Raw genomic sequence first — 461,373 nt, 5'->3', positions numbered from 1 at the left:
AACACCTATCGCGGGCTGGTGTCGATGCACCCGAAGGCGAAGAACTCGCGCAACTACACCCAGTGCGACAGCTTGCTAATCGGTGACAAATGCGGGGCGCACACGGTTCCCTATATCGAGGTCAAGAACAACTCCTCCCGCGTGGAGCATGAGGCGACCACCTCCAAGGTGGATGACGACCAGCTGTTCTACTGCCGCCAGCGCGGCATGGACGAGGAAGAGGCCGTGGCCCTGGTGGTGAACGGCTTCTGCAAGGACGTGCTGCAGGCGCTGCCGATGGAGTTCGCCATGGAAGCGCAGCAGCTGGTTGCGATCTCGCTGGAAGGGTCTGTCGGGTAATGGCAGGCCCTTGGGCATCATCGCGAGGAAACAATAAAATGATCATCACAACCACCAACTCCGTCGAAGGCTACCAGATCGCCGAATACAAGGGCATCGTGGTGGGCGAGGCGATCATGGGCGCCAATGTGGTGCGCGATGTCTTTGCCTCGATCACAGACATCGTCGGCGGCCGCTCCGGTGCCTATGAAAGCAAGCTGCAGGACGCGCGCGAGACCGCGCTGGCAGAGTTGGAGGACCGCGCCCGGGCCAAGGGGGCAAATGCGGTTGTCGGCGTCGACCTCGATTACGAGGTGGTAGGCCAGTCCATGTTGATGGTCTCTGCCAGTGGAACAGCCGTAGTGATCGGCTAAGGAATTCGCCCTTCGGGGCACAGAAACAACCGGGGCGATGCTCCGAAGAGATATAAACGAGGAAAAAATGCTCGAAATCAAAAACCTGCACGTCAAACTTGAAGAAGAGGACAAACAGATCCTCAAAGGTGTCAACCTGACCGTTGAGGCTGGCAAGGTACATGCCATCATGGGGCCGAACGGCTCTGGCAAATCGACCCTCTCTTATGTGCTGTCCGGTCGCGATGGCTATGAGGTCACCGACGGGGCGGCGACGCTGGCTGGCGAAGATCTGCTGGACATGGAGCCGGAAGAGCGCGCCGCCGCAGGTGTGTTCCTCGCGTTCCAATACCCGGTCGAGATCCCAGGTGTCGGCAATATGACCTTCCTGCGCACTGCCGTAAACGCGCAGCGCAAGGCGCGTGGCGAAGACGAGCTGAGCGCCTCCGACTTTCTGAAGGAAGTGCGGGCCAAGGCAAAGACCCTGAAAATCGACGCCGATATGCTGAAGCGCCCGGTCAACGTCGGCTTCTCCGGCGGCGAGAAAAAGCGTAACGAAATCCTACAGATGGCGATGCTTGAGCCAAAGATGTGCATCCTCGATGAGACCGATTCCGGTCTGGATGTCGATGCGATGAAACTGGTTGCCGAAGGTGTGAACGCCCTGCGCGACGAAGGCCGCGGCTTCTTGGTGATCACCCATTACCAGCGCCTGCTGGACCACATCAAACCCGACGTCGTTCACATCATGGCAGACGGCCGCATCGTAAAAACCGGCGGTCCCGAGCTGGCGCTGGAAGTCGAAAACAACGGGTATGCCGATATTCTGGCAGAGGGTGTGTAAATGGCCGCTCCTGAAAGAAAACAAAGCGAAACCGAGGCACGGTTGGCGGCGCTGACCATGCCGGAGGGGGGCTGTCTGGCGGAGGCGCGCCATGCGGCGTTGTCGCGGGTTCAGACACTGGGCCTGCCGAACCGCCGCGATGAATACTGGAAATACACCCGCCCGGACACGCTGACCGCCGCCGTGGCACCAAAGGCCGCAGTTTTTGATGCTGGCGAAGCACCGATGTTCAACGAATTTGATCGCATCAAGATCGTGTTCGTTGACGGTGTCTTTGATGCCGATGCCTCTGACGATCTGTCGCTGGAGGGCATCAGCATTGATCGCATCGCCGATATCTGTGACAAAGATATCCATTGGGCCAAGGACTTGTACGGCGTTCTTGAAGCGCGCGGACAGACGCCTGTTGCCCGCCCTCTGGCGGCGCTGAACACCGCATTTGCCAGCGATGGTGTCGCCATCCGTGTGACCGGCAGCCCGTCCAAACCGGTCAATCTGATCTACCGTCACGCGGCAGAAGAGTCAGACGCCATCCTGCATCACGTGATCCGTGTTGAAAGCGGGGCATCAGCGACCATTCTGGAAAACGGCCCGGCTGCATCTCGGTTCAACAAATGTATGGAAATCGACGTTGCCGACGGCGGGTCTCTGCATCTGGTGCGGGCGCAGGGGCGTGATCATGAGCGCCGGGCTGCAACGCATCTGTTTGCACGCCTCGGTACTGAATCCGTGTTCAAGGCATTCACCCTCACTGTAAACGGCGTGCTGACGCGCAATGAGGCGGTGATTGAACTGACCGGCGATGATGCGGTCGCGCATATCGCAGGCGCCTGTGTCGGTGATGGTGATTTCCACCACGATGACACCGTCTTCATCACCCATGATGCGGTGAACTGTGAGAGCCGCCAGGTTTTCAAGAAGGTTCTGCGCAACGGGGCAACCGGTGTTTTCCAGGGCAAGATCCTTGTCAAAGAGGGCGCGCAAAAGACTGATGGATATCAGATTTCTCAGTCTCTTCTGCTGGATGACGACAGCCAGTTTCTGGCCAAACCCGAGCTGGAAATCTACGCCGATGACGTGGCCTGTTCACATGGCTCCACCTCAGGCGCAATTGACGAGGAGGGCCTGTTCTACCTGCGGTCGCGCGGCATTCCTCAGGCTGAAGCAACCGATCTCATGACCCTTGCCTTCCTTGCTGAAGCAGTTGAGGAGATCGAAGACGCCGATATTGCGGCAAGCGTTGTGGACCGGCTGGAAGGCTGGCTGGCCCGGCGCCGCTGATGTCCGTCAGTCAGGACATCGTTGCCACCTACAGGGGGCCGCGCAGGGTTTATGCGCGGCGTCTTGCCATGGGGTTGCGTGAAGATCGGCTGCTGGCCATGCTCATGGCCGGCTGCGCTCTGGCGTTCATTGCTCAGATGCCAGCTCGGGCTCGTGAGGCGCATCTGAGCGGGCAGGAGCTGAACATGCTGCTGGGCGGCTCGCTGCTGGCGCTGATCTTCATTGCGCCGCTGCTCCTCTACGGGGTGGCCTTTCTGGCGCATGGCGTCGCGCGGATCTTTGGCGGCTCTGGCGACAGCGCGCAGGCACGTCTGGCCTTGTTCTGGGCGTTCCTCGCGGCTGGTCCGCTGATGCTTTTGAACGGGCTTGTCGCGGGATTCATCGGCCCGGGGCTGGAGCTAAATCTGGTTGGTGGGCTGTGGTTTGTGCTGTTCCTGTGGTTCTGGGGCAGCGGGATGGTTCAGGCGTATTGGGGCAAAGAATGATCCCTTATCAGTCACTTGCGGGCCTTACCTTCAGCGCTCCCACAGCGGCGGCGCGGGTTCTTCTGTCTGTTGACTGGCCGCGCCGGGTGCTTGTTCTTGCCTTGCTGTTGACGGCGGTTGTCAACACGATGATCCTTCAGCTCGCCGATCTGATCCTTCCGGGCAACATCGCGGTACTGGCCGCCATTCAACCCCTGTACTATGCTGGTGCGGTTTTTGCGCTGCATCTGGCCGTGACGGCGCTTCTGACCTGGACCGGTCGCTGGATTGGCGGCAAGGCGGAGTTCAGCGATATTCTGGCGGTCAATGTCTGGCTGAATGCCGTACAGATCGCGCTTTTGGTGGCAGTGATGCTGCTGCATCTGGTGCTGCCGCTGGCGGCATCCTTGATCGCCTTGCTCGCGAATTTCATGATGCTGGCAATCTTTCTGCTGTTTATCAAGGAAGCGCATCAGTTTACATCCATCTGGCGGGCCATCGGCTCGGTTCTGATGTCGGCGGTTTTGATCGTCATTCTTCTCTCTCTGCTTTTGGGGGCGCAGGCCCCGGCACTACTGGGGCTTCCCGACCATGTATGACGTCCAAAAAATCCGCGCCGATTTTCCCATCCTGTCTCGTCAGGTGAATGGCAAACCGCTGACCTATCTGGACAATGGCGCATCTGCACAGAAGCCCCAGGTTGTAATTGACGCAATTACGCGCGCCTATTCTGAGGAATACTCAAACGTTCACAGAGGGTTGCATTATCTTTCTAATCTAGCGACCGAGAAATACGAAAGCGTTCGGGGCACCATTGCAAGGTTCCTGAATGCGGGCGACGAAAATACCATCGTCATGAACTCAGGGACCACGGAGGGGATCAACACGATCGCCTACGGCTGGGCCATGCCGCAGCTTCAGGCCGGGGATGAGATCATTCTCAGCGTGATGGAGCATCACGCAAATATCGTTCCCTGGCATTTCCTGCGTGAACGTCAGGGCGTGGTTCTGAAATGGGTGGAGACAGCAGCCGACGGAAGCCTCGATCCGCAGGCCGTGCTGGACGCCATCGGTCCAAAGACAAAGCTTATTGCTGTTACCCAATGTTCCAATGTGTTGGGCACCATCGTTGATGTGAAAACCATCTGCCATGAGGCCCGCCAGCGCGGCGTTGCGGTTCTGGTTGATGGCTCGCAGGGGGCGGTTCATCTGCCCGTGGATGTGCAGGATATGGGCTGTGATTTCTATGCGATTACCGGTCATAAGCTCTACGGGCCGTCCTCCTCCGGTGCCATCTACATTCGCCCGGAGCGCATGGCTGAAATGCGCCCCTTCATGGGTGGCGGCGACATGATCAAGGAGGTTGCCCGCGATCAGGTGATCTACAATGACGCTCCGATGAAATTCGAGGCCGGCACGCCCGGCATCGTACAGATGATCGGACTGGGTGTTGCGCTGGATTACATGATGGCTATCGGCATGGAGAATATCGCAGCCCATGAGGCGGCGATCACCGCCTATGCCAGCGAACGGCTGAACGGTCTGAACTGGGTCAATATCCAAGGTCAAGCCGCTGACAAGGCTGCTATTTTCAGCTTCACCCTGGAAGGCGCGGCACATGCACATGACATCTCGACCATTCTCGACAAGAAGGGTGTCGCGGTACGCGCAGGACAACATTGCGCCGGACCGCTGATGGATCACCTCGGCGTTGCGGCGACCTGTCGTGCGTCCTTTGCCATGTATAACACCAAGGACGAGGTCGACGTGCTGATCGACGCCCTGGAACTGGCCCACGATCTATTTGCCTAACAGCGATCTGGTGGTCTGACTGACATAGAGATTTCGATTTTCTAATGTAGCCGTAGCAGTTGATCCGCCCGGTCCTGGGCCGGGTGATACATCGAAGTCTATGTGTGTTGATATCTCCCGCACGATCCTACCTTTTGTATCAGAGCCGGATCGTGAACCTCACGTTACGGGTGTGTTCAGTGATGCCTCATAAATCGTTCGAAGAACCTCTTCGAAGTCTTTTGTCCAACCCTTGGTGTCGAATAGCGGGAGTGCGTAGCGGTTTTCACTAAGGTGCCTCTTGAGCCGGTGCATTTCCTCTGGGTCTTGTGCCAGGCTAACGGCCTTGTCGATGAAGTGTTTTTCTGACTTCACAGATAGTTCTGGAAGACCTGCGGCATTTAGTATGCTTGTCGCTACCCGCGCGGAAAACTGTTTTCCGTAGATAGTAAGGATTGGAACACCTGCCCAGAGCGCATCAGACGCAGTTGTGTGAGCATTGTAGCTGAAGCAATCAAGACAAAGATCGACCTGTGAAATCCTGTCCAGATGTTCCGACTGAGGTAACACCGTACAAGGTATTATCCGCTCGGGGCTGACACCAAGAGCGCGCGCTTTGTCGAAAATAGCGGCAGAGTTGTCTTCCTTACCGGTGTAGAATAGCAAAACTGAATCTGGAGCACGTTTCAGGACTTTCATCCAGGCCGAGAACTCGCGAGGGCCAACTTTGTAGGTGTTGTTCAAATTTGCAAAGACGAACTTGTCGTCTGGAAGACCATAGCGTGACCGGCTGTTTTCAGGCTTTGGAACATAGCGGCAATTGCTGTTAGGCTGGTAACAGGTCGGCATTCTAACGATGTCTTCACTGTAAAATTGTTCGTCTTCTTCGGGTACTGTGATGTTATCTGCGATCATATAGTCCATCGTGGCCATTCCAGATGTCCCTGGAAAGCCTAGGAATGACACCTGAGCCGGTGCGGCCCGGACTGCGAATATCTCTTGCTTTGCATCGGCGGTGTCGCCTTTCAGATCAACCGCGACGTCGACGTTATCATCAATCGCCAGCTGAGCGATTTCTTCAGCTGTCAGCCGTGATACATCCCGATATATATCGGCAAATTCCCGTATGAACCTATTTTGCCGCGACCGTTCGCGCGGCTTGATATCGTAGACAAAGAACTGGAATTGATCGCGATTATGGGCTTTGAGCGCTCCTTCGAATAGATGCATCGTTGCATGTTCATGGAAGTCGCTGGAGAAGTAGCCAATTCGTATTTTATCGCCTGGTTGATGCGGTGGCACCGTCTTGCCCGCAGAGTGCGGTGCCCGCGCATAGGCATTTGTTAGCTGGCTCTGTGGGTTATCAATATAGGCGAGCAGCGCCAGAGGATCGAAGGCGTGACCGTTCTGTATAATCCTCAGAATTGTGGACGCCTCTTGCTTATTATCTTCCCAAGATAGAAATTGTCTTCGAAGCCGCATGACCAACGGCAGTGCAATAGGGCTGTTTGCGTCGATAGAAAGGGCGACCTCCAGCATTTCAAGCGCATCCCGGTCAAACCCGCCATCTTTCAAGCGTGACCCAAGTGCGGCTATGAAAACCGAATTTGTCGGCGCAAGCGATAGGGCTTTCCTCTGCAGCTTGATCGCGTCTTGAATGCGCCCGGATTGGGAAGCAACAACTTCCGCAAGATAGTGATAGCTGAGTGCTGTCTGACCCTCGCATTCAATCGAACTGCGCATCAGTGTTTCAGCCTCTGAAAATTCGCCGTTTCTCATCAGCAAGACAGCGCGATTGTATATCGGGCTGTCAAATCCCTTTGGGAATGCAACGGTCACAACGCAACTCCTGCCCTTGCTCTCCCTTGTTTTTATATAAAATTCTTAAGAACCCGTTATGATGGGCGGATTAACGCTCCTCGATCGTGCTGTGGTGTTTTGATGGTGACCGACCGGCATATCTACGTACCACCCCCTGGGAGGCATTGGTCGAGGGCCAATCCATGCGGGGTTATCCTGTAAGAACTGCACTATCCCCTTAGAAATTATCGGCTTCATGAATTTCAGGGGAACAATGGCGGAGAGACAGGGATTCGAACCCTGGGTTCCCGTGAAGGAACAACGGTTTTCGAGACCGCCCCGTTCGACCACTCCGGCACCTCTCCGCGGGGGGTGAGGGCCGTTTAAAGTGGAAAGCTTGGGCGCGCAAGGGGGGATTTTGCGCTTTCTGCAGGAAATCGGAATTTTCATTGTCTCGCGCGATAAAACCCTTAGATTTCGTGGTATGAAACAGCTTTCACCCCTCCGAAAACTTCTGATGCGACCGCTCTTGGGCCTTGTTCTTGCATCGTTATTTGCATTCTCCGGCGCGCAGGCAGCGGATCGTGACCGGGTTGTCGCGTTCCTTGAAACAACTGGTTTTGACGTCGCGCTGGACAGTATCGCACTCTCGGCTGAGATGGCACCGGGTATGCTGGGTGTTGATGCCGGTGATTTTGGCGCAGCCTGGGTAGAGCTGTCGCAGGATGTCTTTGACCGCAGGGAAATGCGCGAGATCGCCCTTGGCATTCTGGAGGAAACGCTTGAGGAGGACGCGCTGTCCCATGCGGCGGAGTTCTACGCCAGCCCGTTGGGCGCACGTCTGGTGAAAGCGGAGAACGCGTCTCACATGGTGGAGGATGACGAAACCAAGCAGCAGGCGGGCATGCGCATTATCTCCGATCTGGTGGCGGACGGCAGTGATCGCCCGCATCTGTTTCAGCGCATGGGGCTGGCGCTGGATTCCGATGGCACCGGGGTGAAGGCGGTGCAGGAGATCCAGTTCCGCTTCCTGATGGCTGCCAGCGCGGCTGGGGTGATTGACCTGCAGCTCGATGCAGATGGGCTGCGTGCATTGATGAAGGAGCAGCAGGCGTCGACGCGGATGGCGATGCAGGCGGCCAATCTGGCAGCCAATGCCTATACCTATCAGGGGTTCAGCGACGCAGAACTGGAGCAATATATCGCCGCGCTGGAGCATCCGTTGATGCAGCGGGTCTATGAGCTGCTGAATGCGGTTACATTCGAGATCACCGCCAACCGCTTTGAACTTCTGGCCTATCGTCTGAAGGGGCTTGAACCGGCGCAGGATCTGTAAGGGGCAATCCGCGCCCGAAGTGTGAAACATCCCTGCAAAACACGGCGCGACACTGGCCACTGGCGTAGGGGCAGCGCAGGGTTGACACGCTGCTCAATTCGCCGCATAAGCCCGCATCCCGGCCCGGATTCCCTGTGCCGGGGTTTATTTGTCATACGCCCTCAGGGGGCGCGCTGTTCGAGGTGGCCCACGGGCCGAAACACCGACCGTATCGCAGGATACATCCGGGACCGTAGGACGCGGGTAGAAAAGGAAAGACGCATATGTTTGCGGTCCTCAAAACCGGCGGCAAGCAGTACAAAGTTCAGGCCGGCGATATGCTGCGCGTGGAAAAATTGGCTGCTGATGCTGGCGAAACAATCCAGTTCAACGACATTCTGATGCTCGGTGGTGATGCACCGGTTGTGGGTGCGCCCTTTGTGGATGGTGCTGCGGTTCAGGCCGAAGTCATCGACCAGATCAAAGGCGAGAAGGTCATTCACTTTGTGAAGCGCCGTCGTAAGCACTCCTCCAAGCGCACCAAGGGCCACCGTCAGAAGCTGACCCTGGTCAAGATCACTGAGATCCTGGCCTCCGGCGCTGACAAGTCCGGCGTGAAAGCTGCCAGCGGCCAGGGCTCTGCTCCTGCTGCCAAAGCTGCGCCTGCTGCCAAGAAAGCCGCTCCGGCTGCATCGGGCGACGACCTGACTGCGCTGACCGGTGTTGGTCCGGCTGCTGCCAAGAAACTGGAAGAAGCCGGTCTGACCAGCTTTGCCCAGATCGCGGCCTTGTCGGATGCTGACATTGCTGCTATCGACGCGGTCAAAGTGAAACCCGAATGGGTTGAGCAGGCCAAAGAATTGGCTAAAGGCTAAGGAGATAGACAATGGCACATAAGAAAGCTGGTGGTTCCTCACGTAACGGCCGCGACTCAGCCGGTCGCCGCCTTGGCGTGAAACTCTACGGTGGTCAGTCGGCCATCTCTGGCAACATCATCGTTCGTCAGCGCGGCACCAAGTTCTGGCCGGGTGAAGGCGTAGGTCTGGGCAAAGATCACACAATCTTTGCGACCACCGACGGTGCTGTGACCTTCCACAAGGGCCTCAAGGGCCGCACCTTTATTTCGGTTCTGCCAGTGGCGGAGGCCGCTGAATAAGCCGAACCTGAAAGGTGAGACACAATCAGGGGATCGGCGACACCGCCGGTCCCTTTTTATTTTCCCGGGGGCGCAAACCCTAACCAGTTCTAAACGGCTTTGCTGTATGGCAGAGCGCGTCAGTTTGTTAAGGCCCACTAGGTTTACCCGGCCAGATGGTCGGTTTTGTATTCTTCGAGAGGAGCGAGGGCATGAGTTTGGATCATAAAAGAGCAGAACAGCCTGTGATCGATGCGGGACGTTTTGTCCTGCGCCCGCTGCGTAAATCCGACGAGGGGCTGATTGCCCATTACGTGAGCGACGAACGTGTCGCCCGCATGACCACCGCCATTCCGCACCCGCTGCCGCCCGGCGCGATCGAGGCATTTGTTGCCCGCGCAACCGACGAAGAGCGCGAAGAAGATGTCTGGGCCATCGACGGCACCGCAGATGGTGGCGAAGAACTGAAAGGTATCATCAGCCTCAAGCGGCTTGACCGTGACCAGAGCGAGGTCGGCTATTGGATTGCGCCGGTGTTCTGGAACAATGGGCTGGCCTCCGAGGCGCTGCGGGCTCTGGTTGAGACCAATCCGCAAGGGTGCAGCGCGATGTTTGCCAGCGCTTTTCAGGACAACCCCGCCTCGGCGCGTGTCCTGACCCATTGTGGCTTTGAATATCTCGGTGACGCCGAAACATTCTCGGTCGCTCGCGATGCGACGGTGCCAACCTGGACCTACAGCAGAAAACTGTGATTGGCGCGCCGCGCGCTTTGCGTTAAGTCGGGGCAACAGCCCCCGACAGCGGCGGCACGACCCATCTTCCTTCCGCCTGTGGCGGCAGGTCATCAGCAAGGAGCTGACATGAAATTCCTCGATCTGGCCAAAGTCTACATTCGCTCCGGCGCGGGCGGGAACGGCTGCGTCAGCTTTCGCCGTGAAAAATTTATGGAATATGGCGGCCCCGACGGCGGCGACGGCGGCCGTGGCGGGTCAGTCTGGGTCGAGGTGACCGAGGGGCTGAATACGCTGATTGATTTCCGCTATCAGCAGCACTTTTTTGCCAAGAACGGCCAATCCGGCATGGGGCGCCAGCGCACCGGCAAGGATGGCGATGATATCGTGCTGCGCGTGCCGGTTGGCACGGAGATCATGGATGAGGATCAGGAAACCGTTCTTGCGGATCTGACGGAGGTCGGTGAGCGTTTTCTCCTGGCCAAAGGCGGCAATGGCGGCTTTGGCAACCTGCATTTCAAAAGCGCGACAAATCAGGCGCCGCGCCGGGCCAACTCCGGTCAGGACGGGATTGAGCGGACCATCTGGCTGCGGCTGAAACTGATCGCGGACGTCGGCCTGTTGGGCCTGCCCAACGCCGGCAAATCAACCTTTCTCTCGGCGACATCCAACGCCCGGCCAAAAATCGCGGACTACCCGTTTACAACGCTGCATCCGAATCTCGGCGTTGTTGGCATCGACGGGGTTGAGTTCGTTGTGGCCGATATCCCCGGTCTGATCGCAGGCGCCCATGAGGGGCGCGGGATCGGTGACCGCTTCCTTGGCCATGTTGAGCGCTGTGCCGTTCTGCTGCATTTGGTGGATGGGACATCGGAAACCGTCGCGGAGGATTACCAGACCATCATCAATGAGCTGGAGGCCTATGGCGGCGAGCTGGCGGACAAGCCGCGCATCACTGCGCTGAACAAGGTCGACTCCCTTGATGATGAGGAACGCGCGGAGGCCAAAGCCGAGCTGGAAGCCGCCGTCGGCGGTCCCGTCTTCATGATGTCCGGCGTCAGCCGGGAGGGGCTGAACGAGGTGCTCCGTGCCATGCGTACGCAGATCGACGAAGATCGTCTGCGCCAGAAACCTCAGGGGGAGCAGGGCACGTGGCAACCCTGACCGACGCCCGGCGTATTGTCGTCAAGATCGGGTCCGCCCTGCTGGTGGACCGGAACAGCGGCGCATTGCGGGCGGATTGGTTGCGGGCCTTGGCAGAGGATGTTGCCTGGCTGAAATCCATGGGCAAGGACGTGATCCTTGTATCCTCGGGATCCATCGCCCTGGGGCGTCGCGTGCTCGATCTTGCCGCGCGGGAGCTGCCGCTGGAGCAATCGCAGGCGGCAGCGGCGGTCGGCCAGATCCGTCTCGCGCGCGCCTATGAGGAGGCGCTTGCCCCGCATGAGATCACGACCGGGCAGGTGTTGGTGACACTCGAAGACAGCACCGATCGCCGTCGCTACCTGAATTCTCGTGCGACGCTGGAGACGTTGATCGGCCTTGGCGTGGTGCCCATCGTCAATGAAAACGACACCATTGCCACCGATGAGATCCGCTATGGCGACAACGATCGACTGGCGGCGCAGGTTGCGGTGACCGTCGGAGCTGATGCGCTGATCCTGCTGTCGGACGTTGACGGTTTTTACAGCGCCAATCCGGTGCTGGACCCGACTGCGCAGCGTTATGACCGGATTGATCACATCACAGCCGAGATCGAGGCGATGGCCGGGGATGGCGTCTCTGGCCTCTCCAAGGGCGGAATGATCACCAAATTGCTGGCCGCCAAGATGGCGACAGCGGCTGGCTGCGCCATGGCAATCACTGAAGGGTCGCGACACAACCCTCTGAAATTGCTGGAAGACGGTGCGCCGTCCACGTGGTTCTCGGCACAGGGTGATCCGCAGGTGGCGCGTAAACGCTGGATTGCAGCGATGAAAACCCGCGGCGTGATCACCATCGACGAAGGCGCCGCACGGGCGCTAGGTCGCGGCAAGAGCCTGCTGCCCGCGGGCATCCGACATATCGAAGGAGACTTCGGCCGCGGCGATCCGCTGGCCATCCTTGGCCCAGACGGGCGGAAACTGGGGCAGGGGCTCAGCCGGTACACGGCTGAGGAAGCTGCCGCCATTCAGGGACGCCAGTCGGCCGAGATTGAAGCGATCCTTGGGTATGCGGGGCGCGCGGCCGTCATCCACCGCGATGATATGGCGCTGTAACCGTGATCTATGTTAGGGCTGACCCCGCCTGACCACCAGATGTGTCAAAGTGGGTCCACAAAAGGTTTCCAGTGATGAATGAGACGCAAGATATTGCTGCGCTGATGGCTGACATCGGCAAACGTGCAAAGCAAGCCGCCGCAAAACTGGCTGTTGCCAGTGCCGAATGCAAAACCGCCGCGCTGAATGCCGCTGCTGATGCGGTTTGGGACAAGCGGGCAGAGATATTGTCCGCCAATGCCAAGGATCTCGATTTCGGCCGCACCAAGGGGCTTTCGCCTGCGATGATGGACCGTCTGGCGCTGGATGAAGACCGGATTGCCGGAATTGTCTCCGGTCTGCGGGCGGTCGCAGCACAGGCCGATCGGGTGGGAGAAGTGCTGGCGGAATGGTCGCAACCCTCTGGGCTTCAGATCCAGCGTGTTCGCACACCGCTTGGCGTGATCGGTGTCATCTACGAAAGTCGCCCGAATGTCACCGCCGATGCCGGCGCGCTCTGCCTGAAGTCGGGGAATGCGGTGATCCTGCGCGGTGGCTCGGAGAGTTTTCACTCGAGCCAGGCCATCCACGCCTGCCTTGTTGCGGGTCTGCGCAGCGCCGATCTGCCGGAGGATGCGGTCCAGCTGGTCCCGACGCGCGACCGTGCAGCGGTGCAGGAACTGCTGACGATGACCGATACGGTCGATGTGATTGTTCCGCGTGGTGGCAAGGGGTTGGTCGGTCTTGTCCAGCGCGAGGCCCGAGTGCCGGTCTTTGCGCATTTGGAGGGGATCGTGCATATTTACCTCGACAAGGCTGCAGATCCGCAAAAGGCGTTGGAGATCGTGCTGAATGCCAAGACGCGCCGCACCGGCATCTGTGGCGCTGCGGAATGCTTACTCATCCACCGGGATATCGCGGATACGATTGGGCGCGACGTGCTGACCGCGCTGGCCGCCGCCGGTGTGGAAATCCGCGCCGAGGCTGGTCTGCCGGGCCCGGATGGCATGACAGAGGCAACCGAAGCCGATTGGGGCTGCGAATATCTGGATGCGATCATTGCCGCCAGACAGGTCCAGGATCTGGACGCGGCCATCGCCCATATCCGCGCGCATCATTCGCAGCACACCGATTGTATCATCACCGAGGATGACGGCGCCGTTGCGCAGTTCTTTGCTGAGCTGGACAGCGCGATCCTGATGCACAATGCCTCAACCCAGTTTGCGGATGGTGGTGAATTTGGCATGGGGGCCGAGATCGGTATTGCAACCGGGAAGATGCACGCGCGGGGCCCCGTGGGCGCGGCGCAGCTGACCAGCTTCAAATATCTGGTGCGCGGGAACGGTGCGGTCCGCAGCTGACAGCATCCAACCCATCTGACATAAAAAAAGCGCTGCAAGTGATTGCAGCGCTTTTATATTTCGGTCGCCTGATGCGGGTTAGAAGTGGATCGTCACCCGCTCCAATGTCTGTTCCACGCGCACGGTGCGCCCCAGATCCTTCGCCGCTTCGGGCAGCATGGCGAATTGGACCAGCGCCGGGGTCACTGTTGCCGAAGAGGTGCCGCCGCTGACGCGCGCCCACAGATCATCGTCGATATTCAGCTTGCTGCCTTCGCCGATGACGGTCCATTTGCCATCCGCGCAGAGGATCTTGACCGTGCCGCCATAGGGCAGGCCGGTTTCGAGGCACAAAGCGGCAAGAAAGGCGAGACGCACCTCGGTCCTGCTCGAGGCCTCCTGCGGCGCCCATTGATATTTCAGCCGCCCGCCCTTGCCGATGTCTTCCAGGACCGACACCACTTCGGCGCGGCTGATCTGCTGTTCGCTGGCTGCGCCAAAGGCAATCCGGAAGAACCGGATACGGGCGTTGGCATTGGCCACGCTGTCGGAGATCAGCTCCAGCTCGGGGCCGGACATATCCCCAGACATTCCAAGCAGTTCGAGCCCGTTGTTGATCGCGCCGATCGGGCTGATCAGGTCATGACAGATACGCGACCCTATCAAAGCCGCGAGATTAGCGTTATCTACTGACATATCTTTCCTCCGAAGTGGGCCATCACGCATGAACGACCTCAACGCTATACTTGCCCCTGGCATGTTCGTGACCCACCCCAACCACCCGGAATGGGGGACGGGGCAGGTCCAGTCCAACGCCGCCGGCAAGATCACCGTTAACTTTCCCGATCAGGGCAAGGTGGTGTTCAACAGCGCGCAGGTGGCCCTTATTCCAGTCTTTGATCCGTCATAAGCGTTGATGAACGGTTAACGCCTGTTCACCAATTTGAACGAAACTTGCACATGCCGTGCCTTATAGGCTAGCTGCACGCAAGGCAAACCATTGATGAGCAAGCTCATGGGCGGCAGTTCTCCTGCATTTCAGGTCAAACTGGCACAGACATCGGCGGATTTACGCGCGGCGCAGGCGCTCAGATACGACGTTTTTGTCAGTGAGCTTGGCGGGGGCGGCGCGCTGGTGGATCACGAGGCAGGGCTGGAGCAGGATCGTTTCGATGCGTTTTTCGACCATCTGTTGCTCTGGGACCAGACGCGCGATGCGGTGGTTGGCGTCTACCGGGTGCTGCGTGGCGATCAGGCGCTTTTGGCCGGGCAGTTCTATTCCGAGGATGAATATGACCTCTCTAAACTGAAAGCTTCGGGTCGTAAGCTTTTGGAATTGGGGCGTTCCTGCCTGCACCCGGACTATCGGGGCGGAACCGCGATGTTTCACCTGTGGTCCGCGCTTTCAGCCTATGTGGCTGAGCATGAGATCGAGGTGCTGTTTGGCGTTGCCAGTTTTCATGGGACGGAGGTTGCGCCGCTGGCCAATGCGCTGTCATCACTGCACCACAACCATCTCGCGTCGGAAGATCTGCGGCCGGTTTCGCGCAGCTACCAATCCATGGACCTGATCCCGGCAGGCGATCTGGACCGTCGCCGCGCCATGCTGGACACGCCGGCGCTGATCAAGGCCTACCTGCGGCTTGGCGGCTGCGTGGGCGATGGCGCCTATATCGACCATGATTTCAACACCACCGATATCTGTCTTGTGCTGGACACTGCACGCATGAACGCGCGTCAGCGACGGATCTACGAGGCAGGGCGCAGCGAGCCATGACCACCTGGGAGGGAGAGGACGCGCCGCCTCCGATCAAGATCAGCGCCATTGGATGGGTGTTGATCCTCGGTCGCGGCCTATGTCTGGGCACGCTGGTCTTTGGCGGCTTGCTGGTGCTGCTGCTGGTGCGCCTGATCGAACGGCCGCTTTGTGGTCTCAGCCGGCCGGTGACGCCGTTCATCACGCAATATGTCTGCCGCAATGCCTTTCGTATTCTGGGCATCGGGTTCCGCACTGAAGGCTCATTGATGACGCAACGCGGCGCAGTGGTCGCCAACCATACGTCATGGCTGGATATTTTTGCTCTGAACGCCCGCAAGCGGATCTATTTCGTCTCCAAGGCGGAGGTTGCCTCATGGCCGGGTATTGGCTGGCTGGCAAGGGCCACGGGCACGGTGTTCATCAAACGCGACGCAAGGGAAGCGCGCCGACAGACGGCATTGTTCCTGCAGCGCCTGCTGCTGGGGCACAAGCTGCTGTTCTTTCCCGAAGGGACATCGACCGACGGGCTGCGGGTGCTGCCGTTCAAGACAACGCTTTTTGCGGCGTTCTTTCACCCCGAGCTGCGCGATATGATCTCGATCCAGCCGGTTTCGGTGGTGTTCTACCCGCCAAATGGAGAGGATCCGCGGTTTTATGGTTGGTGGGGAGACATGGATTTCGGCTCACATCTGCTGAAGACAATGGCGTCGCTGCGTCAGGGCGAGGTGGTGCTGCACTATCATACTCCGCTGCGGGTGTCCGATTTCGCCGATCGCAAGGCCCTTGCGACCGCCTGCGAAGCCGAGGTCAGCGCCGGACATACCGCGCTTTGGCAGCGCATTGGGCAGGGCGCGCGCTGAAATGGCCGGGGCAGGGCGCGGATATATCTTTTGCCCTTGCGCATCCTTCAGCGCTGGCATATACGCGCGCCATTCAATCCGCAGGTGGGGATTGGCCTGACCGGGGGAGACATCCCTGGCAGACCGCCGGTTGGAGCATCCGCTCTGAGACCCCCGCCGAGGCACGAAACCGGAAAAGGAAAAGATACATGGCTCTTCCCGAGTTCTCCATGCGTCAGCTGCTTGAGGCAGGCGTACACTTTGGTCACCAAACCCAGCGCTGGAACCCGCGCATGTCGCCCTTCATCTATGGCGCACGCAACGGCATCCACATTCTGGACCTGACCCAGACCGTTCCCATGCTGGACGCAGCTCTGAACGCTGTCCGCGACACCGTCGCCAAGGGCGGCCGGATCCTGTTCGTCGGCACCAAGCGTCAGGCGGCTCAGCCGATCGCAGACGCAGCTGAGAAATCCGCTCAGTACTTCATGAACCACCGCTGGCTCGGTGGCACGCTGACCAACTGGAAAACGGTTTCCCAGTCGATCAACCGCCTGAAGGAAATCGACGAGAAAATGGCGTCCGGCGCCGAAGGCCTGACCAAGAAAGAGCGTCTGGGCATGGAGCGTGACCAGCTGAAGCTGGAAGCCTCGCTCGGTGGTATCCGCGAGATGGGTGGCGTTCCTGACCTGCTGTTCGTCATCGACGTGAAAAAAGAAGCGCTGGCCATCGCCGAAGCCAACAAGCTGGGTATCCCGGTTGTGGCCATCGTCGACACCAACTGCTCGCCCGATGGTGTTGACTACATCATCCCCGGCAACGACGACGCGGCCCGCGCCATCGCTCTCTACTGCGATCTGGTTGCCCGCGCTGCTCTGGACGGCATGTCCGCACAGCTCGGCGCCGCAGGCGTTGATCTTGGCGCCCTGGAAGAGGCACCGGCAGAAGAAGCCGTTGCTGAAGACGCCGCCGCTGACGCCTGATCCGTCCTGTCACGGAGTTGACATGCGGGGCAGGCTATCACCTGCCCCATATCCGTTTTTGAATTGAGGAGAGCCTAAGATGGCAATTACTGCATCCATGGTTAAGGAACTGCGCGACAGCACCGGCGCAGGCATGATGGACGCCAAGAAGGCGCTGACCGAAACCAATGGCGACATGGAAGCCGCCGTTGACTGGCTGCGCACCAAGGGTCTGGCAAAAGCGGCCAAGAAATCCGGCCGTACCGCCGCAGAAGGCCTGGTCGCCGTGGTCGTCGAAGGCAACAAAGGTGTTGCCGTCGAAGTGAACTCGGAAACCGACTTTGTCGGCAAAAACGCCGAGTTCCAGGAAATGGTGTCCGGCATTGCCAAGACCGCAGTGAACGCAGCCGATGTCGACGCGCTGCTGGCAGCGGACATGGGCGGCAAAACCGTTGCCGAAACCCTGACCGACAAGATCGCCACCATCGGTGAGAACATGGCCGTGCGCCGTATGGCCTCCCTCGAAGGTGAAACCGTTGTGTCCTATGTGCACAACGCTGCGACCGCAGGCATGGGCAAGATCGGCGTATTGGTTGCCATGAACGGCGGCGACGAAGCGATCGGCAAGCAGATTGCGATGCACATCGCAGCTGTGAACCCCGCCGCGCTGAGCGAAGCGGAGCTGGACGCCTCTGTTGTTGAGAAAGAAAAGCAGGTCCAGATGGACATCGCCCGCGAATCCGGCAAGCCGGAGCAGGTGATCGAGAAGATGATCGTCGGCCGCATGAAGAAATTCGTGGCTGAATCGACCCTGCTGAACCAGCAGTTCGTTGTGAACCCTGACCTGACCGTTGAAGAAGCGGCCAAGGAAGCAGGCGCCACCATCACCGGTTTCGTGCGTCTGGAAGTCGGCGAAGGCATCGAAGTCGAAAAAGAAGACTTCGCAGCTGAGGTTGCTAAGGCAGCCCAGGGCTAAGCCCGACGCGGGCTAACGCCCGATCGTAAGACAATTAAAGGCCGACGAACGCGTTTCGTCGGCCTTTTCCTTTGTGACAACGCAATGTGAAAGGCGCGGCGATCAGGGGCAGGGCGCGTCAGCAGCGCCCAGATGGCAAAGCCCATGGCGCATATCATATTGGCAGTCATACCGTCGGAAGAGGGTGAGGGGCCTGTCGCGCGCCCATGTCAGGAAAGACATCGAATGGCCGCAACAAGCCCCTCAGAATATCCCGGCGCTGGCGCGGAACAATACGCGCAGCTACCGGACAGGTTAGAGAGCCTTGCAATCCCAAGGGTCATGCCCTGCGCCGTCCCAGGCCAAAGCCCCACTCACGGAACATGGTAAGTGTGCCTGTAGTTCTCCTATTAGGGAAGTAATGAATTCCATACCCAATTTCAGATAGATTGCGAAAATTGGAAGAAACTCTCTGAATATCAGCTGTAATATCCAATATATATTATAGGGATTATCAGTTCTCCATAATATACATCTGATTGTGAAGTGCCGCTTTGAGTACCGCATGGGCTGTTGTCTCAACGGCCAGTGCCTCGCGTGCCAGGCGCAGGTGTTTTTCAACGGTCGCAGGCGTCAGCCCCATAAGAACCGCTATATCCTGAGTGGTCTTGCCGTCACCAACCCATTCCAACGCTTCTCTCTGGCGTTTTGTCAGGCTGCGGTTTGGGGGGTCATAAGGCATCGTGAGGATCTTCAGATGCGCGACATTGTTCATCAGAACGATATCATGCCCATGCGTTGCCCAGATCTCATCGACCTCATCCTGGCTGAGGGTTTCCTCCGCCGCCAAAGATATCGCGCCCTTGAACCGTTGAGAAGCCGAATAGAAGCTGACGGTGTAGCCCGCCTTTACCCCCATAGCCGTATTGAAATCGATCACTTTCTGCGCCTGTGGTGTCAGGCATTGATTTGCCATCTGCTCCTGCACCATGCGCCAGCTGCCGGCCCCTTCGTTGTTCAGCGCCCATTGCAACATCGGCGCGTCGAAATAGAGGCCGGAGTTTACGAAGCCTTTCACATATTCGGTGCAGTGATTGGACAGGATCACGAAATCTTCGGGGTCACCGAGCGAGGTTTTGGTCTTGTGACGCGTATAGCCGTAGATCAGCCGGTCAAAACGAAAGGCCTGCATCTGTTTGACGTGTTCCAGCCAAAGCTCCTCAAGCGTCCGCGCCCCGCATAGAAAGTCTATGTAGGCACGCAGCTTCATCCCGGTTTTTCCTGATTCAAATGGCTGTTGAGCGCATCAAGTGCAATCAGATAGCCCTGTGACCCAAATCCGCAGATCTGTCCAAGCGCGGCGCGCGCGATATAGGAGCGATGGCGAAATTCCTCGCGTGCATGGATGTTTGACAGGTGAACTTCAACCACCGGCAGGGCGATGGAAAAAATCGCATCCATCAGCGCGATGGAGGTATGGGTATAGGCGCCTGCATTGAGGATGATCCCGGCGTAGCTGCCGCGGGCCCCGTGCAGCGCATCAAGCAGCGCGCCTTCGTGATTGGACTGCTCGCACGTCACCGAAAGCCCAAGTGACGCGCCATGGTCGATGCAGCGTTGTTCAACCATCGCCAGCGTTTCATGCCCGTAAACCTCAGGCTGGCGCGTTCCCAACAGGTTCAGGTTGGGGCCGTTCAAAACCAGGATGTTGTGCATGTCGATATCCAATAACTCTGTGATGCCCCGATTGCCCGTCTTCCGCCCAATAGAGGACATTTGCCGAGGAGCGGGCTCGCCGGGATGGTCGCCAGTCTCCAGCCCTGCCGGCGGGTCGTTGGCTGGCCCAAGTGACAGGCGCAGGATCGGTTGGCCAGCCCATCAGCGCTGCGGCCGCTCCGCCGTAATTCGCTCATATTGATATATATTTTAGAATAATATGCAAGCGAGCTATCGCTAACGTTGTCCTCTAGACGAGCAGTGTCAATCTGGCGTGTTTGTCAGGATGATCTTGCCCAGAACGCTTCTGTTTTGCATTTCTGTCAGGGCAGCAGCGGCTTCGGTCATCGGATACTGCGCGTGGATGCGTGGTCGAATGTCACCTTTGCAATAAAGCTCAAACAGCTCACCGACATTGGTGCGATGCTGCTCTGGCGCCCGCTGAACGGCGGCGCCCCAGAATACGCCGACGATCTGGCATCCTTTCAGGAGTGGCAGGTTCATCGGCATTTTTGCGATGCCGGCGGCAAAACCGACAACCAGATAGCGGCCCTGCCAAGCCATCGCGCGAAGCGCCGGTTCGGCATAGGGGCCGCCGACCGCATCATAGACCACATCGATCCCGGTTTTCCCCGCCATCGCCTTGAGGTTCTTTCCAAAGGCAATCTGGTCCTCCTTGTCGGGCGCATGGCCGTAGATCACCGTCGCATCCGCGCCGATCTCCTCGCAGAAGGCCGCCTTCTCGGCGGAGGACACCGCAGCGATGACACGCGCCCCTGCGGCCTTGGCGAGTTCGATTGCGGCAGAGCCAACCCCGCCAGCGGCGCCCAGCACCAGCACGGTCTCTCCCGGTTGCAGCTGTGCCCGTTCCTTCAGCGCGTGATGAGATGTGCCGTAGGTAAAGACAAAACCAGCCGCATCGAGATAGGGCATCTGATCGGGAATCTTGATGGCGCTGGCGGCAGGGACGCAGATATGGGTGGCAAACCCGCCATATCCCGTCAGCGCCAGAACCCGGTCGCCGATGTTCAGATTATCGACGTCCTTGCCAAGGGCGATAACCTCGCCCGCGATTTCACCGCCCGGTGCAAAGGGACGCGGTGGTTTGATCTGATAGAGATCCTGTATCATCAGAGTATCAGGATAGTTCACACTGGCGGCATGGATCGCCACAAGCACATCCCTGGGGCCGGGGACGGGATCGTCCTGTGCGCTCCACTGCAGGGTTTCGGGGCCGCCTGGAGCGGTGGAGAGCATCGCATGCATGAGTGATTATCCTGTCATGGTGGCCGAACCCTGGCCGGTGTGACGTCAAGTCTTCTGTGCAGATCTTGCGTTGTCAATGAATTTGCGAAATGCAATTCTGCTCTGCAAACGATCTGTTTTCCAACCGGAAAGCGGCCTGAATTCTGCTGGATAAGGGGCTGGAAATGAAGAAAAATCACCTCACCCAGGGTGGGCAGCCTATGCCCAAAGCCCTGCAGGGGCTTGGGCTGCCGTTGATTGGCGCGCCGCTGTTCATCATATCCGTGCCCGACCTCGTCATTGCCCAATGCAAGGCCGGAATCGTTGGATCCTTCCCGGCGCTGAACGCGCGTGAGGCTGAGGGCGAGCCGCCGCTTCTGGAAGCCTGGTTGAAACAGATCACCGAGGCACTGGACCGCCATAACCAGGACAACCCGGATCATCCGGCGGCACCCTTTGCGGTCAATCAGATTGTTCACCGGTCAAATACCAGGCTGGAGCGTGATCTTGAGATCTGTCATCGCTGGAAGGTGCCGCTGTGGATCACATCACTGGGGGCGCGACCAGAGGTGAATGAGGTGGCTCACGATTGCGGCGGCATCGTGCTGCATGATGTGATCAACAATCGCTTTGCCCATAAGGCCATCGAGAAGGGCGCAGATGGTCTGATCGCGGTTGCCGCCGGGGCAGGCGGCCATGCCGGGCAGCTGTCGCCGCTGGCGCTGATCAGCGAAATCCGCAGCTGGTTTCACGGCCCCCTTGCGCTGTCGGGAGCAATCGCCAATGGCCGCTCTCTGCTGGCGGCCCGGGCGCTGGGGGCCGATTTCGGCTATGCCGGGTCACCTTTTATCGCCACTGAGGAAGCCAATGCGCAGCAGGCGTACAAGCAGATGATCGTCGACAGCAGTGCCGATGATATCGTCTATTCCTCATTGTTTACAGGTGTTTCTGGTAACTACCTGCGTGGTTCCATTCAGAAGGCGGGGCTTGATCCCGACAATCTGGCCAGCGCTGATGCGACGGCGATGAATTTCGCCGGTGGGTCATCCAAGCCCAAGGCCTGGAAGGAGATCTGGGGATCCGGTCAAGGTATCGGGGCGGTCACAGAGGTGCAGCCGGTCGCCACATTGGTTGCGGAGATCGCCGCCGATTACGAGGCCGCGGGCAGAGCGCTGGCGGCAGAGTTTACCACAATCGGAGACGTATAATGGTACGCGGCAGTTCAAACGGCAAAGACCGCAGCGGCTCTGATCGTGAACAAGGCGCAGCGGCGCTGGATTTGCGCGCTATCGAGCATTACATGCGCGGACGGCTGCCGGGCTTTGACGGGCCGATCACAGCCCGCAAATTCCAGAACGGCCAGTCCAATCCCACCTATCTGTTGTCGACCGATGCGGGGCAGTATGTGCTGCGACGTAAACCACCCGGTGTGCTGCTGAAATCCGCCCATGCGGTCGAGCGTGAGTTTCGTGTTCAGACCGCGTTGCGCAACACCGATGTGCCGGTCGCCATGATGCATCATCTCTGCGAGGATGATAGCGTCATCGGATCGTCTTTTTACCTGATGGAACATGTGGTTGGGCGGAATTTCTCAGACCCGTCACTGCCGGATCTGTCGCCAACCGAGCGTGGCGCGGTGATGGATGAAATGAGCCGCGTGCTGGCGGCGCTACACGGGGTTGATGTCACCGCTGTCGGTCTGTCCGACTACGGGCCCGAGGGCAATTACTTCACGCGTCAGCTGGCGCGGTGGAGCAAGCAGTATCGCGCCAGCGAGGTTGAAACCATTACCGAAATGGATGATCTGATCGCCGCGCTGGATGCGCAGATGCCTGCGGATGATGGGCAGCGCGGATTGGTGCACGGTGATTACCGCATCGACAATATGATCTTTGCTGCAGAGGGAACCAACTGTCGTGCGGTGCTCGACTGGGAGCTGTCGACGATCGGCCACCCCTATGCAGATCTCGCCGGGGTCATCATGCAGTGGCAGATGCCACCCGGCCGCGAGGGGCGCGGACTGGCCGGGCTTGACCGGCGCGAGCTTGGCCTGCCATCAGATAAAGCCTTTATTGCAAGCTATTGTAAACGCAGGGATTTGCCCGGAGTTGATAACTTTGGCTATTATCTCTCCTTCAGCTTCTTTCGGATGGCTGCGATCCTGCAGGGTGTGCGCAAAAGAGGGCTTGATGGCAATGCGTCAAACCCCGAACATGCAGCGCGACTGGGCGCATTTGTGCCGGAGTTTGCGCGCGCCGGGCTCGCCGCGTTGACGCGTAGTTTTGACTAGGCCAAGCGGCCAAGGGGACAGGGCATGGACAGCAACCACACAGCGTCAGCGGATGCGGAGAAAGACCGCAATTTTGTCACCGCCTTGGCGCGGGGGCTGGATGTGCTGCGCGCGTTTCGGCGCAATGAGCTGGAGCTGACCAACACTGATCTGGCCGACCGCACAGGCCTGCCAAAGCCGACCGTATCGCGGCTGACCTATACCCTGTGCCAATTGGGCTACCTCGTGCAGGATCCGCAGTCGGGGACGTATCGGTTGGGGGCAGGGGTTCTGCGTCTGGGCTATGGCGTGCTGGCAGGAATGGATATCAGCGACCGTGCCTCGCAAATCCTGCGGGATCTGAGGAATGGAGAAAATTCCTATATTACCAGCGCATTAGGCGAAGCACATCATGCTGACGTCATCTATATCGCGGTGCATCGCTCGCGCGAGGATGTCTCGCTTGCGGCACATGTCGGGATGCGTCTGCCGTTGTTTTTCTCGGCCGTTGGCCGCGCCATTCTGGCCGGCATGTCACCCGATCAGCGGACGGAGAGCCTGAAGATCGCCGACGCGCTTGACCCTGAGGGAAAACAGGCGCGGCAGGATTGTCTGGGTCGCGCGCAGGAGGAATATGCGGCACGGGGCTTTTGCACCGGCTATGGCGATTGGCGCGAGGATGTGAACGGTATCGCGGTGCCGGTTGTCTCGCTGAACGGGACACGGGTCTACGGGCTGAATGTCGGTGGACCGTCCTTTCACGTAAGCCGTGCCGTTCTGGAACAGCGCTACGCCGATCAGCTGATTTCTGCTGCCGAAACCTTAAGTATGCGCCCCTAGCGGTAACCCTTTGCCAAAGCGGGGGCGATATAGCTTTATGCGTGGTTCTACGTAGGTCAAAATACTCGACCTCAGTCAGCAAACCACGCATGATATCGCAAACAGCTGGCAGCAGATCGCCAGCCCAAAGGGAAGAGGCAGAGATGACACAGAGCGACTGGTTGTTCCGGCAGTCACATGGGGACGGGGTTGTCGAACTCAAACTATCACGGGCCCCGGTCAATGCGTTGTCGCCCGAATTTCTGATGGATTTTGCCAATGTAATCAAAGAATTCGGAGAGGACCCTTCCGTCCGTGCGATCCTGTTGACCAGCGCGTTCAAGGTGTTCTCGGCAGGCCTCGATCTGAAAGCCGCGAAGGATTTCGATCTGGCAGGTCAGCGGGCTGCCGTGGATGGGCTGAACGAGGCGTTCCTCGCGCTTTACGCCTGTCCCAAGCCGGTGGTTGCGGCTGTTAATGGTGCGGCGATTGCCGGTGGATTGTTCTTTGTCCTTTGCAGTGATGTACGGGTAGCCCTGGTTAAATCCAAGTTTGGTCTTGCAGAAGTGCAGGCCGGGGTGGATTTTCCCGTGGCGCCGCTGGAGATTGCCCGGGCAACCCTCAGCCCCAATATTCAGCGGCGTTTGATGCTGACCGGGCAGACCATTGGGCCAATCGCAGCCCGCAACTTTGATATCGTTGATATCATTGCCGATGATGCCGAAGATCTGCTCGGATACGCGCTGAAGGAAGCACGGACACTGGCGGACTTGCCCGCCGGAACCTACGGCGCGATCAAGCAGCAGCTCCGAGGCGAGACGATCGCCAGGATCAAGGCGGCGATGGCAGCGGAATCGGATGATACGCCCTGGTTTACCAGTGAAACCGTGCCAGCGATGACCAGGCTCATCGGCTGAGCCTTACCGATATCTGACGACAGGAGCCCCCATGGATGCCGCGCGGCTAGAAAACATCAGAAGATGGCAGCATCGCTATGTCGATCACCGCAGATATGCCGGCAGTTCGCTGCTGATCAACCGCGGCGGCGAAGAATGCTATTTCTACGCGGTTGGTCATCGCAATATCGCCGAAGATCTACCATTCACCCGCGATACGGTGACACGGATCTATTCCATGACGAAACCGGTCACCTCGCTTGCATTGATGCTGCTGCTGGAACGCGGTCTGTTACATCTGGATGCGCCGGTGTCGGAATTTCTTCCTGAATTCATTGATATGCACTGTCTTATTGATGGCGCGACCGATATTGACCAGACACAGCCCTGCCGCGCGCCCACGCTGCATGAGCTGCTGACCCATACCAGCGGATTGAGCTACCCGTTCAATCCGGGCCTGCTGGCAGAAGAAATGTCGAAAACAGATCTGATGTTCAAACCGGATCAGGGGCTTCTTGCGACGAAGGTCACGGAGCTGGCCTCGCTTCCGCTTGCTTTTGAACCGGGAAAACGTTGGGAATACTCGGTTGGCATTGACGTGATTGGCCGGGTGATTGAGGTTGTAACCGGTGACAGCCTTGCGGCGTTCCTCAAGCGTGAGATATTTGACCCGCTTGGCATGGATCAAACCGCATTTCACACCTTAGCGGAAACCGGTAACCATCTGGCTTCATTATATTCTCCGCTGAGTGGCGACGCCATGGATTTGAATGGTGCAGAGCAGGGAGACGAAAGTCTGCGGCTAATTGACTGCTACGTCGATACGCCGTTTAGCCGGGCCGAGATGGACTCGGGCGGCGGCGGCCTGCTCAGTACGATTGACGACTATATGCGCTTTGCGGAGTTGATCCGGCTGCGTGGGCGGTTGGGGGAACACCATCTGATCAGTCCACAAATCATTGATTTCATGTGCCAAAACCACCTTCCAGGCGATATTGCGTCGATGGGACCGCAGAGCTTTGCGGAACAGCCGATGGAGGGGATGGGCTTTGGTCTCGGCGGCGCTGTTGTGCTTGATCCGGCGCGGGCGCGATGTCCGGGATCGGTGGGCGATTTCAGCTGGGGCGGTATGGCGTCGACGTTTTTCTGGGTTGACCCGCTGCTGGATCTGAGTGTCGTGTTTTTTACACAGCTGGCACCATCCAGCTCCTATCCGGCACGCGCGGAGCTAAAGGCGCTGGTTCACGGAGCGATAACGGGCTAATCCTGCCTGTCGGCCACGCCACGAGGGCAGGGTGGGCGCACAGCCGATGACCCGCGCAAAGATCAACAGGACGTAACAAATGCCTGACGCAGCTGAAATTTTGCTCAATCTCCTCGATCTTGAGGAACTGGACCGCAACCTCTATCGCGGAATTGGATCCGGTGGTGAGACGCCGACCCGGATTTACGGTGGTCAGGTTATCGCTCAGGCTCTGATGGCCGCTTATGCGACAGTGCCGGATCGTCTGTGCCATTCGCTGCACGCATATTTCATCCGTCCGGGAGATCCGTCAAAGCCGGTGATTTACGCGGTGGATCCGGCGCGGGATGGCGGCAGCTTTACCACCCGGCGGGTCACCGCCTTGCAGAATGGCAAGCAGATCCTGAATCTCGCGGCGTCCTTTCACATTGATGAACCGGGCTGGGAACATCAGCATGAGATCCCGGAGGTAAAGGCCCCCGATGCGCTGGTATCTCGTGACGTGTTGCTACGTGAGCTTGCCGAAACGCTGGATGGCCGACTGCGCGTAGAATTTTCCCGAGAACGCCCGTTCGAAATCCGCGATGTTGAGCCGCGCGATCCGATCAATCCCGGTAAATGTAGTGATATCAACCATATGTGGGTCAGGATGAAAGCCGCCAAGGACGCCAGCCCGCAGCTGCAACATGTGCTGATGGCCTATGTCTCTGACTATGGCTTGCTGGGCTCGGCGCTGCGTCCGCATGGTCTGAGTTTTGTAAAGGGACAGGCGATGACGGCCAGTCTCGATCACGCGATGTGGTTCCATGGACCGGTGAAATTCGACGACTGGCATCTCTATACGATGGATTCACCCTTTGCCGGAGGCGGCCGCGGCTTCAATCGTGGATCTATCTTCACGCAGGATGGCCGTTTGGTGGCGAGCGTCGCTCAGGAAGGTCTGATGCGGCCCATCGCCAAATCCTGATGCAGCCATTATTCTGAGTTCGGGGCGTCGAACTTGTCGCGCAACCGCTGCATACCGGTGATCCAGCGTCCAGTATCGGCGGCCTTGGCCTGGATGTAGCTTGCCACCGTTGGGTGTGGAAGCACGAGAAATGTTTCGTTCTCAATGGCTTCTACGCAGATCTTTGCGACGTCCTCGGCGGTGATCATACCGTCTACAGCCGCAGCGCTATGTTCCAATCCTTCGGTCATGGCAGTTTTCACCGCTTGCGGACAAACGACGGAAACACCGATCCCTTGGTCGCCATGGGTGATCGCCAGCCATTCTGAAAACCCCACGGCGGCATGTTTGGTAACCCCGTAGCTGGCGGCGCCGATCTGGTTCAGCAAGCCGGCCGCCGAGGCGACATTCAGGAAATAACCGCCGCCACGTTCGAGCATACGTGGCACGAGATGCCGGGCGGCGGAAACATGTGCCATTACGTTTACATCCCAGCTGCGCTGCCAATCCGCAAGGGTGGTCTCCAGGCCGCCGATCCTGAGAATTCCGGCGTTCGAACAGAAAACATCAATCGGTCCGATATCACGCTCGATCGCCTCGATCATCTGCGCCATGGCCTGGTCTGATCCGACGTCCACGGCAAAGGCGCTGCCACCAACATCATCGGCGGTATGCTGGGCACTGGCGCCATCAATATCGGCACAGATGATGTGCCGTGGGCCGTGCTTGGCGATCGTCAGCGCCAAAGCCCGCCCGATACCTGTGGCGGCGCCTGTGATAACAATCGTTTTGCCTTGCAAATCCATTTGGGCCTCAGCTGTCGTTGGAACATATGCTGTGCAACTGTTCGATGTTGCGGCCAAGCCTGCAACAGTGACGCTGCATCATATAAATTATACATAATACTGATTATCGGACTTTATCAACTGGCGGGATAATAGCGGCCCCTTAGAGGGATAAGTCGTTATGTACGAATACCTTGCATCTGAGTTCATTCAACCGCTTCTTCGGCGTGTTGGTACTGCCTTTGGAACGTACCTCGTTACCATCGGTGTAACTCAGGAAACAAGCAATATGATCGTTGCCGGTATCATCGCCCTTGGCGGTGTTCTGGTCGATCTCGCGCTTAGTCATTCGGCGCGTATCCGCAACAGCACACCAAAGCACCTTCGCTGATGGGTCTGTTCTCCACAATTATTGGCGCCGTTGCTGGCCCCCTTATCGGTGGCGGTTTCAGTCGTCGTGGGCAGAAAAAGCAAGACGCCCGCAATGACACTCAACTCCAACGCCTCGTCGCAGATGCTACTGCGGCGGGCATCAACCCTCTAACCGCAGTTCGATCTGGTGGTGCGCCTAGCTATACGTCGCAAGGCCCTGCCTTGTCGTCGTCCAGCTTCTTCGCAGAAGCCCTTGGAAAAGGGATCGAAACTGCATTCAACCACAAGCAAGCCAAGCGCGATGAGGAGCGCGATAAGCTTGAATTGGACATTATGCGGGAAGAATTGAAGGAAATCCGCAAAACGGGTTCCGTTGCTTTCCGCGAAAACTTCGGCTACTCAATCCCTAGTGCAAACACGTACACGGGTGTAACTGATGCAGGTACTCAAGGTCCTCGGCTGGATAATTCTGGCACTGTTCCTGCTCGGGATGGGTCTCGGGGATCTGGTAACCGCGTTGCGGGGATAACTATTTCAGAGGATGACCGTTGGTCTGACGCTGAGGATATCGAACAACGCTATGGCGATGTAGCTTCATCGGCATACGGCGTATCTGTCGCCGGTGCTGACGCACTCGAAACGGCCAAGCTTTCCCCCATGGGGCGAAAGTGGTCTGACCGTCGCAAGCAAGCCCTATCCAACATTGAAGAGCGAAACCGCATTCGGCCTAAGTCTCGGCCAGTGATGCGGCCTACTCTATCGGCTCCGCCTATGTCGGGACCGACAATGTCGGGTGCGCGCTGGTTTATGGATGATCCATATGCGCGTCAGGTCTTCTAAGCGCCGTCGCCCTCCCCTCCCCCGCCGAAAGAAATGCGCGAAATGCGCAAAGATACGTAACAGCCTCAAGCGGTTGTTGCGCAAAGCTCAACTAAAAGGAAACTGAGTATGCGTTTGACAGAAACAATCCCTTCACAGCCTATCGAAGTGCAAAAAAGCGTCCGGCCTGACCGGGTTCGCGCTCTCACCTCTGGCCATGCTGGCAAGATTTTGCCTTTGGCCTATGTGCCTATGTTCCGCGAAGATCGCGTTTCACGCGGTCAATATCGTGTCCGTCTCGAAATGATGGAAACGGCGGAAATGCTTATGAATGCTGTCAATGTGACAGTACATGCGCACTTTATCCCGTTCCTCGCCTTTGATCGTTTCAACGGCATGGATGCCCTCAACCGTTCTTACAAGGGTATTCCTGAAACTGAGGGCGGCGACCCTATCCCCTTCTTCGAAGAAGAAGATTGGAAAACCGACTCTGAAATCTATCAGACTATGGGCCTTCATCAGGGCGTCGGCGGCGGGCGCACCGGCAAGGTCAACACTATGATTGTTGAGAGCTATAACGTTCTCGTCAATTACATGCGCAAGGCGCGTTCTTCATCGCTCCCGACGCGGGATAAGCTGGATCACACTCTTGCCGCCGCGTTCTGGAAGCATACCAACAGCAACTTCATTGTTCCTGACTTCGATCAGGCGTCTATTGACGGTGAGGTTCCTATCAACATTGTCCAGCAAAGGCTTCCCGTCACTGGTATCGGCATTACTCATGCTGTGAACCCGGATCATTATGGTTCGGGCGTCCGTCAAACTGATGGTGCATCACAAGATAATGTTTGGTGGCAAAGCACGAATGCAGGTGTTGCAATTCAGACCGACCATTCCTTCGGGTCGGATGTCTCGCAGTCCTTGCCGTTGATCTACGCTGAGTTGGGTTCTGAGGGGGTTTCTCTCTCCCTCTCGAATATCGAGCTTGCCAAGAAAACCGCCGCATTCGCTAAGCTTCGCCAGAAATATGATGGCCTTGATGATGAACACATCATTGACCTGTTGATGGATGGTATCCGGGTGCCTGAGCAAGCGCTTTCTCAGCCGATACTCCTGGACAAAAAGCAAACCATCATGGGCTATAGCCGCCGGTATGCCACTGACGGCGACAATCTCGCCAAGTCAGCAACCAATGGCGAAACCTATGTGGATATACGCTTCCGCACTCCGCCCATGAATACTGGCGGTATTATCCTTATCACTGCTCAAATCGTCCCTGAGCAACTTTGGGAACGTCAAAAGGACCATTTTCTTAACATGAAGGCAATCGGGCGTATTCCCGATTTCACACGTGATTTCCTTGATCCTGAGAAGGTCGCAATTGTTACCAAGTCACACTTTGATGTTGAGCATAGCGATCCCGGCGGAACCTTTGGTTATGCCCCTCTCAACTATCAATGGAGGCGTGATCTGTCTCGGATCGGTGGGAAATACTACCGGCCTACTGTTGATCAGTCCTTTGACGAAAACCGTCAAAAAATCTGGGCAATCGAAACCGTCGATCCTGAGTTGAACGAGGATTTCTACCTGACCAATGATCTGCATCACAACGTGTTCGCGGATCAGGTCAATGATCCGTTCGAAATCACCACCATTGGTGGCTCGGATATCGTCGGCAACACTGTCTTTGGCAAAGGTCTGCATGAGGCCGTGGGCGACTATGACGCCCTCATTTCAGAGGCCGATATCAGCCGCATCGATAAGACTAAAACCAAGGCTGAAAACGACGTCACCGATTGATCGTTACAGCCGCAAAGGGGCGCGTTAACCGCGCCCCGTAACTCCCGATAAAAAAAGGAAAGAACATGAAACAATTTATCATCCGCGCCCTCTATGACTGGCAGTCTATTGCACCCTCTGAGGTGCTTGAACTGCCGGTCAACCGCAAGCGCCACGTCAAGCTTGAATTCAACGTGACCGATAAAGTACAGGTCTGGATTGCCAGCGATGTTGATATGGCAACGGCAAAACTGCTGGCTGCCTCTGATGGTCACTTCGGCGTAGAATTTTCTGCTGATGAAACAATGTACTTGCAGGTTCTTCCTGCCGTTGAAATCAGCGATGCGCCGGTCTCCATCTATATCAAAACGCACGTGCGTTCTCATGTCGTCCACCATGTGGAAAAAGAGGCCTACACAAACGTAGCGCCAACCACTCGGCGCAACAGTGATTTTGATCGCATGATGATGTGGGCCAAGCTCAATGAGCAAAGCCGACAAACGCATTTTGATCGTGAGATCAAGCGTTTGAACGAAAAGTTTGAACAACAATCAGCGCAGCATAAAGCCGCCACAGAGCCGCAGCCAACCACTGAGAAAACTCCGCAGGTGATCGAAGATGAAACACAAAAGCAAGGCGATACAGCGACTGATACAGAGGCTGACAAGCAAAGCGAAACGGCAGAATAGCCCGCGCGTGCTTGCTGATAAAATGATCCGGCGCTTGCCGTCGGATCATCACAAGGCCGCTAAGGCTCTTGTTGATCATCAGCAAATCAACAGCCTCAAGTATCGAAAGATGGCGCATAGAACCTCATGGGATAACGCACACCCGGATATCATCGACTTTCACCGGGCTTTGCATAAAGAGCTACGCGCTCGTTCCTATCCCTTTTATGCGTTCTTCTTCTTTCGCACCCATGCCCAGCAAAACGCCCTTTATTCAAGGGGCGTTACCAAGGCCAAAGGCGGGCAAAGCCCTCACAACTACGGCTGTGCTGTGGATGAAATTCATTGCAGCCGACTTTGGAACCTTACACGCAAGGAGTGGGCTGTTATCGGCGCTATCGGCAAGGAAGTTGCCCGGCGGCGAAATATCAAAATGGATTGGGGCGGGGATTGGAATTTCTATGATCCCGCACATTGGCAGTTGTCCGATTGGAAGCGGTACAAGGCGGACATTGATCGCCTCGGTATCGAAGTAACGACTGTCAATCTTGCCGCGCTACAGCGGCATTTCAAAGAATGCGATAGGGCTAAGCGTGAAAAGCGCGATAGCCCGCCACATCCATTCGAATAACCCCAATCACAATTAAACAAGCTGGACGCGCAATTCTGCGCGTCCAAAAGGCATGCCTCCTGCTTGCCCCGTCATTAGCTGACCCTCTCCCCCGCTCTCATCAAAAAGGGCCGTAGGGGGAGAGGGTCAGCGGGCGATATCTCAGAACCTTGTAGGGATATGCATTTAGTGACAGGGGCGCAAAAAACCGCAGGTTGGCGCGCTCCGTCACTAAATGAAAAAAAATGGAAACATGTGTATTACTCCATCCTTTGTCCTTGATGCCGGAATGGTCGCCTGTCGCCATTGCTGGCTATGCAGGAAAAACCGCGTCAATGATTACGTTGGCCGGTGCTTGGCTGAACAGGCCACCTCTACAAAAACAGTCGCCATAACCCTCACCTATGCCGATGACACGCCTAATGCGACCACCTTGATTTACAAAGACTTTCAAGACTTTATGAAACGGCTTCGCTATCACGGATACAGTGTTCGCTACATCGTCGCTGGTGAATACGGCTCTAAGAAGGGCCGCAGTCATTGGCATGCCGTTCTGTTCTTCGACGGCAAAGTGCCTGTTGAGGTAGACCATTGGGATATCGCAACTAGCCTCAACCGCAATACGCCAGATTGGCGTGCCGCTCACTTCACTGAAAAATACTGCCTAGAGGAACGGTTCTTTTGGAAATACTGGCCGCATGGCTTCGTCTACTTTCAGCGGCCGGAATATGCCGGCTATTATTATTTGCTGAAATACGCACTAAAAGAACAAGAGGGCGACGTTTCTCTCAATCACGTTTCCATGTCTAAGAAGCCGCCTCTAGGCTTCAAGTGGTTTGAGGACTACGCGCAAAGATATGTTGATCAGGGCCTTGCACCTCAGGATCTTAAGTACTCTTTCCCTCACGTTTTCGACGCAAAGCGCCGTAGGCGCGAATTTATGCTCCAGGGCAGAATGCGCGAAATCTTCATTGATACTTATCTCGCCAAGTGGCGTGATCAGAGGTCCGATGAGCCACCCATCTCTGAGATTGTAGAGCTGAGAGAGGACGAAATCGTCCGTAATTCAAGGGAGTACACCATTGAAGAAATCGAAGCGATGATATCAGAGTGGAAATTCCTCATTCCCAAGCCACATACGCCCCCGGCTGATGCCTTTTGGAGTGATGAGGATAAAGAGTTCGTGTTTCAGGATATCGAGTTGTATCTCGTCATACCCGGAACCGAACATTTGATCGTTCGCTATGAGGGCGGACGTGTTGCAATCGTACAAATGGAGGGTGACGAATGGCCCGTAAGAAACCCACAAGAGCTAGAAAGAATACTATCAGCGTTCGGCGTAGACCCCCTACTGTCTCGCGACGCAGTGTCAAAATCGTTTCCCGATTGGAACGACTGCGCAAGCTAAGGGCAAAATATACCAAAGCCCGCCCTGCCCTAACCAAAGCTAAGGCCACCCCTCGGGCTGTGCAGCGTCCTGCGCTTGCAATGCCCCAAAATACAAAGGCCCCTAAGAAAGTGCATGACGCACCGCGACATTCAGACCTAAAACGGATGCGCACTTGCAAAGATAGGCCGTCGTCAAGGGTGGCCGCTAAGGGGAAAGGCGGTTCTCGCCCGTTCGTTCCTTGGTGCCTCTAAAAACACAACCAATAGATGAGTTAAAAAATCGTTGTTGCCTACTTGCTATCCTAACGCAAGATGTAGTAGCAAAACACAAGCGCAGATATTGCGCGTTTAACCGGTCGCTATATCAAGCCTAAAAAAGTCTAAAGAAATCAGATACATACTACTGATTACAGGCAATATGTGTCGGTCCTACCACCCGTCGTACACCACGGGTATTCTGATTTTACCGCTTGTTCATGGAAGTTGATCCATCTGGCAGATTTGCGCCTGCCAACATGCGGAACTTCATGGACGCTTTGTAGGATTGGCCTGGCCATCTGAGGTTACGCTGGCCCGGGTTTGCATGCCAGCAATGGGATTAACCCGCCGCCAGACGGGTTTGCCCCGATCTGGCATTGGTGTTTTGCAGCGGCGCAGGTCGATGACGGTTATTACCCATAGCAACACCCCTGTGCAAAAATCTCGGTGCGCGCAGCCGCCTGGTCGCTCTGGACTGCACCGCTTCATGAACGCGTTAACCCACTCGCGCGCGGAGCCGTGTGTTTTGCAACGAAAGACCGGATTTATCACGTCTTGCCCTTTAACCTTTCGGCGTGCGACAGAGGGATGCTCGTCCAGCAAAGAGCGGTCAGAATCTTTGCGCGGATAAAGCGATGCCCATGATTTGCGTTTTTGCAAACCTGCCTTGCAGAAATATCAGTGTCTGGGCGTTGATTAACGCGTGCCTCCAGTCATCTCTGATTTACGATGTTAACGAAAAAGCGCACCGTTGTCAGACAACGATGCGCTTTTTAAACGTTTTGTTATGCGATCTGTTTAGAAAAACGCCTGCAGACCGGTTTGGGCGCGGCCCAGGATCAGGGCGTGGACGTCATGTGTGCCCTCATAGGTATTCACCGTTTCGAGGTTCACCATATGTCGGATGACGCCGAACTCGAGGCTGATGCCATTGCCGCCGTGCATGTCGCGGGCGTTGCGGGCGATCTCAAGCGCCTTGCCGCAGTTGTTGCGCTTGACGATGGAAATCATCTCAGGCGCTGCATTGGCTTCGTCCATCAGGCGGCCAACCCGCAATGAGGCCTGGAGCCCAAGGGTGATTTCGGTCTGCATATTGGCGAGTTTCAGCTGGAACAACTGGGTGTTGGCCAGCGGGCGGCCAAACTGCTTGCGATCCAGACCGTATTGACGGGCGGCGTGCCAGCAGGCCTCTGCCGCACCCATCGCCCCCCAGCTGATGCCGTAGCGCGCGCGGTTCAGACAACCGAACGGACCTTTCAGCCCCTCGACATGCGGCAGCAGCGCGTCGTCGCCGACCTCGACGCCATCCATGACGATTTCGCCGGTGATCGACGCGCGCAGCGACGCCTTGTTGGCGATCTTGGGAGCCGAAAGCCCCTTCATGCCTTTTTCCAGAACAAATCCGCGGATCTTGCCGCCGTGGGCCTCGGACTTGGCCCAGACCACAAAGACATCGGCGATGGGCGCGTTGGAAATCCACATCTTGGACCCGGTCAAACGATACCCGCCATCGGTTTTCTCGGCCCGGGTTTTCATGCCGGCGGGATCCGAGCCCGCATCGGGTTCGGTCAGGCCAAAGCAACCGATCCACTCACCGGAGGAGAGTTTGGGCAGGTATTTCTGGCGCTGTTCTTCGCTGCCATATGCGTAAATGGGATACATCACCAGCGAGCTTTGCACCGACATCATCGAGCGGTAACCGCTGTCAACGCGCTCGACCTCGCGTGCAACCAGACCGTAGGAGACATAGCCTGCACCAAGGCCGCCGTATTGTTCCGGAATGGTGGTGCCGAGCAGACCCATCTCGCCCATCTCGCGGAAGATCTCGGGATCGGTTTCCTCGTTTTCATAGGCACTTAGAACCCGAGGCTGAAGTTTTTCCTGAGCATACGACCGCGCGGAAGCTGCGATCATGCGTTCATCTTCGCCCAGCTGATCATCCAGACGCAGCGGGTCTTCCCAGTTGAACTGGCCGAGATCCGGGGCATCTTTGGCGCGCAATTCGGGTTTTTCGGTCATTTGTCATCACCTTCCTGATCCAAAACTTGCCGCCGACCTTAACCTTGCGGTAAGAGGAATGACAGCGACAGAACCACAAGCAAACATTACAAAAGCTCATACATGGCCACGCCGAGACGCTTTCTCCCCTCAATTGCCGCGCTGCGCGCGCTGGAAGCGCTGGACCGTCTGGGCAGCGCCTCTGCCGCGGCGGATGAATTGGCTCTGACGCAAGGCGCTGTCAGCCGCCAACTGCAGGCGCTGGAACGACAATTGGGCGTGGATCTGGTGCGGCGGGACCAGAAGCGGCTCATGCTCTCGGCAGAAGCGCAGACTTACGCCGCCGAAATACGTCAGGCGCTTAATCAGATCGCGCAATCGACGTTGCGGGTTCAGGCCGCGCCGTTGGCCGGCACGCTCAACCTGGCCATTCTGCCGGCCTTTGGGATGCGCTGGCTGATGCCGCGCCTGCCGGAATTCGCGCGGCTGCACCCGGATGTGACCATCAATATGTCGACCCGGCTTGAACCGTTTAATTTTGTCAGCGAAGGCTTTGATGCGGCGATACATTTTGGCACTGCTGACTGGCCCGGAACTGACGCGCTGCTGCTGAAGCACGAACAGATGTTGCCAGTCTGCGCGCCGGAGCTTCTGAACGGTCGGCAGATCGAGACCGCGGGAGATATCACTGCCCTGCCCCTGCTGCATATCCAGACCCGTCCGAAGGCCTGGCAGCAATGGTTTGAGACCCATGATATCGCGTTGAAGGATGGATTATCCGGTACCATGTATGACCAATTCGCAACCATTACCCAGGCTGCACTGCATGGGCTTGGGGTGGCTTTGATGCCGGATTATCTGGTGGAGCAGGATCTCGCAACGGGGCGTCTGGTGGCGCTCTACCCGACAGCAACCGAGAGCAAGGGCGCCTATTATCTGGTCTGGCCAGAGGCCCGGTCAAAGGATCCCGCCCTGATCAAGTTCCGCAACTGGCTGGCTGGTCAGGCGCAGCCGGAAGACCCGTTGCCGCGATAGATCGGCTGATCAATTCAGCGAAGCGCGGCCCCGGGAAATCCCGTAAGCCGCATATTTTCAAGTAGTTAGATTGCTACCCTAACGCGTAGCCCGCGCCACGGACCGTCCGCACCGGGTCAGATCCGCCGTGTTGGGTCAGCGCCTTGCGCAGCCGGCCGATATGGACATCGACGGTGCGTGTATCGACATAGATATCGCGCCCCCAGACCCGGTCCAAGAGCTGCTCGCGGCTCCAGACCCGGCCCGGTTTCTCCATGAAGGTGGAGAGCAGGCGAAACTCGGTCGGGCCAAGTTTGAGCGGCGCCTCGGCCCGGCTGACCTTATGAGTTTCGGCGTCCAGCACGATATCGTCAAATTCCAGCCGCACCCCGACGGTCGAGGGGCGTACCCGCCGCAACTGCGTGCGCACGCGGGCCATCAGTTCGATCACCGAATAGGGCTTCACCACGTAATCATCGGCGCCGGTTTCCAGCCCGCGCACCTTGTCGACCTCTTCCGAACGGGCCGACAGCATGATGATCGGAATGTTCCGGGTTTCGGGGCGCGACTTCAGCCGACGGCAGACTTCGATGCCGCTGAGATTGGGCATCATCCAATCGAGCACGATGATATCGGGCATGTCCTCTTCGACAACCAGCAACGCCTCTTCGCCATGTTCGGCGCGCAGCACACGAAACCCGTCGGCCTCAAGATTATAGGAAAGAACCTCGCGTTGGGCCAATTCGTCCTCGACCACCAGAACGGTGGGTTGGTCGGCAGCCATGGTCAGACCTCCTGCGGCACAGAGGATGTCGTGTCGGCTTTCTGCCGGTCATCCTCAGGCTTGTCGCCGGTCACCAGATAGACCACCTGTTCGGCAATCGAGGTGACATGATCGCCCATGCGCTCGACGTTCTTGGCGATAAAATGCAGGTGCATACAGGGGGTGATGTTGCGCGGGTCTTCCATCATGAAAGTGAGGAATTCGCGGAACAGCGCGTTGTACATCTGATCGACGTCTTTGTCGCGGGCGATCACGTCCTGCGCCAGTTCCACGTCGCGCTGGATGTAGGAATCCAGCGCGTCCTTCAGCATCAGCTCGACCTCGCGCGCCATACGGCGCATGGCGGCGGCGCTCTCAGAGACGCTGGGCCCCTGCGCCAGAACGGCGGTGCGTTTGGCAATGTTCTTGGCATAATCGCCGATACGTTCGAGATTGCCGGAGATTTTCATCACCGACAGCACCAGCCGCAGATCGACCGCAGCAGGCGCGCGGATGGCGATGACGCGGGCGGCTTCTTCGTTGATCAGCTCTTCCAGCCCGTCGATGGCCTTGTCGCCGTTGCGCACCTGCTGGGCGAGCTCTTCGTCGCGGGTTTCAAGTGCACGAGCGGCGTCCATGATGGCGGCCTCGACAAGGCCCCCCATTTTCATGATCTGCGCCTGAATGGCTTCCAGATCCCGGTCGAAGGCGGATGCGATATGTTGCTCTGGCATGTCTTTGGTCCTCACGATCAGCCGATGCGGCCGGTGATATAGCTTTCGGTGCGGGGATCTTCGGGATTGGTAAAGATCTGGCCGGTCGCGCCAAACTCCACCAGGTTGCCGAGGTGGAAGAAGGCGGTTTTCTGGCTGACGCGCGCGGCCTGCTGCATCGAGTGGGTGACGATCACCACCGAATAGCTGTTGCGCAGCTCGTCGATCAGCTCTTCGATCTGGGCGGTTGCAATCGGGTCCAGCGCCGAACATGGCTCATCCATCAAGAGCACTTCCGGCTCCGTCGCGACGGCGCGCGCAATGCACAGGCGCTGCTGTTGGCCACCGGACAGACCGGTGCCGGGCGCGTCCAGGCGATCCTTCACCTCATCCCAGATGGCGCCACGGCGCAGGGATTTCTCGACGATCTCGTCCAGCTCGGCCTTATTGGCGGCCAGGCCGTGAATGCGCGGGCCATAGGCAACATTGTCGTAGATCGACTTGGGGAACGGGTTCGGCTTCTGGAACACCATGCCAACCTTGGCGCGCAGCTGCACAGGGTCGACGCGATTGTCGTAGATATCCTCGCCGTCGATCGAGATATCACCGGTCACGCGGCAGATGTCGATGGTGTCGTTCATCCGGTTCAGGCAGCGCAGGAACGTGGATTTGCCGCAGCCCGACGGACCGATAAAGGCGGTGACGGTGTTGTCTTCGATCTCGACGTTCACGTCCTTGATCGCGTGGGCCTCGCCGTAATAGACATTCACATTCTTGGCGGCGATCTTGGTTTTTTCTGTGTGCACGTCTTTGTCCAATGCAGTCATCTGGTTCATTTCGGCTGCCCCTCTTACCAGCGGCGTTCAAAGCGGCGGCGCAGGATAACGGCCACTGTGTTCATGGTCACGAGGAAGATCAACAGGATGATGATACCGCCCCAGGCGCGTTCGTAAAATGCCGGATCGGCACGTTTTGCCCATTCGTAGATCTGCGCGGGCATGGCGGAATTCGGCGCCAGCAGGCCGTCGGCAATGGTTTCCGGCGCGTTGGAGGCGATGAAGCCCACCATGCCGATCAGCAGCAGCGGTGCGGTCTCGCCAAGGGCCTGCGCCAGCCCGATGATGGTGCCGGTGAGGATCCCCGGTGCCGCCAGCGGCAGCACATGGTGGAACACCGCCTGCATCCGCGAGGCCCCCACTCCCAGCGCCGCGTCGCGGATCGACGGTGGAACAGCCTTCAATGCGGCGCGGGTTGAGATGATCACCGTCGGCAGGGTCATCAGCGTCAGCACCAGACCGCCGACCAGCGGTGCCGACATCGGCAGGTGCATGTAGTTGATGAACACCGCAAGGCCGAGGATACCGAACACGATGGACGGCACCGCCGCGAGGTTGGAGATATTCACCTCGATCACGTCGGTGAGCCAGTTCTTCGGTGCAAATTCTTCAAGATAGATCGACGCGGCGACGCCAATCGGCAGCGCCAGCGCGAGCACCACCAGCATCATGAACAGCGACCCCATCATCGCAACCCCCATGCCCGCGGCTTCGGGGCGCGCGTCAGACGCATCCGCACCGGTGATGAAATCCAGGTTGAAGGTCTTGGCCACGATCCCCGCCGCAACCAAGGCATCGACCAGATCCAGCTGTTCGGAGGAAATGCTCTTGTCATTGGCGATGCTGTCGCGGCTGACCCGGCCCTTGAGGTAGCCGTCGACACGGCTGGAGGCGAGGAAGCGGAACGCAACCCTTTCGCCAATCTGGTCGGGGTTGGCCAGCACAAAGCTGCGCAGCTGCGCGGCGGCGTCCTTGGACAGGAGGCCCGCCAGTTCCTTGGGCTTGAGACCGGTTTGGATGCCAAGCTCGGCCACCTTGGTTTCCATCGCGTTCTTGATCAGCGGCGCGTAGCCAAAGGTGGTCACCTTCTTGATGGCCTCCAGATCACGGGTGCCGGATTTGTCGAGCTTGCTTTCCAGCAGCTCCACCTCAAGCGTGATGAAAGTCTGTTGAAAGGCACCGGTGCCCCGGCTGACGATGGTGAACACCAGCACAGCGAGCATCAGCAGGCCAACCGCGATTGCGGCCATGCCATAGCCGCGAAAGCGGCGCTCGGCGGCGTTGCGCTTTCGGGTGCGATCCGATTGCTGCAACAGCGAGCCTGCATGGCGCCGTTCGGCACAAGCGTTTGGCCCAGGAGTGTTTCCCGGAGTGTTTTGGCTGATATCGGTCATTAGTCGTACTGCTCCCGGTATTTGCGCACGATATAGAGCGCCAGGACATTCAGGCCGAGGGTCAGCACGAACAGCGTGAGCCCCAGAGCAAAGGCAACCAGCGTTTCGGGGCTGGCAAAATCCGTATCACCCGTCAGCTGGCTGACAATACGGGTGGTGATCGTGGTCATTGATTCCAGCGGGTTGAGCGAGAACTTGGCAATCGCCCCTGCCCCCATCACGACGATCATCGTCTCGCCAATGGCGCGTGAGGCCGCCAGCAGCACCGCGCCGACGATGCCCGGCAGCGCCGCCGGCAGGACCACCTGGCGGATGGTTTCCGATTTGGTGGCGCCAAGCCCGAGCGAGCCATCACGCATCGCCTGCGGCACTGCGTTGATAATGTCGTCAGAGAGCGAAGAGACAAAGGGGATCAGCATGATGCCCATCACCAGTCCAGCGGTCAGCACCGAGGTCGCACCACTCATCCATTCGACGCCGAGCAGACCATCCTCACCCTGGCCAAAGACCTTGACCAGCAGCGGACCAACCGTCAGCAGCGCAAACAGGCCGTAAACGATGGTCGGAATACCTGCGAGGATTTCCAGCAGCGGTTTGGCAAATGCGCGCGTGGTGCTGCCGGCGTATTCTGAGAGGTAGATGGCGGCAAACAGGCCCACAGGCACCGCGACAGCAAGGGCGATTGCAGAGATATAAAGCGTACCCCACAGCAGCGGCAGGATCGACAGATCGCTGTCGCCGCGGAAATTCGGCGCCCATGTGGTGCCAAAGAAGAAATCTGACCAGGCGTGAAGGCCAAAGAAGTTGATGCTCTCAAACAGCATCGAGAAAACGATACCGACCGTGGTCAGGATCGCAAGGCTGGCCGCCAGAACCAGCAGTGCCATGATCCCCTGTTCCACCACATTGCGGGCGCGGAAATCCTTATGCGTGCGGCCATAGGCCCAGGCAAAGCCGACAATCGCCAGAAGACCGACGATCACCGACATGATGATCTGGCCTTTGTTTGACTGGCTGCGATAGCTCTGGGCCGCGCTCAGAACCTCCGGGCGGACTTCAGACCCGAGGGCGACGCCGATGTCGCCGAGGCGGGCACGAATATCCGTTTCACCGCTGTCGAGGCTGCGCGCCTCATCCGGCGAGAGCAGCCCCTGCGCCACCGCCTGATCCAGCCCGTCGGCAAGACGGCGCACGTCGCTCATCACCAGACCCAGAGTGGAGTTCTCCGGCACCATCTCGGCGGGGATCATCGCCGAGACGCGATTCTCGATCACCATGGGCTGGGCCAATGTCCAGATCGCCAACACGGCAAGGGCAGGCACCAGCGCGCTGAAGGCCACGTTGTGACCATAGTAGGCCGGCAGGGAATGCAACGCCTTGGCGTCGCCCCCGGCCGAAGCAAGCGCACGCTTGCGCCCAAGCACAAAGCCCAGCCCCGAAAGGGCGATCAGGGCAATAACGAGCCAGACTGTCGGCATCAGCTACTCCGTTTGAGTGGGGCGGAAACTCCGCTCCTGCGGCGCCGGACGCGCCGACATGCAGGGGTATTTCATTTGGTGGTCGTGAAATAGGCCGGGGCAACCCTAGATGCCCCGGCCCGTTGTCTCATTCTGGCCGAGCGATCAGGAATTGCCGCCCATGACCTCTTCTTCGGAAACCACGGCTTGTGTCTTGCTCAGCTCGGGGTCGGCAACCAGACCGTATTCCGCCAGCGGGCCATCGGGACCGGCCACTTCATCGGCGACGAAGAATTCAGCATATTCCTTCAGGCCGGGGATCACGCCGATATGAGCTTTCTTCACGTAGAAGAACAGCGGACGCGATACCGGGTATTCCCCTTCGGCAATGCTCTCGGTGGTGGGAACCACGCCGGACATGGTGGCAACCTGCAGCTTGTCGGTGTTGTTCTCGTAGAACGCCAGACCAAAGACCCCGATACCGTCCTTGTTGGATTCAATCCGCGCCAGGGTCTCGGTGTAGTCGCCGTCGATGTCCACCGACACACCATCGGTGCGCAGCGAGATGCAGGCTTTCTCGGCGGCTTTCTTCTTGGCCTTGTCGCTGTCGCCTTCGGCGTGGGCCAGCAGGTGTTCGAATGCGCCGGTGGCTTCACAGCCCGCCAGGATCACCTTGTCTTCGAAGACTTCACGGGTGCCGTGCTTGGTGCCGGGGATGAAGGCCTGGATGTTCTGTGCCGGGAAGGCGCTGTTGACGTCGGCCCAGGTCTTGTTCGGGTTGGCGACCATTTTGCCATCAACCAGGATTTCGTCGGAGAGCGCCAGGAACCAGTCGGTCGGCGTGTATTCAAAGGCGTTGCCCTTGATGTCATTGGCAAACACGATGCCGTCATAGCCGATCTGAACTTCGATGATATCGGTCACGCCGTTTTCGGCGCAGGCCTTGATTTCCTTGTCCTTGATGCGGCGCGATGCGTTGGCCACGTCGATGGTGTTTTCACCAACACCTTCGCAGAACCGCTTGAGGCCAGCCGAGGACCCACCGGATTCGACAACCGGTGTCGGGAAGTCGAAGTTCTCGCCGAAGGCTTCGGCCACGATGGAGGCATAGGGCAGAACGGTCGAAGAACCGGCAACCTGAACCTGATCGCGCGCTGCCGCAGCAGTGGCAGAAACAGCCGAAATGGCCAGGGCGGATGCGGTGAGTTTCACAAAGGACATCTGTGTCTCCTTGGGTGTCAATTTTCAGGATCATCCCGTGATGATCTTGCGCCCTCACCTAAGGGCGGCGCGTGAGCCTTTTGTGACAGCTATGTAACAGCTGTATGACAAACCCGGATTTCTGGCTGATTTTTGTAACAAAACGCTCCGGGTGCCCCGGTTTTTGTTAATCGCTGGCGGCTGTTGGCGCGGCTTAGGCCACATCGGCGCCCCGGTGGCCGGCTCAGCGCGGCAGGATGACGGTAAAGACGGTGCCAGTGGCGGCGCTGCTTTCAACCCGCAGGCGGCCGCGATGGCGGTTGACGATATGTTTGACAATCGCCAGCCCCAGACCGGTGCCGCCCTGCTCTCGGGATCGGTGGGTATCCACCCTGTAGAACCGTTCGGTCAGGCGCGGCAGATGCACGGGGTCGATCCCGCTGCCGTTGTCGATTACCTCGACCCTGACAGCAGCGGCGCGGACCGCTGGATCACGATCACGGGTCCGCAACCGCAGCGTGACGTGATCGCCGCCATATTTGATCGCGTTCTCAACCAGATTGGTGAAGACCTGCTGCAACTGGTCTGGATCGCCGGTAACGGCGGTTGGCGTCTCCGGTATGTCGAGCGTCAGCTGCACCTCGGCGGCCTCTGCAACCGGCTCCAGCGATTTCAGGGTCGAGGCCAGATGAGCGCCGAGATCCAGTTGTTCGCGCGGGCGCACCCGCTCCTCGCTTTCGACCCGGTTCAGCGACAGAAGATCACCAACCAGCCGGTTCATCCGATTGGCTTCATCCTGCATGATCTGCAAAAACCGATCCCGTGCCGCAGCATCATCGCGTGCAGGGCCGCGCAGCGTTTCGATAAACCCCATAAGCGCAGTGAGCGGCGTACGCAGTTCATGGCTGACATTGGCGACAAAATCACGCCGCATCTGGCTCGCCTGCTCGCGCTCGGTGATATCCGTGAGGCTGATCAGCGCCGCGCCGCCATTCACGGCGCCGATGCCCGGCACATAGCGCAGGGCCACCTCAAACGTGGTGTCCTGTGCGCCATCATTGGACAGGTGACGCGCGGTTTTGGCGCTGCGGTCGTAAAGGCAGCTTTCGATCGCCGTGGCCACATTGGGCTGGCGCAGGATGGTGGCGAAATGGCGCCCGACCAGATTGGCGCCCAGCAGCGTGGTCGCCGCCGCATTTGCGGCGATGAACCTTTCGCTTTGATCGACCAGCACAGCTGGCAAGGGGATGGCCTCCATGAAACCGTTAATCAGATCGTCAGTCATGTGCCCCTCGCGTTTTAGCTGTGCCGGCCGTGTTACAAATCAATTGTAACTATGACATGGCAGCCGCGACCGCTTCGGTGAAGACAGCGCAGAGCGTTGCCGGATCCTCAAGCCCGACCGAGACGCGGAAGAACCCTTCGCTCAGCCCCAGTTTGGCGCGATCCTCCGCGCTGAGGGCGCGGTGCGAGGAAGAGGCCGGATGCGACAGCGTTGTGCCCACATCGCCAAGGGTCGGGGCAAAGTTCAGCCCATCTGCCGCTCGGGTAAAGGCATTGGCGGCAGCGCGCCCGCCCTCAAGCTCGAAGCTGACCATATTGCAGCCCCTGCCCTCCAACAGCGCCATTGCGCGCTCGTGATCGGGATGATCCTTGCGGGTCGGGTAGATCACCCGCTTCACCCCCGGCAGCCCCGCCAGATGGTCCGCCAGCGTCACCGCAGTGGCCTGGGCGCGTTCAAACCGCAGCTCGAACGAGAGCATACCGCGTTCGGCGAGCCAGCAGTCGAACGGGCTGGGCGTCATGCCGGTGGTCACCACATAGACGCTGAGACGGGTGTTGATCTCAGGATCCTTGGCCACGACATAACCGAGCATCACATCGGAATGGCCGGCCAGCAGCTTGGTGATTGAATGGATGACGATATCGGCGCCGTGGTCAAAGGGACGAAAGCCCCGCGGCGTGGTAAAGGTATTGTCCACCACCAAGAGAATATCGCGATCCTTGCAGAGCTGGGCCAGCCCGTCGATATCGGCGACGGCAAGCGTCGGGTTTGATACCGCCTCGACCAGGATCATCTTGGTTTCGGGGCGGATCGCGGCCTCCACTGCGGCCACATCACCGGGATTGGCCAAAGTGGTTTCAATGCCCAGACGCGGCAGATCCTCGGCCATCAGGCGCATCGACCGCCCATAGAGCTGATTGCCGCCAATCACGTGATCGCCGGTTTTCAGCAGGCCCAGCAGAACGGCCGAAACCGCCGCCATGCCGGAGCCGGTCACGACACCGCCGGGCATACCTTCCATCGCATCCAGCCGTTTGGCGACCACATCGGCATTGGGATGGCCTTCGCGGGAGTAGGTATAGCCGTGCACCCGCCCTTCGTACTGGTCATCAAGCGCATCTGGCGTTTCGCTGGCATAGACCACCGACGGGCTGAGCGGTGTCACAACCGGATGGCTCGCGCTGAAGGGCAAGGGATCTGGCCGCATCAGCGACCCTTTGGAATTTCTCACGTGTCAGACCTCTGTCAGTTCGTTGCGAAAACGACGCATGTTTTCCTGGTAGTGCTCAGCGCTCTGGCGCAGCGACTGCACCAGAGCCTCGTCAACATCCCGGACAATCTTGCCGGGTGCGCCCATGACCAGAGAGTTATCTGGGATTTCTTTATTCTCTGTGATCAGGGCGCCCGCACCGATCAGGCAGTTCTTGCCGATCCTGGCACCGTTCAGAATGGTCGCACCCATTCCGATCAGGGAGTTGTCGCCGATGGTGCAGCCATGCAGCATCACCTTGTGGCCGATGGTGCAGTTTTCACCAATGGTCAGCGGGTAACCTGCGTCAATGTGCATGACGCAGTTTTCCTGCACGTTGGAGCCGCGACCGATACGGATCTCTTCGTGATCGGCCCGGATGGTGGAGCCAAACCAGACCGAGGCCCCCTCCTCCAGCACCACAAGGCCAATCAGGTTGGCGTCGGGCGCGACCCAGGTGTCGGCGTGGATGTTCGGGGTCTTGTCGCCCAGGGCATAGATGGTCATGACAGCTCCTCAAATTCGCTTTGCAGGCCGCGCACGTGGTCCATCAGATGCGGCTGCTGGATCCGGCGCAGGCGGGTGGCGGTGATAATTGTCTTCAGCTGTGTCTCGGTCGCGTCGAGGTCATCGTTGATCAGCACGTGGTCATAGCTGCCCCAGTGGCTGATCTCGTCCCAGCTTTTCTCCATCCGGCGGGTGATCGTAGCGGCATCGTCCTGCGCCCGGCTTTCCAGACGACGGCGCAACTCCAAGATCGAGGGGGGCAGCAGAAAGATCGACAGCGTGTGCTGGCCCAGATCTGAGTTGCGGATCTGCTGGGCGCCCTGCCAGTCGATATCAAAAAGCACGTCGCGCCCGCTATCAATCGCCGCCTTTACCGGCCCCTTGGGCGAGCCGTAGAAATTGCCGAACACATGAGCGTGTTCCAGCATGTCGCCTTCGCTCACCGCAGTTTTGAAGGCATCGGTGGTGATAAAATGATAGTCCTGCCCATCCACCTCGCCCGGGCGCGGGTTGCGCGTGGTGGCGGAGACGGAGAATTCGATGCTGGGATCCCAGGACCGCAGTCGTTTTGCCAATGTGGATTTCCCGGCCCCCGAGGGCGAAGAAAGGATGATCAACAGGCCGCGCCGATCTGCCATGGCGTGCTCTCCTTATGTCTTATGACGTTGTTGTTATTCTGTGTCGTTATTCGATGTTCTGGACCTGCTCGCGCATCTGGTCGATCACCGCCTTCAGCTCAAGCCCGACCGCCGTCAGATCGCTGTTCTGCGCTTTTGCGCAGAGTGTGTTGGCCTCGCGGTTGAATTCCTGCATCAGGAAATCCAGTTTGCGCCCGACCGCCCCGCCCTTGGCCAGAAGGTCACGCGCTGCCGCAACATGGGCGGTGAGCCGGTCCAATTCTTCGGTGACGTCGGATTTTACCGCCAGAAGCGCCAGTTCCTGCGCCAGACGGGTTTCATCGACGCCGTCGCTGTTGTCCAGAACCCGCGCAAGATTGGTCCGCAGGTTTGCGGCAACCTCATCCTTGCGCGCCTCGGCGCGGCGTGCGGCCTCATCGCGCAGCGTGCTGATCTGGTCCAGTTGGTCCATCAGCACGGTCTTCAGCGCGGCGCCCTCGCTGGCGCGCATGTTAACAAAGTCGGACAGGATTGCGGCGAAATCTGCGCTCAGTGCCGCCACGATCGGGGCGGGATCATCGGCACTGCTGGCCTGCTCCAACACGCCGCGCTGCGCCAGAAGATCGGCCGCCGTGGTCTGTGCCAGCACGATGCCCGCCGCATCGGCCTGACGCTCCACTTCGGCAATTGCCTGCAACAGCGATGCCAGCGCCGGCTGGTTGATCTCAAGCGCGCTTGCGGCGGCTTCGCTGCGGCTGATGCGCAGGGTCATGGAGACGTTGCCGCGCGACAGCGCCGTGCTCAATTGGCCACGCAGGTTGGTCTCAAGCCCCTCCAGCCAGTCCGGAATGCGCAGCCGCAGATCCAGCCCCTTGGCGTTGACCGAGCGCAATTCGCACGACCAGCTATGGGCGCCGATGCTGCCCTGTCCCGCTGCAAAGCTCGTCATTGAATGGATGGTCATGTCCTGCTGCCCTCCGAGGCGCCCAAGGCGCAGTTTTGCGTGGTCAAAGGTTTACAAACGGGCAGCCGACAAGTCCATAAGCGCGCGGTCCTATCCTAAAGTGTTAACCATTGATTAAAGAAGTAGTCCAAAATTGAATAAGATTGTGGCATGTTAACTTCAGGATAACCAATTCGGCATTAATCGTTAGGCAACCAACTTTAGCTTGGCGCATGACCCAGCCGGATCCAGCGAGGATGACAGCGATGTTTTTTGGCGGCCGCAAAGATAACGATCAGACCGATGGTCAAACTAAGGTTGTGGCAATGGACCGGTTCCGTGCAGCGGGATCGCTGTCGCCCATGCGTCAGGCGGAGGCCTATTGGACTGCCCTGCGCCGGGGTGATGACATTCCCAGCCGGTCGCAGATTGACCCGCGCGGGCTGGAGAACATCCTGCCCCAGACCTTTATTCTGGAACGGATCGCGCCCGGTATCGCCCGGTTCCGTCTGGCCGGACAGCGGGTGAATGAAATGGCTGGCATGGAAGTGCGCGGCATGCCGATCACCGCTTTCTTCACACCGGAGGCGCGCAAACAGATGAGCGCGGCAATGGAAACCATGTTCGACACGCCCGCCATCATCGAACTGACGCTTCAGACCGAAAACAACCGTCTGCGCGGCGCACGTGAGGCGCGTATGCTGCTGCTGCCGCTGCGCAGCGATCTGGGCGACATCAGCCGTGCGCTGGGTGTTTTCATCTCCGAAGGCAACCCGACCGGTACGTCACAGCGGTTCTCCATCACCGAAACAAAGATCCGTCAGGTCAGCCATAAGGGCGACACCCCCTTTAAGGCCAAGCCACGCGCCGCTGATCCGATCGCACCCCAGCGTAAACCGCAGGACGTCAACACACCCAATCCGGGGTTTGCCGAGACGCAGGCGCGGTTTGAGCCAGAGCCGAGCGTGATGACCGAAGCGCGTTCGCTGATTGAGCGCAGCCGCCAGATGTCGAGCGCGAAGGACGTGGCACCAAAGGCCGAAAAACAGCCCACCAAGAAGCGCGGCAGCCACCTGCGACTGGTGGTCAGCAAAGACTGAGGCCTGAGACGGCACAGCATATTCCCGAGATACTTTCGCGCTACTGGACATAGCTAGAAAGCAGACGCCCCGCGACAGAAGGTCCGGGGCGTTTCCCTTTTGTCAGATGCGCAAACGACCCTGTCGCCATGTCCAAGGTGCTGCGCCCACGGGGCTGGTGGCGTCTTGCGGATCGCTGCCGAAACTCTGGCTAAGGTGCATCAGCAACTTCTCCCAACCCTTTGAATAAAAAGACCCTCACCCGGATGGGGTGAGGGTCCATTGCTAGGTGCCATCCTGATGATCAGGGTGGATCTGTGGGTGATCAGCCGGCTTGACGCTCCGCGGTGCGGGCGCGCAGCTGCGAGACTTCTTCCGCAACGAGGAAGGCCAGCTCCAGCGACTGGCTGGCGTTCAGGCGCGGGTCGCAGGCCGTGTGATAACGGTCGCTGAGATCCTCATCGGTGACTGCGCGCACGCCGCCGGTGCATTCGGTGACGTCCTGACCGGTCATCTCGAAATGCACGCCGCCCGGGATGGTGCCCTCTGCGGTGTGGATCGCAAAGAAGTCGCGAACCTCGCGCAGGACGCTCTCAAACGGGCGGGTCTTGTAGCCGGTGGAGGATTTGATGGTGTTGCCGTGCATCGGGTCGCAGACCCAGGTCACCTTGGCGCCCTCTTCCTGAACCGCCTTGATCAGGCGTGGCAGGTGTTCGCCGGCTTTGCCTGCGCCAAAGCGTGCGATCAGGGTCAGACGACCTTCCTCATTCTCCGGGTTCAGCTTGGCCATCAGAACCTTCAGATCCTCGGCCGTTGTGGTCGGACCACATTTCAGACCAATCGGGTTCAGCACGCCGCTGCAGAATTCCACGTGTGCGCCATCCGGTTGACGGGTCCGGTCGCCGATCCACAGCATGTGGCCGGAGCCAGCCAGCCATTTGCCGGAGGTCGAATCCAGACGGGTCAGCGCCTCTTCATACTCCAGCAGCAAACCTTCGTGGCTGGTGTAGAAGTCAACCGACTGCAAGGTGTGCGCGGTATCATTGTTGATGCCGGCCGCCTTCATGAAGTCGAGCGTATCGGTGATGCGATTCGCCATTTCACGATAGCTTTCGGCCTTCTCGCCCTCGGTAAAGCCCAGCGTCCAGGCGTGGACCTGGTTCACATCGGCATAACCGCCGGTTGAGAACGCCCGGATCAGGTTCAGCGTCGCGGCGGCCTGAGTATAGGCCTGTAGCATCCGCTGCGGGTCCGGCACGCGGGAGGCCTCGGTGAAGGCCAGATCGTTGATGATGTCACCGCGGTAGCTGGGCAGCTCGACGCCATTCACGGTCTCTGTCGGTGCGCTGCGGGGTTTGGCGAACTGGCCCGCCATGCGCCCGACCTTGATCACCGGAACCTTGGCGCCGTATGTTAGCACCATCGCCATCTGCAACATCACCTTGAAGGTATCGCGGATCGCATCGGCGCTGAACTGGTCGAAGCTTTCGGCGCAGTCGCCGCCCTGAAGCAGGAATGCCTCGCCCCGGCCGGCCGCGCCGAGGTGTTGTTTCAGCCGTCGCGCCTCACCGGCAAATACCAGCGGCGGATATTTTGACAGCTGAGCCTCAACAGCCGACAGCGCGTCGGCGTTGGTATATTCTGGCATTTGCACCCGCGGTTTTTGGCGCCAGGTCGATTTTTGCCACTCACTCATAGCTGTGTCTCCGCATAAGAGGTCTCAAAGTTAACGAACGCCATCTATACGAAATCACACTCCGGCTGACCAGTTTAGATTTGCAAAGTCTTGACGACACCGCGAAGCTATGAACACGGTGCCCGAATTTCGCAAAATCCGCCCTTGCGAAAAACAGAAATATTGAATGAGGACGCTGGCCATGCAGACGCAGAGCAAGCCAACACCAAGCCCGAACAAAGGGCCCCAATCCCGGCGTTATGCCTTTGTTTTGCTTGACCGTTTTACGATGCTGTCTTTTGCCTCGGCGCTGGAATGTCTGCGAATTGCCAACCGGATGATTGGCCGCGAGGTCTACACCTGGATGCTCTTGGCCGAAGGCGGCGGCACGGTCAGCTGTTCGGCCGGAACATCCTTTCAGGTGGATGACGACCTGATCGAACTCCAGCGCGATGACACAATTCTGTTGTGCTCCGGTATTTCGGTGCAGGAAGCCACCACAAAAAAACTGCTGTCCTGGCTGCGTCGCGAAGCGCGCAAGGGGTTGAAGGTTGGCGGGCTGTGCACGGCGTCATATGCGCTGGCGCGCGCGGGCCTGCTGGATGGCAGACGTGCCACGATTCACTGGGAGAATGCCGACAGTTTCAACGAGGAGTTTGACGAGGTCGAGCTGACCAAATCGGTCTTTGTCATCGACGGCAACCGGATGTCGACAGCCGGCGGCACCTCCTCCATCGACCTGATGCTGAAGCTGATTGCCAATGATCACGGCGAGGATATCGCCAATTCGGTGGCCGATCAGCTCATCTATTCATCGATTCGGACCGATCAGGACACGCAGCGCCTGTCGATCCCGACCCGGATCGGGGTGCGCCACCCCAAATTGTCGATGGTGATCCAGATGATGGAAGCCAATATCGAGGAGCCGATCAGCCCCTCGATTCTGGCGCAGAATGTCGGCATGTCGACCCGCCAGCTGGAGCGGCTGTTCCGTCGCTATCTCAACCGATCTCCCAAACGCTATTATATGGAACTGCGGTTGCAGAAGGCGCGCAACCTGTTGATGCAGACCGATATGAGTGTGATCAATGTGGCGCTTGCCTGCGGGTTTGCATCACCTTCGCATTTCTCGAAATGCTACCGGGCGCATTACGACACGACGCCTTATCGCGAACGCGGCAGCAAATCGGCCCCGCCGACGTTGTGACCCGCGCCCCTACCGGATCAGGCCTATGCCGGATCGACACAGGATCAACAATGGATCGGCCCGGGGCACGGTTCGCGCCGGTTCAGCGCGACAGGCGGTAGAGCGCGCCATTGGTCTCGGACAGGAACCAGATGCTACCGTCCGGGGCCTCGCGCAGGTCCCGGATGCGTCCTGTCTCATCGCCCCTGATCTGCTCAACCTCCGCCAGTGGTTGCCCGGAGAGCCGCGCGATATAGCCGAACTTGAGCGAGCCGACAAAGATATCACCGCGCCAGTCCGGCCACATGCTGCCGGAATACACCAGCAGGTTTGAGGGCGCCATCGAGGGGTCCCAATAGTGGGCCGGCTGCTTCAGGCCCGGCTTTGTGGTCCCTTCGCCGATTTTCAGCCCTGAATAATGCCGGCCGTAGGCGATGACCGGCCAGCCGTAATTTGCGCCTTTCTCGATCAGATTGACCTCATCCCCGCCACGGGCGCCATGTTCAACAGACCAGAGCTGGCCATCGGCGGCAAAGGTCAGTCCCTGGGGGTTGCGATGCCCGTAAGACCAGATTTCCGGCTGCGCCCCTTTCTGTTTGGTAAAGGGGTTGTCGCGCGGGACGGATCCGTCGGGATTCAGACGCAGAATGCTGCCCTGATGTGAGGTGAGGGATTGGGCAGATGGCCGGTCGCCGCGATCACCCAGAGTGACATAGAGAGTTCCGTCAGGCCCTTCTGCCAGCCGCGATCCGAAATGGCGCCCACTGTCGGCGGGTGGCGCGGCGACGAAGATGTCCCGCAGCCCCTCAAGCTGGGTGTTGCGCCGGGCGAGCTGCCCGGTGGCCACCGCTGTGGCAGAGCCTCTTCCAAGCCGTTTCGAATAAGAAAGATATATCCGCCGGGTTCTGTCAAAATTGCGCGGAATCAATACGTCCAGCAGCCCGCCCTGCCCCTGATCGAGCACTTTCGGAGTGCCTTTGACGCGGGTCAGACGGCCGGCCGCCAGGTGCAACAGGTCACCGTCTTTTTCAGTGATCAGCACCGAGCCATCAGGCAGGAAATCAAAAGCCCATGGGATATCCAGCCCGTGGGCCATCCGCTCTACCTTCAACACTCCGTGATCGCTGCTCAGCGTCTGTGCCGAGACCGCGGTGCCAACGGTGGCCAGCAGGGTTAATGCGATAAAGCGCTGTGCCAGGGATGCCAGCATCGGCCGGATCTGTCGCGTCTGGCCGGTCGGTCTTTCCGGCTGACAAGCCGACGATTGCCGTCGCCGGGGTCGCATCGCCTGACACGATGGGTTGACTTGGAGCACTCTAATAACAGACCTCCCCATATGCATGACGCCTCCTGCGCAATTCCGTGATCAGACCCTGGGGGGAGCGGTCCAATGGCTCATATTCATGCTATTCGACCGAATTTAGCGCGAATTTTCTATTTGGCCAGCTTTTGTGCCGCCCGGCATGAAATGCGACGCGGATCTGGCGACTTGCGACGAGCGCTGCGGTGAGCTGATCCCCGATGCCCAAGGGGCGAGCGGCCGTTGGGTCATCTACCCCATTGGGAACATTCCATTCTCCGTAACCGGGGCGAAAAAACCTGCGACATGTTGGCGCTAGAGGACTTCCCTTTTTTACCACGCTTGCCTAGGGTCCGATTTGAACAAATATGTTCCAACAAATGGGAGTTCACAAAAATGAAAAAAATGATGATGGCGACAGCCGCCGCTGCCCTGACTGCTGGCACTGCGTTTGCGGGTGGCCACGCCAAGGAAGTGAAGCTGGGTGTGCTTCTCGGCTTTACCGGGCCGATCGAATCCCTCGCCCCGGCCATGGGTTCCGGCGCTGAGCTGGCGATGGAGGAAGTGACCAAATCCGGCAAGCTGCTTGATGCGGCGACTGTCATTCCGGTGCGCGCAGACACCGGCTGTATCGACAATGGTCTGGCGACGGCAAACGGCGAGAAGCTGGTTGCTGACGGTGTCAACGGCATCATCGGCGGTGACTGCTCCGGCGTGACCGGCGCGATCCTGCAGAACGTCGCGATCCCGAACGGCATGGTGATGATCTCGCCGTCGGCCACCTCGCCCGGCCTGTCGACCATGGAAGACAACGACCTGTTCTTCCGCACCTCGCCCTCCGATGCCCGCGAAGGCCAGGTGATGGCCGAAGTGCTGAAAGAGCGCGGCGTCAACTCCATCGCCCTGACCTATACCAACAACGACTACGGCAAAGGTCTGGCCGACGCGATCAAAACCTCCTTTGAGGAAGTCGGCGGCGAAGTTACCATCGTGACCGCGCATGAAGACGGCAAGGGCGACTATTCCGCAGAAGTCGCCGCACTGGCGTCCGCTGGCGGCGATATTCTGGTTGTTGCCGGCTACCTGGATCAGGGCGGCCTGGGCATCATTCAGGCCTCGCTCGACTCCGGTGCCTATGACACCTTCGGTCTGCCCGGTGGCATGATCGGTGACACCCTGCCCAAGAACATCGGCCCGGATCTTGATGGCTCCTTTGGCCAGATTGCCGGTTCCGATAGCGAAGGTGCGGCGATCTATGCTGAGCTGGCCAAAGCCGCAGGTTTCGACGGCACCTCCGCCTATTCCCCGGAGAGCTATGACGCTGCCGCGCTGTTCATGCTGGCAATGCAGGCCGCAAACTCCAAGGATCCGGCCGACTATGGCTCCAAGATCCTTGAAGTAGCCAATGCGCCCGGTGAGAAGATCAACCCCGGCGAGCTGGGCAAGGCCCTGGAAATCCTCGCGAATGGCGGCGACATCGACTATGAGGGTGCGACTGGCGTAGAACTGATCGGCCCCGGTGAGAGCGCAGGCTCCTACCGCGAGATCGAAGTCAAGGACGGCGCCAACGCCACCGTGAAATTCCGCTGATCCCGTAAAATCGGATCGAACCAAGATGATCAGCCCGGGTTTTGCCCGGGCTGTTCCAAATTCAAAAGCCGTCAAAAAGACGGTGGGGGATGAAATGACATGATCGTCGTCGAGGACTTGCACAAGCACTTCGGCGGGTTCCATGCGGTTGATGGCGCGTCGCTGGAAATCGCTAAGGGCTCCATAACCGGTTTGATCGGGCCAAACGGCGCCGGAAAAACCACTCTTTTCAACGTGATTGCAGGCGTGCTTGAACCGACCTCTGGCCGGGTCACCATGGACGGTGAGGACATCACCGGCCTGCCGCCGCATGAGCTGTTCCACAAGGGGCTGCTGCGGACGTTCCAGATCGCGCATGAATTTGCGTCGATGACCTGCCGCGAGAACCTGATGATGGTGCCAAGTGCGCAGTCGGGTGAGACGCTGTGGAACACCTGGTTCGGCCGCAAGCGCATCGCGGATGAGGAACGCGCGCTGCGGGCCAAGGCAGATGAGGTTCTGGAATTCCTGACCATCAGCCATATCGCCGATCTGAAGGCCGGTCAGGTCTCGGGCGGGCAGAAGAAACTGCTTGAGCTGGGCCGCACCATGATGGTGGACGCCAAGATCGTCTTCCTCGATGAGGTGGGCGCAGGTGTGAACCGGACCCTGCTCTATACCATTGCCGATGCCATCAAGCGCCTCAACGAGGAGCGCGGCTATACCTTCGTCGTGATTGAGCACGACATGGAGTTCATCGGGCGCCTCTGCGACCCGGTTATCTGCATGGCCGAGGGCAAGAAACTGGCTGAAGGCACGCTGGATCAGATCAAGGCCAACGAGCAGGTGATCGAAGCCTATCTCGGCACCGGCCTGAAAAACAAAGATAAACTGGAGGCTGGAGCATGAGCGACAATCCCTACCAGAACGATCACGGCAATCGTGATGCCTCGATCACCAATCCGCATGGTGTCGGAACGATGCAGCCTGCCCACAGCAAAAGCGGCCCCACACGCAAGGTGGACGGTGGTCCCTTTCTGATCGGTGACACGATGACCGGCGGCTACGGCAAAGGGCCGGATATCCTGCACGACTGCACCATTGCCGTCGATAAGGGCGAGATCGCCGTTATCGTTGGCCCCAATGGTGCCGGGAAATCCACCGCGATGAAAGCGGTGTTCGGGATGCTCGATGTCCGCGCAGGTGCCGTGCGTCTGGACGGCGAGGATATCACCCTGCTGACCCCCCAGGACCGGGTGATCAAGGGCATGGGGTTTGTGCCCCAGACCAGCAATATCTTCACCTCGATGACGGTTGAGGAAAACCTGGAAATGGGTGCTTTCATCCGCACCGATGATTTCCGCGATACCATGGAGCAGGTCTATGAGCTGTTTCCGATCCTGCGTGAAAAACGTAACCAGCCGGCGGGCGAACTCTCCGGGGGTCAGCGCCAGCAGGTGGCCGTTGGCCGCGCGCTGATGACCAAGCCAAAGGTTCTGATGCTGGACGAGCCGACAGCAGGTGTGTCGCCCATCGTCATGGACGAGCTGTTCGACCGTATCATCGAGGTGGCCCGCACCGGCCTGCCGATCCTGATGGTCGAACAAAACGCCAAACAAGCGCTTGAGATCGCGGACAAAGGTTACGTTCTGGTACAGGGCCGCAATGCCTACACCGGCACCGGCCAAGAGCTGCTCGCCGATCCCGAAGTGCGCAAATCTTTCTTGGGGGGGTGACCGAGTATGCCTCTACTAAGAAAATCGGCTGTAATAAACCACAGTCGAGCTCTCGTTATCTGTACGGCACTTAGCCCTGCTGCTGCTCTTGCTGACCAAGCTGGGACTAACCTCAGCTGCTACTTGGAACCTAAGTGCACTTCTGTTCTGGAATGCACCACCAACGATGCTGCGGACTGCAAGACGGTTCAAAGGTGTCCGGCCGATCCCATCGAAATGAAGATCACCCTTGCGGTGCTTTCAGAAGATAGGGGTGCCGGTGGCGGTCTGGCTCGTTTCGCTTGGACACAAGGAGACTCGGAAGAGTTTGTTTCACTTGCCCCGTTTCTGGAGCTTGGTTCGTCCATAAGGTTCGCAGAGGTCCCTCCAGCCGACACATCCGTAGACAGCTGGATGATACTCATGAGCGGCGACAATGTCTCACTCGATGAAAAAAGTGCCAGAAGGTATCCCTCCCAAGTGACATATACCGGCACCTGCCAAGAGGATAAATAATGGACTTCCTCAACGCCCTTGTGGCGCTTACAAATTTTGTCGGGGTTCCGGCAATCGCTTACGGCAGTCAACTGGCGCTTGGTGCGCTGGGTGTGACGCTGATTTATTCGGTGCTGCGGTTTTCGAATTTTGCCCATGGCGACACTATGGCCTTCGGCACGATGGTGACCATCATCGTGACCTGGTGGTTGCAGTCGATGGGCATCAGCTTTGGCCCGCTGCCAACTGCGCTGCTGGCGCTGCCGCTTGGCATCGTGAGCTGTATGCTTCTGATGCTGGTCACCGATCGCACCGTTTATCGGTTCTACCGGACACAGAAAGCCAAGCCGGTGATTTTTGTCATGGTGTCGCTGGGCGTCATGTTCATGATGAATGGCCTTGTGCGATTTGTCATCGGGCCGGGCGATCAGCGGTTTGCTGACGGCGAACGCTTTCTGATTTCCGCGCGGGATTTCAAGGCGATGACCGGCCTGAGTGAGGGGCTGGCGATCAAGACCACGCAAGGCATCACCGTGATCACCGCAGTGGTGGTTGTCGCGCTGCTGTTCTGGTTCCTGAACAAGACCCGCACCGGTAAATCCATGCGCGCCTATTCCGACAACGAAGATCTGGCGCTGCTTTCGGGCATCAACCCGGAGCGGGTGGTGATGTATACATGGCTGATCGTTGCGACCCTCGCGACCATTGCCGGCGTGCTTTATGGTTTGGACAAGTCTTTCAAACCCTTCACCTATTTCCAGCTGCTGCTGCCGATCTTTGCCGCCGCTATCGTTGGTGGTTTGGGCAGCCCGGTCGGGGCCATCGCTGGTGGGTTCATCATCGCGTTCTCCGAGGTGACCATCACCTATGCCTGGAAGAAAGTGCTGACCTACGTCGTTCCGGAGTCGTTCGAGCCTGATGGCCTCGTCCAGCTTCTGAGCACGGATTACAAATTCGCCGTGTCCTTTGCGATCCTTGTGGTCGTGCTTCTGTTCAAGCCCACGGGCCTTTTCAAAGGAAAAGTGGTATGAGCGAGACAGTCAAAACCTCCCTGCTGTTTCTGTTTGTTGGCATTCTGATCCTGCTTGAGGGCAGCACAAGCTTTCTGTTTTTCTCCGGATCCTGGAACTCGGCTCTGGTGATCCTCAACATGGGGTTGGTCTCTGCGATCATGGCGATTGGCGTCAATCTTCAGTGGGGCTTTGCCGGTTTGTTTAATGTCGGCATCATGGGCTTCGTGGCGCTTGGTGGTCTGGCCGTTGTGCTGGTTTCTACCGCTCCGACACCGGGCGCGTGGAGCCAGGGCGGTGTCGGGATCATCATGGCACTGGCCATGGGGGCGATGACGCTGGTCGCGGCCGTTGCAACCATGCGGATGGTGCCTGCCGGTAAGCTGCGTATTGCGGTGCTGCTGGCGGTGCTGATCCTCGGCTTTGTGGTGTATCGCGCAATCTTCGATCCGGCGGTTGCCGGGGTCGAGGCGATCAACCCGGCGCTGGAGGGCAACCTAGGCGGGCTGGGTCTGCCGGTGCTTCTGGCCTGGCCTGCGGGGGGTCTGCTGGCGGCCGGCGTTGCCTGGCTGATCGGCAAGACGGCCCTCGGTCTGCGGTCTGATTATCTGGCGATTGCGACGCTTGGCATTGCCGAGATCATCATCTCGGTGCTGAAGAACGAGGACTGGCTGTCGCGCGGCGTGAAAAACGTCGTCGGACTGCCCCGGCCCCTGCCCTATGAGGTCGATCTGCAGAATGATGCGGAGTTTGTCGCCAAGGCGGCGGACTATGGTCTGGATCCGGTTCTGGCCTCCACGCTCTATGTCAAGCTGGGCTACTCGCTGCTGTTCACCGTCGTGCTGCTGGTGCTGCTGTGGATGGCGCAGATGGCATTGAAGAGCCCCTGGGGCCGGATGATGCGCGCCATTCGCGACAATGAGGTGGCAGCCGAGGCGATGGGCAAGGATGTGACCCGCCGCCATCTGCAAATCTTCATCCTTGGCTCTGCGATCTGTGGCATTGCCGGGGCTATGATGACCACGCTCGACAGCCAGCTGACGCCGGGCACGTATAATCCCTTGCGCTTCACCTTCCTGATCTGGGTGATGGTAATTGTCGGTGGCTCAGGCAATAACTTTGGCGCGGTGCTGGGAGGTCTGCTGATCTGGTTCCTGTGGATCAAGGTTGAGCCGATGGGCATCCTGCTGATCGAGACCCTGACCGCAGGCATGGCCGACACCAATGCGCTGAAGGTTCATCTGCTGGAAAGCGCGTCGCATATGCGTCTGCTGACCATGGGGCTGATCCTGCTGCTGGTGCTGCGCTTCAGCCCCCGTGGCCTGATCCCCGAGCGCTGAGGTCGCAGATCCGCGACCGGTCTGACAATCGGACCTATGGAAACGCGAAACGCCGCCCGTGGATATGCTCCCCGGGCGGCGTTTTGTTTTGCTCTGACAGGTCGGGCCGGCTCACCGCCCCTTGAACAGACCGCCGAGGATGCCGCGCACAAGCCGTCGACCGGTGGTGCCTTTCAATTCCTTGATGACCGCCTCGGACATGGCTGAGGCAAAACTGTCGCGTGGTTTTACCCGCCGCGCGGAGGACCGGCTGACCCGGCTGCCAGAATAGCGCCGCCCGGCGTTATATTCGCGTGCCATCGGTTCGGGTGCCGCTTCGGCGTAATCTTCTGCGGCCTCAGCCTCGGCGGCGGCTTTTGCGGCGCGTTCCGCCAGGATTTCATAGGCGGACCGCCGGTCGGTGGTCTGGTCATATTTCCCGGCCATGTCCGAGCTCTGCAAGATTGCCCTGCGGTCCTCAGCGGTGATCGGGCCGAGTTGAGAACTGGGCGGGCGGATCAGCGTGCGCTCAACAACGCCGGGGACACCTTTTTTCTGCAACATCGAGGTGACCGCCTCACCGACGCCGACCTCGCGGATCGCCTCCTCGGTGGAGAACCGTGGATTCTCACGGTAGGTTTCGGCCGCCATGCGCAGGTTTTTCCGGTCGCGCGCGGTAAATGCCCGCAGCGCGTGCTGGATGCGATTGCCAAGCTGGCCGAGAATGTCCTCCGGCACATCCGCGGGGTTCTGCGTGATGAAATAGATCCCCACCCCCTTGGAGCGGATAAGGCGCGCCACCTGTTCCACCTTGTCGATGAGCGCCTTGGGAGCATCGTCGAACAGCAGATGCGCCTCGTCGAAGAAAAACACCAGCCGGGGCTTTTCAGGATCGCCAACCTCTGGCAGCTCCTCGAACAGCTCGCTCAGCAGCCAGAGCAGGAATGTTGCGTATAGTCCCGGCGCCGCCATCAGTTTGTCAGCGGCGAGGATATTGACCATGCCACGCCCGTCAGCGGTGCCGCGCATCAGGTCGCTCAGCGCCAGGGCCGGCTCGCCAAAGAGCTGCGCCCCGCCCTGGTTCTCCAGCACCAGCAGCCGCCGCTGGATTGCCCCGATTGAGGCTGTGGAGACATTGCCGTAGCGCAGCGATAGCTGCGCGCGGTTTTCACCCACCCAGACCAGCAGCGCCTGTAGATCCTTCAGGTCCAGCAGCGCCAGACCTTCCTCATCCGCGAGACGGAAGGCGATGTTCAGGATGCCCTCCTGTGCCTCGCTCAGTTCCAACAGCCGCGCCAGCAGCAATGGCCCCATCTCTGCCACGGTCGTCCTGACCGGATGCCCCTGCTCACCGTAGAGGTCCCAGAAGGTGACCGGACAGGAATGGTAGCGGTAGTCGTCAAAGCCGATCTTGGTCGCCCGGCTGGTAAAGGCATCATGTAGCTTATGGTCGGCGCTGCCGGATTTCGCCAGGCCGGACAGATCGCCCTTCACATCCGACAGGATTACCGGCACGCCGGCATTGGAGAAACTCTCGGCGAGGATCTGTAGCGTGACCGTCTTGCCCGTGCCGGTTGCTCCGGCGATCAACCCGTGACGATTGGCATATTTCAACGCCAGCGCCTGTGGATCGGCATAGGCTTCGCCACCGCCGCCGATAAAGAGTTTGTCCTGCATGATCTGCCCCTGACTGTTGTGATCCCGCGAAAAATGCGATCGGTCTCAAATGAAAATACAAAATTAACCTTTGAATGCGAGAGTGATAATTGCCCGTCGACCATCATGCGGTTGTGTCGGCGGACATTTCCTCCCTGTCAGACTGGGCCGTGCTTCGGGCACGGCCTTTTTTTTGCGCTCGCGGCCGGCCCGTGGCGATCAGCTGCGCCTTGCGGGCAGGTGTTTTGTGCATATTGCGCGCGCTATGGGCGTAGGCGTCAATTATTCCACCAACTGCGACATTTTTTTCTCTTTCCATGTTGACCGATGGCCGACCCTTTCGTAACGTCCTCCCAATAACTAAGTCGGCCAGTCCGACGGGGAGAAAAAATACGAAAAAGGGGGCAGTTCTGCTCCCTTTTTTGTTTTGTTCCAAGCGCTTCCAGTCGTGACGCGCGATCCGGTCAATTCCCCGCCAGTGAAGCGGGCAAACATGGTTATTGGCCTGACACCGGGGTTCGGCCATGCTACATCGAATCCGACACCACAGGATAGATGAGGCAATCATGATCAAGTCCCTGACCCCGATGACCCTGGCCGCGCTGATGGCGCTGCCGCTGCCGCTGATGGCGCAGGAGACCGCCGGGGCGGCCGAGACCGAAGAGAGCCAGCCCGCCGCAGATGCCACAGCAACGGAGGCACCAAAAGCCGACGAGGTTCTGGATCTTGGCCAGCCCGTACAGGATGGCCCCAAGCTGGGGCAGCGCTATTCCAAAGAAACCCATGGCGATTGGGATCTGGCCTGCGTCAAGACCGAGGAAGAAACCGATCCCTGTTCGCTGTTGCAGATCATGTCCGACGACAGCGGCAATCCGATGGCGGAGTTTTCGCTGTTCCGGATTGATCAGGAAGGCAGCCAGGCTGTCGCCGGTGCGACGGTGATCGTGCCGCTTGAAACCTTGCTGCCGGCCGCGCTGACCATTTCCATCGATGGCGCCCCCGGCAAGCGGTATAATTATTCCTTCTGTAGCCCAATGGGCTGCGTCGCCCAGATCGGGCTGACCGAGACCGATATCGCCGCGTTCAAAAAGGGCAAGATCGCCACGCTGAGCCTGCGCCCCGCACCAGCGCCGGATCAGGTGATCAATATGGAGCTGTCGCTCAGCGGATTTACCGCCGGTTACAATGTCGTGGACGTTGTGAAGCAATAAACATCCGGTGCGGCAAACAGAAAGCCGCTGTCCAGAAAACGATCACCGCCGCACCCTCAATCAGGATGCGGCGTTTTTTTTTTCGGCTCTGCGGCTGGCGATCGCTCAGATCTTGCGCAGGACAAGCACCGCGTTCAGCCCGCCAAAGGCAAAGGCATTGCTGAGGGCGACGGTCACATTGGCCTGCCGTGCCTCATTCGGAACCACGTCCAGCGCGCATTCCGGATCAGGTTCCTCATAACCGATGGTTGGCGCAACGATACCGTCACGCAGCGCCATGATGCAGGCCAGCAGTTCGACCGCTCCGGTGCCGCCGATCAGATGGCCGTGCATGGATTTGGTCGAGGACATCATCAGATTATCCGCATGGGGCCCAAAGACATCCGCCACGGCCGCGCATTCCGTTTTGTCGTTGGCGGCGGTTCCGGTGCCATGGGCGTTGACGTAGCCGACGTCCTCGGGGTTGACCTTTGCGTCCTGCAGCGCGCCGGCAATGGCGCGCGCGGCGCCCTGTTTGCTGGGCATGACGATATCTGCCGCATCCGAGGACATGGCAAAGCCGATGACCTCGCAGATGATATCGGCGCCGCGGGCGCGGGCGTGATCATAGTTTTCAAAAACGAAGATCCCGGCCCCCTCGCCCTGCACCATGCCGTTGCGGTTGGCACTGAATGGGCGGCAGGCATCACGTGACATGACCCGCAGCCCTTCCCAGGCTTTGACCCCGCCAAAGCAGAGCATCGATTCAGATCCACCGGTGATCATCACCGGCGCCATCCCGGAGCGGACCATCTGAAACGCCTGGGCCATGGCATGATTTGAAGAGGCGCAGGCTGTCGAGACGGTAAAGCTCGGCCCCTTCAGATTATGTTCCATCGAGACATGGCTGGCTGCGGCATTGTTCATCAGCTTGGGCACGACAAAGGGGTGGACCCGGTTTTTGCCGTCCTCGTAAACCGAGCGATAATTGTCGTCCCATGTCGAGACCCCGCCGCCAGCCGTCCCAAGCACCACGCCGGATTTCTGCGACAGCTCGCCGTGAAACTCCAGCCCCGACTGTTCTATTGCCTCTTTTGCGGCGGTCAGCGTGAATTGGGTGAAACGATCATAAAGGCTCATCTGTTGCCGATTGAACCGGCCCTCGGCCTCAAACCCGCGCACCTGTCCGCCGATGCGGATCGACAGGCGGTCAACGTCGCGAAAATCGAGTTCTCCGATGCCACAGCGACCTTCGGCCATTGAGGCCAGCGTGTCGGCCACCGTATGGCCAAGGGCGTTGATTGTCCCCATGCCAGTGATGACAACCCGGTTCATCTTGTGCCTCCAACCCCGCTGAACATCGTTATTTTTCGGCGATCAGCTTATCAATGCCGACGATGATCGCAGCGACATTGGAGATGTCGAAATCGCTCTTGTCCGGTTCATTTGCGTTGAAGGGGATGGTGATGTCGAACTCTTCCTCAATGGCAAAGATACTCTCGACAAGGCCAAGGCTATCGATACCGAGGTCTTCCAATGTGCTGTCGAGTGTCACATCCGATGGTTCCAGCACAGCCTGTTCGGCGATGATGGCGATGACCTTGTCCTGCGTGCTCATGAGGGATCCCTGATCAGTGGTATTTTGCGTCATGTAAGTGGTGCGCCGTTATTTGAAAACCGCCTTCTTCAGCGCCTCGATGTCGCGCATCAGACGGCCCAGACGCCGCTGCCCCTTATACATCTCGGTATGTGTCTCCATTTTGACAGCGGGATAGCCCATCACCACACGGCCTGCGGGCACGTTTGACAGGATCTTGGTTCCGCCCCCGGCAATCACCCCGTCACCGATAAAGATATTGTCGGCAACCCCGGTCTGACCGCCCAGAACCACGTTGTTGCCAATATCGACGGAGCCTGAAATCCCGGTCTGACCACAAAGCAGACAGTCCCGACCGACGCGGGTGTTATGGCCAATATGAACGAGGTTATCGAGCTTGCTGCCGCTGCCGATCACGGTGTTGCGGATGGTGCCATTATCAATGGTGCAATTGGTGCCGAGTTCGACGTCATCGCCAATCTCGACTGCGCCGAGCGAATGGATCCGCAGCCAGCTCTGCGCCTTGCTATCGCCTTGATCGCCCATGGTTTTGCGCGCGGTTTCCACGCCGGAGACCTCCGGTGTCACATAGGAAAACCCGTCGCCGCCAATCCGTGCGCCGGGCTGGGCGCGAAAGCGATCACCGATGGTGGCACGGGCGCCAATGCTGACAGCTTCGCGCAGCTGCGCCTCGGTGCCGATGGTGACATCCGCCCCGATGTAGCACTGCGGGCCAATCACTGACCCTGCGCCGATCCGCGCACCCGCGGCGATCACCGCCAGAGGGCCGACGGAGACATTCTCGCCCAGTTCTGCGGAGGGGTCGATCACAGCGCTGGGGTGAATTCCATCGCCAAATCCCTGTCCCCGGTCCAGCAGCCGGGTCACACCGCCCATCGCGAGGCGCGGGCGCGGGGCAAAGATGGCGGCCTTCAGCCCCATCGCCTGCCAGTCGGCGCCCTCCCAGACCAATCCGACGCGGGCGCTGCCTTCGTTCAGGGTTTCGGCGTATTTCGGAGCCATGGCCATGGCCAGATCATCGGGGCCTGCATCCTGCGGTTCAGCGGCGCGCTGCACCACCAGTTCCAGATCTCCTGCGGCCTCTGCCTGAAGAGAGGCGGCGATTTCGCGGACTGTAAACATGTCGGGCCCTTCCGGTCTGTTGCCTTTGGGCCCGAGGATTACCCTTGTACGCCCGGCAACACCACCCCTGCCCGTTCCAACGCGGCCCATACCTTGGCGTCACGACCGTAGATGTCGCGACGGTATTCGGGCTGCCCTTTTGAGGACACAAAGGCGGTCCGATAGATGATATGCACCGGAACCTTCTGATCAAGGACCACCTTGGTCTCCTTGCCGCTGTTCAGAATACGGTGAAAGAAATCCTTTGGGTTTTCAGTCTGGCGAGCCAGCAAAGCGTAAGCGAATTCAAATGGTTGCGCGAGCCGGATGCAGCCATGCGAGAAGGCGCGGACCTCACGCTGGAACAGGCTCTTCTGCGGTGTGTCATGCAGATAGATATTGTATTTGTTCGGGAACATGAACTTCACCAGCCCCAGCGCGTTCTTGCTGCTGGGTGGCTGGCGCATGGCAAAGGGGAAGGTGCGCGCGGTATATTTGGAGAAATCAGCGGTTGCGCGATTCACCTTGCGGCCCCGGCTGTCGGTGATTTCGATATGGCTCACCGCGTTGGGGTTGCTGCGCAGCTTGGGCAGATATTCCTTGGTCACGATGGACCGGGGCACGTACCAGCTGGGATTGATCACCATATGCTCCATCTCGTCAGAGAATTCCGGCGAGCGTCGGTCGGCATTGTCCTTGCCGATGACAGAGCGGGTCACAAAGGTCACTTCGCCATTGTCGATGATCTTTGCGGTGAAATCGGTCTGATTGACCAGAATATGACGGTTGCCGCGATCCGGGGTCAGCCAGCGTTCGCGCTCCATCGCTACCAGAACGGATTTGAGCCGGTCCGAAACCGGTTTGTTGATTTCCGCGATTGTCCCGCCACCGGCGACCCCATCGGCGGTCAGCCCGTGATCGGATTGGAACGCCTGCACGGCCTGCTCCAGCGCGCCATCGTAGCTGCGCGCTGCGCTGCGTGGCAGATACCCCATCGCAATAAGACGATTGCGCAGGGCAATCACCGCCGGGCCATTGTCGCCACGTTCCAGTTTCTGTGCCGCAACCCGTGGGCCCCAGCCGCCGGCCGCCTGCAGCTTTTCCAGTCGCATCTTCTCACGCAGCAGCGCCTGATACTGGGCGCTTTGCGGCGCCAGGCTGCGCAGATAGGCCACAGGAGACTGATCACGGATCCCGATCAGATAGGCGGCGAAATCCGGTTGGTGTTTCTCGCGGACGATACCGTCGTCGATCCGGCGCGGTTCAAGCAGACCTGTTTGCAGGTCGCTGGCATAGCCCACCAGCGCGCGGCTCATCGCGACTTCGGCACGACCGAGGTCACGGGTGGTCCGAACCTGGCTCAGCAGCTCCATCAGCGCATCTATTTCGGCGCTGCGATCCGGAAGCCCGTGAACCGGGGCCTCCTGCAGGGCGCGAAACAGAGCTGCGCGCCGGATGCGCGCGGCATCATCGCTGCCGGTCCAGATCGCAGCATAGCCCGTTTCGCGGTAAAACGCGGCAACCGGGTCGCTCGCTGAGGCCGCTTCGGCAACCGCCTGTTTGAACGCCGTCACCTCTGCCCTGGCACCGGAGGGCATGGCAAGGGCAGCCCCGCCCAGTGCAAGTGCAAAAACTCCCGCCTTCAGCGTCGGGCCAACGGTCGAAATGGCACGGGTCATCAACACAGGCGACATATGGGTACGGTCCTCAAATGAATTGCTTTTCACAGTCTGCAGTTGCCTACATGAAATACTGGTGAACGCCAGCCCCCGCTGTCCATTCACATTTTAAACAGCGCAAACAGGCAACAGGCACCTGCGTCCTATCGGTCTCAATTACCGCCACTCGGGCCGTGATCGCCACGACACATTGAGGGGAAATTAACCATTTATTTCCCTTTTGCGCAAAAAATTGCCGAAAATCACAGTTCATGTCGAGCTGCAACATTCAAAACTTGGCGCGCGATTCTGTATGTGCAATACAGTTCTCGCGTGGAAACAGGACCACACCCTGTCCGTAACATCGGGCACAGGCAGAGACATCAGGCGTACGGGACAGCGCAGTGACAATGGCTAAAACTGAAAAATCGGGTTTCTCCCGTCGTGCTCTATTGGGTGCGTTCGCGGCAACAACCATGGTCGCCGCTCCGACCTTCTCCAATGCAGCGGGCTTCCTGCGCGGCGCAGGCGATATCCGGCGGATCCGGATGTACTCAGGCCGCACCGGTGAGCGGATCGACATGGTGTATTGGATCGACGGCAAATACATCAAGGATGCGATCAAGGAAGTGAACCACTTCATGCGCGACTGGCGCAACGATCAGGTCAAGGAAATCGACCTGCGCACGATCGACATCATGGCCGCCTCCCACAATCTTCTTGATGTGAATGAACCCTATATGATGCTGTCGGGCTACCGCAGCCCGAAAACCAACGCGATGCTGCGCAGCCGCTCGCGTGGGGTTGCAAAGAACTCGCTTCACATGCGCGGTCAGGCCGCTGACCTGCGGCTCTCCTCGCGCTCCGTATCGCAGATGGCGAAAGCCGCGATGGCCTGCCGTGCCGGTGGCGTTGGCAAATACAGTGGCTCGAATTTCGTTCATATGGACTGCGGTGTTGTCCGCAGCTGGAACGGCTAAACAGCCTGCCCCGCCTGTTCTCGTGTCCCGAGCCTTTGCAAGCCCATGTTGCCCGACAACATGGGTTTTTTGCTGTGCTCTGACGTCTGAATTCAGCGAGTTTCCCGCGCGCACCATAGTCTGTCCAATGTCCATACTCTGCATAATCATACAGATCACAAACGCCTGAATTGAATTATGGTTCCCATGTTTTTTGCCATTGCAGAGCCACCGCGCGGCAGCTATACGACGCATATAGGCACCTGTAGCTCAGCTGGATAGAGCGCTGCCCTCCGAAGGCAGAGGCCAGAGGTTCGAATCCTCTCAGGTGCGCCATCTCTCACACCATATTTCGCATATGCAACGATGCCGCTGGCGCCTGTGTGCTGTGCTTGTGTTGCGCGGGCTGTGTGGCAAGGGCTTGCCGGTCCAAGGGCCATAAGTGGACGCTGTTGCGCCCTCGCACTATTATTGGTTAATCCCGACAAATCCGGGGCGGGAGAGAGCGGCCTGCGTCCATTCAGGAATGGTTTTACCCGTGGGTCGCTCGTTTTAGCGCCAATCGGGACGCCGCAGCCCCGCGCCAGACAGCTTGCGAAACAGCTGGATTGCCAGGCAAAAAAAAGAGGCCAGACCAGTGGTCTGACCTCTTATAGCTTGTATGGGCGGCGTGTCAGGCGCGACGGCGACGGCTGCCGGCGCGACCACCGCGACCACGGCTTTCCTCGCCCTCTTTTGCGGGCTCTTTGTTGGCCTTGATCCATTCACCACCGTGAGGATCGTTGTTGGTCAACAGGTTGGCGGCGCGGATCGCTTCCATCTCCTTGCCCGGACGTGGCTTGGTGGATCCAAGACCGAACATCTGAACAAAGGCCTCGTCTTCCATGCCCTCGGGCAGGATGATCCCGGCGGCCTCCACTTCGGCTCTCTTTTCGGCAATCTTCTTCTGGGTTACCGGCAGTGCCACCGGGTTCATGATCGCAGAGGTCATCCCCGCGCCCATCGCCATCGGCAGGAAGGCATTGTTGATGCCGTGACGGTTCGGCAGGCCAAAGGAGACGTTCGAGGCACCACAGGTGGTGTTCACGCCCAGTTCTTCACGCAGACGGCGAACCAGTGCAAAGACCTGCTGGCCTGCGGTCGCCATCGCGCCAATCGGCATCACCAGCGGGTCAACCACGATGTCATGGGCAGGAATGCCGAAATCTGCGGCGCGCTCGACGATCTTCTTGGCGACGGCAAAGCGGACGTCGGGATCTTCGGAGATGCCGGTGTCGTCGTTGGAAATGGCCACGACCGGCACGTTGTACTTTTTGACCAGGGGAAGCACGTGCTCCAGGCGCTCTTCTTCGCCGGTGACCGAGTTCAGCAGCGGACGGCCCTCGGCGGCCTGCAGACCGGCTTCAAGCGCGCCGGGCACCGAGGAGTCGATGCAGAGCGGCGTGTCGGTCAGACCTTGCACCAGCTGGACGATCTTGGTCATCAGCGGCGGTTCGGTCTCGTTCGGGTTCGGGTTGGAGTTGTAGACAACGCCCGCGTTGATATCGAGGATGTTGGCGCCGGCCATCACCTGCGCAATCGCGTCTTGTTCAACGGTGGAGAAATCGCCGGCTTCCAACTCGGCCGCGAGTTTCTTGCGGCCTGTGGGGTTGATCCGTTCGCCGATGACACAGAACGGCTCATCAAATCCCAGGATTGCGGTTTTTGTCTTAGATTCTACGACGGTACGGGTCATTTTTTATCCTTGGGAATTGACCGGCTGCGCTGCTGCGCCGCCGTTGTTGATGGCCCAGGTGGCGTTGGTCTTAATGCCACCCAGCGGGAAGAAATGCACATTGGTGATGTTGAAATCGGGGTTGGCGGCCTTGTGGGCGGCCAGCTCGGCAATCACATCTGTCGGCTCATAGGGCAGCAGCAGCTTGGAGACATCCATCGCGCGCTTTTGCAGCACCTTGAGGGACGGTCCAACACCGCAGGCGATGGCGAATTTGATCAGCGTCTGCAGTTTGGCCGGGCCGGCAATGCCGATATGGATCGGCAGATCTACGCCTGCGGCCTTGATACTGTCGGCCCATTCGATGATCGGCTTCGCCTCAAAGGCGAACTGGGTTGCCAGCGCCATCTTCGCATCGGTGCGTTCGGAGAATTTCTGTTTCCACAGAAGCGCATCCGAGACGTTCTTCATGCTGCCGTCAGGATCGATATCCTTGTTGCCTTCGGGGTGGCCCGCAACATGCAGGTTGGTGAACCCGGCCTTGTCGAACAATCCGGTTTCCAAGAGCTGCATGGAGCTGTCAAAGGCACCATGAGGTTTGGCAACACCACCGGCCAGCAACAGCGCCTGCTTGACATCGGCCTCCCCCTGATAGCGGGCGATCCAGTCGGCCAGCGTGGTTTCGTCCTGGATGATCCGCGCGGGAAAATGCGGCATCACCGGGTAGCCTTCGGCATTGAGCCGCTTGGCGGTTTCCACCATTTCCTCGATCGGCGTACCTTCGATATGGGCGATGTAGACGCGGGTGCCTGCGGGCAGCAGATCGCGGAAGCTCTCGACCTTGGCAGCGGTACGGGGCATCACCTCGATCGAGTAGTTTTCCAGAAAGGCCTCGACCTCGGGGCTGCTGGGCTGCGCTACGCCAGCATCGCGTTTCTTGAAGTTCAACAAAGCCATCGTGGCCTCCCAAAAAGATGTCAGGCTCATGCCCATCCGTCGTTAGCGATCAGTGTCTTGAGCCGGTCCTGATCATAATCCGCTTCCAGACGCTTGGCCTCGGCCTCGGCGATATCGGCCGGTTCACCATCCATGGCGTAGGGCGCAGCCTTGCGCCATTCCGCGAGATAGGCGTCGGCGTCCTTCGCGTTCACCTTCATTGCCGCACGGTCGATGGCTTGTTCAAACCGCTCTTCCAATTGACGTTTGGCCCCGCGACGGCCTTTGCCGACGATGATCTGTGCTGGGATGTCGCGCCAATATACGATGGTGACGTCGGGCATTGCCTGAGCTTCCTTTGCGTCTGTGTAGTTGCGTTTCTAGTGTGGCATCGCCGGGCGCGTTCGTCGGATTTCGACCTGACATTGGTTCTGAGCGACCTTTTCCGGGTCGCTTCTGGATAGCAATGGCGGGCCGGGCTGGCTACCGGGCAGCGCCCTCATAATATTCAACAGCTTTATGAATTTGATCGGCAAAGCGCTCAAAACCGTTCAAGAAACGTCAATTCGTCAATCGGCAAATCGTCATCGGGGCATTCGGGCCACCTTGCACGTGGCGGTCAGCCCACATATGCTTGGATCAACACGATTATCGGAGGGCGTGAATCATGGCGCCCAGGCGTTCCAAAGGTGCGGGCGCATTTCCCCGAGTGGTAGAGAGCCCTGCACCGGCCCGCCCAGATCCTGATGCGCTCTATGCGGCGCTCGATCTGGGGACAAATAGCTGCCGGATGCTGATTGCCCAACCCAAGGGCAGCGGCTTCCATGTGGTGGACAGCTTTTCAAAATCGGTGCAGCTTGGCGCCGGTTTGGAGCGGACCGGGCGCTTGTCGCGCGCGTCGATGGCGCGCACCATCCAGGCTCTGCGTATATGCCAGCAAAAGCTCAAACGTAACCGGGTGAAACGGATGCGGCTGGTCGCGACCGAGGCCTGTCGTCGGGCGAAGAACGCGCGAGAGTTCATTCGTCAGGTGCGCCGCGAGACCGGTCTGACGCTGGAGATCATTCAACCCGAGGAAGAAGCGCGTCTGGCAGTGATTTCCTGCGCGCCGTTGGTGTCGACGAAGACGGATCAGCTGCTGGTGGTCGATATTGGCGGCGGCTCCACCGAACTGGTCTGGATCGACATCTCCTCGATCCCGCGCCGCGACCGGCCATCCGCCATCATGCGGCTGCACGCAGGGTTTCATCCCGTTGAAAGCCCCTTTCCCGCGGCCAAGGTTGTTGACTGGATCTCAGTACCACTTGGGGTCGCGACGCTGCGCGATCAGTTCCACGACGTCGAGGATGACGCGGCCCGTTTTGCCCTGATGAGCTGGTTCTTTGAAGAGAACCTCGCCGATTTTGCGCCCTATAAGGACGAGCAGACCCGACAGGGCTTTCAGATCGTTGGCACCTCTGGCACCGTCACCACCGTTGCCGCCTCGCATCTGGGGCTGAAACGCTATGACCGGACCAAGGTGGACGGGCTGCGCATGACCAGCGATCAGATTGACAAGGTTATCCGCTCTTATTTAGAACTCGGCCCTCAGGGGCGCCGCAGCGACCCGCGTATTGGCGAAGACCGTCAGGCGCTGATCATGTCGGGGGCGGCAATTCTACAGGCGCTCTTGCGGTGCTGGCCGACGGACAGGTTGTCCGTTGCGGACCGGGGCCTGCGCGAAGGCCTGCTTTATGCACAGATGAGCGCCGATGGCGTTCTGGAAGACGGGCCGTTCTGACGGCCACACACAGGATTTGAGCGTCCGACAGTTGGCCCCGATGCGGCCACGGACGACAGGGAACAGCAAATATGGCAAAGACACCCACGGGAAAAACACCCACTGGCAAGAACACCTCCGGGCGCGGACAGCGTGACCTGAAGGTCAAGGTCAAGACTGCCCGTGGGCGTAAACTCAGCTCCACCCGCTGGTTGCAGCGGCAGTTGAACGACCCTTATGTGAAACGCGCCCAGGCCGAAGGCTACCGTGGGCGCGCGGCCTATAAGATCATGGAAGTCGACGATAAATTCCGCTTCCTTGTGAATGGCGCGCGGGTGGTCGACCTGGGCTGCGCCCCGGGCGGCTGGGCGCAGGTAGCGGTGAAGCGGATCAATGCGCTGGGGGAAAAGCCGGGTAAGGCGGTAGGCCGCATCATCGGCGTTGATCTGCAGGAGGTCGAGCCGCTGGCGGGTGCCGAGTTCCACCAGCTGGATTTCATGGACGAAGGGGCCGACGACAAGGTCAAGGAATGGCTTGGTGGCAAGGCAGATGTGGTGATGTCGGATATGGCAGCTGCCAGTTCCGGTCACAAGCAGACCGACCATTTGCGGATTATCTCGCTTTGTGAAACCGCGGCCTATTTTGCCTTCGACGTTCTGGAAGAGGGCGGTACCTTCGTGGCCAAGGTATTGGCCGGCGGGGCCGAGGGTGATCTGCAAAAGCTGCTGAAGCAGAAATTCACCAAGGTTTTCCACGTCAAACCGCCATCGTCACGTTCGGACAGTTCGGAAAAATTCGTGGTTGCAACCGGGTTTCGCGGTGAGCCTTCGGATGCGTCTGACGATTGATCTCTAACCGGGCTGTGGCCGGGCGCATGGCAACCGCCGCCCTGCCCCGGCTTTCAGGTCTGGGCGATCAGCTGCCGCGCTGAGCGGTGCTGGAAAACGACCGCAGCGCCAGCGCCTGCAAGGCGATGGTTTCCAGTGAGGTGCCTTCAGCGCGCAGCGTCACGCGCGGGCTGTCCTTCTCGATGCGATGAGGCGCTGCGACAGGCTGTTTCAGCAGGCGTTGCACCAATTGGCGGGGCGGAAGTTTGCTTTGCAAAAGACGCATCAGTTCCTCGTACCATATGAGCGTTCAGGCTGTTCTCATCGAAGAATAGACCGGCCACTGGGCCAGAATCGTGGCTCAATTGTGGCAGAACTGCCTTATTGTTGCTATTTTCGAAACAATTACACTTCAGGCACGGCCCGGTGCACTCGGACTGTTGCAAACGCCTGCGACAGGTCAGGAGGTTGGATGCAGCAGCACCCCGTTGAGTTCCGCGCCAAGGATCAGAATGGCTGAGTTCAGATAGAGAAAGATCAGAGCCGCCATAGCCCCCGCCAGCCCTGCATAGGTGGCCGAATAGGCCGCAAAACTGCTGATGTAGATGGCAAAGGCGAGGCCGGCCGCCCACCACAGCACCACTGTCAGCAGCACCCCCGGCAGCACCTGGGAGAGCCGGTGACGCTTCGCCGGCAGCAGCATGTGGAAGGCAAACACAGCAACGAGCGGGATCACCGCAACCAGAACCCCGTTCAGACCGCCCTCCCAGTTGCCTCTCAGCGGGACTTGCGGGAAGAAACTGGCCAGATGTCGCGCATAAAGCGGTAGGATCAGCTCAAATACCGCCGCCGCCATAATGCCCGCGCCCCCCAGGATCACCAGACCAATGCACAGGCCCCGGGTCTTCCAGAACGGCCTGGTATCGCGTTCATGATAGGCCTGCACCATTGCCAGACGCACCGCATCCACTCCATTGGAGGCAAAGTAGATAGCGATGACACCACCCAGCGTGACCACCCCGGTGGAAGATGTGGCAAGCACCGAATAGACCTCCCGCACGATGGGATCCGAGACGCTTTCCGGCCAGGAGCCAAAGACCAGTTCGACCAGGTTTTCCAGATCAACCCCGCCCGACAGTGACCCCGCCACCGCACCGGTGAGCGCCACGGTAAAAAGGATAAAGGGAAACAAGGCGAGCATCAGCGACATGGCGATATGGCTGCTCAGCACCCAGCCGTTCTTGTCGTTGAACCGCTTGGCGGCCAGATACAACGCATAGGCGCCGGGTTTCACATAGGGTCGCATGCTCATGGCCTGACGGTCTCATAGCTCGCTTCGAAAAACCAGCCCTTTCAGGGAGATATAGCCAAGCCCATCCGCCGGATGTAGGTTTGGCCAGAAGATATGCGACAGGGAGCGCGGCGATGGCCTGGATTGCGATAAGCACATCGGCTGTACTGATGATGTGGGTGCTTGCGGGTCTGGCCTCTCTGAAGGCGGCCCGCACCGCCCGCACGCCGCAAGGGGCTATCGGCTGGGTGGTATTTTTGCTGTCCGCTCCGCTGGTGGCGCTGCCGCTCTATCTGTTTTTCGGGCAACGCCGGTTTTCGAGGTATCGCGCCACCCGGCGCGAGGCGGAGCGGGTCCTGAACGCGCTGCGCGTCTACTCAGATCTTCACACACAGGACCGCGATCAACTGGCCGCGAACCAGGCCCCCTTCGAACGGCTGGCCGGTTATCCGGTTTGCCGGGGCAACGGGTTTGAGCTGCTCAAAAACGGCGCTGAAATCGCCGATGCGATTATCGAGGCCATTGATGCGGCAGAGGATTACGTTCTGGTCCATTTCTACATCGTGCGCAATGACAAGATCGGACAGCGGTTCAAGACCGCCTTGCTTGACGCACGCGCGCGCGGCGTTGCTGTCTGGTTCATGACGGATGCGGTAGGCAGTCACGGGCTGTCAAACCGATACCGCGAGGCGTTGGAGGCGGCAGGTGTCAATCAGGTTGACCCCAGCACCCGCCCCGGCCCGAAACATCGGTTTCACCTGAACTTCAGGAACCATCGCAAGACGGTCATCGTCGACGGGCGTGTCGGCTTTACGGGCGGAATGAATATCGGCGATGAATACATGGGGCGCGACCCGGCCTTTGGCGCTTGGCGCGATACGCAGGTGCGGTTGACCGGTCCGGTCGTGCAGCAGCTACAGCTGGGCTATGCGGAGGATTGGTTCTGGTTGACCGAGGATCCGATCCTTGACCTGCTGACCTGGGACTGCGCCCCGGTTGAGGGCACAGGCAAACCCGCGCTGGTGGTCGAAACCGGGCCGGGAGACAGTACGATCAACGGCTCGATGCTTTATTTCTCTGCCATCTCCGCAGCGCATTCCCGGATCTGGCTTGCCTCGCCTTATTTCGTGCCGGATCAGGATGTTGTGGCTGCGTTGAAGAACGCCGCCATGCGCGGGGTCGATGTGCGCATCCTGTTGCCCGAGACTGCGGATCATTACGCACCCTGGCTGGCTGCCTACGCTTATTTTGACGACCTGCGCGAGGTTGGTGTCAAAATCTATCGGTATCAGGCCGGATTTGTGCACCAGAAGGTTTTTGTCGTGGATGATACCATTGCGGCGGTGGGCACGATGAACCTCGACAACCGTTCTTTCCGGCTGAATTTTGAGAGTATGGCGCTGTGCTTTGATGCGGAAACGGCAGAACAGGTGGCGCAGATGCTGGATGAGGACATGGCATCGTCAACGCTGCTGGAGACGGATCTGGACGCGCAACCGATGACCATCCGCTTTGGTGCGCCTGTCGCGCGCCTGCTGGCGCCAATCCTGTAGGGCACCACGCCCGAGGTGACGGGTCAGCGTACTCTCACCGGCGCGGTATCTTCCAGCAGAAACACCTCTCGCAATGCAGCCACCAGAAACGCCGTGCTGATGCCAAAGGCAAAGAGCCCGGTAACTGCGCCGAAGGCCGCAAAGATCCGCATCCCCTCGCCAAGGACGATATCGCCGTAGCCGAGCGTGGTATAGGTCGCGAGCGAGAAATAAATCGCAGTATTCCAGTCGCCTATGGCACCAGAGAAAATCAGCGCCGTGGCCCAGATCCAGACCTGCAGCGTATGGGCAAAGACGATCAGCCCGATGGCAACCGCCAGCACTGCGCTCATCTGCACAAAGCGCCGCCCACGTTGCAGCACGCCAAGCCGTCTGCGCAGAACATGGATGCAGAACACCAGCAACCCAGCCTCCACGACAAGGCAGATCCCGAGGTACAGGCTGCCGAGCAGCAGCTGCTGGATGAGTGTCATGTCCCTGCCCTCATTCGTTGGCCTTGCGCCGATAGATCTGTCGATCAGCCGCGATCGGCTCGGCTCACGGCTCCGATTTTGGCGCAGTCTACGAAATCAGCGCTGCGACATGCAATCGCGATAGTACTGTTTGACCAGCCGCTTGCGCTGCGCCTCGGGCGTGTTGAAGTAATCATCGCGGTCCTCGGCTTCGGAACCGCTGCGTGATCTCGCGCGGCGCAGCTTGCCCTCCTGCACACTGATCCCGATCCGAACTGTCCCGGAGAAAGTGATCCCGGCGCGATCATTGCCCAGCCGCAGACCGTCATGGGCATCACTGCGCGGCGCGCCGACGTAGGCCTCCGCCCGGCTGCGGCAGAGCGCTTCGCGGCTGCCGGACGCCGTTTGCGCCACGGCGACCTCCGTCAGCGGGACCGCTGCCAGAGCGGCCAGAATGGCAGGTGCCAGACCTCGCGATGACCAGCGGAATGGCAGTGAGAACAGCGACATGGCGTAGCCTTTGTTGAGCCCAACCCCATTATTGCATGGGCAAGCTTCAAATGGGGCCTACATCAGGGCGCGTCAATGTTATCTGTTGTCTTGGGCCGGGATCCCCGGAAAGGTCAGCCTGCAAGATCAGCCTGTCTGGTCGCCGGATGTATCGCGGCGCAGTCGGACAAACCATAACAGCCGTAAGGGGTTATACGTCGATGCTAATCATTGAGGAGGTCAGCAAGTCCTATTCGGGGCCGTCCGGCGCTGTTCCGGTTTTGGACCGTGTCTCGCTGGATCTGGCGGCCGGGTGCAGCCTCGCACTCACCGGAGACAGCGGATCCGGCAAAAGCACGTTGCTGCATCTGGCGGCCGCGCTGGATCAGTTCGACCGCGGCCGCATAGTGGTGGATGATATGTCCCTCGCCGAGCTGGATGACACCGGGCGCGCGGCGCTGCGGCGACGGCATGTGTCCCTGGTGTTTCAGCAGTTCAACCTGATCCCGGCCCTGACCGTTGGTCAGAACATCAGCCTGCATGCCCGGCTGGCCGACACGGTTGATGCCCGTTGGATCGAGGCATTGACCCGTCGGCTGGGGCTGGGCGAACTAGAGGGGCGCTACCCCGAACAGCTGTCTGGCGGACAGCAGCAGCGGGTCGCTATTGCCCGCGCGCTGGCGCTGCGCCCAAAGCTGCTGCTGGCGGATGAGCCGACCGGTAATCTGGACGAAACGTCAAGTGCTTCGGTCATGGAGCTGATGCTGGAACTGGTGCGGGAAACTGGCGCGGCGCTGCTGCTCGTGACCCATTCGCAGGCCATTGCGGGCTTGCTAGACAGGCAAATCCACCTCAGCAATGGCCGCCTGCGTGAGGCCGGGACATGAGAGCGGCTGCATTCTCCGCGATTCAGTCTCACTGGCGCCAGCACCCGCTACAATTGGCCATGCTGATCACCGGTCTCGCGCTGGCCACCGCGCTCTGGTCTGCGGTGCAGGCGATCAATGCCGAGGCGCGTGCAAGCTATGCCGAAGCCGCAGAGAGCATCTCCCCGTCCGGACAAAGCTATCTCGTAAACCCAGAGGGAGATATTAATATTTCCCAATATGTTGCGCTGCGACGTGAAGGTTGGCAGCTCTCGCCGATACTGATCGGTGACCTCACAAACCAACAAACAGGCTCCGGCCGAAGGCGTCTTCAGATGGTGGGCATTGATATCCTCTCGCATCCGATGATGGAACGGCTGAGCGAAGCCGGAACTGCGACGGAATCCGACGGCAACACATCTGTGGCGCTTTCCCCGGCGGATCTGCTGCTGGCACCTGGTCACCTGTTCTTGCACCCCGAGACGGATGTGATCGACCTCGATCTTGATCTGCCTCCGACAACGCGCAGCACAGCGGTTCCCCGAGACGTTTTGATCAGTGACATAGCGACTGCGGCGCGACTGCTCGCGCGACCGGATGCGATCAGCCGCCTGATGGTGCTGGATGCGCAACCCAGCGGGCTCAGATCGCTGGGCGAACTGGTGCCTGACCTGCGTTTGCAGAGCGCATCAACCGGCGCGGATACGGCGCAGCTCACCCGCAGTTTTCACCTCAACCTCACCGCCTTTGGGCTGCTGTCCTTTGCGGTGGGCCTGTTCATCGTGCAGGGCACCATCGCATTGGGGATTGAGCAGAGACGCGGCATGTTCCGCAGCCTGCGCAGTTTAGGGTTACCGCTCAACACTCTGGTCTGGCTTGTTTTTGCTGAACTATTGGCAATCACGCTTGTGGCGGCGTTGCTTGGCCTGATCCTTGGCTATCTGATCGCGGCGGCTCTCCTTCCCGGTGTCAGCGCAACCCTTTCGGGGCTGTATGGCGCCTCGGTCGATGGCAGTCTGAACCTGCGTCCGGGTTGGGTGCTTTCTGGCCTTGCGATGGCCTTGGCGGGCATGATGCTGGCCGGTGGTCAAAGCTGGTACAGCCTGTCACGATTGCCCATTCTCGCAGCGCCAGCGGCAACCGCCCGCGGTCAGCAGGCGCTGCGTGGCCATCGGCTCTCTGCTGCGACCGGTGCGCTGATGGTGCTGGCGGCGGCAGCAATACCGGTGCTGTTCGACGGGCTGCTGGCTGGCTTTGTCTTTCTCGGCTGCCTGATGCTGGGGGCCGCGCTGCTGCTGCCGCTGGGGCTATCGCGGCTGGCCTTGGTCGGAACCCGAATGGCGCGTGGCCCGGTGACGCTCTGGTTATGGGCGGACATGCGCGCGCAGCTGCCGGGTCTGTCGCTGGCGCTGATGGCACTCCTTCTGGCGCTGGCGACAAATATCGGTGTTGGCACAATGGTTTCCAGCTTTCGCCTCACCTTCCTTGGCTGGTTGGATCAACGGCTGGCCTCGGAGCTCTATATGACGCTTCCGCGCGACGAGATGGCCGATGAGGTGCTGCCCTGGCTGACGGAGAGGGGCATCCGCGCCCTGCCCATCCGCCACAGTGATGAGCGCTACAGCGGCGCCCCGATGGACGTTTACGGTGTGGTCGATGATGCCACCTATCGCGACAACTGGCCGCTGTTGCAGGCCGACGCAACCGTCTGGCAGCAGGTGGCCGACGGCAGCGGTGCGCTGATCAACGAACAGCTGGCGCGCCGTGGCGACCTGGAAACCGGAGATCTGCTGCAGATTGCACCGGAATGGCACATGCGGATAGCAGGCGTCTATTCCGACTATGGCAACCCCAACCCGCAGGCGATTGTCGGTCTCGCCACCCTGCTGGAGCATCGCCCGCTGATCGAGAACCGCCGTTTTGGCCTGCGTCTGCCGGTTGAGGACGTGGCGCGCCTGCGCCGTCAGCTGCAACAGGATTTCGATCTGCCGTCCAGTGCCTTCATCGACCAGAGCGCGCTTAAACGGCAGTCGCTGGCGATTTTTGACCGTACTTTTGTCGTGACCGGAGCGCTGAACCTGCTGACTTTCGGCGTCGCTGGCTTTGCAATGCTGACCAGCCTGCTGACGCTCTGGAGCCAACGTCTGCCGCAGCTGGCGCCGATCTGGGCGATGGGGCTGACACGCCGTCAACTGGCCAGATATGAACTTCTACGCAGCGTGATCCTGGCGGGGCTGACGGCCCTGCTTGCCCTGCCTCTCGGCCTGCTGCTGGGCTGGGCATTGCTCGCGGTTGTCAATGTCGAAGCCTTCGGCTGGCGCCTGCCGATGTTTCTGTTTCCGCTGGACTGGCTAAGGCTGTTCCTGATGGCGCTGGCGGCGGCCGCGCTGGCGGCGGCCCTGCCGGCACGGCGGCTGTCAAAGCTGAAACCCGCCGATCTGCTGAGGGTCTTTGCCAATGAACGTTAAGCCTGCTCTCCAAGCGATTTTCTGCGGCCTTGTCGCGGTGCTGGTGCTGGTCATCCGGCTTGCCGGTCCGGCTACGGCGCAGGGGTATGCCGGGCTCGGAACCGAGGTGGACGGGTTTGCAGTACCTGCACGCGGCACCCAGCTGATTTTTCCGCGTGATCACGGCGCCCACCCCGAGTTCCGCATCGAGTGGTGGTATCTGACCGCCAATCTGACCGGAGATGACGGGCGTGACTACGGGGTTCAGTGGACGCTGTTCCGGTCTGCCCTGCAACCGGGTGATGCCCGTTCGATGCCGACCGCATCCGCCTGGGAAGACCCCCAGATCTGGATGGGGCACGCCGGTCTGACGACGCCCGACGCCCATTTTCACGCCGAACGGCTGGCGCGGGGTGGCATTGGGCAGGCCGGTGTCACCACCGCTCCGTTTGAGGCCTATATCGACGATTGGTTCATGCGCGGCCGCGATGCCGGTCTGGACGCGCTGAGCCTGCGCGCGACCGGGCAGGATTTTCGCTATGATCTCTCTCTCACAGCCAATGGTCCCTTGGTCTTGCAGGGGGATGGCGGCTATTCGGTGAAATCAGCGGATGGACAGGCCAGCTACTATTATTCCCAGCCGCACTATCAGCTGAGCGGCACATTGCAGCTGCCCGGCGGCCCGGTGCAGGTGACCGGAGAAGGCTGGCTGGACCGTGAATGGTCAAGCCAGCCCCTGTCTGAGGATCAGAGCGGCTGGGACTGGTTTTCGCTGCGCTTTGATAGTGGCGAAAAGCTGATGGGGTTTCAGTTGCGGGGAAGCAGCCTGTTCACCTCAGGCACATGGATCGCAGCCGATGGCACGCCCTCTCCGCTGGAGCCAGGGCATCTTCAGGCAACGCCGCGCGGGCTGACACAGGTTGCCGGTCGCGCGGTCCCAACGGAGTGGAACCTGCGCCTGCCCGAACGCGGCCTCGATATCGAAGTCACCGCGCTGAATCCGCAGGCCTGGATGGCGATGTCCTTTCCCTATTGGGAGGGACCGGTGCGGATCACCGGCAGCCACAGCGGTAAGGGATATCTGGAGATGACAGGTTACGCGCCGCCTCCCGACTAAAGGCAGACCGGGCGCATGGGCGACGGAAAAAGGGGCGCCCGATCGGGCGCCCCTTAAATACGGAGATATGCGGTTAGAATGCCTGCGGATCAGCGCACCACATAGACCGAACAGGTGGAATGGCGGATCACCCGCGCCGCATTGGGTCCCAGCAGATAATCCGACAGCTCCGGCTTATGCGCGCCGATCACGATCAGATCGGTTCCCGCCTTGTCCGCGACCTTCAGGATTTCCTGATAGGCTTTGCCGGTGGCCACCAGATGCCGCACCTTGGCGTTGCGTTCGGCGCCGAGGACCTCCTCGCAGAGCTTGCCCAGATGATCTGCAGTTTCCTTTACCGCGCGTTCATGGTGGTGCTCTTCGAAGAACCCCGATACCCAGCTTTCGCCAAAATCGGGCAGCACATTGACGACATCCAGCTGCGCGCCATCCAGATCGGCCAGTCGGGCCGCCTCTGCCAGCACCTTGCGGTCCGTCGTGTCGCCGTTCAGTTCCAGCGCGCAGAGAACAGATTTACTCATGCCATTGCCTCCTCTTTGCGGGCACGGCCCGTCTGCATCAGGGCAACAAGCCCCAGCAGCAGCAGCGCCGGGATAAAGATCAGCTCCTTGGGCAGCTGATCCGACGGCACCTGCACCGAGGTCAAGGATACCGGGTCATCCAGATAGAAATCAAACCCGTCCAGCATCGGCTGCGCCGGGGTACCGAACATCGGCTCTTCCAGTTTGACAATGCCGTCTTCTTCCAGCGGCAGCAGTCCGAACTGATCGAGGCTTGTCTGCCCGCCCTCTGCGCCGACTGTCAGAACCAAAGTGGTTTCGGTCATCTCGCCAGTGTCGAAATCGGGACCCGCCACTTTCACGCGCACTTCGGTGCCTTCGGGGACAACGTCGAGCGCGGTGACCAGCTCGGCCGGCTCCACCTGCGTGAACGGCGGCTGGATGTAATCCATGAAGAAGCCGGGACGGAAGATTGCAAAGGCAATCGCCACCAGCGCCACGCTTTCATAGATCCGGCTGCGGGTCAGGAAATATCCCATGGTGCCGGCAGTAAAGACAAGGATTGCAATGGTGGCGGTCACCGCAACCAGTATCCCCTCGGCCCAGGTGACATCAATCAGCAGAAGATCGGTGTTGAAGATGAACACAAACGGCAGCGCCACGGTGCGCAGGCTGTAGAAGAAGGCGATGAAGCCGGTACGGATCGCATCGCCCCCGGAGACAGCCGCCGCGGCAAAGCTCGCAAGGCCCACAGGCGGTGTCACATCCGCCATGATGCCGAAGTAGAACACAAATAGATGCACCGCGATCAGCGGCACGATCAGACCGGATTGCGCCCCCAGTTCTACCACAACGCCCGCCATCAGCGAGCTGACAACGATGTAGTTCGCCGTCGTGGGCAGACCCATGCCGAGGATCAGGGACAACAGCCCTACCATCACCAGCATCAGGATCAGGTTGCCGCCCGACAGGAACTCAACCAGATCGGCCATGACCTGACCAACACCGGTGAGGGTCACCGTGCCTACGATCACGCCGGCTGTTGCTGTTGCCAGCGCGATGCCGATCATGTTGCGCGCACCATCCACCATGCCGTGCCACAGGTCGTTGAGCCCATCCATGAAGTTGTGCAGCAGGTTGCTCTGCCCGCGGAACAGCGCCTTAAGCGGTTTCTGGGTGAGCAGGATCACGAATAGCAAGGCGGTCGCCCAGAAAGCCGACAGGCCCGGCGATTTCTGTTCGATCATCAGGAAGTAGACCAGCACGATGATCGGCAGCAGGTAATGCAGACCGGCCTTGTAGATCTCGCCAACCTCGGGCAGTTCGATGTCCTTGGCGTTGGGATCATCGGGTTCAAGGTCGGGAACCTGCGCTGCCATATAGACCAGCGCGACATAGACCAATGCAACCAGACAGGTGATGATCAGGCCGGCTGCGCTTGGTGCGACGGCTTCGATCGCATCAACCGGGAATTGGGTGCCATAGCACAGCCCCGCAAACACCAGGAAGAAGCTCAGCATACCCAGCGCCGTGCGCATCAGGTTTACTTCGCGGTTGCCCAGGGTCGGCATCTTCCGCTTTACGGCTTCCAGATGCACGATGTAGATCAGCGCGATATAGGAGATCGTCGCCGGCAGGAACGCATGGGTGATCACCTCGACATAAGAAATACCGACATATTCCACCATGAGAAACGCAGCCGCGCCCATAACCGGCGGCATGATCTGGCCATTGACAGAGGAGGCAACCTCTACCGAACCGGCCTGCTCCGAGGTGAAGCCAACCCGCTTCATCAGCGGAATGGTAAAGGTGCCGGTGGTCACGACATTGGCAATCGAGGAGCCGGAGATCAGACCGGTTGCGGCCGAGCCGACCACCGCCGCCTTTGCCGGGCCACCGCGCAGGTGACCAAGCGCGCCAAAGGCCATCTTGATAAAGTAATTGCCGGCACCCGCCTTATCCAGAAGTGCACCGAACAGCACGAAGAGAAACACGAATTTCGTCGACACCCCCAGCGCGATGCCAAACACACCTTCCGAGGTGATCCACATCTGCTCCATCGCGCGGTCCAGCGATGCGCCTTTCCAGCGGATCACATCGGGGACCAGCTCGGATGAGCCGAAGAAAACATACAGCAGGAACACAGAAGCCACGATTGCCATCGCCGGGCCAAGGGCGCGGCGCGCGCCCTCAAACAGCAGCACAAGACCGATCGCAGCAAAGACCGTGTCGATGTCATCACCCTTGCCACCGGCATTCACGATCTTCTCGTAGAAGATATAGCCATAAAGTGCGGTAAATGTGCCCATCAGCGCCAGGATCCAGTCCTGAACCGGGATCCGGTCCGTCGGGCTGCTCTTCAGCGCGGGATAGGCCGCATAGGCGAGAAAAATGGCAAAGGCCAGATGGATCTGGCGCGCATTGTTTACGACGCTGCCCGGTAGCACGAGATTGGCAACCGGAGAGGCCAGCAGCACCTGAAAGACCGACCAGATGCAGGCCACAATGGCCAGGAACAGCCCTACGCTGCCAATCGGGTTGCGGGCGCCGGAGTCTGATGAGGCAACAAGAGCCTGAAGCTCTTCCTCCGACAGCGGACCTTTGCCCTGTGTTTCACTTGTCATGATGGTTCCCCTCGAAAGCTCGTACCGCTTGGGTGCAGGTACTGCTCCACTTGTTCTTGACACCCCGGTCAGCGGACGTGGAGACCGCAGGTGCAAAACGGGGCGCCATGGCGCCCCGTTCGATCAATCGGTCTGGTTATTCAACCCAGCCCTGTTCTTTGTAGTACTTCGCCGCGCCGGGATGCAGCGGTGCGGACAGGCCCGCAGTCGCCATTTCCTCAGGCTTCAGGTTGGCGAAGGCCGGGTGCAGTTTTTTGAAGTCTTCGAAGTTTTCAAAGACCGCTTTTACCACGGTGTAGACCGCCTCGTCCGAGACCTGATCAGAGGTCACGAAGGTCGCGCCAACGCCGAATGTGCTCACATCCGCGTCGGAGCCACGGTACATGCCGCCGGGAATGGTTGCAGTCCGGTAGAAGGAGTTGTCAGCGATCAGCTTTTCAACCGCTTCGCCATCCACGGTCACCAGGACGGAGTCGCAGGCGGTGGTGGCTTCCTGGATCGAGCCGGAGGGGTGGCCAACGGTGTAGACCATGGCGTCGATCTGGTTGTCGCAGAGCGCTGCGGACTGTTCGGCGGCCTTCAGCTCGGTTGCCAGCGCAAAGCTGTCCATGCCCCAGCCTTTGGCTTCCAGCAGCACTTCCATGGTGCCGCGCTGACCGGAACCGGGGTTGCCGATGTTGACGCGCTTGCCCTGGAGGTCGTCGAAATTGGTGATGCCGGCATCGGCACGCGCCACAACGGTAAAGGGCTCCGGGTGAACGGAGAACACGGCACGCAGACCTTCAAAGGCGCCCTGCTCTTCGAATTTGGAGGTGCCGTTATAGGCGTGGTACTGCCAGTCGGACTGCGCCACACCGAATTCCAGCTCACCATCACGGATGGTGTTGATGTTGTAGACGGAGCCACCGGTGGATTCCACGGAGCAGCGGATACCGTGCTCTTTGCGGGTCTTGTTGACCAGACGGCAGATCGCGCCACCGGTCGGGTAGTACACGCCGGTCACACCGCCGGTACCGATTGTGATGAATTCTTCTGCCATCGCGGCAGGTGCCATGAAGGCGGTAGCCACAAGGGCGCTAACGGCCAGCTTGGTGTTGGTCATATGTAGTGTTCTCCCACGTTTTTGTCTTCGAAACCGTAGAGCCGCACACGGCGCGGCTGGGGTCGTTGAACCCTTGGGGACATGTAGACGCCAGGTGTGTTTTGTCGCGCGTTCTGGCAACAATTTCCGGCAGGTCCAGCGGTTAAAGCGTTTCAGGCGCATCAGACCAAGTCAAGGCTTACGATCTGCCCGTGGCCCCGCAGGCACGAGGTTTCAGCGTATCTGATACCAATCCCGGAATATTCCCCCGCATCCACATCCATTGGATTCGGCGCACTGTGGCAGATTGTCACACCCATGCGCAACCCAACTTCGCCATTCAAACCCCTTTGATGGCGATATTTTCTAGAATATTTCTGGAATTGCCGCCGCCATAAAAGACTGGATCCGACACCGCAAGGGGCAAAAGCGTAATACCCTCCCCGTTTATGGGCCCCTGCCACCTGAGCGCGCCCTCGGTCGTTGCCCGGTGCGGTATGTGAACATCACTGCCGATTGTGCTTTGCGAGCGTGAGATTTCACGCCTATGTCCGAAACCGGCTGCGATGGCGGCTTGCCGAAGACTGCGCAAGGACGCAAGATACCGAAAAGCGCACCGCCTTGGCCCGCGGCCAGGCATATGCGTCGAGACAGCCCGCAGCGCATTCCATGCCCCGGACATCCGGACCCACCCATCAGCCACCTGCAGCAGGCCAGCAAAAGGACAGTCCCAATGAACTATCACCGACCAATCAGCTTTGCCGAAGCGGCGGAGCTGGCGGCTTCAGCATCGGGGGTTACCCGTGTTCTGGCCGGCGGCACCGATGTGCTGGTGCAGATGCGCGCCGATATCGTCACGCCGGATACGTTGATCGACATCAAGGCGATTGATGGCGTCCGCGACATCCGCAAGGAAAGCGATGGCAGCTGGACCATCGGCGCCGCGGTGGCCGGAGCCGAAATGTCCGAACATGATGACCTGTCGGCCGCATGGCCGGGCGTGGTCGAGGCGATGGACCTGATCGGATCCACCCAGGTGCAGGGCCGGGCCACGCTTGTCGGTAACCTCTGCAATGCCTCCCCTGCCGCCGACAGCGTGCCGGCTATGGTTGCGGCAGGTGCATCGGTCAGCATCACCGGACCTGACGGCAATCGCCGCGCCGCGGTCGTGGATATTCCGGCAGCTCCCGGCAAGACCACGCTGAAGCCCGGCGAGTTGATCACGGCGGTGCATCTGCCGCCCGCCGTGCCCGGTCAGGGCGACGCCTATCTGCGGTTTATCCCGCGAACCGAGATGGACATCGCCGTGGTCGGCTGTGGTGTCTGGCTTCGGCTGGAGGGCGACACCGTCGCGGATGCCCGCGTTGCCCTCGGAGCTGTCGCACCCACGGTACTGCTGGTGCAGGCCTGTGCCGATGCCCTGATCGGCTCCAGGCTGGACGACGCGGCCTTGGGGCGACTGGCCACCGCTGCCTCTGATGCCTGCTCACCGATCACCGACAAACGCGGCACCATTGCCTTTCGCACGCAGGTGGCGGGCGTGATGGCCCGCCGCGCCGCAGAAACCGCCTATGCCCGCGCCAAGGGAGACAAAGCATGAGCACGAAGATCCACGTCTCGGCCACCGTCAACGGCGATGCCGTCGATTACCTCTGCGATCCGCGCGAAACGCTGCTTGATGTGCTGCGCGACCGTTTGAACCTCACCGGTGCCAAGGAAGGCTGCGGCACCGGCGACTGTGGCGCCTGTTCGATCACTCTCAACGGGCGGCTGGTCTGTTCCTGTCTGGTGCTCGGCGTCGAAGCCGCAGGCCAGGAAATCGCCACCGTCGAAGGCATCGCTGCTGGCGAAACACTGCATCCGCTGCAACAGAAGTTCATCGACCACGCCGCGCTGCAATGCGGTATCTGCACGCCGGGCATTCTGGTCGCGGCCAAGGCGCTGCTGGAGAAGAACCCGGCCCCCAGCGAGACCGAAGTGCGCTATTGGCTGGCGGGCAATCTGTGCCGCTGTACCGGCTATGACAAGATCATTCGCGCCGTCATGGACGCGGCGGCAGAGATGCGGGAGGCATCATAATGGCTCTGGATCAACGCAAGACCGATTTCACCCAGGTGGGCACCCGTCCCAACCGCCCCGATGGTCTGGACAAGGTCACGGGCAAGGCGCGCTTTGGCGCCGATATCACGGCACCGGGAATGCTCTTCGGGGCCATCCTGCGCAGCCCTCACGCCCATGCCCGGATCAAACATATCAACACCAGCAAGGCCGAGGCGCTGAGCGATGTGAAGGCGATCGTCACCCGTGCCGATTTCTCGGACGCCATCAAACCGGCGCCGGGGCTGGAAGGCGAACAATGGAATGTGCTGGAAAACGTGATGGCGGGCGATACCGCGCTCTATGATGGCCATGCCATCGCGGCTGTGGCGGCCACCTCGGCCCTCGCCGCACGTGATGCGCTGAAGCTGATCGAGGTCGAGTATGAGGTGCTGCCCCATGTGACCGATGTCGATAAGGCAATGGCCAAGGATGCACCGGTGATCCGCGAGGGCGCTGCCGATTACTCTGTGCCGGAGGGGATGCACCCAAACGTGGTGCGCTACCACGAAAGCGGCCATGGCGATGTCGAGGCGGGCTTTGCCAAGGCCGATCTGGTGGTCGAGGAGCATTTCGTCACCGAGGCCACGCATCAGGGCTATATCGAACCCCATGCCTGCCTTGCCCAGCTGGGACAGGACGGCAAGGGTGAACTGTGGTGCTGTACGCAGGGCCACTGGTATGTGCAGAAGAACTGCGCGGCGCTGTTGGGGATTGAGACATCGCAGCTGCGCGTCACCGCCTCGGAAATCGGCGGCGGTTTTGGCGGCAAGACCACGGTGTTCATCGAACCTGTCGCACTGGCCCTGTCGCGCAAGTCCAATCGCCCGGTCAAACTGGTGATGAGCCGCCCCGAGGTGTTCCGCGCCACCGGCCCCACCGCCTCGACCTCAATGGATATCAAGATCGGCATGACCGCAGACGGTATCATCACCGCAGCACAGGGCACCTTCCGCCTACAGGGCGGTGCCTTTCCGGGTGCGCCTGCGGATATGACCGCAATGTGTGCCTTTGCGCCCTATGATCTGAAGAACGTCCAGCAGATTGGCTATGACGTCATGAGCAACCGCCCCAAACAGGCGGCCTATCGCGCGCCCGGCTCGCCGATGGCGGCCTACGCGGTGGAATCCGTGATTGACGAGCTCTGCCGCAAACTGGATCTCGACCCGATCGAAGTGCGCCTGAAAAATGCCGCGCGCGAGGGCACCAAAGCCTCCTACGGGCCAAAGTTCGAACGCATTGGTCTGGTGGAAACGCTCGAGGCTGCCAAGGCGCATCCCCACTACAGTGCCCCGCTGAAACCCGGTCAGGGGCGCGGGATCTCCTGCGGCTTCTGGTTCAACCATGGTGGCGAAACCTCGGTGTCATTGTCGCTGTCAGAGGATGGCACCTGTCAGATTTCTGTTGGCACGCCCGATATCGGCGGCTCCCGCGCCTCCATGGCACTGATGGCGGCAGAGGTTCTGGGCATTCCCTATGAGAGCATCCGCGTCACCATCGCCGATACTGCCACGCTTGGTTATAACGACGTCTCCCACGGCAGCCGGGTGACCTATGCCAGCGGCCTTGCCACGATCAAGGCGGCAGAGGATGCCGTGGCCAAGCTCAGCAAACGTGCCGCTGCCAAATGGGGTATCCCCGAGGATGCTGTGAAATGGGAGGACGGCCATGCCGTGCCCTCCGGTCCCAATGCGGGCAACTTCGACCCGATGCCGCTGGCGGAGATTACCCGCGACATGGGCAAGACCGGTGGACCGATCTCGGGCCATTTCGAGGCGACGCCCGAAGGGGCCGGCGTCTCCTTTGCCACCCATATCGTCGATGCGGAGGTGGATCCCGAAACCGGCAAGACCGCTGTGACGCGCTATACGGTCATTCAGGATGCGGGCAAGGCGATCCATCCCACCTATGTCGAAGGTCAGTTTCAGGGCGGTGCCGCACAGGGCATCGGCTGGGCGCTGAATGAGGAATATATCTACGGCGAGGACGGGCGGTTGCAGAATGCAGTATTCCTCGACTATCGGATCCCCGTCGCCTCGGACCTGCCAATGATCGACACGGTGATTGTCGAGGTGCCGAACCCCGGTCATCCCTTTGGCGTGCGCGGTGTCGGCGAAACCTCGATCTGTCCGCCTCTCGCGGCCATCGCCAATGCAGTCTCTGCGGCGGCGGGGGTGCGGTTGTATGCGCTGCCGATGTCGCCACCGCGCATTCTGGCCGCCCTGGATCAGCAGCGCGCCAAGACGGGCTGAGGCGCCGCAATGGCACCTGAGTACAGCACCACAGGTCAGGGCGCGGGCACACCGCGCCTGACCGTACACCTCTGGTCGGGCCTGCGACGGTTTGCAGATGGGCAGGACGCAGTGGAGGTTCAGGCCGCCACAATCGGCGGGATGATCGCAGCGCTCAAATCTGCCTATCCCGCACTTGCACCGGCTCTCGACGCAGGCGTATCCGTTGCTGTGGACGGCCGGATCATTGCTGCCAGTCTTGATGAACCGCTCCGGCCCCAGAATGAAATCTACCTCATGCAGAGGTTGCGCGGCGGCTAGCTGCGCAAGAGGATTGCACTTTACCGCCAATGCGCTAGGACGGCATCAGCCGCGGCGCTGGGCCAGCCATCAACGGAGGACACCGCAGTGAAGGTCAACGGCACACATTATCGCTCGCTCTGGTGGGACGAGGATCAATCGGTTCTGATGATTATCGACCAGCGTTGGCTGCCCCATGAGTTTCGCATTCAGCCGGTTGCAACACTGGATGATTTCGCGACCGCCATCGTCGAGATGCGGGTGCGTGGCGCGCCGCTGATCGGAGCCACCGCCGCCTATGGCATGGCGCTGGCGGCCGAGCTTGATCCTTCGGACGGTGCGCTGGAGGCCGCTTGGGAGCAGCTCAATGCGACCCGCCCCACTGCGATCAACCTGCGCTGGGCGCTAAACCGCTGCATGGAGGTCCTGCGTCCCCTGCCCGAGGATGAGCGTGCTGACGCCGCACTGAAACTGGCCCATGCAATCGCCGATGAGGATGTTGAAATCAACCGGCGCATCGGCACTTACGGGCTGACCCTGATCCGTGAGATCGCACAGAAGAAACCCGCAGGTGAGCCGGTGCGGCTGCTCACCCATTGCAATGCAGGCTGGATCGCCACGGTTGACTGGGGCACCGCCACCAGCCCGATGTATCAGGCCCATGATGCCGGAATTCCGATCCATGTCTGGGTCGATGAGACCCGCCCGCGCAATCAGGGCGCGCTGACCGCCTGGGAACTGGGCAGCCATGGTATTAGCCACAGCTACATCACCGACAATGCCGGCGGTCATCTGATGCAGCACGGACAGGTCGACCTGGTGATCACCGGCACCGACCGCACCACGCGTCAGGGTGATGTCTGCAACAAGATCGGCACCTATCTGAAGGCACTGGCAGCCCATGACAACGGGGTGCCCTTCTATGTCGCCCTGCCCTCGCCGACCATCGACTGGACGGTGACCGATGGCGTTGCCGAGATCCCGATCGAGGACCGCGACAGCCGCGAGGTAAGCCATGTTCAGGGCGTGCTTGATAGCGGCGATATCGGGCTTGCGCGTGTGACACCGGACGGCACGGTCTGCGGCAACCCGGCCTTTGACGTGACCCCCAATCGGCTGGTCACCGGGCTGATCACAGAGCGCGGCATCTGCGATGCCTCTGCCGACGGGCTGGCGGCGCTGTTCCCTGATCTTGTCCGCAAGGCCGGGTGACCGCGCCATGATCAGACCCGCCCCGGATGACAGCCGCGCCCTGCGTCAGTCCATCATTGATGCCTGCCTGGAGATGAACCGGACCGGCATCAATCAGGGCACCTCCGGCAATATCTCCCTGCGGATCGCCGGGGGTGACATGCTGATCACCCCGTCCGGCATCCCTTATGAGGCGATGAGCCCGGAGATGATCGTCCGAATGCCGCTTGCGGGCGGGCCTGATCCCGAGGATGCACAGCCGGCCCCGTCGTCGGAGTGGCAGTTTCATCAGGCGCTGCTTGCGGCGAAGCCGGAGGCGATGGCGGTCGTCCATGCCCATCCGGCGCATTGCTGCGCTCTCGCCGTGAACCACATGACGATCCCGGCCTGCCACTATATGGTCGCGGCCTTTGGCGGAGATGACGTGCCGCTGGCGGATTACGCGCTGTTCGGTACGGCTGAATTGTCGGATCATGTCGTCCACGCCATGGCCGACCGCCACGCCTGCCTGATGGCAAACCATGGGGCCCTCGTGACCGGTGATACGCTGGCGCGGGCGATGTGGCGCATGGTGGAGCTGGAGAGTCTGGCGCGGACGTACATACTGGCCCGCAGCATCGGCACACCAAAACTGCTAAGCACGGCGCAGATGGAGGAGGCGCTTGCTGCCTTCGCCACCTACGGGCTGAAACAGGCCTGACCAGCCGAGTCGCCATTGCGCGATAATCGAACATCTTCCCGGCCCGGTCGAACGACCAGCGGGCAAGATGACCGCTGTCACGCCATTCCTCCCAGTTAGATGGCAGTTTTTGGGCCGTCGTCCGTCTTATCCGGGAAACGGGCGTAAATTCCCTTGCGTTAGCGCAAAAGATACGACCTCATATCAGGGAATTAGGAAGAAATATGACTGACCCTCTGATTTTCGACGGCCACAACGATGTTTTGCTGCGATTGCACAATCGCGATATTTCATCCGGCGTGGACGGGTTCCAAGGCAACGGCGGGCGCCAGATTGATCTGGCCAAAGCGCGCACGGGCGGCTTTGGCGGCGGCTTCTTTGCGATCTATATTCCGGATGGCCACAGTCTGGATAGCGAAGACGAGATGATGGCAGACAGCTATGATATGCCGCTGTCGGCGGCGATCAGCTGGCCCGATGCCGCCCCTGTCGCGCTGTCGCAGGCGTCCCTGCTGTTTCAGCTGGAAAGCGACGGCGCGCTGAAGGTCTGCCGCACAACCGAAGATATTCGCGACTGCCTCTCGACCGGGATGATGGCGGCGGTGCTGCATATGGAGGGCGCGGAGGCAATTGATCCGGATTTCCACATGCTCGACCTGCTTTATCAGGCCGGGCTTCGCTCAATCGGTCCGGTGTGGAGCCGCCCGACAAGGTTCGGCCATGGCGTGCCCTTCCGGTTTCCGGGATCACCCGATACCGGTCCGGGGCTGACGGAGGATGGCAAACGGCTGATCCGGCGCTGCAATGATCTGGGTGTTATGATCGACCTGTCGCATCTGAACGAGGCCGGTTTCTGGGATGTGGCCAGGCTGAGCGCAGCGCCGCTGGTGGCCACCCATTCCAATGCCCATGCGCTGACGCCGCACAGCCGTAACCTCACCGACCGCCAGCTGCACGCGATCCGCGACAGTGACGGGATGGTCGGCCTGAACTTTGCGGTCGCCTTTCTGCGCGAAGATGGTCGGATGGACGAAAACACCCCAATTGACCGGATGCTGCGCCATATCGACCACCTGATCAGCCAGCTCGGCGAGGATCGGGTTGGTTTCGGCTCGGATTTCGACGGGGCCACCGTGCCGCGGGAGATCAGGACCGTTGCAGGCCTGCCCGCGCTTCGCGCCGCTCTGCGTCACCACGGTGTGAATGAGACGTTGATGAAAAAACTATGTCACGACAACTGGCTGCGGGTTCTGGATGCCACCTGGCGCAGCCCGAAAACGGAGGCGCGCAGCTGACCGGCGTGCGCTCCGGTTCAGACCCACACAACAACAAGACGCTGACAACAGCGCGATATTCCAAGATCAAAAACACAATAGGGAGTTAAAGATGAAAACCATTCATACCCTTCTTGGCACCGCCGCGCTGGGGCTGGCGATTGGCCTCACTCCGATGGCGACCATGGCTGAGACGCCCGCCAATATGCTGGTTATCGCCAACCGCATTGACGATATCACCACGCTGGATCCGGCGCAGAGCTTTGAATTTGCGGGTGCCGATGTGATCCGCAACATCTATGGTAAGCTGGTCAACTTTGACCCCTCCGATCTGGACGCAGGCTATCAGCCCGATCTGGCCGAAAGCTGGACCGTCTCCGAGGATGGCCGCACCATCACCTTTACCATGCGCGAAGGCGTGACCTTCCAGTCCGGCAACCCGGTCCGGGCCGAGGATGCGGCGTTTTCGCTGAAGCGCGCGGTCATTCTGAACAAGACGCCGTCCTTCATCATCACGCAGTTTGGCTTTACGCCCGAAAACGTCGATGAAACCATCAAGGTTGACGGCAATACGCTGTCTATCACCACCGACAAACGCTATGCGACCTCCTTTGTTCTGAACTGCCTTACGGCGACCATCGGCGCCATCGTCGACAAGGAACTGGTCATGGCCAATGAGGTCGATGGCGATATGGGCAACAATTGGCTGACCACCAATTCGGCAGGCTCCGGCCCCTACAGCCTGGCCAGCTGGAAGCCGAAGGAAAGTGTCACCCTGAGCGCAAACCCCTCGTATTATGGCGGTGAGCCAGAAATGAAGCGCGTCATTGTGCGCCACGTTCAGGAAAGCGCAACCCAGCGCCTGATGCTGGAACGCGGTGATATCGACGTGGCCCGCGATCTGACGCCCTCGGATGTGGACGGTCTGGCCGGTGTTGAGGGTGTCGAGGTGCTGCGCGAAATGCGCGGCCGCCTGATGTATGTCTCCTTCAACCAGAAACACCCGGAACTGTCGAAGCCGCAGGTCCGTCAGGCGCTGAAATATCTCATCGACTATGACGGTATGGAAAACAGCTTCCTGAAGAACTGGTATGTCGGTCACCAGAACTTCCTGCCGAAGACCTATCTGGGCGCTGTGGACGAAAACCCCTTCTCGCTCGATGTCGAAAAGGCCAAGGCGCTGCTGGCAGAGGCCGGTGTCGAGAATCTGGAGCTGACGGTCGGTGTGCGCGAGGCGCAGGAACGGCTGGAAATTGCACAGTCGCTGCAAAACACCTTTGCACAGGCCGGGATCACGCTGAACCTTGAGGTTGGCACTGGCAAACAGATCTTGGGCAAATACCGCGCGCGGGAACTGGATATCTATCTGGGCGCATGGGGCCCGGACTATCCTGATCCGCATACCAATGCGGGGACCTTTGCCTATAACCCGGATAACTCGGACGAAGCCAATGCAACCGGTCTTCTGGCCTGGCGCAACGGCTGGGACACCGGCGGGCTGACGGAAAAGGTTGCCGCCGCCGTGGTCGAGGGCGACACCGACAAGCGCGCCGAGATGTACCACGAAATTCAGGCAGAGTTCCGCGACACAGCCCCCTTTGCCATCATGTTCCAGCTGATCGAACAGGCTGGCATGGCCGACAATGTCGAAGGGCTGAGCCTCGGTGGGGCGATCACCTCCGTCGCCTACTGGGACGTGACCAAGTAAAATGGCGAATTTCGCAACAGAAACGGAGCGGCGGCCCTGGCTGCCCCTCCCCCCTTGGGCGCGCGGCACACTGGTGACGCTGTCGTCCATCGCCGTCACCATGCTGGGCCTCTTGTTCGTGACCTTCCTGATCGGTCGCGTGATGCCCATCGATCCGGTGCTGGCCATCGTGGGCGAACGCGCCACCGAGGAGCAGTATAATGCCGCCTATCGTGAGCTGGGTCTGGACCGGTCGCTGGCTATTCAGTTTTTCTACTATGTCACCGATGTGCTGCGCGGTGATTTCGGAACCTCGCTGCTGACCGCGCGGGATGTCTCCTCCGATATCGCGCGCGTGTTTCCGGCGACCTTTGAACTTGCCACTATTGGCATTCTCTTCGGCTGCATTCTGGGCGTGCCGCTGGGGGTCATCGCCGCCGTACGCCGGGGCAGCTGGATCGACCAGATTGCCCGCGTGATTGCACTTGTGGGCTATTCCATGCCGATCTTCTGGCTCGGCCTGATGGGGCTCTTGCTGTTCTACGGCATTCTGGGCTGGGTCGGAGGCCCCGGACGTCAGGGTATTTTCTACGAGGATATGATCCCGTCGGTCACAGGCATGATCCTGGTGGACTCGCTGATTGCAGGTGACTGGGGCGCGTTTCGCGACGCGTTTTCTCATATCGTGCTGCCCGCCGCGCTGCTCGGCTATTACAGCCTTGCCTATATCAGCCGCATGACGCGCTCGTTCATGCTAGAACAGCTCTCGGCGGAATATATCACCACCGCCCGCGTCAAAGGCATGAGTGAATGGGCCGTGGTCTGGACGCACGCATTTCGCAATATCCGCGTGCAGCTGATCACCGTGATCGCCCTCAGCTATGCCAATCTGCTTGAGGGATCGGTTCTGACCGAAATCATCTTTTCCTGGCCGGGGATCGGCAGCTATATCACCACCGCACTTTTGTCGGCTGACATGAATGCGGTACTGGGCGGTACAGTTGTTGTGGGGCTCGTGTTCATCTGCCTCAATATCTTCTCCGATCTTCTCTACAAAGTCTTTGATCCGAGGTCGAAATGAGCCTGTCATCGCAAACCCCGGCCCCTCAGCAGGGCCTGCGCGCCTGGCTGCTGACCGACACGCCGAGATCGCGGCGTCAGGCCCGGCTAGCGGCACTCTATCAGGGCTGGCTGTCGCTGAAGCAGAACCATATGGCGATGGTCGGGCTGGCCATCCTGATTTTGTTGATCTCCATCGCGCTGCTGGCGCCGGTGATCGCGCCCCATGACCCATATGTGCAGAATCTCGCCAATCGGTTGCAACCGTTGGGCAGCGAGGGGCATATTCTGGGCACGGATTCCCTTGGTCGTGATATCCTCAGCCGGTTGATCCATGGTGCCCGCATCACCCTCTATATCGTGGCGCTGGTGGCGCTGATTGCACCGGTTGCGGGCCTTCTGGTTGGCACCGTCTCCGGCTACGTCGGCGGCTGGGCCGATATTATTCTGATGCGGATCACCGATATTTTCCTGGCGTTTCCACGGCTGGTGCTGGCGCTGGCCTTTGTCGCTGCTCTTGGCGCCGGGATCGAAAACGCGGTGCTGGCGATCTCGCTCACTGCCTGGCCGCCCTATGCACGGATGGCGCGGGCCGAGACACTGACGATCCGCTCCTCCGACTATATCAGCGCGATCCGCCTGCAAGGCGCAGGCCCGCTCAGGATCATCATCAAACATATCTGGCCACTCTGCATCTCCTCGCTGATCGTTCGGGTGACGCTCGATATGGCAGGCATCATTCTGGCCGCCGCCGGTCTGGGATTCCTCGGCCTTGGCGCCCAGCCACCAAGCCCGGAATGGGGCGCGATGATCTCCGAAGGGCGCCGGTTCATCCTCGATCATTGGTGGGTGGCCACCATGCCCGGTCTTGCCATTTTTGCCGTTTCGCTGGCGTTCAACCTGCTCGGAGATGGCCTGCGCGACGTATTGGACCCAAAGGACAGCGCCTCATGAGCCCGCTTCTGGATATCGAAAACCTCTGGGTGCGGTTTCCCACCCGCAATGGCATCTTTGACGCAGTGCGCGGTGTGTCCTTCTCGCTCGGCCGTGAACGGCTCGGCATCGTTGGGGAAAGCGGCTCTGGCAAGTCAATGACCGGTCGCGCCATCCTACGACTGATCCGGCCACCCGGCATCGTCGAGGCGGATCACATCAATCTGCACGGCGAGAACCTGCTGGCAAAATCGGAGCGCGAGATGCGCAAGGTTCGCGGCGAACAGATCTCCATGGTGATGCAGGATCCCAAATTCTCGCTCAACCCGGTGATGACCATCGGCGATCAACTGATCGAAGCCCACCGCCTGCACAGCAAATCCACCAAGACCGAGGCCTATGCCAAGGCCTTGGAAATGCTGGAGGCCGTGTCGATCCGCGACCCGGAGCGCGTGATGACCGCCTACCCGCATGAGATGTCGGGTGGCATGGGGCAACGGATCATGATTGCCATGATGCTGATCCCAAACCCGGAAATCCTGATCGCGGATGAGCCGACCTCGGCGCTGGATGTCTCGGTGCAGGGACAGGTGCTGTCGATCATGGATCGGCTGGTGAAGGAACGCGGCATGGGGCTGATCCTTATCAGCCACGATCTCAATCTGGTGTCGCAGTTCTGTGATCGGGTGCTGATCATGTATGCAGGCCGCATCGTCGAGGTCTGCGACGCCGATCAGCTGCACGAGGCGCAGCACCCTTATACACGAGGTCTACTCGGCAGCCTGCCCCGATTTGATGCTCCGCGTCCTCGGCTTGAGGTGCTGCAACGTGATCCCGCCTGGCGGGATGCGCCTAGCGTGGAGGGTCGCAGATGACAATGGCGCTGGAAATCAATAACTTAAACGTCTATTTCGGCGACCGTGGCGCATTGGTCCATGCCGTGAAATCGGCGTCTCTGGCGGTCGAGACCGGCGCCAGTTTCGGCCTCGTCGGCGAAAGCGGCTCAGGAAAATCCACTATCCTGAAAGCCATCACCGGTCTCGCGCCGCAGTGGAATGGTGAGATATCGGTTGAGGGCAAACGGCTTGGACCGACCCGTGACCGCGCATTCTACAAGACCGTTCAGATGGTGTTTCAGGATCCCTATGCCTCGCTGCACCCGCGTCAATCCGTGGATCAGGTGCTGTCGGAGACACTGCATCTGCACGGGTTCCGCGACATCGATGCACGGGTGGAACAGCTGCTGCAGGATGTCGGCCTTGGGCCGTCGTTCCGCTTTCGCTATCCGCACCAGCTGTCCGGTGGTCAGCGGCAGCGCGTCGCCATCGCCCGCGCGCTGGCCCCACGGCCGGATATCCTGCTGCTGGACGAGCCGACCTCGGCGCTGGATGTCTCGGTACAAGCGGAGATCCTGAACCTTCTCAGCGATTTACGTGCCGCGCATGGGCTGACCTTTGTGATGGTGTCTCATGACCTCGCGGTCGTTGCGCATATGTGTGATGCGGCGGCGGTGATGCAGCATGGCGAGCTTGTAGAGGTGCTCAGCATTGATGCCATGCGCGCCGGGCAGACACAGCACCCCTATACGCAAACGCTGCTACGGGCCTCGGCCAATCGGGTGGCCTGAAATGGGGCTGTCAGGGGTCTGACAGAGAGCTGCCAAGCGGGCGACGCCCCTCGGAATGCGCCGCGCACGGGACGGTAACCTGAGATTAAGGCCAAGATAGTAGGCTTGACGCGCGTTTGAACAAGGATGCGTGTCATGGTGGCCACGCCGACCCCCTATTCGCTGTCCGGACCGACTCCGGGGATGACGGTTGCGACCGTCTCCTCTGGTGTCCTGCATGGCGTGACCTACCCAAAGGTTGGCGGCCAGACCGTCCAGCTGGGCGAACTCCTCGGCGCGCTCAGCCACGCGCTTGATCTTACAGAAGGCCAGCCAGAGGGTCATTGCGTAAGATGCTGCTGGATCGGCATGCAGGTCGCCGATTACCTCGATCTGTCGCAGGAGGATCGCGCTGATCTCTACTTTACCCTGCTTCTGAAGGATCTTGGCTGTAGCTCAAACGCCGCCCGCATCTGCGCGCTCTACCGCACGGATGATCTGACCTTCAAACGCAATTTCAAATTCGTAGACGGAACCACCCGACAGAAGCTCGAATTTGTCCTGCGCCATACCGGCCAGGGCGACAGCCGGTTGAAGCGGTTGAAAACAGTGACCGGCGTGATTGGCCGCAGCGGCAGTCTGGCGACTGAGCTGATCCAGACCCGCTGCGATCGTGGCGCGGAGATCGCCCGACTGATGCGGTTCTCCGAACAGGTCGCAGAAGGGATCGCAGGGCTGGACGAGCATTGGAACGGCGGCGGCCACCCGGCCGGCATCAGCGGTGACGAGATTCCGCTGTTCTCACGCATTGCGCTGATGGCTCAGGTCACCGATGTGTTCACGCTGCAGATGGGCTCAAAAGCCGCCGCTACCGAGCTGGAGGAGCGTGCCGGAAGCTGGTTCGATCCCGATCTCGTTCCGGTGTTTACCCGGGTGATCCGATCCCCCGGTTTCTATGACGCATTGACCAGCAGTCGACTGGAAGCGAGCGTGTTCTCGGATCGCTCCGCCCGGGCGACCCTCACGGTTGATGAAACCTATCTCGATGAAATTTCCTACGCTTTTTCAAAGGTTATCGACGCAAAAAGCCCCTTTACCTACGGCCATTCCGAACGGGTCGCCCATTACACGGACATGATCTGTGAACAGTTGGGCCATGATCTGGTGCATCGTCGCTGGATGGTGCGGGCCGGACTTCTGCATGATCTGGGAAAGCTGGGGGTATCCAATGCGATCCTCGACAAACCGGGCAAGCTTACGGAGGAAGAGTTCGCCTGCATGAAGCTGCATCCCGTGCTGGGACACGACGTTCTGCGGCGGATTTCAGTCTTTGAAGACGTGGCGGAGGTGGCAGCGGCCCATCATGAACGGCTCGATGGGAAAGGCTACCCGTATGGGCTTGCAGCCGCCGATCTCACCACCGACATGCGCGTGCTGACGGTTGCTGACATCTTTGACGCGCTGACCGCGGACCGGCCCTATCGCTCGGCACTGCCGCTGGAAAAGGCCTTTGAGATAATGGATGATATGCAGGGAACGGCCATAGATCCGGCGATATATCAGGCCCTGAAGGATGCCATTGCCGCCAGCCCCTGGCCTGCCCGCGAAGAGCGCCCATTCTCACCAAAACTCTAGCGCCCCAGATGCTTATCTGGGGTTTGTCAGCAGTCCACCGGATGCAGGCAAAACGGCGCTGGAGACAACAAAAAAGCAGAGAGGCAGCAATCGCGCTCTCTGCTTTTCATGGTACCCAAGGCCGGACTCGAACCGGCACGCCCGCAAAGGCGGGGGATTTTGAATCCCCTGCGTCTACCATTCCGCCACTTGGGCCTCTGCCCCGTTCCTACCCAAGCCAAAGGCCGAGGTCCATAGGCAAATCGCGCGGCTGGCGGCAAAAAAACATCTGCCTGCCGACTGCTGTGTAGCGGGCAACCATCGTGGTTGACCTGCTCATCCCGACGTGGCACCGCTCAGGGCGGATTGCCAGGGAGAGCTTCACAGGATGCTGCGTGCGCTATATCACCGAACGATGGCCTTGGCCGACCACCCAAAGGCGCTGTGGTGGCTGGCCGGCGTTGCCTTCATCGAAAGCTCGGTCTTTCCCATCCCGCCGGATGTTCTGATGATCCCGATGATCCTCGCGCGCCCATCACGTGCCTGGCTGGTTGCGCTGGTGGCTCTGATCGCCTCCGTGGCTGGCGGATTGCTCGGCTACGCCATTGGCGCATTTTTCTACGACAGCATCGGCCAGCCGGTGCTGGCCGCGATGGGCAAGGCAGATGCCATGGCTGAATTCAACAGCCGCTTCAATGATTTTGGGTTCTGGGCGGTGCTGATCGCCGGGATCACGCCTTTTCCGTATAAAGTCATCACAATCATGTCAGGCTGGACCGGGATGCCAATCGCAACCTTCGTTGTGACCTCCATTCTGGCCCGTGCGCTGCGGTTTTTTGTGGTTGCGGGCTTGCTGTGGCAGTTTGGCGCGCCGACCCGCGATTTCATCGAACGTCGGCTGGGGCTTGTCTTTACGGTCTTTGTGGTGTTGTTGTTCGGCGGGTTTCTTGCAGTGAAGGTATTGTAAACATGAGCCGAATTCTCATCCTGATTGCCAGCGCCGGATCTGCTGCACTGCTGCTTGGTGCCTTTGGATTTCAATACATCGGCGAGATGGCCCCCTGCAAACTGTGCATCTGGCAGCGCTATCCGCATGGCGCAGCTGTCGTCATCGGTGCTCTGGCGCTGGCGGCACCGCTGCTGATCCTGCCCTACCTTGGCGCGCTGGCCGCGCTGGCGACTGCCGCCATCGGTGCCTATCATACCGGGGTTGAGCGTGGCTGGTGGGAAGGTCCGAACTCCTGCACCTCCGGCCCGATCGGCAATCTGAGCTCCGAAGATCTGATGCAGCAGATCATGTCGGCACCGCTCGTGCGCTGCGACGAGGTCCCGTGGGAGCTGTTCAGCCTGTCGATGGCCAGCTGGAATGCGATTGCCTCGCTGCTGCTGGCGGTGATCTGGATTGCCGCAGCCAACCACATGCGCAAAAACCGGATCTGATCCCGGTGCAGCCAGTCACCGGGAGCCGACGCACAGGGCCCCGGCCGCAGCTCTCCACGCGGCGATCTATCCTTTTTAGCTGTCTTTCTTTGTGGCGAGCAGAAGATTGGTCTCGCTGCTGACCACACCTTCAAAGGTACGGATCTTTGCCAGCGCGGCATCCAGCGTTTCCAGCGTTTCGGTGCCCAGCTCGACGATCAGGTCCCAGCGTCCGTTGGTGGTATGGATCGCCCGCACCTCGGGCAGCCCCTGAAGCTGGCGGGTGATGCGGCTGGTGCCGCGTCCCTCGATACCGATCATCATAAGACCGCGAACCGGGTCGCGCAGCACATCCTCTTTCAGCACTACGGAAAAGCCAAGGATATCGCCCTTGGTCTGCAGCCGCTCGATCCGTGCCCGGACGGTGGTCCGCGACAGGTTCAGCTGCAAGGCAAGATCGGAGAGTGAGGCGCGTGCGTTATGGCGCAGGGCGGCAATCAGCCGTTCATCCGTTTTGTCCAATCTGATCTCCATCTTGACGATTTGCCCTACTATATGAGCGAAATGATTGCTGGATTCCACCTCAAATCGGAGCTTTCTAAGAGTATTCACTTTTCGCAGAGGAGATATGCGCGTGACATCCAAGACCTGTATTCTGATCGGCGCTCCCGTAGACAGTGGCAAGCGGCGCGCAGGGTGCCTGATGGGGCCGGATGCCTATCGCACCGCCGGTCTGGGACGTGCCATCGAAAGCCTGGGTCACAAGGTGATTGATCAGGGCAACCTGCGTCCGGCCAGCCATGAGGCCGACCACAATGACGGTCTTGTCTTTGCCCGCAATGAAACCATTGGCTGGACCAACCGCCTGATCCGCGCTGCGGAAGAAGCGATGAAGGACGGCCTGCCGATTTTCCTGGGCGGAGACCATTCCCTGTCGCTCGGATCCGTTGTCGGTGTTGCCAACCACGCCGCCAAGGAAGGCCGTCCGCAATTCGTGCTGTGGCTCGACGCCCATACAGATTTCCACACGCCGGCCACCTCCGACAGTGGCAACCTGCATGGCACGCCGGTGGGGTATTTCACCGGCCGTCCGGATTTTGCGGGCTTTCCGAAGGTGCAGAACCCGGTGCCGCAGGAAAACGTCTGTATGATCGGTCTGCGGTCGGTCGACACCCCGGAGCGGCTGGCGCTGGAGGCGAGCAACATTCATCGTCACGACATGCGCGAGATTGACGAGAACGGCATTGCAGGTCCGCTCTCGGCCTTTCTCAACCGCGTGGCCGAGGCCAACGGCATGTTGCATGTCTCGCTGGATGTCGATTTCCTCGACCCCTCCGTGGCGCCGGCTGTCGGCACCACCGTCCCCGGCGGCGCCACTGTCCGTGAGGGGCATCTGGTCTGCGAGATGCTGCATGATTCCGGGTTGATGACCTCGCTCGATCTGGTCGAGCTGAACCCGTTTCTGGACGAACGCGGGCGCACGGCCCATCTGATGGTCGATCTCTGTGCCTCGGCCCTGGGTCGGCGCGTGTTTGATCGCCCGACGCGAAGCTATCAATGAGCCAGCATCAGGCTGCGCCCGCTGAGTACGGCACGCCCCTGCGGCGCGCCATTCCAACAACTGAAACCGCTGGCGGGTCAATGCGCTGCATGCTGGCAGGCATCCACCTTAGCCCCCGTGAAAGGATCCGGTCATGACCCAACCTTCGGATAAGGCGCTTGTGCCTTTTGTAAGCGTCGACAACATGATGCGCCTCATTCACTCGATCGGTATCGACACCGTGATGAGGGACCTCGCCGATTACATCGAAGAGGACTTCAAACGCTGGGAGCTGTTTGACAAGACGCCGCGGGTTGCCAGCCATTCCGACGTCGGCGTGATCGAGCTGATGCCGACCTCTGATGGCGAAGCCTATGGCTTCAAATACGTCAACGGCCATCCGAAGAACACCTCAGAGGGGTTGCAGACGGTGACCGCCTTTGGCCTGCTCGCCGATGTCTACACAGGCTATCCGGTGCTGCTGACCGAGATGACCATCCTGACCGCGCTGCGTACTGCCGCGACCTCTGCGATGGTTGCAAAACATCTGGCCCCGAAGGGCGCCACAACAATGGCGATGATTGGCAATGGCGCGCAGTCGGAGTTCCAGTCGCTCGCCATGCAGGCAATCTGCGGGCTGAAATCGGTTCGCCTCTACGATATCGACCCGGCGGCGACCGCGAAATGTGCCGCCAACCTTGCTGGCAGCGGCCTCACCGTGGTGTCCTGCGCAACCCCCGAAGAAGCGATTGAAGGCGCGCAGATCCTGACCACCTGCACCGCTGACAAGCAATATGCCACCATCCTCACTGACAACATGGTCGGCAGCGGCGTCCATATCAACGCCATCGGCGGTGATTGCCCCGGCAAAACCGAATTGGCACCGGGTATCCTGACCCGCTCCGATGTCTTTGTGGAATTCCCGCCGCAAACCCGCGTCGAGGGCGAGATCCAGCAGATGCCGGAGGATTTTGAGGTGACGGAACTCTGGCAGGTGATCCTTGGCCAGAAACCCGGTCGCCGGGATGACAAGCAGATCACCCTGTTTGACAGTGTCGGCTTTGCAATCGAGGATTTCTCGGCCCTGCGCTACATCCGCGACCGGATCAAGGACACGGATTTCTTTTTGGAGCTAGACATGCTCGCCGACCCGGACGACCCGCGCGATCTCTTCGGCATGGTGCAGCGCGCCAAGGGCTGAAATCGGGATCTTCTCTCGCAGCTATTCTAAGGAAAAAGGCCCCGCCTGTCCGGTCGGGGCCTTAGTTTATTTTTGAACGACTGATGAGATTCAGCTGTCCAGTTCGCTATCCCAATAGAGAAAATCCATCCAGGTTTGATGCAATTCAGGCTTCGGACGGGGCAGACGGCGGGCGATGGCATCCAGCTCATGCGGACTGGGAGCAAAGGGTTTGCGGCGCAGTTTCAGTCCGACCTGCTGCGGTTTCAGATTGCCCTTGCGCAGATTATCGGCGCTGCAACAGGCCACGATATTGGTCCAGGACGAGGCCCCGCCCTTGCTGCGAGGGATCACGTGATCAAACGTCAGATCCTTCGCCGCAAAGCGCTTGCCACAATATTGACAGCAAAATTCGTCACGCAGAAAGACATTATAGCGGGTAAAGGCCACTTTCTTGCGCTTGCGATACCGCTTGAGGGCGACCACGGCGGGAACTTCAAAGGAGGCAGAGGCCGAATGAACCGCCACATCTTCGTAGGTTTTGACCTGTATGACCCGCTCCTGATGGACGGCGACAAAAGCATCCTGCCAATTGCAGACGGATAGCGGCGCCCAGCTGAGTGGCTGCATATCCGCGTTCAGAATCAATGTTCTGAGATTACCAACGGCGACGGTCATACTGCACCTCCTCGTTTCAACAGCGGTGGCCTGCGCCCGGACCAACGCCGTTGCCCAGGGCGGCGCAGCAGTCTGTTTCCAGCCTGCCGGATCGTCCCGGTATTGAAAAAAACAAAAGCGCGTGGAGCCCACGCGCTTGTCATCAAATCAGGTTTCTTGCTGCCAGTGCTCCGCAGGGATACCGACAGATGGCACGGGTAAGGCCAGACAGGTATTCGCAGCCCGGTCTGCGGCCGCGTCCTCACCCCGGTGTCATTCTGCGGCGCAACAGGACCACGGATTGCAGTCCACGCCGGAGGCGCGACATATGCTGTCATCTCTTGCTGATGGATCTGCATGTTCTGCAACGGCTCAACCGCCCTGTCTGCCTGCGTTTCGACACCAGAGCGGGGAGCCCGCCCCTGCTTTGATTTAACTATATATCGTGTCAGTCAGCTGGCAAGCCCCCATTATCAATGATCGCAACGGGGCACTGACCTCGCTTCGCCTCAAGCGGTAGGATGATTCCGTGACAGCAGCATGACAGCTGCTGGCGGGTCGGCGGGCGCGAAACCCCCTATGCGAAAACACTGTCGGCAACGCCGCTGCCCTTGCCAGCCTGCCGGGGGCTGCCTATTGCAGACTGATGACCAGATTGATCCGTTTCAACAAACCCTTCGATGTTTTGCCCCAGTTCACCGACCGCGGCAGCGAGGGCAGCCCGCGCGCCACGCTGAGCGACTGGATTGACCTGCCCGGTGTCTATCCCGCCGGGCGACTGGATCGCGACAGCGAGGGGTTGATGCTGCTGACCGACCAGGGCCGCTTGCAGGCGTGGATCTCGGATCCGCAGCACAAGATGCCGAAAACCTATTGGGTGCAGGTCGAGGGGACACCGGATGCGGCCGCCATTCAGGCGCTTGCAGAGGGTGTTGAGCTGAGAGATGGGCTGACCCGACCTGCCAAGGCCGCATTGATCGACGAACCGGAGAGAATCTGGGCGCGGACCCCACCAATCCGGGTGCGTAAATCCGTACCCGACAGCTGGATCGCCCTCACCCTTCGCGAAGGCCGCAACCGGCAGGTACGGCGGATGACAGCGGCAGTGGGCCATCCGACACTACGCCTGATCCGGGCGGCCATCGGCATCTGGACTCTTGACGGGCTCAGCCCCGGCACCTGGGAAGATCTGGAGGTGCCCAGCATCCCCGGTCCGCCAAAACCCAAACCCGCCCCGAACCGGCAGGCGATTGCCCGGCGCAAGGCGGCAGGCGCAAAAACAACCCCGTCAGACCCGCAAAAGCCGCCCCGCAAACCACGAAAGCCGCGCAAGCGCTAGGTTGCACGGCTTTCGACGGCGTTTTGTCTGGCAAACCGCTCTGGCGGATCAGAGGCTCAGCTTGTCGCGCATGAAGGCCAGCGCCACGCTCAGACCGTCGGGCGCGATGCCGTGGCCTGTGCCCTTCATGATATGGGCAAAGACGTCCTGAAATCCGGCCTCCCCCAGAGCTTCAGCTGCCTCTGGCAGAGATTGCGGCGGCACCACGTCATCGGCGTCGCCATGCACCAGCAATACCGGCATCTTCGAGACAACTTCGTCCTTCAGCGTTTCGGGCGACAGCAGCCGGCCGGAGAAGGCAACGATTCCAGCCACCGCATCTTCGCGACGCGGGGCCACATGCAGGCTCATCATGGTGCCCTGGGAGAATCCAAACAGCACCACCTGTTCCGGCAGCACATCCTCATCCACCATCAGCGCATCCAGAAAGGCATTCAGATCTTCGATGGAGGCCATCATGCCGCGCATCGATTCCTCTTCGGAGGAGCCGTCGATCCAAGGGATCGGGAACCACTGGAAACCAAAGGGCGTGCCTGCGCAGCGCTCCGGGGCGTCCGGGGCCACAAACAGCGTATCCGGCAGATGTTCCCCCAACGGGTCCGCCAGCCCCAGCAGATCGGCCCCATTGGCGCCATAGCCATGCAGAAACACCACCACAGATCGTGTCTGCCCCGACAGGGGCGCCTTGCGTTCAGCTGTCAATACTCGTGTCATCGGATCCCTTCCCTGTCCTTTGCCACACGGTAATAGGCCCAGAGCACGCGCGCCGCAACCGACCGCCAGGGTGACCAGGCTTCAGCTATGCGGCGCATCTCGGCGGGTTTTGGCCGCTGCGGCAGAACGAGCAGGATCCGCGCCCCCTCTTGCAGGGCCAGATCACCATGGGCAAAGACATCCGCCCGACCAAGCGAAAACATCGCATAGATCTCTGCGGTCCATGTGCCAATACCGGACACTTGCGTCAGGATTTTGATCACCTCGGCATCGGGGAGCTGGCGCAGCGCGTCAAAATCAAGTCCCGCTGCCGCAAGAGCATGGGCATAGCGGATCTTCTGACGGCTGAGGCCAACCGCGCGCAGGTCGTCCTCGCTGGCAGCGGAAACAGCAGGCGCAGTGTCCAACCCGGCTCCGACCATCCGGCCCCAGATCGCATTGGCGGAGGCAACGCTCACCTGCTGACTGACAATCGCGCTGAGCAGTTCGGCAAAACCCTCCGGTTTGCGGCGCAGCGGCAGGGGCCCGCAGAGGTCGATCGCGCGGGCAAAGCGCGGGTCGCTTGCGGCCAGCCATTGGGCGCCCTCACGCACACAGGCATCGCTGGTGATGATCCGTCCGATTGCGGCCGACCGGGCGTCACCCCCAAACTGACCGACCGGAGTTTGCGATCCTGTCATTTTACCGCTCCTTTGCGTCTTTTTCGCGCGCATAGCGCACCGATGCAGCATCAATCTTGCCCTGTCGGATTTTCGGGGATACGCATCTGCCATGACAGACAGCCTCCCCCTCCCCGACGACCGCATCGCCAAGCGCAATGTTGTCATTCTCGTGCTCGCGCAGGCCTTTCTGGGTGCGCAGATGCCGATGATCTTCACCATTGGTGGTCTCGCAGGTCAATCGCTTGCCAGCAATGCCTGTTTCGCAACGCTGCCGATTTCGCTGATTGTGGCCGGTTCCATGCTGGCGGCAACGCCGATTTCAGCGATCATGCAGCGCTACGGACGTAAGGCGGGGTTCTTTGTTGGCGCCGCTGGTGGCACATTGGGTGGGGTCATCGGGGCTTATGGGCTCTACCTCGGCTCGTTTCCGATCTTTCTCCTCGGCAGTTTCCTCACCGGCATCTACATGAGTGCACAGGGATTTTACCGTTTTGCCGCCACCGATACCGCCTCTGATGCGTTCCGGCCCAAGGCAATTTCCTATGTGATGGCTGGCGGTCTGCTCTCCGCGATCATCGGCCCGCAGATCGTGAAGGCGACAAGCCAGGCCTTTGTGATCCCTTTCCTTGGCACCTATATGGCCGTGGTCGCCGTCAATGTGCTGGGCGCAGTCCTGTTCCTGTTCCTGAAGATCCCGAAACCGCCGGTGCCCAGCGAAGATGCGCCCCGGGGGCGCAGCCGGATGGAGATGTTGCGCAACCCCACCATCGCGGTTGCAGTGATCTGCGCCATGGTGTCCTACGCGCTGATGAACCTGGTGATGACCTCGACACCGCTGGCCGTTGTTGGCTGCGGCTTCAGCGAAGGCAGCGCGGCGGATGTCGTCACCGCCCATGTGCTGGCGATGTATGTACCGTCCTTCTTTACCGGGCATCTGATCGCGCGTTTCGGTGTCGAAAAAATCGTCGGCGCGGGCCTTGTGATCCTGGGCGGAGCTGGCGCTGTTGCCCTGCAAGGCGTTGATCTGGAAAACTTCTTTGTCGCGCTTGTCCTGCTGGGTATCGGTTGGAACTTTGGCTTCATCGGCGCAACCACGATGCTGGCGGGTGCTCATGAAAGCTATGAGCGCGGCCGGATGCAGGGGCTCAACGATCTGCTGGTCTTTGGCGGTGTCACCTTTGCCTCGCTGGCTTCGGGCGGGTTGATGAATTGCTCCGGCGGCAGCCCGGTCGAAGGCTGGACCGCAGTCAATATGGCGATGGCACCCTTCTTGGTGCTGGCGGGCGGCGCGCTGTTGTGGTTGGTGCTGAAACCGCGTCCTGTTCACGGTCACTGATCTCCGGCGAGCCGAGACCGCACGACATGAAAAGACGCCTGACGGGGAGCCGCAGGCGTCTTTCTTATCTGGTCCTATCCGGCGTCTGATGCCTTACCAGCGCCCGGTGGAGACCCGGTAGATCAGGCTGGCACGGCGGCGGAACTCACTGGTGCCCAGGGTCCCGTCGGCCACCCGCCGAGGCTCCGCCACCGCCTGTTGCAGGATCGCGCTGGCCTGCCAGCCCGGCAGCAGTGCGGGCAAGGCGGATTTTGCGATTGCGGCACGATTGGAGCGAGCGTCCTTCAGCGCTGCAAGACCGCTCTCCGCCAGCGCGCGCACCCCCTCCGGCGTGCCATCCAGCAGCGGGACGCGTTTCTCGGCAACCAGCTTCGGAATTGCCCGCAGCCAGTTGGCGACGCCCACGCCATAGGCGAAGCGGCGCACAAGCGTCTCATCCCGCGCGCCCAGTGTCGCCGCTGCCATCCACATGAGCGCGCCCGTCGTCTTGTCGATGTGATCCGCCAGCGCAGCCTCATCCTCGAAGGGGTCGCGGTAGATGTCCCAGCGCCGCGCCTCTGCCATGGCATCAATATGCACCGCAAGGTCAGGCCGCAGCACCGCCCCCAGTGGCGTTGCGACGTAATGCCGTCGCACCGGCCCACCGGCCGCAATCTCTGTCCCGACATCGCGCCACCACTGCACGCGCATCTCGGCAATCATCGACTCCGCCGAGGCCCAGGGCGCCCGCGCCAGTTCAAGGTTGAAGGCGTAGAGCGTAAACAGCGCCGCCCGCGCTTCTACCGGCGCAGCCATCACCGTGGCAAAGCGATCCGGGTCGCCCTTCTGCACCAGATCGGCGCAGGCGGTCACATCATCGTCAAATGCAAGCATCAAGCCGCGCCGCCCGCCGTGTCGGTGTCCCGCAGCAGCTTCCAGCGGATCGCATCCAGCAGCGCTTCAAAGGAGGCGTCGATTATGTTGGCACTGACGCCGACCGTCGACCAGCGCCGCCCCTTGCTGTCTTCGCTGTCGATAATGACCCGCGTGACAGCCTCGGTGCCGCCCTGGGTGATCCGCACCTTGAAATCGACCAGCCGCATGTCATCCAGCGCCTTGGAATACTGGCCGAGATCCTTGGTCAGCGCTTTTGCCAGCGCGTTGACCGGCCCGCGGTCGCTGCCGGTCTCATCGAGGGATTCACTGACCGACAACAGCTTCTGGCCGTCCACTTTCACAACAACAACCGCCTCCGAGAGCGACACCATGCGGTTGTATTTGTTCTTGCGCCGCTCGACCGTCACCTTGTACCGCTTCACCTCAAAGAAACTGGGCAATTGCCCCAGTTCCTCGCGCGCCAGGATCTCAAACGAGGCCTGCGCGGTATCATAGGAATAGCCCTCGGCCTCACGGGTTTTGATCCGCTCCAGAATACGCGCGAGGGCCGGGTTGCCGGTCTCGACGCTCAGGCCCGCCTCGGACATGCGCCGGCGCAGGTTCGACTGACCTGCCTGATTGGACATCGGGATGATGCGCGTATTGCCGACCAGCGCCGGGTCGATATGCTCATAGGTGCTTGGATCTTTCAGGATCGCGCTGGCATGCAGCCCCGCCTTATGCGCAAAGGCCGACGCCCCGACATAGGCGGCCTGTTTCGTCGGCACCCGGTTCAGGATCTCGTCCAGCATCCGGCTGAGCGCCGTCAGAGTGCTCAGGGCCTCCCGGCTGACACCGATGTCATAGCGATCGGCATAGGGCTGCTTCAACAACAGCGTCGGGATCAGCGTTGTCAGATTGGCATTGCCGCAGCGCTCGCCCAGACCGTTGAGCGTGCCCTGAATCTGCCGCGCCCCGGCGTCGACTGCCGCCAGCGAACAGGCCACCGCATTTTCGGTGTCATTATGGGTGTGGATCCCCAGACGCTCCCCCGGCAACCCTGCCGCGATCACCTCCTTGACGATGCGGCCCACATCCGCCGGAAGGGTGCCGCCGTTGGTGTCACAGAGCACAACCCAACGCGCGCCGGCCTCAAGCGCTGTGCGACAGGCCGCAAGCGCATAGTCCGGATTGTCCCGGTATCCGTCAAAGAAATGTTCGGCATCAAACAGCGCCTCGCGCCCCTCGGCCACCAGATGGGCGACGGAGGCGCGGATATTGTCGAGGTTTTCCTCAAGATCGATCCCCAGCGCATGGGTCACGTGGTAATCATGGCTCTTGCCGACCAGACAGACCGCGGCGGTGCCGGCGTTCAGCACCGCCGCCAGCACATCATCATTTGCCGCCGAACGCCCGGACCGTTTGGTCATGCCAAAAGCGGTCATGGTTGCCCGCGTTCTGGGGGCGGTTTCAAAGAAGCCGCTGTCCGTCGGATTGGCCCCCGGCCAGCCGCCTTCGATGTAATCCACCCCAAGCCCATCCAGTGCGGTTGCGATCCGAACTTTCTCAGCGGTGGAAAACTGCACGCCCTGCGTCTGCTGCCCGTCCCGCAAGGTGGTGTCATAAAGGTAAAGACGGTCTTTGGTCATGGCTGGCCTCATGGCTTGGCAAAGTATGGTCGTTGCCCCGTCATGAGGGCCTCTGCTGTCTGTTGGATCTGGCGCAGGCGGGCCCGGCGCCCACCTGCGAGGATCCGTATCGGGGGGCTAGATCGCGCCGAGTTTTTCGGGGTCGAAATCCGGCCCCGGCACCAGCTGGACCCCCTCCTTGGACATCCGCACCTCGACGCCTGCGGTAAGATAGGCGGTCTTCAACCGGTCGACCTCAGCGAAATCCTTGGTTTTCATTGCGATCTCTCGCGCCTCGAAAAGCGCTTTTTCATAGGCGCTTAAATCAATATCTTCACCTGCCGCCCAGGCCCCCATCTCATCACTCAGCAAGCCCATCAGTTTGGCCGATGCAAGTAGATCCGCCGCGGCACCAGCCGAGGCCAGCCTGTGCAACTCCGCAAGCGCACCCGCTGTATTCAGATCGTCCGACAGCGCCTCCAGAACCGCGGCAGCAGCGGTGGGTGCGGGCTCGATGCCCGCGGTCAGCGCCCGCCATTTGCGCAGCGTTGCCTCCGCTTCCTTTGCCTTCTTGTCGGTCCAATCCATCGGTTTTCGATAATGGGTTTGCAGGAATACAAGGCGGATCACCTCGCCCGGATAGCCCTGATCCAACAGGTCGCGCACGGTGAAGAAGTTGCCCAGTGATTTGGACATCTTCTTGCCCTCGACCTGCAACATCTCATTGTGCAGCCAGATTTTTGCAAAATCACCCTCGGGATGGGCGCAGCAGCTTTGCGCAATTTCATTCTCATGATGCGGGAACATCAGATCATTGCCGCCACCGTGAATGTCGAAACTCGCGCCAAACAGCTCGTGGCTCATGGCGGAGCATTCGATATGCCAACCCGGGCGCCCCCGCCCCCAGGGGCTGTCCCAACCCGGCAACTCATCGGTGGAGGGCTTCCACAGTACGAAATCCATCGGATCGCGCTTGTTATCCGCCACTTCAACCCGCGCGCCTGCGATCATGTCATCCACTGAGCGACCGGAGAGCGCGCCGTAGTCCTTGTAGCTCTTGACCGAGAACAACACATGGCCTGCCCCGTCGGCATAGGCATGGCCCTTGGCAATCAGCGCTTCGATCATGTCAATCATCTGCGGGATATAGGCGGTTGCCCGCGGCATGTGATCCGGTTCAAGCGCCCCGAGTTCAGCCATATCGGCCAGATACCAGCTGATGGTTTCCTCGGTCCGCTGCTGCACCAGCTCCTCAAGCGTGCCGGGGGCGCCAGCCTCCTTGCGCGCCAGAGCGGTTGCGTTGATCTTGTCGTCCACATCAGTGAAGTTGCGCGCGTAACTCACGTGGTTTGCGCCATAGACATGACGCAACAGACGATAGAGCACATCGAACACCACGACAGGGCGCGCATTGCCCAGGTGGGCGCGATCATAGACCGTCGGCCCGCAGAGATAGAGGCGTACATCGTCGGGATTGATCGGGTTCAGCACCTCTTTGCCGCGGGTGCGTGTGTTGTGCAGCTTGATCGTCGTCATCACAAATCCTTCGTCTGACCGGAACGCAAGGGCGCCTCAGGCCAATCTCCCAACGGGTGCCGCAGATCAGCGGCGCGCAGCGCGGGCTTAGCAACTTGTTCAAAAGAAGGGAACGACAGAAACCAGCCCGCTGAGTTTTTCAGCAGGTAATGCAGCAGGTAATAATGTTGCACAGCCGGTTCATGGGATTTGCATAACACAAGGCAGTAGCTCCGCCAAGCCTGCAAATCGACCACAGGAGGACACCGCGGGTATGGGTGGCTCCGGGCGGGGTATCTGCACATGAAAACGGCGCGCCCACCGAAATGGACGCGCCGCTATCATCCCCGGGGGGATAACATTAGAACTGGTAAGAGGCGCGCAGCGACACGGTGGTCGCATCGGCGCTGATGCCGGTGCTGCCCAGGTTGTCGAAGTCATGCTCCAGAACTTCACCGCCGACGGTCCATTGATCGGTGACACGATAGGCCACGCCAATGCCGTAGAATTCACCGGTTTCATCACCGACGGAGGTATCAACCTGCGCCACACCGCCGGTCACATAGGCCAGCACCGGGCCGAAATCATAGCCGGCCTTGACCTTGCCGCGCATCACCGAGTCCACAGTGGCAGCGCCGCCGCCCAGATCCACATCGGTGGCGTCATAGTCGATTTCGCCACCCAGTACGAAGCGGCCGAAGTCATAGTTGTAACCGGCATGAACACCGTAAGAGACGTCATCTCCCGACAGGCCATTGCTGGTGTCTGCGTCCAGCTGCCCAATTTGGCCACCGATATAGGCACCGGTCCAGTCACCACCGTCATTGGCAACCACGACGGGCGGTGCGGCAGGTGCTGGTGCCACGACGGGCTCTTCCAGATTGCCGGCAAAGGCCGGAGTGCTCAGTGCGGCGGCGATAGCGGCCATGGATACGATACGAGTCATCTCGACTTCTCCTTGTCTGTCTTTCGACATCTGTCTTTGCTTGGACGCGCTACTCTCGCGTCTGCCTCACCTAAAGAAGATTGCCGGCCGCTTTGTTCCAGCCCCCTGCGGATTTTTTGGAGATCTTGCGCGCCTATTGGCCCAAAATCAGGGCTCAGGGCAGGTTCCTGCCGATAGGATTGAGGCGCGGATCTGCCGACTGGCAAGACTGCGCCCGCCCAACCGCCAACGGGCCAATTGCCGCTCATGCCCGAAAAGGCGTCATCCTGATCGACAAGGGTGGATTTTGCCGCGCCGAACCTGACGAGATCAGGAACCGCCGCGGCGCGGAAACACGTTGGGCGTGGTGCGGCGAGTGTCAGCCGCTAGAATTGAAATGACGCGCGGATCGACAGGATATCACGCGCTGGTGCCTGAAGCGCCGCGCCGTCATTGGCGTCCTGATGCAGGTATTCGCCGCTCAACCGCAGCGCCCGGTTGAGAGAATAGCTGACGCCGAGCCCGTAGACCGCGCCATTGTCGCTGTCTGTCGCTGTTTCGCGACGTGCCGATCCGATGGTGACATAGCCCAGTGTTTCGCCCATGTCATATCCGGCCCGCAGCTTGATCCGGTGTGTCTGATCCTCTGCCTGGCTGTCGCCTGCCCCGCCGCTGCGATCAACCTCGACCTCTCCCCCCAGGATGACGCGGCCGAAATCGTGATCATACCCCAGATGCAGACCGGGCGCGCTGGCGGTGCCGCCGTCAGACGCGGCACCGGTCACCCGAGCCATGGAGGCACCCAGAAAGAACCCGCTCCAATCGCCAGCGCCAACCGGCCCCGCCATGCCGATGCTTAGCACCAGACCAGCGGCTGCCCCACGCCACAGATGGCCAGAACCATCCGACCGGCGTGCCGGACCCGCTGACAGGCGGTTCTTCAACGTGGTGCGTAATATGGCCGGTATCATCGGCGCTGCCCTTTTCTGGCTGCGCGCTGCTTCAGCGCGCGTGACGACCCATCTGCGACCAGTATCCTCCAGAATGTTTAACACTCGGTTCAGTATGATCCTGTCCTGAGATTGCCCGAAATCGCGCCTTTGGTGCAGATGAAAACCGCATCGCAATCTCATTGATTAATTAGATTTTTTCCCAACTCGCCCGCAGCTGCCAGCGGTCGGGAATTCCGGACCTGCGTGAAATTTCTGTCGCAAATTTCACATTGGTCGCAAATGGAACAGAATCGCCCCCCTTCTGTGCAACGATGTCCAGAGTGAAGCGGAGTGTCGACATGACAGGCATCCAGATGGAACCACAGTCAGGCGAGCGATGGATCATCAGCCTGATCGGCCGCACGATCGGGGCGGCTCGCGGACGTGCGGCACGGGGGCGGCCACAGCGGATCTGAACCCATCAGATCCGACCCCAAAACCTGAGAGACCCCAATGACAGATCAATCGAACTCCCCTCGTGCGGCCCGTAGCGGCGGACGCGCTGCCCGTCGTGCCGCCCGTGCCGCGCCGCTTGCCGATCACCTGCGCCCGGTCCGCCCCGGACTGGAAGGCGGGCAGTACCGCCCCCTCAGCGATGCCGGCGTCGAACGCATTCATCAGGCGGCCCTGGACGCGCTGGAACAGATCGGGCTGGCAGATGCACCACCAACCGGTGTGGCCTATCTGACTGCCGCAGGATGTATCCAGGGCGAGGACGGCCGCATCCGGTTTCCGCGCGCTCTGGTGGAAGATACAATTCGCAACGCCAATCGCAGCGTGACCCTCTATGGTCGCGACCCGAAGAACGACCTGCATCTCTCTGGCAACAAAGTACATTATGGCACTGCGGGTGCGGCGGTCCATCTGGTCGAGATCGACGGGCGAAACTACCGCGAATGCACCGTTCAGGATCTGCACGATGCCGCCCGTATCTGCGACAGGATGGACAATATCCACTTCCTGCAACGGCCCATGGTGGCGCGCGATATCACCGATAACCTCGAGATGGATCTGAACACCATCTACGCCTGCTGCTCCGGCACGACCAAACATGTGGGGACGTCGTTCTCGGATCCCGCCTTTGTTGCGCCGGCGATGGAGATGCTGCACATGATCGCGGGCGGAGAGGCGGCCTGGCGCGAACGGCCTTTTGTCTCCAATTCCAACTGCTTTGTTGTGCCGCCAATGAAATTCGCCACCGAAAGCTGTCAGGCGATGGAGGCCGTGATCCTTGCAGGTATGCCGGTTCTGCTGCTGTCTGCCGGACAGGCCGGCGCCACCGCGCCTGCGCCGATAGCCGGCGCCATTGTTCAGGCGGTTGCCGAATGCCTCGCCGGGCTGGTTTACGTCAACGCGGTAAAGCCCGGCGCGCCCGCGATTTTCGGAACCTGGCCCTTTGTCTCCGACCTGCGCACCGGCGCGATGTCCGGCGGCTCCGGCGAACAGGCACTGCTGTCGGCGGGCTGTGCACAGATGCACGCCTTCTACGGGCTGCCCGGTGGCGCAGCAGCGGGTATTGCCGATGCCAAGATGCCGGACATGCAGGCCGGCTGGGAGCAGATGTGCTCCAACGTTCTGGCCGGATTGTCAGGACTGAACATGGTTTACGAGGCCGCCGGAATGCACGCCTCTCTGCTCGGCTTCTGTCTGGAGTCGCTGATCCTCGGGGATGATCTGATCGGGCAGGCCCTGCGCTGCGTCCGCGGCATCGAGGTTGACGAAGATTCGGTCAGCCTGGAGACAATCCGCGCCACCTGTATCGGCGGGCCGGGGCATTATCTGGGGTCGGACCAGACATTGGGACGTATGCAGACCGACTATATCTACCCAGCTCTGGCCGATCGCACATCGCCAAAGGAATGGGTGGAGATCGACAAACCTGATCTCGTGGCCAAGGCCATTGCGCGCAAGCTGCAGATCCTCGCGGAGCCATCGCAGGCACAGTTCGATCCGGTTCTGGACAAGGCGATACGTGAGCAGTTCAACATTCACCTTCCCCGCTAAGTCATTGAGATAATTGACGGGCAAAGGCCGATTTGCCCGTCACCCAATGCCTTGGATTACAGCGCCTTCAGACGCTGCCGCAGATACTCAAGCCAGCCGCGCAGCGTGGTGCTGCGGGCAAATTTCCGGGCGACGTAGCGCAGTTCCTTCTGTCGCAGCGCCTTGCTGACAGAGGCACTGACCTGCCCGTCGTGCATGCGATTGGCAATGATGGTCCCCTGCACAATGAACGGGTCACCGTAGGTGTCCCACAACCGTTTATACAGGTCGACATCCATCAGCCAGATCAGCTGTTCGTCAAACTCCAGCGCCGAAGCGCGGCGCATTGCGAGCACCGAGGGGCTTGAGACGGTATTCTTGCCAAAATGCAAACGCGCGCTCAGACGGGGCACCATCGGGCGCAGGATGCTGCTGCCATCCCGCGTCACACCAGAGCCGCAAAGACACCAGTCAGCGCCCTGCCCCATTGCATCATGAATATGGGACAATCCATTGGGATCAATAATCAAATCATCCTGAAACAACACTTTGATCACCTCACCCGTGGCATGGGCCATAGCGTTGTTCACATTGGCGGAGGCCTGCCGCAGCCCCTCGCGGTTCCACAGATGCGTGATCGACAGACGATCCTCGTAGGATCGACAAACATCCTCTACCGCGGTGTCATCGGATTGATCTGAGACGACGATATCAAAGTCGGTAAAACTCTGATTGCAAAGGTGCTCAAAGGAGTCCTGAAGGTAGCGCGCACCGTCGCCGCCCATTGCGTAGGCCGGAATGCAGAGGGTGATGGCGGGCATGTCAGGCTCCTTGGCCGGGGATTTTGCCCTGCCTAGCAAAGCCAGATCACAAGTCCAAGCCGCGGCAGCGCCTAGACGCCCAGATAGCGGTCTTTCAAGTCGGGCGTCAGCGCGGCCATGCCGCCGGTCCAGACCGTCACCCCCTTGTTCAGGATCACCGCGCGATCCGCCACGGCCGCCAGTTCGCGCAGGGTCTTGTCCACCACCAGGATTGCAAGGCCGCTATCGCGTTTCAGTCGGGCAATGGCGGCCCAGATCTCATGACGGACCACCGGGGCCAGACCTTCGGTTGCCTCATCCAGTATCAATAGTCTTGGGTTGATCATCAGCGCGCGTCCGATGGCCAGCATCTGCTGCTCTCCGCCCGACAGGGAGGACGCCGTCTGATCGCGACGCTCCGCCAAACGGGGGAAAAGATCCGCAACCATGGAAAAATCCCATGGGCCCGGACGCGCCGCGGCGGTCAGGTTCTCCTCCACTGTCAGCGGTGCAAAGCATCGCCGCCCCTCCGGCACCAGACCAACGCCGAGCCTTGCAATTTTGTGCGACGGCAGTTTGCGCAGGTTCTGTCCGGCGAAGGACAGCGTCCCGTCGCTTGCGGGCAACATTCCACAGATGGTCTTGATCGTGGTTGATTTGCCCATCCCATTGCGCCCCATCAGCGCGACAACCTCACCTTCGCCGATCTCCAGATCGACCCCAAACAAAGCCTGAGACGGACCATAAGAGGCCGTGACGTTCTTAAGCGATAACAGCGTCATACCGCCTCCTCCTCACCCAGATATGCGCGGCGGACTTCGGGGTGGTTGCGGATCTCATCGGTGGTGCCGGTTGCGATCACCTCCCCGTAGACCAGGACGCTGATCCGATCAGCAAGCGCAAAAACCGCATCCATATCGTGTTCCACCAACAGGATTGGCGCCTCCTGTCGCAGCTGGTCGAGAAACCCGGTAAGCGCCTGTGATCCGCCAGCCCCAAGCCCGGCCATGGGTTCATCCATCAAAAACAGCTTAGGCGCCATGGTGAGCGCAACGGCCACCTCCAGCTGGCGGCGTTGCCCATGTGAGAGATCTGCCGTGCGCCGCGCCGCCTCATTGCTCAGTCCGACACGATCCAATGCGTGCTCTGCCTGTGCCACCAGCGCCTTGTCCTTCATGACATTGCCCAAGAACCGGAACACGCCGCCCCGCGCGCCCAATGCGCCAAGCACCGCGTTTTGCAGCACCGTGAACTCCATCGCGAGGGCCGAAATCTGAAAGGTCCGGCCCAGCCCCATCCGCGCCCGCGCCACGCGATCCAGTTCGTCAACCGGCTGGCCTAGCAGGGAGATTGATCCGCTATCCGGTCGAAGTTCACCGGATATCTGTTTGATAAGTGTGGATTTCCCTGCTCCATTTGGACCGATCAGCGCATGAATTTCCCCCGCCCGAAGATCAAGCGATATGTTCTTGCTCGCCTGCAATGCGCCGAAGGATTTGCTGAGATTGCTGACCTTCAGAACCTGCTCTGACCTCTGCACCTCAGTCATGGGCGACCTCCCGTCCGCTGATTGCGCCGATCACGCCGCCGCGGGCATATAGCACGATGATGAGCAACAGACCGCCAAGGTAGATCTGCCAATAATCGCTGATCCCGCCGAGGAAGTGTTCAAGCAGGATGAACAGCGCCGCGCCGATGACCGGACCAAACAGGCGGCCAACTCCGCCGATGATGACAAAGATCATGATCTCGCCGCTGGTGTGCCAGCTGAGCATGGTCGGGCTGACAAAGCGGTTCAGATCCGCAAATAGCGCCCCCGCCAGACCGGTGATCGCGCCAGAGATGACAAAAGCCGTCAGCCGCAGTTTGTAGGGCGTAATCCCGACCGTCTCCACCCGCGCCTCGCATTGCCGCGCAGCTGCCAGCGCCAGACCAAAAGGCGCCCGCGCCAGACGCGACGCAAACCACAGCGCAGCACATAAGATCACATAGCAGACCAGAAAGAACTGCAAGGGAACCAATGTGTTGAGGCCGGGGAATTCATTGCGCACCCAGATCGACAGACCATCCTCGCCACCATAGGCGGTCCAGCTGATGGCGAAGTAATACAGCATCTGACCAAAGGCCAAGGTGATCATGATGAAATAGACACCCGATGTGCGCAGGCTAAGCGCACCAATGACCAATGCAGCAAAGGCACTGACAAGAACCGCGACCAGCCAAATGACCGGCATCTGGTTGGTGCCTTCTATCAGCATCGGCCACTGTGCCAGCGGCTCGTAGTTCTGCGCATGGGCGGCAAGGATCCCCATCGCATAGCCGCCAATTCCAAAGAACGCCGCGTGGCCCAGGCTGACCAGCCCGCCGATGCCAAGTGCGATGTTCAACCCGACGCCTGCCAGCGCCAGGATTGCCACCTTGGTGGCGAGCGTGATCACAAAGGGGTCGCCGGCGAAATGCGCCCAGAGCGGAATTCCCAACAGCAGCAGGATCACCGCCGCGTTCAACAGTTTTTCGTGCGCCATCAATGCTGTCCCCCATATAGACCGGATGGGCGCACCAACAGGATTGCGGCCATCAGGATGTAGATCAGCATCGACGCAAGCGATGCTCCGATGGATGTCGCGCTTGCAGGTTCCATGAACAGGCCAAAGAACTGCGGCAGGAACACCCCGCCAAGTGTATCCGTCAGCCCGACGAGAAGCGCGCCGACCAGCGCCCCCTTGATCGAGCCGATGCCGCCAATGACAATCACCACAAAGGCCAGGATCAGAACGGGCTCTCCCATGCCGACCTGGACCGACTGGATGGCCCCGACCAATGCGCCGGCGAGGCCCGCAAGCGCCGCCCCAAGCGCGAAGACCAGCGTGTAGAGCTTTGAAATATCGACACCAAGTGCGGCGATCATCTCGCGATCATTCTCACCTGCACGGATCTGAATGCCGATGCGCGTGCGCGCGATCAGCCAGAACAGACCAGCCGCCACCACCAGCCCGATCAGGATGATCGTCAGCCGGTAGAGTGGATATTGAATACCGCCCGGCAGGGTGACGGGCCCCGACAGGTAGCTCGGCACATCGAGGAACAGTGGAAAGGAGCCAAAGACCCAGCGTGTGCCTTCGGAAAATATGAGGATCAGCGCAAAGGTCGCCAGCACCTGATCCAGATGATCCCGATCATAAAGCTTGCGGATCACCAGAAGTTCGACCAGCGCGCCGGCGGCTGCGGCGGCAGCGAGACTGGCCACCAGCGCAAGCACAAAGGAACCGGTCCAGCCCGCGACAATGGCAGCGGCAAAGGCGCCAACCATATAAAGCGCACCATGCGCCAGATTGATCAGCCCCATGACGCCGAAGACCAGCGTCAGGCCAGCCGCCATGAGGAAGAGCATCACCCCGAACTGCAATCCGTTCAGGATCTGCTCCAATATTAGAATGAGGGACATGTGACAGTTCCACCAAGGCAGAGGCAGCGTGCCTCCGCAACAACTGGGTTTGTGATATGCGGGCCGGTGTCCTCCACTGGCCCGCATCACTCAGATGGTTTTACATCTTGCAGTCTGCCGCATAGGCGTCGGCGTGATTTTCCAGACCTGTTGCGATGATCTTGTTGGTGTAGACATCGCCTTCCTGAATGACTTCACGAACATAAATGTTCTGGATCGGGTGATGGTTGTCGCCGAATTTGAAATCTCCCCGGACGGAATCGAACTCTGCCGCCTTCAGCGCGGCGCGGAATGCGTCTTTGTCATCGACACTTGCCTTGTCCAGCGCGCTCAGGATGAGGTTGGCAGTGTCATAGCCCTGGCTTGCATAGAGCGACGGCAGACGCTCGTATTTCTGCTGAAAGGCCGCAACAAAGGCCGTGTTGGCTGGGTTGTCGAGATCCTTGTTCCACTGCGAGGTGTTCTTGATCCCAAGCGCGGCGCCGCCGACTGCCTGCAGGATCCCCTGATCAAAGCTGAAGGCCGGACCTACAACGGGCAGATCGACACCGCTGTCGGCGTATTGCTTGAGGAATGAAATCCCCATGCCACCGGGCAGGAAGAAATAGACGCTGTCGGCACCGGATGCGCGGATCTGGGCAATCTCTGCGGCATAGTCGGTCTGGCCAAGCTTGGTGTAGGTCTCGCCCGCCAATTCGCCTTTATACATGCGCTTGTAGCCGGTCAGCGCGTCCTGACCTGCGGGGTAATTCGGGGCGAGGATGTAGCTGTTTTTCAGGCCCGCGTCATTGGCATAGGCACCTGCTGCCTCGTGCAGGTTGTCATTCTGCCAGGCGACGTTGAAATAATTCTCATGGCAGCGCTTGCCCGCCAATGCGGAGGGGCCTGCATTGGGCGACAGGTAGAACACGCCCTGAGCCGTCGCCGCGGGCACCACTGCCATTGCGAGGTTGGACCAGATGATCCCGGTCATGATGTCAACCTTTTCGGACTGGATCATGCGGTCGGCGATCTGTACGGCGCTTTCTGGTTTGCGCTGATCATCCTCGATGACCACCTCGATGTCGTCGCGGCCGGCCTGTTCCATTGCCAGCATGAAGCCGTCGCGCACGTCGACACCCAGTCCTGCACCACCGCCGGATAGCGTTGTGATCATGCCAATCTTTGTCTCGGCGCCGGCGGCCAAGGCCAGCGTCGAAACCGCTGCGGCAAGCGCCATGGTCTTAAGTGTCGTCATTGGTCCATCTCCCTGATCTATCTGAGCAATGAAGGTCACTTCTGTGGTGACTCTTCGCTGCTTACTCTTTCCGATTGGACCGCGCGGCGCCAGCATTTTGCGGGGATGTATGGAATTGTCACGATGACAGCGGTCAGCATATGGCTGCCGTCCAGTTCCCTCACACCCATCGGGCTGCGCTCCGTCCATCGGCCGTTGCACCGGCCGCTTTGGCAAGCCTAGGCCGAAGTGGATATTTATTTCAAGATTAAAATATCTAACCTTAAAACTTATCGAAGCTGACGCGCCTCCTGACGAGACACGTCCATGCAAGCGAGGCATTCGCTCCGCCCTTGGGGAGAAGGCCTGTGGTCAACGCAGGCGCCCCGCCCCCGCATTGCCATGAAAACAGGCTGTTGAACCGCCCGATAAGAACGGCTGAATACAACCCTGTCAGGCAATTCACTCAACCGGCCTTTCGTCTCCGCTCGTTTGGTAAGGCATTATATTCAGCGGTGGAATCCATTGCACCTAGATCCGCAAGCAGAGCAGCCACCATGACGATTGACGCCAGGTATCAGAAGATGTGGGGCCATCATTTGCAGCGACATTGCGGGATTAACGCCCCTTGCGGTGCAAGTGTCAGCCGGAGCTGAGCTGACGCAGTTGCTTTGGCGCGGGTTCTGGGGCGGTGCAGCTGTTGCGCTGCCGTTCCAACCCGTCTGTATAGCGCTTCACCAGTTCGATCTGGAAGCGAATCTCATGGACACGATCCGCAAGCTGCCGACTGAGCGAGCCGATTGCGGTTTCGGCATCGACCAGACCAGCCTCGGTCGCCGAAAGGACATTCAGCAATGGCAGCGCAAGATCGGTGAGCACCTGTGCGCTCACCTCACGCGTCAGATCTTCAAGCCCGGCACCAAAGCCCACGTCGGGACGGAACGCATAGCCAATACCGCCAAGGCTGATCCGGAACCTGATAATAATGGACTGACTGCCGTCATCGTCGACCGTTGCCAGGATATGCGCCCCGGCAAGGACGAGTCCCGGAACTTCAAGTATCAGCGAGGGCAGCGAAATAACCTGTGTCTCGCCCGACAGCATCTTAACGCAGTCGTTCAACCCCTCGGCGATCGAGTCGCAAAACACGTCCTCCAGCGCCAGTGATTTGACGAAGGATGTGCGATTGCGGAATGTCGGGCTGACCACTTCGCAAGAGCGGACAAAGGGCAGCTGCCCCTTCTGAGCCATAAGGTTCACGATGAACCTGCGCTGATCCTCTCCAGCATCCATATTGTCAGTCATGGCAACAACGTTCATTACACCCAACCTGTATAACTGGAGATGTCTTTAATATGTAGTTAGGAGTAGTTTACAAACCGTTTAAGCAGCGTAGTTTGGAGTAACATTCCACGTCAAGCTTTATACAACCATTAATTGCATTATGTTGCCTCCTCGATTGCTCATCCGTGACGGTAGACGCATCGTCCGGTCAAAACCTCAGTCCGATCGGGATTTGCCATGGACCTGACATCGATCTAGAGGATAAGAGGTTTACATATGGTAGACGATAGGCACGCATATGACAACGCAAACGAAGAATGACCTGACAATCATCGGAATCGGGTCGTCCGCTGGTGGACTGGAAGCCATCCGAGAGCTCGTCGCGACTCTCCCGGTGGATGCGCCTGCCGCCTATGTTGTTGTGCAACACATGTCACCACACCATAAAAGCCTGATGACCGAGCTGGTCGCGCGGCAGACCCAGCTGAAAGTTGGCACCATCGAAAACGGCACCGTGCCGGAAGCGAATGTCGTGTATATCACGCCGCCCAAAAGCGATGTCATCTTCTCCGAAGGCCGTCTGCATCTCTTGCAGGATCCGAATGCCGAACCCGGCACCCCGCGCCCGTCGGTCGACCGCTTTCTGGTCAGCCTGGCGGAGCAGAACGGCGACAACTCTATGGCGATCATCCTGTCCGGCACCGGCAGCGATGGGGCCTATGGTGTGCAGGCCATCCGCGAGGCTGGCGGCATCACCATTGCACAGGACGCCGAAAGCGCGAAATACGACGGCATGCCGGTAGCAGCGGTGCAGACCGGCTGCGTTGATCTGGTGCTGCGGCCGCAGGATATTGGCACCAATCTACAGAAGATCCTTTCCTCGCCGCGTGACTTTTCCTCGTTTCGCCACGAAAACAGTCTGAGAGATTCACCGGTTTCGGATCTGTTGCAGATCCTTCTTGCGCGCACCCGTGTCGATTTCCGCGACTACAAGCAGACAACAATCAGCCGTCGTATCGAGCGGCGGATGATCGCCCTGGGGATCGAAACCCAGGAGGAATACACGCAGTTCTGCCGCAACAACCCCCATGCGGTGGATGCGCTGTTCAAGGATCTTCTGATCTCCGTCACCCGGTTCTTTCGTGATCGCGAGGAATTCGAGCTTCTGAAGACTCTGCTGCCGCAGTTGATCAAGGATCGCGGCCCCGGCCCCCTGCGGATCTGGGTTGCGGGTTGCGCCACCGGCGAGGAAGCCTATTCCATCGCCATGGTCGTGTCAGAGGCGCTCGGCAATCCGACCAACCAGCTGAAGTCACGGGTCCAGATCTTTGCCACGGATATCGACAAGGACGCGCTGAAGACGGCCCGTAAGGGAGTCTATAGCCTCGCCGCACTCAACGACATCCCCTCGGAGCTGGCTGACAAATACCTTATCCGGCAGACCGATGGTGTCCGGGTGGTCGACAATCTGCGCAATGCGGTTCTGTTTTCGGACCACAACGTCTGCCAGGACCCGCCATTTCAGAAGGTGGACCTGATCTGCTGTCGTAACCTACTGATCTATTTTGGCAATCCGCTTCAGCAAAAGGTCATGTCGCGCTTCCACTACGCTATGTCACCGCATGGTCTGCTGTTCCTCGGCACCGCAGAAAGCGTCGCCGGATCGGATGAGCTGTTTGTGCAGGACCGCTCAGCCAGTCATGTCTATCGCAAACGCTCCCTGCGTGCCCATCAGTCGCAGCAGCCCTATAACATGCCGTCGATCCCGATGATGGCGCAGCGTCCAACCATCAAGCCGCCATCGCAGCAGGCGCCATCAACCGATCGCCAGCTGTTCGAGGCGCTGGCGCAGTCGCTGGGCAAGAATTCCCTGCTGGTGACAGAAGATTTCTCGATCGCGCGTGTCTATGGCTCGGTCAGCCAGTTCATTGAGGTGAATGAGACCAGTTCGCTGCGGATGCACCTTGATCTGCTGCGCAGCCCGCTGCGCGAAGAAGCCCGCAGCCTGATCACCATCGCGTTGAAGAACGGCTCCCATAAGGGCGGTGTCCGCCACCTTCTTGCCGAGACTGACGATGAGGAAATCCGGCTCGACGTCTACCCGATCGTGGCCAAGGAGATCAGCGAACGTGCGGCGCTGGTGGTGTTCACCCCGGTGACCGTAGACCGGTCCAAGATCGATCAGGCTCCGTTCGTCGGCGAGGAAGGTGACGCGACATTTGAGCGGATCCGCAATCTGGAGAATGAGGTTGCAACCACCCGCGAAGCACTGCAGCAGACCATCGAGGAGCTTGAAACCTCGAATGAGGAGCTGCAATCGCTGAACGAAGAACTGCAATCCACCAATGAAGAGTTGCAGGCCACCAACGAAGAGTTGGAAACCTCCAACGAGGAGCTCCAGTCCACCAACGAGGAGCTGATCACCGTCAACGAGGAATTGCAGGTGACGGCGTCCGAGCTGAGCGGACGCACCGGCGAGCTGATTTCTGTGCTCGAAAGCACGCCCTTGGCGATCGTTGTGGCCGACAGTGCGCTTCAGATCACTCAGGCGACTTTGGCGGCGACCCGGATGTTCAACATCCGGCGGCCCATCTCCAGCCCGCACATCAGCCAATGCGCCCTCCCCGAAGGATTCCCGATCCTGGCACCGATCTGTAGCGAGGCGCTGCGCCTTGGCCAGACCGTCACCGAGGAATTCACTTCGCGCGGCACCCGTATCCGGCTGACCTGCTCGCCCTACTTCGATGTCAACGGGCAGATCCTTGGCGTCACCATGGTGGTGTCGGAATTCCCCGGCATGGCGCATGAGATGGAGATGATCCTCGACAATTCGAAACTGCTGCTGCTGAACCGGACCCGCAGCGGTGAAATCCTGCGCATCAGTGAGGCCTATGCTGAGCTGCTGGGCCTCAGCCGTGACAAGGCATTGTCAAAAAATGTGTTTTCACTCATCAAAGACAATGACGCGGGCAAGGAGATGTTCGAGCAGGACGACGCGGTCCTGGACGAGCCCGAAGGCTTTGCCAGTGAATTGCGTCAGGTGACACTGGCCGATGGCGGCGAAGAGCGCTGGATCAACATGGACCGGCATCGCTTCCCGCACCATATCACCGGAGAGCCGACGGTTTTCACCATCGGCACCGATGTCACCGAAACCGTCGAGGCCCGCCAGCGCGCCGAGGCGCTGCTGGCACAGGCCGAACTGGTACAGGAGATGGTCGGGATCGGCTTCTGGTCCATTGATTCCGGTTCTCAGGCCCCTTATTGGTCACCGAAAGTCTATGAGATCCACGGTGTGACGCCAGAGAACTATGTGCCGGATATCGACAGCGCGATTGCCTTCTTCCATCCCGATGATCGCGAGGACGTCAAACGCAATGTCGCCGAAGCCATCGAAAGCGGTGAAGGCTTCCGCTTTGTCAAACGCCTGATCCGCAAGGACGGCGTCGAGATCCGCGTCGAAAGCAAAGGCATGGCGATCCGCGATGACAACGGGGACGTCACCAAACTGGTCGGCATCTTTCGCGAGGTCGATGCCGACGCCAGCTGACGGCAGTTCATGACACGCCCGCAGAGCCAATCACCGGCTCTTGGCGTCGTGACCACACCATCTGCGACGAAAAGATCAAAAGCCCGGAGCGCATCTTGCGGTCCGGGCTTTGTGTTATCCAAATCAACACCGGCTTTTCGAGAAGGATGCTGCGTATTCCTCAGCGGCGGTTGTGGGCCCGTTTGACCGTTTCTGCGCTCCGTCCCAAAGCCCGTTATCCGGCAGAACCCTGTCGTTCATCAGGCAGCCGGTGTAAAGTCCATCGTCCAGTTGGTTTCCCATGTGGTTCCATCGTCGGTTGAAAACGCCTGCTCCCATCGCGGCACCGGCCCTTTGTTCCAAAGAAATCGGACTATTATAGGCTGCCCATTCAACACGTCATTCGCGCGAAATTCGCCGATATCTCCTGTGAATGCACCTTTTACCGGCGTATCAAGCATGTGGGGTGATCTACCGTCGAGCCACCAGATTGCCCACACCCCTGAACCAGGATCGAAGCTTCGCAACGCAATCGCGCGATAAGGCTGCCCAGGAAACCCGACAAAGTTGTCTTCAATATTTCCATTGCCTGCAAGAATTGGCTGAGTTTGCGAAAGGCCATCGAAAACCTCCCAATCATCGCAGCCGCTTAGCCGCTCCTTCAAGCGTCTGTGCTTTACAGTCCAAGACCCGAACATGAAGTCAAAATCATTCTGAACAGCGGTTGTCGCCGTGGGGTCGCGATCGGTGTGCATGGTGTCTCCCTTATCTTTCGTGACAAGAGTGCTTATCAACGACATAACATGACACTTCGTGTCATGTTTTTGAGAGAGCAGATGAAATCTTCTCGTTTACTGTCAATTTTGTTGCTTCTCCAAACCCGCGGCCTGATGACGGCACAGCAATTGGCCGATGAGTTTGAGGTCAGCTTGCGCACGATCCACAGGGACATCGATCAGCTGAGCTATGCAGGTGTCCCGGTTTTCGCCGAGCGGGGACGAGGCGGCGGGTATCGGTTGATGGATGGATACCAGACCCGTTTGACAGGCCTTGATGCGGATGAAGCACGCAGCCTGCTGCTGGCTGGGCTTGGTTCTGCATTGGATGATCTGGGTTTGCTGAAAGCTGCGAGCCAAACAGAGCTAAAAGTCATGGCCTCGCTCTCTGGTCCAGCGCGCGATCAGGCCATTGTTGTTTCCGAGCGGTTTTTGTTGGATCCGCAGGGTTGGTATCGAAAGAAGGACACTGCTCCATTTGTGTCGGAGGTTGCCTCTGCGGTGTGGAATGAACGGCGACTGTCGATAGAATACGAGAGCTGGAAAGGCGTCGTGGATCGCGTTGTATCGCCTCTGGCGATTGTCCTGAAAGCCGGTAACTGGTATCTCGTTGCGCTCGTCGAAACCCCACGTGTCTACAAGATTGCAAATATCCGGAGCATCAAGGTTCTTGACGACACGTTCTCACGCCCGACGACTTTTGATGTCAGCGCCTTTTGGAACAGCTGGATCGCAGATTTCGAGCACCGGCTGAAGTCTCAATCCGTTGCACTTCATGTCAGTTCAACAGGCCTGCGCATGTTGAACGAAATGGGTTTTGCACCGCAGTCCCCTGTTCGGATCCCGAAACGAAACGGATGGTTCTGCGTAAACGTACAAATGGAGGTTGGCGTAAAGGCCATCCGTGACGTTCTATCTCTCGGTGCTGAGGCCGAGGTACATGGGCCAGCCGCATTTCGCGAAGAGGTGATCGCTGAGGCCCGCAAAGTTATCGATCTATACGTATCGTGATTTCGCCGAGGCCCACGTAGTGCAGATAGGGGGCACCCTATGCGACGGCAACGAACTCCCGCTTTGGCCCGCCTGCCGACCTTCAGCACATACGGCTCCCGAAGATCACTTCGGGAGCCGTTATTATATTGGCCTCTCAATCCCAGCGGGCGGTGGCGGGGCCTGCGCGACGGGATGCGCGGGGGCGCACGGATGCCTGCCGCTTTCCTACCTTTGCCAATCGGTCAGGGCTGGCGCTGCATTGGGTCGAGGTTGCTATACGACCTTTAGCCGTCTGCCTGCGGTCAGCCCATCGGCCGCTTCGGTGATCGCCTGTGCATCAATGCCGAAGTGGCGATAGAGATCGGCGATGGTGCCGGTCTGACCGAAATGCTCGACCCCCAGCGGAATGCTCTGATGGCCCTGCACACTGCCCAGCCAGCTCAGCGTCGCCGGGTGGCCGTCGATCACCGTGATCAGTTTGCAATGACGCGGCAGCTCCGCCAGCAATGCCTCGATATGGCTTTGTGCCTGCGGCACACCGCGCGCCCGGGCCCGCTGCGCAGCAGTCCAGCCGGCGTTCAGCCGGTCGGCCGAGGTCACCGCCAGAACGCCGACATCGCGGCGTCCCTCGCCGATGGCGGCAGCGGCCTTGATCGCCTCCGGCGCAACCGCCCCCTGATAGGCAATCACCACATCGCAGTTCGGCCCCGGCTGCTTCAGCCAATAGGCGCCATCAATCGCGCCCTGACGGAAGGCGTCATCAACCCGCTTGCCCGGCTGTTCAATCGGGTTGGTGGTCAGGCGCAGATAGACGGAACCGCCGGTCTCATCCCGGAGCCAGGTGCGTTCATCCGGATCGCCCTCGCCGTCGCGCTGAAGATAATCAAAGGCCCATTCCATGATCACCGCCAGCTCATCCACAAAAGCCGGCTCAAAGGCGGCCAGCCCGTCCTGGCTCATCCCGATGAGGGGTGAGCCGATGGATTGATGCGCACCGCCCTCCGGCGCCAGGGTCACGCCGGAAGGCGTGCCCACGATCATGAAGCGGGCGTCCTGATAACAGGCGTAGTTCAGCGCATCGAGGCCACGCGCCACAAAGGGATCATAGACCGTGCCGATAGGGATCAGCCGCTTGCCAAACAGCGATTGCGACAGGCCGGCAGCCCCCAGCAGCAGGAACAGGTTCATTTCGGCGATGCCCAGCTCGATATGCTGGCCTTCTGGCGTGAACTCCCACTTCGCGGTTGAGGGGATCTTGTGTTCGATAAAGGCATCCGCCTGCGCCTTACGTGCAAAGAGCTTGCGCCGGTTCACCCAGGGGCCAAGGTTCGTGGTCCCCGTCACATCCGGCGACATGGTGACAATGCGCGCGGCAAGGTCGCTGTCACCTTTGGAGAGATCATCGAGGATCTTGCCAAAGCCCATCTGGGTCGACATCTCGCGGTCGGTTTTCACCTCGACTGTCGGCACCGGCAGGCGGGCATCGTGATAACGCCGCGCCCCTTTTGCAAAAAACGGCACCTGATCCAGAAAACTCTGCAATGCAGCGGGGTTCTGCACGGTCGCAAAGGGCTCCCACTCCTGCCCCTCGGCAACCCCCATATAGCGCTGCCATTCGGTCATCTGGGTCTTGTTCATCAGCCCGCCGTGATTGTCCTTGTGGCCGGCAATGGGTGTGCCCCAGCCCTTGACCGTATAGGCGAGGAAACAGACCGGGCGGTCATGGTCGATGGCCGCAAATGTCTCGGCCATGGTCGCAACGCAGTTGCCGCCGAGGTTCTCCATCAAGGCTGCCAGCTCTGCATCGGAGCGGCGCTCGATCAGCGCGCTGACGTCGCCCTGATCGCCCAGATCATCCAGCAGATGCTGACGCCAGACAGCACCACCCATGAAGGTCAGCGCCGAATAGGTCTGATTGGGACAGTCATCAATCCACTGGCGCAGCTTGTCACCGCCCGGCTCCTCAAAGGCAGCGCGCTGCAAGGCGCCGTATTTCACCTTCACCACATCCCAGCCGAAGGCGTCGAAGATCTTCTCGATCCGCTGAAACAGCCCTTCGCGCACGATCCCATCCAGCGACTGGCGATTATAGTCGATGATCCACCAGGTGTTGCGCAGGTCGTTCTTCCATCCCTCCTGAAGGCATTCGTAAACATTGCCCTCGTCCAGTTCGGCATCGCCGACAAGCGCGACCATCCGCCCCTTTGGCGCATCGGATCCCCAGGATTTCGCGGTAACATAATCCTGGACCATCGACGCAAAGGAAGTGATCGCCACCCCAAGCCCCACGGAGCCGGTCGAGAAATCCACGTCATCAATATCCTTCGTGCGGCTCGGATAGCTCTGCACGCCACCAAAGCCCCGGAAGTTTTCCATCTTCTCGCGGGTCTGGTTGCCCATCAGATACTGGATCGCATGAAAGATCGGCGAGGCATGGGGTTTCACCGCCACCCGGTCCTCTGGCCGCAGCGCGCTGAAGTAGAGCGCGGTCATGATCGACACCATCGAAGCCGAGCTGGCCTGATGACCGCCAACCTTGATGCCGTCCTCCTTGGGGCGCAGGTGGTTGGCGTTGTGGATCATCCAGTGGGACAGCCACAATAGCCGCTGCTCGATCGTCTTGAGCGTTTCGGAGGAAGGTATCGGCGCGGCCACTGAAGAGGTCATGGGTCAACTCATTGATTAGGTGAAGATACTCTCCCTCCCGCACGAATGCGGAGGGGACCTGTCAAATCTGGCGGAATGAAACACCCCACCAGGGGCCGCCATACTCAGGCGGCGGCGTAAGCGTTATGCGAGGACAGCGCCTGCATCAGATCGTCGATGATATCATCGACACCTTCAAGCCCAACTGACATCCGCAGCAGCCCCTCGGCAATGCCATGTTCTGCACGCTCTTCGGGGGTATAGGTCGAATGGGTCATGCTGGCCGGGTGCTGGATCAGCGTTTCGGCGTCGCCCAGCGACACCGCGCGCTGGACCAGTTCCAGCCGGTTCATCATGGCGATACCGCCAGCCTTGCCACCAACAACCTCAAAGGGGATCATGCCGCCAAAGCCCGACATCTGCCGCGCGGCCAGTTCATTCTGTGCAAAGCCGTCAAGGCCCGGGTAATAGACCCGCTCCACCGCCGGGTGGGATTGCAGCGCCTCAGCCACCTTGCGGGCGGATTTGCAGTGACGCTCCATCCGCAGTTCAAGCGTCTTCAAACCGCGCATCAACAGCATCGCACTAAAGGGTGACATCACCGCACCGGTCATATCCTTCAGCCCGACAAGGCGGATCTGGGTGACGTCCTCCTTTGAGCCGACAACCAGACCGGCGATCACATCGCCATGGCCGCTGATGAATTTCGTTGCCGAATGCACCACGATATCGGCGCCCAGTTCGATCGGGCGTGTGATCACCGGCGTGGCAAAGGTGTTGTCGACAACCACCTTTGCGCCAGCTTTATGCGCGATCTCGGAAATCGCCGAGATGTCGATTAGGCGATTGTTGGGGTTTGCCGGGGTTTCGAAATAGACCAGTTTGGTTTTCGGGCTGATCGCCTCTGCCAGATTGGAGGGATCTGTCATATCGACCAGACGCACATTGACGCCAAATCGTGGCAGCCCGTGGGTCATGAAGGAAAACGTGCAGCCATATAGTGTCTTGTCTAGGATGATTTCATCCCCGGCCGCTAGAAACGACCATAGGGTCGAGGTGATTGCGCCCATGCCGGAAGCGGTCGCAAGCCCGGCTTCGCCGCCCTCAAGATTGGCGATGCGCTGCTCCAGATGGTCCAGTGTCGGGTTGGAAATGCGGCTGTAGAAATGCCCCTCGCGCTCACCGGTGAACATCTCGCCGCCCGCCTCGGCGGAGTCGAAGGTAAAGGTCGAGGTCAGATAAAGCGGCGGGTTCAACGCCCCCTGCTGCGACTGCGAGTCATAGCCATGGTGGATTGCACGTGTCGAAAAGCTGGAGTCGGTCTTTTTCATGAAAATCACCCTAATGTGTTTCCAGCATCTTAGGATGGTCAGCTGGGCGATTAGTTGCTAATTTACCTTCAGACAGCATAAGGATTGGCATATTATGCCAGAGAAGCCAAAATTGGACGCGACGGACAGACGCATCATACGGGCCTTGCAACGCAATGGGCGGATGACGAATCTCGATCTCGCGGCGGAGGTCAACCTCTCGCCCTCTCCCTGCCTGCGCCGGCTGCGCATTCTTGAAAGCAGCAATGTCATTCAGGGCTATAGCATCGACGTTGATGCCAAGGTCTATGGCCTGCCGGTCACGGTCTTTGTGCGGGTCAGCCTGGAGAACCATACCGAAAGCGTGGTGGCCAACTTTGAACGCCAGGTCCGTGGCACGCCTGAGGTTCTGGAATGTTTCGTGATGACTGGCCTTGCCGATTATCTGCTGCGTGTGGTGGTGGCCGATCTGGAAGATTACGAACGCTTCGTACGCGCGCGCCTGCATCCCATCGGCGGCATCAGTTCGATTGACACCAGTTTCGTCTACGGTGTGGTGAAAAAGACCGCCGTCTACCCTGAGGTTGATAGCTCTCAAAGCTGATCATCCGGCAGGGTGCCCATTTCGCAGATAGCTGGCAAAGATGCGCAAACCGCCGGTCTACATTCTTTAAAAATCGCGACCGTTCGATATACTGCCCCCCTACTGGCGGCAGGACATCATCCATGCAAAGGCCCATCCCAACAACGTTTCCAAAGATCTCGACGCGACTGACAGCTTTCGCCTTTGCCGATGTGGCAGACTACACACGGCATATGGAGATCAGCACAACTGAGACTGTCCGTCGCTGGTGCGAGCTGCGCGACACCGTGCTGCTGGATGAGCTGAAACGCTATGGCGGCGTGCGTCGGTCGGATGCCGGGGATGCGCTGCTGGTCGAATTCACCAGCGCCACGGATGCCGTGCTCTGGGCGATGGCTGTTCAGGATCGGTTGCGCCAGCAGGTCGCCGAAGAGAACCCGATGGAAATCCGTATCGGTGTCAATATCGACGATGTGATCGACGATGAAGGGACCGTGCAGTCCGACGGTGTTGTCATCGCCTCGCGCATTCATCAGCTCGCCAATCCGGGCACCGTGGTGGTCACCAAAATGGTCCGCGATATCGTCCGCGGGAAGCTGTCGCTCAGGTTTCACGACCTCGGCGCGCCGCTGTTGAAGAATATTGACCGGCCCGTCCACGTCTATCAGGTCCTCAGCAGCAGCGGCGACAGTGTTCTGCTACATCCTCATGCTGACTGGAAAAACCGCCCGACGCTGGCGGTCCTGCCGTTTCAGGATCGCGGTGCGCAGGCCGAGGAACAGTATTTCGGCGATGGCATCACCGAGGAGATCATCTCCGGCGTCTCCCGCAGCCGCACCATGTTCGTCATGGCGCGCACCTCGACGCTGCAATTCCGCAGTAGCAAGGAAAACCCTGCCAAGATCGGCCGCAATCTAGGCGTCGCCTATCTGCTGACCGGCTCCGTCGACCAGCATGGCGACCAGCTCCGCATCTTTGTCGAATTGATGGATGTTCTGCGCAACCGGGCGATCTGGGCCCAGACCTATCGCGGTGACCTACAGGATCTTTTTGCCTTTCAGGATGAAATCGCCTCCAGCATTCTGGCCATGCTGGAACCCAAGGTGCTGTCGACCGAGGCGGAGCATATCAGCGCACGCAGCACAGAGAGCCTGGACGCCTATAAATGTGTCCTGCGGGCGCTGGCGCGGCTCTATCAGCTGGATGACTACAGCTATGAAGAGGCCATCGCTCTGTTGAAGCGTGCCGTGTCTCTCGACCCTAATTACCCCCAGGCTCACGCCTATCTGGCCTGGTGCATGAATTTCTTTCTGGCAGAAGGGTATTCCCACAACCCGCGCGACGATATTCTGACCATGATCAACCATTCCCGCCGCGCGGTCGAGCTGGACCCCGATGACGCGCTGACCCTGTCGATCCGCGCCCATGTGCTCAGCCTGCATGAGAACAGTCCCGAGGATGCGCTGGAACTCTTCGAGGATGCGCTGGCCCATAACATGAACCTGCCGCTGGCCTGGGGGCTGAGTGCGACGACATATGCCTATCTTGGCGACGGCGCCGAGGCCCGTGAACGGTTGCTCAATGTCTGGCGACTGGCGCCCTATGATCCGTTGAGCTTCTTCTTCCTGACTGCTGCGGGCCTTGCTGAATTTGTCGATGGCAACATGCCTGAAGCGATCCGGTTCCTGAAGAACGCCCGCCGCAACAAACCGCGGTTCATGGCCAGCCTCCGGCTGCTCGCCGCCGCCTTTGCGCTCAGCGGGCAGACCGAGAGCGCCCGCAAGGTGGGCCGGGAAATAATCGAACTGGATCCGGGATTTTCGGTATCGAAATTTGCGACCTGGTATCCGCTGAAATCAAAGGAAGCCCTGGGTCGTCTGACCGATGGTCTGACACGCGCAGGGCTGCCTGATTAGGATTTGGAACAACAATGATCGGGGCAACCCGACAAGCAGGAAGGACATCAAGAGGCAGACCGGCAGAGCACCGACACGCGCAGTCACACAGTTTGTTTTTAACACGTATTCAACGGTTTAAGGGGGATTACTGATGGCTGGACATGGCAACTCGCAAGCGTCGTCGAACGGGCTTGGTCTGGGACTTGGGCTCGGTCTTGGTTTGGGCAATGGTCTTGGGCTTGGCAACGGCCTCGGCTTGGGCAATGGTCTGGGGCTGGGTAACGGCCTGGGATTAGGACTTGGCAACGGGCTGGGTTTGGGCGCAGGTCAAGGACTTGGCCTGGGTCTCGGCAATGGTCTGGGCCTCGGCAACGGTCTGGGGCTGGGTAACGGCCTGGGATTAGGGATTGAGGATAACGGCTATCTTCTGGGCAATGGCGCAGACGCCGGCATCGGCATTCTGCGCAGCTACTACGCAACGCCCAAAGAGCTGGGACTTCTGCCCTGGACGCTGGATTTCAGCCCGGACAACAACGGTGGCGATCCCTTCCCGCTGTCGATGATCATCACACCCTATCAGATCCCAAAGGCCAAAGGCACACCGCCGCAACCGCAATACCCTATCGCGCTGGAATGGATCACCGAGGACTGGGATCCTGCTCTGCGGTTCTGGGCGCTGCCATTTGACCCCAACCTTGGGGAATGGCTGCGTGCGGCGGACAGGTCCGAACCCGGCACCATGGCAGCACTGGAATTCGCATCGCAATACCAGAACTGGCATCCCGCCCATGTCGGCGACCGCTGGCTGGAACAAAACGATCTGCGTTGGCGCTATGTCCAAACCGGAACCCCAACGGACTCTCAGGACGCCGCCAAGGAGGCCTTTGAGATCATCGTCGCCGAGCTGGAAGTGCTCAAGATGTATATGGAGGATGATCGTCAGCAATATATGGTCGAATGCGACATTCAGGCCGATGGCCTGCCGGCCTATCTGATCCATTTTTTGGGGGCCAACAGCTTTGATCACCCCTTCACGCTGAAGCTTATTGATCTGGGACTGGCGGTCGGCAATGTCGCCTATATGAGCTACAAAGCCCATTACAAGCGGGTCCGCCCCTCAATTCTGCGTCCGGGGCTAACCGTGCCATTTGGTCCGCCTGCCCATCCTGCCTTTCCCAGCGGCCACGCCTTTCTCGCCCATTTCCTGTCGCTGCTACTGCTGGAGGTTCCGGGCATCGCACAGCGATTTGGCGTGGTGAGGGGCTATGAGTCCGATGGCACGGGAACCAATATCCAGATCCCGGCAGGCACTCTGATGCGCAAGCCGACCTATGACGATCTGCTTGGCACCAACGTTATCGCCTCGCCGCTGCTGACCATGGCCAACCGGATCGCGGTGAACCGCGAGCGGATCGGCGTGCACTACCCGTCGGATTCAACCGCGGGCCGCCATATCGCGGCGGGGATCTGGTATTGCATGATGGACCGCGCGCCGGTTGATCCGAACGCCGGGCCAGTCCCCTGGGCACATCTCAATGTTCCGACGCTGCACCGTATCCTTGACAAGGCCAAGACAGAATGGCCGACACCGTGGATTTCGAGCGAAATCGCCTGAGCTCCGGGACCTCTTGGCTCCCGACTCTAGCCGATCATGTGCAGGCCCAAATTGTTGTCACAGGCGACCAGATCGACAAGGGCCTGCACCGTCTGTGGCGGGGTTTCGCCTGCGCCGATCTGCGGCGCCAGTCCCGCTGCGGGGTCGGTATTGGCGCGGTCATTCACATGGGTCAGCTCATAGAAAAACACCAGCTGCAGCCCTGCGGGTGCTGCATTGCGCGTATCTTTACAGAGCTGCGTGATCTGCTGCGCGTCATTCTGCGTCAGATCCGATGCCGCCTGCTGATCCGGGCCGATGTCACAAGGCCCCAGCGCAAGCGGATGCGGACTCCAGAGGATGCTTCGGTCCATAATCTGCAAGATCGGTTTATCGTTCAGGACCCAGCCGCCCCAGACGCGCAGCCCTGCACCCTGCGCCGCGACCGTTCCCCGGTTACCGAGATCCGGCACCAGTCCCGGCATTACCCAATCAGCATCCTGCGCCCAGTGCAGAGAGACCGGCAGATAGCTGCCGCGCCCCACTGTCAGCGGACCATCACCGGTTGGAAAAACATCGGCGCGGCGATCGCGGATGTAGATATCCACCACCGGGGCCGCTCCTGCCTTGCTGCTGATCTTCTCCGGGTTCGCCGGAAACATGCCCATGGTTTCAAAGGCCCATCGTGTCACCTTGTGCGAGGTTGCCGGCTGCCACTCCGCCCCGCCTCTGGGCAGCGGAACCAACGCCGGGGCACCCCAGCCTGCGGCTTCCATCCCAACCTCCAGCATTTCAGCGCGCGACGGCGATTGCGCCAGACCTGCCATTGCCTGCAGCAGCAGATACAGCGTCATATCGGAGGCGCGGGTGCGTTGCCCCCAATCGGCGTCGCTCCCTGCCAGCGTATCGCCGCCAAGCGCGCGGTAAAGCAGGAAACATGACGACGACAGGATCTGCTCCGTCAGATAGGCCTTATGCTCGGTGCCGGACTTGGGCGGATCCTCAACAACCGAGCGGTTCAGCAGACCGTACCAGCCCCAGCCCATGGCCGGGGTGCGATCATGCCGCCGTGGCGCAAAGACAAACGGGAAGGTCCAGCCCCGCATCCGTGCATCGCCCGGATAGGCCGGGCTGGACAGATCCGACAACGGGTCAAAGAAAACCGCCGCCATGGAATCGCCGGCGCTATGGGCGAAATCGAACTCAAGCTGCCCGATCCGCGCCGCCAGCAGGTAATGACCGAATTCATGCAGCATCCAGCGCCCGCTGCTGGCGATGCCCAGCGGCTCCAGCTGGCTATCTGGCGTCCCCGGCTTGACCCTGGCCCAGCGGTTGAGATTGGCCAGCGCCAGATGCATGTCGATGCTCGGTTTGCTCTGCTGGGCGGCATCCGGCGCCACGTCGTAACGCACCTGCGCGTTGATTGTCCGACCGCTTCTGCCGGGTCCGGGCACGACGCCCGAGCGGTAATGCACGGCCAGCGGTCCGTCCGCCGTCGCAACATAGGCATCCGGTGCCAAACCCAGCCCGCTCATGCTGTCAAAGAACACCGTGCTATGCCAATAGGCGCTGATTGCGGTGGACAGGTTGCGGCGTGGCGGCACATCTGACACATCCATCGGCGGCAGCGGCTTGGGCAGATCGCCGTGACCATCACCCGGCACAAAACGCGGGCAATTGCGCACCACATAGGCCGGTCGCTGCATCTTCATCCCCAGATCCAGCTTAATCGCGCGATTTTCGCGGAACAGGTCAAGGATCTTGTCCGGCCGCGTGGGGCGGCGCCAGGACAAGGGCGGCGCCGGGTGCCCGCGCCAATCCGGTGGCGGCACCGGGAACACCCGCACAAATGGCTCCAGCTCGGGCACCCGGGGGCCACCACCTGCCACTGCATGGCTCACCAGCGGCACCCGCGTCACCGACACGACTTCGACGCTGTTCTGAGCGAGGTCCTGCAACCGCAGACGCACCGTCAGCCGATAGCTGAGCGGCGCGCCGCGCGTTGTCTCCTGCCCGCGCGCCAGCAGGACCAGCGTCATCTCCCAGGCCCCCGCAGCGACATTGTCCTGTTCCGCCGAAAACTGGATATCCTGCAACAACAGCGACCGCGCCTCCACCCCGGCCTGTTTGGCGATAGTTTCCTCAAGCATCGACATCATGCGCGGCGCTGATACGACCGGGGGCGCCTCGCCGCCCGTGTCGCTGTCCGCAGCATCATCGGTGGTCGACGCCGTCGGCAAATCGCCGGTATCCGTGGCGGCCTGCGGTTCGGCCGTTGCAGGATCATCTGCCGCCTGAAACCCGATCGGAACGCTTGACAACGGCTGCGCCAACCGGCTCAGAATGGACTGTTTTTCGTCAGCACTGCTGTTGGCCAGGATCGCCGACAGCGCGCGATTTGCACCGCCCGGGAATTCAGCTGTCAGACCACGGATGATCAGATCAAAGCCGCGTGTTGTCTGGCGCACCTCAACCGGCACCCGAAATCCTGCTGAGGGAAACCGCATCAGGAACGACGAGAGCAATGGGTTCTCGATCCCCTCGGTCGCGACCAGGATCACGGTGCCCGGCATCGCACCCTTCGGATTGCGTGACATGTTCCAACTGGCAATCTGCCCTTTCAACCTGGTCGACGGCCCATCAATTTCCGGCCAGATATCGCACCAGTGAAGCAGGCTTCCAGCGGAGGCGACACCTGCAATCAGGTCCAGCATCGGGTCCGCCGCGCCCAGAGGCGGAGTTGTCGCGTTCACATAGGCTCTCAGGTGTTTCAGGTAATCGGCCGCCGCGCCGGTCAGCGCAGCCCGATTGATCGGCCCGTCAGCTGCCCCGACGGTGGCCTCTGCGACATAGGGGGCCGTCGGATGTGAAATCAGCCGCGACGGGCGGCGCGAACCCGGATACTGCCGCTCGTACCGCAGCCAGGCCTTCACCGTGCTGCTGGCAAGATTTGCCGACGGCGGCCAACGTCCCGGAAATGTCACTTTCGCCATATCGTCCCCCTTCGAGCACACGCCCTTGGCGATACTCTGTCTGTGTCAAAATTATCGCTCGACACCCTCGGGGATGGCCCATTTGCGGGGGAACACCGCCGCACTCAGCCGCGCGGTCCCGCCTCTTTGGCTCTGGTATTTTCGATCTCGTCTCTCCTGCAGAGATTGGCTTGTCCAGCCGCGTCTCCCGACACCCGCAGCGCCGGTCGCTTTGCAAGATCAAAAGATCCCCATCCGGTAAGCCTACCACAGTTTCGATGCAGAAAGTAGCCGCGCGGCAGCACGCCCCGTATCGCCGGACGACGGAATATTGATGGCCATCACGCGGCGCAGACCGCCAATCGCCCCAGCCCTGCCACGGCCCAAAACCCTGCGCGATCGAGCTGTCAAAAAAATGCAGCCGAGGGCATTTTTTCTCTGGACGGGCCAGAATGCACGCCATATATCAGCCTCACATTCCGGCGTAGCTCAGCGGTAGAGCAGTTGACTGTTAATCAATTGGTCGTAGGTTCGATCCCTACCGCCGGAGCCAAAGTTTCCAAGGGCTTAGCGTTCATTCGCTAAGCCCTTATTTGGTTGATGTCGGGATTTTTTACGGTGTCATCGCGTCGATATTTCGCGATAATGTCGGCCGCCCTGCGACGCCCGGCGCAGGTACCGTCCGGGCCGAGCGGGGCTCACCAATGTCCGGGCCAAAGCACCGCCTTAGCGGCACACGGATGGGTGATCGGACCGGTTTTTTTCAGGTGCGCACTGTGCTCAGGACAACAGCGGTGTCGGCAATTGTTTCAACCCTGACACATGGCCCAACTGCAAGGCGCCCATGGGCAACAGACAGGCCTGAAGCGCGTGGTAGATATCCGGCTTGCCGGTAAAAATCGTCTGCGTCACCTGCCCCGCCTGGTCAATCTCGGGATACCAGCCACCGCGCTCTTCATCAATGAAATGGGCCTGTGCAAAGCTCCAGAGGCGGCGATACCACAGCTCGTCCTCGGCCCGGGCGTCCAGCCTGATCAAAGCGGCAACCGCGCCAATGGCCTCGGTTACCGGCCACCAGAAGCGGTTGGTCATCGCAACCTTACCCTCAAAGTCAAGCGTATAGGCAAACCCGCCATCCGGCAGCCAGGCGTCCGCCAGGGCCCGCTCGATCAGCTTCCGGGCGCGGCATGGAACGCCTGGATCCTGCCGTCCGGCCAGATCCCAGTGCTGCAACAGCAGCCGTCCCATCTCAAAGGAATGGCCCGGCGTGGTGCCCGCAGGCCGAAACATCGGATCACCGGCATAGGCGCGATCAATCTGCCACTCGTCGGTATAATGCTCTGGCAGTCTCCAGCCGTCTTGCCCGGCGATATCACCGACAAAAAAAGCCAGAATATGCCCCGCTCGCTCCAGGAACATCGACTCGCCGGTGGCTTCGTAGGCTGTCAGCAGCGCCTCGACCCCGTGCATATTGGCGTTCATGCCGCGATAGGATGAAAACGGCGTCCAGTCCCGGTTCCATTCATCAGCAAAGCGCTGCGCCTGCGGTTCCCAGAATCTGTGGTCCAGCACCTCGGCGACATCCGACAGCAACGCATCCGCACCTGGATGCCCGGCTAGCTTGGCAGTGGAGGCCGCCAGCAGCACGAAGACATGCCCATAGGCCAGTTTGCGATCATCAGCGACCGTGTCGCCCTTCATCGCCCAAAGATACCCACCATGGACGCGATCGCGATGATGACTGTTGAGATAGGCGATGCCATGGTCAATGATCCGGTCGGCACCGGCATAGCCGCAGATATGCGCCAGCCCGTAGGAATGCACCATACGCGTGGTTGTGTGCAGCTCCTGTGTGTTGTCCGGCAATGGCTGACCGGCGGCATCAAGGGTATGGAAGCCCGGTCCCTTGCCGAGACTCGCAGAAAAGAAACCCAGTTGCCGACGAGCATCCGCTATCAGAAAAGCGCGGTGATCCGGGTCGTCCAGCCAGAAACCGGCTGCATCCAGCGCTCCGGCAGGGTTCGGCGTGACCATGGCTACTCTCCTTTGTGTCGCACGTCAGGCGGCGGGCCGGATGGCCCTGCCATTTGCGTTGAAGATATGAGCATTCTGCCGCTGCACCCGCAATCCCAGCCGATCCCCGTTTCGGACCGGAATATTGCCATGTTTGCGCACGAGAAGCGGCCCCAGCCCATCGACATTGGCATAGATGTTTGTGTCCGATCCCAGACGTTCAACCACATCTGCAACCGCAGTCAGATCCCCCTCACCCGGTGCCACCACATCCAGATGCTCCGGTCGGATTCCCAGATCCACAGCTGCGGCGGTGTCGCGCAGATGATCCAGCGTCAGCATCATGCCATTGCGGGCCATCACCCCGCTATCGGCCCCGGATACCGGCAATATGTTCATCGTGGGAGAGCCGATGAACTGCGCCACGAACTTATTGGCGGGCCGCTCATAGAGATCGAGCGGCGATCCGACCTGCTGAATATCGCCTCCATTCAACACCACAATGCGGTCCGCCAGCGTCAGCGCCTCGACCTGATCATGAGTCACATAGATCATCGTGGCGCCCAGTTGCTTGTGCAGCCGAGCAATCTCCAGCCGCATCTCCACACGCAGCGCCGCGTCCAGATTGGACAGCGGCTCATCAAACAGGAACGCGCGCGGATCGCGGATGATGGCGCGCCCCATGGCAACGCGCTGGCGCTGCCCGCCCGATAGCGCCTTGGGCAAGCGATCCACCAGTTTCGACAGGCCTAGGGTTTCGGCGGCCTTGGCGACGCGCGATCTGCGCTCCTCTGCCGGTTCCTTGCGGATCTCCATGGAAAACCCCATGTTCCGCGCCACATCCATATGCGGATAAAGCGCGTAGGACTGGAACACCATGGCAATGTCGCGATCCCGTGGCCGCACGTCATTCATGCGCTGCCCGTCGATCTCGAAATCGCCAGACGTGATCGGCTCCAACCCTGCGATCATCCGCAGAAGGGTAGATTTGCCGCAGCCTGATGGCCCGACCAGAACGATGAATTCACCGTCCTGAATATCAAGATTGATATCGCGCAGCACCTCAACAGCGCCATAGCGTTTCGCAACATCTCTGAGTTCGATCCGTGCCATGATCCGGCCCCCTATCCTTTGACCGCGCCGGACGTGAGGCCCTGCACCAGGTAGCGTTGTATGAAAATGAAGAACAGGCAGCTTGGCACCAGCGCCAGCACGCCAGCCGCCATCATCTGCCCCCAGTCCACCGAGAATTTCGACACGAAGGTCAGCAGCCCGACCGGGAAGGTCATCGCGTCATTTTTTGAGATCAGCATCAGCGCAAACAGCAGCTCGGACCAGGCGGCGGTAAAGACAAAACCAAGCGTCGCCCCCAGCCCCGGCAGGGTTAGCGGAAACACCACCGTGCGCAGCGCCTGAAACCGGGTGCAGCCATCCATCATCGCGGCCTCTTCCAGATCCTTTGGGATCCCGTCAAAGAAGGATTGCATGAGGAAGGTCGCAAATGGGATGTTGAAGGCGGTGTAGACCACGATCAGCGAGGTGAGCGAGTTCAGCAGGCCCAGATCAGCCACGATCTTGTAGATCGGCGCGATGATCATCAGCAGCGGGAACATCTGGGTGATCAGCATCACGCCGATGATGATCCGCTTGCCCGCAAAGACAAATCGCGAGAAGGCATAGCCCGCCCCGGCCGCAATCAGCGTGGTGAAGAACGCCGTGCCGAGCGAGACTGTCAGAGAGTTGCGGAAATAGGCCAGGAACTCGGTCTCAAACAGCACGGTGGCGAAATTCTCGAACGTCACTGCACTGGGCAGCATCCGCGTGCCCTCGGAGAAGATCAGCGCATCGGGCGTAACGGCGATTTTCATCAGCCAGTAGAGCGGAAACAGCGCAAAGCCGAGATAGAATGCGATGGCGGCATATTTCCCAAGCGCAAGCGCTGGATGACGTCTGGATGAACGCGCGATATTAGCCATGGTGATCCTCAGATCTTGACCAGCCGTCTGCGCATCCACAGCAGGATGACAGCATAGGCCAGAAGGATGATCAGCAGCGCCACCGCAATGGTCGAGGCATAGCCGAAGTCCAGTTTGCGGAACGCGGTGGTAAAGATGTAGGTGGACAGGATCTGCGTTGAATTGGCCGGACCACCCCCGGTCATCACAAAGATCAGATCGGCAAAATTGGCGATCCAGATGGTGCGCAGCATCACCGTGATGGCAATCATTGGCGCCAGGAACGGCAGGGTAATCTTGGTAAAGCTCTGCCACGCGCTGGCGCCGTCGATTTCGGCAGCCTCGTACAGCTCACCCGGAATGGACTGCAGCGCAGCCAGCAGCGTGATGGCGAAAAACGGCACACCAAACCAGATATTGGCGGTGATCGGCCCCCAGATCGCCAGATCAGGATCACCCAGGATATTGTAGGGCTCCGACAGCACCCCAAGCGCGGCCAGCCAGTGCGGGATCGGTCCGATCACCGGGTTGAACAGCCAGGCCCATGTCAGGGCTGACAGAAAGGTCGGCACCGCCCAGGGCAGAAACACCAGCGCTTGAAACAGCTTCTTGCCAAAGAACTGCGTGTTCAGCAGCATCGCCAGCCCCAGCCCGAGAAAGAACTGAAAGAAGATCGACCAGAACGTCCAGAAGAAGGTGTTCTCAAGCGCGATCCAGAATTTGCGATCCGTCCAGAGCTTTTGATAGTTTTCAAACCCGACCCAGCCAGTGTCGAAAGGATTCAGCAGTTCAATGGCCTGAAACGAGTAGGACACCCCAATCACCAGCGGCATCAGCATGACGCTGCCGATCAACAGGATCATCGGCGACAGGTAGAGAAACGGCTCAACCATATAGTGCCAGTAGAGCGAGCGCCGTGCCCCGGTTCCCCCGGGCACGACGTTTTTTTGGGCGCGCGCAATCACTGCTTTGCCTGCCATTTCGCATATTCGCCGGTCAGGAAATCCGCCCATTCATCGGCCAGATCCTGTGCGCTGCGCTGACCAAGAAGCGCTTCCTGGCTGGTTTCCAGAACCACCGTGCTTGCAAAATAGCCCCATTTCTCCAGAAAGGTCGGCATGGTGGTCGGCTCATACTGCTCACCGTTCAACTCCTTGAACCAGCCTGCAAATTGCTCGGTCTGGAAATAGGGATCCTGATCGGCGCCCTTATGGACCGGGATCACACCAACTCGCTTGGCCCAGGTGCCATTGGCCTCAGGTGCAGACAGCGCCGCCACCAGATCAAAGGCCTCGTCCTCATGCTTGGTCGCATTGAAGATCGACCAGCCTGCAAAACCGATGGTCGGGAATGCCTTGCCGGAGGGGCCGACAGGCATCGGGATCACCGCAAAATCCTCGGCTGGCATCCGCTCCGAAATCGCGATCAGCGCGTCAGGATCCTGATCGAGGAAAGCGCAGGTGCCAGAATAGAAACCGGCGACGATCTCATTGAAGCCCCAGCTGACCGCATCCTTCGGGGCATAGCCCTTCTGGTAGAGATCAAGCATGAACTGGATGCCCTCGACCGAGCCTGGCTCATTCATGCGGCTCTTGCCATCATCGGTGAAGAAGTCATTGGTGCCGTTCATCGCAGCCGCCATCATCACCCAGCCGTTGGTGCCACCCGGACCACCGCGCAGGCAGTAGCCTGACTTGCCGTCCAGTTCCGATACCGCAGCCGATGCCGCCATGAAGTCTTCCATGGTTTCGGGCGGTTCGACACCGGCTTCGGCCAGCAGTTTCTTGTTGTAGAACATCGCGCGCAGGTAGAACCCGTAGGGGATCATGTAGAGATCACCCGCCTGGCTGCCCATTGCGATCGTCTTGTCTGTCAGCGTTGCGCCATGCTCCCAGTCGGCGACATGATCGGCGAGGCTTGCCAGCTGGCCGGAGCCTGCATAAAGCGCCTGCCAGGTGTCGGGCATTTCGACAACATCGGGGATATCGCCGCCGGCAACCATGGTCGCCAGCTTCTCAAACGCCTGCCCCCACGGCAGGCTGATGATTTCGACGGAAACATCGGGATGGGCGGCCTCGTAGCCGTCAACGATGCTCTGCAGCACCTTGGTGCGTTCCGGGCTGGTGATCACCTCAACCAGCTTGAGCGTCGTCTCCGCGTAGGCGGCGCTGCCCATCAGCATGGCCGCCGTCGTGATCCCTGTCAGAATTTTTTTCATGTTGTCCTTCCCCTTGTCGTGTGACGGTGCACACGGCCCTGTCAGACCGTGCTAGTCGCGAGGGCGGATGTGATATCCGCCCACAGGTCCTCGGCCTCCTCCAGCCCGAGGTTCAGCCGAACGAGGTTCGGCGAAACTCCAAAACGTTGCATCGAGTTCTCTTCGCCGATCTGCGCAAGCCCGACGCGGGCCGGCAGGATCAGGCTTTCAAATCCACCCCAGCTGACGCCCAGCCGGAAATGGGTCAGCGCGTTGGCAAATGCCGGGATATCCACGCTGTCATCAAATTCGACCGACATCAGACCGGACCGCCCGGTGAGACCCGGCACGTCGTTTGGGCCCGGAGAATGCACCCGGCGCACCTGCGGCAAGGCCGAAAGACGGTCGATAAAGAGCGTCGCCGTGGCCTCGTGCTGGCGCATCCGCACCGCCAGCGTGCGCAGACCTCGGGTCAGCAGAAACGCCTCGAACGGCGCCAGCTTGCCACCCAGCAACGGCAACGTGAGATCACGGATCCGGTCGATATTCGCCTGCGAAGACACCACCACCCCCGCCACGGTATCGGAATGGCCGGAGATATATTTCGATGCTGAATGCAAAACGATATCAATGCCTTGGGTCAGGGGTTTTTGAAACACAGGGCTGGCCCAGGAATTGTCGATCATCGTCAGCACGCCATGCCGTTTTGCATGGGCTGCAACCTTCATGAGGTTCAGAGGCTGGAACACCACCGAGCTGGGGCTTTCCAGATAGGCCAGCCGCACGCCCTTGAGCAGGTCCGGCTCCTCTTCCAGCTGCCTCGGCGCGTAATAGTCGATTTCAACCCCAAAGGGCCGCAACAGCCGTTCCATGAAACGATAGCTGTCGGGGTAGACATGTTCGACGCAGGCAATCCTGTCACCCGGTTTCACAAAGGCAAGAAGCGTCGAAGAAATCGCCGCCATCCCGGAGGCAAATCCGCAGGCCGCCTCGCCCTGCTCGGCCTTTGCCATCAACCCCTCAAAAGCCGCCACCGTCGGGTTCTGGACCCTTGTGTATATCGCCGTATCGCTGCGCCCGGCCATGCGATCTTCAAACGCTTCGTAGCTGTCAAAACTGAACAGCGATGTCTGTACGATCGGCGGGGTGATCGCGCCGTTGCGATCCTCCAGAACAGCCGCCATCAACGTGGCCAGGCCCAGGTCCTCAGTCATCATGTCCCTCCACCATCGCCTGCATCGACTCGCGGATCTCCGCTTCGACCATGTCGAGAATGCGCTCCATCACTTTCATCGCCTCCTCCTCATTGCCCGCGACCACCGCTTCGGCCAGCGGCAGGTGCAGCGGGATCGAGGATTCCCCCAGATGCGGCTTGCCGAATGGCGCCTCGTAGACCTCGTTGAATCCATGCTGGATCTGCTGGATCAGCTGACCGAACAACGGGTTGCCGCAGGCCTCCTGCAGGGCTTCGTGAAACCGGTAATCGGAGGCGCGCCAGTCCTCTCCGGCACCGTGAATCGCGATCAACTCGGTCACACGGCCCATGATGATACGGGCGCTTTGCGGGGTGATGTTGCGGGTTGCCAGGCGGACGGTTTCCAGTTCCAGCGGGCGCCGAACCGCATGGGTTCGCATAAGGCTCTCAGCCTCCAGCTTGACCATCACCGGCAGATGGATGGCATTTGACACCACCTCCGTCGCCAGTCGCGTCCCGGCCTTCTTGTTGCGGGTCACGATGCCCATGTTCTGCCAAGCGGTCAGCGCCTCGCGCACCTTGGACCGGCCTACGCCCAGCTGACGGGCGATCTCCACTTCTGGCGGCAGGCGATCGCCCACACCCAGCCCGTCAGCCTCAATCATGCGGATCAGCGCTTCAAGGACATCCCGGCTAGTGCTGCGCGCCGGAAGCGGCGCCATGTGATGGGATGTCTGGTTCGGATCACGCGCTGCCATGCTGTGCCTTTCATGCGATCTGGCGCTGGCCAGACCCGGTTCCTGTCACAGCATGGCAATAATGTCGGACATTATCAACAGTATTGTCGGACATTATATAAGAGAGCAAATTCAATGCGTTATAAATACATGTTAAGGCACCACGCAGAGATCGAAGCCGGATCGGAACAGACGCTCTTGCCAATCAACAGGCCCCTGCTGACGTCGATTCGATCCATCTGCCGCGCCGAATACGGCCCGAATAAACCACCCGGGCCCCTGCCGCACATTGGGCCAAAACCGCTTGCACCGGAAATGAGTTCCAATCACTCTGCGAAAATCCTGGCGAGGATTTGTCTGCGCCAAGTGGTCCCGTCAGATGTCCCAAGCCGGTATGGGCCTGCCAGATTTGAGACCTCAGTTTCTACCGTAAAAGGATTTCCCGTGCCCGTAACCAGCCCTCACCCGACCCGCCCATCTTCCCGGTTCCGGCTGCGCACGCCATGGCGCGCGGTTGCGGCGATGTTTGTGCTGAACGGCGCCCTGTTTGGGATCTGGGCGTCGCGCATCCCCGCCGTCGCCGACAGCCACGGGCTGACGCCCGGCGCGCTGGGGTTGCTGCTGTTGCTAATGGCTGCAGGCGCGATCCTCTCCTTCCCGCTTGCCGGACGGGCGGCAGATCGGATGGGGGCCGCCCATGTCACCCGCCGGGTGGCGCTGGCCTATGTCCTCGGGCTGGTGCTGCTGGCGCTAGCGCCGAGCCTGCCGCTGCTGGCGGCCGCGCTCTTTGTCTTTGGTGCCGCCCATGGCAGCATGGACGTAGCGATGAACGCATGGGCAAGCGAGGTGGAGAAACGTGCCGGACGGCCGATGATGTCGTCCTTTCACGCGATGTTCAGCCTTGGGGCCGGGCTTGGTGCGCTGTCTGGCTACGGTGCGGCCTCCGTCGGGGCAGAAATCCCGCTGCATTTCCTGCTCGCCGGGGGGATCGCAGCGCTTCTGACGCTCTCTGTGGCACAGATCCCCTGGACTGCCGACCCCGCCCCCAAGAATCCGATGACAAAACCATCGCTTCTGCCCCGTGGACCGCTGGTTGCGGTGGGATTTGTCGCCTTTTGCGGGGCCGTTGGCGAAGGCGCGATGGCCGACTGGAGCGCGATCTTTCTGGTGCTGACGACGGGCGCCAGCGAAGCGGATGCCGCGCTTGGATTTGCCGTTTTCTCGGTCGCTATGGTGGCAATGCGGCTGATCGGCGATCTTGTGGTTGCGCGGCTCGGGGCCGTCAGCGCCGCTCGCATGGCCGGTGCGAGCGCCTGTCTTGGCGCATTGATCGCGGTGGTGTTTGGCAACTACGCTGCTGCCATGATTGGCTTTGCCCTGATGGGTATCGGCTATGCGCTGGTCATGCCGCTCGCCTTCAGCCGCGCGGCCAGTGATCCCGAACTGCCCGCAGGCGCTGCCATCGCCAGTGTCGCGACATTCGGCTACGGCGGCATTCTGATCGGCCCACCCATGATCGGCATTACCGCCGAGTTGCTGTCGCTGCCTGCCGCCTTTGTGATCCTTGCAGCGCTTTCAGCGTTTATCGTTATATTTTCAAGGGTTCTAAAACGCAGCTAAACCAAGCTCCGGACCCAAAAAGAAGAAGGGAGGCGCTGTGGCCTCCCCCTCCCAGGTGCACGGATCAGGTGGTTCTTGTTACCGCCCGAGGTTGTTGCCTGTGTCCCGATCCGTGTCGGGGTGAGCGCACCCACCCCGGGTTTCCGACCAGCGCGACAGCATCGCCGCGACGGTCACAGTCCAATTCCATCAGCACTCAGCTACAGCCAGAGGTGCCGCCGCAGGTGTTGCATTTCATGCAGGTGCCATTGCGCACCAGCGTGTAATTTCCGCAATCGCCGCAGGCCTCGCCCTCGTAGCCCTGCATCTTGGCCTTGGTGCGGGCGTCCATGCCGCCGGACGCGGCAGGCGCAACGGCTGATGTCTCAGGCACCAGCGACTGCAAGGCAGCGACCGGATCGCCCCCGATGTTGGCCAGCAGCTCGGTCTGCCCGCCCTGCAATACGACCAGTTCCTGCGGCAGACGCTTACGCAGATAGCCGGTGGAGGAAATCTGTTTCAGCACCTCCAGCGACCGCGTCGCAGCGGTTTCGCTCAGTTCCGAGAGATTGGAGACACCCTCTTCCTCGCCCCGGCCCAGATCGTCAAAGCTGGCGCCTTCCGGTTTGACATGAGCCAGATCGGTCCGATCGAGATAGCTGACCGCCAGCTCACGGAACACATAGTCCAGAATGGAGGTCGCATTCTTGATCGAGTCATTACCCTGCACCATGCCCGCGGGCTCAAACTTGGTGAAGGTGAAGGCGTCGACAAACTCCTCCAGCGGCACGCCATATTGCAGGCCAACCGATACCGCGATGGCGAAATTGTTCATCATCGCCCGGAAACCGGCACCTTCCTTGTGCATGTCGATGAAGATCTCGCCAAGGTTGCCATCCTCATATTCGCCGGTGCGCAGGTACACTTTATGGCCGCCAACCACCGCCTTCTGGGTATAGCCCTTGCGGCGCTGCGGCATCTTGGTGCGATGCGATTTCACGATTTCCTTGATGACCACCTTCTCGACGATCTTCTCGGCAAGGGTGATGGCCTTTTCCTGCTGCGACCCGCTTTCGAGAATTTCGGCCGCCTCATCGTCGTCCTCAACCAGTGCCGCCGCCAGCGGCTGGCTCAGCTTGGAGCCGTCACGGTACAGCGCATTGGCCTTCACCCCCAGCGACCAGCTGAGTTCATAGGCCTTCTGGCAATCCTCAATGGTGGCGTCATTGGGCATATTGATGGTCTTGGAGATCGCACCGGAGATAAAGCTCTGGGCTGCGGCCATCATCAGGATATGGCTATCAACCCCTAGATAACGCTTGCCTTTCTTGCCACAAGGATTGGCGCAATCAAAGATGTGATAGTGCTCTTCCTTCAGATGCGGCGCACCTTCCAGCGTCATGGATCCGCAGACATGGTCATTCGCCGCCTCGATATCGCGCTTGCTGAAGCCCAGATGGCGCAGCAGGTCAAAGGTCGGATCGTTCAGCTTAGTCGTCGGGATGCCCAGAACACCGGTGCAGAAATCCTCGCCCAGCGTCCACTGATTGAACACAAAGCGGATATCAAAGGCCGACTCCAGCGCCGCATCGACCTTCGCAAGCTCATTGGGGCCAAAGCCGTGACCGGCCAGCGAGGTGTGATTGATTCCCGGCGCATTGCCGATGGTGCCATGGCCCACGGCATAGGAGACGATCTCTTCGATCTGGGCCGGGGAATAGCCCAGCCCCTCCAGCGCGGCGGGGACCGAGCGGTTGATGATCTTGAAATAACCGCCGCCGGCCAGCTTCTTGAACTTCACCAGCGCAAAGTCCGGCTCGATCCCGGTGGTGTCGCAATCCATGACCAGGCCAATGGTGCCGGTTGGGGCCACCACGGTGGCCTGCGCATTGCGGAACCCGTGACGTTCGCCCAGCTCCAGCGCCTCGTCCCAGCTGCTCATCGCCAGTTCCGCCAGACGCGGGTCCGGGCAGTTGGCACTGTCAAGCGGCACCGGCTTCACGGCCAAGCCTTCGTAGCCGTCGACCGCGCCGTGCGCGGCTGCGCGATGGTTGCGGATCACCCGCAGCATGTCGCTTGCGTTTTGCTCGTAGCGGGCAAACGGCCCCAGCTCGGAGGCCATCTCGGCGGAGGTGGCATAGGACACGCCGGTCATGATCGCGGTCAGCGCACCGCAAAGCGCGCGCCCTTCGGCGCTGTCATAGCCGTAGCCCATGTTCATCAGCAGGCCGCCGATATTGGCATAGCCAAGACCCAGCGTGCGGAAATCATAGGAACGCTGCGCGATTTCCTTGGACGGGAACTGCGCCATCATCACCGAGATTTCCAGCGTCACCGTCCACAGACGGCAGGCGTGCATGTAATCCTCGGCCTGGAACACCCCGTCCTTGAGGAAGGTCAGCAGGTTCAGCGACGCGAGATTACAGGCGGTATCGTCCAGGAACATATATTCCGAACAAGGGTTTGAGCCGCGAATCTCACCGTCGGAGGGGCATGTGTGCCACTCGTTCACTGTGTCGTGGAACTGGATGCCCGGATCGGCGCAGGCCCAGGCCGCATGACCGACCTTTTCCCACAGATCCCGTGCCTTCACGGTTTTGGCAACCTTGCCATCGACCCGGTTGATCAGCTGCCAGTCGGCGTCCTTCTTCACCGCATGAAGGAAGGCGTTGGTGACCCGGATCGAGTTGTTGGAGTTCTGACCGGAAACCGAATTATAGGCGTCGCTGTCCCAGTCGGTGTCATAGGTCGGGAATTCAATCGAGGTATGCCCCTGCTTGGCATAGTCCAGAACGCGCTTCACATAGGTCTCGGGGATGGCGACCTTCTTGGCTTCGCGGATTGCCTTTTTCAGCCCATCGTTGACGGCCGGATCATAGGCGTCAGCCTCGGCCCCGTCCCAGCTGCGAATGGCCTCGAAGAGACCGTTCAGCATCTTCTCGTGCATCTTGGAGCCTGCGACGATGGAGGCCACCTTCTGCTCTTCGATCACTTTCCAGTCGATGAACTGTTCGATATCCGGGTGATCTGCATCGACGATCACCATCTTGGCGGCGCGACGGGTGGTGCCACCGGATTTGATCGCGCCGGCTGCCCGGTCACCGATCTTGAGGAAGCCCATCAGGCCAGAGGATTTGCCACCGCCGGACAGCGGTTCGCCTTCGCCGCGCAGATGGCTGAAATTGGTGCCGGTGCCGGAGCCATATTTGAACAACCGCGCCTCACGAACCCAAAGATCCATGATGCCGCCGTCCTGCACCAGATCGTCAGAGACCGACTGGATAAAGCAGGCATGGGGCTGCGGGTGCTCATAGGCGCTGTCAGATTTGGTCAGCTGGCCGGTTTTGTAATCGACATAATGGTGACCCTGTGCCGGGCCGTCGATGCCATAGGCCCAATGCAGACCGGTGTTGAACCACTGCGGGCTGTTCGGCGCGGCGCGTTGGGTCGCCAGCATATAGCGCATCTCGTCGAAATAGGCGCGCGCGTCTTCCTCGGTTGAGAAATAGCCGCCTTTCCAGCCCCAGTAGCACCAGGCGCCGGCCAGACGGTCGATCACCTGTTTGGAGGAGGTCTCGCCGCCAAATTCCACATCATCACCGGCCGGAACCGAGCGCCATAGGAACTCGGGCACGCCTTTTTCACGGAGCTTTTTCAGTTTGCTCGGGACGCCGGCTTTACGGAAATATTTCTGCGCAATCACATCGCTGGCGACCTGGCTCCAGCCCGCCGGAACCTCGACGCCCTCAAGACGGAACACAATGGTGCCGTCTGGATTGCGGATCTCCGACGTTGCAGGGACAAAGTCCAGATCGGCATATGCGTCCTGCCCAGATTTTGTAAATTTCCGTTCAATCTTCATGCCATCTGCCTCTTTTTTGCAGTCCCACTGTCACAAATCACGCCTTTTGGCCGACGCGTCTCTTCTCGTTCTTCGCCGCAAAACACCCTGCTGCGCACCTCACATAAGATGCGTGCCAGGGCCGAGGCCCCATATCCGCCAGCGCTAAATGCTTTGCTTGGTCTGGTGTAGCACCGGGTGAAATCCACCATATTTTGTGCTGCATCATCCGACGTACACAATTTGACGTATTCAGGCATATGGGGTCAACGGCATTTTTAGGCTTTCGTAACCATCTTTTTCGTTGACGATAGCTTAATGGTCTGCGGTCGATCACGAAGCTGCGATTCAGAGTTGATCACTTTACCTGGCACGGTCCCAAGAGCCCCATCCATCCGACGCGATAAATCCCCTTGCGGAGAGGGGCTTGCCGCATGTCACGCCGCATCAACGGCAGCAGCGAACTCTTCTGAAACAGAAATCACTCAACCAGACCGAGGGTTGAAAAAATGAAATACACGCCCTCCAGATAGAAGGCGTGCCCAGGTGTTTTTTTTCCCTGTTGGCACGAAGCGTAAAAAGAAATCGACGCCAAGGCGCGTCAGTTGGTTAAGCAACCCTTAACAGACATAGCGAGACGCCTGATTTGGTCATAATTTGGAAACCAGTCCGAATCTCCTCAGCGAGCCCTCAGGGACTGAACAGCGCCCCTGCCCGTCCGCGGATGACGGATCTGCGCCCCCATCGTATCGGTCAGCTGGAACGCGAAACGCCGACAGCCCTGTGACAGGCATGTCGGCGTCTACGTCACATCCAGATGGATGAAATGGTCGGGGCGGCGAGATTCGAACTCACGACCCCCTGTACCCAAAACAGGTGCGCTACCAGACTGCGCCACGCCCCGGACCGTGCGCCTTCCTAGCGTTGCCGATCTGATTTGAAAAGCCCTAACAGGGCCAAATTGCGCCTGTCGTTGAAAAAACTTCATGGCGCAGCTGGGTGCCGACTGAAATCCCATAAAGCGCGGCAAGACCGCCGTTGATTTCCAGCACGGCATAGACGTTGTCACCACCCGGAATCGGCGTCAGGTCCCCGGGAATGGCGCGATGGTGAATATGGCGCACCGTGCCGCTGCTGTCGACAAACAGCATGTCCAGCGGGATGAGCGTATTCTTCATCCAGAAGCTAGCGCGCTGCGGCGCCTCATAGACAAACAACATGCCATTGCCACGCGCCATATGGGGCCGGTGCATCAACCCCTGCGCGCGTGTTTCTATGGTATCGGCGATTTCTACCGTGAACTGCGCCTGCCCCCAGGGGCCGCGCAGGCTGACCAGATCAGGGCGGCAGGCCTCTTCGGCCTGCACCGCCCCGGCCGCCACAATCGCAGCGACCGACATAATAGAGAGAGCGGTGGCTCTGGCTCCTGTTGTCATCCTGTCTGACAATCGGGTCCAGGCGTGCCGCATCACCTTAGTCCTGCTTTTCCAGAAGCGCCGCTTCCCAGGCCAGCACCTCGACCGCCATGCGGCCGCGTTTGCCGTCGATCACCCGCATCCCAAGCGCCTCGCCCGGTTGCAGTTCCGACAGACCCGACTGGCGCAGAACCTCGACATGAAGAAACACGTCTTCGTCGCGGCCAAACACATTGGCAAAACCAAAGCCCTTGCCTTTGTCGAACCATTTCACCCGCGCAGGTACCAGTGGCTCGGCGCTCAGCGTCTCGGCATCAATCTCCGCGAAATCGCTCAGAACCGGGCTGTCGTCGCGAACCGGCGGCGTGATCGACAGGACTTCCACCGCCTGAACACCACGCTCGGTGCGATGCGTCACCAGTTCAACCTCGGCCCCGTCCGCGATGGAACTCTGGCCGAAGTTACGCAGCACGTTCACATGCAGCAGGATATCTGGTCCGCCCTCATCAGAGACGACAAATCCGAACCCTTTGGTCGGATCGAACCATTTCACCAGCCCGCGTATTTGCTGCAAACTGCTCAAGTCTTCTGCCACTGCTGTAGTCCACCGTGTTCTTCAGTTTTTAACCAGTAGGTGATGCTCTATTCTCGGTTCTGAGTTCAAGCCAAAAACGGACACCAATATCACAATTCTGCTATTTTCCGATAGTGACCTAAGGGCACAACCGCTCCACCGTCCAAAGCGCTTCGGGTGTTTCGCGCCGCCAGACAAAGCGATCATGCAGACGAAACGCGCCATCGGCCCAGAACTCGATCTCAAGCGGCGTCAGACGGTAACCGCCCCAGAATGGCGGGCGCTCGGGATTTGACCCTTTGGTGGCTGTGACCTTGGCCACCTCCGCCATCAGCGCACCCCGGCTCGACAAGGGGCGCGACTGCGCCGAGGCCCAGGCCCCCAGTCGGCTCTTGAGGGACCGGGATTTGTAATAGGCATCGGCCTGCGGGCCGTTCTCGCGACTGATGATCCCGCGCGCGCGCACCTGGCGTCGCAGCGATTTCCAATGCATGACAAACGCCGCCTTGCCAGCGCCATCCAGCTCCTGCGCCTTGGCGCTTTCGTAATTGGTATAAAAGACAAAGGCTGCGTCCTCGATCTCTTTCAGCAGGACCATCCGGCAATTGGGCAACCCATCGGCATCCACCGTCGACAATGCAATCGCATTGGGATCGTTGATCTCGCTCTCTTCCGCCTCGCTCAGCCAGCTGCGCGCGATGGCAAAGGGATCCTCCCCCGCAAAGATACCGCTGCGATCGGACATGGCGCACCTCTTGGACTGTTATTATATGGGTCTGGCTGGCGCGATAATGCGCATGGCTGACAGCAACCTAGGCCGAGACAGGACAAACGACAAGAGACAGCGCTCTTGAAGCGCCTCGCCTGACAGACTAAACGTCGTCTAATTCGAATATCACAGGCGGAGAACCTGCATGTCTAGTCAACTGATGGCCGGCAAACGTGGCCTCATCATGGGCCTTGCCAATGATAAATCCATCGCGTGGGGCATTGCCAAAGCCTGCGCCGACGCCGGCGCCGAGCTTGCGTTTTCCTACCAGGGCGATGCCCTGAAGAAACGCGTCGACCCGCTGGCGGCGCAGCTTGGCAGCGATATCGTCCTGCCCTGCGATGTGGCCGATGAGGGCTCCGTTGATGCGCTGTTTGCAGCGCTGGAAGAAAAATGGGGCAAACTGGACTTTCTGGTGCACGCCATCGGCTTTTCCGACAAGAACGAGCTGCGCGGTCGCTATGTCGACACCACCCGTGGCAACTTTCAGATGACCATGGATATCTCGGTCTACTCCTTCACATCGGTGATGCAGCGCGCCGAGAAGATGATGTCCGAGGGCGGCAGCGCGGTCACACTGACCTATTACGGCGCCGAACAGGTGATGCCACATTATAATGTCATGGGTGTCGCCAAGGCCGCGCTCGAAGCATCGGTCAAATACCTTGCCGAAGATCTGGGCAAGGACGGCATCCGTGTCAATGCGATCTCTGCCGGACCGATCAAGACGCTGGCCGCCTCGGGCATTGGTGATTTCCGCTACATCATGAAATGGAACGAATATAATTCGCCGCTGCGCCGCAACGTGACCATTGATGACGTGGGCAAATCCGCGCTTTATCTGCTGTCGGATCTGTCCTCCGGCGTGACCGGCGAGAATCTGCACGTGGATGCCGGCTATCACGTCGTCGGGATGAAGGCGGTTGACGCCCCTGACATCGATGCGGCAACCGGGCGCAAATAAACACGGGTCCAGCAGATGCTACGCGCATCTGCACCACAGAGAATGACACAGCAGGCGCGCGGCCCACGCGCGCCTCTTCCAATGACAGGGACCCACCATGACACTCGCCGCTTTTACCGCTTCCGTCCTCCTGTGCCTGATGGCCGCCATCAGCCCCGGCCCCGCCGTTCTGATGGCTGCGCGCGTCGGCCTGGCCCATGGCTGGCGCAGTGGTCTGGCGCTGGCGATTGGCATCGGTGCGGGTGCGGTGTTCTGGGCCTCCGCCGCGCTCTTCGGGCTGAACCTGCTGTTTGACTATGCCCCCTTCCTGCTGACCCTGCTGAAAATCGGCGGCGCCATGTTCCTGATCTACATGGCCTGGAACATGTGGCGCCATGCCAGCGAACCGATGTCGCAGGACAGTGACACACAATTGCCGCAGACTGCTTTTGCGGCCTTCCGTCTTGGGATCTTCACCCAGCTGGCCAACCCCAAGCCGGCCGCCTTTTTCGGCGCCGTTTTTGTCGGCACCGTTCCCGAAGGCAGCAGCAGCCTGGCCCTTGCCGCGCTGCTCACCTGCATCTTTCTGGGTGAAGTCACTTGGAACACCCTCGTGGCCCGTATCTTCTCCTTTGAGAAAACGCGCCGCGGGTATATCAATCTGAAACATGTGATCGACCGGGTCTTTGGTGGTCTGCTGGCCGCCCTCGGCGTCAAGATCGCCGCCCTCTGAGGGCAGATGCACGATCCCGGACGCCAGACCCTAACAGGAGCATCAAAAACATGACCGATCGTCTGCCTCATGAAAAAGGCTTTCATATTTCCTGGGACCAGCTGCACCGCGACAGCCGCGCACTGGCGTGGCGTCTGGACGGGCAAGGCCCCGACGAAGGCGCCTGGCGTGCCGTTGTCGCCATCACCCGTGGCGGCATGGCTCCGGCCATGATCGTCAGCCGCGAACTGGATATCCGCATCGTCGACACGATCGGGGTGAAATCCTATCATCATCAGGATCAGGGACAGGCCGAGGTGCTGAAAGCCCCCGACGCCGAACTGATGGGCAACGGTGAAGGCGTGCTGATCATCGACGATCTGGTCGACAGCGGCAAAACTCTGGAACTGGTGCGCCAGATGTATCCCAAGGCGCATTTTGCCACCGTCTATGCCAAACCCAAAGGTCGGCCGATGGTCGATACCTTCATCACCGAGGTGAGCCAGGACACCTGGATCTTCTTCCCCTGGGATATGGCGCTGCAATATGTCGAACCCTACCGCGGGACCGACTGATCATCGACTGACGGACCACCAACCGTCACACGACGCATGGAAAGACGCACCTTCGGGGGCGTCTTTTTTCGTTTCCGCGCCGGGGATCTGCTGGGATTTTTCCGGCGCAGGTCAAACCCCCTTGCAAAACCGGCGCAGTTGCGGCGGAGTGGCCAAAGCGCGCCATCGCTCTGGCCGGTGACGCGCCGACGCAAGACAGGACACCCGATGCCACAGGCCCGATTTCCCCACGCCCGCACCAAAGACACCTTTGTCTCGCCCATCGTCGATTCCCGGCGCTGGTTGGAGGGGCTGAACCTGCCTGCTGACATGCCGCTCCTCAATCTCAGTCAGGCGGCGCCTGCGGACCCGCCGCCCGAGGGGCTGCGCCGCGCCATCGCAGAGGCCGCCCTTGGCGACGACAGCAGCCACCTTTACGGGGCGGTACTGGGCCGGGACAGCCTGCGCGCCGCGCTCGCCGCAAAAATGGGCCGCCACTATGCGGCCGACCTCAAGGCGGGTGATGTCGCCATCACCTCCGGCTGCAATCAGGCCTTTGCCGCGACCATCGCGGCGCTTTGTGGTGAGGGTGATCAGGTCATTCTTCCGACCCCCTGGTATTTCAATCACAAAATGTGGCTCGACATGCAGGGGGTCGAAACCTGCCCGCTGCCAGTCGGCGCAGCCATGCTGCCCTGCCCGGATGCCGCTGCAAAGCTGATCACCGACCGGACCCGCGCCATCGTTCTGGTCACACCCAACAATCCCTGCGGGGTCGAATATCCCGGTGGTCTGGTACAGCGGTTCTATGATCTTGCCCGTGCCCACGGTCTTGCCCTGATCGTGGATGAGACCTACCGCGACTTTGACAGTCGGGATGGCCCACCCCATGGGCTGTTTCAGGATCCCGGCTGGTCCGACACGCTGATCCACCTCTATTCTTTCTCCAAGGCCTATCGGCTCACCGGGCACCGGCTGGGTGCCGTGGCCGCGCATCGCGATCACCTGCAGGAGATGGAGAAGTTCCTCGACACGGTCACCATCTGCCCGGCGCAACTTGGTCAGGTCGGCGCGCTCTGGGGGCTGGAAAACCTCGACGACTGGCTCGCCGCAGAGCGTCAGGAACTGCTGCGCCGCCGCGCTGCCATCGAGTCCGGGTTTGCGCCGCTGGCGGCGCGTGGCTGGCAGCTGCTCGGTTGTGGCGCCTATTTCGCCTATGTGGCCCACCCGTTTGACCAGCACAGCGACCCGCTGGCCCGGCGTCTGGTAAAAGAGGCAGGTATCCTGATGCTACCCGGCAGCATGTTCACGCCCAAGGGTGATCCATCGGGCGCCCAGCAATTCCGCATCGCCTTTGCCAATGTCGACACATCCGGCATCCGGACCCTGTTCGACCGGCTGGCAAACTGGGCCCCGTGAGCTGAGGCCTCCGCAATCTCACCCTCTCACCCGCTCTGAACGCAGGCACAGATCAGTCGTCCCTTGCCCCTTTCAAGGTGGCAGCGTATTCAGAGCCTCGACATTTCAGCATTCCCGGCTGCCCCGTGCAGTCCGGCGACCGGCAATACGAGGACATCATGGCTGCAGGCATGAAAAAACTATCAAATACATTTGTCTGGATCCTGATGGGGATGCTGATCATCGGCCTCGCCGGCTTTGGTGCGGTCAATTTCACCGGATCGGTGAACTCGGTTGCGGTGGTCGGAGATCAGGAGGTCTCGGTCGATGACTACGCCCGCGAATTGCAGCGCGAACAGCGCGCGCTGGAGGCCCAGACCGGCCAGCGCATTCCTATCGCGCAGATGACAGCGCTTGGTCTTGATCGCGTGGTACTGGGACGGTTGATCGCCATCGCCGCACTCGATCAGGAAAGCAGCAATCTGGGCCTGTCCATCGGCGATCAGAACCTGTTCGACGAAATCAGCCGGATCCCGGCGTTCCAGGACGGCAGCGGCGCCTTCAATCGCGACACCTATCAATATGCGCTGGACAATATCGGCCTGAGCGAAGCCGCCTTCGAGGCCGACCTGCGTCGCGAATCCGCCCGCACCCTGGTGCAGGGTGCCATCATGGCAGGCACCGAAATGCCCGACACGCTGCGCGACACGCTCACCAGCTATGTCGGCGCCCGTCGCAGCTTTGACTGGCTGCCGGTCAGCCCCGACAGCCTCGCCCTGACGGCCGTCGACCCCAGCGAAGAAGAGCTGCGCAGCTTCTACGAGGCGCATATCGATCGCTTCACCCTGCCCCGCACCAAGGTCATCACCTACGCCGCCCTGCGCCCCGATGCGCTGGTTGACGAAATCGAGATCGACACCGCCGCGCTGGAACAGCTGTTCAACGAGCGCAGCAATGAATATCAGGTGCCCGAGCGCCGTCTGGTGGAACGTCTGGTCTTTGCCAACACCGAAGCGGCCGCCAGCGCCAAGGCGCAGCTCGACATCAATGGCAGCACGTTTGAAGCACTGGTCGCCGATCGTGGTCTCAGCCTGCAGGACGTGGATCTGGGCGATGTGACCATGGGCGACCTCGGCGGCGCCGGACAGGACGTCTTTGCCGCGCAGGTCGGCGATGTGGTTGGCCCGCTCGACAGCGATCTCGGCCCGGCCCTGTTCCGCGTCAATGGCCGTCTTGAGGCACGCCTGACCAGCCTTGATGATGTCAAGGACGAGCTGCGCGCCGAGCTGGCAACCGACCGCGCCCGCCGCCTGATCGAAACCCGCGCCGAGGACATCAACGACATGCTCGCCGGTGGTGCCACGCTGGAAGAGCTGGTCAACGAACCCGGCATGGAGCTGGGCAAGATCGACTGGCACAACGGCAGCACCGATGGCATCGCCGCCTATGACGGGTTCCGCACCGCCGCTGCCGCTGTCAGCACCGAAGATTTCCCCGAGGTCGACTTCCTCGAAGATGGCAGCCTCTTTGCCATTCGCCTGGATGAACAGCTTGAGCCACGCCCCGAACCCTTTGCAGAAGCTCAGGACAAACTGCGCGCCGCGTGGCAGGAGCAGCGCCTTCAGGATGCCACCGTCACCGAAGCCGAGCGTCTGGCAGACCTGCTGAAGAGCGGCGATGCGCTGCCCGAGGGCGTTGAGCTTACATCCGAAACCGGCCTCACCCGCGCCGCCTATATCGACGCAGCCCCGCAGTCGCTGATGGCCCGAGTCTTTGATCTGGCCGAAGGCGAGGTCGCCGTGGTCAGCGACGAAAGCGCCACTGTTGTTGTGCGCCTCACCGAAACCCTGCCGGTGGCCGACACGCCGGAGATGACAGCGCTGGCCGAGGCGATGGGCACCCAGCTGGATCAGGCGCTAGCTCAGGCCCTGTTCGAAGCCTTCGTGCAGGACGCCCAGACCCGCGCCGCGCCGCGCATCGACCCGCAGGCGCTCAATGCCGTGCAGGCCAACTTCCAGTAATCAAGGCAGATCCAGATGGCCCTGACCCCCGATTTCGAGACCTTTGCCAAAGCCTATGAGGCCGGTGAAAACCAGGTTGTCTACACCCGGCTTGCCGCCGACCTCGACACGCCGGTGTCGCTGATGCTGAAGCTGACAGGCGCCCAGAAAGACGCCTTCATGCTGGAATCCGTCACCGGCGGTGAGGTGCGTGGGCGCTATTCGATCATCGGCATGAAACCGGATCTGGTCTGGCGTTGCCACGGGGAGCGCTCGGCCCTGAACCGCTCGGCGCGGTTTGATGCAGATGATTTCACTGCTCAGGACGGCAACCCGATGGATAATCTGCGGGCGCTGATTGCCGAAAGCAAAATCGCCCTGCCCGACGATCTGCCGCAGGCGGCGGCCGGCCTTTTTGGCTATCTCGGCTATGACATGATCCGGCTGGTCGAACATCTGCCGAACGTGAACCCTGATCCGCTTGGCCTACCCGATGCGCTGATGCTGCGCCCCTCGGTGATCGCCGTGCTCGACGGGGTCAAGGGCGAGGTCACAGTGGTCTCCCCCGCATGGGCCAGCGAAGGCCAGTCTGCCAAGGCCGCTTATGCCCAGGCTGCCGAGCGGGTGATGGACGCGGTGCGCGATCTGGAACGTGCCATGCCCGCCGAAAGCCGCGACCTTGGCGACGCCGACGAGGTTGCGCCCCCGGTGAGTAATTTCACCAAAGAAGGCTATATGGCCGCGGTGGAGAAGGCCAAGGACTACATCCGCGCCGGTGACATCTTCCAGGTGGTGCCGGCACAGCGCTGGACACAGGCCTTCCCGCAGCCGCCTTTCGCGCTTTACCGCTCCCTGCGCCGCACTAACCCCTCGCCCTTCATGTTCTACTTCAACTTCGGCGGTTTCCAGGTGGTCGGTGCCAGCCCCGAAATCCTGGTCCGCGTCTTCGGGCAGGAGGTCACCATCCGGCCGATCGCAGGCACCCGCCCGCGCGGCGCCACGCCCGAGGAAGACAAGGCGCTGGAACTGGATCTGCTGGCCGACAAGAAAGAGCTGGCCGAACACCTGATGCTTTTGGATCTGGGCCGCAACGACACCGGCCGGGTGGCGAAGATCGGCACTGTACGCCCCACCGAAAAATTCATCATCGAACGCTACAGCCACGTGATGCACATCGTCTCCAACGTCGTGGGCGAGCTGGCGGAGGACAAGGACGCGCTGGATGCCTTCTTTGCCGGCATGCCCGCAGGCACCGTCTCCGGCGCGCCAAAGGTGCGCGCGATGGAAATCATCGACGAGCTGGAGCCGGAAAAACGCGGCATCTACGGCGGCGGTGTTGGCTATTTCTCGGCCGGCGGCGACATGGACATGTGCATCGCGCTGCGTACCGCCATCGTCAAGGATCAGACCCTCTATATCCAGGCCGGCGGCGGCGTTGTCTATGACAGCGACCCGGAGGCGGAATATATGGAGACCGTCCATAAATCCAACGCGATCCGCCGTGCCGCCGCAGATGCGGCCCGCTTTACCGGCAATGGCAACGGCTAGGCGCGGACAGAACCGCAGCCCCCGAGTGTCTGCGCGCGCGGCATCTCATGCGCGCGGCATCTCGACCGCCTGTCATCTTTCCCAAAATACTCTCGCCGAAGGCAAAAAAGGCGTCCCTCGTTCAGAGGGGCGCCTTTTTCACGCGGGCTCAGCCCGGCGCGCCGATCACTCGGCCTGCACCTGCGCCCGCAGAGAGGCCGACACCGGCGCCAGCGCCACCCGGTTGGCACGATCCTGAAGCCCCCAGATCAACAGTGCCGAAATCGTATCCGGCTGTACCCGACCCAGCATGATCACCGCACCTTCCTGCCCGGCGCGGAAGGCAGCCTGATCCAGGAACCGGCGAATGGCCCGGGGATCCTGTCCGGCGCCATCGAAATCACGGAAGACCACACCGGCCGGCACCCCCTCACGCAGCGCCAGTTTCTGCACGGTATTCAGACCGGCATCCTGCGTCACCATCCCGTAGCCCATCGCGCCAAGCGCCGTGGCCATCTGATCGGCCAGCGGGCGGTTGCCCTGAAACCCGGTCTCGACCCCTTCCAGCACGGCGACAGCCTCCGGCAGGGTCTCCAGCCAGACCTGCAAGGCTGTTTCGGCATCCTGTGGCCCCGCATCGCGCGGCAAATCCGCCACCACCATGACCTCGAAACCAGCCGCGCGATGGCGGGCCATCTTGGCTGCGGCCTCGGGATCTTCGGGATCCAGCGCAAAGGTCAGCGGATAGGGGAAATCCTGCAAGGCTTCGGCGCCAATGGCCTTCGCATCGTCAATCAGGACGATCGACATCAGCGCGCGCCCGTCCTCCGGGGTAAAGGGCTGGGCATTCTGCTCAAACGGCACCCCGGCGGATGGCGTCGCAATCTGGCTGCCAGCGGCAGGGGCCTTGGCGTCATCGCGTTCGGTCAGCGGGCGCACCGGCGTGCCGATCTGCGGACGGCCAGCACTCTCAGAGGCTGAAGCGGATGGTTCTGGCGTGGAATTCGTGGTCGGCAGATCCGCAATCCGCCGCGTCGCTGGCGCCGTCGATGCTGCTGACCCGGTTCCGGCACTTTCTGGCGGGCCGACGCTTTCTGGCTGCGAAGGCTTGGCCTGGGCATCACTGGCCGCTGGCTGCGTGCCCACCTGCGCTGGTCCGGCGCGGCCGGGCGCCGGCAGCACAGGTGTCGGTGTGGGCCCGGGGGCTGCCCCAAGCGCCGGACCTGACGCCCCGCGCGTGGCTGGGCTGCTCAGCACCGGATCACCGGTTGCAATATTCGGCACCGGCAGACGGCTGGCGGCTGCGCTGCCGCTTGGCTCCTCGTCGCTGGGTGCAGCTGTTGCCGCAGTGCGGCTGTCGCCACCCGGATTGGCCTCAGTGCCCTGATCCGGGGTGGAGGCCAGCCGGGCTGGGGCTTCGCTTGCTGCCGCAGGCACCGGCGGCTGCGCCGGATCCGACACCACGACAAGCCTCTGCTCCTGACTGGGCGCATTGGGGGCCGGCAAGGCCTCAACTGGGGTAACAGGCGCATCGCGCCCGACATCAATGGCAGGCGCACCGACACCGCCCGGAGCAGCACGGGTGCCGCTCCCCAGTTCGGTGCCAACCTCAGGACGTTCCGCCGGACCCGTATCGGCATCGGCCAGCGCCGCCAGATCATCGCCCACGACCTGCGGATCCAATGCAGCGGGCGGCGCCTCCACCAGATCTGGATCGGTGCCGCCACCGTCAACCGGCGTTTCCGCCGCCGGAGCCTGCACGACGCTGCGCGCCGGTTCAGCCACGCTGACCTCGACCGATTTGGGCAACGGCACCGACAGCGACCACACTACGGCGCCGCCTGCGGCCACCAAGGCCCCGAAACTCACGCCTCCAAGAAACCCTCGCATCTCTGTCCTGCCTCTCGTTGCCTTCTGGAACCGGTCGCATTCTGTCGGTCAAGCCGCCCCAACACCCCGTGGCCCGATTGGCCTGGCCGCTGCTGGTGATGTGCACTTGACGCTGCCGCGCAACCCTGAACATGTATGTCGCGACCACTATACTGCGGCGCGGCCCCGGCCCGCCAGCCCTTAAACGAGCCCCGCGACTATGCTGCTGCTGATCGACAACTACGACTCCTTTACCTACAACCTCGTGCATTATCTGGGCGAATTGGGCGCTGATGTGCAGGTCCATCGCAATGATGCGCTGAACGTACAGGATGCGATGGCGATGAACCCCGCCGGCATCCTGTTGTCGCCGGGGCCCTGCGACCCCGATCAGGCCGGCATCTGCCTGGCCCTTACCGAAGCCGCCGCCGAAACCCGGACCCCGCTGATGGGCGTCTGCCTTGGCCACCAGACCATCGGTCAGGCCTTTGGCGGCAAGGTCGTGCGCTGCAAGGACATCGTTCACGGCAAGATGGGCACCATGCACCACAACAACACCGGACTATTTGCCGGTCTGCCCTCCCCCTTTGAGGCGACACGCTATCATTCGCTGGTGGTGGAGCGCGACAGCCTGCCGGACAGTCTGGAGATCACTGCAGAGCTGGAAGATGGCACCATCATGGGGCTACAGCACAAGACTCTGCCGATCCACGGCGTCCAGTTCCACCCGGAATCCATCGCCTCCGAACACGGCCATGCGCTGCTCAAGAATTTCCTCGACGTGATGAAGGTGCCGGCATGAGCAATCAGATGAAGCCGCTGATCGACGCCGCTGCGGATCGCCCTCTCAGCCGGGCCGAAGCAGAGGCCGCCTTTACCCATCTGTTCGAAGGCAATGCCACGCCCAGCCAGATGGGCGGCCTGCTGATGGCCTTGCGCACCCGTGGCGAGACGGTCGATGAATACGCCGCCGCCGCCGCCGTCATGCGTGCCAAATGCAATCCCGTGGTGGCACCTGCGGGCGCGATGGACATCGTCGGCACCGGCGGTGACGGCAAGGGAACGCTCAATATCTCCACCGCCACCGCCTTTGTCGTGGCCGGTGCCGGAACCGTTGTCGCGAAACATGGCAATCGCAACCTGTCGTCAAAATCCGGCGCTGCGGATGCGCTTGGCCAGATGGGCATCAATGTCATGGTCGGCCCGAAAGTGGCCGAACAGGCGCTGCGCGAAGCAGGCATCTGCTTCATGATGGCGCCGATGCATCATCCGGCCATCGCCCATGTCATGCCCACCCGGCAGGAACTGGGCACGCGCACGATCTTCAACATTCTCGGCCCGCTTACCAACCCGGCCGGTGTCAAACGCCAGCTCACCGGCGCCTTCAGCCGCGATCTGATCCGTCCGATGGCCGAAACCCTCGGGCAGCTGGGATCCGAACAGGCCTGGCTGGTCCATGGCTCCGACGGCACCGATGAGCTGACCATCACCGGCGTCAGCTGGGTTGCGGCACTAAACCCAGGTGGCAATGTCACCGAAATGGAGATCCACCCCGAGGACGCAGGCCTGCCGGTTCATCCGTTTGAGGCAATCGTCGGCGGCACACCCGAAGACAACGCAAAGGCGTTTGAGGCGCTGTTGTCAGGCGAAGCATCCGCCTACCGGGACGCGGTGTTGTTGAACTCTGCCGCCGCCCTGCTGGTGGCAGGCGCCGCGGATGATCTCAGAACCGGCGTCGAGATGGCGCGCAGCAGCATCGACAGCGGCGCCGCACGGGGCAAGATTGAAGCCGTCGCGCGGATCACCACAGCAGCTGCTGACAGCAAATGACCCCAGACCTCCCCGTTCCGGGTGGCTGGGGTGACCTGCCGTTTTTTGCCAATGATTATGCAACCATCGCCAAGGCGGTGGCGGATGACCCACGTCAGATCCTGCCGCCCGTGGCGCAGCGGCTGGCGGCGCTGGACCTGACGCCGCCCGACCGCACCCGCGTTGTCATCCTCGGTCAGGATCCCTATCCGACGCCGGGTCATGCTCATGGTCTGGCCTTCTCGGTGGAGCCGGATGTCCGCCCCTTACCGCGCTCCTTGAACAATATTTTCAAGGAGTTAAGTGCTGACCTTGGTGTCGAGAAACCCAATGGCGACCTGCGCGGATGGGCCCGTCAGGGTGTCTTGCTGCTCAATACCGTGCTCAGCGTGCCCGCAGGTGAGGCCAACGGCCACAAGCATCTGGGCTGGCAGGCGCTGGCCGATCAGGTGCTGGCCCGGAGCAGTCAGCGCCCGACGGCCTACATATTATGGGGTAAACAGGCCCAAGGGCTTGAAAAACATATTCAACCGGGCGATCACCTTATTCTGAGGACGGCCCATCCTTCACCCCTCTCGGCGCGCCGCGGCTTTTTCGGATCGTGCCCGTTTTCGGCGGTGAACAGCTGGCTGGCCCAACGCGGGCAGCCGCAGATTGATTGGAACGCGTGACCGGAGGCGTCAAGATGACTGAAACTGTGCTGGACAAGATCAAGGCCTATAAGCTGGAAGAGGTCGCCGCCGACAAGGCCGCCAAACCGCTTGAGACCGTCGAGGCCGAGGCCCGTGAAGCCGATCCGGTGCGCGGCTTTGCCAAGGCGTTGATGGCGGCCGGCCGTCAGGGTTACGGGCTGATCGCCGAGATCAAAAAAGCCAGCCCCTCCAAAGGCTTGATCCGCGAAGACTTCGATCCCGCAACCCTCGCCAAAGCCTATGAGGACGGCGGCGCAACTTGCCTGTCCGTGCTGACTGACACACCCAGTTTTCAGGGGGCAAAGCCGTTTTTGCCAGCGGCCCGCAATGCCTGCGCCCTGCCGGTGCTGCGCAAGGACTTCATGTATGATACCTATCAGGTGGCCGAGGCCCGTGCCCTTGGCGCCGATTGCATCCTGATCATCCTCGCTTCCGTCTCCGACATGCAGGCCGCCGAACTGGAGGCCGCTGCCTTTGAATGGGATATGGATGTGCTGCTTGAGGTTCATGACGAGGAAGAGCTGGACCGCGCCTGCAAGCTGAAATCGCCCCTCCTCGGCATCAACAACCGCAATCTCAAGACCTTCGACACCACGCTCGACACCACGCGCACCCTGTCGCGGCTGGTGCCTGCGGATCGTACCATCGTCTGTGAAAGTGGTCTTGCGACGCCCCAGGATCTCTCCGACATGGCGCGGTACGGCGCCCGCAGTTTTCTGATTGGCGAAAGCCTGATGCGCCAGGCGGATGTGACCGCCGCAACCCGTGATATCCTCGCAAACCCGCTGATGCCGGGGGCCATGTGATGGCGCTTACACATTTCGACGGCAAGGGCGATGCCCATATGGTCGACGTCTCCGACAAGGCGGTGACGGCGCGGATCGCCACCGCCGAAGGCCACATAAGCATGGCGCGTGAAACCTTTGATATCATTTCGGAAGGTCGGGCAAAGAAAGGCGACGTTCTGAGCGTTGCCCGGCTGGCAGGCATCATGGGTGCCAAGAAAACGCCCGATCTGATCCCGCTCTGCCACCCGCTTCCGGTGACCAAAGTTGCCGTCGAACTGTCGCTCGATCCGGACCTGCCGGGGGTGCGCGTGGAAGCCACCGTAAAAACCACGGGCCAAACCGGCGTCGAGATGGAGGCGCTTACGGCTGTCTCCACCGCCGCGCTCACCGTCTACGACATGGCCAAGGCGGTGGATAAGGCGATGCAGATCGGCGGCATTCGCATAACATTGAAAGACGGCGGAAAATCAGGCCGTTACGAGGCGTAGATGATCTCAGTATCCGAGGCCCTCGACACAGTTCTGAAACTGGTGGCCCCGATGCGGGTCGAAACGGTGCCGCTGCGCGCCGCAGCCGGTCGCGTTCTTGCGGCGCCGGTCTCGGCCAATCGCGACCAGCCGCCCTTCGCTGCCTCCGCGATGGACGGCTACGCGGTAAAGGCAGCCGAGGTTGAGCGTGACGCCATGTTCAAGGTGATCGGAGAAAGCGCCGCCGGTCATGGCTTCAAGGGCCGCGTCGGCCCCGGTCAGGCGGTCCGTATCTTTACCGGAGCGCCAGTGCCCGAAGGCGCTGATTTTGTGGTTATCCAAGAGGATACAAGCCGCACCGGATCCCTGATCACGATCTCGGATCATCCGGGGCCCGGCAACAATATCCGTCCCAAGGGTGGCGATTTTCAGCTCGGCAGCACGATCACGGCGCCGCGTCTGCTGTCGTCTGCCGATATCGCGCTGCTGGCCGCGATGAACATCGCCGAGGTGCCGGTGCATGTACGTCCGACCGTTGCCCTGATCTCGACCGGCGATGAACTGGTGCTCCCCGGCGATACGCCCGGCCCCGACCAGATCATCGCGTCCAACACCTTTGGTCTCGATGCGCTGCTCACGGCGGCTGGCGCCCGCGTCCGCATTCTGCCAATCGCCCGCGATACCGAAGGCAGCCTGCGCATGGCCCTGGATCTGGCCCGCGAGGCGGATCTGATCGTGACCATTGGCGGTGCCTCGGTGGGCGATCATGATCTGGTTGCCGGGGTGACCGAAAGCCTGGGTATGGCGCGCGCCTTCTACAAGGTTGCGATGCGCCCGGGAAAGCCGCTGATGGCCGGGACACTAGGCCGGTCCGCCATGGTCGGCCTGCCGGGAAACCCTGTGTCTGCAATGGTTTGCGGCCATGTCTTCCTGTTACCGATGCTGCGCGCCATGCAGGGGCTCCCGCCCCATGGTCCGCAACCGGCCGAGGCCCCCCTGGCGCAGGACCTGCCGGCCAACGGCCCGCGTACCCATTACATGCGGGCGCGGCTCAGCGCGGCCGAGCTGCATGTGTTTGACGATCAGGACAGCGCCCGGCTGACATTGCTTGCCGAGGCCAACGCGCTTGCCATCCGTCCCGCCAATGATCCGCCCCGCGCCAAGGGCACGATGCTTGCCTACCTTCCGATCTGATCGGATACGGCGATGCACGTCGGCGGATTTCACTTTGCCAACAATTCAGCATCAATTCGGCTGCGTTTGACAGGTTTCATGCGACATGCCGTTGACACAAAACGGGAACATGCGTAGAACAAAGCGAAACATCGAGCGGCTGAGAGGGATGTCATGCTGACGAAGAAGCAACTGGACTTGCTGGATTTCATCAACACACGTCTGCAAAAGGATGGCGTCCCCCCAAGTTTTGACGAGATGAAGGTGGCGCTTGACCTGCGCTCAAAATCGGGCATCCACCGGCTGATCACCGCTTTGGAAGAACGCGGATTTATCCGCCGCCTCGCACATCGTGCCCGCGCGATCGAGATCATCCGCCTGCCGGACAGCCTCGGCAGCGCCCAGCAGATGACAGAGGCAGCGCCATCCGAACCGGCCAATCAGGTCTCCGCCCCGGCAATGATCGCCGCGATGGAGCTGCCCGTGATGGGTCGCATCGCCGCCGGTGTCCCGATTGAGGCGATTAACCAGGTCTCCCATCAGGTCGCGGTCCCGGCCTCCATGCTGTCAGCCCAGGGGCAGCATTTCGCGCTGGAGGTCCGTGGTGATTCAATGATCGAAGCCGGCATCAATGATGGCGATATCGTTGTCATCCGCGAAACCTCCGTGGCTGACAATGGCGATGTGGTGGTTGCGCTGGTCGATGGACAGGAAGCCACGCTGAAACGCATCTACCGCAAAGGCAGCACCATTGCGCTGGAGGCGGCAAACCCGGCCTATGAGACCCGCCAGTATCCGCAGGATCAGGTAAAGGTGCAGGGCCGCCTTGTCGGACTTATCCGCACCTATTGACCAGAGGGTCGCCCTCGAAGGTTACCCGCCCCAAGAAACACGCCTTTGAAAGAGGCTGTCGAGGATTATCACCTGTCGCGCTGTGGAGTATGGCTCCACAGTCGGTCACCAGCCACGTCGCTCGCCGAGATCCAGCGCCCGTCCGGTTGCAGTTGCACACTGCCAAGGGTGCGCAGGCTATCAGCATCAAACACCCTGCAGCCCCCCACCGGTGACAGTGGGATCGCGCTGACCAGCACCGTGTCTGCCGAGCAATCGCTCAGCGCTTCTGCGGCCGCCTTGCCAATCACATGGATCAGCGGCTGATCAGAGAGCGCGAGATACGCCGACACCGATTTGCCCGCAACGCTGGGCGCCGCCACCGCGATCCGCTGCCACAGCAGCGCACGCTCGGCCTGGGTTAGCAGGCTGCCGTCGTTCTCCGCCCATCGCTCGGCCGCATAGCCATGCCCCTTTGCGCGGGACAAGGCGCGGCCCTGCGCTGTCATCACGCCAACCAGCCCACCATTTGGCGCGATCAGGACCACGGGTCGGGGATGTCCGTACCAGAGCCCCGCTGCCGCCAGCAGAACCGGCAGACCAACCCAGCGCAGCCGCCCGCGCCAGAGGGCAAGCAGCAGCGCGCCGAGGGCAACCAGCGGCAACACCACGGCGGGCGGCATCTGGACCGCACCCTGCGCGCCCTCCAGTCCGGCCACCCAATTGGCAACCGACAGGATCCAGCGGATGCCGAGGTCCATCAGCGCCAGCCCGACACCGGATGCCCCGACCGGTGCGAGGCAGAGCGCCAGCACCGCCGCAGGAACCACCAGCAACCCCATAACCGGCACCGCCAGAACATTGGCCAGCAACCCGTAGTGAGACAGCATATTGAAATGCGCCGCCCCAAAGGGGGCCGTGGCAACGCCCGCAACCAGGGACGACAGCACCACCCCACCCACCATCCGCAGCCAGCGCGCGCCACCCGGCGCAACGTGATCCCGCAGCGCGCCGAAGACGACCACCAGCGCCGTTGTCGCCGCAAAACTCATCTGAAACCCGGGGCCAAGCAGGCTTTCCGGGCGGATCGCCAGGATCACCAGTGCCGCAAGCGCCACCGCCCGCAGCGACAGGGCGCGCCGATCCAGCAGCACCGCACCCAGCATCATCGCCACCATGACATAAGCACGGGTACTGGCGACCTGCATGCCTGACAGCATCAGGTAGGCGCTCGCCGCAAGAAGCGCACCAACCGCGGCCAATTTCTTGGCGTTTACCCGCTGCGCATAGGCCGGAACCAGCGCCATCAGCAGCCGCAGGCCGCCAAAGACGACGCCCGCCAGAAGCCCCATGTGCAGCCCTGAAATTGCCAGCAGATGTGCAAGGTTGCTGGCTCTAAGCGCCTCCAGTTCCGCCTGCGGGATGGCCGAGCGATCCCCGGTGGTGATGGCCGCGGCAAAGCCACCTGTGGCTTTCGGCATCTGGTCACGGATACGGTCGGAAATCCGCTGTCTCAGCTGCTGTACGGGCAGATCAGACCGGCTCGGCTGAACGCGCAGAACCGGCACCCGAGTATAGCCAACAGCCCCCAGGCACTGAAACCAGGCGTGCCTGCGAAAATCAAAGCCATGGGGCTCCACCGGTCCCTGCGGCGGCATCAGATGTGCGGTGGTCATGACCCGGTCGCCGATACCCGGCAGCGCGGCCCCGACCGGCAGCGACAGCCGCACCCGCGCCGGAGTGGCCCCAGCCGCCAGACGGTCCAGCACAGGCTGATCGAGGGTGATGCGCAGCCGGTCCCGGGCGGAGCGATCTATCGCGATTACCCGCCCTTCGACCGGGCCGTAGTAGCGAAAACTCAGCACCGGGGCGGCAACAGAATGGGCGCGCATCCCGGCGGCCGCAAAGCCGAGCGCAATCGTCACAATCGCCCAGCCCAGAAACACCAGCCCGTCCTGCCGGTCACCACGTCGCAACAGCAGCGCCCCACCCAGCGCAACGCCGCCCAGGCCGAAATAGTGAACCGCCACAGGTTCAAACCGCAGAGAAAAGAAAAAACCGATCCCGGTGCCGAACAGGACCGGCACCCAGGGAAACAGCTCCCCGCGCTGGGATTGCAGCAGACTGTCAAGAATGCCCAGGGCGCGCATGCTTGCTCCTTGCCTTCTGGCTCGGTAGACAGGCGACAAAACTACCCTTTCCATGGTTTCCAAAAGGTAAATCACCCCCATGTCCAAACCGGTCGTCACCCGTTTCGCCCCCTCTCCCACCGGCTATCTGCATATCGGTGGTGCGCGCACCGCGCTGTTCAACTGGCTTTATGCCCGTGGGCGCGGCGGCAAATTCCTGCTGCGTATCGAGGACACCGACCGCGAGCGCTCCAACCCCGAGGCGACCGCCGCCATTCTGCAGGGCATGGCCTGGCTGGGTCTGGATCACGATGGCGAGGTGGTCAGCCAGTTCGAAGGCGCCGAACGTCATGCCGCCGTTGCGCGTGAACTGCTTGAGGCGGGCAAGGCCTATAAGTGCTTTGCAACGCAGGACGAAATTGCCGCCTTCCGCGACCAGGCCAAGGCCGAGGGCAAATCGACGCTCTATCGCTCGCCCTGGCGTGACGCCGATGCCAGCAGCCATCCCGATGCGCCCTATGTGATCCGCATCAAGGCGCCGCAGCAGGGCAGCACCGTCATCCGAGACGAGGTTCAGGGCGATGTCACCATCAAGAACGAGCAGCTTGACGATATGATCCTGCTGCGCTCGGATGGGACGCCCGTCTACATGCTGGCCGTGGTGGTGGATGATCACGATATGGGCGTCACCCATGTCATCCGGGGCGATGACCACCTCAACAATGCCGCGCGCCAGATGATGATCTACGAAGCCATGGGCTGGGATGTTCCGGTCTGGGCCCATATCCCGCTGATCCATGGCCCTGATGGCAAGAAACTGTCCAAACGCCACGGCGCCCTCGGCGCGCAGGAATACCAGGCGATGGGCTATCCGGCTGCGGGCATGCGCAACTATCTGGCGCGTCTCGGCTGGAGCCATGGCGATGACGAATTTTTTACGGATGAGCAGGCCCGTGACTGGTTCGACCTTGACGGTATCGGCAAAAGCCCGGCACGATTTGACACCAAGAAGCTCGAAAACCTCTGTGGTCAGCACATTGCGATCAGCGATGATGCTGCGCTGCGGAATGAGCTGCAGGCCTATCTTGCCGCTGCTGGCAAGCCACAGTTAAATGACGTTCAGTCAAACGATCTTGAACGTGCGATGTATTGCCTCAAGGACCGGGCCAAGACTTTTCCGGAGCTGCTTGAAAAGGCTCATTTTATTCTGGCTTCACGCCCGCTCGATCTCGACGAGAAGGCGGCAAAGGCCCTGGCATCTGTATCCGACGGTATACTGAGTGAATTGACGCCGCAGCTGCAAAATGCTAGCTGGTCTCGAGACGATCTGGAGGCGCTTCTGAATACATTTGCAGAAGCACGGGATACCAAGTTCGGCAAACTGGCAGGCCCGTTGCGGGCAGCGCTGGCAGGCCGTGCGGTAACACCTTCAGTTTTCGATATGATGCTGATTCTGGGCCGGGACGAAACACTGGCCCGACTCGCCGACGTTGCCGACTGACCCCATCGTTAACCGCTGGGTAAGCCGGTACAGCTATGACCTCACCTGCGCGGTTGCCGTGCAGGTGCTGCCTGCACAAGGCGGGGGCCTCCCCCGCTTTCGCGCCTGTATCAGGAAGGGACATCTATGACCGATACAAAGAAAACCGCCCAGCTCAGCCTGAATGGCGAAACTTACGAGCTTCCCATTTTTTCGCCGACGACCGGGCCCGATGTTCTTGATATCCGCAAGCTCTACAGCCAGGCCGGTGTGTTCACCTATGATCCCGGTTTCACCTCGACCGCAAGCTGCGACAGCACGATCACCTATATCGACGGCGGCAAGGGTGAGCTGCTGCACCGCGGCTATCCGATCGACCAGCTGGCATCCAAATCGCACCACCTCGAAGTCTGCTACCTGCTGCTTTATGGTGAACTGCCGACCGCAGCCCAGCTGGAAGATTTCGAGACCCGCGTGACCCGTCACACCATGGTGCATGAACAGATGCACAACTTCTTCCGTGGCTTCCGCCGCGACGCGCATCCGATGGCAACCCTGGTGGGTGTTGTGGGTGCGATGTCGGCTTTCTATCACGACTCCACCGACATCAATGACCCCTGGCAGCGTGAAGTGGCCGCGATCCGCCTGATCGCCAAACTGCCCACCATTGCTGCGATGGCCTATAAATATTCCATCGGCCAGCCGTTTGTGTATCCGCGCAACGATCTGGATTACGCGGCCAACTTCCTGCACATGTGTTTCTCGGTACCGGCAGAGGAATATCACGTCGACCCGATCCTCGCCCGCGCGATGGACCGGATCTTCATTCTGCACGCCGATCACGAGCAGAACGCCTCGACCTCGACCGTGCGTCTGGCGTCCTCGTCCGGCGCGAACCCCTTTGCCTGTATCGCTGCGGGCATCGCCTGCCTCTGGGGTCCGGCCCACGGCGGCGCCAACCAGGCCTGCCTGGAAATGCTGAAGGAAATCGGCTCCGTTGACCGGATCCCCGAATTCATCGAACGCGCCAAGGACAAGAACGATCCGTTCCGTCTGATGGGCTTTGGCCATCGGGTCTACAAGAACACCGATCCGCGCGCCAAGGTGCTGAAACAGTCCGCCGATGAGGTTCTGGAGTTGCTCGGCGTTGAAAACAACCCGCTGCTGCAGGTCGCCAAGGAACTGGAGCGCACTGCGCTCAACGATGAGTATTTCATCGAGAAGAAACTGTTCCCGAACGTCGATTTCTACTCCGGCATCATCCTTGAGGCGATGGGCTTCCCGACCTCGATGTTCACCCCGATCTTCGCGCTGTCGCGCACCGTCGGCTGGATCTCGCAGTGGAAAGAAATGATCGCGGATCCGCAGAACAAGATCGGTCGCCCGCGCCAGCTCTACCTCGGCGAAACCGCCCGCGATTACGTCGACATCGAAAAGCGCTGACCGGCAGCCGGTCTGCCCAGACCTCGCTGACCATCACAGATATGAGCCCTGCCTCCTAGGAGGCAGGGCTTTTTCATGGCCCCGACCTCGCAACCCCCAAGCCGCGCGCCCGCGCCGCAGCGCAACACATCTTTAGATTGCAGGTCCGCGCCTTTCGGATAGGTCAACAATCAAAAGGTTAGGTCCGGGATGTTTCCAATGCAGAAACCTGGTTAACCCTTTTCATCGCATTTTACTCAACTACGAAGGGTTTCGATTGACGAATTTTGACCTCGGCAATAGGCATAATCGCAATTGCTAATTAAACCTTAACGGGAGACGCACCGTGCTAATGCTTATGACAATGTTGGGGGTCGGCCTGCTGGCGGGTGTGATCATCAACGATTCCGACGATTCCGACAGCAATGACTCCAACGCAGATGAAAGCGGTAACGAGGAAAACACGACCGTGATCGAGGGCAGCGAGGGTGCCGACCTGCTGTTCGGCACCACCGGCAGCGAAAACCTGCTTGGCGGTGAGGGTGACGACAATATCGATGCACGCGGCGGTCCCGATACGATCGAAGGCGGCGCAGGCGACGACCGGCTGGACGGTGGCTCGGCAAATGACAACGTCTTTGGTGGCGATGGTGATGACACTCTCATCGGTGGCAATGGCGATGATTTCATGCGCGGCAATGCCGGTGACGACACGCTGATTGACACCCGCGGCGCGGATCATCTGGTCGGCGGTCAGGGCAATGACCTGATCATCGCCGCAGGCATTCTGGACGAAGGCGCCTATGAAGACATCGTTCAGGGCCGCGAGACGCCGACCTCCGCAGCCGAGGTCAACGCCCTGCTGAACTTTGACTACACGGTCGATCAGGACGCTGCTGGCGATACCATCAATGCCGGTGCCGGTGACGACTCCGTGCTCTTTGGTCTCAACGATACGGTGACCGGTGGCAGCGGCAACGACAGCTTCGAAACCGGAGCCTGGCTGACCGAGGATGAACAGGCGACCATTACCGATTTCACGGCGGATGATGACCGGGTGGTCTATTACTACGACGAAACCGAAGACGAGCCGGAGCTGGAGGTGATCACCCGCGCAAATGAGGACGGCGGCACCGATGCCTATCTCGTTGCAGACGGCGAGGAGGTCGTGCGCCTGATCAATGCCGGTGCCAGCTTCAACCTGGCCGAACATGTCGCCCTGGTGGCCCGCAGCAGCTGACCAGGTGATCTGCCGGGCCGGGTCAATTGATCCGGCCCGGTCCGGCAGGACCCTTGGCGCAAAAAGAAACCCGCCCCCGCGCAGTCGATGCGCATCAGGGGCGGGTTTTGCATTTCAGGAACGGCATCAGCCGATCACGGATTGCACCGTCTTAGCGGCCTTCGAACTTCGCGGGGCGTTTTTCCATAAAAGCGGTGACCCCTTCCATGAAGTCCCGGGTCTTGCCGCATTGGCCTTGCAGATGGGCCTCCTCAGACAGCTGTTCCGGCAGGCTGTTGCCATAGCCATCGCGGATCGCGCTCTTGATCGCGCCGAACGCACGGGTCGGGCCATTCGCCAGATAGGCCGCACGGGCGCGCCAATGGGCGTCAAATTCAGCGTCGGGAATGGCTTCCCAGATCATGCCCCAGTCGCTCGCCTGTTTGGCGGAGATCTTATCAGCAAACAGCGCGGCCCCCATCGCCTTGGCCATGCCCATCTGGCGCGGCATGAACCAGGTGCCGCCGGCATCCGGCATCAGGCCAATACGGGCAAAGGCCTGCATGAAATAAGCGCTCTCGGTGGCGATCACCACATCGGCGGCCAGCGCCAGATTGGCACCCGCGCCCGCAGCCGGGCCGTTTACCGCGGCAATGGTGGGCACCGGGCAGTTATAGATCGCCTCCAGCATCGGGGTGTATTCATCCCGCAGCGTCCGCTCCAGATCCAGCTTGCCCTGGCTTGCGGCGTCGGACAGATCCTGCCCCGAACAGAATGACACGCCGGAACCGGTCAGGACCACCGCGCGGGCCTCTTTGCCCGCGCGCTGCATCGCATGGGTGATCTCCGCCCGCGTCAGACCGGTCAGCGCGTTCATCTTTGCGGGTCGGTTCAGCGTCACAACGGCCAAGCCGTCTTCCAGCGAGAACAGAATTTCCTTGTAATCCATCAAAGGGCCTCGTGGTTAAAGGTTTTTCGCAGACTTGCCTATGCAAGCCCGCAGGAAAAGGCAAACGCCGCGTAACCTCTTGCTGCAAAACCACCCGCGGAGGGGCGCTGGTCGGCGCTGTGCCGCTGCGGTTGTATGGGCGGTCCAATCGCCCCCCCCGCGCGGCACGTCTTGGAGGCTCAGTCTTTCAGGATGCGATCGAGCTGCGCACGTTCCTGCGCGCTAAGGCTGTCGGCGCCGGGGTCCTCCGCCTCCGGCGTGCGGCTGCGGGCGCGGATATAGCCCCCGGCCAGCAGCAGCGCCATCACCAGCATCAGCGGACCGGCGGCATAAAGCAGCCAGTTGGCACCGTTTGCACGCGGGCTGAGCAACACATATTCGCCGTAGCGCTCCACGATGAAGGCCATCGCCTCGGCGTCGCTGTCACCGGCCACCAGCCGCTCGCGCACCAGCAGGCGCAGATCACGGGCCAGATCGGCATTGCTTTCGTCGATATTCTCGTTGCGGCAGACCAGACAGCGCAGATCCTTCGACAGCTCACGCGCGCGACCTTCCAGAACCGGATCATCAAGAATTTCGTCAGGTTCAACCGCCAGCGCCGGGGTGCCGGTGGCAACCATCGGAGCCAGCAGGGTCAACGCCACCAACAGCCGAGCAAGAAACAGCCGTGTCATTCGGCGGGCACTCCTTCACGCGGGGCGCGGCGCGCCCCTGCCGCAACGCGGAAACGACGGTCACTCAGGCTCAGCAGACCACCCAAGGCCATCAACAGGCAGCCACCCCAGATCCAGTTCGCCAGCGGTTTGATATAGGTCCGTACCGTCCAGCCACCATTGGCCTGCTGGTCGCCGATCACCACGTAGAGATCGCGCAGGAACCGGTAGTCTATCGCCGCCTCGGTGGTCGGCATCCGCGACACCGGATACTCACGCTTCTCCGGGTTCAGCAGCGCCACGAACCGCCCTGCCCGGGTCACTTCGATATCCGCCATGGTGCTGAAATAATTCGGCCCCTGCACCCGGCGCACGGCCTGCAGCTCCAGCGTATAGGCGCCGACGTCGAAGGGCCGGTTCACCTCGGCCACGCGAATGTCTTCGTCCTGCCAGGCGGTCAGCCCGGCGATGGCAAAGATCGTGACCCCCAGACCGGCATGGGCCAGCGCCTTGCCCCAATCCGCACGCGGCAGGCGCAACAGACGCTGCCAGCGCCCGGTCGCGCTGCCGCGCAGCCAGAGGTCAGCAAAGGCGCCAACCACGATCCACACCCCGAGGAACAGCCCGATCGGACCCAGACCGGACCGGCCGGTCTGCATCGCCCAGGCCAGCACGCCAAACGCCACCGCCAGCCCAAAGACAAAACGCAGCCGCCAGGCCGTGCGCGCCAGAAGGCCGCGTTTCCACGGCAGCATCGCTCCCACCGGCAGGATCGCGCCGAGCACCACCATGAAGGGGGTGAAGGCTGCGTTGAAGAACGGCGGACCCACACTCAGCTTGCGATCAAAGGCCATCTCCGCCACCACCGGCCAGAGCGTGCCGAAGAAGACGACAAAACAGCTCACCGCCAGCAGGATGTTATTGGCCACCAGCGCGGTCTCGCGGCTGACGAGGCCAAAGACCCCCTTGGCCTGCATCGCCTGCGCACGCAGCGCAAACAGCAGCAGCGCGCCACCGGTGAAAATCGCCAGAATATAGAGGATGAACACCCCGCGCTCCGGGTCGCTGGCAAAGGCATGGACCGAGGTCAGCAGGCCGGATCGCACGATAAACGTGCCAATCAGAGAAAAGCCAAAGGCAAGAATGGCCAGCAGGATGGTCCAGCTTTTCAGGGCTTCGCGCTTTTCCACCACGATGGCGGAATGCAGCAGCGCTGCCGCCAGCAGCCAGGGCATGAAGGAGGCATTTTCCACCGGATCCCAGAACCAGAAGCCGCCCCAGCCCAGCTCGTAATAGGCCCACCAGGACCCCAGCGCGATACCGATGGTGAGAAAGATCCAGGCCGCCAAGGTCCAGGGCCTGACCCAGCGCCCCCACGCGGCGTCAATCCGCCCCTCGATCAGCGCCGCCACGGCAAAGGAAAACGCCATGCTCAGGCCGACATAGCCGAGGTAGAGGAACGGCGGATGAAAGGCGAGACCGGGGTCCTGCAACAAGGGGTTCAGCCCCTGCCCGTCAAACGGCGGCACCGCAAGGCGCAGGAACGGGTTTGAGGTAAACAGGATGAAGGCAAAGAACGCCACGCCAATCGCCGCCTGTACTGACAGCACCCGGGCCTTCAGCGTTGGCGGCAGGCCATTGCCAAAGACCGAGGCCACGGCGCCAAACAGGCTGACAATCAGCACCCAGAGCAGCATCGACCCTTCGTGATTGCCCCAGGTGCCGGAGATTTTGTAAAGCATCGGCTTGGCGGAATGGCTGTTCAGTGCCACCAGCCGCAGCGAGAAATCTGACGTGATAAAGGCCCACATCAACGCCCCAAAGGAAAAGGCGGTAAAGAAGAACTGCGCCTGCGCCGCAGGCTCGGCCACCGACATCCAGCCGGGCCAGCGGAAATGGGCGCCAACCAAGGGCACCACCATCTGCACGGTGGCAATCACAAAGGCAAGGATGAGGGCGAAGTGACCGAGTTCTGTAATCATAGCCTATCTATAGGGCGATCCGGCAAGGTCGCCAATCGCAATCGGCGCGTCCTCACGCCGCAGTGTGCGCTGTTCTGAGGGCACAGGCATCGCGTACACCACCCCTGTCACCTGGCTGCTCGCGAGAGGGCCATCCAGTCCTCCAGCGCTGGATTTTCAACGAGATCATAATCACTTGCGTCGACATCACCATGCAGCACCGGTGAGTTTGCCGATGCCGGGGCCTGAGGGTCAGCGCGGCGCAGCGCGTCGATCCGGGCGACATTCGCCGCGACCGCTGGAACCTGCGCGAGGCTTTCGGCGATCTCGCGCTGGAACCCCTGGCTCTTGAGCTGCTGGCGTGCCCCGAAATAGAAGGAGACGATCACGCCCAGCAACCACCACAGCGGCTCCGGGACCAGCGCCAGCCCCTGCATTCGGGCCGCAAACCACACGGGATCCACCATCGCCGAGCCGAGCAGCGCCAGCGTCGACAGCGCCAGCAAGGGCCGCGGCAGCCGGTTCAGCCCGTCCATCCAGCGGTCGAACCAGCCTCTGGGCGCGCTGCCGCCGCCACGGGCAAATTCCGCCGCCAGCTGGGCCAGCGCATCGGCGCGGCGCGCCTGATCCCGCTCCGCACCGGCTTCGGCGTTCTCGCGAAACACCTCCAGCGTTTCGACAACGACATTCCGCTCCCGGCCAAACAGGCCCCGCAGCACATCCGCAATCAGCCCCATGTTCCCACCCGTGCCTGAAATTCTGCCGGGCTGAGGTGATATTGCGGCGAGATGAAGCTTTCGGCCCGCAGGATCCAGCCACCCTTGCCGCCCTTGCGGGTTCGGGCATATTTGCGGCTGGCCGGACGCCGGTCGGCAATGCGAAAGTAATAGTTCCGCCGGGCCACGCCATAGGCGTCCCGCAGCGCAACGCGGCCGATCTTGGCCGCCGCGCGGGCCGCCGTGGCGGTCTGCGGGCCGATCCGACCATCCACGGCCAGCTCATAGCCCATCTGCACCAGCAGGCGCTGCAAAATCCGCACCGCATTGGCTCCGGCATTTACATACATGTCAAAGACCGAGGGCTGAAGCACCTCCGGCAGCGCCGCGATCCGGGGCCGGTCGAAGTAATGCCGGATGTAGAGATCCACCGCCTGCGCCTCGCTGACAGCCGCAACATCCGCCCTGTCGATGTCCCCATCGCCGGTCAGATCCATGCCGAGGCGCTGGAGCGTGCCAAGGGTCACACCGTGTTTGGTGGCGCCGCCGGGATCATCCGGGTCGTCCACATAGCCGCCTTCGCGGGCAATGATTTCCTGAGCGATGGCTTTGATGTCCTGCATGGGTCAGTCCCTTTGATTGGTTCGGGACACCAGCATGACAATGAAAAATGAGCGCACCCGGACCTCGGCGCGCGCTCGGATCGCAACACCCGATCCGAGCGCGTGATCGGGTGTCAAGACAACTGGAGGATCAGCTCTCCGGGGCCTGATACACGCCTTGTTCCTTTAGCGCGTCCATGACCTCTTTCGGCATATAGGTCTCATCATGTTTGGCAAGTATTTCAGAGGCTTCAAACACGCCATTGATGTAGCGTCCGGTGCCGACCATACCCTGGTTCTCAGAGAACAGATCCGGCAGCACACCGGTATAGGTGACCGGGACCGAGGCGCCGCCATCCGTCACCACAAAGCGCAGGGTCTCGCCCTGACCACGCACGATGCTGCCCTCCTCGACCAGCCCGCCGATGCGAAAGACCTCGCTTGCCTCCGGTGGCGCCGCAATCACCTGGCTGGGCGAGCGGAAGAAATTGATGCCGTCGCGCATGGCGTAGCCAATCAACGCCGTCGCCACCACCAGCGCCACAGTTGTGAGCGCGATGATCTGGATACGGCGTTGTTTCTTCAGTGACTTCATCGGAGCCTCTTGGGTGCGGTCCGGCGCCGGAGGGCGCCAGACAATCGGGTATCAGGGGAACAGCGGCGCCATCATCAGCCCCGTGGTTTCCTCTTCACCTAACATCAGGTTGGCGTTCTGCAAGGCTTGCCCGCTGCTACCTTTTGTCAGGTTATCAAGTGCCGCAACGATGATGGCGCGGCCTTCGATGCGGTCTGCAGCGACCCCGATGTGGCAGAAGTTGGAGCCACGGACATGCCGCGTGGAGGGCGCCTCACCAAAGGGCAGCAGCTCGATGAAGGGCTCATCCGCATAAGCGCTGGCAAAGGTCTGATGGATCGTCTGCGCGTCTCCTTTGACATAGACGGTGGCCAGAATGCCGCGGTTGGCCGGCACCAGATGCGGGGTGAACTGCACCTTGACCGGGCGGCCTGCGATCTTGGAAAACTCCTGGTCAAACTCGCCCAGATGGCGGTGCGTGCCACCGATGGCATAGCCGTGGTACCCTTCGCTCAGCTCGGCGTGCAGCAGGTTTTCCTTCAGGCTGCGGCCAGCGCCGGAAACGGCGCATTTCAGGTCCAGAATGATGTCATCGAGATCAATCACCCCGGCCGCGATCAGCGGGCGCAGCGCGAACTGGCCAGTGGCCGCATTACAGCCAGTGCCGGCCACCAGCCGCGCGGATCTGATTCCCTCGCGGTAGAATTCGGTCAGGCCATAGACCGCCTCTTTCTGCTGCGCCAGCGCGGCATGGGGGTTGCCGTACCATTTTTCATATTCCGCAGGATCGCGCAGCCGGAAATCCGCCGACAGATCCACGATCTTCAGATCCTGCGGCAGGGCGGCAATCACGTCCTGGCTGGTCTTATGCGGCAGCGCGCAGAAACACAGGTCGATGCCCGCAAAGTCGATTTCGTCAATCTTGCAGAGCACCGGCAGATCCATATGGCGCAGATGCGGGAACACCTCGGCCATGGTCATGCCTGCCTTGCGGTCGGCAGAGAGGGCGACAATTTCGATCATGGGGTGCTGATCAATCAGCCGCACCAGTTCAGCGCCGGTGTAACCGGAGGCGCCCAGAATAGCTACTTTATGGGTCATCATGGACCTCTTTGAAACGAGGGAAGAACGAGATGCCGCGTCGAGATTGCGGCAGTGATAGCAAAGACGGTGGTGACCAGAGTTGCGGCAGATCAAACAATCGCCGAAATCCGCTCACCGGCGCGGCTCAGGCCGCCTGAAAGATCATCTCTCGTCGCAAGAACTGCGTGGCGCGATCGCTGACGCGGCTCGGCACACCGGTGGTGTAGAACCCGCCCTGCCCCGAGCCCATCATATGGGGATGACGCTCCAGATAGTCGGCAAGGCTCTCGGCCACCAGTTTGCCCTGGCTGAACACCTGAACCCCGTCGCCCAGAGCCGCCTGAAAGATATCTTCCATCAGCGGGTAATGGGTGCAGCCAAGGATCGCCGCCTGCGGCTGTGGCATCTTGCGCTTCAGCGCATCGACATGGCTGCGCACCAGCGCCTCGGCAAGGATCATGTCGCCGTCTTCGATGGCATCCACAACACCACCGCAGGCCTGCGCCTCGACATCGACGCCGATGGCGCGGAACGCTAGTTCACGCTGGAACGCGCGGCTGGAGACGGTGGCGGGCGTTGCAAACAGCGCGACATGTTTCACCGCAACTTCGCGCGGCGGCGAATTGTCGCCCCACTGCCGCTCGGTCAGCGCTTCGATGAGAGGGACAAACACACCCAGCACGCGCTTGCCCTCGGGCAGCCCGCCTTCCTGCATCCGGCGCAGCGCCGCCGCCGAGGCGGTGTTGCAGGCCAGAATGACCAGATCGCAGCCCTTCGACCACATGTCTTCAACTGCGGCCTTGGTCAGCTGGTAAATGTCTTCGGCATCGCGCACGCCATAGGGCGCATGGGCGCTGTCCGCGTAGTAGAGGAAGTCCACATCCGGCAGCCGCTCCTGCGCGGCATTCAGAACCGTCAGCCCGCCAAGGCCGGAATCAAAGATACCTACAGCCATCTGTCTCTCTCGCTCACCGCTCAGGCGCGGTGTTTCTCCTCAAACTCATACCCATAGTCATAGGATTTGAGTGGTTTCGGAGACAGCTCATACGTGGCTTTGCGCAGGAAATCCATCATTGCTTTTGCGTCACCTGCCAGCGGATCGAGGATCTCGCGCCCGATCGGGCTGCCGATGGCGACCCGGACCGGCGTATCCACCCGTTTGCGAAACTCCTTGATCAACAGGCCCATACGCAGAGTCGGGTGGACATGGCTGGCGATCTGGAACAGCCGGGAGGTATGCCCGTCGAAGTAGATCGGCACCACAACCGCGCGAGATTTGGCGATCATCCGCGCAGTAAAGCCACGCCAGACCGGATCCATCGGCGGCACCATCGGCCGCAGAAAGGGCCGCGCGGCGGTGGACACTGTGCCGCCCGGAAAGATGCCGATCGCGCCGCCCTGACCCAGATAGTCCAGTGCGGTCTTGCGGGTCTCCAGATTGGTCTTCAGTGCCGCCTTGGTTTCGGCAAAATCAATCGGCAGGATAACGCGGGACAGATCGTCGGCCTTGCGAAACACCTGATGCGCCAGAATGCGGAAATCGCCCCGCGCCTCGGACAGGATATGCCCCAGCATCAGACCATCCAGAATACCGTAGGGATGATTGGCGATCACCACCACCGGCTGATCCTTCGGGATATTGGCAAGCGTGCCTCCCAGCAGCTCCAGCTGCAGCCCGTAGCGGTCGCGCATGACAGTCCAGAAGCTCTGCCCGGCGGCGACATCCGCCTCATAGCCTTCGGCACGTTTGATCAGCTGTAGCCGCCCGGTGGCATTCTCCATCACCCGGATCATCGCCCGTCCCGGCCGGGTCTGGGCGGAATGCGCATAAGAGAGATCTCGTGCGCTGCGCATCGCCTCACGTCGTGATCCAGTGTCTCTGGCATAGCTGTTCATGTTGCCGGGCGTGCTGCGGATGGACGACATAGCGAGCCTCGTGGTCTCAGTCTCTGGTTTACGCAGGGGCAACCAGCCCCCCGCTCAGGCTATAGGGCCTGCGCCCCGGTCTACACAACCAGGGTAACGGCGATGCGACAGCGGGTTGGCAATCTGTGTCTTTCCGGTTCCAGACCCCCCGGATCAACGACAAAGGGCGCCCCCGATCCGACCGGTGACGCCCTTCCGAAGTGGTCTGGCCCAAGTGGCTCGGCCAGATCGACCGCCAGCAACGGCCCGCGTTATTCCGCGGCCGTCTTCAACTCGCTGCCGCCCTGACGCAATGCGGCCAGCAGTTCCTCGCGGCGTTTGGCGGCCTTGGTCTCGTTGGCCTGTTTCACCGGACCAAAGCCGCGGATTTCCAGCGGCAATTCCGCCAGCGCAATCAGCGGCGCCATGATCTCAGGCGATGCCTTGGGCAGCCATTCCTTCATGTCGGCCTCATACTGGCTGATCAGCGCCCGCTCCATCTTGCGCTCGGCGGTATAGCCGAACACATCCAGCGGCGTGCCACGCAGGCCTTTGAACTTTGCCAACAGCCGCAGCCAGCGTTCCAGACCCGGACCAAACTTGCGCTTTTTCGGGCGCCCGTTGGGATCGGTGCCAGTCAGCATTGGCGGCGCGAGGTTGTAGGAGATCTTCAGATCGCCCTCGAACTCGGCCTCGGCTTTCTCACGGCTCGACAGCAACAGCCGCGCCACCTCATATTCGTCCTTGTAGGACAACAGTTTGTGGTAGCCCTTGGTCACAGCTTCCTTCAGCGCTTTGTCAGAAATGCCGTCCAGCATCTTGCCATAGCGCTTGGCCAGACGCGGCCCCTGATAATCGACCAGCTGCGCACTGCGGAAAGCGACTTGATCCTCCAATGTCTTGGGCAGTTCGACCACATTGGGGGCAATCAGCTTCTGCACCTCCTGCGGATATAGCACCGCCCAGCGACCGATATCAAAGGCGCGCAGATTGCGCTCAACCGCAGCCCCATTGAGGGTGATCGCCTCGCGAATGGCCTCCAGGCTGATCGGCAGCAGACCGCGCTGCCAGGCGGCGCCAAAGATCATCATGTTGGAGAAGATCGAGTCGCCCATGCTGGCGCGCGCCAGTTCGGAGGCGTCAAAAAGATCCAGACGATCCCGCAGACGGGCCTCAAGCGCGACCTGAAGCCGATCACTCGGGATCTGGAAATCCGTGTCGCGGGTGAAATCACCGGTGATGATCTCATGGCTGTTCACCACCGCACCGCTCTTGCCGGTTTTCATCAACCCGATGGTTTTTGCCCCGGCAGACACAACCAGATCGCCGCCGATCAGCGCATCACATTCGCCAGTGGCCACGCGGATGGCGCTGATGTCTTCGGGTCTGTTGGCAATGCGGCAGTGGATATGCACCGCGCCGCCTTTCTGGGCGAGACCGGCCATCTCCATCATGCCAGCGCCCTTGCCATCAATCTGCGCGGCCTGCGCCAGCACGGCACCGATGGTGACAACGCCGGTGCCACCGACGCCGGTGATCACCACGTTGTGGGTGCCATTGATGCTCGGCAGCTCAGGCGTCGGCAGGTCCGGCAGGTCCAGTGCGGCGGTCGGCTCCTTGCGGATCTTTGCCCCTTCGATGGTCAGGAATGACGGGCAGAAGCCTTTGACGCAGCTGAAATCCTTGTTGCAGGACGATTGATCAATGGCGCGTTTGCGGCCCAGTTCGGTTTCCTTCGGCACGATGGAGACGCAGTTCGATTGCACCCCGCAGTCACCGCAGCCCTCGCAGACGTCCGAGTTGATGAACACGCGCATGTCGGGATCGGGGAACAGGCCCTTCTTGCGACGGCGGCGCTTTTCGGCGGCGCAGGTCTGAATGTAGATGATGGCAGAGACGCCTTCGACCTTCTCAAACTCCTTCTGTACCACCATCAGCTCCGCACGCTCATGCATCCGCATACCTGCCGGGAACAGCTTGGCGTCAACGTCTTCCTTTTCGTCATAGACCACCGCGATGGTTTTCACGCCCATCGCCGTCAGCTCATGCGCGATCTGCTGGGCGGTCAGCCCGCCCTCGGCCTCTTGTCCGCCGGTCATGGCGACCGCGTCATTATAGAGGATCTTGAAGGTGATATTGGTGCCTTCGGCCAGCGCCGCGCGAATGGCCTGCACGCCGGAGTGGTTGTAGGTGCCGTCGCCAAGGTTCTGGAACACGTGCTTGCGGTTGGAGAACGGCGCCTCGCCGACCCAGTTCACACCTTCGCCGCCCATATGGGTGAAGCCGGTGGTCTCGCGGTCCATCCACTGCACCATGAAATGGCAGCCAATCCCGGCATAGGCGCGGGAGCCATCCGGCAGCTTGGTCGAGGAGTTATGCGGACAGCCCGAGCAGAAATAGGGCAGACGGGCAGCGATTTCCTCGGCATTGTCGGCACGCTTCGCCTCATCCAGCGCCGAGAGACCAGCACGGATCGCCTCGGTCTCGCGGCCCTCTTCGATCAGGATCTGGCCGAGCTTTTCGGCAATCATGATCGGGTCGAGCGCATATTTCGTCGGGAACAGCTCGTCGCGGTGCATCCCGCCTGCGCCGCCCTTGTACCAGCCATAGACGCGGCGGCCCTTGCGCTCGTCAAACAGGGCTTCCTTGATCTGGATCTCGATCAGCTTGCGCTTTTCCTCGACCACCACGATCAGGTCCAGATCTTCGGCCCAGGCGTTGAACCCCTTCATGTCCAGAGGCCAGGTCTGGCCAACCTTATAGGTTGTAATCCCCAGCCGTTCGGCCATGGTCTCGTCGATGTTGAGCAGCGACATCGCGTGGACCAGATCCAGCCAGTTCTTGCCCGCCGCGACAAAGCCGATCTTGGCGCCCGGCTTGCCCCAGACGCGCTTGTCCATCTTGTTGGCGTGGCTGAAAGCCTCCGCCGCAAAGCGCTTGTAGTCGATGATCCGGTTTTCCTGACGGAAACGATCATCATCCAGACGAATGTTCAGGCCATCGGCCGGCATGTCGAACTCCGGCGTGACCAGCTGCATACGGTCCGGGTTGCCATCGACGACCGATGTCACCTCGATCGTGTCCTTCATGGTTTTCAGACCAACCCACAGCCCCGAAAAGCGGCTGAGCGCAATGCCGTAGATCCCGTAATCAAGGATTTCCTGAACGCCAGCCGGGCTGACGATGGGCAGGTAACAATCCATCAGCGACCATTCCGACTGATGCAGCACGGTGGAGCTTTCGCCGGTGTGGTCATCGCCCATCGCCATCAACACGCCGCCATATTTCGACGAGCCGGCCATATTGGCATGGCGGATGGCATCGCCAGAGCGATCAACCCCCGGCCCCTTGCCGTACCACAGGCCAAAGACGCCGTCATATTTGCCCTCGCCGCGCACCTCGGCCTGCTGGGCACCCCAAAGGGCGGTCACGGCGAGATCCTCGTTCAGACCGAATTGAAAGGTGACATCGCTTGCGGTCAGATGTTTTTCCGCCCGCTTCATCTGCATGTCGACAGCGCCAAGCGGCGAGCCGCGATAGCCTGTCACCAGACCAGCCGTGTTCAGCCCCGCCGCCTTATCCCGGTGCTTCTGCATCAGCATCAGACGCACCAGCGCCTGGGTGCCATTCAGCATCACCGGTGATTTTGTCAGATCGAATTTGTCGTTCAGAGAAATCTTCTGCGTGCTCATCCTGGGCCTCCCCAACCTCGATTAGCTTGCACTTCTTGGCGATATATTAGGTCATAATTGCTGACCTGTATACTGTTTTCTGCCGGAATATGTTTCTGACCGCCCTATCAAATTGAAAGTTTCGATACATTTCATATAGGCTACATCAGAGGCATCGAAAGTGACGGGTATGGATTGGGATAAGCTTAGAATATTTCACGCGGTGGCGGACGCAGGCAGCCTCACCCATGCAGGCGACAAGCTGAACCTGTCGCAATCGGCAGTCAGCCGACAGATTCGCGCATTGGAAGAGAGTCTGAGCTCGACGCTGTTTCACCGCCACGCGCGGGGGTTGATTCTCACCGAACAGGGGGAGCTGCTGTTTGACGCGACGAAATCGATGTCAAAACGGCTGGAAGCCGCCTCTGCCCGCATTCGCGACAGCGAGGAAGAGGTGTTTGGCGAATTGCGCGTTACCACCACCTTTGGCTTCGGCACTCTGTGGCTGGCGCCGCGCCTGACCAAGCTTTATGAACATTACCCCGATCTCAAGATCGACCTGATGCTGGAGGAGCGGGTTCTTGACCTACCCATGCGCGAGGCCGATGTGGCGATCCGCATGAAGGAGCCGAGCCAGGCCGACCTGATCCGCAAGCGGCTGATGACGGTGCAGATGAAGCTGTATGCTTCCCGTGCATATGTCGAACGCAACGGCGCGCCGGAACAGGCGGAGGATATCGCAGATCACCGGCTGATCTGCCAGAACCCGCGCTCGGCGCAGGTTGGCTCCGCGGCTGTCCTGGTACAGAAACTGATGACCTATAACCCCTCTTCGCTGCTCACCGTGAACAATTACTTCGGTGTCTTGCAGGGCGTTATCCACGATCTGGGCATTGGCGTTCTGCCCGATTACGTGACCGAGGACTTCCCGGATCTGGTGCCGGTGCTTCAGGAAGAGGATACCAGCGACGTGCCGGTCTACCTCGCCTACCCGGAAGAATTGCGCCACTCCCGGCGGATTTCCGCATTCCGCGATTTCGTCCAGAATGAGATTATTGCACATCGCAAGCACATGAAAGAACTGGGCAAAATCTAGCCAGACCCGAGCCATGCGCACAGCGCATAGCGGCCTTGCCATTTTCCGGGTCTGTTAACTCTTGATCGAGGCGCGCTGCCCCCCTAAATCACATCTCGAAGGCAGCGACGCTGTCGCCCTTCATACCTCCCTGTTGGACTTCGGCCGAGCTTAGTGCTCGGCCTTTTTTTTGGTTCAAACGTCGACGGCGTGATCCGTAGGACTGGCCGCCGGATCAAGGCATCGCTCGGCGTTATCCTTACGTTCGGCACTCACAGGCCGGCTGGCAATGACTGGTCTGCATGTAGCGTCGCCAGCGCCCCGCCTGCCGTCAACGGGCCTACCGCCGCGCGCGATATTCAGGCAGCATATTTCCCCGGAACGCCGCAATTTTCACCGCAGCTGCTGGAAATCCGATCAGCCTGTGCAGATCACCGCCGATCTGCCGATCACCCCCATCATCGCGCGAAAAAACTCAGGAACCTTTTGCCGGTCTCCTCCGTTGAGCAGCCAGAACGCAAGACAAATGCAACTGACTTGAAGGAGAGCCACTATGCTCCGCATGACCTCTATCGCCGCCCTGATCGCAATGACCGGCGCCGCCAGCGCCGAGGTGCTGACCGAAAACGCCACCCCGAACGATGCGGGCGAGACCTTTCTTGAGGAAAACATGGAATTCATGGGTGCCCCCGTAGTTGACGTCAACGGTGTCTTCTTGGGCAAAGTTGTCGAGGTCGGCACCGAGCCGGGCCCTGACCGCAAGATCCTGGTGGAGTTCCGCGACAGCTTCTCCGACAAGCTGAGCGGCATGCGCTTCACGCTGGACGGCATGTGGGAAACCGATGGCGTGCTACGCATGGGCCAGACCACGGGCGAGTTGCGCACCATGCTGGAAACCTTTGCCAGCGAAAACCCTGAGAAACTGACCGACGGTTCCGTTCTGAACTGATCGCCACCGTCTGAAGGTCACGCCCCGCCGCAGCGCGGGACCGGGGACCATCATAAGGTCAGAGCCGTCGTGGCTCTGGCCTTTTTTCATGGGATCTGGCGCATCGACCGCACCGTGATGCGCGCCCCGACGTGCCGAAATCCGCAGCATCGGCACGGCGAGGCCGGCCGCCGCCTGCAAGTCTGCGCTTTTTCCTTCCCCCTTGGCCCTGCTTGCCCTAAAAGGCGCGCAATCGCAGCCATTGGGGACGTTTACGGATGCAAGAACCCGCCATCACGCCTGAACTGATTGCCAACCACGGGCTGAAGCCCGAGGAATATGATCTGATCCTCGACATCATCGGGCGGGAGCCAACCTTCACGGAGCTGGGGATTTTCTCCGCGATGTGGAACGAGCACTGTTCTTATAAGTCCTCCAAGAAATGGCTGCGCACCCTGCCGACCGAAGGCCCCCAGGTGATCTGCGGCCCCGGCGAGAACGCAGGCATCGTGGACATTGGCGACGGCGATGCCGTTGTTTTCAAAATGGAAAGCCACAACCACCCCTCTTACATCGAGCCCTACCAGGGCGCGGCGACCGGGGTTGGCGGCATTCTGCGCGACGTCTTTACCATGGGTGCACGCCCCATCGCGTCAATGAACGCGCTGTCCTTTGGCGAACCCTCCCACCACAAGACCCGGCGACTGGTCAACGGCGTGGTTGAGGGCATCGGGGGCTATGGCAACTGCTTTGGCGTGCCATGCGTCGGTGGTGAAGTGCGCTTCCACCCCGCCTATAACGGCAACTGCCTTGTGAACGCCTTTGCCGCCGGTCTGGCCAAGACCGACGCGATTTTCTACTCCGCCGCCTCGGGTGTTGGTATGCCGGTGGTCTATCTAGGTGCCAAGACCGGTCGCGACGGCGTTGGCGGTGCCACCATGGCCTCGGCGGAATTTGACGACACTATCGAAGAAAAACGCCCCACCGTGCAGGTCGGCGACCCCTTCACCGAAAAACGCCTGATGGAAGCCACGCTGGAGCTGATGCAGACCGGCGCGGTGATCTCCATTCAGGACATGGGCGCCGCGGGCCTCACCTGCTCTGCCGTGGAAATGGGCGACAAGGGCAAACTGGGCGTCCGTCTGGATCTCGAAAACGTGCCGCAGCGCGAAGAGAACATGACCGCCTACGAGATGATGCTGTCGGAATCCCAAGAGCGGATGCTGATGGTGCTGAAGCCGGAGCTGGAAGCCGAGGCGCGTGCAGTGTTCGAAAAATGGGATCTCGATTTTGCCATCGTCGGCGAAACCATCGCCGAGGACCGGTTCCTGATCATGCACAACGGCGAAGTGAAGGCCGATCTGGTGCTGTCGAAACTGTCCTCTACCGCGCCGGAATACGACCGCCCCTGGGTGGAAACTCCCGCGCCCGAGGCGCTGAGTGATGCCGATGTGCCGACCATTGATCCGATCGACGGGCTAAAGGCGCTGATCTCCAGCCCGAACTATGCCGGCAAGCAGTGGGTCTATGAACAATACGACACCACGGTGATGGGCGACACCGCCCGCCGCCCGGGCGCAGGTTCCGGCATCGTGCGGGTCCATGGCACCGACAAACAGCTGGCCTTCACCTCCGACGTGACGCCGCGCTACGTCAAGGCAAACCCCTATGAGGGCGGCAAGCAGGCGGTGGCCGAGGCCTACCGCAACCTGACCGCTGTCGGCGCCAAACCCTTGGCAACCACCGACAACCTGAACTTCGGCAACCCCGAAAAGCCCGAGATCATGGGCCAGTTCGTCGGCGCGATCAAAGGCATCGGCGAGGCTGTGGCTGCGCTGGACATGCCGATCGTCTCCGGCAACGTGTCGCTCTATAATGAAACCGACGGTCAGGGCATCCTGCCCACCCCGACGATTGGCGCCGTTGGCCTGATCGCGGCAGGCGAAGAGGCCATCACCGGCGAAGTTCGCGACGGACATATCGCGCTGTTGATCGGCGAAACCATCGGCCATCTGGGCCAGTCGGCGCTGCTGGCGGAGGTTTTCAACCGCGAGGACGGCGACGCACCGGCAGTGGATCTGGAAGCAGAGAAGCGCAATGGCGAATTCATCCGCGCCAACCGCGATCTGATCAAGGCCTGCACCGATCTGGGCGACGGCGGTCTGGCGCTGGCGGCGTTTGAGCTGGCCGAAGCGGCCAATGTCGGCGTGCAGCTTGACGCAGGCGACACCCCGACGGTTTTTGGCGAGGATCAGGCGCGCTACCTCGTGGCCTGCAACTTCGATCAGGCCGAGGCCCTGATGATGGCCGCAGGTCAGGCCGGTGTCACCATCACCACCGTCGGCAAATTCGGCGGCGACATGGTGAAAATCGGCGGCTCCGAAGCGCCACTGGCCGAGCTGGCGGAAATCTTCCGCAGCAGCTTCGCTGCTGCCGTTGCCTGAGCGCAGGCCGCGTTGGGGCATGGTCCTCGACACGATGATACCGGGTGGGATGGCATCGCCGTCCCACCCATTTTTTTGATGTCTCGCAGGTGACCCCATGCCCCTGTCCGGCCAAACTCCTGATATCGACCTCCCCGAACTGACAGCAGATTGCAGCCGCTGCGCCGCGCTCTGCTGTGTGGCCTACCCGTTTGAGGAGGACGAGGATTTCGCGATCCTGAAGGAGACCGACACCCCCTGCCCCAACCTCTCGCAATCCTGTTTCAGCTGCACCATCCACGCCAATCTGAATACCCGTGGCTTTGGCGGCTGTATTGCCTATTCCTGCGCGGGCGCCGGGCAGCGGGTGACTGAGGTGCTGTTTCAGGGCGAGACATGGCGCGACGATGCTGACCTTCTGCCGCATATGACCCACGCCCTGCGTGTCCTGCGCCCCATCCATGAGGCGCTGTTGATCCTGCGCGAGGCAGCCGGCCTGCCGCTGCCGGACGCGCTGCGGGCCGATCTGAATGTTCTGATGGCGACGCTGGCGGTCAGTGACGGGCGCACCATCTGGGACTTTGAGGAGCCGCAGGTCCAGGAGGCCCTGGCCGAGGTGCCCGCCTTCATCCCGCGCCTTGCTCCCTATGTGACGCTGCGGGGCTAATCCGCCTTGCAGAGGCCCCCGCCGCACCCTACATTTTTGATAAGCTAGAAATAAGGACACCCCCCAATGCCGATGCAAGCCCAAGAAATCGAAGACCTGCTGCGCGAGACATTTCCCGATGCGGAAATCCAGGTTGGTGGCCATGACGGTGTGCATATGTCCGCGATGGTCATCGACGAAAGCTTTCGCGGCAAGAACCGTGTCCAGCAGCAGCGCGCCGTCTATGCAGCCCTGAAGGGCAAGATGGACGGCGCCAACGGCGAGCTGCACGCGCTGGCGCTGACCACCAAGGCGCCCGAGTAACCGGATGACGCCGGGCTGGTGGTTTCTGTCGGGCCTATTCTGCCTTGCTGTGAGTGTTTACGCCATTGACACTCAGTTGAGAAAACGAAGCCGCCCACGCCCACTTTCGCAAAGCCAGCCCCGCACCGAACGCCAGACCCAAACACCAGTTCGCGACATCGGTTTGGAAGCTGTGGATTTGGACGAGGTGGACGAGACTAACCGTAAGAACAGTGAACTGGAGCGCAGAAACCAGAGCTGGACGAACTCTCAGGATAGCGGCCGCCGGCCAAAGTGAGGATTTTCGCGACTTTGGAAACTCTTGCGGCAATCCCCGTGTTTGCTTCGCCCGCGGGGCTTACTTTCCTGAAGCTTCTCCCCTATATCCGAACAAACCGCGACCGGTGGCAACGCCAAAAGGAAATGGATAAATGACCGACGTAAAAACCCGTATTGATGAAACCGTCAAAGCCAGCGACGTGGTGCTCTTCATGAAAGGCACCAAGGACATGCCGCAATGTGGCTTCTCTTCCCGCGTGGCTGGCGTGCTGAACTACATCGGCGTCGAATACACCGATGTAAACGTGCTGGCGGATGAGGAAATCCGCGCGGGCATCAAGGAATATTCCGACTGGCCGACCATTCCCCAGCTCTATGTCAAAGGCGAGTTTGTCGGCGGCTGCGATATCATCACCGAGATGACCCTCTCCGGCGAACTGGACGGCATGTTTGCTGAAAACGGTGTCGCCTTTGACAAGGATGCCGCAGACAAGATCCGCGAAGCCAACGGCTAAGCCTGTCCCCGCTGGCCTCTTGTTGTGGCTGTCGACCAGACGATCCGCACCCTCGGCGTTGGCCGGGGGTGTTTTTTTATGCACCGTTTGGTTCCAATATCATAGAAAACCGCCGCAATGGGGCTGACCCATGCGGCGGTTTCAAATCTGAGCGTCGCGGTTCGCGGCCTGTCAGCCAGCGGCCCCCTGCTCTTCCAGTTCCTGCGCCAGCGCCTCGCTGCGGGCGGCCAGCTCGGCGAGGGTCTCGGTCACCAGCGGCGGCACCACCGGCACCTCGATCCGCTCAGGCTCCGGTGCAGGGGCGGCGCGCAGCTCGGCCAGCTCGGCGGTGCGCTCTGCCAGTTCGGCCTCAACCTCCTTGATGCGATCCTCGACCGCTGCGGTTTTATCCGCCAGCATCAGCCCCGCCATCAGCAGCATCCGCGCCTCGGGCATACGGCCAATCTGGTCCGACAGCACCTGGGCCTCATCGTCCAGCATCTTGGCCGCCGAATGCAGATAGCTTTCTTCGCCTTCCTGGCAGGAGACTTCGAAACCGCGCCCCCCGATATGAATCGTAACCTCGGGCATCATACATCCTCCCCTTCGGGCATGGGCTGGGCGGTTCGCGGCTGCGTGATCGGCGCCTGGGGCACCTGGGGCGCTGCGGATGCAGGCATCACATCGACGGGCGCCGCCGTCTGGGCAATCGGCGCCGCCTCAGCCGGGGCTGCGGGGGCCGCGCCCTGCGCAGGCTCAGCCGCCAGCAGGGGTTCCAGTTTGGCCAGCACCGCATCGACCTCGGCCTGATCGCTGGCGCGCGCTGCGGTCAGCGCGTCGATATCGGCCTGAAGCGCTGCATTGATCAGCGTCGCATCACCAACACCAGCGGCATTTGCGTCTCGCAGCGCCGCATTGGAGGCCCGCAGCTGATCATTGCTGTGGCGCAGCTCCTGCAGCGTGGCATCCAGACGCAAGAGCGTCTCATTCTGCTGCGCAATCTCTTCGGCACTGGGACCTGCGGGCCGCGCCGCAAGGGTGGCCGTCGCCTGGGCCAGCTCGTCCTGAGCCCGGGCCAGCTGACCGCGCAGCGCCTCCGCTTCGGCCTCAAGCGCGGCTGTATCCACCGCCGCCCCCAGATCATCGGGCTGCTCGGCCAGCTCTTCCTGTAGCCGCGCCAGCGAGGCCTGCGCCTCATCCAGCTGATCCTGCAGGGTTTCGCGGGCGGTGGCCGCCTCGTTGCCCTGCACTTCCAATTCCTGTTTCAGCCGCGCCACTTCGGACTTCAGCGCGTCTTTCTCGGCGGTATTGCCCACCTCGTTGCGCAGCAGCTCGACCTCGGCCTGCAACGCCGCCAGCTCACCGATATCGGCGCCCTGCGCGGGGGCAGCATTGGCCTCAGCCTCCTCCAGCTTGGCGCGCAGAACCTTCAGCCGTTCTTCCAGCTGGGCATTGGCGATCTTTTCCTCTTCCAGCGCGCGGCTGAGGTCGCTCTGCGCAGCAGCCGTCCGTGACTGCGCCTCCGCCTGGGCCTGCGCATGCGCCTCTGCCGAAGCCTGTGCGCCGGCCTGCAATGCTGCTGCACCTGCGCCAATCCGGTCCATTGCCGCCAGGATCCGACCCTGCAATTCTTCGATCTGCTCCATGCCTGCCCCTTTACGACCCCGTGAGTATCTGCCGGTCTTTTCCGCCGGACCCTGCGCCGCGCCATCGCCCCGTTTTTCCGCTCGTCTCCGCAAACGGAGGGCGAATCAAGAGGGATCCGGCGCTGCACATCCAGCTTAGTTCATGCAGGGATAAATTACCCCCTGTTTGCTTTCAACCACTTGCAGCGTCAACTTCGCGCAGGAAGCCGCGCAAACGCTTGATCTTTGCCATATCACTGCTATTGAGCGCTCAGTCTGCCGAAAACCCAGAGGAAAAATCCAGTGGATCTGACAGCCCTGCGCAACGCAAACCCCGAACATTGGACCAAGGCTGCGGCCATCCGTGCCCTGACCCTTGATGCCGTTGCCGCGGCAAATTCCGGCCATTCCGGCATGCCGATTGGCATGGCCGATGTCGCCACCGTCCTGTTTGAAAAACACATGAAGTTCGATGTGGCGAACCCCCAGTGGCCAGACCGCGACCGGTTCATCCTGTCCGCCGGTCACGGCTCCATGCTGATCTATTCGCTGCTCTATCTCATGGGCGATGCACAGGTGACGCTGGATCAGGTCAAGAATTTCCGCCAGATGGGCGCGCTGACAGCCGGTCACCCGGAAAACTTCCTGATTGATGCCGTCGAAACCACCACTGGCCCGCTGGGTCAGGGCATTGCCAATGCCGTTGGCTTTGCCATGGCCGAGGAAATGCAGCGCGCGCATTACGGCCGCAAGCTGGTCGATCACCACACCTATGTGATCGCAGGCGACGGCTGCCTGATGGAGGGCATCAGCCAGGAGGCCATCGGCCTTGCCGGTCGCCACTCGCTGGGCAAGCTGATCGTCCTCTGGGACAACAACAACATCACCATCGACGGCACGGTTGAACTCTCCGACCGCACCAATCAGGTGCAGCGCTTCAAGGCCTCCGGCTGGCAGGTCATCGAAATCGACGGTCACGATCCCAAGGCCATCGACGAGGCCCTGACCGCGGCGAAGAAATCGAAGAAACCCTCGATGATAGCCTGCAAGACCCACATCGCGCTGGGTCACGCTGCACAGGACACCTCCAAGGGTCACGGTGCGCTGACCGACGCCGAGCAGATGAAGGCCGCCAAGGCCGCCTACGGCTGGACCACCGGCCCGTTTGAGGTGCCCGCAGATGTGAAATCCCAGTGGGAAGCCATCGGCCAGCGCGGCGCAGCCGAGCGCGAAGCCTGGGAAGCCCGTTTTGCCGAAGCCTCGCAGCAGAAACAGGACCGCTTCAACCGCGCCTATGCGCTGGATGCGCCCAAGAAGCTGTCGGCCACCATCAAGGCGCTGAAAAAGCAGGTCTCCGAAACCCAGCCGAAGGTGGCCACCCGCAAATCCTCCGAGATGGCGCTGGAAGTGATCAACCCGATCATGCCGGAAACCGTCGGCGGCTCTGCTGACCTCACCGGCTCCAACAATACCAAGACCGGCGATCTGGGCGTCTTTGACACGGATAACCGCAAGGGCCGCTACGTCTACTGGGGCATCCGCGAGCACGGCATGGCCTCGGCGATGAACGGCATGGCGCTGCACGGCGGGATGCGCCCTTATGGCGGGACTTTCTTCTGCTTCACCGACTACGCGCGTCCGGCGATGCGTCTGGCGGCCCTGATGAAGATCCCGACCGTCTTTGTGATGACCCATGATTCCATCGGCGTTGGCGAAGATGGCCCGACCCACCAGCCGGTGGAGCATCTGGCAATCTGCCGCGCGACGCCGAACACCTATGTGTTCCGTCCCGCCGACACCGTGGAAACCGCAGAGGCCTGGGAAATCGCCCTGACCTCGAAGGACACCCCCTCGGTGATGACCCTGACCCGTCAGAACCTGCCCACCGTGCGGACCGAGCATAAGCTCAGCAATCTGACCGCCAAGGGCGGCTATGTTCTGGCCGAAGCCGAGGGCAAGCGTCAGGTGATCCTGATCGCCACCGGTTCTGAGGTCTCCGTCGCGCTGGAGGCGAAGGCCAAACTGGAGGCCGACGGCATCGGCACCCGCGTTGTCTCCATGCCCTGCATGGAACTGTTCGCCGAGCAGGACGAAGCCTACCGCCGCAAGGTCCTGCCCGCAGGCCCGGTCCGCGTGGGTATCGAAGCCGCCATGCGCGCCGGCGGCTGGGATCGCCTGCTGATGGGCGAACGCGGCCAGGAAAAGAAAACCGCATTCGTGGGTATGGACAGCTTCGGCGCCTCTGCTCCGGCAGGCGAGCTGTTCGAACGCTTCGGCATTACGGCTGAGGGCACAGTAGCGAAGGTGAAAGAGCTGCTGGGCTGAGGCCCGTCAAACAATAGAAACAGAATAGGGCTCCTGTCGGAGCCCTTTTTTTCGGTTTGAACCACCTATTGCGCGTTGTCAGTTTCGGCCATTTCCTTCAACGCGTCATAGGCTTTCTGTGCATAGTCCAAACGCAGCTCGTAGTTACCGCTGGCGACGATGAATTCTGGAGGTTCTATCCCCGCAGCAAGGAAAGCTTGCGTCATTTGAGTGCCGGAAAGCGGGATATAGTCCGAAGACTCGCCGCTGAATTTGTTGAACAACCGGCCTCCGAACCAGCCACTGCGAGCTTGTGCCTGTTTTGCGGTATGCAGGCGAAAATGGAGGAAACCGTACAACTGTTTCACGTCCATGGGGGCGAGGTCCGCTGCCTTGCTGATTGCCGAGAGCAAAGACGCCGTTCCGCCTGTTGCTATTTCACCCGCAGCAACTTGGTTTGGAGTTGGACCGGAAAGAATCTTGATAATCGGCTTCTTCAAAAGCGCCCCCTTAAATCCTAGTAACTGTGTGACTAATTTCTTTCAGTGGCTGGCAGACTTCCCCGAAACCGACGCAATAAACGGTCCCACAACCTTGGTCGCCAGAGGGATCAGCAGCAGCCCCCACATAACCCCAAACACGCCATCCATCGCCGCCTTGGCACTCCACTCAGCAAAGCCCATCCAGCCCGCAGGCACCGCGTGACCGACGGCGTACGCCCAGTCGTGGATCAGATGGCCCAGCCAGCCAAAGCCCAGCACCTCCAGCCCGTGGATGATGATGGATCCGCCGACCCAGAGCATTGCGGCGGTGCCGACCACCGACAGGATCCACATCAGCACCGGCATGAATTTTACCAGCCCACGGCCAAGACCGCGCCCGATGGGCGTTGGTGCGTTGCCCGCAAGATACAGCCCCACATCGTCCATCTTCACGATGACCGCAACCGATCCGTAGACCGCCAGCGTCACCCCAATGGCGACCACTGCCAGCGTTGCTGCCTGCATCCACACAGTTGGTGCCTCGATCGCGGCCAGCGCGATGGTCATGATTTCCGCGGACAGGATGAAGTCGGTCTTGATCGCGCCCTTGATCTTCTGCTCTTCCAGATGGCCGGGATCCTTGATGCTCATGTCTTCGTCAATGGCGTGGCTCGCATGGGGGAACAGCACGTGAAAGATCTTCTCGGCCCCCTCAAAACACAGATAGGAGCCGCCGAGCATCAGCAAGGGCGTGATCAGCCAGGGCGCGAAATTCGCCAGCAGCATGGCGACCGGCAGCAACAGGATCAGTTTGTTGAACAGCGACCCACGGGTGATGCGCCAGATGATCGGCAGTTCGCGCGCCGGGGCAAAGCCTTGCAGATACTTCGGCGTGACCGCCGCATCGTCGATGATCACGCCCGCCGTCTTGGCGCCCGCCTTGCCCGCCGCCGCCGCCACATCATCCACCGAGGCCGCAGCCACCTTTGCAATGCCTGCCACATCATCAAGCAAAGCCAACAAACCGCTCATACCCGGTCCCCTTTTCCATTCGCGCGCATTTTGGCCCACCCTATCCTATCGCCTATCAGGTACAAGCCGTTCAGCGCCCGCTTTGTTCCCGATGGCGTTCAATCCGAGGCGCCTCGCACATCCGCCGCAGGGCCGCGAAAACCGTTATCGCAATCAGTCAATTTTGTTACCGCAACCAGTCAAGTTTTGCGCTAACAGTCTGGAATAAAGCCATTTTTAAGCTTTTGACCCGAGGGAATGGCAGCTATAGCGGAGGCAATTCTTGCTCGCTTGGAGATACGCATATGACCATCAAAGTCGGGATCAACGGGTTTGGCCGCATCGGCCGCTGCACCTTGGCGCATATCGCAGCCTCGGGCCGGGACGATATCGAAGTGGTCAAGGTCAATGCCACCGGCCCGCTGGAAACCGCAGCGCATCTGCTGAAATACGACTCCGTGCATGGCCGTTTCCCCGGCGAGGTCACCTTGGGTGAAAACACCATGAACCTCGGCCGTGGCGATATGCAGATGTTCTCCACCTATAATATGGACGATCTGGACTGGTCCGGCTGTGACGTGGTGCTGGAATGCACCGGCAAATTCAACGACGGCGAAAAGGCCAAGGCGCATCTGGCGCGCGGCGCCAAGAAGGTTCTGCTGTCCGCCCCCGGCACCAATGTCGACAAGACCATCGTCTTTGGCGTCAATGACGACAAGCTGCGGGCGGGCGACCGCATGGTCTCCAACGGCTCCTGCACCACCAACTGCCTCGCCCCTCTGGCCAAGGTGCTGGATGAAACCGTCGGCATAGAAAGCGGGATCATGACCACGATCCACGCCTATACCGGCGATCAGCCGACACTGGACCGCCGCCACGACGATCTCTACCGCGCCCGCGCCGCTGCCATGGCGATGATCCCGACCACCACCGGTGCCGCCAAGGCGCTGGGTGAGGTGCTGCCAAACCTGAAGGGCCGTCTGGATGGCTCTGCGATCCGCGTGCCGACACCGAATGTCTCTGCTGTGGATCTGACCTTCCGCTCCAGCAAGCAGACCAGCGTCACCGAAATCAACGCCATCATGAGCGAAGCCGCCAAGGGCCATATGTCCCGCGTGATCGGCTATGAACCCGCGCCGCTGGTCTCGATTGATTTCAACCACACGGAGCAAAGCTCGATCTTCGCGCCGGATCAGACCCGCGTCGTGGAAAACAGCCTGGTGCGCGTTCTGGCCTGGTATGACAACGAATGGGCCTTCTCGGTGCGTATGGCGGACGTCGCTGTCGCGATGGGTCGTCTGGGCTGAGCCCCGGCACCACGGCCTCTGTGTGCAGCACTTGGCCCGCATGGCTTGTAAGACACCGCCCGGTCAGGCATATCTGGCCGGGCGTATCTTGTTTACCCCGGCCCCAGACCCATCATGACCAATAGAATTGCCCTGTTCCTTGCGCTGCTGATCCTGGCTGGTCTGGCCGTGGATCTCTGGCTGTTTGGCACCGGGCATATGGTGTTTCTGGGCAAGCGCCTGTTTGAACTGATCGACTGGATTGCCTTCTGGCGCTGATCCGGCGGCGCCGCGCAGATCAGGAACAGGTCACAACACAGTGTTTACAGACATAAAAAAGCGGCCCCGAACCGGGCCGCTCCCAATGTCGCATCTCTATCGCCGCAGGCTGACTATTTCGCCAGCTGGCGGCTCAGCTCGCTCTTGACCATCGGCGTGACGAACTTCGAAACATCGCCCCCCAGCCGGGCGATTTCCTTCACCAGCTTGGAGGCAATTGCCTGATGGCGTGCCTCGGCCATCAGGAACACCGTCTCGACCGAGCTGTCGAGCGCCCGGTTCATGCCAACCATCTGGAATTCATACTCGAAATCCGCCACCGCGCGCAGCCCGCGCACGATGATCTGCGCGCCCACGTCGCGGGCGCAGTCGATCAACAGGTTTTCAAACGGATGGGCAACAATCTCGGTGCCGGTCTGCTCGCTGAGCTTGGCGCATTCCGCCTCGATCATGGCGACACGCTCTTCCAGCGAAAACAGCGGCCCCTTGTCCCGGTTGATCGCAACGCCGATCACCAGCTTGTCCACCAGCGCGCTGGCCCGGCGGATAATATCTATATGCCCCAATGTGATGGGATCGAATGTGCCGGGATACAAGCCAATACGCATGGGGCCTCTCCTGCCTGCTGGTTGGTTGCGCGCAAGCAAACATTTTTGTCATCAGGGCGCAAGAGCGTGGAAATACCGACCTGCTCCTGCGCCGTGACGTCAGCCGTCCGATGCGGGAGGACACCGCATCAGACGCGGGGCCACAGCCCCGGGTGTCAGGATCCTGAGGTCAGTGCCCCATGATCATGCCTGCAAGGGCGTCTTTCTCCATCGCGACCTCGGCCAGCTGCGCCTTCACGACATCGCCCAGCGACACCAGCCCGATCAGCTTGCCATCTTCGACCACCGGCATGTGGCGAAAGCGGCCTTCGGTCATCTGCTGTAGCACGTCCTCGACGTTGGACTGGCTGGTGCAGGTGACCAGCTTGCGGGTCATATATTCGCTGGTGGCCTTGCTCAGGCAGCCGGAGCCGCTGCGGGCCAGCTCGCGCACGATATCGCGCTCGGACAGGATACCCTCGGCGGTTTCGCCATCACTGGAGACAACAACAGTACCGATCTTGTGCTCGCCCAGCAATTTGGCGGCCTCGGATATCGTTGCCTCGGGAGCAATGGTGACCACCCCAGAGCTTGCCTTGGACTTCAGAATCAATTGAACCAACATAGGCGCTCCTTTTTGTAATTTTATTACGTACCACCAAGGGTTGCCCTAACCCGGCATCAAGTCAAGCCTTCCAGCCGGACCACTTCGTCGCGTATGCCTTTTGACAACGCCTGGGCAAACCGGTTCAGCCGGTCGCTGCGCTGATCCCCCTGGTGGCGCACCAGATAAAAACTGCGCGTCAGGCTGATCTTGTCGGTCAGAACCTTGCGCAGGGAGCGGTGCGACGGCAGCGTGAAATCATGCGCGACGCACAGCGCCGTACCCTCAGCCGCCAGTTTTATCTGCACCGACACCGAATTGGAGGCCAGCGCCACCCGGTCCACCCCAAGATCATTGAGATAATCCAGCTCCCGGTCAAAGATCATGTCAGGAATATAGCCGATCATCTTGTGATCCTTCAGATCCTCCAGCTTTTCGATCGGCGGATGGGCGCGCAGATAATGGCGCGATCCCACCAGATGCAGTTTGTAATCGGTGATTTTCTGCACCAGCAGCTGGCCTGCGGTGGGCGCGCTGACGGTCACCGCCATATCGGCCTCCCGGCGGCTGAGGTTGATGACCCGTGGCAGCGCCACGATCTGGATATCCAGATCCGGGTTCTCGGCCCCGATTCTGGCACAGACCTGCGGCAGCAGATAATTGGCGCTGCCATCCGGCGCACCGATGCGGATCTGGCCCGACAGCGTGTCACTGGGGCCGACCAGCGCCTCCTGCCCGGCCCGCATCGCCTGTTCGGCAGCCTCGGCATGGCCCAGCAAACGGTCCCCCGCAGCACTCAGCGCATAGCCCTGCGGGGATTTCACGAACAGCGGCGTGTCCAGCGCCTCCTCAAAGCGCGAGATCCGCCGACCCACGGTGGCCGGATCCATCTTCAGGATCCGCCCCGCCCCCGACAGGCTGCTTTCGCGCGCCACTGCCAGGAACACCCGCATGTCATCCCATTGTGGATCCATGAGCTTTTCCCTCTCCTGCCGTCAACATTCTGTTAACCTTTGCGTTCCTGCAAAGCCTCTTTGAGATCTTTCCTCTTTTCCAGTGTTTTTTGCAAGCCTACGATACCGGCAACTGGAATGTAGGAGGATCCGATGAAAGAACTCGGCCATTTTATCAACGGCAAGCTGGTGTCCGGCACCTCGGGCCGTTTTGACGATGTCTTCAACCCGGCAACCGGCGAAGTGCAGTACAAATGCCCGATGGCCAGCGCGTCGGAGACCACCGATGCAATCGAAAAGGCCGCCGCGGCACAGCCCGCATGGGGCGCCACCAACCCGCAGAAGCGCGCCCGCGTGATGATGGCGATGGTTGGCCTGATGAACCGCGACATGGACAAGCTGGCCGAGGCGCTCTCGCGCGAGCACGGCAAGACCATCCCGGACGCCAAGGGCGACCTGCAGCGCGGTCTGGAAGTGATCGAATACTGCATCGGCGCGCCGCAGATGCTGAAGGGGGAATTCACCGACAGCGCCGGCCCCGGCATCGACATGTACTCCATGCGCCAGCCTCTGGGCGTTGTCGGCTCCATCATGCCGTTCAACTTCCCCGCCATGATGCCGCTGTGGCACGTCGGCCCGGCTCTGGCCTGCGGCAACGCCGTGGTGCTGAAACCGTCCGAGCGCGATCCCTCCGTGCCGCTGATGCTGGCCGAACTGTTCGTCGAGGCAGGCCTGCCCGAAGGCGTGTTCCAGGTGGTGAACGGCGACCGCGAGGCGGTTGACACCATTCTGGACAGCGAAATCATTCAGGGCGTGTCCTTCGTCGGCTCCACCCCGATTGCCCAGTACATCTATTCCCGCGCCACCGCCAACGGCAAGCGCGCGCAGTGCTTCGGCGGCGCCAAGAACCACATGATCGTGATGCCCGATGCCGATCTGGATCAGGCCGCTGACGCGCTGGTTGGCGCGGGCTTCGGCGCGGCCGGCGAACGCTGCATGGCAATCTCGGTTGCGGTTCCGGTCGGTGAGGAAACCGCCGACAAGCTGATCGAGAAGCTGATCCCGCGCATCGAGAAACTGAAGGTCGGCCCCTACACCGCCGGCGACGACGTGGATCTGGGTCCGGTTGTGACCGCGGCGGCCAAGGACCGCATCCTGGGCCTGATCCAGTCCGGTGTCGATCAGGGCGCCACGCTGGTGGTCGATAACCGCGACTTCAAACTGCAGGGTTACGAGGACGGCTTCTTTGTCGGCGCCCACCTGTTCGACCACGTCACCCCCGACATGGACATCTACAAGCAGGAGATCTTCGGCCCGGTACTTTCCACTGTGCGCGCAAGCACTTACGAGGAAGCATTGAAGCTGGCGATGGATCACGAGTATGGCAATGGCACCGCGATCTTTACCCGTGACGGCGACACCGCGCGCGACTTTGCCTCCCGCGTGAACATCGGCATGGTGGGTATCAACGTGCCGATCCCGGTGCCGCTGGCCTATCACACCTTCGGCGGCTGGAAGAAGTCGATGTTCGGTGACCTGAACCAGCACGGGCCCGACAGCTTCAAATTCTACACCCGCACCAAGACGGTGACCTCCCGCTGGCCTTCGGGCATCAAGGAAGGTGGCGAATTCAACTTCAAGGCGATGGACTGAGCTGTCGCCCCAAAACGAGAAAAGGCCCCGGACATTCCGGGGCCTTTTTCCATGGCGCCGCGCGCTCCCGCCCAGATAGAGCGGCAGGCGGGCGTTATTCGCGGCACAGGGCCAGAAAAATAAGGGCTTCGACCAATTTATGCTTGTTCCGCCGCGTAACTCGTCTATCCGGTCATGGATGGACAGAAAAACGGCAGGCGCATGAGCACGACAGACGAATCCAACCAGCCGCAGGCGGCTGCGAAATCCGCCCGCGACTGGGTCAAGATCCTGGCCCAATACCGCGACCCAAGCCCCCTGCGCAGCAGCTTTGAGCTGGCAGTGACGGTCGTGCCCTTCCTGCTGCTCTGGGCCCTGGCCTGGTGGTCGCTGTCGATCAGTTACTGGCTGACGCTGGCCATCTCCGTTCTGATCGCCGCCTTCCTGCTGCGGCTGTTCACCATTCAGCACGATTGCGGCCATGGCTCCTTTTTCAGCAACCGTCGGCTCAGCGACTGGACCGGTCGCATCATTGGGGTGCTGACCCTCACGCCATATGATGTCTGGCGCCGCACCCATTCGATCCATCACAGCACCCATGGCAATCTGGGCAAACGCGGCATGGGCGATATCCACACCATGACCGTGGCCGAATACCACGCCGAAAGCCGCTGGGGCCGACTGATGTATCGGCTCTATCGCCATCCGGTGACGCTTTTTGCCATCGGTCCCGGCTATCTGTTCTTCCTGCAAAACCGTATCCCCTACGGTCTGATGGGCCAGGCCCGCTACTGGATCAGCGCCATGGGCACCAATCTGACCATTATTCTGGCGCTGGCGGTGATCTGGTATTTCGGCGGGCTGATGCCGCTGCTGCTGATTTTTGTGCCCGCCACGCTGCTGGCTGCCACCGCCGGGCTGTGGCTGTTCTACGTCCAGCATCAGTTCGAGACGACACAGTGGGAACAGGAAGAGGACTGGCACCTGCATGACGCCGCCCTTCATGGCAGCTCCCATTATGTTCTGCCGCCGGTGCTGCAATGGATCAGCGCCAATATCGGCATCCACCACGTTCATCACCTTTATAGCCGCATTCCCTTCTACCGGCTTCCCCAGGTGCTGCGCGACCATGCCGAACTGGCCGAGGGCAACCGGATGACCATCCGCGAAAGCCTCGCCAATGCGCGGCTGCACCTCTGGGACGAGAAGACCAAGCGCCTGCTGTCCTTTGCCCAGGCGCGCAAGCTCTACGGCTGACCCTCACCGGCGCCCAGGCGCTGAAAGAACGGCAGACTTCCGCCACTCACGGTCTCACCGGGCTACACAACCCTGTGAGACCGGCTTAATTTGGCGACCTGCCCCTAGGAAATTCCGCAGCACTACCTAGTTTGCCAACTAATGCCCGAGCAGACTGTCGAAGGATACCATGAGCAACTTTCGTATGACCCGCCGCGCTGCCCTCACCGGGATTGGCGCCACATTGGCCACCCCGGCGCTGCTGCGCGCCCAGTCGAGCGACGCCTTTCCGGTGGAAGAGCCAAAGATCGAAACCGAAATCCCGGTGAAACGCAATATTTCCTCCTTCCAGCAGCAGGCCTGGCAGGATCACTTCGATGATCTGGGCGTGGGCTGCATGTTGGCCGATATTTCCTCGCGCGCGCTGCATTACTGGGGGCCGGATGGCGAGACCTACCGGCTGTTCCCCTCCTCGGTGCCGATGACCGAGGAGCTGACCCGACGCGGCTATACCGAAATCGTGCGCAAGGCGGAGAACCCCAGCTGGACTCCAACCGCCTCCATGCGCGAGCGTGACCCGACACTGCCGGTCCGCATCGACGGCGGCGACCCGGGCAACCCGCTGGGCACACGTGCGATGTATCTCGACTGGCCGGCCTATCTGGTGCATGGCACCCATGACACCCGCAAGATCGGACGGCAAAGCTCCTCCGGCTGCATCGGCCTTTACAATCAGCACGTCGAATCGCTCTACGAGATGGTGAAGATCGGCACAAAGGTGCGCCTGCTCTGATCCATCCGCCCGCAGGCGGCTGCCGGTCAAATATCCGTCGGCCTGAGCGCCGGTCGGCCACCATGGCAGATCCCCGCGCGACGCGGATGTCATAACAAAAACGCGCCTCCGGCAGACCGGGGCGCGTTTTTTTTCCTCTTTGGCGGGTCGCTTTGCCGGGTCGCTTTTTCGACGGCAGGCTTTGCGCCGGAAGCACCGCCCGGCTCAGCAAATGCGGATCCCGGTCAGCGACGCCACGGATGGCGGGTTAGACCTTGCCCTCCGCCAGGCTTAAATGATCCGGCTTCAGCCCATCGTCATAGCGCTGGATCGCCTTTGTTAGAAGCGCCTCGAAATCGCGGACATATTGCTCGGTATCATACAGCGGCGTGGTGGCGATATTCGCCTTCAGCTTCTCGCGCAGCGCCTGTCGTTCCTCGGCGTTCCGGGCCAGCCGCAGCGCCAGCGCGCGATACTCCTCCTCCGTCTCGGCAATCAGCTCAGGACAACCCACGGCGGTGACGACGCTCGCCGCGACCCGCGCCGCAAACTGCTGCCCCGGTTTGGTCACGACCGGCACGCCCGACCACAGCGTTTCACTCGCCGTGGTGTGGGCATTACAGGCAAAGGTATCAAGAAAGATATCCGCCAGCGGCAGACGCGCAATGTGATGGGGAGTAGGACAACGCCCGGCAAAGACGATCCGATCCGCCGGCACGCCACGAGCCTCCGCCTCCTTGCGGATGTTATCACGGATCACACCAGGCACCGCAAGGAACCACAGGACACTGCCATCGACCTCCTTGAGCAGGTCCATCCAGATGTCGAACTCCGCCGGGGAAACCTTGTTATGGTTGTTGAACGAACAGAAAACCACCGCATCCTCGGGCAGCCCCATATCAGCGCGGGTCGGTCCGGTCTCGGGATGGGGACGACTGTTGTCATTTACCTGATAGCAATTCGGCATATACAGGATTTTTTCTGAGAAATGGCGCCGCCCCTCTTTTGGTACGGTGACAGCGTCAGCGACGAAATAGTCCATCGCGGGCATTCCCGTGGTGCCTGGGTAGCCGAGATAGGAGATCTGCACCGGTGCCGCGCGAAAGCCGAATATCGTTGGCCTTGCGTCTTTGGTGTAGCCTTTCAGATCGATCGCGATGTCCAGACTGTCCCCCCGGGCCAGCTCCGCGACATCCTCGTCTTTCAGGTTATGGATCGGCCGGTAGCAGTCGGCAGCGTCGAGCACGCGCTGACGCATGACATCGCTTGGTTCGCGGCTGTAGTCATAGATGTAGATTTCGTAGTTATCACGGTCATGCAATTCGAAGTGGCGCGCCATCAGGAACATGGTCGCGTGATTGAAGAAATCGCAGGAGAAATAGCCAATCCGGATCTTGCGACCAGCCACCGGAGTCCTGTTGAACTTACGGGCCACTTTCCGTTCGGAAATCGTCACCTTGTTCTTCGTCTTGCTCACCACGCGTTTCTTCTGCAACGCGGCGTCATCGACATAGAGCAGCGTGGTGAACGGATCGCCGTTGGCCGGGTCGTTATCGAGGATCCTCAGCTTGTTCTTCTGATCCTTGTAGACAGTCCAGTCGCAAAGGTTCATCTGCGACTGCACCAGCCGGGAGACATTCATCGCATTTTCCGGGTCGATCTGATAAACCGCCTCAAAGAAGCCAACGGCATCCGTCAGCTTGTCCATCAGAAACAGAATGGTCCCGATCGCGCTGAGCCATTTCGGATTGGTCGGCTCAAGTTTAAGCGCGCCCATAAGATGCTTCAGCGCCAGTTCGTATTTTTTCTCCTGCATGAAGCTGGAGGCAATCTCCGCATGCAGCGTCGCGTTGTCCGGCTCAAAGGCAAGCGCGCGGGTCGCAAAGTCGCGCGCGCGTGGATAGTCAGCCTCGATAAAGGCACGCCCCGCCTCTGCTTTCAGCGCCAGTGCCGGCGATGGCGCCGGAGTTTCCAGCCTGCGACGCGCTGATTTCGGAAGATGTTTGGTGCGCAATGGCTTGTTCATCGAAAGTCTGCCCTCAGCTGATCATCCATGGCGGGCGATGCACCACGGTTTTTGACAAATTTCGGTCAGTTTGGAAGAAAATGCCTAAGAAACGGTTCACTTACAGCCAGACGGCGCCCCTTGCGTCAATGCCACGGTCAACCATCGGCAAACGCCGCCGGACCGACATTTCTGCACAGCAGCTTTGCACCGCTGCGGCTTGCCCTGCTGCCCTTGGGTCGCTAGAAAATAAACAACCGTTCAATTCATGACGACCCCGGCGGGTCAGATCCGGGCCGGGCCGCGTTCACATCAGGGAGGATATGCTGTGGATTTCGCATTGACCGAGGAACAGACCGCCATTTTCGATATGGCTTTCGCCTTTGGACAGGAGCATATCGCCCCCTTCGCCCGCCAGTGGGAGGCCGAAGGCACCATTCCGAAATCGCTCTGGCCGCAGATCGGCGAGCTGGGGTTCGGCGCGCTTTATGTCTCCGAGGAAACCGGCGGCGCGGGGCTGTCCCGGCTGGATGCCACATTGGTCTTTGAGGCGCTGTCGATGGCCTGCCCGTCTGTTGCCGCCTTCCTGTCGATCCACAATATGTGCGCCAAGATGCTCGACAGCTTTGCCAGCGACGAGATGAAGGCCCGGATCATGCCCGACATCCTGTCGATGCAGACCGTGCTCAGCTACTGTCTGACCGAGCCCGGCTCCGGCTCCGATGCCGCCGCCCTCAAAACCCGCGCCACCAAGACCAACGAGGGCTACACCCTCAACGGCACCAAGGCGTTCATCTCCGGTGGCGGCTACTCTGACGCCTATGTCTGCATGGTGCGCACCGGCGAAGACGGCCCCAAGGGGATCTCCACCGTCTATGTCGAAGATGGCACGGCGGGCCTCAGCTTTGGCGGGCTTGAGGAAAAAATGGGCTGGAAGAGCCAGCCCACCGCGCAGGTCCAGTTCGACGACTGCACGATCCCGGCCAATAACCTGGTCGGCGAAGAAGGCAGCGGCTTCAAATACGCGATGAAGGGTCTCGACGGCGGGCGCCTGAATATCGCCTCCTGCTCGCTCGGGGCTGCGCAGCAGGCGCTGACCATGACCCTGAAATACATGTCCGAACGCAAGGCCTTTGGCAAATCTATCGACCAGTTTCAGGGGCTGCAATTCCGCCTCGCCGATATGGAAATCGAATTGCAGGCGGCCCGTGTATTCCTGCGTCAGGCGGCCTGGAAGCTGGATCAGGGCGCGCCGGATGCCTCCAAACACTGCGCGATGGCAAAGAAATTTGTCACCGAAGCAGGCTCCAAAGTGGTGGATCAGTGTTTGCAGCTGCATGGCGGCTATGGCTATCTTGCCGATTACGGCATCGAAAAACTGGTGCGTGATCTGCGCGTCCACCAGATCCTGGAAGGCACCAATGAAATCATGCGGGTGATTACCGCGCGCCATATGCTGGCGGAAAACCACTGAGGCCGACATGAGCGATATTGATATCCGCATCACCGGCCGCGCCGGGCGGATCACCCTGACCCGTGGCAAGGCGCTGAATGCGCTGAGTTATGACATGTGTCTGGCGGTCGATGCCGCCCTCAGGGCCTGGGCAACGGATGACGCTGTCGATCTGGTGGTCATGGACGCCGAGGGCGAAAAAGCCTTCTGCGCCGGCGGTGACATTGCCGAACTCTACCAGACCGGCACCAGTGGCGATTACGACTATGGTCGCCGGTTCTGGCGCGATGAATACCGTATGAACGCCCGGATCTTCGAATATCCCAAACCGGTGGTCAGCTTCCTTCAGGGGTTTGTCATGGGTGGCGGCGTCGGTCTTGGCTGCCACGGCACCCATCGCATCGTCGGCGACAGCACACGTATTGCCATGCCCGAGGTCGGCATCGGCCTCATCCCCGATGTGGGCGGCAGCCTGATGCTGGCTCTGGCGCCCGGTCGGCTTGGTGAATATCTGGGCCTCACCGGTGCGCGCATGACGGCGGCGGACGCGATCTACGCAGGCTTTGCCGACCATTACATTCCCGAGGCCAGCTGGCCTGCGCTGATTTCGGAGCTTGAGCAGACCGGCCGTGCCGAGAGTCTGGAAAGCAGCGCAGAGACCGCCCCCGAAGGGCAGCTGGCCGCGCTGCGTGCCGACATTGACCGCAGCTTTGGCGGCGAGGCGCTTGGCGATATCCTGACGGCGCTCAATCATGACGCCAGCAGCTTTGCCGAGGACACGCTGAAAACCCTCCGCCGCAATTCGCCGCTATCAATGGCCTGCACCGTCGAGCTCCTGCACCGGCTGCGCCTTGGCAGCATGAGTATTCGCAAAGCGCTGGAACTGGAGTATCGCTTTACTCACCGCGCAATGGAAAAGGGCGATTTTCTGGAGGGCATCCGCGCCCAGATCATTGACAAGGACCGCCAGCCCAAATGGCAATATGCAGATCGTGAAGTGCCTGCTACCGCTGTCAGCCAGATGCTGATGCCGCTGGCCCGCGACACGCTGCAGTTCGAGGAGGAGTAAGACATGAACATCGGATTTATCGGTCTCGGCAATATGGGAGGCCCAATGGCCGCCAATCTGGCCAAGGCAGGCCACACCGTCACCGGCTTTGACATGGCGGATGTCTCGATCGTGGGCGTCACCATGGCGGCCTCCGCCGCTGAGGCCGCGACCGGCGCAGAGGTGGTGATCACGATGCTGCCCAACGGCGAGATCCTGCGCTCGGTTGCCGATGACGTGATCCCCGCAATGGCGACCGGTGCTACATTGGTTGACTGCTCTACCGTCGACGTCGACAGCGCCCGCGCGGTCGCCGATCGTGCCGGGTCGGCCAATCTGATGTTTGTCGACGCCCCGGTTTCCGGCGGTATTGGTGGCGCATCGGCCGGCACGCTGACCTTCATGGCCGGTGGCAGCCAGGCCGCCTTCGACGCCGCCAAGCCGCTGTTTGACGTGATGGGACAAAAGGCTGTGCACTGCGGCGATGCCGGCGCCGGTCAGGCCGCCAAGATCTGTAACAACATGATCCTCGGCATCACCATGATCGGCACCTGCGAGGCCTTTGCCCTTGCCGACAAACTGGGTCTCGACCGTCAGAAGATGTTCGATGTGGTCTCCACCTCCTCTGGCTACAGCTGGTCGATGAACGCCTATTGCCCGGCGCCGGGGGTTGGCCCGCAGTCGCCTGCCGATAATGACTACAAACCCGGGTTTGCCGCCGAGCTGATGCTGAAAGACCTGCGTCTGGCCCAGCAGGCCGCCCATAGCGCCGATGCCGACACGCCGATGGGGGCGCTGGCGCAGGCGCTTTATTCCATGTTTGTTGAGGAAGAAGGCGGCGCAGGCAAGGATTTCAGCGCCATGCTGCCGCGCTTCGCGGCCCGCAGCCGCCACGATTGAACCGACAGCTGAGCCTTTTGTCTCCGCCAGATCCGGCCCCCCGTGACCTGACGCCTGCCTCAGGGTTCGTAAAAAACATCCAGACGCCGCACCCATTCCGGGCTGCGGCGTTTTTCTCTGATTTGGCGTTATTCGCGCATTTTGATGCTGCCGCCCTCAGGCGCTTCACAAGCGGGGGAATTAAATAAAATGATCAACAGTTTTTCGGGAAAACTTCGTTAACAGACAATTAATTAACAGATCTTCACATTAGGAAATGTAAAATTATTATTTTTACGCAAGCCGACGCGTTAACTTTTTCCTAGACGCATGAATATTCATATGTCAACCTACGAATAGATCAGCCAAATATCTGATCCCCCCTGACGATGCGGCTAAAAACGGCCACTCTCTCTGGAAGCAATCCGGGCCCTATTTCGTTAATTGGCAGTAGGCCGATGGCGTATAGACATTAATACGGCAATTATCAGGAAAGGACCGACCTATATATAAGCGACACTTTGCGAATACGTAAGAAACGACACTGAACCCCCACCGGTATCGTCTATTTCGTCGCATTTACACAGGTTCGCTTGGCTTCTGAGAAGAAGACTTCCACGCCAATTGGATTAAACGATTTTGGTTTGCGGCATCTGCTGCCTGCGCCCCTCGTCCGCAGGCTCTCCCCCACCCCCCCGAAGGGTGCCGCGCCGTCCCAATCCAGCTCTGTGGAAAGCGCCGCTGACAGAATGTCGGCGGCGCTTCGTCTTTTTAGGCTTCGTCGTTTCAGGATACCGTTTCGCAGGACACTGGCAGGATCGGCTCAGCGCGACAGGGACTATGTCCCGCCACAGACTGACGGCCGCGCCTGGCGGATCACTCCGCCGCCAGGCTGCGCGCCTTCAGGATATCCTTCAGGTAGTGGCCGGTATGGCTGCCTTCGGTGGCGGCAACCTCCTCGGGTGTGCCTGCGGCCACGATCTGACCGCCGCCGTCACCACCTTCAGGACCAATATCAATGATCCAGTCGGCGGTTTTGATCACATCGAGGTTATGCTCGATCACCACGACGGAATTGCCCTGATCGACCAGCTCATGCAGCACTTCCAGCAGCTTGCGCACATCCTCGAAATGCAGACCGGTGGTCGGCTCGTCCAGAATATAGAGCGTCCGCCCGGTTGAGCGTTTGGCCAGTTCCTTTGACAGCTTGACCCGCTGCGCCTCGCCGCCGGACAGGGTGGTCGCCTGCTGGCCCACCTTGATGTAGCCAAGGCCCACCCGCATCAGCGCATCCATCTTGTCACGGATGGACGGCACCGCCTGGAAGAACTGCTGCGCATCCTCCACCGTCATATCCAGCACATCGGCAATCGACTTGCCCTTGAACTGGATCTCCAGCGTCTCACGGTTATAGCGTGCGCCCTTGCAGGTTTCGCATTCGACATAGACATCCGGCAGGAAGTGCATCTCGATCTTGATCACCCCGTCACCCTGACAGGCCTCGCAGCGACCGCCCTTCACGTTGAAGGAAAACCGACCCGGTTTGTAGCCGCGCGTCTTTGACTCCGGCAGCCCTGCAAACCATTCGCGGATCGGGGTAAAAGCACCGGTGTAGGTCGCCGGATTTGACCGTGGCGTCCGGCCAATCGGGCGCTGGTCGATGTCGATCACCTTGTCCAGATGCTCCAGCCCCTTGATCGTCTCGCAGGGCGCCGGTGTCTGACGCGCGCCGTTCAATCGCATGGAGGCGGTCTTGAACAGCGTCTCAATCGTCAGCGTGGATTTGCCGCCGCCAGAGACGCCGGACACACAGAGGAATTTGCCCAGCGGAAACTCCGCCGTCACCTCTTTCAGGTTGTTGCCGGTGGCCTTCACCACTTTCACCGATTTGCCATTACCCTTGCGCCGCTCGGCGGGGACCGCGATCTCACGCTTGCCGGACAGATATTGCCCGGTGATCGAGGCTTCATCGGCCGCGATCATCTCCGGCGTGCCATGGCTGACCACCTGGCCGCCATGCACCCCGGCACCCGGACCGATGTCAAAAACATAATCCGCCTCGCGGATCGCATCCTCGTCATGTTCGACAACAATCACCGTATTGCCCTGATCGCGCAGGTTTTTCAGCGTCTCCAGCAGCCGGTCATTGTCGCGCTGATGCAGCCCGATAGAAGGTTCATCCAGCACATAGAGAACGCCCGTCAGACCAGAGCCGATCTGCGACGCCAGACGGATCCGCTGGCTTTCGCCACCGGAGAGCGTGCCGGCATTGCGGCTGAGCGTCAGATATTCCAGACCAACATTGTTGAGGAACCCCAGACGTTCGCGGATCTCCTTCACGATGGCGCGGGCGATTTCCTGTTTCTGCGTCGACAGGTGGTTGGGCACATCCTCGATCCAGGCCAGCGCCTCGCGGATCGACATCTGCACCACCTGCCCCACATGCAGCCCGGCGATCTTGACCGCCAGCGCCTCTTCGCGCAGTCGGTAGCCTTCGCAGGTGCCACAGGGGCGGTTGTTCTGATAGCGTTCGAACTCCTCGCGGATCCAGCTGGAGTCGGTCTCGCGGTAGCGACGTTCCATATTGGGGATCACCCCCTCAAAAACCCGCGTCACCTCATAGACACGACCGCCCTCATCGTAGCGGAACTTGATTTCCTCATCGCCAGAACCGTGCAGAAACACCTGCTGCACCTTATTGGGCAGGTCCTTCCACTTGGTGTTCTTGTCGAACTGATAGTGCTTGGCGATGGCTTCGATGGTCTGTAGAAAATAGGGCGATTTGCCCTTGCGCCAGGGCGCCAGCGCGCCGTCATAGATCTTCAGGTTCTGATCCGGCACCACCAGCCGCTCGTCAAAGAACAGCTCAACCCCCAGACCGTCACATTCCGGGCAGGCCCCAAACGGCGCGTTAAAGGAAAACAGCCGTGGTTCGATCTCGGGAATGGTAAAACCGCTGACCGGGCAGGCAAAATTCTCGGAAAAAGTAATCCGCTCCGGCGTCGGCGCTTCTTCGCCCTCGGCCGCACGCGGGGCAGTTTCCAGAATGGCGATGCCATCAGCCAGATCCAGCGCTGTGCGCAGGCTGTCGGCCAGCCGGGTTTCCAACCCCTCACGAACCACCAGACGATCAACCACCACATCAATGTCATGGCGGAACTTCTTGTCCAATGTCGGCGGTTCATCCAGCTCGTAGAATTCGCCATCCACCTTCACGCGCTGGAAGCCCTGTTTGCGCAGCTCAAGGAACTCCTTGCGGTACTCCCCCTTGCGGTCCCGCACGATGGGCGCCAGCAGGAAACCACGGGTGCCCTCCTCCAGCGTCATGATGCGATCGACCATATCCTGCACCTGCTGCGCCTCGATCGGCATTCCGGTGGCGGGCGAATAGGGCGTGCCCGCGCGGGCAAACAGCAGACGCAGATAATCGTAGATCTCGGTCACGGTCCCCACAGTCGAACGCGGGTTCTTCGAGGTGGTCTTCTGCTCAATGGAGATCGCAGGCGACAGGCCGCTGATGTGATCCACATCCGGCTTTTCCATCATGTCGAGGAACTGGCGTGCATAGGCCGACAGGCTCTCGACATAGCGGCGCTGGCCTTCGGCATAGATGGTATCAAACGCGAGGCTGGACTTGCCCGAGCCGGACAGGCCGGTGATCACCACCAGCTGATCGCGCGGGATATCCACGTCGATGTTTTTCAGGTTGTGCTCGCGCGCGCCGCGCACTTCGATCGATTTCAACTCAGCCATACTGCCCCCAGATTCAACGCCAGCCGCCCTTGCGACCGGTGTCCGACCCTACAGATAGGGACTGCGCGCCGAGTCTCCAATAGAAAAAAGAGAACAGAGGGCGAACGCCTTCAGATAGCTGCCCTTTGCGCCCGCCGTCGGGCCAGCATCACATGCACGGCCAAGCCGCCAAGGAACAGCAGCAGCGCCATCCCCATCATCCCGTGGTATCCGCCAAGCGCAACAGCCGCCACCATCAGCGGCGTGCCAATGGCATTGCCCATATTGCCGGCCTGGCTCATCGCGCCATTGGACTGCGCCTGCTCTGCCGCCTCAGCATTCAGCTGCGGCACGGAGGCAAAGCTGGCCCCCTGCACCAGACCAAAGGCCACCGCCAGCGCCATGCAGGCCAGCGGCAGCCCCGGCATCAGCAGCAGCCAGACCGCGCCACCAGCGGCCAGCAGGAACCCCGCCTGCACCACCCGCACCGCCGCCACCCGGCGCAGCAACCAGACCCCGAGTGTCATCGAGGTGGCAATGCTGACCAGCGGCATGGCGCTGACCACGCCGACCCGTACGTCCGCATCCAGATGCGGCGGCAGGACCGTCAGCAGCGCCACGAAACAGGTGGTATAGAACAGCCAGCCCGCCGCCGGGGCCACTTTGGCCGGAGAGCGGTAGATCTCAAGATGCAGGCCCGGCAGCTCCGCCAGCTTGGGCAGCGGCAGACGCGGCGGCACCTGCACCGATTTGAGCACCCGCCCCAGCACCAGCGCCAGCACCGCCATCACCAGCGCATGGGCGCCAAACAGCGACAACAGGCCGAACCCGGCAACCAGCGGCAGGCCGAACCAGACCAGCAGTGCAAAGGACACGCCAAAGAAGGTACTCCAGATCGACAGCGCCGTGCCACGGTGGCGCGGGCTACAGATCTGCGGGATCAGTGTTGGGGCTGCCACCACGATCCCCAGATGCGACAGACCTTCGATCAGCCGTGTTGCCAGAAACAGACCATAAGGCAGATGCAGCGCCTGAAGCGCCGACATCGCCGCCCCGATCCACAGCGCCCAGACAAGGCTGCGGCGATAGCCGAAGGAGGCGACAAACCCGCCCGCAACCACGCCCAGCAGAATGCCCAGCACCCCGACCATGGTCACCGTCAGGCTCAGCGATGACCCCGCCCCCGGATACAGCAGCCCCAGCTGATCAAAAATGATCGCGATCTTGCCGTATTGCGCCGCTGCCCCCAGACCGGCGACCCAGATGATCATCACCACGCCCCAGCGGGTCTGCGGTTCCTGGAGGTGGGGGGTGTTCATGGGGCTGCCCTCATTGCAATTGCGCCTGGCGCTTGGAATCCGCCAAAACCGGTCGAAGCGCATGGCATAGCGCGCCCCACTGCAAAGTACCAGCCGAGCGATACATCAAACACGACCCCCCGGACGCAGAAACGCCCGAAGCATGGCCTCGGGCGTTTCTGTCATCTCAATCAATCAGGCCCAAAGACCAGATTACATATGGATCACCCGATCAAAGGCATCGAGCACGCTCTCATGCATCATCTCGCTCAGCGTCGGATGCGGGAAGACGGTGTTCATCAGGTCTTCTTCGGTGGTCTCCAGCTGGCGACCCACCACATAGCCCTGGATCATCTCGGTCACCTCGGCGCCAACCATATGGGCCCCCAGCAACTCGCCAGTCTTGGCGTCAAAGATGGTCTTCACCATGCCCTCGGCCTCACCCAGCGCAATCGCCTTGCCATTGCCGATGAAGGGGAAGCGGCCGACCTTGATGTCATAGCCCAACTCCTTGGCTTTCGCTTCGGTATAGCCAACTGAGGCGACCTGCGGCTGGCAATAGGTGCAGCCCGCAATGCTTTCCGGCTTCACCGGATGCGCGTGCTTGCCCGCGATCAGCTCGGCCACCATGACGCCCTCATGCGACGCCTTATGCGCCAGCCAGGGCGCCCCTGCGATATCGCCGATGGCATAAAGCCCGTCGACACCGGTGCGGCAGTATTCATCGGTCACGACATGGGTCCGGTCGACCTTGACGCCCAGACCTTCCAGCCCCAGCCCCTCGACATTGCCAACGATGCCCACGGCGGAAATCACGGTGTCAAACTCCTGCTTCTCCACCTTGCCGCCGACCTCAATATGGGCGGTGACTTTGCCCTTGCCGCGGTCAAGCTGCTTGACCATGGCTTTCTCCATGATCTTCATGCCCTGTTTGACAAAGGCCTTCTTGGCAAAGGCGGAGATTTCCGCGTCCTCGACCGGCAGCACCCGGTCCATCACCTCAACAACCGTGGTGTCAGCGCCCAGCGTGTTGTAGAAGCTGGCAAATTCAATGCCGATGGCGCCGGAGCCGATGACCAGCAGCTTCTTCGGCATCCGCACCGGTTGCAGCGCGTGTTTGTAGGTCCAGACCAGATCGCCGTCCGCTTCCAGCCCCGGCAGCTCGCGCGCACGGGCGCCAGTCGCCAGCACGATATTCTTCGCCGCCAGTTCCTGCGTGCCCTTTTCGGTTTTCACCGACACTTTGCCCTTGGCCGGGATCGTCGCCTCGCCCATGACCACGGCAATCTTGTTCTTCTTCATCAGATGGCCAATGCCGCTGGACAGCTGCTTGGCCACCCCGCGCGAACGTTTCACCACGGCATCGAGGTCATAGCCGATGTTGTCTGCCTTCAGGCCGAAATCCTTGGCCCGCTCCATCAGGTGGAACACTTCCGACGAGCGCAGCAGCGCCTTGGTCGGGATGCAGCCCCAGTTCAGGCAGATGCCACCCATATGTTCACGTTCGACAATGCAGGTCTTCAACCCCAGCTGGGCGGCACGGATGGCGGCAACATAGCCCCCCGGCCCTGCGCCGATTACGATCACGTCATAGGTTTCTGCGGCCATGGTGGTTCCTCGCCATACTGGATCAAAAACTAGTTCACCGTTAAACTATTTCTCGCGACACTGCAATCACACTATGCAACCGCATAGGAGCCATGCAAGAAACAGCAACGCCGCACCCCGTTCCTTGGGGCGCGGCGCAAAAACAGTGTCAGGGCAGGATGCGTTTCAGGCAAGCCCGAAAGGCAGCCGCCTCAGCCTGCGGCCTGAAGACTGCGCATGGTGCTGCCATAGCCACCGGCCATGACGTAATCCATTTCCGGCGCGGTGCTGCTGCGCGCCAGCGCCTCGTTGCGATAGGGGAAACGGCCGAACTGGCGGATCACCTCGCGGTGGGCGCGCGCATGCAGCAGATTGGACGCGCCATTCTTGGGCATCCGCTCCAGCATCAGCCGCACGCAGCGTTCCTGATCGCACAGGTTCTCCGAATGCATCAGCGGCAGGTAGAAAAACTGCCGCTGCGGTTCGTCGATCTTCATGTCCCAGGACTTGCTGATCGCACATTTCGCCGCCGCCAGTGCCAATGTATCCGACGAGAAGGCCTGCGCCTGCCCCCGGAACATGTTGCGCGGAAACTGATCGGTCAGGATGATATAGGCCAGAACCCCCTGCGGGCTGCTGCGCCAATGGTCGCATTTGCCGGCACAGGCCGCCTCCCATGTTGGCTGAAACCGGCGCCGGATCTCCTCATCCAGCGCGTCATCCTGCATGTACCACCCCTTCTCTCCCGTGCTTACAAGCCAGAAGTCCAGGATCTCCTCGGGACCTGTCATAGGTCTGCCTCCACATAGATACCGTTCTGAAATTCAGACTTTTTTGCAGAGATTTTACAAGGGCAAGCCCGTCACGATTTGCGTCATACACGACAGTTTCGTGAAAAACTTGCCACAGTTCCCGTGAGTTAGCGCAATCAGCTCGCTTCGGCGGCGGCTTCTTGCTCCTCGATGTCCGCCTCGATGGCATATTCCTGGGCGAACTCAACCGCAACAGGAGAGGCCGTCGGCGACATCGCAGACATGATCCCGGTCTCTTCGGTGGGAATCGCCGGGCGCTGGGTTGTGCGATAGGCAGCATAGACCGCCAGCATAAGCAGCAGCAGCGCGGTAAACAGGAAGAACCCCGGCGCACCAAAGACCTCATCCCCCATCAGCCAGCCGGTGATCAGCGGCCCGGCGACAGCGCCCAGCCCGTTGATGAACACCAGCCCGCCCGAGGCCGCCGCCATGTCGTCATAGTCGAGATAATCGTTGGTATGGGCAATCAGCAGCGAATAAAGCGGGTTGGTCATGCCCCCGATCAGGAAGGCCGCAATCAGCAGGAAACGGAAATCAGCCCCCAGTATCATCGCCCCGATCGCAGCACCGCCGGCAACCGCCGCGCCAAACAGGATCAGGATCCGCCGGTCCATCCGGTCCGACATCCACCCCAGCGGGTATTGCATTAGCACAGCCCCCACATAGAAGGTCGCAACGAAGATCGAAATCTGCGTCAGACTCAGCCCGGCCGCAGCGCCATAGACCGCGCTCATGCCAAATTGCGCCGAGAACACGCCCCCCAGCAGGAACATGCCCACACAGCCCAGCGGCGAGGCATCCATCAGCTGGCGCAGGGTCATCGGCTTGGTCCGGTCAAAGGCCGGGGTTGGCGAGATCGACAGCAGAATGGGGGCAAAGGAGACCGAAACCACCACCGAGGCGATGACAAAGGTCTCATATCCCGAGGGATCGCCGACCAGCAACAGCGCCTGCGCGCTGACGATGCCGATCATCTGCACGATCATATAGAGCGACAGCGCCTTGCCCCGGTTGGCATTGTCAGAGGCATTGTTGAGCCAGCTTTCGGCGGTGACATACACGCCGGAGAAACAGAAACCGATCAGCACCCGGCCCAGCATCCAGGCCACCGGGTTGGTGATTGCCGGATAAAGGATCATCACCGCCGAGATGAACGAGGCCAGCGCCGCAAAGACCCGCACATGGCCGACCCGCCGGATCATCTCCGGCGCCAGACGCGATCCGCCCAGAAAGCCGACAAAATAAGCCGACATGACAAAGGACATCTCGAGGGTAGAAAACCCCTCGATCTCACCCCGAACGCCCAGCAGGGTCCCCTGAAGACCGTTGCCGACCATCAGCATACCCATACCCAAAAGCAGCGCCCATGCGCTCGACAGCACCTGCCACATTGCCCGTCTCTCCTACTTCGCTTGTCCGTACCAGAGCGCGCCGAACGGGCTCTGGGCCCGCTCCGGGGTCCTGGTGAATTGGTCACGGGCATCGCAATCGCCCGGCGCCGTTATGAACAGGGTCTTATGGCAGCTTCATGACCAAGAGACCCCAAAAACCGGGTGTGCCCATCGCAAACCCGGTGACAATTGGATCCGGCAGGACCATAGCCCAGACCAGTTAAAAATGCTTCTCGCTGAAATTATCCCTCAGGTCTGCGACATCTCCGCCACCGGCGGTATCAAAAGCGACGCATCGCCATAGGAAAAGAAGCGGTAGTTTTCTGCCAGCGCATGGTCATAAATCGCCCGGATCCGGTCCTGCCCCATCAGCGCCGAGACCAGCATCAACAGCGTCGATTTCGGCAGGTGGAAATTGGTCATCAGCGCATCCGCCACATGGAAGGTGAAACCGGGATAGATGAAGATGTCGGTATCGCCTTCCCAGGGCTCGATTGCACCGCTCTGCCCGGCGCTTTCGATCAGCCGCAGCGCCGTGGTGCCAACCGGGATCACCCGGCCACCTGCGGCCTTGGTTGCGGCAATCTCGGCGGCGGCCTCGGCGCTGACGCGGCCCCATTCGGCGTGCATCCGGTGGGTGGTCACATCCTCGACCTTGACCGGCAGGAAGGTGCCTGCCCCCACATGCAGGGTCACATAGCTGATCTCGACCCCCATGGCCTTCAGCTCTGCCAGCAGCGCCTCGTCGAAATGCAACGAGGCTGTCGGCGCCGCCACCGCGCCGGAATTGCGCGCCCAGACGGTCTGGTAATCGGTCTTGTCCTGCTCATCCGCTGGCCGCTTGGCCGCGATATAAGGCGGCAGCGGCATCGCCCCCGCCTCGGCCAGAGCCGCATCGAAATCGGTGCCACTCAGATTGAACGTCAGGTAGCCCTGCCCGTCCTCGACCCGCTCCAATGTCGCGCTCAGCGCCTCGGAGAACACGATCTCCTCGCCCGGTTTGACCTTTTTCAACGGCTTCAGCAGCGCCGCCCAGCTGCCATCGGCGCCGGGATCCAGCAGCGTGACCTCCACCTTGGCGGCCATCGGCCCCTGTGCGGTGTCGCGGTGGCGCAGCCCGCTCAGCCGCGCGGGAATCACCTTGGTGTCATTCAGCACCAGCCGGTCACCGGGGCGCAGCCACTGGCCCAGATTGGCAACACGCGCGTCGCTGATGCTATCGCCCTCGGCCACCAGCAGCCGCGCGGAACTGCGCGGCACTGCCGGACGGGTGGCAATGCGGTCATCGGGGAGATCGAAGTCAAAATCACTGAGTTTCATAGGCTGCGATATAGGCTGTTGCGCGGCCCTTGGCCAATAGGTTTTGCACCTTTGTCCTCGATCGGCACACCGCCCATGGATCGCCTTAGAATGGCCCATGGATGGCCCGATGGCAGCGGGTCGCCCTAGCGGTCTTCGCCCGGCGAAACCGAATAGCTCGGCCTGTCGCGTTCGGCGCGTGGCACGGCGGGGGCTGGCGGCTCCTCCCCCGGCAGCCGCGGCGCCGGTCCGCGAAACAGCTCGCGGAACATCCCCGGCGCCAGCCCCGACAGCGGGTTCACCTGCACCTGAGGATCATCCGCCGTGCCCTTCAGCGTAAAGGCAAAGCCGATCAGCCCCTCACCCTTGCGGGTAAAGACGCGGCCGATGGCGTTGAGCAGATAAATCGGCGAGACCACCCCGCGCATGTTCAGCACGCTGCGCTCCAGATCGTAATTGCCGTCCATCGACAGGCCGATCGACGGCCCCACCGCGCTGCTTTCATGGACAATCAGATGGGTCGCCCCCAGCCTGAACCTCGCCTCCACCGTGGTGAACAGAATGCCCTGCCCGGCCAGCGCGTCGATCAGCCCGACAACGCTGACCGCATTCAGCAGCGCCGCCATTGCGGGGGCGTCCTTGATCCGGGTGTTCTTGACCTCGATCTGGCCGTCATATTCGCCGGGGGCGCCGGGGGCCGGCACCAGCGACATGTCGAATGTCCCGCCAGAGCCATGGCGCAGCACCCCCGCCGCGCGGAACACCCCACCGGCATCCTGAGACTGGATCCGGGTGGCAAAGCCACCATCTTTGGGCACCACCACGCCGCTGACCCCGGTCTGCCCGTTCAGCGCCGCGGTGAAGTTGCCGTTGAGACCCCCAGTGGTGGAAAACCGCCCGGCAAAACCGGTGAGCGCGATACTGTCGGTGACCTGCATCCGGTCCAGTTGCAGGCTGATCGGCCCGGTGCCGCCAGAGGCACCACCGCTGCTGCCACTGCCGCCGGAACCATCGGGCATCTGCCGCAGATCCAGCACCCCGTTCAGCACATTAATGGCCGGCGACCGCGCGCCGCGCCCCACCAGATCGACAGCGCCCCGGAACCAGCCCTGCAAGTCGACGCGGTCAAACCGCGCCCGGCGCAGACCACCGCCCGGCTCCAGCGTGATGGCACCGGCCGCCCGCAGCCCCGCCGCCTCCAGCGACAGCGCCTGCACATCCGGCGTCTCCCCAAGGGTCGCGCTGAGTTTCAGCTGGCCGGTGCCTGCCTCGCTCAGCCGCCAACTCAGCGCCGGAATGCGCAGCCCCAGCCCCGCAAGATCGCTTTCCAGGGTCAGCCGCGGCGCCTGCCCCTTGTCGATCACCACCTCATAACGGCCTTCGCCGCGTCCGAATACCGATCCCGCAGGCAGGCCGATATCAAACGTATCAATCGTGTTCTGCGACAGTTCGATGGTGCCGCTGACCCGCACCGGCGCGGCCCCGCCCGCAGCCGCAACCGCCCGCTCCGCCGCCGGTCCCACCGCCTGCCGCCAGATCAGGCTGCCCGGCACCCCGGAAAGCGCGCCGCCGCCCTCGATCTGCACATGGTCCTGATTGCCGCTCAGGCTCAGGGCCTTCGCCGCCACGCGCTGACCCGGCACCAGCACATCGCTGCTGACATCACGCAGGCGCCCCCGGTAGTGATAGGTGATCTCCTCGGGCGTGACGCCCTTGCGCAGGGGCACCGCCAGCGTGCCGCTGATCGCAACCTGCCCCGTCGCCAGATCCACCGGCAACCCGGCCTTGTCCATCACCGAAAGCGGCGGACGGTTGAGCAGCGACAGCGCCGCCGTCACCGGGCCTGTGGCCTCGATCCGGGCAATCCCCGGCGCGCCGTCCTTCACCGAAGTGTCAGGAATGATGAACGACGTACCCGCCGCATCCACGCGCCCGCCCTGATCCGCTGTCACCCAGCCCTTTGTCGCCATCACCACCAGACGGTTGCCATAAAGGCTGAACTGCCCGGCCGCATCGCGCAGCGGCGGCAGCGTTTTCTGAAACCGGACCGCCGCCTCCTCGAATGCCAGATCCAGATAGACAAACGGCTTTGCCGTGCCCTGGCCACGCAGCGCGAAATTCACATCGCGCGCATAGCCTGCCAGCAGGTTCTCGCGCACCCATTCGCGCGGCTTTGGCGGGGCTGCGGCAGGCCAGACCTCTTTCAGCCGCTCGGCGGTCATCCGGTTGGCGCGTCCGTTCAGCGCGTAATCCCAGCCGGTCTGCCCCGCCGAAATCTCGCCATCCAGCAGGATCCGCGTCTCACCGTCACGCACCAGCATCTCGCCCAGACGCAGCCGAAACGGCGCCATCTCAAGCTTGAAATCCGCCGTCACCCCGGCCAGATCCAGCGGCGCCTCATAGAGTTTCGCCGGATTGAGGCTCAGGTCCTGAAACCGCAGCTGCCCCACCAGATCGGTGAGCTGGCCGTTCTCCACCCCGATCAGCCGCGCCCGCCCCTCCATCGAGCCGGAGCCCCAGCCGCTGTTCACCGACAGCTCGTTGAACTGCAGCTCCTGCCGCGCGGGCAGATAGGTGAAATAGCTCTGCGCGCCGGTGATCGGCACCGGGCGGGTGGCGGCGGTGGGCTGGATCACCCCCTCGCCAATCTGCAAGCTGGCAGAGACCGGCAGCAGGGCACCCTCGCTGCTGATCGCGCCGCGCAGGGATCCAGAAATCGGCGCGTCGAGAATATCCAGCCAGCCGAGCGCGGCGCTCTGGGCGGCGATATCCTTGCTCGCCACCGAATTGACCAGGACACCGAAATCCGCCGCCTTGTCGCCAATGGCTGACCTGTAATTCGCCTCGACCGTGCCGACATAATCGCGCCCGCTCAACAGCGAGAACCCGGCGGCCAGCTCAATCTCCTGTCCGCTGCGGCCCATGCGGATGCTGCCGCCATCCAGCGTCCAGACCCGACCCAGCCGCGCGTCCTCATAGCGTAGGGTCAGCGCCTCGGTCTCCACCGCAACCAGCGCCGACAGCACCGGCAGTTCCAGCTGCCGGTCCCATTGTTCGATCAGCGCAGGCAGGGTGGCGGCCTGCCGCAGCGGCGCCTCCCCCTCGGCCAAACTCAGCGCCAGGCCGCCACTGTTGTCGCGCCGCAGCGTGCCGTAAAGACCGCTCAGCATGATCGTCTTGGGTCGGATCTGCCCGCGCAGCAGCGGCCGCATCGCCAGCGAGGCCTGCGCGTCCGCCAGCCGCGCCACCCGCGCGCCGGTCTCATCGCGCAGGGTCACATCGCGCAGGCTGACACGGGGCCGCCAGCCCCGGTTCACCACCAGATGAATAGCACCGAATTCAATGCTCAGACCGCCGAGGTGCTGCTCGATCCGCCGCTCCACCCGGTCGCGCAGCCAGTCCGGCGCATCTATGCGCGTGCCCAGCCCGAGAAAGACAACCCCGCTTGCCAGCAGCGCTAGCAGCACAGCGGTGATGGTCGCACTGCGCAGCATCCGCCGCAGCAGTCGCCGTTCGGGCCGCGCGCGCTCCGTCGCCGCGGGCGGCAGATCAGCCCCTGCCGCCGCAGGAATGCCCAGATCCCCGGCCGAAATCCCGTCCGACGCACGAGGCCCCGGCACCGGCACCGCCTGTTCCACCGGTTCTGCCGGTGGCGCCTCATCGGGGCCCAGATAGACAACCCCCTCCGGCGGCGGCACGGCGCGCGCAACAGCCACATCCTCATCCGCCGCAGCCCCATCGGGTGCAGCCTCCTGCGTGGCCTGCGCCGACACAGAGGAAGATGGCTCCCGCTCGGGATCCACCGCTATGGGTGAGACCGGTTTAATCCTTGCTTTCCCTTTGCCCGTGATGGCCTAACTATGGCACGCAAACCCTGCGAAACCGTTTTGGAGACCTTAACTTATGCTCGCCCCCTCAGACCCAGCGCCCTCCTTTAACCTGCCCCGCGACGGCGGTGGCACCGTGACGTTGGAGGAGCTGCGCGGCAAGGCCGTTGTCCTGTTTTTCTACCCCCGCGATGATACCCCGGGCTGCACCAAGGAATCCATCGGATTTTCCGAGCACCTGCAGGCCTTTGCCGATGCCGGAACCGTGGTCTATGGCATCTCCAAGGATCCGGTTGCCAAACACGACAAATTTGTCGCCAAACACGGGCTGACCACGCCGCTTCTGTCCGACGCCGACGGCACCACCTGCGAGGATTATGGCGTCTGGAAAGAAAAGAACATGTACGGCAAGAAACACTGGGGGATCGAACGCTCGACCTTCCTCATCGATGCCGAGGGCAATATCGCCCGGATCTGGCGCAAGGTGAAGGTTGACGGCCATGTCGCCGAGGTGCTGGAGGCGGCGCAGGCGCTCTGAACGCGGCCCCATCCCGCCAGCCATTCCGCCCACCGTGCCGGCCGCCCCGCTGATCCAGATCGGCCTGACGCGGGGCCGCCTATCGGGTTGCGCGCCACAGCCGCCGGTGGCAGGGAGGGACAAGAGCAGCCCACCGCCAGTAACGGACCCGCCCAGATGACCAGCGACGCCCCGCAGACCGCAGCCGAGACCACCGCCCCGCTCACCCTTGCGCAGATGGCGCAGCAGGTGCTGACCACCGCCGACGGGCGCGAGAAAAGCGCGCTGTCGCGTCGCCACGCCGCGCACTGGTTTGCCTCGCGCGCCGGTGATGCGGATAAGATCGAGATCGGCACCGCCAACCCGCCGCTGCACCCGGCCCGCCCCGAGCGCCCGGAGCTGCTGAACCCCCGCGATGTGCCGCGCCGCCGCCCCGGATCAGAGGCCGGCCGCAAGGCGCTGCTACATGCGGTAGCCCATATCGAACTGAATGCGGTGGATCTGCACTGGGACATCATCGCCCGCTTTTCTCATGTGCCGATGCCGCTTGGCTTCTTTGACGACTGGGTCAAGGCGGCAGATGAAGAATCCAAACATTTCAATCTGATGTGTGATTGCCTTGAGGCACTGGGCAGCCATTACGGAGATCTTCCGGCCCATGCCGGCATGTGGCGCGCCGCCGAGGACACCGCCGAGGATCTGATGGGCCGGCTCGCCGTTGTGCCGATGGTGCTTGAGGCGCGCGGCCTGGATGTGACCCCCGGCATGATCGAGATTTTCCGCAAGGCCAAGCTCACCCAGGCGGTAGACGCACTGGAGGTGATCTACGCCGAAGAGGTCAGCCATGTGGCCTATGGATCGAAATGGTTCCATTTCCTCTGCGGGCGCGACAATCTGGACCCGAAAGAGGTCTTTCACGATCTCGTCGGTCGATATTTCCATGGCCATCTGAAACCGCCCTTCAACGAGGAAAAACGTGCCGAGGCCGGCATTCCGCCCGATTTCTACTGGCCGCTCACCGAAGATATCCCGATGAAGCCCCCGGCCCTGCGCTAGGCCACCCACAGCCGCAACAGGCGCGGGGCGCGGCGCCATCGGCTCCGCGAAGTGGCCAATAGCGCGCGCTCCCAGCGGCCGGCGCAGGACGCCGCAGACGGTCCAGCAACCTGACCTGAACACCCCTCCGATCCGGTAAGCCTGCCCCGTGTCGGCAGACCGACCGCCGCAGCCCCATTACCGGCCTCACACCAAGGATCGGGCGGCTATCGGCGATTTTTCGCTCATTCGCCCGCTGATCTTCGCCCTGCCGCGCGGTTTCCGCGCCCTCCCGCCGAACACCGGGCCAACAGGCTTGCCCAAATTCCTCCGGCTGGCTATTCCCTTTCGCCATGGCGCGTATCTGCGCGTCCAGGCACTGCGACAGGGGCGCTCCGAGGGGGACCGGAACCGACCGTCACACCGGCAGGAGGAGCGCCGGTACAGGCAGTGCGACAACTGGGGCAGGACAAGGACCAAAGCGTGCGAACACGTCTGGCAATCAAAATTCACGCATTTCTTGAACGTCGTTTCCCGGAGCGACGTGTGTTCCTTAAATCCGACACGGATACCCGTTTCATCCGGCTGCGCTCCGAAACCCAGCTCATCGCCTTTGCCGGCATGGCGCTGCTGGTGGCCTGGTCCATCGTCGCCACCGCCATCGTGCTGATGGACAGCATCGGCTCCGGCAATTTCCGCGAACAGGCCAAGCGCGACCAGATGACCTATCGTGCGCGGCTCAATGCGCTGTCGAGCGAGCGCAACGACCGCGCCGCCGAGGCGCTGGCCGCCCAGGAACGGTTCAACGCCGCTCTGACGCAGATTTCCTCCATGCAATCCGAGCTGCTGGCCTCCGAGACCCGCCGCCGTGAGCTGGAAACCGGCATCGAGGTGATCCAGACCACTCTGCGCCAGACCATGAAGGATCGCGAAGCCGCTCGCGACGCCCTCGCCGCGCTGAAACAGGAAACCGCCGCCGACAGCCCGGCCCAGCTGATGGCCGTCAGCGCGCCCGTGCAGATGGAATTCATGGCCGAGGCGCTGGCCGAAACCGCCGCGGAGCGTGACCAGATCGAAGCCAATGCCCAATCCGCGCTTGAACAGCGCGACGCGCTGGAGCTGGAACTGCGGCTGATGGATGAGCGCAACGATCAGATCTTCCGCCAGCTGGAAGAGGCGATGGAAGTCTCCGTCGCCCCCCTCGACAAGATGTTCCGCAGCGCCGGAATGCCCACCGACCGTATCCTTGAACAGGTCCGGCGCGGTTACAGCGGTCAGGGCGGTCCGCTCAGCCCTTTAGCCCTGTCCACGCGCGGTGAGGAACCCACCCGCGAAGAGCGCAGAGCCAACGACCTGCTGCACCAGATGAACCAGCTGAACCTTTATCGGCTGGCCGCGCAGAAAGCGCCTTTCGCCTCGCCGGTGAACCTCAACCTGGTGCGCCGCAGCTCCGGCTTTGGTTATCGTCGCGACCCCAAAACCGGCGGCCGCCGCCTGCACAAAGGCTCCGATTTCGCCGGACAGACCGGCACCGATATCTTTGCCACCGCCGATGGCGTGGTGACTCATGCCGGCTGGCAATCCGGCTACGGAAAACTTGTGACAATTCAACATGCCTTTGGCATTGAGACGAAATATGCCCATAATTCGAAACTCCGCGTGAAGGTCGGTCAAAGGGTCTCGCGCGGGGATCACATTGCTGATATGGGTAACACCGGACGGTCCACCGGGACCCACCTCCACTACGAGGTTCGGGTCAATGGCAACCCCGTAAACCCGATGATCTATATCAAGGCTGCGAGAAATGTTTTCTAAAAGCAAAATCAACGAGCCCGGCCAGAAAGCGGCCGAAGCAACCCCTGCGGCACCTGCGCCGTCTTCCGCTCCGGTTCCGCCCGCCAGCGATTTCAAGGCCACCGCGCCCAAGGCCAAGCCACCGGCCTCCGTGCTCAGCTCGGATCTGCACATCACCGGCAACCTCAAGACCACCGGCGATATCCAGGTCGAAGGCACCGTCGAAGGCGATATTCGCGCCCATCTGCTGACCATTGGCGAAAGCGCCACCATCAAGGGCGAAGTGACCGCCGATGACGTGGTGATCAATGGTCGCATCGTCGGTCGTGTGCGCGGCCTGAAGGTACGCCTGACCTCGACCGCCCGCGTCGAAGGCGACATCATCCACAAGACCATCGCAATCGAAAGCGGCGCCCATTTCGAAGGCTCCGTGCAGCGTCAGGACGACCCGCTGAACCCCGGCAAAGCCGCAGCGCCCCGCGCCGCAGCCCCGGCACCGGCCCCCTCCGCCGCCGTCTCCGCAGCCACCGCCGCGCATAAAGCCGAGGGCTGATCCGAGCCTTCCATTGGCCGTATCGACAAAAAATCAACGCCGCAGGTTCCGCCTGCGGCGTTTTTGCTGCGCCATGGTCATCTGCCCGTCTGACCCGACTATCCCAGCATGCGGACGCGACGTCGCCCGGTGAATGCAGCGCGATTCTTAGGCGCGGATCTTGCAGGCATAGGTTGCTCACTGTACGAGACCGTTAAAGTTGCAGGCATTTGGTCTGCTGCATCTCTCATCAGGATCTCTTTCTGTTATGGCAATTTTTACTGTAAATGATCCCACCGGAACGCTGACCCTGGATGGCATCAACGATCTTGGGTTTGCAGGTCTCAGCCTGAGTAGCCGAACCAGCAACCGGCTGTACTTTACCTCCCCCAGCGATACCTCGGTCACCCTGACCGGAACCTTCACCTCATCCTCTCCCTACCTGTGGACCGTGAACTCCATGTCCGTGGCGACCGGCAGGACAACGGTCTATTCCTTCAGCGAATTTTCGATGAACTTCTATCGGTTCGCCTCGTCCAGCGGCAGCGCTCTCGAAGCTGCGCTGCTGACCGGTGATGATACCATCACCTCCAACATGACCGAGGGCAACCGCTGGCTGGCCTATGGCGGCGACGATGTCATCAGCCTTGGCACCGGCAATGACTATGTAAATGGCGGCACTGGCACCGATCGTTTGATCATCAACGACAATTTTGGCCGCGCTTCCGCGTCGTCCTTCTATGGAACCATCACGCTGGAGTCCGCCGATGGCCGCGACACGCTGGTGTCGATCGAACAGCTGCAATTTGCCAATCGCAGCTTCGCGCTGCGCACCGGCAGCAGTTTCGACAACACGCTGAGCGGCGATCAGGATGCCCAGCTGACCAGCGACATGATGCTTGGTGGACGTGGCGCCGATACGCTCTCTGGCCTCTCCGGGCGCGACATGCTGCTGGGCGAAGAAGGCAACGATCGCCTGCTCGGCGGCACGGGCCATGACACGCTGAAAGGCGGCGATGGGGATGATCTCCTGCTTGGCGGCACCGGGCGTGACTGGCTGGCTGGCGATCTTGGCAACGATATTATCGTCGGCGGGTCCCACGGTGACAAACTCATCGGCGGCGGCGGTAATGACCAGCTGCGCGGTCAGTCAGGTCACGACCTCCTGCGCGGCAACTCCGGCCAGGATACACTCCTGGGCGGCCAGGGAGACGACCGCCTCTATGGTGATGGCGGCAGCGACCGGCTGATCGGTCAGGAGGGTGACGATACGCTGACCGGCGGCGCTCACGCCGATACCTTTGTCTTCCATCGTGGCTATGGCAGCGATGTCATCACCGATTTCACCCTTGGCGAGGATCTTATTCAGATCGGGCGTGGCGCGGATGGGGTCGAGGATCTCACCTTCACCCAGCTGGGCGCCGATGTTCAGATTGCCTTCGCCGATGTCACCATTCTGGTCGAGAACAGCACGCTTGAGCAGATCGAGGCGGCGGACAATTTCCTCTTCTGAGCGATATCGCAGATCTGCACTGACCAAGGGCGCCCCCAATCGGGGCGCCTTTTTCAATACCACAGGCGACATGTCCGCCGTGCACACGGTGCAGAGTTTTCGCAACAGAATTAACAAAGGTTAATTATTCGTTAACCCGAGACTTCCCCGATCCAGACCCGCCCCCTAGGTTTCCGACAAAAGCATCAAAAAGATGCAACGGACATTCAGGCAGCAGGTCAGACCATGGCAGAGCTTTTTGTAGCGGCCGCGTCAAATATGGCGCCGCCGTTTGATTTCAATGACTTCGACTTTACCAAAGTGGCTGTTCTCAGCACATCCGAGACCCAGATCGCCGTGCAATACCGCGACTTTGTGCTGGTGTTTCAGGGCAGGTTCACCTTTGACGAGACCGGCAATCTGACTGCGGACAGCCCGCTCAACAGCTTTGCCCTGTTCCACCACCAGACCCTGATCCTGTCAGTCAGCGGCTTCAGCCTGCCCTCGCAGATGATTGCCACCAGTGACCTTTATTCGCTGCTGGCACTGGCGCTGGCGGGGGATGACACCATCACCTCGGCCTGGAACGGTGGCGAGCGGATCCAGGGGTTTGGCGGCAACGACACCATTCAGGCAGGCGGCGGCAATGATACCATCATCGGCGGCCCCGGCGAGGATGAGCTGCGACTGGCGGAGGGGATCACCAGCTACAGCTTTGCCTTTGACGACATCGCAGGCGCGCAGCTCACGACGCGGGCCGGACAGGACCTGCTGCTCAGCGTGGAGACGGTGCGCCTCGCCACCCAGACCCTGCATATTCAGGAAGGCGGCAGCGCCGACGATATCCTGACCACCCGCAACGCGGCGGAGAGCAACAGCTCCGACATGATCCATGGCCGGGGCGGCAATGACAGCATCACCGGCGGCGCGGGCAGGGATTTCCTGCTGGGCGGCACCGGCGCCGACACCCTGTCGGGCGGGCGCAACAATGATTTCCTCGACGGCGAGCTGGGGGACGATCACCTCTCCGGTGAGGCCGGTCACGACAACCTGCGTGGCAGCCTTGGCAATGACACGCTGATCGGCGGCGCTGGCAATGACACCCTGCGTGGCGACAACGAGATTGGCCCGGCCGAAAATGCCAATGACCTGCTGATCGGCGGCAGCGGCCACGACAGCCTTGACGGCAACGCAGGCCATGACACGCTGAGGGCCGGTAGTGGCGCCGACACGCTTGATGGCGGCGACGGCAATGACCGGCTTGACGGTGGCAACGGGCGCGATCTGATCACCGGCGGAACCGGCGACGACAGCCTGACCGGTGGGCGCGGCAATGACACGATGACCGCCGGTACCGGCAGCGACCGGCTCAGCGGCGGCGGTGGCCACGACGTGATGCGCGGCGATGCCGGCGATGATCTCCTGCTGGGCGGGCGCGGGCATGACACGCTGTTTGGCAGCGACGGCGCCGACCGGCTCATCGGACAGTCCGGCCATGACCGCCTGACCGGCGGCAGCGGTGCCGACAGTTTTGTCTTTGGCCGTGGTTCCGGTCAGGACATCATCACCGATTTCCGCCTTGGCGAGGATGTGATCGAGATCACCCGCGGTGCAACCCGCATCGATCACCTTGGATTTGCACAGCTCGGCGCGGATGTGCGCGTCACCTTCGCCAATGTCTCCCTGCTGGTCGAAGGCGTGACCGTCGATCAGCTGATGGATACCGATAACTTCCTGTTCTGATTAGGTACCGCTCTCAGAATATGGCTATGGGCGCGCCTTTGCCGGTGCGCCCTCTTTTTCGTGCAGAACTCGGTTGAGCACCGCCTCCTCACTCCAGCATCCAGCGCCCCTTGGGCCAGAAAGCATGATAGGCAAAGGCAAACATCACATCATGGGCCAGATCCGCACCGTTCTGTCCCCGCACCCGCACCGATCCGACGTCGCGCCCCTTGCCCAGCTGCCCGGCATCCAGCGCCGAGGCCTGCCCGGCCCGCCAGCTGAGGACCACCCCCGCCTCGCGGATTTCCCCGGCCTTAGCCAAGCGCGCCAGGGGCCAGGCCCGGTCCCCCACCCGCACCACACGCGCCAGCGGCGCGATACCATGGGGCGGCGGCGCGCCATCATAAAGAAAAGCGATGTCTGCACCGCGTGTTGGCTCAGTGTTGCGTGCACAGGGAGTTGTAGAGTTGATCCTTTGATTTTGCTTAATATAATCAACTTCTACTCAGGAGGGTCCTTTTGTGACAATGTCTGCGCGAATGGTTATCCACGATGACTTGAATGCCATCGTGAAGCTGCAGGATAATCCAGGAGTGGACACTCTTGGCCAACGAAGCGTTGCCTTTGTTCATCCGGAGCATTCGTGTGCCACTGTCAACGCATGCTTCGATAGATTTCCCCAAGGAGCTTTTGTGAGTGAAAATGGAGGGCGCATTATCGGGTATGCGAACGCCATACGTCTGCAGCCCCGCGTTGCTTTGACAACACACGATTGGATTACAGCTACCAGAGACGGATCTGGGATTTCACATGACCCGGCCGGCAGTTGGCTATACGTATGCCGCATGCTTCTTACGGCTGGAGCGGGCCACCAATCGTTGGGTCCAGAACTCTCTCCCCTACTGGTTTCCTTGAAAACTCTGGCCGAGAAAGCCGGTTTGGAGGGAGTGGCAATTGCTCTGCCATTTCCGGGAAAGCGTGAGCGATCTGGGACCACTACATTCCAGAAAAAGGCCTTGGAAGAAGGGGCCAAAGAATGGGGGCACCCCCATCTATTTGGAGCAATGGGCCCATCTGCAAGCATCAACGTTGCTCTGTCCGATGGATTCGATCATCGGGTCGCGCTTCCCAACTACGCTGGGAAATTTAAGCACTTTGCGCTTATGGTTTGGCGCAATCCAGCAAGCGGCTAAGTGCACAATCAACTTCCGTATTCTCACGAGCGAAATACCAATCCACATAGCCGCCGAGATATTTCTTGGCTGGTCCCTTAAAGGGGCGAAGGAAGGCCTTTAGGCGCGAATGTAGAGCGTTCACGTTTTGTATGTGAAAGCTCTGCTGGATCTTACGTGTGCCGGGCTTGGTGCCGAGCACGAAATGCGAAAGGCCAGTGGCCTTGGCAAACTTGGAATACGCAGGAAAACCATCTGAACAGAGCGCTGCATCTGGGCAGATGATCGGCAATAAGCTGTTATTGATTGTCTGTTCACGCCTGTCAGGCAAATGCTCTGCATAGCGGTTTCCGGCACGATCAACCGCAGTCAGAACTGGTAATTGCCACCGGCTCAGCCCGCGCTTTTGCAGCGCACCCGTCAGTTTGTATTCATACCAGCGCAGGCGGGGCGGTTTGGGGTTGTTGGCCGGATCGCGCTCGTGCCGCACCCATTCACGGCTGCCTTTCCGGCTTTCTTTAACGAAAGTCTCATCCACTTCGACGATTCCGGAGAGTGGCGTGATGGATTGCGATAGCACCCGCAGGATGATTTTTCGCCACCTCCAGGCTGTGTCTTTGCTGATGCCAAATCTCCGGGCCAATTGCCGGACAGAGCCGGGAGTGGCCGCAGTAAGCATGTCCTCCAGAACCCTGTAGAACAGATCAAGCCGTTGCAGGTGCGCGATTGAACTGCCGGTTCTACCGTTGAAGGTCGTGCCGCATTGGTTGCAACGATAGCGCTGTGCGCCAGTGCGCGTGCGACCCCATTTCTGCCTGTTCGGGGATCGGCAGTGCGGGCAGCAAGCCTCTCTGCCTTGGGTGTCAATCGCAGTCCTTGCATCGTTGTTCGCAGCCATTTCCTGGACCGACTGAAGGAGCGTAACCGCTTGATCAGGTGTTAGGCCGCGAAGCCCTTTCAGGATTCTGTCGAAGGATTTCTTTTTCATAATGCCTCTAATTTGTCGTTCAGAGGCGATATTGGCCTAATCCTTCAAATCGGAACCAACCAACACGTTATGCAGACATCGCTTAAAGAAACGGCCAGTTCGACCGGTCATAGCCCTGATAGGGATTGCGGCCATAGCTGCGGTTGTGGCGCGGCTCAGCCATCACCAGACCCTCTGGGTAGGCGGCGCGAAATGCCTGCCAGCTGTCCAGCCAGCTCGGCAGCTGCCGCAGCTCCCGGCCCGTCATTTCGCCCACCATGCCGGTGCCCGTGGCCTGCTGCCACCAGCTCTCGCTCTCGCGGTCATACATCACCATATCGGACTGGCGCAGCTTGCCGGTGACGCCAAAGCTCAGGGTGCGGCCAGCCACCCGCCGGTCAAAGCTCGTGGCGGAATTGCACAAGGGACAATAGGTGATCGCAACCGGCGTGCCACCCACCCGGTCATTGACGATTTCATGCCAGATCAGATAGCGCAGCGGATAGGCCCGCGCCGCCTGCCCCGGCAGATCCAGCACCACCACCGGTTCGGCGGGGCTCAGCCCCGTCACCTGCGCCGCCGGGTGAAACGCCGGATCGCTCAGCGCCGGAATGCCATCCTTTGGCGGACCACCGGATTTGATCTCATCCCAGCTGGCCACGGCGGAGCGGCTGAAATCGGTCTGCGGCCACTCCCGCGCCCATTGCGCCGGATCAGCCACCGCCTTAACAGCGCCCAGCATCACCAGCAAAGCCGCCAGCACAGCGCCGACCATCCCGGCGCGCAGCGGATCCCGTTTCCCTATCGCCAGCCGTGACATCTCTGCGCTCCCCCTTGACCTGCGACCAGCTTCGCAACTGATCTTGAGGCGCACAGCCTGCCGCAAAATCCCCTCACATGCACCGCACAAGCCCGTGACAGGCGCGCGTATCCCAAGCTGAAACAGCAAACGGCCCGCACCACGCAGGGTACGGGCCGTTGCAATATATATCAGGTCAATCCGGCAGGCCGGATCGCAGGATCACTCGGTTACTGTGACGGTCTTCATCACATCGGGCTGGCCGACAACGGCGCCGTTCTGACTGCTGCTGCCGCGCTTGATCGCGTCAACCACATCCATGCCCTCGGTCACCTTGCCCACAATGGTGTACTGACCATTGAGGAAATGCCCCGGCGCAAACATGATGAAGAACTGCGAATTGGCGCTGTCGGGATCCTGCGAGCGGGCCATGCCGACGACACCGCGATCGAACTCCAGATCGGAGAATTCGGCCGGCAGGTCCGAGCGCTCGGAACCGCCCATGCCTGCGCGGCGCATATCGCCACCCAGCTTGCCGAATTCCACATCACCGGTCTGCGCCATAAAGCCTTCGATCACGCGGTGAAACACCACGCCATCATATTTGCCCTCGGCTGCCAGCGCGGTGATCTGCTCGACATGTTTGGGGGCCACATCCTCGAAAAGGTCGATCTTGATGGTGCCATTGGCGCCCTCGCCCTCGACCGCGATCTCCAGACCGCTGGCCAGCGCAGGCCCCGCCATCAGCGCAAATACCGCTGCCAGCTTATACATCGGCTGCCACCTTGACGCTGATCATGCGGTCGGGGTTCGCAGGCGGCTCGCCACGGGTGATCGCATCGACATGTTCCATACCTTCGATCACGCGGCCATAGACCGTGTACTGACCGTTAAGGAAATGGTTGTCCTTGAAGTTGATGAAGAACTGCGAATTGGCCGAATCCGGGTTGGCGGAGCGCGCCGCGCCCAGCGTGCCACGGTCATGCGGCAGCTTGGAGAATTCCGCCGGCACATTCGGCAGGTCAGAGCCGCCGGTGCCTGCCATGCGCAGGTTGAACCCGTCTTCCATATCGCCGTGCTGCACGTCGCCGGTCTGCGCCATAAAGCCGTCGATCACCCGGTGAAACGCCACATTGTCATATTCACCGCCACGGGCCAGCTCTTTCATGCGTGCGCTGTGCTGGGGGGCCACATCGGGCAGCAGCTCGATCACCACCTTGCCGTCTTTCAGCTCCATGATGATGGTGTTTTCGGGATCCTTGATCTCGGCCATGTGGCCCTCCTGTGCTTTGCATTCGCCCGATAGTTAAGCCCCGCGCCGCCGATTGCCAAGGGAGCTTTGGTCACGGAGCATTGACTGGGCGGCAAAAAGCCCCGAAACATCGCGCCAACAGCGCCAGCCCGCCTCCGCGCGACTGGCCTCGCACAGCACGACCAACACACGCGACCAACAGAAGGATATGATCATGGGCTGGACCGCACTCGACAAGATGGACCTGGCAGGCAAGCGCGTTCTGGTGCGCGTCGATATCAATGTCCCGGTCGAGGATGGCCGCGTCACCGATGACACCCGCATTCAGCGCGTCGCCCCAACGGTCAAGGATATCCTCGCCAAGGGCGGCACCCCGATTCTGCTGGCCCATTTCGGCCGCCCCAAGGGCAAGGTTGTCGAAGAGATGTCGCTGCGCCCGCTGGTGCCGGCACTTGAGGCCGCCTTCGACGCGCCGGTGACCTTTGCCGCCGATTGTCGCGGCCCCGCTGCCGAGGCCGCGCTGGCGGGCCTGCCCGCAGGTGCCGTGCTGCTGCTGGAAAACACCCGCTTCCACGCGGGCGAGGAGAAGAATGACGCCGCTCTTGCGGCTGAGATGGCCCAGCTGGGCGATATCTATTGCAACGATGCGTTCTCCGCCGCCCACCGCGCCCATGCCTCGACCGAGGCGCTGGCCCGTCTGCTGCCCGCCTGCGCTGGTCGTCTGATGGAGGCTGAGCTGACAGCGCTTGACGCAGCCCTCGGCCAACCCCAGCGCCCGGTCACCGCCGTGGTTGGCGGTGCCAAGGTCTCCACCAAGCTGGAACTGCTGGGCAACCTCGTCGGCAAGGTCGACAATCTGGTGATCGGTGGCGGCATGGCCAATACCTTTCTCGCCGCACAGGGCATTGATGTGGGCAAATCGCTTTGCGAGCACGATATGGCCGACACCGCCCGCGAGATCCTGACCAAAGCCGAGGCCGCAGGCTGCAAGATCATCCTGCCCGTCGACGTCGTCGTCGCACGCGAATTCAAGTCCGAGGCCGACAATGAAACCGTCGCCGCCGACGCCTGCCCCGCCGATGCGATGATCCTCGACGCAGGCCCGCAGACTGTCGCTGCCGTCGCCGATACGCTCTCCGCCTCCAAAACGCTGATCTGGAACGGCCCCATGGGCGCCTTTGAAATCGCGCCCTTCGATGCTGCCACCAATGCCGCCGCACAACAGGCCGCCGCGCTGACCAGATCCGGTGCGCTGGTCAGCGTCGCGGGGGGCGGCGATACCGTTGCGGCCCTCAATCAGGCCGGGGCCGCGGCTGATTTCACCTATATCTCCACCGCGGGCGGTGCCTTCCTGGAATGGATGGAGGGCAAGACCCTGCCCGGCGTCGCCGCACTGGAGGGCTGACCCGAATCTGCGACCTGTCGCAGGCCAGAGGCCGGTATCGCCGCCAAAAGGTTAAGATCGCGGTGACCCGCAAGATCCGTTAACCACTTGTTAACACCTCGCACCCCTGCCATCCGGTTGGGGTGCGTTTTTGCGTCAGAATGTTCATAATTAACAATTTTCACCTTTCACAAACCATGATGCCTGTGGCAGTATTGTTGCAGACGCCGGGTAAACCGGCGCGAGACTTGAGCAGCAGATCATACAGGCCATCACCGTGACCCGAACCAATCGTCCCTCTCTGGGTGCATTCGTCTTTTCCACGATTGCATTCGCGCTGAGCGCATATTTCACCTTCGCTGCCGTGCAGGGGGATTTCGGGTTGTTCAGGCGGGTCGAGATCCAGGCCGAAGTGGAAGCGCTGCGTCAGGATCTCGACCAGCTGAAGCGTGAGACCGCGCAGATGGAGAACCTCACCCACCGGCTGTCCGATGATTACCTCGATCTGGACCTGCTTGATGAACAGGCCCGCTCCGTTCTGGGCCTGCTGCGCTCGGATGAAATCGTCATCCGCTAAACAGCCGCCCCGGCGCAGACCGCTCTAAAACATGTGATCGCCCGCAGCCTCGCTCGCGGGCGTTTTGCTGTCCGGCGGGCGCGAGGCTGCGCCGCGCAATGCCAGCCGATACCCCATGCTGCAGGCCAGCCCCCGATCAGCCCTCAGGTCAACGCCCCGGAACACCACTGAAACACTGGTGAAACACCATCGCCTTTACCCCTTGGTGACGGCACGTCATAATAACACTCGCATGACGTAACAAAATCCATTATGAACTAGTTTAGCATTAAACTATCTAGCCTTAAGGGGGAGCCCGCCACTATGGCTGCGAGAAAAAGTGTCAAGAAACCAAACGTTTCTGCCGAAGAGCTACTCGAGTACTACCGCGAGATGCTGCTGATCCGGCGATTCGAGGAAAAGGCCGGCCAGCTCTATGGCATGGGTCTGATTGGCGGCTTCTGCCATCTCTACATCGGACAGGAAGCGGTTGTTGTCGGCCTTGAGGCCGCCGCCGAAGAGGGCGACAAACGCGTCACCTCCTACCGCGACCACGGCCATATGCTGGCCTGTGGCATGGACCCCAACGGCGTCATGGCCGAGCTGACCGGCCGCGAAGGCGGCTACTCAAAGGGCAAAGGCGGCTCGATGCACATGTTCTCGAAAGAGAAACATTTCTACGGCGGCCACGGCATCGTCGGCGCGCAGGTGCCACTGGGCGCAGGCCTCGCCTTCTCCGACAAATACAAAGGCAACGACCGCGTGACATTCGCCTATTTCGGTGATGGCGCCGCCAACCAGGGTCAGGTCTACGAGACCTACAACATGGCCCAGCTCTGGGATCTGCCGGTCGTCTTCGTGATCGAGAACAACCAATACGCCATGGGCACCTCGGTGCAGCGCTCGACCAAATCCCCCGCCCTGTGGAAACGCGGCGAAGCCTACGGCATCAAGGGCGAGGAAGTGGACGGCATGGATGTGCTGGCCGTGAAAGAGGCTGGCGAACGCGCCGTCGCCCACTGCCGCGCAGGCAAAGGCCCCTATATCCTTGAGGTCAAGACCTACCGCTACCGTGGCCACTCCATGTCCGACCCCGCCAAGTACCGCACCCGCGAAGAGGTGCAGAAAATGCGCGAGGAACGCGATCCCATCGAACAGGTCCGCGACATGCTGCTCACCGGCAAACATGCAAGCGAGGACGACCTCAAGGTGATCGACAAAGAGATCAAGGACATCGTCAACAAATCCGCAGACTTCGCCAAGGAGAGCCCGGAACCGGCGCTCGATGAACTCTGGACCGATATTTATGCGGATGAGCTGCCGCAAGAAACCGCCTGAGGGGACGTAATACGATATGGCAACTGAAATCCTGATGCCCGCCCTGTCGCCGACCATGGAGGAAGGCACCCTGGCCAAATGGCTGGTCAAAGAGGGCGATACAGTAAATTCCGGCGATATTCTGGCCGAGATCGAAACCGACAAGGCGACGATGGAATTCGAAGCCGTTGACGAAGGCGTCATCGGCAAGATCCTGATCGGTGAAGGCACTGAGAACGTAAAGGTCAACAGCCCGATCGCCGTGCTGCTGGAAGACGGCGAAAGCTACGACCCCGATGCGGCCCCCGCAGCATCCGCGCCCTCCACAAGCGAAGCGGCGGCGGCAGAGGCACCTGCGGCGCCCGCAACCGCCGCCGCTGCTGCCGCAGCCCCCGCCGCACCCGAGGTGGACACCACCCCGGACTGGCCCGAGGGCACCGAAGTGGTGCAGACCACGGTCCGCGAAGCCCTGCGCGACGCCATGGCCGAGGAAATGCGCCGCGACGGCGATGTCTTCCTGATGGGCGAAGAAGTCGCCGAATATCAGGGCGCCTATAAGATCTCTCAGGGTCTGTTGGACGAATTCGGCTCCAAGCGCGTGATCGACACCCCGATCACCGAACATGGTTTTGCCGGCATCGCCACCGGTGCGGCCTTTGGCGGTCTGCGCCCGATTGTGGAGTTCATGACCTTCAACTTCGCCATGCAGGCGATTGACCACATCATCAACTCTGCCGCCAAGACGCTCTATATGTCCGGCGGTCAGATGGGGGCACCGATGGTGTTCCGTGGTCCCAACGGTGCCGCTGCCCGCGTGGGCGCGCAGCACAGCCAGGATTACGCCGCCTGGTACATGCAGATCCCCGGCCTGAAGGTGGCGATGCCCTACTCCGCCTCCGACGCCAAGGGTCTGATGAAAACCGCGATCCGCGACAACAACCCGGTGATCTTCCTCGAGAACGAGATCCTCTACGGCAAATCCTTTGAAGTGCCGAAGCTGGATGATTACACCGTTCCCTTTGGCAAGGCCCGGATCTGGCGGGAAGGCACTGACGTCACCATCGTCTCCTTTGGCATCGGCATGACCTATGCGCTGGAAGCGGCGGAGAAACTGGCCGAGGATGGCATCAGCGCCGAGGTCATCGACCTGCGCACCCTGCGCCCGATGGACACCGGCTCCATCATCAAATCGGTGATGAAGACCAACCGTCTGGTCACCGTCGAGGAAGGCTGGCCGCAGGGCTCTGTTGGCAGCTATATCTCCTCTGTGGTGATGCAGGAGGCCTTTGATTACCTCGATGCCCCGGTGATCACCTGCACCGGCAAGGACGTGCCCATGCCCTACGCCGCCAATCTCGAAAAACACGCGCTGGTCACCACCGATGAGGTGATCGAAGCGGTGAAACAAGTGACCTACCGGTAAGGAGAGACAGCGATGCCCACAGAAATCCTGATGCCCGCCCTCTCTCCTACCATGGAGGAAGGCACCCTTGCCAAATGGCTCGTGAAGGAAGGCGACACCGTCGCCTCCGGCGACCTGCTGGCAGAGATTGAAACCGACAAGGCGACGATGGAATTCGAAGCCGTCGACGAAGGGGTGATCGGCAAGATCCTGATCCCCGAAGGCAGCGAAGGCGTGAAGGTCAACAGCCCCATCGCCGTGCTGCTGGAAGAGGGCGAAAGCGCCGACGACATCGGCGCCACCCCGGCTGCCCCCGCAGCCGCGGCAGACGAGGCCGCCCCGGCGGCGTCCGAGGAAGCCGCCCCGGCCTCTTCCCCGGCGCCGGCAGAGGCCGCCGCTGCGGCAACACCCGCGCCCGCAGCCCCGCAGGGCGCCGATGGCAACCGCATCTTTGCATCGCCCCTGGCGCGCCGTATCGCGGCTGACAAAGGGCTGGATCTGGCCGCCATCTCCGGCTCCGGCCCCCGTGGCCGCATCGTGAAGGCCGATGTGGAAAACGCCAAACCACAGGCCGCCGCCGCCCCGGCAGCAGCCACTCCGGCAGCCGCCGCAGCCCCTGCCGCAGCCGCCGCCCCCACAGGCCCCTCCGCCGATCAGGTCGCCCGCATGTACGAAGGCCGCAGCTATGAGGAGGTCAAACTGGACGGCATGCGCAAAACCATCGCCGCCCGCCTCACCGAGGCCAAGCAGACGGTGCCGCATTTCTACCTGCGCCGCGACATCCAGCTGGATGCGCTGCTGAAGTTCCGCAGCGAGCTGAACAAACAGCTCGAGGGCCGTGGCGTCAAACTCTCGGTCAACGACTTCATCATCAAGGCCTGCGCCCTGGCGCTGCAGGCCGTGCCGGATGCCAATGCCGTCTGGGCCGGTGACCGCGTACTGAAGATGGAGGCCTCCGATGTGGCGGTTGCCGTCGCGATCGAAGGCGGCCTGTTCACACCCGTTCTGCAAAACAGCGAGACCAAATCACTCTCGACGCTGTCGACGGAGATGAAAGACCTCGCCAAACGCGCCCGCGACCGCAAGCTTGCGCCGCATGAATATCAGGGCGGCAGCTTTGCGATCTCCAACCTCGGCATGTTCGGCATCGACAATTTCGACGCCATCGTGAACCCGCCGCACGCAGGCATCCTTGCCGTCGGCGCAGGGGTGAAAAAACCGGTTGTCGGTGCGGATGGCGAACTGGCCGTGGCCACCGTCATGTCGGTGACCATGTCCGTCGACCACCGCGTCATCGACGGCGCACTTGGCGCCGAACTGCTGAACGCGATCAAGGACAACCTTGAAAACCCGATGATGATGCTGGCCTAAACCGCCACAGGTCAACGGACGAGCAAAAGGAAAGGACCGGCGCAGCGCTCCGGTCCTTTTTTGTGGAGCGGGTGTCTTGTTTTGTGGAACGGGTGCCTTGCTCAAAAGGCCACTTAAGCCTCCCCCACGCGGGCGCAGCTGGACGGCTGCCAGAGACAGCAGAGCGCAGATAGTGACCTTTGCAAACTCAGCCGTTTGACGCAACTGGCCGAGGGTTTCTGCTGCGGCGCAGCCCGCCGTTCCGGCCCTTCACCACGAGCGTGCAACGGTCCGGAGCGCGGGACTTTTCTACCATTCATTCTTTTTGCTCCAGTGGCTGCTTTTGGAGTGTCCGGTACTTCCCCGGCCTCATTTTATAACGCGCATTGAAGGCTTCTGAGAAATGGGGGGTGCTTCGGTAGCCGCTTGCTTCCGCGATATCCGGCAAGCTCTTGGAGGAAGACTTCAGCAGGCTGGCGGCGTGGTTCAGCCGGATCCGGGCTGACAGCTCGCCTGGGGTGCAGTCGAACACAGCGCGGGTCAGCCGTGAAAGCGTCCGGCTGGAGGTAGCGATTGCGGCGCAAATCTCGTCCAGGGGCCTTGGGGCTGAGAGGGTCTGCTCGACCAGCTGAATATAGCGGGCGAGCCGCGGGTCGAGACTTTCCAGCGAACCTTTTAGTCCAATGGATGCAGCAAAGGTTTCCGAACGCTCAGGTTTGAGCAGCACATGCCTGCGGACATTCTCGGCGATTGCAGGGTCGAAGGCCTGCGACAGCAGCTCAAGCATCAGGTCTGTCACCGCATCTCCGCCGACACAGGTTGCAATCCGCTGGTCGATCAGAAAGGGCCGGAATGTGAAAAAGGTTTCGGCAAACGCGGTTTCCAGCGCCGGAAGCTGCGCCGGATGTGCCGCAGCCCGCCTGCCCGCCAGCAATCCCGCCTGGCCCAAAGCAAAGATACTGGTGCCAAGGCCAATGACCCAGCCGCCATGACGGTGGCACGCCCGCAGGCCCGCGAGCAGGGCCGCGTGGGAGTCTTCTGGCAACAGATCACGGGACGAACAGACAAACACGTAGTCGGCCTGTGGAATGACCGGCCAGCCGTGATCTGCCAGGACCACCGCTCCGCAGGAGCTGCGCACCGGGCCTGGGGCGCCGGCGGCGGTGACCACCTCGACCTGTACGTTGCTGCCGGTGTCATTGGCCATGCGGATCAAGTCACGCGCGATTCCGTAGCCAAAAAGTGAAAACCCGGTGTGAACGGCAAAGACTGCGAGCTTCTTAGGAGGCATTGGCGGTATTCCATATCATTCTGGCAGGATACCGTACTATCGAAGCCTGCGGCCATGCAAATCTGCTGCCAGACGATGATTGGAGCGGGGGGAACCATGCTGAACATTCTGGGCTGGCAAGGGTATGATGCGGGGCTGAGCAAAGTGTTTGACAGCTTCACCAGCGACACCGGAATTGCGGTTACTTTCCGGGGAGTTCGCAATCAGGATGAGATGCACGCGTCGGCGCAAACCGAAGATTTCGATATCGCCTGCCCGACCACCGACAGGCTGGCCAGCTGGCTTGACAGCGGGCTGATCGCCGCGCTGGATGAGGACCGGGCCGGATACGGACGGATTGACCCGGCCTTTCATGCCGATGCCCATACGATCATCCGGGGCAAGCGCTATGGCTCACCCAATCTCTGGGGCGGGGCCGGCATCGGGCATCACACAGGTAAGGCGCCGCTTGACGGGGCTGAGGCCAGCCTTATGGCGCTGTTTGACCCTGTTTTTGCCGGGCGCCTGACCCTGCGCGAGGACACGGCCTTTGTCGCCGCCGGGCGGGCGCTGGAAAGTGCCGACAAGCTGCCGTTCCCGTTTGACGATTCCTATGCGTTTGAGGACCGGATGATTGCCAATTACGATGTCATCGGCGCGTTTCTTTCCGCACATGCCAGCCATATCGCCCGCTTCTGGTTCAGCGAGGAGGAGGGCATTGATGCCTTCCGCTCCGGCGGGTGCGTGATCGGCTACAGTTGGGACACGACAATGGCGGCCCTGACGCGGCAGGGAATGCCATTTGCCTTTGCCGCCCCAGCGGAGGGCGCAAGTTGCTACCTGCAGAATTTTGTCCTGAGCGCTAGGGCCGACCCGGGCCCCGCGCAGGACTGGATTTCCTGGGTCAACACTCCAAGCGGTTCTGCATTGTATGCCTCAGCCTTTGGGGCCAACCCGGCGGCAAAGGGGGCACGAGAAATGCTGCCGCCGGAGGATCAGGCGTTCTTTGCGGCCAGCTATCCGGACAGTGCCCTGGACAAGCTTTGGTGGCAGCCTGAGCAACCTTTGTGGTTTGTGAAAAACCGCGGCGATTACGCCCGGAAATTCCGCGCGGCTGTCGAAGGATGACAGGCTGGCCGGTGCAAAGGGTTGAGGTTGGGGCGCTGCGTATCACGGTCCTGCCCCTGGGTGAAATCTATGACGATCAGCGCCGCTGGTTTCCGACGGGCTCGCTGGCTGGTGCGGGCGGCGAAACACGGCTGCCGGTGAACTGCCTGCATGTCGGCGGGCCTGGCATTTCAGTTCTGATCGATGCCTGCGATCCCCGGTGCTACCCGGAAACCGGATCTGCAGGCGGCAGCATAGGGCAGCGCCTGGAGGAGGCCGGAATTTCCCCGGGGCGTATAACACATGTCCTTTTGACACATGGGCATCACGACCATTTCTGCGGTGTGGCCGGCCCCGGCAATGAACCTGCCTTCCCAACGGCGCGGCATGTTCTGCCGCCGCAAGACTGGGCCGGCGGCACGCTGACACCTGAAGCGCAACGGGCCGATGGCGATGCCGCCGACCCTGCGTCACTTGAAATGCTGTACCGGCGCGGATTGCTGGATCTGGGTGAAAGCGCCGTACCCTTGCCGGAGGAAATCCGCCTGCTCGACGCCCCGGGTGAAACCGCGGGCCATCGCGTGGTGCGTGTTTCCTCGGATGGCGAGGTCCTGTATTTTCTGGCAGATCTGTTTCATGTGGCGGCCGAAATTGCCGATCCGGGCCTGTGCCCCTGGTGGGCGGATGCGGCCGCGCTGAAGGCAAGCCGCAGCCGGATCATATCCGCCATGCGCCGCGGCAACGCGCGGTTTTTGTGCAGCCACATTTCGGGCGTTCTGTCCCCGGATCTCTTTCCCGATTTCTCAACCAGCCCCTGCGAGACCTCTGCATGACCAAGACAAAGCAACCGAACATCCTGCTGATCATGGCCGATCAGATGACGCCCTTCATGCTTGAGGCATGCGGCGGCACCGGCGCGAGGACGGCAAACATGACCGCGCTGGCCCGGCGTTCGGCCAATTTCACCAATGCCTATACGCCCAGCCCGATCTGCGTGCCCGCCCGCTCCTGTTTCATGACGGGGCTCTATACCTCGACCACCGGCTGCTATGACAATGGCGACCCCTATCACAGCTTCATTCCGACCTTTGCGCATTATCTGACCAATGCCGGGTATGAGACGGTTCTATCGGGGAAAATGCATTTCATCGGCGCCGATCAGCTGCACGGGTTCCAGCGCCGCCTGAATACGGACGTTTATCCGTCGGGGTTCATCTGGTCCTACCCGCTGCCTCCGGAAAACGATCCGAACTTCAAAGCCTTTGACTTCACCCCGCAATACCTGGCCGAAAACATCGGGCCGGGTTGGTCGAAGGAGCTTCAATATGACGAAGAGACCCATTTCAAGTCGCTGGAGTTTCTGCGCAACGCCCCGGATAATCCCTGGCTGCTGACAGTCTCTTTTACCAACCCCCATCCGCCCTACAAGGTCCCCAAGAAGTACTGGGAGAGGTACAAGGATGCAGATATCCCGCTGCCTGACTATCCTGATGACATGGATGCCAGGTATTCTGACTATGATCTCGCTTTGCGCCGCTGGCACGGGCTGCATATCCGGGGCGATGAGATCCGCGATCCGGCAAACCTGATTGCGATGCGCCGCGGCTTTGCCGCCTTGGCCCATTATGTAGACGACAAAATCGGCGAGCTTCTGGAGGTTCTCGAAGACAGCGGCCTGCGCGAAGAAACGATCGTCATCGTCACATCGGATCACGGTGAAATGCTGGGGGAAAAGGGCATGATCCAGAAAAGGGGCCTATATGAATGGTCCGCCCGGATCCCGATGTTCATAGACATTCCGGGGGCTGAGCCCCGGCAAATCGGCACGCCGGTTTCCTTGCTGGATCTGCCCGCAACCCTGATTGATATCGCCGGGCAGGAACCGGTGCGGCGGCTGGAAGGCCGATCCCTGCTGCCAGCTATTCACGGGGCCGGTCTTGATGTCATTCCAGTGATTTCCGAATACCACGGCGAAGGGATCATGCGCCCCAGCTTTATGGTGCGGCTGGGCGACTGGAAATATCATTACTGCCACGGCTCAGCGCCGCAGCTATACAACCTGGCGCAAGATCCCGGTGAATGGAACAACCTGGCAGGCGATCCCGGTTATACCGAAATCGAAGCTAGGCTGAACCGCGAAATCACCGGCGGCTATTTCGATCTGGAGAAAATCAAATCCGACGTCTGGGACCGGCTTGCCATGAAACAGGTGGTCAATGACGCGATGAAGGCAAACGGCACGGCCTGGGATTATTCAGCGGCCCAGGACGCGGCGTCACAATACGTCCGCACCTGAAACACGGGGCAACCGGCTTTCACGGTCGAAATTCGCAGCAAAATAGCGATGCGGCCATTCGAGCTGATTGCAGCACCGGTTAGATATGGGCTCACTACCGACTTGCGGCGATGCGGCGGCAGGGTTGCAGTAGATCTCGTACCACAAGCAAGCTACCAGATGACACCAGCCAGCCCAAAGCAGACGGCCGTGCCAGGCCCGGCGCTGGTATCGCCGCAGGTGCAAAGGTCTGCGGCCAAATTCCCGGAAGCGGACGCTCGGCAGGGCCAAGTTGCTTCATGGGATTCTGCGGGTTGCACCGGAGGCGGCGGAGCGCAGTTAGTGACCATTGCAAAATCTCGGGGGCTGGCAGTCGGACGGCGATCCCATGCTGCACGAGCAATGAAAGGAGCGGACCTTCGCCGCAGGTGCAGCCACCAACCATCATCGAACGGAAGGGATGCGGGACAAAGTGATCTTTCGCTGCATTTGTGCCAATTACTGCTTTTAAGTTTGCCACATAGCTCTGGATGTAATCTCGTGAGAGAGCCCACTAGGGGGCACAGCCTTGCTTAACCGCGTACAGTTGATCCTCTCCTATGACCAAGACCGAAGTCGGTTCAGGTAACAACCCAACAACACCGGTGACCCGTTGCTCGGACTCGAGCTTTGTGAAGCGTTCCATATCCTTTGAAACGTAGATCTCACCTGATCGTTTGTCGGTGACAAGATAGGTTTGCCAAGCTTCGACATAGTCAATTCTGACTTCATGTCGCCAAGGAGCTTCCACTGGGAAGTTCGCAACCCTATGGAGCGAAAGGTTGTCATTCAGGACAAATACTCCACGCTCAGACTGGATGAAGGTCACCCCCCCCAACGATTTAACGTCAGGGTGTTCACCAATCTTCTCATACGGCCACATCTGAATTTGAGACAACGAGGCGCCATCGAGAACCATGATGCCCTCACCTGCATTCACGAACACTCGAGTTTCTTCAGGAATGGATATCGGGCTAGGGTGATAAAAGATTCTTTTTCCAACCACGTCACTTTGTGAAGTGAGGCCTGGAATGAGGTGCGCCTCCGTTTCATCTGGGCCTAGCATGAGGAAGTGTGGCGGCAGCGTTTCAGGTGTTTTCTGCCACAACCCAAAGCTCGTCTTTCTCGAGTGAGACCATGGTCCAACCCTACCGATCCAATTTCCACTTGCCGCATGGTATTCCCAAGTTCCTGCGGGAAGGCTTGCAACAAGCTTTAGGTCGTCTCCGAAGACGCGAAAGATTAGGGGCTCAAAGGCGTTGTTGGAAGGAAAAATTCGAATAATTCCGTTGCCCACCTCAACTTTGGCATCCTGAAAGGTAGGAAGCAGACGTTGTCCTTCAGGTAGGTCTACTGAGATTCTGGTCCACTCCCCGGAAAGCGGTCGGAACCACAGCGAACTGCTTTCTCGCGGCGTTGAACTGAGTGGCCCCGTCAAAGCCAAAGCACCATTGATCTCACCAATAGTCCGGATGGAGACTGTTTGGTCGCCGTTGAAAACCGGCAGATCAACTTCCTCACTGGCACCGCTGGCTTTGATCCACTTCATTGGGTCTGACGAAGTTGCCTGCCAGTAAACGTCACCGACACTTTGGTCAAAAAACGCGCGCTCATAGCCTTGAGTGGTTTCTATAGGTTCCCAACTCGATTCATTAGAACCAAGTCGAAAAATCACTCGCGGACGAGAGCCAAACCCGAAAGCCTCTCCATCCGGCCCGACGTGGATACCGTGCTCGAACGCGAATCCCCAGACATGCGGAAAATCTTCCTCCACTAGGGACAGGCTTAAGCCATTGAACTCATAAAGCTCATGGCGATTCAATGCCTTCACGATCATCCCATCAAAACCAGGAACGGTACGTGGAGACGTTGCAATCCGGTATGGCTGTTCAAATTCCACTGGTAGCTTGGGCTCGCTTCCCGCTACGGGTACAACACAGAACTCCTCTGCATTGGCCAAAGTCGCCCCCAGAGAAATCATCAGTATGGAAAGCTGTTTATGCACCTGTTCTCACCGCTGAATATCCGGCCAATCAAGATTTGCAAATCAATTACGACACCCATTCAAAATGGTTGGCTCGATCGCTTGCATTTCTGATAGCAGACATTTGCAAGATGTGCAGCATCGGTCAATCTGGGCTCACTACCGACTTGCTGCGTTGCGGCGGCAGGGTTGCAGCGAAACTTCACCAGGACGCTTCTACCAGACGACGCCAGGCAGCCCGGAGCGGTCATTGGCGGGGGCGTCATGTAAAAGATGCTGCCGCTGCAAAATATCCTGGCCGGCTTCCGAAAAGCGGCCGTTGAACCGCCTTGGCGCGCTGCCTTCAGTGCTGCAGTCAGCACCAGGGGTAGAGGTGCGCAGAAACGGGCTTTGCAAAGTCGGAGCTTCTTTCTTGCCCGGTCGCCACTTTGCTGCATTGCAGCGAAGCAAAGCAGACCTTTTCGCACTATTACCCTCTAACGCAGAATACTTTGAAGTCTTTCGACCTACGGATGGACTTCAAATGCTATCCATAGACCGTTGGCGAAATGACAAGGATGTGGAGGGTTGCGGTGGTCGGAGGACCAACTATGTCAATTCCTAACCTTCCCGCAGTTCGTATGCGTCACGCTCCCTGGAACAAAGGGCGTATCATAGGCCAAAAACGTCCTTTGCGTCCCAAGCATGTCTGGGCAATTCGCGTTCGCCTTGAACTCTCCGATAGGGTGCGTGATCTGGCACTCTTCAACTTGGCAATAGACAGCAAACTCAGAGGATGTGATCTCGTCCGTTTGCGTGTTGTTGACGTTTACGCAGCAGGCCACGTGAAAGAGCGCGCGTCCATAACCCAAAGCGAAACCAGTCAACCGGTTCGGTTCGAAATTACCGAAGGAACGCGATCTTCGCTTCAGGCCTGGCTGAATATGCCAATAATGAAGAAATCGGAGTTTCTTTGGCCTGGAAGACTGCACGATCGGCCGCACATAGGTACACGCCAATACGCGCGACTGGTTCGGGATTGGGTGAAATCCATTGGCTTGGAGCCAAGCGCCTATGGAACCCATTCGATGCGGCGTACCAAGGTTGCCCAGATTTATCGCAAAACCGGGAACCTTCGAGCGGTTCAGCTCCTTCTCGGGCATACCAAGATGGATAGCACAGTCCGCTACTTAGGGGTTGACCTGGAAGATGCCTTGTCAATTTCCGAGAGCGTCGAGATCTAGGAAGCCAAGACGTTAAAAAACATACCCAAAGCCTTGCCTCTGACTTGTCGAGCCATAGGCAAGGCTCCAGCGGGAGGAGAGGATACTGGCTCTCAAAGGCGATTTAAGCGGCTGGTGGTCCCGCCGGATCACTGCTGAACACAGGTTTGTATATCGCGTCAGCGGCAAAGGTAATGGACAGAGCCTGGAGATCGCCCAGCTGCGTCATAACTACTGTTCGATCAGGCTCTTCGCGACAATGCTCATAATCAAGAAAGTATATGCTCCAAGGCTTTTGCCGCAGCTATTTGTCTGGCTTCAGCCGAGGGTCTGTGGAAACTCGCCTGGTTTCTCGACGATGAGGATGTTTCAGTCGATTTTGGGGAGGCAGCCGGATCCAGGAACACTTTAGCGTCTTATACGCCGGAGAGGGCTGAATCCGCGCTTTTGTGGCGTTTTCTGCGGTGCAGCTTGAGTTGAGCACCGCCCATCAGGCCGGAATGGCAGTCAGAAGCCCGCGTACCCCGATCGGGGCTATCATTCGCTTGATCTTATCGGCGAGGACATGGAAGGCCATCTCGGTACGGACGTTCTTGGGCGTTCGCATACGGAAGTGCGTCGCCTCGTCTCCACTCAATGATGGTTACGATGAGCCGGAAACCCGCTCTTATCAAATCGCGCTACACTGTCCCATTGGCGCTGACGTCAGACAATGTCAGATTGGACGTTACCGTCTTTGCGGCCCGTGCCACCCGGCATGTCCTACTGACCTGGCTGTCGGCCCCGTGCATTGTACGAGTTGGACGAAAGCGGCATAGGCGAAGTCTATCACGCTGCGATTGAGTATATCATCCCGGCGGCCTCCGAACGGAATTACCGCCAGCAATGATCCGGTTGATGAGACCCGCTACGGCTCGATGCGCCTCTATCTCGCCATCAGTAACAGCTGCGTTTTCATGCGTCTTTGCAGCGTCCCGCAGGATACCCACGATCTCGCGCTCGGGCAGGAGCTTGTGATCGTTCATCGCCAGCAGCAGTGCTTCGCAGATCGAGAGGGCAGCCATTCCCGAGAAGTCTTTCTCGCTGAGCATTTTATTGTATCCTTCCGGTGACGGTAAAACATCGCGCAGCAGACTGGCCTCGCTTGTCCCAAGCATCTTCGCAGAAAAATGGTATGCTGGGCTAACCGAAAGCAGTCTGTGCGCGATTGCGTCTGGAGTTTCTTTCCAGCTTGAGAGGCCCCGTTGACAGATATCTTAGAAAGCCCGCTTACACGGAAGCTGCAAGTCTTCGTCGCATTGTCTGAAGATGAATTGGGCGTCTTGAAGCGTTTGCATCTGCGCCGCCGGTCCTTTTTGGCGGGGCGTGATCTCGTGCATCAGGGGCAGTCGGATCAGGCCGCTTATATTCTGGCCGCCGGCTGGGTATGTTCCTACAAGCTTCAGCCGGACGGAACCCGCCAGATCGTGGATTTCCAGATACCGGGGGACTTTATTGGATTGCGCAGCGTGCTGCTGCGCACGTCCGACCATAGCTTCGAGCCGGTCACGGAGATTCAGGCGGCAGAGGTCTTTGCGGACGACCTTCTGGAAGCCTTCGAGAAGACGCCTCGCCTCGCGGCAGCAATTCTCTGGGCGGCATCACGGGACGAAGCCATGGTGGTCGAGCATCTCGTAGGAGTTGGCCGCCGCGCTGCGGATGCACGCATGGCGCATTTTCTGCTGGAATTGGGGGCAAGGCTGAAGCTGGTCGGAATGGGGAGCAAGAAAGGCTACGTCTGCCCTTTGACACAGTATCATCTTGCTGACGCGCTCGGCCTAAGCGCCGTCCATGTGAACCGCGTCTTGCGGCAGCTTCGCGAACGCGGCCTGCTGACATTTCGGGACGGCCGTGTAACGTTCGGCAATTATGACGGGCTGGTAGAGTTTTCGGGGTTCGATCCGGCGTATCTGGATCAGACCGGCCCGCTCTTGAAATGAAAAAGGCCGCCCCTCCCCCCGGAACAACCTGGGGCGGCCCGATCTTCATTTAAAGCAAAGGAGTATCACGAAAGCGCTTTTTTAGCCGCGTCCAGTTCCTTGTTCGTTTCTGCGTGGTTCTTCGCCGCGTGTGCCTTCTCGGCCGCCTGGTAGTGCTTCACAGCCCGGTCTTTTTTGGGGCCGGCGATTGCCTTGTCACAGGCTGCTTTGACCGAGGTCATCTTCTCGGCGGCATTGGTCTGTTCGGGTGTCATTGGATTGTCCTTTCTTGGACATTCCGAGAATAGGGCACGCAGTGCAATGCAGTCCATTTGAGGAACCGCACGCATCCCGTGCTTCTCTGCTGCTCGGAAATGAGTGCCGCCGGAGATTCGGCAGGCACGCAGCCATGTACCCATCTTCTCTGCTCCGCAGCACTGATGCAGGTTAGCTTGGGGCGGGTCCGCATCTTCTGGCTGATGATCTTTGAACGAAGAGCTCAGGAGCCGTTTCACATGCCGAGAAGTGCGTTAAAGATATCGCCCCGAGGTGAGGGTTCATCCCGCTAGCGTCAGGTGGTGGGGGTTTGCTGATGTGACAGCCGCAGCCACCGGCCGTTGTCCAGCAGATATGTGGACGCGCAGAGCGCCTCATAGATTGGCAAGCCTGACTTCTCGGCGAATACGCGGTAGGCGAGCACAGCAACGGCCCCTTGCCTGATTTGGCTGCGGTCTTTCATTTCCACGGTTCGCCAGCCCGTGTTTTTCTTCACATGCTCCAGGATCTGCCCGCCCTGAAGAATGCCTGGCGGATAGGGAAGTATCATCACTGCATTTTTTGCAGTCACGGTGCGGGCGCTGTCCGCGCCGCTGGTCCAGCACCGCTCCTCCAGATCCCATAGCACCGCATAGTCCTTACCATCACTGCGGTCGCCGTCCCGTGTTTTGCCTGACATCATTGGCCCGTCCCCGGAGTGCCTGTGAGTATTAACTGCAAAATCAGAAAGAGGATCGTCAGTACCGCCCAGATCAACCCAGACAAATTCGTCGGCCCGTTTTCTGCGGCGCCAGAAACAGCCATCAAGCGCTTGCGTTTGGGGAGAAGGAGGGTCAGTTTCCGCGCGAGCGTTCCGCTATCCTGCTTGAGTGCGGGCACGTCGCGGCATTGCGACAGCAGCATCTCCAGTCGCGAGCCTGCGACCTCTTTCTCCAACGCGGCAAGCGCGGCTGCCTCCTCCCAAGGTTCGAGTTCAAGCCGCGCGAGGGCCGATAGAACCGTAACAGCATTGCCATTCCGGTCCTCGCCAACGAAGGCTTGCAATAAGCGGTCAAACTCAGGGCTGTGGGGTTGAAGAATGCCAGCGGCTGGCATCGGCATATCCTCCCTTTTTCGGTGTTCGGATCGGGAAGCGGCTGTTCCCGAAGAACCGGGCTGCCGCCTGCCGGGTAACAAGCTTCGGATAACTCCGATCATACCCGCATTGCCCGACGCACGCGCTGACGCAGATCAGCCGGTCTCCAGTCCTCTGAAGTCTAGCCGAAGGTTTGGTCCGCGTATGCCAGAGCGGTCAGGACCCCAGCGGCGCTAACATGGGTCAGCACGCACCGCCCGGTTCCGGGGTAATGTAGGAGGGCCGCAAAGTTTGGCTGCCTCTCGGCAACCGGGATGCTGCAGCCAAGGCAGCGCGGCAGACATGCACATATCGCGGAGACCGGTGATGGCCTTGCGATCAATCAGATCCACCGTGACTTTCCCGCAGCCTTTTACCTTGCCCGGATATCCGGACGAACTGCCTTCCGGCGAATACGAAGTGCTGGTCGAGGAGGAGCTTATCGAAGGGCTGAGTTTCACGGCTTACCGCAGAACGGCGATTTACCTGACCATCCACGGCAAGGGGCGTTTGCCGGGCCGCACAGAGTTGCGGCCAATTACCTGGACCGACCTGGAAGCAGCGCTAGGCCAAGACCCGAAACGCAACACTTGAAGATAGCGAGGCGGCGCTTTCCCCGCTGGAGGATTCACAATGTACACTCCCGAATGGCTTAAACCCGGCCTCTACGGCGCCGTGATAGGTGGCGCATTATTAGGCATCGGCGGATTTACCTGGGGCGGCTGGGTGACCGGCGGAACGTCACACGGCATGGCCGTGACCATGTCCCGCAACAATGTAGTCACGGCTTTGGTCCCGGTCTGTCTGGACATGGCCCGAACCGATGCGGAACGCGACGCAAAGCTGGCAGCGATCAGGGCCGTTGCTACCTACCGGCAGCGGGATGCCCTCATGAAAGCCGGTTGGGCGACGGTCCCGGGAACCGAGTTTCCGGACCGGGACATTGCGCAGGCCTGTCTTGCAGCCCTTGACGTCGAAAAGTCGTCGGAGCGCCCGGAAAACACGATCAATGAAGGATGAACAGTGCCATGTTACCATCTCTGCCTGAAATGACAGATCTTGAACGGCGCGTTCTGGCCCATGAACGGATTCTCCAGTCGCTCATTGCTTACATGTCCCGCACGGAACCGCGTTTCCTTGAACACCTTAAGAAGCGTTTTGTTGAGCCAATGGCCATGGTGAGGCATGAGCATGACCACCGAAACGCGGATGATTATGCAGAGGAATTCATTCGCACCGTAATGGCTCTTGGAGAACCGCATTTGCCAAAGGCCGCAAGCTCCAGCGTGCTCGATAAGCCACTGCACAAACCGGAAGATATCCAAATTTCGACACACCCCTATCGTCCAACTGCGAAGGCGGAGCGCGTTCGTGCCCGGAAGAGGAATGGAATCTGGGAGGTCAAGGTGGACGGTGTTTTCCACGGGGACTACCACGACAAGGGCACTGCGTCAGTAGCCGCAGCCTTGGCCCGCTTGTCGCTTCGATGAGAGGACGCCACCCATGAACGAGGCAGTTAGAAAATCCATTGCGGTCTTTGCCCGGCCTTTCAACGTTCCGGGCTTCAGCGAAACGCTCCCTGCCGGAGAATATGACATTGAAACGGAACTGTGTTCACCTCCCGACAGCCTGCAGCCTGAGACTTGGAGAGCTTCTGTCGCCGTGAAGTTGCATCCCAGGGAATTCCACCCCGGGCTGGCGAGAACCTTGACCGTTTCGCTGGCCGACCTCGATGACGCCCTGGCAAAGGACAAGCTCACCGGAAAAGAACTGGCCGAATATTTCCTGGAAGAAATGCTTTCTGACCCGATGGTCCGGCTGGTGATGGTGGCCGACGGGGTCTCCGAAACTCAGCTGCGGAACCTTTACTCGGGCGGGGGCGCATCTCAGGCGCACAAAGAGGCGCCGGATGCGGCTATAGCGGGTGAATTGCCAACGGAAAATTCACCAATCCAGGCCGCGGAGAACGAAGGAATGCCGACACAGAGGGAATAAGCCGCGCGCAGGCGCCTTGGCGTCAAAGGTCTGTATCGGATGCCGGTTTGAGAGACCAGGAGAGGAAACGATATGCCTGACCAGAACGGCGGCCCGGAAGACCGTGGGCCATGGCAAAGCAGACAGAAGCGCAATCCGCCCGATATCGACGAAATTCTTCGTCAAGGCCGCGACCGGCTGGGCGGATTGCTCCCTGATGGGCGGCCCCCTGTGAAGGGCATACTGGTCGCAGGAGCGATAGTCTTGGCAGCGGTTGCGGCCTGGTCTTCATATTACACAGTCCCGAGCGACTCTGTCGCCGTTGTCCAGCGTTTTGGCAGATACACTGCTGAGGTTCCGCCTGGCCTGCATTTCAAATTCCCGCTTGGCATCGACGTTGCCACGCTGGTGCCCGTGAAACGGCAGCTGAAGCAGGAATTCGGGTTCACAACTCCGGGCCGGAGTGATCCCTTCCAGAGCCCGTCAGACGGCCGGCGCGAAACCGAAATGGTCACGGGAGATCTGAATGCTGCGCTCGTGGAATGGGTGGTTCAGTACCGGATCTCTGACCCCCTGAAATTCCTGTTCGAGGTACGCGAGCCAAGCGCGACTTTGCGCTACGTCTCTGAGTCCGTGATGCGAGAGGTTGTTGGCGACCGCACCGTTGACGAGGTCATCACCATCGGCCGTCAGGAGATCGAAAGCGAGGCGCTTCTCAAGATGCAGGCTCTGTCCACGAAATACGCCATGGGTATCAGCATCGACCAGGTGCAGCTGAAGAACATCAACCCGCCGGGACCGGTTCAGGCGTCGTTCAATGAGGTCAACCAGGCACAGCAGGAAAAGGAGCGCCTGATCAATGAGGCGCGCCGCGAATACAACAAAGTCATTCCGCTGGCCGAAGGCGAGAAAGATCAGCGGATCCGCGAGGCTGACGGTTATCGCCTGAAACGCATCAACGAGGCGGAAGGCGACGCAGCGCGGTTCACCGCGCTTTTGGCCGAATACGTAAAGGCGCCTGAAGTCACGAGGCGGCGGATATACATAGAAACCCTCCAGGATGTTCTGCCCAGCATCCTGTCAAAAATCATTGTCGACGGATCGACTGCGAGCATCCTGCCGCTTTTGAACCTCGACAGGCTTCAGGAGGATCCGTCATGAACATCAGATTGGGGCTCTTCGCAGGGATTGCGGTTGCTGCCGGCGTGATTGCCTCCGGTTCCCTCTACACAGTTGGCGAAGTCGAGCAGGCTATTATCACCCAATTCGGTAAACCTGTGGGCGAACCAGTCATAACGGCTGGTTTAAAGCTGAAGCTGCCTATCGTTCAGGACGTCAACCGGATCGACCGCCGGGTTCTTGAGTGGGACGGCAATCCTTCTGACATGCCCACCAAGGACAAGCTCTACATATCCGTCGATCTGTTCGCCCGCTGGAAAATAACCGACCCGTTGCAGTATTTTCTGCGGCTGCGCGATGAGCGCAGCGCGCAATCCCGTCTAGACGATATTCTCGGCAGCGAAACCCGCAATGCCGTCGCCAAACACGAGCTAATAGAGATTATCCGGACCACGAAGGGCCGGACCCCGCTGCGGGACACGCTTTTGACCGATGAGGAGCGCGCGCAGGACATAGGTTCTCTGGTTCCTATCCAGAAAGGCCGTGCACTTGTTGAACAGGAGATTTTCGCAGCCGCCTCAGAAAAGGTTCGCGTTTTTGGGATCGAGCTTCTCGATATCCGTTTCAAAAGGATCAATTACAACGAGAGTGTGCGTCCGAAGATTTACGACCGCATGATCTCAGAGCGCCGCCAGATCGCTGAACGTTTCCTTTCCGAAGGTAACGGCGAAGCCGCGCGGATCCGCGGCAACCGGGTGCGCGACCTGAACAAGATACAGTCCGAAGCGTATCGCGCCGTCGAGGAAATCCGCGGCGTGGCTGACGCCTCGGCGGCTGCGATCTACGCAAAAGCCTACAACACCGACGCCCAAGCAGCCGAATTCTATGCGTTCACCCGGACAATGCAGGCCTACAAGGACATGATTTCAGGGGGAACGACGCTGGTTCTGACAACGGACAGCGAACTTTTCAGGTTTCTGAGAGGAATGGAGGCCGGAGAGTCGGCTGGGAGCACGCCTCCTCCCGCCCCCGGCCTGACGGCCGCGGCCGAACGCTGATGTATTAGAGGACAAAGAGATGACGGAAGAACCGGTGGATTTAGACGCAAGGCGAAGCGCCGAAGGCCAGATTGCGACCGATATCCGGCGGCATGCCCTGAAGGATTTCGAAGCCGATCAGAGAAAACTCCGCCTGCGGCAGGAAGAACTTGAAGTGCAGCTTCTCGCCGAACCGGCCTCTAGCTGACATGAGGCGGCCATACCTACGTTGGGCAGCTTAACGTCGTCTGGCAGAAGCGCCCCGATAAAGTTTCGCGGCAGCCCTGCCGCCGCATCGCCGCAAGTCCGCTTCGGGCTGTGACAGCGACTTACCCGACTGGCAACCATTCGCACCACCCACACCCCACCAAAAAAGGGGCCGCCAGCGCTGCCGCTCTCCATCGTCATTTTTCCAAAAATACTCACAAATGCACCGATGGCGGCACGCGCACCGCCCGCCATGCCCAGACCTGTAAAGCGGCGCGGGCTACTGCGGCTTGTCGCCGCCCAGCACCTGGTTCATGCTGACCGACGGCTGGTCGCAGCCGGCCTCACCGACAATCTTGGCCGGCACGCCCGCAACGGTCTTGCAGGGCGGCACCTCGGCCAGCACCACCGATCCTGCCGCGATACGGCTGCAATGGCCCACCTTGATATTGCCCAGCACCTTGGCGCCAGCACCGATCAGCACGCCATTGCCGATCTTCGGGTGCCGGTCTTCCTCTTCCTTGCCGGTGCCGCCCAGGGTCACCGAATGCAGCATGGAGACGTTGTCGCCAACCACCGCCGTCTCGCCGATGACGATGGAATGCGCGTGGTCGATCATGATGCCCCGGCCAATTCTGGCCGCCGGATGGATATCAACGCCAAAGATCTCCGAAATCCGCATCTGGAAGAAATAGGACAGATCGTAATCGCCCTGCTGCCACAGCCAATGCGCCACCCGATAGGCCTGAACCGCCTGATACCCCTTGAAATAGAGGATCGGCTGCAACAGCCGGTGGCAGGCGGGATCGCGTTCATAGACCGCCATCAGATCGGCGCGCCCGGCGGCAATCAGATCCGGGTTTTCGTCATAGGCCCGGTCGACGATCTCGCGCAGGATCACCATCGACATCTCATTGGAGCAGAGCTTCGCCGCGATGCGATAGGACAGCGCCTTCTCAAGCGAGGTATGATGCAGGATGCAGGCATGGATCAGCCCGCCCATCAGCGGCTGGCGGCGCACGGCGTCCTGCGCCTCGGTGGTGATCTGATCCCAGACGGGATCAACGGAACTGACGGCCTGGCGCGTCTCAAGCATAGCTCTGCCTCCTGTGTTGCAACCAGAGTACCTCCACCAGCGCAAAAAGGCCAACCGCAAATCCGTGATGAGAGCCATCGGATCTGCTGATCTTTTGCCCCGGCTGCGCAGTCATACACCGACAGCCCATTGTTTTTATTGGTGATCACCCGCCGCACCAGTTCCCGTGCCCCGATGCACAGGGGCTGTGCAGGCCCGATATTGACAGTGCCACAGGCTGTCAAATGGCCGCCCGGCACAGACGCTGCCAGCGTCGTTGAGGCGCCGCAACAGCCGCATGACAAGGCATCCGGTGGCGCAGCTTGGCAGCCGCTAGCCCGGATTATGCCTGATATGACGCGCCAGCTCAGCCAGCACCAGCCGGGTACAGGTCAGATAGTCCGGCGCGTCATAAAACGGCTCATCCGCCAGCGGGAATTTCCGCGCCGCAGCACTCAGGGAGCCATCGCCCCAGCGCGGGCAGAGCCGCCGGTGGCGGCGCAGATGGCGCACCGCCTGCGCCGCCCCGGCAAAGATCCGCTGGCACAGCGCGCGCCGCTGCGCCGGGGCCACCGCCAGCAGGGCGCGGGCGGTGCTGGTGATATCACCGGACAGGATAGGCCGTCGCATCCCCGCCCCGCCTCAGACCAGCCGCAGGGCGGTCACCGCACCAGCCCCGTAGCGGGCCGAGACCTGCGCCACCTCGATGCGATCTCCCGGCACCACCGCATCCGCTGTCTGGGCCGCCAGCGGATAGCTCCAGCCGGGAGCGTCCAGCAATTCTTCGCGCAGAATCTCGCCGCCGCGCAGGATCCGCAGGCGGTAGCGCTCCAGATCCTCGCCCAGCGGGATCTCCGCCAGATCCCAGCGGTCGCCGTCGATGCGGCTGCGGCGGATCCAGTCCAGCCCGACCGCGCCGCTGCCCAACACGCCTTTCTGGCGCAGATGCACCGGCGCATAGGGGCGCAGCCCTTCACCCGCAAAGGCCGCCTCCAGATGCACATAGCTCGGATCATCATAGGGGCGCCGGGCGGTGCCGATACGGTAGTGACGGCTGAGGCCGCGCTGATTGGCAGCCAGTGTGATCTGCTGCGGCGTGCCATCCAGCGCCACCACATAAGAGCCCTTCGGCCAGGCCACCGGCATCCGCGCATCGCTGCCCTGCTGTCCACGCAGCCGGTCGCGCAGCAGATAGCGCCCCGGTGCGATCAGCTCGGCCTCGCCAAATTGCATCAGCTCCCAATTGCCGGGGCTGCCATCGCCGATGGCCACCAGATTGGCGCCATTCAGCACCGCCAGCCGGTCCCGGCTCTGCAATTGGCCAGAGATCATATCAACTTCCAGATCGTCGCCCCGCTCCCAGCGCCCTGGCGCGCCCGCAGGCAGCACCGTATTGGTGATGGCAATGGTTGAAGCGGCGGCCAGCACCTCCTCCAGTGCATAATCCGCATCACTCTGTGCGCCGTATACGGCAACGCTCCCCGGCCAGGGCTGCGCCGTCACTGCCAGATGCGGCGCATGGGGCACCTCATCGCCGCCAATCAGCGGCAGGTCCATGAACAGCGGCAGCACCGGCACCGGTGCCGCAAAGGCGGTGACACCGGGCAGTTCCTCCGGCACTGGTGCCGGGTGGTAGTTCTCCGGCTCGATCCGCACCGCCTCGATCAGCTGCGCCGCGCCCTGTTCGACCCGGTCGATCCGGTAACGGGCCTGCGCACCGCTGCCGACCTCCGCACCCGCCTCTGAGCCTACCTCCGGGCCTGCCTCTGCCCCGGCAAGCGGCAGGCGGATCACATCGCCCGCGCCCAGCGCCATGGCGGAGGGCGGCAGCTCCAGCCGCAGGGTATCGCGGGCCATGCGGGCCTCGCTCAGCCAGCGCTCGACCACCTGCCGCCCCTCGGCGCGGGTCAGCGCCATCGGCAGCTCATTGTCGCTGACCGCATGGGTCGCCTCATCGGGCAGCACCGCCTCCTCGCCGCGCAGATCATGGCGCCCGCCCCATTCGACAAAGCGCAGCCGCATCCGTCCGGCCAGCTCAGCCTCCGGCGCGCGGGTCTGTTCCAGCACCCCGTCCAGCTCCTGCCCCTCAACCAGTTGCGCCAGATCAAGCGCTGCGTCCTGTCGCCCATTGCGCAGGCGAAACCGCAGCAGACCATCGCGTTCGATGGCATCCACCCCGTGGCGCAGCAACAGCGGTTGCAGCGCGGCGCGGGCCTCACCGACATCGCTGATCGCATAGCCGCGCACCAGCGCAGGCAGGTCACTGACATCAATCGCCGCAACACCCGAGGCGGCACAGATCTCCTCCAGCACCGAGGCCAGCGTGCGCTGCCCCACCCGCCCGTTCAGCCAATGGCCGCGCAGGTAATTCTCGCCGTCGCTCCAGACCTCCACCGCATTGGGAAACACCGGAAAGGGGCGCGCGTCCCAGGCCCAGACATAGGCGTTCGACATATCCAGCATCGGGCCGCCATAGACCTCGGAGACGGGGTTTTTCCCCTCCTCCTGCCAATAGCCCAGCAACGCGCGCAGATAGGCCAGCTGCATCATGTCATCGCGCTGCCCGTTGGAGAATTTCGGCAGTTTGGATTCCGAGCTTTTGGGATCCAGAAACTTGTTCGGCTGGTTGGTGCCCTTGTCGATGGCGGCACAGCCCAGTTCGGTGAACCAGATCGGTTTGCTCTGCGGCTCCCATGCGGTGGGCAGCGCGGCACGTTGCCCGTTGATCCGGTCATGATGCGGTTTGGACCACCAGCTGCGCAGATCCTTGTAGCGCCAGATCCACGGCTCATCATAGGCGCCATCGGTGATCGGGGTGCGGATCTGGGCCGCCTCGGCCTCGGGCGAGTGGTAATACCAGTCATAGCCCTCGCCGCCCTCGATATTGGCGCGCAGATACTCCAGATCATGAATGCCCGGCGCCCCGGCCCGGGCGTCCAGATGATCCTCCCCCTCGCGCCAGTCGGACAGCGGCATGTAATTGTCGATGCCGATGAAATCGATCTGCTCATCCGCCCAGAGCGGATCGAGGTGGAAATAGCGATCCCCCTCCGGGCTCTGGTAGCCCCAATACTCCGACCAGTCGGCGGCATAGCCGATCTTGGTATCCGGCCCGAGGATCTGGCGCACCTCCTGCGTCAGCGCCCGCAGCTCTGCCACCGCAGGAAAGCCTGCCTCATCGCGGATCTGGGTCAGCCCGCGCATCTCCGAGCTGATGCAGAACGCCTCAACCCCGCCCGCCGCGGCACAAAGCGCGGCATTATGCAGGATAAAGCGCCGCAGCCCCCAATCCTCCAACGGGCCGCTATAGGTGACGCTCCCGTCAGCCACAGTGAAATCCGCCGCCGTTGCCGTGCCAAAGAACTGCTGCACCTCAGCCCGCGCCATAGCCGTGCCATCGGGGCTGCCGGGCTGGCCCGGTGCCAGCGACAGGGTGATCCGCCCGCGCCAGGGCAGATGCGCCTGACCCGGCTCACCGCTCCAGGGATCTGGCAGATCATTGCCCGCCATCTGATCCATCAGGATAAACGGATAGAACATCACCCGCTTGCCCTGCGCCTGCATTGCGCGAATGGCCTCGATCACCGAGGCATCGGTGGGGGTGCCGCCGTATATGGGTCTGTCATCCTGCCGCGCGATCAGCTCGGCCTCCGTCCGGGTCAGCCCGGCCACCGACCAGGGCATATTCGCCCCCTCGATATGCTGGCGCTCCACCTTCGGTTTGACGCTACACACGCCGCAGCGCAGATCATTGCCAAACCACGACACAATCAGCGAGGCCGCGCCACAGGCGGGCAGCTCCTCGCCAAGGGTCGTCAGCGAGGTGACCAGATCGGTCTCCCCCGAGGGGCTGTGCGAATTGGCGGGTCTGGCCTGTCCCGGCCCATGGTCGTAATGCACCGGCGTGCTGGCCAGCGCGTATTCCCCGGTCCCCGGCATCAGGGCAACCCCCTGCACCAGCTGCGGCAGATCCAGATCATAGGTGCTGGAGGCCGGTTGCTCGGCACGCAGCACCTCGAACGAGAATTGCGGCACCCGGTTGCCAAAACGCTCCAGCGCCAGGTTCTCCATCAGCACATAGGCGGTGCCACGATAGGCGGGCACCTCGCCTGTGCCCTCTACCGCCTCGATCACCGGATCGGGCAGCTGGTCCATGGTGCCGCGATAGACGGTCATGTTCAGATCTTTGGGCGCGACCTCCTCGCCATCGGCCCAGACCCGCCCGATAGAGGCCACCTCTCCGGCGCAGACCGCTACGGCAAGTGACACATCATAGCTGTAGCTGGTGACCTTGGGCTGGCGCCGACCGCCGCCCTTGCCGCCGCCGCCACTGGTGGTGGAGGTCTCGCGGAACTGAGACGCCCAGATCACCTGCCCGCCCACCCGCATCCGGCCATAAACCTGCGCAATCGGCTGGCCATCGCTGGCATGGGTCAGGCGAAAGCGTTCCACCCGGCCGGTCTCCACCGGCTCACTGCCCGCGCCCAGCAGGCGGCTGTCGATGGCGCGTCCGACGGTGGCGCCAAGTGCGCGGCCAATCGCTACCGAGGAGAGACCCGCCACAGCCCCCCCAACCGAGCCGCCAAGGGCCGCCCCCGCCGCAGAAAGAAGAATGGTCGCCATCACGTCACCTCATCAGCATCAACATCAGGAAAGGAAAACCGCGCCACGATCCGCCGTTGCCACGGCTGGCTCAATGCGCTCTCGACCACACCGTGGCCGCAATAGGCATGGATGAACCGCGGCATGGCGCCGGTTTCAGTTTGCAGCGCGATATGTTTGGCCACCGCCCCCCGGCGCATCCGAAACAGGATCACGTCACCGGCGCGCGCCTCTTGCAGCGGTCGGGGGCTGAGATGGCGCAGCGCCGCCTGCCACAGCGCCTCCTCGCCCTGGGGTTCGGACCAGTCCATCGTATAGCCCGGCACCGCCTCCGGCTCCTGGCCGTAGACCTCACGCCAGACCCCCCGGATCAGGCCGAGACAATCGCAGCCCGCACCGCGCCGGGCGGCCTGATGCACATAGGGCGTGCCCAACCAACCCCGCGCCGCCGCAACCAGCTCGGCGCGCGATATCCCTCTCGCGCCGCTCATCTGCGGCTGCCGCCGGTGTTATTGCCGCTCTGGCGCGGCACGCTCATCACCCAGTCTTCGCCGGGGATATCGGGAAAGCCCTGAAAATTGACGCCATTGTTGAACTTCAGCCGGCAGGTCTTCAGCCGCTTGTCGCAGCCCGCTGCCAGATGCAGCAGATCGCCGGGTCGGATCTGCGCCCGCAGCGGCTCCCAAAGGGTCAGCTGGCGGTGCTCTGCGTTCGGATCCGGCGCGGTGGCGTCCTGTCCCAGCCGCCCGACCTGCTGGCGGTCCTGCTTGATCCAGCCCCACAGCCCCTCAGCTGCACCGCTCATCACCGTGAGACGGCCAGAGGTGAACCAGTTCGGCTCAAACCCCGGCAGGGCGGCAAATCCGAAATACTGCCCCTCGCGGATCTCTTCGGCGGCCAGCTCCAGCGTGTAACCCGGCGTGGTCATGTCAAAGCGGCAGGCGCCATCGCCCAGAACCGCCGTGCAGGGTTTCTGGTAGATCCGCCCCATCGGCTGGTTGAGCGCCTCCGTCAGGCCGCGCAGCTCCGCCTCAAAGGCACCACCAGCACGGCGGATCTGGCCAAAGCTGCCGCGAAACTGCAACCAGCGCACCGAGACATCGGCCCAGTTCACCAGCCAGCAGCGCACCTCGGCGCCGTCAAAACGCCCGGCCTCGATCTCGTCTTCGCGGATGGCGGCATCACTCAGCGCACCCAGCGCCTCGGTATTGTCGACCGCCAGCCCGGTGGCTTGTTGCAGGCTGCGCGCGGTCAGCCCGGTGCCTGCGCGAAACAGCAGACCGGCCTCGCCCTCGGCAGCACTTTCGAACCGCAGGTCGCGGTCATGATCGGTAAAGCCGAACCGCACGCCATCGCTGCGCGTCACCAGCCAGCAGCGGCACAGCGTGGTCAGACCGCTGGCCACATGAGATTGAAACGCCTCGCTTACCCCCGCCATCAGACCCGCACCTCCACCACTGGGACATTGGGCACGTCGCCCGCCTGAAAGGACGCCACGCTGGTCTGAATGCGATCGGTGTCAAAGCGCACCGGCACATCGAACTCAAACCCCGCCTTCACCGACAGGCCCGCCTCTGGCGGATGCGCCAGCGTGATGGTGCCAAGGGTGCTGTCGAGCGTGTAGTCTACCGTCTCCTGCAAAGCGTCCTGCTCAATCCCGATGCGCACGCTGCCCGCCACCGGTTTGGTAATTGGACGCTGATAGGCAAAGCTGCCGGAACGATAGGTCTTGCTCAGCTGGAACACCTGCTGCACCCCGTCGCCGATACCGATCACCTGATCCCCAAACGCCACCTCCTGCGTGGCGCGGGCGGATTTGTAGTCGGACCAATCCTTCCAGCGGAAACCGTACATCTGGCCCTGCCGCGCCTCGAAAAAGGCAATCAGCGCCTCGATATCCTCAAGCCCCCTGAGGCCCAGCCCCGCATCATAGCGGCGACGCGAATGCGCCCAGGGGGTGTTGCGTTCCTCGTGCCCGTTGGCAAGCGTCACCACATCGGTGCGCCGCTCCGGTCCGCCGATTGAGCCGAAGCTCAGCGATGCGGGAAATCTGACCTCGTGAAAATTCATCTGCTGTCCTCCGGCTCAGCGGTTGCGATTGCCACGCGACAGGGCGCGGCTCAGCTGGGCGGCAATCTGGCCCTGACTGCGTTGGAACCCCTGCACATCGGGGGTCTGGATATTCATCACCACCGAGGTGGCCCGCCCGCCCTGGCTGCGCACACCAAGCGCACCATCGGCACCACGGGTCAGCGGCAGGATCGCCTCTGGGCCTGCCTCGCCCATCAGCCCGGTGCCGCCGCGCATGGGAAAGCTCACCGGGCCGCTGACGATCCCCCCCTTGGCAAAGGGCATCACCCGGCCTTGTGAAAACGCCGCCCCATCGGCAAAGGGGAGAATGCCGCTCATCAGCTTGCCCACCCCATCCGACAGCAGCCCGCCAATATGGGAAGTGACCGGTTTCATGGCCGCCGAATAGGTGGTCTGGATCATCGACTGCGCCATGGTATCCAGCGCATCCGAGAGCTTCATGCCGTCAAAGACAACACCGTCAAAGGCGCGGCGCAGCCCCTTCGACATACCGCGTTCCAGGGTCTCGGCATCCTTGCCGGTGGCGGCAAAGGCGGCGCGCACCCGGCGCAGTTCGGCATCGAATGTGGCCGCCATGCCCGCCGCATCGCCAAGGCTGTCGCTCAGCGCCTCGCCCTGCTGTTCCAGCTGGTTCAATCCTGTGTCACTCATCGCTTACGGCTCCTGTTTCTGGGGATCTCGGCGCGGCGGGATCGGGAAATGCGCGCATCAGCTGGTCCAGCCCGGCCCGACCCAGCGGCGCAACGGCGCTGTCCTGCCCCAGCATCAGCCGCAGCTCCGCCGGGGTGAGGCGCCAGAACTGATCCGGCGTGAGCCGCAGCCCCGCCAGCCCAGCCCGCATCAGCGCCGGCCAGTCAAGGCCGGTGCTCTGTCTGTCTGTGGAGTGCTGCCGGGGCGTCATGGGGCCACCGATCCGGGCGGCGGCGCGCCCGCCTCTCCCGGCAGCGCAAAACTGCGCGCCAGGAGCTGTGCGGCGACCCGTGCGGCCTGCATCGGACCGCCGTCGATATCGGCAACGGCCAGATCCGCCTCGCTGAGCCGGTGGCCGCCGCCCTGCACCCCCGCTGCCAGCAGCGCCAGCACATCCGCCGCCGAGAACCCGCCGCTTTCGAACCGGGTCACCAGATCAATCAGCGATCCCGTCCCAAGCCGCGTTTCCAGCGCCGCCAGCGCCCCGAGGGTGAGCTTTAACGCCAGCACATCGCCGTTTACCGCCAGCAGCACCTCGCCGGCATAGGGATTGGCCGCACAGGCGTTAACTGCCGGGGCTGGCTGTTCCGAGGGGGTCATGGTCACCCCCCTCAGACGGCGGTGAAGACCAGCGCGCCGGCGCTGGCGAGCGCAAGCTCATAGGTGGCCTCGCCATTGTGGCTGCCGGCATATTCCAGGGCGGTGACCTGAAACGGGCCTTCGACGATGCCAAAATCGGGGATAATCACCTGAAACGCGGGGGTCAGCCCCTCAAAGAACAGCTGCCGTGCCCGCTCATCCGTCCCGGCATCGCGAAAGATACCGGAGCCGGAGATATTGGCCGAGCGCACCCCTGCGCCGGACAGCAGCTCGCGCCAGCCGCCCTGGCTTTCCAGACTGGTGACATCGACGCTTTCGGCGTTGAAGCTGATGCGCGTTGCGCGCAGCCCCGCGATGGTTTCGAACTGACCGTCGCCGGTCATGTCGATCTTGACCAATAGATCCTTGCCGTTTTGAACACTCATAGCGGTGATCTCCTGTTGCTGAGTGATGGGACGTCGCGCCAATTCAGATCAGCCTTGCCGCGCAACGCATTGTAATTAATGTTGGATTTTCGCCAAACCGACCGGGTGTCAGCTGTCCTCCAGCCGCGCGGTGAAGCGCAGGCGGATCTCGCGGCCGCCGGAGGGTTTGCGGCTGGCGCTGGCGCGGTCGAACCACAGGCCCACCAGTCGCCCGCGCGTCAGGCTGAGCGAGGCGCTGGCGAGGCTGTCGCAGATGCTGGCCGCAATGGCCTTCGCACCGGCAAAGCCCGCAATATCGGTATGGACGGTGATCTCCACCCGGTGGCGCGCGCCGGCACCACTGCGGTCGGAGCGGTCCTGCACCTCCTCGGGGCCAAGGGTCACATAGGTCTGCGGCAGGCTGCCTGCTGGGAGCGCGTCATAGATGGCGCCGCTCAGCGCGGTGGTCAGCGCCGGGTCATTGGTCAGGTGCTGAAACAGCGCCTCCTGCAGCGGCAGGGCCAGGGCATAGGTCATGCGGTGGTCTCCTCGGTGGCAAAACAGGTCAGGTAGCGGCCGTCAGGGTCGCCTTCGGCCACCGCATCAATGCGAAAGATCCGGGCACCATCGCGCAGCCGCTGGTCCGGCCGGGGCCGCGCCGGGCTACCGGTGGGATGGGCCCTAAGGGTGATGCGGTAGCGTTGCAGTGACAGGCTGGTGCCGGAGTGATCGGTGCTGCGGCCACTGAGGGCACGCATATCGCACCAATGGTGGCCAAGCAGCTGCCATGCCTCAAGAAACCCGCCAGCCCCATCCGAGGTGCGGCGCGGATCCTCCAGCGCCAGACAGCGGTTGAGACGTGGTGTGGAGCGGGCAGCGGGGCGGGATGTGGTGCGGCGGCTCATGCGCCTGCCCCCGGTCCAAAGCTGCGGCCAAACCCGATCCCATGCCCGCCGCCGACGCCCAGGCTCACCCGTAGCGCACGATAGCGTTCGATCAGGCTGGTGACGCCAAAGGGCATACAGCCGCCCTGCAACCTCGTGTCATCGCGAAACTCATAGTAATGCGCCGCCAGCATCAGCACCGCCTGCGCCAGATCGCCGGGCAATGCCGACCAGCTGTTGGCCATGCCCGCCCGCATCAGGATCCGCGCCGCACCACCGCTGGCAATTGTGGGCAGCACCCCGCCAACCGGACGCAGCCGGGGCTGCTGGCTGTCGGGTTCCAGCCGGTAACGACCGGGTGGCAGCACGGTCTCGACCCCGGCGGCATCGCTCAGCGTCACCGAGTGGATCTGCTGCACCGGTGCAAGCGGCAGCGCCTGTAGCTGGGGATCCCGCCAGGCGGCGAGCGTCAGCAGGAAATCCCGCGCCAGAAGCACCCGGCCGGTGCGTGCCTCGATCGCCGCGATGGCAGCGCGCAGGAAGCTGATCAGCACGGCCTCCTGCACCCCCGCCTCGTCAAAGCCGGTGCCCAGACGCAGATGCGCCTTGAACGCCTCTTGCGGCAGAACCGCCTCTGGCACCGGTGTCACTTCATTCAACATCATCTCTTCACTCCAACGGCTGTTCGTTCGGGGGCTGCTCGGGCTGGCTGTTGCCGGATGGGTCGGGGCGGATGCGCGCCGGGCTGCTGCCGCTGGACGGAAGGGGAGCAGCTGGACGACAGCGGCCTTAAGGCGCGCATCCGCAGACGGAACCGGGCTGCCGGGTCCGCCATCGGTCCAAGCGTCAGCTCAGACCGAATTTCAGCAGTTTGATGGCAGCAAAATCGCTGACATCGCCGCCGACACGTTTGGTGGCATAGAACAGCACATGCGGCTTGGCGCTGAAGGGGTCGCGCAGCACCCGCAGGTCGGGGCGTTCGGCGATGGTGTAGCCGGCCGCGAAATCGCCAAAGGCCACGGCATAGCCGTTCACACCGGCGTCGGGCATGTCCTCGGCAATGACCACCGGATAGCCCATCAGCCGCGCCGGTTCCGCCGCTGCCAGCCCGTCGGACCACAGGAAGCGGCCATCGGCATCCTTCAGCTTGCGCAGGAGGCCTGCGGTTTTGGAGTTCATCACAAAGCTGGCGTTGGCCCGGTACTGCGCGCCAAGCGCATAGACCAGATCAATGATTGCATCGCCATCGCCGATATCGCCCTCCACGCCGGTGGTGACATAGCCAAGGTTGCCCCAGCTCCAGCTGTCATTGGCAACAACCGGGTGGTAGAGGATGCCGGTCGGTTTGTCGTTGCCATCGCCATTGATGAAGGAAGCCGCCTCCGCGCGGGAAAACTTGTCGGCGATCCGGCCAGCCAGCCAGCCCTCGATGTCAAAGGCGCTGTCGTCCAGCAGCCGCTGCGAGGCCTTGGGCAAGGCGCTCAGCTCATGCAGCGGGATGGTGATGCGGTCGATCACCGGGGTTGCGGTTTCGGTTACCGCCGCCGTCTCATTCGCCCAGCCGTGACCGACATCGCCATGGTCGATCAGCACATCGTAGGAGGTTGCCTCCACCGTCACCACCGAGGCGACGGCGCGGATCGAGGCGGTGCTGTTCAACACGGATTTGACCGTATCGGAGGTCTGCGGATCCACCAGGTAGCCGCCATCGCCATTGACGGCGGTGGCCATCGCCTTGGCATCAAGATCAAGGCCACGCAGCGCGGCGTCATCGCCGGACCGCAGATAGGCATCAAAGGCTTTCTGATGAGGCGCGCCGCCTGCATCGGCAGCGGCCAGAGGGGGACGATTGGCAAAGTGGGATTTGCGATCCAGCATGGTCATACGCTCTTCTGTCTGTTTCAGTTTCAGGGCAATGTCGTCTTTGAACCCGTTGAAATCATGCACGAAGTCGGCAACGGCCTGTTTGACCTCCTGCGGGGCCGCATGGGAGTGGGCCGTTGGTTCCGGGTGGGATTGGGGATGGCTCATCTGTCTGTCCTTTTGGGTCGATTGAGGAAGGCAAAAGCGGGGCGCGACCGCAGCGGCGGCCGGGGCCTGCATTCAGCCGAGCGGCGTCAGGCTGGCACCGCTTCGCAGCAGGTCGATCACCTCCCGCCAGATCTGCGGGGTATCGTCCGGGGCGATGGCGCCGCGCTCTGCGGTCTGCGATTTGGCGGCGGCCCCGGCTGGGCTGACGCGGGCTGAGGACAACATCGGGAAGGTCACCAGCGAGACCTCCCAGAGGTCCAGCTCACACAGGGAGCGCCCGCCGCCTTTGCGCGCCGTGGCGCGGCGGGTCCGGTAGCCGATCGACAGCCCGTCCAATGCGCCGACAGCGATCAGCGCCGCAGCCTCGGCGCCCTTTTGGGTGCGGGTCAGGATACGGCCCCGGACATGCAGGCCGCGGGCATCCTCGCGGACCTCATCCCAGACGCCGATGGGCTGTGCGGGATCGTGCTGCCACAGCATCTTGACCGCGATCCCGGCCTGCGCCAGACGGTCGAGCGACGCCTGATAGGCCCCCGGCTGCACCATGTCACCGCCAGCGTCGACGCAGCCAAACAGGCTGGCATATCCGCTGATCATGACCATATCGTCGGCCTCGTCGCCAATGGTCAGATCCTCGCCGAAGCGCGCGAACTTATGCTCCAGATGCGCATGAGATGGCATCAGCTTCTCCTTTTATCTCTTTGAATTAATGGCAATTACTGAACCACAAGAAAGGACTGGAAGGCCTGCGCCAGGATCACGGCGGCAACGCCGTAGACGGTGAGCCAGAGGCGTTTTTCCATCCGCTCCATCATCATCTCCAGCCGGTCGAGACGCCGGTTCATCGCCTCCTGCTGGATCTCGGCGATGCGCTCATGGGCGGTGAGCCGCAGACCCGGTGAGCATTCAAACGGCGGGATCGGGATCTCAGTCATCCGCCATCGCCTCCTCTTGCGGCGGCAGGCCCAGAAGGCTGCGTTTTTCGGCCACGCTGAGGAACTCCGCGGCGGCCACGCGGCGCCACTGCGCCTCGCGTTCGGAGGCCAGCGCAGGCACCTGATCAAGGTCCGGTTTCAGGGTGACCGCAGCCCCCTGATAGCGCGCCAGCCAGTCCGACAGCGTCGCGGTGACACGGGTCACAAGCGGCAGCACGGTGAGCCGGTAAAAGGCGCGGTTGGCCTCCTGATAATTGGCATATGTGGCATCGCCCGGCAGGCCCAGCAGCATTGGCGGCACCCCAAGCGCGAGAGCAATTTCGCGCGCGGCGGCGTCCTTGGTCTGGTGAAATTCCATATCCGATGGCGAGAACCCCATTGGTTTCCAATCCAACCCGCCTTCCAGCACCATTGGACGGCCGGCATTGCGCGCGCCCTGAAAATTCATTTCGATTTCCTCACTTAGACGGCGAAACTGATCCTCAGCCATCAGCCCCTGACCATCGCTTCCGGTCCAGACCAGAGCGCCGGAGGGGCGGGCTGCATTGTCCAGAAGCGCCTTGGACCAGCGCGAGGCCGAGGTATGCACATCCACCGCCATGGCTGCGGCCTGCATCGGCGACAAACCGTAGTGATCGTCCTGCGGATGAAAGCTGCGCAGATGGCAGATCGGGGCGCAGGGCATGGTCACATCAAAGCGGTGTTTGCGCCCCGACACGCTGTAGTCATAGGCCACCGGCCAGCCATCGCTGCCGGGCACCACGGTCATGCGGTCAGGGCGCAGCACATGCAGCTCGACCGGCAATACGTCGCGACCGTCGGGATCGCAGACCGCCTCGATATAGGCGTTGCCGGACAGCAGCAGGTGGCCGAACAGCGCTTCCAGCAGCTCGGCGCGGCCCTGCGCGGCATTGGGCCGGGCCAGCAGCGTCAGCAGCGGGTGGCTGTCGTAGCGCTGTGTGCCGTCCTGCAACACCAGCGGCAGCGCGGCAGCGGCCTCGGTGATCATCTTGACGGCACGGTAGCCCACGGGATTGCCGACAAAGCCGCTGCGGGTCAGCGAACTGCTGTCGCGCGGGCTCCAGCCGGTGCTGCCAGTGCCACCGTGCCAGGCCACCACACGGGCGGCGGCGCTTGCCTTGGTTTCGACGGGCTGTTGCTTGCGCCGCAGAAGGTCAAAGACCATGGGGCCACTCCTTTGCTTGAAGGGGGCGAAGCATGCCCCTGTTTGCTGCGATCCTTTATGACGGCGGGGGTTGAAGAAGATTTGAGCAAGGCGCGCGCAGGGCACGCAACACCTGCGCTAAACCTTTGACCCAACTAAAAAACGCCCGCATGACTGCGGGCGTTTTGCGTCTGATTTGATGGCCGGTGGCCCGCCTATAACATGCGCGCGCGGGGCAGCCTGTGGCGGGTCGCCGGGGTCAGGATCAGCTCCTGCACCGCCCAGACCAGGGCATCCAGCCGGTCCGGTGAGCCCTGCCCCAGATAGCCACGCGGGGTCATCTGGCAGAGCTGATCCTCCAGCGCGCCAAGCCCCGGCAGGTGGCGCACCCGGCCCTGTTCGTAAAGGGCGGCGACCGGTTCGGCCCGTGCCCCCTTGCCCCGGCTGGCGTGCAGCGCGGTAAAGGGCACCAGCGGGTCGATCTGGCGCAGCAGGCTTTCGACCAGGGCACCGCCCTGATTGACCTCCGCCACCACCCGGTCGGCGCTGTAGCGGTCGCGCGCATCAATGGCGGCCTGCGCCCAGGTCAGCGGTCCGACGCCCTGCACAGTGCAATCCGCGAGCACATAGGCGCACCAGTCCTGCGGCGGGCCTGTGAGCGTGGCACCCACCACGAGGATGCCGCAGGCGTCGGAGTGTTTGCCGGCGCTCACCGCCGGGTCGACCGCCACCACCACCCGGTCCAGTGCCGGGGCCTTTGCGATCTGCGCCGCAACCAGCCCGGCATTGGTCCAGAGCGCGCCATCGACATCCTGCAACAGGATGCCGTCCAGCTCTTGTCGGCCTAGCCGTGACCCGGCATAGCGGCTGCGCACCTCCGCGATGAAGGAGGCGGCGAGATTGGCACGGTTGGCCTCGGTCGCCGCATGGGTTTGCACGGTGGAGGGGCTGGCCAGAAGGTCGCGCAGCACGCCCACATTGCGCGGTGTGGTGGTGACGCAGACGCGCGGATCCCGCCCCAGCCGGAGCGCAAATTGCAGCATGTCCCAGCTGTCCTGCCCGCGTTTCCATTTGGCCAGCTCATCAGCCCAGGCGGCATCGAACTGCGGGCCACGCAGCGCCTCAGGGTCATGGGCCGAAAACGCCTGGGCGGTGGCGCCATTGGGCCAGATCAGCCGCCGTTCGGTGGCTTTCCACGTCGGGCGGCGGTCGCGGGGTGTGCAGGCGAGGATGCCGCTGTCGCCCTGGACCATGACGTCGCGCACCTGATCGTAGGTTTCCCCGAGGAGGGCGATGCGGCGGGCGCGACCAGCGGACAACGGTGTTGCCCCTTCGGCCAGCGTACGCACCCATTCGGCGCCGGCGCGGGTCTTGCCTGCCCCGCGTCCGCCGAGGATGACCCAGCTGCGCCAGTCCCCCGTCGGCGGCAGCTGGTGCGGCAGCGCCCAGAGATCAAAGACATAGGGCATCGCACAGAGGTCATGATCACTGAGCCGGTCCAGAAACATCTTCTGCGTCGAAACTGGCGCGCAGGCGAGCCAGCCGCTCTTCGATTTCACTGCGGGCGGCGTCGATGTCGAGCCCGGCTGCGGCCTGATGCTGTTCACTTTGTTCGACAAGGGTTTTCTCCACTTTCTGGCTGTCACGGATCAGGCTTTCCAATTTGGCGATACGCGGCGCGCTGCCGGCGTCGTCTGCATCGCAGGCAAGCCGTTCGAGCATCTGCTCGGCCTCCTGCCGGAGCCGTTCGATGGAGTTATGGAGGGAGAAAAGAAGATCGGCGGTCTTTGCCAGCCGATTTTCCGGGGTATAGGTGCTCATGGTTGGGGCCTCATAGTCATGGGACCTCCGTTCGGAAAATCGCAAGGCCGCCCCACAAGCGCGATCCATGATCGGGCGTCCTGCGGGCGGATCTGCCAATTTCCCAGCTGCCTGTGAACCCTGCCACAAACCAGCGCAAAAGTCAAAGTTGGCAACCTGAAGTATCGGACGCAAGCTGCCGGATTTGTTAAGTAAATTTCAGATTAACCTACCATAAGGTTAACGGTGCCGCACAAAAAAGAGGACGCCGAAGCGTCCCCTTTCAGATCTGATCCATGATTGGATTGCGCCTAGTTGCTGTTGCCCTGCGCTTCAATCTCGCGCCATTTGGCGACATTGCGATTGTGCTCCTCGAGCGTGACGGCAAAGGCGTGGCCACCGGTGCCATCAGCGACGAAGAACAGGTAGTCGCCCTGATCGGGGTTCACCGCCGCCTCAAGGCTGGCCATGCCGGGGTTGGCGATTGGCGTCGGCGGCAGCCCTTCGATCACATAGGTGTTCCAGGGGGTTGCCCGGCGCAGCTCGCTCTGGCGCAGACCACGCCCGAGGACACCCTCGCCCCGAGTAACACCATAGATCACCGTCGGGTCCGTTTGCAGCCGCATCCCGCGGTTCAGCCGGTTGGTGAAGACCGAGGCGACCTGCCCACGCTCCTCTGCCACGCCGGTCTCTTTTTCGATGATCGACGCGAGGATCAGCATCTCTTCGGGGCTGGTAACCGCTGCGCGGTCCGAGCGGCCCTCCCAGGCGGCGTTGATGCGCAGCTCCTGGCGCTCCTGCATCTCGGCCAGGATCTCGGCGCGGTCATCACCGGGGGAGACCTCATAGCTGTCGGGTGCCAGCATCCCCTCCGCCGGGCGCGTGCCCGGATCGCCGTCGAGGATATCCATGGCTTTCAGCGATTCGACCACCTGCCAGCTGGTCACGCCTTCGGCCAGCGCGATGCGGTAACGGGTGTCGGCATCGGCTTTCTTCTCTTCGTAGACAGCGGGCACCTCATCGACGCCGGGCACAAATTCCGCACGCTCGACAAAGCGGTTGGTGGCCGGGTCCAGCTCGCGCACCTCGGCCAGCACGCGGGTCACGCCCACGCGGTAGACGATTTCGGTGCCACAGCTGCTGGCGCCGCCGCGGGTGATCTGATCGACGATCTCGGCCATCGAGGCCCCTGCGGGCACCAGATAGCTGCCGGCCTTCAGCGCATCGGTTTTCTCGGCGTAGCGCACACCAACCCGGAACAGCGGGCCGGAGTTGATCGCGCCCTGGCTCTCCAGATCACGGCTGACCCGAGACATCGTGCTGCCGGACGGCACCCGCAGGCAGATCGCGCTGTCCAGCGGACCTTCGGAGGTATATTGCGACTGCCCCCAGAGGATGACGCCGCCCAGAAGGAACAGCATCACCACCAGGACCGTCAGCATGTTTGAGGCGAGGTTGCGCCACATCACTCAGGCTTTCCGAACAGGACCGACGCATTGGTGCCGCCAAAGCCAAAGGAATTGGACAGCGCCACCTTGATCTCGCGCTCGCGTTTCTGGTTCGGGGCCAGATCGACAGCGGTTTCAACGGCCGGGTTGTCCAGGTTGATGGTGGGCGGTGCCACCTGATCGCGGATCGCCAGGATCGAGAAGATCGCCTCAATCGCGCCAGCCGCACCCAGGAGGTGGCCGGTGGCGGATTTGGTCGAGGACATGGTGACCTTGCCCGCCGCATCCCCCATCATCCGCTCAACCGCGCCCAGTTCGATGGTATCGGCCATGGTCGAGGTGCCATGGGCATTGATATAGTCGATGTCCTTCGGCTCAAGCCCCGCATTGGCCAGCGCCGCGCGCATCGAGCGTTCGCCGCCTTCGCCGTCCTCGGAGGGAGCGGTGATGTGGTAGGCATCGCCGGAGAGACCATACCCCAGCACCTCGGCATAGATCTTGGCGCCACGGGCCTTGGCGTGGTCGTAATCTTCCAGCACCACGATGCCGGCGCCCTCACCCATCACGAAACCGTCGCGGTCGGCGTCATAGGGGCGCGAGGCGGCCTTTGGGTCATCGGCGCGTTTGGTGGACAGCGCCTTGCAGGCGTTGAAGCCGGCAATGCCGATTTCGCAGATCGCCGCCTCGGCGCCGCCTGCGATCATCACGTCGGCGTCGCCGGATTTGATCAGACGGGCCGCATCGCCGATGGCATGGGCACCGGTCGAACAGGCGGTCACAACAGAGTGGTTCGGCCCCTTGAAGCCAAAACGGATCGAGACCTGACCGGAGATCAGGTTGATCAGCGCGCCGGGGATAAAGAAGGGCGACACCCGGCGGGGGCCTTTTTCCTTGATCATCACGGCGGTGTCGGCGATCGAGCTGAGGCCACCGATGCCGGAGCCGATCATCACGCCGGTGCGCAGGCGGCTCTGCTCGTCCTCGGGTGTCCAGCCGGCGTCACGCACGGCCATATCAGCCGCGGCAATGCCATAGAGGATGAAATCATCAATCTTCTTCTGGTCTTTTTTGACAACCCAATCATCGGGGTTGAAGGTCCCATCGCTGCCGTCGCCACGCGGAACTTCGCAGGCGTAGGTGGTGGCGACACCGCTTTCTACCGCATCAAAATGCGTGATCGGACCCGCCCCGGACTGACCGTCCAGCAACCGCGACCAGGTCTCTTCGACGCCGCTTGCCAGCGGTGTGACCAGGCCCAGTCCGGTAACTACTACTCGACGCATTTCTTGCACTCCTCTGCCTCGGCAATTTGACTCCAAATAGCTTGGATTGGCGCAGAGGTGCAAGAGCCGGTGGTCTCCGGTTGTTTTGCGATAATTTAATGACAGCCTTAGATTGCGGTTAACTTGGATAATGTACCTTTTGGTTGTTCTTTGGTTTCGTAGTCGCGACAGTACCGATATGGCGCGCCTGCGAACCACTATGCGGCGCCCAACAGACGGGGCGCAGGATCCAAGGTCAGCGGCTGTGGGGCAAGATGTGAATGGTGCACATAGAGTTCTTGTTTGGACGCCCTGCGTCACCTGATCCTGATCTACGAAGGGTTCGGCGGATGGCACACCGCCGCCCTTCGCGCATGTGGGGGCTGGGCGTATTTGCGCTGCTGTTGCTGGTCAGCCTGCTGCTTGGCGCTGAACCGCTGGCCGCCCGCGAATGCCGTGTCTTCAACAAACTGATGACGCTGACGCTCGCCGGTGAAGATTTTCTCGACTACCTGCGCACCGGCAGCAATTCGCCCGCCGTGCAGGAGATGGAACGGTTGCTGGCAAAGACATCGAAGACCGAGCTGCATCTCGCGATGCAGAGAGAAAAGATGGACGATCTGCTGAAGGCGACCCATAACCTGATTGCCCAGCACCGCAGCCTGCTGCGGGTCCTGGCGCTGAAGGACCGGCGCCATGCGGAACGGGCCTCTGTCAAACTCTTTGCCAGTGAAACTCTGGCGGCCTATCGCCGGGAGCTGGCGCGTATGCCCTGCTCTCGTGCAGGCAGTAGCGGGCAGGATGGCGGCGGCCTTGGCGCCTTGCCCGCGCTGGGACAGATTTCCAGCACCACCGCGGCGGCCGGTTCACTGGGTCTGGTGGCGCTTGGAGCGCTGTGTTTTGTGCTGTTTGAACGGCGCATGACAACGCTGAGGCGGCGCCGCAAGCGCCATACCTGCAACCTGGACTGCACCCTTGTGCACAACAATGATAACGGGGTTGCGGCGACCCTGCTGGACATCAGTCAGGAGGGGGCGAAGGTCAAATCCGCAGCGCGCCTCGGCGCCGGGGATATCATCGTGCTGGACCTGCCCGGCGATGCGCCGCAGATAAATCTTCACGGTCGGGTGCAATGGTGCAATGCCAACTATTTTGGCCTGCAGTTCAAGGAGCGTCTCTCACGCGATATGGTGAAGGCTCTGGCGGGTTTTCGCAGGGCGCCCAGAAAATCCAAACGGGAGTTCGGGCGCGACGGGACGCCTGCCGAGCTTGAACCACATGGCGCGGTGTCTGGCTGACGGATCGGCGTGGCCGGAGCGACACTCTGCGGCGTGGTCCTTCGTCGTGATGATGTCACAAGGGGGTCGGCCTGTCTTGGGCTCGGCTGCTATCACGGGTCCCCGGTCGCGGCGGACCAGCAAAGATCGCGCGGCAAAGATCGCGCGGGCGGGCGGCGGACGGGCGTCCGGCTGGCGTCTGGCTGGCGTCTGGCTGGCGTCTGGCTGGCGTCTGGCTGGCGTCTGGCGGGCCATGATCGCGGCCATGATCGCGAATATGCAGACAGATCCCACCTGCGATGCCTTGCGGAGCCGACCTCGCGAACCGGTGGCACCCCTGTGGTAGTGGGATGGTGGCGGTTGGTGCCGGATGGTGGCAGATGCGGACCATTGGGGCAGGACGTGCTTCGCTCCGCAATCAGTCGGCGAAGCAGTCAGAGCTTTCGCCGGTATAGATCATGCAGGAAGCGCGCGCGCCGGTTTGGTCAATTTCAGGCAGAGACCACAGCTCCGGCCCGCTTATGTCGCGATCAGCGGTGCATCGGCGGCGTCGAGAGGTCGGTTCGACAATTCCGGTCCATTGGCAGCGATTTCGACCGGATCCTGTATAGACAGCGCCGCACCAGCTCAGCCGCGCCGGTCATGCGCCCGGTGCTGCAAACCCACGTCGGCCTGCCCGCTCCCCAAGGCAGCCAACACACGCAGGCTGCGCTGAAATAACAGGGCTGCGCAGTCCTGACGACACCGCAGCCCATTGGTTGATGCGGCAGCAGTGCCGCCCGAGACGTGCCGCCGACCTAGCGGAATTCGGCAACCGGCTCACGCGTGGGGCGGGCCGCCTCCAGCGCCTCCGCCACGGTCAGGGTCTTGCGGAACAGCGCCCGCCCGACCAATGCGCCGGAGATCGAACCAATGTATTTCAGCCGCGCCACGTCATCGGCGGTGCGGACCACACCGCTGGCGATCACCGGCGTACGCGCTTTCTCCGCCAGCCCTGCGATCAGCCCCAGCTGCGCCTCGACATCGGTCATATCGCTTTCGATATCGGTGATGATGATGCCCGCAAAGGGACAATCGGCAAAGGCGTCGATAAAGGCTTCGGGCGTGAACGAGCCGGCCTGACGCCAGCCGTCGGTCATCACCTGCCCCTGCCAGACATCCACCGCCAGCACGATCTGATCGGGGTGAAGACGGGTCAGCGTGCGCACCAGTTCGGGGTCGCGGGCGGCAAGCGTGCCGACCACCACACGGCCGGCGCCCTTGTCGATCCAATGCTCAATATGCTCGCGCGAGCGCATACCGCCGCCCAGCTGAACCGGGATACCGGCGGTGCGGATGATTTCCTCCACCAGCTCGGCATTGCGGTTGTCGCCTTCGATGGCATCAAAATCGGTCAGATGCATCCATTCGGCACCATCGGCGGCAAAGCCGCAGGCGGTGGCAACCGGGTCTACGTGCCAGATCATGGCGGTGTCGAGCCGCCCCTTGTCCAGCGTCACGCAGCGGCCGTCCTTCAGTTCCATCGTGGGGTAGATCATCATCGCAATGCCCTCCTGTCGTCGGCAGTTTCGCCAAGGCTAGCACGGAGACCGATCACCCCTAAGGAGAAAACCCGACCTCGCGGAGGTCGGAAACGTCCAGAAACGAAAAACGGCGCCTTCCTGCCCGGAAAGCGCCGTCTGTGATCGTCACCGATTGGGTGGGATCAGGAAGCTTCGCTGATGAACTTCACCGCATCGCCAAAGGTCTGGATGGTCTCGGCCGCGTCATCGGGGATCTCGATGCCGAACTCTTCTTCGAAGGCCATAACCAGCTCAACGGTGTCCAGGCTGTCTGCGCCCAGATCATCGATGAACGACGCGTTCTCGGTCACTTTGTCTTCTTCAACACCCAGGTGTTCCACAACGATCTTTTTTACGCGGTCTGCGACGTCGCTCATGTCAATTCCTCATCTTTTCAGGCATTCGCCCGGTTGTCAGGCATTCGCCCGGTTCTGCCCTTGCCCGCTCGGGGCGGCGTGGTTGTGCCCGATGCGGGCGGTCGTGTCCCGCATAGCGGAACCGCCCCTGCCGGTCCGGCATGGACCCGCAGATGGCGAATATGCGCCGCCTATAACACAGACCGACGCAGAGGCAAACGGTTTCGCAGCATCACTGCACCCGCCTGCCCGGAGCCTGTCGCCTGAGGCTCAGGCAACAGGGTGAGCATTTGGCCACAGCCGCAGCCACATGCAAGGCTTGTGGTGCATATTTTTACGCAACCCATCACCGCCGCAGGTCATTTTCCGTTATTTTGCAGCGACTTTCAGCTGGTCATCCATCCTGAGGATGGCCGTATTTCGCCCCGGATAACCGGGCCAGCTGCGGGGCGGGATCGCAAAACCCCGCGACCAATCTTGTGCGATGCCGCGCTGGCGGCACCGAAAATCCCCCCCGGCCTGAGGCATAGAGGCCACATCTGACGCGGCGGCCGGAACGCAGAACCCGCCACCGGAAGGACCGGCGGCGGGACCAGGTGACTCGGCGTCACCGCAAAGCTTAACCGGGGTCTCAGCGGCCCCGGTTGCAGCCCGGATCGCGCCCCGGGATCACAGCATGGCCATGCCGCCGTTCACATGCAGGGTGGTGCCGGTGACATAGCCTGCCTCGGCGCTGGCCAGATACAAAACGGCGGAGGCGATTTCCTCCGGGGTGCCCATCCGACCGCTGGGGATCTGGGTCAGGATCGTGTCTTTCTGGGCGTCGTTCAGCTTGTCTGTCATGGCCGTGGCGATAAAGCCGGGAGCCACGGCATTGACCGTAATGCCGCGGTTGGCGACCTCATAGGCCAGCGATTTGGACATGCCGACCATACCGGCCTTAGCGGCGGCGTAATTGCCCTGACCGGGGTTGCCGGTGGCCCCCACGATGGACGAGATATTGATGATCCGGCCCCAGCGCGCCTTCATCATGCCGCGCAGAACACCCCGGCACAGGCGCATGGTCGAGGTAAGGTTCACCTCCAGCACGCTGGCCCATTCCTCATCCTTCATCCGCATGAACAGATTGTCGCGGGTGATGCCGGCGTTGTTGACCAGAATATCCACCGAGCCCATCGCCGCGATCGCCTGTTTCGGCAGCGCCTCGACCGCCTCTGCATCGGAGAGGTTGCAGGGCAGCACATGGGCGCGCTCGCCAAGTTCCGCCGCCAGTTCCTGCAGCGGGGCCTCGCGGGTGCCGGAGAGGCCCACGGTGGCGCCAGCGGCGTGCAGGGCGCGGGCGATATCGCCGCCAATGCCACCAGATGCCCCGGTGATGAGGGCGGTTTTTCCAGTCAGATCAAACATATGATTTCCTTTGTCTCATCCCCGGCCCGCGGTCCGCCGTTTTCTTTGGAAGACAACGGGCCGGAATATTAATGAAATTTCCGCGTTCAGCCCGCGGTGATGGCTGCCACGTCCTCGGCGGTGCCGATCTGACGGCAGGCCAGGTTGCGGTCGATTTTGCGGATCATGCCGGAGAGCGCCTTGCCCGCGCCGATTTCCCAGAATTCGGTCACGCCTTTGGCGGCCATGGTCTGCACGCTTTCGCGCCAGCGCACAGAGCCGGTCACCTGCTCGACCAGAAGCTGGCGGATTTCAGCCGGATCGGTGACCGCATCGGCGCGGACGTTGGCGATCAGCGGAACCGCAGGAGAGGTGATCTCGACCCCGGCCAGTGCCTCGGCCATGACATCGGCGGCAGGCTGCATCAGGGCGCAGTGGAAGGGCGCGCTGACCGGCAGCATCACGGCGCGTTTGGCGCCTTTTTCCTTGGCGATTTCAGCGGCGCGTTCAACGGCGGCCTTGGCGCCGGAGACCACGACCTGAGTGGGGTCGTTGTCATTGGCGGCCTGACAGACCTCGCCTTGTGCGGCGGCGTCTGCAACGGCGCGCACCGCCTCGAGGTCGAGCCCCAGAATGGCGGCCATCGCGCCCTCGCCGACCGGCACGGCGCTTTGCATCGCCTTGCCGCGAATGCGCAGCAGGCGCGCGGTGTCGGCGACGGAAATCGCCCCGGCTGCGGCCAGTGCGGAATATTCGCCAAGGCTGTGACCGGCGACAAACGCCGCCTTGTCGATGCTGACACCCTCAGCCTCCAGCGCACGCATGGCGGCGAGCGAGGTCGCCATCAGCGCCGGCTGGGCGTTCTGCGTGAGGGTCAGGGTTTCGATGTCGCCCTCCCAGATCAGCTGGCTCAGCGCCTCTCCCAGTGCGGCGTCCACCTCGTCAAAGACCGCTTTGGCTGCCGGATAGGCCTCGGCCAGGGCTTTGCCCATACCGATCGTCTGCGCGCCCTGCCCTGGAAACACGAATGCAATTGTCATCTGAGACCTCATCTTGTCTGCATATCTGCGTTGCATCGGGTTTAGACGCAGGTGACGCTGCGTACAAGCATAGCCTTCGCGCGGGCGCACCGGTGCTGTGCATCAGCTGACAGAGATGCGTGTTGTGTCAAACCGCTGAAGGGATAGGGTATTCCTGTCGCCCCCTATGAGAAGGTCTCATCGCCCGTGTCCTCCCCTGCCCGCGCCCCCGCGTTTCGCCAGAATACCGCCCGCCACTATGGCAGCGTTGCCAAAGGTTTTCACTGGCTGACAGCCCTATTGATGCTGGCGGTGTTCCCGCTTGGTTATTTTGCCAATGATCTGGCGCACCATATTCAAAGCCCGGAGTTTGACGGCGCACAGGCCACGCTGACCCGCGCGGCGCTGCTGTTTTCACTGCACAAGACCCTGGGGTTGGCGTTGTTCCTGACCGCGCTGCTGCGCATTCTCTGGGCGCTGAGCCAGCCCAAGCCGGTGCCGCTGCACCCGGAGCGGCGGGCCGAGACGCTGCTGGCGGAGGTGGTGCACTGGCTGCTTTACGGGGCGCTGGTGGCGGCCCCCCTGACCGGCTGGATCCATCACGCCGCAACCACGGGATTTGCGCCGATCTGGTGGCCCTTTGGTCAGAACCTGCCGTTTGTGGCGAAATCGGAGGCGGTGGCGGCGGTGTTTGGCGGGCTGCACTGGCTGTTTGTCTGGACCCTTGCGGTGGCTTTGGGGCTGCATATTGCCGGGGCCCTGAAACATGAGGTGATCGACCGCGACGCCACCCTGCGCCGGATGCTGCCAGGACGCGCGCCGGAGGTGACGGTGCCAGAGCAGATCCCCCATGGGGCGGCGCCGGTGCTGGTGGCGCTGGCGATCTGGCTACTGGTGCTGGCCGGCGGCGGCGCCTTCGGCCTTTATGCGCCGCACAGCCATGGCGCGCCGGGCGCCACCGCACATGAGGCTGGATCCGAGGCCACAGATGGCGGCGATCCTGCCGCAACGATGGCGTCTGACACGGCCGGCAACTGGCGGGTCGAGGATGGCACATTGGCGCTCACCATCGTGCAGATGGGCAGCGAGGTGCGCGGCCAGTTCGACCGCTGGCAGGCAGTGATTGATTTCGAGGACCCTGCCGCCCCCGGCCCCGCCGGCGCGGTCACCGTCACCGTGGCGATCCCCTCGCTGAAGCTCGGATCTGTCACCGATCAGGCGATGGGGCCGGATTACTTTGACAGTTCCACCTATCCCACCGCAGAGTTCCGCGCCGAGATCGAGAAGCTGGCAGATGGATATATCGCTGAGGGCACCCTGCGGATCCGCGATCAGGAGGTGCCGCTGCGCCTGCCCTTCACGCTGGATCTGAACGGTGACACCGCCACAATGTCCGGCAGTGCCGAAGTGAACCGGCTGGATTTCAACATCGGCCAGGGCGTGCAGGACGAAAGCTCGCTTGCCTATGCGGTGACCATCGCTGTCGACCTGACCGCCAGTCGCGCCGCCCCCTGACGGATGTGGGCACAGATCAGGGGGGGGGGTGGCCGCCGCGTGCCCCCATGGGGACATATAGTCCCGCAGGTTCTGGCCCACTTAAGGTATTGTGCCGCGCGGCAGCACCGGTGATGCTGCGAAGATGGCCACCGAAATCGAGTTCTCTTTTGCGGCACTGAACCCGTCAGCACGACGGCACATTCGCGTGTTTCAGATACACCAGTTCCTTGACCGTTTTGCGATGGGGCTGACGGTTGCCGTGGTTGCTCTGGCCTTGACCGACCGGGGCATGGACCTGTTGCAGATCTCGTTTCTCTTCGGGGTCTACGCGCTCAAGACGATGGCGATGGAGCTGCCGTTTGGTGGCCTTGCCGACAGCATCGGGCGCAGGCCGGTCTTCTTGACGGCGGTTGTCGCCAGCCTGATCTCGCTCGTGCTTTTTCTCTCTACGAGCGATTTTTATGTTCTGGCGCTGTCGTTTGCATTCATCGGCTTTGGCCGCGCGCTTCGGTCGGGCACGCTGGATGCCTGGTTTGTTGAAACCTTCAAAGCCGCAGCCCCCAATGTCGATGTCCAGCCCGCACTGGCCAAAGCGCAATGGGCCAATGCCGTAGGTTTGGCGATTGGCGCCATTCTGGGAGGTCTTCTGCCCGATCTCTGCGGCGAGGTCGCAAAACGCCTTGGGTTCAGCATTTATGATGTGTCCTACCTTGCGAGCGTCGTCGTGATGTCGGGCGTGTTTGTTTTCACGGTACTGGCCATTGTCGAAACACCGCGCCCGATGAGCGCCACGGCTCTCAAGCACGGCTTTGCGAATGTACCGATGGTGATCGGGGACGCGAGCCGTCTGGCCCTCAGACATCCGGCTCTGTCGATCCTTCTGGCAGCGCTGGCGTTCTTTTTGATGGCGACCAACCCTGTTGAGGTGATCTGGCCGACCCATGCAAAGCCGATGCTGGACGAGCGCTATGCAAACACCGTCATCGGTATCGTCACTGCCAGCTATTTCTTCGCCATCGCTTTCGGCGCGTCCCTGTCCGTGCCCATCAGCCGGATTTTCAAACGGCGGCACGCCATGACGCTGGCGGCGGGTTTTGCCTGTCTGGCAGGGGTTCAGATCGCATTGGCGCTGCAAGGCAGCATCGTCGGCTTTGTGACGGTGTTTGTCCTCTATTCCGTGTTTCTGGGGGTCTGCGAAACCCCGGCCAGCAGCATCCTGCATCGCTGCGTTGGCGACGGTCAACGCTCGACCATGCTGTCTTTGCGGTCGCTGATCCAACAGTTGGGGGCCGCATCGGGCCTGATTCTGGCCGGAGCTGTCGCCGATATCTACTCGACACCGGTCGCCTGGATCGTCGGTGCGGTGTTTCTGGTGATTGCGATGATGCTGATCTTGGTGTTGGTCAGACGGCTGGCGGCAATCGCCGAATAGCTGACGGGTGCGCGCTCACTCGTACAGGGACGCACTTACAGGGACAAAAAAACCGCCACCCGGCAAGGGGCGGCGGTTCTGGATCGGTGGGTGGCGGGGGTGACCCCTCCGCCGTGCGGTCTGGTTATTCGGCCTTCATCGCCTCGACCGAGATCTTCACCTCGACCTCGTCGCTGACGAAGGGGGCGAATTTGCCCAGCTCGTAGTCCGAGCGCAGCAGGGTTGTGGTCGCGTCGAAACCGGCCCAAGGCTTGCCCGCCATCGGGTGTTCGCCGACCTGGTTCAGCTTGGCATCCAGAACCACGGATTTGGTGACGCCGTTCAGGGTCAGGTCGCCGGTGATTTCTGCGGTATTCTCGCCGGTGACCTTGATGCCGGTGGATTTGAAGCTGATCATCTCCGCATCATCGGCGCCAAAGAAATCCTTTGACATGAAATGGTCAAAGCGCGCTTCCCAGCCAGTCAGCATGGATTGCGCAGGCATCGACACCGAGACGCTGGAGGCTTCGGGATTTTCCTGATCAAAGGCGATTTCACCCTCAAACCCCGAGAACATGCCGTAGGTGGTCGAGAAACCAAGGTGATTGTAGCTGAACACCACCTGGCTGTGGCTCGAATCCAGCTTGTAGGCTTCAGGGGCGGCAAAGGCGGTGGTGGCGGCGGCCCCCATCAGGGCGGCGGCAAAGAGAGTGGTTTTCATAATCTTGGCTCCGTTGGACCGTGTGACTTCGTTTCCCAGTTGAAGACTTTGTCATCAGAAAGGAAAGCCCGCAAAAGCCAACACTATCTGTGTTCAGATGAACAACCCAAGCCGCATTGACGCACAGAGGCCGGTTCTCGCGCAGTTGTGATGTCGGCAGGCGGTGGCGGCGGGCCAAGGCGTTCGGCCAGAGATCTGGAGCGCCTAGCTGAAGATCGGCAGGGCGCCGCTCAGCTGATCGCGCAGCCGCAGGCGGGTTTCGGTGCTGTCGATCGGCAGCTCCATCAGCACTGCGCCGTCGATATCCAGAACCGAGATGGCATGGGCGGAGAGGCGCACGCCGCCAAGGCTGCCATAGCTGCGCCGCAGGACAATCCGCGGTGCGCCGCGCCGTGTCTTGCGCAGGATCCTCAGCTCGCGCCGGATCGGGTCGAAACAGGCCTCCGGCTGGCTGTCGGGGTGGTGCGAGGTCAGCAGGATCAGGCCGACAAACAGAAAGGCCACGGAAATCCCGATCCGGATCAGCGACATCTGCGGATCGAAGCCTGCGTCAGGCAGCAGCCAGAGGCCGGTGGCACCCATCACCATACCGCCCCCAAGAATGCGCAGCAGCAGCGAGCGGACCGGCCAGTTGGCCTGCATCTGAAGGTTCATTGGTGCCGACCGGGCCAGATGGGCCAGCCGTCTGGCGGCAGGAGACTGAGAGGACGCGCGCCGCATGACCTTGCCAAATCGACCCGGCTGCATGGGCTGAAAACCGATCTCGGATGGTTCGAGGAGGCTCATCTCTGGTCCCTTTCACTCTTAACGCGGTCTGTCTGTCCTGCCTTGCCTGTGACGCCTGCTGCGCCTGTTGGTCTGTGACTGGCGGGATGGTTAACATTTGATTAACCAAGGTTGACGCCAGCATTGGGGCTGAAATGGGGCGGAGTTGCGGTAAATACGGGCCGTGCTCCGCCGTGATTGGCAGCCCCTTCGTCAACGGGCCTCAATAGGGCATATGCAGATGCAGCCGCCCTGCCCCCGGTTCCGTCTTGACCCCTCCGGGCTAGCGCGCGGGGTCTGATCGGGCCGCTGGCGAAAGAGGTTCGCCCTGTCGGATCCGTGGCCCATTCTCAGCTTTGCATAATTTTGCTAAAATTTGGTTCACAGGCTATGGATCAAACCCCAGCGACCACAGGCAACGTGGGTGCAGAGGGGCATCTGGAGGAGCACAGGGGCACGCGGCGGGAAACGGGCCTTGCCCTTTTGGTCTGAGCCTGTATATGGGGGCTTCCTTCCGCGACATTTTCGATCCGCGCAGACTCTCGTGACAGGGCAGCGGAAGGGACAACCGCCCCGTCTATGAAATGCGCCTAGACAAAAACTGGAGTTCACATGCCACTCTACGAGCATGTCATGATTGCGCGTCAGGACCTGTCCAACTCGCAAGCTGAAGGCCTCATCGAACATTTCGGTGCTGTTCTGTCCGACAACGGCGGTAAGCTGGTCGACAGCGAGTACTGGGGCGTCAAGACGATGGCCTATAAGATCAACAAAAATCGTAAGGGCCACTACTCCTTCCTGAAGACCGATGCTTCGGCAGCGGCGATCCAGGAAATGGAGCGTCTGATGCGCCTGCATGATGACGTGATGCGCGTTCTGACCATCAAGGTTGACGCACATGAAGACGGCCCCTCGGTTCAGATGCAGAAGCGCGATGAGCGCGACACGCGTCGTGAGCGCCGCTGATCAACGCTTGAGAAAAGGACGCTAAACCATGGCAGCCAAACCGTTTTTCCGTCGTCGTAAAGTATGCCCGTTCTCGGGCGACAATGCGCCGAAAATCGACTACAAAGACACCCGTCTTCTGCAGCGCTACATTTCCGAACGTGGTAAGATCGTGCCGTCGCGCATCACCGCCGTTTCGGCAAAGAAGCAGCGTGAACTGGCCCGTGCTATCAAGCGCGCCCGCTTCCTCGCCCTGCTGCCCTACGCCGTGAAGTAAGGAGATAAGCACATGCAAGTTATCCTTCTGGAACGTGTGGCCAAACTGGGCCAAATGGGCGAAGTCGTGGACGTAAAGCCCGGCTATGCTCGCAACTTCCTGCTGCCGCAAGGCAAGGCGCTGACCGCGTCGCAGAACAACATCGCTCGTTTTGAGGAACAGAAAGCGCAGTTCGAAGCGCGCAATCTGGAAACCAAGAAAGAAGCGGAAGCTCTGGCAGAGAAGCTGGACGGTCAGCAGTTCATCGTGATTCGCTCCGCGTCTGACGCTGGCGCCCTCTACGGCTCCGTCACCCCCCGTGACGCCGCAGAAGCCGCCACCGCAGAAGGTTTCTCGGTCGACAAGAAGCAGGTTGCCCTGCTTTCGCCGATCAAGGAACTGGGTCTGCACAGCGTTGTTGTGAAGCTGCACCCTGAAGTCGAAGTTCAGATCAAACTGAACGTTGCGCGTTCGGTCGAAGAAGCTGAGCTGCAAGCCTCGGGCAAATCGATTCAAGAGCTGGCCGCTGAAGAAGAAGCCGCTGCTGAATTCGAAATCTCCGAACTGTTCGACGATATCGGCTCTGCCGCATCCGACGACGACGATGCAGCCCCGGCCGCAGACGACGAAGAGACCAACGCCTGATCGGCATTGGATCTATCCGAGATCGAGAGAGGCCGCCCCGGATCGGGGCGGCCTTTTTCATATCTGCGGCGGCCGCAGCTGGATTGCGCTGCTGACAGATCAAAATCGCCTCAAACTCTCCGCAGAAACTGCGGCGCGGGTAACCTCGTCTTTGCCGGTTTCTGCAAGCCTAGATCCCGCCCTGAGCGATCGCTCCGGGAGCGCGTGTTTGTGCGCACGTGTGGTTGTGACTGTCGTGCCAGGCCTGCGTCTGGCGTCTGGGGGTAAGCATGGAAGAGGATCTGATCCGGGAAGAAACGGCGCTGCGGCGACGCCTGCTGCTGCGGCTCTTGCGCAACTTCAGCTTTGAAAACCCGAAATACAGGGGCGAACCGATCAGCAATCTGGTGCCGCCGGAGCTGATCACCGCCGAGCTGACCCGGCACAACCCTGACCGGGTGATCCAACCCTGAACCATGCGGGCGTTGCAGACGGGGCCACGAAGGCTCGGCCCCCGCAGCCCCTTTGCATGGGCGTCCCAATCGGGCCGCAGGCACGGGAGCCGTGTTGGGACAGGGCAAGGCCCGGTTCATGCGCGCGTGGATCATGCGGCAGTCGATCAGCGCCGACAAATTCTTAGCCGTTAAAATTTGATCCATCAGCGCCCGCCCTGGCCGGCGCACCCTGACCGGTCATGCGGATCGCCGCGCCGGGGGTCCAATCCCGGCTGATGGCCCGGGATTGCGGGCGATCATCGGACAGCCTGCCACGGTCGGGGGATATCCGCCGATGGGTTCCCGCGCCATTTGCCCAAGCCGCAGGCGCGCCCTAATCTGCCGCCGATCCGGCGTATTCGGGGTTTAGACAGGCAGTATCCATGATTGATCGCAGAACGGCTCTGGCCATTATTCTCAGCCCGCTGGCCCTTGCCGCCTGTGGCGAGGCACCCGCCGCAACCGAGCGCGCCGCAACGCCGCCGCTCTATCCCAACGAGACGCCGGAGCTTCGCCGCAAGATCAATTTCTGGGCCGACCACTATGAGGTGCCGCGCCCGCTGGTCCACCGCCTTGCCATCCGCGAGAGCACCCATCGGCCCTGGGCGGTCAACCGGCCCTACTACGGGCTGTTGCAGATCCTGCCGGCCACTGCCCGCTCCATGGGGTTTCGCGGCAAGCCGAAGGATCTGCTGGATGCCGATACCAACCTGAAATATGCGGTGAAATATCTGCGCGGGGCCTGGCTCCTCTCCGATGGCAGCTACGATCAGGCGGTAAAACACTATTCGCGCGGCTACTACTATGCCGCAAAACGGCGGGGCATGTTGCGCGAAACCGGGCTGCGCCCCTGATCAGACCGCTTGAAAACCACGATATCACAAAGAGTTATGATATCTTACGCGGCAGCTTGCCACTCTGATTGTTAGCGCAAAACTGTCACGTGACCGAAGGCGTTTTTCTGCTAGCATGGATGTCTGTAATAAAAAGACGTCGGAGTGAAAAATGCCTATTCAACTAGATCGCCGGTCCTTTCTGGCCGGCAGTGCCGGTCTGATCGCGCTGCATCCGTTTTCGGTTCAGGCGGCCTCCAATCAGGTGCATCTGCGCCTGATGGAGACCACCGACCTGCATGTGCATGTGTTTCCCTATGATTATTACGCCGACAAGCCGCGCGACACTGTCGGGCTGGCGCGCACGGCCTCGCTGATCGGCGATATTCGCGCCGAGGCGACCAATTCGCTGCTGCTGGACAATGGCGACTTCCTGCAGGGCAATCCGATGGGCGATTACATCGCCTATGAGCGCGGCATGAAGGAAGGCGACACCCATCCGGTCATCCAAGCAATGAACGCCGTGGGCTTTGACGGCTCGACGCTGGGCAATCATGAGTTCAACTACGGGCTGGATTTCCTGATGAAATCCCTTGCCGGGGCCGAGTTCCCGGTGGTCTGCGCCAATGTCGCCACATCCACCGGTGCCGGCCCGCGTGACGACAAGACCCTGCTGCCGCCCTATGTGATCCTGGAGCGCGAGCTGACCGATGGCGCGGGCAATCGTCATCCCATCAAGATCGGGCTGATCGGCTTCGTGCCGCCGCAGGTGATGAACTGGGACCGTCGCCATCTGGAAGGCAATGTGCAGGCCCGCGACATTCTGCAATCCGCCCGCGCCTATGTGCCGGAGATGAAGGAAAAAGGCGCCGACATCATTATCGCCCTGTCACATTCCGGGATCGGCAGCGCCGATGAGACCGACGGGATGGAGAATGCCTCGGTGCCGCTGGCGGCCGTCGAGGGCATCGACGCCATCATGACCGGCCATTCGCATCTGGTCTTCCCCTCCTCCACCTATGCGGATTTTGCCGGGGTGGATGTCGACAAGGGCACCATCCACGGAACCCCCGCCACAATGGGCGGTTTCTGGGGCAGCCATATGGGTCTGATCGACCTGATGCTGGAGCGGGACGGCAGCGGCTGGCGCGTGGTGGGCCATGCCTCGGAGGCGCGCCCGATTTCGCGGCGCGAAGAGGACCGGTCGATCACCGCCCTGGTCGAAAGTGCCCCTGCGGTGCTGGCAGCTGCGCAGAAAGAACATGATGAGACGCTGCAATATGTCCGCCGCGCGGTCGGCAAGACCGATGCACCGCTGCACAGCTATTTTGCACTGGTCGCCGATGATCCCTCGGTGCAGATCGTGTCGATTGCGCAGACCTGGTATATCGAACAGATGCTGAAGGGCACCGAGCATGAAGGACTGCCGATCCTGTCAGCTGCGGCCCCGTTCAAGGCCGGCGGTCGCGGTGGTGCGGAGTATTACACTGATGTGCCAAAAGGCGATGTGGCGATCAAGAATGTCGCCGACCTCTACCTCTACCCCAACACCGCCCGTGCGGTGCGGGTGACCGGCGCGCAGGTTAAGGACTGGCTGGAACGCTCTGCCGGCATGTTCAACCAGATTACCCCCGGCGAGGCCGATCAGGTGCTGCTCAATCCCGCCTTCCCGAGCTACAACTTTGACGTGATCGACGGGGTGACCTATCAGATCGACCTGTCGCAGCCCTCGAAGTTCGGACCGAAGGGGGAGCTGGAGAATCCCGACGCCAACCGCATCGTCAATCTGGAGTTCAACGGCGCGCCAATCGATCCCGCACAGGAGTTCATTATCGCCACCAACAACTATCGTGCTGGCGGTGGCGGAGCCTTCCCCGGCGCCATGGGGGATACCATCGTGTTCGAGGGACCGGACACCAACCGCGATGTGATCGTGCGCTATATCGTCGAGAAGGGCACCATCAGCCCGCGCGCCGATGCCAACTGGCGCTTTGCCCCGCTGGCGGACACCTCGGTGCTGTTTGACACCGGCCCCAAGGCGGCAGCCTATGTGGATAGTGTCGAAAGCATTGCAATTGAACCTGCGGGTGAAGGGCCGGATGGCTTTGCACGCTACAGAATTGCGCTGTGAACAAACTGTTTCCGATTTGTGCAAAATGAAATGATTCTCGCCGCCCGGCCAAACTTGGTCGGGCGGCATATTTAGGCGCACACGCCCCGCTTGCACACAAGTTATTGAGGGGCGCCCTAAAGGTTAATTTTTACAAATTTCGAGCAAATTTGCGCTCTCCTTACTGCTTTTTAGGCATTTGTTTGCCAAATTTCCGCCCCCTTCTTGCGGCAGAGTTTTCCGACATGCGAGGTGTCGATCAGCGCTGCACAACAGCGACCCGCATCAAGACGGTTGATGAGCAAGAGGAGCAGTTCCGATGCCAAACGGCAGTTTCAACGATTTTCGAAATGCGCTTCTGGCGTTTGAATCGGGCTGGGACCGGGACCGCTACAATGCGGGGCAGATCAGCGACGCGCAGCTGACGCAATGGGTCGGCGCGCCGGTCAGCAGCTTCTATCCCGGCCTCAGCAGCTGGGGCCAGCTGAGCGACACCCAATGGCGGGACATGGCCTATCACTCCACCAATTCGCTGGGCTTTGTCGGCTATCAGTTCGGCGAGGCGCTGCTGATTGACCTCGGTTATTATCAGGACGACGTTTACTACCTGGGCGGTGATACCATCAACCGCTGGGATGGCACCTGGACCGGGAAAAATGGCGTCAACAGCCTGGATGATTTCAAATCCCACGCCGCACAGGACACCGCCATCAATGAGGCGTTTGGCTATAACTTCGAGATGCTGAGCTACTATCTCGGTCGGCAGGGGCGCAGCATCAGCGATTTTGTCGGCGAAACCGTGACCTATCGCGATGTCAATGGCGCCATGGTGGATGTTACCCTCTCGCTGACCGGGCTGATGGCTGCGGCGCATCTGCGAGGTGCTTCGGGGCTGGCGACGCTCTTGCTGAGCGATACCGCCTCGACCGATGAATACGGCACCTCGATCCTGAAATACGTGAAAGATTTCGGCGGTTACGACAGCCCCACGGCCGACGCGCTGATTGCCTTCTGGCAGGATCGCAAGGCAGGCGGCACCGCACCGCTGGACATGGGCGAGCCGCAGCCAAGCGAGCCCGTCCTGGTTGGTGAGACCCTGCTGGGCACCGTCAGCCGGGACATTCTGGATGGAACCGATGCAAATGACCTGCTGTCAGGGCGCGGCGGCAACGACCGGCTTGCAGGCCGTGCGGGTGATGATGATCTACGCGGTGGCGGCGGGCGCGACCGGCTGATTGGCCAGGGCGGCGATGACAAACTCAACGGTTCGCACGGGGCCGACACGATCCGCGCCGGTGCGGGCAATGACACATTGATCGGCGGCAATGGCAATGACCTGCTGTTTGGTCAGGGTGGTAACGACCTGATGATCGGGGGCGATGGGGCCGACACATTTGCCTTCGGCAGCAACCACGGGCGCGCCCGTATCCGCGATTTTGAACTGGGCATGGACAAGATCGACATCCTCAGCGGCGCACAGAACATCAATCAGCTCGATTTTACGACCAGAGGTGATCACGTCGTGATGTCTTTTGACAATGTTGTGGTCACGGTTGAAAATATCACCGTCGAGGAACTCGCCAGTTCCGATAACTTTCTGTTCTGAGCGGGCACCACCGCAAGACCATCGGGTGATCTGGCAACCGAGAGGTCAAACAACCGAGTGATCAGACAACCGCCCTGGAGTTCGCCTCCACGGCGGTTTTCTTATGCCTTAGACCGCTCCTACTCCGCCCCGCGCTCACCGCCAAACAAAAAGGCCGCCCCCTTAAGGGACGGCCTTGCGCGTTGGCACACCTCGGATCCGCGCCGGGCGGGATCCGGGATCTGACTTATTCTTCTTCCAGAGCTTCGACTGCGGCCTGCAGGTCGTCCTTGGACACTTCTTTCTCGCTCACTTTGGCCTGCTCGGCGATGTGATCGATGACCTTGTCTTCGAAGATCGGTGCGCGCAGCTGCTGCTGCATCTGAGCGTTCTGCTGGATGAACTCAAAGAACTGGCGTTCCTGGCCCGGGTACTGGCGTGCCTGGCTCATGATGGCCTGGGTCATTTCCGCATCGGTCACTTCGACCTCGGCTTTCTGACCCAGCTCGGCCAGCAACAGGCCCAGACGGACGCGGCGCTCTGCCAGTTTGTTGTGCTCGTCAGTCGGCTCGATTTCACCGTGGTTGTGATCGTGAACCTCGGGGTTTTCCTCGTGCCACAGCTGATGTGCGATCTGCTTGGCTTCGGCTTCGACCAGCGAGGGCGGCAGGTCGAAGGAGACCAGATCGTCCAGCTTGTCCAAAAGGCCACGCTTCATCACCGCGCGGGCCGCACCGGCGTATTCTGCTTCCAGACGCTCGGAGATCTGACCTTTCAGCGCGGCGAGGTCCTCGGCGCCGAATTTCTTCGCCAGCTCGTCGTTGATCTCTGCTGCCTTGGCGGCTTTGACCTCTTTCACGGTGCAGGTGAATACGGCTTCCTTACCGGCCAGATGCTCGGCCTGGTACTGCTCGGGGAAAGTGACGGTGACGTCTTTTTCGTCGCCTGCCTTGGTGCCGACCAGCTGGTCTTCGAAACCGGGGATGAAGGAGTTGGAGCCCAGCACCAGCGGGTAGTCTTCGCCTGCGCCGCCGTCGAAGGCTTCGCCGTCTACCTTGCCGACGAAGTCGATCACAACCTGATCGCCATCTTCAGCGGCAGCACCCTCTTCGCGGGCTTCGAATTCCTTGGCGGTCTCGGCCAGGTTGGCCAGCGCCTCGTCAACTGCGGCGTCGTCTGCTTTGACCACCAGCTTTTCCAGCTCAACGCCGGAGAGATCAACTTCGGGGATTTCAGGCAGTGCCTCATAGGACATCTCGACGTTGACGTCGTCGCCCTCTTTCCAGTCTTCGTTGGTCATCTTGACGTCGGGCTGCATCGCCGGACGGTCACCGCTTTCCTCGAAGTGCTTGTTCATCGCACCGTCGATGGTTTCCTGCATGGCTTCGCCGATCAGACGCTGGCCGAACTGCTTCTTCAGCAGCGCCATGGGAACCTTGCCCTTGCGGAAGCCCTTCATCTCGACTTCGGGCTGTGCCTCGACGAGTTTTTCATTGACCTTCGCATCCAGCTCGGCGGCGGTAACGGTGATCGCGTAGCCGCGTTTCAGACCTTCGTTCAGCGTCTCGGTGACCTGCATCATATTCCCCATAGAGATTCGGGGCGCGCGCGCGGGCGCTCCCCCAGACAATTTGTGGCCTTCTATTTGCACAAGCGCGGCGGCGCAAGAGGGATTGCCCCCGCAGCCGCCCGGTCAGCGCCGGTTGCGGCGTTTTTTGGCCCCGAAAACAGAAAACACGCCCCAAAGGACGTGTTTTCCATAATCCGATTGCGCGGATGCCGTTCAGGGCGCAGCGGATGGCCCTGCCCTGGCGCTGGCGATCAGAACTTCCAGCGGGCGCCTGCCATGATGGAGGAACTGTCCTGATAGCTGGTCCCAGAGGTGTCCGCATAGGAATAGTCGCGGTAGGCCACATAGGTTTCCAGGTTCAGACCGTCGAAATTCTGCACCGCTGCGACGCCCCAGGATTCAGCGTTGTCGCCACTGGTGACCATATCCGAGCCGTCATAATAATCGATGGCAAAGGAGGTCGCGCCCACGGCCAGGAAATTCGCGGTATAGCCCAGCTTGGCAAAGGCATAATCGCCGCCGGTGTCGCGATCCCCTGCCGCAACCGCAAGCGAGACTCCGCTTGGTTCGTGCAGCGTGGCAAAGGAGGCCACGATATCGCGGGTTTTGGTGCCCGGCCCGTTTTCGTTCCAGACCGCCCCCAGCGCGCCCTGAATGGCGAAATCACCAAGATCGTCGTTATTGTACCTCACAGCGATATCATAGGCTTCACGGTCGGAATTTGAGCGCAGGATCTCTTCGCCATAAGAGGCCGAGACGGTAAAGCCGCTGAATTCCGGCGTATCATAGCGCACCCGGCCAAGCCGCCCGCCATCGAAGCTGCGGAAGGCCGAGCCGATGTTGACGCCTGACAGCGTACCGGTGGAGGTGCGGAACAGGAAGCCGCCAGCGGAATCCCCGATGGCAGACGTCTGAATGACACTGGTGCCGGAGAAATCGGATTCCGCCAGCCCGTCAGAGGCCATCGAACCCTGACCAAAGGAGAAGGTGCCGTAGCGCGGTGTTGCGTATTGAATATCGACCTTGCGGATCCGGGTACGGTCCCAGCTGATGTTCTGCGGACGGCCGTTCTGGTTCACCCCATCGGAGGAGCGCAGCCCAAGAGCGGTTTCGAAATTGAACCGCAGGGTGTTCTCGCCAAAGGGCTGTTCAAGCCAGAAGCCGATGCGCGAGTTGGAATTGGCGTTGTCCACCAGCGTGCTGAAATCGTCACTGCCATCGTCGAACGACTGGAACGAGGGGTTGAACTGACCATAGTAGCGGAAGCTGCCGCCGGAGCTGTTCTCGTAGGTGGGCCCGGCAAAGGCGGGAACCGCCAGCCCGGCAACAAGACCGGACATCAGGGCTGTCACCCCAAGGTGAGAGGCAATTTTGGTGTTCATGAGGAGATGCTCCAATATTGTTCAGGGCGGCTCCCTCTCCATCCCTGAGAGGCCGACCTGTCACAGGTGCTATCACGCGATTTTCTGGTGCTGCACTCTTGAAATAAGCCGCGCCGGTTCCGTTGCCAGCTGTGGGCGGAATTCTCGCTCGATTGTGATCACCCGCTGCGCGGCACCGCGCCGATCGGTCCGGAATTTCTGCGCCGCCCAGCTGTCTCAGGCTGACCAATCGGGCCGGAACATCGCTCCCCCCAGAAAACGTCGACATTTCGGTGGAATATTCAGTGAAACATGCCGTCAAACGGCGGATTTCCACAGTTTATTAAGGGGCACTCGTTAGCTGTGGCAGATCGACAAAGCAGGTACCCAGACTATGAGATTCAAAACTTCCATCAAGACGGCCATCTTTCTGATCGTCTTTCTGGCCAGCGCGGTCATGTTCGCGCTCATCGCCCTGTCGCGATACACCGATCAGCTGCGCACGGGGATCGAGACTGAAGTGGTCGCCGTGGAGGGGTTTGCAAAGACCCTCGCCGAGGCCAGCAGCGATTTTCAGAACGCCCGCATTGTTGAGATGGGGTTTCGCCTGAAGCCGAGCCAGGAGGTGATCGCCACCCAGGCTGAGACCATGGCGCATCTGCGCAACCGGCTGGAGACTGCAAGGATGCAGATCACCGAGTTGGATAACATGAGTGAGGCTGCACAGACGCTGAGCCTGCTGGCCAGTGAAATCGCCGCCTATGAAGCCGGGTTTGCCGACGTGGTCGCCAGCCAGGAGCGGTTGGGCTTTGACGAGACCGACGGGCTTCAGGGGGCGCTGCGCAGCTCTGTGCGGAGCATCGAAAAGGCATTGGAAGACACAGCAGAGCCCGAGATGAAGGTGAAGATGCTGATGATGCGGCGCCATGAGAAAGATTTCATCATGCGCCACGACACAAAATACATCGACCGGCTGAACGCCCGCGTGGATGAATTCCGTGCGTTCCCCGGCAGCTATTACAAGAACATCTCGCAGCGGGCCCGGATCGGCAGCCTGTTGACCGCCTATCAGAACTCCTTCAACGCCTATGCCGAGGAGACCAAGGTGATCGACGGCCACTATCAGGCCCTGAATGAAATCGAAACCGCTAGCGCGCCGATCCTGGCCAAGATGAACGACCTCACCTCGGCCCGGCTGGACAGGATCCATGCCAGCGCCGCCGAGGCCATCGCCACCGCCAATGCCAATGCTATGAAGGCAGGCTTTGGCGGGCTCGGGGTCTTTGTCGTGGTGGCATTTGCCCTTGCCATCGGGATCTCGCGTCCGCTGTCGCGGGTCAATCTGGTGCTGCAAAAGATCATGGCGGGCGATTTCTCCACTCCGGCGCCGCAGTCGCGCATCAAAGAGGTCTCGACCATTGCCGCCGCCGTGGAGGACCTGCGCGCCGACAATGAGATGAAGGACAAGCTGACCCGCGAAATTGCCGAGGTCATCAGCGCCTGCGCTGCCGGAGACTTTTCCAAACGGTTGCAGATCGGGGACGCCAGCGGCTCCTTTGCGGATCTGGGCCGCGGTGTGAATGCCATCGGCGACGCGGCAGAGGGCGGCCTCGGCGATATCCGGCAGGTGCTCGACACGCTGGCGGCAGGTGACCTCACGCAGCGCATGCCCGACGGTCAGAAGGGGATTTTCAAGGAAATCGCCGATGCGGTCGACAACCTCAGCGACAGCCTCACCAACATGGTGCGGCAACTCTCGCACAGCAGCGAGGTGCTGAATTCCACCGCCGCAGAAATTGCGGCCGCCGCCGAGGACGCCTCGCGCCGCGGAGAAACCTCCGCCGCCTCCCTGGAAGAAACCGCCGCTGCGCTGCAGACATTGGACGACACCGTGCGCGGCACCGCCGAAGGGTCGGATCAGGCCAAGGATATCGTGCGCGACGCCTTTGCCCAGGCGCGCTCCACCAGCGAACTGGCCAGCCAGACCATCAGCGCCATGCAGCGGATCGAGGATTCGTCTGGCGCCATCGCCAAGATCACCGACCTGATCGAAGATCTTGCCTTTCAGACCAATCTCTTGGCGTTGAACGCCGGGGTCGAGGCCGCCCGCGCGGGAGAAGCAGGCCGCGGCTTTGCCGTCGTCGCCTCCGAGGTGCGCGGCCTCGCGCAGCGTTCTGCTGACGCCGTGCAGGAGATCAACGCGCTGATTGAGGTCAGCACCCGCGAGGTTGCCCAGGGCGTGAAACTGGTCGATCAGACCGGCACCGCGCTGGCCTCGATCCAAAGCTCGGTCGAAGCGGTGGTCGGCAAGGTTGAGCAGATCGCCGCCACCACGGTCGAGCAGTCCAATGGTCTGTCAGAGGTCAACACCGCCGTCGTCTCCCTGGACCAGAATGCGCAGAAGAACTCCGCCATGCTGGAGCAGACCGCCGCCGCCGGTCAGATGCTGCGCGAGGAGGCGCAGACATTGGTCCGGGCGATCTCCGGCTTTACCATCAGCCCTTCCGGCACCGGACACCGCGATGCTGAACCCATCGCCGACAGCTGGGCGCAACCGGCCTATGACGATGAGGATATGGCCTACGCCCAATCCGCCTGATCAGACGGTCTGACCGCACTGCCCCAGCTGGCGCGGCGGTCGGACCTGAGGCTGGCCAAGGCGTCAACGACCGGTGTCGCAGTCTGATGAGCCCAGTTCCGCCCCCTGACCTGGTGCCCCCTGACCTGCCCCCTGAAACGCCCGCCAACCCGGGCGTTTCATCATATCCGCCAAAGATATCCTCCAATGGGTCGATCCGCGCCAGTCAGGCAGCGGCGCAGGTGCCGATCAAAGACGGGCCTGAGCTGATCAAGACGACGCAGATCAGCCAGAGCCCCACGCATGGCATCCACCGCCCCGCCGATGGCGACATTGTCCTCGGTACAGATGCCGCGAAGGGCAAAAGTCAAAGCTGGTGCCAAAGGGGTAGACCGGCCCCAATAGGCCGGGTCATCTCAGGGGATCTGTGAAAAATGGTGCGGGTGGAGGGACTTGAACCCCCACGCCTTGCGGCGCCAGAACCTAAATCTGGTGCGTCTACCAATTTCGCCACACCCGCATCCTGTCGGTGGTCACAGCCACCGTGAAGCGCTCAATAGCAAAGCTTTTTGACGGATGCAAAAGGGAAAGCGCGGTTCGGGCGCAACTTTTTCACCCGCGCCCTGCCCCGGCTATCCGGTTCGCCCCTCAAGCCTGCGCAACACGCAAGGGATCTGCTCGGGCAGATCCTCGGCAATCAGCCCGGGGCCGAATTCCAGCGCGCATTCGACGTGAATATAGGCGGCGGTCTCGGACGCCTGCATCGGGGAAAACCCGCGCGCCAGCAGCCCGGTGATGAAGCCTGCCAGCACATCGCCCGACCCGGCGGTGGCCAGCCAGGGCGCGGAGCGCTCGTAATGGGCGGAATTCACCGAGCAGCGCCCGTCCGGCGCGGCGATCACCGTATCGGGGCCCTTGAACAGCACCACGCAGCCCGCGCGTCTGGCCGCCTCACGGGTGGCGTCGACTTTGGAATAGGCGGGACCGGAGGTGGCGGGTGCTGCCAGTTTTTCTGCGATATCCGGGAACAGCCGGGCAAACTCGCCGCCATGGGGCGTGATCACACAGGTGTCGTGCAGGGCCTCAAACAGGACGTCGGGTTTCAGCTCGAACCGGGTCAGCGCATCAGCATCCAGAACGGTGGCGCGTTTTTCCTTCAGCACCGCCATGACCACCGCCTGGGTGTCGGCCCCGCGCCCCAATCCGGGGCCAAGGCAGACCGCATTGAACCGCTTGTCCTCCAAGAGTTCGCTGACCCCATGCGCGCCGTCGATCTGCCGCAGCATGATCGCCGTCAGCTGACTGGCATTTTCCATCATCGCCGATCGCGGCGAGCCGACGGTCACCAGCCCTGCCCCGATGCGAAGCGCTCCGCGGGCGGCAAGACGCGCGGCACCGGTCCGACCATGTCCGCCGGAGAGGATGAGGGCGTGGCCGTGGGTGTATTTGTGATGACCGCTTCGCTTCGACATTATCTGTGGCGCAACCGAGGTCACGACGCCGCCAGTTGCGGCACCTTGCCCTGTTTTCAGGCCGATGCTTTTGACCACAACCCTGCCTGACTGCTCGGGTCCATCTGCCAGGACATGCGCCAACTTCCGGCTGTGAAAGGTTACCGTGAGATCAGCGCGGATTGCCTCAAATTCCCGTGCCGGTTCCTTACTAAGCAGCAGTTTGCCAGAGTCCGTGCACGCCCCGCTGGGTAGGTCAATTGAGACCACGCGGGGCGCCGGGAAAGCACCCGTTCTGGAGTTTTCTGACAGACGCCACTCGGTTATCTCGGTTAGCCGACCAAACGAATTGAACGTCTCGACCGGCCGCGTAAGTCCAGTTCCAAACAGCGCATCAACAAGAAGAGTGTTTTCCCGGTGCTTTGCAGGATCCAGTGCAAATGCGCCACTCCCAGTGTCGACATATGGAACGACTGCTCCCAGCTCCCGCCACCGCTCATAATTCACCTTCGCATCCGTCGGCAGCTTGTCCGGGTCTCCAAAAAGGAACACCTCCACCTCCCAGCCGCGCTGCTTCAACAGTCGCGCCACAACAAAACCGTCGCCGCCATTGTTGCCCGGCCCGCAGTGTACCACGGCACCGTAGGGTCCTTCGGCACCGTTCTTCTGGCCAGAAATATCCCGGGGGGAGGCCGCAGGCCGGGGGGCAGCGCCCCCCATTTGGCTAGCCGCAGGCCCCGCCAGCTCCGGCCATTCCTCGAAAATGGCCTCGACCACGCCCCGCCCTGCCCGCTCCATCAGCTCCAGACCGGTGACCTCGCCAGAGCCGATGGCGGCCTGTTCAATGGCGCGCATCTGGGCAGCGGTCAGCAATTCGCTCATTCCTTTGACCTCTCGATTGGGGCAGCAAACGGCGGCGCGGATTCAGAACTGCGCATAAAACGGGCGCACTGCCTAATTTTTAGGCACATCCGATGAAATCCTGCGCAGTTTCGCCGCAGCGCTTGCAGCTCTTGTTGTCGCGGCTCAGTAGAAGTGATCTGACCTCTCTCGACAAGGTTGCGAGGAGTCACCCCGATGAAAAAGATCGAAGCCATCATCAAGCCGTTCAAACTCGACGAGGTGAAAGAAGCCTTGCAGGACGTGGGCGTACAGGGTCTTTCGGTGATCGAGGTCAAGGGGTTTGGCCGTCAGAAAGGTCATACCGAGCTCTACCGTGGCGCCGAATATGTCGTCGATTTCCTGCCGAAGGTGAAAATCGAGGTGGTTCTGGACGATGATCAGGTTGATGCCGCCATCGAGGCGATTGTGGCAGCAGCCAAGACCGACAAGATCGGCGACGGCAAAATCTTTGTCTCGCCCGTTGAGCAGGCAATCCGCATCCGCACCGGGGAAACCGGTTCGGACGCGCTCTGAGCCTGACCACATAATACTCGGCTGTCCCTGTCGCCGCGCGGCAGGCCAGCCCGGACACTCTCAAGACAAAAAGATCAGAAGGACCATTGGAAATGAGCGCAGACGCAGTTCTGAAGATGATCAAAGACGAAGATGCCGCCTATGTCGACATCCGTTTCACCGATGTGCGGGGCAAGCTCCAGCACGTGACCGTGGACGTCGACCTGGTGGATGAAGATTTCCTCGAAGAGGGCTTCATGTTCGATGGCTCCTCCATCGCCGGCTGGAAGTCGATCGAAAACTCCGACATGAAACTGATCCTCGACACCAGCTCGGCCTATGTCGATCCGTTCTATGCCGAAAAGACCATCTGCATCCATTGCTCCGTGGTTGAGCCCGATACCGGCGAAGCCTACCCCCGCGATCCGCGCGGCACCGCGCAGAAGGCAGAGGCCTATCTGAAATCCTCCGGCATCGGCGATGTGGCCTATATGGGCCCCGAGGCAGAATTCTTCCTGTTTGATGATGTGCGGTTCTCCAACACCATCAACAAAGTCTCCTTCGAGGTCGACGCCACCGACGCCTCATGGAACACCGATACCGAATATGAAATGGGCAACATGGGCCACCGTCCGGGTCTGAAGGGCGGCTATTTCCCGGTGAACCCGATCGACGAAGCCCAGGACCTGCGCTCCGAAATGCTATCGACCATGAAGCGTCTTGGCATGAAGGTGGACAAGCACCATCACGAGGTGGCCTCGTGCCAGCACGAGCTGGGCCTGATCTTTGACAGCCTGACCAAACAGGCCGACGAGCTGCAGAAATACAAATATGTGATCCACAACGTGGCACATGCCTACGGCAAATCCGCAACCTTCATGCCGAAGCCGATCTATGGCGACAACGGCACCGGCATGCATGTGAACATGTCGATCTGGAAGGACGGCAAGCCGCTGTTCGCGGGCGACAAATATGCCGATCTCAGCCAGGAAGCGCTGTATTTCATTGGTGGCATCCTGAAGCACGCCAAGACCCTGAACGCCTTCACCAACCCCTCGACCAACTCCTACAAGCGCCTGATCCCCGGCTTTGAGGCCCCGGTTCTGCGCGCCTATTCCGCCCGCAACCGCTCCGGCTGCGTGCGGATCCCATGGACCGAGAGCCCGAAAGCCAAGCGCGTCGAAGCCCGTTTCCCCGATCCGGCCGCAAACCCCTACCTGGCCTTCTCCGCCCTGCTGATGGCCGGCCTTGACGGGATCAAGAACAAGATTGATCCGGGCGAAGCCATGGACAAGAACCTCTACGACCTGCCCGCAGAAGAGCTGGCCGGCATCCCTACCGTCTGCGGCAGCCTGCGCGAAGCGCTGGAATCGCTGGCGGCCGACCATGACTTCCTGTTGCAGGGCGACGTGTTCACCAAGGACCAGATCGAAGGCTATATCGCCCTCAAGATGGAAGAGGTGGAAACCTACGAACACACCCCGCATCCGGTGGAATACGGCATGTACTACAGCTGCTGATCCCCGATCACGCAGGCTGACTGGGCGCTCCCTTCGGGGGGCGCCTTTTTCATATGCGCCGCAGCAGCTCAGCTCGCCGTCGTCCTCGTCAGATATGGGTGGCTGCGACATATGATCATGGCGCTCCGCCGACGCGATATTGCGTGCAGATCCAACGGGGCGACTTTTGATTTGACATCCCCCCGCCGCTCGGTCTCCATCGCCGCATGATCCTTGCTGTTCTACTGCCCATCGCCATGCCGATCGTGGCGCTCATCTGCCTTTTTGCGGCCTACCGGCCAAATCGCATCTCACGCGCGCTGCTGGCGGCGACGGGCTGGGCTTTGCTCGCGCTGACCGGGTGGTATGTTGCCCGTTTCATACTTGGCCTTGCCTAGCGGCGGCCCGCGTCATGCCGGATCCCGGCCCCCCTGCCGCTGACACGCTCCCCTTACGTCAACTGATCGGAAACACTGCGAGTGATTGGCGGCGATTGGCAATCGCTGCGGCATCAATGTGACCATTCCCCGCCCATGTTTCGCCCCATTCGTCGCGTGACAGCAGGTCGACTAGCAAGAAATATCAACATTTTCAAAATGATAGCTAGAGTCACCGACGCATTCAAATAACCTAAGGATTATTTTACCAATCGCCTGTCGCCGCCTCACTTTCCACCATTTCAAATTTTAACTTAATTGTTGAAACATCTGAGCGGAGGATCCCGACGGTGACACAGTCAGTTCAGTACAAAGGCAAGCTCGGCTTTGAGGCCCGACACCCGGAGGCCTTGTCCAGCAGCTCGGCCTCGGTGGTCGATACGCTGGAGGAATATGGTCACGCCGTGCGGCAGTTCCGATCCCGCAGCCCCAATCTGATCCTGCTTGAGTGCGATCATTATCGCATTGAACTGCGCTATCTGCGCCATCCGATCAAGCCGACGCGGGCCAACAGCGCCGATGCGGACTGCACCGAGACGCGGCTGCGCAGCGCGCTGAATGTGACGCTTATCCCGAACCATCCTGACCATTGCGACGCCGAGCTGAGCGAGCTGCTGCTGGCGGTGGTCCTGCGCCGCCTGACAGAAGAGCTTGAGGTGGCGACGGTGGATTGGCTGGACACCCCCGTCACGCTGACCCGGGCGGCCTTTCTTGGTGCGTTTTCGGACGCTTCAGAGGTCGAAACACCCTCCGAGGCGGCTATGCCCACCCCGCTAGACGGGTCAGCAGACGGGACTGCAACCGTACCGCCGGAGGTGTTGCTGACCGTATCACCAGTGACCGCGCCGACAGACGCCGCGGCTGACACCTCCGCCGTTATTGCGCCGCAGATCGCTGCGCCGGACGCGTCGCAATCCGCAGCCGATCCCAAACAACGACCCCAGGGACGGCTACGCGGCCGGGCCTGTTTCGAGCCGGTCGATGTCACCGCTGCACAGCTTGCCGAACATTGCGCGGCCATGCTCGACTCCTCGGAACTCCGCGCCACCGGTCGCCACGCCATCGAGGCGCGTAACAGGGCGCGGGCACGCACCAAGGCCATCCTGCAACATCCGCGGGCTACCCACTACGACATGGCCCGGATCGGTGGTCTGCTGGCGGCTGTGCCGCCGCGTATGCTCTCGGCGGTGGCCCATATTCTGCACAGCCCGCAGCTGCGCGGCCATCTGCATATCATCTGTGGCGCAACTGCGCTGCTGGCCCTGCAAAGCTCGGCTGCCATCGCCTTCTAGAGCCGCACCCGCTCTAGGCCGATGCAGCCGGTGCCCCCCATTGGGCCAAGACATCCGCACGGGCCAGCACGCTCGTGTGGATGCTGAAAACTACCGCGCGACTGCGCGGCAGCCGCAGAATCGTCTGCCGTTCGCTGCGCAGATACCCGGCGTCATCCGCCGCTGGACGTGGACGATCCCCGCTGACCCGGCGCGGCTGATGCAATGTGGCATCGGCGTACCACAGCGCATTGAACCGCCACATCGGGCGGCCCTGCTGGACCCCGTCAAACAGCCGCTGCACCCGCGCCGCAATGCCCGCATCATAGCTGTCGACAGGCGCATGGATGGCGATCAGCGGACGCAGGTATTTCTCCGCCAGGGTCCAGTTCGCCGGGAAGCACAGCACCGCCCCGGTCAGCACATGCTCATCCGCCCCCTGCGGTTTTTCCAGAATGCAGAAATCCTGCTGCGCGATCCGCCCCAGCGTGCCGAGGGGATCCTCCCAGTCCAGCTGCACCTGCGCCCCGTCAGGCCGGAGCACATGGCCTGGCCGAGACGGCGCAGCCTCCGGGTAGAGCTGCGCCAGAACCGCCTCTAGCAACTCGCAGGCAGCGGGCATCGCCCCCGGCCCGCATTGCAGAACCTCCGCCCGCTGAGTTGTCAGCAGCCGCTCACGCTCCGTCATCTGCGCGGCGAAGGCCGCGTCGAAATAGAGCCAGTCTTCTGGCGCCAGCGGCTGGATGCCGGGCAGCTTGCGCTCTTCCAGGGGATAATACGGCAGGCGGGTTTGCAGAATCTCATTCATGCCACCTTGTAGCAAGCAAAGCCTGCCATTTCATCCGCCAGCTTGCGCATCAGCCTGAAAACGACCGTCCGAACAGTCGTATTTGGCAGCGACACCGGCGCAAGCCCCGCGCCACTTTGGACAGATCTGTCCAGAGATGGAGCCGGAGATGAACGAGCACTACCGCGACACCCGCAAGATTGATCCCACGCGCGGCGCCACCCTTGGCGACAATACGCCTAACGATCAGGACCGGGTCGAGATCGGCCCCACCCAACTGGCCTATCGCGAATGGGCCGCCGCAGGGTTGCAGCTGCCTGATCTTCAGGCGATGCGCCGCTACCGCTGGGAGCGGCTGACCCGGTTCATCAACGATCGCGACTACGGCGGCCTCCTGGTGTTTGACCCGATGAACATCCGCTACGCCACCGACTCCACCAATATGCAGCTGTGGAACACCCATAACCCGTTTCGCGCACTCTTGATCTGCGCTGACGGCTACATGGTGATGTGGGACTACAAACAGGCGCCTTTCCTCAGCGAATTCAACCCGCTGGTGCGCGAACAGCGCGCCGGGGCGGATCTGTTCTACTTTGATCGCGGCGACAAGGTGGATGTGGCGGCGGATGTCTTTGCCAATGAGGTGCGTGAGCTGTTGCGCGCCCACAGCGGCGGCAACAGGCGGATCGCCGTGGACAAGATCATGCTGCACGGGTTGCGCGCGCTCGAAGCACAGGGGCTGGAGGTCTTCCCCGGCGAGGAGCTCACTGAGAAATGCCGCGCCGTGAAAGGCCCCGATGAGATCCGCGCCTTGCGCTGCGCCAATCACGCCTGTGAAACAGCTGTCGCCGCGATGGAGCGCTATGCCCGCAGCGCCATCCCCGGCGGTCAGATCAGCGAAGATGACGTATGGGCAGTGCTGCACACCGAAAACATCCGCCGGGGTGGCGAATGGATCGAAACCCGGTTGCTAACCTCTGGCCCGCGCACCAACCCGTGGTTTCAGGAATGCGGCGGGCGCATCATCCAGAACAACGAAATCATCAGCTTTGACACCGATCTGGTCGGCTCCTACGGGATCTGTATCGACATCTCGCGCAGCTGGTGGATCGGCGACCGCGCGCCGCCTGCCGATATGATCTATGCGATGCAGCACGGGGTTGAGCACATCCGCAGCAATATGGAGATGCTGAAACCGGGCGTGAATCTGCAGGAGCTGTCGCGCAGCTGCCATCTGCTGGATGCTCAGTTCCAGAAACAGAAATACGGCTGCATGATGCACGGTGTCGGGCTCTGTGATGAATGGCCGCTGGTCGCCTATCCCGATCAAATGGTCGAGGGCGCTTTCGACTATGAGCTGGAGCCGGGCATGGTGCTCTGTGTCGAGGCACTGGTCAGCCCCGAAGGCGGCGATTTCTCGATCAAGCTGGAGGATCAGGTGCTGATTACCGAAACCGGCTATGAGAACCTCACCACCTACCCGTTCGATCCGGCGTTGATGGGCACGGCGGGCGGGAAGTGACCCGCAGGGCGTCGCGCAAAGAGCCTGGGCAGAGCGCCCACTGGCGGGCGCTTCCCCGCTGGGGGAGAGACCGCTGAACCTGTGGCGCCGTCAGGCGCCTCCGCTTTGCCACCGGGCGAGTTTATCCCTCAGGATCAGCACACTGCGCGCGGAACTATATTGCGACAGCTCTGCCAGCGGCACCCAGGCCAGCGCCTTTGATTCCGCAGTGGCCCGGATTTCGCCTGCCTCGGCCCGAAACAGGTAGCGCACATCGTAGTGCAGATGCGCCGCCTCGCGGCCATTGGCCGGGATCTCGTGAATGTCTATGTCGAACACCTGCTCCCCAATACGGCTGATCCGGCTGAGCCCGCTTTCCTCATAGGCCTCTTTCCAGGCGGTGAACCCTGCATCGGCGATGCCGTCGCAATGTCCGCCCAACTGTAACCACCGGTCCAGTTTGGCATGATGGGTGAGCAGCACCGCAGAGAGATCCTGCGACAGCACAAAGGCGGATCCGGTCACATGGCCGATTGCCGGATCCCGTTCAAACGCCCTTGGCTCGCGCGCGCAAAAGGTGGTCAGGCGCTGCCACATCTGCCGGTCACGCGCATCCAGTGGGGTGAATGCGCCGATCCCCGCGCAGTGATCCAGGGTCGTATTTGTTGTCAATATCCCTCACCTTCCCGTGACGTCGGGGCCTGATGGCTTGTACCTGCCCGGCTGTCGCCGCACCTTAGGGCGACCCCCAGATAAAGGCCATTCCTATGCCCACCGAACGCATTTCCTTTTCCGGTCACTCCGGTGACCAGCTGGCTGCGCGACTGGATCTACCCGAAGGGCCGATCCTGTCAACGGCGCTGTTTGCGCATTGTTTCACCTGTTCCAAGGACATCCCGGCGGCGCGGCGCATCTCGGCCCGTCTGGCGGCGATGGGAATTGCCGTCCTGCGGTTTGATTTCACCGGTCTGGGTCATTCCGATGGCGAGTTTTCCAATACCAACTTCAGCTCAAATGTCGCCGATCTGGTGGCGGCGGGACAATATCTGGCGGGGCGCGGGCTGGCGCCTGCGCTGCTGATCGGTCATTCGCTGGGCGGCGCTGCGGTGCTGCGCGCCCGTGCAGGCCTGCCGTCGGTGCGCGGCGTGGTGACGCTTGGCGCGCCCTCCGATCCGGCCCATGTGGCGCATCAGTTTGGCGAGGCGCTGGAGCAGATTGAGACCGAAGGTGCGGCCGAGGTCTGCCTTGCCGACCGCCCGTTCCTGATCCGCAAGCAATTCCTCGACGACATCCGCAGCGAGGCGCTGACCAGCGCCGTTGCTGATCTGGATGCCGCGCTTCTGGTGATGCATGCGCCGCTGGATGCCACCGTCAGCATCGACAATGCAGCAGAGCTGTTCATGGCGGCCAGACACCCCAAGAGCTTTGTCACGCTGGACGATGCCGACCACCTGATTTCGCGTCCCCGTGATGCCGAATATGCCGCTGACCTCATCGCCGCCTGGGCCGGGCGCTATATCGACCTGTCGCCGCCTGCTCCGCCCCCCGGTGCCCCCGAAGGCGTACTGCGCGTCACCGAAGCGGATCCGAACGGCTTTTTGCAGGATATCCAGTCCGGCCCCCGTCATCACACCTACGCCGATGAACCGCTGGCCTATGGCGGCAGCAATCGTGGCATGACACCCTATGGGTTTATCGCCGCCGGTCTCGGCGCCTGTACCTCCATGACCATCCGCATGTATGCCCGGCGCAAGGGCTGGCCGCTGGAAGGCGTCAGCGTCGATGTCTGCCATGACAAGGTCCATGCGCAGGATGCCCTGCCCTCGGGTCCGGCGCAGATCGACCAGTTTACCCGCGTGATCTATCTGACCGGCCCCCTAAGCGCAGATCAACGCGCCAAGCTGATGGATATCGCCGACCGCTGTCCGGTGCATCGCACGCTGGAACATGGCGCCAAGGTGACGACGCGGCTGGATCAGGCGGAGGTTGAGGTGGATCCGGCACATCTGCCGTTCTGACCCTGCGCTGACGGCGGCATTTGTTGGGCGGGCGGATGTCGCCGCTGGCTGCCGGCCCCGTAACGGATGCCGTCTGCCTCCCTATCAGTGGCGCAGAACCCACCGATGCGCCGGATGCGAGACATAAGACAGCTGAAATCGGGCGCTTTCTGTCGCGGGCTGGCTCCGCGCCCTTGCCCTGTGAGGCGCGCTGCTCTAAGACGCGCGGCATCATCCGCTTCCCTTCTGCCCTGCTACAATAAGGTGCTGCTGCCCATGATCCCCCGCTATTCCCGTCCTGAAATGGTTGCCATCTGGTCGCCGGAAACCAAATTCAAGATCTGGTACGAAATCGAGGCACATGCCTGCGAAGCCATGGCGAACCTCGGCGTGATCCCGCGCGAGAACGCCGACGCGGTATGGAAAGCCAAGGACGTGGAATTCGACGTCGCCCGCATCGACGAGATCGAGGCCGTGACCAAACATGACGTCATCGCCTTTCTGACCCATCTGGCCGAACATGTCGGCTCCGAGGAAGCGCGCTTTGTGCATCAGGGCATGACATCGTCGGACGTGCTGGACACCTGCCTCAATGTGCAGCTGGTGCGTGCCGCCGACATCCTGCTCGAGGGCGTCGACAAGGTGCTCGCCGCGCTGAAGAAACGCGCGCTGGAGCACAAGGACACCGTGCGCGTCGGCCGCTCCCATGGCATCCACGCCGAGCCGACCACCATGGGTCTGACCTTTGCCCGTTTCTATGCCGAAATGGACCGCAACAAGCAGCGTCTGCAAAATGCCCGCGCCGAAGTCGCCACCGGTGCAATTTCCGGCGCGGTTGGCACCTTTGCCAATATCGACCCGCGCGTTGAAGAACATGTCTGCGAACAGCTCGGCCTCAGCCCTGAGCCGATTTCGACCCAGGTGATCCCGCGCGACCGTCACGCAATGTTCTTTGCCACGCTGGGCGTCATCGCGTCGTCGATCGAGAATATCGCAGTGGAAATCCGCCACATGCAGCGCACCGAGGTGCTGGAAGGCGCCGAATTCTTCTCGATGGGCCAGAAAGGCTCCTCGGCAATGCCGCACAAGAAGAACCCGGTTCTGACCGAAAACCTCACCGGCCTTGCGCGCTTGGTGCGGATGGCGGTGATCCCGGCGATGGAAAACGTGGCGCTGTGGCATGAGCGCGATATCTCGCACTCCTCGGTGGAGCGCGGCATCGGCCCGGATGCGACCGTGACCCTGGATTTTGCGCTCAACCGTCTGGCCGGCGTCATCGACAAGATGCTGGTCTTCCCTGAGAACATGCTGGACAACATGAACAAATTCCCCGGCCTCGTTATGTCGCAGCGGGTGCTGCTGGCGCTGACGCAGGCGGGTGTCAGCCGCGAGGACGCCTATTCCATGGTGCAGCGCAACGCCCTGAAGGTCTGGGAAGATCGTGTTGATTTCCGCGAGCTGCTGCTGGCGGATGCCGATGTGGTTGCCGCCCTTGGCGAAGAGGCGATCAACGAGAAATTCGACATGGGCTATCACACAAAACATGTCGACACGATTTTTGCCCGGGTGTTTGGCGACTAAGCCAACCTGTGATCTCTGTGATTGCACAGGCCGCTCTGCCATACGCAGGGCGGCCTTTTTCGTGCCGCTCCGCTCACTGTCTTGTTATCCCGCCCCGGTGGTCCACCCTCTAAGGTGAAGACACCTCAGGCCGCAGATCCGCGGCGCGCGCGACAAAAGGACAATCCCATGCCTGCCATCCCGACACGAACCGCCCTCCTCGCCCGCTCTCTGCCCGCATCGGTGCTGCGGGCCAGCTGTGCCGCGCTGCCTGCGCTGGCGCTCTCGGCCGCTTTTGCCACCGCCTTTGCAGGCCAGTCATTGGCGGCGGGGAGCGATGACAGCGCCGCGCCAAAGCCAACCAACACCACCAAGACCTGCAAGGGCGCCAAGGTCTGGGACGATCAGAAACAGCGCTGCGTCGCGCCCAAACACTCCTCGCTCGACCCGGATGAAATGTATGACGCCGTGCGCGAACTCGCCTATGCCGGGCGCTATGGCGACGCGCAGGCGGTGCTGGCGGCGATGCCTGACCAGATGGATAGCCGGGTGCTGACCTATTGGGGCTTTACCTATCGTAAGCAGGGCTATCGGGATCAGGCCATGTCCTATTACACTCGTGCCATTGCGCTGGATCCACAGAACCATCTGGCGCGGTCTTACATGGGGCAAGGGTTTGTAGCTGAAGGAAAATACGGTCTTGCGCTGGAGCAGTGGAAACTGATCCGCGCCGCTGGCGGCAGTGGCAGCTGGGCCGAGGTCTCGCTGCGCGAGGCGCTTTTGTCGGGGCAGACGCAAAGCTATTGATTTTCAGCATTTCTTTACGGCTTGCGCCCTAGATTGGAGACAACAGAAAGAGAATCTTTTTGGCTAGGGCTCATAAATGCAGAATGAAAATGCTTTGGCGCTTCCCATGGCGGCCTCCTCAGATGACTTTGGCGATTTCTCCGCCCCGGCTCCGCTTGGCGGGATGGATTTCGGCGGCGATTTCGGCGGCGGCGATATGGGGATGGGCGGCATGGGTGGCGGTGCGCTGGATATGCCCGCAATGGGCGGTGGTATGCCCGCCGCCAAATCCAAACTCAGCGGCAAGGCCAAAGCCGCCATTGTGGTCCGCCTGCTGCTGAACGAAGGGGCCGATATCCCGCTGGAATCGCTGCCGGACGATTTGCAGATCGAATTGACCCAGCAGATGGGCCGCATGGGGCTGATCGACCGCACCACCCTGCATGAGGTGGCCGGGGAATTTGCCGAAATGCTCGACAACGTCGGCCTTTCCTTTCCCAATGGTCTGGCTGGTGCGCTCTCCGCGATGGAGGGCAAGATCAGCCGCCAGACGGCCAGCCGCCTGCGCAAGGAGGCCGGCGTGCGCCAGTTTGGCGACCCGTGGGAGCGTCTGCGCGCCCTGCCGCCAGAGGAGCTGGCTGAGCTGGCTCAGGCCGAAAGCACCGAGGTCGCCGCTGTCCTTCTGTCCAAACTCGACACCACCAAGGCGGCGCAGATGCTGATCCACCTGCCCGGTCCCGTGGCCCGCCGCATCACCTATGCTGTCAGTCAGACCGCCGCCGTGACCCCGGATACAGTGGATCGCATTGGCCTGTCCCTCGCCGCGCAGATCGAGGCGCGGCCCGAGGTCGCCTTTGAAGAGACGCCGGGCCAGCGCATGGGGGCCATCCTGACCCAGGCGGCAGCGGGCAAACGTGACGAGGTGCTGACCGCGCTGGATGAGGAAGACGAGGAATTCGCCGGTGACGTCCGCAAATCGATCTTCACCTATGCTCTGATCTCACAGCGCGTCAGCCCCGTCGATGTGCCCAAGATCGCGCGCGTTCTGGCGCAGCAGGATCTGGTCACCGCCATCGCCTTTGCCACCGACGAGGACGATGTGGAATCCAGCGAATTCATGCTGGCCAATATGTCCAGCCGGATGGCCAACAACATCCGCGAGGAAGTGGCCGAACGGGGCAAGGTCAAGCGCAGCGTTGGAGAAGGTGCCATGGGCACGATCGTCAACGCATTGCGAGAGCTGGTGAATTCCGGCGAGATCGAGCTGCGCACCACTGACGAGGACGACGAGGACTGATCTCAGCGCCCGCAACGGCGGCGCGGCCCAGGGCCGCGTCCACCGGATCTGAGCGGACGTATGGCCAAGAGCTGCGTTGCCGATCACGGGGTCGGTTGCTTGTGCCTGTTGGCGCCGCCGTTTATGGTCGCGGCTGATTTTGCTTTCCTCAATTGCAGGCCGACCGGACATGCCCGTTGATCCCTCCACTCTGTCCCCAGGCCGCCGCGCCAGCTACTACGCCAGCAATCTGGCGCTGCGCGCGATCATCGGCGCGCTGGGTCTGATCCCCTATGACAAACGCATTCCGGCGATGGGCTGGGTGATGCGCAAGGCTGCACCGCTGGCGGGGTTTCACAAACGGGTGCGCGACAATCTCGCGCTGACCTGCCCCGAATTGCCGGAGGCGGAGGTGGCGCGTCTCTGCGATGAGGTCAGCGACAATGTCGGGCGCGTGGTGGCGGAACTCTACGCCGGGCAACCCTTTCTGGAGCGCGCCTGGGCGGCGCCGGTCTCCGGCCCCGGTCTGGCGGCGCTGGAACGCGCCCGCGCCGAAGGGCGTCCGGTCATTCTGGTCACTGGTCATTTCGGCAATTACGACGCCGCGCGCGCCAATCTGATCAAGCGCGGCTTTGCCATGGGGGCGCTCTATCGTCGGATGGCCAATCCCTATTTCAACGACCACTATGTGCGCGCCATTGAAAAGACCGGCAAACCGATGTTTGAACAGGGAAAACGCGGCATGATGGAGATGGTCCGCCACCTGAAACAGGGGGGCATCATTGCCATCGTGGCGGATCTGCACGCCCATGGCGGGGTCAATATCGACTTCTTTGGCGAACCTGCCGTGACCTCCATCGTGCCAGCCGAACTGGCGCTGAAATACAAGGCTGCGATGATCCCGGTCTACGCCATTCGCCAGCCCAACGGGCTGGATTTCGAGATCATCGTGCAGGAAGAAATCGCCCCATCGGATCCTGTCACCATGACCACCACCGTCTGCAAACGGCTGGAGGAACTGGTGCGGCAACATATGGGGCAATGGTTCTGGATCCACCGGCGGTGGAAACCCTATGTGCCGATCCCGAAACCCACACCGGCAGACCGGAAACCGGACGCGACCTGAGCCTGCCCGGGGTGCTGCGGTGTGCGGTCTTCGTCTGGCCTGGCTCAGGTTTGCCCGGCCCACTTCAGCCTGTCTCAGTTCAACCTGTCTCAGTTCAGCCTGGCTGCGGCCAGGATCGCACCATAGGGCGCCTGCTGTACCAGCAGCGCGGCCGGGCGGGCATCGGTCAGCGTCACAGTCAGCTCCAGCGCGCCCTGCCCGTCCCAATCCGCCACGCGGTCGATCTGTTCGACGACATTGGCGTAATCCAACCGACGGCCCGCCAGCTCCCCGCGTGAGATATCCACGGTTTTCAGCGGCGCATAACGCACCAGCTGCACCGAGATCGGCCCGGACAGAACCGGCGCGGTATCCGCCCGGCGCAACGCGACAGCGACGCCATCAGCGGCGCTGCCATCAATGCGGATCGACACCTGGCTGGGCCGGGTCTGATGGCGGGTGATCACCTCGGTCAGCTCCATCGCATTGGCGCCGACAACATCGTCCTGACCATTGACGATCATCTGCGGGGTATAGACCATCTGGCGCCCGCCGACGTGGGCGTATCCTTTCTGGCGGCGGGTGTGGGCGGGATCGGCGAACTGATCTTTCCAGCCGATATAATCCCAGTAATCCACGTGCAGCGCCAGCGGCAGCACATCAGGCCGCGCCGTCAGCTGCCGCAGCAGCGCATCAGCAGGCGGACAGGAGGAGCACCCCTGCGAGGTGAACAGCTCCACCACCACCAAATCGGTGGCCGCGCCAGCGCTCTGCGCGGCGGCCCCGGTTGGCAGCGTCATCCACACGGCCAGAAAAAGCGATGCGACCCATTTCATACAAGAAACCCTTTTTGCTCTGGCTTATGGATCTAGCGGGCTGAGCCTGAAATGACCAATCAATCATTCTTGAGACGGCCGTGCGCGGTGCTGTTTGGGGTGAAAATTCCACCTTGGCGCAAATTTTGTGTACTATTGCATACAAAAATGCTGCCTGCGGCGTTTCAGCTATTGAATGCACGCCCGACCTGTTGCAGATAGCCGGTAGCGAATTCCCTGTTTTCACATCCCAGAGGGAGGCCAAACATGCCTATCACCGTCGGACAGGACAATGCCAAGACGCGCCGCAAACTGAGCGCGGGTGGCAAGTCGATCTCCTATTACTCGATCCCCGCCGCAACCGAAGCCGGTCTTGGCGATTTTGCCAAGCTGCCTGCCGCGCTGAAAGTGGTGCTGGAAAACATGCTGCGGTTTGAGGACGGTGGCTTTTCCGTCTCCACTGACGATATCAAGGCTTTTGCCGAATGGGGCGCCAACGGCGGCAAGAACCCCCGCGAAATCGCCTATCGTCCGGCCCGCGTGCTGATGCAGGATTTCACCGGCGTTCCCGCCGTTGTGGACCTTGCCGCGATGCGCGACGGTATCAAGGCGCTGGGTGGCGACGCCCAGAAGATCAACCCGCTGAACCCGGTTGATCTGGTCATCGACCACTCGGTCATGATCGACGAGTTCGGCAACCCGCGCGCGTTCCAGATGAACGTCGACCGCGAATACGAACGCAACATGGAGCGTTACCAGTTCCTGAAATGGGGTCAGGGCGCGTTCAACAACTTCCGCGTTGTGCCCCCGGGCACCGGCATCTGCCACCAGGTGAACCTGGAATATCTCGCCCAGACCATCTGGTCCGATGAGGATCAGAACGGTGAGATGGTCGCCTACCCCGATACGCTGGTCGGTACCGACAGCCACACCACCATGGTCAACGGCGCGGCCGTTCTGGGCTGGGGTGTTGGCGGTATCGAGGCCGAAGCCGCGATGCTGGGTCAGCCGATCTCCATGTTGATCCCCGAGGTCATCGGCTTTGAGCTGACCGGCGCCATGGTCGAAGGCACCACCGGCACCGACCTCGTGCTGAAGGTTGTGGAAATGCTGCGCGCCAAGGGCGTGGTTGGCAAATTCGTGGAGTTCTACGGCACCGGTCTTGATACGCTGCCGCTGGCGGACCGCGCCACCATCGCGAATATGGCGCCGGAATATGGCGCCACCTGTGGCTTCTTCCCGATCGACGAAGAAACCATCCGCTACCTGCGCAACACCGGCCGCGACGAAGACCGTATCGCGCTGGTCGAAGCCTACGCCAAGGAAAACGGCTTCTGGCGTGATGCGGATTACGCCCCGATCTACACCGACACGCTGAGCCTCGACATGGGCACCATCGTGCCTGCGATCTCCGGCCCGAAACGCCCGCAGGACTATGTCGCCCTGACCGGCGCCAAGGCGGCGTTCCAGAAGGAAATGGAAGAGACCTTCAAGCGTCCCATGGGCAAGGAAGTCGCCGTCAAGGGCGAGGACTACACCATGGAAAGCGGCAAGGTCGTGATCGCCTCGATCACCTCCTGCACCAACACCTCGAACCCCTATGTGATGATCGGCGCGGGCCTCGTGGCGCGCAAGGCCGCTGCCCTCGGCCTGGATCGCAAGCCCTGGGTCAAGACTTCGCTGGCACCGGGTTCGCAGGTTGTGTCCGCCTATCTGGAGGCCGCAGGCCTGCAGGAAGATCTGGACAAGATCGGCTTTAACCTCGTGGGCTATGGCTGCACCACCTGTATCGGCAACTCCGGTCCGATCCAGCAGGAGCTGTCCGATGCCATCGCCGAAGGTGATCTGGTGGCGACCTCGGTTCTGTCCGGCAACCGCAACTTCGAAGGCCGTATCAGCCCCGATGTGCGCGCCAACTATCTGGCCTCGCCGCCGCTGGTTGTTGCCTATGCGCTGGCGGGCACCATGGATATTGATCTGGCGTCAGATCCGATTGCCCAGGACAAGGACGGCAAGGATGTCTACCTGAAGGACATCTGGCCGAGCCAGAAGGAAATCGCCGATCTGGTCGAAGCAACCGTGACCCGCGAAGCCTTCCTGTCGAAATACGCCGATGTGTTCAAAGGCGACGAGAAATGGCAGGCGGTGGACACCACCGACGCCGAGACCTACGACTGGCCGGCAAGCTCCACCTATATCCAGAACCCGCCCTACTTCCAGGGTATGGGCTCTGAGCCGGGTACCATCTCCAACATCAAGGACGCAAAAACGCTCTTGATCCTTGGCGATATGGTCACCACCGACCACATCTCCCCGGCGGGCTCTTTCGCGACCACCACCCCGGCAGGCCAGTATCTGCTGGACCGTCAGGTGCAGCCGCGTGAGTTCAACTCCTACGGCTCGCGTCGTGGCAACCACGAGATCATGATGCGCGGCACATTTGCCAACATCCGCATCAAGAACGAGATGCTCGACGGTGTCGAAGGTGGCTATACCAAAGGCCCCGATGGCGAACAGACCTCAGTCTACGAGGCCTCCATGGCCTATCAGGAACAGGGTACCCCGCTGGTTGTCTTCGGCGGCGAACAATACGGTGCGGGCTCTTCGCGCGACTGGGCGGCCAAGGGCACAGCCCTGCTGGGCGTCAAGGCGGTCATCGCCGAGAGCTTTGAACGTATCCACCGCTCCAACCTGGTTGGCATGGGCGTGATCCCGTTTGAGTTCACCGGCGGCGACACGCGCAAGACGCTGAAGCTCACCGGCGATGAGACGGTCTCGATCCACGGCCTGGACACCATCAAGCCGCAGCAGGAAGTTCCTTGCGACATCACTTACGGCGATGGCACCACCAAGACCATCACCCTGAAGTGCCGCATCGATACCGCGCCCGAGATCGAGTACATCGAACATGGCGGCGTGCTGCATTACGTGCTGCGCAACCTCGCCAAATCCTAAGGCAGGCGCAGGTCACTGCATCTGAGCGATCAACGCGGGTGCCCTTCGGGGCACCCGTTTTTGTTTTCAACACGATGAATTCAGGCATAAACTCGCGGGACCAATCGGAATCATCGCATCAAGATGCCGTAACGTAAACTTCGACTGGACGGCGGGCTGCCGGCCCGTCTAGGATTTATCAACAGATCTAGCAGCCGCGTAACGACGGCACTGCCAGATGCAACAGGTTGTGCTCAGCCGCCCCCAAGACGCACTAAACTCAGACGGATGCCCAGTGAACGACACTCCTGAAAAAGAAGCTATCATTGTCACCATCACGGCGATCCCCGACCTCTACGACGAGCTGGTCGCGGCGCTGCAAAAACTGATGCCGGAAACCCGTCGTTTTCAGGGCTGTATCCAGGCCCATCTCCTGCTGGCACCAGAGCGCGGCGAGGTGGTCATTTTCCAGATCTGGGAGAACAGCGAGGTCCAGAGCGCCTATCTCACCTGGCGGGCAGAACGCGGTGATTTTGATCGGCTGGCAGAGTTCATACAGGACGAACAGATCTTCCGCACCTATGAGCTCGGCTAGGATCGGATCCTGCTTGCCCCGCAAGGCCTGCGCCGCCCGCCGATGGCAGCCGCATCAGTTGGCTGCCGCACGCTCCAGTGCCGGGCGCAGGGTGCTGTCGATCACCCGCTGCGTGATGGGACCGGCAAAACGCAGGATGATAGTGCCCTTACCGTCGATGACATAGGTTTCCGGCACGCCATAGACACCCCAGTCCAGCGCCATCCGACCTGCCTCATCGCGACCGATGGCCGTATAGGGGTTGCCCAGCTCGTTCAGAAAGCCAACGGCATTGTCTTCCTGATCCTTGTAGTTCACCCCGTAAATCGCCAGCCCCTCCTTGGACAGCGCATCTAGGCTCGGGTGTTCCACCCGGCAGGGGCCACACCAGCTGGCCCAGAAATTCACCAGTTTCACGCTGCCGTCACGCAGCGTGGCATCGTCGAACCCGGGTTCACCGGGAAATTCGGTCAGCACAACCGGCGGCGCGCTCTGACCTTCGCGCGCTGAGGGCAGGCTTTCGGGATCATCGCGGAACATGCCAGCCAGAAACAGGGCCACCAGCCCGCCAAAAACCAGAACCGGCAGCGCCATCACGGGAGAAATCTTAGCCACGGCGCGCACCTCCACGGGTCGGCATCTGTTGTTCCATTGCCTGCATCTCCCGCCGTATCCGGCGACCACGGGCAAAGGTGATCACCAGCAGTCCGGCCAGCAGAACCAGCGAGGCGCCGTAGGAAGACAGCACTTCAACGGCATATTTTCCAAGATCGGGCATTATGCGTCCATCCTTTCACGCAGCATCAGCGCACGGATCCGGCGGGCGCGGATTTCCGTGCCGGTCCGGTAGAGCACCAGCGCCAGAAACATCAGGCCAAAGCCGATCATGCAGACATAGAGCGGGTTGGAGAACGCATCGGCCACATTCTCCTCCTTGTCGAGCGAGAGCGACGCGCCCTGATGCAGACCCTGGTTCCAGAAGTTCACCGCATAGCGGCTGAGCACCGCAAAGACGGAGCCGACAAGACACAGGATCGAGGTGAGATCCGCCGCTGTGTCCGGATCCTCGATCGCCTCCCACAGGGCGATATAGCCAAGGTAGAACAGGAACAGCACAAGGAATGAGGTCAGCCGCGGGTCCCAGACCCACCAGGTGCCCCACATCGGCTGGCCCCAGAGCGCGCCGGTCACCAGCGCGATCAGCGTCATCACCACCCCGACGGGCGCTGCGGCACGCGCGGCCAGGGCACTGACATGATGACGGCGCACCACCCAGATCAGTGAGGCCACCAACATCATGAACCAGGCGTTGATGGCGATCAGCGCCGAAGGCACATGCAGGAAGATGATCTTCACCGTGGACCCCTGCCGGTAGTCATCTGGTGTGAAGAAGAACCCCCAGACCAGCCCCGCACAGGTCAGCACGGCAGCCGTGACCCACAGCGCGGGCAAGACCCGCTCCGAGGTGGTCAGGAACTTCTTTGGATTGGCGTATTCCCAGATCGACATGGTGGCTATTTAGCTCTTGCTTGAAGGGATCTCAATTCATTCATCCTAGCGCAAATTGACGCGCAGCACGGCGGCACTGGCAAAGGGCAGCAGCGCCAGCGAGGCGGCCGAGATACCGGCCAGCATCAACAGCGGCGTCTCTACCGCCATGCCCTCGGCCCCCCGGCGCGCCGCCTCGGCTCCGAAGATCAGCGTCGGCACATAAAGCGGCAGCACCAGAAGCGACATCAGCAGACCGCCCCGCTTCAGCCCGACAGTGAGCGCCGCACCAAAGGTGCCGATCACCGACAGCGCGGGCGTGCCCAGCAGCAGCGAAACCACCAGCCAGAGAAACCCCTGCCCCGGCAGGTTGAGCAGAACCGCGAGCACCGGTGCTGCCAGAACCAGCGGCAGCGAGGTGGTGATCCAATGGGCCAGCGCCTTGATCGTCACTACCGCTTCCAGCGGCAGCGGCGCCGTGGCCATCAGATCCAGCGTGCCATCCTCCCAGTCCAGCGCCAGCAGACGGTCCAGCGACAACAGGCAGGCCAGGAGCGCGCCCAGCCAGAGGATGCCGGGCGCGATACGGCTGAGCAATTCGGACTGCGGCCCCACCGAGAATGGCACCAGCACGGTGACAATCAGGAAAAACGCCAGCCCCAGCCCAAAGCCGCCGCCGGCACGCAGCGCCAGCTTCAGATCCCGCAGCAACAGCGCCCTCACAGGAAGGCTCCGTCAAAATTGTCGAGATCCGGCAGCCTGGCCCGAAAACGGCCCACATCCAGCGTGTCGCCATCCAGACCGAGATCGATATGCGTGGCGATCAGCGCCGCGCCGCCACCGGCCAGATGCTGCTGCACCACCTGTGCAAACTGCTGCACCGAGGCCCGGTCCAGACTGACGGTCGGTTCATCCAAGATCCAGTAGCGCCGCCCCGTCACCATCAGCCGCGCCAGACCCAGGCGGCGTTTCTGTCCGGCCGACAGCGCCCCGGCCTGCCGGTCGCGCAGACCCCGGAGGTCAAAGGCATCCAGAGCGGCATCAATCGCGCCGGTGGCAAAAATCGCCGCCCAGAACCGCAGGTTCTCCGCTACCGTCAGCGTCAGCTTGATCCCGTCGGCGTGGCCGGCATAGGCAAAATCCTCGGCGCTGCCGTCGCCGTCAAAACTGATCTCACCCGCCAGCGGCGGTTGCAGCCCGGCGATGGTGCGCAGCAGCGTGGTCTTGCCGCTGCCGTTTGGCCCCCGCAGGATCAGCGCCCGGCCCGGTGTCAGCGCAAAGCTCACCCCCTCCAGCACCGGAACGCCGCCGCGCGCGATGCTCAGCCCTGCGATGGTCACTGTCATGAAATCCGCCTACCCATTGGTTCTGCTTCGAAAAAGCCGATCCGACGGCCGCTGTCCTTGCGCCAGATCAAGCCCAGGCCTGCACGTGCGACAGTCAGACCGCAAGCGCCGCAAGCGCGATGCGGCGGCCCTCGGACAACAGCACGTTATAGGTCCGGCAGGCGGCGGGGGAGTTCATCGCCTCAACCCCGATTCCGGACCCTTCAAGCTGCTGGCGCAGACCGGCGGGGATATGGGCCACCTCGGCGCCGGTGCCGACGAACAGCACATCCACATCCCCGGCAAGCGCCAGCAATGGCGCGCTGTCCTCATAGCCGCCCCAGTCCGTGGTCCCCGTGGCCCCGGTCAGGATATTGCCGTGATGCACCTCACCGCCAACCCGAAAGAACCCCGGCCCATAGCCATCAATTGGCAGGGCATCCGTATAGGCTACTTCGTTCAAACGCATGGCGTGCATCCTTTGTACGTGGTCGGGTGGTGGGCGGGCGACCCTGCCCTGCCCGGCTGCATAACATGTCCGCCACCGCGACAAAATACCAGCGCCGCATATGCCGATAAAAAGAGGCCGCAACCCATGGGGCTGCGGCCTTTGACCCGTCGCGCGGTCTGAACCCTCAGGCGTCGATATTGGCGAACTGGTTGCCTGCAGTGTTCGACGGCTTGGTCCAGTCGCGTTTCACACCCAGCCACAACAGGATCGTGGAGGCCACGAAGATCGACGAATAGGTGCCGATGATGACGCCCCAGATCATCGCAAAGACAAAGCCTCGGATCACATCTCCGCCCAGCACATAAAGCGAGATCAGCGCCAGCAATGTGGTCACCGAGGTCATCACCGTCCGGCTGAGGGTTTCGTTGATCGAGATGTTCAGAACCTCGGCCAGTGGCTTTTTCTTGTAGCGACGTAGGTTTTCACGCACCCGGTCAAAAACCACCACGGTATCGTTCAGCGAATAGCCGACGATGGTCAGCAGCGCCGCGATGATGGCCAGATCGAACTTGATCTGCAGTTCCGAGAACACGCCAATGGTCAGCACCACATCGTGGACAAGCGCGGCAACAGCGCCAAGCGCGAACTGCCACTCAAAGCGCAGCCAGATATAGATCAGAACCGCGCCAATCGCGAGGGCGACCGCCAGAACCGCCGTCTGTACCAGCTCACCCGAGACCTTGGGGCCTACAGATTCCACCGAGACGAATTTGATCCCCGGTGCCACCGTATCCAGTGCTGCATTCACATCCGCGATCACTGCGCCGGAAATCGACTCGCCATCGCCCTGCGCCTGAATGCGCACCATGGCCACATGCTGGTCCTCGTCAAAGGTCGGATCGAACACCTCGCTGATGGTGATGTCCCCCAGCTCCAGCGGTTCCAGCGCGCCGCGATAGGCGCCCACGTCGATCTCGGTCGTGCTTTCGGTCCGGATGGTGGTGCCGCCGCGGAAGTCGATGCCGAAATTCAGCCCCTGCAAGGCAAAGGAGGCAAAGCCGACAACGATCATCAGCGCAGAGATGCCCAGCCACAGTTTCCAGAGTCTGAAGAAATCAAACGAGGTATTTTCGGGAATTAGTTTCAGCCGCATCTCAGACCTCGATTGTTTTCGGACGACGCCGTTCAAACCACATCACGATGATCACCCGCGTCACGAAGATCGCGGTGAAGACCGATGTCAGAATCCCCAGCCCCAGCGTGATCGCAAAGCCGCGCACCGGGCCAGAGCCCATGGCGAACAGGATCACGGCGGTGATGAAGGTGGTGATATTGGCGTCAAGAATGGCGCTCAGCGCCTTGGAATAGCCTTCGTCAATGGCCCGTGCAGGACCTCGACCGGCCTTCAGCTCCTCGCGGATCCGTTCAAAGATCAGCACATTGGCATCCACCGCCATACCGACCGTCAGAACGATACCCGCAATCCCCGGCAGGGTCAGCGTCGCACCAATCAGGCTCAGCGCGCCAAAGATAAGCGCGATATTGAGGATCAGCGCGATATTGGCAAAGATCCCGAAGAGACCGTAGCTCAGCGCCATGAACACCAGCACCCCAACAAAGGCGACGATGGTCGCCACCTTGCCCGCGTCAATGCTGTCCTGACCCAGTTCCGGGCCAATCGTGCGTTCCTCAAGGAACTCCAGCCCCGCAGGCAGCGCACCTGCACGCAGCAGGATCGCCATATTGGTGCTTTCCTCGATGGTGAAGTTGCCGGTGATAATGCCAGAGCCACCCGGAATATGCGACTGGATCACCGGGGCGGAGACCACCTCCTCATCCAGCACGATGGCAAAGGGCGAACCGATGTTTTCGGCTGTATAGTCGCCGAACTTGCGCGCGCCGGTGGTGTTGAAACGGAAGCTGACCGCCGGGCGGCCGTTCTGATCAAACGACGGCTGCGCATCCACCAGCTCCTCACCGGTCACAACCGGTGCAGCCTCAACGGTGTAGAACACACCGTCTTCGTCCAGCGACGGCACGACTTTGTTGCCGACACCCGCATTGGCATCGGCGTCCGTGCCGCGCCCCACGACGGGGTTAAAGGTCAGCTGGGCGGTGGTGCCGATGATCGCCTTCAACTCAGACGCCGACCCGATGCCGGGCACCTGGATCAGGATCCGGTCGCTGCCCTGGCGCTGAATGGTCGGCTCTCGGGTGCCCACCTCGTCAATCCGGCGGCGGATGATTTCCAACGCCTGACGCACGGTGCGGTCATCAGAGGCCAGTTTCTCCTGCTCGCTCAGCTCTACGGTCAGAATGTCACCGGTCCCGGACACGGTGATATCCGTGGCCCCGGCGCCAGTCAGGCTGGTGATCGGATTGGCCAGACCACGCACAACCTCCAGCGCGCGGGCCATGCCCTCGGGCTGAGAGATCTTCAGACGAATCTGCCCTTCCGGTGCGGGCTGGCGACGGAAGGTGCCGACCTCACCGCGCTCAGGGCGCAAAGCGTCGCGCACTTCGGGCCAGAGCGCATCCATGCGCGCGCCGTAGACGTCGGCCACCTTCACCTCCGCCAGAAGATGCGCGCCACCGCGCAGGTCCAGACCAAGGTTGACCAGCGACGACGGCATGAACGACGGCCATTGGCCCGCCACGTCCAGCCGCGCGGGGCTTTCGCCCTTCGCGATTATTTCGGCGGCGGCGTCATTGGCCTGCTCGACGCGCGTGTAAAACGCATTTGGCAGGGCAAGCAAAAGGCCGGTCACACAGACCAGCCAGATGAGAACCCGCTTCCAGAGATCAATTTGCAGCATTGCCCTGCCTTTTCAGTTGGTTAAGCGGGGATACTTACGCTGCCGGCTCGGTCTTGTTCAGAACCTGCGCGATGGTGGATTTGATCACGCGGATTTTCACACCCTCGGCGATTTCCACTTCGATCTCGCCATCGTCCTTGACCTTGGCCACCTTGCCGATGATGCCACCCTGGGTCACCACCTGATCGCCCCGGCGCAGCGCCTCGACCATCGCCTGATGGGTCTTCAGTTTTTTCTGCTGCGGACGGATCAGCAGGAAATACATGATCGCAAAGATCAGAATGAGCGGGAGAAACTGGGCGAGTGCGCCACCTTCCATGGGATATTCCTTCTGTGTGACAGGCGCTTCAGACGCCCTTAATTTTGCAGGGGAACCTATGCGCTGGCCCGGGGCTTTGCAAGGCTAACGGGGCCAGTTGCGATACCGCAAACGCAGTTGACCCATGGCGGGAGCGATGAGAGGGTTTTTACAACCCATTTCAGATCCAGATTGCCCATATGACCACGATTATCCTGCCGATTGATCCCAAGTATTTCTGGGCGATTGTTGCCCTCGCTGGCTTTGTACTGGCGGTGGCTGTCGTCTATGCAGCCATGCCCCGCACGGAGGGCAAGCAAACCGATCCGCTAGACCGCCTCAAAGATATTCTGGGACTGGCACAGTTCGGCGACGGGCTGTTTCTGTTGCTTGCCCTGATGTGGTCCGGCCTGTTTCTGGCGCTGTTCACCGGTCTGCTGCTGATGCTGTGGGAGCTGATCTGGTTTGTGGTCCCACAAAATCCGTTGGCAGAGGCATCTGCCCGTTTCGCCCTGCTGCGACTGGCGGCGATGACTGCAACCCTTGGCGCGGTGGTGGCGCTGCCTTTCACCCTGATCCGGATCCGACTGACGCGCGAGGCCAACAAGACAGCTGATGAATCCCTGTTCAACGACAAGATCAACGCCGCCACCGAAGACCTGCACGCCATGCGCCAGCGCTGGGACGAAGAGCAGAAGCAAAATATCTGGGAAGACGACATAACCCGCCGCAACGCCGCCATTGATCGACTGGAAGGGCTGGTGAAGGAGCGCCCGGACACAGCTCCCCGAGTTTCGCGACTGCTCAGCGTTTATGTGCGCGAACTCTCTCGCGAAGTACCCGCGGAGATACCTCCAGAAGAACCGACACCTAACGAATTGCACCGCTGGCTATTTGGGCTAACTGTTAAACGCTCAGACATGGAAAATGCGGTTCAGGTTCTAGGCCGGATGAAACGGATCCGAGCAGTGAACTGCGTAAGCATCTCTATTGATCTGCGACACGCCAATCTTCAAAGGTTCGATCTGACAGGTCTAGACCTGTCAGGTGCGATATTGTCGGGGAGCCATATGCAAGGATCATTTCTAAGAGATACACAGTTACGGAATGCCAGTCTCCCATTTGCGAAGATGCAAGGTACAAATCTGGGCAATGCTAAGATGCTGATGGCTGACCTTAGCTGGGCGGATCTACGACAAGCATTTCTTGGATGCGCGATGTTACGGGGCGCGAGCCTTCGCCATGCCGACATGCAGGGTGCTGAAATCTACGATGCCGAGCTGCAAAAAGCAGACCTCACTTCGACGAATATGCGGGGTGCAAACCTCAGCAGAGCAAAGATGCAGGGAATACGACTCGGAGGCGCAAATATGCAGGGCGCAGATATTAGCGCAACAACCATCGATGGCGCCAGCGGTCTTAACAGAGCCGATCTTTCGGGCTCTTTGCTGAGCCAAGTGGATTTTTCTCGTACAAATATAGGCCTAGAACAGCTTAATAGCGGATTTGGCACAACAGATACTATTCTTCCGAACGGCAACGGACCGGACAGCTCGGATTGGCCCGCCCATTGGCCAAAACTTGCAATGGGCCATGGCCAAACATTCCGACAATGGAAGAAATGGCAAACGGACCCCGACAACTACATCCCGCCCACGGCACCGGACGAGTAGACCACCGCCCCCTAGCGTGCCATCCCACAACACCCCGGCGGCAAACGTGCGCGCCCTCTTCCCCTTCCCGCCCCCATCCGGCATATGCTGGCGGCACTGATTCAACGCTTTAGGAGCACCCCCATGCATGACATCCGCGCGATCCGCGAGAACCCTGCCGCTTTTGACGCCGCTTTGGCGCGGCGTGGGGATGCGGCGATGTCCTCTGACATCCTGGCGCTGGATGAAACCCGCCGGGCCAAAATCCAGGCGGCCGAAACCGCTCAGGCCGACCAGAACAAGGCGGCCAAGGCCATCGGCGCGGCCAAGGCCAAGGGGGACGATGCCGAATTCGAACGTCTGCGCGCGGAAGTGGCCGGCAAGAAAGCCGAAGTCGCCACCCTGCAGACCGAGGCCAAGGAACTGGACGCCAAGCTCACCGATGTGCTGGCCCGCATTCCCAACCTGCCCGCCGAGGACGTGCCCGAGGGCGCGGATGAGGACGACAATGTCGAGGTCAGCAAATGGGGGGCGATCCCCAATTTTGCCTTTGAACCGAAAGAACACTTTGAAATCAAGGGCGTCGCAGCTGCGATGGATTTCGAAACCGCCGCCAAAATCTCCGGCTCCCGCTTTGTTCTGCTGAAGGGCGCCGTGGCCCGTATCCACCGCGCGCTGGCGCAGTTCATGGTCGACACCCATGTCGATGAGAACGGCCTGACCGAGGTGAATTCCCCGGTTCTGGTGCGCGATGAGGCGATGTATGGCACCGATAAGCTGCCCAAGTTTGGCGATGACAGCTATCAGACCACCAATGGCTGGTGGCTGGTGCCCACCTCCGAGGTGCCGCTGACCTATTCCGTTGCGGGCGACACGCTTGATGAGGCCGCCCTGCCGATCCGCATGACCGCGCATACGCTGTGTTTCCGCTCCGAGGCGGGCAGCGCCGGCAAGGATACCTCCGGCATGCTGCGTCAGCACCAGTTCGAGAAGGTGGAGATGGTCTCTATCGTCCACCCCAGCCAGTCCGATGATGAGCAGAAGCGTATGCTGCGCTGCGCCGAAGGGATCCTTGAGAAACTGGGCATCCCCTACCGCACCGTCGTGCTGTGCACCGGCGACATGGGCTTTGGCGCGCGCCGTACCTTTGACATCGAGGCCTGGGTGCCGGGTCAGAACACCTACCGAGAGATTTCCTCGGTCTCCACCACCGGTGATTTTCAGGCCCGCCGCATGAACGCCCGGTTCAAACCTGCGGACGGTGGCAAGCCGGAATATCTGCACACGCTCAACGGCTCCGGTCTGGCGGTCGGGCGCTGCCTGATTGCGGTGCTGGAGAACGGCCAGCAGGAAGACGGCTCCGTCAAACTGCCCGAGGTGCTTGCCCCCTACCTGGGCGGTCGCCTGACCCTGACGGCGGCAGGTGATCTGGTTTAACAGCGCACTGCAACCTGTTAATAAAATATAAAAACCGGCGCACCCCAGCGCCGGTTTTCCTTTTCTCGCGAGACGCGCCTCCGGTGAGGCCTATTTCTTCCTGCCCTTTGCGGCAGCGGTAGAATCGTCCTGTTTCTTCGCACTGGCCTTCTTGCGGCCCGCCTCCTTCTTGCCGGTCTCTTTCCGGGCGGAGGCTTTTTTGGCAGGTTCCTTCTTGGCGTCTTTCTTGGCGCCGTCTTTTTTACCGCCGTCTTTCTTTGGATTGTTCTTGGCCTCAAGGATCGCCTTGGCCTTGGCCTTTTCCTTCTCGATGGCGCGTTTTGCCTTGGCCTTCACCCGCTTTGCCTTGGCTTTGGCCTTCACCTTTGCGGCGGCGAATTCCTCGGCCAGGGCTGCGGCCTGTTTGGCGGCCTTCTTGGCCTTGGTGACGGCCCTCTCCGCCTTGGCCTCCGCCGCGCGGCGGGCGGCCTCGGCCGCAGCAAGCGCCGAGCTGAGCTGCGCGGCATCGCCCGTCTGGGTATCCGCGCCATTGGGCGCCGCAGTCGCGGGCGCAGCGCCATTGGCACGGTGATCCGGTCCGGTCCCGGCGCCCTTAGCGACCCGCTGCGCCTTGCGCGCCTCGGCCACAAGCTTCTGCGCGCGCAGCCGGCCGATACGCGGGATCCGGCTCAGCTCCTCCGGCGTTTTTCCGGCAACCGCCTCAACCGTGGCGCAGCCGTTTTGTGCCAGAACCTGCGCCAAGGCAGGACCGACACCGGGAAGTGTTGCAATGGATGTCATGAGGTCTCCTGCCTGTTGGTCGCCTGCATCCCACCCGCCACGGCGACCGATCCTGCCGCCTGCTGCGGGAATGGCACCAGCCGCTGCTGCTCCTCATCCCAGAGTTTCAGCCCCATGGCGCGGACCGCCTCGCCAAATTTGATCCTGCGCGGGGCAATCTCCGGCGGCAGATTGTGGTGGCACCGACGCAGCCGGTAGCTGGGAATGCGGGCGTTGAAATGATGAATGTCATGAAGCGTGATATTGGCGACTGCAAAGTCAAAAAACCAGCCAAAATCGAGGCACGATGATCCCTGAAGGGCGGCCACCTGCGGATTGAGGTCCGGCCGACGATCCCAATAGGTGTCCTCAAAATTATGCTGGAGATAGACCAGAAACACCCCGATCATCCCACCAAGAAAGGAAAACCCCAGCCAGATCAGCACCCCGGTCATCCCCGCGATGGCATAGAGCAGCGCGAGCAGCAGCACGATCACCACGTTGTGCAGCACCACCCCCAGGACGCCAAAGCGCAGCGTGTTCTTCGGCCAGCGATAGCGGATGAAATAGGTGAACGCCGCCCCCAGCGGCACCAGCACAAACGGGTTTCGATACAGCCGATAGACCAGCCGCTGCGCCCAGCCCGCCGCCTGCCATTCGCGCAGCGTCATGGTGTGGATCTCACCGGACTCGCGGTGTTCCAGATTGCCGACATAGGCATGATGCTCATTGTGGTTCTGTTTCATCACCTCAAACGGCGCAAAGGTGAAGGGCGACAGCACATGGCCTGCGACTTCGTTCTGCCATCGGGTTTCGAACAGCGAATGATGCCCGGTGTCATGTTGCAGCACATAAAGCCGCACCGCCGCAAAGGCAAAAACCACCCCGGCAGGCGCCATCAGATACCAGATGTCGGCGTAGCGGATCGCCAGTGACAGCGACAGGAAATAGACCGCAAACGTCCCAAAATAGCTGAGCGCCGCCAGCCGGTTATCCTTCTCGCAATAAGTCCGCGTATATGCTCTCAGATCCATGAAATGTTCCTTAGAGACGCAGTGTGACGCTGAAATGACGATGGCCTGAGGCAAATTGCCCGTGGCCCGGCGACGCTCAGACCGCCACTGTGAATACCCCACAATACCCCGACGCGGCGCCCCGCATCTGAGGGTCCGGCCGCCCGACCGGCATCAGATTGCGCAGAGAAGCCACCCCGGCTTTCAATAATCTATGGTGAAGCCTAGCAAAGCCAATGGCTTGCGGTCAAATGGGGCCAAGGTCGCAGGCGTGAAGCCGCGCGCCCCATGAAAAAAGGCAGCCCTCGAAGGGGCTGCCCGAAATCTCATCCTGCGGTCAGCACGGCAACGCTCAGCTGCGGCGGCCTTCCAGATGTTTGCGCAGCTTCGACGGCGGCGCTTTTTTCTTGCCCTTGTAGGGGTTCTTGTCCGACTGCGAGCGCAGCGTCAGACGAATGGGCGTGCCCGGCATGTCGAAATCCTGCCGAAGCCCGTTGACCAGATAGCGATTATAGCTCTCGGGCATCTTGTCGGGATGCGAACACATCACCACAAAGCCCGGCGGACGGGTCTTGGCCTGGGTCATATAGCGCAGCTTGATCCGTTTGCCCTGCGGGGCTGGCGGCGGGTGCTGTTCCAGCATCCCCGTCAGCCAGCGGTTCAGCGCCGCCGTTGGCACCCGGCGGTTCCAGACGTCATAGGCGCGCATGATGGCGGCGTGCAGCCGGTCCAGACCCTTGCCGGTCTTGGCCGACACGGTGATCAGCGGCGCGCCGCGCAGCTGCGGCAGCAGCCGGTCAAAGGCCTCTTTCAGATTGCGCAGTTTTTCCTGCTTTTCGTCCTCGATGTCCCATTTGTTCACCGCAACCACAACCGCGCGGCCTTCACGCTCGGCCAGATCGGCAATGCGCAGATCCTGTTGCTCAAACGGGATTGCCGCATCCAGAAGGACCACCACAACCTCGGCAAATTTCACGGCCCGCAGACCGTCCGACACAGAAAGTTTCTCAAGCTTTTCCTGCACCTTGGCCTTCTTGCGCATACCTGCGGTGTCAAAGATCCGCATCGGCACATCCTGCCAGTCGATCTGTAGCGAGATCGCATCGCGGGTGATCCCGGCCTCGGGCCCGGTCAGCAGGCGATCCTCACCGAGGATCTTGTTGATCAGGGTGGATTTACCCGCATTCGGACGCCCGACAACCGCCACCTGCAACGGTTTGTTGCGGGTCGGCATCGGCACCGAGAGGTCATCCTCCTCGGCGTCCTCATCCAGCACGACGTCAATCTCCGGGCTGTCGTCCTTGGCGCGTTTTTCAAACTCATCCGCCAGCGGCATCAGCTGCGCATAAAGGTCGTTCAGACCCTCACCATGTTCACCGGACAGGCGGATCGGCTCTCCCAGCCCCAGCCCCCAGGCGTCCAGAACACCGGCGTCGGCGGCATTGCCCTCGGCCTTGTTGGCGGCCAGAATCACATGCGCGGATTTCTTGCGCAGGATTTCGGCAAACATCTGATCAACCGGAGTCACACCAACGCGGGCATCGACCATGAACAGACAGATATCGGCCATATCGACCGCCCGCTCGGTCAGGCGGCGCATCCGCCCTTCCAGCGAGTTGTCGGTGGCATCTTCCAGACCGGCGGTATCCACCACGGTAAAGCGCAGATCGCCAAGACGCGCTTCCCCTTCGCGCAGATCGCGCGTGACGCCGGGCTGGTCATCCACCAGCGCCAGCCGCTTGCCGACGAGACGATTGAACAGTGTGGATTTGCCCACATTCGGGCGGCCCACAATAGCGAGGGTAAAAGACATCAGACCAACTTTCTGCGATTCAGACGCGCCCCATAGCGCATCTGCGCGTGCCCTGCCAGAGCACATCGCTGTTTAACCCTCTCCTACCGCATCAAAGCGCTATCGGAAAGCGTGCAATTGTCCTTTGGTCGACACGACATAAAGCGTGCCGCCAGCCACCACCGGCGCGGTGCTGGCACCGCCCGGCACCGCAACCGTGCGCAGCAGTGCTCCGCTTTCGGGGCTGAAAAAGCGCAGCAGCCCATCGTTGGAGGCGACAACCACCTGCCCCCCGGCCACCACCGGGCCGTGATGCGCCACGATGGCGCCCCGCTTGCGGGGTTTGTCCTTCAGGTATCCGGGCAGATCGGCCGCCCAGATCGCCTCGCCGCTGTCCGCGTCCAGCCGCAGCAGCTGGCCCAGATCGCTGATCAGGAAAACACTGCCCGCAACCGCCCAGACCGGATCCACCGCGCCATGGGGGGCGGTCCACAGACGATCGCCAGCCGCCAGATCAAAGGCCGCAGTACGCCCGGACTGGTTGCCGACATACATGCGGTTGCCGGACACCACGGGCGAGCCGGTCACATCGCTGATCCGCGAAATCGTCCGCCCGATCCGCTTGCCCGCAACCGAGGCGTTCCAGCGGCGCAGGCCGCCCTTGCGGAAGGTCGCTGTAAGATCGCCGGATCCAAAGGCAAAAATCGCCAGATCGGAGGTCACCGCAGGCGCAGGCGCGCCCAGGATGTTCGACGGGCTCGGGGTGGCCTGGATCTGCCAGGCAATCCGGCCATCCTTGGCATGGACCGCCCAGCCGGTGTCATCGCCGGCCACAAGATAGATCAGCCCATCGTGCACGGTGGGCTGCCCCGAGCCGGTCGCCTCAAGCTCCTGCCGCCAGAGGGTCGCGCCGGTCGCCGCATCCAGCGCGGTCAGCACGCCATAGCCGGAGGAGACATAAACCACGCCATTGTCAAACGCCAAACCGCCGCCGGTGGCCTGACCGGAGCTGTCGGAGGCAGGCAGCAGCTCGCTCTGCCACTGCAAGGCCCCGTTTGTGGCAACGGCGGAAACTCTGGCGCCGCTGTCCAGCGTGTAGATGCGGCCATCGCCGACAACCGGCGTGGCGGTGATGCGCTGACGACGGCTGTCGCCCGCGCCGATGGAGGTAGACCAGATCGCGTTTGGAGCGGCGGCAAGCGCCGGGTGGACCGGCCGCAGCCCTTCGACACCGGGGCCCTGTGGCCAGCTGGTATTGCTGCGTGCCGCAGGCAGGGCAATGGCGCGGGTTTCATTGGTCACCACGGCGACGCTGTCATCGCGCAGATCCAGACGTTCACCGCGCAGGATGACCTCAGGCTCGGTGCAGGCGGACAGGACCAACGCCAATGCGGTTCCTGCCAGAATGCCCCTTGCTCCCCAAAAGCTTGTTACTGCCGTCATTACCCTGCCCCGTTACTGCACTTATACTGCACGTTTCTCGCTGCGCCCGTCAGCGCAGATATTGTCCTCAGCCTTCTGGTGCCGCGGCCGGCTCCAGCGCTCCCCCAAGCGCCACAATCACTTGCGAGGCACGGTCTTTCAAGTCCGAGGTGACCGCCGCCGACGCAATAATCTCGCGCAGACGGGTGATAGCGGCCTCGGCATTGCCGTCTTCGATGTCGATCAGGGCCAGCTGTTCCTGCGCCAGCAGCGCCAGCGGCGCACCGGGCTGGGCCAGCGCCTCGAACTGGATCCGGCGGTCGGCGATGGGCAGGCTGTCCTGCTGCAGGCCAAGCGCCTTGAAGGTCGCGATATGGCGATAGATCACTGGCATCTCGCCATTGCTGGCCACGGCATTCAGCCGCTCAACAGCGGCCGCGCGCTCGCCTGCGTCGGCCAGAGCACCGGCCTGCAACAGCTTCAGCACCGTATCGCCCCCGGCGGTTTCAGCGGTGATGGCATCCAGCGCATTGGCACGGGCCGCGCTGTCGTCGCTGTCCAGCGCGGCGATCATCTGGTCACCCAGCGCCTGCGCGGCGGCCTCGGTCTGGGCGCGGTTGTATTCGCGCAGCGCCGCCCCGCCCACGATCAGCACCACGGCCACGCCGCCAATCCAGCCATAACGTTTGAGTATCTTGAACAGGCGATCGCGACGGACCTCTTCTGTCACCTCATCGATAAAGCTGTCGGTGTCGCTCATGAAAATGTCCCTGGCAGATCCGGCAACCGCCCCCGCGCTTGCCGGAAAGTTTCCTGTGTTCTGCTTCTCTTACAGTGCAACCGGTGCCAAGCCAAGTGGCCCTGTTGTGCCCGATCCCGCACAAACCGCTCCAAAAAGGCAAAAAATGTGAACTGAACTACAGAGTTTAGTATGGACAATGCCTATATCGCCCATATCACTTAGCGCGAGTTCGCCTGAACATGCCGAATTAATGGTATGGTTGTTGAGTGGTTCTATATGTCCCGGATGGGATGACTATGAATTTAGGAAGGCCCAAGATGCGTGTAATTCCCCTGATAACTGCTGCTGTTGTAACGGCAGGCTTGTATTATGCCGTGATCGAGCGGGATGCGCTTCTTGCCTTCGCCCGGGGGGAGCAGAGCGACGTGGACGCGGTGGCTGCCCCATCTGATGCGGACGCTGCGGCCCCAGCCGCTGACGCCGCTGATCCAACCGGAGCCGTTGCAGCGGCTGCGGCATATACCAAGGAGACCGGCAAATCGCCGGTCGGGGTTGTCGCCATCCGCAGCAGCGCCCGGGGTATCGACAGCGCTGTCGTGCTGCGTGGTCAGACCCAGGCCATCCGCGAGGTTGAGGTCCGGTCTGAAACCACATCCACCGTCCTGTCCGAACCGCTGCGCAAGGGTGCGCAGGTGAAGGCTGGCGATCTGCTGTGCAAGCTGGATCCCGGCACCCGCCCCTCAGCCCTGCTGGAGGCGAAGGCCCGGCTGAGCGAAGCGAAAATCCGCGTCCCCGAGGCCAAAGCCCGGCTGGAAGAGGCCCGCGCGCGGCTGCGCGAGGCGCAGATCAATCTGACCGCTGCGGCGAAACTCTCCGAAGGTGGCTTTGCCTCTGAAACCCGGCTGGCTTCGGCGCAGGCTGCCGAGCGCTCTGCGGTGGCGGGCGTGGCAACGGCGGAAACCGGGCTGGAAACCACCAGCGCGGGCATCGAAGCCGCCTCGGCACAGGTTGCCGCCTCTGAAAAGGAACTGTCGCGTCTGGATATCCTCGCACCATTTGACGGGCTGCTGGAAAGCGACACCGCCGAACTGGGCAGCCTGATGCAGCCCGGCAGTCTTTGTGCAACCGTGATCCAGCTCGAAACCATCAAACTGGTCGGTTACGTGCCAGAAGCCGAAGTCAACCGCGTCACCATTGGCGCCATGGCCCGCGCCGAACTGGCAAACGGGCGTCTGGCTGCGGGCAAGGTGACCTTTATCAGCCGCTCAGCCGATCCCACCACCCGCACATTTGAGGTGGAAATCACCGTGCCGAACCCGGATCTGGCGATCCGCGACGGCCAGACTGCCGATATCGTGATCTCCGCCGAAGGTTCCAAGGCGCATTACCTGCCACAATCCTCGCTGACGCTGAACAATGACGGCCAGCTGGGCGTGCGCGTGGTCAAAGAGGATCGGACGGTCGGATTTTACCCCGTCAGCCTCCTGCGGGATGAGGCCAGCGGTGTCTGGGTTAGCGGCCTGCCTGAACAGGCGGATGTGATTGTTGTCGGGCAGGATTTTGTTGTTGCGGGCGTCGCTGTTGAGCCCACGTATAAAGAGGTTACCCAATGACCGGTATCGTCAGCTGGGCCGCAGAACGGGCCCGTATGATCCTGGCGTTCATCGCCATTTCGCTGCTGGTCGGCGGCTTTGCCTATGCCAGCCTACCCAAAGAGGGCGAGCCGGATATCGAAATCCCCGCGCTGTTCATCTCTGTCCCCTTCCCCGGCATCTCCGCCGAGGATGCCGAGACCCTGCTGGTCAAGGTGATGGAGACCGAGCTGGCCGATCTCGACGGGCTGGACAAGATGTCCTCAACCGCCGCCGAAGGCTACGCCGGTGTGGCGCTTGAGTTCGACTTTGGCTGGGACAAGACCGCGATCATGGCAGATGTCCGTGACGCGATGGATGCCGCCGAGGCCGATTTCCCCGAGGGGGCTGAAAAATACACCATCAACGAGATCAACTTCTCAGAATTCCCCATCGTCATCGTCAACCTGACCGGTGCCGTGCCCGAACGCACGATGGCCCGTATCGCCAAGGACTTGCAGGACGATCTTGAGGCGCTGGAACCGGTGCTCGAAGCCGGGATCGCCGGCAATCGCGACGAGATGGTCGAAGTACTGATCGACCCGCTGCGGCTGGAGGCCTATAACGTCACCGCGCTTGAACTGATCACCGTTGTGCAGAACAACAACCAGCTGATCGCCGCCGGTGAGGTGGAAACCAATCAGGGCACCTTCTCCGTGAAGATCCCGTCATCCTTTGATGATGTGCGCGACATCTACGAGCTGCCAGTGAAGACCAATGGCGACCGCGTGGTCACCCTGGGTGAGCTGGCCACGATCAATTTCACCTTCGAGGATCGTCGCGGCACCGCGCGGTTCAACGGCGAGGACACGGTGGCGTTGCAGGTGGTCAAGCGCAAGGGCTACAACCTGATCGACACGGTGGATCTGGTCAAGGTAACCTTGGCCGAGGCCAAGACCAAATGGCCGCCCGAGCTGAAGGCCGCCGTCTCCGTCGGCACCTCCAACGACCAGAGCCGCGTCGTCGGCTCCATGGTGAGCCAGCTGGAAGGTTCGGTCCTGACCGCTGTTGCTCTGGTGATGATCGTGGTGCTGTCGGCGCTTGGCAGCCGTGCCGCCCTGCTGGTCGGCTTTGCAATCCCGACCTCCTTCCTTTTGTGTTTTGCCTTCCTTGCGGTGATGGGCGTGAGCATCTCCAATATCGTGATGTTCGGCCTGATCCTTGCAGTGGGTATGCTGGTGGATGGCGCCATCGTGGTGGTCGAATACGCCGACAAGCGGATCAAGGAAGGCACCGGCCCGATGCACGCCTATGTCGAGGCGGCGCAGCGGATGTTCTGGCCGGTGGTTTCCTCAACCGCGACCACGCTCTGTGCCTTTCTGCCGATGCTGTTCTGGCCCGGTGTCCCCGGTGAATTCATGGGAATGCTGCCGGTCACGCTGATCTTCGTGCTCTCGGCATCGCTGGTGGTGGCGCTGATCTATCTGCCCGTCATGGGCGGTGTCACCGGCCGCATGAGCCGCCTGTTTGAAAACCTCTCCGACGGGCTACGGGCGGTTGCACCCTGGTGGCTGCGGGCCGCTCTGGTGCCGGTGATGCTCTGGGGTATGTTTGCAGGGGCGATGCAGATGCTCAACGGGGGCTATCTGCTGCCCGCTCAGGTACCCGATACCGCCGCGCTGATCTTTGGTGCGCTGGTCTTTGTGCTGGCGGCCTTCGGGGCCTCGGTCACGCTGGGCGCGGCCAGTCTGCACCGGACCGAGAAATCAGTCGATGCCGGCTACAAACACACGCCCTTTGGCCATTTCATCAAATTCATCGTCGGCAATCCGGTCATGCCCATCGTCACCATCGGGGCGATCGCCTTTGCCATCATGACCGTCTTCACCATGTTCGGTCAGAACAACTACGGCGTTGAATTCTTCGTCGAATCCGAGCCGGAACAGGCCACCGCCTATGTGCGCGCCCGTGGCAATACCTCGCTGACCGAAGAGGATGAGATGGTGCGCCAGACCGAACAGGTGATCCTGTCGCATCCGGCGGTCGTGAATGTCTTCTCCTTTGCCGGTGAAGGCGGGCTGAACACCGATGCCTCAGGCGCCCAGACCCCGCCCGATACCATCGGTCAGGTCCAGTTCGAGATCATCCCATGGGAGGACCGGCCGACCCAGACCGAAAGCTGGTTCAACGGCTGGTTCACCCGCGAGGTGACGGCAACCGAGTTCGACGGCGATACGGTGATCGAGGAGATCAACGCCGAACTGGCCAAGCTGCCGGGCTTTGAAGCGGAAATCCGCGCGCTGGCGCAGGGGCCCGCCTCCGGCAAACCTGTGCACCTGCGTCTGAAAGGCGACAGCTGGGACACGCTGACCGCCGCCACCGAACAGGCCCGCGCCCAGTTCGAGGCAACCCCCGGTCTTGACCTGATCGAGGACAGCCTGCCGCTTCCCGGTATCGACTGGCAGATCGACGTCGATGTCGAAAAGGCCGGGCGGTACGGCGCCGATGTGGCGACCGTTGGCGCCATGGTGCAGCTGGTCACGCGCGGCATCCTTCTGGACACCATGCGCGTCGACAGTTCGGACGAAGAAATCGAAATCCGCGTTCGCCTGCCCGAAGAAGACCGCGTCCTCTCCACCCTTGATGCGCTGAAACTGCGCACCGAGGACGGGCTGGTGCCGCTGTCGAACTTCATCACCCGCCATCCTGTTCCCAAACTGGAAAAAATCAGCCGCGTCGAACAGCAGCGCTATTACGACGTGAAGGCGGATATCGAACCGGGCCTGTCAAAGGTCATCACCACCGAGACCGAGGACGGCAAGGAGCAGACGCTGGCCTATGTCAAATCTCTCCCCGAAGGAACCGCAACCGGCGAGTTGACCGGCCCGGATGGCACAGCGTTCAGGCTGCGCAGTCTTGAAGGCGCGGCCACACAAGAGGCCCTGCAATCGGCGCTGGAGGATGGCGCCCGTGTTGTGGCGCTCAACGCCAACGAGCGCATCGCCAAGCTGACCGAGTGGCTGGAGAGCGATCCGCTGCCCGCCGATATCACCTGGGAATGGACCGGCGATCAGGAAGAACAGGCCGAATCCGGCGCCTTCCTGATGAAGGCCTTTGCCGGGGCGCTGGGGCTGATGTTCGTGATCCTCCTGGCGCAGTTCAACAGCTTTTACAATTCCATCCTGGTTCTTCTGGCGGTGGTGCTGTCCACCACCGGCGTGCTGATTGGCATGATGGTCATGCAGCAGCCGTTCTCGATCATCATGACCGGCACCGGCATCGTGGCGCTGGCAGGCATCGTGGTGAACAACAATATCGTTCTGATCGACACCTATCAGGAATATGCCCAGAAGATGCCCCGGATCGAGGCGATCATCCGCACCGCCGAGGCGCGGATCCGTCCGGTTCTGCTGACCACCATCACCACGATGGCCGGCCTGGCACCGATGATGTTCGGGCTCAGCCTCGATTTCATCAATGGCGGCTATTCCATCGACAGCCCGACCTCGCTGTGGTGGAAACAGCTGGCGACCGCCGTGGTCTTTGGTCTGGGGATTGCCACCGTGCTGACGCTGCTGGTGACACCCTCGCTGCTGGCGATCCGGGTGTGGCTGTGGATCTATGTCGCCGCCCTTGGCCGCCTGCTTGCACGGCTTACCGGCGGGCGGTCCAGCCAGATCGCGCGCGACATGCGCCTCGCGACCAAGGCCCGCACCCTGCCCACCACCGAGATCCTGTGGGAGCGTGAAGGCAGGCTGGACAATGAACCAGACCCAGCGATGTCGGCGCCCGAAGCCGCACAGACCAGGCCGGACGAGGGCTGGGAGGAAGAGAAGGGCAAACCGCCCTCAACACCGCTGCGCGCCGCCGAATAACCAGCCAACGCCCCGCCTCCGCGGGGCGTTGTGCGTTTGTTGGGACCAAAGCGCAGCCATCGGCGGCCAGCGACCAATCCGCCGCATCTGCATATTTTGGTGGTAATGAGTGGCCAGCTGGGCCAGCCTGAAGACATTCCGCCGACCGCAGCACCAGCCGGGCGCCAGAAGACAGCCGCGCGGTTCCAGCCAGCCCCGCCAGCAGAGAGGACCCATCAGATGCCCGATTTCAACGATATGTTCGAACTCACCATTGCCGACGTCGATCTGATCGAAACCGCGCTGCAACGCACGCGGGACGCACTGGCTGACGGCAGTCAGACCGTGCAGGGCATCGCCGGTCACAACCGCGCCGACAGCCTGCGCCAGATCCACGATCTGCTCGGACGGCTGCACAATCAAAAGATTTTCTACAAACCAAAGGACGGGGTCTACGTCAGCGGCTAGCCGCGCCGCAGACCCCCTTTATCCCCGCAGGGTGATCAGGCGGCGTCCTGATCCGATTGCTGGCGCTGCCACAGATGCGCGTAGCGGCCTTCGCTGGCCAGCAGCTCGTCATGGGTGCCGCGCTCGGCGATCTCGCCCTGTTCCAGCACAATGATCTGGTCGGCCTCTGCAACCGTGCTCAGACGGTGGGCAATGGTGATCACCGTCCGCCCCTGCCCGGCGCGCGACAGCGCCTCCTTGATCTCTTGTTCTGTGTCGCTGTCCAGCGCCGATGTCGCCTCGTCCAGCAGCAGGATTGGCGGGTTCTTCAGCAGGGTGCGGGCAATGCCCACCCGCTGCTTCTCACCGCCCGACAGCTTCAGGCCCCGCTCGCCGACCTGCGTCTCATACCCCTCAGGCAGCCGCATGATGAAGTCGTGGATCTGCGCATCCCGCGCGGCCTGTTCCACCTCTTCCTGCGTGGCTCCAGCACGGCCATAGGCGATATTGTAGCGGATCGTATCGTTGAACAGCACGGTATCCTGCGGCACCACGCCAATCGCGGCATGAAGGCTCTTTTGCGTGACATCCCGCACATCCTGCCCGTCAATGCGCAAGGCCCCGCGGGTGACATCATAGAACCGGAACAACAGCCGCCCGATAGTGGATTTGCCCGACCCGGTAGACCCAACGATGGCCACGGTCTGCCCCGCCGCCACCTCAAGACTCACGCCTTTCAGGATCTGCCGGTCGCTGTCGTAGCCGAACTCCACATTCTCCAGCGTGATCGCACCGCCGTTGACCTGCAACACCTTGGCATCACCCCGATCCTTCACATCCGGGTCCTGTTCGATCAGATCGAACATCTCGCCCATATCTACAAGGCTCTGACGGATCTCACGGTAGACGGTCCCGAGAAAGTTCAGCGGCACGGTGATCTGGATCATATAGGCGTTGACCATGACAAAATCGCCCACCGTCAGATTGCCCTGCTGCACGCCGATCGCGGCCATCACCATCACCACCACCAGACCGCCGGTGATCACCAGGCTCTGGCCAAAGTTCAGGAATGCCAGCGAATAGGCAGTCTTCAGCGCGGCCTTGGCATAGGCCCGCATCGCCACATCGTAGCGCTCGGTCTCGCGATCCTCGGCGCCGAAATATTTGACCGTCTCATAGTTCAGCAGGCTGTCGATCGCCTTCTGGTTGGCATCGGTGTCCTGCTTGTTCATCTCGCGGCGCAGCTTCACCCGCCATTCCGTCACCGCAAAGGTGAACCAGACATAAAGCCCGACAGTGACGGCCACCACGACCAGATACCAGATGTCAAACAGCACCGCGAGGATGACGGCAACCAGCACCAGCTCCAGCACCAGAGGCCCGATGGAAAACAGAAGAAAGCGCAGCAGGAACTCCACGCCTTTGACGCCACGTTCGATAATCCGGCTCAGCCCGCCGGTTTTGCGGGTGATGTGATAGCGCATCGACAGGCGGTGAATATGGCGAAAGGTCTCCAGCGCCAGACGCCTCAGTGCCCGTTGACCGACAGGCGCAAACACCGCATCACGCAGCTGCTGAAACCCGGTGGTCAGAACCCGCGCCACGCCATAGGCCACCGTCAGACCAACAGCCCCCAACGCCAGAGGCGGCACGCCTTCTCCCGCGAGGCTATCGACCGCACCCTTGTAGAGCATCGGCGTATAGACCGCGACCAGCTTGGCCAGGATCAGCACCGCCAGCGCCGCCACCACGCGGTATTTGACCCAGGCCTGATCCTTTGGCCACAGGTAGGGAAAAACGCGGCGCAGGGTGCGCAGGCCGGAACGGCGCTCCTCCTGCGCAGTGGTCATATCGCTGTCCGTCATCACATGTCCTTGTTGCAAGACCTCTGACATAGGGCCGTGCCGACCATTTGGCCAGCATGGCCCTGCGCCGTATCCCGACTTTTGGCCCGACTATTATCCCGGCCTTTGCGCAGGCCTTTGCGCAGCCCCCCCCCGCGCGGCGACAGTCGTCTTATTGCACCGGCACCGAGAATACCTGACCGGGGTAGATCAGATCCGGGTTGCGGATCGCCGCGCGGTTGGCATCAAACACCCGCACATACAGCAGCCCGTCGCCATAACGTTCGCGCGAAATCGCCCAGAGCGTATCGCCCTCCTGCACCGTGACCAGGCGCACCTGAGGCTGCGTGCCGGTTGGGGCGGCATCGGGGGCAGCTGCGGTTTCGACAGGCGGTTGCAGCACCTCCGGCGCTTCCCGTTTGAACGGGGTTTCAAGTCGGCTCAGCACCTTGCCCTCGGTATCCAGCGCATCCAGTCGCAGCGCGTAGATCCCCGGCGCCACATTGGGCAGAATACCGGACCAGCGGCCTTCCTCATCCACCGGCAGATCGGCAATCGCCGCATTGTCGAGATAGGCGCGCACCACCGCATCCGCGCGCACCCGCCCGCTCAGCACCACGGAGCCCGCATCATCATAGGAAATGGTCTCCAGCGCCACGGTATCGGGCGCCTCTGCCAGTCGCGGCGTGGGGGGCTGGACCAGCGTCACGCCGCTGGCATCGGACCGCAGCACCGCCACCTGTTCCGGTGCGGCGGCGGCTGGCGCGTCCTGGCCCGTGGTCTGCGCCACATCCGCCGCAGCGGCCTCAGCCATCTCGACTGTGGTTTCCGCCACCTCGACAGGTGCCACCGCACTATCCTCAGCCGGGCTGTCCACCGCAGCCTGCGCAACATCTGCGGGATCTGCATCCGGTTCTGCGGCCAGCTCTGCCGCCACCGGTGCGGCAGGTGCAGCGCTCACAACAGGAGAGGCTTCAGCTGTTTCCGTTGCAGCGGTCGTGACCTCAGCCTGCACCGCCTCACTTGCCACCGCCTCACTTGCCACTGCCTCACTCTGTACGGCCTCACTCTGCACGGCCTCAGCCTGCGCAGCCTCGCTTTGAACGGCCACGGTCGCGGTTTCCTCGGCGGCCGCATCGGCTGCGACATCCGCTGCCACACGCGCCTCGGCGACCGGGGCCTCAACCGCGTCGGCCTGTGCCACCTGCACCGGCGCGACGGGCACGACAGGTGCCAGAATGAACTCTGCATCAGAGGCCGCAACCGCCTCCCCCAAGGTGGCTGTCAGCGAAATCACCTGCGGCTGATCCGAGGGCGCAACCGAGGTGAACAGCACAAAGCTGCCATCCGACGGCACCGTCAGCGTCTCCAGCACCGCACCGTCCAGCATCAGCGAGATCACCGATCCCGGCGTCGCCCGCCCGGCAACCATTCCGCTGCCATCGGTCTCAAACCGTGCAAGATCCATCTGCGGGGCTGTCAACGTCACGGCGGGTGTTTCAGCAGGCGTCTCATCTGCCGATGGCGCGGCCTCGACGGCGCTGGTCTCTGCTGCCCCTGCCACACCCACCTCGGCCGCCTGCTCCGCATCCGCGCGCGGCGCCGCTTCGACAGGCGCTTCACCGCCCGCAGGCTGATCGACCTCGGCCGGTGCCGTCGCATCCGTCGCAGCCACTGTCACCTCGGTTTCTGTCACCGTCTCTTTGGGCGCATCGCTGCCCACCTCGGGCGAAGCCAGCTTGCGATCTGAGGCGGAGACGCTCGGCGTGATCACCACCTTGTCGCCATTGGCGGCGGAGCCATCGCCGCCCGCGCCGCGCTCACCACCGCCCCATTGCAGGAAAACCACCCCGCCCAGCACCGCGACCACCGCAGCAGCGCCCCCGATGGCGATGGCGGATATGCCACCTTTGCCCGTTACATCCGTCATTCCATTCCTTCCCTTCCGACCCCGAAAAGACCTCCACCGGTCGTCCTCGGGTCCGATCCTGCGGGATGTCCCCCCCGCTTGCTTGAGCCAGCCATACAATGCCGCTATCAGGGACCAAAGGACGACTTATTTCCCCGCCGAACACAACAAAAAAGGTGACTGCCATGCGTATTCATTCCGTCTGTGTGTATTGTGGATCGCGCGATGGGATCCGTCCGGCCTATGCCGAAGCCGCCGAGGCGCTCGGAACCGGCCTTGCCCAACAGGGGCAGCGGCTGGTCTATGGCGCCGGGGACGTCGGGCTGATGGGCCGGGTGGCGCGGGCGGCACAGGCGGCGGGCGGGCGCACCTTTGGCGTCATTCCCGAACATCTGGTCCGCCGCGAGGTCGCCAAGACCGACCTCAACACCTATGTGGTCACCGAAACCATGCACGAACGCAAAAAGGTGATGCTCTACAACGCCGATGCCGTGGTGGTGCTGCCGGGCGGTGCCGGCTCGCTTGACGAGCTGTTCGAGGCGCTGACCTGGCGTCAGCTCGACCTGCACCGGAAACCGATCCTGGTCCTCAACATCGACGGCTACTGGGATCCGCTGAAGGCCCTGGTGGAGCATGTGGTGGCCGAAGGGTTCGCGGGGGCCGAGACAACGGCGGCGCTCACCTGGGTCACCAGCGTCGAGGATGCGCTGACCGCGCTGCGCGGCTGATCTCGACAACAAAAAACGCGGCGCATTCCTGCACCGCGTTGGTCTGTGAATTTGCCAGATAATGCGTTTCGCGCACACCGCCGGGATCAGGCGGCCAGCTCCTGCTGGACAATCTTCTCGATCTCGTCGATCGGGTGGTTGGTCAGCGTCTTCGGGATCTCCGCCAGCACCAGATCCAGCACCTCCTTGTGCAGCTTGCCGCGCAGATTGCCGAGCACCTGCGGCGAGGCGACCAGAACGATCTTGCCCAGTTTGCCCTTGTGCGCCCGCTCATAGAGCAGCTCTGCGATATCGTCGGCAAAGCGCTCCTTGGCCAGCTCGTGCCAGTCGGTATCATCCAGCGCCGAACGGTGGCCAACACCGCCGTCGTGCATCCGGCCGGGACGGTTGGCCGATTGTTCGATATCGGAGGGATTGTCCTGCTCTTCCTTGCGGCGCACCTCCAAATGCGGGTTCTGCGCATCGGTGGTGTTTTGCAGCAGCAATGCCTTTTCGCTGTCGGTCACCAGAACATATGTGCCGTGGTCTAGCTGAGCCATTATTGGTCCTCCTGCTCGTTGGATTTGGTCACCCGTGTCGCACCGGCAGGGCGTTCCTTGGCACGTTTTTCCTCGTCCTCGGTCGCCACCTCCCGGGCCAGTCGGCCACCGGTGCGCCCGCCATGCGAAACGCTGCCCTCGGCGCCCAGGATTTCCTTGGTTTCCTGACGGCCATCCTTTGATCTCACGCGGTCTGCCATGTCGGTCCTCCATTTTTATCGGGGTTCACCAACACAACCGCCAAAGAGGCGTTTTGTTCCCCCCTCGGCCCGCCCCCGCGCAATAAAGAAAGGCCCCGTCCGATACCGGACGAGGCCCAAGATCAATCACTGATCCCAAAAGATCACATGCGCGAAGCGACGTTTTCCCAGTTGACCAGATTGTCGAGGAAGTTGGTCAGATAGGCCGGACGCTTGTTGCGGAAATCGATATAGTAGGAATGCTCCCACACGTCACAGCCCAGCAGTGCTGTCTGACCAAAGCAGACCGGGTTCACGCCGTTTTCGGTCTTGGTCACCTTCAGGCCGCCGTCGGTGTCCTTGACCAGCCAGGCCCAGCCGGAGCCGAACTGACCCGCGCCTGCGGCAGAGAACTCTTCCTTGAACTTGTCAACGGAGCCAAAGCTGTCGACCAGAGCCTTTTCCAGCTCGCCCGGCATCTTGCTGTCGCCCGGACCCATCATTTCCCAGAACTGGTTGTGGTTCCACAGCTGGGAGATGTTGTTGAAGATACCGCTCTGGGCGACGGCATTTGCGTCATAGGTGCCCTTGATGATCTCTTCCATGGACTTGCCGTCCCACTCGGTGCCGGCAATCAGCTTGTTGCCGTTGTCCACATAGGCCTTGTGGTGCAGGTCGTGGTGGTATTCCAGCGTTTCTGCGGACATGCCTTTGGATGCCAGCGCGTCATGGGCATAAGGAAGATCGGGAAGTTCAAAAGCCATCTGGGCCCCCTGTATTGTCTGTTTCGTTCCTAGGCAGATACATGCGGCTGGTGCCCCCATTGGTCAAGGCCAAGCCGGGGAAACAGCTAAAAAATAACCCGGTCAGCAGGAAAAGAGGCAGCCGCCGCAGGCCGTTAGACGATCGGCCACGGATCCTGCACCGCGGGCTTACTTGCTCAGCTTGACGTTGCTGCGGGTGCACGGCCCGCTGCCGGACGGACGGTTATCATAGCCATGCACGCGCGCTGTAATCGACAGCTTCATACGCGGCTCATCCATCGTGGCCGAATAGCTTGCCTTGGCAGACCCCGAACGCGCATCAATATTATTGACGGTCCACTTCAGCTTGAGCCGGTTTTTGGAACGCAGATCGTAAGGCACGATCATCGGGGTTTTCTGTACGCTGGCAATAACGCCATCCATCACGCCCGTGACTTTCTGGTCATGATCGACAAAGACCAGAACACGCGGCGACAGCCATCCGTATTTCTCATAGGAGGTGATCTGGCAATCATAGGTCACCGGTGCCGCGACAACGGGCGCTGCGGCAAATAGGGTGCAGGCCGCCACTGCGGCTCTGATCAAAGATTTCATCGGGAATGCTCGCGCTCTCAGGAAATGGATACAGCCGCTATATCGTCAATCGCGCGCAGGTTGTGAAGTCTTTTCTACGGAATTGCCGCTACGATGCAGCCGCGACATCATCAGCTAACTTGTGACCTGGGCGCATTGGCCGATGCCGCGTGGCGATTTCTCCCCGACGCCACCGGAGATCACCTTTACCGACAGTTTCTTGTTCTGGGTGTTGAACACCGCGCGATAATGAGTTTCCACCGCGCTTGCCCCATTGCCGACCGAGGCGCTGGTGACCGTCCAGCTGACCCGGTAGGAGATATCGCTGATGCGGAAAAACCCGGCCTTCAGCGGGCGGCCGGACAGCGCACTGACATTGCCGGAATGCACCACTTCCGCCGACCATTCATCGTGGAAACGCAGGCTGATCAGCGGCGGGATCCACCCTCGGCCAGACAGCGATTTCACCTTGCAGGTATAAATCCCTTCCAGCGCCGCCGCCGGGGTCGCCAGACCGGTGCCAAGTGCCACGCAGGCAGCAAAGCCCAGCGTCCTTGCAATTGGCAGCAGCAGGTCAGCGACCTTGAACATATTAACCTCCCACCAGTTAATACAGCATAGCCCGGCTATGCAGCAGACAGATAACTCCCTAATTGGCGGTGATCATGAATCACAAATGGTGAAGAACCAACAAAGCCAAGTAAAAAGTGCCCCCGGAAATCCAGAAGCACTTTACCTGCACGTAAAACGCACCACAAGGCTAAATTGCCTTAACCAGTTAACGCACCTACCTTAGATTGTGGATGCGCGGCGGTGCATAACAAGTTGTAGACATATCCGCCCACTGAGCGGAAGCAAACGATGTGAAATGCACCGTTATTGTCGAGCCAGAAGGCCGCCGCCACCTGCGCCATGCGCGTGCGGCGAAACTGGCCCGGTTTGAAGGCCTCAGCCGACATATCGACCGGGCAGATTTTCGCCAGAACTTCGCGGGCGCTGTCACCGGACAGGCGGAACAGACCACGGGCGTCGGAGACATTGACGGCCAGCGCATGTTCGCCTTTCAGCGCCTCTGCCAGATCCGCAACCTTGGCGTCAACCTCGCCGTAAGGGACCAGCAGCAGCAGCTCATCCGGCGACATCCAGGCCACACCGCCCTGCTCGGTCAGGGAGATCTGACCGCTGGTCGGCACATCCGCCCCGGTGGTGGCCTTTACCGCCGCCTTCAGGGTGGCAGAGGCCAGATCGCCGCGCAGAGTGATCATACCCTGCAACCCGCTGTCCTCGACCTGTGCCAGACCGGAGAATTTCGCCCCATTCATTGCGCTGACAGGATCAGACATTCTGCTTCTCCCCTTCCTTGTCGTAAAAGACCTGATCGACGATCTTGGCCTTGTAGATTGTCCCGTCGGTGCCAGGGAACTCGATCACCTCGCCCATCCGCTTGGGACCATGCTTGACCAGACCCATGGCAATGCCTCGGCCCAGATTGGCCGAATAATAGGTCGAGGTGACGCGCCCGATGGTGTTTTTCTGGCCATTGGCGTTGACACCATTGCCGACCGCATAGGCGCCATCCGGCAGAACCGAGCCGTCTACGGTTTCCAGCCCCACCAGCTGCCAGCGGTCGGGATCGGCCATGTGGCTGCGGGAATGCGCGCGTTTGCCGAGGAAATCCTCTTTCTTCTTCGACAGCGCCCAGTTGAGCCCCAGATCCTGCGGGATAACGGTCCCGTCAGTCTCGTCGCCGATCATGATAAAGCCCTTTTCGGCCCGCAGGATGTGCAGACATTCGGTGCCATAAGGCATCACCCCGAATTCCTTGCCCGCCTCCATCAACGCAGTCCAGAACGCCTGACCTTCGGAGGCCGCAACCGCGATCTCGTAGGACAGTTCGCCCGAGAAGGAGATGCGATAGGCCCGCGCCTTGAAGCCGCCGATTTCCCCATCACGCCATTCCATAAAGGGCAGCGCCTCCTTGGAGACATCCATACCGCCGCCCGCTTTTTCATTCAGCTTTTCCAGCACCTTGCGGGCGTTGGGGCCAACGACGGCGACCTGCGCCAGCTGTTCGGTGACATTGGCAACATAGACTTTCCAGTCCCACCATTCGGTCTGCAGCCATTCTTCCATGTGGCCATGGATCCGCTCGGCACCGCCGGTGGTGGTGTGGCAAAGCCAGGTGTCCTCGTCGATCCGGGCAACCACGCCGTCGTCGATCAGGAAACCGTTCTCCGAACACATCAGACCATAGCGGCATTTGCCCGGCTTCAGCGTCGACATCATGTTGGTATACATCATGTCGAGGAACTTGCCCGCATCCGGCCCTTTGACGACCAGCTTGCCGAGGGTCGAGGCATCCAGCAGGCCGAGGTTCTCGCGGGTGTTCTTCACCTCGCGGTTCACCGCGTCATGCACGCTCTCGCCGGAGCGAACATAGGCGTAGGGGCGACGCCACTGGCCAACCGGTTCCCAATCCGCCCCATTGCTGTCGTGCCAGTCATACATCGGCGTCTTGCGCAGCGGCTGGAAGATCTCCCCGCGGGCCTCACCGCCGATCGCCCCCATCGAAATCGGGTGATAGGGCGGACGGAAGGTGGTGGTGCCCACTTGCGGGATTTCAGACCCCAGCGCATCAGCAAGGATCGCCAGACCGTTGATATTGCTCAACTTCCCCTGATCCGTCGCCATGCCCAGCGTGGTGTAGCGCTTGGTATGTTCGACGCTTTCGAACCCTTCGCGCGCGGCCAGCTGCACATCCGACACTTTGACGTCGTTCTGATAGTCCAGCCAGGTTTTCATCCGCAGCTTGATGTCGGCCTTGGCAGGCATCAGCCAGACCGGCTCCATCGCCGTCTCTGTCGGGGCATCACCAACGGGCGCGGTGCCTGCCTTGACCTTGCGGCCAGCAGCCTTCGCCGCCGCCTCGCCTGCGGCCTGCGCATCGCTCAGCGCCTCCGCCAGACCAGCGGCGCCATTGGCAGCCCCCGCCGCAATCACAAAACCCTTGCCATCCGCACCCAGCGGCGGACGGGTGGCATCGGGGCGGAAGTTCGCATGGGTCTGATCCCAGACCAGCTTGCCGCCGCAATGGGACCACAGATGCACCACCGGCGACCAGCCGCCGGACATCGCGACCGCATCGGCCTCGACCTCCTCCTGCGCACCACCTTCGCCGTTCTGGGCACAGATCGCCACCGAGGTGACGCGCTTGCCGCCTTTCACCTTGGCAATGGCCCGGCCACATTCGACGCGGATGCCCAGCTGACGAACCTCTTCCATCAGCGCGCCGCCGCCGCTGTCGCGGGCATCCAGCACGCGCACCACCTCGACACCCGCAGCATGCAGCGCAATCGCGGTGCGATAGGCATCATCATTGTTGGTGGCCACAACCACTTTCTGGCCGGGTGTCACCCCCCAGTTCACCGCATAGTCGCGCATCGAGGCCGCCAGCATCACGCCCGGCACATCATTGCCCGCAAAGGACAAAGGCCGTTCAATCGCACCGGTCGCCGTCACAATCTGGCTGGCCCGGATCCGCCACAGACGATGGCGCGGACCACCCTGCCCCGGCGCATGATCGGTCAGACGCTCATACCCCAGCGCATAGCCGTGATCATAGACGCCCGCGCCCATGCAGCGGTCGCGCAGCAGCACATTGTCCATGCCCCGCAGCTCGGCGAGGGTTTTCTCGACCCAAGCGCCGGGTTCCATCCCGTCGATGGTGCCGCCATCAACCGGCGCGCGGCCGCCCCAATAGTTGTGCTGCTCCAGCAGCAGAACCTTGGCACCGGACATCGCCGCAGCCTTGGCCGCCTGCAAACCCGCAACACCACCACCAATCACCAGCACATCGACGAAATAATAGAAATGCTCGTAGGTGTCGGCGTCCTTCAGCTCCTTGTCGGGCGCTTTGCCCAGACCGGCGGACTGGCGGATGATCGGCTCGTAGACATGTTTCCACAGCGGACGCGGGTGGATGAACATCTTGTAGTAGAACCCCGCAGGCAGGAACCGCGCCAGCGCGTTATTGGCCACGCCGACATCAAACTCAAGGCTAGGCCAATGGTTCTGCGACTGCGCCGACAGACCCGAGAACAGCTCGGTCGTGGTGGCGCGCTGGTTGGGTTCAAACCGGTCGCCGGTGCCCAGACCAACAAGGGCGTTGGGCTCTTCCGGGCCAGCCGCAACCAGACCGCGCGGGCGGTGATATTTGAACGAGCGGCCAACCATCATCTGGTCATTGGCCAACAGAGCAGACGCCAGCGTGTCGCCTGCATAGCCCTTCATCCGCTTGCCGTTGAAGGTAAATTCGATCGGTTTGGAGCGGTCGATCAACCGGCCGTTTTTGGCAAGGCGCGTGCTCATGTGGCGGACCTTTCGCAAGAGAGGGCGACGAAAAGGGAGGTAACGTTCAGACAGGCGATCATTTCAGATCCCGCCATGTCCAGCCGGGACGCTTGGCCGTGACCGCATCCAGAATGTCCTTGGGCGGCTCGGTGGTCTGGGCGCTGTAGGTGCCAAAAACCTCAAGCGTGGTGGTGCAGCGCGCAGCATGAAACCACTTGCCGCAGCCATTGGCATGGCGCCAGCGCTCAAAATGCACGCCCTTGGGGTTTTCGCGCATGAACAGATAGTCATGAAACTCGTCATCCGACGAGCCGGGACCAAAACGCTTCAGATGCGCCTCGCCACCAGCGGCCAGTTCAGTTTCTTCGGCTTTGACGCCGCAATAGGGGCATTCAAGGATCAGCATTGTGCTTGCTCCGTAAAATTGAATTCTGCAGCGTTAGTGCGCCACACCGGCGGCGACGCTCTCGTCGATGAATTTGCCTTCCTTGAAGCGCATCATCGAAAACTCTTCGGCCAACGGCGAATGACCTGTGGCCATCAGCTCCGCCATCGCCCAGCCAGAGCCCGGGATCGCCTTGAAGCCGCCGGTACCCCAGCCTGCGTTGACAAAGATATTGCCGACCGGTGTCTTGGAGATCAGCGGCGAGCGGTCGCCGGTCACATCCACGATCCCGCCCCACTGGCGCAGCATCTTCAGACGGCTGACCATCGGGAAGGTCTCGTTGAGCGCGCGCACGGTTTCCTCGATATGATGGAAAGATCCGCGCTGGGTGTAGTTGTTGAACCCGTCGGTGCCGCCGCCGATGACCATCTCGCCCTTGTCGGACTGCGACATGTAGCCATGCACGGTATTGGCCATCACAACCACATCCATGCAGGGTTTGATCGGCTCGGACACCAGCGCCTGCAGCGCCACGCTTTCCACCGGCAGACGGAAACCCGCCATGTCCGACAGATGCGAACAATTGCCCGCAACCACCATGCCCAGCTTGTCGCAGTCGATGGCGCCCTTGGTGGTGTCGACGCCAACCACGCGGCCATTCTCATTGCGCACGCCGGTGACTTCACACTGCTGGATGATGTCCATACCCATGTTGGAACAGGCCCGCGCATAGCCCCAGGCCACCGCATCGTGGCGCGCGGTGCCGCCGCGTTCCTGCCAGAGGCCGCCCAGAACCGGATAGCGCGGCCCTTCGAGGTTGATGATCGGCACCAGCTCCTTCACGCGCGCAGGCTCGATCCATTCGGTCTGCACGCCTTGCAGGGCATTGGCATGGGCGGTGCGCTTGTAGCCGCGCACCTCATGCTCGGTCTGCGCCAGCATGATCACGCCGCGCGGGCTGAACATCACGTTGTAGTTGATGTCCTGGCTCATCGTCTCATAGAGCGAGCGCGCCTTCTCATAGATCGCCGCCGAGGGATCCTGCAGGTAGTTGGAGCGGATGATGGTGGTGTTACGCCCGGTATTCCCGCCGCCCAGCCAGCCCTTTTCCAGAACGGCGACATTGGTGATGCCGAAATTCTTGCCAAGGAAATAGGCTGTGGCCAGACCATGCCCCCCGGCCCCGACGATGATCACATCATAGTGGCGTTTCGGTTCAGGCGAGCGCCAGGCGCGTTCCCATCCGGTGTGGTAGCGCAGCGCCTCACGCGCGACAGCAAAGGCAGAATAACGTTTCATGGGCGAATCCGTGGTTCGAGACTGCTACCGGGTATGCACCACAGATCGCCCCGGGCTGCGCCGTTTATCGTCGCAATCGTGCATGGTTGCGACATGCGGACCCAAAGACGACGCGCCGCCGCCGCTATGCCAGCCAGTTTGCCCGAAGCTGTAGGCTGAGCTTTGCCTGTGCTTTGGCGCGCAGGCGGCCCTCCGACCAGCCGGGACAGCGCGCCGCAGCAGTTAGGCCTTTTTTCCGCGCCTGCGCCCCTATACATGAGTGTGAAACTGCGGGAGCCGCCATGACCTTCTGGATTGTCATCAGTCTTATCACGCTGGCCACGGCCATTCTGCTGTCCCTTGTGCTGCTGCGGGGCCGTGACAGCGGCGCGCCTGCTGCGGCCTATGATCTTCAGGTCTATCGCCAGCAGCTGCGCGACGTGGACAAGGATCTGGCGCGTGGCGTGCTGCAGGAGGGCGACGCCGAACGGGTCCGCACTGAGATTTCGCGCCGCATCCTGACCGCCGATGCCCAGGCGCAGGCCGCCGCCACCGGCCGCTCGCAGCCGCGCCTGCTGACCGGCGCAACCGCTGTTGTGCTGACCACTGTGATCTGCGCCGGCACCTATCTGCTCTATGCCAATCTCGGGGCACCCGGATACAGCGATCTGGGCCTGCAGCTGCGGATTGATGCCGCCGCCGAACGCGCCGCCAGCCGCCCCTCGCAGGCCGAAGCCGAGGCCGATGCCCCCGCCCGCCCCGAACGCGTGGTGGAACCCGGATACGCGACCCTGGTCGATCAGCTGCGCGAAACCGCCGCCGCTCGCGCCAACGACGCCCAGGGCCAGGCGCTGCTCGCCCAGCATGAGGCGAACCTCGGCAATTTCGCCGCCGCCGCGCAGGCCAAGGCCAATTACATCCGCATCATGTCCGGCGACGTCGAGGCGCGCGATTTCGGCGAGCTGGCAGAGCTGCAGATCATGGCCGCAGGCGGCTATGTCTCCCCAGAGGCCGAGGACGCCCTGCGCACCGCACTGACGCTCAACCGCTTTGATGGCGGCGCGCGCTACTACTGGGGGCTGATGATGGCGCAGATCGGCCGCCCGGACCTCGCCTATGAGGTCTGGAGCGAGACCCTGGCCATGGGCCCTGAGGGCGCCCCCTGGATCACCGCCATCTCCGCCCAGATCGAGGATATCGCCTATCGCGCCGGGGTCGACTATACGCCGATCGCCCCCGGCAGCAGACCGGCCCCCGGCGGAACCCCGGCGCTCTCCGGTCCCAGCCAGGACGATATCGCCGCGGCCGGGGAGATGAGCGCGCAGGAACGCCAGCAGATGATCCGCGGCATGGTCGAGGGGCTGTCGCAGCGGCTGGCCGACAGCGGCGGCACACCGCAGGAATGGGCGCGGCTGATCGGCGCCCTTGCCGTGCTGCAAGAGACCGAGCGCGCGCAGGCGATCTACGCGGAGGCACAAGAGGTCTTTGCCGAGATGCCAGAGGCGCTCGCCACCATCACCGAAGCCGCGAAAAATGCAGGACTGACCCAATGATCCATGACGACTTCGAAGCCTTCGCCGCAGCCGTCCCCGCCTTCACCCCGATTGCGGGGCTGGATTTTGGCGACAAAACCGTTGGTGTCGCCATCTCCGACCGTATGGGCACCGTGGCGACGCCGCTGGAAACCATCCGGCGCAAGAAATTCACCCTGGATGCCGACCGCCTGTTCGAGATCGTCAAGACCCGCGAGGTCGGCGCCCTGCTGCTGGGGCTGCCGCGCAATATGGACGGCTCCGAAGGGCCGCGCTGCCAGAAAACCCGCGCCTTTGCCCGCAATCTGGCCAAGCTGACCGAACTGCCGATCGGCTTCTGGGACGAAAGGTTGAGCACGGTCGCCGCCGAAAGGGCGCTTCTGGAGGCGGATACGAGCCGAAAGCGTCGCGCAGAGGTGATCGACCATGTTGCCGCATCGTATATCCTGCAAGGGGCGCTGGATCGCATGCGCCATATCAAGGTGGGATAAAACGCATGAGTGACGAGGTCTGGAAACGTGACGAGGTGCAGTCCCCCTGCATCCAAATCTGTGTCGTCCACCCCGAGGCGCGGATCTGCACCGGCTGCTATCGCTCCATCGACGAAATCACCCGCTGGTCAAAGATGAGCAACGAAGAACGCACCGAGCTGCTCGCAGCCCTGCCCGACCGCGCCAAGGAGCTGACCAAGCGCCGCGGCGGCCGCAGCGCCCGCCTAAACCGCAGCTAACGCGGCGCGCGGCACATGTCGCGCGGCAACGGATAGCGGGCTGACAGCGCTCGGCTTTTGCCCGCCAATGGTTGCGCACGCGCCGGTAACCTTCTGAAAATCATGCGGAATAACTGCTGACCCATTGTTTCGCACGCGAAACATTCAGGCAGGGATGCTGACCTTTTATCTGCCGGCACCTCATTCATCGGTACCTTCGATTCTTACCGAAATGCTCCTGACGGTGGCAGTTCGGACAGAGGGCAATCATGTTTTCCTCAACATCAGCACCGCCTTCGCTTAGCCATTTTTTGTGATGCACCTCCAAAAACCACCCACCATTTGGGGTTTCGAAAGACTTGTTTTGACACGCGCCACAGATACCGTTGGCCCTCTGTCTCACTCGTTGACTAACTTCGGAGTTTCGAACGAACCGGTTGCTCACGCCCTTTCTGAAAGCTGGCCCCGCTTGACCACCTGTAACATCGGGAGAAGCAAATCCATTGCGTTTCTCCGCCATGAAGGGTGGTACGTATACACAATGCGGAGCAATCAATTCATCTGCATCGAACCCTCGCATGCCAAGGCGGCGCTGCCGGAGTTCATCGAACCGAACAATATGATATCCAAGGGTCGATAACTCGCCTTGGAACCGTTGAGATGTAAAATTGTTCGGATCAATATTTTCGCCCACTAGGCGCAATGCCATACGCACCACCGGTTTTAGATCCCATAGCTCAAAATCAATACGGCATAGAATGTAGGTGCTGGTTGACGGCGTGTATTTGACACCATGGTGGTTCCCGGCCTTAAAGCTCTCCAAAGCCTGCCGCAGGTGCTGAGCCTCGACACCATATTCTCTAAGTGACTTCACCCAACGTCCTTCCCAACTAAAGTGATCTCAACACTGAAGAACCCAATGATGCCCTCTACTCCAACTCCGCCAGCCACCTCTGGGTCCAATCCGCCAGCTCGGGGCGGAAATAGGCGATCATGCGCCCCTCTTCGGGGGCGCTGGCCCCCTCGGCCCATGGCGCGACACCATGCAGGCACAGCCGGTGCATCAGATAGGCCTTACCGGGGCGGGCTGAAACCGTGATCCTTGGGCAGGTGTCAAACACCTCCCGGCGGGCAGCGGTATAGGCGTCGGTCACATCCACCTCGCCCCATTGCTGCGCAGGAACGCCCTGAAACAGCGCTGCAAAGGCACGGCGCATGATCACATGGCTGCCCTCCCAGATCACCAGCGGCGAGGCATCGGGACTGCTGACATTCAGCGGCAGCCCCAGCACCCAGGCATGGGGTTCCTCGACCCGGCGGCGGCGGGTCTCCCCGAACATCTTCACCCCGTCCACATGCGCCGCGTCGCGGTTGATCCGGTAGCGCAGCGCCGCCTCCCCCTCACCTGGGCGCGGCCGTGGATAGCCCGGAAAGACAGAGGAGACCTGCGCGCGATGCAGATCCGGCAGGCCGCCAAGATGGGCGCTGATGAAGTCGATGGCGGGGCCGGCCAGCGGCGGCCCCTCGGGCAGCTGGCCGCGCCCGTCATTGGGCAGCGCATCAACACCGATGAACCAGGTGCCCTCACATTGCAGCCAGTCGGCATTGGTCGGATCGTTAAGGGCCCGGATCCCGGCCTGATGGGCGTGGCGCGCCCAGGCCAATGTGGCAGCATGGGCCGGAAAATCACACCACCCCTTTGTCAAGAACCGCTGCCAATCCATTGCAAAACCTTACCAATACCTGAAATCAGAAGCCCAGAGACTTGCGCAGCATATTGAGCGCAACAAGGATCAGAAAGACCGCAAACACCCGTTTCAGCGGTTTCGGATCCATCGCATGGGCCAGCTTCACCCCCCAGGGGGCGGTGATCAGCGTCATCGCGATCACCACCACAAAGGCAACCATATTGACCGCCCCAAGCGTCAGCGGCGGGCGCGCCGACGGATCAATCGGCAGGAACAGAAAGCCAATCACCGACGGCACCGCGATGATCACACCAAAGCCCGCCGCCGTGGCCACAGCCCGGTGAATGGGCGTGGCATGCAGGCTCATCAATGGCACGCCAAAACTGCCGCCGCCGATGCCCATCAACACCGACAGGAACCCGACCATGGGGGACAGGATGATGCGGCGCGCGCCCTTGGGCATCTCGTTGCCCAGCCGCCAATCGGAGCGGCCAAAGGCCATGTAACAACCAATCACCAGCGCCAGCACGCCAAACAGCGCCTGCAATGTGGTTGACCGCAAAGAGGCCGCAACGGTGACTCCGACGATGGCGCCGATGGCAATTCCCGGCCCCCAGCCGCGCAGGATGTCCCAATCCACGGCACCCTTCTTGTTGTGGCTCATCACCGAGCGCAGAGAGGTCACGATGATCGTCGCCAGAGACGTTGCCAGACACATCTGCATCAGCTGGTCGCCCCCATAGCCCAGCGTCTGAAACACGTAGAAAAACGCAGGCACCAGAACGATGCCGCCACCAACCCCCAGCAGGCCCGCCAGAACCCCGGCCACCGCGCCTGTCACGATCAAGAGACCGGCCATCTGCGCCAGCACGGCAGGCTCCGGCCAGAGGGTGGCAGTGGTCACAAGACTGGTTGTCAGGGCTGACATCGGCGGCTCTCCTCTTACCCGGATCAGCGGCCGCAGACCGACCCCATCCGCAGCGGATATGGGCGGCTGTCTTGCGCTGACATTCCCATCCCCTAGCATGGGCGGGCAAAAATTGTCTCAGGAATTCGTGCGGCTTAGCAGCTTGTGGCGGTGACCCGTGGTCGCAGGGCTGCGCCGGTGGATCCGCGCCCTGCCCCTCCGCGCGCCGGTGGATCAGGCCGCGAGGCCTGTCACCTGCTCCAGGGCGGTCTCCACCAACCTTGTATCTGCGCCCGGTCGGCTGGCGCCTTCGGACAGCACCCGCCGCCAATTGCGCGCCCCCGGACGGCCTGCAAACAGCCCCAGCATATGCCGGGTGATCTGATGCAACCGCGCACCTTGCGCCATCTGATCGTCGATATACCCCAGCATCTGCCCGACAACCGCGACCGGATCGGTTCCACTGCCGCTGCCAAAAATGAGCGGATCCGCCTGTGACAGGATATCGCTGGGCTGATGATAGGCGGCGCGACCGATCATGACGCCATCAAGTCCCCGTTCCAGATGCAGAAGCGCATCCTCCAGCCGTGCGACCCCTCCGTTGAGCGAGATATGCAGCTGCGGGAATTCCGCCTTCATCTGATGCACGATCTCGTAGTCGAGGGGCGGGATATCCCGGTTTTCCTTGGGGCTCAGTCCCTTTAGCCAGGCTTTGCGCGCGTGGATCGTCACCCGCTCGCAGCCCGCCGCCGCGATCCGTTCAAGAAAGGCAGGCAGCACCTCCTGCGGGTCCTGGTCATCAACGCCAATGCGGCATTTCACCGTCACCTCGACATCGACCTTTGCCCGCATGGCAGCTACACAATCGGCCACCAGATCCGGCGTTTTCATCAGCACGGCGCCAAAGGCCCCCGACTGCACCCGGTCGCTCGGGCAGCCACAGTTGAGATTGATCTCATCATAGCCCGCCTCGGCGCCAAACACGGCAGCCTGCGCCAGCTCCTCCGGGTCAGAGCCGCCCAGTTGCAGCGCCACCGGATGCTCTTCGGCACTGAAGTCCAACAGATGCAGCGCTCCGCCCCGCACCAAGGCAGGTGCCGTTACCATCTCGGTATAAAGCAGCGCCTCACGGCTCAGCAGCCGGTGCAGATACCGGCAATGGCGGTCGGTCCAGTCCATCATGGGCGCCACAGAAAGACGCGCCGCGTTCCGAACTTCGGAAAACCTTATTTCTTCTTGGTTTTTCGAGTTTTCCATTGTCACCGTTTCCCTCGATCTGGCCCGATTCAGCCCCGTTATCGGGTGCGGCGCTACAGACTGTAGCACCGACGGCGCCGTGTAGCACTGTTTCCACCCCAAGTTCCAGCACCCGCCTGCAAGCGCTGCTAAGCCACTGTCCCCATCTGTTCTGCCCCTGACGACGAAAGCGGACTGATCAGCTGGGGCCGATCAAATGGATTGGGCGCGTTCTGGAAACAGTCCGGGTTTTCCAGAAAAATTTAGCTAAACATTGGCCATTATTATTAACCATTTCCGGGCAATTTGGCCCAATTTTCTCCATAAATCTATTGATGCCCTGCTTTCGTGCTAGACGATTTGAAATCCGTTAATTCACGATTTCCGTTGTACGAAGGAAAGATGATGCCAGTAAATCCGGTGAACCCCGTCAGAGGAACAGTCAACGCAGACACGATCATGGGCACGGCGGGCGCGGATACGCTCGTTGGGCTGGGGGGCGACGACAGCCTGATCGGAGATGCGGGCAATGATTCACTTGTCGGCGGCAGCGGGAATGACACGCTGCGGGGGGGGCACGGCGACGATACCCTCATAGGCGGTGACGGCGATGACGAAATCGAGGGCCTATACGGCAATGATGTGATCGACACAGGCGCGGGCAATGACCATGTTTTTGGCCGCGACGGTGATGATCTTATCTTTGGGCGCAGTGGTGACGACCATCTGATTGGCAGCATTGGCACCGACACTGTCTATGGCGGCGACGGCAATGACGTGCTGGCCGGCAGCCAAGGCAATGATGAGATCCATGGCGGGAACGGAAACGACATCGCGTTCATCGGTACGTTCGAAGACTCCGACCGGATTTTCATGGATGCGGGCGATGATATTGTCGATGGCGCCCTGGCCGGTTCGTCGTTTTATGCAGAAGGCGGCTCGGGCAGCGACACGATGACCGCAGGTGTTGGCAACGACACGCTGCTGGGCGGCAGCGGTGATGACCTGCTGAGCGGCGGCAGCGGCAATGACCTGCTTTCCGGTGGCGGCGACAGCGATACAATTTCCGGCGGGGATGGCGACGATATCTTTCTGATCCAAGACGTGCCGGGCCGCCTGTTGATCACCGATTTCGGCGCAAATGGCGCTGCGGATATGATCGATCTGTCGGAGCTGACTGGCTATGGTTCAGCGGAGGCGGTGTCGTCCGGCATGACCTTCGGCCCCTATCAGACCACGTTGAACCTCAATGTCACCGGTGGGGAGCTCGTGATCACGATCCAGCATGAAACACCCCTGACAGCGGCGGATCTTGGGCTGTCTGGCGCCTTGACCGGTACCGACACCGGCGAAGGTCCGACCGAATTCGGCGGCGGTGATACCGGCAGCGGTGGCACAGGCCCCGACACACCTCCGCCTGATGTCGACACAGGCACAGGCACAGGCGGAACTGGCGGAACTGGCGGAACTGGCGTCACCTATACGCTGGCCGGGCAGGACGCTGCTATATTCGTGGTTGATCCTGACAGCGGCGATGTCTCCTATCAGGATTGGTTCACGCCAAATTACGAAGAGGTCTGGGACCTGGACCGGGACCATATCTATGAAATCTCTGTCATCGGGACCGATGCGAATGGTGCAGAAGTCAGCCAGCAGAATCTGGAACTGGTTGTCAGCGAAACCGGTGCCACCTGGCAGGACGCCACTGGCGACATCCCCAATCCTGGCAACGGCGGCTCGGATCAGCAAGACCCCGGTGCAGGCGTCTGGGAGGGGGAGAACGCCGCCGGTGTAACCTACGCGCTGACCGGGCAGGACGCCGCGATATTCCTGGTTGATCCTGACAGCGGCGATGTCTCCTATCAGGATTGGTTCACGCCCAACTACGAAGAGGTCTGGGATCTGGACCGGGACCATATCTATGAAATCTCCGTCATCGGGACTGATGCGAATGGTGCAGAAGTCAGCCAGCAGGACCTGGAACTGGTTGTCAGCGAAACCGGTGCCACCTGGCAGGAAGTCGGAGGAGACACCTCCGATCCTGACGACGGTGTTACCGAGCCGGGTGATCCTGTGCTGGAGACGGATTACCTCAATGGCGATGCCGATGATGAGCTGTTGACCACCTTTGATGCGTTGGCCGACCGGTATCTTGACGCACGGGGTCATGCCACAGCGCCGATTTTCAATGGCTCGGTTGACTGGCATTCCAGCGTGCATGCCCATCTGGCCAATGTTGCGGCCTACGAGGCCACTGGCGATCAAGCCGGGTTGCAGGCCTTTGCCGATGACCGTTTTTCCGCCGAGGACGTGCAGGGCGAAATCGACCTCACCCATAACGACCCTTATGGCTGGGCGTGGCTGCTGAAACTGGACACCAAGCTTCAGGACAATGGCATCGACAACCTGGCACCTGCCGGCGATCATTTTGCCGCCGAACTGGAGGCCCGTCTGTCCCAGCGCATTGAAGCCGGAACATCCGATGCGGGTACGGGCTCCTACGGTGATGCAAACTGGCAGATCGCAAATCTGATCCAATACGCCCAGCATCAGAACGATGCGCCGGCTGAAGCGCGTTACATGCAGATGTTTGATCAAATTCAGTCGGATACGAATGTATCCGGGGAGACGGAAATTGATGAGGGCGATTTCTTTTCGTCGCTTTCGCTCTCGGCCTATGCCCATGTGATTGCGGGAGAAACAGATACGGCGCTGTTTGACGACATCCATGCCCAGATGTTGCAGAGCGTCACCGATGGTTCGCTTGAAGAGCTGCTCGATACCGAAGGTGCACGTCTGGATGCGGGGATCGGGTTTTCGCATTCGGCTGGTATCGCGATCTCTTCGGCCTATGGCTATTGGGCGATGTTTGCCGAAACAGAGAACCCGGCCTTTTATCATGCCTATTCGAATGTTGTGGAATGGACCGAAACTTATGCTGCGGAAATGGGCGCCAACATCGGGCCTGGCCATTGGCTGCCGAACTTCGCGTCTTTTGCAGCCGACCTGCCGACGCAGCTGCCGGTGGCTGACCCGGATGGCAGCCTGACCACGCAGATTGATGACTGGGTGCCCGGCGCCGGCGGCGATGGTGCAGATATCCTGATCGGCGGTAATGACAATGATCTGCTTTCCGGAGGGGCGGGCGATGATCTGCTGGACGGCCAGGGCGGCAAGGATACCCTGGACGGCGGCACTGGCGATGACACCCTGCGTGCCGGTTTTGACGATGGCACCGGCGATGTCTTTATCGGTGGCGCGGGTAGAGATACCTATGACATCGCAAATTCCGATGTCAGCGTTTATGGGTTCAATATCGATCTCCGGGATGGCACGGATCAATACGGCAATACCTACTCGGGTATCGAGAACATTCTGGGCAGCGATACGAATGATCGGTTGCTTGGCAACGGCTCGCGCAACTATCTGCATGGCGGCAATGGCAATGACACGCTTTCCGGGCGGTATGGCGCTGATGTGCTCGACGGCGGCAATGGCAAGGACATCCTGCGTGGCGGCCACGGCAACGACACGTTGCGCGCGGGTTTTGACGACGGAACCGGCGACGTGTTTGATGGTGGCGCGGGGAGCGATACCTATGACATCGCGAATTCAGATGTTCGCGGCTATGGCTTCAACATTGATCTCAACACAGGAACGGATCAGTACCACAACAGCTACACCCGCATTGAAAACATTCTGGGCGGCACCGCCGATGACACATTGCGTGGCGACGATGCGGACAACTACCTGAATGGCGGCGACGGCGATGATATCCTCAATGGCCGCGCGGGTGACGATGTTCTGACCGGCGGCGCAGGGAACGACGTCTTTGCCGTGACGGCGGATACCGGGTCAGTGCAGATCACCGACTTTGGGCAAAACGGCGACGCTGATCAGATTGATGTCTCTGCTCTGACTTCTTTCTTCGCCGATCCCCAAGCCCTGATGGCAGCCTTGAGCCATTCCGACGGGCAGACCAGTTTCAATATTGAGCTTGATGAGGGAACCAGACTGGTGACGATCCAATCCGATCAGGAGCTTGAGGAAGAAGACTTCATCTTCTGATCGGGAGAATGGCAGGCAGGGTTCGAAAGCTGCTGCGGTCGCGGTAGGCGCCGCACCCTGCCTGCGTCCAGGCGGCTGATCGGTCAGATCAGCGGGCGCGTTTCGGGTTTTTCCAGATCGACAAGCGCCAGGTCTGCCAGCGCCTGAAGATCCGTGATCGACAAGAGCCCGTTCTGCCATTCGGCAAGGCCCGCATCCCGCAGCACCTTAAGCCGCTTGTTGGTGTGGACCAGCGACAGACCAAGGGCATCCGCCAGATCCTGCTGACGATAGGCCAGCGGAACCGTATTGCCGACCTCAAGACCGACAGCGCGCAGCCGCAGGTAGATTTTCACCAGCGCCCAGGCAATCCGCTGCGAAGCGTCGCGCTGCCCGAGCGAAGCGATGGTCTCGCCGAGGAAATGCTCCTCCACGGCGGCGATCCAGGTCAGATCATAGGCCCGCGCCGGGTTCTGTTCAAACAGGCGAAAGGTCTCGGACCGGCGAAACACGCAGAGCGTCATTGCTGTTGTCGCCTCGACCGAATGTTTCATCTCCCCCATAAGACCGGCCTGCAAACCAATGAAATCACCAGGAAAAATAAAGTTGATCACCTGCCGACGGCCATTCTCCAACGTGGTGTAGCGGGTCCCCATCCCTTTTAGCACGGTGTAGAGCTGCGGGCTGTTTGACCCTTCCAGCAGGATCGTGGTGCCCGGATCGACAACCAGTTCGCCGGTCTTGAACCCTTGGGTAAACGCCAGCTCCTGCTCCGTCATCGGCGTGAACACATCACGATGCCGCAGGGGACAATCTTTGCAATCGGTGGTCGACACTGGATTATTCCCTAAATGGTATGTCACAGATTAATGCGAGCAGGCTGAATTCGGCGCAGAATGCACGAAACGAAGGTCTATCAGCTTATGCAAGACGATGTTCCGGTCAATACGACCGCTGCGGAAACCCCAATTTATATCATTGCAACACAGGATCATCTGACCACCTGCGATATCTCAGATACAATTCATGAATGCGAGACCAACGCCGAGGTGCTGTGCCATCCGTCGATCGACGCGGCCATGCCGGATATCTGCAAGAGCCACACTCTGGCCGTGGTCTTTGCCGAGGTCGGCAGTGCACAGATCGACCAGCTGAAACTGGACGAGATCATTGCGGCGCGGTCTGGCACATTGGTTCTGATGGGCACCCGGGCTGAGGCTGAACTGGAGCTTGCCGACATAGGCACCTACCCCTGGCCCGTGCTGTTTCGCCCGTTTTCGGCGTCAATGATCAAGAGCTGGCTGACGCCGCGGCGCAAGGGGGCCAGGAAACCTGCCGGGAACAATTCGCAAGCTGAAACGTTGTCTCCTCATCTGCGGATCGTGGACTAACCTTTTGGAGGAGAGAGAGAATGCTTGGTTGGGCAATTACATTTCTGGTCGTGGCGCTGATCGCGGCCCTACTCGGATTTGGCGGCATCGCCGGGGCATCGGCAGGCATCGCCAAGATCCTGTTCTTCATATTCCTGGTGCTGTTCGTCGTGGCCATGGTCATGCGCGCACTCAAGGGTAAGCCGCCGGTCTAAACGCCGTCTGGCCAAATCCCGCCGGTTTAAGCCCCGCATGGGTCGGCATCTCATGACCTGATAGCCGGTGTTACATGTCTCGGCGCGCCAATACCCCTTCTGGGTCAGCGGCGCGCCGTTTTTGCTTTTGCACGCGGCTGCTCAGCCGGCCGCCTTGCCGGGAAGATATCCACCGATTTCCGCGCTCGCCTGTTCCCACTCGGCCATGAGGGGCATCAGATCGGGCATGGCGTCCATCTCCGAATGTTCAAGCGTCAGCAGGGCCTCCCGCAGCGCGGTAAAGCCCAGCACCGCGGCGGAACCAGCGAGCCTGTGTGCCTCCTGCCGGTGCGCTTGCCCCAGCTCATCTGCCGCGCGCAGATCGGTCAGGAACTGATCGACCTCGTCACTGTAGCTGTGCAGGAACTGCGCCCCACGTTCAGCACCAAGTGCATGAAAAAATTGCGTTATGTCCGATTGCCCCTCGGCTGGCTGCGGTGCAGGCTGCGCCATGGGCATTTGGCTGGGAGGCGCGGCAGGCAGCTGGGCGGGCGGCTGTCCGGCGACCTCTTTTGCGGCGCTGCGTTGCATTCTGGCGCGGCGTGAAATCACCTCTGCCAATGCCTGCTTGCTCACCGGCTTGGTGACCACTTCGGCAAGCCCGCCTGCCAGGATCCGTGCGTGATCCTGCTGCCCGACATGGGCCGTCAGCGCGACAATCTGCGTGCCCTCCGCCAGCGCCTCGGCGCGGATGCGGCGGGTGGCCTCGATCCCGTCCACTTCAGGCATGCTGATGTCCATCAGGATCAGATCAAAATCCTCGCGCCGTGCGGCCTCCACCCCTTCGGCGCCCCCCTCGGCCAGCACCACCTCATGCCCAAGCGTGATCAGCATCCGTTCGACAAGAATGCGATTGATTTCATTGTCTTCGACCACAAGGATCCGCGCGCACTGTGCCTCATCCGCGGCTGTATCGCCGGGCTGCGGAGACGTCTGTTCCGCATTCGCAATCAGCGGCGTATCGGGGGTCGCCTGACCGATCCGCCCGCGCCCGTCCGAGGCCGGCAGTGGCAGCGAAATGGTGAACAGGCTGCCCTCCCCCAGTTCACTTTCGCAGGTGATCTCGCCCCCCATCGACACCACGATACGACGGGTGATCGCAAGACCCAGACCGGTGCCTTCGCTGCTGCGCGCATAGCTGGCGTCCAGCCGGATGAAATCTTCAAAGATCCGGTCCAGATCATGCTCAGCGATGCCAGCCCCGGTGTCGGCAATGCAGATCTCCACGGTATCGCTGCCCCTCACCCGCAGCACGTCGATTGACACCGCGCCATCGGTGGTGAACTGCAACGCGTTTTCAACAAGGTTGACCAGCACCTTCTTCAGAGCGACGGGGCGGCCGAGGACTTCGTCACAGGGGCCAAGGCTGCAATGCAGGCTGAGATCGTTGCGGCCGCGGCGCGCCACGGCCTGATGGGAATCGACCAGTTCCTGCACCAGATCGCAAAGATCGAAGATGCGCTGATGTTCATATTCGACGCCGGTTTCCAGGTGTGACAGCTGCAGGACGTCGTTGACATGGGCCATCAGGCGATCGCCGGAGTCGCGGATCGCCGACAGGTATTCACGCTGATCAGCGGTGAGCGGCGTGCCGTCCAGCAGCTCAACCGCGCCCAGAACACCGGTAAGCGGCGTCCGCATTTCGTGGCTCATCACCGTGAGGAGATCCGCCTTTGCCCGTTCACCGGCCAGCGCCTCATCGCGGGCGCGCGTCAGCGCCTCCTCCGCGGCGATGCGGTCAGAAATATCGCGCAGGTAGCTGACAAAGACGGTTTCTTCTGCCGACTGGCTGGCGGTAATCGACAGCTCCACCGGAAAGACCTCGCCGGATTTACGCTTTGCTTCCAGCTGGATACGCCCCTGCCCGATGACCTTGGGCGTCGCCCCGGACCGATAGGCCTGCATGCCCTGCTCATGGGCGTCGCGCAGGTGATCAGGGACAATCAGATCCGCCATATCGGCGCCCGTCGCCTCGCCCCGCGAATAGCCAAAGATCGTCTCGGCGGCGCCGTTGACCTCCTGAATGCGCCCGTCGTCACCAACCACCAGAATGGCATCCAGCGATGATGTGATCATGGCGCGCATCCGGCTGACGGCAAAGCGTGTGCGCTCCGCCAGCCGCTTGCCGCGCTGGTAAAGCCGCCCCATCATCAATGCCGTCAGCCCCAGCGCTACACAGAGCGCGAGGACCACCCACGCCAGCCGGGACAGGATCGCAAAGAGGTTGAGGCGTTTTTCCTCGGTTGTGCGGGCATGTTCCGTCAACCCGGCCAGCGCCAGAACACGCAGATCGGCGCGATTGTCCCGCAGCATGTCCCGCACCTGGGGCAGCCCGAACAGGAGCGCCTCATCCGGGCCGTCGATATAGGTGATCAGCCGGTCGATCCGCGACATGACCCGCGCCAGAACCCGGGCGTTTTCGGGTTCGTCCCGCACCGGTTTGAAGGTGCGGCTTTCGCGGATGGTGGCGACCCGGCTGTAGAGGATGTCGAATTCGCGGCGGACCTGAGACAGATCCTGCTCACTCCGGGCGGAGAGCACCGCGTTTTCCAGTTTCAGCTGTTCGATTTCGGCCTGTGACAGGGTCCATTGCAGGCTGTCGGTGGCGGCGGTTGACAGGCCATCCAGACGCACCAGCACCTCGCGCCCCAGCCGAACGGACTGCACCGCGAGCAAGGCGAGAACCAAGCCCACGGTGATGAGGACGCTGCGCGACAGCAGAGGGTTTTCCCTGAGCCGCACCTATGAAAGACCTGTGCCTATGCCTGTTCGGGTCATTCGCCTATCGTGATCTCCTCAAGCTGCCAGATGCTGCGGGAATAAACCGCCTCAGTACGGTAGGTCGGATCGCTGTCGTAGGGGTAGACAATCCACAACGGGCCCTTGTCGCGGACCGACATTGTTGCGCCATTGCGCTCATAGGCGACCATTGGCCCGCCATTGGTGGCGTCTGAAACCGGAATCTCCACGGCATAATCGTTGATTGCCCGTGCCACGACGACACCGGCCTGATGTTGATCCACACCGACATGGGCCAGCAACGCTGCCAGGCTGACACCGGTAAAGGCCTGTTCGCCGGAGGTCCAGATGGTGCGGGTATCGAACTGGGCGACCGGCAGGCTGCGCAATTCATCCATCGAGAATACGAACTGCTGCGTATCGCCGCCGTTCTGGGGTTTGACGGCAACGGTCAGAACCGTCTCGCCGGATTGGGACGCCCGGGCGTCCTGAGGGGCCAGACCGCAGAGCAATGTGACCGCTGCAAGCAGGGCTACAATGTGGAGGTGCCAGTATTTCATCGCGTCTATCCTTTTGCCTGTGCCATTCCGCCGATTGCGGCCCCGCTACCGGGTGATGCACATTCTTGATCTGGGTCGAACCTGTCACAAACCGCCGTCCAGAGCATCTGTTCCTGCGGATAGACTGCTATTCTTTGGTATAGGATTCGTAACCAGCGCTGCATTTTTTTGGCAATTCCGGCCGATTTTATGCCTCCACGGCCGCAATGATGCGGGGAATACGCGCCTGTACAATGTTCCGGTAACCTCAAAAGGCGCCCCTGCACGCGCTGCGGTTGCGTGGAATTGACTTTTTATCAACCAAATTGAGGGTATGCTGACGTTCAGGCCGGTACTTTGCAGGAGCTTACATGCGTATTCTATTGGCGGACGACCACGACATGGTGCGCGAAACCATTTCCGCTTATCTGACATCAGAAGGCGGCGCGGCAGTAACCTCGACCGTCGATCTGCCCGGCGCGCTGAGCGAGATCGAAGAGAACGGCCCCTATGATCTGGTCCTGCTGGATTACAATATGCCAGGAATGCAGGGGCTGGATGGTTTGGGAACGGCGCTGAAGGCCAATGGCGGCAAGGGGGTTGCGATCATCTCCGGCAGCGCGCCGACCCGGACTGCTCAGGAGGCTCTGGATGCCGGGGCGATTGGCTTCATTCCCAAAACCATGGGCGCCCAATCGCTGCTGAACGCGGTCCGCTTCATGAGTGCCGGCGAAATCTATGTGCCCGTTGAATTGATGCGCAAGGAGGCCGAGGCCCCTGCCCATCCGCTTGCCGAAAAACTCAGCCCGCGCGAGATCGAGGTTCTGGACGGGCTGTGCCGCGGCCTGTCGAACAAGGAAATCGCCCGCGAGCTTGAGTTGCAGGAGGTGACGATCAAGCTGCATGTGCGCACGCTGTGCCGCAAGCTGGAGGCCAAGAACCGCACCCAGGCCGCTCTCACCGCGAAGGAAGCAGGCCTGTTCTGAGGGCTGCGTTGACGGGCAGCTCTCGGCGCCACAAATGACTGCGCCTTTATGGGGGGCATGATCGCTGGATCCATCTTGAGGGGGCTGCGATGGGTGGGGCCTGTGGTTGGTGAAACGTATTCTGTGAAAACTGTTGGCTCTGCCCAGCGAGGTCGGCCTGTCGTGAGACGCCGCAGGCGTGCAGAGCTGTGTCTGGGTCCGCGTCTATGTCGGAGCTGGATCGGTGTCCGGCTATGGATCGGTGTCCAGGTCGGGACCAGTCTCCGGGTCAGGACCAGACGCCGGGTCTGAGCCGTAGGTCTGTGTCGCAGGGCTGTTGATCCCGAAACCGATGCGACGAATCGTGTCCACCCGATCTGCCAGGAGGTGGAAAGCCGCCTTCGGCAGCTGCCACTTGTTGCGGCGCCCATCCTGCGAGTAGGCGCCTGCGACGGCCCCGGTACAGCTGCGACCTCAGCCGGTGGCCACCTATGCGGTGGTCGATTACATGACGTGGCCGACCACTTGACGTGACCTGGCTGCATCCCGGCTGGCCTTTGCACTCAGAAAACCGGCGCGCGCCTAAGGTGTGATGGCCCAGCGGATCAGCGCCGCGACACAGGCCAGCACCCCGACGCTGGCACACCAGATGACCGCAAACCACAGCAGCCGCCCCAGTGGGTGATGCCTGACCTTTGCTTCGGGACTGGCGCTGCCGCGGGGTGTGGTTGACCCCTCAGGAGGCTGTTCGGAGGTGCTCAATGATAGCCCTCCTCCGGGTTGATCTTGCCGCGAAATACCCAATAGGCATAGGCGGTATAGGCCAGGATCAGAGGCACCAGCACCACCGCGCCGACCAGCGTGAACATCAGGCTTTCATCCGGGGCGGCGGCCTCGGCGATGGTCAGGCCCGGCGGCACGATGAACGGGTAGAAGCTGATGCCAATGCCGATGAAACCCAGCACAAAGAGCCCAAGTGCTGCCAGAAACGGCTGGGCGTCGCGCTCGCCCTTCAGCCCCTGAAACAGCGCGTAGCTGCACGCCACAACCAGCCCCGGTACCAACAGGCTGAACAGGCTGCCCGGCAGGTTGAACCAGCGGCGGAAATACTCCGGGTCCTGAAACGGGGTGAGCAGGCTGACCAGCGCAATTGCCGCCAATGTGACGACGCCGAGCCAGCGCGCATAGCCGCGCATCTGATGCTGTAGATCACCCTCGGTCTTCATGTAGAGCCAGGTCGCACCAAGCAGCGCATAGCCGGTCAGCACTGCCAGGCCGGTGATCAGCGAAAACGGGGTCAGCCAGTCCCACCAGCCGCCTGCGTAGGCGCGGCCCTCGATCTCGATCCCCTGTACCAGCGCGCCCAGCGCGATGCCCTGCATGATCGCCGCCACAACAGAGCCGCCAAAGAACGCGACGTCCCAGACGCCACGCCAGCGGGTGGTGCGCCAGCGGTATTCAAAGGCGACACCGCGAAACACCAGCGCCAGCAACATCAGGGTGATCGGCATGTAGAGCGCCGGCATGATCACCGCATAGGCCAGCGGGAACACCGCAAACAGCCCGCCGCCGCCCAGCACCAGCCAGGTTTCATTGCCATCCCAGACCGGGGCGATGGAGTTCATCATGGTGGCCCGATCGCGTTCGGAACCGGCGAAGGGGAACAGGATCCCGACGCCAAGGTCAAACCCATCGAGCACAACATAGGTCAGCACCGCAAAGGCAATGATTCCGGCCCAGATAAAGGAGAGTTCAAACAGCATAGCGAGGACCTCTGTCAGTTGCCTTGTGGGGTGGGTTCATCGGTGACATCGGGATCGACCTGCTGCGCCGGGGTGATCCCTGCGGCCCGGATCGGCCCGTCGCGCAGCCCCAGGTTCCGGGTGGCAGGCACCTTGTTCATCATCCGCAGGATGTAGAAAGTTCCGGCGCCGAAGATGAAGAAATAGACCACGATGAAGGCCGTGAGTGAGGCGGCGACTGCCGGCGCTGCCACCGGTGCCAGACTGTCGGACGTGCGCAGCAGCCCGTAGACGGTGAAGGGCTGCCGCCCGACCTCTGTGGTGATCCAGCCGGCCAGAACCGCAACAAAGCCCATCGGTGCCATCAGGATCGAGGCCCGCTGGAGCCCGCGGTTTTCATAGAGCTGCCCGCGCAGACGCCCCCAGAGCGACCAGAGCGCAAGGCCGAGCATGGCAAAGCCAAGGCCGACCATGACCCGGAAGCTCCAGAAGACGATGGCTACCGGCGGCTCATCTTCATCGGGGATCGTATCGAGCCCTGCCAGCGGTGCGTTCAGGTCATGTTTCAGGATCAAGCTGGAGAGTTTGGGGATTTCAATGGCATAGTCGATTGTCTTGGTCTCGGCATTGGGCAGACCAAAGAGGATGAGCGGGGCGCCGTCGGGATGGCTGTCAAAATGGCCTTCCATGGCCATCACCTTGGCGGGCTGGTGTTCCAATGTGTTCAGCCCGTGCATATCGCCGGCCACGATCTGCATCGGCGCCACCAGAACCAGCATCCACATCGCCATGGAGAACATCCGCCGCGCCGCCACATCGGTCTTGTCGCGCAACAGGTGCAGACTGCCGACACCGCCCACCACCAGTGCCGTGGTCAGGAAGGCCGCCAGCACCATATGCACCAGACGATAGGGGAAGGACGGATTGAAGACGATCTGCCACCAGTCCTGCGGTACGAATTGGCCCACCTCGTTGATGGCATAGCCCGCCGGCGTCTGCATCCAGCTGTTCACGCTCAGGATCCAAGTGGCCGACATCAGCGTGCCAAAGGCCACCATGGCGGTTGCAAACATATGCAGCCCATCGCCGACGCGGGCACGGCCAAACAGCATGATCCCGAGAAACCCGGCCTCCAGGAAAAACGCCGAAAGCACCTCATAGGCCATCAGCGGCCCGAGCACCGGGCCGGTCTTGTCCGAGAACACCGACCAGTTGGTGCCAAACTGGTAAGACATCACGATGCCCGAGACGACCCCCATGCCAAAGGCAACGGCGAAGATCTTTTTCCAGTATTCGAACAGCGTGTAATAGGTGTCGTCCCGGGTCCGCAGCCACAGCGCGTTCAGCACCGCGAGGTAGCTGGCAAGCCCGATGGAAAACGCCGGGAAGATGATGTGAAACGAGACGGTGAACGCAAATTGCATGCGTGCCAGTGTCTCGGCTGTCAGCCCATCGAACATATCTGGTCACTTTCCTAGAAACTGCGCCGCCCGCCTCGGTCTGGCCTGCCGGACAGTGGCGGAGCGAGCGATCCATTGGCACAGAAGTTAGTACGTGGTGGAGAAGTTGCAGGTGGCAGAAAGCCGCAGCGCGGCGACAGGTCTCAGTTATTCCAAGCCTATTCCGCTATGCTAGGCCTCGCGCAGCGACGCGGCAAGCGCGGGTTCAGGACCATCAGGGGCGGATTTACCTGCCGGTTCCCCCATCCCCATCAGACCGGACCTGCGGAGCGCGGGCGGCGGCACATTGGCGCAGGCAGAAACGGAGATGCAGATATGACCGAGGCACAGGCCCCCTGGATAGAGCGCTTTCCCGGCTTGGCCCGACTGGATGACAAGACCAAGGCGCATATTCTTGCGCAGTCGTCTCAGTTGAGCCTGCCCCGGGGCACGGTGATCTTTGGCCCCGGCAAATCCCCGGAAAACATGCTGTTCCTGCTGGATGGCACCGTACGGGTGCAGCAGGTTTCCGAGACGGGCCGCGAGATCCTGCTGTATCGGATCAACGCGGGCGAAAGCTGCGTGCTGACCACCGCCTGCCTGCTGGCTTATGAGGACTATGCGGCAGAGGGTATTGCCGAAACCGCAGTAACCGCAGCCATCCTGCCCCGTGCAGTGTTTGACGCGCTGGTCGCCGCCTCTGCTGATTTTCGCAGCTTTGTGTTTTCGGCCTTCTCCAAACGGATTACCGATCTGTTTCTGGTGATCGACGAGGTCGCGTTTCAGCGCGTCGATGTGCGACTGGCACAGGCGCTGCTGGATCTGGCCGCGGCTGGCGATCACCTCGCCGTGACCCATCAACAGCTGGCGGTCGATCTGGGCACCGCGCGCGAGGTGGTCTCGCGGCAGATCCAGGAGTTCCAGCGTCGCGGCTGGGTGCAACTGGCACGCGGCCGTGTCGATATCCTCGACCGCGCGGCATTGCAGCGGCTGGCTGCGGGTGGCGCGCAGCAAGGGTGACTTAGTCACAGACATCTGCGCAGAACCGGCGTTTTCTGGTGGGAGACATCGCAAAGGAGTGACCAGATGACCAGAAACATAGGTACGCTTGACCGGGCCATTCGGCTGATGCTCGGTGTTGGGCTGATCGCCGCCCCCTTTCTCAGTGATTATGCCATCTTTGCCGCAGGCTGGGCGAAACTGCTGTCGGTGGCGCTTGGCAGTGTCATGCTGCTGGTGGCGCTGACGCGCAGCTGCCCGATCTATACGATCCTTGGCCTGCGCAGCTGTCGGCGCTGACCGGTTGCGGCGCGCGGCGCTGTCACGTCTCGCGCGCCCTTGACCCGACGTGATGATCACTGTTCAACATCATGCCAAGCGCCCTGAGCGCCAAACGCTACCGAACCGCCCCCCGGTCCGGTGTCACGCGAAGAAAGACCTGAATGCCTCCTCTGCTGATCCGCTATGTGCCGCTGCTGACCTGGGGGCGGGCGTATAGCCGCCTGAACCTCACCAATGATCTGATCGCTGCGGTGATCGTGACGATCATGCTGATCCCGCAATCGCTGGCCTATGCCCTGCTGGCCGGATTGCCGCCCGAGGCCGGGCTATATGCCTCTATCGTGCCGATCCTGCTTTATGCGGTGTTTGGCACCAGCCGGGCGCTGGCCGTCGGACCTGTGGCGGTGGTCTCGCTGATGACGGCCGCCAGCCTAAGCGAGATCGCAGCGCAGGGCAGCATCGGCTACGGGGTTGCAGCACTGTCGCTGGCGGCGCTATCCGGCGCGATCCTGTTGGCGATGGGGCTGCTGCGGCTTGGGTTTCTGGCCAATTTCCTGTCACATCCGGTGATTGCCGGTTTTATCACCGCCTCCGGCGTGTTGATCGCCACCAGCCAGATCAAACATGTGCTGGGGGTGAATGCCGACGGGCACACGCTGCCCGAACTGCTCCTGTCGCTGGCACAGAACCTGCCTGAGCTGAACTGGCCGACGGCACTGATCGGGGTTGGGGCGACGGGGTTTCTGGTCTGGGTCCGGCATGGGCTGAACCCCGCCCTGCGTGCGCTTGGGGTCGGCGCACCGCTGGCCGGCTTCCTGACCAAGGCCGGACCGGTCGCCGCCGTGATTGCCACGACGCTTGCGGTCTGGGGGCTGGATCTGGCGGAGCGCGGGGTCAGAATTGTCGGGGCCGTCCCACAGGCGCTGCCGCCCTTCACCCTGCCGGATCTGTCGTATGAGCTGCTGGCGCAGCTCATACTGCCGGCGGTGCTGATCTCGGTCATTGGATTTGTCGAATCCATCTCCGTGGCGCAGACCCTGGCGGCGAAACGGCGCCAGCGTATTGACCCGGATCAGGAGCTGATCGGACTTGGCAGCGCCAATCTCGGCGCGGCCTTTACCGGCGGTTTCCCGGTGACGGGGGGATTTTCCCGCTCGGTCGTGAATTTTGATGCCGGCGCCGAAACCCCGGCTGCGGGGGCGTTTACCGCCATCGGGCTGGCCATTGCCGCCGTTGCGCTGACACCGCTGATCTACTTCCTGCCAAAAGCGACCCTGGCGGCGACCATCATCACGGCGGTTCTTGGATTGGTCGATTTCTCCATCCTGCGGCGGAGCTGGGCCTATTCGAAGTCGGATTTTGCCGCAGTGCTGGCCACCATCGCGCTGACCCTGCTGCTGGGGGTTGAGGCCGGGGTCACCGCAGGGGTGCTGCTGTCGATCCTGCTGCATCTTTACAAATCCTCGCGCCCGCATATTGCCGAGGTCGGGCGGGTGCCGGGCACTGAGCATTTCCGCAATGTCCTGCGTCACGAGGTGGAAACCCACCCCAGCCTGCTGACGCTGCGGGTGGATGAGAGCCTGTTTTTCGCCAATGCGCGATTTCTGGAGGACTGCATTCACCGGCGGGTCGCCGATGATCCGCAGATCGACCATGTGGTGCTGCAATGCTCAGCGATCAATGACATTGACCTGAGCGCGCTGGACTCGCTGGAGGAGATCATGCACCGGCTGTCGGAGATGGGGGTCACCCTGCATCTGTCGGAGGTCAAAGGACCGGTGATGGACCGGTTGCGGCGCGGCGATTTTCTGACGCATCTGAGCGGTCAGGTCTTCCTCAGTCAGCACGACGCGGTAGAAGCCCTATGCCCGAAAGATGCGGCGATGCGAATCTCAGCCCCCGGGCTGCACGGCGGATAATCTGGTGCCGGACACAGACAGCGGGCCGCTGACTGTCGCGGCCTGCTGTTCGGCGGTTGGCTATGCGCGGATTGCGACCGGCGAGAGGTTTTCGCGCCGCTCTGATCGGGTCAGGCAACCACCTGGACAAACTTGCGCTTCGACATCTTGGCACTGCGGGCCGGGGCCACTTCGACCAAGCGCAGCGGACGGATACCGATATTGTCGATTCGCTGGATTTCGCCACCGCTGGTGAGGCTCTGATCACGCCAGACCATCCGCACCCGCTCATCCGAGGTCACCATCGCGGAGCCTTCGACCACCCGCCAGTAGGTGCCAAGGGTCGCAACAGACAGCGGCAGGCTCTGCCCCGGCAAGACGGTCAGATGTTTGACAATGTGATGAGCGCCGGTGTCGAGGGTCTCGCTGCGGCCCCAGCTTTCGGTTTCGATTTCGCTGCTGTTGCGGGAGGCGCCCTCGCTCAGCTGATCGGCGTACCAGCTGGCCAGGCTCGCAGCGTCACTGACGCCGGTTGCGGTCTGGGTCAACTCGGCGGGGCCCTGCGCGCCATCCTTGCGGCTGTGCGGCATGGTCTTGCACCAGGTCGCCTCGCCCGAGACGCTGCCGGCCAACCAGGCCTCCCACTCGGCGTCGCTGGCAACTTCCGGTTCCACCTGCCAGGCCGACATCTCGTCCCAGCCTGCATCCATTTCGACCACGGACAAGCGCGCGGCATGGCACAGGATCGCGCTTTCGAAGGTGCTGCTGCGGGCCCGACGGTAGCTGTCGGCATCAAGCGCGAGGATCCCGTCGACTTTCATACCGCGGGTGGCGGCGGCCTTTGCGGGCATCAGAATGCGGGCGGCGTATTTCTTGTAGGCGGCCATCAAAGTGTCGAGCCGCGCCAGATAGATACCAGTGCTCCAGAGTTTGGCGGCAGGCTGATCACGCCAGCCATCAAAGGCCGGGTTGCGCTGATCGAGGAAGCTGCTGACCGGGGTGGCGCCTTCTGAGTTGAGGCTGCGTGCACATTCGATATAGCCGTGGCTGCGGCAGGCGCGATCGGTCTGCACGCCGAGCATCACGATTTCGCCGTTCTGGGCCGCCTGCATCCCCTGAGCCAGAGCATCCTGAAGCTGATCCGCATCGTCAAAATCCTGATCCGCAGGCAGGATCAGCACCAGGCTGTCGGCAGCCGCCTTCAGGCTGTGCAGCGCTGCAATTGTGCCGGCAGCGGTTTTGGTGGCGCCCGGCTCCAGCAGCAGCTGGCCCGCGACCTTCATCGCCTCCATCTGGGTGGCCGCCACCTCGGCAAAAGCGCCGCAGGTGAGCACGGTCGGGGCGTGGAACTCGGCAGTGGCAACGGCCGACAGCAGGGTCTGGAAGCGGCTTTGGACGCCGGCAGCATCCTCAAAGTGCATCGGCACCATGTCGGCGCCATTGGTGACATCGGCGTCTGTGGCTCCGGCGAGAACGATGGGATAGATCATGCTGCATTCCTTTCGGCGTATCGTGGCGTATCTGGCTTGAACCAGGGATGACGTGTTGATCTCACACTAGGGAAGTCGGTGCTTGCGATCTTCTATCCAGTGGGCGTTTTGAAGCGCGAAAAAGGATAGTACCCGCACAACCTTAGCGTTGGGCCTTGGCACAATTCATCATAGAAATGTTTCAAATTTCCTTAAAATACGGTCGTGACAGGCAGAGATGCCTTGAGTATGTTCCCGATATGTCCGCATCTACCTCCACCCCTGTGTCGTCGATCCGCAATCTCGGCCCCGCCTTTGAAGAGGCCTGTCGCAAGGCAGGGATCACCTCGGCCGAGGCGCTGCGCGCCCTGGGGGCCGATGCCGCCTACACCCGCCTGCTGGAGGCTGGCAACAGACCGCATTTCATCGGCTATTATGTTCTGGTGATGGCGCTTCAGGGGCGGCCCTGGAACGACTGCAAGGGGGCGGAGAAGGCGGCGCTGCGCAAGCGGTTCGATGCGCTGAAGGCGGGCAGTTTCGATGCCAATCGCTCGGCTCTGGAACGGGCGCTGGACGAGATCGGCGTGATCGAACGGCGTTGAATCCGGGAACATTTGCCGAATGATGCGCGTTGTCCTCGCAACAGCAACCGCACATCCGGGAGAATTCTCATGGATCTTATCCGTATCATCGCCGCCGTCATCCTGCCCCCGCTGGGCGTCTTTCTACAGGTCGGTCTGGGCAAGCATTTCTGGCTGAACATCCTGCTGACCCTGCTTGGCTACATTCCGGGTATCGTCCATGCCGTCTGGGTCATCGCGCGGGAGCCGCAGCATGCCTAACCTGCAGATCCCGCAGGAAGACCGCCTGCAATCGCTTGAGCGGCTGGCCCATGGGATGGACCGCGCATTTCGCCTGCCGGTGATCGGCACGCGGATCGGCTGGGACAGTATCCTGGGGCTGGTCCCCGGCGTCGGCGACGCGCTGGCGCTGGCGCCTGCGGGGTATATCGTGCTCTCGGGCTATCGCATGGGGGCCTCATCCGGGACGCTGGTGCGGATGGTCGGCAACATCGGCATCGACGCGCTGATCGGCACCGTGCCCCTGATCGGTGACATTTTCGACATCGGCTGGAAGGCCAACCTGCGCAATGTTGCCCTGCTGAGGCGGCATCTCGAAAAAAAGACGATGGCGGGCGAGCCTCTGGCCAAACGGCTGGCCCGCAGAGGGTTCGACCATATCAAGGCCCCAACCCGCAGAACACTGAAGGCCGCCCGTGATCTGCCGCGTCGGCTGCACGCGGGCCGCGCGCGCCCGGCCGCAGAGCCGCGCCACGGCTGATCGCTGCCGCTTACTGGCATCATGACCATCTGATACCCGTGACCGCAAGAAAAAGGCCGCGCCGGATGATCCGGAGCGGCCTTTTCCAATTTTGGTCAGGCTGAAACAGCGGTGGCTTAGCCGACCAGCTCCAGACCGGAGAAGAAATAGGCGATTTCAACCGCTGCGGTTTCCGGTGCGTCGGACCCGTGAACGGAGTTTTCGCCGACGGATTCGGCGAATTCGGCGCGGATGGTGCCGGGAGCCGCGTCTGCGGGGTTGGTCGCGCCCATGATTTCGCGGTTCTTCGCGATGGCGTTTTCACCTTCCAGAACCTGCACAACAACCGGCTCGGAGGACATGAATTCGCAGAGTTCGTCGTAGAAGGGACGCTCAGCGTGGACAGCGTAGAACACGCCGGCCTGCTCTTTGGTCATGTGGATGCGCTTCTGCGCGACGATGCGCAGACCAGCGTCCTCGAACTTCGCGTTGATCTTGCCGGTCAGGTTGCGACGGGTTGCATCGGGTTTGATGATCGAAAAGGTACGTTCCAGAGCCATTTGGCATACTCCTGCAATTTGGGTCGCGGGATGGACCTCCCGGGACCGGAAACTTCGCGCGCCGCCTAGCATGGCTTGCGCGCCATGGGAAGGGGGTTGTTGCACTGCCGCTGCCCCGTGCGGGCCATCGGCGGGCCAAAGTAGCAGGCCAGAGTCGCGACATATATGTCCGTTCGGACGCATCGCGGCACGCTTTGGCCCATTGGACGCCCCGAGGCCAATTGACAGCACCGGGTCACTGGGTCACACCGCTGCCATGTTACGTATCAGCGATATCTCCTATGCGGTCGAAGGCCGTCTATTGTTCGATGGCGCCAGCGCCACGATCCCCACAGGCCACAAGGTCGGATTGGTGGGCCGCAACGGCACCGGCAAGACCACCCTGTTCCGCCTCATCCGCAATGAGCTCTCGCTGGAATCCGGCAGCATCTCGCTGCCCAGCCGGTCGCGCATTGGCGGTGTCGCGCAGGAAGCGCCAGCCTCGGGTGTGTCGCTGATCGATACGGTGCTGGCCGCCGATACCGAGCGCGCCGAGCTGCTGGCGGAGGCCGAGACCGCACAGGATCCGGGCCGGATTGCCGAAATCCAGACCCGCCTTGCCGATATCGACGCCTGGTCCGCCGAAGCGCGTGCCGCCTCGATCCTGAAGGGGCTGGGGTTCGACTATGAGGCGCAGCAGCGCCCCTGTTCGGATTTCTCCGGCGGCTGGCGGATGCGGGTCGCGCTGGCGGCGGTGCTGTTTTCGCAGCCCGATCTGCTGCTGCTCGATGAGCCGACCAACTATCTGGACCTGGAAGGCGCGTTGTGGCTGGAGGCCTATCTGGTCAAGTATCCGCACACCGTGATCATCATCAGCCACGACCGCGAGCTGCTGAACCGCTCAGTGAATGGCATCCTGCATCTCGAAGATCTCGGGCTGACGTTTTATTCCGGCAACTATGATCAGTTTGCCCGCCAGCGCGCTGCCAACCGCGCCAATCAGGCGGCACAGGCCAAGAAGCAGGACGCCCGCCGGGCGCATTTGCAGGCCTTTGTCGATCGGTTCAAGGCCAAGGCAAGCAAGGCCAAACAGGCGCAGAGCCGCGTCAAGATGCTGGAGAAGATGGAGACCATCCGCGCGCCCGAAGACGCCGCGCGCACAGTCTTCACCTTTCCCGAACCCGAAGAACTGTCGCCGCCGATCATCGCCACCGAGGGCGCATCGGTGGGCTATGACGGCACCACGATCCTGAGTCGGCTGGACCTGCGCATTGATCAGGACGACCGCATTGCGCTTCTGGGCAAAAACGGTGAGGGCAAATCCACCCTCTCCAAGATGCTGTCGGGCCGGCTGGATGTAATGACGGGCAAGATGACCCAGTCCAGCAAGCTGCGGATCGGCTTCTTTGCCCAGCATCAGGTCGATGAGCTGCATATTGACGAAACCCCGTTGCAGCATCTGCAACGCGAACGCCCCAATGAGGGCCAGGCCCGTCTGCGCGCAAGGCTGGCAGGCTTTGGTCTCGGGTCGGATCAGGCGGATACCGAGGTCGGGCGCCTCTCTGGTGGGCAAAAGGCGCGTCTGTCGCTGCTGTTGGCCACCCTGCCCGCGCCGCATCTGCTGATCCTCGACGAGCCGACCAACCACCTGGATATCGAAAGCCGCGAGGCGCTGGTGGAGGCGCTGACCGCCTATTCCGGCGCGGTCATTCTGGTCAGCCACGATATGCACCTGCTCAGCCTTGTTGCCGACCGGCTGTGGCTGGTCTCCGGCGGCACGGTGAAACCCTATGAGGGCGATCTGCCCTCCTACCGCGATCTGCTGCTCACACGGGACAAACCGGCGGGCAAATCCAAGGCCAAGGCGGAAAAGCCCAAACGCCCGTCGCGGGATGCGCTACAGGCGCTGCGCGCCGAGGTGCGCAAAGGCGAGGCACGGCTGGAGAAGGTCAGCGAAATGCGCGACAAACTGGCCAAGAAACTGGCCGATCCTGCCCTCTATGATGAAGATCGCAAGGATGAGGCGCTGGTCTGGCAACGCAAATACGCCGAGGTGATGGAGGCGCAGGACCGGGCAGAGGATCTGTGGCTGAAGGCGGTTGAAAAACTGGAAAAGGCAGAAGCGCTATGATCGATACCGCCTTTCTGATCACCTCCTTTGTGACGCTGTTCGTGATTGTCGATCCGATTGGATTGACGCCGATCTTTCTGGCACTGACCCAGGGCATGACGCCAGCGCAGCGGCGGGCGATTGCCCTGCGCTCCACCATCACCGCTGCGGTGCTGCTGGCGGTGTTTGCGGCCTTTGGCGAGGCGGTGCTGGGGTTTGCCGGGATTTCCATGGCCGCCTTTCGCATCGCGGGCGGCGTTCTGCTGTTCCTGACCGCGCTCGACATGTTGTTTGAACGTCGCAACAAGCGGCGCGAAGACCGCAGCGAGGAAGATGACTTTGACGATCCCTCGGTCTTTCCACTGGCGATCCCGCTGATTGCCGGGCCGGGCTCAATTGCCACGGTGATCCTGCTGACCGGTCAGCAGCCGGGGTTTGCCGGATTTGCCATGGTGATGGCGGTGGTCTTTGCAGTGCTGAGCATCCTGTTGCTGATGTGCCTGTTTTCCGGCCTGTTTGAACGGCTGCTGGGCAAGACCGGCATTACTGTTGTGACACGGCTGCTGGGGATGCTGCTGGCCGCGCTGTCGGTGCAATTCGTGCTGGACGGGTTGCAGGCCTTTGGATTTGCCGGGGGCTGAGCCTCTCGCAACTTTCCGGGTGCCTCCCCATATTGAGGGGAGAGATCGGCGCAAGGCAGGAGAAACAGGTTGGACGGCATCGAAACTCCACGATTGATCTATCTGGTCTTGCTGCTAGTCGCGGTTGGCTCTTGGGTGTTTGTGCAGAACCGGCAGGGGCTGGGCAAAACCGTGCAGCAGCTGGCGATCTGGGCGTTCATCTTTCTTGGCGTGATAGCCGGTTACGGCCTGTGGGAGGACATCCGCAGCACGGTGCAGCCGCAGCAGGTGGTGATGCGCGACGAGGGGCGCGTGGATGTGCCGCGTGCGCGCGACGGGCATTATTATCTGACCGTCGATGTCAACGAGGTGCCGGTGCGCTTCCTGGTCGATACCGGCGCCAGCGCCGTGGTGCTGAACGGTGAAGATGCCCGACGGGTTGGCATTGATCCCGAAAGCCTTGCCTATCTGGGACGGGCGCGCACCGCCAATGGCGAGGTGCGCACTGCGCTGGCCACGGTCAAGAGCATGTCGCTGGGCGGCATCACCGACCGCGATATCACGCTTTCGGTGAACGAGGGGCAGATGGATCAGTCGCTCCTGGGAATGGATTACCTGCAACGCTGGTCCAGCATCGAGATCCGCAACGGATCGCTGATCCTGACGCGCTGAGGCCAGCGCCGCCCCCCTTCGCGGGTTGATACCTAGGCGGTTTTCTCGGCCTTTTTCTCCCAGCGCCCGCTCTCTTCGGACCAATATTGCGCTGAGCATCCCGCATCGGTGAGGGCTTTCCACTGCACCCTTGCGCGGGCCACCGCGTCCGGGTTGGTGCCGTCAAACAGAATGCAGACCCGCTCCAGCGCGGCAACCTCCTCCGCCGTGACATCGGCGCCATCCACCGCCATCAGGCAGCTGGTGCCGGGCACCGGCGTCGTCTCATGGCTGAGCAGAACGGGCTGAAGCGCATCATGGGGGCCGCCGAGAATACCATGCGGAAGAAACTGCTCCTCCGGCCCAAGCCACAGCCGTTCGTCCAGCTGCGTGATCCGCGGCAGGTCCACCCCGCGCACGACAATGCGCCACCCGGCGCCAAGCGCCTTGTCGAGGAGGACCGGCAGCGTCTCTTCAAGCGAACGCCGGGTCAGATGGTAGAAATAGGCCGCCCCCATGGTCTGTATCTCTGCCTGTCTCAGTCCGTCTCGAACATATTCTGCACCAGCCGGTTCAACGCCATGACGCCCCAGCCGGTCGCGCCTTTGGGGGCGTAGTCGGTGTCTGTCTTGACCGAGGCGACGCCTGCGATATCCAGATGGATCCAGGGGGTGTCTTCCTTGACGAAACGTTGCAGGAACTGCGCGGCGGTGATCGACCCGGCCGGGCGTCCACCGATGTTCTTCATGTCGGCAATGCGCGATTTCAGCATGTCGTCATAGGCCTTGCCCAGAGGCATCCGCCAGGCGCCCTCGCCCTCGGCTTCGGCGGCTTTCAGGAAGCGGTTGCAGAAGGTGTCGTCATTGGAGAAGACGCCCGCGTTTTCATGGCCAAGGCCGATGATAATGGCGCCAGTCAGGGTGGCGAGGTCGATCATGCCCACCGGTTTGAAGCGCTCCTGCGCGTACCACATCACGTCGCAGAGAACCAAGCGCCCCTCGGCGTCGGTATTGATCACCTCGACGGTGTCGCCCTTCATGGATCTGATGACATCGCCCGGGCGGGTCGCGTTGCCAGACGGCATGTTCTCGACCAGCCCGACAAGACCGACCACATTGGCTTTCGCCTTGCGCAGGGCCAGCGCCCGCATGGTGCCCGCAACAACGCCGGCACCGCCCATATCCATGGTCATGTCTTCCATGCCCGCGCCCGGTTTCAGCGAGATGCCGCCAGTGTCAAACACCACGCCCTTGCCCACCAGCGCCAGCGGTGCGGCATCGGTTTCGCCGCCGTTCCACTGCATCACCACCACTTTCGACGGGCTGTCGGACCCCTGCCCCACGCAGAGCAGCGTCCGCATGCCCAGCTCTTCCAGCTGGTCCTCGTCGAGCACCTCAACCTTCAGTCCGAGGCTTTCCATCTCCGCCAGCCGATTGGCAAATTCGGTGGTGGTCAGCACATTGGCAGGCTCATTGACCAGATCGCGGGTCATGTGGACACCTTCGGCCACGGCTGCCAGCGGGCCATAGGCGGCCTCGACATCGGCGGGGGATTTATGGGCGATCACCACCTCAGCGTCGGAGGGGGTCTTGTCGCCGGTCTTGTGATCGTCAAAGCGATAGTCGCGCAGCGCCATCCCCAGCGCCAGATCCGCAGCGCGTGGCATGGAGCCTGCCATCACCGTCACCGATTTTCCATCGCTGCGCGCGGCCAGCTTAGCGCCGGCCTTGCGCGCCTCGATCGCGCTGATCTTGCGCGGGGTGACCAGAATATCCAGCGCCTCGGCTTTCATGCCAGCGGGCCAGGCCAGCGAAATCACATCGCCCGCCTTGGTCTTCTCAAAACCCTTTGCTTCAACAAGACGTGCCAGCGCCCCTTTGGTCAGCCGGTTTGCCGTGCGCGCTGCCTGCCCCAATGTCCCCTCCGGGGTGATCTGAACCACCACACGGCCCTCAATCTCGGAGAGGGTCTTGGGATCAAATTCGACAAAACGTGTAGGGGTCAGCGGACGCATGTGCGGGGCTCCTGTCAGGGTCAATTCCTCAATCCCCAACAGGTAGCCTGCCTGTGCGACAATGACTAGGGCCAGATATGGTTTGACCGCCGTCGAAGGATGCGCCGAACGGGCTAGGGGGCGGCCACCGGCCGACTGTCGCGCGTCCGCAGAATGCAGTTTTCCCCGGCCAACAAATCCTCTAAGGTCTCCTCAAAACAAGGGCAGTAGGATCTGGGGGGATCGCGTGTCACGATACGACAGATATGTGCTGTCCCAATACCTGCTGTTTTTTGGGTTCTTTGCCTTGATTCTGGTGGCCGTATTCTGGATCAACCGCGCGGTGGTGCTGTTTGACCGGCTGATCGGCGACGGGCAGTCGGCCTTGGTTTTCCTGGAATTCACCGCCCTTGCCCTGCCGAATCTGGTGCGTATGGTGCTGCCGGTTGCGGCCTTTGCCGCATCGGTCTGGGTGACCAACCGGCTCAACAGCGAAAGCGAACTGACGGTTCTGCGGGCCACCGGCACCAGCCCCTGGCAGATGGCGAAACCGGCGCTGGCCTTTGGCCTGATCACCGCGCTGATGATGTCGATCCTGACCCATGTTCTGCTGCCTGCTTCCATCGCGACGCTGGAGCAGCGCGAATCCGAGGTCGCCCGCAATGTGACGGCCAAGCTGTTGAGCGAGGGTGATTTCCTGCATCCGGCGCGCGGCGTCACCTTTTACATTGGTCGGATTGACCCCGATGGGACGCTCAATGACGTGTTCCTGTCCGATCGCCGCAACCCGGCAGAAAGCGTCACCTATACCGGCGGCAAGGCCTATCTGGTGCGCGACGACGACAGGACCCATCTGGTGATGGTTGATGGCATGTCACAGCGTATCGACGCTGAGACCCAGCGCCTGTCTTCCACCATCTTTTCCGATTTCTCCTATGATATCAGTAGCCTTGCCAACAAAGCTGAAGAAAAGACCCGCAATATCCGCGCCATCCCCAGCCTTGAGTTGCTGCGCGAGATGCCGAAGCTGATCGCCGATGGCCCCTATAGTGCCGGCGCGCTGGCCGAAGAGCTGCACCTGCGGTTTGCCCGTGCCCTGGTCTGTGTCGCTGTGGTGCTGATCGGCTTTGCCTCCCTGATGCTGGGCGGTTTCTCGCGATTTGGCGTCTGGCGGCAGGCGCTTCTTGCCTTTGTGCTACTGATCTTTGTCGAGGGGCTGCGCGGCGTGGTCTCCGAGCCGGTGCTGCACAACGCCGATTTCTGGCCGCTGATCTACCTGCCGACGCTGATCGGGCTGCTGGTCGGGCTGGCGTTTCTGCAATTGGCGGCCAAGCCGCTGGGACCGCTGCTGGCGCGGCGGCGCCATAGCCGCCAAACCCGCAGGGAGCGCGCCACATGACCCTGGACCTGTATTACGCGCGCCGCTTTTTGCAATGGTTTGCAGTGATTTGCGGCGTCCTGTTAACGCTTGTGATGTTGATCGACCTGAATGAGCAGATCCGCCGGTTTGAGGCGCAGGACCTGTCGCTGGGTCAGCTGTTCGGCCTGACGCTGCTCAATACCCCTGCGGCGCTGAGTGAATTTCTGCCGTTGATCATGATCCTCACCACCATCGTGCTGTTCATCGGGCTGGCGCGCAGCAGCGAGCTGGTGGTGACCCGCGCCATTGGCCGCTCGGGCATCCGCGCGCTGGCGGCTCCGGTGCTGCTGGCGGCGCTGATCGGGGTGCTGGCTGTCAGCACGTTGAACCCGATCGTGGCGGCGACCTCCAACCGCTACCGCGATCTGGCGGAGACTTACCGCAACGGCGGCCCGGCCGCGCTGTCGCTTACCGGTGAGGGCCTGTGGCTGCGGCAAGGCGGCGCGTTGGGGCAATCGGTCATCCACGCCACCGGCTACAGCGGCGATACCGGCGATATCACGCTCCATGATGTGACGATCCTTTCTTACGGCCCCGAAGGCCGCCCGATCCGCCAGACGCTTGCGGAACAGGCGACGCTGGATGGCGGCGACTGGGTGCTGACCAAGGCCAAGGTCTGGCCGCTCATCGTGGGTGTGAACCCCGAGACCAACGCCGAGCGGCACCCGACACTGCGCCTCTCGACCACGCTGACATCGGAGCGGATTCGCGACACGCTGGGCACTGCGACCGGGATCTCCGTCTACGATCTGCCCGCCACGATCCGCGAGCTGTCCGAGGCCGGGTTCTCCACCAAGCGCTATGAGGTCTGGTTGCAGGTGGAACTGGCGCGACCGCTGTTCCTGATCGCCATGGCGCTGGTTGGCGCCGCCTTTACCATGCGCCATACGCGGTTTGGCGGCACCGGTCTGGCGGTTCTGACAGCGGTGCTGCTAGGGTTCGGGCTTTATTTCCTGCGCAATTTCGCCCAGATCCTGGGGGAAAACGGCCAGATCCCCGTGGCGCTGGCCGGCTGGGCTCCGCCGGTGGCGGCGATCCTGCTGACGATGGGGTTACTCTTACATGCCGAGGACGGATAACATGCGCCGCGCCCTGCTACTCTCGACGGTTCTGCCCTGGCTGGCGGTTGGCCAGCTGGCGCTGAGCGATGTCGCCCATGCCCAGAGCGCCCGCCCCGGCGCCGCTGCGCAATCGGCTGATACGCCCGCAATTCTGGTGGCCGACCAGCTGTTCATCACCCCGGATCGTACCCTGGTGGCCGAAGGCAATGTCGAAGCCTTCCAGGGCGATGTCAGGCTCCGGGCGCGGAAGATCACTTTTGATCAGACCCAAGGCGCCCTGCAGATCGAAGGCCCCATTCGCATCGACGAAGGCGGCGACATCACCATTCTGGCTGATGCTGCCGAGCTGGACCGGGATCTGCGCAATGGCCTGCTGGTCGGCGCGCGCATGGTGTTTCAGCAGCAGCTGCAACTGGCCTCCCTGCAGATGACCCGCGTTGGCGGCCGCTACACGCAGCTTTACAAAACCGCCGTCACCTCCTGCCATGTCTGCACCGACGGGCGGCCGCCGCTCTGGCAGATCCGGGCCGAGCGGATCACCCACGATCAGCAGGAGCGCCAGCTCTATCTGGAGAACGCCCAGCTGAGGATCTTGGACACGCCGGTGTTCTATTTCCCCGGCATCCGCCTGCCCGACCCGACGCTGGAGCGGGCCAATGGATTTCTGATTCCGTCGATCCGCACCACCTCGAACCTCGGCACCGGGGTGAAACTGCCGTATTTCCTGACCATCGGCCCACATCGTGACCTGACGCTGTCGCCCTACCTGTCGTCGCGTACCCGGACGCTGGACATGCGCTATCGTCAGGCCTTCCGCCGTGGCGAGATCGAAGTCAACGGCGCCTATACCCGGGATGAGCTCTACCGGGGCGAGGATCGCGGCTATGTCTTTGCCGAGGGGACCTTTGACCTGCCCAATGCGTTCAAGCTGCGGTTCGATCTCAAGACGGTGTCGGATGATGCCTATCTGGTCGACTACGGCCTGCGTGATCTGGACCGTCTCCGCTCCGAGGTTGTGGTGACCAAGGTCGAGCGCGACAGCCTGTTCCGCGCCAGCGCGATTTCCTACAAGACACTGCGCGATAGCGAAAATCAGGATCTGATCCCGTCCTCCGTCGGCAACCTCTACTATGAACGGCGTTTTTTCCCGACGCAGATCGGCGGCGAGCTACGCCTGTCACTGGAAACCCACGGTCATAACCGAACCTCCGACATCCGGGGCAACCTGACCGATCCGGGCGGCCGCGATATTGGCCGGGCGACATTTGATGTGGACTGGCACCGCAGCTGGCGCTTTGCCAACGGGCTGGTGGCGGACTGGTCGCTGGGCGCTGCGGCGGATGCCTTTGCGGTCTATGACGACGATGTCTTTGCCAATAACACCTCGCGCTTCAGCCCACGCAGCGCGCTCACCTTCCGCCTGCCGATGACCCGGCGGGAGCAATCCGGCGCCACGCAGTTTCTGGAACCGATCCTGCAGATCGGCTGGACTGATACCGGCGATACCGCTGTCCCCAACGACGAAAGCAATTTCGTGGAGTTCGACCGGGGCAACCTGCTGGATCTGTCGCGGTTTCCGGCCACCGATGCGCGCGAGGACGGGGTGACGGTGGCTTTCGGGCTGAACTGGGCGCGGTTCTCGCCCAGTGGCTGGCAGGCCTCTGCCACCATCGGGCAGGTGTTCCGCGACAGCGACGATGGTCGGTTCACCAAGAGCTCCGGCCTCGGCGGCACCTCCTCCGACCTCCTGATGGCCGCGCAGCTGAAGCTGAACGATGATCTGGCGATCACCACGCGGGGCCTGTTGAACGGCTCACTCAACTTCTCCAAGGCGGAGGTGCGCGGCGACTGGATGACCGACCGCAGCCGCCTGACCGGCACCTATATGTGGCTGGGCACCGATCCCGCCGAAGGCCGCGCCGAGGAGGTCTCCGAACTCTGGTTCGACGGTGCCTATGAGGTCAGCCCCGGCTGGACCGCCAGCGCCAATCTGCGCTACGACATCTCTGACGCCCGGGCCACCCGCGCAGGCCTCGGGCTGGTCTATTCCAACGAATGCGTGACGGTCGATCTTTCGGTCAACCGGCGCTATACATCGACAACAAGTGTTGAGCCGACAACGGATTTCGGCTTTACCATCGCGTTAAACGGGTTTTCCGTGGACAGCGGCAGCAAGAAGTACAGGCGATCATGCAAAAACACCTGAGTTTCCGGCCCCAAGATGCGGCCCCCTTCGTTCAGCGACTGACCCAGACCGCAACAGCCGTGGCGCTGGCAGCGGCGGTGATCTTCGCCCCCGCCCCCGCCGCCCTGGCACAGGGGCTGTTTGCCCCGGCGGTGACGGTGAATGACGCAGTGGTCACAAATTACGAGCTGCAACAGCGCGCCCGGTTCCTGACCCTGCTGCGCGATCCGGGCGATCCGCTGGAAAAAGCCCGCGAAGACCTCATCGAGGACCGGTTGAAACTCGACGTTCTGGCCCAGGCCGGGATCGAGCCGACCGAAGAAGAAATTGTCGCAGGTATGACCGAACTGGCCGGCCGCGCCAATCTCAGCCTGCAGGAATTCCTGAATGTGCTGGGTCAGAATGGCGTGGCGCCTGAAACCCTGCGCGATTTCACCCGCGTCGGCATTGCCTGGCGCGAATATGTTGCCGCTCGCTATCTGGCACAGGCTCGCCCCAGCGAGGAAGAGATCGACCGCGCCATGGGGCTTGCCGGTTCCGGTGGTGTCGAGGTGCTCCTGTCCGAGCTGATCATGCCGATCAACGCGCAGAATGCCGCCCAGGTCGAGGATATCGCCCAACAGGTCAGCCGGATCACCACCACCGGCGCGTTTTCGCAGGCCGCGCAACAATATTCGGCCACGGCCACCCGGCAAAGCGGCGGACGGCTGCCCTGGATGCCGCTGACCAACCTGCCCCCCCAGCTGCAACAGGTCGTCCTGGCGCTGCGCCCCGGTGAAGTCACTGCGCCGCTGCCGCTGGATGGCGCGGTTGCCCTGTTCCAGCTGCGTGATCTGCGCGAAACCAGCGGCGCCGCACCCAGCTATGCCGCCATCGAATACGCGGCCTACTATCTGCCCGGAGGCCGCACCCCCGAGGCGCTGGCCGCTGGCACCAAGGTGGTCAATGCGGTTGACAGCTGCGATGATCTCTATGGTGTGGCCAAGGGTCAGGATCCCTCTGTACTGGACCGCGAAACCCTGGCGCCGGGTGAGATCCCGCAGGATATCGCCATTGAACTTGCCAAGCTCGATCCCAATGAGACCTCGCTGGCGCTGACCCGCAACAATGGCCAGACCCTGATGCTGCTGATGCTCTGTGGCCGCACCGCTGAAGTGAACGCCGAAGCCAGCCGCGAAAGCGTCGGCAATGCGCTGACCCAGCAACGGCTCGGCGCCTTTGCCGACAGCCTTCTGGAACAGCTGAAAGCCGACGCGCGGATCAGCGGGGAATGAGCCGCCCTGCCCGCCCCTTGCCCATCGCGCTCAGCTGTGGGGAACCGGCGGGTATCGGCCCGGAACTGGCGGTCAAAGCCTGGCAGGACTTGCGCGACAGTTGCCCGTTCCTGTGGCTGGGCGATCCGCGACACCTGCCCACGGGAACAGACTGGCAAGAGATCGACAATGCCGCTGAGGCCGTCGATGTCAGTGCCAGCGCTGTGCCTGTGCTGCGGGTCGACTTTGCCGCCCCAACCGTGCCCGGACAGCTCAACCCCGACAATGCCGCCGGTGTCATCCGCGCCATTGAGGCCGGTGTCTCGCTGGTGCAATCCGGCGAGGCCAGCGCGCTCTGCACCGCGCCGATCCACAAGAAGGCGCTGATTGACGGCGCCGCATTTGCCTACCCCGGCCATACCGAGTTTCTCGCCCATCTGGGCGGCACGCCAAATGTCGTCATGATGTTGGCAAGCCCGGAGCTGCGGGTGGTGCCCGCCACCATCCATATCCCCCTGTCACAGGTCCCGCAGCAGCTGACGGCCGACGGCCTGCGCCGCACGATTGAAATCACCGCGCAGGGGCTGCGGGACCAGTTTGGCCTGGCCCACCCCCGGATTGCAGTTGCGGGGCTGAACCCCCACGCCGGTGAAGATGGCGCCATGGGCCACGAAGAGCTGGATTGGATGCGCGGGCTGATTGCCGATATGCAGGGCGGCGCCTATACGCTCTCTGGGCCGCACCCTGCCGACACGATGTTCCATGCCGCTGCACGCGCGCGTTATGACGCGGCGATCTGCATGTATCACGATCAGGCGCTGATCCCGATCAAGACGCTCGATTTCGATCGCGGCGTCAATGTCACGCTGGGGCTGCCGTTCATCCGCACCTCGCCGGATCACGGCACTGCCTGCGATATCGCCGGTCAGGGCATCGCCAACCCCTCCAGCCTGATCGAGGCGCTGCGGCTGGCGCAATCCATGGCGCAGCGCCGGACCCCGAACGCGGCCAGCAGCACTTGAAACTTCTTCTGGCCGGAAATATCCCCGCCGGAGGCATGAAAATCTAAGGCGCAGCCGCTGCGCCCCGTCCCAAGGTACAGATGATATGAGCGCTATCGACTCCCTTCCTCCCCTGCGTGAGGTGATCGAGACCCACCAGCTCTCGGCGCGCAAATCGCTGGGGCAGAATTTTCTTCTGGATCTGAACCTGACGGCAAAAATTGCCCGCCAGGCCGGAGACCTCAGCGAATGCGACGTGCTGGAAATCGGTCCCGGTCCCGGCGGTCTGACCCGCGGTCTGCTGGCCGAAGGCGCGCGGCGCGTGCTGGCGGTGGAGAAGGACAGCCGCTGCATCCCCGCACTCGCAGAGGTGGCCGCGGCCTATCCGGGCCGGTTGCAGGTCATCGAAGGTGACGCGCTGGAGGTGAACCCGCTCACCCATCTGACACCGCCCATCCGCATCGCCGCCAACCTGCCCTACAACGTCGGCACCGAACTGCTGGTGCGCTGGCTGACACCAAAGGCCTGGCCGCCCTTCTGGCAGAGCCTGACGCTGATGTTCCAGCGCGAGGTCGCCGAACGGATCGTCGCGCAGCCCGGCAGCAAGGCCTATGGACGACTGGCGCTGCTGGCGCAATGGCGCGCCGATGCCCGCATCGTGCTGTCGCTGCCGCCCGAGGCCTTCAGCCCGCCACCCAAGGTCCATAGCGCGGTGGTGCATCTGAAAGCGCTGGAGGCACCCCGGTATCCGGCAGATGCCGGCACCCTGAACAAGGTGGTGGCCGCCGCCTTCAACCAGCGCCGCAAGATGCTGCGCGCCAGTCTAAAGAGCGTGAGCCCCGATATTGAGGATCACCTTGTGGCGGTGGGCATTCCACCAACCGAGCGGGCGGAACAGGTCGGGCTGGAAGCCTTCTGCGCGCTGGCGCGAAGCCTGAAGAACGAATCCTGACCAGCCACGCCAGACAGGCAACGACATCCATCCCAGGCTGTCCGCAATGTGACTGACAAGAGAAAAGCCCGGTCTCAGCTGAGACCGGGCTTTTTATCTATCCCTGTATCCGTCGATCCGGTCGAACGACCGGTCTGCGGATCATTCGGCCGCTTCGGGAGCGTCTTCAGCCGTGGGTTTCGGCTTGGGCTTGCGCCGGGGTGCTGGTTTGCGTTCCGGTGCCGCGGCCCCATCTGCTGCCGGGGCATCGGCGTCCGCCTTGGGCGCGTCCGCGTTTGCCTCATCTGTCGAGCCACTGTCAGGCTTGTCGCCCTCAGCTTTGGGCTTGCGGCTGCGCGGTTTGCGCGCTGCTGGCTTTGCCGGTTTGCTGTCGCCGTCGCTGTCGGCGGCGGACTGATCGCGGCTCTCGGGTGTTTCCACCAGGCCACTGTCACCATTGCCATCGCGCGGATCCATCACGTCGGGCTGGGGCGCGGCGGACGGATCGTCGGAGCGGCTGCCCGCCTCGCGTTCCTGGCGCTCTGCGCGTTCACGGTCCCGCTCAGCCTGACGCTCGCGGTTCTGGCGTTCCTGCTCTTCGCGACGCGCATCAATTTCGCGTTGCGCTTCGTTCAGCATACGCAGGTAATGCTCAGCATGCTGTTGGAAATTCTCGGTGGCAACGCGATCATTGCTCAGCTGGGCATCGCGCGCCAGCTGATTGTATTTGTCGATGATCTGTTGCGGCGTTCCGCGTACCTTGCCTTCGGGGCCGGAGCTGTCGAACACGCGGTTGACAACATTTGCGCCTGCTGGGCGGTTCCGGTTCGACTTGGAACGCGAACGTGATTTGGACGATCTCATATGCCTAACGTCAGCCTTGATTGTATTTGTCGTGGATCCATACCAGCGCGCCTCTGCGCCGGATCATCGACCATTTTGGGCTTGATGTCGCCGGGAGGTATTCTTTACCTCACCCTAAAGCGACTTCTTTGAGTAATCATGTTCCGCCCTTTCAGACAAGGGGGTCCAGGCGATTATCGGTGCTTTTTCTTACGAAACTGCAAATTCAGGCCATTTTCACGGGTTTAGGAGCTGTTTTGGCCACAGCTGCGGCCACAGACCACCCGGTCGCGCCCATCCATATCCGGCAGGATGCGGACCTCTTTCAACCCGGCCGACAGCAGAAGATCACTGACCGCCGCACCCTGCGTCGGGCCGATCTCCAGAAAGACCCGCCCCCCTGCGGCCAGATGATCGCCGAGATCGGCGGCGATGGTCCGATAGGCGCCAAGCCCGTCGCCGCCATCCGTCAGCGCCATCTCCGGCTCATGGGCGCGCACCTCATCCGAAAGCTCCGACATTTCGTCAAGCGCGATATAGGGCGGGTTGGAGACAATCAGATCGAACTTCCCCTCGACGGCGGAAAACCAGTCCGACTGCAGGATTTCGGCACGCGCCTCAACCCGGTGCAGCACCGCATTGGCGCTCGCCTGAAGGCAGGCAGCTTCGCTCAGATCGACGCCAACGCCGGTCGCGGCACGCTGCTCGGCCAGCAGGGTGACCAGAATGCAGCCCGAACCAAGGCCGAGGTCCAGCACCCGCGAGAACGGTTCGGCCAACGCCGCCTCGATCAGGGTTTCGGTTTCAGGACGCGGATCCAGCACATCGCCGGAGACCTTGAAGCGGCGGCCATAAAACTCCCGCTCGCCAATCAGCTGAGACACCGGCACCCGGATGGCGCGCAGGGCGATGAGCTGCTCATAGCGCTCGGCGATTTCAGGCGCCAGATCTTCGGGCGCGATCAGGGTCACGCGGCTGGCCTCGATCCGGGCGGCATGGGCCAGCAGGATCCGCGCATCGCGCGCCGGGTCCGGCACACCGGCCGCGCGCAGCCGGGCCGCAGCGGCAGCCATCGCCTGAGCGGCTGTTTGCGGCGCGTTCATTGGCCCATCTCGGCCAGCAGCCGCGCCTGATCGTCCGCTGTCAGCGCGTCGATGATCTCGTCCAGATCGCCGTGCATGATCTGGTCAAGCTTATAGAGCGTCAGGTTGATACGGTGATCCGACATCCGGCCCTGCGGAAAGTTGTAGGTACGGATCCGCTCCGACCGGTCGCCAGAGCCGACCTGACTGGCGCGATCGGCGGACCGTTCACTGTCGATGCGCTGGCGCTCCAGATCGTAAAGCCGCGTGCGCATAACCTGCATCGCGATCTCGCGGTTGCGGTGCTGCGATTTCTCGGAGCTGACCACAATAATACCGGTGGGAATATGGGTGATCCGCACAGCGGAATCGGTGGTGTTCACATGCTGGCCACCGGCCCCGGAGGCGCGCATGGTGTCGATCCGCAGATCCGCCGGATCAATGCGCAGATCGACATCCTCTGCCTCGGGCAGCACCGCAACCGTGGCGGCAGAGGTGTGGATGCGCCCGCCGGATTCGGTCACCGGAACGCGCTGCACGCGGTGGACACCGGACTCATATTTCAACCGGGCAAAGACGTTTTCGCCTTTGACATGGGCGACCACCTCTTTCAGCCCGCCGAGTTCGGTTGTCTGTTCCTCGATGATGTCAAACCCCCAGCCCCGCGCCTCGGCGTAGCGCTGATACATGCGCAGCAGATCCCCGGCGAACAGGGCCGCCTCATCGCCGCCGGTGCCGGGGCGGATTTCCAGAATGGCCGGGCGGCTGTCGGCCTCATCCCGGGGCAGCAGCGCCAGTTGTAGCGCATGTTCGGCCTCGGGCAACGCCGCGCGCAGCTGGGGCAGCTCCTCCTCCGCCAGCGCCGCCATATCGGGATCGGCGAGCATGTCTTCTGCTTCCTGAAGATCGGACAGCAGGCGGCGATAGGCGCTGATCTGCTCGGCAACCGGGCGCAGATCGGAATATTCCTTGGCCAGAGCCGCAATATCGCCGCCTGCGACACCCTCTGCCATTGCGGCCTCAAGATACTGAAACCGTTGTAAAATCTGCTCGAGGCGGTCTTCGGGGATCATGCGTGCAATATCCGTATCGATCTGTCTTTTGCGCAAGGCTGCCCTTGTGATATGCTAGGGTCATGCAACATGCCAGTCCTCATATTGCGGGAAAGGATCATGCGCAGCGCCGCCTGCCTGAGCTTGGGTGGCTGCCCCCTGCAACACCAGGCCTGCCCCGCTCTTTGCTGTATCTGCTGGGGTTCGCGCTGTCGTGGAGCGCAACCGCGTCGCCCATTCAGGCCGATGTTGTCGCGCCGAATGGGCGCACGATCGACTGTTATTGCACCGACAAGAGCGGCAGCCGGGTTGAGCTGGGCGAATTTGTCTGCCTGCAGGTCGACGGGCGCATGTTCACGGCCCAGTGCCAGATGTCGCTGAATGTGCCGATGTGGCGCGAAGTTCAGGCGGGCTGCCTTGCGGCTGAGGCTGATACGGCGCCGGCCATCTCGACGGCTGCGGAGCCGCTACCACGGATCTGATCCCTCCGATATGCGTTTGTTGAGATTGGCCTGTCATATCAGGCCGGGCAGCATACGCGGCCGGGAGATCCGCATCAGGGCGCTATTGCGGTGCGGGCGCCATCTGCGCGATCCAGCTGTTGATCCGGTCATTGTTGGCGCCCAGATCGGAGCGGCCAAACCGCAGACGGGCATAGACTTTCAGCAGATCGCCATCCTGCCGCGCGGTGGTGTAATCGGGAAAGCCCAGAAACCGCGTACGCGTCACATAGGTGACCATCTCATCCTCAACCGAACCGGCCAGCACACGGGTGCGCGGAGCGTTGCTGGCAACGTTGTGGAACCGCTCCAGCCCGTCCTCGCCACTGCGCAGCACCCGGAACACGCCACCGCGAAAGGTCTTGTCTTCGGTGAATTCAGGCTGGGTGTTCCAGTCCAGCGGATCGCTGGGCGCCAGCCGGATAAACCCGAGCACCACAACAACCGCCGCGATGCTCAGCCAGACAAATATCATCACTCGACCCATATGGTCCGCTCTCCCTCGTGGCGGCTGCCACTGGACAGCCGGCCTTATTTGGTTGTCACACCCGGCAGCACACAGAGCAGCTCATACAGCAGGTTGGCCGCTGTCAGCGCCGTGTTGCCCGACGTGTCATAAGGCGGCGATACTTCGACCATATCGCAGCCCACAATATTCAAACCCCGCAGGGCGCGGATCAGTTCCAGCGCCTGCGGTGTGGTCAGCCCACCGATTTCCGGCGTGCCGGTACCCGGTGCATAGGCCGGGTCCAGACTATCGATATCATAGGAGACATAGACCGGCCTATTGCCGATATCGCGACGAATTTCCGCACCCATCCCGTGCAGGGAGCGGTTCCAAAGCTCGCTTGCGGGGAAATGCTGAAACCCCCAGCGCTGCGCCTCCTTGAAATCATCCGCCCCGTAGCCTGTGCCACGCAAGCCGATCTGATAGGTCTTGTCCGCGACGATCAGCCCCTCTTCATAGGCGCGCCTGAAGACCGTCCCGTGGGTCTCGCGCTCACCGAACATATCGTCGTTCACATCCGCATGGGCATCGACATGGACCAATGCGACAGGCCCGTATTTTTCCGCAATCGCGCGCAGGATCGGCAGGGTGATCGAATGATCGCCACCCATTGCGACCGGCGTCACGTCGCTGGACAGGATGGCGCTGTAGCTTTCCTGAATGATGCGCAGGCTGTCGGGCAGCGAGAACGTGTTGATCGCCAGATCGCCGATATCGCCAATGTTCAGACTGTCAAAGGGCGCCGCACCGCTGGTCATGTTATAAGGCCGGATCATCGCGCTTTCGGCGCGGATCTGCTTTGGCCCAAAGCGGGTCCCTGAGCGCCAGGAGGTGCCGATATCCATCGGCACACCCAGAATGGCCACATCCAGCCCCTCCAGAGAGGTCGCCTGCGGCAGCCGCATAAAGGTGTTCGGCCCGGAGAACCGCGCCAGATCATTGCCGCTGATCGGCTGGTTAAAGTCAGTCATCGGCCCGTAATTCTCCAGCTCAGAAGACAGATAATGCTCATGGCGACATGCGCGCCTGCGATGGCGGTGGCGCCGGTGGTGTCAAAGGGGGGCGACACTTCAACCACATCGCCGCCCAGGATGTTGATACCGCGCAGGTTTTTCAGGATGGCGTCGGCCTGCGCCGAGGTCAGACCGCCCCAGACCGGCGTGCCGGTGCCCGGCGCATAGGCCGGATCCAGACAGTCGATATCGAAGGTCAGGTAAACCGGCCGGTCACCCAGCACGTCGCGAATACGGCGCGCGGTTTCGTCCGGGCCAATCTCATGCACGGTGGGCGCGTCGATGGTGGGCACGCCGAGATTGTCCTCATTGGTGGTCCGAATGCCCACCTGAACCGAGGTCTTGGGGTCAATGATGCCGGATTTCACCGCCTTGTAGAACATCGTGCCATGATCGACGCGGCTGAAATCATCATCCTGCCAGGTGTCGCTATGGGCATCGAAATGCAGCAGCGAAATCGGGCCGTATTTCTCGGCATAGGCCTTGAGGATGGGGAAGGACACATAGTGGTCGCCACCGATGGCCACCGAAGCCGTATCGGTCGCCAGAATGCCGCGGATGTGCTCGGTGAGCGTGTCGGGGAAGGCCGCGACATTGGCGTAGTCAAAGGCCAGATCGCCGTAGTCGACAATCGCCAGCTCGCTTGCCGGGCAAATGTCCCAGCCATAGGGGGCGTCGGGGCTTTGCAGGGCCGAGGCTTCACGCACCGCGCGGGGGCCAAGCCTGGTGCCGGGGCGGTTCGTCACCGCCTGATCAAAGGGAATGCCTGTGACGGCAATATCCGCATGGGTCAGGTCCTTGGTGTAGCGGCGCCGCAGAAAGGACGTCGCCCCGCCAAAGGTGTTCTCAAAGCTCAACCCCTTCAGGTCGTCGCGGGTGAAGGCCTGATCGACCTGTTTCTTTGCGTCTTCTAGCGCCATGCAGACTGCTCCCTCTTCTCGGGTTGTGGCCATCTCCTAGCGAATGCGCGTGGCCTTGTCATCTGAAAGCCCCCGCGCTGTCGCCAGATCAGCTTGCGGGCTGTGCTTTCTCGACCAGACGGGCAAAAAACGAGGCACCGACCGGTGCGATATCGTCGTTGAAATCGTACTTTGGATGGTGCAGCCCGGCACTATTGCCCTGGCCCAGAAACAGATAGGCGCCGGGACGGGCCTGTAGCATATAAGAGAAATCTTCCGCCCCCATCTCGCGGCCGGCCTCGGCCTCGACATGCTCCGCGCCTGCGATCTCGGCCGCGACGGAGACCGCAAAATCGGTCTTGGCCGCGTCATTGATGGTCGCGGGATAGCCGATCTCGTAGTCCAGTTCCGCCTCGACCCCGTAGCTGGCCGCCTGCCCGGCCACGATCTCACCCATGCGCCGTATCACCATTTCCTGCACCCTGGGATCAAAGGTGCGCACGGTGCCGTTGATATAGGCCGTATCGGGGACCACATTGTCCACCGTGCCGGTGTGGATCTGCGTCACCGACACCACCAGATCATCCAGCGCGTAATGGTTGCGCGAGACGATGGTCTGGATCGCCTGGGCGATGCCGCAGGCCGCCATCACCGGGTCGCGGGTTTCATGGGGCATCGCGCCATGGCCGCCAACGCCCTGAATATGGATATGGAAACTATCCACCGCCGCCATCAGCGGACCCGGAGTTGTCATGAAATGCCCCTCCGGCAGACCCGGTGCATTGTGCAGCGCGTAGACCTCACCGATGTTGAACCGTTCCATGATCCCCTCTTCGACCATGATGCGCGCACCGCCGATGGCCTCCTCGGCGGGCTGGAAGATCAGCGCCACCCGGCCCTTGAAGTTGCGTGTTTCCGCCAGATATTTCGCCGCACCCAGCAGCATCGTCGTATGCCCATCGTGGCCGCAGGCGTGCATATTGCCTGCATGGGTCGAAGCATAGGCCGCACCGGTCTCCTCCGGGATTGGCAAGGCGTCCATGTCGGCGCGCAGACCGATACAGGGGGCATCCGCCGCGCTGCTCTCCTGACCGTTGATGATGGCCACGATGCCGGTCTTTGCGATCCCTTCATGCAGCTCGTCAACGCCGAAGTCCCGCAGCCGTTCCGCCACGAAGGCCGCTGTTTTCGGCAGATCCAGCGCCAGCTCGGGGATCTGGTGCAGATGCTGCCGCCAGGCTGTCATGTCCTCGGCGTAATCGGCAATTCGGTTCACAACCGGCATGGGGGTGGACTCCTTGGTCAGACTCGGGATTGATGCATCTGACACAGGAACAAGAGCCGCCGCAATGCCCGATACCAACCTGATCCACGATGAAACCGCCGGTATCGACCGGCTCCTGCAGATCATGGCGTGCTTGCGCGACCCACAGCATGGCTGCCCCTGGGATATTGAACAGGACTTTGCCAGCATCGCGCCCTATACCATTGAAGAAGCTTACGAAGTTGCCGATGCAATTGAGCGCGAGGCCTGGGATGAGCTGAAGGGCGAGCTGGGGGATCTGCTGTTCCAGTCGGTGTTTCATGCGCAGATGGCGGCGGAGGCCGGGCATTTCACCTTTCAGGATGTGGTCACCACCATGTCCAACAAGATGGTCGCGCGCCATCCGCATGTCTTTGGTGACGAGAGCCGCGAGAAATCCGCCGACCAGCAGACCGCTGACTGGGAGGCGATCAAGGCCGCGGAGCGCGCAGGCAAGGCGCAACAGGGGACGCTGGACGGTGTGGCGGTCGGCCTGCCCGCCCTGCTGCGCGCCTACAAGCTGCAAAAACGCGCCGCACGTGTCGGCTTTGACTGGCCGTCGGCGGACAATGTGATCGCCAAGATCGTCGAAGAGGCCGCCGAGCTGGTAGAAGCCCGCGATAGCCTGAGCCAGGCCGAGGTGGAGGAGGAATTCGGCGATCTGATGTTTGTGATGGCCAATCTGGGCCGCCATCTGGGGGTGGAGCCGGAAGCCGCCCTGCGGGCCGCCAATGCCAAGTTCACCCGCCGCTTTGAGGGCGTCGAGGCCAAGCTCTCCGACCGCGGCAAACGTCCCGAAGAGAGCAACCTGGCGGAAATGGACGCGCTCTGGGACGAGGTAAAGGCAGAGGCGCGCGCGGCCACGCCATCCTGCGATGACTGACGCGCTGCCCACCGCGCGGCCTGTCGGGCCACGCGCCTTGTCCGCTCTCACCGCCAGCCCCATATCCTAAAGCATGTTGCGTCTAACCCCCATCCTTCTCGCCGTGATCTACGGGTTGGTCATGTACCGCCTGTCGGTCTGGCGCACCCATCGGGCCCTTGATCAGCAATCGACCGAGCTGGCCGATGCCCGCCTGCGCCAGCTGACGGATCGAATGGCAGCGGCGCTCGGCATCAGCCATATCCCGGTCTATATCTACGAGGTCGATCCGGTAAACGGGCTGGCGGCGCCGGATGGGCGGATCTTCATCACCCGTGGGTTCTATCGCAAATACCGCAATGGCGAGGTCAGCGATGTTGAACTGGCGTCGGTGATTGCACATGAGCTGGGCCATGTGGCGCTGGGGCACGCGCGAAAACGCATGATTGATTTTTCCGGGCAGAACGCGCTGCGCACGGCGCTGATGCTTATCATCGGCCGTTTCGTGCCCTTTGTCGGGCCCTGGATTGCCAATGTGCTGACCTCACTGCTGGCGGCGCGGCTGTCGCGCAGCGATGAATATGAGGCCGATGAATATGCCGCAGCACTGCTGACCAAGGCAGGGATCGGCATCGCTCCGCAGAAAAGCCTGTTTCGCAAGCTGGAAGAGCTGACACAGGCCCGCAGCGGCATGGCGCCCGCCTGGCTGATGAGCCACCCCAAGACCGAGGAGCGTATTGCCGCGCTGGACCGGCTCGAACAGCGCTGGAGTAAAGGAAAGAGCTGAAGATCAGGCCGCAAACCATTGGTTCACTGAAATTTACACAAGATCAAGCGCAGCCGGGCGCGTCATCCCCCTTGGCCCGTGCGGCCGCCATCCCCATCTGTGGGCAACCAATCCCCCGTTGCAGGCGTTTCAGTCAGATATGTCCCTGCGGACACAAGACCTAACGACCCGCCTGGGCGGGCTCCCGGAGACCTACCATGCGCTATTCCGTTCTTGACCTTGCCCCCGTACCCGAAGGCCATGACATCGCTCAATCGCTGCGCAACAGCACTGATCTGGCACAGCGGGCCGAGGCCTGGGGATATCACCGCTACTGGCTGGCGGAGCATCACAATATGCCGGGGATCGCCAGTGCCGCCACCGCTGTTCTGATCGGCCATATCGCCGGACAGACCAAAACGATCCGGGTCGGTGCCGGGGGAATCATGCTGCCCAACCACGCCCCCTATATGGTGGCCGAAGCCTTTGGCACGCTGGCCAGCCTATATGGCAACCGCATTGATCTTGGGTTGGGACGCGCGCCCGGCACCGATCTGCAGACGGCCCGCGCCCTGCGTCGGGGCTTGCAAACCGGTGAGCGCAATCCCGATACCTTCCCGCATGATGTGATCGAGCTGATCAACTACCTTGGCCCCGAGACACCCGAAGCGCGGGTGCGGGCCTTTCCGGGACAGGGCACCAGGGTGCCGCTGTGGATCCTCGGCTCCAGCCTTTATGGGGCGCAGCTTGCGGCACAGCTGGGGCTGCCCTATGCCTTTGCTTCGCACTTTGCCCCCGCCGCGCTGGAGCAGGCGCTGGCCGCCTATCGCAGCGGCTTTCAGCCATCAGAGCATCTCGACGCCCCCCGCGCCATGATCGCGGTCAACGTCTTTGCCGCCGATACCGACCGCGAAGGGCAGCGGCTGAGAACCACCATGCAGCAGGCCTTTGCCCGGCTGCACGAAGGCAAACCCGGCAAGCTGCCGGCTCCGGTGGAGGATATCACCCAGCATATCGCCCCGCCGGTGCTGCACGGGGTGAATGAGGCGCTGCGGATTTCCGCGACCGGCAGCAAGGCCACGGTGGCCGCCGAACTGTCTGGTATTCTTGAGCGGTATCAACCGGATGAGATCATTCTGACCGGGCAGATCCATGACCACGATGCACGGCTGCGATCCTTTGAGATCGCCGCTGAGGTGCTGGGCGACATCTGAGCCGCGCCAAGGTCTCAGCGGCTGAGCACGCTAGGCCGACAGCGCCTTGGCCACCCTTGGCAGCCGCGCCTTCTTCAGCAGCGGGCGCAGCTCCCAGCCGCCGCCTGACAGCCGGTTTGCTTCGGCGAGCACAGCCGCAGCCACGCCCGAAATCCCGTCCGGATCCTGTCGCCACAGATCATAAAGCAGCTGGTCCGGGCCGATCCGTTCCAACCCCTCCTCGGCAAGCGTGTGGCGCGGGAAGTCCTTGTTGTTGACGGTCACGATCCCGTCGGCATGGCCGGCAATGGCGGCGGCCAGCACATGGATATCGGCCACGTCCGGCAGCCAAAGCCGTGCTTCAACCGCCGCTGTCGGGGTGACGGCAGCCTTTGGCCAGGCCGCAGAGATCAGCGCGATCTCTGCCCGCGCCTGCGGCTCCCCCGCAGGACCGATCTTGCGCGCCGCCCGCGCCCATTCCTCAAGGATGCGCTGTGACCACAGCGGGGTGAAATGGCCAATCCGGGCTGCCCCCAGCAGCATCTCACGCATCACGGTCGGATAGAGGACACAGGCGTCCAGCAGCAGTTTCATGGCCTGATCAACCGCAACAGATCAGTCGAGCCGGAAGAACACAGCCTTCAGATAGCCGCTTTCGGCCAGCTGAGGCAGCTGTGGATGATCCGCCCCGGCATACCCGGTGTGCAGCAGCTGGCTGCGCCGCCCGCCGCGCCCGATGCCACGCGCCGAGGCATTGCGGAACCGGCTGAGGTCAGCCGCATGCGAGCAGGAGCACAGCCCCAGATAACCACCCGGCGCCACCAGAGGGGCGGCCAGTTTGGCAATCCGCTCATAGGCCCTCAACCCCGCCTCAAGCGCCTGTTTCGACGGTGCGAAGGCTGGCGGATCGCAGATCACCACATCAAACTGCGCCCCTTCTTCGGCGAGCTGGGCCAGCACCTCAAAGGCATCGCCCTGCCGTGCGTTGAACCGATCGCCAAAACCGCTGGCATCTGCGCCGTCCCGCGCCAGATCCAGCGCCGGAGCGGATCCGTCGACACAGGTTGCCGTCGCCGCGCCAGCCGCCAGCATCGCCAGACCAAAGCCGCCGACATGGGAAAACACGTCAAGCACATTTGCGCCCGGCCTGACCAGCTTGGCGGCAAAGGCGTGATTGTCGCGCTGGTCGTAGAACAGGCCGGTTTTCTGCCCGCCGGTCAGATCCGCCATATAGGTGGCGCCATTCATGGACACTTCTACCGGCGCCTCGGGGGCGGTGCCGCGCAGGGCAGTGCTGATATCGTCCAGCCCTTCCAGGCTGCGCGTCCGGCCCGAGGCGTTTTTCAATACGGTTGTCACCCCGGTCACCGCCACCAGCGCCTCGGTCAGCGGTTCGATATGGGCTTCGGCCCAGGCGGCATTGGGCTGCACCACGCAGGTATCGCCAAAGCGGTCGATCACCACGCCGGGCAGACCATCGGATTCAGCATGGACCAGCCGGTAGAACGGCGCATCATACAGCTGTTCGCGCAGCTCCAGCGCGCGGCGCAGGCGGGCGCTGAACCACTCCACGCTCAGCTCGGCCGCAGGATCGCTGTCCAGCATCCGCGCGATGATCTTGCTTTCGGGGTTGACCGCAACCAGCCCCATCTGCGTCATCGCGTCGTCTTCCAGCACCGCCAGGGTGCCGGGCGCCAGTTTCCGGGTGCGCCGATCGGTGACCAGTTCATTGGCATAGACCCAGGGAAAGCCGTGACGCAGGGCACGGGCATTGGCTTTGGGTTTCAGTTTTACGCGGGCGCGCTCGGGCGCGGAGGAAGATGCTGTCATGCGCCTCTCTTACTCCCAACGACGCGCGGTTGAAAGGGCATCCGCCACGCAGAGCCGATGCCTTGGTCGCGTCAGGCTCTGCGGTCCGTTCCCGCGCGGCGCAAGTGAGTTCACCGCGGACGGGAACGCCAGCCGCCGCGCCTGCGAGGCCTGTCGGCAGCCTCCTGCCCCTCGCGCAGAACAGCCGTCATCGGGTGATCGGGATGCACTGCCGCCAGCTGCTCCACGAGCGCGATGGTTGCCACACGGCTGTCGACCCCATCAGGCAGGCTCAGCGCCCAATCCAGAAAGATGCTGCGGCATTCGCCCTCGCCAATCCCCTCGATACGGTAGCTTTCCCGGATCAACCCCTTGGGATCCAGACGCGCCAGCTGCGCCGCATCAACCGTCGCCTCATTCGTCATGGCCTGTCGCCCCCTCTCTCTCCAATGCCGCGGCGATGATGTCACCGCATCTGCGGTAGCTCTCGGTCAGCGTCGCCTCCAGCGCGGCGAGATCGTCATAGCCGGTGCTGCGACACAGAAAGAGCGCGCCGCCCTCTCCCAATGTCCGTGCATCAATTGCCTTGCCCGAGACCAGCCGCGCCGCCGTCTGTACCGACCAGAATAGATCATAGCCGCGCTGCAATTCCGCTGCATCTGCGGCATCCAGCCAGCCACAGGCGACAGCGCCCGCCAGCCCGGCGGCCACGTCCTGCCCGGTGGCATCGCTCAGCAGGACCCCGGCCTGGGCGATCAGCTCGATATCCATCAGCCGACCCGCGCCGGTCTTGGCGTCCCAGGGACCTGTCGGCACCTTGGCAGCGGCCAGACGGGCGCGCATTTTGGCCACCTCGGGCAGGATCGCCGCGCGGCTGCGCGGCGCCCCGAGAAAACCCGCTCGAAATGCGTTGATATCCTCTGCCAGCCCCTCCGCACCCGGTGCTGGCACAGCCGCCATCGCCCGCGCCCGGGTCAGCGCCAGATGTTCCCAGACCCAGGCGTCATTGCGCTGATACGCGCAGAAGCTCTCGAGGCTCGTGGCCACCGGGCCTTGGGTGCCGGAGGGTCGCAACCGCATGTCCACCTCATAGAGCTGCCCCTGCGACATACGCGCAGTCAGCGCCGTGATCAGCGCCTGGGTCAGCCGCGCATAATACGGGCGTGTCGCCAGCGGTCGCGGCCCCTCCGAGGCCTCCGCGGTTCCGGGGTCATAAATCACGATCAGGTCGAGATCCGACAGCGCATTGATCCGCCCCGCACCCAGCGATCCCATGGCCAGAACCGCCGCCCCGCGCCCCGGAGGCGTTCCGTGTTTCTTTGCAAACTGCTGCAGGACAACCGGCGCCACCCCGGCAATCACCACCTCGGCCAGTTCGGCATATTGCGCCCCTGCGGTGGCAGCATCGATCAGCCCGCGCAGATGATGCACCCCGATACGGAAATGCCACTCCTTGCACCAGCGCCGGGTGGCATCCAGCTGGGTTTCATAATCCTCTTCCTGCGCCAGCACCGCCGCAAGCGACTGGCAGAGCCCCTCTCGCTTGGGCCAGTCACTGAAGAACGAGCCGCCGATCACAGCATCGAACACCCCGGAATTACGCGACAGATAGCTCGCCAGCGTACCAGAGGTGCCGACAATATCTATCAGCAAATCAATCAGTTGCGGGTTGGCTTCAAAGAGTGAAAACAGCTGCACACCGGCAGGCAGCCCCGCCAGGAACCCATCCAGCGCCACCAGCGCCTCGGCCGGCTGGGCGGTGCGGGACAGTCGCGCCAGCAGCTCCGGTTTCAGCCGCTCGAATATCTGCGCACCGCGCGCCGAGCGCAGCGCAGGATAGGTCGGCCAGCGCGCCAGAATATCGCCATCCAGAGCCTCCGGCACCGCCGCGGCTGGTTGCGGCCTTGGCACATCCGGGGCAAAGAACCCCTCGGTCATCTCATGCACCTCCTGCAACCGCCCACGGATCTCGGCCTGCAGCGCCTGCGGGTCGCGGTCCATCAGACAGGCAATCCGGGCAATGCCATCTTCGGACTGCGGCACCCGGTGGGTCTGGGCGTCATGCACCATCTGGATGCGGTGCTCCACCTCGCGGTGGGCAATGTAATGCGCGCTGAGCTGCGCGCAGGCCTCCTGCGGCACCCAGCCCTTGGCCGCGAGCGCGGTCAGCCCGTCGAGCGTGCCGCGCTGACGCAGGCTCTCATCCCGCCCGCCGGCGATCAGCTGCCGGGTCTGGGTAAAGAACTCGATTTCGCGGATGCCGCCACGCCCCAGTTTCATGTCATGGCCGGGCACCGTCAGTGGCCCGCCGGTCCCCTTGTTTTCGCGAATCCGCAAACGCATGTCATGGGCGTCCTGAATAGCCGCGAAATCCAGATGCCGCCGCCAGACAAAGGGGCGCAGCGTCTGCAGGAACTCGGCACCCGCCTTCAGATCCCCGGCGCAGGGGCGCGCCTTGATATAGGCGGCGCGCTCCCAGGTGCGCCCGAGGCTCTCGTAATAGCGCTCCGCCGCCTCCATCGCCATGGCCACCGGTGTAACCCCCGGGTCGGGCCGCAAGCGCAGATCGGTACGGAAGACATAGCCGTCGGCAGTGCGTTCGCTCAGTACCGTGCACATGTTGCGCGTCGCCCGCACCATGCCCTGACGCGCCTCATAGAAATCGGCCGGATCAAACCGTGTCTCGTCAAACAGGCAGATCATGTCGATGTCGGAGCTGTAGTTGAGCTCATAGGCGCCCATCTTGCCCATGGCCAGCAGGGTCAACCCGCCGGCGGTCTCCACATCGGCCTCGGTCAGGCCCGGCAGTTTCTGACGGCGGATCAGTGCGGCAATTTCCGCCTTGATCGCCCGATCGGCGCAGAGTTCGGCAAATTGCGTCAGCGCCGTGGTCACCTGCATCAGATCCCAGGCCCCGGCCAGATCGCAAAGCCCGCTCAGCAGCGCAAGTCGGCGCTTGGCCTGCCGCAGCCCCGGCTTCAGCTGATCCGGCGCCAAACCGCGCACAGCCTCCATGATCTTACCAAGCGCAGCCAGCGGATCCGCCAGTGCGGGCGCCAGCCAGGCGGCCTCGCGGGTGATCAGCTCCTTCAGATAAGGGCTGGAGCCCGCCGCCCCTGCGACCAGGCGCGCCTCATCGCCGCCAAGGTCCGGCACAAGCGCAAGCGCATCGCCGGCCAGATCCGCATCAAATGCCCGTGGAAGGCGCTGAATATCAATCGACTGTCCCATCCGCAGACACTGGGGTGAGACGCCGCCGTCGTCAATTGAGGAAACCACCCTTTGGCCCTGCCAGAGTTCAAAAGGTTACGTAAGGTAAGGAATACCGGAATAGCCCTTTTATGAATGAGACATTAATGCTGGTACTGCGGCTGCGCTCAAGTTCCGGGGGCATGTCAGACAGCGTCTTAGTAACCAGTGAACCAGTGACCGACCGGCACCCTAGTATTGCCAAAATGGCGATACAACGCGTGTTCAGGTCATCGGATATGTATCACAAAGTCTGACAGCAAAGCGCAGCCGTTTATCTCCCCTTAGCCACAAAATCATCAATAAATAAAAAACATATCAACAGGTTACTTGTTTCGATCTGCGAAAATGTGAAAAATGTTTACATGCAGGCTTGAAACCGTGTGAGGGCAGTCCGATATTCCATAATGTGAAGCGCATTTACATGGACGCCGAACCTCGCAACGTTAACCTGGAGACCCCGATGACGAGTTACACCTCTACCGCCCCGCACCCGTCCGAACAGGGCTGGTTTTCCCGCAGTGAATCCTGGCTCGACAGCAAAGGCAAAGGCGCCTGGATTGCCGCCATGGTCCTCGGCTTCGTCTTTTTCTGGCCGGTTGGCCTCGCCCTGTTGTTTTACATGATCTGGAGCAAGCGCATGTTCTCGAAATCCTGCACCACACGCCGTAAATCCTGGGCCCGTCATGGCATGTCCGCGATGACCCCGTCCGGCAACAGCGCTTTTGACGCCTACAAGGCCGATACGCTGCACCGGCTGGAACAGGAACAGCATGATTTCGAAGCCTTCCTGCAACGTCTGCGGGCTGCAAAGGACAAATCGGAATTCGATCAGTTCATGCACGAACGCGCGCTGCAGAACGACGATGAGGCCATCGAAATCGATGATGCAGAGGATGACGCGGACAGCCCGCGCAGCAAGCGTCACTGACCAGAGCCAGCTCCGCCCGCATTGGGCGGGGCCTATCCCGGCGGGAGCGGCCTGGCGCCGAAGCTGATGATCAGCCCGCGTGTCAGCCGCCACCCTGGCCAGACGGCCAAACCATGAGCCCGGTTCCCCGCCCCGGTTCTTTCGACCCCGTTATCGCGATAAGGAAGCTTTGATGACCGCCCTGCCCGATCCAGACTACCAGGCTGATTTCTATCAGCTGGTCCCTGCCAAACGTCTGTTTGCCTGGCTTATCGACAGCCTGTTGATCACCGTTCTTGCCAGTATCGCCGTGGTTTTCACCGCCTTTACCGGGCTGTTCATCTGGCCGCTGCTCTATCTGGTGATCGGTTTCATCTATCGTGCTGCAACCATCGCTTCTGGTTCCGCGACCTGGGGCATGGCCGTCGCAGGCATCGAATTGCGCGACCTGTCGGGACGCAAGCTCGACGGTCAGGGCGCCTTGCTGCATACCGCCGGATATACAGTCTCCATGGCCTTCCCGCTGCTGCAGGTGATCTCCATCCTCATGATGCTGATGTCCGCGCGCGGTCAGGGGCTGACGGATGCGGTGATGGGGACCGTCATGCTGAACCGGCTCCGCTGATCCACCGTCTGGTTCAAGGTGAAGATGGGCAATCTGTAAACCTTAATCCCAACTGGCCTCTTGGCGCAGTGCGATGGCATTGCTATCATTCAAGATAACCCTGTGGCCAGAATGCCCCGATCTGTCAGCGGCTCCGTGATCAGTACTCGGCGCCCGCGCGACACTCGGGGCCATTTGTGCCAAGCCCAAACGGACACCTGACCGCCTGATGCGCCACACTCTGCCGATTGCCCCACAGTTCTACGTGACTGCGCCGCAGCCCTGCCCCTATCTGGCAGATCGGATGGAGCGCAAACTGTTCACCGCCCTGCAGGGCGATGGTGTCGAACAGCTCAACAACAGCCTGTCGCAGCAGGGATTCCGCCGCTCGCAGAATGTTCTGTACCGGCCATCCTGCTCCGATTGCTCCGCCTGCCTGTCTGCCCGGATCAATGTCGCCGCCTTCACCGCCAGCCGGGGGCAGAAACGCACGTTGAAGCGCAACGCCGGGCTGGATCGGCGCGCGACCTCTCCCTGGGCAACCGAAGATCAATATGCGCTGTTCCGCAACTACCTCGACAGCCGGCACGCCGATGGCGGCATGGCCGATATGGATGTCTTCGAATATGCCGCCATGATCGAGGAGACGCCCATTCGCAGCCGCGTCGTCGAATATATCGACCGCGACAGCAACGCGCTGACGGCGGTGTCGCTGACCGATGTGCTGGAGGATGGGCTGAGCATGGTCTATTCCTTCTATCGGCCCGATCTGCCGCAGAACTCGCTCGGCACCTTCATGATCCTGGATCACATCGACATCGCGCGCGAGGCCGGGCTGCCCTATGTCTACCTGGGCTATTGGGTGCCAGGCAGCGCCAAGATGGGCTACAAGGCGAAGTTCACCGGGCTTGAAGTCTATCATCGCGGCGCCTGGCAGCCGATGACCGATCCCGACGCCTTTGATGACACGGCGCATCCGCTGTCGACCGATCCGATTGCGGAACAGGTCGCTAATATTCACCTGCCGGAATCGCGCAGCCACAGCAGGTAACCCAATGCAATCTCTTCATGCCGTGACGCTGATTGTCCCGGACTACGACAGCGCGATCGCGTTTTACTGCGGCACCCTCGGATGGCAGCTGGCCGAAGATGTCGATCAGGGGCGCAAGCGCTGGGTCCGGATCCTGCCGCCGGGCGCCCGTGAGGGCAGCCTGATCCTGGCCCGGGCCGACAGTGGTGCTCAAAAGACCATCATCGGCAATCAATTTGGCGGCCGCGTCGGATTGTTCCTGCACACCAATGACTTCGCCCGAGACCATGCCGCCATGCTGGCCGCGGGCGTCACCTTCGACGAAGCACCCCGCCATGAACCCTACGGATGGGTTGCGGTCTGGCGCGACCCGTTCGGCAACCGCTGGGATCTGCTCCAGCTCACCTGAACCGCAGGGCGCCGGTCCCATTCGGCACCGCCCCTTCAGCTGCCATCGGCAAACGGCTGCATGGCCAATCTTCTGGCGTCAAATATCCCGGGGTGAATGCGCCGCATGGCGCAGAGGGGCAGCGCCCCTGTTTCTGCTTTCGCCCCGGTGCCGACATGAAAAAAGGGCCCCGCAAGCGGGGCCCTTTGTCGTCTTTGGCTGATTGCAATCAGTTTGGCATCAGCGCCGGCACGATTGTCACGATGGAGGGGAACATCCACAGGATCCCCAGACCCACCACCTGGATCAGCACAAATGGCAGGATCCCGCGATAGATATGGCCTGTGGTCACCTCCTTCGGTGCCACCCCGCGCAGATAGAACAGCGCAAATCCAAACGGCGGCGTCAGGAACGATGTCTGCAGGTTCACCGCAACCATGATGGTCACCCACTTCGGATCGAAGGAGCCGCCGTAGATCACCGGCCCGACAATCGGGATCACGATGTAGATGATCTCCAGGAAGTCGAGCACGAAGCCAAGGATGAACAGCACCACCATTACGATCAGGAAGACCTTCAGCTCGCTGTCAAAGCTCTTGAGGAACTGCTGGATATAGTGTTCCCCGCCAAAGGAGATCACCACCAGATTGAGCAGCTGCGAGCCGATCAGGATGGTGAAGACCATCGACGTGACCTTGGCCGTTTCGCGCACCACCGGTGTCAGCACCCCGCCCTTGAACAGCACCCAGCAACCGTAGAGCAGCCCGAAGAGCGCAAAGAGATAGGCGCCATAGGCCACACCAAAGGCGATGATGGTCTCTGCCGAAACCCCATCCTGCCCATTGATCCGCAGATCGAAGTTGACACCAACCAGGATACAGATCGCCACTGCAAGGGTTGCCCAGATGATGATCCAGCCGGATTTCCCCTGGTCCTGCAGCTTGCGGTAGGCCGCCAGCATGATGGCGCCCCCAGCCCCCAGCGCCGCAGCGGGCGTCGGGTTGGTGATGCCGCCCAGAATGGACCCCAGCACCGCAATGATCAGGATCAGCGGCGGGAACACCACGCGGATCAGATCATTCTGTGAACTGCGCACCGCCGCGACCTTGCACCCATAGAGCGCCAGGAGGCTTGGCAGCGCGATCAGCAGCACGGTGACCCCGGGCGTCGTGGTCGGTGAAATTGCCACGATATCGACCAGCGCAATCATCAGCACGCCAATCGCCCCCAGGATCAAGGGCTTGGGATCCCGCGAGGGCGAAACCCCGCGACCAACCGCCAGCGTCAGCCCCATCAGCACCATCAGCACGGTCAGACCGGTGCCAATCGGAGCCGCGGCTTCGATCTTGGCGACACGGGCTGCGGCCATCTCGTCCTCGGTCAGCTTGGTTGCCTGGGCAACGCCGCCTGCGTCGTCGATGCTCTTCTGCTCGGCGACAGCGGCATCCCAGGCCTCCTGGCCATGCAGGTCAATCATTGCCGCCTGACAGTCCGCACCCACATTGGTGCGCAGCGATGCCGTCTGCCCCGCATCGGAGAAGGTCGAAACCGTGATGTTCTGGCTACCGATCAGGTTCACCTGGCCCAGCAGCAACGCACCGGCAATCAGCGCCACCGGCACACCGAGGAACCAGGTGAGGCCTTCGCCACGGGTGATCGGCTCGCCAGTACCGCCCTCAAGCACAACTGCCGGAGCTTTTTCCGGATTCAGCAGCGCATAGCCAAAGGCATAGAGCGCATAGAGAAGCGCCAGCAGGATACCCGGCAGCAGCGCGGCCTGGAACAGCGTCCCGACCGAAACAACCGCTGGCTCACCCAGATAGGTCAGCGCATCGGAGCAGCCGAATTCCTGCGCACGGGTTTCCTGTGCGGTGGAATAGAGATCCCCCGCAAGCGTGCCCAGAAGAACGATCACGATGGAGGGCGGAATGATCTGCCCCAGCGTGCCCGAGGCGGCGATCACACCGGTCGCCAGTTCCGGCGAATAGTTGTTGCGCAGCATGGTGGGCAGCGCCAGCAGGCCCATGGTCACCACGGTTGCGCCGACGATCCCGGTGGAGGCCGCAAGGAAAGCGCCCACAACCACGATGGAAACTGCCAGACCGCCGGGCAGCGGACCAAAGACGCGCGCCATGGTGGTCAGCAGGTCGTTGGCGATCTTCGACCGTTCCAGCGTGATGCCCATCAGGACGAACATCAGCACTGCCAGCAGGGTCTCGATCGAGGCACCGGCCAGAACCCGTTCGTTCATACGGTTCACGACAAAGGAGATGTTGCGGTCCATCGCAACTTCCCAACCCTGCGGGAACACCGCCTCGGCGACCCGTGGCAGTTCAGGATATCTGAACACCGATATGACATCCGGCTTGACGCCGGAGCCCACCAGGTCGCGATAGACCTGCGACGAGGTGTCGATGGCTTGGTGAACCAGGATCCCGGCACTGTCGAGCGCCGCAATGATCCCGAAGGAGATGATGCCGGCTCCGCCAATGGCAAAGGCCACTGGAAAGCCGGAGAGAATGCCTCCGAAAAGGCAGAAGAAGACAATGATCAGGCCGATTTCAACGCCATCAAGTCCGAATAGCATGGGGGCTGTCCCTTATTTAATGCGCGCCTTCATAGGCTTCTTCACCTTCACCAAGGCTGTCCTTGTCGAGGTGTTTGTTCTCGCTGCCGGGGCCTTCCACAAACTCAAGATACGAGCGGTAGAAAAACGCGATGGCATGCAGGAATACGATACCGGCGAATGTCACCAGAAGGATCTTGAACAGGAAGTATCCGTTGAACCCATTGGGGCTGAAGCCGATGGTCTCGATGTTCCAGCGCAGCGCGCGGGATTTCATCACCAGACGCTCCAGCGTGTCCGAGGCCGAGGGCTTCGGCACGATCAGGTGGCGCCACAGGAAGTACCAGCCATACATCCAGGTCAGCACGGCAGCGGGCATCATGAAGATCAGCGATCCCAGCATGTCCACCACCCGCTTGGCCCGGAAGCTGATGCCGGAGTAGATCAGATCGACCCGCACGTGGCCGCCCTGCACAAAGGTGTATGTGACACAAAGGCAGACCACCAAGGCATTGTAAAGCTTCAGTTCTTCTGCGAACCAGCTGATGTCTTTTTCCAGCGCGATACCCAGACCAAAGCTCATGTCCGGGCGCGCAAACACCCGTTGCATGAAGACGATGATGATCTGTTGCAGCACCATCAGAAGACCTGCCCAGGCAAACAGCCGACCCAGCGTGTTGGCAAAGCCCTCCAGTCCGCGCACGACCCCCCACATAATGGAGCGGCGATACATGCCGACCGCCGTCAGCACCAGAAACGCGGTGAAGACAACAAAGAAGAACTCAACCGACCCGCCATAGTAGACGAACCGCATGATGGAAGCCTTGTCCGACCAGTCGAGCCAGAGCTGCGGGTTGGCGACGGCATAGCCGAAGTTGTAAAAGGCGCCCGCGATGTTCTGTACCAGCCAGATCAGGCCGTCCAGTAAGGTCCCGAAAAAGGAAACGCCACTTTCGTCCTGCATTTTTCCCTCGAATAAATGCGTGCAGCGCGGGCGGTCTGGATCGTCATCATAGGGATAATAATCAGGCCGCACGGATCCTGGGACCCGATGGACACTTATGGCGCGAGCCATCCGTGTCGGCTGCTATTGCGAAAGGATCCCCCGCCGATGCGGAGGATCCGATTGAACCCACTCTTGGGGCGGTTAGCCGAGAACGCGGTCGCGCTGGGTGCGATAGGCACCTTCAGATTTGGTGATCCAGCCCGAAGAGGCTTTCATCGACGCTTCGACGCTGTTGCGGATTTTTGCGAACAGCTCGTCACCCATGAACTCGTCCAGGGTTTCCTTGGTCGCGGAGCCAAAGGCATCCCAGACGCTGTCAGGGAATTCCAGGGTCTTCACGCCACCGGTCTGCAGACGCTGAAGAGCCGCACCGTGGTTGTTCATGAACTGCGACAGGCTCCACTGGTGACCTTCGGCCGCCGCGATTTCGATGATTTTCTGATGCGCGGGCGACAGGCTGTCGAACACGTCACGGTTGGTCGCCACGGACAGCGCCGCACCCGGCTCATGGAAACCGGAGGTGTAGTAGACCTTGGTGATTTCCTGGAAGCCCATCTTCTCATCTGCCCAGGGGCCGATCCACTCGGTGCCGTCGATCGCACCGGAGGACAGCGCCTGATACACTTCGGAGCCGGGAATGTTCTGAACCGATGCGCCCAGTTTGCCGAGCGCCTTGCCGCCCAGACCCGGCATACGGAACTTCAGACCATTGAAATCTTCGGGGCTGTTGATTTCCTTGTTGAACCAGCCGCCGGCCTGAGGGCCAGTGTTGCCGCCAAGGAAGGATTTCAGACCGAAGATCTGGCCCAGCTCATCATGCAGGGCCATGCCTTCGCCCTGGTAGTACCAGTTCACCAGTTCCTGAGGCGTCATGCCGAAAGGTACTGCAGTGAAATAGGCATAGGCCGGGTGCTGGCCGGTGAAATAATAGTCGGCACCGTGGTACATGTCGGCCTGACCGGCGGTCACCGCGTCAAATACCTCAAATGCACCAACCAGTTCGCCGGAAGCTTTGAGGTCGATGGTCAGGTCGCCATCGGACATGGCGGTGATCGAATCTGCGACGCGCTGTGCGGAGTCATGAACGCCCGCGGCGCCACGGCCCCAGGTGGTGACCATGGTCAGGGTACGCTTGCCCTGCGCATAAGCCGGTGCGGCCAGAGTGGTTGCTGCAGCGGCGCTGCCCCCCAGCGCGGATGTCTTCAAAAAGGAACGACGATCCATAGGTTTCTCCTCCCATTTAATTGGATTGCCCCGGGTCTGTGCCCGAGGCGGGTCTTGTCGAGTGACGCAAGCCTAGCTGTACGCTGCGTCATGTGAATACCTACTACTGCGTAGAAAACCGCATTTTGGACAAATTATTTGGCCAAAATCTGGGCAGCCTGTGACAACCGCCAAGGCCGATCCCGAGATTCGCGCGCTGAGCGCAGCTGTGGGGGCTTTGATTCTCCGGGCGGATTGCGTAACGATTCGACCATGCAACTGATCCCCCAATTCTTGCGACCCAACTACGCCCAGAAGCTGTCCCTGCTGGCGACGCTGCCGCTGATCGTGGCCGGGGCCGCCATTGCCGTGCTGGTCTCCGTGCAGTCGCGCGCATTGGCCGAACGCGAGATCAAAGCGTTGGAACAGCAGCTGTTGCAGGCCAAGATGGCCGAGCTGCGCAACTATGTGACCCAGGCCCGCAATGGGTTTTCGCACATCTACGGTCTGGCGGCGCCAGATGACGAGGAGGCCAAGGAAAAGGTCACCCAGATTCTCAGTGCAATGATCTATGACCGCGACGGGTTTTTCTTTGTCTATGACTACGACGGCACCAATCTGGTTAGCCCGCGCCAGACCGAGTTCATCAACAACAACTGGAAGGGGCTGACCGATAGCCGCGGCACACCGGTCGTGGATGAATTCATCCGCTTGGCCCGTCAGGGCGCCGGATGGCACACGTTTATGTGGGAGAAACCCTCAACCGGCGAAGAGGCGCAGATGGTTGCCTATGTGCTGGGCTTGCAGGATTGGCAATGGGCCATCGGCACCGGGGTGTTCATTGACGATGTGCTGGCCTCTGTCGCGGCCTCGCGCGCCGAGGTCGAGACCCGTGTGCGCCGTACGTTCTACTACATCGGTGGCATCACCCTGTTTGCACTGGGGCTGGTCTTTGCCTCCGGCATGGTGCTGAACATCCGCGAGCGTCGTCTGGCGGACGCCAAGTTGAAAGAGCTGACCCAGCGGGTTTTCGACGCCCAGGAGGAAGAGCGCGGCCGGGTGGCGCGCGAGCTGCACGACGGGATCAGTCAGCTCCTCGTCGGGGTGCGCTACGCGCTGGACAACGCGCGCAGACGCCTGTCGCGGGGAGATTTTGACCGGGTCGAGGATCCGCTGAACAAAGGGATCTCGCATCTGGGCACCGCCATCACCGAGGTGCGCCGCATCAGCCGCGACCTGCGCCCCGGTGTGCTGGATGATCTCGGCCTTGGCCCGGCGCTGAAGGCACTGACCGATGATTTCGCCGCACGCACCGGCATCGAGACCCGTTTCAGCACTGTCGTGTTCCGCAACCGCCTGGACGGGGATGCCAAGATTGCGCTCTACCGGATCGCGCAGGAAGCGCTCACCAATATCGAACGCCACGCCGAAGCGACGGAGGTCACCATGGATCTACGCGGGCACGCGCGCGGTGCCACTATGCGGATCACCGACAATGGCCGCGGCCTGCCGCCGGTTCAGGACCGCAGCGGGCCCGGCATCGGGCTGCGCAATATGCAGGAACGAATCGAACAGCTTGACGGCACACTCAGGATTTTGTCATCACGGGGCACGCAAAGCGGCACCGTGATCGAGGTCCTGCTGCCGCTGAGCCATCTGCTGCCCCCGGGTGATGCCTCCAAACCGGCGTCCAAGCGGGTGTCCTGAGCCAATCGGCGCTCTTGCCAGACTGTCGCCGCCGCACCGGTGGATGCACGCGACGGACTGGACCGCGCCACGCCAAATGAGGGGGGAGACCATGCCAAATACCATTCGCGTTCTGATCGTTGACGATCACCCGATGGTCGCCGAGGGCATTCAATCCATCCTTGAAAGCTATGACGATATCGAGGTTGTCGGCATCCCCGGCAACGGCGAAGAGGCGGTGGCCGAGGCCCGCGCGCTGAAACCCGATGTGATCCTGATGGATCTCAATATGCCGAAACTGGGCGGGTTGAGCGCCACGGAAATCATCCTCGAACAGACCCCTTCCACCCGCATCCTGATCCTGTCCATGCACGACAGCCCCGAATATATCTCCAGCGCGCTGGCGCATGGGGCCATGGGCTATGTACTGAAAGATGTCCCAACCGAGGAGATCCGCCAGGCCATCGACACGGTGATGCGTGGCGAGACCTATCTCTGCACCGGCGCCGAAGGCTCGCTGAAGCCCAAGGACGACCCCGCCCGCGAGGCGCTGACCGGACGTGAGCAGACCATTCTGCTCGAACTCGCACAGGGCAAATCCAACAAGGACGTTGCCCTGGCGCTGGATATCTCGGTGCGCACCGTGGAAACCCATCGCAAGAACATCAAACGCAAGCTTGGCATTTCCTCGACCGCCGGTCTCACACGCTACGCGCTTGAACATGGCGTGCTGCAGGGCACCGGTCACAGTTTCTGACCCGCCCACCCCGCCGCCTGGTGGCAGAGCTAAAATTGCGCCGCAATGCAGCAGAAACTCCCGCAAACTAGGTCCGATCCGCCTCGCAATTTGGCAAAACGCCGCCGCGCGCGATCTGACCTTGGCCTTTGGTTCAGGGAGATTTTCGACTTTAGGGCCGAAGTGGTCCTATTTTCGGCCGCGCGAAAGGCGAAAATGTCGCCAGGAACCCCACCGACGCAACAAAATGTCCGAAACTGGGGTATTTTCGGTTCATTTCCCTGTTGACGCCCCCGGCCACCGGTCCTAAGGTCCGCTGCAACGCTAAAGGAGCCAACACGATGAATATCCTAGTCGTAGTCGTAGGAACCACGCGCATGGGCCGGTAACGGTAGACCATAATCGAACCCATGCGCCTCCGACCAGAAATCGGGGGCTTTTTTTATGCGAAACGGACGATGCCGCCAATTGGAGCTAAAGCAGATGAAACGTGAGATGACCGGCGCAAAAATGGTTGTTCAGGCCCTGAAGGATCAGGGGGTGGACACGGTCTTTGGCTACCCCGGCGGTGCCGTTCTGCCGATCTATGACGAGATCTTTTTGCAGAATGATATCCGGCACATTCTTGTGCGCCATGAACAGGGCGCGGTTCACGCCGCCGAAGGCTATGCCCGCTCAACCGGCAAGCCCGGTGTTGTTCTGGTGACCTCCGGTCCCGGCGCCACCAATGCGGTGACCGGCCTGACCGACGCGCTGCTGGATTCCATTCCGCTGGTTGTTCTCACCGGTCAGGTTCCAACCTTCATGATTGGCTCCGATGCCTTTCAGGAAGCCGACACCGTGGGCATCACCCGCCCCTGCACCAAACACAACTGGCTGGTGAAAGACACCGAAAAGCTGGCCAGCACCCTGCATGAGGCCTTTCATGTCGCCACCGCGGGTCGTCCCGGCCCGGTGCTGATCGACATTCCCAAGGATGTGCAGTTTGCCACCGGCACCTATCAGGGGCCGAAACCCGCCGCGTCGCATTACCAGCCGCCGGTGAAGGGCGATCTGGAGGCCATCACCGAGCTGGTGGCGGCTATGGAAACCGCAAAACGCCCGGTATTCTACACCGGCGGTGGCGTGATCAACTCCGGCCCCGGCGCCAGCCAGCTGCTGCGCGAGCTGGCCGAGGCCACAGGCATTCCGGTGACCTCCACGCTGATGGGGCTTGGGGCCTATCCGGCCTCGGGCAAGAACTGGCTCGGGATGCTGGGGATGCACGGTCTTTACGAGGCCAATATGGCCATGCACGGCTGCGACCTGATGATCAATATCGGCGCCCGCTTTGATGACCGCATCACCGGTCGTCTGGATGCCTTCAGCCCGAAATCGACCAAGGCGCATATCGACATCGACCCCTCGTCGATCAACAAGGTGATCCGCGTCGATATTCCGATCGTCGGCGACATCGGCCACGTGCTGGAAGACGTTCTGAAAGTCTGGAAGAGCCGCGGCCGCAAGGTGAACAGCGCTGCCATCGCAAAATGGCAGGAGCAGATCACCGAATGGCGCAATATTCGCTGTCTGTCCTACACCGCCTCGGAGACCTCCATCAAACCGCAATACGCGCTGGAGCGTCTGGAAGCCCTGACCAAGGACCGCAACCGCTACATCACCACCGAAGTGGGGCAGCACCAGATGTGGGCCGCACAGTACCTCGGCTTTGAGGATCCCAACCGCTGGATGACCTCCGGTGGTCTGGGCACCATGGGCTATGGCACACCGGCCTCGATCGGCGTGCAGGTCGCGCACCCCGATGCGCTGGTGATCAACGTCGCAGGTGAGGCCTCCTGGCTGATGAACATGCAGGAGATGGGCACCGCCGTGCAGTACCGCCTGCCGGTGAAACAGTTTATCCTCAACAATGAACGTCTGGGCATGGTGCGCCAGTGGCAGGAGCTGCTGCACGGCGAACGCTACAGCCATTCCTGGTCCGAAGCCCTGCCCGATTTCGTCAAGCTCGCCGAGGCCTTTGGCGCCAAGGGCATCATCTGCAAGGATCCCAAGGATCTGGATGATGCGATCATGGAGATGCTCGACTATGACGGGCCGGTGATCTTTGACTGTCTGGTGGAGAAGCACGAAAACTGCTTCCCGATGATCCCCTCGGGCAAGGCGCATAACGAAATGCTGCTGGGCGATGCCGAGACCCAAGGCGTCATCCAATCCGGCGGCGCGGTGCTGGTTTAACCCGGTTCAGGAACAGATACAGCGGGGCGCTATCGCCCTGCCCCGATTTCTAGGAAAGGGACGTAAATGTCTGCCCTACACATCAAAAAAGGCTCCACCAGCCATTCTGCCTATAACCTGCGCCCGAATTTTTCGGATGTTCAGGAACGCCACACCATCACCATTCTGGTGGAAAACGAACCCGGTGTTCTGGCCCGTGTGATCGGCCTGTTCTCGGGTCGGGGTTACAACATCGACAGCCTCACCGTGGCCGAGGTCGATCACACAGGCCATCTGTCGCGCATCACCATCGTCACCACCGGCACGCCGCAGGTGATCGAGCAGATCAAGGCGCAGCTGGGCCGGATCGTTTCGGTACATGAAGTCACCGACCTCACCGTCGCAGGCCCCTTTGTCGAGCGGGAACTCGCCATTGTGAAAGTGGTCGGCGAAGGCGACAAGCGCGTGGAAGCCATGCGGTTGGCGGATATTTTCCGCGCCAAGGTTGTCGACACCACGCTCAACAGCTTCATTTTTGAACTGACCGGCGCACCGGACAAGATCGACGCCTTTGCCGAGATGATGCGCCCGCTGGGCCTGACCAAGATCGCCCGCACCGGCGTAGCTGCCCTGCTGCGCGGAAATTGATCATTCCGACAGGATGACAAAAGGGCTGCGCCATCGCGCAGCCCTTTTTCGTGTCCCATACAAACTGATCCGATCACGCTCCTGCGGCGGATCCGCTCTGCAGATCAGCTACGGATCAGCTTTCGATCAGCGCTGCGCCGTTTCGCCTGCGCGCGGGCGTCGCGGGCCTGTTTGTCAGGGAAGGACAAAATGGTCGCGCTGGACGGCTGGCTATCACCGGCACCACGAACAGGCGCTTTTACCTCATGGGCGTTATGCTCCGGGTAGACCGAGGGATCCACAAACAAGGGATCGTGGCGCGCGTCCTCCCAGGTCATCACCGTCGCCTCCGAGCGGCTGTTGGGCAGCGATTGGCTGGCTTCATGCTCGGCATCACCAAGCTTCGCCGCCAGTTCCGGACTCTGGCTTTCTTGGATGACATGCAGATCGCTGGCGAACCGCAACGCGCCCTTGGTCTCAACCCGAAAAGCGACGCAGTCACCCTTGCGCAGCTCTATGGGTTCATCGAGCGAGGTCCAGCGATAATATACCAGATCACCGTGATCTTCGCTCCAGATCACCGCCTGCCGCAGATCGTAGTCCGTCCAAAGAACGACGCCAATCATATCATACCTCACATTGGTCCCGAGCTATTCTGGGATAAATCATGGCAAAGGAACACCAAAAACCTGTAACAAGATCTGTGTCAATTTGTGTCCGGTTTGCGCAAAATTGATGCTGGATAGCGTCAGATCCTCATGTATTATCTACAAGGGTATTAGGGAGTCCCTAGGGAAACCACAAGATCTGGTGTAACACCCGGTCCACGACACAGAGGGAGCCAATCTTGAACCAGGCCGATCGTTCGCCGGCTGAACTGCGCAATATGTTCGGTGCCAACCTGCGTCAGCTCGCCAAGGGCTACCGCTCAATTTCGGATCTGTCTCGACGCCTCGGGATCAATCGCACCCAGTTCAACCGCTACCTGACCGGCGAGAGCTTCCCCCGCCCTGACGTGCTGGACCGGATCTGCAATTTCTTTGACGTTGATGCGCGGATTCTGCTGGATCCCGTCGATCAGCTCTCCTGCAAAGGCCAGATCCTTCAGGGGCCGTTCCTCGGCGATTTTCTTGGCCCCGGCGTTGCCAATGTGACCGAGGCATTCTTTCCCTCCGGCCTCTATCAGTTCGTACGCCGCAGCTTTGTACGCACGGATCGCTATATCCTGGGGTTGGCGCTGGTCTTTCGCACCGAGGGCATCACCTACCTGCGCGGCTATGAAGCGAAATCCGCCATGCGCTACCAGGGCCTGCCGTCGGATCCGCAATCACGGGAGTTCCGTGGCTACGCCTCGGCCCATGATGATGGGGTAGCCTTCCTGCTGTCGCGGCGTGGCGGGCGGACCTCCTCCTTCAACTATCTGGCCAATGTGCCGTCAATGCAGGCCAACATCTGGGCAGGCTATGTTGCGCGCACCAGCCGCGAAAGCGACACGTCGGACCGGGTAACCCGCATGGTCTATGAACATCTCGGCCAGGATCCCGCCGCCATCCTCGGCGCCGCGCGCCGGGCCGGGTTCATAGAACAGCATGAGCTGAGCCCGTTTCAGCAGCGGTTGCTCGGCGTGGGAACCCGGTTTCGCTAGCTGCCGCTCAGGCTGCGGTCGCGATCAGCCGATAGATATGCCAGCTGGCATGGCCTAGCAATGGCAGCACCAGAAACAGCCCCAGAAACCCCGGCACCATGGCCAAGAATGTGGCTATAGCAATGCCTGCGGCCCAGACAAGCATCACCAGAAAATTGGCCTGCACATAGGAAAAACTGGTGATCATCGCGGTGACAAAATCCACCTCACGATCCAGCAGCAACGGCAGGGAAATCACTGTGATCATGTAAAGCAGCAGCGCAAATACCGCCCCGACCAGGCTGCCGACCAGCAGCATGGTTATCCCGTTTGCCGTCAGGAAAACCTCGGGCGAGCTGGAGATATTGGTCATCGTCGAATGGCCCAGAAACAGCGCAAAGATCATATGACCAAGGAAGAACCAGAACAGGAAGACAATGATGATGATGGCGCAGATCGACGGCAGCTGACGGCGGCTCTGTTGCAGCACTACGCTCAGGATCGCGCCAAAACCCAGCGCCCGCCCCTGTTCAAGCCGGTGCGAGACCTCATATAGGCCGACCGCAGCAAAAGGGCCGACCAACGGAAAGCCGATGGCCGCCAGAACCAGCCAGAAGGTTGTGCCGGTCGCAACGGTAATCCAGGCCATGATCCAGCCCGCCAGTACATAGACCCCGGCAAAGAACAGCCCATAGCCCGGTTTGGCCCGAAAATCAGCCCATCCGCGCCGCAGCGCCTGCCCCAGGGTCGACAGGGTCATCGGCTGCAACTGCGGCACGCCAAAGGCTTTTTCGTCCATATGAGGATCTCCTTACAGGGGCGTGTCCGAGCACGGCAGCTCGGGCGGGCGCCTATCTGGCCAGCGGGTCGCAAGATGATACTGCTGCCCCAGCGCCAGCAGGTCACGGTCGCGGCCATGGGCGGAAAAGATCTGCAGGCCCATCGGCAGCTGACCAGCTCCAAACCCCGCCGGAGCCGCCAGACAGGGCAGGCCCAGCAGGCTGACCGGTGTCACCACCTCCATCCAGCGGTGGTAACTGTCCATCGCGGTGCCGTTGATCGCCTGCGGGTGCTCAAGCGTGATATCAAAGGGCCAGCATTGCGCGGTCGGCAACACCAGCGCGTCATACTGCGAAAACAGACGCGCCGCGACGCGCTGCCAGTCCGACCGCAAATCAGATGCTGCCTGAACCTCCTGCCCGCTCAGCGCCATGCCCCGTTCCAGCTCCCATTGGGCGCTGGCTTTCAGCTGGTGCCGCTGCCCGGAAAACACCCTGAGACCAGAGGCCACGGAAAAGGAGCGCAGCGTGCTCCAGCTCTGCCAGATCCGCTCCGCCGCAAAAGGCGGTGCAATCGGCTCGACCTGATGCCCCAAGCCGCGCAGCACCTCCAGCGCGGCCTCGCAGGTCTCCAATATGCCCGCCTCCATCGGATAGGCACCGCCCCAATCCGCAAGCCAGCCAATGCGCATCGGTCGCGCGGCAGGCAGGGGGGCGACACCATCCGCCGCCGCAAACCCGGTCGAGAACGGTTGACGCGGATCGGGACCGGAGAGAACATCCAGCAGCAGCGCCAGATCCTCGGGGCTGCGGGCCATCGGCCCATTGGTGGACAGCGGATGCAGGAACAGATCGCCGCGTGGCTCATTCGGAACCCGCCCCCAGCTGGGACGGAAACCGTAGACATTGCACCAGCCGGCAGGGTTGCGCAGAGATCCCATCATGTCGGACCCGTCCGCCAGCGCCACCATCCCGGTCGCCAATGCCACCGCCGCGCCGCCGGAGGAACCGCCGCAGCTGCGGCTGCGGTCATAGGGGTTGGCCGTCGCCCCGTAGATCGGGTTATAGGTATGCGACCCAAGGCCGAATTCCGGGGTGTTGGTCTTGCCGATGATCACAGCCCCCGCCGCCCGCAACCGCGCCACCATCAGATCGTCCGTCTGCGGCACGAAATCCGCGAGCAATGGCGAACCCTGCGTCGAAGGAACACCAGCCACATTTGCCAGATCCTTGACCGCCATCGGCAGCCCATTCAGCGGCCCCCGCGTCTCTGCCCGATCGGCAGCGGCCGCCTCGGCAAGCAGCACGTCTCGCGCCCGCAGGGCCACAATTGCATTGACGCTCGGGTTGATCGCCTCGATGCGGTCCAGCGTCTCCTCCATCAGCGCCTCTGCGCGACGACGCCCGGTCGAAAGATCGCGCAGGATCTCGCGGGCGCTGGTCTGGATCTGGGTCATCTCCGGGGGCTCCTGGCTGGCAGATGATGTCAGCCTAGCCGCAGCAAAACACAAAGAAAACCCGCTTGCCGAGGCAAACGGGTCTGCAAATTCTCAACCGGGGGTGCTGCTATCGCAAAGCGGCAGGATGCCGCGTCGAAATCACTCGCCCTGCGCTTCCGAGCGGCTCTTTCCGGCGACGTTCAACGCCAGCGTTGCCGCCATGAACCCGTCCAGATCGCCGTCCAGCACACCTTTGGTGTCGGAGGTCTCGTGCTGCGTGCGCAGATCCTTCACCATCTGGTAGGGCTGCAACACGTAAGAACGGATCTGGTTACCCCAGCCGGCATCGCCCTTGGCCTCATGGGCGGCGTTGATATCGGCGTTCCGGCGGTCCAGCTCCAGCTGATAGAGCCGCGACTTCAGCGCTTTCATGGCGATGTCACGGTTCTGGTGCTGCGACTTCTCGGAGGAAGTGACCACGATGCCGGTGGGCACGTGGGTGATGCGGACCGCAGAATCGGTGGTGTTGACGTGCTGGCCACCGGCACCGGAGGAGCGATAGGTATCCACCCGAATATCCGACGGGTTCACCTCGATCTCGATATTGTCGTCCACCACAGGGTAGACCCAGACCGAGCTGAACGAGGTGTGGCGCTTGGCTGCGGAATCATAGGGGGAAATCCGCACCAGACGGTGCACGCCGCTTTCCGACTTCAACCAGCCATAGGCGTTGTGGCCCGAAATCTTGTAGGCGGCGGATTTGATCCCCGCCTCTTCGCCCGCGCTTTCGGACTGCAGTTCAACCTTGTAACCCTTCTTCTCTGCCCAGCGGACATACATCCGTGCCAGCATCGACGCCCAGTCGCAGCTCTCGGTGCCGCCAGCGCCTGCGTTGATCTCAAGGAAGGTGTCATTGCTGTCGGCCTCGCCATCCAGCAGCGCCTCCAGCTCCTTTTCGGCGGCCTTTTCCTTCAGCGCCTTCAGCGCGGCCTCGGCATCGGCGATGACCTCATCGTCCTCTTCCATCTCGCCCAGCTCGATCAGCTCCATATTGTCGCTGAGATCCTGCTTGATGGATTTATAGGTGTCGATTGCATCAACCAGCATCTGCCGGTCGCGCATCAGGGCCTGCGCCGCCTCGGCGTCGTCCCACAGGTTGGGATCCTCAACGCGGGCGTTGAACTCTTCCAGGCGGAACTCTGCGGTTTCCCAATCCAGACGCTGCGCCAAAAGCTCCAGCGACTTTTCGATATCGGCCACGATGTTCTGAGTTTCGGCGCGCATGGCAATCCCTTGAAATCACGTATCAGGCCTGCGTGATAAACCACCCGCGCCCTGCGGGCAAGCCGACGCAGCAGGCAGCAGCGCGATTGGCGCACCACGTCACCGCACAGCATAAAACGGGGCGGGGTCATGATTTCCACGCCCCGCCCAACAGATAGGTTCGCGCTAAACAGTCGGCGTCAATAAAGCCCGCCGGAACTGATGGTGCCAAAACTCGCCTTCGGTCCCAGAACCGCCGTGCCACCATCCGATGTGGTCACCCGGCGCGCTGATTGCGCGGCTTCCTCAAACAGCGGCAGGTTCGACCCCATCGCAAAACCACCGTCAAATGCCAGACCAAAGATCGGCTCCTCACCATCGCGGAAATACTCCGCTACCACATTGGCCCCCGAAGCCGCATCGGCAAGGCGCGCACCAGTGTAGCGGTCGATCTTGATGAAATGGCCGCCCTCCGGCACCGCGAACTTACCACCGCCATATTTGGCCGTCGCTTTCTGCATGAACTGCTGGAACACCGGACCACACATGGTGCCACCATAGGCGCCGCGGCCCATCGGACGCGGCTGGTCATAACCCATGTAACAGCCCGCCACGATATTGGAGGTAAAACCGACAAACCACACATCGCGCGAGTCATTGGTGGTGCCGGTTTTGCCTGCGGTCGGCACCGGCAGGTTGATCACGCTGGAGGCGGTTCCACGCTCCACAACGCCCCGCATCATCGAGGTGAGCTGATAAGCGGTGATCGGATCCATCACCTGCTCGCGGTTGTCCACGATCCGGGGCGCCTGCCCCGGTGCCAGCGCAGGCGAGGCGCAGTCCACGCAGTCACGGTCATCATGGCGATAGATGGTCTCGCCCCGGCGGTCCTGAATGCGGTCCACAAGTGTCGGCTGCACCCGTTCGCCGCCATTGGCAAACATCGCATAGGCCGCCACCATCTTGTAGAGTGTAGTTTCCTCGGCCCCCAGCGAGTTGGCAAGGAAAGCCCCCATATTGTCATAGACCCCAAAACGCTCCGCATAGCCTGCAACCACCTCCATGCCGACCTCCTGGGCCAGTCGGATGGTCATCAGGTTCCGGCTCATCTCGATTCCGGTCCGTAGCGGTGTCGGGCCGTAGAACTTGTTGGTGGAGTTCTTGGGGCGCCACAGCCCCTGCGGGGTGTTGATCTCGATCGGGGCGTCCACAACGATGGTCGCAGGGCTATAGCCGCTGTCCAAAGCTGCCGCATAGACAAAGGGTTTGAAGCTGGAGCCCGGCTGGCGCTGCGCCTGGGTCGCGCGGTTGAACACCGAATGCTGGTAGGAGAACCCGCCCTGCATGGCCAGAACCCGGCCCGTGTTCACATCCATCGCGACAAAGCCGCCCTGCACTTCCGGCACCTGACGCAGCGACCAATGTTGCAGTGCGCCGTCCTTTTCGACCGCGCGGACCAGCACCACATCCCCGGTGGCGAGATTGTCCTTGAAGCTGCCCTTCATCCATTTGATGTCAGAGCGCGGAACCGAGCCGATTTCGGCCACCTCCTCGACGCCTACGCTGATGCTCTGGTCACCGACCTCCAGCACAACCGCCGGATGCCATTTGCCGCCCAGTTCGATATCACGCGGCACGGCAGCAGCGCTGAGCGCCGCGCGCCAGCTGTCTTCGGATGCCAACAGATCGGCGTCCAGCGTCACGCCAGTGCCCCGCCAGGTGCCACGCGACCGGTCATAGTCCTGAAGACCCGCACGCAGCGCAACAGCGGCCTCGGCCTGCATCTCCTCGTCGATCGTCGCCCGCACCGTAAAGCCGCCGGTGAAGAATTCGCCCTCGCCAAAATCCTCCGAAAGCTGACGACGGATTTCATCGGTAAAATAATCGCGCGGCGGCAGCGCGGTGCGGAAGCTCTCAAAATCACCATTCTGCACCGAGCGCAGCGGCAGATCGACCTCGACCTTGTAAACCGCATCAGAGATATAGCCGTTTTCGCGCATCTCGCGCAGCACGTAGTTGCGGCGGGTCAGCAGGCGGTCCTTTTGGCGGACCGGGTGATAATCCGACGGCGCCTTTGGCATGGCGGCCAGCGTCGCGGCCTCATGCGGGGCCAGTTCGCTCAGTGTCTTGTTGAAATAGGTCTGGGCGGCGGCTGCCACGCCATAGGAGTTCTGCCCCAGAAAGATCTCGTTCATGTAAAGTTCGAGAATGTCTTCCTTGCTCAGGGTATCTTCCAGACGGGAAGCCAGGATCAGCTCCTTCACCTTCCGCTCCGCCTTGCGGTCCCCGGAGAGCAGGAAGTTCTTCATCACCTGCTGGGTGATGGTGGAGGCGCCGCGCACGTTCGACCCGCGCGAGCGCACCGCCTCGACCGCCGCCGCGGCGATGCCGCGCATGTCATAGCCCTTGTGGCTGTAGAAATTCTTGTCCTCGGCCGAGATGAAAGCCTGTTTGACCAGATCGGGAATTTCCTCGGAGGGCGTGAACAGGCGGCGTTCCTGGGCAAATTCGTCAATCAGCTGCCCCTCGCCGGAGTAGATCCGGCTGATCGTCGGCGGCTGATACTGCGCCAGCGATTCATGGCTGGGCAGGTCCCGGCCATAGATCCAGAACACCGCACCAATGGTCAGCGCGATCATCGCGATGCCCAGCGTGATGGTGCTGAAGATGGAACCAAAGAACGATAGAATATATCTGACCACTGTAGAGCCTTTCTCGCGCAGTGCCGCCTATATAGGTGCAGCGGCGCGTGGGGTCAAAACGGGAAACGGCATATTGATGCCGCTGACCCGGAGAAAACAGGGGGAAAGCGACGCTGGCCGTCCCCGGATATCAAACGCCGCTGGGCCAGATCCGTTCCGCCTGACCGGCGATCCCGGCGAGCGGCAGCTACTGACGCACCAGCGGGCGGGTCTCATCATCGGCAATGCGCCAGGACAAAAGCCCATTCAGGATGCCCCGCGCCGTGCGTTCGCGCCACTCCGGGTCCATCAGATTGGCCAGATCGCGCGGGCTGGACAGGAATCCGATTTCCACGAGCGCCGAGGGGATGTCGGCCGATTTTAGCACAGAAAAGCCCGCCTCGCGCAGCGGTCGGCGGTTCATTGCCCCACCTTGGGTCTTGAGCCCCTTGACCAGCGCCCGGGCCAGCGCCTGACTGCGCGGATGTGTCTCCACCCGCGCCAGATCCAGCAGCACATCGGTCACCCGGTCATCGACCTGACTCAGATCGGTCCCCGCGAGCAGATCACCGCGTTCATGACGTTCCACCAGCGTCGCCGAGGCCGCATCAGAGGCGTCTTTCGACAGCGTGTAGACCGTGGTGCCATGAGCGCGCCCTTCGGACAGGCTGTCGGCATGAAGCGACAGGAACAGATCCGCCTTGGCCTGATGCGCCAGCGCGATCCGCCGCTCAAGCGAGACGAAGTAATCGTCGTCACGCGTCAGCTGCACATTGAACTGGCCCGACCGCACCAGCATCTCGCCCAGTTCGATGGCGAATTGCAGCATCAGATCCTTCTCCTGCACCAGACCGCCCTGAACAAAGGCCTCCGCCCCCGGATCAATGCCGCCATGACCCGGATCAATCACCACCAAGAGCGGCGCCAGCGAATCCTTGTCCTCGGGTGCGATCATTGGCGTTGGTGCGGGCAGATCCCAGCGGGCATCCCGCGGAGCGCCTGTGGTTTTGGCAAATTGCTCCGCGCTCGTTTCGCGCAGGGAAACTGTCAGACCCGCAGCCGCTGTCACCGGATCAACCTCCATCGCCGCCGTCTCGACCTGCATTGGGCGCGTCAACTCCAGCACCAGCCGCGACCAGCCCGGCACATAGGTGCCAAACTGCGCCGTCCGTATGCCGTCCTCTGTCACCAGCGTCTCGGCGCCGAGGCCGCTCCAGTCGACCTCCTGAAAATCCAGCACCACGCGCGGCGGGCCATCCAGCGTGAACAGCCGATACGGCACCCCCTGGCTCAGCGCCAATGTCACATCCACCCCCGAGCGGCGATCGGCGGCGCGGCTGTCCTGCGGCAGGATCCGCGCCAGACCGCTGAAGCCCTGCCCGCTGATCTGACTGCTGGCAGCAGCTGTTTCCTCAGCGACAACCGGCGGCGTCATCGCGATCACCAGGGCCGGCAGCAGGGCTGCGAGGGCTTTTATAGGTCTGCTCATGGCTGTTGCTCCGCCCGTTTTTTTGTATTGCCCGGCCATAAGGACACAGGATGGCCGCGCGGCTGGTGGCGGCACGGCTTTTGGCCAAAGACTAAGCCATCGCGAGGCCTGATTGCCAGCCTCATCCGCTTGCCCCGCACGGCCTGCCCTTTCGCGACGCGCTCTCAGACCCGACGCTGCTCCATAAAGCTCTTGAGCCGCGCCAGCCCCTCTTCGATATCCGCCGTCGACCGCGCATAGGAGAACCGCAGGGTGGTCGCGCCGCGCTTGGGATCGAAATCCAGCCCCGGCGTCACCGCCACCCCGGCCTGATCCAGGATTTCCTTGGCAAAGGCGCGGCTGTCATTGGTCAGCTCGGAAACATCCGCATAGACGTAGAACGCCCCGTCCGGTGGCGCGATCCGGTCAAACCCGGCCTTTGGCAACCCCTCCAGCATCAGCGCCCGGTTGCGCGCATAGACCGCCAGATTCTCCTCCAGCTCGGCACCGCAGTCCATCGCCGCAAGCGCGGCAACCTGACTGGCATGAGGCGCGCAGATGAACATGTTCTGCGCGATGCGCTCGACCACCCGTACGTGGTCTTCCGGCACCACCATCCAACCCACGCGCCAGCCAGTCATGGAGAAATACTTGGAAAAGGAATTGATCACATAGCACTCATCCGTCACCTCAAGTGCGGTGACCGCTTTCGCGTCATATTCGATGCCGTGATAAATCTCATCCGAGATAAACGCCGCCCCCTGCCCCTGTGCCGCATCAATCAGCGCCGCCATCGCATCCCGGTCCAGCATGGTGCCGGTCGGGTTGGCCGGTGAGGCCACCATCAGACCCGCCAGATCCAGCCCCGCCAGATCCTGCGGCACCGGTTGCAGGCGGTGATCAAGCGAGGTTTCGATATCAACAGGCGTTAGCCCCAGCGCATGCAGAATCTGACGGTAGGAGGGATAGCCCGGCGCACCGATGCCGACCCGGTCGCCACTGTCAAACAGCGCGGTAAAGCTCAGCAGGAACGCCCCCGAAGAGCCCGGCGTGATCACCACCCGCTCCGGATTCAGATCAACATTGTACCAGTCGCCATATAGCTGCGCGATCCGCTTGCGCAGCGCCGGCAGACCCAGCGCCACCGTATAGCCGAGGCTGTCGCGATCCAGCGCCTCCGCCAGCGCCCTGCGCGCGGCATCCGGCGCGCCGGTTGAGGGCTGGCCCACCTCCATATGAATGATATGGCGTCCAGCTTCCTCGGCCCGGCGTGCGGCGTCCATCACATCCATCACAATGAAGGGATCCACGTTGGACCGGCTTGAGTTTCGCATGTTGATCTCCCATGGTGCGGCCATGACCTTTGACCGCTTCTCCCGCCTCGCGTCAATCCCGGCTCTGGCCCTTGCCGCGCTGTGTTTCGTCGCGGGGTCACTGGCCCCCGCGGCGCAGGCGGCCTCGATCTCGCTGCTGCGCGATCCTGATATCGAACGCGGACTGAACGAGCTGGCAGCCCCGGTGCTGCGCGCCGCCGGGCTGAATGCCAAACGGGTGCGGGTGCTGGTGGTCAATGACGGCTCCTTCAATGCTTTCGTCATCGATTCCCAAACGATTTTCATACATTACGGGCTGATCCTGAAGGTGGACCGCCCCGAGATGCTGCAGGCGGTGATTGCCCATGAGGCCGCGCATATCACCAATGGCCACCTGTCCCGGCGGATGCAGAACATGCGCTCTGCGCGATCTGCGGCGGGGCTTGGCGCAGCTCTTGCGGTGCTGGCGGCTGCCGCTGGCGCCGGGGAAGCCGCCGCCGGAATCGCGCTTGGCACGCAATCCTCCGCGCTGCGCGGCTTTCTGGCTCATACCCGCGCCGAGGAAGCCTCTGCCGACCGCACCGCCGCAGGCATCCTGCAACGGGCCGGTGTCAGCCCGCGCGGACTGGTCGATGTGCACAAGATCTTTGCCGGGCAAGAGCTGCTGAGCCCGGTCAATCAGGATCCCTATATGCGCTCGCATCCGCTCAGCCGCGACCGGATCCGCGCCGCCGAGGCCTATCTGGCGAGCCACGGTGACAGCGCCAAACCCGATGCCAACGCGATCTATTGGTTTGCGCGGGTGCGCGGCAAGCTGTCAGCCTTTACCCGGTCACCCAAATGGACCCTGCGCCGGATCGGGGATGAGCCTTACAAGGATGTGCGCCTGATGCGCGAAGCCATCGCCCATCACCGCCGCAACGATCTGAACAAGGCCCTGCGCGCCATCGACGGCGCCCTCGCGATCCGCCCCTCCGATCCCTATTTTCAGGAGCTGAAAGGCCAGATCCTGATGGAGAACCGCCGCTGGCAGCCGGCACTTGCCGCCTATGGCCGGGCCGTTCAGAAGGCGGGGCGTGATCCGCTGATCCTCGCCAGCCTTGGACGCGCGCAACTGGCGGCGGGCCAGCCGAAAGCGGCGCTGAAATCCCTTGAGGCCTCCCGCGCGCAGGATTTCCGCAACGCCAACATGCTGCGGGACATGGCGCAGGCCTACGCGAAACTTGGCCAGTCCGGCATGGCAGCACTGGCCACCGCCGAGCGCTATGCGCTACAGGGTCGGCTGAAGGATGCGGGTCTCCATGCCAAACGGGCCACCGCGCAGCTGCCCACCGGATCCCCTGCCTGGCGACGTGCACAAGATGTGCTGATTGCCGCCGAACAACACGAAAAAAGGAAATCGAGATGACCCGTATTGCCCGCCTTCCCGCCCCGGCGCTGCCTGTTCTGTCGGCGGCCGCCCTGTCGCTTGGGCTGATGATCGCTCCTGCCGCTTCGGCGCTCGACCTCGGCAAGATGAGCGCCGAGGAACGCGCCGCCTTTGGCGCCGAGGTGCGTGCCTATCTGCTGGAGAACCCGGAGGTGATCCTGGAGGCTGTCAACAAGCTGGAACAGCAGCAGGCCGCCGATGAGGCCGCCCGCGACGATGCGCTGGTGGCCGAGAATATGACCGCGCTGCATGATGACGGGTTTTCCTGGGTCGGCGGCAACCCCGAGGGCGATATCACGCTGGTCGAATTCATGGACTACCGCTGCGGCTACTGCCGCCGCGCCGCGCCGGAGGTGGAAAAACTGGTCTCCGGCGATGGCAATATCCGCCTGATCATCAAGGAATTCCCGATCCTCGGCGAGGCTTCCGTGCTGACCTCGCGGTTTGCGATCGCCACCAAGATGGTCGCCGGGGATGAAGCCTACAAGATGGTGCATGACGCGCTGATCACCCTCGGAGGCGAGCCGAACGAAGGCACGCTGCGCCGTCTGGCAGAGGGGCTGGATCTGGACGCCGATGCGATCCTCGCGCGGATGTCAGATCCCGAGATTGCCCGTCAGCTGCAGGAAACCCGCGCGCTGGCCCAGCAGCTGGCGATTTCGGGCACCCCGACCTTTGTCCTCGGCGATGAGCTGCTGCGTGGCTACCTGCCCGCCGATCAGATGGAAATCATGGTCGCCGAGATCCGCGAGAACCGCAGCTGATTTTTCTGGGGCTGTGACGCAGGTTGCCTCCTAGATGCAGGGCGGACTGGGGGCCTGCGCCCAGGCACAGGTCACACTGGGGGCCAGCCCCCAGACCCCCGGAGTATTTCGGGAAAGATGACGGGCGAAACAGACACGAGAAAAGGGCGCTGATGTCATCATAGCGCCCTTTTGCTCATCTCGTTGTCAGTTTGTGGTCGCGGGTCTATTCCGCCGCGGCGGCCTCTGCATCCAGCTGAGCCGCCTTTTTCTCTACCTCTTCGACGATGTGATCCACCATCTGATCATTGGACATCTTGTGGCTGGCCTTGCCGGCCAGATAGACCATGCCGGATCCCGCGCCGCCGCCGGTGAAACCCACGTCTGTCATCAACGCCTCGCCCGGGCCATTCACCACACAGCCGATGATGCTGAGGCTCATCGGGGTCTTCACATGTTCCAGGCGCTTTTCGAGCGCCTCCACCGTCTTGATCACATCAAACCCCTGCCGCGCGCAGCTGGGACAGGAGATGATATTGACGCCACGGTGGCGCAGGCCGAGGGATTTCAGGATTTCAAAGCCCACTTTCACCTCTTCCACCGGATCGGCGGAGAGGCTGACCCGCAGCGTGTCACCGATGCCCATCCACAACAGCTGGCCAAGGCCGATGGCAGATTTGATGGTGCCGGAGACAAAGCCCCCGGCCTCGGTGATGCCAAGGTGGATCGGCGCATCGGTTGCCTCGGCCAGCTGCTGATAGGCGGCGGCGGACATGAAAACGTCGGAGGCTTTGACCGAGATCTTGAACTCGTGAAAATCGTGATCCTGAAGGATACGGATGTGATCGAGACCGCTCTCCACCATCGCCTCCGGGCAGGGTTCGCCGTATTTGTCGAGGAGGTGTTTTTCCAGCGAACCGGCATTGACGCCGATGCGGATCGAACAATTGTGGTCGCGAGCCGCGCGGATCACTTCGGCCACGCGTTTTTCATCGCCGATGTTGCCCGGGTTGATGCGCAGGCAGGCAGCGCCAGCTTCGGCGGCCTCGATACCGCGTTTGTAGTGGAAATGGATATCGGCAACGATGGGCACCGGGCTTTCGCGAACGATTTCCTTCAGTGCCTTGGAGGAGGCCTCATCCGGGACCGAGACCCGGACGATATCGGCGCCAGCCTCCGCTGCGGCCTGTACCTGGGCCACCGTCGCGGCAACATCCGTGGTCAGCGTATTGGTCATCGTCTGCACCGCAATCGGCGCATCGCCACCCACAGGCACATTGCCGACATGGATCTGGCGGCTCTTGCGGCGTTCGATGTGGCGCCAGGGGCGAATGTGGTTGATCGACATGAGGTCCGGTCCACGCTGTTCAGGGTTCCGGGCATAGATACGCGCAGTCTCGCGCAGCTTCAATGGGAGGCGGGCAATCCTGAAGGTCGCAGGCCAGATGTCGCAATCACCACGCGTGGCCCATGAGGGAGGCCCGGGCTCAGAAAGGTCAGCTGTACGGCAAAGGCAGGTCCGACGCCCCGGGTGGAAACATCCGGGCCGGACGGGGCCTATTCGCCCGTGGTCTCGGTCACGGGAACGGTGAGGCTACTGGCCTGCAATTCAGCGACCAGCGTGGCCAGTGCGCTGTTGCGATCCTCGCTCAGATCGGCCAGCGCAAACCGTTCGGTGAGCGCATCGGAGGACAGCACGACGTTCTTCGTCACCTGCCCCCGTTCGCCGACCGGTCCGTAATGGGCGCCGTTCACTGCGAAGTAAATCGCGCCGCTCTCGCCGGTGCGCAGCAGCGGTGCCTCTTCGGTGGCGGGAATTTCGAAATGCTGACCCGGCTCCATGATGGTTTCAAAGATCACGCTGCCATCCACGGCAGTGACCTGAACCCAGGACGGGCGCACGGCGACCATCTGCAGCGCGGGCGCGGTCTCTTCCACGACCTGCGGCATGGCGGGCAGCGGTGCTGCCGTGCTGAGGCTGGCATCTGCCAGCGCAACCGAGGGCAGCTCCGGCATGACAAAATTGCCGAAGCCGCGTGGATCAAGCGTCGCGATCGGGCCGTCGCGCGGCACCATGACCGGCACGTCCAGCGCCTGCGGGCGATAGAGCCGATCCAGCGCCTCAAGTGCGGGATCTTCGTTCTGGGCATCCCCCTCGCGGGCAGCCCCGGCCAACGGATCCAGATCAGCCAGCACGATGGGGGTCTGATCCACCGGCGCCATCTGCACCTGCTGGACCTCTTTCAGAACCGCCCAACCGCCGTAGCCAATGCCGCCGATCAGCGCCACCAGCACCGCAAGCGACCCCACCGCGCGCAACTCGATCTGGCTGAAGACGCTGCTGGCTGCGGGTACGAAGGGTGTATTGGGAGAGGTGAAGGCATCGCTGCGCAGCCCACCCATGCCGGTTGCAATCGGTTTCCCGGCGGATTTGCGCACTGATGCCTCGGCGGACATGCCATGGGCCACCTGGAAACCGCTTTCCTGGCAGAAGGCGTCAAATGTGGTGTCGGGATCCATATTGAGATAGCGCGCATAAGAGCGCACGTAACCCGCAATAAAACCCGGCGTGTCAAAGACAGTCGGGTCAGAATTCTCAATCGCGGCGATGTAGGAGGCTTTGATCCGCAGCTCACGTTGGACATCCAGCAGCGACTTGCCCATCGTGGCCCGTTCACCGCGCATAATGTCACCCAACCGAAGCTCGTAATCATCAAAGCTGCGAGGCCTTGGCGATTCGTCGTGCGTCTTCGATTTGCGCTGAGTAAGGCGCCCGATCATGCCTGCTGTCCCATTTTAGCCTGCCGCATTCGACATTCAGGACGTCATGGATCCGCGGAATGCGATTCGCCTGCGCCCTTTGATTATGGTCATACTACCACAATCTTACCATTTTGACACAGCGCTATGATTCAGCCCGCCATTTCGGCACGATTCAGCGCACAATGCGACCAGAGCCCATCCATTGCCTTGACCAGGGCGTCAATCTCTTTGGGACCATGTACCGGGGATGGGGTAAAGCGCAGCCGCTCGGTGCCGCGCGGCACTGTCGGGAAGTTGATCGGCTGCACATAGATCCCGTGATCAGACAACAGCATGTCGCTCAGCTTCTGGGTATGGACCGGGTTGCCGACGATCACCGGCACGATATGGCTGCCATGGTCGATGATCGGCAGGCCAAGCCCCTTCAGCCGCATCTTCAGGATCCGTGCCTGCAACTGGTGCTGTTCGCGCAGTTCCGGCGCCGTCTTCAGATGGGCAACCGAGGCCGCCGCCCCTGCCGCTACCGCCGGGGCCAGCGACGTGGTAAAGATGAAGCCCGGCGCATAAGATCTTATGGCATCGCACATTTTTTCCGATGCGGCGATATAGCCGCCCATCACGCCAAAGGCCTTGGCCAGGGTTCCGTTCACAATGTCGATGCGATCGATCAGCCCGTCGCGTTCGGTCACACCGCCACCGCGCGCGCCATACATACCAACCGCATGAACTTCGTCGATATAGGTGAGCGCGCCAAATTCATCAGCCAGGTCGCAGATCTCGGCAATCGGGCCAAAGTCGCCATCCATGGAATAGACCGATTCAAAGGCGATGAGTTTGGGGGCGGCAGGATCCGCCGCTGCCAGCAGCTCCCGCAGATGCGCAACATCATTGTGGCGGAAGATGCGCTTGGCCCCGCCATTGCGCCGCACACCTTCGATCATCGAGGCGTGGTTCAGCGCATCGGAAAAGATGATCAGACCGGGAAACAGCTTGGGCAGCGTGCTCAGCGTGGCATCATTGGCGATATAGGCAGAGGTGAACAGCAGCGCCGCCTCTTTCTGATGCAGGTCCGCCAGCTCGGCTTCCAGCTGTTTGTGATAGACCGTGGTGCCCGAAATATTGCGGGTGCCGCCGGAGCCTGCACCGGTGGCATCAATGGCCCCATGCATTGCCTCCAGCACAACCGGGTGCTGACCCATGCCCAGATAATCGTTGCCGCACCAGACCGTTATGTCCTGTTTGCTGCCGTCGGGACGGGTCCAAACCGCATGTGGAAACTGACCGTTCTGCCGTTCGATATCAATAAATGTCCGGTAGCGACCTTCGGTGTGAAGCTGAGCAATCGCTTGGTCGAGTTTCGCGGTATAGTCCACCGGCATCTCCATGGCATAGTTGGCACCAGCGGATCTGGCGCGAGCTGTGGTCGGGCTGATATATTCACGTTACCGAATAAATAACCCGATCCCTCCGTTTGATCAATCAAATACGGTGAAGGGGCCGGTCCAGCCTTGATGCAGGTCAAATAGACCTTTGCGCCGACGGCAGCAAGAATTGTAACGCCCGTTTGACGCTACAAACCGACGCATATCACAGGCTTATCACTGGCACATCACAGGTGGGCGGCCTCTGGCCCCTGCCGACGGGCACTGTTAGGCTTCGCGGCGAGCCAATCATCAATTGCAGGAGCCCCCTGACCATGTCCTTGAACGACGTCCTGAACCGGATTGACAGCGACCTTGATGCCGCGACGCAGCGGCTGATGGATTTGCTGCGCATCCAGTCGATCTCAACCGATCCCGCCTATAAGGCCGAATGCGACAAGGCTGCCGATTGGCTGGTGGCGGATCTGCAATCCATCGGCATCGAGGCGGCAAAGCGCGTCACTCCCGGCCACCCGATGGTGGTGGGTCACGTCGGCCCTCAGGATGAGGCGCTGCCGCATGTGCTGTTCTACGGCCATTACGACGTGCAGCCGGTGGATCCGCTGAACCTCTGGACCACTCCCCCGTTTGAGCCGCAGCTGGAAGAGACCGCGCGCGGCACCGTCATTCGCGGCCGTGGCGCCTCGGATGACAAGGGCCAGCTGATGACCTTTGTCGAAGCCTGCCGCGCCTGGCAGGCGGTCAAAGGCACCCTGCCCTGCCGTATCACCTTCTTCTTTGAGGGCGAGGAAGAGAGCGGCTCGCCCTCTCTCGTGCCCTTCATGGAACAGCACGCAGCCGAGCTGAAAGCGGATCTGGCGCTGATCTGCGACACCTCGATGGTGTCGCGCGGGGTGCCGTCGATTTCCTCGCAGCTGCGCGGCATGCTGAAGGATGAGTTCACCCTGATCGGCCCGCGCATCGACCTGCATTCCGGCCATTACGGCGGCCCCGGCCTCAACCCGCTGCGCGAAATCAGCCGCATCGTCGCGTCCTTCTATGACGAAGACACCGGCAAGGTCGCGGTTGAGGGCTTCTATGAGGGCGTACATGAGGTGCCGGAAGAGCAGCTGCGCCAGTGGGAAGGCTGCGGCTTTGATGAAAAGGACTATCTCTCCAACGCAGGCTATACTCAGGCCCACGGGGAAAAGGACCGCTCGGTTCTGGAACAGCAATGGGCCCGCCCAACGCTGGAGGTGAACGGCCTCTGGGGTGGCTACAACGGTGCCGGCTCCAAAACCGTGATCCCGTCTGAGGCGCATTGCAAGATCACCTGCCGTCTGGTCGGCGACATGGACCCGGATGCGCTGCGCCTGAAGATCCGCAAACATGTCGAAGACCGGCTGAAGCCTGACTGCAAGGTGGTCTGGGACAATGATCTGGAGGGCTCGCGTGCCTCGGTGATGAATATCGCCCGCCCCGAATTCGAAGCCGCCCGCGGTGCGCTGTCGGATGAATGGAACCGCGAAGCCGTATTCTGCGGCATGGGCGGCTCGATCCCCATTGCCGGCTTCTTCAAATCCATCCTCGGTATGGATGCGATGCTGATCGGCTTTGCCAATGAAGATGACGCCATCCACTCCCCAAATGAGAAATACGATCTGGAAAGCTTCCACAAGGGCATCCGCTCCTGGGCACGCGTGCTGGACTCGCTGACCAAAGCGTAAGATCACCAGTGGTGTGCGCTCCGGCGCGCACCACATCTCGACAGGGCAATCACCGTAACGCCCCGCCACAAAACGCAAAAACCCCGCCGAAGCAGGAAGCGTTCATCCACAAATTTAGGGAAGAAAGTGGCGCGGTTGACGGGGCTCGAACCCGCGACCCCCGGCGTGACAGGCCGGTACTCTAACCAACTGAGCTACAACCGCGCATGGGCCTTTCGGCAAATCAGGCAGCAGCCTGACCTATATATCCCCTCCGGGGCGGACCCTGAACGACAGGGCATCGTATGAAAGTGGCGCGGTTGACGGGGCTCGAACCCGCGACCCCCGGCGTGACAGGCCGGTACTCTAACCAACTGAGCTACAACCGCGCATTTACTTTCATCTGGATCCCTTAACCCGGATCCGGGGCGGACAGCAGTGGCGCGGTTGACGGGGCTCGAACCCGCGACCCCCGGCGTGACAGGCCGGTACTCTAACCAACTGAGCTACAACCGCTTGCTGTTCCATCCAACGTCGCCGCTGAATGTTGGGCTGTAATATTCGCAGCACCGAGGGATCGTCAAGCGGTGTTTTGGCATTTTCTCCGGTTTCCGTGAAAAAAAACAAAGCCACCGCCAAATTACCGCCTAACCCATTGTTTTTCCGAAATTCCCATCTGGCGTCCCGCCGGACACCAGGGATAATCCATCGAGAAAATCACAGCCAACCTCAGATCCGCGGATCACGGAGCCAAGCGGCGACAACAACAGCGCCATCCAGCCGCAAGATGCCGCAGACAGCACCGATGGCGCGCCGTACCAGAGCCGCGCCACCGGTTAGTCCTGATCAGTTGGAGATCACCATGACAACGGCCGCGCCCCGGCCCTGCTCACGGATAAACTGCATCTGATTTCCAGAGACACCGATTTTCTGGCAGTCCGTCCCCCGCTCCGGCTGCTTGCCGATGCGGACATTGCGGCACCACAGGGCGCCATTCCACTGCCAGGCGCCAACCAGCTTGCCCTGGTTGGTCTTTCCCTTGATTTTCCCGTTGGGCAGGATCTGCATACTGCCCCAATCGGCGCTGAGGGTCTTGCCACCGACAAGAGCGAGAAACTCCGCCTCGGTCTTGATCGGTTTATAGGACCCGGCCTGCCCCGCTGCGGGCAGACAGAACAGGACAGAGACCACGACTGAAAGGATTGCAAAATATTTCATGACATAAACTCCACGTCATATACTCGGTAAAAAAACTCCCCTCCGGCGGGAAATGCGCCGAAGGAGCGACATGAGCCTACTGCGAAACCATATGCCTCGCAACTTTGGTGCTGGCAGAGCTTATTGATATGGAATTCAAGGTGGATATGGTGGGTCGTGAGAGGCTCGAACTCCCGACATCTTCGGTGTAAACGAAGCGCTCTACCAACTGAGCTAACGACCCGGTGAGCGCGGATTTAGAGAATGCGCGCGCTCTGCGCAAGAGGCAAATCGCAAAAATCTGCGAAAAAATTCCCGCCGCTAGCGCAGCACCCGCTCCATGCCCTGCGACAACTCGTAGATGCAGCCCTGTTCATTGGGCAAGGCGGCCATTTCCGCGCGCGACAAGCCGCAGATCACCCCGCGCAGAACCTGTCCCCACAGCCCATGCGCCACCACAACGGTCGGCTCACTCAGCCCGGTCAGGAAATCCGTGATCCGGGCCTGAAACGCAGCAAAGCCCTCGCCCTGTGGCGCCGCACAGAACAAATCCAGATTGAGCGGGTTGGCGGCGTAGATATCCGGGTATTCAGCCGCGACCTCGGCACGGGTCATGCCCTGAAACACGCCGGCCTGCGCCTCGGCCAGCCGGGCGTCGGTGACATAGGGCTGACCGCCAAGCGCGATCTGCGCCGTCTGCTGCGCCCGCCCCAACGGCGAGACATAGCAGGCAGGCCCCTGTGCCAGAATCGGCGCCATCAGCCCCGCCTGCTGCTGCGCATGCTCAATCCCCAGCGAACTCAGCCGCGATTCCAGCTGTCCCTGAATGCGCCCTTCGGCGTTCCATTCCGTCTGCCCATGCCGCAGAAACCAGATCTTCGGATAGTCCATGCCCGCCCTCGTTGATGCCCGACCCTCCGGCCCTTGCCTAAACATTTAGACAGGTTTCTCCGGCCTGAGAAGGACCAAGCGCGAAACGCGACACCACGTCCGCACCACAAGACGCAGAGGTCAGCTAATCGGCACTGCAAAAGGAGGATGGTGGGTGATAAGAGATTTGAACTCCTGACATCTTCGATGTGAACGAAGCGCTCTACCACTGAGCTAATCACCCTTGGCGGCGGTCATACCGCCGGTCGCGCGTCGCTGCAAGAGGGGGGTGATGAAAAATCCCGCTGCGCTGCGATTTTTGCGCCGCACGGGCGCTGCCCCCTCCTACTCCAGCGGCAGCACATTGCGGCAGATCATCGTGCGCAGGGTGAAACTGGACCGGGTGTTGCGAATGCCGGGGACCCGCATCAGACGATGCTCCAGAAACTGATCGAAATCGGTCAGATCCTGCGCCACGACCCGCAGCAGAATATCGCGGCTCCCGGTCATCAGATAACATTCCATCACCTGATCGAACCGCCGCACCGCCGCCTCAAAGGCCTGCAATCCCTCGCTGGACTGGCGTTCCAGCTCCACCGCGACAAAGATGGTGACCGGCAGGCCAACCTCGGCCTGATCGACCCGCGCCGAATAGCCCGAAATCACGCCGCTGTCCTCCAGATTGGCGACCCGCCGCGCACAGGGCGTCGCAGAGAGGCCGACTCTCTCCGCCAGCTCGGCGATCTTCATCCGACCGTTCTCCTGCAGGGCGGCCAGAATCCTGCGATCAATCTTATCCACGTGTTTCCCCCTAATTTTGGCCCGATATTAGGGAAAACCACCAACAGCATCAATAACTGCGACGTATTTTGGAGGAAACCGGCGGTTGCGTGGCGGTATTCTGCGGTGAAATGGAGGAGCAATCCAAAGATGACAGCCACAATCACCCCCGTCGCCACCTCGACACATGAAGAAATCTACCGCGTCGAGGATGCCTCGGTTGGTCTCACCGGTTTTATCGCCGTGCATTCCACCTTGCTTGGCCCGGCGGCCGGCGGGCTGCGGATGCGCCCCTACGCCAGCGCCGATGACGCGCTGACCGATGTCAAACGCCTGAGCGAAGGCATGACCTACAAAAACGCCGCAGCAGGCCTCGCGCTTGGCGGCGGCAAGGCGGTGATCATGGGCGATCCCGCCACCCAGAAAACCCCGGAGCTGCTGCGCGCCTTTGCCCGCGCCATCGACAGCCTGGACGGGCGTTACATCACCGCCGAGGATATGGGCATGAGCCCCGCGGACATGGCCATCCTGGCCGAGGAAACCAGCTCCGTTGCCGGGCTTGCCGATGGTGAATATGCCTCCGGTGACCCCTCACCCATCACGGCGCGCGGCATCTTCAATGCGATCCGCACCGCCTGGGCGCATAAGACAGGTCAGATCGACCTCAGAAACCGGGTTGTTTCGGTTCAGGGCCTGGGCCATGTCGGCTGGTATCTCTGCGATTTTCTCAACAAGGCCGGCGCCAAGCTGATCGTCACGGATGTAAACAGCACACAGGTTGAACGCGCAGTTGCCTCCTTTGGCGCCACTGCTGTCGCCCCCGATGAGATCTACGCGGTGGAGGCCGATATTTTTGCCCCCTGCGCGATCGGCGGCATCCTCAACAGCGAAACCATTCCGCAGCTGAAGGTTGCCCTGGTCGCAGGCGGTGCCAACAATCAGCTGGCCTCGGCCGAGGATGCAGCCGCACTGCACAAACGCGGCATCCTCTACGCGCCCGATTTCGTGGCCAATGGCGGCGGCATCATCAATGTCGCCACCGAGATCCTGAAAATCGGCAACCGCAACAGCTTTGTGGCCGAACGGCTTGAGGCGCTGGAGGTCACCATGGCGGCAATCCTGAAACAGGCCACCGCCGATGACGTCAGCCCCGACGCCGTGGCCATCGCCACCGTGCAGGCAAAAATGGCGCCTAAAGCGGCCTGACCCGGCATCGCGACCCTGTCGCCCGCCCCGAACATCCAAGATGCGCTGCCCAATGCAGCGCCTTGGATCAAGCCCGCCGAATAAGAGCGGGCGCCAGACGGAAGAACCCGAAACCTCGGGAAAACAATAATAAAACCTGATTTGGGCGGCCCTTTGCGGTCGCCCTTTTTCTTGCGAGGCCTGCGGGGAAACCCTGAGAGGCACTGACTGCCGCTATGAAGATCCCCTTTGAACCAATCCTCCCCCCGCGCGTTAGGGTAAAAGCAGCCGACACAGACCGACGGAGGACATGATGGCCCTGTTCCACCCCGACAATCGCAATCGCAGCGACCGCCACAAGAAGATCTACGCCTATTGTGAAATCGCCTACACGACGGTCGATGTCTCCGCTGCGGTGCTGTTTGTGATAGGTTCGATCCTGTTCTTCAACGACGCAACCGTCACCCCCGGCACATGGCTGTTTCTGGTAGGATCCATCCTCTTCGGCCTGCGCCCGACGATCAAACTCTACCGTGAATACGCCTATCTGCGACTTGGCGATTATGACGATATCACCCGCCAATGACGTGGCCCGCGCCAGCGTCTCCGCCAGAGCCACCGCCCGGCGGACCGGCCAACAACCGGTTTCTCGTCGCCCTGTCATATCAGGCCAGCGTATCCCATGCGCAACAGCTCACGACCCTCGCGTAGCCCCGCATAGGCCGGATCATTCTGAAGGTCAGTGCAGGACGAGCTATTGGTTTATTCATTCACAGGAAACCAAATTTACTTTTGCCCACTGAGCATTTTCTGTCACCATGTAGATATGATAAATATGAAAATTCTAGAGCAACTAACGAAGATCCCGCCACGGAAATTGGGTGAGCTGGAGACGCTCCATTGGTTTACTCAATCTGAGAAGATTGAGTTCGATGAAATAATGACTGACAAAGGCGGGCTTGCAGCAGAGGAGAGCCCTGACTTTCGGTTGCGAATTGGCAACAAAATTGTGGGTGTTGAAATAACCGTCGCGCAGCGTCCAATTTATGCAGCTAAATTTTCTGCACATGAGATCGAGGCCGCACAGAACGACTTTGCGAAAGCTCTTGAAAAATCAATGCGGCCCGCACTTCCAATCATCGTCAACCTAGCTTTCAATAACGAGATAGCGGTTGAGCCCAAAAAAGCCAACGTGGCGCTTTCGGCGATTGTCGGTCAGATCGAAGCGTTAACGCGCTCGATGGAGCCCCAGTCAGGTGCGATGCTGGTACGCATTGAAGATAAACTAACGCGGCATACGAATGCACACGTGTGCCCTGAACTTCCCAAGTTCTTAAAGAATATCAGTTTCTACAATGACGGCCAGAATTTTTCAGCCGTAACCGCTTCGCGCGGCACTATTCTCGAGCACTTTACCGAAGTGGATTTAAACCGAATTCTCGAAAAGAAACATGCAGCATTGAATGGCTACAGATCGTGCGACGAGTACTGGCTTGTCATCGTTTCAGGCGATGTACCCCCTATCCTACTGCCGAAGGAACGCCCATCCCTTCTATTGCCGACGTCGGCGACGGAATTTGCAGACGCGGAAATTACAAGGCCGATTCTCTCCGACTTTAATCGAGTTTATTTTTTTAGAAGCCCCACCCACGCTTTGAATCTTACAGAGGCACCTTAGTAGGCTAGTTGTGCTCAAAGTTGCGCACTGCCGACTTGATATTGGACCGAAGAGGCTCGCCGAAAATCGACGCGCAACTCGCGACCCTCAGCCACCACATCCCGGCCGCGGGGGTGTCACCCGCCTCGGCGCATCTCACAGGACATAAGGCAGATGGGCGCCCCGGATAAGGGACGCCCATCTATTGTTACCTATTGCGGATTGATCTCAACAGCTTAGGGGCAGCACCCGTGGCCTGGATCAATGCGCGGTGGCGCTGGCGCCATCCTCGGGAACACCCAATGCTGCCTTGGCAGCGGCGGCGGCCTCTTCTGCGGCCTCATCCCATTCGATGGGTTCGGGCGTATCGGTCAGCGCATGTTTCAGCACCTCGGAGACGTGGCTGACGGGGATGATCTCCAGCCCCTCCTTCACGTTATCCGGGATATCCGGCAGGTCTTTCTCATTCTCCTGCGGGATCAGCACCGTCTTGATACCACCGCGCAGCGCGGCCAGCAGTTTCTCCTTCAGACCGCCAATCGCGGTCGCATTGCCGCGCAGCGTCACCTCGCCGGTCATGGCGATATCCTTGCGGACCGGGATGCCTGTCAGCACCGAGACAATCGCCGTCACCATGGCCAGACCCGCGCTTGGGCCGTCCTTCGGCGTTGCGCCATCCGGCACGTGGACGTGGATGTCCAGCTTGTCGAATTTCGGCGGCTTCACTCCAAGCTGCGGCGAAATCGAGCGGACATAGCTTGAAGCCGCCTCGATCGACTCTTTCATCACATCGCCCAGCTTGCCGGTGGTCTTCATCCGACCCTTGCCCGGCAGGCGCAGCGCCTCGATGCTCAGCAGCTCACCCCCGACCGAAGTATAGGCAAGACCGGTGACAACACCGACCTGATCTTCCTTCTCGGCGAGACCATAGCGATACTTCGCAACCCCAAGGAATTCATCCAGATTCTCAGGCGTGACAGAAACGCTCTCCGCCTCTTTCTTGACGATCTTGGTCAGCGATTTCCGCGCCACTTTGGCGATCTCACGCTCCAGATTCCGCACCCCCGCCTCACGGGTATAGGTGCGGATGATCTCGGTCAGCGCCTCATCGGTGAGCTCGAATTCCTTGGCCTTCAGACCGTGGTTCTTCACCTGCTTGGAAATCAGGTGCTGCTTGGCGATCTCGCGCTTTTCATCCTCCGTGTAACCGGACAGCGGAATGATCTCCATCCGGTCCAGCAGCGGCCCCGGCATGTTGTAGCTGTTCGAGGTGGTCAGGAACATCACGTTCGACAGGTCATATTCCACTTCCAAATAGTGGTCCATGAAGGTCGCGTTCTGTTCCGGGTCCAGCACCTCCAGCATCGCCGACGCCGGGTCACCCCGGAAATCCTGCCCCATCTTGTCGATTTCATCGAGCAGGATCAGCGGGTTGGTGGTCTTGGCCTTTTTCAGCGCCTGAATGATCTTACCGGGCATGGAGCCGATATAGGTCCGGCGGTGACCGCGGATCTCGGACTCGTCGCGCACGCCACCCAGCGAAATGCGGATGAACTCGCGACCGGTTGCCTTGGCCACCGATTTGCCCAGCGAGGTCTTGCCGACACCCGGAGGGCCAACAAGGCAGAGGATCGGCCCCTTCAGCTTGGCCGAGCGCTGCTGCACAGCGAGATATTCAACGATACGTTCCTTGACCTTCTCAAGCCCGTAGTGATCGGCGTCCAGAATATCCTGCGCCCGGCTCAGATCTTTCTTCACGCGGGATTTGGTGCCCCAGGGCAGGGCCAGAATCCAGTCCAGATAGTTGCGCACAACCGTGGCTTCCGCCGACATCGGCGACATGTTTTTGAGCTTCTTCAGCTCGGCCTCGGCCTTTTCGCGCGCCTCTTTGGAGAGTTTGGTCTCGGCAATCTTGGCTTCCAGCTCGGCGACTTCGTTAGAACCGTCCTCGCTGTCGCCCAGCTCCTTCTGAATGGCCTTCATCTGCTCATTCAGATAATATTCGCGCTGGGTCTTCTCCATCTGGGATTTGACGCGGGTCTTGATCTTCTTCTCGACCTGAAGCACCGACAGCTCGCCCTGCATCAGGCCATAGACCTTCTCCAGACGTTCGCTCACCGACAGGGTTTCCAGAAGATCCTGTTTGTTGTCGACCTCGATCCCCAGATGACCGGCGACCAGATCCGCCAGCTTGGCCGGTTCCGTGGTCTCTCCAACGGCGCTCAGCGCTTCTTCCGGGATGTTCTTGCGGACCTTGGCATAACGCTCGAACTCATCGCCGACCGTGCGCAGCAGCGCCTCCACGGTGGTGACATCGCCGGGGATCTCGCTGAGATACTCCGCGCGCGCTTCAAAGAAGTTGTCGTTGTCCAGATATTCGGTGATTTTCACCCGCGCATGACCTTCGACCAGCACCTTCACGGTGCCGTCGGGCAGTTTCAGCAGCTGCAGCACATTGGCCAGCACGCCGACACTGTAGATGCCATCGGATTGCGGATCATCTTCCGCCGGGTCGATCTGACTGGACAGCAGGATCTGCTTGTCGTCGGTCATCACCTCTTCCAGGGCACGCACCGATTTTTCCCGCCCGACGAACAGCGGCACGATCATATGCGGGAACACAACGATATCGCGCAGCGGCAGGACGGGGTAGGATGAATTGAGTGGCTCTTGCATACTCGGTCCTTTGGTTTGGCAAGACGCCCCCGCCCCGATTATCGGCAGCTTCGGCGCGTCTCCTCATTGGCTGTTTATCTGGTGCAGCGGTGTTGGGATTTCAACCGCCGTGCCTCAATGTTTGGTGTCACATTGCCCGCAGCGCGCCCGGACCACAAGGGCGCAAATGCAGCTAGGGTGAGCAAATGGTGAAGGCCGCGCGCGGCAGCCTCCGCCGATGACCTGACCCGCAGCATCAGCGCCGCATCAGGGTGATCACCCCGCGTTCCAGCCGCCCACCCGGTCCGGTTTCGCGGTAGGTGCCGCTCATCCGGGTCTGATCAATCAGGAACAGACGGATATCCTGCCGCAACACGTCTCCGGTGCCGGTGTCGCGTTCTGATTGCAGCCTCAGTTGCAGCATCTGGTCCACCCCGCAGGGCAGCCGCCCCAAGCCCAGCTCATCGAGGAAGACCTCCGCGCCATCCGCCAGATCGCCGCGGCCAACGCTTTCGGCCCTCAGCCCCGTGCCCGGCTCAGGTGGCGCCCGGTCCAGCACGCCGATGGGGATCACCCCGGACACGGCAGAATCCGCCACCAGACGGCCATTGCGAAATCTCAGTGTCAGCACCTCACCCGCGCGCTGCGGCAGCGGTTCCATATCGACGCGGCCGCCAACCGGCAGCCCGGTCTCCCCCGGCCCCTTCTGCACAAACCACTGGCCCCGCAGCGCTTTGGAGCCGCCCTTGATCAGATCGTCAAATGCGATCCGGCAGCCATCAAGCGGTGGTGCCTTGAAAAAACTTGAGGCCTCGGCCAGCGACCCCGGCGCCTTAGCTGCCTGATCCGACTGCGCCACAGCGCCAGAGGCAGCCACAAGGCCGCCCAGCAGCACCACGCTCCCCCATGCCTGTAACCAGCTCATCGCGACCCTTCCCGTTTTGGCGGAATCTAGCAGCGAGGTCTTCATAACCGGTGAACGCGGACCGGGATCATCCCTACCAAAGATCGCAGCAAAAAGCGCACGACATCAGGCCGTTGCCTTGGGTGCAGTCGCGCTCCGGCAATCCTTACCGCTGCGCGGCCGACGTCAGATGCGCCAGCGCCCCCGGCTGCTCCCCATAGGATCCGCCATGGTCCAAAAGCGCAAAAACAGCAACGCCCGCCGCCAGCAAAATCATCAGCGAACAATGCGCAAGTCCAGTTGAAGCCGTCTCATTCATCGGATCTCTCCACGTTGGTCATCAGTGCCTGATTGACAGATCACCGCTGATTTGTGGCGCAAACGTGTTCAGGGCAGGACCCGCCGATGAACATTCGCTCAAGTTTTCGACAATCCGGGCGCATCCCCCTTGCTGGCCCCTACAATGGCTCAATATCGCCTTCGGCACGGGTGTCGTGGAAATCCTTCTGCCAGGCCTCGAAGGTGCCCGCAGCAATCGCGTCCCGCATGCCGCCCATGATTTCCTGGAAGTAATGCAGGTTATGCCAGGTCAGCAGCATCCCCGAAATCATCTCGTTGCTGCGGAACACATGGTGCAGATAGGCGCGCGAATAGTTCGAACACGCCGGGCAGCTGCACTGCTCATCCAGCGGGCGCGGGTCATCCTGGTGGCGGGCGTTCTTGATATTGACCACACCGTAGCGGGTAAACGCTTGCCCCGTGCGACCCGAGCGCGATGGCAGCACGCAGTCCATCATGTCGATACCACGGGCCACCGCACCGACGATATCATCAGGCTTGCCCACCCCCATCAGATAGCGCGGCTTGTCCTCAGGCAGGAAACCGGGCGCATAATCAAGACAGTCAAACATCGCCTCCTGCCCCTCGCCCACTGCCAGGCCGCCAACCGCATAGCCCTCGAATCCGATCTTCTTCAGCGCCTCGGCGCTTTCTTCGCGCAGATCCTGCTCCAGCCCGCCCTGCATAATGCCGAACAGCGCATGGCCCGGACGGTCGCCAAAGGCCTCGCGCGAGCGCTCCGCCCAACGCATCGACAGGCGCATCGACTCGGCGATCCGGTCGCGGTCCGCAGGCAGCGCCGGACATTCGTCGAAACACATCACGATGTCCGAACCGAGCAGGCGCTGGATTTCCATCGACCGTTCCGGCGTCAGCTCATGTTTGGATCCGTCGATATGGCTTTTGAAGGTCACACCCTTTTCCGTCAGCTTGCGCAGACCCGCCAGCGACATCACCTGAAACCCGCCCGAGTCCGTCAGGATCGGCCGCTCCCAGTTCATGAATTTGTGCAATCCGCCCAGACGGTCGATCCGCTCTGCCGTGGGGCGCAGCATCAGATGATAGGTATTGCCCAGCAGGATATCCGCCCCGGTCGCACGCACGCTCTCCGGCAGCATTGCCTTCACTGTTGCGGCGGTGCCCACGGGCATGAACGCAGGCGTGCGGATCTCGCCGCGCGGCGTATTGATGACACCGGTGCGGGCCTTGCCATCGGTGGCTTTCAGGTCAAATGAGATTTTCGGCGCCATGTTCTCTTCCTTGGGCTGTCTTGTGCGTGGTCCCGCCGCTGCGGGGAATTTCCTACGGGATCATCTGCCACCTGAACCCTGCTCCGCCGCGATCCGGGACCATTCCGGCAGAGCCTGCCGGATGTGCCTTATCCCGGCGCGGTTTTCAAGCCTGCATGACCGCAGCCCGCGCCAAAGCCCCGACAGCCCTAGCCAGCCCCCACCCCGCACGCCACGGATGCGCCGCAGACGGGGCCGTTCCCCTTGCCTGCCACCACCGCACACGCCATAGAGAAGAGGAACGGGGCGCCGTCCCCCCACGCTTGAATCCCGGGTCCACGACCCCCAACTGCATACCATAGCATACAAATTTATTGCGAGGCATAATGACCGAAGAACTCCTGCTGAGCCTGCTGACGCAGAACATCATCTATATCCTGGGCGCGATCTTCCTGATCATCCTGATCCTCAAGGGCGTCCGCATCGTGCCGCAGTCCGAAAAATACGTGGTCGAACGCTTTGGCCGCCTGCATGCAGTGCTTGGCCCCGGCATCAACTTCATCGTCCCGCTGCTCGACTCCGTCGCCCATAAGGTCTCGATCCTGGAACGCCAGCTGCCCAACGCCAGCCAGGACGCCATCACCAAGGACAACGTGCTGGTGCAGATCGACACCTCGGTGTTCTACCGCATTCTGGAACCGGAAAAGACCGTCTATCGGATCCGCGACGTTGACGGCGCCATTGCCACCACCGTGGCCGGCATCGTGCGCGCCGAGATCGGCAAGATGGACCTGGATGAGGTGCAGTCGAACCGCTCGCAACTGATCGGTCAGATCCAGCATCTGGTCGAAAGCGCCGTTGACGACTGGGGCATCGAAGTGACCCGCGCCGAGATCCTCGACGTGAACCTCGATCAGGCCACCCGCGACGCCATGCTGCAGCAGCTCAACGCCGAGCGCGCCCGCCGCGCCGAGGTGACCAAGGCCGAGGGCCAGAAACGCGCGGTCGAACTGGCCGCCGACGCCGAGCTCTACGCCGCCGAGCAGATCGCCAAGGCCCGCCGCATTCAGGCCGATGCCGAGGCCTATGCCACCGGGGTGGTCGCCAAAGCCATTGCCGAAAACGGTCTGGAGGCCGCGCAATATCAGGTGGCCCTGAAACAGGTCGAGGCGCTCAATGCCCTTGGCGCAGGGGAAGGCAAACAGACCATCCTGGTGCCCGCCAATGCGATTGAGGCCTTCGGCAACGCCTTCAACATGCTGAAAGGGGCCGGAAAATGACGGCCCTGCTCTCCGTCTGGTGGGTCTGGATCGCGATTGCCATCGGCCTCGCCATCGTCGAGGTGCTGGCGCCGGGCTTCATCTTCCTCGGCTTTGCCGTCGGCGCCGTGCTGGTGGCCCTGCTGCTGGTCGCCACCCCCGCAGGCAGCATCACCCTGCCGGTGCTGCTGCTGGTCTACGCCACCCTCTCCCTGATCGCCTGGCTGGTCTTGCGCCACTTCTTCAAGGGCCCCAAAGGCCAGGTGAAACACTTCGACCACGATATCAACGATTGAACAAATCCCCGTCCGGTCTGCACTGGGCGGGGATCCCCCTAGCCTCACCAGTCCCGCAATCCAATACAACAGCCGCAACCGTCAGGCTCAGCAGTGTATAGATAGCGACATTCGGAGCTGGCGCCCGTCCCCCCTGCTGGAACGCAACAAAGCGTCCGAAGCGGCCAGAGGCTATGTTGTCTTGCAAGACTCTCCTCTCTGCAAATCCTGTCCAGCGTCCAGTCTGCGATCGGATGTTATGCAACCGAGATCCGGCTGCGGCTCGAAACCTTTTTCTGCTCCGGGTCGGCCTGCTCTGCCGTTGCGAAACGTCTACCCGCGACATGCTGATATCACACGGAGATACGCCCCATATTGGCGGGCAACGCCGATCAGCTGGACGTGGTCGCGCTCATTTCGGTCGCAAAGCCACTGAGCTGACGGAGGGCTTTCAGGTAGGGATATCCTAATCTAGCATGTGATCGTCGGTCATATGACCGCGCATCCACACAAGGAAAGACCAGAGCGAATGAAGAGACTTGCCCTTGATGCAGCAGACATCCGCATTCTCAGCGCGCTCCAGCAGCATGGGCAGTTGAGCAAGGCCAAGCTGGCAGAGCTGAGCGGGCTTTCCGCGACCCCCTGCTGGGCGCGGCTGACCCGGTTGAAAGCGGGCGGATACATTCGCGGCTATCATGCCGATATCGCGCTGGAGCGGCTCGCAGATTTCGCGCAGGTGATTGTGACGGTTTCCCTCAGCCGTCATCGAAAGGCTGATTTTGAGCGCTTTGAAGCTTTTCTCAACAGCCGGGATGAGATCATTGATTGCATCGCCACCGGTGGTGGGGTCGATTACATCATGAAGATCATCAGCCCCAGCCTCGCCGCGTTTCAAGGCCTGATGGAAGATTTCCATGCCGAAGACCTCGGCATTGACCGCTACATGACCCATTTTGCCACGCGCCAAGTGAAATCAGCTTTGCCGAACCTCTCGAAATTGGCCGCTGCAAATCCGAAATTGCCGCTCTGGCCCAATCGGTCCTGATATGGCCCCCCAAACGGCCTGAATGGTCTGAGAAGTGATAATCTTCGGACCACTTTCGCCGCCTCTCCTGGACTACATCTCGCAAAGGTTTTGACAGTCTCCGATCAAAGCGGTCGGGGACAAAACGGGAGGTAGTTCCAATGCAAGCAGATGATTTCGGTTTCGGCACACAGATCCGCAAGTCGCCCTATTTTGACGCGACAGTGCGTTGGGGCGCGCAGGGGTTCTCCGTCTACAACCACATGTATATCCCGCGCGATTTCGGTGATCCCGAGCAGAACTTCTGGAACCTCGTGAATGACGCGATACTTTGTGATGTGGCCGTTGAACGGCAGGTTGAAATCACCGGTCCTGACGCGGCGAAATTCACCCAGATGCTGACCTGCCGCGATCTGTCGAAGATGGCGGTCGGCCAGTGCAAATACATCCTGATCACCAATGCCGACGGCGGCATTCTGAACGATCCGGTCCTGCTGCGTCTTGCCGAGAACCATTTCTGGATCTCTCTTGCTGATAGCGACATTCTTCTTTGGGCGCAGGGGGTTGCGATCCACTCTGGCCTTGATGTCACGATTGGTGAGCCGGATGTCTCGCCGCTGCAATTGCAGGGCCCCAAATCCGGCGAGATCATGCGCGCGCTGTTTGGCGACGGGATCATGGACCTGCGCTACTACTGGCTGCGCGAAGTCGAGCTGAACGGCATCCCGCTGATCGTGTCCCGCACCGGCTGGTCCAGCGAGCTGGGCTATGAAATCTACCTGCGCGACGGTTCCAAAGGCGATCTGCTGTGGGAAACCATTATGGCAGCCGGTCTGGAATTTGGCCTCAAGCCCGGCCACACATCCTCCATCCGCCGCATCGAAGGTGGGATGTTGTCGTATCACGCGGATGCCGACATGGGCACCAACCCCTTTGAGCTTGGGTTTGACCGGTTGGTGAACCTCGACATGGAGGCTGATTTCATCGGCAAGGCCGCGTTGCGCCGTATCAGGGACGAAGGTGTCAGCCGTAAGCAGATCGGCCTGATCATCGACGGCGAACCTCTTGCGGGTCCCAACACGACATTCTGGGACATCAATTCAGGTGGCGAAGCAATCGGCAAGGTCACCTCTGCGGTTTATTCCCCGCGTTTGGAGCAGAACATCGCCTTGGCCATGGTGTCAGCGGAACACGCCAACATCGGTGCACAGGTTGAGGTCGTCACGAAATCCGGCCCCGTCCGCGCAACAATCTGCGAGCGCCCGTTCTATGATCCCAAAAAACAGATCGCTGCCGCTTAACGTCCTGCTACATGAAAGAATACCGAAATGTCAGATCTCGCGATTGAGCTGCACTGGCAGCGCGCAGCGCCCGTATTGCAAACCGGTGCCTATTCGAACGAGCACACCGTGCAATACAACAACCGCTATGACCTGCTGGTCGATTCCGCCCCTGATTGGGGCGGAAACCCGGAGAACACAAACCCCGAACAGGCCCTCGCCTCGGCGCTGTCGAGCTGCCATATGATGACCTTTCTTGCGCTGGCCGCAAAGGCGGGCTGGCCGGTGGCCAGCTACCACGATTACGCCGAGGCCCATCTGGGCAAGAACCCCAAGGGCCAGATGTCGGTAACGCGGATTGATCTGCATCCGGTGGTGCGTTTTGACACCGGCTTTACGGTGGGCGACGCCGAACTGGCCCAGATGCAGGACCGCGCGCACCGCTACTGCTTTATTGCGAACACCCTCGCCGACAGTGTCGAAATCAACATTCTTTAGCGCTCGAATAAGGGATACCCCCCGTGACCACCTCTGACATCCTGCTGCGCGTTCTGGACGGGACCGGAATATTGCGCCTGACCTTGAATGACGTGCGTCGGCGCAATGCCTTGTCCGAGGCGATGCTGGCGGAACTCGGTGCTGCGTTTGCAGCCGCCGGGACCGACCCAAATGTGCGGGTCATTGTCCTGGCGGCCAATGGCCCTGCGTTTTGTGCAGGCCATGACCTCAAGGAAATGACCGCTGGGCGTTTGAACGGAGATGGTGGTAAAGCCTATTTTGCCCATGTCATGGCGATGTGCGCAGGCGTGATGCAAGGCATCGTGAATTGCCCCAAACCCGTCATCGCTGAGGTCACAGGCATCGCAACGGCCGCAGGTTGCCAGCTGGTCGCAAGCTGTGATCTGGCTATTGCAGCGGACACAGCGCAATTCAGCACACCGGGTGTTCACATCGGGTTGTTCTGCTCCACCCCGATGGTGGCGCTGTCGCGCAATGTGGCGGACAAACACGCGATGGAAATGCTGCTGACCGGTGACATGACATCCGCCGCGCGGGCCGCCGAAATCGGCCTTGTGAACCGCGTCGCGGCACCTGACGCGTTGCAAACGGTAACGATGGAGTTGGCGCGCAAGATTGCGTCAAAATCCAGCATGACGCTGGCAACCGGCAAACGCGCCTATTACGCCCAGCGCGAGATGTCGCTGCCCGATGCCTACGATTACGCCTCTGCTGTGATGGTCGACAACATGCTGGCGCAAGACGCCGAAGAAGGGATCGAAGCGTTCATCGAAAAGCGCGCGCCCCAATGGCAGGACGCCTGAGCCATGACCGCAAACCCCTATAATACCGATCTGGACCGCAATCCTGCAAACCATCAGCCACTGACGCCGCTGACATTTCTGGAACGCGCGGCCTCGGTCTTTCCTGATCACACTGCGATGGTGCATGGCCCGTTGCGGCGCAATTATTCGGCGTTTTATGCGCGATCACGTCAGTTGGCCTCTGCTTTGGCACAGCAAGGCATCGGGCGCGGTGACACGGTGTCGGCCCTGCTGGCCAATACGCCCGCAATGCTGGAATGCCATTACGGTGTTCCCATGTGTGGCGGTGTCCTGCATTCCGTGAACACCCGGCTAGATGCGTCGGTGATTGCGTTTCAGCTGGACCATGCCATGTGCAAAATCGTCATCGTAGACCGCGAATTCATGCCCTTGATGCAGGATGCGCTGGCGCTGGCAACAGTGCGCCCGCTTGTCATCCAATACGACGACGCTGAATTCTGCGGACCCGTTACCGAGGCAGATGCGCAGGATTACGAGGCCTTCCTGTCGACGGGCGATCCTGAATTCGACTGGCTGATGCCGCTGGATGAATGGGACGCGATTTCGATCAACTACACATCGGGGACGACAGGCGATCCAAAGGGTGTGGTTTCGCACCACCGGGGGGCCTATCTGCTGGCGCAGGGCAATGCGCTGACGACGTCGATGGCGAAACATGCGGTCTATCTGTGGACGCTGCCAATGTTCCACTGCAATGGCTGGTGTTTCCCATGGACGCTGTCGGCGATCATCGGCACCCATGTCTGCCTGCGTCAGGTGCGGGCAGGACCAATCTGGGCCGCTTTGGCAGATGAGCACGTCACCCACCTGTGCGGCGCGCCAATTGTCATGTCGCTGATGATCTCGGCCCCCGAGGCCGAAAAGCGCCAACTTGATCATACCGTGCAATTCTTTACCGCCGCCGCCCCGCCGCCGGAGAAGCTGCTGGCGGATATGAAAACCTCAGGCTTTGACGTCACGCATCTCTATGGGCTGACTGAAACCTACGGCCCTGCCGTGGTGAATGACTGGCATCAGGACTGGTCCGATCTGCCGCCCGCCGAGCAGGCAAAGCTGAAATCGCGCCAAGGCGTGCGCTATCTGCCGCTGGAAGGATTGGATGTGCTGGACCCGGACACCATGCTGCCAGTGCCGCGCGACGGGAAAACCATGGGCGAGGTGATGTTTCGCGGCAACGTCGTCATGAAGGGTTATTTCCGCAATCCCACAGCCACCCAAGAGGCCTTTGCAGGCGGCTGGTTCCATTCCGGCGATCTCGGCGTGCGGCACGCGGACGGCTATATTCAGCTGAAGGATCGCTCCAAGGATATCATCATTTCGGGCGGCGAGAATATTTCGTCCATTGAGGTGGAGGAAGCGCTTTATCGTCACCCCGCCGTCGCGATTGCTGCCGTGGTGGCCATGCCGCACGAAAAATGGGGCGAAACGCCCTGTGCTTTTGTGGAACTGGCTACAGGTGAACATGTGGATGCCGCCACATTGCGCGCGTGGTGCAAGGACCAGCTTGCGCCCTACAAGGTGCCCGGACAGTTCGTGTTCATGCCGATCCCGCGCACGTCAACCGGCAAGATCCAGAAATTCATCTTGCGCGATCAGGCCCAGAAGATCGCGGAAAACGCACATGCAGGTCAAATGACACCGGCTCAGTAAGCCGGTGTCAATTGCGATCCTGTCAGGCTGGCAAAACCTTTGATCGTTGCTCGCCCAATCCGTCGATACCCAAGGTCACAACCTCCCCGCCGTGCAGATACCGCTGCGGGGATTGACCCATCCCCACGCCCGGAGGCGTGCCGGTTGAAATGACATCCCCCGACTGCAGGCTCATGAACTGGCTGCAATAGGACACGAGGTGCGGGATCTTGAAGATCAATGTCGCGGTTGATCCTGTCTGCATGCGTTTGCCATCCACATCCAGCCACATCCCCATGTTGTCCATGTCTGCGATCTCATCAACTGTGACGAGCCAAGGCCCTGTTGGCCCAAAGGTATCGCAGCCTTTGCCCTTGTCCCACGTGCCTGCCCGATTGAGCTGAAAATCGCGCTCTGACACATCGTTGATCACACAAAACCCTGCGACATGGTCCATCGCGTTGGCCTCGTCGATATAAGAGCCCGGTTCGCCGATCACGACGCCCAATTCGACCTCCCAATCGGTTTTGACCGAACCGCGCGGGACCTGAATGTCATCATTCGGGCCGACCACCGCAGAGGTCCATTTGTTGAAGATGATGGGTTCTTCGGGGATCGGCATCCCCGCCTCTTCGGCGTGATCGGCGTAGTTCAGGCCGATGCAGACAAATTTGCCGATATTCCCGACACAGGCCCCAAGGCGCAGATCGCCCTGTGGTGTGCCGTCAACGAGCGGCAGCGTTTCCGGGTCCAGCCCGTGCAGCGCCTTCAGGCCAGCGGGGCGCAATGTCTCACCAGAGATATCCGGGACCAGGCCCGACAGATCGCGCACGCGGCCTGACGCATCCAGAAGCCCGGGTTTTTCTGCGCCGGGCGCGCCGTAGCGGAGAAGCTTCATATCGTGTCCTCATAATTATGGCTTGAATATCGTGTCATCAGGCAGCGCCGCGCGCCGCCCACAGGGCCCCACGGCGGATAATCTCAGTAACTTGCGGCACCTTCAGGTCGTCCAACTCGTGGCCGATTGAGCAATAGAACACCCGGCCCTTGTCCCAGCGGCGTTTCCAGACAACCGGGATCACGGTGCCTTCGATCCACCACAGATGATCGCCCGAAAACGTCGTGGTCGCCAGGACCTCGTTCGATGGATCGACGAGCATATGGTATTGCTCGGTCGTCAGGCGGAAACTCTTGATGTCTTGCACAATCGGATCGTCGGGTTTGCAGATGGTCACATCGGAATCAATATGGTCTTCGCGCGGCTGCAGGTTGTCCGGCCATCCGGGGGAATGAGCCACAAACTGACCGCCGATCAGGAAATGATAGGTCGGGCGATCGCGGAACGCATCCCCCATATGCCCGTGCCAACCAGCCGCCAACAAACAGCGCCGCTTTCATGGTGTATCCTTTCGCATGTAGGTCGATATCGACGCCATATCGCGGGCGCCATAACTTGCCTTTCCCCCTCGATCAATTTGGCCAGTGTGGTTCGGCCTTGCGGCATCGCAGTGCCAAGCCGATCTGCAAGCTGTGGCGTCACTTCCATGTCTTTGCGGGCCAGTGCCACGGTAAAGGTGACATCGTGATCTGCCTCATTCAGATAGAGCGGCCGGCGGCATTTGAGCATTGGCGCACAGGCCGCAGAGGCCGCGATCACATCGAATGCCTGCTCAGACGTGATGCCGGAGGCTTCGGCCATGGTCATCGTTTCGGCAAGCGTCTGAATAATCCCGTGGATCAGCGAATTCACCGCCAGTTTCATCACAGCCCCGCCCCGGACCGATCGAGATAGATGGTTTGTCGGCTCACCGCATCGAATACGGCCGCAAGATCAGCATCTTGTGTCGCCCCGGAAACCGGCGCATCAATCACCCGGATATTCTCTGGCGCCGTTGCGACCAGATCGGCGATGTGGTCAGGCCTCATCGTGCCCATTTCCACCAAGGTCGCGCTGCCTGTCGAGGCAAACAATCCGCCGCGTCCGAGATGCACTGCATAAGAGGCCGCGCCATCGGCCAACATCGTCACAACGATGTCAGCCCGCGCCGCCAGATCCGCAGGGGTCTGCACTGCCAGACAGCCTTCGGATTTTGATCCGACCCGGCGATCAGGCCTTCTTTGATATCCTGCAATCCTATCAGGGATATCGCACCTGCTACTACCGCAGGTTCAACGTCGGCCGCGCGACCCCATGGCATAATGACGCCTATGTGAAGGCGCGCGAATGGATTGATGCCTCCATCGCGACGATCAAACCCGGCGTCTCCACCGACAAGGTGGTTGAGGTTTGACCAACAGCCCAGGAACTCGGCTTTGCGAATGAAGATCAGGGCGTTGGGCACCAGGGCTGCCGCTGTATGCGCCGACTTTTCCCATATGGATCAAGCCGGGGCCGAGGACGTGATAGGCTTTGCCGCCGGCGCGGTGCTGGTGGCCCTGCTGCTGGTCGCCACCCCCGCAGGCAGCATCACCCTGCCGGTGCTGCTGCTGATCTACGCCACCCTCTCGCTGATCGCCTGGCTGGTCTTGCGCCACTTCTTCAAGGGCCCCAAAGGCCAGGTGAAACACTTCGACCACGATATCAACGATTGAACAAAGCCCCGTCCGGTCTGCACTGGGCGGGGATCCCCGAGCAGCCAAACGACATTCGGGAGACCACTGAGCAGCGCCCGCGCGCCGATGTAGTCGCACCTGACCGTCGGTAACGAACAGATCGAGCGGGTGCCCTGGCTGTCGCAGATGGCATGCAGCTTGGTGTTCATTCTACACTTGCCTCGCCCCCTCTCTGGACATTGCTGCGCAATGCCCTGCCGGGCAAGGGATCAGGCGGCCGCACCTCCCCTCGTCGGGGAATTGATCCACTGGATCAGTTCCTGATCCTCCATAGTTCGCGGCCATGCTGGTCGCTGTGCGGTGGGCTTTTAGATACGTCGCGTCGATCATCACGGCCTGTTCTTCGCCGTGCCCGGCGGCCAGCCCCGCCATCATCCGCGCGAAGATGCCTTCTCGCTCCAGCGCGTTCAGCGGCTGTAGAGAGACTTATGCGGGCCGTACTCCCGAGGAGCATCGCACCAGCGCAACCCATCGCGATTGATAAAGATACTCCGCTCAACACACGTCGGCCATCAACGCGGGGCTCGCCGTGGAACTTGGGAAAGAAGGGCTCAAAGCGCGCCATATGCGCATCCGTCAGCCAAAAAAATCAGACAATTCACCGCTCCGTTTTCGGAACCGTGAATCACGCGTTGCAGCAGAAACCTTCTGATCCTGTCCCTAGGCCTCTCGTTTGGCAGACACCATCAGCCACCATGCAAGTAGCGGAAAACCAGCAAGCTCGAAGGCGAACGAAGGGGCAATGGCAGCGCTGAATACCCCGCCGGTGTCCATGGCGCTTAGTCGGAACAGGCCCGCAACTGCGATCATCGCCGACAGAATGATCAAGGTTGGGCGAAGCTGGCGCATTGCAAAACCTCCGATCATGAACACAGCACCGACGCCAAACCAGACACCACCAATAAATCGTATGTGACTATCTTGAGCATGGAATGCTGCCGCATCGGTGATCGAAACGAAATCACGTGTCGATTGCCATCCCAGTGTCTTTATCCCGCCAAGGCCGACGTTCAAACCTAGGAGGACGATGACGGCACCAATGATCACGACGACCGCGTTCAGTAGTTTGATCTTCTTCATTTCATGTCTCCTAGAGGTTGGCGCTGAGGCTGAATAATAATTGGTACGCGTTCCATATTAATGAAAACTTGACATTGCAAGATTTATTTGGGACGCGTTCCAGATTAAA

The 461,373-nt window shown here is 61.4% G+C and carries 415 protein-coding genes, 11 tRNA genes and 5 pseudogenes (1 of these 431 running past the window's edge); 208 read left to right on the top strand and 223 right to left on the bottom strand.

The window, feature by feature from the left end:
* The 7 genes from sufB to VWZ81_RS05865 all read left to right on the top strand — a co-directional run.
* Positions 1-339: the end of a Fe-S cluster assembly protein SufB gene (sufB, locus tag VWZ81_RS05895; RefSeq protein WP_340545546.1), read on the top strand. It extends 1,185 nt beyond the left edge of the window; only the last 339 of its 1,524 coding nucleotides appear in the window; its start codon lies beyond the left edge, outside the window; the stop codon is at positions 337-339.
* 38 nt (positions 340-377) lie between these two features.
* Complete coding sequence (locus VWZ81_RS05890; RefSeq protein ID WP_340545547.1) at positions 378-692, top strand: YbjQ family protein; 315 nt, start codon at positions 378-380, stop codon at positions 690-692.
* Positions 693-759: 67 nt separating this feature from the next.
* Positions 760-1,515 (top strand): Fe-S cluster assembly ATPase SufC, encoded by a 756-nt coding sequence (gene sufC, locus VWZ81_RS05885; RefSeq protein WP_340545548.1) that lies wholly within the window; start codon positions 760-762, stop codon positions 1,513-1,515.
* On the top strand, positions 1,516-2,796 hold the full coding sequence (sufD, locus tag VWZ81_RS05880; protein WP_416542300.1) for a Fe-S cluster assembly protein SufD: 1,281 nt from the start codon (positions 1,516-1,518) through the stop codon (positions 2,794-2,796).
* Positions 2,796-3,281, top strand: a complete 486-nt coding sequence (locus VWZ81_RS05875; protein WP_340545550.1) for a YIP1 family protein — start codon at positions 2,796-2,798, stop codon at positions 3,279-3,281. Before sufD ends, VWZ81_RS05875 begins: the two co-directional genes overlap by 1 nt.
* Complete coding sequence (locus VWZ81_RS05870) at positions 3,278-3,859, top strand: YIP1 family protein (RefSeq protein WP_340545551.1); 582 nt, start codon at positions 3,278-3,280, stop codon at positions 3,857-3,859. The genes VWZ81_RS05875 and VWZ81_RS05870 overlap by 4 nt, the downstream gene beginning before the upstream one ends.
* Positions 3,852-5,072: a cysteine desulfurase gene (locus VWZ81_RS05865; RefSeq protein WP_416540183.1), complete on the top strand. Its 1,221-nt coding sequence runs from the start codon at positions 3,852-3,854 to the stop codon at positions 5,070-5,072. Before VWZ81_RS05870 ends, VWZ81_RS05865 begins: the two co-directional genes overlap by 8 nt.
* A 159-nt stretch (positions 5,073-5,231) precedes the next feature.
* Here VWZ81_RS05865 and VWZ81_RS05860 read toward each other — a convergent pair whose 3' ends face one another.
* Positions 5,232-6,890 (bottom strand): UDP-N-acetylglucosamine-peptide N-acetylglucosaminyltransferase, encoded by a 1,659-nt coding sequence (locus tag VWZ81_RS05860; protein ID WP_416540182.1) that lies wholly within the window; start codon positions 6,888-6,890, stop codon positions 5,232-5,234.
* Between the two features lie 236 nt (positions 6,891-7,126).
* A tRNA-Ser gene (locus tag VWZ81_RS05855) sits at positions 7,127-7,216 on the bottom strand.
* A 152-nt stretch (positions 7,217-7,368) separates the two neighbouring features.
* On the opposite strand from VWZ81_RS05855, the gene VWZ81_RS05850 reads away from it, so the two are divergent.
* From VWZ81_RS05850 to VWZ81_RS05820, 7 genes are all read left to right on the top strand, one after another.
* Positions 7,369-8,187 carry a DUF2059 domain-containing protein gene (locus tag VWZ81_RS05850; protein WP_416542299.1) on the top strand — a complete coding sequence of 273 codons (819 nt, stop codon included), beginning with the start codon at positions 7,369-7,371 and terminating at the stop codon, positions 8,185-8,187.
* A gap of 263 nt (positions 8,188-8,450) precedes the next feature.
* Complete coding sequence (locus VWZ81_RS05845) at positions 8,451-9,041, top strand: 50S ribosomal protein L21 (protein ID WP_340545554.1); 591 nt, start codon at positions 8,451-8,453, stop codon at positions 9,039-9,041.
* 11 nt (positions 9,042-9,052) lie between these two features.
* Positions 9,053-9,322, top strand: a complete 270-nt coding sequence (rpmA, locus tag VWZ81_RS05840) for a 50S ribosomal protein L27 (RefSeq protein WP_340545555.1) — start codon at positions 9,053-9,055, stop codon at positions 9,320-9,322.
* A gap of 191 nt (positions 9,323-9,513) precedes the next feature.
* Positions 9,514-10,053: a GNAT family N-acetyltransferase gene (locus VWZ81_RS05835; RefSeq protein WP_340545556.1), complete on the top strand. Its 540-nt coding sequence runs from the start codon at positions 9,514-9,516 to the stop codon at positions 10,051-10,053.
* Between the two features lie 108 nt (positions 10,054-10,161).
* Positions 10,162-11,196 carry a GTPase ObgE gene (gene obgE / locus VWZ81_RS05830; RefSeq protein WP_340545557.1) on the top strand — a complete coding sequence of 345 codons (1,035 nt, stop codon included), beginning with the start codon at positions 10,162-10,164 and terminating at the stop codon, positions 11,194-11,196.
* Entirely contained in the window at positions 11,184-12,290 is a 1,107-nt protein-coding gene (gene proB, locus VWZ81_RS05825) for a glutamate 5-kinase (protein ID WP_340545558.1), read from the top strand. The genes obgE and proB overlap by 13 nt, the downstream gene beginning before the upstream one ends.
* 74 nt (positions 12,291-12,364) lie before the next feature.
* On the top strand, positions 12,365-13,630 hold the full coding sequence (locus VWZ81_RS05820) for a glutamate-5-semialdehyde dehydrogenase (RefSeq protein ID WP_416542298.1): 1,266 nt from the start codon (positions 12,365-12,367) through the stop codon (positions 13,628-13,630).
* A gap of 78 nt (positions 13,631-13,708) precedes the next feature.
* On the opposite strand, the gene VWZ81_RS05815 is transcribed toward VWZ81_RS05820, so the two are convergent.
* Positions 13,709-14,305 (bottom strand): histidine phosphotransferase family protein, encoded by a 597-nt coding sequence (locus VWZ81_RS05815; protein WP_340545560.1) that lies wholly within the window; start codon positions 14,303-14,305, stop codon positions 13,709-13,711.
* Positions 14,306-14,333: 28 nt separating this feature from the next.
* On the opposite strand from VWZ81_RS05815, the gene VWZ81_RS05810 reads away from it, so the two are divergent.
* The 5 genes from VWZ81_RS05810 to tsf all read left to right on the top strand — a co-directional run bounded on the left by VWZ81_RS05810 (position 14,334) and on the right by tsf (position 18,145).
* Positions 14,334-14,519 carry a DUF3553 domain-containing protein gene (locus VWZ81_RS05810; protein WP_061049281.1) on the top strand — a complete coding sequence of 62 codons (186 nt, stop codon included), beginning with the start codon at positions 14,334-14,336 and terminating at the stop codon, positions 14,517-14,519.
* 105 nt (positions 14,520-14,624) lie between these two features.
* Positions 14,625-15,386 (top strand): GNAT family N-acetyltransferase, encoded by a 762-nt coding sequence (locus tag VWZ81_RS05805; RefSeq protein WP_416542456.1) that lies wholly within the window; start codon positions 14,625-14,627, stop codon positions 15,384-15,386.
* Positions 15,383-16,228 carry a lysophospholipid acyltransferase family protein gene (locus tag VWZ81_RS05800; RefSeq protein WP_416542297.1) on the top strand — a complete coding sequence of 282 codons (846 nt, stop codon included), beginning with the start codon at positions 15,383-15,385 and terminating at the stop codon, positions 16,226-16,228. Before VWZ81_RS05805 ends, VWZ81_RS05800 begins: the two co-directional genes overlap by 4 nt.
* A gap of 188 nt (positions 16,229-16,416) precedes the next feature.
* Entirely contained in the window at positions 16,417-17,190 is a 774-nt protein-coding gene (gene rpsB / locus VWZ81_RS05795) for a 30S ribosomal protein S2 (protein WP_340545562.1), read from the top strand.
* Positions 17,191-17,269: 79 nt separating this feature from the next.
* On the top strand, positions 17,270-18,145 hold the full coding sequence (gene tsf / locus VWZ81_RS05790; protein ID WP_340545563.1) for a translation elongation factor Ts: 876 nt from the start codon (positions 17,270-17,272) through the stop codon (positions 18,143-18,145).
* Between the two features lie 493 nt (positions 18,146-18,638).
* Here the strand turns inward: tsf and VWZ81_RS05785 are convergent, their stop codons facing one another.
* The 3 genes from VWZ81_RS05785 to VWZ81_RS05775 all read right to left on the bottom strand — a co-directional run bounded on the left by VWZ81_RS05785 (position 18,639) and on the right by VWZ81_RS05775 (position 21,106).
* Complete coding sequence (locus VWZ81_RS05785; protein ID WP_416534941.1) at positions 18,639-19,394, bottom strand: helix-turn-helix transcriptional regulator; 756 nt, start codon at positions 19,392-19,394, stop codon at positions 18,639-18,641.
* A complete protein-coding gene (aroQ, locus tag VWZ81_RS05780; RefSeq protein ID WP_416542296.1) occupies positions 19,391-19,840 on the bottom strand; it encodes a type II 3-dehydroquinate dehydratase in 450 nt (149 codons plus the stop codon). The genes VWZ81_RS05785 and aroQ overlap by 4 nt, the downstream gene beginning before the upstream one ends.
* Positions 19,841-20,104: 264 nt before the next feature.
* A complete protein-coding gene (locus VWZ81_RS05775) occupies positions 20,105-21,106 on the bottom strand; it encodes an NADPH:quinone oxidoreductase family protein (RefSeq protein WP_416534940.1) in 1,002 nt (333 codons plus the stop codon).
* Positions 21,107-21,306: 200 nt separating this feature from the next.
* On the opposite strand from VWZ81_RS05775, the gene VWZ81_RS05770 reads away from it, so the two are divergent.
* From VWZ81_RS05770 to VWZ81_RS05745, 6 genes are all read left to right on the top strand, one after another.
* Positions 21,307-22,293 (top strand): NAD(P)H-dependent flavin oxidoreductase, encoded by a 987-nt coding sequence (locus tag VWZ81_RS05770; protein ID WP_416538748.1) that lies wholly within the window; start codon positions 21,307-21,309, stop codon positions 22,291-22,293.
* A gap of 92 nt (positions 22,294-22,385) precedes the next feature.
* Entirely contained in the window at positions 22,386-23,375 is a 990-nt protein-coding gene (locus VWZ81_RS05765; protein ID WP_416542455.1) for a phosphotransferase family protein, read from the top strand.
* 24 nt (positions 23,376-23,399) lie between these two features.
* A complete protein-coding gene (locus tag VWZ81_RS05760) occupies positions 23,400-24,194 on the top strand; it encodes an IclR family transcriptional regulator (protein ID WP_340545568.1) in 795 nt (264 codons plus the stop codon).
* Between the two features lie 143 nt (positions 24,195-24,337).
* On the top strand, positions 24,338-25,090 hold the full coding sequence (locus tag VWZ81_RS05755) for an enoyl-CoA hydratase/isomerase family protein (protein WP_340545569.1): 753 nt from the start codon (positions 24,338-24,340) through the stop codon (positions 25,088-25,090).
* A gap of 31 nt (positions 25,091-25,121) precedes the next feature.
* The gene (locus VWZ81_RS05750; RefSeq protein WP_416542295.1) at positions 25,122-26,333 is read left to right on the top strand and encodes a serine hydrolase domain-containing protein; all 1,212 of its coding nucleotides are present in this window, start codon (positions 25,122-25,124) and stop codon (positions 26,331-26,333) included.
* Positions 26,334-26,412: 79 nt separating this feature from the next.
* A complete protein-coding gene (locus VWZ81_RS05745) occupies positions 26,413-27,279 on the top strand; it encodes an acyl-CoA thioesterase (RefSeq protein ID WP_340545571.1) in 867 nt (288 codons plus the stop codon).
* An 8-nt stretch (positions 27,280-27,287) separates the two neighbouring features.
* Here VWZ81_RS05745 and VWZ81_RS05740 read toward each other — a convergent pair whose 3' ends face one another.
* On the bottom strand, positions 27,288-28,064 hold the full coding sequence (locus VWZ81_RS05740) for an SDR family oxidoreductase (protein ID WP_416542454.1): 777 nt from the start codon (positions 28,062-28,064) through the stop codon (positions 27,288-27,290).
* Between the two features lie 160 nt (positions 28,065-28,224).
* Here VWZ81_RS05740 and VWZ81_RS05735 point away from each other — a divergent pair, with 160 nt between their 5' ends.
* From VWZ81_RS05735 to VWZ81_RS05710, 6 genes are all read left to right on the top strand, one after another.
* Complete coding sequence (locus VWZ81_RS05735) at positions 28,225-28,434, top strand: hypothetical protein (RefSeq protein WP_416542294.1); 210 nt, start codon at positions 28,225-28,227, stop codon at positions 28,432-28,434.
* Positions 28,434-29,255 (top strand): hypothetical protein, encoded by an 822-nt coding sequence (locus VWZ81_RS05730; RefSeq protein ID WP_416542293.1) that lies wholly within the window; start codon positions 28,434-28,436, stop codon positions 29,253-29,255. The genes VWZ81_RS05735 and VWZ81_RS05730 overlap by 1 nt, the downstream gene beginning before the upstream one ends.
* 108 nt (positions 29,256-29,363) lie before the next feature.
* Positions 29,364-31,034, top strand: coding sequence for a hypothetical protein (locus tag VWZ81_RS05725; protein ID WP_416542292.1), 1,671 nt, complete (start codon positions 29,364-29,366; stop codon positions 31,032-31,034).
* Between the two features lie 65 nt (positions 31,035-31,099).
* Positions 31,100-31,702 carry a hypothetical protein gene (locus tag VWZ81_RS05720; protein ID WP_416542291.1) on the top strand — a complete coding sequence of 201 codons (603 nt, stop codon included), beginning with the start codon at positions 31,100-31,102 and terminating at the stop codon, positions 31,700-31,702.
* Entirely contained in the window at positions 31,632-32,312 is a 681-nt protein-coding gene (locus VWZ81_RS05715) for a M15 family metallopeptidase (RefSeq protein ID WP_416542290.1), read from the top strand. Before VWZ81_RS05720 ends, VWZ81_RS05715 begins: the two co-directional genes overlap by 71 nt.
* A 214-nt stretch (positions 32,313-32,526) precedes the next feature.
* Positions 32,527-33,699, top strand: coding sequence for a hypothetical protein (locus tag VWZ81_RS05710; protein WP_416542289.1), 1,173 nt, complete (start codon positions 32,527-32,529; stop codon positions 33,697-33,699).
* Positions 33,700-34,736: 1,037 nt separating this feature from the next.
* Here VWZ81_RS05710 and VWZ81_RS05705 read toward each other — a convergent pair.
* Positions 34,737-35,957: an acyl-CoA dehydrogenase gene (locus tag VWZ81_RS05705; RefSeq protein WP_416540172.1), complete on the bottom strand. Its 1,221-nt coding sequence runs from the start codon at positions 35,955-35,957 to the stop codon at positions 34,737-34,739.
* Between the two features lie 102 nt (positions 35,958-36,059).
* Between VWZ81_RS05705 and VWZ81_RS05700 the strand changes: the two genes are divergently transcribed.
* On the top strand, positions 36,060-36,971 hold the full coding sequence (locus VWZ81_RS05700; RefSeq protein ID WP_061049308.1) for a LysR substrate-binding domain-containing protein: 912 nt from the start codon (positions 36,060-36,062) through the stop codon (positions 36,969-36,971).
* 73 nt (positions 36,972-37,044) lie between these two features.
* Here VWZ81_RS05700 and phoB read toward each other — a convergent pair whose 3' ends face one another.
* From phoB to VWZ81_RS05645, 11 genes are all read right to left on the bottom strand, one after another.
* On the bottom strand, positions 37,045-37,734 hold the full coding sequence (phoB, locus tag VWZ81_RS05695; RefSeq protein WP_061049309.1) for a phosphate regulon transcriptional regulator PhoB: 690 nt from the start codon (positions 37,732-37,734) through the stop codon (positions 37,045-37,047).
* Positions 37,735-37,736: 2 nt separating this feature from the next.
* Positions 37,737-38,447 (bottom strand): phosphate signaling complex protein PhoU, encoded by a 711-nt coding sequence (phoU, locus tag VWZ81_RS05690; protein ID WP_061049310.1) that lies wholly within the window; start codon positions 38,445-38,447, stop codon positions 37,737-37,739.
* Between the two features lie 17 nt (positions 38,448-38,464).
* On the bottom strand, positions 38,465-39,262 hold the full coding sequence (gene pstB, locus VWZ81_RS05685) for a phosphate ABC transporter ATP-binding protein PstB (RefSeq protein ID WP_061049311.1): 798 nt from the start codon (positions 39,260-39,262) through the stop codon (positions 38,465-38,467).
* Positions 39,263-39,276: 14 nt separating this feature from the next.
* Positions 39,277-40,656, bottom strand: a complete 1,380-nt coding sequence (pstA, locus tag VWZ81_RS05680) for a phosphate ABC transporter permease PstA (protein ID WP_416542288.1) — start codon at positions 40,654-40,656, stop codon at positions 39,277-39,279.
* Entirely contained in the window at positions 40,656-42,134 is a 1,479-nt protein-coding gene (gene pstC / locus VWZ81_RS05675; RefSeq protein WP_340545575.1) for a phosphate ABC transporter permease subunit PstC, read from the bottom strand. The genes pstA and pstC overlap by 1 nt, the downstream gene beginning before the upstream one ends.
* 144 nt (positions 42,135-42,278) lie before the next feature.
* Positions 42,279-43,334, bottom strand: a complete 1,056-nt coding sequence (locus tag VWZ81_RS05670) for a substrate-binding domain-containing protein (protein WP_340545576.1) — start codon at positions 43,332-43,334, stop codon at positions 42,279-42,281.
* 223 nt (positions 43,335-43,557) lie between these two features.
* Positions 43,558-44,598 carry a sensor histidine kinase gene (locus VWZ81_RS05665; RefSeq protein WP_340545577.1) on the bottom strand — a complete coding sequence of 347 codons (1,041 nt, stop codon included), beginning with the start codon at positions 44,596-44,598 and terminating at the stop codon, positions 43,558-43,560.
* A 49-nt stretch (positions 44,599-44,647) separates the two neighbouring features.
* Positions 44,648-45,805: a trans-sulfuration enzyme family protein gene (locus VWZ81_RS05660; protein WP_340545578.1), complete on the bottom strand. Its 1,158-nt coding sequence runs from the start codon at positions 45,803-45,805 to the stop codon at positions 44,648-44,650.
* A 27-nt stretch (positions 45,806-45,832) separates the two neighbouring features.
* Positions 45,833-46,354 (bottom strand): gamma carbonic anhydrase family protein, encoded by a 522-nt coding sequence (locus VWZ81_RS05655; RefSeq protein WP_416542287.1) that lies wholly within the window; start codon positions 46,352-46,354, stop codon positions 45,833-45,835.
* Positions 46,351-46,992 (bottom strand): guanylate kinase, encoded by a 642-nt coding sequence (gmk, locus tag VWZ81_RS05650; RefSeq protein ID WP_416534934.1) that lies wholly within the window; start codon positions 46,990-46,992, stop codon positions 46,351-46,353. Before gmk ends, VWZ81_RS05655 begins: the two co-directional genes overlap by 4 nt.
* A 46-nt stretch (positions 46,993-47,038) precedes the next feature.
* Positions 47,039-47,935 (bottom strand): YicC/YloC family endoribonuclease, encoded by an 897-nt coding sequence (locus tag VWZ81_RS05645; protein ID WP_416542286.1) that lies wholly within the window; start codon positions 47,933-47,935, stop codon positions 47,039-47,041.
* Positions 47,936-48,180: 245 nt separating this feature from the next.
* Between VWZ81_RS05645 and VWZ81_RS05640 the strand changes: the two genes are divergently transcribed.
* Positions 48,181-49,014: a PAS domain-containing protein gene (locus VWZ81_RS05640; RefSeq protein ID WP_416542453.1), complete on the top strand. Its 834-nt coding sequence runs from the start codon at positions 48,181-48,183 to the stop codon at positions 49,012-49,014.
* Positions 49,015-49,318: 304 nt separating this feature from the next.
* Here the strand turns inward: VWZ81_RS05640 and VWZ81_RS05635 are convergent, their stop codons facing one another.
* Positions 49,319-50,689 carry a class II 3-deoxy-7-phosphoheptulonate synthase gene (locus tag VWZ81_RS05635; RefSeq protein ID WP_416534932.1) on the bottom strand — a complete coding sequence of 457 codons (1,371 nt, stop codon included), beginning with the start codon at positions 50,687-50,689 and terminating at the stop codon, positions 49,319-49,321.
* A 181-nt stretch (positions 50,690-50,870) separates the two neighbouring features.
* On the opposite strand from VWZ81_RS05635, the gene VWZ81_RS05630 reads away from it, so the two are divergent.
* Complete coding sequence (locus VWZ81_RS05630; RefSeq protein ID WP_416542285.1) at positions 50,871-51,875, top strand: GlxA family transcriptional regulator; 1,005 nt, start codon at positions 50,871-50,873, stop codon at positions 51,873-51,875.
* A gap of 82 nt (positions 51,876-51,957) precedes the next feature.
* On the opposite strand, the gene VWZ81_RS05625 is transcribed toward VWZ81_RS05630, so the two are convergent.
* Positions 51,958-53,064 carry a PQQ-dependent sugar dehydrogenase gene (locus tag VWZ81_RS05625; protein WP_416542284.1) on the bottom strand — a complete coding sequence of 369 codons (1,107 nt, stop codon included), beginning with the start codon at positions 53,062-53,064 and terminating at the stop codon, positions 51,958-51,960.
* A 486-nt stretch (positions 53,065-53,550) separates the two neighbouring features.
* On the opposite strand from VWZ81_RS05625, the gene VWZ81_RS05620 reads away from it, so the two are divergent.
* From VWZ81_RS05620 to VWZ81_RS05600, 5 genes are all read left to right on the top strand, one after another.
* Entirely contained in the window at positions 53,551-54,744 is a 1,194-nt protein-coding gene (locus VWZ81_RS05620; RefSeq protein WP_416534929.1) for an ABC transporter substrate-binding protein, read from the top strand.
* 99 nt (positions 54,745-54,843) lie between these two features.
* Positions 54,844-55,632, top strand: coding sequence for an ABC transporter ATP-binding protein (locus tag VWZ81_RS05615; protein ID WP_340545586.1), 789 nt, complete (start codon positions 54,844-54,846; stop codon positions 55,630-55,632).
* On the top strand, positions 55,629-56,459 hold the full coding sequence (locus tag VWZ81_RS05610) for an ABC transporter ATP-binding protein (protein WP_340545587.1): 831 nt from the start codon (positions 55,629-55,631) through the stop codon (positions 56,457-56,459). Before VWZ81_RS05615 ends, VWZ81_RS05610 begins: the two co-directional genes overlap by 4 nt.
* A 494-nt stretch (positions 56,460-56,953) precedes the next feature.
* Positions 56,954-57,964 (top strand): branched-chain amino acid ABC transporter permease, encoded by a 1,011-nt coding sequence (locus tag VWZ81_RS05605; RefSeq protein ID WP_416538753.1) that lies wholly within the window; start codon positions 56,954-56,956, stop codon positions 57,962-57,964.
* Positions 57,961-59,283: a branched-chain amino acid ABC transporter permease gene (locus tag VWZ81_RS05600; protein ID WP_416542283.1), complete on the top strand. Its 1,323-nt coding sequence runs from the start codon at positions 57,961-57,963 to the stop codon at positions 59,281-59,283. Before VWZ81_RS05605 ends, VWZ81_RS05600 begins: the two co-directional genes overlap by 4 nt.
* Positions 59,284-59,394: 111 nt before the next feature.
* Here the strand turns inward: VWZ81_RS05600 and VWZ81_RS05595 are convergent, their stop codons facing one another.
* Complete coding sequence (locus VWZ81_RS05595; RefSeq protein WP_416542282.1) at positions 59,395-60,939, bottom strand: helicase HerA-like domain-containing protein; 1,545 nt, start codon at positions 60,937-60,939, stop codon at positions 59,395-59,397.
* Positions 60,940-61,484: 545 nt separating this feature from the next.
* Between VWZ81_RS05595 and VWZ81_RS05590 the strand changes: the two genes are divergently transcribed.
* Positions 61,485-62,129, top strand: a complete 645-nt coding sequence (locus VWZ81_RS05590) for an invasion associated locus B family protein (protein ID WP_340545591.1) — start codon at positions 61,485-61,487, stop codon at positions 62,127-62,129.
* 105 nt (positions 62,130-62,234) lie between these two features.
* Here VWZ81_RS05590 and VWZ81_RS05585 read toward each other — a convergent pair whose 3' ends face one another.
* Genes VWZ81_RS05585 through VWZ81_RS05570 form a run of 4 tightly spaced genes read right to left on the bottom strand, consistent with a single transcriptional unit; the run spans position 62,235 to position 66,521 of the window.
* On the bottom strand, positions 62,235-63,443 hold the full coding sequence (locus VWZ81_RS05585; RefSeq protein WP_416534924.1) for a beta-ketoacyl-[acyl-carrier-protein] synthase family protein: 1,209 nt from the start codon (positions 63,441-63,443) through the stop codon (positions 62,235-62,237).
* 28 nt (positions 63,444-63,471) lie between these two features.
* A complete protein-coding gene (locus VWZ81_RS05580) occupies positions 63,472-63,726 on the bottom strand; it encodes an acyl carrier protein (RefSeq protein WP_340545593.1) in 255 nt (84 codons plus the stop codon).
* 48 nt (positions 63,727-63,774) lie between these two features.
* Complete coding sequence (gene lpxD / locus VWZ81_RS05575) at positions 63,775-64,848, bottom strand: UDP-3-O-(3-hydroxymyristoyl)glucosamine N-acyltransferase (protein WP_416542281.1); 1,074 nt, start codon at positions 64,846-64,848, stop codon at positions 63,775-63,777.
* Positions 64,849-64,886: 38 nt separating this feature from the next.
* Positions 64,887-66,521 (bottom strand): L,D-transpeptidase family protein, encoded by a 1,635-nt coding sequence (locus tag VWZ81_RS05570; protein ID WP_416542280.1) that lies wholly within the window; start codon positions 66,519-66,521, stop codon positions 64,887-64,889.
* 374 nt (positions 66,522-66,895) lie between these two features.
* Here VWZ81_RS05570 and VWZ81_RS05565 point away from each other — a divergent pair, with 374 nt between their 5' ends.
* Entirely contained in the window at positions 66,896-67,465 is a 570-nt protein-coding gene (locus tag VWZ81_RS05565; protein ID WP_340545596.1) for a YcbK family protein, read from the top strand.
* Positions 67,466-67,703: 238 nt separating this feature from the next.
* Positions 67,704-67,780: transfer RNA gene (locus VWZ81_RS05560), tRNA-Arg, on the top strand.
* Positions 67,781-68,117: 337 nt separating this feature from the next.
* On the opposite strand, the gene VWZ81_RS05555 is transcribed toward VWZ81_RS05560, so the two are convergent.
* From VWZ81_RS05555 to VWZ81_RS05545, 3 genes are read right to left on the bottom strand one after another with little or no spacing between them, the layout of a single operon-like run.
* Positions 68,118-69,179 (bottom strand): methyltetrahydrofolate cobalamin methyltransferase, encoded by a 1,062-nt coding sequence (locus tag VWZ81_RS05555; protein WP_340545597.1) that lies wholly within the window; start codon positions 69,177-69,179, stop codon positions 68,118-68,120.
* A 3-nt stretch (positions 69,180-69,182) separates the two neighbouring features.
* On the bottom strand, positions 69,183-70,115 hold the full coding sequence (locus VWZ81_RS05550; protein ID WP_416542279.1) for a methylenetetrahydrofolate reductase: 933 nt from the start codon (positions 70,113-70,115) through the stop codon (positions 69,183-69,185).
* A 26-nt stretch (positions 70,116-70,141) separates the two neighbouring features.
* Positions 70,142-70,438 carry a virulence factor gene (locus tag VWZ81_RS05545; RefSeq protein ID WP_340545599.1) on the bottom strand — a complete coding sequence of 99 codons (297 nt, stop codon included), beginning with the start codon at positions 70,436-70,438 and terminating at the stop codon, positions 70,142-70,144.
* A 323-nt stretch (positions 70,439-70,761) separates the two neighbouring features.
* Here VWZ81_RS05545 and VWZ81_RS05540 point away from each other — a divergent pair, with 323 nt between their 5' ends.
* On the top strand, positions 70,762-71,874 hold the full coding sequence (locus VWZ81_RS05540; protein ID WP_340545600.1) for a Ppx/GppA phosphatase family protein: 1,113 nt from the start codon (positions 70,762-70,764) through the stop codon (positions 71,872-71,874).
* Positions 71,875-71,945: 71 nt separating this feature from the next.
* Positions 71,946-72,701, top strand: coding sequence for an RlmE family RNA methyltransferase (locus VWZ81_RS05535; RefSeq protein ID WP_340545601.1), 756 nt, complete (start codon positions 71,946-71,948; stop codon positions 72,699-72,701).
* Between the two features lie 67 nt (positions 72,702-72,768).
* Here the strand turns inward: VWZ81_RS05535 and VWZ81_RS05530 are convergent, their stop codons facing one another.
* Complete coding sequence (locus VWZ81_RS05530) at positions 72,769-72,966, bottom strand: hypothetical protein (protein WP_340545602.1); 198 nt, start codon at positions 72,964-72,966, stop codon at positions 72,769-72,771.
* A gap of 174 nt (positions 72,967-73,140) precedes the next feature.
* Positions 73,141-73,992 carry a YihY/virulence factor BrkB family protein gene (locus tag VWZ81_RS05525; RefSeq protein ID WP_340545603.1) on the bottom strand — a complete coding sequence of 284 codons (852 nt, stop codon included), beginning with the start codon at positions 73,990-73,992 and terminating at the stop codon, positions 73,141-73,143.
* A 113-nt stretch (positions 73,993-74,105) separates the two neighbouring features.
* Between VWZ81_RS05525 and cls the strand changes: the two genes are divergently transcribed.
* Positions 74,106-75,524, top strand: a complete 1,419-nt coding sequence (cls, locus tag VWZ81_RS05520) for a cardiolipin synthase (protein WP_416542278.1) — start codon at positions 74,106-74,108, stop codon at positions 75,522-75,524.
* A 23-nt stretch (positions 75,525-75,547) separates the two neighbouring features.
* Here cls and VWZ81_RS05515 read toward each other — a convergent pair whose 3' ends face one another.
* Together VWZ81_RS05515 and VWZ81_RS05510 are read right to left on the bottom strand one after the other, a co-directional pair.
* A complete protein-coding gene (locus VWZ81_RS05515) occupies positions 75,548-75,997 on the bottom strand; it encodes a potassium channel family protein (protein ID WP_340545605.1) in 450 nt (149 codons plus the stop codon).
* Positions 75,998-76,093: 96 nt separating this feature from the next.
* On the bottom strand, positions 76,094-76,486 hold the full coding sequence (locus tag VWZ81_RS05510; protein ID WP_416542277.1) for a hypothetical protein: 393 nt from the start codon (positions 76,484-76,486) through the stop codon (positions 76,094-76,096).
* 200 nt (positions 76,487-76,686) lie between these two features.
* Here VWZ81_RS05510 and VWZ81_RS05505 point away from each other — a divergent pair, with 200 nt between their 5' ends.
* From VWZ81_RS05505 to VWZ81_RS05495, 3 genes are read left to right on the top strand one after another with little or no spacing between them, the layout of a single operon-like run.
* Positions 76,687-77,352: an ABC transporter ATP-binding protein gene (locus tag VWZ81_RS05505; RefSeq protein ID WP_416542276.1), complete on the top strand. Its 666-nt coding sequence runs from the start codon at positions 76,687-76,689 to the stop codon at positions 77,350-77,352.
* Positions 77,349-79,799 carry an FtsX-like permease family protein gene (locus VWZ81_RS05500; RefSeq protein ID WP_416542275.1) on the top strand — a complete coding sequence of 817 codons (2,451 nt, stop codon included), beginning with the start codon at positions 77,349-77,351 and terminating at the stop codon, positions 79,797-79,799. Before VWZ81_RS05505 ends, VWZ81_RS05500 begins: the two co-directional genes overlap by 4 nt.
* Positions 79,789-80,895, top strand: a complete 1,107-nt coding sequence (locus tag VWZ81_RS05495) for a lipocalin-like domain-containing protein (protein ID WP_416542274.1) — start codon at positions 79,789-79,791, stop codon at positions 80,893-80,895. The genes VWZ81_RS05500 and VWZ81_RS05495 overlap by 11 nt, the downstream gene beginning before the upstream one ends.
* Before the next feature lie 89 nt (positions 80,896-80,984).
* Here VWZ81_RS05495 and VWZ81_RS05490 read toward each other — a convergent pair whose 3' ends face one another.
* From VWZ81_RS05490 to VWZ81_RS05480, 3 genes are all read right to left on the bottom strand, one after another.
* Positions 80,985-81,416: a universal stress protein gene (locus VWZ81_RS05490; protein ID WP_340545610.1), complete on the bottom strand. Its 432-nt coding sequence runs from the start codon at positions 81,414-81,416 to the stop codon at positions 80,985-80,987.
* Entirely contained in the window at positions 81,413-84,019 is a 2,607-nt protein-coding gene (locus VWZ81_RS05485) for a TRAP transporter permease (RefSeq protein ID WP_416542273.1), read from the bottom strand. The genes VWZ81_RS05490 and VWZ81_RS05485 overlap by 4 nt, the downstream gene beginning before the upstream one ends.
* A 136-nt stretch (positions 84,020-84,155) precedes the next feature.
* Positions 84,156-85,121 carry a TAXI family TRAP transporter solute-binding subunit gene (locus VWZ81_RS05480; RefSeq protein WP_340545612.1) on the bottom strand — a complete coding sequence of 322 codons (966 nt, stop codon included), beginning with the start codon at positions 85,119-85,121 and terminating at the stop codon, positions 84,156-84,158.
* 712 nt (positions 85,122-85,833) lie between these two features.
* Between VWZ81_RS05480 and VWZ81_RS05475 the strand changes: the two genes are divergently transcribed.
* The 13 genes from VWZ81_RS05475 to VWZ81_RS05415 all read left to right on the top strand — a co-directional run bounded on the left by VWZ81_RS05475 (position 85,834) and on the right by VWZ81_RS05415 (position 99,792).
* The gene (locus VWZ81_RS05475; protein WP_416542272.1) at positions 85,834-86,700 is read left to right on the top strand and encodes an FAD binding domain-containing protein; all 867 of its coding nucleotides are present in this window, start codon (positions 85,834-85,836) and stop codon (positions 86,698-86,700) included.
* On the top strand, positions 86,697-87,179 hold the full coding sequence (locus tag VWZ81_RS05470; protein ID WP_416542271.1) for a (2Fe-2S)-binding protein: 483 nt from the start codon (positions 86,697-86,699) through the stop codon (positions 87,177-87,179). The genes VWZ81_RS05475 and VWZ81_RS05470 overlap by 4 nt, the downstream gene beginning before the upstream one ends.
* The gene (locus VWZ81_RS05465) at positions 87,179-89,449 is read left to right on the top strand and encodes a xanthine dehydrogenase family protein molybdopterin-binding subunit (RefSeq protein ID WP_416542270.1); all 2,271 of its coding nucleotides are present in this window, start codon (positions 87,179-87,181) and stop codon (positions 89,447-89,449) included. The genes VWZ81_RS05470 and VWZ81_RS05465 overlap by 1 nt, the downstream gene beginning before the upstream one ends.
* 9 nt (positions 89,450-89,458) lie before the next feature.
* Entirely contained in the window at positions 89,459-89,749 is a 291-nt protein-coding gene (locus VWZ81_RS05460) for a MoaD/ThiS family protein (protein ID WP_416542269.1), read from the top strand.
* A gap of 87 nt (positions 89,750-89,836) precedes the next feature.
* Positions 89,837-90,940 carry an S-methyl-5-thioribose-1-phosphate isomerase gene (mtnA, locus tag VWZ81_RS05455; RefSeq protein ID WP_416542268.1) on the top strand — a complete coding sequence of 368 codons (1,104 nt, stop codon included), beginning with the start codon at positions 89,837-89,839 and terminating at the stop codon, positions 90,938-90,940.
* 7 nt (positions 90,941-90,947) lie between these two features.
* The gene (locus VWZ81_RS05450; protein WP_340545618.1) at positions 90,948-91,619 is read left to right on the top strand and encodes a class II aldolase/adducin family protein; all 672 of its coding nucleotides are present in this window, start codon (positions 90,948-90,950) and stop codon (positions 91,617-91,619) included.
* Between the two features lie 203 nt (positions 91,620-91,822).
* Positions 91,823-92,893 carry a dipeptidase gene (locus VWZ81_RS05445; protein WP_416542267.1) on the top strand — a complete coding sequence of 357 codons (1,071 nt, stop codon included), beginning with the start codon at positions 91,823-91,825 and terminating at the stop codon, positions 92,891-92,893.
* Between the two features lie 91 nt (positions 92,894-92,984).
* Complete coding sequence (locus VWZ81_RS05440; RefSeq protein ID WP_340545620.1) at positions 92,985-94,580, top strand: ABC transporter substrate-binding protein; 1,596 nt, start codon at positions 92,985-92,987, stop codon at positions 94,578-94,580.
* A gap of 1 nt (position 94,581) precedes the next feature.
* The gene (locus tag VWZ81_RS05435) at positions 94,582-95,640 is read left to right on the top strand and encodes an ABC transporter permease (protein ID WP_340545621.1); all 1,059 of its coding nucleotides are present in this window, start codon (positions 94,582-94,584) and stop codon (positions 95,638-95,640) included.
* Positions 95,637-96,572 carry a nickel transporter permease gene (gene nikC, locus VWZ81_RS05430; RefSeq protein WP_340545622.1) on the top strand — a complete coding sequence of 312 codons (936 nt, stop codon included), beginning with the start codon at positions 95,637-95,639 and terminating at the stop codon, positions 96,570-96,572. Before VWZ81_RS05435 ends, nikC begins: the two co-directional genes overlap by 4 nt.
* A complete protein-coding gene (locus VWZ81_RS05425; RefSeq protein ID WP_416542266.1) occupies positions 96,569-97,426 on the top strand; it encodes an ABC transporter ATP-binding protein in 858 nt (285 codons plus the stop codon). The genes nikC and VWZ81_RS05425 overlap by 4 nt, the downstream gene beginning before the upstream one ends.
* Positions 97,423-98,178, top strand: coding sequence for an ABC transporter ATP-binding protein (locus VWZ81_RS05420; protein ID WP_416542265.1), 756 nt, complete (start codon positions 97,423-97,425; stop codon positions 98,176-98,178). Before VWZ81_RS05425 ends, VWZ81_RS05420 begins: the two co-directional genes overlap by 4 nt.
* 135 nt (positions 98,179-98,313) lie before the next feature.
* Complete coding sequence (locus VWZ81_RS05415; RefSeq protein WP_416538775.1) at positions 98,314-99,792, top strand: HD-GYP domain-containing protein; 1,479 nt, start codon at positions 98,314-98,316, stop codon at positions 99,790-99,792.
* Between the two features lie 109 nt (positions 99,793-99,901).
* Here the strand turns inward: VWZ81_RS05415 and VWZ81_RS05410 are convergent.
* A tRNA-Leu gene (locus VWZ81_RS05410) sits at positions 99,902-99,987 on the bottom strand.
* A 172-nt stretch (positions 99,988-100,159) separates the two neighbouring features.
* On the opposite strand from VWZ81_RS05410, the gene VWZ81_RS05405 reads away from it, so the two are divergent.
* Positions 100,160-100,738 (top strand): YqaA family protein, encoded by a 579-nt coding sequence (locus VWZ81_RS05405; protein ID WP_416542264.1) that lies wholly within the window; start codon positions 100,160-100,162, stop codon positions 100,736-100,738.
* 2 nt (positions 100,739-100,740) lie between these two features.
* Positions 100,741-101,211, top strand: a complete 471-nt coding sequence (locus tag VWZ81_RS05400) for a disulfide bond formation protein B (RefSeq protein WP_416540150.1) — start codon at positions 100,741-100,743, stop codon at positions 101,209-101,211.
* 75 nt (positions 101,212-101,286) lie between these two features.
* Here VWZ81_RS05400 and VWZ81_RS05395 read toward each other — a convergent pair whose 3' ends face one another.
* Complete coding sequence (locus VWZ81_RS05395; protein ID WP_340545642.1) at positions 101,287-101,712, bottom strand: Lrp/AsnC family transcriptional regulator; 426 nt, start codon at positions 101,710-101,712, stop codon at positions 101,287-101,289.
* Between the two features lie 112 nt (positions 101,713-101,824).
* Here VWZ81_RS05395 and rocF point away from each other — a divergent pair, with 112 nt between their 5' ends.
* Together rocF and VWZ81_RS05385 are read left to right on the top strand one after the other, a co-directional pair.
* Positions 101,825-102,751 carry an arginase gene (gene rocF / locus VWZ81_RS05390; protein WP_340545643.1) on the top strand — a complete coding sequence of 309 codons (927 nt, stop codon included), beginning with the start codon at positions 101,825-101,827 and terminating at the stop codon, positions 102,749-102,751.
* A gap of 133 nt (positions 102,752-102,884) precedes the next feature.
* Complete coding sequence (locus tag VWZ81_RS05385; RefSeq protein WP_416534901.1) at positions 102,885-103,931, top strand: ornithine cyclodeaminase; 1,047 nt, start codon at positions 102,885-102,887, stop codon at positions 103,929-103,931.
* Between the two features lie 90 nt (positions 103,932-104,021).
* On the opposite strand, the gene VWZ81_RS05380 is transcribed toward VWZ81_RS05385, so the two are convergent.
* Positions 104,022-104,588, bottom strand: coding sequence for an HNH endonuclease (locus VWZ81_RS05380; RefSeq protein WP_340545645.1), 567 nt, complete (start codon positions 104,586-104,588; stop codon positions 104,022-104,024).
* A gap of 625 nt (positions 104,589-105,213) precedes the next feature.
* On the opposite strand from VWZ81_RS05380, the gene VWZ81_RS05375 reads away from it, so the two are divergent.
* The gene (locus VWZ81_RS05375; protein WP_416542263.1) at positions 105,214-105,906 is read left to right on the top strand and encodes a pseudouridine synthase; all 693 of its coding nucleotides are present in this window, start codon (positions 105,214-105,216) and stop codon (positions 105,904-105,906) included.
* 48 nt (positions 105,907-105,954) lie between these two features.
* Here the strand turns inward: VWZ81_RS05375 and VWZ81_RS05370 are convergent, their stop codons facing one another.
* A complete protein-coding gene (locus VWZ81_RS05370) occupies positions 105,955-106,620 on the bottom strand; it encodes an alpha/beta hydrolase (RefSeq protein WP_340545647.1) in 666 nt (221 codons plus the stop codon).
* Positions 106,617-107,300: a DNA-3-methyladenine glycosylase family protein gene (locus VWZ81_RS05365; RefSeq protein WP_416542262.1), complete on the bottom strand. Its 684-nt coding sequence runs from the start codon at positions 107,298-107,300 to the stop codon at positions 106,617-106,619. The genes VWZ81_RS05370 and VWZ81_RS05365 overlap by 4 nt, the downstream gene beginning before the upstream one ends.
* A 91-nt stretch (positions 107,301-107,391) precedes the next feature.
* On the opposite strand from VWZ81_RS05365, the gene VWZ81_RS05360 reads away from it, so the two are divergent.
* Positions 107,392-108,618: an MFS transporter gene (locus VWZ81_RS05360; RefSeq protein ID WP_416542261.1), complete on the top strand. Its 1,227-nt coding sequence runs from the start codon at positions 107,392-107,394 to the stop codon at positions 108,616-108,618.
* 93 nt (positions 108,619-108,711) lie between these two features.
* Here VWZ81_RS05360 and VWZ81_RS05355 read toward each other — a convergent pair whose 3' ends face one another.
* The 5 genes from VWZ81_RS05355 to VWZ81_RS05335 form a co-directional block, all read right to left on the bottom strand.
* Positions 108,712-109,491, bottom strand: a complete 780-nt coding sequence (locus VWZ81_RS05355; RefSeq protein WP_340545650.1) for a squalene/phytoene synthase family protein — start codon at positions 109,489-109,491, stop codon at positions 108,712-108,714.
* Positions 109,491-111,122, bottom strand: a complete 1,632-nt coding sequence (gene cimA, locus VWZ81_RS05350; protein WP_416542260.1) for a citramalate synthase — start codon at positions 111,120-111,122, stop codon at positions 109,491-109,493. The genes VWZ81_RS05355 and cimA overlap by 1 nt, the downstream gene beginning before the upstream one ends.
* 117 nt (positions 111,123-111,239) lie before the next feature.
* Positions 111,240-112,637 carry a cysteine--tRNA ligase gene (gene cysS / locus VWZ81_RS05345; protein WP_416542259.1) on the bottom strand — a complete coding sequence of 466 codons (1,398 nt, stop codon included), beginning with the start codon at positions 112,635-112,637 and terminating at the stop codon, positions 111,240-111,242.
* A 340-nt stretch (positions 112,638-112,977) separates the two neighbouring features.
* The gene (locus VWZ81_RS05340) at positions 112,978-113,562 is read right to left on the bottom strand and encodes an outer membrane protein (protein WP_340545653.1); all 585 of its coding nucleotides are present in this window, start codon (positions 113,560-113,562) and stop codon (positions 112,978-112,980) included.
* A 365-nt stretch (positions 113,563-113,927) separates the two neighbouring features.
* Complete coding sequence (locus VWZ81_RS05335; RefSeq protein WP_416542258.1) at positions 113,928-114,512, bottom strand: outer membrane protein; 585 nt, start codon at positions 114,510-114,512, stop codon at positions 113,928-113,930.
* A gap of 474 nt (positions 114,513-114,986) precedes the next feature.
* On the opposite strand from VWZ81_RS05335, the gene VWZ81_RS05330 reads away from it, so the two are divergent.
* Positions 114,987-116,537 (top strand): trimethylamine methyltransferase family protein, encoded by a 1,551-nt coding sequence (locus VWZ81_RS05330; protein ID WP_340545655.1) that lies wholly within the window; start codon positions 114,987-114,989, stop codon positions 116,535-116,537.
* Between the two features lie 56 nt (positions 116,538-116,593).
* Here VWZ81_RS05330 and VWZ81_RS05325 read toward each other — a convergent pair whose 3' ends face one another.
* The 8 genes and pseudogenes from VWZ81_RS05325 to VWZ81_RS05290 all read right to left on the bottom strand — a co-directional run bounded on the left by VWZ81_RS05325 (position 116,594) and on the right by VWZ81_RS05290 (position 123,297).
* Positions 116,594-117,337, bottom strand: coding sequence for a glycosyltransferase family 2 protein (locus VWZ81_RS05325; protein ID WP_416542257.1), 744 nt, complete (start codon positions 117,335-117,337; stop codon positions 116,594-116,596).
* A gap of 71 nt (positions 117,338-117,408) precedes the next feature.
* Positions 117,409-118,098 carry an ABC transporter ATP-binding protein gene (locus VWZ81_RS05320; protein WP_416542256.1) on the bottom strand — a complete coding sequence of 230 codons (690 nt, stop codon included), beginning with the start codon at positions 118,096-118,098 and terminating at the stop codon, positions 117,409-117,411.
* The gene (locus tag VWZ81_RS05315) at positions 118,095-118,232 is read right to left on the bottom strand and encodes a hypothetical protein (protein ID WP_416536988.1); all 138 of its coding nucleotides are present in this window, start codon (positions 118,230-118,232) and stop codon (positions 118,095-118,097) included. The genes VWZ81_RS05320 and VWZ81_RS05315 overlap by 4 nt, the downstream gene beginning before the upstream one ends.
* A gap of 99 nt (positions 118,233-118,331) precedes the next feature.
* A pseudogene (locus tag VWZ81_RS05310) lies at positions 118,332-118,778 on the bottom strand (ATP-binding cassette domain-containing protein); the annotation flags it as partial.
* A gap of 79 nt (positions 118,779-118,857) precedes the next feature.
* The gene (locus VWZ81_RS05305; RefSeq protein ID WP_416538786.1) at positions 118,858-119,841 is read right to left on the bottom strand and encodes a branched-chain amino acid ABC transporter permease; all 984 of its coding nucleotides are present in this window, start codon (positions 119,839-119,841) and stop codon (positions 118,858-118,860) included.
* Complete coding sequence (locus tag VWZ81_RS05300; RefSeq protein ID WP_340545660.1) at positions 119,841-120,761, bottom strand: branched-chain amino acid ABC transporter permease; 921 nt, start codon at positions 120,759-120,761, stop codon at positions 119,841-119,843. Before VWZ81_RS05300 ends, VWZ81_RS05305 begins: the two co-directional genes overlap by 1 nt.
* Before the next feature lie 100 nt (positions 120,762-120,861).
* The gene (locus VWZ81_RS05295) at positions 120,862-121,998 is read right to left on the bottom strand and encodes an ABC transporter substrate-binding protein (protein WP_416534892.1); all 1,137 of its coding nucleotides are present in this window, start codon (positions 121,996-121,998) and stop codon (positions 120,862-120,864) included.
* Positions 121,999-122,619: 621 nt separating this feature from the next.
* The gene (locus VWZ81_RS05290) at positions 122,620-123,297 is read right to left on the bottom strand and encodes a hypothetical protein (RefSeq protein ID WP_416542255.1); all 678 of its coding nucleotides are present in this window, start codon (positions 123,295-123,297) and stop codon (positions 122,620-122,622) included.
* A 262-nt stretch (positions 123,298-123,559) separates the two neighbouring features.
* Between VWZ81_RS05290 and VWZ81_RS05285 the strand changes: the two genes are divergently transcribed.
* Positions 123,560-126,811, top strand: coding sequence for a chemotaxis protein CheB (locus VWZ81_RS05285; RefSeq protein ID WP_416542254.1), 3,252 nt, complete (start codon positions 123,560-123,562; stop codon positions 126,809-126,811).
* 239 nt (positions 126,812-127,050) lie between these two features.
* Here the strand turns inward: VWZ81_RS05285 and VWZ81_RS05280 are convergent, their stop codons facing one another.
* A complete protein-coding gene (locus tag VWZ81_RS05280; RefSeq protein ID WP_416542253.1) occupies positions 127,051-127,545 on the bottom strand; it encodes a DUF1579 domain-containing protein in 495 nt (164 codons plus the stop codon).
* A 48-nt stretch (positions 127,546-127,593) separates the two neighbouring features.
* Between VWZ81_RS05280 and VWZ81_RS05275 the strand changes: the two genes are divergently transcribed.
* Positions 127,594-128,577 (top strand): helix-turn-helix transcriptional regulator, encoded by a 984-nt coding sequence (locus VWZ81_RS05275; RefSeq protein WP_416542252.1) that lies wholly within the window; start codon positions 127,594-127,596, stop codon positions 128,575-128,577.
* A 255-nt stretch (positions 128,578-128,832) separates the two neighbouring features.
* Here VWZ81_RS05275 and VWZ81_RS05270 read toward each other — a convergent pair whose 3' ends face one another.
* Together VWZ81_RS05270 and VWZ81_RS05265 are read right to left on the bottom strand one after the other, a co-directional pair.
* Positions 128,833-131,226: a 1-deoxy-D-xylulose-5-phosphate synthase N-terminal domain-containing protein gene (locus VWZ81_RS05270; protein WP_416542251.1), complete on the bottom strand. Its 2,394-nt coding sequence runs from the start codon at positions 131,224-131,226 to the stop codon at positions 128,833-128,835.
* A 104-nt stretch (positions 131,227-131,330) separates the two neighbouring features.
* On the bottom strand, positions 131,331-132,536 hold the full coding sequence (locus tag VWZ81_RS05265) for a methionine gamma-lyase (protein WP_416534886.1): 1,206 nt from the start codon (positions 132,534-132,536) through the stop codon (positions 131,331-131,333).
* A 94-nt stretch (positions 132,537-132,630) separates the two neighbouring features.
* Between VWZ81_RS05265 and VWZ81_RS05260 the strand changes: the two genes are divergently transcribed.
* The 3 genes from VWZ81_RS05260 to VWZ81_RS05250 all read left to right on the top strand — a co-directional run bounded on the left by VWZ81_RS05260 (position 132,631) and on the right by VWZ81_RS05250 (position 136,611).
* Positions 132,631-133,119, top strand: a complete 489-nt coding sequence (locus VWZ81_RS05260) for an Lrp/AsnC family transcriptional regulator (RefSeq protein ID WP_416538795.1) — start codon at positions 132,631-132,633, stop codon at positions 133,117-133,119.
* A gap of 122 nt (positions 133,120-133,241) precedes the next feature.
* The gene (locus VWZ81_RS05255; RefSeq protein ID WP_416534885.1) at positions 133,242-135,014 is read left to right on the top strand and encodes an adenylate/guanylate cyclase domain-containing protein; all 1,773 of its coding nucleotides are present in this window, start codon (positions 133,242-133,244) and stop codon (positions 135,012-135,014) included.
* A 133-nt stretch (positions 135,015-135,147) separates the two neighbouring features.
* On the top strand, positions 135,148-136,611 hold the full coding sequence (locus VWZ81_RS05250) for a phosphatase PAP2 family protein (RefSeq protein ID WP_416542250.1): 1,464 nt from the start codon (positions 135,148-135,150) through the stop codon (positions 136,609-136,611).
* Between the two features lie 26 nt (positions 136,612-136,637).
* Here VWZ81_RS05250 and VWZ81_RS05245 read toward each other — a convergent pair whose 3' ends face one another.
* Positions 136,638-139,583, bottom strand: coding sequence for a hypothetical protein (locus tag VWZ81_RS05245; protein ID WP_416542249.1), 2,946 nt, complete (start codon positions 139,581-139,583; stop codon positions 136,638-136,640).
* A gap of 457 nt (positions 139,584-140,040) precedes the next feature.
* Here VWZ81_RS05245 and VWZ81_RS05240 point away from each other — a divergent pair.
* Positions 140,041-140,115 (top strand) — tRNA-Asn (locus tag VWZ81_RS05240).
* A 227-nt stretch (positions 140,116-140,342) separates the two neighbouring features.
* Here VWZ81_RS05240 and VWZ81_RS05235 read toward each other — a convergent pair.
* Genes VWZ81_RS05235 through VWZ81_RS05205 form a run of 7 tightly spaced genes read right to left on the bottom strand, consistent with a single transcriptional unit; the run spans position 140,343 to position 147,680 of the window.
* The gene (locus VWZ81_RS05235; RefSeq protein ID WP_416542248.1) at positions 140,343-141,596 is read right to left on the bottom strand and encodes an AGE family epimerase/isomerase; all 1,254 of its coding nucleotides are present in this window, start codon (positions 141,594-141,596) and stop codon (positions 140,343-140,345) included.
* Positions 141,597-141,620: 24 nt separating this feature from the next.
* The gene (locus VWZ81_RS05230) at positions 141,621-142,688 is read right to left on the bottom strand and encodes an ABC transporter ATP-binding protein (RefSeq protein WP_340545673.1); all 1,068 of its coding nucleotides are present in this window, start codon (positions 142,686-142,688) and stop codon (positions 141,621-141,623) included.
* An 11-nt stretch (positions 142,689-142,699) separates the two neighbouring features.
* Positions 142,700-143,551: a carbohydrate ABC transporter permease gene (locus tag VWZ81_RS05225; protein WP_416534881.1), complete on the bottom strand. Its 852-nt coding sequence runs from the start codon at positions 143,549-143,551 to the stop codon at positions 142,700-142,702.
* A gap of 8 nt (positions 143,552-143,559) precedes the next feature.
* Positions 143,560-144,510, bottom strand: a complete 951-nt coding sequence (locus VWZ81_RS05220) for a carbohydrate ABC transporter permease (RefSeq protein WP_340545675.1) — start codon at positions 144,508-144,510, stop codon at positions 143,560-143,562.
* The gene (locus VWZ81_RS05215) at positions 144,492-145,748 is read right to left on the bottom strand and encodes an ABC transporter substrate-binding protein (RefSeq protein WP_340545676.1); all 1,257 of its coding nucleotides are present in this window, start codon (positions 145,746-145,748) and stop codon (positions 144,492-144,494) included. Before VWZ81_RS05215 ends, VWZ81_RS05220 begins: the two co-directional genes overlap by 19 nt.
* Positions 145,749-145,789: 41 nt before the next feature.
* Positions 145,790-146,941, bottom strand: a complete 1,152-nt coding sequence (locus VWZ81_RS05210; protein WP_340545677.1) for an aminotransferase class I/II-fold pyridoxal phosphate-dependent enzyme — start codon at positions 146,939-146,941, stop codon at positions 145,790-145,792.
* Positions 146,934-147,680, bottom strand: a complete 747-nt coding sequence (locus VWZ81_RS05205; protein ID WP_416542246.1) for a FadR/GntR family transcriptional regulator — start codon at positions 147,678-147,680, stop codon at positions 146,934-146,936. The genes VWZ81_RS05210 and VWZ81_RS05205 overlap by 8 nt, the downstream gene beginning before the upstream one ends.
* A gap of 423 nt (positions 147,681-148,103) precedes the next feature.
* Between VWZ81_RS05205 and VWZ81_RS05200 the strand changes: the two genes are divergently transcribed.
* On the top strand, positions 148,104-149,279 hold the full coding sequence (locus VWZ81_RS05200; RefSeq protein WP_416542245.1) for an MFS transporter: 1,176 nt from the start codon (positions 148,104-148,106) through the stop codon (positions 149,277-149,279).
* A gap of 196 nt (positions 149,280-149,475) precedes the next feature.
* On the opposite strand, the gene VWZ81_RS05195 is transcribed toward VWZ81_RS05200, so the two are convergent.
* From VWZ81_RS05195 to pdxH, 5 genes are all read right to left on the bottom strand, one after another.
* Positions 149,476-153,120, bottom strand: coding sequence for a vitamin B12-dependent ribonucleotide reductase (locus VWZ81_RS05195; protein ID WP_416542244.1), 3,645 nt, complete (start codon positions 153,118-153,120; stop codon positions 149,476-149,478).
* A gap of 806 nt (positions 153,121-153,926) precedes the next feature.
* Positions 153,927-154,003, bottom strand: a tRNA-Pro gene (locus VWZ81_RS05190).
* 43 nt (positions 154,004-154,046) lie between these two features.
* On the bottom strand, positions 154,047-154,568 hold the full coding sequence (locus tag VWZ81_RS05185) for a DUF192 domain-containing protein (protein ID WP_416542243.1): 522 nt from the start codon (positions 154,566-154,568) through the stop codon (positions 154,047-154,049).
* Between the two features lie 4 nt (positions 154,569-154,572).
* Positions 154,573-155,109 (bottom strand): cold-shock protein, encoded by a 537-nt coding sequence (locus VWZ81_RS05180; protein ID WP_340545682.1) that lies wholly within the window; start codon positions 155,107-155,109, stop codon positions 154,573-154,575.
* 118 nt (positions 155,110-155,227) lie between these two features.
* Positions 155,228-155,833 carry a pyridoxamine 5'-phosphate oxidase gene (pdxH, locus tag VWZ81_RS05175; protein WP_416534875.1) on the bottom strand — a complete coding sequence of 202 codons (606 nt, stop codon included), beginning with the start codon at positions 155,831-155,833 and terminating at the stop codon, positions 155,228-155,230.
* Positions 155,834-156,002: 169 nt separating this feature from the next.
* Between pdxH and fabI the strand changes: the two genes are divergently transcribed.
* From fabI to trpE, 6 genes are all read left to right on the top strand, one after another.
* Positions 156,003-156,821: an enoyl-ACP reductase FabI gene (fabI, locus tag VWZ81_RS05170; protein ID WP_340545684.1), complete on the top strand. Its 819-nt coding sequence runs from the start codon at positions 156,003-156,005 to the stop codon at positions 156,819-156,821.
* A 97-nt stretch (positions 156,822-156,918) separates the two neighbouring features.
* Positions 156,919-157,533: a LysE family translocator gene (locus VWZ81_RS05165; RefSeq protein ID WP_416542242.1), complete on the top strand. Its 615-nt coding sequence runs from the start codon at positions 156,919-156,921 to the stop codon at positions 157,531-157,533.
* Positions 157,534-157,583: 50 nt separating this feature from the next.
* Complete coding sequence (gpt, locus tag VWZ81_RS05160) at positions 157,584-158,087, top strand: xanthine phosphoribosyltransferase (protein ID WP_340545686.1); 504 nt, start codon at positions 157,584-157,586, stop codon at positions 158,085-158,087.
* A 207-nt stretch (positions 158,088-158,294) separates the two neighbouring features.
* Positions 158,295-159,485, top strand: coding sequence for an aminotransferase (locus VWZ81_RS05155; protein WP_416542241.1), 1,191 nt, complete (start codon positions 158,295-158,297; stop codon positions 159,483-159,485).
* Between the two features lie 158 nt (positions 159,486-159,643).
* Positions 159,644-161,485, top strand: a complete 1,842-nt coding sequence (locus tag VWZ81_RS05150; RefSeq protein WP_416542240.1) for a SurA N-terminal domain-containing protein — start codon at positions 159,644-159,646, stop codon at positions 161,483-161,485.
* Positions 161,486-161,500: 15 nt separating this feature from the next.
* Entirely contained in the window at positions 161,501-163,012 is a 1,512-nt protein-coding gene (gene trpE, locus VWZ81_RS05145) for an anthranilate synthase component I (RefSeq protein ID WP_416542239.1), read from the top strand.
* Between the two features lie 165 nt (positions 163,013-163,177).
* Here trpE and VWZ81_RS05140 read toward each other — a convergent pair whose 3' ends face one another.
* Positions 163,178-164,881, bottom strand: coding sequence for a divergent polysaccharide deacetylase family protein (locus VWZ81_RS05140; RefSeq protein ID WP_416542238.1), 1,704 nt, complete (start codon positions 164,879-164,881; stop codon positions 163,178-163,180).
* A 199-nt stretch (positions 164,882-165,080) separates the two neighbouring features.
* On the opposite strand from VWZ81_RS05140, the gene VWZ81_RS05135 reads away from it, so the two are divergent.
* The 7 genes from VWZ81_RS05135 to lexA all read left to right on the top strand — a co-directional run bounded on the left by VWZ81_RS05135 (position 165,081) and on the right by lexA (position 170,641).
* On the top strand, positions 165,081-165,662 hold the full coding sequence (locus tag VWZ81_RS05135; protein ID WP_416534870.1) for an anthranilate synthase component II: 582 nt from the start codon (positions 165,081-165,083) through the stop codon (positions 165,660-165,662).
* Complete coding sequence (gene trpD, locus VWZ81_RS05130; RefSeq protein ID WP_340545692.1) at positions 165,659-166,690, top strand: anthranilate phosphoribosyltransferase; 1,032 nt, start codon at positions 165,659-165,661, stop codon at positions 166,688-166,690. The genes VWZ81_RS05135 and trpD overlap by 4 nt, the downstream gene beginning before the upstream one ends.
* A complete protein-coding gene (locus tag VWZ81_RS05125; protein ID WP_416542237.1) occupies positions 166,687-167,340 on the top strand; it encodes a uracil-DNA glycosylase in 654 nt (217 codons plus the stop codon). The genes trpD and VWZ81_RS05125 overlap by 4 nt, the downstream gene beginning before the upstream one ends.
* Before the next feature lie 14 nt (positions 167,341-167,354).
* Complete coding sequence (trpC, locus tag VWZ81_RS05120; protein ID WP_416534868.1) at positions 167,355-168,167, top strand: indole-3-glycerol phosphate synthase TrpC; 813 nt, start codon at positions 167,355-167,357, stop codon at positions 168,165-168,167.
* Positions 168,167-168,637 carry a cyclic pyranopterin monophosphate synthase MoaC gene (gene moaC / locus VWZ81_RS05115; RefSeq protein WP_416542236.1) on the top strand — a complete coding sequence of 157 codons (471 nt, stop codon included), beginning with the start codon at positions 168,167-168,169 and terminating at the stop codon, positions 168,635-168,637. The genes trpC and moaC overlap by 1 nt, the downstream gene beginning before the upstream one ends.
* The gene (gene glp / locus VWZ81_RS05110) at positions 168,638-169,810 is read left to right on the top strand and encodes a gephyrin-like molybdotransferase Glp (RefSeq protein ID WP_416542235.1); all 1,173 of its coding nucleotides are present in this window, start codon (positions 168,638-168,640) and stop codon (positions 169,808-169,810) included.
* A 153-nt stretch (positions 169,811-169,963) separates the two neighbouring features.
* On the top strand, positions 169,964-170,641 hold the full coding sequence (gene lexA / locus VWZ81_RS05105; RefSeq protein ID WP_340545697.1) for a transcriptional repressor LexA: 678 nt from the start codon (positions 169,964-169,966) through the stop codon (positions 170,639-170,641).
* Between the two features lie 68 nt (positions 170,642-170,709).
* Here the strand turns inward: lexA and VWZ81_RS05100 are convergent, their stop codons facing one another.
* Positions 170,710-172,770 (bottom strand): ComEC/Rec2 family competence protein, encoded by a 2,061-nt coding sequence (locus VWZ81_RS05100; protein WP_416542234.1) that lies wholly within the window; start codon positions 172,768-172,770, stop codon positions 170,710-170,712.
* A gap of 79 nt (positions 172,771-172,849) precedes the next feature.
* Here VWZ81_RS05100 and gltX point away from each other — a divergent pair, with 79 nt between their 5' ends.
* From gltX to VWZ81_RS05085, 3 genes are all read left to right on the top strand, one after another.
* Entirely contained in the window at positions 172,850-174,250 is a 1,401-nt protein-coding gene (gltX, locus tag VWZ81_RS05095; protein WP_416542233.1) for a glutamate--tRNA ligase, read from the top strand.
* A 126-nt stretch (positions 174,251-174,376) separates the two neighbouring features.
* Complete coding sequence (locus tag VWZ81_RS05090; RefSeq protein ID WP_340545700.1) at positions 174,377-175,672, top strand: citrate synthase; 1,296 nt, start codon at positions 174,377-174,379, stop codon at positions 175,670-175,672.
* A gap of 331 nt (positions 175,673-176,003) precedes the next feature.
* The gene (locus VWZ81_RS05085) at positions 176,004-176,891 is read left to right on the top strand and encodes a calcium-binding protein (protein WP_416542232.1); all 888 of its coding nucleotides are present in this window, start codon (positions 176,004-176,006) and stop codon (positions 176,889-176,891) included.
* A 151-nt stretch (positions 176,892-177,042) separates the two neighbouring features.
* Here the strand turns inward: VWZ81_RS05085 and VWZ81_RS05080 are convergent, their stop codons facing one another.
* From VWZ81_RS05080 to VWZ81_RS05035, 10 genes are all read right to left on the bottom strand, one after another.
* Positions 177,043-177,819: an enoyl-CoA hydratase-related protein gene (locus VWZ81_RS05080; RefSeq protein WP_340545702.1), complete on the bottom strand. Its 777-nt coding sequence runs from the start codon at positions 177,817-177,819 to the stop codon at positions 177,043-177,045.
* A 179-nt stretch (positions 177,820-177,998) separates the two neighbouring features.
* Positions 177,999-178,493: a cytochrome c-type biogenesis protein CcmH gene (locus tag VWZ81_RS05075; RefSeq protein WP_416542231.1), complete on the bottom strand. Its 495-nt coding sequence runs from the start codon at positions 178,491-178,493 to the stop codon at positions 177,999-178,001.
* Positions 178,490-180,454 carry a heme lyase CcmF/NrfE family subunit gene (locus VWZ81_RS05070; protein WP_416542230.1) on the bottom strand — a complete coding sequence of 655 codons (1,965 nt, stop codon included), beginning with the start codon at positions 180,452-180,454 and terminating at the stop codon, positions 178,490-178,492. Before VWZ81_RS05070 ends, VWZ81_RS05075 begins: the two co-directional genes overlap by 4 nt.
* 107 nt (positions 180,455-180,561) lie before the next feature.
* Complete coding sequence (locus VWZ81_RS05065; protein ID WP_416534861.1) at positions 180,562-181,170, bottom strand: holin family protein; 609 nt, start codon at positions 181,168-181,170, stop codon at positions 180,562-180,564.
* On the bottom strand, positions 181,161-181,772 hold the full coding sequence (locus VWZ81_RS05060) for a holin-associated N-acetylmuramidase (RefSeq protein WP_416542229.1): 612 nt from the start codon (positions 181,770-181,772) through the stop codon (positions 181,161-181,163). Before VWZ81_RS05060 ends, VWZ81_RS05065 begins: the two co-directional genes overlap by 10 nt.
* A gap of 130 nt (positions 181,773-181,902) precedes the next feature.
* Positions 181,903-182,346 (bottom strand): cytochrome c maturation protein CcmE, encoded by a 444-nt coding sequence (ccmE, locus tag VWZ81_RS05055; protein WP_340545707.1) that lies wholly within the window; start codon positions 182,344-182,346, stop codon positions 181,903-181,905.
* 51 nt (positions 182,347-182,397) lie between these two features.
* The gene (gene argC, locus VWZ81_RS05050) at positions 182,398-183,426 is read right to left on the bottom strand and encodes an N-acetyl-gamma-glutamyl-phosphate reductase (RefSeq protein ID WP_340545708.1); all 1,029 of its coding nucleotides are present in this window, start codon (positions 183,424-183,426) and stop codon (positions 182,398-182,400) included.
* 127 nt (positions 183,427-183,553) lie between these two features.
* Positions 183,554-184,363, bottom strand: a complete 810-nt coding sequence (locus tag VWZ81_RS05045; RefSeq protein ID WP_340545709.1) for a glutamate racemase — start codon at positions 184,361-184,363, stop codon at positions 183,554-183,556.
* 20 nt (positions 184,364-184,383) lie between these two features.
* Positions 184,384-185,304, bottom strand: a complete 921-nt coding sequence (locus VWZ81_RS05040; protein ID WP_340546321.1) for a lysophospholipid acyltransferase family protein — start codon at positions 185,302-185,304, stop codon at positions 184,384-184,386.
* A gap of 281 nt (positions 185,305-185,585) precedes the next feature.
* Entirely contained in the window at positions 185,586-189,005 is a 3,420-nt protein-coding gene (locus tag VWZ81_RS05035; protein WP_416542228.1) for an indolepyruvate ferredoxin oxidoreductase family protein, read from the bottom strand.
* A gap of 169 nt (positions 189,006-189,174) precedes the next feature.
* Between VWZ81_RS05035 and VWZ81_RS05030 the strand changes: the two genes are divergently transcribed.
* From VWZ81_RS05030 to grxD, 6 genes are all read left to right on the top strand, one after another.
* On the top strand, positions 189,175-190,080 hold the full coding sequence (locus VWZ81_RS05030) for a LysR family transcriptional regulator (RefSeq protein WP_340545711.1): 906 nt from the start codon (positions 189,175-189,177) through the stop codon (positions 190,078-190,080).
* A 532-nt stretch (positions 190,081-190,612) separates the two neighbouring features.
* On the top strand, positions 190,613-191,008 hold the full coding sequence (locus tag VWZ81_RS05025; protein WP_340545712.1) for a hypothetical protein: 396 nt from the start codon (positions 190,613-190,615) through the stop codon (positions 191,006-191,008).
* Between the two features lie 257 nt (positions 191,009-191,265).
* Positions 191,266-193,431 (top strand): phosphoribosylformylglycinamidine synthase subunit PurL, encoded by a 2,166-nt coding sequence (purL, locus tag VWZ81_RS05020; RefSeq protein ID WP_416542227.1) that lies wholly within the window; start codon positions 191,266-191,268, stop codon positions 193,429-193,431.
* A gap of 97 nt (positions 193,432-193,528) precedes the next feature.
* Positions 193,529-194,077, top strand: coding sequence for a hypothetical protein (locus tag VWZ81_RS05015; protein ID WP_416542226.1), 549 nt, complete (start codon positions 193,529-193,531; stop codon positions 194,075-194,077).
* Between the two features lie 66 nt (positions 194,078-194,143).
* The gene (locus tag VWZ81_RS05010; RefSeq protein WP_340545715.1) at positions 194,144-194,380 is read left to right on the top strand and encodes a BolA/IbaG family iron-sulfur metabolism protein; all 237 of its coding nucleotides are present in this window, start codon (positions 194,144-194,146) and stop codon (positions 194,378-194,380) included.
* A gap of 410 nt (positions 194,381-194,790) precedes the next feature.
* Positions 194,791-195,153 (top strand): Grx4 family monothiol glutaredoxin, encoded by a 363-nt coding sequence (gene grxD, locus VWZ81_RS05005; RefSeq protein WP_340545717.1) that lies wholly within the window; start codon positions 194,791-194,793, stop codon positions 195,151-195,153.
* 171 nt (positions 195,154-195,324) lie between these two features.
* Here the strand turns inward: grxD and VWZ81_RS05000 are convergent, their stop codons facing one another.
* Positions 195,325-195,723, bottom strand: coding sequence for a cell division protein ZapA (locus VWZ81_RS05000; protein ID WP_340545718.1), 399 nt, complete (start codon positions 195,721-195,723; stop codon positions 195,325-195,327).
* Positions 195,723-196,778, bottom strand: a complete 1,056-nt coding sequence (locus VWZ81_RS04995) for a hypothetical protein (protein WP_416542225.1) — start codon at positions 196,776-196,778, stop codon at positions 195,723-195,725. Before VWZ81_RS04995 ends, VWZ81_RS05000 begins: the two co-directional genes overlap by 1 nt.
* 282 nt (positions 196,779-197,060) lie before the next feature.
* Between VWZ81_RS04995 and tkt the strand changes: the two genes are divergently transcribed.
* Positions 197,061-199,082 (top strand): transketolase, encoded by a 2,022-nt coding sequence (gene tkt, locus VWZ81_RS04990; RefSeq protein WP_416542224.1) that lies wholly within the window; start codon positions 197,061-197,063, stop codon positions 199,080-199,082.
* Positions 199,083-199,147: 65 nt separating this feature from the next.
* On the opposite strand, the gene VWZ81_RS04985 is transcribed toward tkt, so the two are convergent.
* Both VWZ81_RS04985 and VWZ81_RS04980 read right to left on the bottom strand, forming a co-directional pair.
* Positions 199,148-199,561, bottom strand: a complete 414-nt coding sequence (locus VWZ81_RS04985) for a hypothetical protein (RefSeq protein ID WP_416542223.1) — start codon at positions 199,559-199,561, stop codon at positions 199,148-199,150.
* 42 nt (positions 199,562-199,603) lie between these two features.
* Positions 199,604-200,575, bottom strand: coding sequence for a DUF808 domain-containing protein (locus VWZ81_RS04980; protein ID WP_416542222.1), 972 nt, complete (start codon positions 200,573-200,575; stop codon positions 199,604-199,606).
* A gap of 284 nt (positions 200,576-200,859) precedes the next feature.
* Between VWZ81_RS04980 and gap the strand changes: the two genes are divergently transcribed.
* A complete protein-coding gene (gene gap / locus VWZ81_RS04975) occupies positions 200,860-201,861 on the top strand; it encodes a type I glyceraldehyde-3-phosphate dehydrogenase (protein WP_340545723.1) in 1,002 nt (333 codons plus the stop codon).
* A 114-nt stretch (positions 201,862-201,975) separates the two neighbouring features.
* Positions 201,976-202,119, top strand: coding sequence for a hypothetical protein (locus VWZ81_RS04970; protein ID WP_340545724.1), 144 nt, complete (start codon positions 201,976-201,978; stop codon positions 202,117-202,119).
* A gap of 113 nt (positions 202,120-202,232) precedes the next feature.
* Here the strand turns inward: VWZ81_RS04970 and coaD are convergent, their stop codons facing one another.
* From coaD to VWZ81_RS04955, 3 genes are all read right to left on the bottom strand, one after another.
* The gene (coaD, locus tag VWZ81_RS04965) at positions 202,233-202,727 is read right to left on the bottom strand and encodes a pantetheine-phosphate adenylyltransferase (RefSeq protein ID WP_340545725.1); all 495 of its coding nucleotides are present in this window, start codon (positions 202,725-202,727) and stop codon (positions 202,233-202,235) included.
* Positions 202,728-202,896: 169 nt separating this feature from the next.
* Positions 202,897-203,331 (bottom strand): CBS domain-containing protein, encoded by a 435-nt coding sequence (locus VWZ81_RS04960; RefSeq protein ID WP_340545726.1) that lies wholly within the window; start codon positions 203,329-203,331, stop codon positions 202,897-202,899.
* Positions 203,332-203,387: 56 nt separating this feature from the next.
* Entirely contained in the window at positions 203,388-204,284 is an 897-nt protein-coding gene (locus VWZ81_RS04955) for a LysR family transcriptional regulator (protein ID WP_416534849.1), read from the bottom strand.
* 132 nt (positions 204,285-204,416) lie between these two features.
* Here VWZ81_RS04955 and VWZ81_RS04950 point away from each other — a divergent pair, with 132 nt between their 5' ends.
* From VWZ81_RS04950 to VWZ81_RS04940, 3 genes are all read left to right on the top strand, one after another.
* On the top strand, positions 204,417-205,916 hold the full coding sequence (locus VWZ81_RS04950; RefSeq protein WP_340545728.1) for a CoA-acylating methylmalonate-semialdehyde dehydrogenase: 1,500 nt from the start codon (positions 204,417-204,419) through the stop codon (positions 205,914-205,916).
* Positions 205,917-206,117: 201 nt separating this feature from the next.
* Positions 206,118-207,152 (top strand): fatty acid desaturase, encoded by a 1,035-nt coding sequence (locus VWZ81_RS04945; RefSeq protein ID WP_416542221.1) that lies wholly within the window; start codon positions 206,118-206,120, stop codon positions 207,150-207,152.
* A gap of 169 nt (positions 207,153-207,321) precedes the next feature.
* Positions 207,322-207,924, top strand: coding sequence for a L,D-transpeptidase (locus VWZ81_RS04940; protein ID WP_340545730.1), 603 nt, complete (start codon positions 207,322-207,324; stop codon positions 207,922-207,924).
* A 247-nt stretch (positions 207,925-208,171) separates the two neighbouring features.
* Here the strand turns inward: VWZ81_RS04940 and VWZ81_RS04935 are convergent, their stop codons facing one another.
* Positions 208,172-209,929 (bottom strand): UDP-N-acetylglucosamine-peptide N-acetylglucosaminyltransferase, encoded by a 1,758-nt coding sequence (locus VWZ81_RS04935; protein ID WP_416538826.1) that lies wholly within the window; start codon positions 209,927-209,929, stop codon positions 208,172-208,174.
* Positions 209,930-210,236: 307 nt separating this feature from the next.
* Between VWZ81_RS04935 and VWZ81_RS04930 the strand changes: the two genes are divergently transcribed.
* The 3 genes from VWZ81_RS04930 to mmsB are packed head-to-tail and all read left to right on the top strand — an operon-like array spanning position 210,237 to position 213,309.
* Complete coding sequence (locus VWZ81_RS04930; RefSeq protein WP_416534846.1) at positions 210,237-211,382, top strand: acyl-CoA dehydrogenase family protein; 1,146 nt, start codon at positions 210,237-210,239, stop codon at positions 211,380-211,382.
* Positions 211,383-211,389: 7 nt separating this feature from the next.
* Positions 211,390-212,430, top strand: a complete 1,041-nt coding sequence (locus VWZ81_RS04925) for an enoyl-CoA hydratase/isomerase family protein (protein WP_416542220.1) — start codon at positions 211,390-211,392, stop codon at positions 212,428-212,430.
* A 3-nt stretch (positions 212,431-212,433) separates the two neighbouring features.
* Positions 212,434-213,309, top strand: a complete 876-nt coding sequence (mmsB, locus tag VWZ81_RS04920; RefSeq protein ID WP_416540102.1) for a 3-hydroxyisobutyrate dehydrogenase — start codon at positions 212,434-212,436, stop codon at positions 213,307-213,309.
* Positions 213,310-214,164: 855 nt separating this feature from the next.
* Here mmsB and uvrA read toward each other — a convergent pair.
* The 7 genes from uvrA to VWZ81_RS04885 all read right to left on the bottom strand — a co-directional run bounded on the left by uvrA (position 214,165) and on the right by VWZ81_RS04885 (position 227,210).
* The gene (gene uvrA / locus VWZ81_RS04915) at positions 214,165-217,041 is read right to left on the bottom strand and encodes an excinuclease ABC subunit UvrA (RefSeq protein WP_340545735.1); all 2,877 of its coding nucleotides are present in this window, start codon (positions 217,039-217,041) and stop codon (positions 214,165-214,167) included.
* Positions 217,042-217,151: 110 nt separating this feature from the next.
* The gene (locus VWZ81_RS04910; RefSeq protein ID WP_416534842.1) at positions 217,152-218,402 is read right to left on the bottom strand and encodes an MFS transporter; all 1,251 of its coding nucleotides are present in this window, start codon (positions 218,400-218,402) and stop codon (positions 217,152-217,154) included.
* A gap of 129 nt (positions 218,403-218,531) precedes the next feature.
* On the bottom strand, positions 218,532-219,926 hold the full coding sequence (gene lpdA / locus VWZ81_RS04905; protein ID WP_340545737.1) for a dihydrolipoyl dehydrogenase: 1,395 nt from the start codon (positions 219,924-219,926) through the stop codon (positions 218,532-218,534).
* A 191-nt stretch (positions 219,927-220,117) separates the two neighbouring features.
* Positions 220,118-220,696, bottom strand: coding sequence for a DUF924 family protein (locus VWZ81_RS04900; RefSeq protein ID WP_340545738.1), 579 nt, complete (start codon positions 220,694-220,696; stop codon positions 220,118-220,120).
* 137 nt (positions 220,697-220,833) lie between these two features.
* Positions 220,834-222,108: an MFS transporter gene (locus VWZ81_RS04895; RefSeq protein WP_340545739.1), complete on the bottom strand. Its 1,275-nt coding sequence runs from the start codon at positions 222,106-222,108 to the stop codon at positions 220,834-220,836.
* Positions 222,109-222,357: 249 nt separating this feature from the next.
* The gene (gene queA, locus VWZ81_RS04890; protein ID WP_416542219.1) at positions 222,358-223,428 is read right to left on the bottom strand and encodes a tRNA preQ1(34) S-adenosylmethionine ribosyltransferase-isomerase QueA; all 1,071 of its coding nucleotides are present in this window, start codon (positions 223,426-223,428) and stop codon (positions 222,358-222,360) included.
* A 125-nt stretch (positions 223,429-223,553) separates the two neighbouring features.
* A complete protein-coding gene (locus tag VWZ81_RS04885; RefSeq protein ID WP_416542218.1) occupies positions 223,554-227,210 on the bottom strand; it encodes a DUF3971 domain-containing protein in 3,657 nt (1,218 codons plus the stop codon).
* Positions 227,211-227,310: 100 nt separating this feature from the next.
* On the opposite strand from VWZ81_RS04885, the gene VWZ81_RS04880 reads away from it, so the two are divergent.
* From VWZ81_RS04880 to VWZ81_RS04855, 6 genes are all read left to right on the top strand, one after another.
* Complete coding sequence (locus tag VWZ81_RS04880; RefSeq protein WP_340545742.1) at positions 227,311-227,772, top strand: peroxiredoxin; 462 nt, start codon at positions 227,311-227,313, stop codon at positions 227,770-227,772.
* A 156-nt stretch (positions 227,773-227,928) separates the two neighbouring features.
* Entirely contained in the window at positions 227,929-228,807 is an 879-nt protein-coding gene (locus VWZ81_RS04875; RefSeq protein WP_416542217.1) for a ferritin-like domain-containing protein, read from the top strand.
* Positions 228,808-229,269: 462 nt separating this feature from the next.
* On the top strand, positions 229,270-230,601 hold the full coding sequence (locus VWZ81_RS04870; protein ID WP_340545744.1) for a DUF5930 domain-containing protein: 1,332 nt from the start codon (positions 229,270-229,272) through the stop codon (positions 230,599-230,601).
* On the top strand, positions 230,591-231,133 hold the full coding sequence (locus tag VWZ81_RS04865; protein WP_340545745.1) for a bactofilin family protein: 543 nt from the start codon (positions 230,591-230,593) through the stop codon (positions 231,131-231,133). Before VWZ81_RS04870 ends, VWZ81_RS04865 begins: the two co-directional genes overlap by 11 nt.
* A gap of 247 nt (positions 231,134-231,380) precedes the next feature.
* Entirely contained in the window at positions 231,381-232,625 is a 1,245-nt protein-coding gene (locus tag VWZ81_RS04860; protein ID WP_416542216.1) for a calcium-binding protein, read from the top strand.
* A gap of 225 nt (positions 232,626-232,850) precedes the next feature.
* Positions 232,851-234,347 carry a calcium-binding protein gene (locus VWZ81_RS04855; protein WP_416542215.1) on the top strand — a complete coding sequence of 499 codons (1,497 nt, stop codon included), beginning with the start codon at positions 232,851-232,853 and terminating at the stop codon, positions 234,345-234,347.
* Positions 234,348-234,435: 88 nt separating this feature from the next.
* Here the strand turns inward: VWZ81_RS04855 and VWZ81_RS04850 are convergent.
* From VWZ81_RS04850 to VWZ81_RS04830, 5 genes and pseudogenes are all read right to left on the bottom strand, one after another.
* Positions 234,436-234,738: pseudogene (locus VWZ81_RS04850) on the bottom strand (DUF3179 domain-containing (seleno)protein); the annotation flags it as partial.
* 749 nt (positions 234,739-235,487) lie between these two features.
* The gene (locus VWZ81_RS04845; RefSeq protein WP_416542214.1) at positions 235,488-236,486 is read right to left on the bottom strand and encodes an IS1595 family transposase; all 999 of its coding nucleotides are present in this window, start codon (positions 236,484-236,486) and stop codon (positions 235,488-235,490) included.
* An 85-nt stretch (positions 236,487-236,571) separates the two neighbouring features.
* Positions 236,572-237,240 (bottom strand): annotated as a pseudogene (locus VWZ81_RS04840) (DUF3179 domain-containing protein); the annotation flags it as partial.
* A gap of 246 nt (positions 237,241-237,486) precedes the next feature.
* Positions 237,487-238,038, bottom strand: coding sequence for a peptidylprolyl isomerase (locus tag VWZ81_RS04835; RefSeq protein ID WP_340545748.1), 552 nt, complete (start codon positions 238,036-238,038; stop codon positions 237,487-237,489).
* The gene (locus tag VWZ81_RS04830) at positions 238,031-238,537 is read right to left on the bottom strand and encodes a peptidylprolyl isomerase (RefSeq protein WP_340545749.1); all 507 of its coding nucleotides are present in this window, start codon (positions 238,535-238,537) and stop codon (positions 238,031-238,033) included. Before VWZ81_RS04830 ends, VWZ81_RS04835 begins: the two co-directional genes overlap by 8 nt.
* A gap of 193 nt (positions 238,538-238,730) precedes the next feature.
* On the opposite strand from VWZ81_RS04830, the gene VWZ81_RS04825 reads away from it, so the two are divergent.
* From VWZ81_RS04825 to VWZ81_RS04805, 5 genes are all read left to right on the top strand, one after another.
* Positions 238,731-239,921, top strand: coding sequence for a phosphoglycerate kinase (locus VWZ81_RS04825; protein WP_416542213.1), 1,191 nt, complete (start codon positions 238,731-238,733; stop codon positions 239,919-239,921).
* Between the two features lie 256 nt (positions 239,922-240,177).
* Positions 240,178-240,477, top strand: a complete 300-nt coding sequence (locus VWZ81_RS04820) for an FtsB family cell division protein (protein ID WP_340545751.1) — start codon at positions 240,178-240,180, stop codon at positions 240,475-240,477.
* Positions 240,478-240,780: 303 nt separating this feature from the next.
* Positions 240,781-241,794 (top strand): pyruvate dehydrogenase (acetyl-transferring) E1 component subunit alpha, encoded by a 1,014-nt coding sequence (gene pdhA / locus VWZ81_RS04815; RefSeq protein ID WP_340545752.1) that lies wholly within the window; start codon positions 240,781-240,783, stop codon positions 241,792-241,794.
* 16 nt (positions 241,795-241,810) lie between these two features.
* Positions 241,811-243,196, top strand: a complete 1,386-nt coding sequence (locus VWZ81_RS04810; RefSeq protein WP_416542212.1) for a pyruvate dehydrogenase complex E1 component subunit beta — start codon at positions 241,811-241,813, stop codon at positions 243,194-243,196.
* 12 nt (positions 243,197-243,208) lie between these two features.
* Positions 243,209-244,546: a pyruvate dehydrogenase complex dihydrolipoamide acetyltransferase gene (locus VWZ81_RS04805; protein ID WP_416542211.1), complete on the top strand. Its 1,338-nt coding sequence runs from the start codon at positions 243,209-243,211 to the stop codon at positions 244,544-244,546.
* Between the two features lie 295 nt (positions 244,547-244,841).
* Here the strand turns inward: VWZ81_RS04805 and VWZ81_RS04800 are convergent, their stop codons facing one another.
* The gene (locus VWZ81_RS04800; RefSeq protein ID WP_416542210.1) at positions 244,842-245,816 is read right to left on the bottom strand and encodes a GlxA family transcriptional regulator; all 975 of its coding nucleotides are present in this window, start codon (positions 245,814-245,816) and stop codon (positions 244,842-244,844) included.
* A gap of 96 nt (positions 245,817-245,912) precedes the next feature.
* Between VWZ81_RS04800 and VWZ81_RS04795 the strand changes: the two genes are divergently transcribed.
* Genes VWZ81_RS04795 through VWZ81_RS04785 form a run of 3 tightly spaced genes read left to right on the top strand, consistent with a single transcriptional unit; the run spans position 245,913 to position 249,198 of the window.
* The gene (locus VWZ81_RS04795; RefSeq protein WP_416542209.1) at positions 245,913-246,923 is read left to right on the top strand and encodes an extracellular solute-binding protein; all 1,011 of its coding nucleotides are present in this window, start codon (positions 245,913-245,915) and stop codon (positions 246,921-246,923) included.
* Positions 246,920-247,735, top strand: coding sequence for an MBL fold metallo-hydrolase (locus VWZ81_RS04790; RefSeq protein WP_416542208.1), 816 nt, complete (start codon positions 246,920-246,922; stop codon positions 247,733-247,735). Before VWZ81_RS04795 ends, VWZ81_RS04790 begins: the two co-directional genes overlap by 4 nt.
* Positions 247,732-249,198, top strand: a complete 1,467-nt coding sequence (locus VWZ81_RS04785; protein WP_416542207.1) for a sulfatase-like hydrolase/transferase — start codon at positions 247,732-247,734, stop codon at positions 249,196-249,198. The genes VWZ81_RS04790 and VWZ81_RS04785 overlap by 4 nt, the downstream gene beginning before the upstream one ends.
* 532 nt (positions 249,199-249,730) lie before the next feature.
* On the opposite strand, the gene VWZ81_RS04780 is transcribed toward VWZ81_RS04785, so the two are convergent.
* A complete protein-coding gene (locus VWZ81_RS04780) occupies positions 249,731-251,221 on the bottom strand; it encodes a hypothetical protein (RefSeq protein ID WP_416542206.1) in 1,491 nt (496 codons plus the stop codon).
* Positions 251,222-251,790: 569 nt separating this feature from the next.
* Between VWZ81_RS04780 and VWZ81_RS04775 the strand changes: the two genes are divergently transcribed.
* Positions 251,791-252,423, top strand: a complete 633-nt coding sequence (locus VWZ81_RS04775; protein WP_416542205.1) for a tyrosine-type recombinase/integrase — start codon at positions 251,791-251,793, stop codon at positions 252,421-252,423.
* Between the two features lie 82 nt (positions 252,424-252,505).
* Positions 252,506-252,814: a type II toxin-antitoxin system YoeB family toxin gene (locus tag VWZ81_RS04770; protein WP_416542452.1), complete on the top strand. Its 309-nt coding sequence runs from the start codon at positions 252,506-252,508 to the stop codon at positions 252,812-252,814.
* Between the two features lie 436 nt (positions 252,815-253,250).
* On the opposite strand, the gene VWZ81_RS04765 is transcribed toward VWZ81_RS04770, so the two are convergent.
* A complete protein-coding gene (locus VWZ81_RS04765) occupies positions 253,251-253,493 on the bottom strand; it encodes a hypothetical protein (RefSeq protein ID WP_340545769.1) in 243 nt (80 codons plus the stop codon).
* Positions 253,494-253,646: 153 nt separating this feature from the next.
* On the opposite strand from VWZ81_RS04765, the gene VWZ81_RS04760 reads away from it, so the two are divergent.
* Complete coding sequence (locus VWZ81_RS04760; RefSeq protein WP_416542204.1) at positions 253,647-254,381, top strand: Crp/Fnr family transcriptional regulator; 735 nt, start codon at positions 253,647-253,649, stop codon at positions 254,379-254,381.
* Between the two features lie 65 nt (positions 254,382-254,446).
* On the opposite strand, the gene VWZ81_RS04755 is transcribed toward VWZ81_RS04760, so the two are convergent.
* From VWZ81_RS04755 to VWZ81_RS04745, 3 genes are all read right to left on the bottom strand, one after another.
* On the bottom strand, positions 254,447-254,635 hold the full coding sequence (locus VWZ81_RS04755; protein WP_340545771.1) for a hypothetical protein: 189 nt from the start codon (positions 254,633-254,635) through the stop codon (positions 254,447-254,449).
* Positions 254,636-254,931: 296 nt separating this feature from the next.
* A complete protein-coding gene (locus VWZ81_RS04750) occupies positions 254,932-255,318 on the bottom strand; it encodes a hypothetical protein (RefSeq protein WP_416536350.1) in 387 nt (128 codons plus the stop codon).
* A complete protein-coding gene (locus tag VWZ81_RS04745; protein ID WP_416558320.1) occupies positions 255,315-255,731 on the bottom strand; it encodes a hypothetical protein in 417 nt (138 codons plus the stop codon). Before VWZ81_RS04745 ends, VWZ81_RS04750 begins: the two co-directional genes overlap by 4 nt.
* 346 nt (positions 255,732-256,077) lie before the next feature.
* Here VWZ81_RS04745 and VWZ81_RS04740 point away from each other — a divergent pair, with 346 nt between their 5' ends.
* The 7 genes from VWZ81_RS04740 to VWZ81_RS04710 all read left to right on the top strand — a co-directional run bounded on the left by VWZ81_RS04740 (position 256,078) and on the right by VWZ81_RS04710 (position 260,088).
* A complete protein-coding gene (locus tag VWZ81_RS04740; protein WP_340545774.1) occupies positions 256,078-256,344 on the top strand; it encodes a hypothetical protein in 267 nt (88 codons plus the stop codon).
* Positions 256,345-256,383: 39 nt separating this feature from the next.
* On the top strand, positions 256,384-256,770 hold the full coding sequence (locus VWZ81_RS04735; protein WP_416536347.1) for a hypothetical protein: 387 nt from the start codon (positions 256,384-256,386) through the stop codon (positions 256,768-256,770).
* An 8-nt stretch (positions 256,771-256,778) separates the two neighbouring features.
* Positions 256,779-257,240 carry a hypothetical protein gene (locus VWZ81_RS04730; protein ID WP_416542202.1) on the top strand — a complete coding sequence of 154 codons (462 nt, stop codon included), beginning with the start codon at positions 256,779-256,781 and terminating at the stop codon, positions 257,238-257,240.
* A 13-nt stretch (positions 257,241-257,253) separates the two neighbouring features.
* Complete coding sequence (locus VWZ81_RS04725) at positions 257,254-257,745, top strand: hypothetical protein (protein WP_340545777.1); 492 nt, start codon at positions 257,254-257,256, stop codon at positions 257,743-257,745.
* 72 nt (positions 257,746-257,817) lie between these two features.
* Positions 257,818-258,885 carry an FtsH protease activity modulator HflK gene (gene hflK / locus VWZ81_RS04720; RefSeq protein ID WP_416542201.1) on the top strand — a complete coding sequence of 356 codons (1,068 nt, stop codon included), beginning with the start codon at positions 257,818-257,820 and terminating at the stop codon, positions 258,883-258,885.
* Complete coding sequence (gene hflC, locus VWZ81_RS04715; protein ID WP_416542200.1) at positions 258,882-259,901, top strand: protease modulator HflC; 1,020 nt, start codon at positions 258,882-258,884, stop codon at positions 259,899-259,901. The genes hflK and hflC overlap by 4 nt, the downstream gene beginning before the upstream one ends.
* A gap of 19 nt (positions 259,902-259,920) precedes the next feature.
* Complete coding sequence (locus VWZ81_RS04710; RefSeq protein WP_416542199.1) at positions 259,921-260,088, top strand: hypothetical protein; 168 nt, start codon at positions 259,921-259,923, stop codon at positions 260,086-260,088.
* Positions 260,089-260,367: 279 nt separating this feature from the next.
* Here VWZ81_RS04710 and cysE read toward each other — a convergent pair whose 3' ends face one another.
* The 21 genes from cysE to fabF form a co-directional block, all read right to left on the bottom strand.
* Positions 260,368-261,183 (bottom strand): serine O-acetyltransferase, encoded by an 816-nt coding sequence (cysE, locus tag VWZ81_RS04705; protein WP_340545780.1) that lies wholly within the window; start codon positions 261,181-261,183, stop codon positions 260,368-260,370.
* 312 nt (positions 261,184-261,495) lie between these two features.
* Entirely contained in the window at positions 261,496-261,792 is a 297-nt protein-coding gene (locus VWZ81_RS04700) for a hypothetical protein (protein ID WP_416542198.1), read from the bottom strand.
* A gap of 12 nt (positions 261,793-261,804) precedes the next feature.
* The gene (locus tag VWZ81_RS04695) at positions 261,805-265,785 is read right to left on the bottom strand and encodes a baseplate multidomain protein megatron (RefSeq protein WP_416542197.1); all 3,981 of its coding nucleotides are present in this window, start codon (positions 265,783-265,785) and stop codon (positions 261,805-261,807) included.
* The gene (locus VWZ81_RS04690) at positions 265,785-266,255 is read right to left on the bottom strand and encodes an NlpC/P60 family protein (protein WP_416542196.1); all 471 of its coding nucleotides are present in this window, start codon (positions 266,253-266,255) and stop codon (positions 265,785-265,787) included. The genes VWZ81_RS04695 and VWZ81_RS04690 overlap by 1 nt, the downstream gene beginning before the upstream one ends.
* A complete protein-coding gene (locus VWZ81_RS04685) occupies positions 266,252-267,202 on the bottom strand; it encodes a DUF2163 domain-containing protein (RefSeq protein WP_260079400.1) in 951 nt (316 codons plus the stop codon). The genes VWZ81_RS04690 and VWZ81_RS04685 overlap by 4 nt, the downstream gene beginning before the upstream one ends.
* On the bottom strand, positions 267,202-267,834 hold the full coding sequence (locus VWZ81_RS04680) for a DUF2460 domain-containing protein (protein WP_260079401.1): 633 nt from the start codon (positions 267,832-267,834) through the stop codon (positions 267,202-267,204). The genes VWZ81_RS04685 and VWZ81_RS04680 overlap by 1 nt, the downstream gene beginning before the upstream one ends.
* Positions 267,835-267,849: 15 nt before the next feature.
* The gene (locus tag VWZ81_RS04675; protein ID WP_260079402.1) at positions 267,850-268,506 is read right to left on the bottom strand and encodes a phage tail tape measure protein; all 657 of its coding nucleotides are present in this window, start codon (positions 268,504-268,506) and stop codon (positions 267,850-267,852) included.
* Positions 268,499-268,756 (bottom strand): rcc01693 family protein, encoded by a 258-nt coding sequence (locus VWZ81_RS04670; protein WP_416542195.1) that lies wholly within the window; start codon positions 268,754-268,756, stop codon positions 268,499-268,501. Before VWZ81_RS04670 ends, VWZ81_RS04675 begins: the two co-directional genes overlap by 8 nt.
* Positions 268,753-269,145 carry a gene transfer agent family protein gene (locus tag VWZ81_RS04665; protein ID WP_416542194.1) on the bottom strand — a complete coding sequence of 131 codons (393 nt, stop codon included), beginning with the start codon at positions 269,143-269,145 and terminating at the stop codon, positions 268,753-268,755. The genes VWZ81_RS04670 and VWZ81_RS04665 overlap by 4 nt, the downstream gene beginning before the upstream one ends.
* An 11-nt stretch (positions 269,146-269,156) precedes the next feature.
* Entirely contained in the window at positions 269,157-269,570 is a 414-nt protein-coding gene (locus VWZ81_RS04660) for a phage major tail protein, TP901-1 family (RefSeq protein WP_061048939.1), read from the bottom strand.
* 108 nt (positions 269,571-269,678) lie between these two features.
* On the bottom strand, positions 269,679-270,086 hold the full coding sequence (locus VWZ81_RS04655) for a DUF3168 domain-containing protein (protein WP_416534155.1): 408 nt from the start codon (positions 270,084-270,086) through the stop codon (positions 269,679-269,681).
* Entirely contained in the window at positions 270,083-270,454 is a 372-nt protein-coding gene (locus VWZ81_RS04650) for a head-tail adaptor protein (protein WP_416540061.1), read from the bottom strand. Before VWZ81_RS04650 ends, VWZ81_RS04655 begins: the two co-directional genes overlap by 4 nt.
* A complete protein-coding gene (locus tag VWZ81_RS04645) occupies positions 270,451-271,098 on the bottom strand; it encodes a head-tail connector protein (protein WP_340545789.1) in 648 nt (215 codons plus the stop codon). Before VWZ81_RS04645 ends, VWZ81_RS04650 begins: the two co-directional genes overlap by 4 nt.
* A 181-nt stretch (positions 271,099-271,279) precedes the next feature.
* Positions 271,280-272,464 carry a phage major capsid protein gene (locus VWZ81_RS04640; protein ID WP_416542193.1) on the bottom strand — a complete coding sequence of 395 codons (1,185 nt, stop codon included), beginning with the start codon at positions 272,462-272,464 and terminating at the stop codon, positions 271,280-271,282.
* Between the two features lie 72 nt (positions 272,465-272,536).
* A complete protein-coding gene (locus tag VWZ81_RS04635) occupies positions 272,537-273,145 on the bottom strand; it encodes an HK97 family phage prohead protease (protein ID WP_416542192.1) in 609 nt (202 codons plus the stop codon).
* Between the two features lie 35 nt (positions 273,146-273,180).
* The gene (locus VWZ81_RS04630; protein WP_014874871.1) at positions 273,181-273,399 is read right to left on the bottom strand and encodes a GTA head formation protein, RCAP_rcc01685 family; all 219 of its coding nucleotides are present in this window, start codon (positions 273,397-273,399) and stop codon (positions 273,181-273,183) included.
* Complete coding sequence (locus VWZ81_RS04625; RefSeq protein ID WP_416542191.1) at positions 273,392-274,585, bottom strand: phage portal protein; 1,194 nt, start codon at positions 274,583-274,585, stop codon at positions 273,392-273,394. The genes VWZ81_RS04630 and VWZ81_RS04625 overlap by 8 nt, the downstream gene beginning before the upstream one ends.
* A gap of 194 nt (positions 274,586-274,779) precedes the next feature.
* Complete coding sequence (locus VWZ81_RS04620; protein ID WP_416542190.1) at positions 274,780-276,072, bottom strand: DNA-packaging protein; 1,293 nt, start codon at positions 276,070-276,072, stop codon at positions 274,780-274,782.
* Entirely contained in the window at positions 276,050-276,385 is a 336-nt protein-coding gene (locus VWZ81_RS04615) for a recombinase (RefSeq protein ID WP_416542189.1), read from the bottom strand. Before VWZ81_RS04615 ends, VWZ81_RS04620 begins: the two co-directional genes overlap by 23 nt.
* A gap of 290 nt (positions 276,386-276,675) precedes the next feature.
* The gene (mltG, locus tag VWZ81_RS04610) at positions 276,676-277,830 is read right to left on the bottom strand and encodes an endolytic transglycosylase MltG (RefSeq protein WP_340546325.1); all 1,155 of its coding nucleotides are present in this window, start codon (positions 277,828-277,830) and stop codon (positions 276,676-276,678) included.
* Positions 277,830-279,095 carry a beta-ketoacyl-ACP synthase II gene (fabF, locus tag VWZ81_RS04605; protein ID WP_340545795.1) on the bottom strand — a complete coding sequence of 422 codons (1,266 nt, stop codon included), beginning with the start codon at positions 279,093-279,095 and terminating at the stop codon, positions 277,830-277,832. The genes mltG and fabF overlap by 1 nt, the downstream gene beginning before the upstream one ends.
* Positions 279,096-279,424: 329 nt before the next feature.
* Here fabF and VWZ81_RS04600 point away from each other — a divergent pair, with 329 nt between their 5' ends.
* On the top strand, positions 279,425-280,372 hold the full coding sequence (locus tag VWZ81_RS04600; RefSeq protein WP_416538899.1) for a PilZ domain-containing protein: 948 nt from the start codon (positions 279,425-279,427) through the stop codon (positions 280,370-280,372).
* 776 nt (positions 280,373-281,148) lie between these two features.
* Here VWZ81_RS04600 and VWZ81_RS04595 read toward each other — a convergent pair.
* The 4 genes from VWZ81_RS04595 to fabD form a co-directional block, all read right to left on the bottom strand.
* Positions 281,149-281,892 (bottom strand): 1-(5-phosphoribosyl)-5-[(5-phosphoribosylamino)methylideneamino] imidazole-4-carboxamide isomerase, encoded by a 744-nt coding sequence (locus tag VWZ81_RS04595; protein ID WP_340545797.1) that lies wholly within the window; start codon positions 281,890-281,892, stop codon positions 281,149-281,151.
* 164 nt (positions 281,893-282,056) lie between these two features.
* Positions 282,057-282,290, bottom strand: a complete 234-nt coding sequence (locus VWZ81_RS04590) for an acyl carrier protein (protein ID WP_005982462.1) — start codon at positions 282,288-282,290, stop codon at positions 282,057-282,059.
* Between the two features lie 648 nt (positions 282,291-282,938).
* Positions 282,939-283,676, bottom strand: a complete 738-nt coding sequence (gene fabG / locus VWZ81_RS04585; protein ID WP_416542188.1) for a 3-oxoacyl-[acyl-carrier-protein] reductase — start codon at positions 283,674-283,676, stop codon at positions 282,939-282,941.
* A gap of 86 nt (positions 283,677-283,762) precedes the next feature.
* A complete protein-coding gene (fabD, locus tag VWZ81_RS04580; protein WP_416542187.1) occupies positions 283,763-284,695 on the bottom strand; it encodes an ACP S-malonyltransferase in 933 nt (310 codons plus the stop codon).
* A 186-nt stretch (positions 284,696-284,881) separates the two neighbouring features.
* Between fabD and VWZ81_RS04575 the strand changes: the two genes are divergently transcribed.
* Positions 284,882-286,189, top strand: coding sequence for a cytochrome b/b6 domain-containing protein (locus VWZ81_RS04575; RefSeq protein WP_416542186.1), 1,308 nt, complete (start codon positions 284,882-284,884; stop codon positions 286,187-286,189).
* A 124-nt stretch (positions 286,190-286,313) separates the two neighbouring features.
* The gene (locus VWZ81_RS04570) at positions 286,314-287,603 is read left to right on the top strand and encodes an MFS transporter (RefSeq protein WP_416542185.1); all 1,290 of its coding nucleotides are present in this window, start codon (positions 286,314-286,316) and stop codon (positions 287,601-287,603) included.
* Between the two features lie 124 nt (positions 287,604-287,727).
* Here the strand turns inward: VWZ81_RS04570 and VWZ81_RS04565 are convergent, their stop codons facing one another.
* Both VWZ81_RS04565 and VWZ81_RS04560 read right to left on the bottom strand, forming a co-directional pair.
* Positions 287,728-288,303 (bottom strand): YceI family protein, encoded by a 576-nt coding sequence (locus VWZ81_RS04565; RefSeq protein WP_416538903.1) that lies wholly within the window; start codon positions 288,301-288,303, stop codon positions 287,728-287,730.
* A 204-nt stretch (positions 288,304-288,507) separates the two neighbouring features.
* The gene (locus VWZ81_RS04560; protein ID WP_416542184.1) at positions 288,508-289,089 is read right to left on the bottom strand and encodes a hypothetical protein; all 582 of its coding nucleotides are present in this window, start codon (positions 289,087-289,089) and stop codon (positions 288,508-288,510) included.
* 591 nt (positions 289,090-289,680) lie between these two features.
* On the opposite strand from VWZ81_RS04560, the gene rpsF reads away from it, so the two are divergent.
* The 7 genes from rpsF (at position 289,681) to VWZ81_RS04525 (ending at position 295,936) form a co-directional block, all read left to right on the top strand.
* Positions 289,681-290,034, top strand: a complete 354-nt coding sequence (rpsF, locus tag VWZ81_RS04555; protein WP_340545804.1) for a 30S ribosomal protein S6 — start codon at positions 289,681-289,683, stop codon at positions 290,032-290,034.
* A gap of 28 nt (positions 290,035-290,062) precedes the next feature.
* Entirely contained in the window at positions 290,063-290,290 is a 228-nt protein-coding gene (rpsR, locus tag VWZ81_RS04550) for a 30S ribosomal protein S18 (protein WP_005982441.1), read from the top strand.
* A 12-nt stretch (positions 290,291-290,302) separates the two neighbouring features.
* Entirely contained in the window at positions 290,303-290,914 is a 612-nt protein-coding gene (rplI, locus tag VWZ81_RS04545; protein ID WP_340545805.1) for a 50S ribosomal protein L9, read from the top strand.
* Between the two features lie 269 nt (positions 290,915-291,183).
* Positions 291,184-291,366 (top strand): peptidyl-tRNA hydrolase, encoded by a 183-nt coding sequence (locus tag VWZ81_RS04540; RefSeq protein ID WP_340545806.1) that lies wholly within the window; start codon positions 291,184-291,186, stop codon positions 291,364-291,366.
* 404 nt (positions 291,367-291,770) lie between these two features.
* Entirely contained in the window at positions 291,771-292,241 is a 471-nt protein-coding gene (locus tag VWZ81_RS04535) for a lytic transglycosylase domain-containing protein (protein ID WP_340545807.1), read from the top strand.
* Between the two features lie 151 nt (positions 292,242-292,392).
* Positions 292,393-294,351: a bifunctional 2',3'-cyclic-nucleotide 2'-phosphodiesterase/3'-nucleotidase gene (locus tag VWZ81_RS04530; RefSeq protein WP_340545808.1), complete on the top strand. Its 1,959-nt coding sequence runs from the start codon at positions 292,393-292,395 to the stop codon at positions 294,349-294,351.
* A gap of 298 nt (positions 294,352-294,649) precedes the next feature.
* Positions 294,650-295,936 (top strand): calcium-binding protein, encoded by a 1,287-nt coding sequence (locus tag VWZ81_RS04525; protein ID WP_416542183.1) that lies wholly within the window; start codon positions 294,650-294,652, stop codon positions 295,934-295,936.
* A 226-nt stretch (positions 295,937-296,162) separates the two neighbouring features.
* Here VWZ81_RS04525 and tig read toward each other — a convergent pair whose 3' ends face one another.
* Positions 296,163-297,494 carry a trigger factor gene (gene tig / locus VWZ81_RS04520; protein WP_416534167.1) on the bottom strand — a complete coding sequence of 444 codons (1,332 nt, stop codon included), beginning with the start codon at positions 297,492-297,494 and terminating at the stop codon, positions 296,163-296,165.
* 242 nt (positions 297,495-297,736) lie between these two features.
* Positions 297,737-298,867 carry a porin gene (locus VWZ81_RS04515; protein ID WP_416542182.1) on the bottom strand — a complete coding sequence of 377 codons (1,131 nt, stop codon included), beginning with the start codon at positions 298,865-298,867 and terminating at the stop codon, positions 297,737-297,739.
* A 373-nt stretch (positions 298,868-299,240) separates the two neighbouring features.
* Between VWZ81_RS04515 and VWZ81_RS04510 the strand changes: the two genes are divergently transcribed.
* Positions 299,241-301,445, top strand: coding sequence for a methyl-accepting chemotaxis protein (locus VWZ81_RS04510; RefSeq protein ID WP_416534169.1), 2,205 nt, complete (start codon positions 299,241-299,243; stop codon positions 301,443-301,445).
* A 414-nt stretch (positions 301,446-301,859) separates the two neighbouring features.
* On the opposite strand, the gene VWZ81_RS04505 is transcribed toward VWZ81_RS04510, so the two are convergent.
* Both VWZ81_RS04505 and VWZ81_RS04500 read right to left on the bottom strand, forming a co-directional pair.
* Positions 301,860-301,944, bottom strand: a tRNA-Leu gene (locus VWZ81_RS04505).
* A gap of 112 nt (positions 301,945-302,056) precedes the next feature.
* Positions 302,057-303,757: an NAD(P)H-hydrate dehydratase gene (locus VWZ81_RS04500; RefSeq protein WP_416542181.1), complete on the bottom strand. Its 1,701-nt coding sequence runs from the start codon at positions 303,755-303,757 to the stop codon at positions 302,057-302,059.
* Between the two features lie 195 nt (positions 303,758-303,952).
* Between VWZ81_RS04500 and VWZ81_RS04495 the strand changes: the two genes are divergently transcribed.
* From VWZ81_RS04495 to VWZ81_RS04485, 3 genes are all read left to right on the top strand, one after another.
* Entirely contained in the window at positions 303,953-304,291 is a 339-nt protein-coding gene (locus VWZ81_RS04495) for a P-II family nitrogen regulator (protein ID WP_014874894.1), read from the top strand.
* A gap of 92 nt (positions 304,292-304,383) precedes the next feature.
* Positions 304,384-305,790, top strand: coding sequence for a type I glutamate--ammonia ligase (gene glnA, locus VWZ81_RS04490; RefSeq protein ID WP_340545814.1), 1,407 nt, complete (start codon positions 304,384-304,386; stop codon positions 305,788-305,790).
* A gap of 706 nt (positions 305,791-306,496) precedes the next feature.
* Positions 306,497-307,498: a hypothetical protein gene (locus VWZ81_RS04485; RefSeq protein ID WP_416542180.1), complete on the top strand. Its 1,002-nt coding sequence runs from the start codon at positions 306,497-306,499 to the stop codon at positions 307,496-307,498.
* Positions 307,499-307,511: 13 nt separating this feature from the next.
* Here VWZ81_RS04485 and VWZ81_RS04480 read toward each other — a convergent pair whose 3' ends face one another.
* Positions 307,512-308,285, bottom strand: coding sequence for a heme-dependent oxidative N-demethylase family protein (locus tag VWZ81_RS04480; RefSeq protein ID WP_416542179.1), 774 nt, complete (start codon positions 308,283-308,285; stop codon positions 307,512-307,514).
* Positions 308,286-308,433: 148 nt separating this feature from the next.
* Between VWZ81_RS04480 and dddP the strand changes: the two genes are divergently transcribed.
* Entirely contained in the window at positions 308,434-309,786 is a 1,353-nt protein-coding gene (gene dddP / locus VWZ81_RS04475; RefSeq protein ID WP_416542178.1) for a dimethylsulfonioproprionate lyase DddP, read from the top strand.
* A gap of 90 nt (positions 309,787-309,876) precedes the next feature.
* On the opposite strand, the gene VWZ81_RS04470 is transcribed toward dddP, so the two are convergent.
* Entirely contained in the window at positions 309,877-310,362 is a 486-nt protein-coding gene (locus VWZ81_RS04470) for an NUDIX hydrolase (protein ID WP_416542451.1), read from the bottom strand.
* A 170-nt stretch (positions 310,363-310,532) separates the two neighbouring features.
* Here VWZ81_RS04470 and VWZ81_RS04465 point away from each other — a divergent pair, with 170 nt between their 5' ends.
* From VWZ81_RS04465 to VWZ81_RS04445, 5 genes are all read left to right on the top strand, one after another.
* Positions 310,533-311,783, top strand: a complete 1,251-nt coding sequence (locus tag VWZ81_RS04465; protein WP_416542177.1) for an alpha/beta fold hydrolase — start codon at positions 310,533-310,535, stop codon at positions 311,781-311,783.
* Between the two features lie 255 nt (positions 311,784-312,038).
* Positions 312,039-313,343 (top strand): adenylosuccinate lyase, encoded by a 1,305-nt coding sequence (purB, locus tag VWZ81_RS04460; protein WP_340545820.1) that lies wholly within the window; start codon positions 312,039-312,041, stop codon positions 313,341-313,343.
* Positions 313,344-313,511: 168 nt separating this feature from the next.
* Positions 313,512-314,129 carry a tetratricopeptide repeat protein gene (locus tag VWZ81_RS04455; protein ID WP_416542176.1) on the top strand — a complete coding sequence of 206 codons (618 nt, stop codon included), beginning with the start codon at positions 313,512-313,514 and terminating at the stop codon, positions 314,127-314,129.
* 76 nt (positions 314,130-314,205) lie between these two features.
* Complete coding sequence (locus VWZ81_RS04450; protein ID WP_416538917.1) at positions 314,206-315,405, top strand: flagellar motor switch protein FliG; 1,200 nt, start codon at positions 314,206-314,208, stop codon at positions 315,403-315,405.
* A gap of 169 nt (positions 315,406-315,574) precedes the next feature.
* Entirely contained in the window at positions 315,575-316,510 is a 936-nt protein-coding gene (locus tag VWZ81_RS04445; protein WP_416534177.1) for a lysophospholipid acyltransferase family protein, read from the top strand.
* Between the two features lie 89 nt (positions 316,511-316,599).
* Here VWZ81_RS04445 and VWZ81_RS04440 read toward each other — a convergent pair whose 3' ends face one another.
* Entirely contained in the window at positions 316,600-317,325 is a 726-nt protein-coding gene (locus tag VWZ81_RS04440; RefSeq protein ID WP_416542175.1) for a DUF1223 domain-containing protein, read from the bottom strand.
* Between the two features lie 246 nt (positions 317,326-317,571).
* Between VWZ81_RS04440 and acnA the strand changes: the two genes are divergently transcribed.
* Positions 317,572-320,259, top strand: coding sequence for an aconitate hydratase AcnA (gene acnA / locus VWZ81_RS04435; protein ID WP_340545825.1), 2,688 nt, complete (start codon positions 317,572-317,574; stop codon positions 320,257-320,259).
* A 274-nt stretch (positions 320,260-320,533) separates the two neighbouring features.
* Complete coding sequence (locus VWZ81_RS04430; protein ID WP_416534180.1) at positions 320,534-320,833, top strand: putative quinol monooxygenase; 300 nt, start codon at positions 320,534-320,536, stop codon at positions 320,831-320,833.
* Positions 320,834-320,887: 54 nt separating this feature from the next.
* Here the strand turns inward: VWZ81_RS04430 and VWZ81_RS04425 are convergent, their stop codons facing one another.
* The 9 genes from VWZ81_RS04425 to yajC all read right to left on the bottom strand — a co-directional run bounded on the left by VWZ81_RS04425 (position 320,888) and on the right by yajC (position 327,211).
* Positions 320,888-321,427 carry a DsbE family thiol:disulfide interchange protein gene (locus VWZ81_RS04425; RefSeq protein ID WP_416542174.1) on the bottom strand — a complete coding sequence of 180 codons (540 nt, stop codon included), beginning with the start codon at positions 321,425-321,427 and terminating at the stop codon, positions 320,888-320,890.
* Positions 321,420-321,590, bottom strand: a complete 171-nt coding sequence (gene ccmD / locus VWZ81_RS04420) for a heme exporter protein CcmD (RefSeq protein ID WP_416542172.1) — start codon at positions 321,588-321,590, stop codon at positions 321,420-321,422. Before ccmD ends, VWZ81_RS04425 begins: the two co-directional genes overlap by 8 nt.
* On the bottom strand, positions 321,590-322,321 hold the full coding sequence (locus VWZ81_RS04415) for a heme ABC transporter permease (protein WP_340545829.1): 732 nt from the start codon (positions 322,319-322,321) through the stop codon (positions 321,590-321,592). Before VWZ81_RS04415 ends, ccmD begins: the two co-directional genes overlap by 1 nt.
* Before the next feature lie 45 nt (positions 322,322-322,366).
* Positions 322,367-323,023, bottom strand: coding sequence for a heme exporter protein CcmB (gene ccmB / locus VWZ81_RS04410; RefSeq protein WP_340545830.1), 657 nt, complete (start codon positions 323,021-323,023; stop codon positions 322,367-322,369).
* Positions 323,020-323,646 carry a heme ABC exporter ATP-binding protein CcmA gene (gene ccmA / locus VWZ81_RS04405; RefSeq protein WP_416540037.1) on the bottom strand — a complete coding sequence of 209 codons (627 nt, stop codon included), beginning with the start codon at positions 323,644-323,646 and terminating at the stop codon, positions 323,020-323,022. Before ccmA ends, ccmB begins: the two co-directional genes overlap by 4 nt.
* Positions 323,647-323,740: 94 nt before the next feature.
* Complete coding sequence (locus tag VWZ81_RS04400) at positions 323,741-324,094, bottom strand: Mth938-like domain-containing protein (RefSeq protein ID WP_416542171.1); 354 nt, start codon at positions 324,092-324,094, stop codon at positions 323,741-323,743.
* Positions 324,095-324,260: 166 nt separating this feature from the next.
* Entirely contained in the window at positions 324,261-325,229 is a 969-nt protein-coding gene (secF, locus tag VWZ81_RS04395) for a protein translocase subunit SecF (protein WP_340545833.1), read from the bottom strand.
* Between the two features lies 1 nt (position 325,230).
* Complete coding sequence (secD, locus tag VWZ81_RS04390) at positions 325,231-326,892, bottom strand: protein translocase subunit SecD (RefSeq protein ID WP_340545834.1); 1,662 nt, start codon at positions 326,890-326,892, stop codon at positions 325,231-325,233.
* A 34-nt stretch (positions 326,893-326,926) separates the two neighbouring features.
* Positions 326,927-327,211, bottom strand: coding sequence for a preprotein translocase subunit YajC (gene yajC / locus VWZ81_RS04385; RefSeq protein WP_340545835.1), 285 nt, complete (start codon positions 327,209-327,211; stop codon positions 326,927-326,929).
* Positions 327,212-327,390: 179 nt separating this feature from the next.
* Here yajC and VWZ81_RS04380 point away from each other — a divergent pair, with 179 nt between their 5' ends.
* Together VWZ81_RS04380 and serS are read left to right on the top strand one after the other, a co-directional pair.
* Positions 327,391-328,863, top strand: a complete 1,473-nt coding sequence (locus VWZ81_RS04380) for a pentapeptide repeat-containing protein (RefSeq protein ID WP_416542170.1) — start codon at positions 327,391-327,393, stop codon at positions 328,861-328,863.
* Between the two features lie 123 nt (positions 328,864-328,986).
* A complete protein-coding gene (gene serS, locus VWZ81_RS04375) occupies positions 328,987-330,279 on the top strand; it encodes a serine--tRNA ligase (RefSeq protein ID WP_340545836.1) in 1,293 nt (430 codons plus the stop codon).
* 90 nt (positions 330,280-330,369) lie between these two features.
* On the opposite strand, the gene VWZ81_RS04370 is transcribed toward serS, so the two are convergent.
* From VWZ81_RS04370 to VWZ81_RS04350, 5 genes are all read right to left on the bottom strand, one after another.
* The gene (locus tag VWZ81_RS04370; RefSeq protein ID WP_416542169.1) at positions 330,370-331,059 is read right to left on the bottom strand and encodes a helix-hairpin-helix domain-containing protein; all 690 of its coding nucleotides are present in this window, start codon (positions 331,057-331,059) and stop codon (positions 330,370-330,372) included.
* Complete coding sequence (locus VWZ81_RS04365; RefSeq protein ID WP_416542168.1) at positions 331,056-332,072, bottom strand: fatty acid desaturase; 1,017 nt, start codon at positions 332,070-332,072, stop codon at positions 331,056-331,058. Before VWZ81_RS04365 ends, VWZ81_RS04370 begins: the two co-directional genes overlap by 4 nt.
* A 331-nt stretch (positions 332,073-332,403) precedes the next feature.
* The gene (gene der / locus VWZ81_RS04360; protein ID WP_340545839.1) at positions 332,404-333,864 is read right to left on the bottom strand and encodes a ribosome biogenesis GTPase Der; all 1,461 of its coding nucleotides are present in this window, start codon (positions 333,862-333,864) and stop codon (positions 332,404-332,406) included.
* 99 nt (positions 333,865-333,963) lie between these two features.
* On the bottom strand, positions 333,964-335,286 hold the full coding sequence (locus VWZ81_RS04355) for a PQQ-like beta-propeller repeat protein (RefSeq protein ID WP_340545840.1): 1,323 nt from the start codon (positions 335,284-335,286) through the stop codon (positions 333,964-333,966).
* Positions 335,287-335,353: 67 nt separating this feature from the next.
* The gene (locus VWZ81_RS04350; protein WP_416540031.1) at positions 335,354-336,025 is read right to left on the bottom strand and encodes a hypothetical protein; all 672 of its coding nucleotides are present in this window, start codon (positions 336,023-336,025) and stop codon (positions 335,354-335,356) included.
* Positions 336,026-336,324: 299 nt separating this feature from the next.
* On the opposite strand from VWZ81_RS04350, the gene VWZ81_RS04345 reads away from it, so the two are divergent.
* The 3 genes from VWZ81_RS04345 to VWZ81_RS04335 all read left to right on the top strand — a co-directional run bounded on the left by VWZ81_RS04345 (position 336,325) and on the right by VWZ81_RS04335 (position 341,900).
* Positions 336,325-337,620, top strand: a complete 1,296-nt coding sequence (locus VWZ81_RS04345) for an efflux RND transporter periplasmic adaptor subunit (RefSeq protein ID WP_340545842.1) — start codon at positions 336,325-336,327, stop codon at positions 337,618-337,620.
* Complete coding sequence (locus tag VWZ81_RS04340) at positions 337,617-341,453, top strand: efflux RND transporter permease subunit (protein ID WP_416542167.1); 3,837 nt, start codon at positions 337,617-337,619, stop codon at positions 341,451-341,453. The genes VWZ81_RS04345 and VWZ81_RS04340 overlap by 4 nt, the downstream gene beginning before the upstream one ends.
* A 219-nt stretch (positions 341,454-341,672) precedes the next feature.
* Positions 341,673-341,900: a hypothetical protein gene (locus tag VWZ81_RS04335; protein ID WP_340545844.1), complete on the top strand. Its 228-nt coding sequence runs from the start codon at positions 341,673-341,675 to the stop codon at positions 341,898-341,900.
* A gap of 35 nt (positions 341,901-341,935) precedes the next feature.
* Here VWZ81_RS04335 and VWZ81_RS04330 read toward each other — a convergent pair whose 3' ends face one another.
* Both VWZ81_RS04330 and VWZ81_RS04325 read right to left on the bottom strand, forming a co-directional pair.
* Positions 341,936-343,744, bottom strand: coding sequence for an ABCB family ABC transporter ATP-binding protein/permease (locus VWZ81_RS04330; protein WP_416534190.1), 1,809 nt, complete (start codon positions 343,742-343,744; stop codon positions 341,936-341,938).
* A gap of 151 nt (positions 343,745-343,895) precedes the next feature.
* Positions 343,896-345,653 carry a LysM peptidoglycan-binding domain-containing protein gene (locus VWZ81_RS04325; protein WP_416542166.1) on the bottom strand — a complete coding sequence of 586 codons (1,758 nt, stop codon included), beginning with the start codon at positions 345,651-345,653 and terminating at the stop codon, positions 343,896-343,898.
* A gap of 164 nt (positions 345,654-345,817) precedes the next feature.
* Between VWZ81_RS04325 and VWZ81_RS04320 the strand changes: the two genes are divergently transcribed.
* On the top strand, positions 345,818-346,360 hold the full coding sequence (locus tag VWZ81_RS04320; RefSeq protein WP_340545847.1) for a TIGR00730 family Rossman fold protein: 543 nt from the start codon (positions 345,818-345,820) through the stop codon (positions 346,358-346,360).
* 86 nt (positions 346,361-346,446) lie between these two features.
* On the opposite strand, the gene VWZ81_RS04315 is transcribed toward VWZ81_RS04320, so the two are convergent.
* The 9 genes from VWZ81_RS04315 to VWZ81_RS04275 all read right to left on the bottom strand — a co-directional run bounded on the left by VWZ81_RS04315 (position 346,447) and on the right by VWZ81_RS04275 (position 354,449).
* Entirely contained in the window at positions 346,447-346,899 is a 453-nt protein-coding gene (locus tag VWZ81_RS04315) for a host attachment family protein (protein WP_416542165.1), read from the bottom strand.
* Positions 346,899-347,099, bottom strand: coding sequence for a hypothetical protein (locus VWZ81_RS04310; RefSeq protein ID WP_340545849.1), 201 nt, complete (start codon positions 347,097-347,099; stop codon positions 346,899-346,901). The genes VWZ81_RS04315 and VWZ81_RS04310 overlap by 1 nt, the downstream gene beginning before the upstream one ends.
* 143 nt (positions 347,100-347,242) lie before the next feature.
* The gene (locus VWZ81_RS04305; protein ID WP_102896828.1) at positions 347,243-347,842 is read right to left on the bottom strand and encodes a superoxide dismutase; all 600 of its coding nucleotides are present in this window, start codon (positions 347,840-347,842) and stop codon (positions 347,243-347,245) included.
* A gap of 168 nt (positions 347,843-348,010) precedes the next feature.
* Positions 348,011-348,436 carry a hypothetical protein gene (locus VWZ81_RS04300; protein WP_416534192.1) on the bottom strand — a complete coding sequence of 142 codons (426 nt, stop codon included), beginning with the start codon at positions 348,434-348,436 and terminating at the stop codon, positions 348,011-348,013.
* Between the two features lie 114 nt (positions 348,437-348,550).
* On the bottom strand, positions 348,551-349,006 hold the full coding sequence (locus tag VWZ81_RS04295) for a hypothetical protein (protein ID WP_340545851.1): 456 nt from the start codon (positions 349,004-349,006) through the stop codon (positions 348,551-348,553).
* Positions 349,007-349,185: 179 nt separating this feature from the next.
* Positions 349,186-349,758, bottom strand: coding sequence for a sarcosine oxidase subunit gamma (locus tag VWZ81_RS04290; RefSeq protein ID WP_416534194.1), 573 nt, complete (start codon positions 349,756-349,758; stop codon positions 349,186-349,188).
* Positions 349,751-352,783, bottom strand: a complete 3,033-nt coding sequence (locus tag VWZ81_RS04285) for a sarcosine oxidase subunit alpha family protein (RefSeq protein WP_416540025.1) — start codon at positions 352,781-352,783, stop codon at positions 349,751-349,753. The genes VWZ81_RS04290 and VWZ81_RS04285 overlap by 8 nt, the downstream gene beginning before the upstream one ends.
* A gap of 58 nt (positions 352,784-352,841) precedes the next feature.
* Positions 352,842-353,171: a sarcosine oxidase subunit delta gene (locus VWZ81_RS04280; protein WP_340545854.1), complete on the bottom strand. Its 330-nt coding sequence runs from the start codon at positions 353,169-353,171 to the stop codon at positions 352,842-352,844.
* Positions 353,172-353,204: 33 nt separating this feature from the next.
* A complete protein-coding gene (locus VWZ81_RS04275; RefSeq protein WP_340545855.1) occupies positions 353,205-354,449 on the bottom strand; it encodes a sarcosine oxidase subunit beta family protein in 1,245 nt (414 codons plus the stop codon).
* Between the two features lie 281 nt (positions 354,450-354,730).
* On the opposite strand from VWZ81_RS04275, the gene ccmI reads away from it, so the two are divergent.
* The 3 genes from ccmI to VWZ81_RS04260 are packed head-to-tail and all read left to right on the top strand — an operon-like array spanning position 354,731 to position 356,690.
* On the top strand, positions 354,731-355,981 hold the full coding sequence (gene ccmI / locus VWZ81_RS04270) for a c-type cytochrome biogenesis protein CcmI (protein WP_416542164.1): 1,251 nt from the start codon (positions 354,731-354,733) through the stop codon (positions 355,979-355,981).
* Positions 355,978-356,451, top strand: a complete 474-nt coding sequence (gene ruvX, locus VWZ81_RS04265; protein WP_416542163.1) for a Holliday junction resolvase RuvX — start codon at positions 355,978-355,980, stop codon at positions 356,449-356,451. The genes ccmI and ruvX overlap by 4 nt, the downstream gene beginning before the upstream one ends.
* A gap of 5 nt (positions 356,452-356,456) precedes the next feature.
* A complete protein-coding gene (locus VWZ81_RS04260; protein WP_416542162.1) occupies positions 356,457-356,690 on the top strand; it encodes a DUF1289 domain-containing protein in 234 nt (77 codons plus the stop codon).
* A 184-nt stretch (positions 356,691-356,874) separates the two neighbouring features.
* On the opposite strand, the gene VWZ81_RS04255 is transcribed toward VWZ81_RS04260, so the two are convergent.
* From VWZ81_RS04255 to dusA, 4 genes are all read right to left on the bottom strand, one after another.
* Positions 356,875-357,543: an HNH endonuclease gene (locus VWZ81_RS04255; protein ID WP_416542161.1), complete on the bottom strand. Its 669-nt coding sequence runs from the start codon at positions 357,541-357,543 to the stop codon at positions 356,875-356,877.
* A 55-nt stretch (positions 357,544-357,598) separates the two neighbouring features.
* On the bottom strand, positions 357,599-358,393 hold the full coding sequence (locus tag VWZ81_RS04250; RefSeq protein ID WP_416542160.1) for a hypothetical protein: 795 nt from the start codon (positions 358,391-358,393) through the stop codon (positions 357,599-357,601).
* A gap of 25 nt (positions 358,394-358,418) precedes the next feature.
* On the bottom strand, positions 358,419-359,285 hold the full coding sequence (locus VWZ81_RS04245) for a sulfite exporter TauE/SafE family protein (RefSeq protein ID WP_416534198.1): 867 nt from the start codon (positions 359,283-359,285) through the stop codon (positions 358,419-358,421).
* 213 nt (positions 359,286-359,498) lie between these two features.
* On the bottom strand, positions 359,499-360,521 hold the full coding sequence (gene dusA / locus VWZ81_RS04240) for a tRNA dihydrouridine(20/20a) synthase DusA (protein ID WP_416542159.1): 1,023 nt from the start codon (positions 360,519-360,521) through the stop codon (positions 359,499-359,501).
* Positions 360,522-360,905: 384 nt separating this feature from the next.
* Here dusA and VWZ81_RS04235 point away from each other — a divergent pair, with 384 nt between their 5' ends.
* The gene (locus VWZ81_RS04235) at positions 360,906-364,568 is read left to right on the top strand and encodes a DUF2891 family protein (protein ID WP_416558316.1); all 3,663 of its coding nucleotides are present in this window, start codon (positions 360,906-360,908) and stop codon (positions 364,566-364,568) included.
* Positions 364,569-364,651: 83 nt separating this feature from the next.
* Here the strand turns inward: VWZ81_RS04235 and VWZ81_RS04230 are convergent, their stop codons facing one another.
* The gene (locus VWZ81_RS04230) at positions 364,652-365,326 is read right to left on the bottom strand and encodes a Crp/Fnr family transcriptional regulator (RefSeq protein WP_416534243.1); all 675 of its coding nucleotides are present in this window, start codon (positions 365,324-365,326) and stop codon (positions 364,652-364,654) included.
* Between the two features lie 144 nt (positions 365,327-365,470).
* Here VWZ81_RS04230 and VWZ81_RS04225 point away from each other — a divergent pair, with 144 nt between their 5' ends.
* On the top strand, positions 365,471-365,938 hold the full coding sequence (locus tag VWZ81_RS04225; protein ID WP_340545864.1) for a hypothetical protein: 468 nt from the start codon (positions 365,471-365,473) through the stop codon (positions 365,936-365,938).
* A gap of 20 nt (positions 365,939-365,958) precedes the next feature.
* Positions 365,959-366,132 (top strand): DUF1328 domain-containing protein, encoded by a 174-nt coding sequence (locus VWZ81_RS04220; protein ID WP_340545865.1) that lies wholly within the window; start codon positions 365,959-365,961, stop codon positions 366,130-366,132.
* A 141-nt stretch (positions 366,133-366,273) separates the two neighbouring features.
* On the opposite strand, the gene VWZ81_RS04215 is transcribed toward VWZ81_RS04220, so the two are convergent.
* Together VWZ81_RS04215 and VWZ81_RS04210 are read right to left on the bottom strand one after the other, a co-directional pair.
* Positions 366,274-368,913: an ATP-binding protein gene (locus VWZ81_RS04215; RefSeq protein ID WP_416542157.1), complete on the bottom strand. Its 2,640-nt coding sequence runs from the start codon at positions 368,911-368,913 to the stop codon at positions 366,274-366,276.
* 32 nt (positions 368,914-368,945) lie between these two features.
* A complete protein-coding gene (locus VWZ81_RS04210) occupies positions 368,946-369,470 on the bottom strand; it encodes a molybdopterin-dependent oxidoreductase (protein WP_340545867.1) in 525 nt (174 codons plus the stop codon).
* Between the two features lie 350 nt (positions 369,471-369,820).
* Here VWZ81_RS04210 and VWZ81_RS04205 point away from each other — a divergent pair, with 350 nt between their 5' ends.
* The gene (locus VWZ81_RS04205) at positions 369,821-370,435 is read left to right on the top strand and encodes a response regulator transcription factor (protein WP_340545868.1); all 615 of its coding nucleotides are present in this window, start codon (positions 369,821-369,823) and stop codon (positions 370,433-370,435) included.
* 561 nt (positions 370,436-370,996) lie between these two features.
* On the opposite strand, the gene VWZ81_RS04200 is transcribed toward VWZ81_RS04205, so the two are convergent.
* The 3 genes from VWZ81_RS04200 to VWZ81_RS04190 are packed head-to-tail and all read right to left on the bottom strand — an operon-like array spanning position 370,997 to position 373,616.
* The gene (locus VWZ81_RS04200; protein ID WP_416542156.1) at positions 370,997-371,176 is read right to left on the bottom strand and encodes a hypothetical protein; all 180 of its coding nucleotides are present in this window, start codon (positions 371,174-371,176) and stop codon (positions 370,997-370,999) included.
* Positions 371,173-372,177: a cytochrome d ubiquinol oxidase subunit II gene (gene cydB / locus VWZ81_RS04195; RefSeq protein ID WP_416542155.1), complete on the bottom strand. Its 1,005-nt coding sequence runs from the start codon at positions 372,175-372,177 to the stop codon at positions 371,173-371,175. The genes VWZ81_RS04200 and cydB overlap by 4 nt, the downstream gene beginning before the upstream one ends.
* 14 nt (positions 372,178-372,191) lie before the next feature.
* Positions 372,192-373,616 carry a cytochrome ubiquinol oxidase subunit I gene (locus VWZ81_RS04190; protein ID WP_340545871.1) on the bottom strand — a complete coding sequence of 475 codons (1,425 nt, stop codon included), beginning with the start codon at positions 373,614-373,616 and terminating at the stop codon, positions 372,192-372,194.
* 315 nt (positions 373,617-373,931) lie between these two features.
* Between VWZ81_RS04190 and VWZ81_RS04185 the strand changes: the two genes are divergently transcribed.
* From VWZ81_RS04185 to VWZ81_RS04175, 3 genes are all read left to right on the top strand, one after another.
* The gene (locus VWZ81_RS04185) at positions 373,932-374,615 is read left to right on the top strand and encodes a Crp/Fnr family transcriptional regulator (RefSeq protein ID WP_416542154.1); all 684 of its coding nucleotides are present in this window, start codon (positions 373,932-373,934) and stop codon (positions 374,613-374,615) included.
* A gap of 66 nt (positions 374,616-374,681) precedes the next feature.
* Positions 374,682-374,894: a DUF2892 domain-containing protein gene (locus VWZ81_RS04180; protein ID WP_340545873.1), complete on the top strand. Its 213-nt coding sequence runs from the start codon at positions 374,682-374,684 to the stop codon at positions 374,892-374,894.
* 143 nt (positions 374,895-375,037) lie between these two features.
* Positions 375,038-376,795: a SulP family inorganic anion transporter gene (locus VWZ81_RS04175; RefSeq protein ID WP_416542153.1), complete on the top strand. Its 1,758-nt coding sequence runs from the start codon at positions 375,038-375,040 to the stop codon at positions 376,793-376,795.
* Between the two features lie 110 nt (positions 376,796-376,905).
* Here the strand turns inward: VWZ81_RS04175 and VWZ81_RS04170 are convergent, their stop codons facing one another.
* A complete protein-coding gene (locus VWZ81_RS04170; RefSeq protein ID WP_416542152.1) occupies positions 376,906-378,264 on the bottom strand; it encodes an alginate biosynthesis protein in 1,359 nt (452 codons plus the stop codon).
* A gap of 239 nt (positions 378,265-378,503) precedes the next feature.
* On the opposite strand from VWZ81_RS04170, the gene VWZ81_RS04165 reads away from it, so the two are divergent.
* The 3 genes from VWZ81_RS04165 to VWZ81_RS04155 all read left to right on the top strand — a co-directional run bounded on the left by VWZ81_RS04165 (position 378,504) and on the right by VWZ81_RS04155 (position 379,584).
* Positions 378,504-378,845, top strand: a complete 342-nt coding sequence (locus VWZ81_RS04165; protein ID WP_416542151.1) for a TfoX/Sxy family protein — start codon at positions 378,504-378,506, stop codon at positions 378,843-378,845.
* A 69-nt stretch (positions 378,846-378,914) separates the two neighbouring features.
* Positions 378,915-379,085, top strand: a complete 171-nt coding sequence (locus tag VWZ81_RS04160; protein WP_014874958.1) for a YqaE/Pmp3 family membrane protein — start codon at positions 378,915-378,917, stop codon at positions 379,083-379,085.
* Positions 379,078-379,584, top strand: coding sequence for a DUF4112 domain-containing protein (locus tag VWZ81_RS04155; RefSeq protein ID WP_416542150.1), 507 nt, complete (start codon positions 379,078-379,080; stop codon positions 379,582-379,584). Before VWZ81_RS04160 ends, VWZ81_RS04155 begins: the two co-directional genes overlap by 8 nt.
* A gap of 116 nt (positions 379,585-379,700) precedes the next feature.
* Here VWZ81_RS04155 and ndk read toward each other — a convergent pair whose 3' ends face one another.
* Positions 379,701-380,123 carry a nucleoside-diphosphate kinase gene (gene ndk / locus VWZ81_RS04150; RefSeq protein ID WP_340545877.1) on the bottom strand — a complete coding sequence of 141 codons (423 nt, stop codon included), beginning with the start codon at positions 380,121-380,123 and terminating at the stop codon, positions 379,701-379,703.
* Positions 380,124-380,379: 256 nt separating this feature from the next.
* On the opposite strand from ndk, the gene VWZ81_RS04145 reads away from it, so the two are divergent.
* From VWZ81_RS04145 to VWZ81_RS04135, 3 genes are all read left to right on the top strand, one after another.
* On the top strand, positions 380,380-382,233 hold the full coding sequence (locus tag VWZ81_RS04145; RefSeq protein WP_340545878.1) for an ABC-F family ATP-binding cassette domain-containing protein: 1,854 nt from the start codon (positions 380,380-380,382) through the stop codon (positions 382,231-382,233).
* Entirely contained in the window at positions 382,230-382,853 is a 624-nt protein-coding gene (locus VWZ81_RS04140) for a MarC family protein (protein ID WP_340545879.1), read from the top strand. Before VWZ81_RS04145 ends, VWZ81_RS04140 begins: the two co-directional genes overlap by 4 nt.
* A gap of 69 nt (positions 382,854-382,922) precedes the next feature.
* Positions 382,923-383,504 (top strand): retropepsin-like aspartic protease family protein, encoded by a 582-nt coding sequence (locus VWZ81_RS04135; RefSeq protein ID WP_416542149.1) that lies wholly within the window; start codon positions 382,923-382,925, stop codon positions 383,502-383,504.
* 32 nt (positions 383,505-383,536) lie between these two features.
* Here the strand turns inward: VWZ81_RS04135 and VWZ81_RS04130 are convergent, their stop codons facing one another.
* Together VWZ81_RS04130 and VWZ81_RS04125 are read right to left on the bottom strand one after the other, a co-directional pair.
* Positions 383,537-384,001, bottom strand: coding sequence for a DNA polymerase III subunit chi (locus tag VWZ81_RS04130; protein WP_416542148.1), 465 nt, complete (start codon positions 383,999-384,001; stop codon positions 383,537-383,539).
* 20 nt (positions 384,002-384,021) lie between these two features.
* Positions 384,022-385,497 carry a leucyl aminopeptidase gene (locus tag VWZ81_RS04125; protein ID WP_416542147.1) on the bottom strand — a complete coding sequence of 492 codons (1,476 nt, stop codon included), beginning with the start codon at positions 385,495-385,497 and terminating at the stop codon, positions 384,022-384,024.
* 226 nt (positions 385,498-385,723) lie between these two features.
* On the opposite strand from VWZ81_RS04125, the gene lptF reads away from it, so the two are divergent.
* The 6 genes from lptF to rsmA all read left to right on the top strand — a co-directional run bounded on the left by lptF (position 385,724) and on the right by rsmA (position 393,348).
* Positions 385,724-386,875 (top strand): LPS export ABC transporter permease LptF, encoded by a 1,152-nt coding sequence (gene lptF, locus VWZ81_RS04120; RefSeq protein WP_416534214.1) that lies wholly within the window; start codon positions 385,724-385,726, stop codon positions 386,873-386,875.
* Positions 386,872-387,975: an LPS export ABC transporter permease LptG gene (gene lptG, locus VWZ81_RS04115; RefSeq protein WP_340545884.1), complete on the top strand. Its 1,104-nt coding sequence runs from the start codon at positions 386,872-386,874 to the stop codon at positions 387,973-387,975. Before lptF ends, lptG begins: the two co-directional genes overlap by 4 nt.
* Before the next feature lies 1 nt (position 387,976).
* A complete protein-coding gene (locus tag VWZ81_RS04110; RefSeq protein WP_416542146.1) occupies positions 387,977-390,163 on the top strand; it encodes an LPS-assembly protein LptD in 2,187 nt (728 codons plus the stop codon).
* Positions 390,148-391,416: a peptidylprolyl isomerase gene (locus VWZ81_RS04105; protein ID WP_416542145.1), complete on the top strand. Its 1,269-nt coding sequence runs from the start codon at positions 390,148-390,150 to the stop codon at positions 391,414-391,416. The genes VWZ81_RS04110 and VWZ81_RS04105 overlap by 16 nt, the downstream gene beginning before the upstream one ends.
* Positions 391,413-392,417 carry a 4-hydroxythreonine-4-phosphate dehydrogenase PdxA gene (gene pdxA, locus VWZ81_RS04100; RefSeq protein ID WP_416542144.1) on the top strand — a complete coding sequence of 335 codons (1,005 nt, stop codon included), beginning with the start codon at positions 391,413-391,415 and terminating at the stop codon, positions 392,415-392,417. Before VWZ81_RS04105 ends, pdxA begins: the two co-directional genes overlap by 4 nt.
* Before the next feature lie 85 nt (positions 392,418-392,502).
* Positions 392,503-393,348 carry a 16S rRNA (adenine(1518)-N(6)/adenine(1519)-N(6))-dimethyltransferase RsmA gene (gene rsmA / locus VWZ81_RS04095; protein ID WP_340545888.1) on the top strand — a complete coding sequence of 282 codons (846 nt, stop codon included), beginning with the start codon at positions 392,503-392,505 and terminating at the stop codon, positions 393,346-393,348.
* Between the two features lie 141 nt (positions 393,349-393,489).
* Here the strand turns inward: rsmA and VWZ81_RS04090 are convergent, their stop codons facing one another.
* From VWZ81_RS04090 to prfA, 3 genes are all read right to left on the bottom strand, one after another.
* A complete protein-coding gene (locus tag VWZ81_RS04090; protein ID WP_416542143.1) occupies positions 393,490-394,191 on the bottom strand; it encodes a DUF4167 domain-containing protein in 702 nt (233 codons plus the stop codon).
* A gap of 224 nt (positions 394,192-394,415) precedes the next feature.
* Complete coding sequence (prmC, locus tag VWZ81_RS04085; protein WP_416542142.1) at positions 394,416-395,273, bottom strand: peptide chain release factor N(5)-glutamine methyltransferase; 858 nt, start codon at positions 395,271-395,273, stop codon at positions 394,416-394,418.
* Positions 395,270-396,325, bottom strand: a complete 1,056-nt coding sequence (gene prfA / locus VWZ81_RS04080) for a peptide chain release factor 1 (protein WP_416542141.1) — start codon at positions 396,323-396,325, stop codon at positions 395,270-395,272. The genes prmC and prfA overlap by 4 nt, the downstream gene beginning before the upstream one ends.
* A 173-nt stretch (positions 396,326-396,498) precedes the next feature.
* Here prfA and VWZ81_RS04075 point away from each other — a divergent pair, with 173 nt between their 5' ends.
* Positions 396,499-396,786 (top strand): hypothetical protein, encoded by a 288-nt coding sequence (locus VWZ81_RS04075; protein ID WP_416539169.1) that lies wholly within the window; start codon positions 396,499-396,501, stop codon positions 396,784-396,786.
* 82 nt (positions 396,787-396,868) lie between these two features.
* Here VWZ81_RS04075 and VWZ81_RS04070 read toward each other — a convergent pair whose 3' ends face one another.
* From VWZ81_RS04070 to VWZ81_RS04055, 4 genes are all read right to left on the bottom strand, one after another.
* Positions 396,869-397,291: a DUF1499 domain-containing protein gene (locus VWZ81_RS04070; RefSeq protein ID WP_340545891.1), complete on the bottom strand. Its 423-nt coding sequence runs from the start codon at positions 397,289-397,291 to the stop codon at positions 396,869-396,871.
* A 44-nt stretch (positions 397,292-397,335) separates the two neighbouring features.
* On the bottom strand, positions 397,336-398,283 hold the full coding sequence (gene speB, locus VWZ81_RS04065) for an agmatinase (protein ID WP_340545892.1): 948 nt from the start codon (positions 398,281-398,283) through the stop codon (positions 397,336-397,338).
* Positions 398,280-399,245, bottom strand: coding sequence for an agmatinase (speB, locus tag VWZ81_RS04060; RefSeq protein ID WP_340545893.1), 966 nt, complete (start codon positions 399,243-399,245; stop codon positions 398,280-398,282). Before speB (VWZ81_RS04060) ends, speB (VWZ81_RS04065) begins: the two co-directional genes overlap by 4 nt.
* An 88-nt stretch (positions 399,246-399,333) precedes the next feature.
* Positions 399,334-400,509 carry a M20 aminoacylase family protein gene (locus tag VWZ81_RS04055; RefSeq protein ID WP_416542140.1) on the bottom strand — a complete coding sequence of 392 codons (1,176 nt, stop codon included), beginning with the start codon at positions 400,507-400,509 and terminating at the stop codon, positions 399,334-399,336.
* Positions 400,510-400,573: 64 nt separating this feature from the next.
* Here VWZ81_RS04055 and mazG point away from each other — a divergent pair, with 64 nt between their 5' ends.
* The 3 genes from mazG (at position 400,574) to VWZ81_RS04040 (ending at position 403,369) form a co-directional block, all read left to right on the top strand.
* A complete protein-coding gene (mazG, locus tag VWZ81_RS04050) occupies positions 400,574-401,410 on the top strand; it encodes a nucleoside triphosphate pyrophosphohydrolase (protein WP_416542139.1) in 837 nt (278 codons plus the stop codon).
* Between the two features lie 73 nt (positions 401,411-401,483).
* Positions 401,484-402,176 (top strand): M48 family metallopeptidase, encoded by a 693-nt coding sequence (locus tag VWZ81_RS04045; RefSeq protein WP_340545896.1) that lies wholly within the window; start codon positions 401,484-401,486, stop codon positions 402,174-402,176.
* A 197-nt stretch (positions 402,177-402,373) separates the two neighbouring features.
* The gene (locus VWZ81_RS04040) at positions 402,374-403,369 is read left to right on the top strand and encodes an LLM class flavin-dependent oxidoreductase (RefSeq protein WP_340545897.1); all 996 of its coding nucleotides are present in this window, start codon (positions 402,374-402,376) and stop codon (positions 403,367-403,369) included.
* A gap of 30 nt (positions 403,370-403,399) precedes the next feature.
* Here VWZ81_RS04040 and VWZ81_RS04035 read toward each other — a convergent pair whose 3' ends face one another.
* From VWZ81_RS04035 to VWZ81_RS04020, 4 genes are all read right to left on the bottom strand, one after another.
* On the bottom strand, positions 403,400-403,942 hold the full coding sequence (locus VWZ81_RS04035) for an RSP_2648 family PIN domain-containing protein (RefSeq protein WP_416542138.1): 543 nt from the start codon (positions 403,940-403,942) through the stop codon (positions 403,400-403,402).
* Between the two features lie 21 nt (positions 403,943-403,963).
* Positions 403,964-405,178, bottom strand: a complete 1,215-nt coding sequence (locus VWZ81_RS04030) for an RSP_2647 family RNA methyltransferase (protein ID WP_416542137.1) — start codon at positions 405,176-405,178, stop codon at positions 403,964-403,966.
* Between the two features lie 110 nt (positions 405,179-405,288).
* Positions 405,289-405,582, bottom strand: coding sequence for a hypothetical protein (locus VWZ81_RS04025; RefSeq protein WP_340545900.1), 294 nt, complete (start codon positions 405,580-405,582; stop codon positions 405,289-405,291).
* Complete coding sequence (locus VWZ81_RS04020) at positions 405,572-408,388, bottom strand: glutamine-synthetase adenylyltransferase (protein ID WP_416542136.1); 2,817 nt, start codon at positions 408,386-408,388, stop codon at positions 405,572-405,574. The genes VWZ81_RS04025 and VWZ81_RS04020 overlap by 11 nt, the downstream gene beginning before the upstream one ends.
* 481 nt (positions 408,389-408,869) lie before the next feature.
* Here VWZ81_RS04020 and VWZ81_RS04015 point away from each other — a divergent pair, with 481 nt between their 5' ends.
* The 4 genes from VWZ81_RS04015 to VWZ81_RS04000 all read left to right on the top strand — a co-directional run bounded on the left by VWZ81_RS04015 (position 408,870) and on the right by VWZ81_RS04000 (position 411,359).
* Complete coding sequence (locus VWZ81_RS04015) at positions 408,870-409,337, top strand: DUF2852 domain-containing protein (RefSeq protein WP_416534228.1); 468 nt, start codon at positions 408,870-408,872, stop codon at positions 409,335-409,337.
* A 172-nt stretch (positions 409,338-409,509) separates the two neighbouring features.
* Positions 409,510-409,941, top strand: a complete 432-nt coding sequence (locus tag VWZ81_RS04010) for an RDD family protein (protein WP_416542135.1) — start codon at positions 409,510-409,512, stop codon at positions 409,939-409,941.
* A gap of 208 nt (positions 409,942-410,149) precedes the next feature.
* Positions 410,150-410,971, top strand: coding sequence for an arginyltransferase (locus tag VWZ81_RS04005; protein ID WP_340545904.1), 822 nt, complete (start codon positions 410,150-410,152; stop codon positions 410,969-410,971).
* A gap of 4 nt (positions 410,972-410,975) precedes the next feature.
* Positions 410,976-411,359, top strand: coding sequence for a VOC family protein (locus VWZ81_RS04000; protein WP_416534230.1), 384 nt, complete (start codon positions 410,976-410,978; stop codon positions 411,357-411,359).
* Positions 411,360-411,567: 208 nt separating this feature from the next.
* On the opposite strand, the gene VWZ81_RS03995 is transcribed toward VWZ81_RS04000, so the two are convergent.
* From VWZ81_RS03995 to VWZ81_RS03985, 3 genes are all read right to left on the bottom strand, one after another.
* Positions 411,568-413,925: a TRAP transporter large permease gene (locus VWZ81_RS03995; RefSeq protein ID WP_416542134.1), complete on the bottom strand. Its 2,358-nt coding sequence runs from the start codon at positions 413,923-413,925 to the stop codon at positions 411,568-411,570.
* Between the two features lie 16 nt (positions 413,926-413,941).
* Positions 413,942-414,868, bottom strand: coding sequence for a TRAP transporter small permease subunit (locus VWZ81_RS03990; RefSeq protein ID WP_416534232.1), 927 nt, complete (start codon positions 414,866-414,868; stop codon positions 413,942-413,944).
* 183 nt (positions 414,869-415,051) lie between these two features.
* Positions 415,052-416,134, bottom strand: coding sequence for a TRAP transporter substrate-binding protein (locus VWZ81_RS03985; protein WP_340545908.1), 1,083 nt, complete (start codon positions 416,132-416,134; stop codon positions 415,052-415,054).
* A 252-nt stretch (positions 416,135-416,386) separates the two neighbouring features.
* On the opposite strand from VWZ81_RS03985, the gene VWZ81_RS03980 reads away from it, so the two are divergent.
* The 4 genes from VWZ81_RS03980 (at position 416,387) to ilvN (ending at position 421,397) form a co-directional block, all read left to right on the top strand.
* Positions 416,387-417,820, top strand: coding sequence for a cache domain-containing protein (locus VWZ81_RS03980; protein WP_340545909.1), 1,434 nt, complete (start codon positions 416,387-416,389; stop codon positions 417,818-417,820).
* A gap of 91 nt (positions 417,821-417,911) precedes the next feature.
* On the top strand, positions 417,912-418,556 hold the full coding sequence (locus VWZ81_RS03975) for a response regulator transcription factor (RefSeq protein ID WP_416538963.1): 645 nt from the start codon (positions 417,912-417,914) through the stop codon (positions 418,554-418,556).
* A 462-nt stretch (positions 418,557-419,018) separates the two neighbouring features.
* Positions 419,019-420,770: an acetolactate synthase 3 large subunit gene (locus VWZ81_RS03970; RefSeq protein ID WP_340545911.1), complete on the top strand. Its 1,752-nt coding sequence runs from the start codon at positions 419,019-419,021 to the stop codon at positions 420,768-420,770.
* Positions 420,771-420,836: 66 nt separating this feature from the next.
* Positions 420,837-421,397 carry an acetolactate synthase small subunit gene (gene ilvN / locus VWZ81_RS03965; RefSeq protein ID WP_340545912.1) on the top strand — a complete coding sequence of 187 codons (561 nt, stop codon included), beginning with the start codon at positions 420,837-420,839 and terminating at the stop codon, positions 421,395-421,397.
* 104 nt (positions 421,398-421,501) lie between these two features.
* On the opposite strand, the gene VWZ81_RS03960 is transcribed toward ilvN, so the two are convergent.
* The gene (locus VWZ81_RS03960) at positions 421,502-422,002 is read right to left on the bottom strand and encodes a hypothetical protein (RefSeq protein WP_340545913.1); all 501 of its coding nucleotides are present in this window, start codon (positions 422,000-422,002) and stop codon (positions 421,502-421,504) included.
* A 260-nt stretch (positions 422,003-422,262) separates the two neighbouring features.
* Here VWZ81_RS03960 and VWZ81_RS03955 point away from each other — a divergent pair, with 260 nt between their 5' ends.
* Entirely contained in the window at positions 422,263-423,021 is a 759-nt protein-coding gene (locus tag VWZ81_RS03955) for a helix-turn-helix domain-containing protein (RefSeq protein WP_340546329.1), read from the top strand.
* Positions 423,022-423,028: 7 nt separating this feature from the next.
* Here VWZ81_RS03955 and VWZ81_RS03950 read toward each other — a convergent pair whose 3' ends face one another.
* The 6 genes from VWZ81_RS03950 to VWZ81_RS03925 all read right to left on the bottom strand — a co-directional run bounded on the left by VWZ81_RS03950 (position 423,029) and on the right by VWZ81_RS03925 (position 431,964).
* Positions 423,029-423,799: a DUF2189 domain-containing protein gene (locus VWZ81_RS03950; RefSeq protein ID WP_340545914.1), complete on the bottom strand. Its 771-nt coding sequence runs from the start codon at positions 423,797-423,799 to the stop codon at positions 423,029-423,031.
* Positions 423,800-423,811: 12 nt separating this feature from the next.
* Complete coding sequence (locus VWZ81_RS03945) at positions 423,812-425,236, bottom strand: amidase (RefSeq protein ID WP_416542133.1); 1,425 nt, start codon at positions 425,234-425,236, stop codon at positions 423,812-423,814.
* 141 nt (positions 425,237-425,377) lie between these two features.
* Positions 425,378-426,502, bottom strand: coding sequence for a peptide chain release factor 2 (gene prfB / locus VWZ81_RS03940; protein ID WP_340545916.1), 1,125 nt, complete (start codon positions 426,500-426,502; stop codon positions 425,378-425,380).
* A 179-nt stretch (positions 426,503-426,681) separates the two neighbouring features.
* On the bottom strand, positions 426,682-429,183 hold the full coding sequence (locus VWZ81_RS03935; RefSeq protein WP_416534237.1) for a penicillin-binding protein 1A: 2,502 nt from the start codon (positions 429,181-429,183) through the stop codon (positions 426,682-426,684).
* A 187-nt stretch (positions 429,184-429,370) separates the two neighbouring features.
* The gene (locus tag VWZ81_RS03930) at positions 429,371-430,651 is read right to left on the bottom strand and encodes an N-acetylmuramoyl-L-alanine amidase (protein ID WP_416542132.1); all 1,281 of its coding nucleotides are present in this window, start codon (positions 430,649-430,651) and stop codon (positions 429,371-429,373) included.
* A gap of 164 nt (positions 430,652-430,815) precedes the next feature.
* The gene (locus VWZ81_RS03925) at positions 430,816-431,964 is read right to left on the bottom strand and encodes a pyridoxal phosphate-dependent aminotransferase (RefSeq protein WP_340545918.1); all 1,149 of its coding nucleotides are present in this window, start codon (positions 431,962-431,964) and stop codon (positions 430,816-430,818) included.
* On the opposite strand from VWZ81_RS03925, the gene VWZ81_RS03920 reads away from it, so the two are divergent.
* Together VWZ81_RS03920 and VWZ81_RS03915 are read left to right on the top strand one after the other, a co-directional pair.
* The gene (locus tag VWZ81_RS03920; protein ID WP_416534239.1) at positions 431,963-433,351 is read left to right on the top strand and encodes a M48 family metalloprotease; all 1,389 of its coding nucleotides are present in this window, start codon (positions 431,963-431,965) and stop codon (positions 433,349-433,351) included. The two genes, VWZ81_RS03925 and VWZ81_RS03920, sit on opposite strands and share 2 nt — an antisense overlap.
* Entirely contained in the window at positions 433,348-434,136 is a 789-nt protein-coding gene (locus VWZ81_RS03915) for a DsbA family protein (RefSeq protein WP_416534240.1), read from the top strand. Before VWZ81_RS03920 ends, VWZ81_RS03915 begins: the two co-directional genes overlap by 4 nt.
* Positions 434,137-434,341: 205 nt before the next feature.
* Here the strand turns inward: VWZ81_RS03915 and ispG are convergent, their stop codons facing one another.
* The 3 genes from ispG to hemA all read right to left on the bottom strand — a co-directional run bounded on the left by ispG (position 434,342) and on the right by hemA (position 438,251).
* The gene (gene ispG / locus VWZ81_RS03910; RefSeq protein ID WP_340545921.1) at positions 434,342-435,463 is read right to left on the bottom strand and encodes a flavodoxin-dependent (E)-4-hydroxy-3-methylbut-2-enyl-diphosphate synthase; all 1,122 of its coding nucleotides are present in this window, start codon (positions 435,461-435,463) and stop codon (positions 434,342-434,344) included.
* A 209-nt stretch (positions 435,464-435,672) separates the two neighbouring features.
* Positions 435,673-436,896 (bottom strand): helix-turn-helix domain-containing protein, encoded by a 1,224-nt coding sequence (locus VWZ81_RS03905; protein WP_340545922.1) that lies wholly within the window; start codon positions 436,894-436,896, stop codon positions 435,673-435,675.
* 131 nt (positions 436,897-437,027) lie between these two features.
* Positions 437,028-438,251: a 5-aminolevulinate synthase gene (hemA, locus tag VWZ81_RS03900; RefSeq protein ID WP_340545923.1), complete on the bottom strand. Its 1,224-nt coding sequence runs from the start codon at positions 438,249-438,251 to the stop codon at positions 437,028-437,030.
* A gap of 323 nt (positions 438,252-438,574) precedes the next feature.
* Between hemA and VWZ81_RS03895 the strand changes: the two genes are divergently transcribed.
* Positions 438,575-439,966, top strand: a complete 1,392-nt coding sequence (locus VWZ81_RS03895; RefSeq protein ID WP_416542131.1) for a M20/M25/M40 family metallo-hydrolase — start codon at positions 438,575-438,577, stop codon at positions 439,964-439,966.
* Positions 439,967-440,093: 127 nt separating this feature from the next.
* Here VWZ81_RS03895 and VWZ81_RS03890 read toward each other — a convergent pair.
* From VWZ81_RS03890 to VWZ81_RS03855, 8 genes are all read right to left on the bottom strand, one after another.
* Positions 440,094-440,170, bottom strand: a tRNA-Asp gene (locus tag VWZ81_RS03890).
* Between the two features lie 87 nt (positions 440,171-440,257).
* Positions 440,258-440,334, bottom strand: a tRNA-Asp gene (locus VWZ81_RS03885).
* Positions 440,335-440,384: 50 nt separating this feature from the next.
* Positions 440,385-440,461 (bottom strand) — tRNA-Asp (locus VWZ81_RS03880).
* 330 nt (positions 440,462-440,791) lie between these two features.
* Positions 440,792-441,163, bottom strand: coding sequence for a hypothetical protein (locus tag VWZ81_RS03875; protein ID WP_340545925.1), 372 nt, complete (start codon positions 441,161-441,163; stop codon positions 440,792-440,794).
* A 147-nt stretch (positions 441,164-441,310) separates the two neighbouring features.
* A tRNA-Val gene (locus VWZ81_RS03870) sits at positions 441,311-441,386 on the bottom strand.
* A gap of 77 nt (positions 441,387-441,463) precedes the next feature.
* Positions 441,464-442,033, bottom strand: coding sequence for a histidine phosphatase family protein (locus tag VWZ81_RS03865; RefSeq protein ID WP_416542130.1), 570 nt, complete (start codon positions 442,031-442,033; stop codon positions 441,464-441,466).
* 148 nt (positions 442,034-442,181) lie between these two features.
* A tRNA-Val gene (locus tag VWZ81_RS03860) sits at positions 442,182-442,256 on the bottom strand.
* A 101-nt stretch (positions 442,257-442,357) separates the two neighbouring features.
* Entirely contained in the window at positions 442,358-442,813 is a 456-nt protein-coding gene (locus VWZ81_RS03855; RefSeq protein WP_340545927.1) for an Lrp/AsnC family transcriptional regulator, read from the bottom strand.
* A gap of 129 nt (positions 442,814-442,942) precedes the next feature.
* Between VWZ81_RS03855 and VWZ81_RS03850 the strand changes: the two genes are divergently transcribed.
* The 3 genes from VWZ81_RS03850 (at position 442,943) to VWZ81_RS03840 (ending at position 445,655) form a co-directional block, all read left to right on the top strand.
* On the top strand, positions 442,943-443,998 hold the full coding sequence (locus VWZ81_RS03850) for a Leu/Phe/Val dehydrogenase (RefSeq protein ID WP_416542129.1): 1,056 nt from the start codon (positions 442,943-442,945) through the stop codon (positions 443,996-443,998).
* Positions 443,999-444,290: 292 nt separating this feature from the next.
* The gene (locus VWZ81_RS03845) at positions 444,291-444,563 is read left to right on the top strand and encodes a YrhK family protein (protein ID WP_416558314.1); all 273 of its coding nucleotides are present in this window, start codon (positions 444,291-444,293) and stop codon (positions 444,561-444,563) included.
* A 249-nt stretch (positions 444,564-444,812) separates the two neighbouring features.
* Complete coding sequence (locus VWZ81_RS03840; RefSeq protein ID WP_416542127.1) at positions 444,813-445,655, top strand: hypothetical protein; 843 nt, start codon at positions 444,813-444,815, stop codon at positions 445,653-445,655.
* A 240-nt stretch (positions 445,656-445,895) separates the two neighbouring features.
* Here VWZ81_RS03840 and lon read toward each other — a convergent pair whose 3' ends face one another.
* The 4 genes from lon to tgt all read right to left on the bottom strand — a co-directional run bounded on the left by lon (position 445,896) and on the right by tgt (position 450,782).
* Complete coding sequence (gene lon / locus VWZ81_RS03835; RefSeq protein WP_416535159.1) at positions 445,896-448,310, bottom strand: endopeptidase La; 2,415 nt, start codon at positions 448,308-448,310, stop codon at positions 445,896-445,898.
* Positions 448,311-448,545: 235 nt separating this feature from the next.
* Positions 448,546-449,214 (bottom strand): hypothetical protein, encoded by a 669-nt coding sequence (locus VWZ81_RS03830; RefSeq protein ID WP_416542126.1) that lies wholly within the window; start codon positions 449,212-449,214, stop codon positions 448,546-448,548.
* Positions 449,215-449,359: 145 nt separating this feature from the next.
* Positions 449,360-449,512, bottom strand: a complete 153-nt coding sequence (locus VWZ81_RS03825) for a hypothetical protein (RefSeq protein ID WP_416542125.1) — start codon at positions 449,510-449,512, stop codon at positions 449,360-449,362.
* A gap of 139 nt (positions 449,513-449,651) precedes the next feature.
* Positions 449,652-450,782 (bottom strand): tRNA guanosine(34) transglycosylase Tgt, encoded by a 1,131-nt coding sequence (gene tgt / locus VWZ81_RS03820; protein ID WP_416538975.1) that lies wholly within the window; start codon positions 450,780-450,782, stop codon positions 449,652-449,654.
* Positions 450,783-451,147: 365 nt separating this feature from the next.
* On the opposite strand from tgt, the gene VWZ81_RS03815 reads away from it, so the two are divergent.
* From VWZ81_RS03815 to VWZ81_RS03785, 7 genes are all read left to right on the top strand, one after another.
* A complete protein-coding gene (locus VWZ81_RS03815) occupies positions 451,148-452,041 on the top strand; it encodes an SPFH domain-containing protein (RefSeq protein ID WP_340545933.1) in 894 nt (297 codons plus the stop codon).
* Positions 452,038-452,316, top strand: a complete 279-nt coding sequence (locus VWZ81_RS03810) for an NfeD family protein (RefSeq protein ID WP_416542124.1) — start codon at positions 452,038-452,040, stop codon at positions 452,314-452,316. The genes VWZ81_RS03815 and VWZ81_RS03810 overlap by 4 nt, the downstream gene beginning before the upstream one ends.
* Before the next feature lie 508 nt (positions 452,317-452,824).
* A complete protein-coding gene (locus VWZ81_RS03805; protein ID WP_416542123.1) occupies positions 452,825-453,340 on the top strand; it encodes an Lrp/AsnC family transcriptional regulator in 516 nt (171 codons plus the stop codon).
* A 140-nt stretch (positions 453,341-453,480) separates the two neighbouring features.
* Positions 453,481-454,620: a glycine cleavage T C-terminal barrel domain-containing protein gene (locus VWZ81_RS03800; RefSeq protein WP_416542122.1), complete on the top strand. Its 1,140-nt coding sequence runs from the start codon at positions 453,481-453,483 to the stop codon at positions 454,618-454,620.
* Positions 454,621-454,647: 27 nt separating this feature from the next.
* Entirely contained in the window at positions 454,648-455,097 is a 450-nt protein-coding gene (locus tag VWZ81_RS03795) for an OsmC family protein (RefSeq protein ID WP_340545937.1), read from the top strand.
* A 23-nt stretch (positions 455,098-455,120) separates the two neighbouring features.
* Positions 455,121-455,921 (top strand): enoyl-CoA hydratase, encoded by an 801-nt coding sequence (locus VWZ81_RS03790; protein WP_416542121.1) that lies wholly within the window; start codon positions 455,121-455,123, stop codon positions 455,919-455,921.
* A 3-nt stretch (positions 455,922-455,924) separates the two neighbouring features.
* On the top strand, positions 455,925-457,592 hold the full coding sequence (locus VWZ81_RS03785) for an acyl-CoA synthetase (protein ID WP_416542120.1): 1,668 nt from the start codon (positions 455,925-455,927) through the stop codon (positions 457,590-457,592).
* 22 nt (positions 457,593-457,614) lie between these two features.
* Here the strand turns inward: VWZ81_RS03785 and VWZ81_RS03780 are convergent, their stop codons facing one another.
* Genes VWZ81_RS03780 through VWZ81_RS03765 form a run of 4 tightly spaced genes read right to left on the bottom strand, consistent with a single transcriptional unit; the run spans position 457,615 to position 459,647 of the window.
* Entirely contained in the window at positions 457,615-458,469 is an 855-nt protein-coding gene (locus VWZ81_RS03780; protein WP_416542119.1) for a fumarylacetoacetate hydrolase family protein, read from the bottom strand.
* A 37-nt stretch (positions 458,470-458,506) separates the two neighbouring features.
* Positions 458,507-458,926 (bottom strand): ThuA domain-containing protein, encoded by a 420-nt coding sequence (locus VWZ81_RS03775; protein WP_416542118.1) that lies wholly within the window; start codon positions 458,924-458,926, stop codon positions 458,507-458,509.
* Positions 458,884-459,333, bottom strand: coding sequence for an NAD-binding protein (locus VWZ81_RS03770; RefSeq protein WP_416542117.1), 450 nt, complete (start codon positions 459,331-459,333; stop codon positions 458,884-458,886). The genes VWZ81_RS03775 and VWZ81_RS03770 overlap by 43 nt, the downstream gene beginning before the upstream one ends.
* Positions 459,333-459,647 (bottom strand): NAD(P)-binding domain-containing protein, encoded by a 315-nt coding sequence (locus tag VWZ81_RS03765; RefSeq protein ID WP_416542450.1) that lies wholly within the window; start codon positions 459,645-459,647, stop codon positions 459,333-459,335. Before VWZ81_RS03765 ends, VWZ81_RS03770 begins: the two co-directional genes overlap by 1 nt.
* On the opposite strand from VWZ81_RS03765, the pseudogene VWZ81_RS03760 reads away from it, so the two are divergent.
* Positions 459,593-459,859, top strand: a pseudogene (locus VWZ81_RS03760) (M24 family metallopeptidase); the annotation flags it as partial. The gene VWZ81_RS03765 and the pseudogene VWZ81_RS03760 overlap by 55 nt on opposite strands.
* An 88-nt stretch (positions 459,860-459,947) precedes the next feature.
* The gene (locus VWZ81_RS03755; RefSeq protein ID WP_416555409.1) at positions 459,948-460,163 is read left to right on the top strand and encodes a hypothetical protein; all 216 of its coding nucleotides are present in this window, start codon (positions 459,948-459,950) and stop codon (positions 460,161-460,163) included.
* 32 nt (positions 460,164-460,195) lie between these two features.
* On the opposite strand, the pseudogene VWZ81_RS03750 reads toward VWZ81_RS03755, so the two are convergent.
* Together VWZ81_RS03750 and VWZ81_RS03745 are read right to left on the bottom strand one after the other, a co-directional pair.
* Positions 460,196-460,749, bottom strand: a pseudogene (locus tag VWZ81_RS03750) (IS5 family transposase); the annotation flags it as partial.
* Positions 460,750-460,844: 95 nt separating this feature from the next.
* A complete protein-coding gene (locus tag VWZ81_RS03745) occupies positions 460,845-461,264 on the bottom strand; it encodes a DUF4345 domain-containing protein (RefSeq protein ID WP_416542116.1) in 420 nt (139 codons plus the stop codon).
* Positions 461,265-461,373: the final 109 nt, after the last annotated feature.

The sequence above is a fragment of the Phaeobacter sp. JH20_34 genome, from assembly GCF_048056095.1.
Classification (GTDB): Bacteria; Pseudomonadota; Alphaproteobacteria; order Rhodobacterales; family Rhodobacteraceae; genus Phaeobacter; species Phaeobacter bryozoorum.
The sequence above is the reverse complement of the archived record's forward strand: the minus strand, read 5'-3'. Positions and strand labels throughout refer to the sequence as shown.

Coding starts and splice junctions, on each gene's coding strand:
- VWZ81_RS05890 (WP_340545547.1), top strand. CDS start 378: ATGATCATCACAACCACCAACTCCGTCGAAGGCTACCAGATCGCCGAA.
- sufC (WP_340545548.1), top strand. CDS start 760: ATGCTCGAAATCAAAAACCTGCACGTCAAACTTGAAGAAGAGGACAAA.
- sufD (WP_416542300.1), top strand. CDS start 1,516: ATGGCCGCTCCTGAAAGAAAACAAAGCGAAACCGAGGCACGGTTGGCG.
- VWZ81_RS05875 (WP_340545550.1), top strand. CDS start 2,796: ATGTCCGTCAGTCAGGACATCGTTGCCACCTACAGGGGGCCGCGCAGG.
- VWZ81_RS05870 (WP_340545551.1), top strand. CDS start 3,278: ATGATCCCTTATCAGTCACTTGCGGGCCTTACCTTCAGCGCTCCCACA.
- VWZ81_RS05865 (WP_416540183.1), top strand. CDS start 3,852: ATGTATGACGTCCAAAAAATCCGCGCCGATTTTCCCATCCTGTCTCGT.
- VWZ81_RS05850 (WP_416542299.1), top strand. CDS start 7,369: ATGCGACCGCTCTTGGGCCTTGTTCTTGCATCGTTATTTGCATTCTCC.
- VWZ81_RS05845 (WP_340545554.1), top strand. CDS start 8,451: ATGTTTGCGGTCCTCAAAACCGGCGGCAAGCAGTACAAAGTTCAGGCC.
- rpmA (WP_340545555.1), top strand. CDS start 9,053: ATGGCACATAAGAAAGCTGGTGGTTCCTCACGTAACGGCCGCGACTCA.
- VWZ81_RS05835 (WP_340545556.1), top strand. CDS start 9,514: ATGAGTTTGGATCATAAAAGAGCAGAACAGCCTGTGATCGATGCGGGA.
- obgE (WP_340545557.1), top strand. CDS start 10,162: ATGAAATTCCTCGATCTGGCCAAAGTCTACATTCGCTCCGGCGCGGGC.
- VWZ81_RS05820 (WP_416542298.1), top strand. CDS start 12,365: ATGAATGAGACGCAAGATATTGCTGCGCTGATGGCTGACATCGGCAAA.
- VWZ81_RS05815 (WP_340545560.1), bottom strand. CDS start 14,305: ATGTCAGTAGATAACGCTAATCTCGCGGCTTTGATAGGGTCGCGTATC.
- VWZ81_RS05810 (WP_061049281.1), top strand. CDS start 14,334: ATGAACGACCTCAACGCTATACTTGCCCCTGGCATGTTCGTGACCCAC.
- VWZ81_RS05805 (WP_416542456.1), top strand. CDS start 14,625: ATGGGCGGCAGTTCTCCTGCATTTCAGGTCAAACTGGCACAGACATCG.
- VWZ81_RS05800 (WP_416542297.1), top strand. CDS start 15,383: ATGACCACCTGGGAGGGAGAGGACGCGCCGCCTCCGATCAAGATCAGC.
- rpsB (WP_340545562.1), top strand. CDS start 16,417: ATGGCTCTTCCCGAGTTCTCCATGCGTCAGCTGCTTGAGGCAGGCGTA.
- tsf (WP_340545563.1), top strand. CDS start 17,270: ATGGCAATTACTGCATCCATGGTTAAGGAACTGCGCGACAGCACCGGC.
- VWZ81_RS05785 (WP_416534941.1), bottom strand. CDS start 19,394: ATGAAGCTGCGTGCCTACATAGACTTTCTATGCGGGGCGCGGACGCTT.
- aroQ (WP_416542296.1), bottom strand. CDS start 19,840: ATGCACAACATCCTGGTTTTGAACGGCCCCAACCTGAACCTGTTGGGA.
- VWZ81_RS05775 (WP_416534940.1), bottom strand. CDS start 21,106: ATGCATGCGATGCTCTCCACCGCTCCAGGCGGCCCCGAAACCCTGCAG.
- VWZ81_RS05770 (WP_416538748.1), top strand. CDS start 21,307: ATGCCCAAAGCCCTGCAGGGGCTTGGGCTGCCGTTGATTGGCGCGCCG.
- VWZ81_RS05765 (WP_416542455.1), top strand. CDS start 22,386: ATGCGCGGACGGCTGCCGGGCTTTGACGGGCCGATCACAGCCCGCAAA.
- VWZ81_RS05760 (WP_340545568.1), top strand. CDS start 23,400: ATGGACAGCAACCACACAGCGTCAGCGGATGCGGAGAAAGACCGCAAT.
- VWZ81_RS05755 (WP_340545569.1), top strand. CDS start 24,338: ATGACACAGAGCGACTGGTTGTTCCGGCAGTCACATGGGGACGGGGTT.
- VWZ81_RS05750 (WP_416542295.1), top strand. CDS start 25,122: ATGGATGCCGCGCGGCTAGAAAACATCAGAAGATGGCAGCATCGCTAT.
- VWZ81_RS05745 (WP_340545571.1), top strand. CDS start 26,413: ATGCCTGACGCAGCTGAAATTTTGCTCAATCTCCTCGATCTTGAGGAA.
- VWZ81_RS05740 (WP_416542454.1), bottom strand. CDS start 28,064: ATGGATTTGCAAGGCAAAACGATTGTTATCACAGGCGCCGCCACAGGT.
- VWZ81_RS05735 (WP_416542294.1), top strand. CDS start 28,225: ATGTACGAATACCTTGCATCTGAGTTCATTCAACCGCTTCTTCGGCGT.
- VWZ81_RS05730 (WP_416542293.1), top strand. CDS start 28,434: ATGGGTCTGTTCTCCACAATTATTGGCGCCGTTGCTGGCCCCCTTATC.
- VWZ81_RS05725 (WP_416542292.1), top strand. CDS start 29,364: ATGCGTTTGACAGAAACAATCCCTTCACAGCCTATCGAAGTGCAAAAA.
- VWZ81_RS05720 (WP_416542291.1), top strand. CDS start 31,100: ATGAAACAATTTATCATCCGCGCCCTCTATGACTGGCAGTCTATTGCA.
- VWZ81_RS05715 (WP_416542290.1), top strand. CDS start 31,632: ATGAAACACAAAAGCAAGGCGATACAGCGACTGATACAGAGGCTGACA.
- VWZ81_RS05710 (WP_416542289.1), top strand. CDS start 32,527: ATGAAAAAAAATGGAAACATGTGTATTACTCCATCCTTTGTCCTTGAT.
- VWZ81_RS05705 (WP_416540172.1), bottom strand. CDS start 35,957: ATGACCGAAAAACCCGAATTGCGCGCCAAAGATGCCCCGGATCTCGGC.
- VWZ81_RS05700 (WP_061049308.1), top strand. CDS start 36,060: ATGGCCACGCCGAGACGCTTTCTCCCCTCAATTGCCGCGCTGCGCGCG.
- phoB (WP_061049309.1), bottom strand. CDS start 37,734: ATGGCTGCCGACCAACCCACCGTTCTGGTGGTCGAGGACGAATTGGCC.
- phoU (WP_061049310.1), bottom strand. CDS start 38,447: ATGCCAGAGCAACATATCGCATCCGCCTTCGACCGGGATCTGGAAGCC.
- pstB (WP_061049311.1), bottom strand. CDS start 39,262: ATGAACCAGATGACTGCATTGGACAAAGACGTGCACACAGAAAAAACC.
- pstA (WP_416542288.1), bottom strand. CDS start 40,656: ATGACCGATATCAGCCAAAACACTCCGGGAAACACTCCTGGGCCAAAC.
- pstC (WP_340545575.1), bottom strand. CDS start 42,134: ATGCCGACAGTCTGGCTCGTTATTGCCCTGATCGCCCTTTCGGGGCTG.
- VWZ81_RS05670 (WP_340545576.1), bottom strand. CDS start 43,334: ATGTCCTTTGTGAAACTCACCGCATCCGCCCTGGCCATTTCGGCTGTT.
- VWZ81_RS05665 (WP_340545577.1), bottom strand. CDS start 44,598: ATGACTGACGATCTGATTAACGGTTTCATGGAGGCCATCCCCTTGCCA.
- VWZ81_RS05660 (WP_340545578.1), bottom strand. CDS start 45,805: ATGCGGCCAGATCCCTTGCCCTTCAGCGCGAGCCATCCGGTTGTGACA.
- VWZ81_RS05655 (WP_416542287.1), bottom strand. CDS start 46,354: ATGACCATCTATGCCCTGGGCGACAAGACCCCGAACATCCACGCCGAC.
- gmk (WP_416534934.1), bottom strand. CDS start 46,992: ATGGCAGATCGGCGCGGCCTGTTGATCATCCTTTCTTCGCCCTCGGGG.
- VWZ81_RS05645 (WP_416542286.1), bottom strand. CDS start 47,935: ATGACCATCCATTCAATGACGAGCTTTGCAGCGGGACAGGGCAGCATC.
- VWZ81_RS05640 (WP_416542453.1), top strand. CDS start 48,181: ATGTTTTTTGGCGGCCGCAAAGATAACGATCAGACCGATGGTCAAACT.
- VWZ81_RS05635 (WP_416534932.1), bottom strand. CDS start 50,689: ATGAGTGAGTGGCAAAAATCGACCTGGCGCCAAAAACCGCGGGTGCAA.
- VWZ81_RS05630 (WP_416542285.1), top strand. CDS start 50,871: ATGCAGACGCAGAGCAAGCCAACACCAAGCCCGAACAAAGGGCCCCAA.
- VWZ81_RS05625 (WP_416542284.1), bottom strand. CDS start 53,064: ATGCTGGCATCCCTGGCACAGCGCTTTATCGCATTAACCCTGCTGGCC.
- VWZ81_RS05620 (WP_416534929.1), top strand. CDS start 53,551: ATGAAAAAAATGATGATGGCGACAGCCGCCGCTGCCCTGACTGCTGGC.
- VWZ81_RS05615 (WP_340545586.1), top strand. CDS start 54,844: ATGATCGTCGTCGAGGACTTGCACAAGCACTTCGGCGGGTTCCATGCG.
- VWZ81_RS05610 (WP_340545587.1), top strand. CDS start 55,629: ATGAGCGACAATCCCTACCAGAACGATCACGGCAATCGTGATGCCTCG.
- VWZ81_RS05605 (WP_416538753.1), top strand. CDS start 56,954: ATGGACTTCCTCAACGCCCTTGTGGCGCTTACAAATTTTGTCGGGGTT.
- VWZ81_RS05600 (WP_416542283.1), top strand. CDS start 57,961: ATGAGCGAGACAGTCAAAACCTCCCTGCTGTTTCTGTTTGTTGGCATT.
- VWZ81_RS05595 (WP_416542282.1), bottom strand. CDS start 60,939: ATGCAGGACAAACTCTTTATCGGCGGCGGTGGCGAAGCCTATGCCGAT.
- VWZ81_RS05590 (WP_340545591.1), top strand. CDS start 61,485: ATGATCAAGTCCCTGACCCCGATGACCCTGGCCGCGCTGATGGCGCTG.
- VWZ81_RS05585 (WP_416534924.1), bottom strand. CDS start 63,443: ATGAACCGGGTTGTCATCACTGGCATGGGGACAATCAACGCCCTTGGC.
- VWZ81_RS05580 (WP_340545593.1), bottom strand. CDS start 63,726: ATGAGCACGCAGGACAAGGTCATCGCCATCATCGCCGAACAGGCTGTG.
- lpxD (WP_416542281.1), bottom strand. CDS start 64,848: ATGTTTACAGTCCGCGAAATCGCCGCCTCTCTTCAGGCAGAGGCCGCA.
- VWZ81_RS05570 (WP_416542280.1), bottom strand. CDS start 66,521: ATGTCGCCTGTGTTGATGACCCGTGCCATTTCGACCGTTGGCCCGACG.
- VWZ81_RS05565 (WP_340545596.1), top strand. CDS start 66,896: ATGGCTAAAACTGAAAAATCGGGTTTCTCCCGTCGTGCTCTATTGGGT.
- VWZ81_RS05555 (WP_340545597.1), bottom strand. CDS start 69,179: ATGACCCGTACCGTCGTAGAATCTAAGACAAAAACCGCAATCCTGGGA.
- VWZ81_RS05550 (WP_416542279.1), bottom strand. CDS start 70,115: ATGGCTTTGTTGAACTTCAAGAAACGCGATGCTGGCGTAGCGCAGCCC.
- VWZ81_RS05545 (WP_340545599.1), bottom strand. CDS start 70,438: ATGCCCGACGTCACCATCGTATATTGGCGCGACATCCCAGCACAGATC.
- VWZ81_RS05540 (WP_340545600.1), top strand. CDS start 70,762: ATGGCGCCCAGGCGTTCCAAAGGTGCGGGCGCATTTCCCCGAGTGGTA.
- VWZ81_RS05535 (WP_340545601.1), top strand. CDS start 71,946: ATGGCAAAGACACCCACGGGAAAAACACCCACTGGCAAGAACACCTCC.
- VWZ81_RS05530 (WP_340545602.1), bottom strand. CDS start 72,966: ATGCGTCTTTTGCAAAGCAAACTTCCGCCCCGCCAATTGGTGCAACGC.
- VWZ81_RS05525 (WP_340545603.1), bottom strand. CDS start 73,992: ATGAGCATGCGACCCTATGTGAAACCCGGCGCCTATGCGTTGTATCTG.
- cls (WP_416542278.1), top strand. CDS start 74,106: ATGGCCTGGATTGCGATAAGCACATCGGCTGTACTGATGATGTGGGTG.
- VWZ81_RS05515 (WP_340545605.1), bottom strand. CDS start 75,997: ATGACACTCATCCAGCAGCTGCTGCTCGGCAGCCTGTACCTCGGGATC.
- VWZ81_RS05510 (WP_416542277.1), bottom strand. CDS start 76,486: ATGTCGCTGTTCTCACTGCCATTCCGCTGGTCATCGCGAGGTCTGGCA.
- VWZ81_RS05505 (WP_416542276.1), top strand. CDS start 76,687: ATGCTAATCATTGAGGAGGTCAGCAAGTCCTATTCGGGGCCGTCCGGC.
- VWZ81_RS05500 (WP_416542275.1), top strand. CDS start 77,349: ATGAGAGCGGCTGCATTCTCCGCGATTCAGTCTCACTGGCGCCAGCAC.
- VWZ81_RS05495 (WP_416542274.1), top strand. CDS start 79,789: ATGAACGTTAAGCCTGCTCTCCAAGCGATTTTCTGCGGCCTTGTCGCG.
- VWZ81_RS05490 (WP_340545610.1), bottom strand. CDS start 81,416: ATGAGTAAATCTGTTCTCTGCGCGCTGGAACTGAACGGCGACACGACG.
- VWZ81_RS05485 (WP_416542273.1), bottom strand. CDS start 84,019: ATGACAAGTGAAACACAGGGCAAAGGTCCGCTGTCGGAGGAAGAGCTT.
- VWZ81_RS05480 (WP_340545612.1), bottom strand. CDS start 85,121: ATGACCAACACCAAGCTGGCCGTTAGCGCCCTTGTGGCTACCGCCTTC.
- VWZ81_RS05475 (WP_416542272.1), top strand. CDS start 85,834: ATGAACTATCACCGACCAATCAGCTTTGCCGAAGCGGCGGAGCTGGCG.
- VWZ81_RS05470 (WP_416542271.1), top strand. CDS start 86,697: ATGAGCACGAAGATCCACGTCTCGGCCACCGTCAACGGCGATGCCGTC.
- VWZ81_RS05465 (WP_416542270.1), top strand. CDS start 87,179: ATGGCTCTGGATCAACGCAAGACCGATTTCACCCAGGTGGGCACCCGT.
- VWZ81_RS05460 (WP_416542269.1), top strand. CDS start 89,459: ATGGCACCTGAGTACAGCACCACAGGTCAGGGCGCGGGCACACCGCGC.
- VWZ81_RS05450 (WP_340545618.1), top strand. CDS start 90,948: ATGATCAGACCCGCCCCGGATGACAGCCGCGCCCTGCGTCAGTCCATC.
- VWZ81_RS05445 (WP_416542267.1), top strand. CDS start 91,823: ATGACTGACCCTCTGATTTTCGACGGCCACAACGATGTTTTGCTGCGA.
- VWZ81_RS05440 (WP_340545620.1), top strand. CDS start 92,985: ATGAAAACCATTCATACCCTTCTTGGCACCGCCGCGCTGGGGCTGGCG.
- VWZ81_RS05435 (WP_340545621.1), top strand. CDS start 94,582: ATGGCGAATTTCGCAACAGAAACGGAGCGGCGGCCCTGGCTGCCCCTC.
- nikC (WP_340545622.1), top strand. CDS start 95,637: ATGAGCCTGTCATCGCAAACCCCGGCCCCTCAGCAGGGCCTGCGCGCC.
- VWZ81_RS05425 (WP_416542266.1), top strand. CDS start 96,569: ATGAGCCCGCTTCTGGATATCGAAAACCTCTGGGTGCGGTTTCCCACC.
- VWZ81_RS05420 (WP_416542265.1), top strand. CDS start 97,423: ATGACAATGGCGCTGGAAATCAATAACTTAAACGTCTATTTCGGCGAC.
- VWZ81_RS05415 (WP_416538775.1), top strand. CDS start 98,314: ATGGTGGCCACGCCGACCCCCTATTCGCTGTCCGGACCGACTCCGGGG.
- VWZ81_RS05405 (WP_416542264.1), top strand. CDS start 100,160: ATGCTGCGTGCGCTATATCACCGAACGATGGCCTTGGCCGACCACCCA.
- VWZ81_RS05400 (WP_416540150.1), top strand. CDS start 100,741: ATGAGCCGAATTCTCATCCTGATTGCCAGCGCCGGATCTGCTGCACTG.
- VWZ81_RS05385 (WP_416534901.1), top strand. CDS start 102,885: ATGACCCAACCTTCGGATAAGGCGCTTGTGCCTTTTGTAAGCGTCGAC.
- VWZ81_RS05380 (WP_340545645.1), bottom strand. CDS start 104,588: ATGACCGTCGCCGTTGGTAATCTCAGAACATTGATTCTGAACGCGGAT.
- VWZ81_RS05375 (WP_416542263.1), top strand. CDS start 105,214: ATGACCAGATTGATCCGTTTCAACAAACCCTTCGATGTTTTGCCCCAG.
- VWZ81_RS05370 (WP_340545647.1), bottom strand. CDS start 106,620: ATGACACGAGTATTGACAGCTGAACGCAAGGCGCCCCTGTCGGGGCAG.
- VWZ81_RS05365 (WP_416542262.1), bottom strand. CDS start 107,300: ATGACAGGATCGCAAACTCCGGTCGGTCAGTTTGGGGGTGACGCCCGG.
- VWZ81_RS05360 (WP_416542261.1), top strand. CDS start 107,392: ATGACAGACAGCCTCCCCCTCCCCGACGACCGCATCGCCAAGCGCAAT.
- VWZ81_RS05355 (WP_340545650.1), bottom strand. CDS start 109,491: ATGCTTGCATTTGACGATGATGTGACCGCCTGCGCCGATCTGGTGCAG.
- cimA (WP_416542260.1), bottom strand. CDS start 111,122: ATGACCAAAGACCGTCTTTACCTTTATGACACCACCTTGCGGGACGGG.
- cysS (WP_416542259.1), bottom strand. CDS start 112,637: ATGACGACGATCAAGCTGCACAACACACGCACCCGCGGCAAAGAGGTG.
- VWZ81_RS05340 (WP_340545653.1), bottom strand. CDS start 113,562: ATGACTCGTATCGTATCCATGGCCGCTATCGCCGCCGCACTGAGCACT.
- VWZ81_RS05335 (WP_416542258.1), bottom strand. CDS start 114,512: ATGATACCGGCCATATTACGCACCACGTTGAAGAACCGCCTGTCAGCG.
- VWZ81_RS05330 (WP_340545655.1), top strand. CDS start 114,987: ATGACAGATCAATCGAACTCCCCTCGTGCGGCCCGTAGCGGCGGACGC.
- VWZ81_RS05325 (WP_416542257.1), bottom strand. CDS start 117,337: ATGCCCGCCATCACCCTCTGCATTCCGGCCTACGCAATGGGCGGCGAC.
- VWZ81_RS05320 (WP_416542256.1), bottom strand. CDS start 118,098: ATGACGCTGTTATCGCTTAAGAACGTCACGGCCTCTTATGGTCCGTCT.
- VWZ81_RS05315 (WP_416536988.1), bottom strand. CDS start 118,232: ATGGATGCGGTTTTTGCGCTTGCTGATCGGATCAGCGTCCTGGTCTAC.
- VWZ81_RS05305 (WP_416538786.1), bottom strand. CDS start 119,841: ATGGCGCACGAAAAACTGTTGAACGCGGCGGTGATCCTGCTGCTGTTG.
- VWZ81_RS05300 (WP_340545660.1), bottom strand. CDS start 120,761: ATGTCCCTCATTCTAATATTGGAGCAGATCCTGAACGGATTGCAGTTC.
- VWZ81_RS05295 (WP_416534892.1), bottom strand. CDS start 121,998: ATGACGACACTTAAGACCATGGCGCTTGCCGCAGCGGTTTCGACGCTG.
- VWZ81_RS05290 (WP_416542255.1), bottom strand. CDS start 123,297: ATGAACGTTGTTGCCATGACTGACAATATGGATGCTGGAGAGGATCAG.
- VWZ81_RS05285 (WP_416542254.1), top strand. CDS start 123,560: ATGACAACGCAAACGAAGAATGACCTGACAATCATCGGAATCGGGTCG.
- VWZ81_RS05280 (WP_416542253.1), bottom strand. CDS start 127,545: ATGCACACCGATCGCGACCCCACGGCGACAACCGCTGTTCAGAATGAT.
- VWZ81_RS05275 (WP_416542252.1), top strand. CDS start 127,594: ATGACACTTCGTGTCATGTTTTTGAGAGAGCAGATGAAATCTTCTCGT.
- VWZ81_RS05270 (WP_416542251.1), bottom strand. CDS start 131,226: ATGACCTCTTCAGTGGCCGCGCCGATACCTTCCTCCGAAACGCTCAAG.
- VWZ81_RS05265 (WP_416534886.1), bottom strand. CDS start 132,536: ATGAAAAAGACCGACTCCAGCTTTTCGACACGTGCAATCCACCATGGC.
- VWZ81_RS05260 (WP_416538795.1), top strand. CDS start 132,631: ATGCCAGAGAAGCCAAAATTGGACGCGACGGACAGACGCATCATACGG.
- VWZ81_RS05255 (WP_416534885.1), top strand. CDS start 133,242: ATGCAAAGGCCCATCCCAACAACGTTTCCAAAGATCTCGACGCGACTG.
- VWZ81_RS05250 (WP_416542250.1), top strand. CDS start 135,148: ATGGCTGGACATGGCAACTCGCAAGCGTCGTCGAACGGGCTTGGTCTG.
- VWZ81_RS05245 (WP_416542249.1), bottom strand. CDS start 139,583: ATGGCGAAAGTGACATTTCCGGGACGTTGGCCGCCGTCGGCAAATCTT.
- VWZ81_RS05235 (WP_416542248.1), bottom strand. CDS start 141,596: ATGGTCACGCCGAACCCTGCCGGAGCGCTGGATGCAGCCGGTTTCTGG.
- VWZ81_RS05230 (WP_340545673.1), bottom strand. CDS start 142,688: ATGGCACGGATCGAACTCAGAGATGTTGCGAAACGCTATGGCGCTGTT.
- VWZ81_RS05225 (WP_416534881.1), bottom strand. CDS start 143,551: ATGGCTAATATCGCGCGTTCATCCAGACGTCATCCAGCGCTTGCGCTT.
- VWZ81_RS05220 (WP_340545675.1), bottom strand. CDS start 144,510: ATGGCAGGCAAAGCAGTGATTGCGCGCGCCCAAAAAAACGTCGTGCCC.
- VWZ81_RS05215 (WP_340545676.1), bottom strand. CDS start 145,748: ATGAAAAAAATTCTGACAGGGATCACGACGGCGGCCATGCTGATGGGC.
- VWZ81_RS05210 (WP_340545677.1), bottom strand. CDS start 146,941: ATGACTGAGGACCTGGGCCTGGCCACGTTGATGGCGGCTGTTCTGGAG.
- VWZ81_RS05205 (WP_416542246.1), bottom strand. CDS start 147,680: ATGGCAGCGCGTGATCCGAACCAGACATCCCATCACATGGCGCCGCTT.
- VWZ81_RS05195 (WP_416542244.1), bottom strand. CDS start 153,120: ATGAAGATTGAACGGAAATTTACAAAATCTGGGCAGGACGCATATGCC.
- VWZ81_RS05185 (WP_416542243.1), bottom strand. CDS start 154,568: ATGCGGCACGCCTGGACCCGATTGTCAGACAGGATGACAACAGGAGCC.
- pdxH (WP_416534875.1), bottom strand. CDS start 155,833: ATGTCCGATCGCAGCGGTATCTTTGCGGGGGAGGATCCCTTTGCCATC.
- fabI (WP_340545684.1), top strand. CDS start 156,003: ATGTCTAGTCAACTGATGGCCGGCAAACGTGGCCTCATCATGGGCCTT.
- VWZ81_RS05165 (WP_416542242.1), top strand. CDS start 156,919: ATGACACTCGCCGCTTTTACCGCTTCCGTCCTCCTGTGCCTGATGGCC.
- gpt (WP_340545686.1), top strand. CDS start 157,584: ATGACCGATCGTCTGCCTCATGAAAAAGGCTTTCATATTTCCTGGGAC.
- VWZ81_RS05155 (WP_416542241.1), top strand. CDS start 158,295: ATGCCACAGGCCCGATTTCCCCACGCCCGCACCAAAGACACCTTTGTC.
- VWZ81_RS05150 (WP_416542240.1), top strand. CDS start 159,644: ATGGCTGCAGGCATGAAAAAACTATCAAATACATTTGTCTGGATCCTG.
- trpE (WP_416542239.1), top strand. CDS start 161,501: ATGGCCCTGACCCCCGATTTCGAGACCTTTGCCAAAGCCTATGAGGCC.
- VWZ81_RS05140 (WP_416542238.1), bottom strand. CDS start 164,881: ATGCGAGGGTTTCTTGGAGGCGTGAGTTTCGGGGCCTTGGTGGCCGCA.
- VWZ81_RS05135 (WP_416534870.1), top strand. CDS start 165,081: ATGCTGCTGCTGATCGACAACTACGACTCCTTTACCTACAACCTCGTG.
- trpD (WP_340545692.1), top strand. CDS start 165,659: ATGAGCAATCAGATGAAGCCGCTGATCGACGCCGCTGCGGATCGCCCT.
- VWZ81_RS05125 (WP_416542237.1), top strand. CDS start 166,687: ATGACCCCAGACCTCCCCGTTCCGGGTGGCTGGGGTGACCTGCCGTTT.
- trpC (WP_416534868.1), top strand. CDS start 167,355: ATGACTGAAACTGTGCTGGACAAGATCAAGGCCTATAAGCTGGAAGAG.
- moaC (WP_416542236.1), top strand. CDS start 168,167: ATGGCGCTTACACATTTCGACGGCAAGGGCGATGCCCATATGGTCGAC.
- glp (WP_416542235.1), top strand. CDS start 168,638: ATGATCTCAGTATCCGAGGCCCTCGACACAGTTCTGAAACTGGTGGCC.
- lexA (WP_340545697.1), top strand. CDS start 169,964: ATGCTGACGAAGAAGCAACTGGACTTGCTGGATTTCATCAACACACGT.
- VWZ81_RS05100 (WP_416542234.1), bottom strand. CDS start 172,770: ATGCGCGCCCTGGGCATTCTTGACAGTCTGCTGCAATCCCAGCGCGGG.
- gltX (WP_416542233.1), top strand. CDS start 172,850: ATGTCCAAACCGGTCGTCACCCGTTTCGCCCCCTCTCCCACCGGCTAT.
- VWZ81_RS05090 (WP_340545700.1), top strand. CDS start 174,377: ATGACCGATACAAAGAAAACCGCCCAGCTCAGCCTGAATGGCGAAACT.
- VWZ81_RS05085 (WP_416542232.1), top strand. CDS start 176,004: ATGCTTATGACAATGTTGGGGGTCGGCCTGCTGGCGGGTGTGATCATC.
- VWZ81_RS05080 (WP_340545702.1), bottom strand. CDS start 177,819: ATGGATTACAAGGAAATTCTGTTCTCGCTGGAAGACGGCTTGGCCGTT.
- VWZ81_RS05075 (WP_416542231.1), bottom strand. CDS start 178,493: ATGACACGGCTGTTTCTTGCTCGGCTGTTGGTGGCGTTGACCCTGCTG.
- VWZ81_RS05070 (WP_416542230.1), bottom strand. CDS start 180,454: ATGATTACAGAACTCGGTCACTTCGCCCTCATCCTTGCCTTTGTGATT.
- VWZ81_RS05065 (WP_416534861.1), bottom strand. CDS start 181,170: ATGGGGCTGATTGCGGATGTGCTGCGGGGCCTGTTTGGCCGGGAGCGG.
- VWZ81_RS05060 (WP_416542229.1), bottom strand. CDS start 181,772: ATGCAGGACATCAAAGCCATCGCTCAGGAAATCATTGCCCGCGAAGGC.
- ccmE (WP_340545707.1), bottom strand. CDS start 182,346: ATGAAGTCACTGAAGAAACAACGCCGTATCCAGATCATCGCGCTCACA.
- argC (WP_340545708.1), bottom strand. CDS start 183,426: ATGACCCATAAAGTAGCTATTCTGGGCGCCTCCGGTTACACCGGCGCT.
- VWZ81_RS05045 (WP_340545709.1), bottom strand. CDS start 184,363: ATGGCTGTAGGTATCTTTGATTCCGGCCTTGGCGGGCTGACGGTTCTG.
- VWZ81_RS05040 (WP_340546321.1), bottom strand. CDS start 185,304: ATGAACAGCTATGCCAGAGACACTGGATCACGACGTGAGGCGATGCGC.
- VWZ81_RS05035 (WP_416542228.1), bottom strand. CDS start 189,005: ATGAGCACGCAGAAGATTTCTCTGAACGACAAATTCGATCTGACAAAA.
- VWZ81_RS05030 (WP_340545711.1), top strand. CDS start 189,175: ATGGATTGGGATAAGCTTAGAATATTTCACGCGGTGGCGGACGCAGGC.
- VWZ81_RS05025 (WP_340545712.1), top strand. CDS start 190,613: ATGCTCCGCATGACCTCTATCGCCGCCCTGATCGCAATGACCGGCGCC.
- purL (WP_416542227.1), top strand. CDS start 191,266: ATGCAAGAACCCGCCATCACGCCTGAACTGATTGCCAACCACGGGCTG.
- VWZ81_RS05015 (WP_416542226.1), top strand. CDS start 193,529: ATGCCCCTGTCCGGCCAAACTCCTGATATCGACCTCCCCGAACTGACA.
- VWZ81_RS05010 (WP_340545715.1), top strand. CDS start 194,144: ATGCCGATGCAAGCCCAAGAAATCGAAGACCTGCTGCGCGAGACATTT.
- grxD (WP_340545717.1), top strand. CDS start 194,791: ATGACCGACGTAAAAACCCGTATTGATGAAACCGTCAAAGCCAGCGAC.
- VWZ81_RS05000 (WP_340545718.1), bottom strand. CDS start 195,723: ATGCCCGAGGTTACGATTCATATCGGGGGGCGCGGTTTCGAAGTCTCC.
- VWZ81_RS04995 (WP_416542225.1), bottom strand. CDS start 196,778: ATGGAGCAGATCGAAGAATTGCAGGGTCGGATCCTGGCGGCAATGGAC.
- VWZ81_RS04980 (WP_416542222.1), bottom strand. CDS start 200,575: ATGAGCGGTTTGTTGGCTTTGCTTGATGATGTGGCAGGCATTGCAAAG.
- gap (WP_340545723.1), top strand. CDS start 200,860: ATGACCATCAAAGTCGGGATCAACGGGTTTGGCCGCATCGGCCGCTGC.
- VWZ81_RS04970 (WP_340545724.1), top strand. CDS start 201,976: ATGACCAATAGAATTGCCCTGTTCCTTGCGCTGCTGATCCTGGCTGGT.
- coaD (WP_340545725.1), bottom strand. CDS start 202,727: ATGCGTATTGGCTTGTATCCCGGCACATTCGATCCCATCACATTGGGG.
- VWZ81_RS04960 (WP_340545726.1), bottom strand. CDS start 203,331: ATGTTGGTTCAATTGATTCTGAAGTCCAAGGCAAGCTCTGGGGTGGTC.
- VWZ81_RS04955 (WP_416534849.1), bottom strand. CDS start 204,284: ATGGATCCACAATGGGATGACATGCGGGTGTTCCTGGCAGTGGCGCGC.
- VWZ81_RS04950 (WP_340545728.1), top strand. CDS start 204,417: ATGAAAGAACTCGGCCATTTTATCAACGGCAAGCTGGTGTCCGGCACC.
- VWZ81_RS04945 (WP_416542221.1), top strand. CDS start 206,118: ATGAGCACGACAGACGAATCCAACCAGCCGCAGGCGGCTGCGAAATCC.
- VWZ81_RS04940 (WP_340545730.1), top strand. CDS start 207,322: ATGAGCAACTTTCGTATGACCCGCCGCGCTGCCCTCACCGGGATTGGC.
- VWZ81_RS04935 (WP_416538826.1), bottom strand. CDS start 209,929: ATGAACAAGCCATTGCGCACCAAACATCTTCCGAAATCAGCGCGTCGC.
- VWZ81_RS04925 (WP_416542220.1), top strand. CDS start 211,390: ATGAGCGATATTGATATCCGCATCACCGGCCGCGCCGGGCGGATCACC.
- mmsB (WP_416540102.1), top strand. CDS start 212,434: ATGAACATCGGATTTATCGGTCTCGGCAATATGGGAGGCCCAATGGCC.
- uvrA (WP_340545735.1), bottom strand. CDS start 217,041: ATGGCTGAGTTGAAATCGATCGAAGTGCGCGGCGCGCGCGAGCACAAC.
- VWZ81_RS04910 (WP_416534842.1), bottom strand. CDS start 218,402: ATGCGCTTCGACCGGTTTTGGCGGATTCCAAGCGCCAGGCGCAATTGC.
- lpdA (WP_340545737.1), bottom strand. CDS start 219,926: ATGGCCGCAGAAACCTATGACGTGATCGTAATCGGCGCAGGGCCGGGG.
- VWZ81_RS04900 (WP_340545738.1), bottom strand. CDS start 220,696: ATGACAGGTCCCGAGGAGATCCTGGACTTCTGGCTTGTAAGCACGGGA.
- VWZ81_RS04895 (WP_340545739.1), bottom strand. CDS start 222,108: ATGTGGCAGGTGCTGTCGAGCGCATGGGCGCTGCTTTTGGGTATGGGT.
- queA (WP_416542219.1), bottom strand. CDS start 223,428: ATGAAACTCAGTGATTTTGACTTCGATCTCCCCGATGACCGCATTGCC.
- VWZ81_RS04880 (WP_340545742.1), top strand. CDS start 227,311: ATGCTCGCCCCCTCAGACCCAGCGCCCTCCTTTAACCTGCCCCGCGAC.
- VWZ81_RS04875 (WP_416542217.1), top strand. CDS start 227,929: ATGACCAGCGACGCCCCGCAGACCGCAGCCGAGACCACCGCCCCGCTC.
- VWZ81_RS04865 (WP_340545745.1), top strand. CDS start 230,591: ATGTTTTCTAAAAGCAAAATCAACGAGCCCGGCCAGAAAGCGGCCGAA.
- VWZ81_RS04860 (WP_416542216.1), top strand. CDS start 231,381: ATGGCAATTTTTACTGTAAATGATCCCACCGGAACGCTGACCCTGGAT.
- VWZ81_RS04855 (WP_416542215.1), top strand. CDS start 232,851: ATGGCAGAGCTTTTTGTAGCGGCCGCGTCAAATATGGCGCCGCCGTTT.
- VWZ81_RS04845 (WP_416542214.1), bottom strand. CDS start 236,486: ATGAAAAAGAAATCCTTCGACAGAATCCTGAAAGGGCTTCGCGGCCTA.
- VWZ81_RS04835 (WP_340545748.1), bottom strand. CDS start 238,038: ATGTATAAGCTGGCAGCGGTATTTGCGCTGATGGCGGGGCCTGCGCTG.
- VWZ81_RS04830 (WP_340545749.1), bottom strand. CDS start 238,537: ATGGCCGAGATCAAGGATCCCGAAAACACCATCATCATGGAGCTGAAA.
- VWZ81_RS04825 (WP_416542213.1), top strand. CDS start 238,731: ATGGGCTGGACCGCACTCGACAAGATGGACCTGGCAGGCAAGCGCGTT.
- pdhA (WP_340545752.1), top strand. CDS start 240,781: ATGGCTGCGAGAAAAAGTGTCAAGAAACCAAACGTTTCTGCCGAAGAG.
- VWZ81_RS04810 (WP_416542212.1), top strand. CDS start 241,811: ATGGCAACTGAAATCCTGATGCCCGCCCTGTCGCCGACCATGGAGGAA.
- VWZ81_RS04805 (WP_416542211.1), top strand. CDS start 243,209: ATGCCCACAGAAATCCTGATGCCCGCCCTCTCTCCTACCATGGAGGAA.
- VWZ81_RS04800 (WP_416542210.1), bottom strand. CDS start 245,816: ATGCCTCCTAAGAAGCTCGCAGTCTTTGCCGTTCACACCGGGTTTTCA.
- VWZ81_RS04795 (WP_416542209.1), top strand. CDS start 245,913: ATGCTGAACATTCTGGGCTGGCAAGGGTATGATGCGGGGCTGAGCAAA.
- VWZ81_RS04790 (WP_416542208.1), top strand. CDS start 246,920: ATGACAGGCTGGCCGGTGCAAAGGGTTGAGGTTGGGGCGCTGCGTATC.
- VWZ81_RS04785 (WP_416542207.1), top strand. CDS start 247,732: ATGACCAAGACAAAGCAACCGAACATCCTGCTGATCATGGCCGATCAG.
- VWZ81_RS04775 (WP_416542205.1), top strand. CDS start 251,791: ATGTCAATTCCTAACCTTCCCGCAGTTCGTATGCGTCACGCTCCCTGG.
- VWZ81_RS04765 (WP_340545769.1), bottom strand. CDS start 253,493: ATGCTCAGCGAGAAAGACTTCTCGGGAATGGCTGCCCTCTCGATCTGC.
- VWZ81_RS04755 (WP_340545771.1), bottom strand. CDS start 254,635: ATGACACCCGAACAGACCAATGCCGCCGAGAAGATGACCTCGGTCAAA.
- VWZ81_RS04750 (WP_416536350.1), bottom strand. CDS start 255,318: ATGATGTCAGGCAAAACACGGGACGGCGACCGCAGTGATGGTAAGGAC.
- VWZ81_RS04745 (WP_416558320.1), bottom strand. CDS start 255,731: ATGCCAGCCGCTGGCATTCTTCAACCCCACAGCCCTGAGTTTGACCGC.
- VWZ81_RS04740 (WP_340545774.1), top strand. CDS start 256,078: ATGGCCTTGCGATCAATCAGATCCACCGTGACTTTCCCGCAGCCTTTT.
- VWZ81_RS04735 (WP_416536347.1), top strand. CDS start 256,384: ATGTACACTCCCGAATGGCTTAAACCCGGCCTCTACGGCGCCGTGATA.
- VWZ81_RS04730 (WP_416542202.1), top strand. CDS start 256,779: ATGTTACCATCTCTGCCTGAAATGACAGATCTTGAACGGCGCGTTCTG.
- VWZ81_RS04725 (WP_340545777.1), top strand. CDS start 257,254: ATGAACGAGGCAGTTAGAAAATCCATTGCGGTCTTTGCCCGGCCTTTC.
- hflK (WP_416542201.1), top strand. CDS start 257,818: ATGCCTGACCAGAACGGCGGCCCGGAAGACCGTGGGCCATGGCAAAGC.
- hflC (WP_416542200.1), top strand. CDS start 258,882: ATGAACATCAGATTGGGGCTCTTCGCAGGGATTGCGGTTGCTGCCGGC.
- VWZ81_RS04710 (WP_416542199.1), top strand. CDS start 259,921: ATGACGGAAGAACCGGTGGATTTAGACGCAAGGCGAAGCGCCGAAGGC.
- cysE (WP_340545780.1), bottom strand. CDS start 261,183: ATGCTTGAGACGCGCCAGGCCGTCAGTTCCGTTGATCCCGTCTGGGAT.
- VWZ81_RS04700 (WP_416542198.1), bottom strand. CDS start 261,792: ATGCGACGGCCTATCCTGTCCGGTGATATCACCAGCACCGCCCGCGCC.
- VWZ81_RS04695 (WP_416542197.1), bottom strand. CDS start 265,785: ATGGCGACCATTCTTCTTTCTGCGGCGGGGGCGGCCCTTGGCGGCTCG.
- VWZ81_RS04690 (WP_416542196.1), bottom strand. CDS start 266,255: ATGAGCGGCGCGAGAGGGATATCGCGCGCCGAGCTGGTTGCGGCGGCG.
- VWZ81_RS04685 (WP_260079400.1), bottom strand. CDS start 267,202: ATGGCGGGGGTAAGCGAGGCGTTTCAATCTCATGTGGCCAGCGGTCTG.
- VWZ81_RS04680 (WP_260079401.1), bottom strand. CDS start 267,834: ATGAATTTTCACGAGGTCAGATTTCCCGCATCGCTGAGCTTCGGCTCA.
- VWZ81_RS04675 (WP_260079402.1), bottom strand. CDS start 268,506: ATGAGTGACACAGGATTGAACCAGCTGGAACAGCAGGGCGAGGCGCTG.
- VWZ81_RS04670 (WP_416542195.1), bottom strand. CDS start 268,756: ATGACGCCCCGGCAGCACTCCACAGACAGACAGAGCACCGGCCTTGAC.
- VWZ81_RS04665 (WP_416542194.1), bottom strand. CDS start 269,145: ATGACCCCCTCGGAACAGCCAGCCCCGGCAGTTAACGCCTGTGCGGCC.
- VWZ81_RS04660 (WP_061048939.1), bottom strand. CDS start 269,570: ATGAGTGTTCAAAACGGCAAGGATCTATTGGTCAAGATCGACATGACC.
- VWZ81_RS04655 (WP_416534155.1), bottom strand. CDS start 270,086: ATGACCTATGCCCTGGCCCTGCCGCTGCAGGAGGCGCTGTTTCAGCAC.
- VWZ81_RS04650 (WP_416540061.1), bottom strand. CDS start 270,454: ATGAGCCGCCGCACCACATCCCGCCCCGCTGCCCGCTCCACACCACGT.
- VWZ81_RS04645 (WP_340545789.1), bottom strand. CDS start 271,098: ATGATGTTGAATGAAGTGACACCGGTGCCAGAGGCGGTTCTGCCGCAA.
- VWZ81_RS04640 (WP_416542193.1), bottom strand. CDS start 272,464: ATGAGCCATCCCCAATCCCACCCGGAACCAACGGCCCACTCCCATGCG.
- VWZ81_RS04635 (WP_416542192.1), bottom strand. CDS start 273,145: ATGCCATCTCATGCGCATCTGGAGCATAAGTTCGCGCGCTTCGGCGAG.
- VWZ81_RS04630 (WP_014874871.1), bottom strand. CDS start 273,399: ATGACTGAGATCCCGATCCCGCCGTTTGAATGCTCACCGGGTCTGCGG.
- VWZ81_RS04625 (WP_416542191.1), bottom strand. CDS start 274,585: ATGGTCTTTGACCTTCTGCGGCGCAAGCAACAGCCCGTCGAAACCAAG.
- VWZ81_RS04620 (WP_416542190.1), bottom strand. CDS start 276,072: ATGTTTCTGGACCGGCTCAGTGATCATGACCTCTGTGCGATGCCCTAT.
- VWZ81_RS04615 (WP_416542189.1), bottom strand. CDS start 276,385: ATGAGCACCTATACCCCGGAAAATCGGCTGGCAAAGACCGCCGATCTT.
- mltG (WP_340546325.1), bottom strand. CDS start 277,830: ATGTGGCGCAACCTCGCCTCAAACATGCTGACGGTCCTGGTGGTGATG.
- fabF (WP_340545795.1), bottom strand. CDS start 279,095: ATGCGTCGAGTAGTAGTTACCGGACTGGGCCTGGTCACACCGCTGGCA.
- VWZ81_RS04600 (WP_416538899.1), top strand. CDS start 279,425: ATGGCACACCGCCGCCCTTCGCGCATGTGGGGGCTGGGCGTATTTGCG.
- VWZ81_RS04595 (WP_340545797.1), bottom strand. CDS start 281,892: ATGATGATCTACCCCACGATGGAACTGAAGGACGGCCGCTGCGTGACG.
- VWZ81_RS04590 (WP_005982462.1), bottom strand. CDS start 282,290: ATGAGCGACGTCGCAGACCGCGTAAAAAAGATCGTTGTGGAACACCTG.
- fabG (WP_416542188.1), bottom strand. CDS start 283,676: ATGTTTGATCTGACTGGAAAAACCGCCCTCATCACCGGGGCATCTGGT.
- fabD (WP_416542187.1), bottom strand. CDS start 284,695: ATGACAATTGCATTCGTGTTTCCAGGGCAGGGCGCGCAGACGATCGGT.
- VWZ81_RS04570 (WP_416542185.1), top strand. CDS start 286,314: ATGGCCACCGAAATCGAGTTCTCTTTTGCGGCACTGAACCCGTCAGCA.
- VWZ81_RS04565 (WP_416538903.1), bottom strand. CDS start 288,303: ATGAAAACCACTCTCTTTGCCGCCGCCCTGATGGGGGCCGCCGCCACC.
- VWZ81_RS04560 (WP_416542184.1), bottom strand. CDS start 289,089: ATGAGCCTCCTCGAACCATCCGAGATCGGTTTTCAGCCCATGCAGCCG.
- rpsF (WP_340545804.1), top strand. CDS start 289,681: ATGCCACTCTACGAGCATGTCATGATTGCGCGTCAGGACCTGTCCAAC.
- rpsR (WP_005982441.1), top strand. CDS start 290,063: ATGGCAGCCAAACCGTTTTTCCGTCGTCGTAAAGTATGCCCGTTCTCG.
- rplI (WP_340545805.1), top strand. CDS start 290,303: ATGCAAGTTATCCTTCTGGAACGTGTGGCCAAACTGGGCCAAATGGGC.
- VWZ81_RS04540 (WP_340545806.1), top strand. CDS start 291,184: ATGGAAGAGGATCTGATCCGGGAAGAAACGGCGCTGCGGCGACGCCTG.
- VWZ81_RS04535 (WP_340545807.1), top strand. CDS start 291,771: ATGATTGATCGCAGAACGGCTCTGGCCATTATTCTCAGCCCGCTGGCC.
- VWZ81_RS04530 (WP_340545808.1), top strand. CDS start 292,393: ATGCCTATTCAACTAGATCGCCGGTCCTTTCTGGCCGGCAGTGCCGGT.
- VWZ81_RS04525 (WP_416542183.1), top strand. CDS start 294,650: ATGCCAAACGGCAGTTTCAACGATTTTCGAAATGCGCTTCTGGCGTTT.
- tig (WP_416534167.1), bottom strand. CDS start 297,494: ATGCAGGTCACCGAGACGCTGAACGAAGGTCTGAAACGCGGCTACGCG.
- VWZ81_RS04515 (WP_416542182.1), bottom strand. CDS start 298,867: ATGAACACCAAAATTGCCTCTCACCTTGGGGTGACAGCCCTGATGTCC.
- VWZ81_RS04510 (WP_416534169.1), top strand. CDS start 299,241: ATGAGATTCAAAACTTCCATCAAGACGGCCATCTTTCTGATCGTCTTT.
- VWZ81_RS04500 (WP_416542181.1), bottom strand. CDS start 303,757: ATGAGCGAATTGCTGACCGCTGCCCAGATGCGCGCCATTGAACAGGCC.
- VWZ81_RS04495 (WP_014874894.1), top strand. CDS start 303,953: ATGAAAAAGATCGAAGCCATCATCAAGCCGTTCAAACTCGACGAGGTG.
- glnA (WP_340545814.1), top strand. CDS start 304,384: ATGAGCGCAGACGCAGTTCTGAAGATGATCAAAGACGAAGATGCCGCC.
- VWZ81_RS04480 (WP_416542179.1), bottom strand. CDS start 308,285: ATGAATGAGATTCTGCAAACCCGCCTGCCGTATTATCCCCTGGAAGAG.
- dddP (WP_416542178.1), top strand. CDS start 308,434: ATGAACGAGCACTACCGCGACACCCGCAAGATTGATCCCACGCGCGGC.
- VWZ81_RS04470 (WP_416542451.1), bottom strand. CDS start 310,362: ATGTGGCAGCGCCTGACCACCTTTTGCGCGCGCGAGCCAAGGGCGTTT.
- VWZ81_RS04465 (WP_416542177.1), top strand. CDS start 310,533: ATGCCCACCGAACGCATTTCCTTTTCCGGTCACTCCGGTGACCAGCTG.
- purB (WP_340545820.1), top strand. CDS start 312,039: ATGATCCCCCGCTATTCCCGTCCTGAAATGGTTGCCATCTGGTCGCCG.
- VWZ81_RS04455 (WP_416542176.1), top strand. CDS start 313,512: ATGCCTGCCATCCCGACACGAACCGCCCTCCTCGCCCGCTCTCTGCCC.
- VWZ81_RS04450 (WP_416538917.1), top strand. CDS start 314,206: ATGCAGAATGAAAATGCTTTGGCGCTTCCCATGGCGGCCTCCTCAGAT.
- VWZ81_RS04445 (WP_416534177.1), top strand. CDS start 315,575: ATGCCCGTTGATCCCTCCACTCTGTCCCCAGGCCGCCGCGCCAGCTAC.
- VWZ81_RS04440 (WP_416542175.1), bottom strand. CDS start 317,325: ATGAAATGGGTCGCATCGCTTTTTCTGGCCGTGTGGATGACGCTGCCA.
- acnA (WP_340545825.1), top strand. CDS start 317,572: ATGCCTATCACCGTCGGACAGGACAATGCCAAGACGCGCCGCAAACTG.
- ccmD (WP_416542172.1), bottom strand. CDS start 321,590: ATGCCCGATCTTGGAAAATATGCCGTTGAAGTGCTGTCTTCCTACGGC.
- VWZ81_RS04415 (WP_340545829.1), bottom strand. CDS start 322,321: ATGTCGATCTGGGAATACGCCAATCCAAAGAAGTTCCTGACCACCTCG.
- ccmA (WP_416540037.1), bottom strand. CDS start 323,646: ATGACAGTGACCATCGCAGGGCTGAGCATCGCGCGCGGCGGCGTTCCG.
- VWZ81_RS04400 (WP_416542171.1), bottom strand. CDS start 324,094: ATGCGTTTGAACGAAGTAGCCTATACGGATGCCCTGCCAATTGATGGC.
- secF (WP_340545833.1), bottom strand. CDS start 325,229: ATGCGGCTGAAACTAATTCCCGAAAATACCTCGTTTGATTTCTTCAGA.
- secD (WP_340545834.1), bottom strand. CDS start 326,892: ATGCTGCAAATTGATCTCTGGAAGCGGGTTCTCATCTGGCTGGTCTGT.
- yajC (WP_340545835.1), bottom strand. CDS start 327,211: ATGGAAGGTGGCGCACTCGCCCAGTTTCTCCCGCTCATTCTGATCTTT.
- VWZ81_RS04380 (WP_416542170.1), top strand. CDS start 327,391: ATGACCACGATTATCCTGCCGATTGATCCCAAGTATTTCTGGGCGATT.
- serS (WP_340545836.1), top strand. CDS start 328,987: ATGCATGACATCCGCGCGATCCGCGAGAACCCTGCCGCTTTTGACGCC.
- VWZ81_RS04370 (WP_416542169.1), bottom strand. CDS start 331,059: ATGACATCCATTGCAACACTTCCCGGTGTCGGTCCTGCCTTGGCGCAG.
- VWZ81_RS04365 (WP_416542168.1), bottom strand. CDS start 332,072: ATGGATCTGAGAGCATATACGCGGACTTATTGCGAGAAGGATAACCGG.
- der (WP_340545839.1), bottom strand. CDS start 333,864: ATGTCTTTTACCCTCGCTATTGTGGGCCGCCCGAATGTGGGCAAATCC.
- VWZ81_RS04355 (WP_340545840.1), bottom strand. CDS start 335,286: ATGACGGCAGTAACAAGCTTTTGGGGAGCAAGGGGCATTCTGGCAGGA.
- VWZ81_RS04350 (WP_416540031.1), bottom strand. CDS start 336,025: ATGAGCGACACCGACAGCTTTATCGATGAGGTGACAGAAGAGGTCCGT.
- VWZ81_RS04345 (WP_340545842.1), top strand. CDS start 336,325: ATGCGTGTAATTCCCCTGATAACTGCTGCTGTTGTAACGGCAGGCTTG.
- VWZ81_RS04340 (WP_416542167.1), top strand. CDS start 337,617: ATGACCGGTATCGTCAGCTGGGCCGCAGAACGGGCCCGTATGATCCTG.
- VWZ81_RS04335 (WP_340545844.1), top strand. CDS start 341,673: ATGCCCGATTTCAACGATATGTTCGAACTCACCATTGCCGACGTCGAT.
- VWZ81_RS04330 (WP_416534190.1), bottom strand. CDS start 343,744: ATGACGGACAGCGATATGACCACTGCGCAGGAGGAGCGCCGTTCCGGC.
- VWZ81_RS04325 (WP_416542166.1), bottom strand. CDS start 345,653: ATGACGGATGTAACGGGCAAAGGTGGCATATCCGCCATCGCCATCGGG.
- VWZ81_RS04320 (WP_340545847.1), top strand. CDS start 345,818: ATGCGTATTCATTCCGTCTGTGTGTATTGTGGATCGCGCGATGGGATC.
- VWZ81_RS04315 (WP_416542165.1), bottom strand. CDS start 346,899: ATGGCTCAGCTAGACCACGGCACATATGTTCTGGTGACCGACAGCGAA.
- VWZ81_RS04310 (WP_340545849.1), bottom strand. CDS start 347,099: ATGGCAGACCGCGTGAGATCAAAGGATGGCCGTCAGGAAACCAAGGAA.
- VWZ81_RS04305 (WP_102896828.1), bottom strand. CDS start 347,842: ATGGCTTTTGAACTTCCCGATCTTCCTTATGCCCATGACGCGCTGGCA.
- VWZ81_RS04300 (WP_416534192.1), bottom strand. CDS start 348,436: ATGAAATCTTTGATCAGAGCCGCAGTGGCGGCCTGCACCCTATTTGCC.
- VWZ81_RS04295 (WP_340545851.1), bottom strand. CDS start 349,006: ATGTTCAAGGTCGCTGACCTGCTGCTGCCAATTGCAAGGACGCTGGGC.
- VWZ81_RS04290 (WP_416534194.1), bottom strand. CDS start 349,758: ATGTCTGATCCTGTCAGCGCAATGAATGGGGCGAAATTCTCCGGTCTG.
- VWZ81_RS04285 (WP_416540025.1), bottom strand. CDS start 352,783: ATGAGCACGCGCCTTGCCAAAAACGGCCGGTTGATCGACCGCTCCAAA.
- VWZ81_RS04280 (WP_340545854.1), bottom strand. CDS start 353,171: ATGCTGATCCTTGAATGCCCCTATTGCGGCGTCAAAGCCGAAGAAACT.
- VWZ81_RS04275 (WP_340545855.1), bottom strand. CDS start 354,449: ATGAAACGTTATTCTGCCTTTGCTGTCGCGCGTGAGGCGCTGCGCTAC.
- ccmI (WP_416542164.1), top strand. CDS start 354,731: ATGACCTTCTGGATTGTCATCAGTCTTATCACGCTGGCCACGGCCATT.
- ruvX (WP_416542163.1), top strand. CDS start 355,978: ATGATCCATGACGACTTCGAAGCCTTCGCCGCAGCCGTCCCCGCCTTC.
- VWZ81_RS04260 (WP_416542162.1), top strand. CDS start 356,457: ATGAGTGACGAGGTCTGGAAACGTGACGAGGTGCAGTCCCCCTGCATC.
- VWZ81_RS04250 (WP_416542160.1), bottom strand. CDS start 358,393: ATGGATTGGCAGCGGTTCTTGACAAAGGGGTGGTGTGATTTTCCGGCC.
- VWZ81_RS04245 (WP_416534198.1), bottom strand. CDS start 359,285: ATGTCAGCCCTGACAACCAGTCTTGTGACCACTGCCACCCTCTGGCCG.
- dusA (WP_416542159.1), bottom strand. CDS start 360,521: ATGGAAAACTCGAAAAACCAAGAAGAAATAAGGTTTTCCGAAGTTCGG.
- VWZ81_RS04235 (WP_416558316.1), top strand. CDS start 360,906: ATGCCAGTAAATCCGGTGAACCCCGTCAGAGGAACAGTCAACGCAGAC.
- VWZ81_RS04230 (WP_416534243.1), bottom strand. CDS start 365,326: ATGACGGAGCAGGAGCTGGCGTTTACCCAAGGGTTCAAGACCGGCGAA.
- VWZ81_RS04225 (WP_340545864.1), top strand. CDS start 365,471: ATGCAAGACGATGTTCCGGTCAATACGACCGCTGCGGAAACCCCAATT.
- VWZ81_RS04220 (WP_340545865.1), top strand. CDS start 365,959: ATGCTTGGTTGGGCAATTACATTTCTGGTCGTGGCGCTGATCGCGGCC.
- VWZ81_RS04210 (WP_340545867.1), bottom strand. CDS start 369,470: ATGAAATACTGGCACCTCCACATTGTAGCCCTGCTTGCAGCGGTCACA.
- VWZ81_RS04205 (WP_340545868.1), top strand. CDS start 369,821: ATGCGTATTCTATTGGCGGACGACCACGACATGGTGCGCGAAACCATT.
- cydB (WP_416542155.1), bottom strand. CDS start 372,177: ATGCTGTTTGAACTCTCCTTTATCTGGGCCGGAATCATTGCCTTTGCG.
- VWZ81_RS04190 (WP_340545871.1), bottom strand. CDS start 373,616: ATGTTCGATGGGCTGACAGCCGAGACACTGGCACGCATGCAATTTGCG.
- VWZ81_RS04185 (WP_416542154.1), top strand. CDS start 373,932: ATGACCGAGGCACAGGCCCCCTGGATAGAGCGCTTTCCCGGCTTGGCC.
- VWZ81_RS04180 (WP_340545873.1), top strand. CDS start 374,682: ATGACCAGAAACATAGGTACGCTTGACCGGGCCATTCGGCTGATGCTC.
- VWZ81_RS04175 (WP_416542153.1), top strand. CDS start 375,038: ATGCCTCCTCTGCTGATCCGCTATGTGCCGCTGCTGACCTGGGGGCGG.
- VWZ81_RS04170 (WP_416542152.1), bottom strand. CDS start 378,264: ATGATCTATCCCATCGTTCTCGCCGGAGCCACAGACGCCGATGTCACC.
- VWZ81_RS04165 (WP_416542151.1), top strand. CDS start 378,504: ATGTCCGCATCTACCTCCACCCCTGTGTCGTCGATCCGCAATCTCGGC.
- VWZ81_RS04160 (WP_014874958.1), top strand. CDS start 378,915: ATGGATCTTATCCGTATCATCGCCGCCGTCATCCTGCCCCCGCTGGGC.
- VWZ81_RS04155 (WP_416542150.1), top strand. CDS start 379,078: ATGCCTAACCTGCAGATCCCGCAGGAAGACCGCCTGCAATCGCTTGAG.
- ndk (WP_340545877.1), bottom strand. CDS start 380,123: ATGGCTCTGGAACGTACCTTTTCGATCATCAAACCCGATGCAACCCGT.
- VWZ81_RS04145 (WP_340545878.1), top strand. CDS start 380,380: ATGTTACGTATCAGCGATATCTCCTATGCGGTCGAAGGCCGTCTATTG.
- VWZ81_RS04140 (WP_340545879.1), top strand. CDS start 382,230: ATGATCGATACCGCCTTTCTGATCACCTCCTTTGTGACGCTGTTCGTG.
- VWZ81_RS04130 (WP_416542148.1), bottom strand. CDS start 384,001: ATGGGGGCGGCCTATTTCTACCATCTGACCCGGCGTTCGCTTGAAGAG.
- VWZ81_RS04125 (WP_416542147.1), bottom strand. CDS start 385,497: ATGCGTCCGCTGACCCCTACACGTTTTGTCGAATTTGATCCCAAGACC.
- lptG (WP_340545884.1), top strand. CDS start 386,872: ATGACCCTGGACCTGTATTACGCGCGCCGCTTTTTGCAATGGTTTGCA.
- VWZ81_RS04110 (WP_416542146.1), top strand. CDS start 387,977: ATGCGCCGCGCCCTGCTACTCTCGACGGTTCTGCCCTGGCTGGCGGTT.
- VWZ81_RS04105 (WP_416542145.1), top strand. CDS start 390,148: ATGCAAAAACACCTGAGTTTCCGGCCCCAAGATGCGGCCCCCTTCGTT.
- pdxA (WP_416542144.1), top strand. CDS start 391,413: ATGAGCCGCCCTGCCCGCCCCTTGCCCATCGCGCTCAGCTGTGGGGAA.
- rsmA (WP_340545888.1), top strand. CDS start 392,503: ATGAGCGCTATCGACTCCCTTCCTCCCCTGCGTGAGGTGATCGAGACC.
- VWZ81_RS04090 (WP_416542143.1), bottom strand. CDS start 394,191: ATGAGATCGTCCAAATCACGTTCGCGTTCCAAGTCGAACCGGAACCGC.
- prmC (WP_416542142.1), bottom strand. CDS start 395,273: ATGAACGCGCCGCAAACAGCCGCTCAGGCGATGGCTGCCGCTGCGGCC.
- prfA (WP_416542141.1), bottom strand. CDS start 396,325: ATGATCCCCGAAGACCGCCTCGAGCAGATTTTACAACGGTTTCAGTAT.
- VWZ81_RS04070 (WP_340545891.1), bottom strand. CDS start 397,291: ATGGGTCGAGTGATGATATTTGTCTGGCTGAGCATCGCGGCGGTTGTT.
- speB (WP_340545892.1), bottom strand. CDS start 398,283: ATGACTGACTTTAACCAGCCGATCAGCGGCAATGATCTGGCGCGGTTC.
- speB (WP_340545893.1), bottom strand. CDS start 399,245: ATGGCGCTAGAAGACGCAAAGAAACAGGTCGATCAGGCCTTCACCCGC.
- VWZ81_RS04055 (WP_416542140.1), bottom strand. CDS start 400,509: ATGCCGGTTGTGAACCGAATTGCCGATTACGCCGAGGACATGACAGCC.
- mazG (WP_416542139.1), top strand. CDS start 400,574: ATGCCCGATACCAACCTGATCCACGATGAAACCGCCGGTATCGACCGG.
- VWZ81_RS04045 (WP_340545896.1), top strand. CDS start 401,484: ATGTTGCGTCTAACCCCCATCCTTCTCGCCGTGATCTACGGGTTGGTC.
- VWZ81_RS04040 (WP_340545897.1), top strand. CDS start 402,374: ATGCGCTATTCCGTTCTTGACCTTGCCCCCGTACCCGAAGGCCATGAC.
- VWZ81_RS04035 (WP_416542138.1), bottom strand. CDS start 403,942: ATGAAACTGCTGCTGGACGCCTGTGTCCTCTATCCGACCGTGATGCGT.
- VWZ81_RS04030 (WP_416542137.1), bottom strand. CDS start 405,178: ATGACAGCATCTTCCTCCGCGCCCGAGCGCGCCCGCGTAAAACTGAAA.
- VWZ81_RS04025 (WP_340545900.1), bottom strand. CDS start 405,582: ATGACGAATGAGGCGACGGTTGATGCGGCGCAGCTGGCGCGTCTGGAT.
- VWZ81_RS04020 (WP_416542136.1), bottom strand. CDS start 408,388: ATGGGACAGTCGATTGATATTCAGCGCCTTCCACGGGCATTTGATGCG.
- VWZ81_RS04015 (WP_416534228.1), top strand. CDS start 408,870: ATGACGAGTTACACCTCTACCGCCCCGCACCCGTCCGAACAGGGCTGG.
- VWZ81_RS04010 (WP_416542135.1), top strand. CDS start 409,510: ATGACCGCCCTGCCCGATCCAGACTACCAGGCTGATTTCTATCAGCTG.
- VWZ81_RS04005 (WP_340545904.1), top strand. CDS start 410,150: ATGCGCCACACTCTGCCGATTGCCCCACAGTTCTACGTGACTGCGCCG.
- VWZ81_RS04000 (WP_416534230.1), top strand. CDS start 410,976: ATGCAATCTCTTCATGCCGTGACGCTGATTGTCCCGGACTACGACAGC.
- VWZ81_RS03995 (WP_416542134.1), bottom strand. CDS start 413,925: ATGCTATTCGGACTTGATGGCGTTGAAATCGGCCTGATCATTGTCTTC.
- VWZ81_RS03990 (WP_416534232.1), bottom strand. CDS start 414,868: ATGCAGGACGAAAGTGGCGTTTCCTTTTTCGGGACCTTACTGGACGGC.
- VWZ81_RS03985 (WP_340545908.1), bottom strand. CDS start 416,134: ATGGATCGTCGTTCCTTTTTGAAGACATCCGCGCTGGGGGGCAGCGCC.
- VWZ81_RS03980 (WP_340545909.1), top strand. CDS start 416,387: ATGCAACTGATCCCCCAATTCTTGCGACCCAACTACGCCCAGAAGCTG.
- VWZ81_RS03975 (WP_416538963.1), top strand. CDS start 417,912: ATGCCAAATACCATTCGCGTTCTGATCGTTGACGATCACCCGATGGTC.
- VWZ81_RS03970 (WP_340545911.1), top strand. CDS start 419,019: ATGAAACGTGAGATGACCGGCGCAAAAATGGTTGTTCAGGCCCTGAAG.
- ilvN (WP_340545912.1), top strand. CDS start 420,837: ATGTCTGCCCTACACATCAAAAAAGGCTCCACCAGCCATTCTGCCTAT.
- VWZ81_RS03960 (WP_340545913.1), bottom strand. CDS start 422,002: ATGATTGGCGTCGTTCTTTGGACGGACTACGATCTGCGGCAGGCGGTG.
- VWZ81_RS03955 (WP_340546329.1), top strand. CDS start 422,263: ATGTTCGGTGCCAACCTGCGTCAGCTCGCCAAGGGCTACCGCTCAATT.
- VWZ81_RS03950 (WP_340545914.1), bottom strand. CDS start 423,799: ATGGACGAAAAAGCCTTTGGCGTGCCGCAGTTGCAGCCGATGACCCTG.
- VWZ81_RS03945 (WP_416542133.1), bottom strand. CDS start 425,236: ATGACCCAGATCCAGACCAGCGCCCGCGAGATCCTGCGCGATCTTTCG.
- prfB (WP_340545916.1), bottom strand. CDS start 426,502: ATGCGCGCCGAAACTCAGAACATCGTGGCCGATATCGAAAAGTCGCTG.
- VWZ81_RS03930 (WP_416542132.1), bottom strand. CDS start 430,651: ATGAGCAGACCTATAAAAGCCCTCGCAGCCCTGCTGCCGGCCCTGGTG.
- VWZ81_RS03920 (WP_416534239.1), top strand. CDS start 431,963: ATGTTGATCTCCCATGGTGCGGCCATGACCTTTGACCGCTTCTCCCGC.
- VWZ81_RS03925 (WP_340545918.1), bottom strand. CDS start 431,964: ATGCGAAACTCAAGCCGGTCCAACGTGGATCCCTTCATTGTGATGGAT.
- VWZ81_RS03915 (WP_416534240.1), top strand. CDS start 433,348: ATGACCCGTATTGCCCGCCTTCCCGCCCCGGCGCTGCCTGTTCTGTCG.
- ispG (WP_340545921.1), bottom strand. CDS start 435,463: ATGTCGATCAACCACATTCGCCCCTGGCGCCACATCGAACGCCGCAAG.
- VWZ81_RS03905 (WP_340545922.1), bottom strand. CDS start 436,896: ATGATCGGGCGCCTTACTCAGCGCAAATCGAAGACGCACGACGAATCG.
- VWZ81_RS03895 (WP_416542131.1), top strand. CDS start 438,575: ATGTCCTTGAACGACGTCCTGAACCGGATTGACAGCGACCTTGATGCC.
- VWZ81_RS03875 (WP_340545925.1), bottom strand. CDS start 441,163: ATGAAATATTTTGCAATCCTTTCAGTCGTGGTCTCTGTCCTGTTCTGT.
- VWZ81_RS03865 (WP_416542130.1), bottom strand. CDS start 442,033: ATGGACTATCCGAAGATCTGGTTTCTGCGGCATGGGCAGACGGAATGG.
- VWZ81_RS03850 (WP_416542129.1), top strand. CDS start 442,943: ATGACAGCCACAATCACCCCCGTCGCCACCTCGACACATGAAGAAATC.
- VWZ81_RS03845 (WP_416558314.1), top strand. CDS start 444,291: ATGGCCCTGTTCCACCCCGACAATCGCAATCGCAGCGACCGCCACAAG.
- VWZ81_RS03840 (WP_416542127.1), top strand. CDS start 444,813: ATGAAAATTCTAGAGCAACTAACGAAGATCCCGCCACGGAAATTGGGT.
- lon (WP_416535159.1), bottom strand. CDS start 448,310: ATGCAAGAGCCACTCAATTCATCCTACCCCGTCCTGCCGCTGCGCGAT.
- VWZ81_RS03830 (WP_416542126.1), bottom strand. CDS start 449,214: ATGAGCTGGTTACAGGCATGGGGGAGCGTGGTGCTGCTGGGCGGCCTT.
- VWZ81_RS03825 (WP_416542125.1), bottom strand. CDS start 449,512: ATGAATGAGACGGCTTCAACTGGACTTGCGCATTGTTCGCTGATGATT.
- tgt (WP_416538975.1), bottom strand. CDS start 450,782: ATGGCGCCGAAAATCTCATTTGACCTGAAAGCCACCGATGGCAAGGCC.
- VWZ81_RS03815 (WP_340545933.1), top strand. CDS start 451,148: ATGACCGAAGAACTCCTGCTGAGCCTGCTGACGCAGAACATCATCTAT.
- VWZ81_RS03810 (WP_416542124.1), top strand. CDS start 452,038: ATGACGGCCCTGCTCTCCGTCTGGTGGGTCTGGATCGCGATTGCCATC.
- VWZ81_RS03805 (WP_416542123.1), top strand. CDS start 452,825: ATGAAGAGACTTGCCCTTGATGCAGCAGACATCCGCATTCTCAGCGCG.
- VWZ81_RS03800 (WP_416542122.1), top strand. CDS start 453,481: ATGCAAGCAGATGATTTCGGTTTCGGCACACAGATCCGCAAGTCGCCC.
- VWZ81_RS03795 (WP_340545937.1), top strand. CDS start 454,648: ATGTCAGATCTCGCGATTGAGCTGCACTGGCAGCGCGCAGCGCCCGTA.
- VWZ81_RS03785 (WP_416542120.1), top strand. CDS start 455,925: ATGACCGCAAACCCCTATAATACCGATCTGGACCGCAATCCTGCAAAC.
- VWZ81_RS03780 (WP_416542119.1), bottom strand. CDS start 458,469: ATGAAGCTTCTCCGCTACGGCGCGCCCGGCGCAGAAAAACCCGGGCTT.
- VWZ81_RS03775 (WP_416542118.1), bottom strand. CDS start 458,926: ATGGGGGATGCGTTCCGCGATCGCCCGACCTATCATTTCCTGATCGGC.
- VWZ81_RS03770 (WP_416542117.1), bottom strand. CDS start 459,333: ATGAAACTGGCGGTGAATTCGCTGATCCACGGGATTATTCAGACGCTT.
- VWZ81_RS03755 (WP_416555409.1), top strand. CDS start 459,948: ATGGATCAAGCCGGGGCCGAGGACGTGATAGGCTTTGCCGCCGGCGCG.
- VWZ81_RS03745 (WP_416542116.1), bottom strand. CDS start 461,264: ATGAAGAAGATCAAACTACTGAACGCGGTCGTCGTGATCATTGGTGCC.